Annotated in this window: 416 protein-coding genes, 5 tRNA genes, 2 other RNA genes and 4 pseudogenes (1 of these 427 only partly in view); 232 read left to right on the plus strand and 195 right to left on the minus strand. The window is 61.2% G+C overall.

Annotated features, from left to right (window positions below):
• Positions 1 to 194: 194 nt before the first annotated feature.
• Both metF and ahcY read right to left on the minus strand, forming a co-directional pair.
• Positions 195 to 1034: a methylenetetrahydrofolate reductase [NAD(P)H] gene (gene metF, locus CQ007_RS00005; protein WP_105642872.1), complete on the minus strand. Its 840-nt coding sequence runs from the start codon at positions 1032 to 1034 to the stop codon at positions 195 to 197.
• Positions 1035 to 1264: 230 nt separating this feature from the next.
• Complete coding sequence (gene ahcY / locus CQ007_RS00010) at positions 1265 to 2671, minus strand: adenosylhomocysteinase (RefSeq protein ID WP_105642873.1); 1407 nt, start codon at positions 2669 to 2671, stop codon at positions 1265 to 1267.
• Between the two features lie 76 nt (positions 2672 to 2747).
• Here ahcY and CQ007_RS00015 point away from each other — a divergent pair, with 76 nt between their 5' ends.
• Entirely contained in the window at positions 2748 to 3206 is a 459-nt protein-coding gene (locus CQ007_RS00015; protein ID WP_146114519.1) for a cytochrome c, read from the plus strand.
• Between the two features lie 275 nt (positions 3207 to 3481).
• Here CQ007_RS00015 and metK read toward each other — a convergent pair whose 3' ends face one another.
• A complete protein-coding gene (metK, locus tag CQ007_RS00020) occupies positions 3482 to 4672 on the minus strand; it encodes a methionine adenosyltransferase (protein WP_105642875.1) in 1191 nt (396 codons plus the stop codon).
• A 46-nt stretch (positions 4673 to 4718) separates the two neighbouring features.
• Positions 4719 to 5705, minus strand: coding sequence for a metalloregulator ArsR/SmtB family transcription factor (locus CQ007_RS00025; RefSeq protein WP_105642876.1), 987 nt, complete (start codon positions 5703 to 5705; stop codon positions 4719 to 4721).
• Between the two features lie 234 nt (positions 5706 to 5939).
• Between CQ007_RS00025 and tkt the strand changes: the two genes are divergently transcribed.
• From tkt to CQ007_RS00055, 6 genes are all read left to right on the plus strand, one after another.
• On the plus strand, positions 5940 to 7937 hold the full coding sequence (gene tkt / locus CQ007_RS00030; RefSeq protein ID WP_105642877.1) for a transketolase: 1998 nt from the start codon (positions 5940 to 5942) through the stop codon (positions 7935 to 7937).
• 8 nt (positions 7938 to 7945) lie between these two features.
• Entirely contained in the window at positions 7946 to 8992 is a 1047-nt protein-coding gene (gene epd, locus CQ007_RS00035) for an erythrose-4-phosphate dehydrogenase (protein WP_105642878.1), read from the plus strand.
• A 56-nt stretch (positions 8993 to 9048) separates the two neighbouring features.
• Positions 9049 to 10206, plus strand: coding sequence for a phosphoglycerate kinase (locus tag CQ007_RS00040; protein WP_105642879.1), 1158 nt, complete (start codon positions 9049 to 9051; stop codon positions 10204 to 10206).
• 110 nt (positions 10207 to 10316) lie between these two features.
• Entirely contained in the window at positions 10317 to 11381 is a 1065-nt protein-coding gene (fba, locus tag CQ007_RS00045) for a class II fructose-bisphosphate aldolase (protein WP_105642880.1), read from the plus strand.
• Positions 11382 to 11579: 198 nt separating this feature from the next.
• Positions 11580 to 11846: a hypothetical protein gene (locus tag CQ007_RS00050; RefSeq protein WP_105642881.1), complete on the plus strand. Its 267-nt coding sequence runs from the start codon at positions 11580 to 11582 to the stop codon at positions 11844 to 11846.
• A 14-nt stretch (positions 11847 to 11860) separates the two neighbouring features.
• On the plus strand, positions 11861 to 12325 hold the full coding sequence (locus CQ007_RS00055; protein ID WP_105642882.1) for a hypothetical protein: 465 nt from the start codon (positions 11861 to 11863) through the stop codon (positions 12323 to 12325).
• Between the two features lie 160 nt (positions 12326 to 12485).
• Here the strand turns inward: CQ007_RS00055 and dbpA are convergent, their stop codons facing one another.
• From dbpA to CQ007_RS00070, 3 genes are all read right to left on the minus strand, one after another.
• The gene (gene dbpA, locus CQ007_RS00060) at positions 12486 to 13865 is read right to left on the minus strand and encodes an ATP-dependent RNA helicase DbpA (RefSeq protein ID WP_105642883.1); all 1380 of its coding nucleotides are present in this window, start codon (positions 13863 to 13865) and stop codon (positions 12486 to 12488) included.
• A 75-nt stretch (positions 13866 to 13940) separates the two neighbouring features.
• On the minus strand, positions 13941 to 14105 hold the full coding sequence (locus tag CQ007_RS18985) for a hypothetical protein (RefSeq protein ID WP_177424227.1): 165 nt from the start codon (positions 14103 to 14105) through the stop codon (positions 13941 to 13943).
• Between the two features lie 485 nt (positions 14106 to 14590).
• The gene (locus CQ007_RS00070) at positions 14591 to 15499 is read right to left on the minus strand and encodes an acyltransferase (RefSeq protein WP_105642885.1); all 909 of its coding nucleotides are present in this window, start codon (positions 15497 to 15499) and stop codon (positions 14591 to 14593) included.
• 150 nt (positions 15500 to 15649) lie between these two features.
• On the opposite strand from CQ007_RS00070, the gene lnt reads away from it, so the two are divergent.
• Entirely contained in the window at positions 15650 to 17281 is a 1632-nt protein-coding gene (lnt, locus tag CQ007_RS00075; protein WP_105642886.1) for an apolipoprotein N-acyltransferase, read from the plus strand.
• Here the strand turns inward: lnt and CQ007_RS00080 are convergent.
• From CQ007_RS00080 to CQ007_RS00090, 3 genes are all read right to left on the minus strand, one after another.
• Positions 17257 to 18477: an NAD(P)/FAD-dependent oxidoreductase gene (locus CQ007_RS00080; protein WP_105642887.1), complete on the minus strand. Its 1221-nt coding sequence runs from the start codon at positions 18475 to 18477 to the stop codon at positions 17257 to 17259. The genes lnt and CQ007_RS00080 overlap by 25 nt on opposite strands.
• A gap of 270 nt (positions 18478 to 18747) precedes the next feature.
• Complete coding sequence (locus tag CQ007_RS00085) at positions 18748 to 19704, minus strand: cation transporter (protein ID WP_105642888.1); 957 nt, start codon at positions 19702 to 19704, stop codon at positions 18748 to 18750.
• Positions 19701 to 20231, minus strand: coding sequence for a transporter substrate-binding domain-containing protein (locus CQ007_RS00090; protein WP_105642889.1), 531 nt, complete (start codon positions 20229 to 20231; stop codon positions 19701 to 19703). The genes CQ007_RS00085 and CQ007_RS00090 overlap by 4 nt, the downstream gene beginning before the upstream one ends.
• A 165-nt stretch (positions 20232 to 20396) precedes the next feature.
• Between CQ007_RS00090 and CQ007_RS00095 the strand changes: the two genes are divergently transcribed.
• The gene (locus CQ007_RS00095; protein ID WP_105642890.1) at positions 20397 to 21113 is read left to right on the plus strand and encodes a YebC/PmpR family DNA-binding transcriptional regulator; all 717 of its coding nucleotides are present in this window, start codon (positions 20397 to 20399) and stop codon (positions 21111 to 21113) included.
• A gap of 3 nt (positions 21114 to 21116) precedes the next feature.
• Here CQ007_RS00095 and CQ007_RS00100 read toward each other — a convergent pair whose 3' ends face one another.
• The 16 genes and pseudogenes from CQ007_RS00100 to norR all read right to left on the minus strand — a co-directional run bounded on the left by CQ007_RS00100 (position 21117) and on the right by norR (position 36807).
• Complete coding sequence (locus CQ007_RS00100; RefSeq protein WP_105642891.1) at positions 21117 to 21923, minus strand: metallophosphoesterase; 807 nt, start codon at positions 21921 to 21923, stop codon at positions 21117 to 21119.
• Complete coding sequence (locus tag CQ007_RS00105) at positions 21920 to 22903, minus strand: diacylglycerol kinase family protein (protein WP_218278800.1); 984 nt, start codon at positions 22901 to 22903, stop codon at positions 21920 to 21922. The genes CQ007_RS00100 and CQ007_RS00105 overlap by 4 nt, the downstream gene beginning before the upstream one ends.
• Before the next feature lie 34 nt (positions 22904 to 22937).
• Complete coding sequence (locus tag CQ007_RS00110) at positions 22938 to 23204, minus strand: DksA/TraR family C4-type zinc finger protein (RefSeq protein WP_105642893.1); 267 nt, start codon at positions 23202 to 23204, stop codon at positions 22938 to 22940.
• A gap of 15 nt (positions 23205 to 23219) precedes the next feature.
• Positions 23220 to 24866, minus strand: coding sequence for an alpha-glucan family phosphorylase (glgP, locus tag CQ007_RS00115; protein ID WP_105642894.1), 1647 nt, complete (start codon positions 24864 to 24866; stop codon positions 23220 to 23222).
• 73 nt (positions 24867 to 24939) lie between these two features.
• Positions 24940 to 25386, minus strand: coding sequence for a hypothetical protein (locus CQ007_RS00120; RefSeq protein WP_105642895.1), 447 nt, complete (start codon positions 25384 to 25386; stop codon positions 24940 to 24942).
• Positions 25387 to 25492: 106 nt separating this feature from the next.
• The gene (locus CQ007_RS00125; RefSeq protein WP_105642896.1) at positions 25493 to 25732 is read right to left on the minus strand and encodes a glutaredoxin domain-containing protein; all 240 of its coding nucleotides are present in this window, start codon (positions 25730 to 25732) and stop codon (positions 25493 to 25495) included.
• An 85-nt stretch (positions 25733 to 25817) separates the two neighbouring features.
• Positions 25818 to 26240 carry a CZB domain-containing protein gene (locus tag CQ007_RS19305; protein ID WP_371919779.1) on the minus strand — a complete coding sequence of 141 codons (423 nt, stop codon included), beginning with the start codon at positions 26238 to 26240 and terminating at the stop codon, positions 25818 to 25820.
• Positions 26241 to 26273: 33 nt separating this feature from the next.
• Positions 26274 to 26915 (minus strand): annotated as a pseudogene (locus CQ007_RS19310) (methyl-accepting chemotaxis protein); the annotation flags it as partial.
• Positions 26916 to 27003: 88 nt separating this feature from the next.
• Positions 27004 to 27198 (minus strand): twin-arginine translocase TatA/TatE family subunit, encoded by a 195-nt coding sequence (gene tatA, locus CQ007_RS00135; RefSeq protein ID WP_177424229.1) that lies wholly within the window; start codon positions 27196 to 27198, stop codon positions 27004 to 27006.
• 27 nt (positions 27199 to 27225) lie between these two features.
• Positions 27226 to 27798 (minus strand): nitrous oxide reductase accessory protein NosL, encoded by a 573-nt coding sequence (locus CQ007_RS00140; protein ID WP_105642898.1) that lies wholly within the window; start codon positions 27796 to 27798, stop codon positions 27226 to 27228.
• Positions 27799 to 27824: 26 nt separating this feature from the next.
• Complete coding sequence (locus CQ007_RS00145) at positions 27825 to 28652, minus strand: ABC transporter permease (protein ID WP_105642899.1); 828 nt, start codon at positions 28650 to 28652, stop codon at positions 27825 to 27827.
• Positions 28649 to 29575: an ABC transporter ATP-binding protein gene (locus CQ007_RS00150; protein ID WP_105642900.1), complete on the minus strand. Its 927-nt coding sequence runs from the start codon at positions 29573 to 29575 to the stop codon at positions 28649 to 28651. Before CQ007_RS00150 ends, CQ007_RS00145 begins: the two co-directional genes overlap by 4 nt.
• Positions 29575 to 30876 carry a nitrous oxide reductase family maturation protein NosD gene (locus tag CQ007_RS00155; RefSeq protein WP_371919771.1) on the minus strand — a complete coding sequence of 434 codons (1302 nt, stop codon included), beginning with the start codon at positions 30874 to 30876 and terminating at the stop codon, positions 29575 to 29577. The genes CQ007_RS00150 and CQ007_RS00155 overlap by 1 nt, the downstream gene beginning before the upstream one ends.
• A 104-nt stretch (positions 30877 to 30980) precedes the next feature.
• Positions 30981 to 32894 carry a TAT-dependent nitrous-oxide reductase gene (nosZ, locus tag CQ007_RS00160; RefSeq protein WP_105642901.1) on the minus strand — a complete coding sequence of 638 codons (1914 nt, stop codon included), beginning with the start codon at positions 32892 to 32894 and terminating at the stop codon, positions 30981 to 30983.
• A gap of 41 nt (positions 32895 to 32935) precedes the next feature.
• Positions 32936 to 35038, minus strand: coding sequence for a transcriptional regulator NosR (gene nosR, locus CQ007_RS00165; protein WP_256582174.1), 2103 nt, complete (start codon positions 35036 to 35038; stop codon positions 32936 to 32938).
• Between the two features lie 185 nt (positions 35039 to 35223).
• Positions 35224 to 36807, minus strand: a complete 1584-nt coding sequence (gene norR / locus CQ007_RS00170) for a nitric oxide reductase transcriptional regulator NorR (protein WP_105642903.1) — start codon at positions 36805 to 36807, stop codon at positions 35224 to 35226.
• A 164-nt stretch (positions 36808 to 36971) separates the two neighbouring features.
• On the opposite strand from norR, the gene CQ007_RS00175 reads away from it, so the two are divergent.
• Positions 36972 to 37337 (plus strand): hypothetical protein, encoded by a 366-nt coding sequence (locus CQ007_RS00175; protein WP_105642904.1) that lies wholly within the window; start codon positions 36972 to 36974, stop codon positions 37335 to 37337.
• 32 nt (positions 37338 to 37369) lie between these two features.
• Here CQ007_RS00175 and CQ007_RS00180 read toward each other — a convergent pair whose 3' ends face one another.
• Together CQ007_RS00180 and CQ007_RS00185 are read right to left on the minus strand one after the other, a co-directional pair.
• The gene (locus CQ007_RS00180) at positions 37370 to 40447 is read right to left on the minus strand and encodes an efflux RND transporter permease subunit (RefSeq protein WP_105642905.1); all 3078 of its coding nucleotides are present in this window, start codon (positions 40445 to 40447) and stop codon (positions 37370 to 37372) included.
• 3 nt (positions 40448 to 40450) lie between these two features.
• On the minus strand, positions 40451 to 41551 hold the full coding sequence (locus CQ007_RS00185; RefSeq protein WP_105642906.1) for an efflux RND transporter periplasmic adaptor subunit: 1101 nt from the start codon (positions 41549 to 41551) through the stop codon (positions 40451 to 40453).
• Between the two features lie 90 nt (positions 41552 to 41641).
• Between CQ007_RS00185 and CQ007_RS00190 the strand changes: the two genes are divergently transcribed.
• The 4 genes from CQ007_RS00190 to CQ007_RS00205 all read left to right on the plus strand — a co-directional run bounded on the left by CQ007_RS00190 (position 41642) and on the right by CQ007_RS00205 (position 45053).
• Entirely contained in the window at positions 41642 to 42286 is a 645-nt protein-coding gene (locus CQ007_RS00190) for a TetR/AcrR family transcriptional regulator (protein ID WP_105642907.1), read from the plus strand.
• A gap of 84 nt (positions 42287 to 42370) precedes the next feature.
• Complete coding sequence (locus CQ007_RS00195) at positions 42371 to 42598, plus strand: hypothetical protein (RefSeq protein ID WP_105642908.1); 228 nt, start codon at positions 42371 to 42373, stop codon at positions 42596 to 42598.
• Positions 42595 to 42867 (plus strand): cell division protein ZapA, encoded by a 273-nt coding sequence (locus tag CQ007_RS00200; protein ID WP_105642909.1) that lies wholly within the window; start codon positions 42595 to 42597, stop codon positions 42865 to 42867. Before CQ007_RS00195 ends, CQ007_RS00200 begins: the two co-directional genes overlap by 4 nt.
• A gap of 290 nt (positions 42868 to 43157) precedes the next feature.
• Positions 43158 to 45053 carry an alpha/beta fold hydrolase gene (locus tag CQ007_RS00205; RefSeq protein WP_158256690.1) on the plus strand — a complete coding sequence of 632 codons (1896 nt, stop codon included), beginning with the start codon at positions 43158 to 43160 and terminating at the stop codon, positions 45051 to 45053.
• Positions 45054 to 45116: 63 nt separating this feature from the next.
• Here the strand turns inward: CQ007_RS00205 and CQ007_RS00210 are convergent, their stop codons facing one another.
• Together CQ007_RS00210 and CQ007_RS00215 are read right to left on the minus strand one after the other, a co-directional pair.
• Complete coding sequence (locus tag CQ007_RS00210; protein WP_218278812.1) at positions 45117 to 45368, minus strand: hypothetical protein; 252 nt, start codon at positions 45366 to 45368, stop codon at positions 45117 to 45119.
• A gap of 112 nt (positions 45369 to 45480) precedes the next feature.
• Positions 45481 to 47658 (minus strand): malate synthase G, encoded by a 2178-nt coding sequence (locus CQ007_RS00215; protein WP_105642911.1) that lies wholly within the window; start codon positions 47656 to 47658, stop codon positions 45481 to 45483.
• 178 nt (positions 47659 to 47836) lie between these two features.
• Here CQ007_RS00215 and CQ007_RS00220 point away from each other — a divergent pair, with 178 nt between their 5' ends.
• Positions 47837 to 48769, plus strand: coding sequence for an alpha/beta hydrolase (locus tag CQ007_RS00220; RefSeq protein WP_105642912.1), 933 nt, complete (start codon positions 47837 to 47839; stop codon positions 48767 to 48769).
• 352 nt (positions 48770 to 49121) lie between these two features.
• Here the strand turns inward: CQ007_RS00220 and CQ007_RS00225 are convergent, their stop codons facing one another.
• Positions 49122 to 49862: a DUF2059 domain-containing protein gene (locus CQ007_RS00225; RefSeq protein WP_105642913.1), complete on the minus strand. Its 741-nt coding sequence runs from the start codon at positions 49860 to 49862 to the stop codon at positions 49122 to 49124.
• Positions 49863 to 49999: 137 nt separating this feature from the next.
• Between CQ007_RS00225 and CQ007_RS00230 the strand changes: the two genes are divergently transcribed.
• Together CQ007_RS00230 and CQ007_RS00235 are read left to right on the plus strand one after the other, a co-directional pair.
• Positions 50000 to 50644, plus strand: coding sequence for a 2OG-Fe(II) oxygenase (locus tag CQ007_RS00230; RefSeq protein WP_371919772.1), 645 nt, complete (start codon positions 50000 to 50002; stop codon positions 50642 to 50644).
• Positions 50645 to 50651: 7 nt separating this feature from the next.
• On the plus strand, positions 50652 to 51131 hold the full coding sequence (locus tag CQ007_RS00235) for a DUF523 domain-containing protein (RefSeq protein WP_105642914.1): 480 nt from the start codon (positions 50652 to 50654) through the stop codon (positions 51129 to 51131).
• 23 nt (positions 51132 to 51154) lie between these two features.
• Here CQ007_RS00235 and CQ007_RS00240 read toward each other — a convergent pair whose 3' ends face one another.
• Genes CQ007_RS00240 through CQ007_RS00250 form a run of 3 tightly spaced genes read right to left on the minus strand, consistent with a single transcriptional unit; the run spans position 51155 to position 54169 of the window.
• Positions 51155 to 52054, minus strand: coding sequence for an SdiA-regulated domain-containing protein (locus tag CQ007_RS00240; RefSeq protein WP_105642915.1), 900 nt, complete (start codon positions 52052 to 52054; stop codon positions 51155 to 51157).
• A 42-nt stretch (positions 52055 to 52096) separates the two neighbouring features.
• Positions 52097 to 52765 carry a fumarylacetoacetate hydrolase family protein gene (locus CQ007_RS00245; RefSeq protein ID WP_105642916.1) on the minus strand — a complete coding sequence of 223 codons (669 nt, stop codon included), beginning with the start codon at positions 52763 to 52765 and terminating at the stop codon, positions 52097 to 52099.
• Positions 52766 to 52774: 9 nt separating this feature from the next.
• Positions 52775 to 54169 carry an FAD-binding oxidoreductase gene (locus CQ007_RS00250; RefSeq protein ID WP_105642917.1) on the minus strand — a complete coding sequence of 465 codons (1395 nt, stop codon included), beginning with the start codon at positions 54167 to 54169 and terminating at the stop codon, positions 52775 to 52777.
• 171 nt (positions 54170 to 54340) lie between these two features.
• Here CQ007_RS00250 and serA point away from each other — a divergent pair, with 171 nt between their 5' ends.
• The 4 genes from serA to CQ007_RS00270 all read left to right on the plus strand — a co-directional run bounded on the left by serA (position 54341) and on the right by CQ007_RS00270 (position 58479).
• Positions 54341 to 55570 carry a phosphoglycerate dehydrogenase gene (serA, locus tag CQ007_RS00255; protein ID WP_105642918.1) on the plus strand — a complete coding sequence of 410 codons (1230 nt, stop codon included), beginning with the start codon at positions 54341 to 54343 and terminating at the stop codon, positions 55568 to 55570.
• Between the two features lie 195 nt (positions 55571 to 55765).
• A complete protein-coding gene (locus tag CQ007_RS00260) occupies positions 55766 to 56371 on the plus strand; it encodes an outer membrane beta-barrel protein (protein ID WP_105642919.1) in 606 nt (201 codons plus the stop codon).
• Between the two features lie 66 nt (positions 56372 to 56437).
• Positions 56438 to 57115, plus strand: coding sequence for a winged helix-turn-helix domain-containing protein (locus CQ007_RS00265; protein WP_105642920.1), 678 nt, complete (start codon positions 56438 to 56440; stop codon positions 57113 to 57115).
• Entirely contained in the window at positions 57112 to 58479 is a 1368-nt protein-coding gene (locus CQ007_RS00270; RefSeq protein WP_177424231.1) for an ATP-binding protein, read from the plus strand. The genes CQ007_RS00265 and CQ007_RS00270 overlap by 4 nt, the downstream gene beginning before the upstream one ends.
• Before the next feature lie 26 nt (positions 58480 to 58505).
• Here CQ007_RS00270 and rpiA read toward each other — a convergent pair whose 3' ends face one another.
• Positions 58506 to 59186 (minus strand): ribose-5-phosphate isomerase RpiA, encoded by a 681-nt coding sequence (gene rpiA / locus CQ007_RS00275; protein WP_105642921.1) that lies wholly within the window; start codon positions 59184 to 59186, stop codon positions 58506 to 58508.
• Between the two features lie 126 nt (positions 59187 to 59312).
• Between rpiA and ilvA the strand changes: the two genes are divergently transcribed.
• On the plus strand, positions 59313 to 60833 hold the full coding sequence (gene ilvA, locus CQ007_RS00280) for a threonine ammonia-lyase, biosynthetic (RefSeq protein WP_105642922.1): 1521 nt from the start codon (positions 59313 to 59315) through the stop codon (positions 60831 to 60833).
• A 1-nt stretch (position 60834) separates the two neighbouring features.
• On the opposite strand, the gene CQ007_RS00285 is transcribed toward ilvA, so the two are convergent.
• From CQ007_RS00285 to CQ007_RS00305, 5 genes are all read right to left on the minus strand, one after another.
• A complete protein-coding gene (locus CQ007_RS00285) occupies positions 60835 to 62688 on the minus strand; it encodes a diguanylate cyclase (RefSeq protein WP_105642923.1) in 1854 nt (617 codons plus the stop codon).
• Positions 62689 to 63080: 392 nt separating this feature from the next.
• A complete protein-coding gene (locus CQ007_RS00290; protein ID WP_105642924.1) occupies positions 63081 to 63683 on the minus strand; it encodes a 5-formyltetrahydrofolate cyclo-ligase in 603 nt (200 codons plus the stop codon).
• 4 nt (positions 63684 to 63687) lie between these two features.
• Positions 63688 to 63866: non-coding RNA, 6S RNA (gene ssrS / locus CQ007_RS00295), on the minus strand.
• Between the two features lie 50 nt (positions 63867 to 63916).
• Complete coding sequence (locus CQ007_RS00300; RefSeq protein ID WP_105642925.1) at positions 63917 to 64219, minus strand: cell division protein ZapA; 303 nt, start codon at positions 64217 to 64219, stop codon at positions 63917 to 63919.
• Positions 64216 to 64425, minus strand: coding sequence for a TIGR02449 family protein (locus CQ007_RS00305; RefSeq protein WP_105642926.1), 210 nt, complete (start codon positions 64423 to 64425; stop codon positions 64216 to 64218). The genes CQ007_RS00300 and CQ007_RS00305 overlap by 4 nt, the downstream gene beginning before the upstream one ends.
• A 167-nt stretch (positions 64426 to 64592) precedes the next feature.
• Here CQ007_RS00305 and CQ007_RS00310 point away from each other — a divergent pair, with 167 nt between their 5' ends.
• The 10 genes from CQ007_RS00310 to mgtE all read left to right on the plus strand — a co-directional run bounded on the left by CQ007_RS00310 (position 64593) and on the right by mgtE (position 78887).
• Positions 64593 to 65165 (plus strand): UPF0149 family protein, encoded by a 573-nt coding sequence (locus tag CQ007_RS00310; RefSeq protein ID WP_105642927.1) that lies wholly within the window; start codon positions 64593 to 64595, stop codon positions 65163 to 65165.
• A gap of 10 nt (positions 65166 to 65175) precedes the next feature.
• Positions 65176 to 66510 (plus strand): Xaa-Pro aminopeptidase, encoded by a 1335-nt coding sequence (gene pepP, locus CQ007_RS00315; protein WP_105642928.1) that lies wholly within the window; start codon positions 65176 to 65178, stop codon positions 66508 to 66510.
• Entirely contained in the window at positions 66507 to 67700 is a 1194-nt protein-coding gene (gene ubiH, locus CQ007_RS00320; RefSeq protein ID WP_256582150.1) for a 2-octaprenyl-6-methoxyphenyl hydroxylase, read from the plus strand. Before pepP ends, ubiH begins: the two co-directional genes overlap by 4 nt.
• Before the next feature lie 23 nt (positions 67701 to 67723).
• On the plus strand, positions 67724 to 68983 hold the full coding sequence (locus tag CQ007_RS00325) for an FAD-dependent monooxygenase (protein ID WP_105642929.1): 1260 nt from the start codon (positions 67724 to 67726) through the stop codon (positions 68981 to 68983).
• Positions 68984 to 69484: 501 nt separating this feature from the next.
• Positions 69485 to 70447 (plus strand): extracellular solute-binding protein, encoded by a 963-nt coding sequence (locus CQ007_RS00330; RefSeq protein WP_371919780.1) that lies wholly within the window; start codon positions 69485 to 69487, stop codon positions 70445 to 70447.
• 152 nt (positions 70448 to 70599) lie between these two features.
• Entirely contained in the window at positions 70600 to 72156 is a 1557-nt protein-coding gene (locus CQ007_RS00335) for an iron ABC transporter permease (RefSeq protein ID WP_105643334.1), read from the plus strand.
• Positions 72157 to 72236: 80 nt separating this feature from the next.
• Positions 72237 to 73322 carry a glycine cleavage system aminomethyltransferase GcvT gene (gene gcvT / locus CQ007_RS00340; RefSeq protein WP_105642931.1) on the plus strand — a complete coding sequence of 362 codons (1086 nt, stop codon included), beginning with the start codon at positions 72237 to 72239 and terminating at the stop codon, positions 73320 to 73322.
• Positions 73323 to 73395: 73 nt separating this feature from the next.
• Positions 73396 to 73776, plus strand: coding sequence for a glycine cleavage system protein GcvH (gcvH, locus tag CQ007_RS00345; RefSeq protein ID WP_105642932.1), 381 nt, complete (start codon positions 73396 to 73398; stop codon positions 73774 to 73776).
• A 56-nt stretch (positions 73777 to 73832) separates the two neighbouring features.
• On the plus strand, positions 73833 to 76718 hold the full coding sequence (gene gcvP, locus CQ007_RS00350) for an aminomethyl-transferring glycine dehydrogenase (RefSeq protein ID WP_105642933.1): 2886 nt from the start codon (positions 73833 to 73835) through the stop codon (positions 76716 to 76718).
• 546 nt (positions 76719 to 77264) lie between these two features.
• Positions 77265 to 78887 (plus strand): magnesium transporter, encoded by a 1623-nt coding sequence (gene mgtE, locus CQ007_RS00355; RefSeq protein ID WP_105642934.1) that lies wholly within the window; start codon positions 77265 to 77267, stop codon positions 78885 to 78887.
• Here the strand turns inward: mgtE and CQ007_RS00360 are convergent.
• Positions 78884 to 79417, minus strand: coding sequence for a glycine cleavage system protein R (locus CQ007_RS00360; RefSeq protein ID WP_105642935.1), 534 nt, complete (start codon positions 79415 to 79417; stop codon positions 78884 to 78886). The genes mgtE and CQ007_RS00360 overlap by 4 nt on opposite strands.
• Positions 79418 to 79544: 127 nt before the next feature.
• On the opposite strand from CQ007_RS00360, the gene CQ007_RS00365 reads away from it, so the two are divergent.
• A complete protein-coding gene (locus CQ007_RS00365; RefSeq protein WP_105642936.1) occupies positions 79545 to 80738 on the plus strand; it encodes a class I SAM-dependent rRNA methyltransferase in 1194 nt (397 codons plus the stop codon).
• A gap of 26 nt (positions 80739 to 80764) precedes the next feature.
• On the opposite strand, the gene CQ007_RS00370 is transcribed toward CQ007_RS00365, so the two are convergent.
• Complete coding sequence (locus CQ007_RS00370) at positions 80765 to 81421, minus strand: HAD family phosphatase (RefSeq protein WP_105642937.1); 657 nt, start codon at positions 81419 to 81421, stop codon at positions 80765 to 80767.
• Positions 81422 to 81564: 143 nt separating this feature from the next.
• Here CQ007_RS00370 and rppH point away from each other — a divergent pair, with 143 nt between their 5' ends.
• Positions 81565 to 82056 carry an RNA pyrophosphohydrolase gene (gene rppH / locus CQ007_RS00375; RefSeq protein ID WP_105642938.1) on the plus strand — a complete coding sequence of 164 codons (492 nt, stop codon included), beginning with the start codon at positions 81565 to 81567 and terminating at the stop codon, positions 82054 to 82056.
• 2 nt (positions 82057 to 82058) lie between these two features.
• Positions 82059 to 84326, plus strand: a complete 2268-nt coding sequence (ptsP, locus tag CQ007_RS00380) for a phosphoenolpyruvate--protein phosphotransferase (RefSeq protein ID WP_105643335.1) — start codon at positions 82059 to 82061, stop codon at positions 84324 to 84326.
• 7 nt (positions 84327 to 84333) lie between these two features.
• Here the strand turns inward: ptsP and CQ007_RS00385 are convergent, their stop codons facing one another.
• Complete coding sequence (locus CQ007_RS00385) at positions 84334 to 85080, minus strand: NRDE family protein (protein WP_105642939.1); 747 nt, start codon at positions 85078 to 85080, stop codon at positions 84334 to 84336.
• A gap of 131 nt (positions 85081 to 85211) precedes the next feature.
• Here CQ007_RS00385 and CQ007_RS00390 point away from each other — a divergent pair, with 131 nt between their 5' ends.
• The 6 genes from CQ007_RS00390 to CQ007_RS00415 all read left to right on the plus strand — a co-directional run bounded on the left by CQ007_RS00390 (position 85212) and on the right by CQ007_RS00415 (position 89510).
• The gene (locus CQ007_RS00390; RefSeq protein WP_105642940.1) at positions 85212 to 85994 is read left to right on the plus strand and encodes a sulfite exporter TauE/SafE family protein; all 783 of its coding nucleotides are present in this window, start codon (positions 85212 to 85214) and stop codon (positions 85992 to 85994) included.
• A 9-nt stretch (positions 85995 to 86003) separates the two neighbouring features.
• Positions 86004 to 86810 (plus strand): prolipoprotein diacylglyceryl transferase, encoded by an 807-nt coding sequence (gene lgt, locus CQ007_RS00395; RefSeq protein WP_105642941.1) that lies wholly within the window; start codon positions 86004 to 86006, stop codon positions 86808 to 86810.
• Positions 86794 to 87588: a thymidylate synthase gene (locus CQ007_RS00400; RefSeq protein ID WP_105642942.1), complete on the plus strand. Its 795-nt coding sequence runs from the start codon at positions 86794 to 86796 to the stop codon at positions 87586 to 87588. Before lgt ends, CQ007_RS00400 begins: the two co-directional genes overlap by 17 nt.
• A 97-nt stretch (positions 87589 to 87685) precedes the next feature.
• Positions 87686 to 88459, plus strand: coding sequence for a ParA family protein (locus tag CQ007_RS00405; protein WP_105642943.1), 774 nt, complete (start codon positions 87686 to 87688; stop codon positions 88457 to 88459).
• A 38-nt stretch (positions 88460 to 88497) separates the two neighbouring features.
• Positions 88498 to 89013, plus strand: a complete 516-nt coding sequence (locus tag CQ007_RS00410) for a dihydrofolate reductase (RefSeq protein ID WP_105642944.1) — start codon at positions 88498 to 88500, stop codon at positions 89011 to 89013.
• A 131-nt stretch (positions 89014 to 89144) separates the two neighbouring features.
• The gene (locus CQ007_RS00415; protein WP_105642945.1) at positions 89145 to 89510 is read left to right on the plus strand and encodes a DUF1090 domain-containing protein; all 366 of its coding nucleotides are present in this window, start codon (positions 89145 to 89147) and stop codon (positions 89508 to 89510) included.
• 30 nt (positions 89511 to 89540) lie between these two features.
• Here CQ007_RS00415 and ilvD read toward each other — a convergent pair whose 3' ends face one another.
• Positions 89541 to 91379: a dihydroxy-acid dehydratase gene (gene ilvD / locus CQ007_RS00420; RefSeq protein ID WP_105642946.1), complete on the minus strand. Its 1839-nt coding sequence runs from the start codon at positions 91377 to 91379 to the stop codon at positions 89541 to 89543.
• A gap of 96 nt (positions 91380 to 91475) precedes the next feature.
• The gene (gene argA / locus CQ007_RS00425) at positions 91476 to 92759 is read right to left on the minus strand and encodes an amino-acid N-acetyltransferase (RefSeq protein WP_105642947.1); all 1284 of its coding nucleotides are present in this window, start codon (positions 92757 to 92759) and stop codon (positions 91476 to 91478) included.
• Between the two features lie 166 nt (positions 92760 to 92925).
• On the opposite strand from argA, the gene amn reads away from it, so the two are divergent.
• A complete protein-coding gene (amn, locus tag CQ007_RS00430) occupies positions 92926 to 94371 on the plus strand; it encodes an AMP nucleosidase (protein ID WP_177424239.1) in 1446 nt (481 codons plus the stop codon).
• A 331-nt stretch (positions 94372 to 94702) separates the two neighbouring features.
• On the opposite strand, the gene argE is transcribed toward amn, so the two are convergent.
• The 3 genes from argE to CQ007_RS00445 all read right to left on the minus strand — a co-directional run bounded on the left by argE (position 94703) and on the right by CQ007_RS00445 (position 97915).
• The gene (gene argE, locus CQ007_RS00435) at positions 94703 to 95848 is read right to left on the minus strand and encodes an acetylornithine deacetylase (RefSeq protein ID WP_105642949.1); all 1146 of its coding nucleotides are present in this window, start codon (positions 95846 to 95848) and stop codon (positions 94703 to 94705) included.
• A 94-nt stretch (positions 95849 to 95942) separates the two neighbouring features.
• The gene (locus tag CQ007_RS00440) at positions 95943 to 97193 is read right to left on the minus strand and encodes an inorganic phosphate transporter (RefSeq protein WP_105642950.1); all 1251 of its coding nucleotides are present in this window, start codon (positions 97191 to 97193) and stop codon (positions 95943 to 95945) included.
• A 44-nt stretch (positions 97194 to 97237) separates the two neighbouring features.
• Positions 97238 to 97915, minus strand: a complete 678-nt coding sequence (locus tag CQ007_RS00445) for a TIGR00153 family protein (RefSeq protein WP_105642951.1) — start codon at positions 97913 to 97915, stop codon at positions 97238 to 97240.
• Positions 97916 to 98047: 132 nt separating this feature from the next.
• Here CQ007_RS00445 and CQ007_RS00450 point away from each other — a divergent pair, with 132 nt between their 5' ends.
• The 6 genes from CQ007_RS00450 (at position 98048) to CQ007_RS00475 (ending at position 103346) form a co-directional block, all read left to right on the plus strand.
• Positions 98048 to 99451, plus strand: a complete 1404-nt coding sequence (locus CQ007_RS00450) for an inorganic triphosphatase (protein ID WP_105642952.1) — start codon at positions 98048 to 98050, stop codon at positions 99449 to 99451.
• Between the two features lie 25 nt (positions 99452 to 99476).
• Positions 99477 to 101276, plus strand: a complete 1800-nt coding sequence (locus CQ007_RS00455; protein WP_105642953.1) for a GspE/PulE family protein — start codon at positions 99477 to 99479, stop codon at positions 101274 to 101276.
• A gap of 86 nt (positions 101277 to 101362) precedes the next feature.
• Positions 101363 to 102205 carry a 23S rRNA (adenine(2030)-N(6))-methyltransferase RlmJ gene (locus CQ007_RS00460; protein ID WP_105642954.1) on the plus strand — a complete coding sequence of 281 codons (843 nt, stop codon included), beginning with the start codon at positions 101363 to 101365 and terminating at the stop codon, positions 102203 to 102205.
• A 118-nt stretch (positions 102206 to 102323) separates the two neighbouring features.
• On the plus strand, positions 102324 to 102641 hold the full coding sequence (locus CQ007_RS00465; RefSeq protein WP_146114520.1) for a DUF883 C-terminal domain-containing protein: 318 nt from the start codon (positions 102324 to 102326) through the stop codon (positions 102639 to 102641).
• Positions 102638 to 103108 (plus strand): phage holin family protein, encoded by a 471-nt coding sequence (locus CQ007_RS00470; protein ID WP_105642956.1) that lies wholly within the window; start codon positions 102638 to 102640, stop codon positions 103106 to 103108. Before CQ007_RS00465 ends, CQ007_RS00470 begins: the two co-directional genes overlap by 4 nt.
• Positions 103065 to 103346, plus strand: a complete 282-nt coding sequence (locus CQ007_RS00475) for a hypothetical protein (protein WP_105642957.1) — start codon at positions 103065 to 103067, stop codon at positions 103344 to 103346. Before CQ007_RS00470 ends, CQ007_RS00475 begins: the two co-directional genes overlap by 44 nt.
• A 107-nt stretch (positions 103347 to 103453) precedes the next feature.
• Here CQ007_RS00475 and mnhG read toward each other — a convergent pair whose 3' ends face one another.
• From mnhG to nudE, 9 genes are all read right to left on the minus strand, one after another.
• Positions 103454 to 103837 carry a monovalent cation/H(+) antiporter subunit G gene (gene mnhG, locus CQ007_RS00480; RefSeq protein WP_256582152.1) on the minus strand — a complete coding sequence of 128 codons (384 nt, stop codon included), beginning with the start codon at positions 103835 to 103837 and terminating at the stop codon, positions 103454 to 103456.
• Positions 103834 to 104103 (minus strand): K+/H+ antiporter subunit F, encoded by a 270-nt coding sequence (locus tag CQ007_RS00485; RefSeq protein ID WP_371919781.1) that lies wholly within the window; start codon positions 104101 to 104103, stop codon positions 103834 to 103836. Before CQ007_RS00485 ends, mnhG begins: the two co-directional genes overlap by 4 nt.
• A gap of 8 nt (positions 104104 to 104111) precedes the next feature.
• A complete protein-coding gene (locus CQ007_RS00490) occupies positions 104112 to 104609 on the minus strand; it encodes a Na+/H+ antiporter subunit E (RefSeq protein ID WP_105642959.1) in 498 nt (165 codons plus the stop codon).
• Entirely contained in the window at positions 104606 to 106246 is a 1641-nt protein-coding gene (locus tag CQ007_RS00495; protein WP_105642960.1) for a monovalent cation/H+ antiporter subunit D, read from the minus strand. Before CQ007_RS00495 ends, CQ007_RS00490 begins: the two co-directional genes overlap by 4 nt.
• Positions 106243 to 106584 (minus strand): Na+/H+ antiporter subunit C, encoded by a 342-nt coding sequence (locus CQ007_RS00500; RefSeq protein WP_105642961.1) that lies wholly within the window; start codon positions 106582 to 106584, stop codon positions 106243 to 106245. Before CQ007_RS00500 ends, CQ007_RS00495 begins: the two co-directional genes overlap by 4 nt.
• On the minus strand, positions 106584 to 109490 hold the full coding sequence (locus CQ007_RS00505; RefSeq protein WP_105642962.1) for a monovalent cation/H+ antiporter subunit A: 2907 nt from the start codon (positions 109488 to 109490) through the stop codon (positions 106584 to 106586). The genes CQ007_RS00500 and CQ007_RS00505 overlap by 1 nt, the downstream gene beginning before the upstream one ends.
• 171 nt (positions 109491 to 109661) lie before the next feature.
• Positions 109662 to 110303 carry a peptide-methionine (S)-S-oxide reductase MsrA gene (msrA, locus tag CQ007_RS00510; protein WP_105642963.1) on the minus strand — a complete coding sequence of 214 codons (642 nt, stop codon included), beginning with the start codon at positions 110301 to 110303 and terminating at the stop codon, positions 109662 to 109664.
• Positions 110304 to 110373: 70 nt separating this feature from the next.
• On the minus strand, positions 110374 to 111177 hold the full coding sequence (gene cysQ / locus CQ007_RS00515; protein ID WP_105642964.1) for a 3'(2'),5'-bisphosphate nucleotidase CysQ: 804 nt from the start codon (positions 111175 to 111177) through the stop codon (positions 110374 to 110376).
• Positions 111174 to 111740 carry an ADP compounds hydrolase NudE gene (gene nudE, locus CQ007_RS00520; RefSeq protein ID WP_105642965.1) on the minus strand — a complete coding sequence of 189 codons (567 nt, stop codon included), beginning with the start codon at positions 111738 to 111740 and terminating at the stop codon, positions 111174 to 111176. The genes cysQ and nudE overlap by 4 nt, the downstream gene beginning before the upstream one ends.
• A gap of 66 nt (positions 111741 to 111806) precedes the next feature.
• Between nudE and yrfG the strand changes: the two genes are divergently transcribed.
• Entirely contained in the window at positions 111807 to 112493 is a 687-nt protein-coding gene (yrfG, locus tag CQ007_RS00525) for a GMP/IMP nucleotidase (RefSeq protein WP_105642966.1), read from the plus strand.
• Positions 112494 to 112551: 58 nt separating this feature from the next.
• On the opposite strand, the gene rimK is transcribed toward yrfG, so the two are convergent.
• The gene (gene rimK, locus CQ007_RS00530) at positions 112552 to 113457 is read right to left on the minus strand and encodes a 30S ribosomal protein S6--L-glutamate ligase (RefSeq protein ID WP_105642967.1); all 906 of its coding nucleotides are present in this window, start codon (positions 113455 to 113457) and stop codon (positions 112552 to 112554) included.
• A gap of 10 nt (positions 113458 to 113467) precedes the next feature.
• The gene (locus CQ007_RS00535; protein ID WP_105642968.1) at positions 113468 to 113935 is read right to left on the minus strand and encodes an ATP-dependent zinc protease; all 468 of its coding nucleotides are present in this window, start codon (positions 113933 to 113935) and stop codon (positions 113468 to 113470) included.
• Positions 113936 to 114047: 112 nt separating this feature from the next.
• Here CQ007_RS00535 and CQ007_RS00540 point away from each other — a divergent pair, with 112 nt between their 5' ends.
• From CQ007_RS00540 to CQ007_RS00550, 3 genes are all read left to right on the plus strand, one after another.
• Positions 114048 to 114455, plus strand: a complete 408-nt coding sequence (locus tag CQ007_RS00540) for an RNA-binding S4 domain-containing protein (RefSeq protein ID WP_105642969.1) — start codon at positions 114048 to 114050, stop codon at positions 114453 to 114455.
• Positions 114456 to 114491: 36 nt separating this feature from the next.
• Positions 114492 to 115373, plus strand: coding sequence for an Hsp33 family molecular chaperone HslO (hslO, locus tag CQ007_RS00545; RefSeq protein ID WP_105642970.1), 882 nt, complete (start codon positions 114492 to 114494; stop codon positions 115371 to 115373).
• A gap of 164 nt (positions 115374 to 115537) precedes the next feature.
• Positions 115538 to 117082, plus strand: coding sequence for a phosphoenolpyruvate carboxykinase (locus CQ007_RS00550; protein WP_105642971.1), 1545 nt, complete (start codon positions 115538 to 115540; stop codon positions 117080 to 117082).
• Positions 117083 to 117329: 247 nt separating this feature from the next.
• On the opposite strand, the gene CQ007_RS00555 is transcribed toward CQ007_RS00550, so the two are convergent.
• The 5 genes from CQ007_RS00555 to CQ007_RS00575 all read right to left on the minus strand — a co-directional run bounded on the left by CQ007_RS00555 (position 117330) and on the right by CQ007_RS00575 (position 119334).
• Positions 117330 to 117405 (minus strand) — tRNA-Lys (locus tag CQ007_RS00555).
• A 17-nt stretch (positions 117406 to 117422) separates the two neighbouring features.
• A tRNA-Pro gene (locus CQ007_RS00560) sits at positions 117423 to 117499 on the minus strand.
• A 12-nt stretch (positions 117500 to 117511) separates the two neighbouring features.
• Positions 117512 to 117587, minus strand: a tRNA-Asn gene (locus CQ007_RS00565).
• Between the two features lie 211 nt (positions 117588 to 117798).
• Positions 117799 to 119115 (minus strand): NAD(P)/FAD-dependent oxidoreductase, encoded by a 1317-nt coding sequence (locus CQ007_RS00570; RefSeq protein ID WP_105642972.1) that lies wholly within the window; start codon positions 119113 to 119115, stop codon positions 117799 to 117801.
• 42 nt (positions 119116 to 119157) lie between these two features.
• Complete coding sequence (locus CQ007_RS00575) at positions 119158 to 119334, minus strand: DUF3094 family protein (RefSeq protein WP_105642973.1); 177 nt, start codon at positions 119332 to 119334, stop codon at positions 119158 to 119160.
• 245 nt (positions 119335 to 119579) lie between these two features.
• Between CQ007_RS00575 and CQ007_RS00580 the strand changes: the two genes are divergently transcribed.
• Both CQ007_RS00580 and CQ007_RS00585 read left to right on the plus strand, forming a co-directional pair.
• Positions 119580 to 120254, plus strand: coding sequence for an energy-coupling factor ABC transporter permease (locus CQ007_RS00580; RefSeq protein ID WP_105642974.1), 675 nt, complete (start codon positions 119580 to 119582; stop codon positions 120252 to 120254).
• Positions 120255 to 120323: 69 nt separating this feature from the next.
• Positions 120324 to 120539, plus strand: coding sequence for a hypothetical protein (locus CQ007_RS00585; RefSeq protein WP_105642975.1), 216 nt, complete (start codon positions 120324 to 120326; stop codon positions 120537 to 120539).
• A 1-nt stretch (position 120540) separates the two neighbouring features.
• On the opposite strand, the gene CQ007_RS00590 is transcribed toward CQ007_RS00585, so the two are convergent.
• The gene (locus tag CQ007_RS00590; RefSeq protein ID WP_105642976.1) at positions 120541 to 121242 is read right to left on the minus strand and encodes an SIMPL domain-containing protein; all 702 of its coding nucleotides are present in this window, start codon (positions 121240 to 121242) and stop codon (positions 120541 to 120543) included.
• 172 nt (positions 121243 to 121414) lie between these two features.
• Here CQ007_RS00590 and CQ007_RS00595 point away from each other — a divergent pair, with 172 nt between their 5' ends.
• A complete protein-coding gene (locus CQ007_RS00595) occupies positions 121415 to 122686 on the plus strand; it encodes an ATP-binding protein (RefSeq protein WP_105642977.1) in 1272 nt (423 codons plus the stop codon).
• Positions 122683 to 123237, plus strand: coding sequence for a response regulator transcription factor (locus tag CQ007_RS00600; protein WP_105642978.1), 555 nt, complete (start codon positions 122683 to 122685; stop codon positions 123235 to 123237). Before CQ007_RS00595 ends, CQ007_RS00600 begins: the two co-directional genes overlap by 4 nt.
• Positions 123238 to 123239: 2 nt before the next feature.
• Here the strand turns inward: CQ007_RS00600 and CQ007_RS18885 are convergent, their stop codons facing one another.
• The 6 genes from CQ007_RS18885 to CQ007_RS00625 all read right to left on the minus strand — a co-directional run bounded on the left by CQ007_RS18885 (position 123240) and on the right by CQ007_RS00625 (position 127102).
• On the minus strand, positions 123240 to 123404 hold the full coding sequence (locus tag CQ007_RS18885; protein WP_158256691.1) for a hypothetical protein: 165 nt from the start codon (positions 123402 to 123404) through the stop codon (positions 123240 to 123242).
• Positions 123405 to 123420: 16 nt separating this feature from the next.
• Positions 123421 to 124272, minus strand: coding sequence for a Tim44 domain-containing protein (locus CQ007_RS00605; protein ID WP_105642979.1), 852 nt, complete (start codon positions 124270 to 124272; stop codon positions 123421 to 123423).
• Positions 124273 to 124408: 136 nt separating this feature from the next.
• A complete protein-coding gene (locus tag CQ007_RS00610) occupies positions 124409 to 125239 on the minus strand; it encodes an SDR family oxidoreductase (protein WP_105642980.1) in 831 nt (276 codons plus the stop codon).
• Between the two features lie 35 nt (positions 125240 to 125274).
• Positions 125275 to 125739: a hypothetical protein gene (locus tag CQ007_RS00615; protein ID WP_105642981.1), complete on the minus strand. Its 465-nt coding sequence runs from the start codon at positions 125737 to 125739 to the stop codon at positions 125275 to 125277.
• Positions 125740 to 125795: 56 nt separating this feature from the next.
• Entirely contained in the window at positions 125796 to 126593 is a 798-nt protein-coding gene (locus CQ007_RS00620) for a TatD family hydrolase (protein WP_105642982.1), read from the minus strand.
• Between the two features lie 50 nt (positions 126594 to 126643).
• On the minus strand, positions 126644 to 127102 hold the full coding sequence (locus CQ007_RS00625) for an EVE domain-containing protein (protein WP_105642983.1): 459 nt from the start codon (positions 127100 to 127102) through the stop codon (positions 126644 to 126646).
• A 228-nt stretch (positions 127103 to 127330) separates the two neighbouring features.
• Here CQ007_RS00625 and CQ007_RS00630 point away from each other — a divergent pair, with 228 nt between their 5' ends.
• Positions 127331 to 128668 (plus strand): DUF1329 domain-containing protein, encoded by a 1338-nt coding sequence (locus tag CQ007_RS00630; protein WP_105642984.1) that lies wholly within the window; start codon positions 127331 to 127333, stop codon positions 128666 to 128668.
• Between the two features lie 38 nt (positions 128669 to 128706).
• Here the strand turns inward: CQ007_RS00630 and CQ007_RS00635 are convergent, their stop codons facing one another.
• The 5 genes from CQ007_RS00635 to nrdA form a co-directional block, all read right to left on the minus strand.
• A complete protein-coding gene (locus CQ007_RS00635) occupies positions 128707 to 128889 on the minus strand; it encodes a hypothetical protein (protein ID WP_105642985.1) in 183 nt (60 codons plus the stop codon).
• Positions 128890 to 128974: 85 nt separating this feature from the next.
• Positions 128975 to 129517, minus strand: coding sequence for a DUF3087 domain-containing protein (locus CQ007_RS00640; protein ID WP_105642986.1), 543 nt, complete (start codon positions 129515 to 129517; stop codon positions 128975 to 128977).
• A gap of 9 nt (positions 129518 to 129526) precedes the next feature.
• On the minus strand, positions 129527 to 129787 hold the full coding sequence (yfaE, locus tag CQ007_RS00645) for a class I ribonucleotide reductase maintenance protein YfaE (protein WP_105642987.1): 261 nt from the start codon (positions 129785 to 129787) through the stop codon (positions 129527 to 129529).
• A 2-nt stretch (positions 129788 to 129789) separates the two neighbouring features.
• On the minus strand, positions 129790 to 130929 hold the full coding sequence (gene nrdB, locus CQ007_RS00650; protein ID WP_256582153.1) for a class Ia ribonucleoside-diphosphate reductase subunit beta: 1140 nt from the start codon (positions 130927 to 130929) through the stop codon (positions 129790 to 129792).
• 244 nt (positions 130930 to 131173) lie between these two features.
• On the minus strand, positions 131174 to 133450 hold the full coding sequence (gene nrdA, locus CQ007_RS00655) for a class 1a ribonucleoside-diphosphate reductase subunit alpha (RefSeq protein ID WP_105642988.1): 2277 nt from the start codon (positions 133448 to 133450) through the stop codon (positions 131174 to 131176).
• A gap of 126 nt (positions 133451 to 133576) precedes the next feature.
• Here nrdA and CQ007_RS19315 point away from each other — a divergent pair, with 126 nt between their 5' ends.
• The gene (locus CQ007_RS19315) at positions 133577 to 133834 is read left to right on the plus strand and encodes a DUF1289 domain-containing protein (protein ID WP_105642989.1); all 258 of its coding nucleotides are present in this window, start codon (positions 133577 to 133579) and stop codon (positions 133832 to 133834) included.
• Between the two features lie 99 nt (positions 133835 to 133933).
• On the opposite strand, the gene CQ007_RS00665 is transcribed toward CQ007_RS19315, so the two are convergent.
• The 5 genes from CQ007_RS00665 to glpD all read right to left on the minus strand — a co-directional run bounded on the left by CQ007_RS00665 (position 133934) and on the right by glpD (position 143648).
• Entirely contained in the window at positions 133934 to 135523 is a 1590-nt protein-coding gene (locus CQ007_RS00665; RefSeq protein WP_105642990.1) for a peptide chain release factor 3, read from the minus strand.
• Between the two features lie 213 nt (positions 135524 to 135736).
• Positions 135737 to 136450: a GntR family transcriptional regulator gene (locus tag CQ007_RS00670; protein WP_105642991.1), complete on the minus strand. Its 714-nt coding sequence runs from the start codon at positions 136448 to 136450 to the stop codon at positions 135737 to 135739.
• A 21-nt stretch (positions 136451 to 136471) separates the two neighbouring features.
• Positions 136472 to 140092, minus strand: coding sequence for an urea carboxylase (uca, locus tag CQ007_RS00675; RefSeq protein WP_105642992.1), 3621 nt, complete (start codon positions 140090 to 140092; stop codon positions 136472 to 136474).
• A 13-nt stretch (positions 140093 to 140105) separates the two neighbouring features.
• Complete coding sequence (gene atzF, locus CQ007_RS00680) at positions 140106 to 141887, minus strand: allophanate hydrolase (RefSeq protein ID WP_105642993.1); 1782 nt, start codon at positions 141885 to 141887, stop codon at positions 140106 to 140108.
• A 225-nt stretch (positions 141888 to 142112) separates the two neighbouring features.
• Positions 142113 to 143648 (minus strand): glycerol-3-phosphate dehydrogenase, encoded by a 1536-nt coding sequence (gene glpD / locus CQ007_RS00685; RefSeq protein WP_105642994.1) that lies wholly within the window; start codon positions 143646 to 143648, stop codon positions 142113 to 142115.
• Positions 143649 to 144064: 416 nt separating this feature from the next.
• On the opposite strand from glpD, the gene CQ007_RS00690 reads away from it, so the two are divergent.
• On the plus strand, positions 144065 to 145228 hold the full coding sequence (locus CQ007_RS00690; protein WP_105642995.1) for a type III PLP-dependent enzyme: 1164 nt from the start codon (positions 144065 to 144067) through the stop codon (positions 145226 to 145228).
• A gap of 177 nt (positions 145229 to 145405) precedes the next feature.
• Here the strand turns inward: CQ007_RS00690 and nagB are convergent, their stop codons facing one another.
• The 3 genes from nagB to CQ007_RS00705 all read right to left on the minus strand — a co-directional run bounded on the left by nagB (position 145406) and on the right by CQ007_RS00705 (position 148552).
• A complete protein-coding gene (gene nagB, locus CQ007_RS00695) occupies positions 145406 to 146128 on the minus strand; it encodes a glucosamine-6-phosphate deaminase (protein ID WP_105642996.1) in 723 nt (240 codons plus the stop codon).
• A gap of 178 nt (positions 146129 to 146306) precedes the next feature.
• Positions 146307 to 147212: an SDR family oxidoreductase gene (locus tag CQ007_RS00700; RefSeq protein WP_105642997.1), complete on the minus strand. Its 906-nt coding sequence runs from the start codon at positions 147210 to 147212 to the stop codon at positions 146307 to 146309.
• A 161-nt stretch (positions 147213 to 147373) separates the two neighbouring features.
• Positions 147374 to 148552 carry an acetyl-CoA C-acyltransferase gene (locus CQ007_RS00705; RefSeq protein ID WP_105642998.1) on the minus strand — a complete coding sequence of 393 codons (1179 nt, stop codon included), beginning with the start codon at positions 148550 to 148552 and terminating at the stop codon, positions 147374 to 147376.
• Positions 148553 to 148760: 208 nt separating this feature from the next.
• On the opposite strand from CQ007_RS00705, the gene CQ007_RS00710 reads away from it, so the two are divergent.
• Positions 148761 to 150443, plus strand: a complete 1683-nt coding sequence (locus CQ007_RS00710; protein ID WP_105642999.1) for a fatty acid--CoA ligase — start codon at positions 148761 to 148763, stop codon at positions 150441 to 150443.
• Positions 150444 to 150532: 89 nt separating this feature from the next.
• Positions 150533 to 151780 carry a dicarboxylate/amino acid:cation symporter gene (locus CQ007_RS00715; protein WP_105643000.1) on the plus strand — a complete coding sequence of 416 codons (1248 nt, stop codon included), beginning with the start codon at positions 150533 to 150535 and terminating at the stop codon, positions 151778 to 151780.
• Positions 151781 to 151856: 76 nt separating this feature from the next.
• On the opposite strand, the gene CQ007_RS00720 is transcribed toward CQ007_RS00715, so the two are convergent.
• Both CQ007_RS00720 and CQ007_RS00725 read right to left on the minus strand, forming a co-directional pair.
• Entirely contained in the window at positions 151857 to 153260 is a 1404-nt protein-coding gene (locus CQ007_RS00720) for an amino acid permease (RefSeq protein WP_105643001.1), read from the minus strand.
• A gap of 226 nt (positions 153261 to 153486) precedes the next feature.
• Complete coding sequence (locus tag CQ007_RS00725) at positions 153487 to 154296, minus strand: arylamine N-acetyltransferase (RefSeq protein ID WP_105643002.1); 810 nt, start codon at positions 154294 to 154296, stop codon at positions 153487 to 153489.
• A gap of 79 nt (positions 154297 to 154375) precedes the next feature.
• On the opposite strand from CQ007_RS00725, the gene soxR reads away from it, so the two are divergent.
• The 3 genes from soxR to CQ007_RS00740 all read left to right on the plus strand — a co-directional run bounded on the left by soxR (position 154376) and on the right by CQ007_RS00740 (position 156371).
• A complete protein-coding gene (gene soxR / locus CQ007_RS00730) occupies positions 154376 to 154861 on the plus strand; it encodes a redox-sensitive transcriptional activator SoxR (protein WP_105643003.1) in 486 nt (161 codons plus the stop codon).
• Positions 154862 to 154952: 91 nt separating this feature from the next.
• Positions 154953 to 155597, plus strand: a complete 645-nt coding sequence (locus CQ007_RS00735) for an MBL fold metallo-hydrolase (protein WP_105643004.1) — start codon at positions 154953 to 154955, stop codon at positions 155595 to 155597.
• A gap of 120 nt (positions 155598 to 155717) precedes the next feature.
• Positions 155718 to 156371, plus strand: a complete 654-nt coding sequence (locus tag CQ007_RS00740) for an OmpA family protein (RefSeq protein ID WP_105643005.1) — start codon at positions 155718 to 155720, stop codon at positions 156369 to 156371.
• Positions 156372 to 156534: 163 nt separating this feature from the next.
• Here CQ007_RS00740 and CQ007_RS00745 read toward each other — a convergent pair whose 3' ends face one another.
• The 3 genes from CQ007_RS00745 to CQ007_RS00755 form a co-directional block, all read right to left on the minus strand.
• On the minus strand, positions 156535 to 157440 hold the full coding sequence (locus CQ007_RS00745; protein ID WP_105643006.1) for an acyltransferase: 906 nt from the start codon (positions 157438 to 157440) through the stop codon (positions 156535 to 156537).
• Between the two features lie 74 nt (positions 157441 to 157514).
• Complete coding sequence (gene pta / locus CQ007_RS00750) at positions 157515 to 159650, minus strand: phosphate acetyltransferase (RefSeq protein WP_105643007.1); 2136 nt, start codon at positions 159648 to 159650, stop codon at positions 157515 to 157517.
• Positions 159651 to 159653: 3 nt separating this feature from the next.
• Entirely contained in the window at positions 159654 to 160871 is a 1218-nt protein-coding gene (locus tag CQ007_RS00755; protein WP_105643008.1) for an acetate kinase, read from the minus strand.
• 147 nt (positions 160872 to 161018) lie between these two features.
• On the opposite strand from CQ007_RS00755, the gene CQ007_RS00760 reads away from it, so the two are divergent.
• Both CQ007_RS00760 and CQ007_RS00765 read left to right on the plus strand, forming a co-directional pair.
• Positions 161019 to 161504: a peptidylprolyl isomerase gene (locus CQ007_RS00760; protein WP_105643009.1), complete on the plus strand. Its 486-nt coding sequence runs from the start codon at positions 161019 to 161021 to the stop codon at positions 161502 to 161504.
• 170 nt (positions 161505 to 161674) lie between these two features.
• Entirely contained in the window at positions 161675 to 162787 is a 1113-nt protein-coding gene (locus CQ007_RS00765; protein ID WP_105643010.1) for an NADH:flavin oxidoreductase, read from the plus strand.
• An 18-nt stretch (positions 162788 to 162805) separates the two neighbouring features.
• Here the strand turns inward: CQ007_RS00765 and CQ007_RS00770 are convergent, their stop codons facing one another.
• Positions 162806 to 164005 carry a glycosyltransferase family 1 protein gene (locus tag CQ007_RS00770; protein WP_105643011.1) on the minus strand — a complete coding sequence of 400 codons (1200 nt, stop codon included), beginning with the start codon at positions 164003 to 164005 and terminating at the stop codon, positions 162806 to 162808.
• A gap of 54 nt (positions 164006 to 164059) precedes the next feature.
• The gene (gene cysZ, locus CQ007_RS00775) at positions 164060 to 164809 is read right to left on the minus strand and encodes a sulfate transporter CysZ (RefSeq protein ID WP_105643012.1); all 750 of its coding nucleotides are present in this window, start codon (positions 164807 to 164809) and stop codon (positions 164060 to 164062) included.
• 298 nt (positions 164810 to 165107) lie between these two features.
• On the opposite strand from cysZ, the gene trxB reads away from it, so the two are divergent.
• On the plus strand, positions 165108 to 166055 hold the full coding sequence (trxB, locus tag CQ007_RS00780; protein WP_105643013.1) for a thioredoxin-disulfide reductase: 948 nt from the start codon (positions 165108 to 165110) through the stop codon (positions 166053 to 166055).
• Positions 166056 to 166414: 359 nt separating this feature from the next.
• On the opposite strand, the gene CQ007_RS00785 is transcribed toward trxB, so the two are convergent.
• Positions 166415 to 166501: transfer RNA gene (locus CQ007_RS00785), tRNA-Leu, on the minus strand.
• Positions 166502 to 166621: 120 nt separating this feature from the next.
• On the opposite strand from CQ007_RS00785, the gene queA reads away from it, so the two are divergent.
• From queA to secF, 5 genes are read left to right on the plus strand one after another with little or no spacing between them, the layout of a single operon-like run.
• Positions 166622 to 167671 (plus strand): tRNA preQ1(34) S-adenosylmethionine ribosyltransferase-isomerase QueA, encoded by a 1050-nt coding sequence (gene queA / locus CQ007_RS00790; protein ID WP_105643014.1) that lies wholly within the window; start codon positions 166622 to 166624, stop codon positions 167669 to 167671.
• Between the two features lie 5 nt (positions 167672 to 167676).
• Positions 167677 to 168795 (plus strand): tRNA guanosine(34) transglycosylase Tgt, encoded by a 1119-nt coding sequence (tgt, locus tag CQ007_RS00795; RefSeq protein WP_105643015.1) that lies wholly within the window; start codon positions 167677 to 167679, stop codon positions 168793 to 168795.
• 58 nt (positions 168796 to 168853) lie between these two features.
• Positions 168854 to 169189 (plus strand): preprotein translocase subunit YajC, encoded by a 336-nt coding sequence (yajC, locus tag CQ007_RS00800; protein WP_105643016.1) that lies wholly within the window; start codon positions 168854 to 168856, stop codon positions 169187 to 169189.
• Between the two features lie 58 nt (positions 169190 to 169247).
• Positions 169248 to 171128, plus strand: a complete 1881-nt coding sequence (gene secD / locus CQ007_RS00805; protein ID WP_105643017.1) for a protein translocase subunit SecD — start codon at positions 169248 to 169250, stop codon at positions 171126 to 171128.
• Positions 171129 to 171139: 11 nt separating this feature from the next.
• Positions 171140 to 172051, plus strand: coding sequence for a protein translocase subunit SecF (gene secF / locus CQ007_RS00810; protein WP_105643018.1), 912 nt, complete (start codon positions 171140 to 171142; stop codon positions 172049 to 172051).
• Between the two features lie 62 nt (positions 172052 to 172113).
• Here secF and suhB read toward each other — a convergent pair whose 3' ends face one another.
• On the minus strand, positions 172114 to 172929 hold the full coding sequence (gene suhB, locus CQ007_RS00815; protein WP_105643019.1) for an inositol-phosphate phosphatase: 816 nt from the start codon (positions 172927 to 172929) through the stop codon (positions 172114 to 172116).
• Between the two features lie 286 nt (positions 172930 to 173215).
• Here suhB and trmJ point away from each other — a divergent pair, with 286 nt between their 5' ends.
• From trmJ to der, 12 genes and pseudogenes are all read left to right on the plus strand, one after another.
• Positions 173216 to 173995, plus strand: coding sequence for a tRNA (cytosine(32)/uridine(32)-2'-O)-methyltransferase TrmJ (gene trmJ / locus CQ007_RS00820; RefSeq protein ID WP_105643020.1), 780 nt, complete (start codon positions 173216 to 173218; stop codon positions 173993 to 173995).
• 2 nt (positions 173996 to 173997) lie between these two features.
• Positions 173998 to 174779, plus strand: a pseudogene (gene cysE / locus CQ007_RS00825) (serine O-acetyltransferase); the annotation flags it as partial.
• Between the two features lie 60 nt (positions 174780 to 174839).
• Positions 174840 to 175994 carry an IscS subfamily cysteine desulfurase gene (locus CQ007_RS00830; protein WP_105643022.1) on the plus strand — a complete coding sequence of 385 codons (1155 nt, stop codon included), beginning with the start codon at positions 174840 to 174842 and terminating at the stop codon, positions 175992 to 175994.
• A 123-nt stretch (positions 175995 to 176117) separates the two neighbouring features.
• Positions 176118 to 176549 carry a nucleoside-diphosphate kinase gene (ndk, locus tag CQ007_RS00835; RefSeq protein ID WP_105643023.1) on the plus strand — a complete coding sequence of 144 codons (432 nt, stop codon included), beginning with the start codon at positions 176118 to 176120 and terminating at the stop codon, positions 176547 to 176549.
• Between the two features lie 34 nt (positions 176550 to 176583).
• Entirely contained in the window at positions 176584 to 177732 is a 1149-nt protein-coding gene (gene rlmN / locus CQ007_RS00840) for a 23S rRNA (adenine(2503)-C(2))-methyltransferase RlmN (RefSeq protein ID WP_105643024.1), read from the plus strand.
• A 23-nt stretch (positions 177733 to 177755) separates the two neighbouring features.
• Positions 177756 to 178514 carry a type IV pilus biogenesis/stability protein PilW gene (pilW, locus tag CQ007_RS00845; RefSeq protein ID WP_105643025.1) on the plus strand — a complete coding sequence of 253 codons (759 nt, stop codon included), beginning with the start codon at positions 177756 to 177758 and terminating at the stop codon, positions 178512 to 178514.
• The gene (locus CQ007_RS00850; RefSeq protein ID WP_105643026.1) at positions 178514 to 179473 is read left to right on the plus strand and encodes a RodZ domain-containing protein; all 960 of its coding nucleotides are present in this window, start codon (positions 178514 to 178516) and stop codon (positions 179471 to 179473) included. The genes pilW and CQ007_RS00850 overlap by 1 nt, the downstream gene beginning before the upstream one ends.
• Before the next feature lie 11 nt (positions 179474 to 179484).
• Positions 179485 to 180597, plus strand: a complete 1113-nt coding sequence (ispG, locus tag CQ007_RS00855) for a flavodoxin-dependent (E)-4-hydroxy-3-methylbut-2-enyl-diphosphate synthase (RefSeq protein WP_105643027.1) — start codon at positions 179485 to 179487, stop codon at positions 180595 to 180597.
• A 25-nt stretch (positions 180598 to 180622) separates the two neighbouring features.
• Positions 180623 to 181900, plus strand: a complete 1278-nt coding sequence (gene hisS, locus CQ007_RS00860; RefSeq protein WP_256582154.1) for a histidine--tRNA ligase — start codon at positions 180623 to 180625, stop codon at positions 181898 to 181900.
• Positions 181901 to 181937: 37 nt separating this feature from the next.
• Positions 181938 to 182582: a tetratricopeptide repeat protein gene (locus CQ007_RS00865; RefSeq protein WP_105643028.1), complete on the plus strand. Its 645-nt coding sequence runs from the start codon at positions 181938 to 181940 to the stop codon at positions 182580 to 182582.
• Positions 182583 to 182587: 5 nt separating this feature from the next.
• On the plus strand, positions 182588 to 183724 hold the full coding sequence (bamB, locus tag CQ007_RS00870; protein ID WP_105643339.1) for an outer membrane protein assembly factor BamB: 1137 nt from the start codon (positions 182588 to 182590) through the stop codon (positions 183722 to 183724).
• A gap of 94 nt (positions 183725 to 183818) precedes the next feature.
• The gene (gene der, locus CQ007_RS00875) at positions 183819 to 185261 is read left to right on the plus strand and encodes a ribosome biogenesis GTPase Der (RefSeq protein ID WP_105643029.1); all 1443 of its coding nucleotides are present in this window, start codon (positions 183819 to 183821) and stop codon (positions 185259 to 185261) included.
• 203 nt (positions 185262 to 185464) lie between these two features.
• Here der and CQ007_RS00880 read toward each other — a convergent pair whose 3' ends face one another.
• Together CQ007_RS00880 and CQ007_RS00885 are read right to left on the minus strand one after the other, a co-directional pair.
• Positions 185465 to 187588 carry a hypothetical protein gene (locus CQ007_RS00880; RefSeq protein ID WP_105643030.1) on the minus strand — a complete coding sequence of 708 codons (2124 nt, stop codon included), beginning with the start codon at positions 187586 to 187588 and terminating at the stop codon, positions 185465 to 185467.
• Positions 187589 to 188232: 644 nt separating this feature from the next.
• On the minus strand, positions 188233 to 188616 hold the full coding sequence (locus tag CQ007_RS00885) for a hypothetical protein (protein WP_105643031.1): 384 nt from the start codon (positions 188614 to 188616) through the stop codon (positions 188233 to 188235).
• 252 nt (positions 188617 to 188868) lie between these two features.
• Between CQ007_RS00885 and CQ007_RS00890 the strand changes: the two genes are divergently transcribed.
• The 3 genes from CQ007_RS00890 to CQ007_RS00900 all read left to right on the plus strand — a co-directional run bounded on the left by CQ007_RS00890 (position 188869) and on the right by CQ007_RS00900 (position 193220).
• Positions 188869 to 191598, plus strand: coding sequence for a cation-transporting P-type ATPase (locus CQ007_RS00890; protein WP_105643032.1), 2730 nt, complete (start codon positions 188869 to 188871; stop codon positions 191596 to 191598).
• A 161-nt stretch (positions 191599 to 191759) separates the two neighbouring features.
• Positions 191760 to 192200, plus strand: coding sequence for a nuclear transport factor 2 family protein (locus CQ007_RS00895; RefSeq protein WP_105643033.1), 441 nt, complete (start codon positions 191760 to 191762; stop codon positions 192198 to 192200).
• A 57-nt stretch (positions 192201 to 192257) separates the two neighbouring features.
• Entirely contained in the window at positions 192258 to 193220 is a 963-nt protein-coding gene (locus CQ007_RS00900; protein ID WP_105643034.1) for a nitronate monooxygenase family protein, read from the plus strand.
• Between the two features lie 179 nt (positions 193221 to 193399).
• Here CQ007_RS00900 and CQ007_RS00905 read toward each other — a convergent pair whose 3' ends face one another.
• Both CQ007_RS00905 and CQ007_RS00910 read right to left on the minus strand, forming a co-directional pair.
• Positions 193400 to 193927, minus strand: a complete 528-nt coding sequence (locus tag CQ007_RS00905) for a PadR family transcriptional regulator (protein ID WP_105643035.1) — start codon at positions 193925 to 193927, stop codon at positions 193400 to 193402.
• Positions 193928 to 193936: 9 nt separating this feature from the next.
• Complete coding sequence (locus CQ007_RS00910; protein WP_105643036.1) at positions 193937 to 194377, minus strand: YtoQ family protein; 441 nt, start codon at positions 194375 to 194377, stop codon at positions 193937 to 193939.
• Positions 194378 to 194526: 149 nt separating this feature from the next.
• On the opposite strand from CQ007_RS00910, the gene CQ007_RS00915 reads away from it, so the two are divergent.
• The gene (locus CQ007_RS00915) at positions 194527 to 195156 is read left to right on the plus strand and encodes an SCO family protein (RefSeq protein WP_105643037.1); all 630 of its coding nucleotides are present in this window, start codon (positions 194527 to 194529) and stop codon (positions 195154 to 195156) included.
• 3 nt (positions 195157 to 195159) lie between these two features.
• Positions 195160 to 195825 carry a cytochrome c oxidase assembly protein gene (locus CQ007_RS00920; RefSeq protein WP_105643038.1) on the plus strand — a complete coding sequence of 222 codons (666 nt, stop codon included), beginning with the start codon at positions 195160 to 195162 and terminating at the stop codon, positions 195823 to 195825.
• 216 nt (positions 195826 to 196041) lie between these two features.
• On the opposite strand, the gene leuA is transcribed toward CQ007_RS00920, so the two are convergent.
• The 3 genes from leuA to xseA all read right to left on the minus strand — a co-directional run bounded on the left by leuA (position 196042) and on the right by xseA (position 201070).
• The gene (gene leuA, locus CQ007_RS00925) at positions 196042 to 197712 is read right to left on the minus strand and encodes a 2-isopropylmalate synthase (RefSeq protein ID WP_105643039.1); all 1671 of its coding nucleotides are present in this window, start codon (positions 197710 to 197712) and stop codon (positions 196042 to 196044) included.
• A gap of 311 nt (positions 197713 to 198023) precedes the next feature.
• A complete protein-coding gene (locus CQ007_RS00930; protein ID WP_105643040.1) occupies positions 198024 to 199298 on the minus strand; it encodes a mechanosensitive ion channel family protein in 1275 nt (424 codons plus the stop codon).
• 392 nt (positions 199299 to 199690) lie between these two features.
• On the minus strand, positions 199691 to 201070 hold the full coding sequence (xseA, locus tag CQ007_RS00935; RefSeq protein ID WP_105643041.1) for an exodeoxyribonuclease VII large subunit: 1380 nt from the start codon (positions 201068 to 201070) through the stop codon (positions 199691 to 199693).
• 115 nt (positions 201071 to 201185) lie between these two features.
• Between xseA and guaB the strand changes: the two genes are divergently transcribed.
• Together guaB and guaA are read left to right on the plus strand one after the other, a co-directional pair.
• Positions 201186 to 202658, plus strand: coding sequence for an IMP dehydrogenase (gene guaB / locus CQ007_RS00940; protein ID WP_105643042.1), 1473 nt, complete (start codon positions 201186 to 201188; stop codon positions 202656 to 202658).
• A 110-nt stretch (positions 202659 to 202768) separates the two neighbouring features.
• Complete coding sequence (gene guaA, locus CQ007_RS00945) at positions 202769 to 204349, plus strand: glutamine-hydrolyzing GMP synthase (RefSeq protein WP_105643043.1); 1581 nt, start codon at positions 202769 to 202771, stop codon at positions 204347 to 204349.
• A gap of 269 nt (positions 204350 to 204618) precedes the next feature.
• Here guaA and CQ007_RS00955 read toward each other — a convergent pair whose 3' ends face one another.
• Entirely contained in the window at positions 204619 to 205320 is a 702-nt protein-coding gene (locus CQ007_RS00955; protein ID WP_218278801.1) for an META and DUF4377 domain-containing protein, read from the minus strand.
• Between the two features lie 316 nt (positions 205321 to 205636).
• Between CQ007_RS00955 and CQ007_RS00960 the strand changes: the two genes are divergently transcribed.
• The 9 genes from CQ007_RS00960 to CQ007_RS01000 all read left to right on the plus strand — a co-directional run bounded on the left by CQ007_RS00960 (position 205637) and on the right by CQ007_RS01000 (position 214830).
• Positions 205637 to 206182, plus strand: a complete 546-nt coding sequence (locus tag CQ007_RS00960) for an RNA polymerase sigma factor (RefSeq protein ID WP_105643046.1) — start codon at positions 205637 to 205639, stop codon at positions 206180 to 206182.
• A gap of 117 nt (positions 206183 to 206299) precedes the next feature.
• Positions 206300 to 207310 (plus strand): FecR family protein, encoded by a 1011-nt coding sequence (locus CQ007_RS00965; RefSeq protein ID WP_158256692.1) that lies wholly within the window; start codon positions 206300 to 206302, stop codon positions 207308 to 207310.
• A gap of 220 nt (positions 207311 to 207530) precedes the next feature.
• Positions 207531 to 209918 (plus strand): TonB-dependent receptor, encoded by a 2388-nt coding sequence (locus CQ007_RS00970; protein ID WP_105643048.1) that lies wholly within the window; start codon positions 207531 to 207533, stop codon positions 209916 to 209918.
• Between the two features lie 55 nt (positions 209919 to 209973).
• Entirely contained in the window at positions 209974 to 211590 is a 1617-nt protein-coding gene (locus CQ007_RS00975) for a PepSY domain-containing protein (protein WP_105643049.1), read from the plus strand.
• A complete protein-coding gene (locus CQ007_RS00980; protein WP_105643340.1) occupies positions 211590 to 211889 on the plus strand; it encodes an iron transporter in 300 nt (99 codons plus the stop codon). Before CQ007_RS00975 ends, CQ007_RS00980 begins: the two co-directional genes overlap by 1 nt.
• Positions 211886 to 212719: a DUF3325 domain-containing protein gene (locus CQ007_RS00985; protein ID WP_158256693.1), complete on the plus strand. Its 834-nt coding sequence runs from the start codon at positions 211886 to 211888 to the stop codon at positions 212717 to 212719. Before CQ007_RS00980 ends, CQ007_RS00985 begins: the two co-directional genes overlap by 4 nt.
• Entirely contained in the window at positions 212716 to 213087 is a 372-nt protein-coding gene (locus CQ007_RS00990) for a hypothetical protein (protein ID WP_177424233.1), read from the plus strand. The genes CQ007_RS00985 and CQ007_RS00990 overlap by 4 nt, the downstream gene beginning before the upstream one ends.
• Positions 213088 to 213116: 29 nt before the next feature.
• On the plus strand, positions 213117 to 213830 hold the full coding sequence (locus CQ007_RS00995; protein WP_256582155.1) for a sulfite exporter TauE/SafE family protein: 714 nt from the start codon (positions 213117 to 213119) through the stop codon (positions 213828 to 213830).
• Between the two features lie 94 nt (positions 213831 to 213924).
• Positions 213925 to 214830, plus strand: a complete 906-nt coding sequence (locus CQ007_RS01000; RefSeq protein WP_105643051.1) for an AEC family transporter — start codon at positions 213925 to 213927, stop codon at positions 214828 to 214830.
• A 24-nt stretch (positions 214831 to 214854) separates the two neighbouring features.
• On the opposite strand, the gene CQ007_RS01005 is transcribed toward CQ007_RS01000, so the two are convergent.
• From CQ007_RS01005 to CQ007_RS01025, 5 genes are read right to left on the minus strand one after another with little or no spacing between them, the layout of a single operon-like run.
• A complete protein-coding gene (locus CQ007_RS01005; protein WP_105643052.1) occupies positions 214855 to 215475 on the minus strand; it encodes an ABC-type transport auxiliary lipoprotein family protein in 621 nt (206 codons plus the stop codon).
• Positions 215472 to 216389, minus strand: coding sequence for an MlaD family protein (locus CQ007_RS01010; protein ID WP_105643053.1), 918 nt, complete (start codon positions 216387 to 216389; stop codon positions 215472 to 215474). Before CQ007_RS01010 ends, CQ007_RS01005 begins: the two co-directional genes overlap by 4 nt.
• Positions 216389 to 217183, minus strand: coding sequence for an ABC transporter ATP-binding protein (locus CQ007_RS01015; protein ID WP_256582156.1), 795 nt, complete (start codon positions 217181 to 217183; stop codon positions 216389 to 216391). Before CQ007_RS01015 ends, CQ007_RS01010 begins: the two co-directional genes overlap by 1 nt.
• Positions 217180 to 218316 (minus strand): ABC transporter permease, encoded by a 1137-nt coding sequence (locus tag CQ007_RS01020; protein WP_105643055.1) that lies wholly within the window; start codon positions 218314 to 218316, stop codon positions 217180 to 217182. The genes CQ007_RS01015 and CQ007_RS01020 overlap by 4 nt, the downstream gene beginning before the upstream one ends.
• Before the next feature lie 47 nt (positions 218317 to 218363).
• Positions 218364 to 218816: a YhcB family protein gene (locus CQ007_RS01025; RefSeq protein ID WP_105643056.1), complete on the minus strand. Its 453-nt coding sequence runs from the start codon at positions 218814 to 218816 to the stop codon at positions 218364 to 218366.
• Positions 218817 to 218965: 149 nt separating this feature from the next.
• Between CQ007_RS01025 and CQ007_RS01030 the strand changes: the two genes are divergently transcribed.
• Both CQ007_RS01030 and zapE read left to right on the plus strand, forming a co-directional pair.
• On the plus strand, positions 218966 to 219589 hold the full coding sequence (locus CQ007_RS01030; protein WP_105643057.1) for an alpha/beta hydrolase: 624 nt from the start codon (positions 218966 to 218968) through the stop codon (positions 219587 to 219589).
• A 61-nt stretch (positions 219590 to 219650) separates the two neighbouring features.
• On the plus strand, positions 219651 to 220745 hold the full coding sequence (gene zapE, locus CQ007_RS01035) for a cell division protein ZapE (protein ID WP_105643058.1): 1095 nt from the start codon (positions 219651 to 219653) through the stop codon (positions 220743 to 220745).
• A gap of 139 nt (positions 220746 to 220884) precedes the next feature.
• Here the strand turns inward: zapE and CQ007_RS01040 are convergent, their stop codons facing one another.
• Positions 220885 to 221925, minus strand: a complete 1041-nt coding sequence (locus CQ007_RS01040; RefSeq protein WP_105643059.1) for an NADP(H)-dependent aldo-keto reductase — start codon at positions 221923 to 221925, stop codon at positions 220885 to 220887.
• 262 nt (positions 221926 to 222187) lie between these two features.
• On the opposite strand from CQ007_RS01040, the gene rplM reads away from it, so the two are divergent.
• The 7 genes from rplM (at position 222188) to CQ007_RS01075 (ending at position 227122) form a co-directional block, all read left to right on the plus strand.
• Positions 222188 to 222616 carry a 50S ribosomal protein L13 gene (rplM, locus tag CQ007_RS01045; RefSeq protein ID WP_105643060.1) on the plus strand — a complete coding sequence of 143 codons (429 nt, stop codon included), beginning with the start codon at positions 222188 to 222190 and terminating at the stop codon, positions 222614 to 222616.
• Between the two features lie 12 nt (positions 222617 to 222628).
• The gene (gene rpsI / locus CQ007_RS01050) at positions 222629 to 223021 is read left to right on the plus strand and encodes a 30S ribosomal protein S9 (RefSeq protein WP_105643061.1); all 393 of its coding nucleotides are present in this window, start codon (positions 222629 to 222631) and stop codon (positions 223019 to 223021) included.
• Positions 223022 to 223291: 270 nt separating this feature from the next.
• Positions 223292 to 223885, plus strand: a complete 594-nt coding sequence (gene petA / locus CQ007_RS01055) for a ubiquinol-cytochrome c reductase iron-sulfur subunit (RefSeq protein ID WP_105643342.1) — start codon at positions 223292 to 223294, stop codon at positions 223883 to 223885.
• Entirely contained in the window at positions 223885 to 225108 is a 1224-nt protein-coding gene (locus CQ007_RS01060) for a cytochrome bc complex cytochrome b subunit (protein WP_105643062.1), read from the plus strand. Before petA ends, CQ007_RS01060 begins: the two co-directional genes overlap by 1 nt.
• Positions 225108 to 225890, plus strand: coding sequence for a cytochrome c1 (locus tag CQ007_RS01065; protein ID WP_105643063.1), 783 nt, complete (start codon positions 225108 to 225110; stop codon positions 225888 to 225890). Before CQ007_RS01060 ends, CQ007_RS01065 begins: the two co-directional genes overlap by 1 nt.
• 167 nt (positions 225891 to 226057) lie before the next feature.
• Positions 226058 to 226687 (plus strand): stringent starvation protein SspA, encoded by a 630-nt coding sequence (gene sspA / locus CQ007_RS01070; protein WP_105643064.1) that lies wholly within the window; start codon positions 226058 to 226060, stop codon positions 226685 to 226687.
• Positions 226688 to 226729: 42 nt separating this feature from the next.
• Positions 226730 to 227122 carry a ClpXP protease specificity-enhancing factor gene (locus CQ007_RS01075; protein WP_105643343.1) on the plus strand — a complete coding sequence of 131 codons (393 nt, stop codon included), beginning with the start codon at positions 226730 to 226732 and terminating at the stop codon, positions 227120 to 227122.
• A 166-nt stretch (positions 227123 to 227288) separates the two neighbouring features.
• On the opposite strand, the gene CQ007_RS01080 is transcribed toward CQ007_RS01075, so the two are convergent.
• Genes CQ007_RS01080 through CQ007_RS01095 form a run of 4 tightly spaced genes read right to left on the minus strand, consistent with a single transcriptional unit; the run spans position 227289 to position 230681 of the window.
• A complete protein-coding gene (locus CQ007_RS01080; protein ID WP_371919773.1) occupies positions 227289 to 227855 on the minus strand; it encodes a BON domain-containing protein in 567 nt (188 codons plus the stop codon).
• A complete protein-coding gene (locus CQ007_RS01085) occupies positions 227852 to 228445 on the minus strand; it encodes a phosphoheptose isomerase (protein ID WP_105643065.1) in 594 nt (197 codons plus the stop codon). Before CQ007_RS01085 ends, CQ007_RS01080 begins: the two co-directional genes overlap by 4 nt.
• Before the next feature lie 14 nt (positions 228446 to 228459).
• Positions 228460 to 228825, minus strand: a complete 366-nt coding sequence (locus CQ007_RS01090) for a YraN family protein (RefSeq protein WP_177424244.1) — start codon at positions 228823 to 228825, stop codon at positions 228460 to 228462.
• Positions 228826 to 228833: 8 nt separating this feature from the next.
• On the minus strand, positions 228834 to 230681 hold the full coding sequence (locus tag CQ007_RS01095) for a penicillin-binding protein activator (protein ID WP_158256694.1): 1848 nt from the start codon (positions 230679 to 230681) through the stop codon (positions 228834 to 228836).
• A gap of 162 nt (positions 230682 to 230843) precedes the next feature.
• On the opposite strand from CQ007_RS01095, the gene rsmI reads away from it, so the two are divergent.
• From rsmI to lpxC, 18 genes are all read left to right on the plus strand, one after another.
• A complete protein-coding gene (gene rsmI / locus CQ007_RS01100) occupies positions 230844 to 231689 on the plus strand; it encodes a 16S rRNA (cytidine(1402)-2'-O)-methyltransferase (RefSeq protein WP_105643068.1) in 846 nt (281 codons plus the stop codon).
• Positions 231690 to 231751: 62 nt separating this feature from the next.
• Positions 231752 to 232102: RNase P RNA component class A (rnpB, locus tag CQ007_RS01105), an RNA gene on the plus strand.
• 301 nt (positions 232103 to 232403) lie between these two features.
• Positions 232404 to 232859, plus strand: coding sequence for a division/cell wall cluster transcriptional repressor MraZ (gene mraZ, locus CQ007_RS01110; RefSeq protein WP_105643069.1), 456 nt, complete (start codon positions 232404 to 232406; stop codon positions 232857 to 232859).
• On the plus strand, positions 232856 to 233794 hold the full coding sequence (gene rsmH / locus CQ007_RS01115) for a 16S rRNA (cytosine(1402)-N(4))-methyltransferase RsmH (RefSeq protein WP_105643070.1): 939 nt from the start codon (positions 232856 to 232858) through the stop codon (positions 233792 to 233794). The genes mraZ and rsmH overlap by 4 nt, the downstream gene beginning before the upstream one ends.
• The gene (gene ftsL, locus CQ007_RS01120; RefSeq protein WP_105643071.1) at positions 233794 to 234114 is read left to right on the plus strand and encodes a cell division protein FtsL; all 321 of its coding nucleotides are present in this window, start codon (positions 233794 to 233796) and stop codon (positions 234112 to 234114) included. Before rsmH ends, ftsL begins: the two co-directional genes overlap by 1 nt.
• Positions 234111 to 235856 (plus strand): penicillin-binding protein 2, encoded by a 1746-nt coding sequence (locus CQ007_RS01125; RefSeq protein ID WP_105643072.1) that lies wholly within the window; start codon positions 234111 to 234113, stop codon positions 235854 to 235856. The genes ftsL and CQ007_RS01125 overlap by 4 nt, the downstream gene beginning before the upstream one ends.
• Positions 235856 to 237304 (plus strand): UDP-N-acetylmuramoyl-L-alanyl-D-glutamate--2,6-diaminopimelate ligase, encoded by a 1449-nt coding sequence (locus CQ007_RS01130; RefSeq protein WP_105643073.1) that lies wholly within the window; start codon positions 235856 to 235858, stop codon positions 237302 to 237304. Before CQ007_RS01125 ends, CQ007_RS01130 begins: the two co-directional genes overlap by 1 nt.
• The gene (gene murF, locus CQ007_RS01135) at positions 237297 to 238685 is read left to right on the plus strand and encodes a UDP-N-acetylmuramoyl-tripeptide--D-alanyl-D-alanine ligase (RefSeq protein WP_105643074.1); all 1389 of its coding nucleotides are present in this window, start codon (positions 237297 to 237299) and stop codon (positions 238683 to 238685) included. The genes CQ007_RS01130 and murF overlap by 8 nt, the downstream gene beginning before the upstream one ends.
• Entirely contained in the window at positions 238676 to 239758 is a 1083-nt protein-coding gene (mraY, locus tag CQ007_RS01140; RefSeq protein WP_105643075.1) for a phospho-N-acetylmuramoyl-pentapeptide-transferase, read from the plus strand. Before murF ends, mraY begins: the two co-directional genes overlap by 10 nt.
• Positions 239759 to 239768: 10 nt before the next feature.
• Positions 239769 to 241118, plus strand: coding sequence for a UDP-N-acetylmuramoyl-L-alanine--D-glutamate ligase (gene murD, locus CQ007_RS01145; protein WP_105643076.1), 1350 nt, complete (start codon positions 239769 to 239771; stop codon positions 241116 to 241118).
• A complete protein-coding gene (gene ftsW, locus CQ007_RS01150) occupies positions 241118 to 242293 on the plus strand; it encodes a putative lipid II flippase FtsW (RefSeq protein ID WP_256582176.1) in 1176 nt (391 codons plus the stop codon). The genes murD and ftsW overlap by 1 nt, the downstream gene beginning before the upstream one ends.
• Positions 242283 to 243356, plus strand: a complete 1074-nt coding sequence (gene murG / locus CQ007_RS01155) for an undecaprenyldiphospho-muramoylpentapeptide beta-N-acetylglucosaminyltransferase (protein WP_105643078.1) — start codon at positions 242283 to 242285, stop codon at positions 243354 to 243356. Before ftsW ends, murG begins: the two co-directional genes overlap by 11 nt.
• Before the next feature lie 34 nt (positions 243357 to 243390).
• A complete protein-coding gene (gene murC, locus CQ007_RS01160; protein ID WP_218278815.1) occupies positions 243391 to 244809 on the plus strand; it encodes a UDP-N-acetylmuramate--L-alanine ligase in 1419 nt (472 codons plus the stop codon).
• Entirely contained in the window at positions 244809 to 245726 is a 918-nt protein-coding gene (locus CQ007_RS01165) for a D-alanine--D-alanine ligase (protein WP_105643080.1), read from the plus strand. The genes murC and CQ007_RS01165 overlap by 1 nt, the downstream gene beginning before the upstream one ends.
• Positions 245727 to 245735: 9 nt before the next feature.
• Positions 245736 to 246599 carry a cell division protein FtsQ/DivIB gene (locus CQ007_RS01170; RefSeq protein ID WP_256582157.1) on the plus strand — a complete coding sequence of 288 codons (864 nt, stop codon included), beginning with the start codon at positions 245736 to 245738 and terminating at the stop codon, positions 246597 to 246599.
• A 2-nt stretch (positions 246600 to 246601) separates the two neighbouring features.
• Positions 246602 to 247834, plus strand: coding sequence for a cell division protein FtsA (gene ftsA / locus CQ007_RS01175; RefSeq protein WP_105643081.1), 1233 nt, complete (start codon positions 246602 to 246604; stop codon positions 247832 to 247834).
• A gap of 101 nt (positions 247835 to 247935) precedes the next feature.
• A complete protein-coding gene (ftsZ, locus tag CQ007_RS01180) occupies positions 247936 to 249105 on the plus strand; it encodes a cell division protein FtsZ (RefSeq protein WP_105643082.1) in 1170 nt (389 codons plus the stop codon).
• Between the two features lie 112 nt (positions 249106 to 249217).
• Positions 249218 to 250129 carry a UDP-3-O-acyl-N-acetylglucosamine deacetylase gene (gene lpxC / locus CQ007_RS01185; protein ID WP_105643083.1) on the plus strand — a complete coding sequence of 304 codons (912 nt, stop codon included), beginning with the start codon at positions 249218 to 249220 and terminating at the stop codon, positions 250127 to 250129.
• Positions 250130 to 250205: 76 nt separating this feature from the next.
• Here lpxC and CQ007_RS01190 read toward each other — a convergent pair whose 3' ends face one another.
• Positions 250206 to 250661 (minus strand): DUF721 domain-containing protein, encoded by a 456-nt coding sequence (locus tag CQ007_RS01190; protein ID WP_105643084.1) that lies wholly within the window; start codon positions 250659 to 250661, stop codon positions 250206 to 250208.
• A gap of 81 nt (positions 250662 to 250742) precedes the next feature.
• On the opposite strand from CQ007_RS01190, the gene CQ007_RS01195 reads away from it, so the two are divergent.
• From CQ007_RS01195 to argJ, 3 genes are all read left to right on the plus strand, one after another.
• Complete coding sequence (locus CQ007_RS01195; RefSeq protein WP_146114521.1) at positions 250743 to 251675, plus strand: M23 family metallopeptidase; 933 nt, start codon at positions 250743 to 250745, stop codon at positions 251673 to 251675.
• A gap of 187 nt (positions 251676 to 251862) precedes the next feature.
• The gene (gene secA, locus CQ007_RS01200) at positions 251863 to 254610 is read left to right on the plus strand and encodes a preprotein translocase subunit SecA (protein WP_105643086.1); all 2748 of its coding nucleotides are present in this window, start codon (positions 251863 to 251865) and stop codon (positions 254608 to 254610) included.
• 232 nt (positions 254611 to 254842) lie between these two features.
• The gene (argJ, locus tag CQ007_RS01205) at positions 254843 to 256060 is read left to right on the plus strand and encodes a bifunctional glutamate N-acetyltransferase/amino-acid acetyltransferase ArgJ (RefSeq protein ID WP_105643087.1); all 1218 of its coding nucleotides are present in this window, start codon (positions 254843 to 254845) and stop codon (positions 256058 to 256060) included.
• A gap of 61 nt (positions 256061 to 256121) precedes the next feature.
• On the opposite strand, the gene CQ007_RS01210 is transcribed toward argJ, so the two are convergent.
• Complete coding sequence (locus CQ007_RS01210) at positions 256122 to 258515, minus strand: DUF6351 family protein (RefSeq protein WP_218278802.1); 2394 nt, start codon at positions 258513 to 258515, stop codon at positions 256122 to 256124.
• A 317-nt stretch (positions 258516 to 258832) separates the two neighbouring features.
• Here CQ007_RS01210 and CQ007_RS01215 point away from each other — a divergent pair, with 317 nt between their 5' ends.
• Positions 258833 to 260920: a hypothetical protein gene (locus CQ007_RS01215; protein ID WP_218278803.1), complete on the plus strand. Its 2088-nt coding sequence runs from the start codon at positions 258833 to 258835 to the stop codon at positions 260918 to 260920.
• Here CQ007_RS01215 and CQ007_RS01220 read toward each other — a convergent pair.
• Together CQ007_RS01220 and CQ007_RS01225 are read right to left on the minus strand one after the other, a co-directional pair.
• The gene (locus CQ007_RS01220; protein WP_105643089.1) at positions 260917 to 262344 is read right to left on the minus strand and encodes a PLP-dependent aminotransferase family protein; all 1428 of its coding nucleotides are present in this window, start codon (positions 262342 to 262344) and stop codon (positions 260917 to 260919) included. The two genes, CQ007_RS01215 and CQ007_RS01220, sit on opposite strands and share 4 nt — an antisense overlap.
• Positions 262345 to 262438: 94 nt before the next feature.
• On the minus strand, positions 262439 to 262954 hold the full coding sequence (locus tag CQ007_RS01225; protein WP_158256695.1) for a GspH/FimT family pseudopilin: 516 nt from the start codon (positions 262952 to 262954) through the stop codon (positions 262439 to 262441).
• Between the two features lie 246 nt (positions 262955 to 263200).
• Here CQ007_RS01225 and CQ007_RS01230 point away from each other — a divergent pair, with 246 nt between their 5' ends.
• Positions 263201 to 265219 (plus strand): bifunctional diguanylate cyclase/phosphodiesterase, encoded by a 2019-nt coding sequence (locus CQ007_RS01230; RefSeq protein ID WP_105643091.1) that lies wholly within the window; start codon positions 263201 to 263203, stop codon positions 265217 to 265219.
• A 139-nt stretch (positions 265220 to 265358) separates the two neighbouring features.
• Here CQ007_RS01230 and trmA read toward each other — a convergent pair whose 3' ends face one another.
• Both trmA and CQ007_RS01240 read right to left on the minus strand, forming a co-directional pair.
• Entirely contained in the window at positions 265359 to 266444 is a 1086-nt protein-coding gene (gene trmA / locus CQ007_RS01235) for a tRNA (uridine(54)-C5)-methyltransferase TrmA (protein WP_105643092.1), read from the minus strand.
• Complete coding sequence (locus tag CQ007_RS01240; protein WP_105643093.1) at positions 266444 to 267736, minus strand: NCS2 family permease; 1293 nt, start codon at positions 267734 to 267736, stop codon at positions 266444 to 266446. Before CQ007_RS01240 ends, trmA begins: the two co-directional genes overlap by 1 nt.
• 338 nt (positions 267737 to 268074) lie before the next feature.
• Between CQ007_RS01240 and CQ007_RS01245 the strand changes: the two genes are divergently transcribed.
• Positions 268075 to 268689, plus strand: coding sequence for an FKBP-type peptidyl-prolyl cis-trans isomerase (locus tag CQ007_RS01245; protein ID WP_105643094.1), 615 nt, complete (start codon positions 268075 to 268077; stop codon positions 268687 to 268689).
• Positions 268690 to 268833: 144 nt separating this feature from the next.
• Here the strand turns inward: CQ007_RS01245 and CQ007_RS01250 are convergent, their stop codons facing one another.
• A complete protein-coding gene (locus tag CQ007_RS01250) occupies positions 268834 to 269802 on the minus strand; it encodes a polyprenyl synthetase family protein (RefSeq protein WP_105643095.1) in 969 nt (322 codons plus the stop codon).
• Between the two features lie 285 nt (positions 269803 to 270087).
• On the opposite strand from CQ007_RS01250, the gene rplU reads away from it, so the two are divergent.
• From rplU to proB, 4 genes are all read left to right on the plus strand, one after another.
• Positions 270088 to 270399, plus strand: coding sequence for a 50S ribosomal protein L21 (gene rplU / locus CQ007_RS01255; RefSeq protein WP_105643347.1), 312 nt, complete (start codon positions 270088 to 270090; stop codon positions 270397 to 270399).
• Between the two features lie 20 nt (positions 270400 to 270419).
• Positions 270420 to 270677 (plus strand): 50S ribosomal protein L27, encoded by a 258-nt coding sequence (rpmA, locus tag CQ007_RS01260; protein WP_105643096.1) that lies wholly within the window; start codon positions 270420 to 270422, stop codon positions 270675 to 270677.
• A gap of 93 nt (positions 270678 to 270770) precedes the next feature.
• On the plus strand, positions 270771 to 271973 hold the full coding sequence (gene cgtA, locus CQ007_RS01265) for an Obg family GTPase CgtA (protein WP_105643097.1): 1203 nt from the start codon (positions 270771 to 270773) through the stop codon (positions 271971 to 271973).
• Between the two features lie 16 nt (positions 271974 to 271989).
• A complete protein-coding gene (gene proB, locus CQ007_RS01270; protein ID WP_105643098.1) occupies positions 271990 to 273108 on the plus strand; it encodes a glutamate 5-kinase in 1119 nt (372 codons plus the stop codon).
• 150 nt (positions 273109 to 273258) lie between these two features.
• On the opposite strand, the gene rpsT is transcribed toward proB, so the two are convergent.
• Positions 273259 to 273531 (minus strand): 30S ribosomal protein S20, encoded by a 273-nt coding sequence (gene rpsT / locus CQ007_RS01275; protein WP_105643099.1) that lies wholly within the window; start codon positions 273529 to 273531, stop codon positions 273259 to 273261.
• Positions 273532 to 273706: 175 nt separating this feature from the next.
• On the opposite strand from rpsT, the gene murJ reads away from it, so the two are divergent.
• From murJ to ispH, 6 genes are all read left to right on the plus strand, one after another.
• Positions 273707 to 275275 (plus strand): murein biosynthesis integral membrane protein MurJ, encoded by a 1569-nt coding sequence (gene murJ, locus CQ007_RS01280; RefSeq protein WP_105643100.1) that lies wholly within the window; start codon positions 273707 to 273709, stop codon positions 275273 to 275275.
• 220 nt (positions 275276 to 275495) lie between these two features.
• Entirely contained in the window at positions 275496 to 276434 is a 939-nt protein-coding gene (gene ribF, locus CQ007_RS01285) for a bifunctional riboflavin kinase/FAD synthetase (RefSeq protein WP_105643101.1), read from the plus strand.
• A gap of 10 nt (positions 276435 to 276444) precedes the next feature.
• Positions 276445 to 279276, plus strand: coding sequence for an isoleucine--tRNA ligase (gene ileS / locus CQ007_RS01290; RefSeq protein WP_105643102.1), 2832 nt, complete (start codon positions 276445 to 276447; stop codon positions 279274 to 279276).
• Entirely contained in the window at positions 279269 to 279775 is a 507-nt protein-coding gene (lspA, locus tag CQ007_RS01295; RefSeq protein ID WP_105643103.1) for a signal peptidase II, read from the plus strand. Before ileS ends, lspA begins: the two co-directional genes overlap by 8 nt.
• A gap of 123 nt (positions 279776 to 279898) precedes the next feature.
• Complete coding sequence (gene fkpB, locus CQ007_RS01300; RefSeq protein ID WP_105643104.1) at positions 279899 to 280336, plus strand: FKBP-type peptidyl-prolyl cis-trans isomerase; 438 nt, start codon at positions 279899 to 279901, stop codon at positions 280334 to 280336.
• A gap of 40 nt (positions 280337 to 280376) precedes the next feature.
• Positions 280377 to 281324, plus strand: coding sequence for a 4-hydroxy-3-methylbut-2-enyl diphosphate reductase (gene ispH / locus CQ007_RS01305; RefSeq protein ID WP_105643105.1), 948 nt, complete (start codon positions 280377 to 280379; stop codon positions 281322 to 281324).
• Between the two features lie 165 nt (positions 281325 to 281489).
• On the opposite strand, the gene CQ007_RS01310 is transcribed toward ispH, so the two are convergent.
• From CQ007_RS01310 to pilB, 6 genes are all read right to left on the minus strand, one after another.
• The gene (locus CQ007_RS01310) at positions 281490 to 282500 is read right to left on the minus strand and encodes a Nudix family hydrolase (protein WP_105643106.1); all 1011 of its coding nucleotides are present in this window, start codon (positions 282498 to 282500) and stop codon (positions 281490 to 281492) included.
• Positions 282501 to 282514: 14 nt separating this feature from the next.
• Positions 282515 to 282703 (minus strand): DNA gyrase inhibitor YacG, encoded by a 189-nt coding sequence (gene yacG, locus CQ007_RS01315; RefSeq protein WP_105643107.1) that lies wholly within the window; start codon positions 282701 to 282703, stop codon positions 282515 to 282517.
• Positions 282700 to 283323, minus strand: a complete 624-nt coding sequence (gene coaE / locus CQ007_RS01320; protein WP_105643108.1) for a dephospho-CoA kinase — start codon at positions 283321 to 283323, stop codon at positions 282700 to 282702. Before coaE ends, yacG begins: the two co-directional genes overlap by 4 nt.
• A 188-nt stretch (positions 283324 to 283511) precedes the next feature.
• A complete protein-coding gene (locus CQ007_RS01325; RefSeq protein ID WP_105643109.1) occupies positions 283512 to 284384 on the minus strand; it encodes an A24 family peptidase in 873 nt (290 codons plus the stop codon).
• 2 nt (positions 284385 to 284386) lie between these two features.
• On the minus strand, positions 284387 to 285658 hold the full coding sequence (locus tag CQ007_RS01330; protein WP_105643110.1) for a type II secretion system F family protein: 1272 nt from the start codon (positions 285656 to 285658) through the stop codon (positions 284387 to 284389).
• Positions 285659 to 285661: 3 nt separating this feature from the next.
• A complete protein-coding gene (pilB, locus tag CQ007_RS01335) occupies positions 285662 to 287368 on the minus strand; it encodes a type IV-A pilus assembly ATPase PilB (protein ID WP_105643111.1) in 1707 nt (568 codons plus the stop codon).
• A gap of 339 nt (positions 287369 to 287707) precedes the next feature.
• On the opposite strand from pilB, the pseudogene CQ007_RS19040 reads away from it, so the two are divergent.
• The 4 genes and pseudogenes from CQ007_RS19040 to CQ007_RS19115 form a co-directional block, all read left to right on the plus strand.
• A pseudogene (locus CQ007_RS19040) lies at positions 287708 to 287807 on the plus strand (prepilin-type N-terminal cleavage/methylation domain-containing protein); the annotation flags it as partial.
• A 395-nt stretch (positions 287808 to 288202) separates the two neighbouring features.
• Positions 288203 to 289552, plus strand: a complete 1350-nt coding sequence (locus tag CQ007_RS01345) for a sulfatase-like hydrolase/transferase (protein ID WP_105643113.1) — start codon at positions 288203 to 288205, stop codon at positions 289550 to 289552.
• Between the two features lie 22 nt (positions 289553 to 289574).
• Complete coding sequence (locus tag CQ007_RS01350) at positions 289575 to 290804, plus strand: O-antigen ligase (protein WP_105643114.1); 1230 nt, start codon at positions 289575 to 289577, stop codon at positions 290802 to 290804.
• A gap of 357 nt (positions 290805 to 291161) precedes the next feature.
• Positions 291162 to 291382 (plus strand): annotated as a pseudogene (locus CQ007_RS19115) (helix-turn-helix domain-containing protein).
• A gap of 86 nt (positions 291383 to 291468) precedes the next feature.
• Here the strand turns inward: CQ007_RS19115 and CQ007_RS01360 are convergent.
• Positions 291469 to 291771 (minus strand): hypothetical protein, encoded by a 303-nt coding sequence (locus CQ007_RS01360; RefSeq protein WP_218278804.1) that lies wholly within the window; start codon positions 291769 to 291771, stop codon positions 291469 to 291471.
• A gap of 230 nt (positions 291772 to 292001) precedes the next feature.
• Complete coding sequence (locus CQ007_RS01365; protein ID WP_105643116.1) at positions 292002 to 293339, minus strand: substrate-binding domain-containing protein; 1338 nt, start codon at positions 293337 to 293339, stop codon at positions 292002 to 292004.
• A gap of 259 nt (positions 293340 to 293598) precedes the next feature.
• Between CQ007_RS01365 and CQ007_RS01370 the strand changes: the two genes are divergently transcribed.
• Positions 293599 to 294558: a hypothetical protein gene (locus CQ007_RS01370; protein ID WP_105643117.1), complete on the plus strand. Its 960-nt coding sequence runs from the start codon at positions 293599 to 293601 to the stop codon at positions 294556 to 294558.
• The gene (locus CQ007_RS01375; protein ID WP_105643118.1) at positions 294555 to 295070 is read left to right on the plus strand and encodes an NUDIX hydrolase; all 516 of its coding nucleotides are present in this window, start codon (positions 294555 to 294557) and stop codon (positions 295068 to 295070) included. Before CQ007_RS01370 ends, CQ007_RS01375 begins: the two co-directional genes overlap by 4 nt.
• Here the strand turns inward: CQ007_RS01375 and CQ007_RS01380 are convergent.
• Complete coding sequence (locus CQ007_RS01380; RefSeq protein ID WP_105643119.1) at positions 295033 to 295734, minus strand: succinate dehydrogenase iron-sulfur subunit; 702 nt, start codon at positions 295732 to 295734, stop codon at positions 295033 to 295035. The genes CQ007_RS01375 and CQ007_RS01380 overlap by 38 nt on opposite strands.
• Positions 295735 to 295888: 154 nt before the next feature.
• On the opposite strand from CQ007_RS01380, the gene CQ007_RS01385 reads away from it, so the two are divergent.
• A complete protein-coding gene (locus tag CQ007_RS01385) occupies positions 295889 to 296647 on the plus strand; it encodes a MauE/DoxX family redox-associated membrane protein (RefSeq protein WP_105643120.1) in 759 nt (252 codons plus the stop codon).
• A 42-nt stretch (positions 296648 to 296689) separates the two neighbouring features.
• Here CQ007_RS01385 and CQ007_RS01390 read toward each other — a convergent pair whose 3' ends face one another.
• From CQ007_RS01390 to CQ007_RS01400, 3 genes are all read right to left on the minus strand, one after another.
• Positions 296690 to 299257: a TonB-dependent receptor gene (locus tag CQ007_RS01390; RefSeq protein WP_105643121.1), complete on the minus strand. Its 2568-nt coding sequence runs from the start codon at positions 299255 to 299257 to the stop codon at positions 296690 to 296692.
• Positions 299258 to 299379: 122 nt separating this feature from the next.
• A complete protein-coding gene (locus tag CQ007_RS01395; RefSeq protein WP_105643122.1) occupies positions 299380 to 300351 on the minus strand; it encodes a FecR domain-containing protein in 972 nt (323 codons plus the stop codon).
• Positions 300352 to 300445: 94 nt separating this feature from the next.
• Positions 300446 to 300964 carry an RNA polymerase sigma factor gene (locus tag CQ007_RS01400; protein ID WP_105643123.1) on the minus strand — a complete coding sequence of 173 codons (519 nt, stop codon included), beginning with the start codon at positions 300962 to 300964 and terminating at the stop codon, positions 300446 to 300448.
• A 145-nt stretch (positions 300965 to 301109) separates the two neighbouring features.
• Here CQ007_RS01400 and CQ007_RS01405 point away from each other — a divergent pair, with 145 nt between their 5' ends.
• Complete coding sequence (locus tag CQ007_RS01405) at positions 301110 to 301862, plus strand: DUF2889 domain-containing protein (protein WP_105643124.1); 753 nt, start codon at positions 301110 to 301112, stop codon at positions 301860 to 301862.
• Between the two features lie 95 nt (positions 301863 to 301957).
• Positions 301958 to 302431: a nucleoside deaminase gene (locus CQ007_RS01410; RefSeq protein ID WP_105643125.1), complete on the plus strand. Its 474-nt coding sequence runs from the start codon at positions 301958 to 301960 to the stop codon at positions 302429 to 302431.
• Positions 302432 to 302618: 187 nt separating this feature from the next.
• Here CQ007_RS01410 and CQ007_RS01415 read toward each other — a convergent pair whose 3' ends face one another.
• The 6 genes from CQ007_RS01415 to CQ007_RS01440 are packed head-to-tail and all read right to left on the minus strand — an operon-like array spanning position 302619 to position 309087.
• A complete protein-coding gene (locus tag CQ007_RS01415; protein WP_105643126.1) occupies positions 302619 to 303032 on the minus strand; it encodes a type IV pilin protein in 414 nt (137 codons plus the stop codon).
• Between the two features lie 2 nt (positions 303033 to 303034).
• A complete protein-coding gene (locus CQ007_RS01420; protein ID WP_158256696.1) occupies positions 303035 to 307039 on the minus strand; it encodes a PilC/PilY family type IV pilus protein in 4005 nt (1334 codons plus the stop codon).
• 2 nt (positions 307040 to 307041) lie between these two features.
• Entirely contained in the window at positions 307042 to 307536 is a 495-nt protein-coding gene (locus CQ007_RS01425; RefSeq protein WP_105643128.1) for a PilX N-terminal domain-containing pilus assembly protein, read from the minus strand.
• Positions 307533 to 308171, minus strand: coding sequence for a PilW family protein (locus CQ007_RS01430; RefSeq protein WP_105643129.1), 639 nt, complete (start codon positions 308169 to 308171; stop codon positions 307533 to 307535). Before CQ007_RS01430 ends, CQ007_RS01425 begins: the two co-directional genes overlap by 4 nt.
• Complete coding sequence (gene pilV, locus CQ007_RS01435; protein WP_105643130.1) at positions 308168 to 308620, minus strand: type IV pilus modification protein PilV; 453 nt, start codon at positions 308618 to 308620, stop codon at positions 308168 to 308170. Before pilV ends, CQ007_RS01430 begins: the two co-directional genes overlap by 4 nt.
• Positions 308617 to 309087: a GspH/FimT family pseudopilin gene (locus CQ007_RS01440; protein WP_158256707.1), complete on the minus strand. Its 471-nt coding sequence runs from the start codon at positions 309085 to 309087 to the stop codon at positions 308617 to 308619. Before CQ007_RS01440 ends, pilV begins: the two co-directional genes overlap by 4 nt.
• 381 nt (positions 309088 to 309468) lie before the next feature.
• On the opposite strand from CQ007_RS01440, the gene CQ007_RS01445 reads away from it, so the two are divergent.
• A complete protein-coding gene (locus tag CQ007_RS01445) occupies positions 309469 to 310758 on the plus strand; it encodes a serine hydrolase (protein WP_158256697.1) in 1290 nt (429 codons plus the stop codon).
• A 226-nt stretch (positions 310759 to 310984) separates the two neighbouring features.
• Here the strand turns inward: CQ007_RS01445 and CQ007_RS01450 are convergent, their stop codons facing one another.
• Positions 310985 to 312178, minus strand: a complete 1194-nt coding sequence (locus CQ007_RS01450; RefSeq protein ID WP_105643133.1) for a sugar transporter — start codon at positions 312176 to 312178, stop codon at positions 310985 to 310987.
• A gap of 270 nt (positions 312179 to 312448) precedes the next feature.
• Positions 312449 to 313825, minus strand: coding sequence for a diguanylate cyclase (locus CQ007_RS01455; RefSeq protein ID WP_105643134.1), 1377 nt, complete (start codon positions 313823 to 313825; stop codon positions 312449 to 312451).
• Positions 313826 to 313989: 164 nt separating this feature from the next.
• On the opposite strand from CQ007_RS01455, the gene CQ007_RS01460 reads away from it, so the two are divergent.
• The 8 genes from CQ007_RS01460 to CQ007_RS01495 all read left to right on the plus strand — a co-directional run bounded on the left by CQ007_RS01460 (position 313990) and on the right by CQ007_RS01495 (position 326180).
• Complete coding sequence (locus tag CQ007_RS01460; RefSeq protein WP_105643135.1) at positions 313990 to 314274, plus strand: hypothetical protein; 285 nt, start codon at positions 313990 to 313992, stop codon at positions 314272 to 314274.
• Between the two features lie 189 nt (positions 314275 to 314463).
• On the plus strand, positions 314464 to 317436 hold the full coding sequence (locus CQ007_RS01465; RefSeq protein ID WP_105643136.1) for a transglycosylase domain-containing protein: 2973 nt from the start codon (positions 314464 to 314466) through the stop codon (positions 317434 to 317436).
• Positions 317437 to 317605: 169 nt separating this feature from the next.
• Positions 317606 to 318946, plus strand: coding sequence for an MFS transporter (locus CQ007_RS01470; protein ID WP_105643348.1), 1341 nt, complete (start codon positions 317606 to 317608; stop codon positions 318944 to 318946).
• Positions 318947 to 319191: 245 nt separating this feature from the next.
• Positions 319192 to 320415 carry a benzoate/H(+) symporter BenE family transporter gene (locus CQ007_RS01475; protein WP_105643137.1) on the plus strand — a complete coding sequence of 408 codons (1224 nt, stop codon included), beginning with the start codon at positions 319192 to 319194 and terminating at the stop codon, positions 320413 to 320415.
• An 89-nt stretch (positions 320416 to 320504) separates the two neighbouring features.
• A complete protein-coding gene (locus tag CQ007_RS01480) occupies positions 320505 to 321776 on the plus strand; it encodes an OprD family porin (RefSeq protein WP_105643349.1) in 1272 nt (423 codons plus the stop codon).
• A 233-nt stretch (positions 321777 to 322009) separates the two neighbouring features.
• The gene (locus tag CQ007_RS01485) at positions 322010 to 322852 is read left to right on the plus strand and encodes an IclR family transcriptional regulator C-terminal domain-containing protein (RefSeq protein WP_105643350.1); all 843 of its coding nucleotides are present in this window, start codon (positions 322010 to 322012) and stop codon (positions 322850 to 322852) included.
• Positions 322853 to 323171: 319 nt separating this feature from the next.
• Positions 323172 to 324620, plus strand: coding sequence for a cytochrome-c oxidase, cbb3-type subunit I (gene ccoN, locus CQ007_RS01490; RefSeq protein ID WP_105643138.1), 1449 nt, complete (start codon positions 323172 to 323174; stop codon positions 324618 to 324620).
• 411 nt (positions 324621 to 325031) lie between these two features.
• Positions 325032 to 326180, plus strand: a complete 1149-nt coding sequence (locus CQ007_RS01495) for a CBS domain-containing protein (protein WP_105643139.1) — start codon at positions 325032 to 325034, stop codon at positions 326178 to 326180.
• 5 nt (positions 326181 to 326185) lie between these two features.
• On the opposite strand, the gene CQ007_RS01500 is transcribed toward CQ007_RS01495, so the two are convergent.
• Positions 326186 to 327049, minus strand: coding sequence for a LysR family transcriptional regulator (locus CQ007_RS01500; protein ID WP_105643140.1), 864 nt, complete (start codon positions 327047 to 327049; stop codon positions 326186 to 326188).
• 197 nt (positions 327050 to 327246) lie between these two features.
• Here CQ007_RS01500 and CQ007_RS01505 point away from each other — a divergent pair, with 197 nt between their 5' ends.
• The 7 genes from CQ007_RS01505 to CQ007_RS01535 all read left to right on the plus strand — a co-directional run bounded on the left by CQ007_RS01505 (position 327247) and on the right by CQ007_RS01535 (position 337300).
• Positions 327247 to 328539: an HlyD family secretion protein gene (locus CQ007_RS01505; RefSeq protein ID WP_105643141.1), complete on the plus strand. Its 1293-nt coding sequence runs from the start codon at positions 327247 to 327249 to the stop codon at positions 328537 to 328539.
• Between the two features lie 20 nt (positions 328540 to 328559).
• A complete protein-coding gene (locus tag CQ007_RS01510; RefSeq protein ID WP_158256698.1) occupies positions 328560 to 328745 on the plus strand; it encodes a LuxR C-terminal-related transcriptional regulator in 186 nt (61 codons plus the stop codon).
• Between the two features lie 446 nt (positions 328746 to 329191).
• Positions 329192 to 330346, plus strand: coding sequence for a JmjC domain-containing protein (locus tag CQ007_RS01515; RefSeq protein WP_105643142.1), 1155 nt, complete (start codon positions 329192 to 329194; stop codon positions 330344 to 330346).
• 248 nt (positions 330347 to 330594) lie between these two features.
• The gene (locus CQ007_RS18735) at positions 330595 to 330963 is read left to right on the plus strand and encodes a class IIb bacteriocin, lactobin A/cerein 7B family (protein ID WP_146114522.1); all 369 of its coding nucleotides are present in this window, start codon (positions 330595 to 330597) and stop codon (positions 330961 to 330963) included.
• 130 nt (positions 330964 to 331093) lie between these two features.
• Positions 331094 to 333181 carry a peptidase domain-containing ABC transporter gene (locus CQ007_RS01525; protein ID WP_105643144.1) on the plus strand — a complete coding sequence of 696 codons (2088 nt, stop codon included), beginning with the start codon at positions 331094 to 331096 and terminating at the stop codon, positions 333179 to 333181.
• Positions 333178 to 334548, plus strand: coding sequence for a TolC family outer membrane protein (locus tag CQ007_RS01530; protein WP_218278805.1), 1371 nt, complete (start codon positions 333178 to 333180; stop codon positions 334546 to 334548). The genes CQ007_RS01525 and CQ007_RS01530 overlap by 4 nt, the downstream gene beginning before the upstream one ends.
• A 22-nt stretch (positions 334549 to 334570) precedes the next feature.
• On the plus strand, positions 334571 to 337300 hold the full coding sequence (locus CQ007_RS01535) for a pitrilysin family protein (RefSeq protein ID WP_256582158.1): 2730 nt from the start codon (positions 334571 to 334573) through the stop codon (positions 337298 to 337300).
• 133 nt (positions 337301 to 337433) lie between these two features.
• Here the strand turns inward: CQ007_RS01535 and CQ007_RS01540 are convergent, their stop codons facing one another.
• The 3 genes from CQ007_RS01540 to CQ007_RS18740 are packed head-to-tail and all read right to left on the minus strand — an operon-like array spanning position 337434 to position 339035.
• Positions 337434 to 337952 (minus strand): hypothetical protein, encoded by a 519-nt coding sequence (locus CQ007_RS01540; protein ID WP_105643145.1) that lies wholly within the window; start codon positions 337950 to 337952, stop codon positions 337434 to 337436.
• A gap of 26 nt (positions 337953 to 337978) precedes the next feature.
• A complete protein-coding gene (locus CQ007_RS01545) occupies positions 337979 to 338752 on the minus strand; it encodes a GGDEF domain-containing protein (RefSeq protein WP_158256699.1) in 774 nt (257 codons plus the stop codon).
• Positions 338753 to 338768: 16 nt separating this feature from the next.
• Complete coding sequence (locus tag CQ007_RS18740) at positions 338769 to 339035, minus strand: DUF3391 domain-containing protein (RefSeq protein WP_146114523.1); 267 nt, start codon at positions 339033 to 339035, stop codon at positions 338769 to 338771.
• Positions 339036 to 339269: 234 nt separating this feature from the next.
• Between CQ007_RS18740 and CQ007_RS01550 the strand changes: the two genes are divergently transcribed.
• The 4 genes from CQ007_RS01550 to CQ007_RS01565 all read left to right on the plus strand — a co-directional run bounded on the left by CQ007_RS01550 (position 339270) and on the right by CQ007_RS01565 (position 343195).
• Positions 339270 to 340070, plus strand: a complete 801-nt coding sequence (locus CQ007_RS01550; protein ID WP_105643147.1) for a response regulator — start codon at positions 339270 to 339272, stop codon at positions 340068 to 340070.
• Positions 340067 to 340852, plus strand: a complete 786-nt coding sequence (locus tag CQ007_RS01555) for a sensor histidine kinase KdpD (RefSeq protein WP_105643148.1) — start codon at positions 340067 to 340069, stop codon at positions 340850 to 340852. The genes CQ007_RS01550 and CQ007_RS01555 overlap by 4 nt, the downstream gene beginning before the upstream one ends.
• Entirely contained in the window at positions 340767 to 341327 is a 561-nt protein-coding gene (locus tag CQ007_RS01560) for a sensor histidine kinase (protein WP_105643149.1), read from the plus strand. The genes CQ007_RS01555 and CQ007_RS01560 overlap by 86 nt, the downstream gene beginning before the upstream one ends.
• Before the next feature lie 62 nt (positions 341328 to 341389).
• Positions 341390 to 343195 (plus strand): arylsulfatase, encoded by a 1806-nt coding sequence (locus tag CQ007_RS01565; RefSeq protein ID WP_105643150.1) that lies wholly within the window; start codon positions 341390 to 341392, stop codon positions 343193 to 343195.
• 13 nt (positions 343196 to 343208) lie between these two features.
• Here CQ007_RS01565 and CQ007_RS01570 read toward each other — a convergent pair whose 3' ends face one another.
• The 7 genes from CQ007_RS01570 to CQ007_RS01600 form a co-directional block, all read right to left on the minus strand.
• Positions 343209 to 343874, minus strand: coding sequence for a TetR/AcrR family transcriptional regulator (locus CQ007_RS01570; protein ID WP_105643151.1), 666 nt, complete (start codon positions 343872 to 343874; stop codon positions 343209 to 343211).
• A gap of 74 nt (positions 343875 to 343948) precedes the next feature.
• The gene (locus CQ007_RS01575; RefSeq protein ID WP_105643152.1) at positions 343949 to 345913 is read right to left on the minus strand and encodes an alkyl/aryl-sulfatase; all 1965 of its coding nucleotides are present in this window, start codon (positions 345911 to 345913) and stop codon (positions 343949 to 343951) included.
• A gap of 42 nt (positions 345914 to 345955) precedes the next feature.
• Positions 345956 to 347551, minus strand: coding sequence for a GMC family oxidoreductase (locus CQ007_RS01580; protein WP_105643153.1), 1596 nt, complete (start codon positions 347549 to 347551; stop codon positions 345956 to 345958).
• Between the two features lie 21 nt (positions 347552 to 347572).
• A complete protein-coding gene (locus CQ007_RS01585; protein WP_105643154.1) occupies positions 347573 to 348118 on the minus strand; it encodes a twin-arginine translocation pathway signal protein in 546 nt (181 codons plus the stop codon).
• An 80-nt stretch (positions 348119 to 348198) separates the two neighbouring features.
• Entirely contained in the window at positions 348199 to 349617 is a 1419-nt protein-coding gene (locus tag CQ007_RS01590; RefSeq protein WP_105643155.1) for a coniferyl aldehyde dehydrogenase, read from the minus strand.
• 110 nt (positions 349618 to 349727) lie between these two features.
• Positions 349728 to 351575, minus strand: coding sequence for an ATP-binding protein (locus CQ007_RS01595; RefSeq protein ID WP_256582177.1), 1848 nt, complete (start codon positions 351573 to 351575; stop codon positions 349728 to 349730).
• Positions 351576 to 351592: 17 nt separating this feature from the next.
• Positions 351593 to 352297 carry a response regulator transcription factor gene (locus CQ007_RS01600; RefSeq protein ID WP_105643157.1) on the minus strand — a complete coding sequence of 235 codons (705 nt, stop codon included), beginning with the start codon at positions 352295 to 352297 and terminating at the stop codon, positions 351593 to 351595.
• An 823-nt stretch (positions 352298 to 353120) separates the two neighbouring features.
• Here CQ007_RS01600 and CQ007_RS01605 point away from each other — a divergent pair.
• The gene (locus CQ007_RS01605) at positions 353121 to 355031 is read left to right on the plus strand and encodes a 3'-5' exonuclease (RefSeq protein WP_105643158.1); all 1911 of its coding nucleotides are present in this window, start codon (positions 353121 to 353123) and stop codon (positions 355029 to 355031) included.
• Between the two features lie 257 nt (positions 355032 to 355288).
• Here CQ007_RS01605 and CQ007_RS01610 read toward each other — a convergent pair whose 3' ends face one another.
• A complete protein-coding gene (locus tag CQ007_RS01610; protein WP_105643159.1) occupies positions 355289 to 355624 on the minus strand; it encodes a type II toxin-antitoxin system HicB family antitoxin in 336 nt (111 codons plus the stop codon).
• Positions 355621 to 355875, minus strand: coding sequence for a type II toxin-antitoxin system HicA family toxin (locus tag CQ007_RS01615; protein WP_105643160.1), 255 nt, complete (start codon positions 355873 to 355875; stop codon positions 355621 to 355623). The genes CQ007_RS01610 and CQ007_RS01615 overlap by 4 nt, the downstream gene beginning before the upstream one ends.
• 111 nt (positions 355876 to 355986) lie before the next feature.
• Between CQ007_RS01615 and CQ007_RS01620 the strand changes: the two genes are divergently transcribed.
• Both CQ007_RS01620 and CQ007_RS01625 read left to right on the plus strand, forming a co-directional pair.
• A complete protein-coding gene (locus CQ007_RS01620) occupies positions 355987 to 356157 on the plus strand; it encodes a phage antirepressor N-terminal domain-containing protein (protein ID WP_105643161.1) in 171 nt (56 codons plus the stop codon).
• Positions 356114 to 356632, plus strand: a complete 519-nt coding sequence (locus tag CQ007_RS01625) for a hypothetical protein (protein ID WP_146114524.1) — start codon at positions 356114 to 356116, stop codon at positions 356630 to 356632. The genes CQ007_RS01620 and CQ007_RS01625 overlap by 44 nt, the downstream gene beginning before the upstream one ends.
• Here the strand turns inward: CQ007_RS01625 and CQ007_RS01630 are convergent.
• Both CQ007_RS01630 and CQ007_RS01635 read right to left on the minus strand, forming a co-directional pair.
• Positions 356611 to 356687: transfer RNA gene (locus CQ007_RS01630), tRNA-Met, on the minus strand. The two genes, CQ007_RS01625 and CQ007_RS01630, sit on opposite strands and share 22 nt — an antisense overlap.
• Before the next feature lie 118 nt (positions 356688 to 356805).
• Positions 356806 to 357969, minus strand: a complete 1164-nt coding sequence (locus CQ007_RS01635; protein ID WP_371919782.1) for an IS30 family transposase — start codon at positions 357967 to 357969, stop codon at positions 356806 to 356808.
• A 179-nt stretch (positions 357970 to 358148) separates the two neighbouring features.
• Between CQ007_RS01635 and CQ007_RS01640 the strand changes: the two genes are divergently transcribed.
• Together CQ007_RS01640 and dinB are read left to right on the plus strand one after the other, a co-directional pair.
• Positions 358149 to 359330 (plus strand): GGDEF domain-containing protein, encoded by a 1182-nt coding sequence (locus CQ007_RS01640; protein WP_158256701.1) that lies wholly within the window; start codon positions 358149 to 358151, stop codon positions 359328 to 359330.
• 35 nt (positions 359331 to 359365) lie between these two features.
• Positions 359366 to 360418 (plus strand): DNA polymerase IV, encoded by a 1053-nt coding sequence (dinB, locus tag CQ007_RS01645; RefSeq protein ID WP_105643164.1) that lies wholly within the window; start codon positions 359366 to 359368, stop codon positions 360416 to 360418.
• Here dinB and CQ007_RS01650 read toward each other — a convergent pair.
• On the minus strand, positions 360407 to 360853 hold the full coding sequence (locus CQ007_RS01650) for a hypothetical protein (RefSeq protein ID WP_105643165.1): 447 nt from the start codon (positions 360851 to 360853) through the stop codon (positions 360407 to 360409). The genes dinB and CQ007_RS01650 overlap by 12 nt on opposite strands.
• Before the next feature lie 140 nt (positions 360854 to 360993).
• On the opposite strand from CQ007_RS01650, the gene CQ007_RS01655 reads away from it, so the two are divergent.
• Complete coding sequence (locus CQ007_RS01655; RefSeq protein WP_105643166.1) at positions 360994 to 361776, plus strand: SDR family oxidoreductase; 783 nt, start codon at positions 360994 to 360996, stop codon at positions 361774 to 361776.
• 68 nt (positions 361777 to 361844) lie between these two features.
• On the opposite strand, the gene CQ007_RS01660 is transcribed toward CQ007_RS01655, so the two are convergent.
• Positions 361845 to 362285, minus strand: coding sequence for a DUF2489 domain-containing protein (locus CQ007_RS01660; RefSeq protein WP_105643167.1), 441 nt, complete (start codon positions 362283 to 362285; stop codon positions 361845 to 361847).
• A 2-nt stretch (positions 362286 to 362287) separates the two neighbouring features.
• On the minus strand, positions 362288 to 362764 hold the full coding sequence (locus CQ007_RS01665) for an LEA type 2 family protein (RefSeq protein ID WP_158256702.1): 477 nt from the start codon (positions 362762 to 362764) through the stop codon (positions 362288 to 362290).
• Between the two features lie 107 nt (positions 362765 to 362871).
• Here CQ007_RS01665 and CQ007_RS01670 point away from each other — a divergent pair, with 107 nt between their 5' ends.
• Positions 362872 to 363384: a hypothetical protein gene (locus CQ007_RS01670; RefSeq protein WP_105643169.1), complete on the plus strand. Its 513-nt coding sequence runs from the start codon at positions 362872 to 362874 to the stop codon at positions 363382 to 363384.
• A 1-nt stretch (position 363385) separates the two neighbouring features.
• Here CQ007_RS01670 and CQ007_RS01675 read toward each other — a convergent pair whose 3' ends face one another.
• Complete coding sequence (locus CQ007_RS01675; protein ID WP_105643170.1) at positions 363386 to 363865, minus strand: YchJ family protein; 480 nt, start codon at positions 363863 to 363865, stop codon at positions 363386 to 363388.
• Between the two features lie 106 nt (positions 363866 to 363971).
• Here CQ007_RS01675 and dinG point away from each other — a divergent pair, with 106 nt between their 5' ends.
• From dinG to pdxH, 3 genes are all read left to right on the plus strand, one after another.
• On the plus strand, positions 363972 to 366104 hold the full coding sequence (gene dinG, locus CQ007_RS01680) for an ATP-dependent DNA helicase DinG (protein ID WP_105643355.1): 2133 nt from the start codon (positions 363972 to 363974) through the stop codon (positions 366102 to 366104).
• A 52-nt stretch (positions 366105 to 366156) separates the two neighbouring features.
• A complete protein-coding gene (locus CQ007_RS01685; protein WP_105643171.1) occupies positions 366157 to 367329 on the plus strand; it encodes a serine hydrolase in 1173 nt (390 codons plus the stop codon).
• Between the two features lie 76 nt (positions 367330 to 367405).
• A complete protein-coding gene (gene pdxH / locus CQ007_RS01690) occupies positions 367406 to 368047 on the plus strand; it encodes a pyridoxamine 5'-phosphate oxidase (RefSeq protein WP_105643172.1) in 642 nt (213 codons plus the stop codon).
• Positions 368048 to 368053: 6 nt separating this feature from the next.
• Here pdxH and CQ007_RS01695 read toward each other — a convergent pair whose 3' ends face one another.
• Positions 368054 to 369298, minus strand: coding sequence for a TIGR03862 family flavoprotein (locus CQ007_RS01695; protein WP_105643173.1), 1245 nt, complete (start codon positions 369296 to 369298; stop codon positions 368054 to 368056).
• 184 nt (positions 369299 to 369482) lie between these two features.
• Here CQ007_RS01695 and tesB point away from each other — a divergent pair, with 184 nt between their 5' ends.
• Entirely contained in the window at positions 369483 to 370355 is an 873-nt protein-coding gene (tesB, locus tag CQ007_RS01700) for an acyl-CoA thioesterase II (RefSeq protein WP_105643174.1), read from the plus strand.
• A 1-nt stretch (position 370356) separates the two neighbouring features.
• On the plus strand, positions 370357 to 370941 hold the full coding sequence (locus tag CQ007_RS01705; RefSeq protein ID WP_371919774.1) for an HAD family hydrolase: 585 nt from the start codon (positions 370357 to 370359) through the stop codon (positions 370939 to 370941).
• Between the two features lie 145 nt (positions 370942 to 371086).
• On the opposite strand, the gene nadC is transcribed toward CQ007_RS01705, so the two are convergent.
• Entirely contained in the window at positions 371087 to 371935 is an 849-nt protein-coding gene (gene nadC / locus CQ007_RS01710; RefSeq protein WP_105643176.1) for a carboxylating nicotinate-nucleotide diphosphorylase, read from the minus strand.
• A gap of 237 nt (positions 371936 to 372172) precedes the next feature.
• On the opposite strand from nadC, the gene CQ007_RS01715 reads away from it, so the two are divergent.
• The 4 genes from CQ007_RS01715 to CQ007_RS01730 all read left to right on the plus strand — a co-directional run bounded on the left by CQ007_RS01715 (position 372173) and on the right by CQ007_RS01730 (position 378082).
• Positions 372173 to 374482 (plus strand): DUF1631 domain-containing protein, encoded by a 2310-nt coding sequence (locus tag CQ007_RS01715; RefSeq protein ID WP_105643177.1) that lies wholly within the window; start codon positions 372173 to 372175, stop codon positions 374480 to 374482.
• A gap of 69 nt (positions 374483 to 374551) precedes the next feature.
• Positions 374552 to 375127 (plus strand): 1,6-anhydro-N-acetylmuramyl-L-alanine amidase AmpD, encoded by a 576-nt coding sequence (ampD, locus tag CQ007_RS01720; protein WP_105643178.1) that lies wholly within the window; start codon positions 374552 to 374554, stop codon positions 375125 to 375127.
• Entirely contained in the window at positions 375127 to 375936 is an 810-nt protein-coding gene (gene ampE / locus CQ007_RS01725; protein WP_105643179.1) for a regulatory signaling modulator protein AmpE, read from the plus strand. Before ampD ends, ampE begins: the two co-directional genes overlap by 1 nt.
• Before the next feature lie 130 nt (positions 375937 to 376066).
• The gene (locus CQ007_RS01730) at positions 376067 to 378082 is read left to right on the plus strand and encodes a methyl-accepting chemotaxis protein (protein ID WP_105643180.1); all 2016 of its coding nucleotides are present in this window, start codon (positions 376067 to 376069) and stop codon (positions 378080 to 378082) included.
• A 501-nt stretch (positions 378083 to 378583) separates the two neighbouring features.
• Here the strand turns inward: CQ007_RS01730 and CQ007_RS01735 are convergent.
• The 3 genes from CQ007_RS01735 to CQ007_RS01745 all read right to left on the minus strand — a co-directional run bounded on the left by CQ007_RS01735 (position 378584) and on the right by CQ007_RS01745 (position 381185).
• Positions 378584 to 379150, minus strand: coding sequence for a cob(I)yrinic acid a,c-diamide adenosyltransferase (locus CQ007_RS01735; RefSeq protein WP_105643181.1), 567 nt, complete (start codon positions 379148 to 379150; stop codon positions 378584 to 378586).
• Positions 379151 to 379300: 150 nt separating this feature from the next.
• Complete coding sequence (locus CQ007_RS01740) at positions 379301 to 380227, minus strand: 2-dehydropantoate 2-reductase (RefSeq protein WP_105643182.1); 927 nt, start codon at positions 380225 to 380227, stop codon at positions 379301 to 379303.
• On the minus strand, positions 380220 to 381185 hold the full coding sequence (locus CQ007_RS01745; RefSeq protein WP_105643183.1) for a diguanylate cyclase domain-containing protein: 966 nt from the start codon (positions 381183 to 381185) through the stop codon (positions 380220 to 380222). Before CQ007_RS01745 ends, CQ007_RS01740 begins: the two co-directional genes overlap by 8 nt.
• A 111-nt stretch (positions 381186 to 381296) precedes the next feature.
• Between CQ007_RS01745 and CQ007_RS01750 the strand changes: the two genes are divergently transcribed.
• Positions 381297 to 381782: a YajQ family cyclic di-GMP-binding protein gene (locus CQ007_RS01750; RefSeq protein ID WP_105643184.1), complete on the plus strand. Its 486-nt coding sequence runs from the start codon at positions 381297 to 381299 to the stop codon at positions 381780 to 381782.
• 260 nt (positions 381783 to 382042) lie between these two features.
• Here CQ007_RS01750 and CQ007_RS01755 read toward each other — a convergent pair whose 3' ends face one another.
• Both CQ007_RS01755 and CQ007_RS01760 read right to left on the minus strand, forming a co-directional pair.
• Positions 382043 to 383404, minus strand: coding sequence for an MFS transporter (locus tag CQ007_RS01755; protein WP_105643185.1), 1362 nt, complete (start codon positions 383402 to 383404; stop codon positions 382043 to 382045).
• Complete coding sequence (locus CQ007_RS01760) at positions 383401 to 383769, minus strand: MGMT family protein (RefSeq protein ID WP_105643186.1); 369 nt, start codon at positions 383767 to 383769, stop codon at positions 383401 to 383403. The genes CQ007_RS01755 and CQ007_RS01760 overlap by 4 nt, the downstream gene beginning before the upstream one ends.
• A 42-nt stretch (positions 383770 to 383811) precedes the next feature.
• Here CQ007_RS01760 and CQ007_RS01765 point away from each other — a divergent pair, with 42 nt between their 5' ends.
• Positions 383812 to 384822 carry a DUF481 domain-containing protein gene (locus CQ007_RS01765; RefSeq protein ID WP_105643187.1) on the plus strand — a complete coding sequence of 337 codons (1011 nt, stop codon included), beginning with the start codon at positions 383812 to 383814 and terminating at the stop codon, positions 384820 to 384822.
• Between the two features lie 16 nt (positions 384823 to 384838).
• Here CQ007_RS01765 and CQ007_RS01770 read toward each other — a convergent pair whose 3' ends face one another.
• Positions 384839 to 385597, minus strand: coding sequence for an SDR family oxidoreductase (locus CQ007_RS01770; protein WP_105643188.1), 759 nt, complete (start codon positions 385595 to 385597; stop codon positions 384839 to 384841).
• Positions 385598 to 385801: 204 nt separating this feature from the next.
• On the opposite strand from CQ007_RS01770, the gene CQ007_RS01775 reads away from it, so the two are divergent.
• From CQ007_RS01775 to groL, 3 genes are all read left to right on the plus strand, one after another.
• Entirely contained in the window at positions 385802 to 386254 is a 453-nt protein-coding gene (locus CQ007_RS01775) for an FxsA family protein (protein WP_105643189.1), read from the plus strand.
• Positions 386255 to 386445: 191 nt separating this feature from the next.
• A complete protein-coding gene (locus CQ007_RS01780) occupies positions 386446 to 386739 on the plus strand; it encodes a co-chaperone GroES (protein ID WP_105643190.1) in 294 nt (97 codons plus the stop codon).
• A 47-nt stretch (positions 386740 to 386786) separates the two neighbouring features.
• Positions 386787 to 388430 (plus strand): chaperonin GroEL, encoded by a 1644-nt coding sequence (gene groL, locus CQ007_RS01785; RefSeq protein WP_105643191.1) that lies wholly within the window; start codon positions 386787 to 386789, stop codon positions 388428 to 388430.
• 266 nt (positions 388431 to 388696) lie between these two features.
• On the opposite strand, the gene asd is transcribed toward groL, so the two are convergent.
• Together asd and CQ007_RS01795 are read right to left on the minus strand one after the other, a co-directional pair.
• Positions 388697 to 389551, minus strand: a complete 855-nt coding sequence (asd, locus tag CQ007_RS01790; protein ID WP_105643192.1) for an archaetidylserine decarboxylase — start codon at positions 389549 to 389551, stop codon at positions 388697 to 388699.
• A 12-nt stretch (positions 389552 to 389563) separates the two neighbouring features.
• Complete coding sequence (locus CQ007_RS01795; RefSeq protein WP_105643356.1) at positions 389564 to 390373, minus strand: rhodanese-like domain-containing protein; 810 nt, start codon at positions 390371 to 390373, stop codon at positions 389564 to 389566.
• A 205-nt stretch (positions 390374 to 390578) separates the two neighbouring features.
• Here CQ007_RS01795 and motA point away from each other — a divergent pair, with 205 nt between their 5' ends.
• Both motA and motB read left to right on the plus strand, forming a co-directional pair.
• Positions 390579 to 391433: a flagellar motor stator protein MotA gene (gene motA / locus CQ007_RS01800; RefSeq protein ID WP_105643193.1), complete on the plus strand. Its 855-nt coding sequence runs from the start codon at positions 390579 to 390581 to the stop codon at positions 391431 to 391433.
• Between the two features lie 3 nt (positions 391434 to 391436).
• Positions 391437 to 392453 (plus strand): flagellar motor protein MotB, encoded by a 1017-nt coding sequence (gene motB / locus CQ007_RS01805; protein WP_105643357.1) that lies wholly within the window; start codon positions 391437 to 391439, stop codon positions 392451 to 392453.
• Between the two features lie 207 nt (positions 392454 to 392660).
• Here the strand turns inward: motB and rsgA are convergent, their stop codons facing one another.
• On the minus strand, positions 392661 to 393686 hold the full coding sequence (gene rsgA, locus CQ007_RS01810; RefSeq protein WP_105643194.1) for a small ribosomal subunit biogenesis GTPase RsgA: 1026 nt from the start codon (positions 393684 to 393686) through the stop codon (positions 392661 to 392663).
• A gap of 122 nt (positions 393687 to 393808) precedes the next feature.
• Between rsgA and orn the strand changes: the two genes are divergently transcribed.
• Positions 393809 to 394351 carry an oligoribonuclease gene (gene orn, locus CQ007_RS01815; protein WP_105643195.1) on the plus strand — a complete coding sequence of 181 codons (543 nt, stop codon included), beginning with the start codon at positions 393809 to 393811 and terminating at the stop codon, positions 394349 to 394351.
• A gap of 512 nt (positions 394352 to 394863) precedes the next feature.
• Here the strand turns inward: orn and queG are convergent.
• A complete protein-coding gene (gene queG, locus CQ007_RS01820; RefSeq protein ID WP_105643196.1) occupies positions 394864 to 395949 on the minus strand; it encodes a tRNA epoxyqueuosine(34) reductase QueG in 1086 nt (361 codons plus the stop codon).
• A gap of 66 nt (positions 395950 to 396015) precedes the next feature.
• Here queG and CQ007_RS01825 point away from each other — a divergent pair, with 66 nt between their 5' ends.
• The 12 genes from CQ007_RS01825 (at position 396016) to CQ007_RS01880 (ending at position 409021) form a co-directional block, all read left to right on the plus strand.
• The gene (locus CQ007_RS01825) at positions 396016 to 397506 is read left to right on the plus strand and encodes an NAD(P)H-hydrate dehydratase (protein ID WP_105643358.1); all 1491 of its coding nucleotides are present in this window, start codon (positions 396016 to 396018) and stop codon (positions 397504 to 397506) included.
• Positions 397503 to 397985, plus strand: coding sequence for a tRNA (adenosine(37)-N6)-threonylcarbamoyltransferase complex ATPase subunit type 1 TsaE (gene tsaE, locus CQ007_RS01830; RefSeq protein ID WP_371919775.1), 483 nt, complete (start codon positions 397503 to 397505; stop codon positions 397983 to 397985). The genes CQ007_RS01825 and tsaE overlap by 4 nt, the downstream gene beginning before the upstream one ends.
• A gap of 20 nt (positions 397986 to 398005) precedes the next feature.
• Complete coding sequence (locus CQ007_RS01835) at positions 398006 to 399397, plus strand: N-acetylmuramoyl-L-alanine amidase (RefSeq protein WP_177424252.1); 1392 nt, start codon at positions 398006 to 398008, stop codon at positions 399395 to 399397.
• 18 nt (positions 399398 to 399415) lie between these two features.
• The gene (gene mutL / locus CQ007_RS01840; protein ID WP_105643199.1) at positions 399416 to 401272 is read left to right on the plus strand and encodes a DNA mismatch repair endonuclease MutL; all 1857 of its coding nucleotides are present in this window, start codon (positions 399416 to 399418) and stop codon (positions 401270 to 401272) included.
• Positions 401272 to 402246 (plus strand): tRNA (adenosine(37)-N6)-dimethylallyltransferase MiaA, encoded by a 975-nt coding sequence (gene miaA / locus CQ007_RS01845; RefSeq protein WP_105643200.1) that lies wholly within the window; start codon positions 401272 to 401274, stop codon positions 402244 to 402246. Before mutL ends, miaA begins: the two co-directional genes overlap by 1 nt.
• A gap of 136 nt (positions 402247 to 402382) precedes the next feature.
• A complete protein-coding gene (gene hfq, locus CQ007_RS01850) occupies positions 402383 to 402637 on the plus strand; it encodes an RNA chaperone Hfq (protein WP_105643201.1) in 255 nt (84 codons plus the stop codon).
• Positions 402638 to 402654: 17 nt separating this feature from the next.
• Positions 402655 to 403956 (plus strand): ribosome rescue GTPase HflX, encoded by a 1302-nt coding sequence (hflX, locus tag CQ007_RS01855; RefSeq protein WP_105643202.1) that lies wholly within the window; start codon positions 402655 to 402657, stop codon positions 403954 to 403956.
• 119 nt (positions 403957 to 404075) lie between these two features.
• Positions 404076 to 405287, plus strand: coding sequence for an FtsH protease activity modulator HflK (hflK, locus tag CQ007_RS01860; protein WP_105643203.1), 1212 nt, complete (start codon positions 404076 to 404078; stop codon positions 405285 to 405287).
• Positions 405287 to 406159 (plus strand): protease modulator HflC, encoded by an 873-nt coding sequence (gene hflC, locus CQ007_RS01865; RefSeq protein ID WP_105643204.1) that lies wholly within the window; start codon positions 405287 to 405289, stop codon positions 406157 to 406159. Before hflK ends, hflC begins: the two co-directional genes overlap by 1 nt.
• A gap of 1 nt (position 406160) precedes the next feature.
• Positions 406161 to 406466 carry a DUF2065 domain-containing protein gene (locus tag CQ007_RS19280; RefSeq protein ID WP_305888507.1) on the plus strand — a complete coding sequence of 102 codons (306 nt, stop codon included), beginning with the start codon at positions 406161 to 406163 and terminating at the stop codon, positions 406464 to 406466.
• Positions 406467 to 406491: 25 nt separating this feature from the next.
• Positions 406492 to 407682, plus strand: a complete 1191-nt coding sequence (locus CQ007_RS01875; protein ID WP_105643205.1) for an ATP phosphoribosyltransferase regulatory subunit — start codon at positions 406492 to 406494, stop codon at positions 407680 to 407682.
• A 49-nt stretch (positions 407683 to 407731) separates the two neighbouring features.
• Entirely contained in the window at positions 407732 to 409021 is a 1290-nt protein-coding gene (locus CQ007_RS01880; protein WP_105643206.1) for an adenylosuccinate synthase, read from the plus strand.
• Positions 409022 to 409184: 163 nt separating this feature from the next.
• Here CQ007_RS01880 and CQ007_RS01885 read toward each other — a convergent pair whose 3' ends face one another.
• The 4 genes from CQ007_RS01885 to camD form a co-directional block, all read right to left on the minus strand.
• Entirely contained in the window at positions 409185 to 409508 is a 324-nt protein-coding gene (locus CQ007_RS01885) for a 2Fe-2S iron-sulfur cluster-binding protein (protein WP_105643207.1), read from the minus strand.
• A 67-nt stretch (positions 409509 to 409575) separates the two neighbouring features.
• Positions 409576 to 410844, minus strand: coding sequence for an NAD(P)/FAD-dependent oxidoreductase (locus tag CQ007_RS01890; RefSeq protein ID WP_218278806.1), 1269 nt, complete (start codon positions 410842 to 410844; stop codon positions 409576 to 409578).
• A gap of 17 nt (positions 410845 to 410861) precedes the next feature.
• The gene (locus CQ007_RS19045; protein ID WP_105643209.1) at positions 410862 to 412109 is read right to left on the minus strand and encodes a cytochrome P450; all 1248 of its coding nucleotides are present in this window, start codon (positions 412107 to 412109) and stop codon (positions 410862 to 410864) included.
• A gap of 22 nt (positions 412110 to 412131) precedes the next feature.
• Positions 412132 to 413217: a 5-exo-hydroxycamphor dehydrogenase gene (gene camD / locus CQ007_RS01900; protein ID WP_105643210.1), complete on the minus strand. Its 1086-nt coding sequence runs from the start codon at positions 413215 to 413217 to the stop codon at positions 412132 to 412134.
• Positions 413218 to 413416: 199 nt separating this feature from the next.
• Here camD and CQ007_RS01905 point away from each other — a divergent pair, with 199 nt between their 5' ends.
• Positions 413417 to 414016: a TetR/AcrR family transcriptional regulator gene (locus CQ007_RS01905; RefSeq protein WP_256582179.1), complete on the plus strand. Its 600-nt coding sequence runs from the start codon at positions 413417 to 413419 to the stop codon at positions 414014 to 414016.
• 278 nt (positions 414017 to 414294) lie between these two features.
• Here CQ007_RS01905 and CQ007_RS01910 read toward each other — a convergent pair whose 3' ends face one another.
• From CQ007_RS01910 to CQ007_RS01920, 3 genes are all read right to left on the minus strand, one after another.
• The gene (locus CQ007_RS01910; protein WP_256582160.1) at positions 414295 to 415041 is read right to left on the minus strand and encodes an MBL fold metallo-hydrolase; all 747 of its coding nucleotides are present in this window, start codon (positions 415039 to 415041) and stop codon (positions 414295 to 414297) included.
• 101 nt (positions 415042 to 415142) lie between these two features.
• Positions 415143 to 415889 (minus strand): SDR family NAD(P)-dependent oxidoreductase, encoded by a 747-nt coding sequence (locus tag CQ007_RS01915; protein WP_105643212.1) that lies wholly within the window; start codon positions 415887 to 415889, stop codon positions 415143 to 415145.
• A 34-nt stretch (positions 415890 to 415923) separates the two neighbouring features.
• Complete coding sequence (locus CQ007_RS01920; protein WP_218278807.1) at positions 415924 to 416340, minus strand: nuclear transport factor 2 family protein; 417 nt, start codon at positions 416338 to 416340, stop codon at positions 415924 to 415926.
• A gap of 158 nt (positions 416341 to 416498) precedes the next feature.
• On the opposite strand from CQ007_RS01920, the gene CQ007_RS01925 reads away from it, so the two are divergent.
• On the plus strand, positions 416499 to 417020 hold the full coding sequence (locus tag CQ007_RS01925) for a nuclear transport factor 2 family protein (protein WP_105643214.1): 522 nt from the start codon (positions 416499 to 416501) through the stop codon (positions 417018 to 417020).
• Positions 417021 to 417040: 20 nt separating this feature from the next.
• Here the strand turns inward: CQ007_RS01925 and CQ007_RS01930 are convergent, their stop codons facing one another.
• Entirely contained in the window at positions 417041 to 418036 is a 996-nt protein-coding gene (locus CQ007_RS01930; protein WP_105643215.1) for an NADPH:quinone oxidoreductase family protein, read from the minus strand.
• Positions 418037 to 418267: 231 nt separating this feature from the next.
• On the opposite strand from CQ007_RS01930, the gene CQ007_RS01935 reads away from it, so the two are divergent.
• The 7 genes from CQ007_RS01935 (at position 418268) to CQ007_RS18745 (ending at position 424618) form a co-directional block, all read left to right on the plus strand.
• Positions 418268 to 418780: a nuclear transport factor 2 family protein gene (locus CQ007_RS01935; protein WP_105643216.1), complete on the plus strand. Its 513-nt coding sequence runs from the start codon at positions 418268 to 418270 to the stop codon at positions 418778 to 418780.
• A gap of 31 nt (positions 418781 to 418811) precedes the next feature.
• The gene (ribBA, locus tag CQ007_RS01940) at positions 418812 to 419915 is read left to right on the plus strand and encodes a bifunctional 3,4-dihydroxy-2-butanone-4-phosphate synthase/GTP cyclohydrolase II (RefSeq protein ID WP_105643217.1); all 1104 of its coding nucleotides are present in this window, start codon (positions 418812 to 418814) and stop codon (positions 419913 to 419915) included.
• 203 nt (positions 419916 to 420118) lie between these two features.
• Positions 420119 to 421273 carry an LLM class flavin-dependent oxidoreductase gene (locus CQ007_RS01945; RefSeq protein ID WP_105643218.1) on the plus strand — a complete coding sequence of 385 codons (1155 nt, stop codon included), beginning with the start codon at positions 420119 to 420121 and terminating at the stop codon, positions 421271 to 421273.
• A gap of 108 nt (positions 421274 to 421381) precedes the next feature.
• Positions 421382 to 421909 (plus strand): flavin reductase family protein, encoded by a 528-nt coding sequence (locus CQ007_RS01950; RefSeq protein ID WP_105643219.1) that lies wholly within the window; start codon positions 421382 to 421384, stop codon positions 421907 to 421909.
• A gap of 178 nt (positions 421910 to 422087) precedes the next feature.
• Positions 422088 to 423722 (plus strand): class I adenylate-forming enzyme family protein, encoded by a 1635-nt coding sequence (locus tag CQ007_RS01955; RefSeq protein ID WP_105643220.1) that lies wholly within the window; start codon positions 422088 to 422090, stop codon positions 423720 to 423722.
• 50 nt (positions 423723 to 423772) lie between these two features.
• Positions 423773 to 424429 (plus strand): carboxymuconolactone decarboxylase family protein, encoded by a 657-nt coding sequence (locus tag CQ007_RS01960; protein ID WP_105643221.1) that lies wholly within the window; start codon positions 423773 to 423775, stop codon positions 424427 to 424429.
• Entirely contained in the window at positions 424430 to 424618 is a 189-nt protein-coding gene (locus CQ007_RS18745) for a hypothetical protein (protein WP_146114526.1), read from the plus strand.
• 68 nt (positions 424619 to 424686) lie between these two features.
• On the opposite strand, the gene CQ007_RS01965 is transcribed toward CQ007_RS18745, so the two are convergent.
• The 4 genes from CQ007_RS01965 to CQ007_RS01980 all read right to left on the minus strand — a co-directional run bounded on the left by CQ007_RS01965 (position 424687) and on the right by CQ007_RS01980 (position 430161).
• Entirely contained in the window at positions 424687 to 427974 is a 3288-nt protein-coding gene (locus CQ007_RS01965) for a carboxyl transferase domain-containing protein (RefSeq protein WP_105643222.1), read from the minus strand.
• Between the two features lie 72 nt (positions 427975 to 428046).
• On the minus strand, positions 428047 to 428817 hold the full coding sequence (locus CQ007_RS01970; protein WP_105643223.1) for an enoyl-CoA hydratase-related protein: 771 nt from the start codon (positions 428815 to 428817) through the stop codon (positions 428047 to 428049).
• 14 nt (positions 428818 to 428831) lie between these two features.
• A complete protein-coding gene (locus CQ007_RS01975; protein WP_105643224.1) occupies positions 428832 to 429698 on the minus strand; it encodes an enoyl-CoA hydratase-related protein in 867 nt (288 codons plus the stop codon).
• Between the two features lies 1 nt (position 429699).
• On the minus strand, positions 429700 to 430161 hold the full coding sequence (locus CQ007_RS01980) for a nuclear transport factor 2 family protein (protein ID WP_105643225.1): 462 nt from the start codon (positions 430159 to 430161) through the stop codon (positions 429700 to 429702).
• Positions 430162 to 430346: 185 nt separating this feature from the next.
• Here CQ007_RS01980 and CQ007_RS01985 point away from each other — a divergent pair, with 185 nt between their 5' ends.
• The 8 genes from CQ007_RS01985 to CQ007_RS02020 all read left to right on the plus strand — a co-directional run bounded on the left by CQ007_RS01985 (position 430347) and on the right by CQ007_RS02020 (position 442070).
• Positions 430347 to 432074, plus strand: coding sequence for a DUF1302 domain-containing protein (locus CQ007_RS01985; RefSeq protein ID WP_105643226.1), 1728 nt, complete (start codon positions 430347 to 430349; stop codon positions 432072 to 432074).
• Between the two features lie 82 nt (positions 432075 to 432156).
• Entirely contained in the window at positions 432157 to 433560 is a 1404-nt protein-coding gene (locus CQ007_RS01990; RefSeq protein WP_105643227.1) for a DUF1329 domain-containing protein, read from the plus strand.
• Positions 433561 to 433735: 175 nt separating this feature from the next.
• Positions 433736 to 434812 (plus strand): YCF48-related protein, encoded by a 1077-nt coding sequence (locus CQ007_RS01995; RefSeq protein WP_158256703.1) that lies wholly within the window; start codon positions 433736 to 433738, stop codon positions 434810 to 434812.
• A gap of 4 nt (positions 434813 to 434816) precedes the next feature.
• Positions 434817 to 437267: an RND family transporter gene (locus CQ007_RS02000; protein WP_105643229.1), complete on the plus strand. Its 2451-nt coding sequence runs from the start codon at positions 434817 to 434819 to the stop codon at positions 437265 to 437267.
• A 141-nt stretch (positions 437268 to 437408) separates the two neighbouring features.
• Entirely contained in the window at positions 437409 to 438563 is a 1155-nt protein-coding gene (locus CQ007_RS02005) for an LLM class flavin-dependent oxidoreductase (protein ID WP_105643230.1), read from the plus strand.
• A gap of 60 nt (positions 438564 to 438623) precedes the next feature.
• Positions 438624 to 439715: an LLM class flavin-dependent oxidoreductase gene (locus tag CQ007_RS02010; RefSeq protein ID WP_105643231.1), complete on the plus strand. Its 1092-nt coding sequence runs from the start codon at positions 438624 to 438626 to the stop codon at positions 439713 to 439715.
• 136 nt (positions 439716 to 439851) lie between these two features.
• Positions 439852 to 441171 carry a PAS domain-containing protein gene (locus CQ007_RS19285; protein WP_146114527.1) on the plus strand — a complete coding sequence of 440 codons (1320 nt, stop codon included), beginning with the start codon at positions 439852 to 439854 and terminating at the stop codon, positions 441169 to 441171.
• Between the two features lie 104 nt (positions 441172 to 441275).
• Positions 441276 to 442070 carry an SDR family oxidoreductase gene (locus tag CQ007_RS02020; RefSeq protein WP_105643232.1) on the plus strand — a complete coding sequence of 265 codons (795 nt, stop codon included), beginning with the start codon at positions 441276 to 441278 and terminating at the stop codon, positions 442068 to 442070.
• Here the strand turns inward: CQ007_RS02020 and CQ007_RS02025 are convergent.
• Complete coding sequence (locus CQ007_RS02025; protein ID WP_105643233.1) at positions 442016 to 442690, minus strand: TetR/AcrR family transcriptional regulator; 675 nt, start codon at positions 442688 to 442690, stop codon at positions 442016 to 442018. The two genes, CQ007_RS02020 and CQ007_RS02025, sit on opposite strands and share 55 nt — an antisense overlap.
• Positions 442691 to 442889: 199 nt before the next feature.
• Here CQ007_RS02025 and CQ007_RS02030 point away from each other — a divergent pair, with 199 nt between their 5' ends.
• Positions 442890 to 444020 carry an LLM class flavin-dependent oxidoreductase gene (locus CQ007_RS02030; protein ID WP_105643234.1) on the plus strand — a complete coding sequence of 377 codons (1131 nt, stop codon included), beginning with the start codon at positions 442890 to 442892 and terminating at the stop codon, positions 444018 to 444020.
• Positions 444021 to 444174: 154 nt separating this feature from the next.
• On the opposite strand, the gene CQ007_RS19135 is transcribed toward CQ007_RS02030, so the two are convergent.
• The gene (locus CQ007_RS19135) at positions 444175 to 444951 is read right to left on the minus strand and encodes an NUDIX domain-containing protein (RefSeq protein WP_256582161.1); all 777 of its coding nucleotides are present in this window, start codon (positions 444949 to 444951) and stop codon (positions 444175 to 444177) included.
• Between CQ007_RS19135 and CQ007_RS02040 the strand changes: the two genes are divergently transcribed.
• The gene (locus CQ007_RS02040; protein WP_256582163.1) at positions 444844 to 445596 is read left to right on the plus strand and encodes an alpha/beta fold hydrolase; all 753 of its coding nucleotides are present in this window, start codon (positions 444844 to 444846) and stop codon (positions 445594 to 445596) included. The two genes, CQ007_RS19135 and CQ007_RS02040, sit on opposite strands and share 108 nt — an antisense overlap.
• Before the next feature lie 33 nt (positions 445597 to 445629).
• On the opposite strand, the gene CQ007_RS02045 is transcribed toward CQ007_RS02040, so the two are convergent.
• Positions 445630 to 446412, minus strand: a complete 783-nt coding sequence (locus CQ007_RS02045; protein ID WP_105643237.1) for an SDR family NAD(P)-dependent oxidoreductase — start codon at positions 446410 to 446412, stop codon at positions 445630 to 445632.
• A gap of 149 nt (positions 446413 to 446561) precedes the next feature.
• Between CQ007_RS02045 and CQ007_RS02050 the strand changes: the two genes are divergently transcribed.
• From CQ007_RS02050 to CQ007_RS02065, 4 genes are all read left to right on the plus strand, one after another.
• Entirely contained in the window at positions 446562 to 447446 is an 885-nt protein-coding gene (locus tag CQ007_RS02050) for an SDR family NAD(P)-dependent oxidoreductase (protein ID WP_105643238.1), read from the plus strand.
• Positions 447447 to 447590: 144 nt separating this feature from the next.
• Positions 447591 to 448778: an acetyl-CoA C-acyltransferase family protein gene (locus tag CQ007_RS02055; protein ID WP_105643239.1), complete on the plus strand. Its 1188-nt coding sequence runs from the start codon at positions 447591 to 447593 to the stop codon at positions 448776 to 448778.
• A 27-nt stretch (positions 448779 to 448805) separates the two neighbouring features.
• Positions 448806 to 449660, plus strand: a complete 855-nt coding sequence (locus tag CQ007_RS02060; RefSeq protein WP_105643240.1) for a 3-hydroxybutyryl-CoA dehydrogenase — start codon at positions 448806 to 448808, stop codon at positions 449658 to 449660.
• Between the two features lie 161 nt (positions 449661 to 449821).
• The gene (locus CQ007_RS02065) at positions 449822 to 450481 is read left to right on the plus strand and encodes a TetR/AcrR family transcriptional regulator (protein WP_105643241.1); all 660 of its coding nucleotides are present in this window, start codon (positions 449822 to 449824) and stop codon (positions 450479 to 450481) included.
• Here the strand turns inward: CQ007_RS02065 and CQ007_RS02070 are convergent.
• Positions 450459 to 450839 (minus strand): LysR substrate-binding domain-containing protein, encoded by a 381-nt coding sequence (locus tag CQ007_RS02070; RefSeq protein ID WP_256582164.1) that lies wholly within the window; start codon positions 450837 to 450839, stop codon positions 450459 to 450461. The genes CQ007_RS02065 and CQ007_RS02070 overlap by 23 nt on opposite strands.
• 173 nt (positions 450840 to 451012) lie before the next feature.
• Positions 451013 to 451804 (minus strand): enoyl-CoA hydratase family protein, encoded by a 792-nt coding sequence (locus CQ007_RS02075; protein WP_105643243.1) that lies wholly within the window; start codon positions 451802 to 451804, stop codon positions 451013 to 451015.
• Positions 451805 to 452430: 626 nt separating this feature from the next.
• Here CQ007_RS02075 and CQ007_RS02080 point away from each other — a divergent pair.
• Positions 452431 to 453855: an MFS transporter gene (locus tag CQ007_RS02080; RefSeq protein ID WP_218278808.1), complete on the plus strand. Its 1425-nt coding sequence runs from the start codon at positions 452431 to 452433 to the stop codon at positions 453853 to 453855.
• Positions 453856 to 454149: 294 nt separating this feature from the next.
• Here the strand turns inward: CQ007_RS02080 and CQ007_RS02085 are convergent, their stop codons facing one another.
• From CQ007_RS02085 to urtB, 8 genes are all read right to left on the minus strand, one after another.
• The gene (locus CQ007_RS02085) at positions 454150 to 454518 is read right to left on the minus strand and encodes an FmdB family zinc ribbon protein (protein ID WP_105643245.1); all 369 of its coding nucleotides are present in this window, start codon (positions 454516 to 454518) and stop codon (positions 454150 to 454152) included.
• Positions 454519 to 454524: 6 nt separating this feature from the next.
• Positions 454525 to 455757, minus strand: coding sequence for a formamidase (gene fmdA / locus CQ007_RS02090; protein WP_105643246.1), 1233 nt, complete (start codon positions 455755 to 455757; stop codon positions 454525 to 454527).
• A gap of 105 nt (positions 455758 to 455862) precedes the next feature.
• Positions 455863 to 456915, minus strand: coding sequence for an AAA family ATPase (locus CQ007_RS02095; RefSeq protein ID WP_105643247.1), 1053 nt, complete (start codon positions 456913 to 456915; stop codon positions 455863 to 455865).
• A 132-nt stretch (positions 456916 to 457047) separates the two neighbouring features.
• Positions 457048 to 458094, minus strand: coding sequence for an aliphatic amidase (locus CQ007_RS02100; RefSeq protein WP_105643248.1), 1047 nt, complete (start codon positions 458092 to 458094; stop codon positions 457048 to 457050).
• A gap of 37 nt (positions 458095 to 458131) precedes the next feature.
• Positions 458132 to 458821 (minus strand): urea ABC transporter ATP-binding subunit UrtE, encoded by a 690-nt coding sequence (gene urtE / locus CQ007_RS02105; protein ID WP_105643249.1) that lies wholly within the window; start codon positions 458819 to 458821, stop codon positions 458132 to 458134.
• A gap of 12 nt (positions 458822 to 458833) precedes the next feature.
• The gene (gene urtD, locus CQ007_RS02110; RefSeq protein WP_105643250.1) at positions 458834 to 459583 is read right to left on the minus strand and encodes an urea ABC transporter ATP-binding protein UrtD; all 750 of its coding nucleotides are present in this window, start codon (positions 459581 to 459583) and stop codon (positions 458834 to 458836) included.
• Positions 459580 to 460752 carry an urea ABC transporter permease subunit UrtC gene (gene urtC, locus CQ007_RS02115; RefSeq protein ID WP_105643251.1) on the minus strand — a complete coding sequence of 391 codons (1173 nt, stop codon included), beginning with the start codon at positions 460750 to 460752 and terminating at the stop codon, positions 459580 to 459582. Before urtC ends, urtD begins: the two co-directional genes overlap by 4 nt.
• Before the next feature lie 13 nt (positions 460753 to 460765).
• A protein-coding gene (gene urtB, locus CQ007_RS02120; protein WP_105643252.1) for an urea ABC transporter permease subunit UrtB crosses the window boundary here: on the minus strand, positions 460766 to 461373 show its 3' portion. It continues 319 nt past the right edge of the window; 608 of the gene's 927 nt are visible here — the last part of the coding sequence; its start codon lies beyond the right edge, outside the window — the gene reads right to left on this strand; the stop codon is at positions 460766 to 460768.

Raw genomic sequence — 461373 nt, forward strand, 5'->3', positions numbered from 1 at the left:
GTTGGCTCATGCTTCATACCGGTGAGAGGGAAAACAGCCTCCAGCCTACCGAGCAATGGAAATACTTTCACAGTCTCAGGTGTGCTACACTCCACCGCGGCCGAGTTCATCCTGGGGTTGGCGAGCGCCCGCTCGCCGGCAGCGTGTCTGTTGTCGACCACATCGCAGGCGCGCTACATTCCGTCATCGTCACGTTACAGGTTGCGCAGAATCGCCAGGCTCGGTTCGGCCTGGTTCAGCGTGTAGAAGTGCAGGCTCGGCGCGCCGCCGGCGAGCAGACGCTGGCACATGTCGCTGATGACCTCGGTGCCGAACGCAGCGATGCTGCGGGTGTCATCACCGTAGGACTCCAGCTGCTTGCGGATCCAGCGCGGGATCTCCGCGCCGCAGGCGTCGGAGAAGCGCGACAGGCTGCTGTAATTGGTGATCGGCATGATGCCCGGCACGATCGGCAGCTCCACACCGGCCTTGCGCACCCGGTCGACGAAGTGGAAGTAGCAGTCGGCATTGAAGAAGTACTGGGTGATGGCACTGTCGGCACCGGCGTTGGCCTTGCGCACGAAGTTCTTCAGGTCGTCCTCGAAGTTGCGCGCCTGCGGGTGTGCTTCGGGGTAGGCGGCCACTTCGATGGTGAAGTGGCTTCCGGTTTCCTCGCGGATGAACTCGACCAGCTCATTGGCATAGCGCAGCTCGCCGGAGGCCCGGCCCATACCCGAGGGCAGGTCACCACGCAGGGCGACGATGCGGCGGATGCCGGACTCCTGATACTGGTTGAGCAGTTGGCGCAGGTCATCCTTGCTGTCGCCGACGCAGGACAGGTGCGGGGCGGTGGGAATCTTCACCTGCTGATCCAGCTGCAGCACGGTATTCATGGTGCGGTCGCGGGTGGAACCACCGGCGCCATAGGTCACCGAGAAGAACTCGGGTTGCTGCTCGGCCAGTACATGGGCCGCAGCGATCAGTTTCTCGTGGCCGGCTTCGGTCTTGGTCGGGAAGAACTCGAAGCTGACGGGGACGTTTATCTGTTTTGTCATTTCTTTACCTGCCCGGTCGTTGGGGCAGTCTCCTATTGTCTTGCGAGCTCCGCAGGGGAGCCAATATCAGTGCCTATGGATTGCTTCGCCGCGTAGCGGCTCGCAATGACGTTGGAGTAGCAGGTGGTTGACCCTGGCTCTCCGTCATTGCGAGCCCGTAGGGCCTGGCAATCCATCGTGCAGGCAACTCGGTGCCTGCACGATGGCTGGGTCGCAATGACCTGTTCGCCTCAGTAGCGGTAGGTATCCGGCTTGAACGGGCCGTTGACCGGTACGCCAATGTAATCGGCCTGGTCCTGGGTCAGGCGGGTAATCACGCCACCGAAGCCCTTGACCATTTCCAGCGCCACTTCCTCGTCCAGTTCCTTGGGCAGCACTTCCACGCGCAGCAGTTCGGCCTTGGCGGTGGCATCCAGGTTGGCATAGCCCTGTTTGAACAGGTGGATCTGCGCCAGCACCTGGTTGGCGAAGGAGCCATCCATGATGCGGCTGGGGTGGCCAGTGGCGTTGCCCAGGTTGACCAGGCGGCCCTCGGCCAGCAGGATCAGGTAGTCATCGTTGGCTGGATCGAAGTTGTCCTTGCCGGTGCGGTGGATCTTGTGCACCTGTGGCTTGACCTCTTCCCAGTGCCAGTTCTGGCGGGTGTAGGCGGTGTCGATCTCGTTGTCGAAGTGGCCGATGTTGCACACCACCGCGCGCTTCTTCAGCGCCTTGAGCATGTTGGCATCACACACGTTGACGTTGCCGGTGGTGGTGACGATCAGGTCGGTATTGCCCAGCAGTTCGCGGTTGATGGAGCTTTCAGTGCCGTCGTTGACGCCATCGATATAGGGCGATACCACCTCGAAACCATCCATGCACGCCTGCATGGCACAGATCGGATCGGCTTCGGCGACGCGTACGATCATGCCTTCCTGACGCAGGGACTGGGATGAGCCCTTGCCCACGTCACCGTAACCGATGACCAGTGCCTTCTTGCCGGACAGCAGGTGGTCGGTGGCGCGCTTGATGGCGTCATTGAGGCTGTGGCGGCAGCCGTACTTGTTGTCGTTCTTGCTCTTGGTCACCGAGTCGTTGACGTTGATCGCCGGCACCTTGAGGGTGCCTTTCTTCAACATGTCGAGCAGACGGTGTACACCGGTGGTGGTTTCCTCGGTGACGCCGTGCACGGCGTCCAGCACCTGGGGGAATTTCTCGTGCAGGATCTGGGTCAGGTCGCCGCCGTCATCCAGCACCATGTTGGCATTCCACGGCTGGCCATCCTTGAGGATGGTCTGCTCGATGCACCATTCGTACTCCTCCTCGGTTTCACCCTTCCAGGCGAACACCGGAACACCCGCAGCGGCGATGGCGGCGGCGGCATGATCCTGGGTGGAGAAGATATTGCACGAGGACCAGCGTACTTCTGCGCCCAGCTCGACCAGGGTCTCGATCAGCACCGCGGTCTGGATGGTCATGTGGATACAGCCGAGGATGCGTGCCCCCTTGAGTGGCTGCTCGCTGGCGTACTTGCGACGCATGGCCATCAGTGCCGGCATTTCGGACTCGGCGATGATGATCTCGCGACGACCATAATCGGCCAGGCTGATGTCGGCGACCTTGTAGTCGGTAAAATCTGCTTGCATGACTGCGCTCATAACTCTCTCCAAATGGATGTAAGCTGGCGGGCGGGTAAGATACGCCCTTTTCATTTTCAGCCAGGGAGGAAACCTGTTGTCCGTTCCATACCCCCGAATTCTGTTGCTCGCGACCCTCGCGCTGACCCTGGTCGGCTGCGGCGGCCCTGCCGACCCCGACTCGCCCGAAGGCAAGCGTCAGGCCGTGTTCAAGCAGTTCCTGCACCACAGCGAGCCGATGGGCGGCATGCTGGGCGACCGTCTGCCGTTCGATGGCGAATCCTTCGCCGCCCATGCCGAGGGCCTGGCCGAACTGGTCGAGGCGCCGTGGCAGTACTTTCCTGAGCCGGGCGACTCGAAGCAGCGCAATGCTGCCTTGCCGCAAGTCTGGACCGACCCCGCTGGCTGGCAGCAGGCTATCGATCAGTACCGCAGCAGCGTGGCTGACCTGGTTGCGGTCACCCGCCAGGGCGTCGAGACGCCCGAGCAGGTAGCCGAACCCATGGCGGCGGTACAGCAGGGCTGCCGCAGCTGCCATGAGGGGTTCCGGCGCTAGTTACCCCTGCCCGCACTGCGCCTCTCCTGTCTGTCACTGCGAGCCTACCGCCATACCGTCACTGCGTTCCTCGCAATGACGTTGCGGGGTAGGCAAGCCTGTGTCCCTTGCTCGTCATTGCGAGCCCCCTGGGGCGTGGCAATCCAGAGCTGGCCAACTGCTCCGAGCCTGTGGATTGCCGCGTCGCTGCGCTCCTCGCAATGACGTTGCGAGGTAGGCAAGCCTGCGTCCCTCGCAATGACGAAGGAGGAGTGCAGCCTCCTGTTCCGGGCTGGTTACACTCCCGCGTCTGCGCGCAGCGCCTCGGCCCGGTCGGTCTTCTCCCATGGGAAGGCGGTGAAGGTCTCGCCCTTGACCGTCATTTCATAAGGGTTGCGCCCGAAGTGGCCGTAGGCTGCGGTGGCGCGGTACATCGGGTGCAGCAGGTCGAGCATGCGGGTGATAGCGTAGGGCCGCAGGTCGAAGTGTTCGCGTACCAGCCTGATGATCTGCTCATCACTGATCTTGCCGGTGCCGAAGGTATTGATCGACACCGAGGTCGGTTGCGCCACGCCGATGGCGTAGGACACCTGGATCTCGCAACGCTCGGCCAGGCCGGCGGCGACGATGTTCTTGGCCACGTAGCGGCCGGCATAGGCGGCGCTGCGGTCGACCTTGGACGGGTCCTTGCCGGAGAAGGCGCCGCCGCCATGCCGGGCCATGCCGCCGTAGGTGTCGACGATGATCTTGCGCCCGGTCAGGCCACAGTCACCCACTGGGCCGCCGATGACGAACTTGCCGGTCGGGTTGATGTGGTACTGGGTGTCGGCATGCAGCAGTTCGGCGGGGATCACCTGCTTGATGATGGTTTCCATCACCGCTTCGCGCAGATCGGCCTGCTCGATCTCCGGGTTGTGCTGGGTGGACAGCACGATGGCATCGATACCGACCACGCGGCCGTTGTCATAGCGGCAGGTAACCTGGGACTTGGCGTCCGGGCGCAGCCAGCTGAGTGTGCCGTTCTTGCGCACCTCGGCCTGACGCTCGACCAGCCGGTGGGCGAAGGTGATTGGCGCGGGCATGAGTACGTCGGTCTCGTTGCTGGCGTAGCCGAACATCAGGCCCTGGTCGCCGGCGCCCTGGTCTTCCGGCTTCTGCCGATCGACGCCCTGGGCGATATCGGGCGACTGCTTGCCGATGATGTTGATCACGCCGCAGGTATCGGCGTCGTAGCCGACATTCGACGAGGTGTAGCCGATATCCTTGATCACGCCGCGCACCAGGTCTTCCAGATCGACCCAGGCGCTGGTGGTGATTTCGCCGCCGACGATGGCGACCCCGGTCTTCACCATGGTTTCACAGGCCACGCGGGCAAACTTGTCCTCGGCGAGAATGGCATCCAGTACCGCGTCGGAGATCTGGTCGGCCAGCTTGTCCGGATGGCCTTCCGAGACCGATTCGGAGGTGAAAATCGAGTATTCGCTCATAGTCATAGCCCTTTGATTGATCGGGTTAGGGTGTCGCGGCGAGCTGTCACCGCTGGCCCTTGGCAAATTGTTGAAGCTGAATCTGAAAACCGTTGCGCAGCCCCATGTACAGGCTGCCGCCAGCGTGCAATCCCGCATTGTTGGCCCAGCGCACCAGGTCGTCCTGGTCGAAGCCCAGCCAGAGATCACCGCAGGTATCCCTGACCCAGCTCTGATCGTGACTGCACAGCTCGGTCAACACCAGGCTGCCGCCGGGTTTGAGCCGGTCGGCGAAGCGTTGCAGCGCTTCGGCCGGTGCCGGCATGTGGTGCAGCACCATATTGCACACCAGGCAGTCGGCGGCGGGCAGCTCCAGCGGTTGCAGGGCATCGGCCAGCAGGCAGTCGACATTGTCCAGGCCCGCCTCGGCACATTGCTGTTGCGCCCGTTCCAGCATAGCCGGTGCGTTGTCCAGTGCCAGCACCCGCTGGAAGCGGCGCGCCAGGTCCGGCAGAAAACCGCCCTCGCCAGGGCCTACCTCGATCGCCAGTGCATTGGCCGGCAGGGCCAGGCTGTCGATCAGGTCCAGCAGCGGCTCGCGATACAGGCCAAAGTGCGCAATCAGGTCCTGCTGCGCCGGCGTGCCATCGGCAAAGCGGGCGAAGAACTGCCGGGACACCTCCCCGCGCTGGCTGTGCACAGCGGCGATCGCCCGGTTCAGCGGCGCATCCAGGGGCAGGGCGTCCAGATCGCTCAACAGCTGCTCATGCAGATGGCGCCAGTGGCTGGCCGCATCCGGCAGGCTGCGCCGGTAAAAGATCGAATTGCCCTCGCGCCGGGTGCAGACCAGGCCAGCATTGGCCAGCACCTTGAGGTGGTGGCTCATGCCTGACTGGCGGATAGCGAAAATCTGCGCCAGCTCCAGTACGCCGAAGGAGTCGGTACGCAGCACCCGGAGGATGTCCAGTCGCAGTTGGTCGCCCGCCGCCTTGCAGAAGGTCGCAAGCTGCTCGGTGGAATCATCAGGGGCTGCAATGGTTGCCGGATCGCTCATGGTCGAGAAGTGTAGTGAAGCGTCCGGGTAATCGCAATATCTATATCAAAAACTTTTGATATAGGCGTAGTGGCGAGCCCATTCGTCACGTAACCACCGCCTTTGTGCAACGCCGCCGGGGTTTTCATTGCCCGTTGCCCCAGTTTGGGCGAAAATGCCGACCTTTATTTTCCGGCCGGCCGGTCCTGACCCGGTTCGCCCTCTGTCTTGCTTGTCAAATCACAGGAGTAGTTCATGCCCAGTCGTCGTGACCGAGCCAATGCCATACGTGCCCTGAGCATGGATGCCGTGCAGAAAGCCAACAGTGGTCATCCGGGTGCGCCAATGGGTATGGCGGATATCGCCGAGGTGCTCTGGCGGGATTTCCTCAAGCACAATCCGACCAACCCGCAATGGGCCGACCGTGACCGCTTCGTGCTGTCCAACGGCCATGGCTCGATGCTGATCTACTCGCTGCTGCACCTGAGCGGCTATGACCTGTCGATCGATGACCTGAAGAACTTCCGTCAGTTGCACAGCAAGACCCCGGGCCACCCGGAATACGGCTACACCGCTGGCGTGGAAACCACCACTGGCCCGCTGGGGCAGGGCATCGCCAACGCCGTGGGTTTTGCCCTGGCGGAAAAGATCATGGCGGCCCAGTTCAACCGCCCGGGGCACGACATCGTCGATCACGACACCTATGTGTTCCTCGGTGACGGCTGCATGATGGAAGGTATTTCCCATGAAGTCTGCTCGCTGGCCGGTACCCTGGGTCTGAGCAAGCTGACCGCTTTCTATGATGACAACGGCATCTCCATCGATGGTGAAGTGCACGGCTGGTTCACCGACGACACCCCGCGCCGCTTCGAGTCCTACGGCTGGCAGGTCATCCGCAACGTCGATGGCCATGATGCCGACGAGATCAAGACCGCGATCGAGACCGCACGCAAGAGCGACAAGCCGACGCTGATCTGCTGCAAGACCATCATCGGCTTCGGCTCGCCGAACAAGCAGGGCAAGGAGTCTTCCCACGGTGCGGCCCTGGGTGATGCGGAAATCGCCCTCACCCGCGAAGCGCTGGGCTGGAACCACGGCCCGTTCGAGATTCCCGCTGATATCTACGCCGAATGGGATGCCAAGGACGCGGGCAGCAAGGCCGAGCAGGCCTGGAACGAGCGTTTCGCTGCCTATCAGGCGGCATTCCCCGAGCTGGCTGCCGAGTTCACCCGGCGCATGGCTGGCGAGCTGCCGGCTGACTTCGACGAGAAGGCCTCGGCCTATATCCGTCAGGTGGCCGAGAAGGGCGAGAACATCGCCAGCCGCAAGGCCAGCCAGAACTGCCTGAACGCCTTCGGCCCGATGCTGCCGGAACTGCTGGGCGGCTCGGCTGACCTGGCCGGCTCCAACCTGACCCTGTGGGATGGCTGCAAGCCAGTGGTGCAGGAAGATGCCTCGGGCAACTACATGTACTACGGTGTGCGTGAATTCGGCATGGCCGCGATCATGAACGGCGTGGCCCTGCACGGCGGCCTGATCCCCTACGGCGCGACCTTCCTGATGTTCATGGAGTACGCGCGTAACGCGGTGCGCATGTCGGCGCTGATGCGTCAGCGGGTGATCTATGTGTTCACCCATGACTCCATCGGCCTGGGCGAGGACGGCCCGACCCACCAGCCGGTCGAGCAACTGACCAGCCTGCGCACCACCCCCAACCTGGACACCTGGCGTCCGGCGGACACCGTCGAGTCAGCGGTGGCCTGGAAGCATGCGGTGCAGCGCAAGGATGGCCCCAGCGCGCTGATCTTCTCCCGGCAGAACCTGCCGTGCCATATCCGCGACAACGAGACCGAAGCGGCCATCGCCCGCGGTGGTTATATCCTCAAGGGCTGCGAAGGTGAGCCGGAGCTGATCCTGATCGCCACCGGTTCGGAAGTCGGCCTGGCGGTACAGGCCTGGGACAAGCTCACCGAACAGGGCCGCCAGGTGCGCGTGGTCTCCATGCCCTGCACCAGCGTGTTCGACCAGCAGGATGCCGAATACCGCCAGGCGGTGCTGCCGCTGGAAGTCGGTGCACGGATCGCCATCGAAGCGGCACATGCCGACTACTGGTACAAGTACGTGGGTCTGGATGGTCGTATCATCGGCATGCACAGCTATGGTGAATCGGCCCCGGCACCGGCATTGTTCGAGGAGTTCGGCTTCACCCTCGACAATCTGCTGCAGGTGGCTGACGAACTGCTGGAAGACTGACCATCAGCATGCCCTCGAACCGGCGCCCCTATCGCATCGCCCTGAATGGCTACGGCCGTATCGGGCGCTGCGTGCTGCGCGCCTTGCACGAGCGTGGCGGCGACGCCATGCAGATCATCGCGCTGAACGATCTGGCCGATCAGGCCAGCGTCGAATACCTGACCCGCTTCGACTCGACCCACGGCCGCTTCCCCGGCGAGGTGCGGGTCGACGGGGATTGCCTGCATATCAACGGCCATTGCGTGAAGGTACTGTGCGCGCCGCAGCCCGAGGATATCGACTGGGCGGCGCTGGATATCGATCTGCTATTGGAGTGTTCCGGCCAGTACACCAGCCGTGCCGATGCCGAACGCTTCGTGCAGGCCGGCGCGCCGCGGGTATTGTTCTCCCAGCCGATGGCCAACGCCGAGGCGGTGGATACCACCCTGGTCTACGGCATCAATCAGCACACCCTGGACCCCAGCGCACGACTGGTGTCCAACGCCTCCTGCACCACCAATGCCAGTGTGCCGGTGCTGGACCTGCTCAATCGCCAGCTGGGCCTGGAGCAGGTGTCCATCACCACCATCCACTCGGCGATGAACGACCAGCCGGTGATCGATGCCTATCACCATACCGACCTGCGCCGCACCCGCTCGGCGTTCCAGTCGGTGATCCCGGTCTCCACCGGCCTGGCCCGCGGTATCGAACGCCTGCTGCCGGAACTGGCGGGGCGGGTGCAGGCCAAGGCCATGCGCGTGCCGACGGTCAACGTATCGGCGCTGGACATCACTCTGCTGACATCGCGCGATACCAGTGCCGAGGAAGTGAACCGCCTGCTGAAAAAGGCGTCAGAGACTGAGTATTTCGGCCTGCTGGACTACACCGAGTTGCAGCATGCCAGTTGTGACTTCAACCATGACCCGCATTCGGCGATCGTCGACGGCAGCCTGACCCGAGTGTCCGGCCCGCGACTGGTCAACCTGCTGGTATGGTTCGATAACGAGTGGGGCTTTGCCAACCGCATGCTGGACGTGGCGCAGTACTGGCTGCAGCAGCTGGATGCCGGCAAATAGCACTCCGCTCCGAATCATCGCTCAACCTATTCAACGCATTCGACAAGGAGCCATACATGTCCGTACTGACCATGAGTGAGCTGGATCTCAAGGGCCTGCGGGTCCTGATCCGTGAAGACCTGAACGTGCCGGTCAAGAACGGCCAGGTCAGCAGTGACGCGCGTATCGTCGCCTCCCTGCCAACCATCCGCCTGGCGCTGGAAAAGGGCGCCGCGGTCATGATCTGCTCGCACCTCGGGCGTCCCGAGGAAGGCGTGTTCAGCGAGCAGGACAGCCTGGCCCCGGTGGCCGATTACCTGAGCAAGGCATTGGGGCGTGCGGTGCCGCTGGTGCGCGATTACCTGAACGGCGTCGAAGTGCAGCCGGGCGAGGTGGTATTGCTGGAGAACGTGCGCTTCAATCCGGGCGAGAAGAAGAACACCGATGAGCTGGCCAAACAGTACGCCGCGCTGTGCGATGTGTTCGTGATGGACGCCTTCGGTACCGCCCACCGCGCCCAGGGCTCGACCCATGGCGTCGCCAGGTTCGCCAGGACCGCCTGTGCCGGCCCGCTGCTGGCCGCCGAGCTGGAGGCGCTGAGCAAGGCGCTGGACAAGCCGGCCAAGCCGATGGCAGCCATCGTTGCCGGCTCCAAGGTCTCGACCAAGCTGGATGTGCTCAACGCGCTGGCGGAAAAGTGCGACCAGTTGATTGTCGGCGGCGGTATCGCCAACACCTTCCTCGCCGCGGCCGGTCTGCCGGTGGGCAAGTCGCTGTACGAGGCCGACCTGGTCGAGACCGCCCGGGCGATTGCCGAGCGTGTCAGCGTACCGCTGCCGGTTGACGTGGTAGTGGCCAAGGCGTTTGCCGAGGATGCCGAGGCCACCGTCAAGCTGGTCGCGGATGTGGCCGAGGACGACATGATCCTGGATATCGGCCCGCAGACCGCCGCGCAGTTCGCCGAGTTGCTGAAATCCGCCGGCACCATCCTGTGGAACGGTCCGGTGGGCGTATTCGAGTTCGACCAGTTCGGCGAAGGCACCAAGGCCTTGGCGCTGGCGATTGCCGACAGCCCGGCATTCTCGATTGCCGGCGGTGGCGACACCCTGGCAGCGATCGACAAGTATGGCGTGGCCGAGCGTATTTCCTATATTTCCACCGGCGGCGGCGCCTTCCTCGAGTTCGTCGAGGGCAAGGTACTGCCTGCGGTCGAGATTCTGCAGCAGCGCGGCTGAACCGGGATTTAACCTTTGCACCCCGGCATTGCCGGGAACTTGCAGCCTGCCGCCCGCTGCGGCAGGCTACACCACAGTGTTACGAACTTTGATTATCGGAGAACAGAATCATGGCTTTGATCAGCATGCGTCAGATGCTGGACCACGCCGCCGAGTACGGCTACGGTGTCCCGGCCTTCAACGTCAACAATCTGGAACAGATGCGGGCCATCATGGAAGCGGCTGACAAGACCGACTCGCCGGTGATCGTGCAGGCCTCCGCCGGTGCCCGCAAATACGCCGGCGCACCCTTCCTGCGCCACCTGATCCTGGCTGCGATCGAGGAATTCCCGCACATTCCGGTGTGCATGCACCAGGACCATGGCACCAGCCCGGATGTATGCCAGCGCTCCATCCAGTTGGGCTTTTCCTCGGTGATGATGGATGGCTCGCTGAAGGAAGATGGCAAGACGCCGGCTGACTATGACTACAACGTGCAGGTCACCCGCCAGACCGTATCCTTCGCCCACGCCTGTGGTGTGTCGGTGGAAGGTGAGCTGGGTTGCCTGGGCAGCCTGGAGACCGGCATGGCCGGTGAAGAAGACGGCGTTGGCGCCGAAGGTGTACTGGATCACAGCCAACTGCTGACCGATCCGGAAGAGGCCGCGCAGTTCGTCAAGGAAACCCAGGTCGATGCACTGGCCATCGCTATCGGCACCAGCCACGGCGCCTACAAGTTCACCAAGCCGCCGACCGGTGATGTGCTGTCGATCGAGCGCATCAAGGAAATCCACAAGCGCATTCCCAACACCCACCTGGTGATGCACGGCTCCAGCTCGGTGCCGCAGGAGTGGCTGGCGATCATCAACGAGTACGGTGGTGACATCAAGGAAACCTACGGCGTGCCGGTCGAGGAAATCGTCGAGGGCATCAAGCACGGCGTGCGCAAGGTCAATATCGATACCGACCTGCGACTGGCCTCCACCGGTGCCATTCGGCGGATGATGGCCGAGCAGCCGAGCGAGTTCGACCCGCGCAAATTCTTCGCCAAGACCGTCGAGGCCATGCGCGATATCTGTATCGCCCGTTACGAAGCCTTCGGCACCGCCGGCAATGCCTCGAAGATCAAGCCGATCTCGCTGGAAGGCATGTACCAGCGTTACGCCAGTGGCGAGCTGGCGGCCAAGGTCAACTGATCCACAGGGCCTCGGCCTGATGGAAGGTCGAGTTCCATCTCGACCAGCGCGGCATCTGGTCAGCATGGTGTCGAGCTGGAACTCGACACTCCGGGGAAGCGCAAGCTGAGGAAGGCCGGGTTCCATCCCGGTCAGCGGTTCAGCCCGTGGCTGCAGGGTATGAGCAGTTGCTTGATGAAACACTAACGAGACACAGACATGTCCGAGACCGATAACGACGCCGATGAGCTGTTCACCCACGAAAAGCTGCTGGAAGCGGTGGAGAATCAACTGGCCGACGGCTCCCCGGCGGCGGCCCAGGCTACGCTGAACAAACTCACTCTGGTGGGGTATGAGCGTGCCGACAGCCTGGACCTGATGGCCCAGGTGCTTGCCTACCATATTGGCGTGATGCTGGAGCAGGATACGCCCTTCGATATTGCGGCGTACGAGCAGTCCCTGCGCAATCTGCCGGATCTGCCCTGACAAGGAATAAGGGAATGTCACTGGTTACGATACTGCGAGTAATCGCGTTCTATCTGTTGGCCGTCCTGGTGGCGACCATTCTCGGCAGCCTGGTGCTGGCCCAGATCAACCTGGCTGCGCTGGCGGAGCCGCCGGTGGACATGCCCGGCCGACTGGCTGCCACCTGGCAGGTCCTGCCTGGCCTAGTGGGTACATTTGCCGCCATGGTGGCGGTGTCGCTGCTGATTACCCTGCCGATAGCCGAGGCGCTGTCGCGTATCTTCCGGCCCTGGCGCTGGTTGCTGTTCGCCCTGGCGGGTGCCGGCGGCATCTGGGCAGTATTCAAAGTGGCAGGGGCCTATATGACCTTGCCGGCGATCAGCGCCCCGGACCAAACCTGGCAGTGGGTGGCCATGCTGGTCGCGGTGGCCATCGGCAGCTGGCTGTTTGGCCATCTGAGCCGTCCCAGAGCCAAGCGTGGGCTGCGCGTGCTGGGCTGAGCAAGGGTTTGTCGGGGCATCCGCGATCGCCCCGGGGCGGGGCTCCTACAGGGCAGGGAGCGTGGGCCATGGGGTGTAGCGCGCCGGCGCTACGCCTGCTGCCTCGCCGCAACCCATCCAACCCCGGCGTAGCGCGGGCGCGCTACACCTCGACTGGGAACTACAACAGCCGCACCTTGAACCGGCGCCCCTTGATCTTGCCTTCCTCCAGCCGCTCCAGTGCGGTATTGGCCAACTCCCAACGCACCGCCACCAGCGCCTGGAAGTCACTGATGCTGATCTTGCCAATGGCATCGGCCGGCAAGCCCGCCTCGCCGGTCAGCGCACCGAGCAGATCGCCCGGCCGTACCTTGTCCTTGCGCCCACCGGACACCGCCAGGGTGCGCATGGGCGCCAGCAATGGCGGGTCCAGCCGCTCGGGCAGCTTATCCAGCGAATGCCAGGCCAGTGGCTCGCCGAGCCGCTGTTCGATACTGCGTGCGCGGCCCTGCTCGGCGGGGGCGACCAGACTCAGCGCCAGGCCAGGCTGCCCGGCGCGCCCGCTGCGGCCGATACGGTGGGTATGCACCGCCGGATCGGGTGACAGCTCGGCATTGATCACCGCCGCCACACCTTCGATATCGATACCGCGCGCGGCGACATCGGTGGCCACCAGTACGCTGCAGCTCTGGTTGGCGAACAGTGCCAGCACCTGGTCACGCTCGCGTTGCTCCATATCACCATGCAGTGCCAGGGCGCTGACACGATTGCTGGCCAGCAGCTGCTGCAGCTGCTGGCACTGCTGACGGGTATGACAGAACACCATGCACGGCTGCGGGCGCTCGGCGGCGAGCAGGCGCAGCACCGCCTGCAGGCGGTCATCGGCACTGACTTCATAGAAACGCTGGGCGATCGGATTGAGCACCTCGGCTTCCTCTATCGCCACCTGCTGCGGTTCGCGCATGAAGCGACCGGCCAGGGTCTCGATGCCCGCTGGGTAGGTGGCGGAGAACAGCAGGGTCTGGCGCCGCTCGGGGGTGGCCTCGATGATCTCGCTGATGCTGTCGATGAACCCCATGTCGAGCATGCGGTCGGCCTCATCCAGTACCAGGCAGTTGAGCCTGTCCAGCGCCAGGGTGCCGCGCTGCAGGTGATCCCTGACCCGTCCCGGGGTGCCGACGATGATATGCGCACCCTGTTCCAGCGACGCTGCCTGCGGACCGAAGGGGGTGCCGCCGCACAGGGTGATGATCTTGATATTCGGGGTGTTGCGGGCCAGTGCCCGCAGGGCCGTTGCGGTCTGTCCGGCCAGCTCCCGGGTCGGACTCAGCACCAGCGCCTGGCAGCCGAAGAATGCCGGATTGAGCGGTGCCAGCAGGCCGATGCCGAAGGCGGCGGTCTTGCCGCTGCCGGTACGTGAGCGCGCAATCAGGTCCTGCCCCGCCAGAATCACCGGCAGCGCCGCAGCCTGTACCGGCGTCATGTGCTGATAACCCAGTTGTTCGATGCTGGACAGCAGCGAGGAGGGCAGGGGGAGGGAGGAGAAAGGGTGTGTGCTCACGGCGGCGACCTGCGAATGGAAGGCGCCACAGTGTAACAGATGCCTTGCCGAACCATCAGTACGGCAAGGGCGGCGTCAGCTCCTGATCCGCGATTTGCGGAACCCGCCATGGGAGGTGAACGACCCGGTATCGCCAAACAGCCAGAAGCGCGTTGCCCGGTAACAGGCCTTCAGCGGCGAGACGTGATAACTGCGTACCTTGCGGTAGGCCCAGCCCCAGCTTTGTCTTGAATTGCTCATAATTGCTACTGCCATTCCATGATCGATTGGTTCGGTGCAACCTAGGGTCTGTTGCCGCTTCATTCACCGCCGCGTTGCAGCGTCAAATCTCGCCAGGCTAGGCGTGGGACGCAGGGAATGGTACTCCCTTGCCAAGTCCCACAACGACGCATGGCGAGATTTGACGCGCAACCCGTAGGGCCGGGCCTTTTTTTGCGCGATGCTGCGTTGCTCGATGCTTATTTGGCCCACCAAACTTCGCATCTCGCTCCTTGCCTCGCGCAAAAAAAGACACCGGCGCGGTGGCGAATGAAGCGGCAACAGACCCTAGTGACATGACGTAGGCAGGCTTGCCCCAGTCCCGACAATGGGCTTTGAGGCGGTTTGGCAGTAATGGTTCCCGTTTTTATTCGGTCCGGCACAAGGCCATATGCTGGCTATCTGACAGGCGCCGGGGCGATGTACAGTGCACAGGGCCGGGCTGCAACCACGGTGGTTTCGGCTGGTCAGTTGCCCAATGGCCGGTGATCGAGTTCGGCCCGCAATTGCTCGATCCGCTCATCCTTTTCCGACCATAGCCGGTTCACCCAGCCCTGGAAATGTTCACGAAATACCGGGTCCTCGCTGTAGTTGCCGCTGAACAATTCGACCGGTAGCGTGCATGAGCGGATATCCACCACCACCCGTGACACCCGGCCACTGACCAGCGCCCAGAAGCCCGGCGGCTGGCTTTGCGGATAGACGATGGTGACGTCCAGCAATGAGCGCATCTGCTCACCCAGTGCGGCGGTGACGAAGGCGATACCGCCGGACTTGGGGCGCAGCAGATGGCGGTACGGCGAGGCCTGGGCCTGCTGCTTCTGCGGGGTGAAGCGGGTGCCCTCGAGGAAGTTCACCACGGTTACCGGCAGGTCCCTGAACTTCTCGCAGGCGCGGCGGGTGATCGTCAGATCCTTGCCGCGATCCTCGGGATGGCGGGCCAGGTGCGCCTTGCTGTAGCGCTTCATGAAGGGATAGTCCAGTGCCCAGAAGGCCAGTCCGAGGAAGGGCACCCAGATCAGCTCTTTCTTCAGGAAGAACTTGAAATAGGGCGTCTTGCGGTTGAAGGCCTGGACCAGCGCCGGAATATCCACCCAGGACTGATGGTTGCTGACCACCAGATAGGAATGATCGCCCCGCAAGGTCGTATCACAGCGGATATCCCAGACGGTCGGGATCATCAGCCGGAAGATCGCCTTGTTGATCTCGGCCCAGGTCTCGGCAATCCACATCACCCAGCGGGAGCTCCAGCGCCGGAAGCCGGTATGGGGAATCAGTACCTTGAGAATGCCGAGAATCAGCATGGGGCCGATGCCGACCAGGGTATTGAGCAGGATCAGCAGGCAGGTGAGCGTGCCGGTCAACCAGTGGGGCATGAGCGTTTTCCTTTACAAACCAGGTACAAACCAGGGCCAAGCATAGCGACTTTATCTCTGGATGTGACAGACCTCACACGGAAAGGGTATTGCACCGGGGGCTGAAGCTCCTAGGATAGGAGCACGCCCACTGACCCATACACACATGCCATGTCCCGGACATTTTTTCGCCTGTTTGCCGTGGAGGGGCCCGCTCACCGGCTGGCGGGCAATCGCCTCCAGTTGATGACGCGCCTGCTGCTGGCCGGGCTCAGTGGCTTCCTGCTGTGTGTGCCCTGGCTCAACGGCAGTTTGTACTGGGTCGGCTGGTTCGCCTGGGTGCCGTTGCTCTGCGCATTGCGCGGTACTCGCCCGCTGATGGCCCTGCTGCTCGGCTGGTTCGCCGGGGTTCTATGCTTTGCCGGCGGCAGCTACTGGCTGGCGGATTTCATCGTCAACCTCAAGCAGCTCAGTCCGGCCTTGAGCCTGTTGCTGGCAGTGCTGTTCTGGTGTTACCTGGGCCTGGTCATCGGCCTTGGCTGCATGCTGTACCGCTGGCTGGTATGCCGACTGGGTGGCTGGGAGTTGCTGGTCTTTCCGCTTGCAGTGGTGGCGGTCATGGCGCTGTATCCGATGCTGTTCAAGACCCACTTCGCTGACGGGCAGGTCAATTTCCTGCCGGCCTTGCAGGCTATCGATCTGACCGGTGCTCCAGGGCTGGATGCCATGATGCTGCTGTTCAGCGTGCTGATCTTCCGGCTGCTGACACGCTCCCCGGAGCAGCGGGACCGAGGTTTCCTGATGGCCAACTGGGCGGCCTGGGGCCTGTTGTTCGGCTGGCTGGGGTATGGCCTGATCACCCTGCAGGGCTGGGATCTGCGCATGCAGCAATGGGAGGCGCGGCACATCGGCCTGGTGCAGCCCGACGATGCCATCACCCTGGGGATTCCCGAGCCAGCCGCTGGCTTCAGCCGGGAGTACCCCCAGGAGATGGAGGCCACCCAGCGCCTGATCGCCGCTGGTGCCCAGTGGGTGGCCTGGCCGGAGGCGCGTTACAAGGGCTACTTCGACCATTTCAGCGTGCGCGCCCGCTATGCGCAGGAGCTGGTGCGTTATGGCGTACCGCTGATACTTCATGATGTGGAGCGTCAATGGGTGGATGCCCAGCGGGTCAGCTTCAACACCGTGGCGCTGCTCGATGGGCAGGGCGAGCTGGCCGCCAGATACCGCAAGATGCTGCGCATGCCATTTGGCGAGTATCTGCCGCCGCCCTGGTCCTGGCCGCTGGTCAAGAGCCTGAGCGATCGGGTATTCGGTGAGTTCCTGCGTCCCCTGGGGGCCGGAGAGGAACATGTGGTGTTCGAGCTGGACGGTATGCGGGTGCTACCCAAGGTGTGCTACGAGGCGGCGTTTCCGCAGTTCGTTGCCGCCGCGGTGAATACCGATGGTGCCGGCAAGATGCTGCTGTTCCTATCCCAGGACAACTGGTTCGGCGAGACCTCGCAACCCTTCCAGCACCGCAACATGTCGATCCTGCGCGGAGTGGAGAACCGTCTGCCAATGGCCCATCTGATCAATAACGGCCCCTCGGTAGTGACTGCCCCCAATGGCCGGGTACTGGGTAGCAGCGCCGCGTTCAACCGTGCCGAGCTGCTGGTGCGGGTACCCTTCGACGTGGATGCCGGGGGCAGTTTCTACAGCCGGCATCCGCAGCTGTTTCTGAATCTGCTGTATGGGACTCTTGGCGGACTGATCCTGCTGGCGCTGTGGCGCGGTCGTCAGACCGCCAGACCGGCGCTGTAGCCCGACGACCAGGCCCACTGGAAATTGAAACCGCCCAACTGGCCGCTGACATCCACCACCTCGCCAATGAAGTACAGCCCCGGACAGCTCCTCGCCTCCATGGTCTTGGAGCTGATGGCGTCGGTATCCACGCCACCCAGGGTCACCTCCGCGGTGCGATAACCCTCGGTGGCCGAGGGCTTGAGTTGCCAGTGGTTGAGCTGGCTGGCAATGGTCTGCAGCTGCCGGTCGGTGAACTCGGCCAGCGGTTTGTGTGCGGCTTCCGGCCACCACAGCTGCTGCAGCTCACCGACCAGGGCGCGCCCGAGCTGTTGCGCCAGCAGGGTTTTCAGCAGCTGCTTGCCCTGTTGCTGCTTGGCTTCACGCAGCCACTGCAAGGCATCCAGGCCCGGCAGCAGGTCGATGCCCAGCACGTCGCCGGGCTGCCAGTAGCTGGAGATCTGCAGGATCGCCGGCCCGCTGATGCCGCGGTGGGTAAACAGCATGTTCTCGGTGAAACTCTGCCCATTGCAGCTGGCCTGCACTTCCAGCGCCAGGCCGGATAGCCGTTCGCATACCGCCTTGAGGCTGTCGCTGAACATGAAGGGCACCAGTCCAGCGCGGCGCGGCGTCACTGCCAGGCCGAACTGCTCGGCAATCTCGTAGCCGATACCGCTGCCGCCCAGGGTCGGGATCGACAGCGCGCCGCTGGCGATCACCAGTGACTGGCAATCGAGCCGCAGCGGTTGCTGGCCCTGGCGGCCGAGCACGCGATAGCGCAGGTGCTGCGAGTCCAGGGCCAGGACCTCGGTGACCTCGCAATGGGTGCGGATTTCCACACCGGCCTGGGCGCATTCGTCCAGCAGCATATTGAGAATGTCCCGCGCCGAGTGCTGACAGAACAGCTGGCTGTGTTTGCGCTGCTCGTATTCGATGGCATGGCGCTCGACCAGCTCGATGAAATCCCACTGGGTATAGCGCTTGAGCGCAGCCTTGCAGAAGTGCGGGTTGGCGGAGATGAAGTTGTCCGCCTCCACCAGGTAGTTGGTGAAATTGCAGCGCCCGCCGCCGGACATCAGAATCTTCTTGCCGGGCTTGTTGGCCTTCTCCAGCACCAGTACCCGCCGACCCCGCTGCGCGGCGGTGGCGGCACACATCAGGCCGGAGGCGCCGGCACCGAGAACAATGACATCGAAGCTATGGGTGGAGGAGTGCACGGGGATCAGGGGCCTGCGTCAGCGGTCGGGTAAATAGGGCAGTGACGCAGCGGCATCACCGGCGCGCAATGGTAGCACGCCGGTGATGCCGCCTGGCTCTACTCTACAGCAGCGCCTTCTTTCGCCAGGCTGGCAACGGTTGGCGCCGACTGACCGGCGCCATGGGCGACGGAGGAGCGGCAAAGGGGCGGCACCACCAGAAGGTCGAACTGGTGGAGGGGGATTGCAGGCGGGACGGGGTGGGTTTCCACATACCGGGGGGCTCCTGTGTCAACGTTGGATTTTTTCCACTGGCATGACGATCAGATCGTACAATCGCCAATCCAGCTCGGTAGCCAGGCGGATGATCTCCTGGGTGCGATGTGCCACCTCGGTCTGCCCGGGTGTGAACACCACGAAGATCTCGCCGCCAATGACGTGCCCTTCCTCGCGCAGACGGGTTTCGACATCGATGATGTCCTGCTCGCGCAGCAGGGCGGTGATGATGGTCTGCTCCAGCCCCAGGGGCTGGTTGCTGGTGACCTGTGTAGGCCGTTGATCCATCAGCTCGAGCATCGCCTTGCGGACATGGGTGGCACCGTCCTTCAGCACATCCAGGGCAATGATCGCCGCTGCCGCCGAGTCGGCCCACCACAGGCCCATGCCGATACCGAGCACACCGACAATCGCCGCTGTCGAGGTCATCCAGTCGGCCTTGTTCATGTTGGCATCGGCATACAGGGTGCTTTCATGCAGCGCCTTGGCCAGTGGCATTTTCATATGGCCGAGGATGACCGGCGGGATGATCGCGTACAGCAAGGCGAGGATCATGATCCAGCCGGCCCAGACCGGATATTGCCAGTCGAACAACTGGAAATGGCCGATGCTCGGGTGTTGGCGCCGGAATAGCGCGCTGGTCGAATCGATCAGCATGAACAGACCGAACAGCAGGATGGCGACGGCAGCGGCGAGAAATGCCAGCAATATCACGCGGCTGTAACCGTAGGGGTGTTGCTCGTCCGGGGCTCGCCGGCGCACGCGCATCGCCAGCAAGAACACCGCCGGTGGCACCAGCGCCAGCAGGTCTTCGAGCAAGGCCATCTTCATCACCTGGGACGAGCCCATGGTCAAGTACATGGCCGTTACTATGGTCAGGGTAAAGAACATGGAGATCCATTCCAGGCGAACGGCCTTGCGCAACAGCCGCTCCTTGTCGTCAGGCAACTGATAGCTCTTGCGCACCCTCATGGCTGCCGGGACTCATGCAGATGGGGCAGATACCGCTGCGGGTCCTGCCGGGTGAACAGAAAACGCTCCAGCTCCATCAGCAGCGCATTCTCGCCGGGGGCGCTGAGCATGACGTGATCAGCCCGTGCGCCGGGTTGGCTGGGCTCGCTGAAGTAGACGAAGGTCTGCGCCACCTCAGCCTGCCAGGGGTTGGCTGCGGTAAACCCCCCGATCAGCAGGTCCAGCTCGAAGTTCTTCAGCGCCTCGATCTGCTGTTCCACGCCATCCCGGTACCAGTCGACATCCACTCCCAGTTGCTCGGCGAACTCGGTTACCAGTTGGCCTTCCAGCCCTCCAGGAGCGGCAGGATCGGTGAGGATGACCCAGGGCACATGCTCGACCACGCCGACCCGCAGCGTACCGCGCTCATGGATGCTGGCCAGCGAGTCGCGGGGGTCGGCTGGCCACTGCTCGCAACCCGATAACAGGAGTATCAGCAGCAGGCCGGTGAGGGGCACCGCTGTGAATACACGAAACAAGCACGCCATGGCTGATCGTATCCCGTAACAAGATGTATCAGTTCAGACCGGGTCGCTTATCGGAGAGTTCAGCTTATCGTTTGGCCCAGGGCGGTGGCGCGATGCAAAAAACGGACACCCTGGCGGGCAACTGGCGTAAAATCGGCATTTTCTGAATTTGAACGGGACCGTACGATGGGACGCGCTTATCAAAACCGCAAAGAATCCATGGCCAAAACGGCCGACGCCAAAACCAAGGTCTACAGCAAGTACGCTCGCGAGATCTACGTATGCGCCAAGTCCGGCGGCGTCGACCCCAGCGGCAACCTGGCGCTGCGCGGGCTGATCGAACGGGCGAAGAAGGACCAGGTGCCGGCCCATGTGATCGACAAGGCCATCGACAAGGCCAAGGGCGGTGGCGGTGAGGATTTCGCCGTAGCGCGCTACGAGGGCTTCGGACCGGGCAACTGCATCGTCATCGTCGACTGCCTCACCGACAATCCCAACCGCACCATTGCCGATGTCCGTCATTGCTTCACCAAGACCAAGTGCAAGATGGGCACGCCGGGCAGCGTCAGCCACATGTTCGATCACTGCGCGATCCTGGCGTTCAAGGGCGACGATGAGGAAGCCATTCTGGAAGCCCTGATGGAAGCGGATGTGGAAGTGACCGATATCGAGAACGAGAACGGCCTGATTACCGTATTCACGCCCAACACCGAGTACGCCAAGGCGCGTCAGGCGCTGACCGAAGCACTGGGTGAGATCGAGTTCGAGGTGGATGAAATCCAGTTCCTGCCGCAGACCTCGACACAGATCAGCGAGGAGGATATGCCGATGTTCGAGCGTTTCATCGACATGCTCAACGATCTGGATGATGTGCAGAACATCTATCACAACGCCGAGGTATGAGCGTCAATCGTACTGTGTCAGCTGTACCGCGGTTTTCCTGACCTGCACGAAACTCTGCTGCTCGCGCGCATAGTCCCAGCGCGCGATGTGGCACTGGCGCTGTCCGGCGCTGGCCTGGTATTCGATCAGGTTGACCGAGTTGGGTGTCGCGCCGCGCAGCCGTTGCGAGATGCCGGTACCGGCCTGCACTGACCATGCCCGCGGGTTCCCGCCACGGTCTTCCAGCGGCACCATGTAGGGCAGGTGGATATGTCCGGCCAGCAGCAGGTCCATACCGGCATCGACCCAGGCCGGTAGCGCCTGCTCGCGGCCGACCAGCAGGTTGGCCACATCCGAGCCCTGCACCGCGCGCACCGGATGGTGCAGCAGCACTATCCGCAACTGATCCGCCTGCGCCTGCCCCAGGCGCTGCACTACCCGTTGCACCTGCTCGGCCGACACCACGCCATTCTTGTGCCGGGCGGCGCGGGTGGTGTTGACCCCGATCACCAGCAGGTCATGGTCTTCGAACTCCGGTTCCAGTGTCTGGCCGAATGCCCGGCGATAGTTGCCATAGGGGTTCAGCAGCCGCGCCGGCAGGTTGAACAGCGGCAGGTCATGATTACCGGGCACCGCCAGCACTGGCGCCTGCAACCGGGCGATGAACTCAGCGGCAGCGCTGAACTGGCTGCGCCGGGCGCGCTGGGTGATGTCGCCGCTGAGCAGGCACAGGTCCGGTTGCTGTTGCTCGGCCAGTTGCAGCAGCGCCTGCATTACCCCGGCGTCCTCGGTGCCGAAGTGCAGATCCGACAGGTGCAGGAGGGTACTCATGGATGCTCCGGGGTTGGGGCGCTGTGCGGGATCAGCAGCGGCAGCGCACCCGGTGCGACACTGAATTCCAGCGGCGTGTGCATGCGGAATATCTCGCCATCCATGGCCACCTTGACCAGCCTGGATCGCTGGCCCAGATGCACCGACATGCGCTCGAAGCCGATGCTGATGACCTGGTCTGCTTCGCCCATGCGGCTCAACAGACCCTGCAGCAGCAGGCCATACAGGGCCAGCGTGCCCACCGGCCGCGCAGCGAGTGCCACCAGGTGGTCGGTCTCCTCCGGCAAGTGCGGGTCGATACCGATCTGCTCCAGTTGTAGCGGGTTGTTGCACACGACCAGGGTCGGGGTGCGCAATTGCTGCTGCCGCCCGGCGTAATCCAGTTCGACGTGCAATTGCCGGTGCGCCCGGGTCAGCGTCACCAGCGCCGACCACAGGGCGACCAGACGGCTGCGTCCATAGCGCTGCTTGAAGGCTTCGCGGTCTTCCAGCAGGCGTGGATACAGGCCGAGACTGGCATTGACCAGAAAGTAGCGACCATTGAGCCGGCCCAGGCTGATATGTTCCAGGCGTGCATCCAGCAGGCCGCGGACAGCCTCTTCGGTATCCTGGGAAATACCATGGGCACGTCCGAAGTAATTGAAGGTGCCCTGGGGCAGTACACCGAAGGGCACGCCCTGGCCAACCACCGCCTGGCAAACCGCATGCAGAGTGCCGTCTCCGCCGACGGCGACGACCACGCCGGCATGTTCCCGCGCCAGTTGCACCGCCTGTTCGGCGGCGCCTTGCAACTGGCTACCATGGTCCACGGTGAGCAGTTGGCAGGTACGACCGGCTGCCTCGCAGACGGCCTTGATGGTCGACTGGATCGACATGCTGTCATGCTTGCCCGAACCGGCGTTCATCACCATGTATAGCGGCTCGCTGCCGGTCAGGGCGGGTACCGGGACTGCCGAACGATTATCGGCGCAATGCTTCACAGGCGGCTCCTTATGGCGCTGGTCGGTGCAGGGCTCAGCGCAACTGACTGTCCTTGCTGCCGCGACGGTTGTAGCCACTGTCCTGTTGCTGCTGGCGGTCATGGGCCGCCTGGCAGTCGATGCACAGCCTCACCCCGGGTACCGCCCGGCGTCGCGCCTCGGGAATGACCGCATCGCACTGCTCGCAGTGGCTCAGGCTCTCGCCCACCGGCAGCTGGCTGCGGGCCCGTTCCACCGCATCCTGGATGGTATCGTCGATCTGCTCCTGAACCGCTCCGTCCTGTGCCCAGCCCGTTGCCATAAGTGCCTCCGGATCTCAGCTGTTGTACATCATCTGGTAATACTCGTGCGCCAGCCGATCGGAATCGAACCGGGGCAGCACATCCTTCATGCCATGCTTGACCAGCTGCAGCCAGCGGTCATGCTCCTGGTAGTACATCGGCAGTACCTGCTGCTCGATGATCTGCATCAGGTTGCGATAATCGGCGGCGGTCTGCGCGGCGCTATCCAGGTGCTCATCCGCCGGGGGTATCAACAGGCAATTGTAGCCGTCGCGGCCGAACTCCGGGACCCAGCCGTCGCTGATCGACAGGTTCACCGCGCCATTCATGGCGGCGGTCATGCCGCTGGTGCCGGACGCCTCGTGCAGTCGCTGCGGGGTATTGAGCCAGACATCGGCGCCCTGTTTCAGCAGTCTCGACAGCTGGATCTCGTAACCGGTGAGCACAGCGAAGCGGGCGGCCTTGTAGGACAGTCGCACCAGCTGGTTGAAGGTATCGATGGCGGTCTGATCGAAGGGGAACGGCTTGCCGGCCCAGATGATCTGCACCGGCCGGTCCTGCTGCTCGATCAGCCGGCAGAACCGATAGAGATCATGCAGCATCAGGTCGGCGCGCTTGTAGGCAGCGAAACGCCGGGCCCAGACGATGGTCAGCACCTCGGGATCGAACAGCTTGCCGGTCTGGTCGGCGACCACCTGGAACAGCTGGCGTTTCATCTCGCGCTTGCGGCTGACCAGCCGTGCATCGTCATTGTCCTCCAGGGCCTGGCGCATGGCCGGGTCCTGCCAGAATCGCGCATTCTGCGCATTGGTGATCGAGGTGATCGGGCAGATGCCGGGATACTCGTCCCACATCTGGTTGGCCACCCGCCTATGCAGGCGGGAGACGCCATTGGCCCGCCCGGCGGCCCGCAGCGCGGCCAGGGTATGGCTGAAGGTGCCGCTGCGCATTCCGGTCAGCTCGGCTGCGGTATCCTCCGACAGGTTGCCGAAATAGCCCATCTCACGCAGAAAATCCAGGGCATTTTCCTCATTGCCGGCCTTCTCCGGGGTATGGGTAGTGAGCACGATATGCCGGCGCACCGCCTGGCTGTCCTGCAGCCGATCCATCAGATGGAAGGCCAGCGGCAGGGCATGGGCCTCGTTGAGATGGTAGACATCGGCCCCGCCCAACTGCTCCACCAGCCGCGCGCCGCCCAGCCCCAGCACGATGCTCTGGGCGATACGGGTCGATGGCTCGGTATCGTACAGACGATGGGTAATGGTCTGCGCCAGGTAGTCATTTTCCGGAATATCGGTGGTCAGCAGATAGATCGGTGCACTGCCGAATACCTCGGCTGGCAGCAACAGTGCCTTTATATGCACCGGATGGCCATTGACGGTGACCTGGGTGCGCAGGCCGGTATCGACCAGGAACGGATAGTACTTCTTCTGGAACTGCACGCGCATGCGCTGATCATCATGGCGCACCTGATCGTAGTATCCGTACTTCCACAGGATGCCGATGCCGATCAGGTTCTGGCGCAGGTCGCAGGCGCTGCGCATGTGCGAGCCGGCCAGGAAGCCCAGGCCGCCGGAATAGATCTTCAGCGCATGGTCGATGGCGTATTCCATGGAGAAATAGGCCACGCGCGTGCTGTACTGTGGGTCAGGCTGCCAGGGGAGCGGCCAGGTTCGAGTCATGAGGAAGGTCCCGTAACGACATGCGTGGGTTACCTCATACTGACAACGGCGGCTGTCCTTTGGTTGCGCCGATTCAGAGCATGACCTGTTCCAGCTGTCCGGCCAGCAACCGGGCGTCGGCCAGCGCATGGTGCGGCATGGGTGCCAGTTCGGTCCAGTCATGTGCGCTGTGGGGCAGCGCCCGGGTCCGCACGCCGGTGGGCAGGCCATCGCTGCCGGCCAGCCAATGCAGCAGTGGCCAGTCCCAGTGTGGCGCGTCGGTGATGATCTCGGCCGGCGCTATGTTGGCAAGAAAGGTCTGCAGGCGGTGGCGGGCCAGCGGGGTGGTCAGTCCATGGGACTGCAGGTCGAGCTGCGGCAGCACGGTGGCCTGCACGAAGCCGGAGCAGTCATCCACCTGCCAGTTGTCGATCAGCTCCAGATAGAGCTCCCGGCCGTCACTGGTTACCAGTGCCAGGCTGATGAGCCGGGCATGACTGGCCAGACATGTGAATTCCGTATCCAGATATGCTCTGAGCATATTCCTGTCCTCCCTGTGATGTCGCCATGATGGCTTCCACGGCAACGCTGACCGAGAGAATCGGGCATCTTGCGCCGAAACGCAATATACCGTTTATCAGGTTGCGTCAGACCGGTTCCGGCTGCTCGCCAAAATGCGCCGCCAGTTCGTCGTAGCCGCCGATGCGCTGGCCATCGAGGAAGATCTGTGGCGTGGTGCTGACGCCCTGTTCCTCCTTGAACATCCGCTCCTCGGTCTCGTCAGCGAAGACATGTACCCGGTAGGTAATGCCGTGCCGGTCCAGCAACTGGCTGGCCTTGGCGGCGAAGGGGCAGCCATCTTTCTGATAGAGGTAGTTGTCACTCATCGGTCTCTCCCGGTATTGCAGTGGTCTCTTCGCCTTAGAGGAAGGCAGCGGGGAAAGATTCGGTGTTTTTGCGCGGCGACCCGGTTCAGGCCGCCGACTGGCTGTGTTCGAACGCCTGCATGATCTGGCCGACGATGCGCATGACCTCCAGGTTGGCTTCCTCCATCTCGCCGAGATGCCGCACTGCACCGGCCAGTTCCTGCTGCTGGAAGGCCTGCATGGCCGCCTGGCCTTCGCGGTGCACGGCGGTATGCGGCCGCTCGATCTCGCGGAAATGCGCCAACTGCTGGATGCTCTGGCTGCCATCGCCGTAATACCAGCGGCCGAAGCGGCACTCGCGTTCGGTGGGCAGCGCCGGGATCGGCGTACCGCGGCTGCCGAGCAGATGGTTGTAGACCACGAACTTGAGTGACAGCTCATCCAGGTTGGCCAACTCGACACCGGCACGGAAGGCCGACTTCTCGATACCGCGGCGCATTTCCCCGGCCAGGCTGTGCAATACCTGCATGCCGGCCACCGCATCCTCGGTGGTACGGCTGAAGTCCTCGGCCAGGGTACCCTGGGACTGGATATAGGCCTGCACCGATGCCGTGATCTGTTGCAGCTCCTCGATCTTGCCGACGATTTCACTGGTGGCCTGGCCGGTGCGCTCGGCCAACTGGCGTATTTCGCTGGCGACCACCGCGAAGCCACGACCAGCGTCGCCGGCGCGGGCAGCCTCAATGGCCGCGTTCAGCGCCAGCAGGTTGGTCTGGCTGGCGATACCGCCAATCAGATCGACGATGCCATTGATTTCACCGGAGTGACCGGACAGCGCCTCGACCTGCCGCGAGGCCTCGATCAGCCCGCTCTCCATGGCGGTGGCCTTGCCCTGCAGCGCATCGAACCGCTGCTGGTTGTTCAGCGCGGCACTGGCCACCTGGCCGGCATGCTGCTTGTCCTGGCCCAACTGGCCGGCAAGGTATTCGAAGGAGTCACCAAGGTGGGTGATCGAGGTACTGAAGCGCACCAGCTTGCCCGCCACCTCTCGGTAGTAGTCCAGCTGCTGCTGGCTGCGCTGCTCACGCTCGGCCAGCTCGGCTTCCAGTTGCCGTATCCGCTCGGCCTGGCTGGCCAGCTGCGCTTCGAGCTGCTGGTTCTCCTGTTGCAGTGCCTGGATTGCCTTGCTACCGCTGCGCCACATGGTTACCTCGGAGTTGCAGATATGTAGTTGCTATATCGGCCGAGGCAACCGGGACATGAGCCTTTTCCTGCGGCTGGGGCATGATTTCTCAGGAGTGCTGCTGGCTCTTGAGCTTCTCCGCCTCCAGTGCCTGCGGGTTGCTTTCTCCCTCATTGACCGCCTTGCGGAAACCACTGATGGCATTGCCCACGTCGGAGCCCAGGCCGCGCAGGCGCTTGGTGCCGAACAGCATCACCACGATCAGCAGGATGATCAGAAGTTGCCAGATACTGATGCCCATCATGTTGTGTTACTCCGTTTGCTACCGGTCTCAATGACCGGAATGATTGTCATGTGAATGTGTGGAGTGGTTCGCCGCTGCGCCATGCTGCGCCGCAGCGGCCTGTTGCAGGAACTCCTGGTCGATCTCGTCGAAATGCAGCACCGTTGCGCCATCGTATTCTGCCGCCAGCGCCTCGGCCGCCTGCTTGTCGGCAAACGAGGCCAGCGAGGCGCCCATGGCTCCTTCCAGCGCTGTGCCGGCAACGTACCAGGCCTGGGTGGCATCGACCAGATGACCATCATCCGGGTGATCCCAATGGCTCTGGGCCATGTCATGCACATAGAGCCTGGCCTGCAGGATGCGGTTCTCCGGCTGCAGCCACCAACTGAGCATTTCCGCGGTGGAGCAGAATTTCTTCACCTCGCCCCGCTCTACCACCTGGCCTTTGGGGCCGGTGAAATCCATGATGATCATGCCGCAGACGTGGCATTCATCGGTGTCATGGAAAGCCACCGGGTCGAGGGTCACCTGCGCTTCCTCCGGGTCACCGCAGGCGGCCAGGGTCAGGCCAAGCAACAGTACCAGCAAGGTGCGTACAGCAAGGTTGTAACGGATTTTCATGACAGTTTTCCTATTTCCCATTCTTGTCAGGCGGCACGGCGGCGGAAGGCTGCATAGGCCAGTGCCAATGCCAGCCCAGCCCAGGCCAGCAGGCACAACCATAGCAGCAGGCCTTGCACTGGCAGGTCGTCACCCAGCGACAACACGCCCATGGTACTGGCTCCGTCGAAGCCGGAGAGGTTGATCAGCCGGTAGATGTCGGTCGGGTTCAACAACAGCAGCCAGGGCAGCAGTTCGGGGTTGAACTTGCCTTCGCTGAATACCAGCAGGGCCAGCAGTACCAGGTCGAATACCAGCACGAACAGGAACCAGACGCCCAGCGCCAGGCCGGCAGCACTGGATTTCTCGCTGACCAGGCTGCTGAGCAGATAGGCCAGGGCCAGGAAGGCCCAGCCCAGCAGGGTAGAGGACAGCATGAAGCGGCCGAAGGCCCATACCAGCAGGTTCAGTTCGACACCATCGACCAGCAGACCGATCGCCACGGCAGCGCAGCCGAAGCCGATCAGCACGGCCAGCGCCAGGATCAGGCCGTGGCCGACGAACTTGCCCAGCAGGATCTGGCCGCGGCCGATGGGGTAGGTCATCAGCAGCATCAGGGTGCCGCCCTCATCCTCGCCGACGATGGCGTCATAGGCCAGCAGCAGGGCGATCAGCGGCATCAGGAAGGTCGCCAGGCTGGCCAGGCTGGCGATGGTGGCCGGGATCGAGGTGAAGCCCAGTTGTCCGGAGGCAGCGGCGCCAAGCCAGGCGATGCCTACCGCCAGGGCAGCGAACAACAGGCTGATCGCCAGCAGCCAGCGATTGCGCAGGCCGTCGCTGAGTTCCTTGCGGGCGATGTTCCAGATCTGGTTCATGCCTTGTCCTCCGCAGCATGCGCATTGCTGGCGCGTTCGGTGTAATAGCGGTACAGGTCTTCCAGCGAGGGCTGGAATATCTCGATATCGCTGGGCTGGTCCTGGTTCAGCAACTGACGCAGCAGGTCCATCTTGCCGCGGCTGCTGCCGGTGACCTCGATACCATCGGTGCCCAGCAGACGGATCTGGTTGCCATTGATGTTCATGGTCTGCAGCAGTTGTTCACGCCGTTGCAGGCCGCTGGCGCGGATGCGTGACGGCAGTCCTGCTTCGGTTCGCAGGCTGGCCAGCGTACCGATGGCCTCCAGTCGACCGCCGGCGAGAATTGCCGCTCGGTTGATATGCGCCTCGACCCCCGGCAACACATGGGAACACAGGATCACGCTGGTGCCCTGCTGGCGTAGCCGGTCAATCAGTACGTACAGATCCTGGGTGGCGATCGGGTCGAGCCCCACGGTCGGCTCGTCGAGCAGCAGCAACTGGGGCGAGCCCAGCAGTGCCTGGGCCAGACCGAGGCGCTGGCGCATGCCTTTGGAGTAGGTCTTGACCCGGCGATCGGCGGCGTGCGCCAGGCCCACCTGCTCCAGCAACTCATCGGCCTGCTGCAGCGCAGCACCCTTGATACGGGCGAAGTGGTACAGGGTTTCGCGGCCGCTGAGCTGCGGGTAGAACATCACGTTCTCCGGCAGGTAGCCGAGCTGGCGGCGCACGGTCGGGTCGTTTGGCGCCTGGCCGAGCACCCGCACCTGGCCCTCGCTGGGCGTCAACAGGCCGAGGATCAGCTTCATGGTGGTGGTCTTGCCGGCGCCATTGTGGCCGAACAGGCCGAGCACCTCGCCTGGCTCCAGATGCAGTTCCAGTTGGCGCAGCGCGGTCATGCTGCCGTAACGCTGGCTGACGCCTTGAATATCAACAGCATTCATCAATGGGGTTCCTGTGTACGTTGGATCAGGTGGCCGGTGGGCAGGTGCATCAGTGGATGGCTGTCCTGCACGCCCTGCATCTTGATAACCGGGAAGGCGCGTTGCACCCAGCGCAGCATCTGGATGGCCGGGCTGTTCATCAGCAGCCTTACCTGGGGGTACATCCACAACAGCCGGTCAACGTTGTCGTTGGGTTCGTAGGGGACGTCGCCCAGACCGTCATCGTTGCGGTCCCAACCCAGGTAGTCGCTCCAGTAGTTGCCGCGTCCGTCGACCGACCACTCCTGGGTGCGGGTGGCCACGTATTTGACCTGCTGTTCATTACCGACGAAGGCGTTGTCGCTGATCTTGTTGTTCTCCGAGCCGGCGGTCAGGTGAATGCCCAGGTTGCTGCGCTCGAAGTGGTTGCCCTGGATGGTATTGAACAGTGAGTTGTAGATGAACAGCGCCTTGCCCTCGCCACCCTTGATCATGCTGTCATCGCCGGTCTGGCCGCGCTGCACGTTGGATACGATATTGTTGTTGATGGTCGAGTAGGTGATGAAGTTCATCAGCATGCCGTAGTTGCGGTCGTCCTCGGAGCGGTTGTCCTCGACCGTCAGCATGCGGCTCTGCATCAACGCATAGCCGGTGCGGGTGCGACGGGTGGTATTGCCGATCACCCGGTTGCTCTGGGAGAACATGTAATGGATGCCGAAGCGCAGATCCTCCATCAGGTTGCCCTGGATGAGGTTGTTGTTGGAGTTGCCGAGATAGATACCGTCACGGGTGTGTGTCACCCGGTTGTCGATGACCCGTGCCTCGCTGGTGTTGATCAGGTGAATGCCGTTGCCACGATCCTGGGAACGCAGCTGTGGATCGCCTTCGACATGGTTGTTCTCGACCAGCAGGCCGTGGGTATTGTCCGACCAGATGCCGAAGCCCTGGCCTTGCAGATGATTTTTGCGCAGCGCCACATTGCTGGCGGTGGGCTCGATGAAGATCGCCGCGTCCATATCGGTCAGGTTGCTACCCCAGTTACGCAGACTGCAGTTCTCGATGGTCACGTCACTGGCGCGGATGGTCAGGATGTTGCCCCGGCCGCCGGATTGCAGCACGGCGCCCGTTTCGCAGCGCAGGGTAATGGGGGTGTCGATGGTGAATTGCCCGATATATTCGCCTGCGGGCAATGCCCAACCGTCTGCTTCGGCCTGCAGCGGCAGGCTGTCGATCGGTTGGGGAGAAGCGTGAACAGCGGTACCAAGGCCGCACAGCATTACAAGTGCCGGGAGCGGCCAGCGTAGGGCCTGATGCTTGAACAATGCTGTTTCCTTATGCCGTTTAGAATGCCCGGAGTGGTGTGTGCAACGCTGAAGTCGGTGGCGACTGCCCGGAGCGGTGGAGGCCGCTCCGGGTGCCGCTCCGGTCAGGCCGGCTCGACCAGCATGCGTCCGCACATTTCCATATGCAGGGCATGACAGAACCAGCTGCAGTAGTACCAGTACGCGCCGGCCTTGTCTGCAGTGAAGGTGATTGAGGAGGTCTGTTGCGGGCTGATCTCCATGCTCACCCCGTGGTTGACCATGACGAAACCGTGGGAAACGTCCTCGATCTGGTCGATGTTGGTGATGATCACCGTGACCTCGTCGCCCTGCTTGACGGTGAACTCGTTGATGCCGAAGGACGGCGCCATGGAGATCATGTACACCCGCACCTTGTTGCCATCGCGAATGATCTTGCTATCGCTGGTCAGGTTGATGCCGTCGGCTTCCGCCATCTTCACTGTTTCTGCGAAGAAGGGGTCATTGCGGTCCCAGATCTTCTTGGTACGCAGCTGATCGCGGCGAGCCATGATGCAGTCGTGCGGTTCGGCGAACGCTGGGCCGTCATGCACCAGCACCATTTCCTCGCCGGAAATATCGATCAGTTGGTCGTTTTCCGGGTGCAATGGGCCAACCGGCAGGAACCGGTCCTTGGAGAACTTGGACAGCACCACCAGCCACTGACCATCGGCTTCGCTGGTTTCGCACAGCGAGGCGTGGGTATGCCCAGGCTGGTAATGCACGTCGAGCTTCTGCTTGATGTAGTTGACGTTGTCGCCGTTATAGGCACGGATGGCATCTTCGATGTTCCACTTGACCACCTGGCTGTCGATGAACAGCGTGGTGTAGCCATTGCCACGACCATCGAAGGTGGTATGCAGTGGCCCGAGGCCCAGTTCCGGCTCGGCGACGATGACCTCGCGCGGGTCCTCGAACTTGTCGGCGAACAGGTCGGGCAGCTTGTCGATGGCGATCACCGAGGCGGTCGGCGACAGCTTGCCGTTGGCGATGAAGTACTTGCCATCCGGCGATGTATTCAAGCCGTGGGGGTTCTTGGGTACCGGGATATAGCGGGTGACCTTGCTGTCCTTGCCGTCCTTCTTGCGGCCATCGACCACCGGCACCTTGGAGTCACCCAGGGTGATGAAGTTGCCGGCCTTGACCTCGGCCTCGATGGCGTGCACGTCGAACACCACCACCCAGTCGCGCTCGTTGCGCATGGTGCCGCCCAGGTCCAGCGCCTTCTCCGAGTTGTAGCAGGTGGAGGCGGTGAAGCGGCCGGTGTAGTCCATGTCGGTATTGTCGAGGTTGCCGTCGACGATCACCTGCCAGGCCACTTCCATGGTCTCGGCATCCACCGCGTTGTACATGGTGAAGCTGTTTTCATCCAGCATGTCGAAGTTGGTGCCATCGTTCGGGTGCGGGATGATGAACTCGGCGTTACAGAATACGTACTTGGTATGCGGCACCTTCTGCAGACGCAGACCATGGATGGCCTGGACGTTGGGGATGGTGGTGATCTTGTCCGTCTTCATGATATCCAGACGGATACGCGCCACGCGGCTGTTGGCCTTGTCGTTGATGAACAGATACTTGCCGTCGTACTTGCCGTCGGTCATCGACAGGTGAGGATGGTGGCAGTCGCCGTTGGCGAACCGGGCGCTCTCGCCCATGATCGCCTTGCTCTCGTTGGTCAGACCCCAGCCGGTGGCCGAATCGACGTTGAACACCGGGATGCGCATCAGCTCGCGCATGGACGGAATGCCCAGCACGCGCACTTCGCCCTGGTGACCACCGGACCAGAAGCCGTAGTAGTCGTCCAGTTCACCCGGGCCGACGTGGATTTTCGACTGGGCATCCTTGACCGCCTGGGCCCAGCTTTCACGACTCATCACCGCGCCGCCGAAGGCGGTTGCTGCGACGGCAGCACCGGTCATCGCACTGGCGCCGAGAAAACCGCGCCGGCTCAGACCCTTGGATTCCGGGTTGGCCGGAGGGTTGTTGGGTTTATCGCTCATGTTCAGCTCCTTGTTGGGCAGATCTTGGTTGACCGTTTGGGTCAGGGTTCAACTACTTGCACTACCGGTATCAATTGCTCATCCGGTGTTTTCTTTCCACGTGTCTTGCGCTTGTTCTTGAGAATCAGCGGAGGGCACTTGTTTTCGTTGTGATAGGTCATCTGGCAATCGAGGCAGTAGTGGCACTCGTTGTGGTTGATGTGCCCATCTGGGTGAATGGCCTGGATCTCGCACTCCTTGGCGCACAGCTGGCACGGGTTGCCGCATTCCTTGCGGCGCTTGAGCCAGTCGAACAGGCGCACGCGGCTGGTGACCGAGAGGGCTGCGCCCAGCGGGCAGATGTAGCGGCAGAACACCTTGCGGGTGAAGATGTTGACCACCAGCAGGATCACGGCATAGAGCACGAACCACCACTGGCGGTCGAACTTCAGGGTGATGGCGGTCTTGAATGGCTCGACCTCGGCGGCCTTCTCGGCCAGCGCCATCGACTCCAGGGAGATGCCGAACAGCACCAGCAGGATGATGTACTTGATCGCCCACAGCCGCTCGTGCACTGCGAAGGGCAGCTCGTACTGGGGAATCTTCAGCTTGCGGGCGATTTCGTTGATCAACTCCTGCAGCGCGCCGAACGGGCATAGCCAGCCGCAGAACACGCCGCGGCCCCAGAGCAGGATGCTGGCGGCGGTGAAGGTCCAGATGATGAAGATCACCGGGTCGCTGAGGAACAGTTCCCAGCGGAACTCGGTTACCAGCGCATGCACGAAGGTCAGCACGTTGACGATCGACAGCTGCCCCAGTGCGTACCAGCCGATGAACACCACGGTGAAGGTCAGGTAGCCGTGGCGCAGCCAGCGCAGGAAATTCGGGTGCCGGGCGAAATTGTCCTGGAAGAACAGGATTACCGTCAGCAGTAGCAAGGCCGCCAGGATCACGCCCACCTGGAAACTCTTCTGGTACCAGATATTGACCCACACCGGGCGGTTGGCTTCCTCGATCGCGCGCAGCTCCTCGGGGGTGGGCACCGGACGTTCGATGTACTGTTCGGGCGTCTCGTAGGGCAGCTCGAAACTGGTGAAGATGCTGTCCACCGGCCCGGTCTGGCGGCGTACCAGCAGTTCCAGTGTCCAGGGTGCGCCGGGGTCGAAACGGGCCTCCTCGCGCAGGATGAAGATGGCCATCTCCTGAAAGCGCGGTGCGCCCTCGGCCATGACGTCATACAGGCGGATATGATCCAGGTCGCGGAAGCTGAGGATATTGCCGAACTGGCGAATCTGTACCCGGTCGAAGATGCCGCCGCGCACATAGCCCGAGCCCTTGAATGAATACCGGCCGCTGCCGAGCACGGCAAAGGCGTGCTCGCCGGGCTTGAGCTCCTCCATCAGGAAGCGGTACTGGTTGTCGCCGAGCAGGTTGCGGCCCACGGTCGGGGCGTTGAGCCAGGCAGCGTACAGGTCGATGAAGGTGGCATCCGCCTGGTCCGCTGGCGCCTCGTCGATGCCTTCGGCCTCGGTACCTTTGAATGCCTGGTTGATATCGGCATTGGTCAGCAACAGACGCCGGATCGAGCCATCACCGGTCAGTTCACTCCAGCCGGCTGGCTGGTACACATCCTCGCGCACGGTCGATGGCCGTCCGCGGGTACCGCTGCTGCTCTGTACCAGGCCCAGTGAGGCGCCCACTTCCTGGGCCGCGCGCATGACGATCTCATTGATCACCATCACCGTTACCGTAGCGCCGGATACCGCATCCACGGTAATTGCGTTGGGGTCGCTGGAACGGCCCACCACCACCCGCTGATCGGCCCTGATACCGGCATAACGGGCATTGAAGTCATGCAGCCGCTGTTCGGGGATGCCGATCAGCAGGATGGGTTCATGATGCTCCAGCACATAGGCATCGACGATCACGCCATCGGTATCCAGCAGAATACCCATATTGACCGGCTTGCCCGAATAGGCCGGGATATTGAACACGTCGATGCTTTCGAAGGCATAGCCGAAGACGGTGCCGACGCCATCGGTGAGAGTACGTACACGGTACTCGCCCTCGGGCTCGGAGATGACCGTGACATCGGGAAAGAACTGCTCGATCCGTTGTTCCAGAAGGGCAGGGGTGGTGGCGAACGCCGGGGCCAATGAAAGCATGCCGAACAGCAACGCAATGCTCAGCAGCAACCGGCTGCTGATCACAGCAATCAACGACTTCATAGCGGGGCGTTTCCTATCGAGAGTAGCGTCATTTTAGTTGTTTCCAGCTTCATCAAGACTTGATCAGCATCAAGGGTCTGTCAAATCAACACTTAAGGTATGGGTATAGGCCTGGGCTGCCATCATCCCGGTTCAAGCGGCCTGCCATCGTCCCGGTTGGAACAGCGCAGCCCCAGCCGGCGCGCCAACCGGTGCAAATTGCCGCGGTCGATCTGCAAAGCGCGGGCAGTGGCGGACAGGTTGCCCTGGTGATGTTCCAGCACCGCTTCGATGAGCTGGCGCTGATAGCCATCCACCGCCTCACGTAGTCCGCAGGACCACGGTGTGCGCTCAATGGGGTCGGTGGTCAGTACGGTCGTCGCAGGGTTACCCAGGCCCAGATCGGTCGCCGACAATTGCAGCAGCTGGGAGGCCGGCAGGCCCCTGGCACGCGCCTTGAGCACGGCACGCCCGATCAGGTGTTCGAGCTCACGCACATTGCCCGGCCAGTCATACATCAGCAGGGCCCGGCGGGCATCGCTGCCGAGGGCAGCGTTACGTACCTGCAGCCGGGTGCGGCACTGTTCGAGAAAATAGCCTGCCAGCAACAACACATCGCCCTGGCGCTCGCGCAGCGGGGGCACATGCAGCGGATAGGCTCCGAGGCGGTGGTACAGGTCGGCACGGAAGCGCCCGGCGCGCACGGCGGCAGCCAGGTCGCGGTTGGTGGCGGCAAGGATACGGACATCGACATGGTGATCCCGGTCCGAACCCAGGCGTTGCAACTGGCCACTCTGCAGCACCCGCAGCAACTTGGCCTGCACACTCAGCGGCAACTCGCCGACCTCATCCAGGAACAGGGTGCCACCGTCGGCCAGTTCGAACTTGCCGGCACGCGCGGTGCTGGCGCCGGAGAAGGCTCCGCGCACATGGCCGAACAGCTCGCTTTCCACCAGCGACTCGGGCAGGGCGGCGCAGTTGAGGCTGATCAGCGGCTTGCTCCAGCGCTCGGATTGGCGATGCACTGCCTGGGCCACCAACTCCTTGCCGGTACCGGTTTCGCCGCTGATCAACACCGCCAGCGGGCTTTTGGCCACCAGCGCGATCTCCTCCAGCAACTGCCGGTGAGTGTCGCTCTGGCCGATCAGCTCCCGGACAGGCAACTGATGAGCGGCCTCGCGCCAGGTCTCTGCCAGCCGCCGCTCGTGCTCGGCCTGGCGCGCCAGACTGTGCATGCGCTCGCAGGCCTTGACCGTGGCGGCTGCCAGATGGGTAAAGGCTTCCAGGCTGGGCAGGTCGATGCAGCCGAAGCGCGCGGGGTCCAGCGAGTCCAGCGTCAGTACACCCCAGGGGCGGTCATCGATGTACAGCGGGCAGCCCAGGCAGTCATGCACCTGCAGCTGCCCCGGTGCGCCTTCGACCAGACCGTCGTAAGGATCGGGCAGCTCGCAGTCGGCGGCGAAGCGGGTCGCCCCGCGGCTGGCCAGTATTGCCTGCAACCGCGGGTGCTGATCCACCCTGAAGCGCCGGCCCAGGGTGTCCGGGCTCAGGCCATGTACGGCCAGCGGCACCAGCTTGTCGCCCTCCAGCCGCAGCAGCGCCAGGGCATCGCAGGGCAGACAGGCCTGTACCGCCAGCAACAGGCGCCGGTAACGTTCTGGCTGCGGCAGATCGCGGCTGAGATCGTCGAGCAGGGGCAGCAGGGCAGTAAGCGGTGAATGATCCATAAATCGTCTTTTTGACAACGCCTTGGGTTTTTTAACCAGAAGCTGAGTTGTGAATATGACGACTGCGGCGGGATAAGTCCTTGATTCAGGTCAATTCAAGGGTTGGCACGTTTCGTGATGGGGAAACAGGGAAGCCCACACCTGTACAACTTGAGGAGAACTACATGAAACGTATCGCGACTATCGGACTGGCAATGACCCTGACTGCTCTGAGCATGTCGACGTTGGCCGCTGAGGTCATCGCCGAAACGACCGACAGCACGGCCGGCGGCGCCCTTGGTGCGACCACCGGGGTGATGATCGGCGGTGCTGCCGGTGGCCCGTTGGGGGCGCTGGTCGGTGCTGGTGTGGGTCTGCTGCTCGGCAAGGGGGTGCAACAGGCCGCCGGCCTGGAGGAGCGCGCCTATGCCGTGCGCACGGCCGGTGGTGAGACGCAGGTGGTACGCTCGCCCACCGCCGAGTTCGCCATCGGCCAGCAGGTCGAGCGGCGGGGAAATCGGTTGCAGGCTGGGGCGAGCCTGAGCCGTTGAGGGGACGGCTTACCGGGCGAGTGCCATCAGGCTCAGGCCCGGGACTCGCCTTCGTCGACGCGGAACCAGGCGGCGTACAGTGCTGGTAGAAACAGCAGCGTGAGCGCTGTGGCCACCGTCAGACCGCCCATGATCGCCACCGCCATCGGCCCGAAGAACACGCTGCGCGACAGCGGGATCATCGCCAGGATCGCCGCCAGCGCGGTCAGGACGATGGGCCGGAAGCGGCGCACCGTGGCATCGATGATGGCGTGCCAGCGATCATGTCCGGCGGCGATATCCTGTTCGATCTGATCGACCAGGATCACCGAGTTACGCATGATCATGCCCGACAGCGCGATGCTGCCGAGCATGGCGACGAAGCCGAAGGGCTCGCCGAAGGCCAGCAGGAACAGGGTCACGCCGATCAGCCCCAGCGGTGCGGTGAGAAATACCATGATCGAGCGCGAGATGCTGCGCAGTTGCACCATCAACAGGGTCATCACCACCAGCCCGAGCAAGGGCAGCCCCTGCATGATGGATTTCTGGCCGCGGGTCGAATCCTCCATCGTGCCGCCCGTCTCCAGGCGGTAGCCATCGGGCAGTTCGGCGCGGATCGGCTGCAATGAGGGCATGATCTGCTGGACCAGGCTGGCGGGCTGCTCCGGACCGTGGATATCACCGCGTACGGTCACCGTGGGCAAGCGGTCACGGCGCCAGATGACCCCTTCCTCGAAGCCATACTCCAGGGTGGCGACCTGCTCCAGCGCGACGCTGCGCCCATCGCCGGTGGGGATCGCCAGGCTCGGCAGTTGCTGCAGTGCTTCGCGTTCCTGGGGGGTGCCGCGCAGCAGGATCTCGATCAGCTCATCACCCTCGCGGAACTGGCTGACCGAGCTGCCGGTCAGCTGGCTGGCAAGAAAGCCCGATACGTCGCTGGTGCTCAGGCCCATGGCCCGGGCGCGTTCCTGGTCGATGTCCAGGTACACCACCTTGCTCGGCTCTTCCCAGTTCAGGTGCACATTGCTCACCGCCGGGTTGTCGCGTACCTGGGTGGCGATCTCGCGGGCAATACGCCGCACCTCCTCGATATGCTCACCGGAGACGCGGAACTGGATCGGATAACCTACCGGTGGGCCGTTTTCCAGACGCGAGATGCGCGCGCGCAGTTCGGGGAATTCAGTGTCCAGCATGTCCATCAACCACTTGCGTATCTGCTCGCGATCATCGATGGACTTGGCCTTGACCACGAACTGGGTGAAATTGGTGGCCGGCAGTTGCTGGTCCAGCGGCAGGTAGAAACGCGGTGAACCGGTACCGACATAGGCGACGAAGTTGTCGACCCCGGGATGCTCGCGCAGGCGCTGTTCCAGGCGCAGCGCCTGGGCTTCGGTGGCCTTGAGCGAAGACCCTTCGGCGAGCGTCAGGTCGACCATCAGTTCCAGCCGGCCGGACGGCGGGAAGAACTGCTGTGGCACCAGGCGGAACAGCAGGATCGAGCCGATGAACAGCGCCACGGTCATGCCGATCACCAGCCAGTGATGGGCCACGCACCACTGCACCGTGCTGCGCACCCGCTGGTAGAAGGGCGTGGCATAGGGGTCGTGGCCGCGCGGATCGCCACCGTGCTTCTTGGCATGCAGCTTGGCCATGTCCGGCAACAGGTTGTAGCCCAGGTAAGGCACGAAGATCACCGCCGCGATCCAGGACACCAGCAGGGCGATGGTCACCACCTGGAAGATCGCGCGGGTGTACTCGCCGACCCCGGAGGCGGCGGTGGCGATCGGCAGGAAGCCGGCAGCGGTGATCAGCGTGCCGGTGAGCATCGGGAAGGCGGTGCTGGTCCAGGCGAAACTGGCCGCCTTGACCCGGTCGAAGCCCTGCTCCATCTTGATCACCATCATCTCCACGGCGATGATCGCATCGTCCACCATCAAGCCCAGGGCCAGCACCAGCGCACCCAGGGAGATCTTGTGCAGGCCGATGTCGAGATAGTTCATCACCGTGAAGGTCATCGCCAGTACCAGCGGAATCGACAGGGCGACCACCAGACCGGTGCGCAGGCCGAGGGAGAAGAAGCTGACCAGCAGTACGATGGTCACCGCCTCGGCCAGTACCTTGACGAACTCGCCGACGCTGTCACGCACCGCCTCGGGTTGGTCGGACACCTTGTGCAACTGCATGCCGACCGGCAGCGTCCGGCTCATGCGCTCGAACTCGGCTTCCAGGGTATTGCCCAGCGCCAGGATGTCGCCCCCGGCTTTCATCGACACCGCCAGTCCCAGCGCATCCTGCTCCATGAAGCGCATACGCGGTGCCATCGGATCGTTGAAGCCGCGATAGACCTCGGCTACGTCGCTGATACGGAAGGTGCGGTCACCGACGCGGATCGGGAATGCGCGGATCTGATCGACGCTCTCGAACTGGCCGGAGACGCGCAGGCGTACCCGTTCCTTCGGCGTTTCGAAGAAGCCTGCCTCACGCAGACTGTTCTGCTCCTGCAGCGCCTGCTGCACCGCCGCCAGCGGCAGCCCCAGAGTAGCCAGCTTGAGGTTGGAGATCTCGACCCAGATCTTCTCGTCCTGCACGCCGATCAGTTCCACCTTGCCGACATCCCGGATGCGCTGCAGTTGCAGCTGCAGGCGTTCGGCATAGTCCTTGAGCACGGCGTAGTCGAAGCCATCGCCGGTCAGCGCGTAGATGTTGCCGAAGGTGGTACCGAACTCGTCGTTATAGAACGGCCCGACGATATCCGGCGGCAGGGTGTGGCGGATGTCGCCGACCTTCTTGCGCAACTGGTACCACAGCTCGGGTATCTCCCCGGCCTTCATGCTGTCCAGGGCGACGAAGGTGATGGTTGATTCGCCGGGCCGGGAGTAGGACACCACCTGCTGGTAGGCGCCGGTCTCCATGACCTTCTGTTCTATACGGTCGGATACCTGGCGCGCCACCTCCTCGGCGGTAGCGCCCGGCCAGGCGGTGCGGATGACCATGGCCTTGAAGGTGAACGGCGGGTCCTCGCTCTGGCCCAGTTGGCCGTAGGACAGGAAGCCGGCGACTGACAGCACCAGCATGAAATACAGCACGATCTGGCGGTTGCGCAGCGCCCAGGCGGAGAGGTTGAAGGTCATGCGCTACTCCCCGCCGAGTGCGATGCTGCGATTGTCCCGGTCTACCGGATGCACCTGCTGGCCTTCGAGCAGCATGTGCACGCCAGCGGCAACCACCCAGTCATTGGCGGCCAGGCCATCGAGGATGCTGACCCGCTCATGCTGATAGGTGCCCATATGCACCGGCCGGCGGTGCACCGTGCGGGTCTGCGGATCGATCACCCAGACGAAGCTCTGGCCCGTCTCCGAACTGACCGCCGACAGTGGTACCGCGAGCGCGACCTGGTCGGGGTTCTGGATGAATACCCTGGCGCTCTGGCCGACTTCCACGCCGCTGCCCTCGGCGACGAAGCTGACCCGCGCGGCGAAGGTACGCGACTGCGGGTCGGCGGCCGGCGACAGTTCGCGCAGGCTGCCGGCAAACCGCTGGTCGGGGCGCGACCACAGCTGTACTTCCACTGGCTGGCCGATCACCAGGTGGCCGAGACTGTTTTCCGGCAGGCTGATCAACACCTCGCGCTCGCCATCAGCGGCCAGCACCAGTACCGTCTGGCCGGCGGAGACCACCTGGCCGACTTCCACCGCGCGGTGTGCGATCACCCCGTCCTGGGGGGCGCGCAGCACGCTGTAGGTCGCCTGATTGTCGGCCACGTCGAACTCGGCGCGGGCCTGCTTCAGGCGCGCTGCTGCCGAGCGGTAGGTATTCTCGGCATTGTCGTACTGTGAGGAACTGATCATTTGCCGTTCGAGCAGGGTGCGGTAGCGGTCGCGTTCGGCCTGCGCCAGGGTCAGGTTGGCCTGCGCAGCAGCTACCTGGGCGCGTGCCGCTTCCAGCTGCAGGCGCACATCTTCGGCATCCAGCTCGGCCAGCGGCTGATCCTTGCGTACCCGATCGCCGACATCGACCAGCCGCTTGCTCACCTTGCCACCGATGCGAAATGCCAACTCCGGCTCGAAGCGCGCACGCACTTCGCCGGGGTAACTCTGTACCTGGGCGGTGGCGGGCTCGGGCTGGATCACCAGCGCCGGGCGCGGCTGCTGGGTAACCGGTTCGGGATCGCTGCACGCCGTCAGCAGTGAGCCGAGGGTGAACACAAGGGCGAGGGAAAGAACAGGACGGAGCATGATCGGAAGCCTGTCGCAAGGTATTGGGAATAACTGAACTAATGGGTATAGTAGAAATAGCAAACCCGCCAGTCCAGTATTAAAAGCCTAATGTCAGAGAAAATTGTTCAAAACGCCGGTCCTGGGCGCCCCAAGGACCCAGCCAAGCGCGAGGCCATTCTGTTGGCAGCCCAGCAGCTGTTCCTGGACAGTGGCTACGAAGGCACCAGCATGGATGCCATTGCCGCCGAGGCCGGCGTCTCCAAGCTGACCGTATACAGCCATTTCACCGACAAGGAGACCCTGTACGCAGCGGCGATCAGGGCAGTCTGTGAAGCGCAACTGCCGGACCTGTTCTTCGACTATCCCCAGTCGGGGGATATGCGCTGTGCCCTGCAACGGATCGGCGATGCCTTCTGCCGTCTGATCAACAGTCCCGAGTCCATCGCCTTGCACCGGCTGCTGGTGAGCATGGCGGGGCAGGACATCAAGCTGGCGCAACTGTTCTACGAAGTCGGGCCGCAGCGGGTGTGCGATGGCATGGCGCAGTTCCTGGGGCAGGCCGAGGAGCGGGGTGATCTGTGCATCGATGAGCCGCCGGAGGCCGCCCGGCGGTTTTTCTCCCTGCTCAAGGGAGACCATCACTTCCGTCTGCTGATCGGCTACGCCCAGATCATGTCGGATCAGGAGCGCCACCAGCACGTCGCCGATATCGTAGAGCTGTTCCTGCGTCTGCATGCGCCGATGCCGGCCTGAGCTGGCCGGGGCTGGCAGAGTGCCGCGGCTGGCCGTGGCGCACGCTTTGCTATATGCTCTGCGGCTTTTTCCAGGGGGTAAGGCATGCTTGAAACTACGCTCACTCAGCTTGAACGATTGGTTGGCGAACTGCTGCAGCAGAATCAGTCACAGACCGAGAGCATCAGTCGCCTCGAACAGGAGCTGCGCCAGCTCAAGGAAGAAAATGACAGTCTGCAATTGGCGGCCATGGAGCAGGAAGAACAACTGGGCTCCACGTTGACCCGTCTGCAGGCCATTCTGCAGCGCAGCGGCGTCAGCAGCGACGCATGAGCAATGTTCGGGTAGCCAGCTTTCTCGGGCGGGAATACTCGTTTCGCATCAACGAAGACGAGGATCCGCTGTTTCAGCAGGCGATCCTGCTGCTGCAGGAGAAACTGGCCGAATCCCGGGCGCGCTACCCAGGCAGTGACGCGCAGGAGCTGCTGTTGATGACCGCGCTGGCGTTATGCGTACCGCAGATTCAGCAGACGGAGCAACTGCGCCTCACCCAGCAGCGCCTGGCCGCGCTGGTCGATACATTGCAACGGCCGGCAGACTGACCGGTCTGCCGGCCCAGGCCAACCCTTCTTCCGATTTCCCCACTCCCTTCTGAGCATGAAACCGGCAATAGGCACGGCGGCCATTTATAATGAGTGAACATTCATTCTGTTTATTCAGTTATTTGTGATTCAGTTCGCAGTTATGCTTCATGTCCGGTCAATTGCCCTGGGTGTCTTGGTGTCCGGGCGCTTCAGCTGCCGGAAGACTTGACCCACACCTCGTCAGGCGACCGTTTCATCAATAACAATAAGTCATTGAAAGGTATGCAATGGATAGGAATACAAGAGTTTTGACCGCGGCGCGTGGATTGCGCACGCCGGCGGTGGGCATCGCATTGACTTTGCTGGCCGGGTGCTTTTCCGGCTCGGGCTCCAGCTCCCGCTCCGGCGAACTGAGCCAGGGGATATTCGTCGACAGCGTGGTAGCCGGGCTGAGTTTCTCCACCGCCAGCCAGCAGGGCATGACAGATGCTGCGGGTACCTTCGAGTATCGGCCGGGGGAGAGCGTCAGTTTTGCGGTCGGTGGCATTCGCTTGGGCTCGGCCGCAGGGCAGGAGCTCATCACTCCGGTGGAGTTGGTGCCGGACGCTGATCCGGCGGATGCGGCGGTGGTGAATATCGCCCGCCTGCTGCAGAGCCTGGATGCCGATGGCAACCTGGTCAATGGTATTCAGATCAGCGCCGAGATTGACCAGGCGGTGGCCGAATATGTGCAACAGCATCGCCTGGAGGAGCTGGATTTCGGCGATGACGAGGTATTCGAGCAGGTCATGGCCGGTCTTGTCGCCAGCCTCAATCAGGCAGGTGTGTTCGACGAGAATGCCGCTGCCAGGCAGCGATCGCCACGCGGACGGCTGCAGGCCTGGCAGCATCTGCAGGACTCGTTGGCACAACTGGACGGCGCCGAGCTGAACCATCAGCGTTTGCCGGTGCTGTTCATTCATGGTGGCGCCGGCTCGGCCTCCCAGTTCGAATCCCAGGCCCAGCGTTTCCGCGCCAATGGCTATCCGTTGGAGCATGTTGCGGTCTATGAGTACAACACCGCAACGGGACAGGACCCCTTCGATCCCGAGCAGGCGGCGGCGCGTAACGCGAAGATCAATGCCATCATCGATCAGTTGCTGCTCAGCACCGGGGCGCAGAAGATAAACCTGGTCGGCCATTCCATGGGAACCCGGGTCAGTCTGGTGTATCTCTCCGAGGAGGAAAATGCCGCCAAGGTAGGCCGTTATGTCAGTGTGGACGGCACCGAGGTGGATCATTTGCCGGGTAATGTGCCCACCCTGGCACTGTGGGGGCAGTATGTCGATCGCAGCGTGGTCGGCGCGGAGAACGTCTATCCGCCCGCAGAGGCGCCGGTAGGCCACATCGAGGTTGCCACCTCGGCGGACTCCTTCGAGCGCATGTATCGCTTCTTCAATGGCGAAGCACCCGAGACCAGCATCATTCCGCAGGCCGAAGGGGAGCAGGTGTGGATCGCCGGCAAGGCCCATATCTTTCCGGAAAATATCGGCGCAGAGGGCATGACTCTGGAAATCTACGAGAGCGATCCGAATACCGGCCTGCGGCTCAGTGATGTGCCGCTGTATCGACACCAGATTGATGCTGACGGGGCCTGGGGACCTGTGCGCATCAACAGGGATGCCACCCATGAGTACGCCTTGCTGCACCCCGAGCCGGGTAACGATCAGTACTTCTACCGTGAAGGCTACGGGCAGGACAGCTTTCTGGTGCGTCTGAACACCTCGTTGCCGGGAACCGGTGTCGGCCAATATCTGCATCGCAGTGCTGCGCATACCAACATCATCATCGGCCGGGACAAGGAGTTGTGGGGGGATCAAGGCGACAATAACGACCGCTTGACGGTGAACGACGTCGAGGTGGTGACCGAACTGACCGCTCCGCTGTTGCAACGCCTGAGCAGCCTGTTCCTGCATGACCGCGACAGCGACCAACGCAGCAACCTGGCTGCCCCGGATCCGCTGTTCCACCGTTTGCCCTTCATGTCCGGCCTGGACCTGTTCCTGCCCGCTTCGCCACAGGCCAGCGAGACCATCGAGGTTCGCCTGCAGCCACGTGGTGGCGGTGCTGATCAGGTGATCAATGTGCCGAACTGGCCCTCGGACGGGGTCCGTTCGATCTCGGTGCAATTCAAGGACTACGCGCCGACAGCAGCACAGGACTGAGCCCAGCCGGCTCCTCCGGACGGGGTGTCATTGACGCCCCGTTTCCTGCCCAGCCGGTGATGCTCAACCCTTGGCCGGCAGGGCATTCTTGCGGGTACCGCGCAGGTTCATCAGAAACAGACCCAGCTGCAGCACGATCAGTGCCCAGGCATGGGAATGCCAGCCCCAGATGACCCACAGTACATTGCTCAGGATGAAACAGATGAAGCCGGCGCAGCGTTTGGCGCGGCTGCGCGAGCCGACCAGCCAGGCGGCGATCAGTGTGATCAGCATGGCTGGCCATTGCAGCAGGTCGATCAGGTTGTCGATGTCCATAGCCAGTCTGACCGGGGCGGCTGCCACATGTTCCACCCGCTACAGCTGGTTTTATCGTAGCCGAAAATGCAGAACCCCGGCCTGGGCCGGGGTTCTGGTGGTGCAGCGGGTATCAGCGGCCGTATTTGGCCTTGTACTCGCGGCGGCGGCGGTGCAGAACCGGCTCGGTATAGCCATTGGGCTGTTTGGTGCCTTCGAGGATCAGTTCCAGCGAGGCCTGGAAGGCCACGCTGTCATCGAAGTTCGGCGCCATCGGCCGGTAGGCGGCATCGCCAGCGTTCTGCCGGTCGACCACCTCGGCCATGCGCCGCATGCTTTCGATCACCTGGTCCTGGGTGATGATGCCGTGGCGCAGCCAGTTGGCCAGCAGCTGGCTGGAAATACGCAGGGTTGCGCGGTCTTCCATCAGGCCGACGTCATTGATATCCGGTACCTTGGAGCAGCCGACGCCCTGGTCGATCCAGCGTACCACGTAGCCGAGAATACCCTGGACGTTATTGTCGATCTCGTTCTGCTTCTCTGCCTCGCTCCAGTTGGTGTCCTTGGCCAGCGGGATGGTGAGAATGTCGTCCACCGAGGCGAAGGTGCGCTTGGCCAGTTCCTGCTGACGCTCGAACACATTGACCTTGTGGTAGTGCAGGGCATGCAGGGTCGCAGCGGTAGGCGAGGGAACCCAGGCGGTGTTGGCACCGGCCATCGGGTGGCCGATCTTCTGTTCCAGCATGTCGGCCATCAGGTCGGGCATGGCCCACATGCCCTTGCCGATCTGTGCGCGACCGGACAGGCCGCAGGCCAGACCATGGTCGACGTTCCAGTTTTCATAGGCGCCGATCCACTTCTCGGCCTTCATGGCGGCCTTGCGTACTACCGGGCCGGCTTCCATGGAGGTGTGGATCTCGTCACCGGTACGGTCGAGGAAGCCGGTGTTGATGAACACCACACGCTCGCTGGCCGCCTGGATGCAGGCTTTCAGGTTGACGGTGGTGCGGCGCTCCTCGTCCATGATGCCGATTTTCAGGGTGTTGCGCGCAACGCCGAGCACATCTTCAACGCGGTTGAACAGTTCGTTGGCGAAAGCGACTTCCTCGGGGCCATGCATCTTCGGTTTGACGATGTACATCGAACCTTCGCGGCTGTTGGCGCGGGTGGTGTTGCCCTTGAGGTTGTGCAGCGCGATCAGGCCGGTGAACACGCAGTCCATGATGCCTTCCGGCACTTCGAAACCATTCTTGTCGATGATGGCGTCGTTGGTCATCAGGTGCCCGACGTTGCGGATGAACAGCATGGAACGACCATGCAGGGTCAGCTCGGAACCATCGGCCTTGGTGTAGACACGATCCGGGTTCATGGTCCGGGTGAAGGTCTTGCCGTCCTTGCTGACCTGCTCGGCCAGGTCACCTTTCATCAGGCCCAGCCAGCTGCGGTAGACCACGGTCTTGTCGTCCGCATCAACCGCGGCGGTGGAGTCTTCGCAATCCATGATGGTGGTGATGGCAGCTTCCATCAGCACGTCCTTGATCCCGGCGGCATCGGTCTGGCCGATGGGGCTGGAACGGTCGATCTGGATCTCGAAGTGCAAGCCGTTGTTTTTCAGCAGTACGGCCTTGGGTGCTGCCGCCTCGCCCTGGTAGGCGATGAACCTGGCGGCGTCTTTCAGGCCGGTCTGGCTACCATCCTTGAGCGCAACGACCAGTTGGCCATTGTCGATGGAGTAAGCTGTGGCATCGGTATGGGAACCTTTGGCCAGCGGTGCTGCCTCATCAAGGAATGCGCGGGCGAAGGCAATGACCTTGTCGCCGCGGACCTGGTTGTAGCCCGGGCCTTTTTCGGCACCGCCAGCCTCGCTGATGGCATCGGTGCCATACAGGGCGTCATACAGGGAGCCCCAGCGCGCATTGGCGGCGTTGAGGGCGAAGCGGGCGTTCATGATGGGCACCACCAGCTGCGGACCGGCCATGTGGGCGATCTCTTCATCGACGTTGGCGGTGGTGACCTTGAAGTCGGCTGGTTCGGGCAGCAGATAGCCGATTTCCTGGAGGAAGCTCTTGTAGGCGGCGGCATCATGGGGCTGGCCGGCACGCTGCTGGTGCCAACTGTCGATCTGGGCCTGGAGGTCGTCACGCTTGCTCAGCAGGGCACGGTTCTTCGGAGCCAGATCATGAATCAGCGTATCCACGCCGGACCAGAAGGCGTTGGCTTGCACGCCAGTACCGGGGATAGCCTGCTCATTGATGAAGTCGAAAAGAACCTTGGCAATCTGAAGATCACCGACTTGGATGCGTTCACTCATGAAAACCCCTCACTCTACTGAGATCTGCGCCTGGCGCATAAGGACGTGGCATTTGGAGACGCAGCATGTTACACGATGATCACTTGCAAAGCATGTTCAAAACATGGAATTGTTCCGAATTCAGACCAAAGCGGCAGACTTTTACCCGTCTACCGCCCCAAGGCGCACCGGGATGTTAATGGACCAGAGGTTTCTAGATTCACTCGTAGAACGGTTGCCTGAGCTTCAATTGGGTCAGCCATTCAATCCGGCCGCCAGGCAGTATGCTGCCTACTATGGCATCGACTTCAGCGCCGAAGTCGAACAGCACCTGGGGCACATCGCGGTGGATGGCTTCGATCTGGCGGTGCAGGTCTGGCGTCCCTCGGCTCCGCGCGGCACGCTGGTCATCCTGCATGGCTACTATGATCATATGGGCCTGTATCGCCATCTCATCCGCTGGGCGCTGAGTCACCGCCTGGCGGTCTTGGCATTCGACCTGCCCGGGCATGGCCTGTCCAGTGGCGAACGCGCCAGCATCGACTGCTTCCTGCGTTATCAGCAGGTGCTCGATGGGGTGTTCGAGCAGGCTCGCCTATGGCGGTTGTCGGCGCCCTGGCATTTCCTCGGCCAGAGTACCGGCGGTGCCATTCTGATCGACCGGCTGCTGCATGGCCCCATGCCGGAGCAGGCCGGGCAGACGATCCTCATGGCGCCTCTGGTACGACCGAAGCAGTGGGGCGTTTCCCAGTTCAGTCTCAAATTGCTCGGTGGCTTCATCCAGCAACTGGGGCGGCGCTTTACCGACAACTCCACGGATGGCGACTTTCTCGAATTCATTCGCCAGCATGACCCGCTGCAGCCCCAGGTGCTGCCGGTGGCCTGGGTACAGGCGCTGGACAAGTGGATTCCCCGCATCGAGACCGCCGTGCCGACCGAGCACAAGCCGCTGATCGTGCAGGGCCAGGCCGATGGAACCGTGGACTGGCAGCACAACATCAAGGTGCTGCAGGAGAAGTTCGACGGGCCGGAGCTGTTCTACCTGCCCGAAGCCCGTCATCACCTGGCCAACGAACAGGCCGGATTGCGGCAGCAGTACCTCGACTGGTTGGGTGACCGGTTGGGTTATTAGGCTGGAGTTGGCGGTTACATAGTCTGTTTCATGTTCCTAGTCTCCTTTGCGCCGGGAGCAGCCTACCTGCGACACGCCGTGAATACATCCCTGTAGGCTCGTTGATGCCATCCCTGGCATCAAACGGTCGCAGGTAGGCTGCTCCCGGCGCAAAGGTGCCAGTATTGGTGTGGCTGAGGGTTTGAAACCATCCGCAGCATGGAAGGTTCCGGAGCAGGTTGGCCGGCAGGGTTGTGCCGACCGTCGGTTGCCAGGGATGGCAACCGCGAGCCCCCAGGGATGGGTTCACGGCGTGTCGGCACGGCCCTGCCGGCCAACCTGCTCCTTGCAGGCCCTCGACAAACAATACCAATCAGGGATTCAGTGCATCCCGTACGGCCTGTTCGGTTGCCCGGTAGAACGCCTGGCCAGCCGATGACTCGCTCCATTCGGCGAACCGGGTCAGTTGGTCATCGTCCAGATCACGATAGATATAGGCCAGGGTATTGGGCAGGTTGGGGCGCATCTGCTGACGCAGGCGTTCACGTCCGCCGCTGCCGGCCTGCTGGGGGATGTTCATCAGCCCGCCGAGCAGATCGTTGGCACTCTGCGCCGCCAGCCCGGTCAGTGCGGTGGACACTTCCACACCCAGCTCCAGGGCCGGCAACTGCGTCGCCAGTCGCTCGATCAGCGCGCGGCGTTCGGCACTGAGCTGCTGTACCGGCAGGCCGCGCTGCATGCTAGCAACCGAGGCCGGGGAGCTGGCCTGGGTTTCCACTGCAACTATCTTCGTCCCCAGCGGACTATTGAAGAAGGTCAATGCCTGCTGGATATTCGCCGCATCCAGCGTCAACGCCAGTCGTGCCTGGGCCCGGTCATGCATGCCCTGCTGTTCGAAACGCTGGTTGCTGTTGCGGATCAGGGTTTCCTGCAGCGCCGGTGGCAGTTGCTGGCTGTAGCGCTGCTGCGCGCTGGACAGCGCTGCCTGGAAGTGGTCCTGATGCTTGGCCATGCCACTGGCCTGATACAGCTGGTCAGGGTTGGCGCTGGCCTGCAGGCTGAACAGCAGGCCAGCGAGCAGTAATACGACAAAACGCAGGGGGGTTAGATGCATGGAGCCTCGCAAGGGTGGGAGTCAGAAAAATATCGGCAGCGTTCAGTAATCGTTTTACACTATCGGCACCTGGGATACCGGGTCTTGTCCGCCTTGCCACGTCCGTGGCCAGGCAGAGCTGCCATCCCGATTTGAGTATGATGATGATGCCCGAGTTCCCTGCTGCTGCGGTAGACCGTCTGGTCCATGTGGCTGATTGCCTGGCCCTGCAGGGCTGGTCGATAACCGAGAGTGCCCTGCCTGCCGAACTGCTCGGCGAGCTGGAGCACAACTGCCGTTCGCTATGGGCCAGCGCAGCATTGAAACCGGCCGCGGTTGGTCGTAGCGGTGAGCAGTTGGTGCTGCCGCAGGTGCGTGGCGATCATATCCGCTGGCTGGACGATTGCCCACCCTGTGATGCCACCACGGCCTATCTCGAGGCCATGGACCGGCTGCGCGAGACCCTCAACCGGACCCTGTTCCTCGGCTTGGACAGTTTCGAGACCCATTATGCGCTGTACCCGCCCGGCGCCGGCTATCAGCGGCACGTGGACAGATTCAAGGACAACCCGCTGCGTACTGTCTCGGTGGTGCTCTATCTCAACAGCCAATGGCAGCCGGGGGATGGTGGCGAGTTGCGCCTGCATCTGCCGGAGGGCTGTATCGATGTACCGCCGCGGGCTGGTACGCTGGCGGTATTCATGAGCGACAGCCTGCCCCACGAGGTGCTCCAGGCGCAGCGTGAGCGCGCCAGCCTGGTGGGCTGGTTCCGTCGCCGGCCGGACAACCCCTTGCTGCTCTGAGGCGATCATGCAGAAGATCCTGGTCAGTCGTTGCCTGCTGGGGCACCCGGTCCGTTACGACGGCGGCAGCTACGATCCGAATGACCTGCTGCAGCGCTGGCAAGCCCAGGGCCGCATCGTTACGTTGTGCCCGGAAGTCAGCGGCGGGCTGCCGACACCGCGAGCGCCAGCGGAGATTCCCGGCGGACAGGGCGCTGCGGTGCTGAATGGTCAGGTACCTGTGGTGGATATCGAGGGGCAGGATGTGACGGCCGCCTTCATTGCTGGCGCTACCGCCGCCGTTGAGCTGGCCGGGCAGTATGGGATTCGCTATGCCGTGCTCAAGGCGCGCAGCCCGTCTTGTGGCAATCATGAAACCTACGATGGCAGCTTCAGCGGCACGCGGGTGGTTGGCGAGGGCGTCACCGCGGCGGCGTTGCGCCGCCACGGCGTCCGGGTATTCAACGAGAACGAGCTGGAGCAACTGGCTGCGTTGCTGGATGACTAGGCCCAAGGGGAGGGGGGTGAGTCCTACTCCTGCCGCGGGACGAATCGGTAGAACAGATTCGGCTCGCTGACCACGTATACCCGCCGCTGGCTGTCCACGGCCAGCCCCTCGGCCTGAGGCACGGTGTTGCGCAGCCCGCTCATGCCGCGCCATAGCCCCAGCAGGCTGAGAGGCTGACCGTCGGCGCCGTACTCCACCACCATGTGCGACTCGTCGCTGAGCAGCAGCAGATGCCTGGTTGAGCTATCCAGGGTCAGGGACGACAGGTCGCGCATGAACAGGTCGGCTGGCGCCAGGGTCGGTTCCAGGCTGATGCTGATCTCCGACGAGCCGCCGGTCTGGTCGGCGAAGCCAGTGACCACCAGTACCTGTAGCGGGTCCCGTTCCTTGACTATCAGCAGGCGCTGGCGCTGTTCATCCCAGGACAGGCCTTCCAGACCCTTGTTGTCGCTGTCGCCGAGGGCGATGGTCAGGCTCGGTGCACCACTGACATCCAGCTCCTGGGCATCGGCCGGAATCTCGATCTGCAGCAGCCGGCGCCGGTGTTCCTCGGCAATCACATAGCGATTGCCATCGATATGGGTGAGTCCTTCCATATCGGATACGCCGCTGACCCGGATGCGGCGCAGCAACTGGCCATCCAGGCTCAGCTCGACGATCAGCGGTTCGCCATTGAGCAGGCCGAACAGGGTATCGCTGTCGCTGTTGTAGGTCAGCGCGGACAGGTCATCTTCCAGCTCGGGAATCGACAGGGCTTCGATGTCCACCCGGTAGCGTCCCAGGTTGAAGGCCTGTTCGGGCATCGGTTGGCGGTTCAGCTTCCAGTTCTGCCACAGCAGAACATCCAGGTGCAGATAGCGCAGGGTGCCCCCGGCGACCAGCAGCAACAGCATCAGGGCTGCCGGCAGCAGATAACGCTTCAAATGACGCTCTCCTTGTTTCCGAACACTAGCGCCGGGTGGCGCTCAGGCGAGTACCTGCGTGGTCTGCTGCAATACACCGGGAATGGCCAGCTCCAGCTGGTCGCCGGTATTCAGTACGCCGACGCCGGCCGGGGTTCCGGTGATCACCACGTCGCCCGGCAGCAGGCTGAATACCCCGGCAATATGCTGTAGCAGGGCAATGATCGGAGTGATCATGTCCGCGCTGTTACCGTGCTGGCGCAGTTCGCCGTTGATGGTCAACTGCAGCGGAATGTCATTCAGTGCCGGTGCCTGCTCGGGACGGACAAAGCGCGACAGCGGGCAGGCGGCATCGAAGGCCTTGGCGCGTTCCCAGGGATGGCCCTTGGTCTTGAGTTGATCCTGCAATTCGCGCAGGGTCAGGTCCAGCGCCAGGCCGACCCCGGCGATGGCAGCGGCGGCATCCGCCGGGCTGACGATGCCGGACAGTGGCGCGCCGATCAGCAGGGCGATTTCCGTTTCATAATGCACCGCGCCGCGCCCGCTGGGCAGGCGGAAGCCCTCAGTCAGCGGCACTACCGAGGTGGACGGCTTGATGAACAGCAGGGGTTCGCTGGGTACCGGGTTGTTCAACTCGCGGGCGTGTTCGGCGTAGTTGCGTCCCACGCAGACCACCTTGCCCATGGCCAGGGGGAGGGTAGTGCCGTCGATGTACTGGTGCTGATAGGTCATGGTGGTCTCTCAGTCAGCGAAGATCTTGCCCGGGTTCATGATGCCGTTGGGGTCGAATACCGCCTTGACCGCCTTCATCACGGCGATTTCCTCGGCGCTGCGGCTGTAGCCCAGGTAGTCGCGCTTGGTCATGCCAACGCCGTGTTCGGCGGAGATCGAGCCGTTGTAGCGCTGCACTATATCGAATACCCACTGGTTGACGCTGGCGCACTTGGCGAAGAATTCTTCCTTGGGCATGGCGTCGGGCTTGAGGATGTTCAGGTGCAGGTTGCCATCGCCGATATGGCCGAACCAGACGATCTCGAAATCGGGGTAGTGCTCACCGACGATGGCGTCGATGTCGCGCAGGAAGGCCGGCACCTGGCTGATGGTGACCGAGATGTCGTTCTTGTACGGGGTCCAGTGGGAGATGGTTTCGGAGATGAACTCGCGCAGCTTCCACAGGTTCTGCAGCTGCTGCTCGCTCTGGCTCATCACGCCATCCAGTACCCAGCCCTGTTCCACGCAATGCTCGAAGGTGGCCAGTGCCTGGTTGGCGATGTCCTCGCTGACCGCTTCGAACTCCAGCAGCGCATAGAACGGGCAATCGGTTTCGAATGGCGCCGGCACGTCGCCGCGGGCCAGCACTTTTGCCATGGCCTTGTCGGAGAAGAATTCGAAGGCGGTCAGATCCAGCTTGCTCTGGAAGGCGTGCAATACCGGCATGATGGAGTCGAAGTCCGGGGTGCCGAGCACCATGGCAGTGAGGTTCTTCGGTGCCCGCTCCAGACGCATGGTCGCCTCGACCACGAAGCCCAGGGTACCCTCGGCGCCGATGAACAGCTGGCGCAGATCATAGCCGGTGGCGTTCTTCACCAGACCCTTGTTCAGCTCCAGCAGCTCGCCGCTACCGGTTACCACCTTGAGGCCGGCGACCCAGTTGCGGGTCATGCCGTAGCGGATCACCTTGATACCGCCGGCGTTGGTGCCGATGTTGCCGCCGATCTGGCTGGAGCCGGCGGAGGCGAAGTCCACCGGGTAGTACAGGCCCTGTTCCTCGGCGTACTGCTGCAGCTGGGCGGTGACCACCCCAGGCTGACAGGTCACGGTGCGATCGAAGAGGTTGAAGTCGAGAATCCGGTTCATGTAGTCGAAGGACACCACGATCTCGCCGTTGGCCGCCACCGCCGCAGCGGACAGCCCGGTGCGGCCGCCCGAGGGCGTTAGCGCCAGCTTGTGCTCATTGGCAAAGCGTACCACCGCCTGCACCTGCTCGATGCTCTTGGGAAACACGATGGCCAGCGGTGCCGGTTCGAACTGCTTGGTCCAGTCCCGTCCCCAGGTGGTCAGCGACTCGCTATCGGTGCGTACCTTGTCGGCGTCAACCAGCGTTTTCAGGGTTTCGATTATGGCTTCTGGGGTCATGGCGGCTCTCAAACAGAATTCATGCGGTGCCTGAACAGATTTCACGCTGCACAGGCATCTGAAAAAGGGAGATTATGCTAGCATATGCGGCTTCCGAAACAGGTCTCCGACTGAGAAAACGCCGAAAAACCTGACGGACCATCATACATCAGCATTACGGGTAACTGACACATGGCTAAAACCTCGCTGGACAAAAGCAAAATCAAGTTTCTGCTCCTCGAGGGTGTGCACCAGACTGCCGTTGACACGCTTACGGCAGCCGGTTACACCAATATCGATTATCACACCGGCTCCCTCCCCGAAGAACAGCTCAAGGAAGCCATTGCCGATGCGCATTTCATCGGCGTCCGTTCCCGCACGCAGCTGACCGCTGAGGTGCTGGCGCACGCGCACAAGCTGGTGGCCGTCGGTTGCTTCTGTATCGGTACCAACCAGGTCGACCTGGAAACAGCGCGGGAAATGGGTGTCGCCGTATTCAACGCGCCTTATTCCAACACCCGCTCGGTAGCCGAGCTGGTATTGGCTGAGGCCATCCTGCTGCTGCGCGGCATCCCGGAGAAGAACGCGGTTGCCCACCGCGGTGGCTGGCTGAAGAGCGCCACCAACTCCTTCGAGATCCGCGGCAAGAAGCTGGGTATCATCGGTTACGGCTCCATCGGTACCCAACTGTCGGTGCTGGCGGAAAACCTCGGCATGCAGGTGTACTTCTATGACGTGGTGACCAAGCTGCCGCTGGGCAATGCGCAGCAGGTCGGCTCGCTGACCGAGCTGTTGGGCATGGCCGACATCGTCACCCTGCACGTACCGGAAACCGCCGCCACCAAGTGGATGATCGGCGAGAAGGAAATCCGTGCCATGAAGAAGGGCGGCATCCTGATCAACGCGGCCCGCGGTACCGTGGTGGATATCGACGCGCTGGCGGCGGCACTGGCCGACAAGCACCTCAACGGTGCCGCCATCGATGTGTTCCCGGTTGAGCCGCGTTCCAACAATGACGAGTTCGTCTCGCCGCTGCGTGAGTTCGACAACTGCCTGCTGACGCCGCACATCGGTGGTTCGACCATGGAAGCCCAGGCCAACATCGGTCTGGAAGTGGCGGAGAAGCTGGTGCGCTACAGCGACAACGGTACCTCCATCACCTCGGTCAACTTCCCCGAAGTGGCGCTGCCGTCGCACCCCGGCAAGCACCGTCTGCTGCACATCCACCAGAACATCCCTGGTGTGATGAGCGAGATCAACCAGGTGTTCGCCAGCAATGGCATCAACATCTCCGGTCAGTATCTGCAGACCAACGAAAAGGTCGGTTACGTGGTCATCGATGTCGATGCCGCCTATTCCGACCTGGCACTGAAGAAGCTGAACGAAGTCAACGGCACCATTCGTTGCCGCGTGCTGTTCTGATGTCACGGCGTGGCGGGTATGCTCCCCGCCACGCCGCTTCTGTGTAGAACACCTTTCCTTTCCCTCCTCTCCCTCCTCTATTGCTCTGCCCGGCGCTGATCGAGCTTCGTTCAGCTCAGGTTCAGCGGGGGTTCAGGTCGCGTTCAGCTGTCATTTGGCATGCTGTCTCCCGTTGTCATCAAGGAGACGCAAGCAATGAAAACCACTCTGAAACTACTCGCGGTCGGCACCAGCCTGGCCTTCGCCAGCCTGCCGGCATTGGCCCAGGACAGCTTCGTCGGCCTGACCTGGGGCGAGACCAGCAACAATGTCGATCGCTCCAGCGCCCTGAAAGGCAGCCCGGAAACCCGTCGTCTGGACGACACCATCAACAACTCCGGTACCTGGGGTGTGCGTGGTGGTATGCAGGATGACACCGGGCGTATGTACGTGACCTATGAATATGTGTCCGATACCTATTCCAACCGCTACAAGATGCGCCAGCAGAACCTGCTCGGCAGCTATGATCTGTTCCTGCCGGTGGCGGACAACACCAACCTGTTCGGCGGTGTCACTGCCGGTCTGGTCAAGCTGGAACAGGACTCCCCGGGCTTCCATCGTGACAGCGACCTGGGTGTGGCCGGTGGCCTGCAGGCGGGTGTCCTGCACCGTCTGAGCCCCAATGCCTCGCTGGAAGCCGGCTATCGCTATCTGCGCACCACTGCTGATGCCAACCTCAACGCCCGTGATCGCAGTGTCGGTGGTTCGTTTGACCTGAAAAGCTCGGATCAGGCCTATCTCGGTTTAAACTACCACTTCTGATTCCGGCGTGACCGAACCCGCCCGGCCTGTGCCGGGCGGGTTTGCATGCCTTGGTGTGAGGGCGGTATGAAACTTCTGTTGGTCGAAGACGAGGCGCTATTGCGTCATCACTTGTCCACCCGCTTTGGCGAGATCGGGCATATCGTCGATGCTGTGGACAGCGCCGAGGAGGGGCTGTTCCAGGCCCAGAACTTCAATCACGACATCGCCATCATCGACCTTGGCCTGCCTGGTATGGGCGGGCTGGATCTGATCCGGCAACTGCGCAGCATGGGGCGGACCTTTCCCATCCTGATTCTCACTGCCCGCGGCAATTGGCAGGACAAGGTCGAGGGACTGGCTTCCGGGGCTGACGACTACGTGGTCAAGCCTTTCCAGTTCGAAGAGCTGGAGGCACGTCTCAATGCGCTGGTGCGACGCTCCTCGGGTTTCGTCCAGGCGCAGATCCGTGCCGGTACGCTGGTGCTGGACCTGAACCGCAAGCAGGCCAGCGTGGCCGACCAGCCCGTGCAACTGACCGCCTTCGAATACCGGATACTCGAATACCTGATGCGCCACCATCAACAGGTGGTCGCCAAGGAACGGCTGATCGAGCAGCTGTATCCGGATGATGAGGAGCGCGACCCGAATGTCATCGAGGTGCTGGTCGGGCGGTTGCGCCGCAAGCTGGAAGTGGCGGGTAATCCCAAGCTGATCGAAACGGTGCGGGGTCAGGGCTACCTGTTTACCGGGCAGTGCCAGTGACCCGCTCGCTGCGCTCCCGGCTGGTATTCAGTGCTGCCGGCTTTGTCATGTTGTTCGTGTTGGCACTGCTGCCGGCACTGCAGAGTGTATTTGACCAGACCATGGAGCAGATCATTCAGCAGCGTCTGGCAGCCGATGCCTCGACCCTGGTCAGTGCGGCCAGTGTGGTCAATGGCAAGTTGGTCATGCCCGAACGCATGCCTGATGAAGAGTTCAATCTGCCCGAGGCCAAGCTGTTGGGCTTCGTCCATGATGTGCAGGGCAATGTCATCTGGAATTCGCGTTCCACCGAGGATGAGCAACTGCACTATCTGCCCCATTTCAGCGGTGGGCGTATCGACTTCCTGCGGATTCGCGATGCCAATCAGAAGGAATTCTACGTCTATGATGTGGAGGTCCACCTGGCGGGGGATGATGAACTGCCGCTGAGTTTCGTCACCATGTTGCCGAGCAGTGAGTTCGCCCCCCTGCAGCGTGACTTCCGCCACAAGCTGCGCCTGTGGCTGGGTGGTGGTCTGCTGATTCTGCTGGTGCTGCTGTGGCTGGGACTGACCTGGAGTTTTCAATCACTGAAAGGGGTGCGTCGCGAACTCAACGAGATCGAGGCGGGCGCCAGGGATGCATTGAGCGATCAGCACCCCAGCGAACTGGCACGGCTGACCCGCTCGCTGAACCGCCTGCTCGACAGTGAGCGTCTGCAGCGGGCACGTTATCGCGACTCCCTGGCCGATCTGGCACATAGCCTGAAAACCCCGCTGGCGGTGCTGCAGACGGTGGCGGAAAACATCCGCCTGGAGCCGCAGCACAATGAGCAGTCCAGGGTATTGCAGGATCAGATCGAGCGCATGAGCCAGCAGATCGACTATCAATTGCAACGAGCCAGCCTGCGCCGCAGTGGTCTGGTCAAGCATCAGGCCGAGCTGGCGCCCGTGGTGGCCAGACTCAGTGGCGCGTTGGGCAAGGTCTACCGGGACAAGCCGGTTCGGCTGGAATGCGATATCAGTGACGGTTTACGGGTACCGATGGAGGAGGGCGCGTTGCTCGAGCTGCTGGGCAATCTGCTGGAGAACGCCTATCGCCTGAGCATTTCGCACATCCGTGTGAGTGCCTCGGCCAGTGCCGGCATCTACGATCTGCTGGTCGAGGATGATGGCCCGGGGGTACCGGAAGACCAGCGCCAACGGATCATCGGTCGCGGTGAGCGGCTGGATACCACGCACCCGGGTCAAGGCATCGGCCTGTCGGTGGTCAAGGACATCATCGAGAGTTATGGCGGCGAGCTGAGCCTGGACGACTCGCCGCTGGGTGGGGCAGCTTTTCGTATCCGTCTGAAGAGCGAAAGCCGCTATGCGGAGTACCACTGACCGAAGCGGCCTTGGCCGCCGACAGGTCAGCCGGCAGTGCGTTCCAGGCGTTGCACGCCGGTGGCCGTGCCGAGCAGCAGGATATCCGCTGGTCGCGCAGCGAACAGACCATTGCAGACCACGCCGACGATGGCGTTGAGCTGTTCTTCCAGGCCGCGTGGATCATGGATCTGCATATTGTGGACATCCAGAATCACATTGCCGTTATCGGTGACCACGCCCTCGCGGTATACCGGGTCGCCACCGAGCCGGACGATCTGCCGGGCCACATGGCTGCGGGCCATGGGGATCACCTCCACCGGTAGCGGGAACTCGCCCAGGGTGGTGACCAGCTTGCTTTCGTCGGCGATGCAGATGAAGGTGCGTGCCACCGCGGCGACGATCTTCTCCCGGGTCAGTGCCGCGCCGCCGCCCTTGATCAGCTCCAGATGCCGGTTGGTCTCATCGGCGCCGTCGACATAATAGTCCAGCGTCGCCACGCTGTTCAGATCGTAGACCGGGATGCCGTGCTGCTTCAGGCGCTGGGCAGTGGCCTCGGAGCTGGCTACCGCACCGTCGAACATGCCCTTGTGCCGCGCCAGTGCATCGATGAAACAGTTGGCCGTCGAGCCGGTGCCGACCCCAATGACGCTCTGGTCTTCCAGGTGGGGCAGCAGAATCTCCACCGCTGCCTGCCCAACCGCGCGCTTGAGTTCGTCCTGGGTCATGCCGGTTACCTCTGTGCTTTTGAATAAAGAGCCGATTATACGGCCCTGTCCTTGCCGCGTGTAGTCGCGGAGCGCCCGATTCGTTTAGACTGGCCGCTTTGTTTTCATCACCAAGCCGAAACCCTGATGCCTACTCTGGAAAGCTACGTAAAGAAAATCCTCTGCTCCCCCGTGTACGATGTAGCGGTCGAGACCCCCATTCACCGCGCCGCCTTTCTCTCCGAGCGCCTGGGTAATACCGTGCTGCTCAAGCGCGAAGACCTGCAGCCGGTGTTTTCCTTCAAGATCCGCGGCGCCTACAACAAGCTGGCGAGCCTGACTGATGAGCAGCGTGCCTGTGGTGTGATTGCGGCCTCGGCGGGTAACCATGCCCAGGGGCTGGCATTCGCGGCGCGGCATATGGGCGTCAAGGCGACCATCGTGATGCCCCGGACCACGCCCGAGATCAAGGTCAAGGCGGTGCGGGCCCGCGGCGGCAAGGTGGTGCTGCATGGGGATGCCTTCGATGAGGCGCTGGCCTACGCGCAGAAGCAGGTCAAGGAAAAGGGCCTGGTGTTCATCCATCCCTATGATGATCCCGAGACCATTGCCGGCCAGGGCACCGTCGCCATGGAAATCCTGCGCCAGCATCAGGGCCAGTTGGATGCCATCTTCGTCCCGGTGGGCGGGGGCGGGCTGATCGCCGGTATCGCCGCCTATGTGAAGTACCTGCGCCCGGAGATCAAGGTCATCGGTGTCGAGCCGCAGGACTCCAACTGCCTGCAGACCGCCCTGCAACGCGGCCGGCGCGTCACCCTGGCCCAGGTCGGGCAGTTCGCCGATGGTGTGGCGGTGGCGCAGATCGGCAAGTACACCTTCGACATCTGCAAGAAATATGTCGATGAGGTGATCACCGTATCCTCCGACGAGATGTGCGCGGCGATCAAGGATATCTACGACGATACCCGCTCGATCTGCGAACCGGCCGGCTGCCTGGGCGTGGCCGGGATCAAGAAGTACGTCGAGCGCGAAGGCTGCACCGGCAAGGTGATGGTCGCCATCGACTCGGGCGCCAACATCAACTTCGACCGCCTGCGTCATGTCGCCGAGCGTGCCGAGATCGGCGAACAACGCGAAGCGCTGCTGGCGGTGACCATTCCTGAACGTCCGGGCAGCTTCAAGGCGTTTTGCCAGGCCATCGGCAAGCGTGCCATCACCGAATTCAACTACCGTTACCATGACAGCAAGGAGGCTCACATCTTCGTCGGTGTGCAGACTCACCCGGAAAATGATCCGCGCGAGGCGCTGGTGTCGGGGCTGCTCGAGAAGGATTTTCCGGTACTGGACCTGACCGACAACGAGTTGGCCAAGCTGCATATCCGGCACATGGTGGGTGGCCACTCGGTGCAGGTGGAGGACGAGGTGGTGTATCGCTTCGAATTTCCAGAGCGTCCCGGCGCGTTGTTCAACTTCCTCAACAAGCTGGGTGGGCGCTGGAATATCTCCATGTTCCACTACCGCAACCATGGTGCCGACTACGGTCGGGTGGTGGTCGGGCTGCAGGTACCCGAGGCCGAGCGCGGCAAGGTACCGGCGGCGCTGGAGGAGATCGGCTATCCCTATTGGGACGAGAGCGATAACCCCGCTTATCAACTGTACCTGGGCTGAGTCAGCTGACCAGCTCGGCGTGGGCGCTGCAGTTGCGGCCAGCGGCCTTGGCCTGATACAGCGCCCGGTCAGCCGCGCCGACCAACGCTTCGGGCTGCTGGTCGGTGCCGGGCAGGGTGCAGGCGATGCCGATGCTGACGGTCATGCGGTTACCGGGCGCCACGGCATGATGAATGTTCATTGCCCGTACCGCTTCATGGATCAGCTCCGCCACCTTCCGGCATTGCTGCAGGTCGGCACCGGGCAGCAATAGCGCGAACTCCTCGCCGCCGTAGCGGCATACCCGCTCCCCTTCACGGCCCACATGCAGTTGCAGTGCGCGGCCCAGTTGGCGCAGGGCGTCGTCACCGGCCTGGTGGCCGAGGGTGTCGTTATAGTGCTTGAAGTAGTCCACATCGACCATCAGCAGGCCCAGCGGCAACTGCTGGCGTTGCAGCCGACGCCATTCCGCCATCAGCGCCGAGTCGAAATAGCGCCGATTGAACAGCCCGGTCAGGCCATCGAGCTGGGTCAGTTTCTCCAACTGCGCGGTGGCCTCCAGTTGCTGGCGATTGTTGCGGCCGACGCAGATCAGATAGTCGCGCCCCAGGCGGTTCATGTGGCGCACGCTGATTTCCAGCGGAATGAGCCTGCCGGTGCGGGTGCGGATATGTCGCTGGTAGATCGCGCTGTCACCCTGGATGACCTGCTGCTGCAATGCCTGCAGCCATTCCCTGGCGCCGGGCATCACATCCTCCGGGCTGATGGCGATGATTTCGCGCAATTGCTCACCGCTGTAGCCGATGCTGGTCCAGCAGGTACGGTTCATGTAGACGATTTCCAGCGGGTCGAGGCTGAGAATGAACAGTGCATCATGGCTGTAGTCGGTCATGTCGAGAATCAGCCGCAGGCGTGACTGGCTGGTCTGCAGTACCTCCTCGGCCTGCTGGCGGCGGGCGATTTCACTTTGCAGGGTGCGGTTGCTGGTCTGCAGGGCGCGCAGCCGATGCAGGTCGAGCAGCGCCAGCCACAATGTATAGCACAGCAGCAGGCTGGCCAGCAGCCCGCTGACCAGGGTGATCAACGGCACCGCGGTGCTGTGGCGCTGCTGCAACTCCCTGCTGGGATAGGTATGCAGGACGAAATTGTTGTTGTCACCCAGCTGCACTCGGGCCTGCACCTGGCTGGCGGAGTCGATGGTGTCGGCGCGCTTGCGCTGGAAGATCGGTTGCGCGCCATCGCTGATCGTCAGGCTCATGTGTTCCACCGGCAAGCGGCGCAGCAGGCTGTTGATCAGCTGTTCGACGCGGAAGATGGCGATGAGGTAGCCGTCGAATTGCCGGGTGCCGCTGGCCTGTCGATACAGCGGCACATAGTAGGCCAGCCCGTGTCCGCCCTGCACCAGTTCGAAATGGCTGCTGAGGATCGGTCGGCTCAGTTCCCGGGCGCGGAGCAGAAAGGGCATGTTCGGGTGGTCCGGTGGATAGCGAAAGGCGATGGCCTGTTCGTTGCCCGCCAGCGGGCGGATCCATTGCAGCTGATAATGGGGATCCAGCCACTCAATGGCCTGCAGGTTGTCGAAGTCGTGCAACAGGCGGTCCGCGTCCCGGTACCAGAGGGGCCGCTGGTGGTGATACAGCTCCCAACGCTGGGCGAAGCGCTGCAGGGCATTGCTCTGGTAGGCGAAGTGGGTTTCGATCTGGCGCGCCAGTATATGGGTTTCCTGCTGCAGCAGCTTTGCGCCCTGTTGCTGTTCGGCAATGCTCAGTGTGCGCCAGACCCAGAGTGTTCCGGCGGCCAGGCAGGCGAACAGCGCCACCACCAGCAGGGCGTTGATCGCCTGCTGCGAGGGGTGATTGTAGGGAGACGCATCCATGGGCTGCTTCGAACATCCTGTAAGTGAGGTGACCTGACCACAGTATATGCCCGGATTGCGCGGCCTGCCGTGTTGTGGCGGGGTATTCTGCCTGGTCGGCAGCACGGCAACGGGCACGGTTCCCGAAACGTATCGACTCTGTCTTGACGGCAGGGTGTTAATGCGCTATACGGTGTCGCTCGATACGTTGGAATGGATAGTCTCGACATGATGTAGGTGCCCGTGTCGCGGGTGCTCTGACGGAACAGCCAGGTTGTAGGCCAGTATTGGAGGGCAGGTAATGCGCCGTAAGCCGGATTTGATTTGGATTCTCGTGCTTGTATTCACCTTGGGCGTCGTGACGACGGGGTACACCCAGAGCTATTTCGAGCGTTCCCCAGACCCTTCCGTGGTCATGCCTGTCGCAACAGAATAATCTGCTGATCGCTGACGATACCGTCCAGGGGAATGTCCCAGGCGGCGATGGGCAGTTGCTCAACGCGCTGGCATTCATGGGCCAGCCCCAGTAGGCGCGGCCCGGTCCAGCCCTGACGGCGCCGGCGAAAGGCGAAGGTCCGGTCATAGAAGCCGCCGCCCATGCCGAGGCGGTTGCCGGAGCTGTCGAAGCCGACCAGCGGCATCAGCACCAGTTGCAGCCGCCAGGGCTTGGCCTGCAGGCCGCGGTTGAGCAGCGGTTCGCGAATGCCGAATCGATTGGTCACCCAGCGCTGGTTGGGCAACAGGCGTTGAAAGTGCATGCGGTTGGCCGGCCAGCCGCTGATCACCGGCAGGTAGCAATGCTTGCCCAGGCGCTGGGCATGGCGCAGCAGGGCGCCGGGGTCGATTTCCCCGTCATTGGCCAGATAGAAGGCAATATGCCGGCTACGCCGGAACAGAGGGTGCTGCGCCAGTTGCCGCAACAGGCGTTGACTGGCCTGGTGTTGCTGCTGGGGTGTCAGGGCGCGGCGGGCGGTGCGTAGTTGACGGCGCAGGGTGGTGCGTTCTGCGCCGTTCATCGAAGGGGTCCCCGGAATGCCGCTGTCGGGTTAGCCCTTGAACCCGAAAGTTCAAGGTGGGGGACACGGTACCGTCTCAGGCTTTCCGGCATGCGGACATGCACACTGACGGCAACGCGTGGCCTCCTTCTACAGGAGTATCGGCTCAGGGACGTCTCCGACTGGCAAACACCCCAGGGATGTGACCGAGTATACAGAATACTCACGGCAACTTCACGTCCGGCAATTCGGCTCTACTCCCGGCTGCGCGCCAGCGCCTGGTCCAGGCGGTTCACCAGTTCGCTGATCTGTTGCTGCTGATCAGTCATGGCCTGACTCTTCTGCCGGTTGCCGGTGAGCATCTCATGGCTGATGTTGAGCGCCGCCATGACGGCAATGCGCTCCAGCCCGACGACTTTGCCGCGATTGCGAATGTCGCGCATGGTCGCGTCCAGGTGGCGGGCTGCCTCTTCCAGGTTGTAGCGCTCTTCCGGCGGGCAGGCGACCTGGTATTCCTTGTCGAGGATGCGCAGGGTGACGGTCAGGGGTTGGCTCATGAATCGTGCTCCAGGGATTTCAGACGCAATATCATGGCTTCGACCTTCTGACGGGCCAAATCGTTCTTCTCGATCAGTTGCAATCGTTCTTCACGCCAGGAACGCTCCTGGGCCAGGAGTTGGCGGTTGTGTTGGTGCAGCTGGTCACAGGTATCGATCAGCTGGTCTATCTTTGCAATCAGGTTGTCGATCTCGGGTTGTTCCATGGGCGCCATTCTGTCATCCCCGCTGTGGGCCAACTATAGAGGCGCCCGGCAGGGCGGTCAAACCCCGCTGCAGGTTGTTCACGACGGGCCCGGGTCTGTAGGATATAGGCCTGCCTGGAATAGATTCCATCACCACCCGTCCATTATGCCCGCGAGACCCCAAGATCATGGCCCTGATACCCGCCGCTTTCGATTATGACCGCTTCGATCAGCTGTTCGCCGAACAGGGGGCCGCCGGCTTTCCCGCCGAGCTGCATGGTCATCTGGTGGGCCGGCTCAGCGCTGGCAGCCGTCTCGACCACGGGGCCTGGCTGGAGGTGGCGCGCGAGGTCATCGATGGCCGCGGCAGTCTGCCCGAGGCCGGCAAGATCCAGCTGATCCAGCTGTACGATGTGACCCTGGCGCAATTGACCGGCAGTGGCTTCGACCTGACCCTGCTGCTGCCTGATGACGAGGCGGCCATCGATCGCCGGGCGCTGGCACTGGGGCAATGGTGCGAGGGCTTTCTCGGTGGTTTCGGCCTGGTCGGTCGTGAAGGCGAGCTGAGCGAGGAGGGCGACAGCGTGCTTGCCGATTTCGCCGCGATTGCCCAGGTGCAGACCGATCTGGAAGAATCCGAGGCCAACGAGGTCGATTTCATGGAGATCATGGAGTACGTTCGCATGGCGGTATTGATGCTGTTCAGCGAATGCCAGCCGGCCGACCGGCCGCAGGACCAGCCGCCCGCTTCATTGCATTGAGAGAGAACCCATGTACATCAGCAAGCAGGAATACGCCCGACGTCGCAAGGCCCTGATGAACCAGATGGAGCCGGGCAGCATCGCCATACTGCCGGCCGCGCCGGTGCATATCCGCAATCGCGATGTGGAGCATGTCTACCGTCAGGACAGCGATTTCCAGTATCTGACCGGCTTCCCCGAACCGGAAGCGGTGGCGGTACTGATTCCCGGCCGTGAACACGGCGAGTATGTGCTGTTCTGCCGGGAAAAGGATCCGGAGCGCGAACTGTGGGACGGCTACCGTGCCGGCCAGGAAGGTGCGGTGGCCAGCTATGACGCGGACGATGCCTTTCCCATCAGCGATATCGATGACATCCTGCCGGGACTGATCGAAGGGCGTGAGCGGGTCTACTACGCGATGGGTGCGAACCAGGAGTTCGATATGCGCCTGACCGGCTGGATCCACACCATCCGCAGCAAGGCGCGCATGGGGGCCGAGCCGCCGAAGGAATTCGTCGCCCTGGACCATCTGCTGCACGACATGCGCCTGTACAAGAGCGCTGCGGAAATCCGCGTCATGCAAGCCGCCGGCGACATTTCCGCCGAGGCCCACGTGCGTGCCATGCAGGTGTGTCGACCGGGCATGTACGAATACCAGCTCGAGGCCGAGCTGCAACACACCTTCATGCGCCACGGCAGTCGCTCGCCGGCCTACGCCTCGATCGTCGCCGCCGGTCGCAATGCCTGCATCCTGCACTACACCGAGAACACCAGCCAGATTCGCGACGGCGATCTGGTCCTGATCGATGCCGGTTGCGAGCTGGACTGCTACGCCAGCGACATCACCCGCACCTTTCCCGCCAATGGCCGTTTCACCCCCGAACAGCGCGCCATCTACGACATAGTGCTGCAGTCGCAGGCCGCCGCCTTTGCGGTGATCGGGCCGGGCCGTGACTGGAACGAAGCCCACGATGCCACTGTGCGGGTGATCACCGCCGGTCTGCTGGAACTGGGATTGCTGCAGGGCGAGCTGGAGGAGCTGATCGTCGGCGGCGCCTACCGGCCCTTCTACATGCACCGTGCCGGTCACTGGCTGGGCATGGATGTGCATGATGTCGGCGAGTACCGCGTCGGTGGCGAATGGCGGGTGCTGGAGCCGGGGATGGTGATGACAGTCGAGCCGGGCATCTATATCGCCGCGGACAACCAGGATGTGCCGGCCAGATGGCGCGGTATCGGTATCCGCATCGAGGACGATGTGCTGGTCACCCGCGAGGGACACCAGATCCTCACCGGCAAGGTGCCGCGCGACGCTGATGAGATCGAGGCGCTGATGGCCCGCGCCGCGGCGGACATGCCGGCGTGAGCTACAGCCTGAATATCGTCGGCGGCGGCATGGTCGGCGCCAGCCTGGCGCTGGGGCTGCAGGAATGCGCCCGGCAGGCCGGCTGGAAGATCCGGCTGATCGAAGCGCAGCCGCCGGTCAAGGGTGGCTGGCAGCCCAGCTACGACAACCGCTCCACGGCCCTGTCCCACGGCAGCCGTCGGCTGTTCGAGCGGCTGGGCATCTGGACCGAGCTGGCGCGGCGCGCCGAGCCGATCCGCCAGATTCATGTATCCGATCGCGGCCATCCCGGTGCGGCGCGGATGCAGGCCGCTGCCGAAGGGGTACCGGCGTTGGGCTACATAGTGGAAAACGCCTGGCTCGGCGAGGTACTGCTCGGCTCGCTTGACCATCAGGCCATCGAATGGCTGGCGCCGGCCCGGGTGGCCCATGCCCGCCCGCAGCCGGGTGGTTATGGGCTCGACCTGCAAACCCCTGACGGCCTGCAGCACCTGGACTCGGACCTGTTGGTGATTGCCGATGGGGGGCGCTCCGGGCTGCTCGATCAGTTGGGCATCCACCGCAAGGTCAATCCCTACCAGCAGGTGGCGGTAATCGCCAACATCACCACCGCCAACGGCCATGCCGGGGTCGCCTACGAGCGCTTCACCGAGACTGGGCCGCTGGCGCTGTTGCCCTTGTCCGGGCAGCGCAGCGCGCTGGTCTGGACGCTGTCGGTGGATGTCGCCGATGCCGTGGCGGCGTTGCCGGACGAGGCATTCCTGCGGCGTCTGCAGGCCGCCTTCGGCTTTCGCATGGGCGCGCTGACCAAGGTCGGCGAACGTGCCAGCTATCCGCTGAACCTGATCGAGGCTGAAGAGCAGGTGCGCTCGCATCTGGTGGTGCTGGGCAATGCCGCGCACAGCCTGCATCCGATCGCCGGCCAGGGTTTCAACCTGTCCCTGCGCGACGCCATGGCGCTGGCCGACACCCTGCTGCAGGCCCAGCGCGAGCAGCGGCATCCCGGCTCGCTGGCGGTATTGCAGGATTATGTCGACGGGCAGTATGCGGATCAGGCGGCCACCGTCGCCTTCAGCCACTATCTGACCCAGATGTTCAGTAACCGCAACCCCGCGCTGGTGGCCGGCCGCAATGCCGGACTGCTGGCACTGGACCTGCTGCCACCGCTCAAGAGCCGTCTGGCCCGGCAGGGCATGGGGCTGCGCGGGTGACCAGTCAATCTCCGGGAGGCGCCATGGCGCAGCAATTCGATCTGATCGTTGTCGGGGCCGGCATGGTCGGTGCCACGCTGGCGCGGGCGCTGGCCGATACCTCCCTGCGTATCGCGGTGCTGGATGCCTTGCCGCTGGATCAGCCATTGACCGCCCGGGCCACTGACTCGGGCTATGATCCGCGGGTCAGTGCGCTGAGCGCCGCCTCGGAAAACATCCTGGCCAACCTGGATGCCTGGTCGCGCATTGCTCCGGCCTATCGCAGCCCCTATCGCTACATGTGCGTATGGGATGGCGAGGGCACCGGCGAGATCCGCTTCGATGCCGGCGTGCTGGGCGAGAACCGGCTCGGCCATATCGTCGAGAACTGGCGGGTGCAACAGGCGGTGCTGGACAGCCTGGCGGCTACCGAGGTCAGTCTGCTGGGTGGCCAGCGGGTTACCGAGCTGATCCGCGAGCCAGCGGGCTGGCGTCTGCAACTGGCCAGTGGTGAGGCGGTCCAGGCACCACTGGTGGTTGCCGCCGACGGCGCCCGCTCCCGGCTGCGTGAGCTGGCCGGCTTCGCCATGCGCGAATGGGATTACCTGCACCATGCATTGGTGACCACGGTGCAGGTTGAGAAGCCGCATGCCGAGACGGCCTGGCAGACCTTTCTGCCGAGCGGGCCGCTGGCGTTCCTGCCGCTGAATGACCGGGAGGGTGGGCACTACTGCTCGATCGTCTGGTCGCTGCTGCCGGAACAGGCGCAGCGCATCATGGCGCTGGACGATGCGCAGTTCATGCTGGAGCTGCAGACGGCATTCGAGGGGCGCCTGGGGCGAATCCTGGCGGCCGATCAGCGCCACTGCATTCCGCTGCGCCAGCGCCATGCACAGCGTTACGTGATGCCGGGGCTGGCGCTGATCGGCGATGCCGCGCACAGCATCCATCCGCTGGCCGGGCAGGGCGTCAACCTGGGGCTGCTGGATGTGGCCGAGCTGTCGGCGGTGCTGCAGGCCGCGCTGCAGCGCGGAGAGGATATCGCCAGCCTGCCGGTACTGCAGCGTTACGAGCGCCGGCGCATGGGCGCCAACCTGTCGATGATGGCGGCGATGGAGGGCTTCGAGCGCTTGTTCCACGCCGACGCCTTGCCGCTGCGCTGGCTGCGCAACAGTGGCATGCAATGGCTGAACGGACAGGGGATGGTCAAGGCCGGCATAGTGCGCCGGGCCATGGGACTGGGTAACCGCCTGCCGGCACTGGCTCATGCTCCGGAGCTGGTAGGGGAAAGCCCTGATTACTGAGTGTGATGCTGTTCACTTGCAAGGAACAGGTTGGCCGGTAGGGCCGTGCCGACACGCCGTGAATACATCCCTGTAGGCTCGCGGTTGCCATCCATGGCAACCGACGGTCGGCCCAACCCTGCCGGCCAACCTGTTCCACAAAGCTTTATGTTGCTGATGGTTTTTTAAACCTCAGCCACACCACTGCTTGCACCTTTGCGCCGGGAGCGGCCTGCCTGCGACCGTTTGATGCCAGGGATGGCATCAACGAGCCCCCAGGGATGGGTTCACGGCGTGTCGCAGGCAGGCCGCTCCCGGTGCAAAGGATACGCGGAGCATGAATCGCGTGATGGGGCGTGCTGAAACAAGCGCTGAACATTTACTTACACACTCTGTATGAGCTGAAACGCTGCCCCGAGTTGCTGGTCATAATTAAAATCATTATCATCTGGCCTCTACGCTTTCCGAACCCGAGGCCTTCCGATGTCATTTACTCGCAATATTATCGCCCTGAGCCTGGCCATGACCGCTTTCACCAGCGTTGCCCAGGCCAAGGAGCTGGTGGTCTACTCCTCCCGTCAGGATCACCTGATCAAGCCGGTCTTCGATATGTACACCGAAAAGACCGGCGTGCAGATCAACTTCATCACTGACAACGAAGCGCCGCTGATGGCGCGCCTGCGTGCCGAAGGTGCCAACACCCCGGCCGACATGTTCATGACCGTGGACGCGGGCAACCTGTGGCAGGCCGAGGAACAGGACCTGTTCCGCGAGGTGAAGTCCGAGACCATCGAGCAGAACATTCCGGCACACCTGCGCTCGAGCAATGGCAAGTGGACCGGCCTGTCGCTGCGCGCGCGGACCATCGCCTACTCCACCGAGCGGGTCAACCCCGAAGAGCTGAGCACCTACGAAGCCCTGGCTGACGACAGCTGGAAGGGTCGGGTCTGCCTGCGCACCGCGAAAAAGGTCTACAACCAGTCGCTGGTCGCCACCATGCTCGAATCCGTCGGTGAAGAGAAGACCACCGAGGTGATCAAGGGCTGGCTGGCCAACCTGGCGACCCCGGTATTTTCCGATGACACCGCGCTGCTCAAGGCCATCGATGCTGGCCAGTGCGACGTGGGTATCGTCAACTCCTACTACTTCGGTCGTCTGCACAAGGCTGAGCCGAACATCAAGGTCAAGCTGTTCTGGCCGAACCAGGAAGACCGTGGCGTTCATGTGAACATCTCCGGAGCCGGCGTGACCAAGCATGCCAAACAGCCCGAAGAGGCCACCAAGCTGCTCGAGTGGATGACCACCGAGGAAGCCCAACGGGTGTTTGCCGATGTGAACATGGAATTCCCGGCCAACAGCTCGGTCGCACCGTCCGACGAAGTCGCCACCTGGGGTGATTTCAAGGCTGACAGCGTCAATATCGAGGTGGCCGGCCGGCGTCAGCCCGAGGCCATCATGCTGATGGATCGCCTCGGCTGGAATTGATCCCGCGATAGCGTTTTGTTTGTATACTGCGCGCCCGGCTTCTTGCCGGGCGTGTTCGTTCATCACCACAGGGAGTGTTCGTGGCCCGTCAATCCACTGCCCACAAAGCGCGCTGGCAACTGGTTGCCTATCTGGCTGCCGCGCTGGTACTCATGCCATTGCTGGTGCTGCTGCTGAGCTGGCAGAACGTTGACCAGATGATCTGGGGTCACCTGTTGCAGACGCAGATGATGCGGCTGATCGGCAATACCCTGTGGCTGATCATCGGGGTTGGGGCGGGCGTCATCCTGCTGGGGGTGAGCCTGGCCTGGCTGACCAGCCTGTGCGAATTTCCCGGACGGCGCTGGCTGGACTGGGCGCTGATGCTGCCGTTCGCGGTACCGGCCTATGTGTTGGCCTTCGTCATGGTCGGCCTGCTGGATTTCTCCGGGCCACTGCAATCGCTGCTGCGTGAATGGTTCGGCAGCGACTTCCGGCTGCCGCCGATCCGCTCCACCGGCGGGGTGATACTGACCCTGGTGCTGGTGTTCTACCCCTACGTCTACATGCTCGCGCGCAGCGCCTTCCTGGCGCAGGGCCGCGGCTTGATGGAAGCCTCGCGGATTCTCGGCCAGACGCCCTGGCAGGGTTTCTGGCGCGTGGCGGTGCCCATGGCGCGCCCGGCGATCAGTGCCGGTACCGCCCTGGCGATCATGGAGACCCTGGCCGATTTCGGGGCGGTCTCGGTGTTCAACTACGACACCTTCACCACCGCGATCTACAAGACCTGGTACGGTTTCTTCAGTCTGCAGAGTGCTACCCAACTGGCCAGTCTGCTACTGCTGTTCGTGTTTCTGGCACTGTTCGCCGAGCGTCATGCCCAGGGGCGCAGCAAGCGCTTCCCGGCCAATGACAAACCGCGCAAGGGCGCGCTGTATCGTCTGCGCGGTCCGCTGGCCTGGCTGGCCTGCGGTTACTGTCTGCTGGTGTTGTCGATCGCCTTCATCATCCCGGTCGGCCAGTTGCTGTACTGGTTGCTGAGCAGCGGTATCGCCGATCTGGACAGCCGCTACTGGACGCTGATCCGCAATACCCTGTTGCTCGGCGGCATCGCCGCGCTGATGACCGTGACCGTCGCCACTTTGCTGGTGCTGGCCCAGCGGCTGCAGCCGATCCGTCGGGTGCGTAGCGCCATTGCCCTGGCCAACCTGGGATATGCCTTGCCCGGCTCGGTGCTGGCGGTCGGCATCATGTTCTTCTTCAGCTTCCTGGACAACAACATGGTGGTGCCGCTGCGCAGCTGGCTGGGCGCCGCCAACCCCGCGCCGATCCTGCTGGGCAGCCTGTTCGCGCTGCTGCTGGCCTACCTGGTCCGCTTCATGGCGGTGGCCTACGGGCCGCTGGATACCTCGCTGGCGCGCATCCGGCCATCACTGCCGGAAGCGGCGCAGAGTCTCGGCCAGCCCGGTTGGGTGGTGTTCTGGCGCATCTACGTACCGCTGCTGTTGCCGGGCATTCTCAGCGCCGCGCTGCTGGTGTTCGTCGATGTGCTCAAGGAAATGCCGGCCACGCTGCTGATGCGCCCCTTTGGCTGGGATACCCTGGCGGTACGTATCTATGCGCTGACCACCGAGGGTGACTGGACCCGTGCCTCGCTGCCGGCGCTGACCCTGGTACTGGTCGGCCTGTTGCCGGTGATCGTGTTGATCAGGCGCTCCGGGCGGCACTGATCGGAGCGCCCGCAGGGACTGCACAAGCGCCACTTTGTGGCTACAATCAGGCACTGAGCTGACGATAACAAGGAACCGCCATGGGTTTGCGCACGCCGCTCTATGACAGTCATCTGGCCGCCGGTGCCAAGCTGGTCGACTTCGGCGGCTGGGACATGCCGCTGCACTACGGCTCGCAGATCGAGGAGCATCACCAGGTGCGCCGCGAGGCGGGCATGTTCGATGTCTCGCACATGGGCGTGGTGGATGTGACTGGCGCGGATGCCACGGTCTGGCTGCAATATCTGCTGGCCAATGACGTCGCCCGCCTGCAGCAATCCGGCAAGGCCCTGTATACCGCGATGCTGAACCCGACCGGCGGCATTCTCGATGATCTGATCGTCTACCGTCTCGACGAGGGTTACCGGCTGGTGGTCAATGCCGGGACCCGTAGCCGGGACCTGGCCTGGATGCGACAGCAGGCGGCCAATGCCGCAGTGACCATCAGCGAACGCGACGATCTGGCCATGCTCGCCATCCAGGGACCGCGGGCCCGCGAGCTGTGCGCCAGGGTGCTCAACGACAGCCGCGCAGCCCTGATCAGCCTGCTCGAACCCTTTCACGGCCAGCCCGAGGGGCAATGGTTCCTGGCGCGCACCGGCTATACCGGTGAGGACGGGCTGGAGATCATGCTGCCCGCGGAGCAGGTAGCTGCATTGTGGCAGACCCTGCTGGAAGCCGGCTGCAAGCCCTGCGGACTGGGTGCACGGGATACCCTGCGGCTGGAGGCGGGGTTGAACCTGTACGGCGCCGATATCGACGAACAGACCTCGCCGCTGGCCGCCAACATGGCCTGGACCATTGCCTGGGAGCCGGCACAGCGGGACTTCATCGGCCGGCAGGCGCTGGAGGCCCAGCGCCAGGCTGGTGATCAGCCCAAGCAGGTTGGCCTGCTGCTGAATGAGCGAGCGGTGTTGCGCGGCGGGCAACCGGTGATCATCGATGGTATCGGCGAAGGCCAGATCACCAGCGGCAGCTTTTCCCCGACGCTGGGCTGCTCCATTGCCCTGGCCCGGGTGCCACGCGCTACCGGCGCCAGTGCCCGGGTGGAGATCCGCGGCAAGTCGCTGCCGGTGCGGGTGATCCGTCCCGGCTTTGTGCGCAACGGCAAGCAACTATTCGAATAACCCTGAGCCGGGCCGGCCACCAGCGCAGAGGGTGGCGGGCGATGGCTTTCTTTTCTGCACCGAGGAAACAGTGATGAGCGATACCCCCAGCGAACTGCGTTATGCCAGCAGCCACGAATGGACCCGTCAGGAAGCCGACGGCACGGTCACCGTGGGCATCACCAACCATGCCCAGGATGCGCTGGGCGATGTGGTCTTCGTCGAGCTGCCCGAGGTTGGACGCCAGGTCAGTGCCGGCGACGAGTGCGCGGTGGTCGAGTCGGTCAAGGCGGCATCCGACATCTACGCCCCGGTCAGCGGCGAGATCATCGCCACCAACGATAGCCTGGGTGACGCTCCCGAGCTGCTCAACAGCGATCCCTATGGCGCCGCCTGGCTGTTCAAGATCCAGCCGACCGACAGCGGCGAGCTGGACAAACTGCTGGATGCCGAGGGTTACCTGGCGACCCTCTGATGACGAGATAGCGGATGTCGAGAGTGACGAGCAGACCTGATACGTGAGGTGAACATATGAGCCATACCCCCAGTCTTGCCGAACTGGAGCAACACGATGCCTTCGTGCAGCGGCATATTGGTCCGGACGCCGTCGAGCAGCAGAGCATGCTGGCGGAGCTGGGGGTGGAGTCACTGGATGAGCTGATCGCCCAGGCGGTGCCGCAGAGCATCCGCCTGGCCGGCGCGCTGCCCCTGGCGGAGCCGCGCAGCGAGGTGCAGGTGCTGGACTATCTCAAGTCCGTTGCCGGGCGCAACCAGCTGTTCACCTCATGCATCGGCATGGGCTATCACGACAACATCACGCCGGCGGTGATCCTGCGCAACGTGCTGGAGAACCCCGGCTGGTATACCGCCTATACACCCTATCAGCCGGAAATTTCCCAGGGCCGGCTGGAGGCGTTGCTGAATTTCCAGCAGATGACCCTGGACCTGACCGGCATGCAACTGGCCAACGCCTCGCTGCTGGACGAAGCCACCGCCGCGGCCGAAGCCATGACCCTGGCACGCCGGGTGGCGAAGAGTAGAAGCAACTGCTTCTTCATCGACGAGGACTGTCATCCGCAGACCATCTCGGTGGTGCGGACCCGCGCCGAGGCCTTCGGTTTCGACCTGGTCATCGCCGCTGTCGAGACGCTGGCCCAGCATCAGGTATTCGGTGCGTTGTTCCAGTACACCAGCACCTGGGGCGAGATCCGCGACCTGCAGCCACTGATCGAGCAGGTCCAGGCGCAGCAGGGGTTGGCCTGCGTGGCGGCAGACCCGCTGAGCCTGGTGCTGCTGACGCCGCCGGGCGAGCTGGGTGCCGATGTGGTATTCGGCTCATCCCAGCGCTTTGGCGTACCCATGGGCTACGGCGGCCCGCATGCGGCCTTCTTTGCCACCCGTGATGAGTACAAGCGGGCCATGCCGGGACGCATCATCGGGGTGTCGGTGGACAGCCGCGGCAAGCGGGCGCTGCGCATGGCGCTGCAGACCCGGGAGCAGCATATCCGCCGGGAGAAGGCTAACTCCAATATCTGTACCGCCCAGGTGCTGCTGGCCAACATCGCCAGTTTCTACGCCGTCTACCATGGCCCGCAGGGGCTGCGCAGCATTGCCGAGCGGGTACATCGGCTGACCGCCATCCTGGCGCTGGGGCTGGAGCGTTGCGGCATCGACCGCAGCAACCGGCAGTTTTTCGATACCCTGACCCTGCAGGTACCGGGGCAGGCCGGTCATATCGTGGGCCGGGCCCGTAGTCTGGGCATCAACCTGCGGTTGATCGATGCCGATCATCTGGGTGTCAGTCTGGATGAAACCACCACCGCGCAGACGGTGGAGACGCTGCTGCGCTGTTTTGCCGGCGATACCCACGGCCAGGATGTGGCGGCGCTGGATCTGGCGGTGCGCGGTGTGGAAAGCGGTATTACGCCGACGCAGCGCCGCCAGTCGGCGCTGCTGACGCATCCGGTGTTCAACCAGCACCATTCGGAAAGCGCCATGCTGCGCTATCTCAAGTCCCTGGAGAACAAGGATCTGGCGCTGAACCACGCGATGATCCCGCTGGGCTCCTGCACCATGAAACTGAACGCCACCAGCGAGATGATTCCCATCACCTGGCCGGAATTCGCCCGGCTGCACCCCTTCGCGCCACTGGCGCAGGCTGAAGGCTACCGGGTGATGATCGATGAGCTGGAAGCCATGCTGCGCGCCATTACCGGTTTCGACGCCATCTGCATGCAGCCTAATTCCGGAGCCCAGGGCGAGTACGCCGGCCTGCTGGCGATCCGCAAATACCATGAGGACAATGGCAACGGCCACCGCCAGGTGTGCCTGATTCCCACCTCTGCCCATGGCACCAACCCGGCCTCGGCGCAGATGGCCGGCATGCGCGTGGTACTGGTCGCCTGCGACGAGCAGGGCAACGTCAATATCGAGGATCTGCGCAGCAAGGCCGCTGCGCATGCCAATGACCTGTCCTGCCTGATGATCACCTACCCGTCGACCCATGGCGTATATGAGGAAGGTATCCGCGAGATCTGCCAGATAATCCATGACCATGGCGGTCAGGTATACATGGACGGCGCCAACCTCAATGCGCTGGTCGGTCTGGCGCGGCCGGCGGATTTCGGTGCCGACGTCGCGCACATGAACCTGCACAAGACCTTCTGCATTCCCCATGGCGGCGGTGGACCGGGCATGGGGCCGATCGGCGTCAAGGCGCACCTGGCACCCTATGTCGCCAACCATGTGGTGGTGCCGCTGGACGGCCCGCACCCCGAGAACGATGCGGTCAGCGCCGCGCCCTGGGGTAGCGCCAGCATTCTGCCGATCAGCTGGACCTATATCGCGCTGATGGGAGCCAGCGGGCTGCGTCGGGCCACCGAGGTGGCGATCCTCAGCGCCAACTATATCGCCCAGCGCCTGGGACCGGCCTATCCGGTGCTCTACAGCGGCCGCAACGGCTGGGTGGCGCACGAGTGCATCATCGATATCCGCCCGCTCAAGGCGGCGACCGGTATCAGCGAGGAAGACATCGCCAAGCGGCTGATGGACTTCGGCTTCCACGCCCCGACCATGTCCTTCCCGGTGCCCGGCACGCTGATGATCGAGCCCACTGAAAGCGAGTCCAAGGCCGAACTGGACCGCTTCATCGACGCCATGCTGTGCATCCGCCGGGAGATCGACCTGGTGGAGCAGGGCCAGTGGGGCGCCGAGGACAATCCGCTGCATAATGCACCGCATACCCTGGCCGACATCACCAGCGACTGGCAGCGCAGCTATTCCCGGGAGCAGGCGGTATTCCCGCTGGGCTGGGTGGCAGCCAACAAGTTCTGGCCGGTGGTGAACCGCATCGACAACGTTTATGGCGACCGTAACCTGTTCTGCGCCTGCCCACCGCTGGAGGAGTGGGCGCAGTAGCGGTTGGGTTGGAGCTGGGCGGGTTGCGCCATGGATTGCCACACCCTTCGGGCTCGCAATGACGGATGAGAGGGCGGTACAGGCAAGCCGCTCACTCCCCCCTCGTCATTGCGAACCGCAAAGCGGTGAAGCAATCCACCGGCACGGAGTCGGATGGAGTGCCTCCCCCATGGATTGCCACGCCCTTCGGGCTCGCAATGACGGATGAGAGGGCGGTACAGGCAAGCCACCCACTCCCCCCTCGTCATTGCGAACCGCGGAGCGGTGAAGCAATCCACCGGCACGGAGTTGGATGGAGTGCCTCCCCCATGGATTGCCATGCCCTTCGGGCTCGCAATGACGGGTGGACCTTCACTCCCTCGTCATTGCGAACCGCAGAGCGGTGAAGCAATCCACAAGCGCGGAGTAACCGACGGGCACCTCCTCCGAGCATTCCCCAGGTCGGATAGTCTTTCAATATGGTATTTTAGCGAGCTTGCCGCGGCTCCATGTAACCCATGCACCTGGCAGTGCGTCAACCGAACCACCGCCTGACGGAAACACGCCATGAGTGAAGAAACACCTGCTGCCGCCGAAACCCAGGAATCCATTACCGATGCGCTGGCCAAGGGCAAGCTCAAGCGGGTTCGCCGTATTCTGCGTGACCTGACCGCGGAAGAGATCGCCGAACTGCTGGGCCAGCTCGATGACGAGCAGCAGCAACTGGTGTGGAACCAGATCGGTGACCAGGAGGAAGCCGACATCCTGGTGCTGCTGGCGCCCGACCTGGCCGAGCGTTTGCTGGCCAATGCCGATGACAACCTGCTGGAGACGCAGCTGGAGCCCGATACCGAAGCCGAGATCAGCCCCATCGCCATCGTTCGCGAGGCGTTGGAAGCCGGCAGGTTCAAGCGCGCGCTGAAGGTCTTCGCCAAGCTGCACCCGGCGCAGGCTGCCGGTTTGCTGGAGTCGCTGCCGCCGGGTGAACGCAGCAGCATCTGGTCGCGCCTGGACAGTGTTCGCGCCGGCCAGATTCTGGTGCATCTGCGCGAAGAAGTGGCTGCCAGCCTGGCACTGGAAATGCCCGATGGCGAATTGCTGGAGGCAGCGCGGCAACTGGATCTCGATGACCTGGTGGATCTGATCCAGGCGCTGCCGTTCGGCCCCGGGCGGCAACTGCTGCTGTCGATGGATGTGAAGAAGCGTCAGCAACTGGCGGACATGCTGTCCTACCCGGAGGACTCCGCCGGCGGTCTGATGAACATCGACCACATTTCCGTGCGTGCCGACGTCAAGGTGGGTTCGGTGCTGCGCTATCTGCGCCTGCTGGAAGACCTGCCTGATCATACCGACAAGCTGATGGTGGTCGACCGGGAGAATCGCTACCAGGGTGTGCTGCGGTTGAGCCGGCTGGTTACCAGCCAGGCCGATGAGCTGGTACGCGAGGTAATGGATGCCGACTTCAAGGCCCTTGATGTGCTGATGAGCAGCCAGGATGTGGCCCGTCAGTTCGAGGACCTGGACATGCTCTCGGCGGCGGTGGTCAGTGAGGAGGGCATCCTGCTCGGGCGCATCACCGTGGATGACGTGATGGACAGTATCCGTGAGGATTCCGAGCGGGCGATCATGGGCATGGCCGGTCTGGATGACGAGGCCGACATGTTCGCCCCGGTATTGACCAGCACCCGTCGCCGCTCGGTGTGGCTGGGCTGCAACCTGATTACCGCGTTCCTGGCGGCGTCGGTGATCGGCCAGTTCCAGGGCGCACTGGAGCAGATCGTCGCCCTGGCAGTGCTGATGCCGGTGGTGGCGAGCATGGGCGGGATCGCCGGCAGCCAGACCCTGACCCTGGTGATTCGCGGGCTGGCCCTGGGGCAGGTCGATATCGGCAACCTGAGGGTGCTGCTGGGCAAGGAAGTCGGCATCGGCCTGCTCAACGGTCTGCTGTGGGCGGTGCTGGTGGCCGGGGTGGCGATCGTCTGGTTCGGCAACTGGGGCATCGGTGGAGTGATCGGCATGGCGATTCTGATCAACCTGATCTGCGCTGTGCTGGCAGGCCTGCTGATCCCGCTGATTCTCCGACGTTTCGGCATCGACCCGGCGCTGGCCGGCAGCATGGTGCTGATGGCGGTCACCGATGTGGTCGGTTTCTCTTCCTTCCTCGGCCTGGCCACGGTGTTTCTACTTTAATTCCGCGTCTGCGAGTTGTCCTCTGTGGACAGCTCGACCATCAGGTCGTCGGCCAGGTTTTCCAGATCGGCGCGCAGTATCTCGGCGTCGGTCTGCGGCAGCAGGCTGAGGCGGGCGCTGGCACGAAACAGCTGTTCGGCGGTCATCGGCGCGGGTTCGCAGCGGGTTTCCAGTCGCTCCACATTGACCCCGTGGCGCGCCAGTATCGCCGACACCTCATGCACGATGCCGGGTCGGTCGTTGCCGACCAGGTTCAGATACAGGATCTCCTGTGCCGGTTCCTCGGCCTGCCCGCTGACCGCCAGCTGGATATTGATGCCCATACTGCCCAACTGTTCCAGCTCGGCGCGCAGGTCAGCGAGCCGTTCGGCCGGCACGTCGACCCGCAGGATACCGGCGAACTGTCCGGCCATGCGCGCCATGCGACTGTCCAGCCAGTTGCCGCCATGCCGATTGATGACCTGGGCCAGGCTTTCCACCAGACCGGGCTTGTCGGCGGAAATCACGGTGAGTATCAGCGGGATGGTCATGGGCGGGCTCCTGTGGTCGGATGAGCGGGACCGGATTGTTCAGTGTAGTCGCAGACTGGATGCCATGGCGTCTGTATACTGCCGCCCCGGCGGAATTTTCCAGCCAGCAATCGTTCAGGAGTCGACCATGAATCTGCCCAGCCTGCGCCTCAAGACCAACTGCGACCGCCGCATCAAGGGCGGCCATCTGTGGGTGTTCAGCAACGAGGTCGATACCGCGCAAACGCCCCTGACAGCCTTTGCGCCAGGGCAGGAAGTGCAGCTGGAGACGGCCTCCGGCAAGGTGCTGGGGTTGGCCAGCATGAGCCCGGACAACCTGATCTGCGCCCGGCTGCACAGCCGCGACCCCGCCCATGGGCTGGACAAGTCGCTGCTGGTGCACCGTATCAAGATCGCCCTGAGTCTGCGTGAAAAGCTGTTCGACAAGCCGTTCTATCGCCTGGTCTATGGCGAGTCCGACCTGCTGCCTGGTCTGGTGGTGGACCGCTTTGCCGACTATCTGGTGGTGCAGATCAGCACGCCGGGCATGGAGCGGGTACGGGGCGAGATCGTCGAGGCGCTGGCGCAGGTATTCAAGCCCGCCGGCATCCTGTTCAAGAACGATGGTGCCGCGCGCAAGGCGGAGAAGCTCGAATCGTATGTCGAAGTGGTATTCGGTGAGGTGCCGCAGCGGGTGGCGCTGGAAGAGAACGGTGTGGCTTTCGAGGCGCCGGTGCACACCGGCCAGAAAACCGGCTGGTTCTATGATCACCGCATGAACCGTGCGCGCCTGGCGCCCTACGTGGCCGGCAAGCGGGTGCTGGACCTGTACAGCTATATCGGCGGCTGGGGCGTGCAGGCGGCTGCCTTCGGCGCCAGCGAAGTGATGTGCGTGGACAGCTCGGCGGCGGCATTGGACCTGGTCGAGCATAACGCCGCGCTCAACGGTGTGGCGGACCGGATGGCGGTGGTCGAGGGGGATGTCATGGACGCCCTGCGCGAACTCAAGGGTGCCGGTGAGAAATTCGACGTGGTGATCGCCGATCCGCCAGCCTTCATCAAGAAGCGCAAGGATATCCGCAACGGCGAAAATGCCTATCGTCGCCTCAACGAGCAGGCCATGCGGCTGCTGAACAAGGACGGCATCCTGATCTCGGCCTCGTGCTCCATGCACCTGGCGGAAAACAGCCTGCGCGATATCCTGCTGGCCGCCAGCCGCCACCTGGATCGCCATCTGGTGATCGCCGAGCGCGGCTTCCAGGGTGCCGATCATCCGTTGCACCCGGCGATTCCCGAAACCGGCTATATCAAGAGCTATTTCTGCCGGGTGCTGCCGGTCTGAGCGGAGCGGTAGCCTGCGCCGGGGGCTCAGTCGCGCAGGCTGATCACCGGCCAACCATGTTGTTCGGCATGGGCGCGCAGGACATCGTCGGGGTCCACCGCCACCGGGTGGTCGACCATCGATAGCAGCGGCAGGTCATTGCGTGAATCGCTGTAGAAATACGCGCCAGCGAGAGTGTTGCCGGTTTCCTCGAGCCAGCGCTCCAGCCGGGTGACCTTGCCTTCGCGGAAACAGGGAATGTCGCAGGAGCGGCCAGTGTAGTTTCCGTCGATTTCCTCGCACTCTGAAGCCAGCATGATATCGATGCCATAGCGGCGACCGATCGGGCCCGCCACGAAGCGGTTGGTGGCGGTGATGATCATGGTGGTATCGCCTGCCTGCTCATGGCGGGCAATCAGTTCCAGTGCCCTGGGCAGAATGAAGGGCTCGATCTTTTCCTGCATGAACAGGGCGTGCCACTGATCCAACTGCTCCCGGCTGTGGCGGCCCAGTGGCTCGAGGCAGAAGTTCAGGTAATCGTTGACGTCGAGCTTGCCGTCCAGATAATCATTGAAGAACTGGGTATTGAGTGCGCCATAGGTCTGCGCATCAACGATGTTGTGTGCAACGGCGAATTCCCCCCAGGCATTGTCACTGTCAGTGCCCAGCAGGGTATTGTCGAGGTCAAAAATGGCCAGTGCCACGGATTGCTCCTGTCGTTTGGTTCAGCGGATATGCAAGGATAATCCAGGCGCGCAATAATTGCTTGAGCCGCTGCATTTAGGCAATTGCTGGGGTGCGCGTCTTTGTGGAACAATGCAGAGGAACATAGACAAGGAAACTGGCAGTGATCGACTCCGACGGCTTTCGTCCCAATGTAGGCATCATCCTGACCAATGGGTTGGGGCAGGTGCTGTGGGCCAGGCGCATCGGTCAGGAAGCCTGGCAGTTCCCGCAGGGTGGTATCCAGCGCCACGAGAATCCCGAACAGGCACTCTATCGTGAGTTGCACGAGGAGGTGGGCCTGCTTCCCGGAGATGTCGAAATCCTCGCCTGCACCCGCGGCTGGCTGCGCTACCGTCTGCCGCAGCGCCTGATCCGCAGTCATTCCCAACCGGTATGTGTCGGCCAGAAGCAGAAATGGTTCCTGCTGCGCCTGACCTGCGAAGATGAACGGGTATGCATGACCAGAACCGCCAAGCCCGAGTTCGATGGCTGGCGCTGGGTCAGTTACTGGTACCCGCTGGGCCAGGTGGTGGCATTCAAACGGGACGTCTATCGCCGCGCGATGAAGGAACTGGCTCCGCGTCTGCCGCTCAATGAGTTCAGCGAATGCTGAACATGCTCAGTACGCTTCGGCGTATCGTTCAGGAAGTCAACTCGGCGAAGGACCTGACCTCGGCGCTGAACATCATCGTCCGCCGGGTGCGTGAGGCGATGGAAACTCACGTCTGCTCCGTCTATCTGCTGAATCCGGATACCGAGCGCTACGAACTGATGGCCACCGAGGGCTTGAACAAGAGCGCCATCGGGGTGGTCAGCCTGGCCAGCAACGAAGGTCTGGTCGGCTATGTCGGGGTGCGTGAGGAGCCGGTCAACCTGGAAGACGCCGCCTCGCATCCGCGGTTCCGCTATTTCGCCGAAACCGGCGAAGAGCGTTATGCCTCCTTTCTTGGGGTGCCCATCATTCACCACCGGCGGGTGATGGGCGTGCTGGTGATCCAGCAGAAGGAGCGCCGCCAGTTCGACGAAGTGGAAGAGTCCTTCCTGGTGACCATGAGCGCCCAGTTGTCCGGGGTCATCGCCCATGCCGAGGCCACCGGTGCCATCCGGGGGCTGGGCTGGACTGGTGAGGTGATCCAGGATACCCGCTTCGATGCGGTACCCGGCGCGCCGGGGGTGGCGATAGGGCGGGCGGTGATCATGCTGCCGCCGGCCGATCTCAAGGCCGTGCCGGACAAGGAAGTGAAGGACATCGATGCCGAGATCGCCCTGTATCGGCGGGCGGTCGAGGCGGTGCGTGCCGACATCAAGCGGTTGTCCGACAAGCTGGCGGCGCAGTTGCGCCCCGAAGAGCTGGCGCTGTTCGACGTGTACCTGATGATGCTGGACGACTCGTCGCTGGGTAACGAGATCATCAAGGGCATCCGTGAAGGACAGTGGGCCCAGGGCGCGCTGCGCGATGTGATCAGCGCCCATGTGGCGCGCTTCGAGCTGATGGACGATCCCTATCTGCAGGAGCGTGCCGCCGACATCAAGGACCTCGGACGTCGGTTGCTGGCCTGCCTGCAGGAAGCTGGTCGCCAGCGCGTGGTGTTCCCGAAGAAGACCATTCTGGTGGCTGAGGAGCTGACCCCGTCGATGCTCGGCGAGGTGCCCAAGGACCGCCTGGTCGGTCTGGTCTCGGTGATGGGCTCGGGCAGCTCCCACGTGGCGATTCTGGCGCGGGCCATGGGCATTCCCACGGTGATGGGTGCGCTGGATCTGCCGTATCTGCGCATGGACGGCCTGGACCTGATCGTCGATGGCAACGCCGGGGAAGTCTATTCCAACCCCTCCCAGGAACTGCGTCGGCATTATCGCGAACTGATCCGCGAGGAGCTGGAGCTGTCCCACGGGCTGGAGAAACTGCGCAGCCTGCCGTGTGTGACCCTGGATGGACACCGCATACCGCTGTGGGTGAATACCGGCCTGTTCGCCGATATTGCCCGCTCGCTGGACCGGGGCGCCGAAGGGGTGGGGCTGTACCGTACCGAAGTACCGTTCATGATCCAGGATCGCTTCCCCAGCGAGAAGGAACAGCAGACCATCTATCGCGAGCAGTTGCAGGCCTTCCACCCGCAGCCGGTAACCATGCGCACGCTGGATATCGGCGGTGACAAGGAGCTGAGCTACTTCCCGATCAAGGAGGATAACCCGTTCCTCGGCTGGCGCGGCATCCGGGTCACGCTGGATCATCCGGAGATCTTCCTGGTGCAGATCCGCGCCATGCTCAAGGCCAGCGAGGGGTTGGAAAACCTGCGCATCATGCTGCCGATGATCAGCAGCGTGTATGAGGTCGAGGAAGCCCTGCATCTGATCCATCGCGCCCATGGCGAAGTGCTGGACGAGGGCTTCCAGGTGCCGATGCCACCGGTCGGGGTGATGATCGAGGTACCCGCGGCGGTCTACCAGGCGCGTGAGCTGGCGCAACTGGTGGACTTCCTGTCCGTTGGCACCAACGACCTGACCCAGTATCTGCTGGCGGTGGACCGCAACAACCCGCGGGTGGCGGACCTGTACCACTCCCTGCATCCGGCGGTGCTGCAGGCGCTGCTGCTGGTCGCCCGTGCCTGCCGCGAGGCGGGCAAGCCGCTGAGTGTGTGCGGCGAGATGGCGGGTGATCCGGCTGCTGCGGTGCTGCTGCTGGGGATCGGCTGCGATGTGCTGTCGATGAGCGCTTCCAACCTGCCGCGGGTCAAATGGCTGCTACGCCAGATTCGTCTGAGTGATGCCCAGGACCTGTTGCAGGAGGTATTGAAGCAGGACAATGCCTACATGGTGCAAAGCATCCTGGACCTCACCCTGCGCAACCTGGGGCTGGGTAAGGTACTCAAGCCGCTACGCTGAAAGCGCCTCAGAAATGCCAGTCCGAGTCACCCTGGTCCGACCCCAGCGGGCCGAAGCTCTGTTCCACGAAGGTGATGCTGCCATCGGCGTCGATGCTCAGCAGACTGCAGGCGCGGGTGCCGTAGTCCTCGCCGAGAATGAAGGTCGCTGACAGGCGCCGTTCCCACTCCAGCCCCACGCCGCTGTCAGGCAACTGCTCATCGGGATACTCGCGGCTGTCCTTGAGCAGCTCCAACAGCGTCTCGTTGTCGGCACCCAGTCGTTGCTCCAGACCTTGACACAGCGCCTGCAGTTTCGGCCAGGGACTGTTCAGCGAGGCGTTGGACAGGCCATAGATGCCCGGCTTCAGCGCCTGGGCATGGCCCTCCTGGCTATTCAGGTGCCACAGCTCAGTGACATTGCCGGCCAGCAGATTGAAGCCGGCATAGTCGGTCAGATCGCCGCTCAGGCTGGCCATGTAATCGCCGGGTGACATGTCGCCGGTCAGGTAATCCAGTACCAGCTTGCCACGCGAGCGCGGCCCGCGGCGGGCCTGGGGCGAGCGGATATTGGTCAGCGCGGCGAAGCGACCGCTGCGGGTGACGCCCAACCAGGTGCCGCCGGCCTCCAGATCCTTGCCGGCCAGCAGCTCGGGATGGCCTTCCTCGTTCCATAAAGTCGCTGCCCGCGTCGGACGCGGGTGAAACTCATCACGGTTGCCGAGCAGCACCAGTGGCCGGCCCGACACCTGCCAGGCAAAAGCGATCAGACACATAGCAGTCTCCTGATAATTTGTTCCAGTGTACCGACTTCCGCCGGGGCATGCCCGGCGCGATCCGGGGCAGCGGTGCCGACGAGTTTTCGCTACACTAGCCAGCTTGCGCACTGGCGCAACATGGGGAGCGTATGGAATTCATCATCTATCTGGTATTGGGGGCCTGTGCCGGCGTGCTGGCCGGGTTGTTCGGCGTGGGCGGCGGCATGATCATCGTTCCGGTGCTGGTCTACAGCTTCGCCCTGCAGGGTTTCGCTCCCGAGGTATTGACCCACATGGCGGTGGGCACCTCGCTGGCGACCATTGCCTTCACCTCGGTCAATTCGGTACGCGCGCACCACCGGCTGGGTGCGGTACGCTGGCACCTGTTTGTCTGGCTGGCGCTGGGCATTATCTTCGGCTGCCTGCTTGGTGGCCTGACCGCAGCTACGCTCAGTGGCCCGATACTGCAGAAGATCATTGGCGTATTCGCCATCTGCGTGGCGATCCAGATGATGTTCGAACTCAAGCCCAAGGCCGCCCTCGGCGAGCCGGGCAAGCCGGCGCTGACCGTCGCCGGCGGCGTCATCGGCTGGGCTTCGACCATCTTCGGCATCGGCGGCGGCTCGCTGACGGTGCCGTTCCTGGTCTGGCGCAGCGTACCCATGCAGCAGGCAGTGGCGACCTCGGCCGCCTGTGGCATGCCGATTGCGCTGGCCGGTGCGCTCAGTTTCATGGCTACCGGCTGGGCGGCCGGGGGCCTGCCGGACTGGAGCCTTGGCTACGTCTATCTGCCGGCAATGATCGGCATCGCTGCCACCAGTGTATTCTTTGCCGGGTACGGTGCCCGGCTGGCCCATCGTCTGTCCCAACGCCTGCTCAAGCGACTGTTTGCGCTGTTGCTGGTCTCGGTGGGCATCAACTTTCTCCTGTAGGGAACTGCCATGCTGACTTATCCGCAGATTGACCCTGTTGCCCTGTCCCTGGGGCCGCTGCAGATCCATTGGTACGGCCTGATGTACCTGATCGGCATCGGTGGCGCCTGGTGGCTGGCCAGCCGGCGGCTGCACGCCTTCGAACCGAGCTGGACCCGGGACACCCTGTCCGACCTGGTGTTCTGGGTGGCATTGGGGGTGATTGCCGGTGGGCGCCTGGGCTATGTGCTGTTCTACGACCTGAGCGCCTATCTGAACGACCCGTCGCTGGTGCTGCAGATATGGAAGGGCGGCATGTCCTTCCATGGCGGGCTGGTGGGTGTGCTGCTGGCGGTATGGTGGTTTTCCCGCAAGCACAACACCGGCTTCTTCCGTCTGATGGACTTCATCGCACCGCTGGTGCCCATCGGGCTGGGCGCGGGGCGTATCGGCAACTTCATCAATGCCGAGCTCTGGGGCAAGGCTACCGACGTGCCCTGGGCCATGGTGTTTCCCACCGATCCAGCGCAGCTGGCACGCCACCCGTCGCAGTTGTATCAGTTCGCCCTGGAAGGGGTAGCGCTGTTCTGCATTCTCTGGTTCTATTCGCGCAAGCCGCGTCCGACCATGACCGTGTGCGGATTGTTCGCTGTCTGCTACGGCATTTTCCGTTTCATCGTCGAATTCGTCCGCGAGCCGGACGCGCATATCGGCTATCTGGCGTTCGGCTGGCTGACCATGGGCCAGTTGCTGTGTATACCCATGATCGGACTCGGTGCCGCATTCATGTGGTGGGGCTACCGCAAGGGGGATGTAAGGCATGAAACAGTATCTTGAGCTGATGCGCCGGGTGCGCGAGTCCGGCACCTTCAAGAGCGATCGCACCGGCACCGGCACCTGGAGCGTGTTCGGCCATCAGATGCGTTTCGATCTGGCCGAAGGCTTCCCGCTGGTGACCACCAAGAAGTGTCACTTGAGGTCCATCGTGCACGAGCTGCTGTGGTTCCTGCAGGGTGATACCAACATCCGCTATCTGAAGGAGAACGGTGTATCCATCTGGGATGAGTGGGCTGACGAAAATGGCGATCTGGGGCCGGTGTATGGCTACCAATGGCGCAGCTGGCCGACGCCCGATGGCGAGTCGATCGACCAGATCAGCAAGCTGATCCAGATGATCAAGACCAATCCGGACTCGCGGCGATTGATCGTCTCGGCATGGAATCCGGCCCTGGTCGACGAGATGGCGTTGCCGCCATGCCACGCGCTGTTCCAGTTCTACGTCGCTGATGGCAAGCTGAGCTGTCAGCTGTACCAGCGTTCGGCGGACATCTTCCTCGGCGTGCCATTCAATATCGCCAGCTACGCGCTGCTGACATTGATGGTGGCACAGGTCTGCGATCTGCAGCCCGGCGAGTTCATCTGGACCGGTGGGGACTGTCACCTGTATGCCAACCATATCGAGCAGACGGACCTGCAACTCAGCCGCGAACCCTATCCGCTGCCGCGCATGCGGCTGAATCCCGAGGTGAAGGACCTGTTCGCCTTTTCCTTCGAGGACTTCACCCTGGAAGACTACCAGTCCCATCCGCATATCAAGGCGCCGGTCGCGGTGTGATGGCCTGGGCGGGGCATGCTCCATGCTCCGCCGTCATCATATTGCAATAATATTGCTGTAAGCTCGATTCGCTTATCCGCAGCGATGAGGGCTGGCAATGCGCAGGGTGATATTCAATCAGAAGGGTGGCGTGGGTAAATCCAGCATTGCCTGCAATCTGGCAGCGGTCAGTGCCGCCCAGGGCTACCGCACCCTGCTTATCGACCTCGATGCACAGGCCAACTCCAGTCACTATCTCACCGGACTGAGCGGGGCGGATATCCCCACCGGCATCGCCGAGTTCTTCCATCTGATACTCAGCTCCGGCATCGCCGCGAAAAAGGCGCGGCCGCAGATCATCGAGACCGGCTACGACAACCTGCACCTGATTACCGCATCGCCCGAGCTGGCCGACTTGCAGCCCAAGCTGGAGGCCAAGCACAAGATCAACAAGCTGAACCGGTTGCTGGACAAGCTCGATGGCGCCTATGAACGGATCTACCTGGATACCCCACCGGCGCTGAATTTCTATAGCGTATCGGCACTGATCGCTGCCGACCGCTGCCTGATTCCCTTCGATTGCGACAGCTTCTCCCGCCGGGCCCTGTATGGGCTGCTCGAGGAGATCGAAGAGATCCGCGACGATCATAATGAGCGCTTGCAGGTCGAAGGTATCATCGTCAACCAGTTCCAGCCGCGGGCCGCATTGCCGCAGCAGATGATCAACGAGCTGCTGGCCGAAGGCTTGCCATTGCTGCCGATCTACCTGGCCAGTTCGGTGAAGATGCGCGAGTCGCATCAGGCCTGCCGACCGCTGATCCACCTTGAACCCCGGCACAAGCTGACCCGGCAGTTCGTCGAGCTGCACGACTATCTGGAAGCGACCGGCTGAGTGTTGCCGAGCCCGGCGCAGAGGGTTATTCTGCGCCGATGAAAACCAGACTACCCCTTTCCCTGATCGCCGCCTGTGCCCATGACCGTGTGATCGGGCTGGACAACCGCATGCCCTGGCACCTGCCGGCGGATCTCAAGCACTTCAAGGCCAGAACCCTCGGCAAGCCGATCATCATGGGGCGCAAGACCTGGGATTCCCTCGGCCGCCCATTGCCGGGTCGACTCAACCTGGTGGTCAGCCGCCAGGCCGGTCTGCAACTGGAGGGTGCCGAGGTGTTCACCGACCTGGCCGAGGCCATCGAGCGGGCCGAGCAGTGGGCGCAGGAGCAGGGCGCTGACGAAGTCATGCTGATCGGCGGTGGTCAGCTGTATGCCCAGGCGCTGCCGTTGGCCAGCCGCATCTACCTGACCCGGATCGACCTGGCGGTGCCGGGTGATGCATTCTTTCCCGAGTTCGGCGGCTGGCAGCGCACCGAGGCCGAAGCGCACCCTGCCGGTGAAGATGCCCCCGCCTATACCTTCGAAACCTGGATCAAGCCGGCCGGTCGCTGATCGGCGCCATTGGCACCGGTATTCCTCAGGTCATTGATCAGCCAAAGCCAACTGGTGGTGGTCTTACCCTTGGCTCGTCAGTTGATTGACTATGCTTGTGGCTGGTAATCCCCAATTGACGGAGTAGGCCCATGAGCAAGTCTCTTCTGGTGGCGTTGTTGCTGATTGCGCCCGCGCACGCACAGTCCGATGAGCAGCCAACCTGTGCGGACAAGGAGCAGCGCATTCTCGAACGGTTGCAACGGGCCGAAGCGGCGGGCAATCAGGCCCAGGTACGTGGGCTGAACAAGGCGCTGAAGGAAATGCGCGAGAATTGCAGCGAAGAGGATCTGGCGGCCCAGCGCCGCGAGCGTATCGCCGAACGCGAGGCGGAAGTGGAGGAGCGTCGGGAGGATCTGGCCGAGGCACGGCGCAGTGGTGATCAGGACAAGATCGACAAGCGTGAAGGCAAGCTGGCCGAGGCGCTGAAGGAACTGGGCGAAGCCAGAGCGGAGTAGCCGTAGCCACTCCGCCTGGTCAGGCTGGGATCAGTCTTCCAGCATCGCCTTGTTGCGCACCGCGCCCTTGTCGGCGCTGGTGGCCAGCAGGGCATAGGCCTTGAGCGCGGTGGATACCTTGCGCGCCCGGACTTCCGCCGGTTTCCAGCCTTTCTGGTCCTGCTCGATGCGGCGGTGTGCCAGTTCCTCATCGGACACCAGCAGATTGATGGTGCGGTTGGGAATGTCGATGAGGACCTTGTCGCCTTCGCGCACCAGGCCGATGGCACCGCCTGCCGCGGCTTCCGGCGAGGCATGGCCGATGGACAGGCCGGAGGTGCCACCGGAGAAGCGCCCGTCGGTCAGCAGCGCGCACTCCTTGCCCAGGCCCTTGGACTTCAGATAGCTGGTCGGATAGAGCATTTCCTGCATGCCCGGGCCACCCTTGGGGCCTTCGTAGCGGATGATGACGATATCGCCGGCCTTCACCTCATCGGCGAGGATGCCGCGCACCGCACTGTCCTGGCTCTCGAAGATCCTTGCGCTGCCCTCGAATACCAGGATCGAATCATCAACCCCGGCGGTTTTCACCACGCAGCCATCCAGCGCGATATTGCCGTACAGCACCGCCAGACCGCCTTCCTGGGAGTAGGCATGCTCGACCGAGCGGATGCAGCCATCGGCGCGGTCATCGTCCAGGCTCGGCCAACGCGTGCTCTGGCTGAACGCGGTCTGGGTCGGGATACCGGCCGGGCCGGCCTTGAAGAATTCATGCACCGCCGGGTCGCTGGTCTGGGTGATATCCCACTGGGCGATGGCTTCGGCCATGGTGTTGCTGTGGACCGTCGGCACGTCGGTGTGCAGCAGGCCGCCACGGGCCAGTTCGCCGAGGATCGAGAACACGCCACCGGCGCGGTGCACGTCTTCCATATGATATTTCTGGATGTTCGGCGCTACCTTGCACAGCTGCGGCACCTTGCGTGACAGCGCATCGATGGCGCGTAGGTCGAAATCGACCTCGCCTTCCTGGGCGGCAGCCAGCAGGTGCAGAATGGTGTTGGTCGAGCCGCCCATGGCGATATCCAGGGTCATGGCATTCTCGAACGCCTTGATGTTGGCGACGTTGCGCGGCAGTACCGAGTCATCGTTGTCCTGGTAGTAGCGCTTGCACAGCTCGACCGCCAGGCGGCCGGCACGCAGGAACAGCTGCTCGCGATCGCTGTGGGTGGCCAGCATCGAGCCGTTGCCGGGCAGGGACAGGCCGAGGGCTTCGGTCAGGCAGTTCATCGAGTTGGCGGTGAACATGCCCGAGCAACTGCCACAGGTCGGGCAGGCGCTGCGTTCGTATTCGGCAACGGTTTCATCGGAACAGGAATCATCGGCAGCGGCGACCATGGCATCGACCAGATCCAGGCCGTGCGCAGCCAGTTTGGTCTTGCCGGCTTCCATCGGGCCGCCGGAGACGAATACCACCGGGATATTCAGGCGCAGGGCGGCCATCAGCATGCCGGGGGTGATCTTGTCGCAGTTGGAGATGCACACGATCGCATCAGCGCAATGGGCGTTGACCATGTATTCCACCGAGTCGGCGATGATCTCGCGGCTGGGCAGCGAATACAGCATGCCGTCGTGACCCATGGCGATACCGTCATCCACCGCGATGGTGTTGAATTCCTTGGCCACGCCGCCGGCTTTCTCGATCTCGCGGGCGACCAGCTGGCCCATGTCCTTGAGGTGCACGTGACCGGGCACGAACTGGGTGAACGAGTTGGCAATGGCGATGATCGGCTTCTTGAAGTCTTCATCTTTCATGCCGGTGGCGCGCCACAGGGCGCGGGCGCCAGCCATGTTGCGGCCATGGGTGGATGTCTTGGAACGATAATCAGGCATGGATATCTATCTCGTTATGCGATGCTGAGGCGTGCCCTAGCATATCAATTTGCTGCCACTCCTGCAGCCCGACCCGCCGAGCTGCAGGGAGAGGGCCTACAGGGTTTTCTCGAATACCTTGGAGTTGCGCTGGTAGTTGTACAGCGAGGCGCGCTGCTGTGGCAGGCGCTCCACCGAGCTGGGCTCGAAGCCGCGTTCGCGGAACCAGTGTGCGGTGCGGGTGGTGAGCACGAACAGCGTATTCAGCGACCGGGACCGGGCCTGGGTCTCGATGTGCTCCAGCAACTGGTCGCCGCGCCCGCCGTGGCGGTAATCGGGATGGATCGCCACGCAGGCCAGTTCGGCGCTGTGCTGGTCCAGCGGGTACAGGGCGGCGCAGCCGATGATCATGCCGTCGCGTTCGACCAGGGTGAACTGGTCGATCTCGGTCTCCAGCACCTCACGGGAGCGGCGCACCAGGATCCCGGCTTCCTCCAGCGGCTGCAGCAGTTCCAGCAGGCCGGCGACATCCTCGATGGTCGCGGTGCGGACCTTCTCGAAGGGTTCCTGGGTGACCAGGGTGCCGCCACCGTCGCGGGTGAACAGCTCGGTGAGCATGGCACCATCTTCGGCATAGCTGATGATATGGCTGCGCCGCAGGCCCTGGTTGCAGGCCTTGCACGCCGCGGCCAACAGGGAGCCGGGCAGGCTGTTACCGAGGGCGGCCAGCAGCGGCAATGCGCGGCTCGGCTTGAGTTCGCGCAGCAGCTGTCCATCGGCATCGAAGATGCCGGTGTCGGGCCCGAACAGAATCAGTTTGTCCGCCTCCAGCGCGCTGGCGGCGCTGATGGCGACATCCTCGCAGGCCAGGTTGAACACCTCGCCGGTCGGTGAGTAGCCGATCGACGACAGCAGCACGATGGACGCATCGTCCAGGTGCCGGCCGATTGCCTTGCGATCGATGCGCCGCACCTCGCCGGTATGGTGCAGATCCACGCCGTCGATCACGCCGATCGGCTTGGCGGTGACGAAGTTGCCGCTGACCACGCGCAGGCGACTGCCCTGGCCGGCAAGGGTACACAGGCGTGCCTCGATGGCGATGCGCAAACTGCCGACCGCGTCCATCACGCAGCCCAGGGTATCGCTGTCGGTGATGCGCAGGTCGCGGTGATAGCGTGATTCCAGACCACGGGCAGCCAGCCGCTCCTCGATCTGCGGTCGCGAGCCATGCACCAGCACCAGTCGCACGCCGAGGCTGTTGAGCAGCATGATGTCATTGATGATGTTGTTGAGGTTCGGGTGCGCGAGGGCCTCGCCCGGCAGCAACACCACGAAGGTACGTTCGCGATGGGTGTTGATGTAGGGTGTGGAGTGGCGGAACCATTTGACGTAGTCGGACATGCGGCTGTTCCGTGAAAATGAAGGCGCCAGTGTAGAGACATTCGGCTCCGGGCTTCAAGGGCGCTATCGCCCGCAGGCCGTGCCATGTGCCTGAAACACAGGCAAGATAGAAAAGACCAACCGCAAGACAAGAGAGAATGCCGTGAGCACTGGTTCTGAGAATTTCATGGTTGTGCCGACCCCTGAAGCGGCCGTGGACCGTCTGGCTGCGCTGTACCAGCAGGCCGTGGACGCGCTGGGCCGCTCGCTGAAAGCCTATCTCAAGGACCGCAGCCGTCCGGATAGCAGCCAGCTGTGCCTGTTCCGCTACCCCGAACTGCGGCTGAGCTGGTCAGGGGCCGAGGCGGTGCCGTCCAGTGTCCGCGCCTGGGCCAAGGTCCAGGTGCCCGGCACCTACAGCATCACCGTCACCCAGCCAGAGGCGTTTCGCGGCTATCTGCTGGAACAGCTACACCCGCTGATGAGCGAATTCAGTGTGCGGGTCGAGGTTGGCGTCAGTCAGCAGCCGATTCCCTATCCCTATGTGGTCGAGCAGGGCGACGAGCTGGCCGGGTCGGGCGTCACCGCCGCCGAGCTGGCGCGGGTGTTTCCCAGCACCGACCTGGCATCGGCCAGCGACGACACCGCCGATGGGCTGCAGGACTGGCAGAATGTCGACCCCTTGCCGCTGGCACTGTTCGATGCGGCGCGGGTAGATTTTTCCCTGCGCCGGCTGGTGCATTACACCGGCAGCGACTGGCGCCATGTACAGCCGTGGATTCTGCTGACTAACTACCACCGCTATGTGGACCAGTTCGTCCGTCACGGCCTGGACATGCTGACCACCGATTCGCGCTTCTGCCGCATGGTGCTGCCGGGCAACGTGGTGATCCAGCGCGGCATGGCCGAAGGGGAGATGCAGGCGGTGCTGGAAACCGTGGTCTGGCATCGCTTCCAGATGCCGGCCTATCACCTGCAGGCGGAGGACGGTGACGGCATCACCCTGGTCAACATCGGCGTCGGCCCGTCCAATGCCAAGAACATCACCGACCACCTGGCGGTACTGCGCCCGCACTGCTGGCTGATGATCGGTCACTGCGGCGGCCTGCGCCAGTCGCAGACCATCGGCGACTACGTACTGGCACATGCCTACATGCGCCGCGACGGCATTCTCGACCGGGTACTGCCGCCGAATATCCCGCTGCCGGCACTGGCCGAGGTGCAGCAGGCCCTGCAGGATGCGGCGGCGCTGGTCACCGGGGACAAGGGGGACGCACTCAAGCGGCGTCTGCGCACCGGCACCATCCTCACCTACGATGACCGCAACTGGGAGTTGCGCTGGGCCCAGGAGCGCCCGCTGATCAACCTGGCCCGGGCGGTGGCGGTGGATATGGAGAGCGGCACCATCGCCGCCCAGGGCTACCGCCTGCGGGTGCCCTACGGCACGCTGCTGTGCGTCTCGGACAAGCCACTGCACAGCGAGATCAAGCTGCCCGGCGCGGCGGGGGCATTCTACGAGCGCGCCGTGACCCAGCATCTGCATATCGGTATTGCCGCGCTGGAGCTGTTGCGAGGGCAGAGCAGCCTGCATTCACGCAAGTTGCGCAGCTTTGATGAGCCGCCGTTTCGGTGAGTCCGCCCCCCCTCTCCCCCAGCCCCTCTCCCGCGAGGGGAGAGGGGAGTCAGGCCGTGCCTGCTTTCTGATGGTGCTGCAACGCTGGACTCATGTACCCATATTGCCGGTTTGATCTGTTACCTATGTTGCCGGTTTGCACTATCTAGCCCCCCCCTCTCCCGTGAGGGGAGAGGGGAGTCAGGCTGTGACTGCTTTCTGATGGTGTTGCAACGCTGGACTCATGTACCCATATTGCCGGTCTGATCTGTTACCCATGTTGCCGGTTTGCACTATCTAGCCCCCCTCTCCCCTCGCGGGAGAGGGGCTGGGGGAGAGGGGGAAGACCTGTCTACAAACAAAACCGCCCAATCAATTCCCGCAGTATCCTCACCGTCGGCTCGATCCTGTCCAGCGCCAGGTATTCGTCCGGTTGGTGCGCCTGGGCGATATCACCGGGGCCGAGAATGACGGTCTGCAGGCCCAGCTGGTTCAGATACGGCCCTTCGGTGGCGAAGGCCACGCTGCCGGCGCTATGGCCGGTGAGCTGCTCGCAGGCCTGGACGATGGCGGCGGTTGCCGGTGTGTCCATTGGTGGGACGCCGGGAAACAGCGGCTGGTAGTCGATCTGCACCTGGTGCTGCGCCGCCACCTCGGCCAGGCGTTGCGCAATGGTGCTGCGCAGCGCCTCCGGGTCCATGCCCGGCAGCGGGCGCAGATCGAACTCCAGGGCGCAGCGGCCACAGATGCGGTTGGGATTGTCGCCACCATGAATGCAGCCCAGGTTCAGGGTCGGCGTCGGTACGCTGAATAGCGGGTCACGCCACTGCTGCTGCCAGGCGCTGCGCAGATTCAGCAGCTCGCCGATCACCTGGTGCATGGCCTCGATGGCATTGCGTCCCAGGCTCGGATCGGAGGAATGACCGGCCTGACCGAGGATGTCCACGCGCTCCATCAGAATGCCCTTGTGCACCCGGATCGGTTGCAGACCGGTTGGCTCGCCGATCACCGCATGACGGGCACCGAGCAGATCGTCGGCTACCAGCGCCTGCGCGCCGCCCATGGCGCTTTCCTCATCGGCGGTGGCCAGGATGATCAGTGGCTGACGCAAGGGCTGGCCGAGCAAGGGCTGCAGCGCCTCGATGATCAGCGGAAAGAAGCCTTTCATGTCGCAACTGCCCAGGCCGTACCAGCGATCGTCGGCCTCGGTCAAAGCGAAGGGATCATGCTGCCAGCGCTCCGGGTTGCAGGGTACCGTGTCGGTATGCCCGGCCAGCACCAGTCCGCCCGGGCCGCTGCCCAGACTGGCGATCAGGTTGGCCTTGGCCGGCGTCTCGGCAACAGTCTGGATGCGGCAGTCGAAACCCAGCGTGCCCAGCCAGTCGGCCAGCAGATGGATTACCGGCAGGTTGGATTGATCGTGCTCGGGCTGGGTGCAACTGATGGAAGGGGTTTGCAACAGTGCGGCGAATTGCGCCTTGAGCGAGGGGAGGGGCATGACGGACTCCTGGCTGACTCCTGGCCCCGGGCACGATGGCTCGATACACGGGGCCGTAGCTGAAAGGACAGCTTACGTCAGGCAGGAGCGGGCGTCAGCCGAAAATGCCCTGGAAGATGAAGAAGTAGATGATGGAAAGAATCGCGCCAGCTGGCAGCGTCACTACCCAGGAAGTGAAGATGGTGCCGATCACCTTGAGGTTGAGCGCGGCGATACCGCGGGCCATGCCAACCCCGAGAATCGCTCCGACCAGGGTATGGGTGGTGGACACCGGCAGGCCGATACCGGAGGCCGCCACTACTGTCGAGGCCGCTGCCAGTTCGGCGGCGAAACCGCGGCTGGGGGTCAGCTCGGTGATATGTCGGCCAATGGTGGCGATGACCCGGTAACCATAGGTGGCCAGACCGACCACGATACCGACGGCACCCACCAGCAGTACCCAGCCGGGTACGGTGGACTGGGCATGTATGGTGCCTGACTGCAGGACGCCGACGATCGCCGCCAACGGGCCGACCGCATTGGCAACGTCGTTGGAGCCGTGGGCGAAGGCCATGGCGCAGGCGGTGAAGATCATCAGGATGGCGAATACCCGTTCCACCCCATGGAGATGTGATTTTCCCGAGGGCTCATCCTTGATGCGGCTCATCAGGAGGACACCCAGCACGGTCACCAGCAGGCCGGACAATACCGACAGACCGAAGCTCTGCAAGTCGGTGAAATGCAGTCCGACATGCTTGAGGCCCTTGGTCAGGGTCATCAGTGCGATGATGAAGCCCACGGCGAACATGTACATGGGAATATAGCGCTTGGCATTGGCGAAGGGGTCATCGGTATCCAGGATCAGCTTGTGCACGCTGAGGAAGATCATGAAGGCGATGCTGCCGGCCAGGAAGGGCGAGATCACCCAACTGGACACGATCGGCACTACTCCCAGCCATTTGACCGAATCCACCGAGACGCCGACCGCGGCGAAGCCGATGACCGCACCGATGATGGTATGGGTAGTGGATACCGGCCAGCCTCGTATGGAGGCGAGCAACAGCCAGGTGCCGGCCGCCAGCAGGGACGCGAGCATGCCGAATATCATCTGTTCGGGAGAGATCATCGAGGGGTCGACGATGCCGCTGCGGATGGTCTGGGTGACCGACCCGCCTGCCAGATAGGCGCCGAGGAACTCGAAGACCATGGCGATGAGAATAGCCTGCTTGATGGTCAGGGCACGGGAGCCGACCGAGGTGCCCATGGCATTGGCTACGTCGTTGGCGCCAACGCCCCAAGCCATGAAAAAGCCGAACAGGCAGGCCAGCACCAGCAAGATGGTGCCATATTCTGCGATCAGGGTCATAAATGAAAAGCTCTATGGTGAGTTAGGTGTGATGAGCCGGCAGGTTACCGGGCCATGAGGATTCCCAGGCGATTCCCTACGCGTTCCGCTCGGTCAGCGACATCGCCAATCCATTCGATGATCTGGTAGGTGAACATGACGTCCACCGGCGGTAGTACGGCTTCGCGCTTGTACAGCTCGGCACGCAGCTTGATCTGCATTTCATCCGTATCGTGCTCGATGTGTTCCAGTTCATCGATCAGCTTCTCGACGAGTTTTACCTCACGACCGGCAAAGCTGGTTTCCATCAGCTCGCTCAACTCGTCCATGGCCCGCAGGGCCTGGGTCGCAGCTTCCACCGAACGCTCGACGAAGCGTCTGAAGGCCGGCTGTACGTCCGGGTGGATCTTCATCTTGCGACCCAGCATCAGGCCGGCGATATCCTTGGCGCGGTTGGCAACTTTGTCCTGTACACTGAGCAGTTCGAGCAGGTCCGAGCGCGGTACGGAGAGAAACAGACTGTTAGGCAGATTGACGCGTATGTCTTTCTTCATCTGGTCAGCTTCGCGTTCCAGACTGGATATCCGCTGCTGAATGCGTTCGGCTTCAACCCAGTCCTCGGCCATCAGGGCGTCGATGAAGGGCACCAGTTGAGTGGTGCATTCATGGGCCTTGGTCATATGTCGTTGTATCGGGCCGACAGGGGAGCGGCCGAAGAGATTCACGAAAGGATTGTTGGGCATACAAGGCTCCAAGACTGGATTGGCTGCTGATTATAAGCTTGGTCCGGCGGGCGGTCATCCAAAAGACACAAAAACGTCACAAACCGATTCGATTACGGCCGATTGCGCAAAACCATTAGTGTAGAGAAGAGCATGGTCAAAGAGACAGAAATCAAACTGCGGGTCAGCCCCGAGGTCCTTGGCAACCTGCGCAACCACCCGGTGCTGCGTCAGCATCTGCAGGGCGAGTGGACGGGCGGCCCCTTGTACAACCAGTATTATGACACTGCCACGCGCGAGCTGGCCGCTGCGCGGGTCGCACTGCGGGTACGCCGCGATGGTGAACAGTTCATCCAGACCCTCAAGAGTCGTGGCCAGAGCGTTGCGGGGCTATCCGAGCGCAATGAATGGGACTGGACAGTGGATGCCGCTGCGCTGGACCTGACACTGCTCGACGACAGCTGCTGGCCGGCCAGCCTGAGCGCGCTGGACAAGCTCACCCTGCTACCGGTATTCACCACCGACTTCCAGCGTACCAAGGCACTGCTGCGCTGGGAGCGTGATGGTGAGACGGTGGAAGTCGAAGCGGCCCTGGACCAGGGCCAGGTACTGGCCGATGGTCGGCAGGAGCCGATCTGCGAACTGGAGCTGGAATTGCGCAGCGGGCCGATCGCCGCGCTGCTGGAACTGGCCGCCGCGCTGGCCGCGGATGTGCCGCTGATGCCCTGTGATATCAGCAAGGCCGAGCGTGGTTACCGGTTGTTCGATCCGACCAGTTACGACCTGCGCCTGGATGCCACCAATTGGTCGCAAGAGAGTACCGTCGATGATGTGATTGCCGGGGCCGGCTGGCAACTGCTCGGGCATACCCAGCGATTGGCCGAACAATACCGTTTCAGTGGCCAATGGCGGCTGTTTCGCGAACTGGTGGTGAACCTGGGCAGCTTGCGGGCATTCTTCGGTGTATTCGACCTGGCCCTGCCGCGCAGTTCCGCGCAACCTTTCCTGCCGGTGCTGGATCAGTTGCTGCAGCGGTATCGCCCGCTGGTACTCGCCGGCTGGGCCGATGATGAGGAAGGCCGCCGTGCCCGGGAGCAGGCACCGCAGGTATTCGAGCAGAGCATCGCCGATCCGGCCTGGGGGCAACTGTTCATCGGCCTGGCGCTGTGGTTGCACCAGAGCAGTTGGAAGGCCAATCGACCGCCGCGCGGGGATCGGATCGGCGCATTGAGCCTGTCGCGCTGGCTGCTGGCGGCGGTGGGCCGGGAAATCCAGGAGTTGCGCGTGCCGCACCACAATGATGCCGACGTCGATGTCGATCAATGGCTGGATCAGCAGCCGCGCCTGAATCGCCTGTATTTTCTGCTATCCGGGTTTCGCCAGCACCTGCAGGCCTCGGAGCCGGATCGTCTGTTCGGTGAGCTGAACAAGCTGCAGGCCCTGCTGGAGCAATATCCGCTGGTCGAGGAAGAGGTGCGCCCGGCGCTGCTCACGGCGCTGCGCAAACAGGGACAGCGCTTGCGCAAGCTCAATGCCTGGCGCGAACTGAACGGCTGACACAACCGCAGGGAGGCATACAGGGATGAAGCATCTGAGCGAACTGGCGCTGGCTGGCAATGATCGGCGGCTAGAACTGGCCGATCTGCTCAAGGCGCTGGTGGAGCAGGGACGTCTGAGCCAGGAGGGCGCCGAGCAACTGAGCATGTTGCGGCGTTCGGCCAGCGGTGCGACCGCCAAGCTGCACCCGCTGGAATTCATTGCCGGGCAGGCGCCGCAGGATCTGGCCCGTCCCGGCAAGACACTGGACCTGGAGCTGCTGACCCGCTGGCTGGCCAGCGAGTCGGGGCAACCCTTCTATCGTATCGATCCGCTGAAGATCAACGTCTCTGCCATCACGCCGCTGATGTCCTTCGCCTTCGCCCAGCGCCATGGCATTCTCGCCGTGGACATCAACGAACGCGAAGTGACCATCGCCAGTGCCCAGCCATTCATGCGTGGCTGGGAAGCCGACCTGGTGCATGTGCTCAAGCGCGACATCCGCCGGGTGGTGACCAGCCCGGCGGACATCCAGCGCTACTCGGTGGAGTTCTATCGGCTGGCGCGCTCGGTCCACGGCGCCAATGCCACGGATCAGAAACTCAGCGGCATCGGCAACTTCGAGCAACTGCTCAACCTGGGCAGCATGGGCCAGGAGCCCGACGCCAACGATGCCCACGTGGTCAATATCGTCGACTGGCTGTTCCAGTACGCCTTCGAGCAGCGCGCCAGTGATATCCATATCGAACCGCGCCGTGACACCGGCAGTGTGCGGCTGCGCATCGATGGTGTGCTGCACACGGTCTATCAGTTCCCCTTGCAGGTCGCGGTGGCGGTGGTCAGCCGACTGAAGACCCTGGGCCGGATGAACGTCGCGGAAAAACGCAAACCCCAGGATGGCCGGGTCAAGACCAAGTCGCCCCAGGGCAGCGAGATCGAGTTGCGCCTGTCCACCCTGCCCACCGCCTTTGGCGAGAAGATGGTCATGCGCATCTTCGACCCCGACGTGCTGTTGCGCAGTTTCGACCAGTTGGGCTTTTCCAGCGAGGATCAGCGCCGCTGGCAGGGCATGGTGCAGCAACCCAATGGCATCGTCCTGGTCACCGGCCCGACCGGCTCGGGCAAGACCACCACCCTGTACACCACGCTCAAGCAGCTGGCCACGCCGGAGGTCAACGTCTGTACCATTGAAGACCCGATCGAGATGGTCGAGGACAGCTTCAACCAGATGCAGGTGCAGCACAATATCGACCTGACCTTCGCCAGCGGCGTGCGCGCGCTGATGCGCCAGGACCCGGATATCATCATGGTTGGCGAGATCCGTGACCTGGAAACCGCGGAAATGGCGATCCAGGCAGCGCTGACCGGGCACCTGGTGCTGTCTACCCTGCATACCAACGATGCGCCCAGCTCGGTGAGCCGGTTGATCGAACTGGGCGTGCCGGCCTATCTGATCAAGGCCACGGTACTCGGGGTCATGGCCCAGCGGCTGGTGCGCACCCTGTGCCCGCACTGCAAGGAGCCGGCCACGGTGGACGCGAGCGACTGGCAGGAGCTGACCAAACCGTGGAACTCGCCGTTGCCCAGCCGTGCCCAGCGTCCGGTAGGCTGCCCGGAATGCCGCGAAACTGGTTATCGCGGCAGGGCAGGGGTGTATGAGCTGATGCCGCTGAGCGACAGTCTCAAGCCGCTGATCCAGGCCGATATCGATCTCAACGCCCTGCGCCGCCAGGCCTACCGCGAAGGCATGCACAGCCTGCGGCTGTCCGGTGCGCAGAAGGTCGCGGCGGGGCTGACCACCATCGAGGAAGTGCTGCGGGTGACGCCTACCAGTCAACAGGCTTGATACTGCACCGGTAGCCAGCATCCCGCGCAAACCAACCAGCAGGCCAATGGGCTAGAATGCGCCCATTGATCGCTTCAGGAATCCCCATGAACTACCGTCACAGTTTCCACGCCGGCAATCACGCCGACGTCCTCAAACATGCCATCCTGCTGCGCATGGTCAGGTTGATGCAGCGCAAGGACGCCCCGTTGTGCTATCTGGACAGCCACGCCGGCACCGCGTTGTATGACCTGCAGGGCGAGGATGCCAGTCGCACCGGGGAGTACCTGGATGGCATCGGTCGGCTCTGGACACGGGATGATCTGCCCGAACTGCTGGTAGATTACCGGGACGCCGTGGCGCGGCACAATCCTGGTGGGGAGCTGCGGCTGTACCCCGGCTCCCCGCAACTGGTAGCCGACGTGCTGCGCGAACAGGACCGGATGATCCTCAGTGAACTGCACCCCGACGACGCCCTGACACTGAAAAACCACTTTGCCGATGAACCTGGTATCGCCGTGCATCAGCGTGACGGCTACCAGTTGCCCAAGGCCTTCCTGCCGGTGGCGGAAAAGCGCGCGTTATGGCTGCTCGACCCACCCTTCGAAAAGCCCGATGACCTGCAGCGCTGCCTTGCCGCCGTGCAGGTCGGCATCCAGCGCATGCGCCAGACGGTGATCGCCCTGTGGTATCCGATCAAGGACCAGCGCCTGCTGCGCGAGTTCTACCAGCGTATCGGTGCGGCGGGGCTACCCAAGGTGTTGCGGGTCGAGCTCAACGTGCGGCCGGCCGACACCAGCCTCGGGCTCAACGGTTCGGGCCTGATGCTGATCAACCCGCCATGGCCGTTATGGGAAGAACTGGAACAGAGCCTGCCGTGGTTGGCTGCACAGTTGGCTCAGTCCGGCTCTGGCGGCTGGCGCATGGACTGGTTGGCAGGAGAGCCCTGAGCCGGCTGCGGTGGGCTTATTTTGCAAAAAAGCGGGAACATGCCACAGTGCCCAGGGTCAAGTATTGTGTCGATGTGGTGAATGCGACTAATCCGATACTATCAAGGAGCGTATGAATATGACTGCTGTTGACAAGAACGGAACCGTAGCAAAGCAAAACGACGCCAATAAGAAAGAAGAGGTCGACTCTGGTAAGGAAGCGGTGGCGGCTGCCTACGACAAGCTGGTAGAAGCCAAGGAACACTTCAAGCATGCGGCCGAGTCAGCCGGTATGGACTGGAAACACGATGCCGAAGAGCAGTTGAAGAAGGGCAAGGCCAAGGCTGAAGAGCTTTGTGACCAGGCCAACAGCTACCTGCACGACAAGCCGCTGGCGACACTCGGCCTGGCCTTTGCCGCTGGTTTCCTGGTCTCGCAGCTCATGTCCAAGAAATGACCGGTATTCCGGGAGAGAATACCCCCGAAAGCGGTGATGTCGGTGGCCAGGAGCAGCACCGACAGCCGCTGATAGCTGAGCTGAAGTCCTCGCTGGAGTGGCTGGAACATGCCGCACTGGCCGGGGGTGACCTGGTTCGGCTGGCGGGGCTGGAGCTGAAACTGGCGGCAGGCGACTCCGGTCGGTTGCTGGTGCTGGGGTTGGCCATGCTGCCCATTGCGCTGCTGGCCTGGGTTGGTCTTTCGGTCCTGTTGGCTTGGCTGGTATTCGCCTGGATCGGTTCCCAGGCGTTGGCCATCGTGACGTTCATCCTGGTGCAGGTAGTGGCGCTGGGGGTGATGGTGGCCTATTGCAGGAAGTTTGCGAAGAGCCTGTCGTTCCCTGCGACCAACCGGCAACTGAAGACGCTGAAGGAGCAAGTCAATGGCGCGCAAGACGCTGGAAAATCAGATTCGGCAACTGGATGAGCAACTGGCCATCGAAATAGCCTTGCTCAAGCTCGACGGCCGGGAGCGCCGTACCGCGCTGCAACGGGTGCCGCCGCTGTACTGGCTGGCGGGAAGCCTGGCGGCGGGGCTGCTCGCTGGCAAGCTGATCGGGCAGAATGGGCCGACATTGCTGATCAGTCAGGGTGGCAATCTGTTCCGTCTGGCCAGCCTGCTGATGCCCAGCCTGGCCATGACAAGCAACAACTCCTTCGAGTGACCGGTGGTCACCGCTGGGCAGCGCGCTAGCGTCGCTCAGTATTCTTCTCCTGGCTGGCGTCTCTTCAGCGATATCCCGTCAGCGATATCCCGCCTCGCCTGGCGCGCTTATTGATCATCCGGAAACTGATAGGCATCGGCTTGGCCGCTTTCGGGCTTGCGCGCGCGCAGGTCACGGTAGACACCCGCACGCATCACCATCATCGACACCACAGGCGCGGTCAGCAACACGAATGCGGTGATCAGCAATTCATGCATCACCGGTCGCTCCTCGGTGCCACTGAAATACAGCATCGAGGCAATCAGGAAACAGCCGGTACCCACGGTGATGAACACCGCCGGACCGTGGATGCGCTGGTAGAAGTTCGGCAGGCGCAGCAGGCCCAGCGCGCCGATAAAGGTGATCACGCCGCCAAGGATCAGCAGCAGGGCGATGGGGATTGCCAACCAGGCGGACAGTGCGCTCATCGGCTCGGTGAGGAAGCTGCTCATTCGATGATCTCCCCGCGCATGAGGAATTTGGCCAGGGCGATGGATGAGACGAAGCCGGTCAGCGCGATCACCAGCGCCGCCTCGAAATACACCATGCTCGAGAAACGCACACCCAGCAGCAGGATGAACAGCATCGCCGCCATCCACAAGGAATCCAGTGCCAGTACCCGGTCCTGGGCGGTGGGGCCGCGCAGCAGGCGGATGGCGCAGAAGATCAGCGCCAGCAGCACGCACAGCTGGGCGAAACCGAGCGCCACTGTCAGCATCAGGCCAGTCATGCTTTCTCCTGTTCGAAAATCTCGATCAAGGGGCTTTCCAGCTTGGTCTTGATCGTGTTCACCCACCAGGCCGCATCATGCAGATCGAACACATGCAGCGCCAGATCATGACTGCCCGGAATGATCTCCACCCAGACGGTACCGGGGGTGGAGTTGATGATGCAGGCCAGCACCGCCAGGCCATGGGGGTCACGCAGATCGAGTGGGATGCGGATGAACTGCGAATTGAGCCGGCCCCCGCCAAACAGGATCAGGGTGCAGACGTTGAAGCACGAACGCAGGATCTCGATCAGCGCATAGCCTGTCAGGCGGATGATGGTGAGCGGACGCGACACGCGCACCGGTGTCGGACGCAGCGGTGCAACCAGCAGCGGCACGGCGATGGCGATGATCGCCCCGAGCAGCAGGTGCGCTGGCTCGATGCTCTGGTTGAGCATCAGCCACAGCAGCAACAATGCCAGGGACATCAGTGGGGTAGGCAGCCAGCGACTCATTGCTCGACTCCTGCGGTGCTCACCACACCGGGTATGGCGGGGCTCGACAGCACGCGCTCGATATACAGCTGTGGCTGATGCAGGGTGGCGGAAGCGCGCTCCATATAGCGACTGGTCGGCCCGGCCGCCACACTCATGATCACGCACAGCAGCAGCAGCGCCGACACCGGTGCTGCTTCGCTCAATTGCAGGCGCGGGGCCTTGGCGTCAGGGGTGGCCCAGAAGGTACGTACGCCAAAGCGCATCAGCGAAATGATCGCCGCCAGCCCGGAGATGATGATCAGCGCCAGCATGGTCCAGGCCAGTGGCCCGGCGATATACAGGTTGTCGACGAATAGCCCGGCCGGATTGAGCAGCGCATGGAACAGCGCGAACTTGGCGATGAACCCGGACAGTGGCGGCAACCCGGCGATGATCAGCGCGCAGGCAAAGAAGGACAATCCGAGGAAGGCCATGGCCGCGGGGATGACCACCCCGGCGGATTCCTCGGGATCATCGTCGATGGCGAAGGCCTCCATGGTCAGGGCGAGCATGGCCGCGCTGGGCTTGCGAATCCGTTCGACCAGCTCGATCATCAGCATGAACGCCGCCACTGCCAGGGTCGAGCTGACCAGATAGAACAGCGCGGCGCTGATCACCTTCTGCTCGCCATAGCCGACCGCAGCCAGCAGCGTACCGGAGGAAATGATCGCGCTGAAGCCAGCCATGCGGCCCAGCTCCTGGCTGCCCAGCAGGCCTATGGTGCCAAATGCCAGGGTGAGCAGGCCGCCGACCAGCAACGCGGTACCGGAGATCGCACCCAGCGAGGCTTCCTGCTCGGCAAATACCAGTAGCCACAGGCGTAGCAGCACATAGACCCCGACCTTGGTCATCAGCACCAGCATCGCGGCCACCGGCGGCGCGGCGGCGGCATAGGTGGTCGGTAGCCAGAAGCCCAGCGGCCACATCGCACTCTTGGTCAGGAAGGCGATGGCCAGTATGGCGGCCCCGACTTCGAGCAGCAGCCGTTCGCTGTCGCCCATGCTGGCGGCGCGGACCGCCAGATCGGCCATGTTCAGCGTGCCCGCCGCAGCGTAGATGAGCGCCACACCAATCAGGAAGAAGGACGAAGCGACCAGGTTGACCACCACGTACTGCATGCTGGCGCGTATCCGGTTGGCCTGCAGGCCGAGCAGCAGCAGACCGTAGGAGGCCGCCAGCATGATCTCGAAGAACACGAACAGGTTGAACAGGTCACCGGTGATGAAGGAGCCGTTGATTCCCGCCAGCAGGAACTGGAACAGCGAGTGGAAATGCACACCGGCCCGGCTCCAGCGGCGATAGGAGAATATCAGCGCTGCTACCGCGATGACCGCCGCCAGGGTCAGCATCAGCGCCGACAAGCGGTCCACCACCAGGGCGATACCGAATGGGGCTACCCAGTTGGCGGCCAGGTAGACACCCACGCCGTCCGGCCAGATTTCACTGTCCGTGACCCAGAACAGGGTGATGGCGGTGGCCAGCAGCGCCAGGGTGCCTATCAGGTTGACGGCATACTTGAGATGTTGCTGGCGGCCGCTGAGCAGTACCAGCACCGCAGCAAACAGCAGCGGCAACAGTATGGGCAGCAGAATCAGTTGGTCAGCCCAGAAACTCATTGGCGCGGTTCCTTACCATCCACGTGGTCGGTTCCGGTCAGGCCGCGGGAGGTCAGCAACAGCACCAGATACAGCGCCGTGGTGGCGAAGCCGATGACGATGGCGGTGAGCACCAGTGCCTGGGTGACCGGGTCGGCGAACAGGCCGGCATCGATCGGGTCCTTGAGCGTCAATGGCGGCTTGTTCACCGACAGTCGCCCCATGATGAAGATGAACATGTTGACCGCGTAGGAAATCAGCAGCAGGCCAATGATGACCTGGAAGGTACGCGGACGCAGGATCAGCCAGACCCCGGAGGCGAACAGGACGCCAATGGCAATGGCGATGACGGCTTCCATCAGTTTTTCTCCTTTCCAGCGGTGTCGGCGGTTTCCATCGCAGCCAACGGCAGGCGGTGGCTGCGGATCGACTGGTGAGCCAGGGCCGTCAGAATCAGCATGGTGGCGCCGACCACCACGCAGAACACGCCGAGATCAAAAAAGAATGCACTGGGCATATGCAGCTCGCCCAGTAACGGCAAGCTGAAGTGGGCAGTGTGGCTGGTCAGGAAGGGATAACCGACCAGCACGGCGCCCAGGCCGGTGGTGACGGCGATGATCAGCCCCAACGCCAGCCAGCGGTGCGGTTGCAGGTGCAGGCGCGACTCCACCCACAGGGTACCGGCCAGCATGTACTGGATAATGATGCCCACCGAGAACACCAGGCCGGCGACGAAGCCGCCACCGGGCAGGTTGTGCCCGCGCATGAAGAAGTACAGCGAGCACACCAGGATCATCGGCAACAGCAGGCGCAGATATATGCCCGGCACCATCAGGTAGCCACTCTCGGCCTGTTCCGCGGGCGTCTGCTGGGCCGCCGGGTCGATCAGATTGGTCTGCTGCGGCGGCAGCGACATGCTCTCGGATGCTGGGCGGAAGCGGCGCAGCAGGCCATACACGGTCAGTGCGACGATGCCCAGTACGGCGATCTCGCCCATGGTGTCGAAGCCCCGGAAGTCCACCAGCAGGACATTGACCACGTTGCTGCCGCCGCCCTCGGACAGCGCCCGCTCGAGGAAGAAACCACCGATACCGCTGCCGGCGGGCAGTGTCAGCACCAGATAACTGATCGCCGCCATGCCCAGGCCGGCGAGTACCGCGAGAACGAAATCCCGGCTCCGCCGGACTCGGGCCCGGCGATTCTCTGCCCGATCCTGCTCGATGGACAGAATACGTGGCGGCAGCCAGCGCAGGCCGAGCAGGATCAGCACCGTGGTCACGGTTTCCACCATCAGCTGGGTCAGGGCCAGATCCGGTGCGGAGAGCCAGAGGAAGGTCAGACACACCACCAGGCCGGCGCCGCCGACCAGGCTCAGCGAAGCCAGGCGGTGATACTTGGCCTGCCAGGCGGCTGCTACCGCGCAGCCGCAGCCGACCAGCCACAGCACGGTGAAGGGCAGATGAGGTGTGCTCGGCTCGATAGCCGCCCAGACCTGGGGCGCACTCCAGGCGGCGGCCACGCCCGCAGCCAGACAGACGGAGACCATCAGCACCAGTTGCGGTTGCAGGCGGCGGGTGCCAAGCAGCCTCTCCAGCCGCGAGGCGCCGCTGCGCAGCTGCAGCATGGTGCTTTCATAGGCCTGCTTGCCATTGAAACGGTACAGCACCGGCACGCGGTCGCGGTGCGTGAGGTTGAACTGGGTACGCAGCACCACATACAACAGGACGCCGCCGCCCAGGGCGATGAAGCTCATCAGCAGCGGCACATTGAAGCCATGCCACAGCGCCAGGCTGTAGTACGGTGTTTGGTCGCCAAGTACCGATTGCACACCGTTGTGCAGCAGCGGCCCGACACTGAGGCCCGGCACGATACCGACGATCAGGCAGAAGACCACCAGCACCTCCACCGGGAAGCGCATCCAGCGTGGCGGCTCATGCGGTGTCTTCGGCAGGTCGGTAGCCGGCTTGCCGAAGAACACATAGATGAAACGCAGTGAGTAGGCCACGCTGAACACGCCCATGGTCACCGCTGCCAGCGGCATCCACCAGTTGCTGTTGCTGCCGACCAACAGGGCCTCGGCAAAGAACATTTCCTTGGACAGGAAGCCATTGAGGAAGGGCACCCCGGCCATGGCAGCCGAGGCGACGATCGCCAGGGTCGCGGTATGCGGCATCAGCCGGGACAGCCCGCGCAGCTTGCGCATGTCACGGGTGCCGCTTTCATGGTCGATGATGCCCACCGCCATGAACAGCGAAGCCTTGAAGGTGGCGTGGTTCAGGGTATGGAAGATCGCGGCCACCATCGCCAGTGGCGTACCTATGCCCAGCAGGGCGGTGATCAGACCCAGGTGGCTGATGGTGGAATAGGCCAGCAGCCCCTTGAGGTCGTGCTGGAAAATGGCGATGAAGGAGCCGATCAACAGGGTGCAGACCCCGGCGCCGCCGATGATCCAGGTCCACTCCGGCGTGCCTGAGAGCACCGGCCACAGGCGCATCAGCAGGAAGATGCCGGCCTTGACCATGGTCGCCGAGTGCAGGTAGGCCGACACCGGGGTGGGGGCGGCCATGGCATGCGGTAGCCAGAAATGGAACGGAAACTGGGCGCTCTTGGTCAATGCGCCGAGTGCGATCAGAATCAGCGTGGGCAGGTACCAGGCGTGTTCGCGCAGTGCTTCACCGGACTCCAGAACCACATCCAGGTCGTAGCTGCCGATGATATGGCCGAGCATCAGTACCCCGGCCAGCAGGCACAGGCCACCGGTAGCGGTCACGGTGAAGGCCATGCGCGCGCCGCGCCGCGCATCGGCGCGGTGATGCCAGTAGCCGATCAACAGGAAGGACGACAGGCTGGTCAGTTCCCAGAACAACACCAGCTGTATCAGATTGCCCGATAACACCACGCCCAGCATGGAGCCCATGAACGCCAGCAGGAACGAGAAGAAGCGGGGTACCGGGTCTTCCGGTGACATGTAGTAGCGTGCATAGAGCACCACCAGCAGGAAGATGCCGATGATCAGCATGCTGAACAGCCAGGCCAGGCCATCCATGCGCAGGACCAGGTTCAGCCCGTATTCGGGCATCCAGTCGAGCTGGTAGCGCAACACCTCCCCGTTGTTTATCTGCGGAAACTGGATACCGATGATGACCAGGCCGATCAGAGCGATGGCGGCCGCAAGCCAGGCCTCCCTGTTGCGCGCATTCACTGGCAACAGCGCCGCAATGAAGCACCCGATGAAGGGGATCAAGATCAGTGTCAGTAACAGCATGGGCTCCCGGGGAAATGGTCAGAGGTTATTGGATTATGCGTTCGAGCCTCGAATCAGTGGTACCGGCAAAGCGGTCACTGCCGGTACTCTGGGTCCGGCATGATGCCGTTGGGTTATTCCGCAGAGCGGATGTTTTATTAGTAATTGCCTGAATCTGCAAGCAAAAAAATATTACCGCATGCAAACTCCGGTCCCGGCAAGGCCGCAATAGCCGCCCGGATTCTTGTGCAAATATTGCTGATGATAATCTTCTGCGTAATAGAATTCCGGCGCCTGGTCGATCTCGGTGGTGATCGGGCCCTTGCCAGCTGTGTGCAGGGCCTCGGCGAAGCGCGTCCGGCTGGCCTCGGCCTGGGCTTGCTGGGTTTGGTCGCTGACGTAGATGCCGGAGCGGTACTGGGTACCCAGGTCGTTGCCCTGGCGCATGCCCTGGGTCGGGTCATGGCTTTCCCAGAACACCCGCAGCAGCTCGTCCAGCGTCAGCATCGCAGGGTCGAACACCACCAGCACCACTTCATTATGGCCGGTCAGCCCGGAGCAGACCTCTTCATAGGTCGGGTTCGGTGTCACGCCGGCGCAATAACCAACCGCGGTGGTATACACGCCCTCGAGCTGCCAGAACAACCGCTCGGCACCCCAGAAGCAGCCCATGCCGACGATGATCTGCTGCAGATGTGCCGGGAATGGCGGCTTGATCTGCGTGCCCAGTACCGCATGGGTGCTGCTGGTGGGGATCGGCTCGGCGCGGCCGGGTAGAGCCTCGGCCGCGCCTGGCAGACGCATCTTGTGCTCGGGCGGTGATCGAAGAAACATGTCGGACTCCTGCAGAGATGGATCGGTATGAGCTGGCGACGGCATTGCCGTCGAGCTCCAGTTTAGTCAACTAGCCGAGCAACAGCTGCCGCAGGGCCTGATCCGGACAGCCGGTGGCGATGAAATACGGATTCAACCAGTCTTCCCGGTGTGGATAGTCGAAACGCTGGCCATCCAGCCCGAGTACCTGGCCGCCGGCGCCTTCCAGCACCGCCTGGGCGGCAGCGGTATCCCACTGGCTGGTGGGAGCGAAGCGCGGATACAGGTCGGCGCCGCCTTCAGCCAGCACGCAGAATTTCAGCGAACTGCCGACCCCGGTCAGCTCCACCGCATGGGCCTGCTGCAGGCGCTGCAACAGTGCTTCCTGCTCGGCGCTGGTATGCCGGCGACTGGCGACCACCCGCAGGGGCGCGGCCGGGGGGCGGCAATGGATCGGTTGTGGTGCCTGGTTTCCCTGCTGGCACCAGCTGCCGAGCCCGACACCACCCCAGTACAGGGTCTCCCGCGCCGGTACGCCGACCACGCCGAAACGTACCTGGCCATGCTCGATCAGGGCGATATTGACGGTGAACTCATCGGTGCCGGCGATGAACTCCTTGGTCCCGTCCAGCGGATCGATCAGCCAGAAACGCGACCAGTGCCGGCGCTGGTCCAGCGGCACATCGGCGGCCTCCTCTGACAGGGTCGGAATGTCCGGCGTCAAGGCCTGCAGCCCATCCAGGATGCACTGGTTGGCAGCCAGATCAGCGGCGGTTACCGGCGAGTCATCGGTCTTGATGATCACCTCCGGCTCCTGGCGCCACCAGGGCATCGCCGCCTGCCCGGCATCACGGGCCAGTTGGCAGAGCCGCTCGACGGCGAATGGCAGGCTCATGGCTGCAACTCGCCGCGCTGTTCGAGCAGGTCGCGGACCAGATACAGTGCCGCCAGCGCCCGGCCTTCGGAAAAGCCCGGGCGCGACAGCAGCTCGCTCAGGGCGTAGAGATCGACGCTGTCGACCCGGATAGGTTCGGGTTCGTCACCCGGCAGGCGCTTTTCATAGAGATCGCGGGCCAGCACGACCGAAATGCTCTGGCTCATATAGCCGGGCGACAGTGACAGCTTGCCCAGCAGCTCCATGCGCTGGGCGCCGAAGCCCGCCTCTTCCATCAGTTCGCGGTTGGCTGCATCCAGCACGTCCTCGCCGGGTTCCACCAGCCCCTTGGGCAGTGACAACTGGTAATCATGGGTGCCGCCGCAATATTCCTCGATCAACAGTGCGGTGCGTGCATCCTGAAGCGCCACCACCATCACCGCGCCGTAGCCCGCCCCGGAGCCGACCAGGCGTTCATAGGTGCGTTCGGTGCCGTTGCTGAAGCGCAGCTGCATCTGCTCGACGGTGAACAACCGGCTCTTGGCGACAACGCGGGCATCGAGAATCTCTGGCTTCTGCGGCATGCTGGCTCCGTGATCAATGGATGGTCTGCTATCATAGCCGCCCACTTCAGCAAAACCCAACCACTCATGCTCAACTGGAACACCATCGACACCGTCCTGCTGGATATGGACGGCACGCTGCTGGATCTGCATTTCGACAATCATTTCTGGGTCGAGTATCTGCCGCAGTGCTATGCCCGCCAGCACGGCCAGACGCTGGCCTGGGCCAGGGAGCGGATCGACCCGCTGATGAGCCGTATCCACGGCAAGCTGGACTGGTACTGCCTGGATTTCTGGACCCGCGAACTGGGTCTGCCGATCGTCGAACTCAAACGTGAAGTGGCGCACCTGATTCGCCTGCGCCCGGATGCCGATGCCTTTCTACGGGCGCTGCAACACAGCGGTCGCCAGGTGGTGCTGATCACCAATGCGCACCGCGATTCGTTGTCACTGAAGATGGAGCGGGTCGAGCTGCGTACCTATTTCCAGCGCCTGATCAGCTCCCATGACTTCGGCTATCCCAAGGAAGAGCAGGCGTTCTGGCACGCGCTGCGTGGCGAGGTGGAGTTCGACCCCGAGCGTACCTTGTTCATTGATGATGGTTTGTCGATCCTGCGGGCAGCCCGGGAATTCGGTATTGCCCATCTGCTGGCGGTGCGCCAGCCGGACAGCCAGGGCGAACCACGGGATACCGCGGAGTTCGACGCGGTGGAGGATTACGCCGGCATGGCCCGCGCCATCGCGGGAGCCATGCCGGCAAGGCAGCAGGCGTAGCAACCGAGCACGGAGCGGGGTGATATGGGTTGTCGAGCGCCCGCTCGACGACCGAGGCTCAGCCCTTGCCTTTGGTACGTGTCTGATTCGGTCGGGCATTCTTCTCGATGTACTCGATGATCAGCCCGGCAACGTCCTTGCCAGTGGTCGACTCGATGCCTTCCAGGCCCGGCGAGGAATTCACCTCCATGACCACCGGCCCGTGGTTGGAGCGCAGGATGTCCACCCCGGCGACATTCAGCCCCATCACCCTGGCCGCACGTACCGCGGTCATGCGTTCTTCCGGGGTGATCTTGATCAGGCTGGCGCTGCCGCCGCGATGCAGGTTGGAACGGAATTCGCCAGGCTTGGCCTGGCGCTTCATCGCCGCGATCACCTTGTCACCGACCACCAGGCAGCGGATATCCGCACCGCCTGCCTCGCGGATGTATTCCTGCACCATGATATTGGCCTTGAGCCCCATGAAGGCTTCCAGCACCGATTCGGCAGCCTGTTCGGTCTCGCACATCACCACGCCGATGCCCTGGGTGCCCTCCAGCAGCTTGATCACCAGTGGTGCGCCGCCGACCATGTTGATCAGGTCGGGAATATCATCCGGGGAATGGGCGAAACCGGTGACCGGCAGGCCGACGCCCTTGCGCGACAATAGCTGCAGCGAGCGTAGTTTGTCCCGCGAACGGCTGATGGCTACCGATTCGTTCAGAGGAAACACGCCCATCATCTCGAACTGGCGCAGCACGGCGGCGCCGTAGAAGGTGATCGAAGCGCCGATGCGCGGGATTACTGCGTCGAAGGGTTCCAGTTCGGCGCCCTTGTAATGGATGCTCGGTTTGTGACTGGCGATGTTCATGTAGGCGCGCAGGGTGTCAATCACCCGCACCTCATGGCCGCGCGCCCGCCCGGCTTCAACCAGGCGGCGGGTAGAGTAGAGATTGGGGTTGCGCGACAATACCGCAATTTTCATGATGTTCTGTTCAACCTTCTGTATATAGGTCTGTCTGGGGTTGGTTCTGGACGAAGCGTAGTCCAGGGTTGATGACAAGCTGGCCATCGAGCATGGCGGTGCAGCCGAGCAGTACCCGGTAGCGCATCGACTTGCGGCAGGTGAGGGTGAAGTCCACCCACCAGCGTTTGTCACCCAGCACCATGGGGGTGCGGATGACATGGCGTTCCTGCAGATGACCGTTGGAACTCTTGACCCGTTTGAAACTGACCAGCCGGGCCTCGCACTCGGTATCGCGGGGCTTGTGCGGTGTACCGGTGTGGGCCTTGAAGCGCACCCAGGTCTCCCCGTTACGCTCGAATATCTCGATATCGCTGGCATGCAGGGCGGAGGTCTTGGCGCCGCTGTCGACCTTGGCCATGATCCTGCTGATGCCCAACTCCGGTAGCCCGATCCATTCGCGCAGCCCGATCACGTTCAGATGATCGAAGGTCTTCATTCCGCCTCCTGCAATCCGCTATCTGCAATGGCGCGCATGATGGGCCATGATCGACGTTTCAACAAGCTTGATACAATGACGTACACGCAAGTTCCACAGGAGTACAGACCCGATGAGCGATGATGGCAAGCCACGGCTGGATAAATGGCTGTGGGCGGCGCGCTTTTTCAAGACCCGCGCGCTGGCCAAGGCAGCGATTGAAGGGGGTAAGGTGCACAGCCGGGGCGAGCGCTGCAAGCCAAGCAAGGAGCCGAAAGTCGGCGACGAGCTGCAGATCCGCCAGGGCCACGACACCCGCACGGTAGTGATCACAGCGGTTTCCATGGTCCGCCGCGGCGCGCCCGAAGCGCAGTTGCTGTATGAGGAAACGCCGCAGAGCATCGAGCTGCGTGAGGCTGCCGCGGCGCAGCGCAAGGCCGCCGGCCCGGGGTTGCTGATCAGCGAGCACCGTCCGACCAAGAAGCAGCGCCGACAGATTCACCGTTTTCGCGACGAGCGCAACACACTTTCCAAGGACTGATTGGGTATAATCGGGGTTTTTTCGAAGGTCACTGCCATGTCGTCCCAGGATGTCACCCAGCGTTTTCTGTTCGAGCACGCCGATGTGCGTGGCGAACTGGTATCGCTGAATCAGAGCTATCAGGAAGTTCTTGCCAAGCATGCCTATCCGGAGTCGGTCAAGGCGCTGCTCGGGGAAATGCTGGCGGCGGCGGTACTGCTGTCCACAGCGATCAAGTTCGATGGCCTGCTGATCATGCAGGCGCGTTCATCGGGCCCGCTGTCGACGCTGATGGTCGAGTGCTCCAGTCAGCAGGAAGTACGTGCCATCGCCCGTTACAGTGACGAGCTGAGCGGCGAAGGACTGGCCGAGCTGATGCCCGACGGGGTGCTGGCGATCACCATCGATCCAGACAAGGGCCAGCGCTATCAAGGGGTGGTGGCACTGGAAGGAGGATGCCTGGCCGACTCGCTGGCCGGCTATTTTGACAGTTCCGAACAGTTGCCCAGCCGCTTCCGGTTGCTGGCCGATGGCCGCTCGGCCCGAGGCTTCATGCTGCAGGCGTTGCCGGCCAACCGCCAGACCGATCCGGCGCAGCGGCAGGAGACCTGGAATCGCCTGAGCATCCTGGCCGATACCCTCAGTGTAGAGGAGCTGATGGCGCTGGATAATCAGACCATTCTGCATCGTCTGTATCACGAAGAGGATGTCAGGCTGTTTGATGAGCATTCCGTTAGCTTTCGGTGCAGTTGCTCGGCGGAACGATCCGGTAACGCGCTGGTCAGTCTGGGGCAGGATGATGCATTTGTGCTGCTGGAGGAGCGTGGTGGCGAGATAGAGATTGACTGCCAGTTCTGCAATACCCGGTATCTGTTCGACCATGCGGCGCTGGTCGAGCTGTTCGACAAGGCTCGGGACCACGCCCAAAGCCTGCATTGACCGCCGGTGACGTCTGCGGCTTAGCGCCATAGCCAAAACTTTGGCATAATGTCGCGCTTGCGCGGCGAGCCGGCGCTGATTTTGATTGAGCGGTAACCTAGGTGCTGAGGCCGAATCCATCGGTCTTGTGGAGATTTCGGTCAAGCCGAAGAGGACGAAGTTTGATGACGCAAGCTACCAACACTGTATTTAATGACCTGAGTATTGCCGAGCTGATCGAGTTGGCGATCCAGCGCAACGAAGGTCAACTGGCCGACAACGGCGCCCTGGTGGTCCAGACCGGCGAACGTACCGGCCGCTCGCCGATGGACCGTTTCATCGTTGACGAGCCGTCCACCAGCGCCGCCATCGCCTGGGGTCCGATCAACCGGCCGTTCCCGGCAGACAGGTTCGACGCTCTGTGGACCCGCGTCGAGGACTACCTGGCCGAAGGCCCCAGCTACGTCTCCCACGTTCATGTCGGCGCCAGCCCCGAGCACTATCTGCCGGTGGTCATGGAAACCGAAACCGCCTGGCACAACCTGTTCGGCCGGACCCTGTTCATCAACCCGCAACAGTACAATCCGGCGGGCAAGGACCAGTGGCAGATCCTCAACGCTCCGCACTTCGTCTGCGAACCCGAGCGTGACGGTACCAACAGCGACGGCTGCGTAATCCTCAACTTCGCCCAGCGCAAGGTGCTGCTTGCCGGCATGCGCTACGCGGGTGAAATGAAGAAGGCGATGTTCTCGGTGCAGAACTTCCTGCTGCCGGCCAAGGATGTGCTGCCAATGCATTGTGCTGCCAACGTCGGTGACGACGGCAACACCACGCTGTTCTTCGGTCTGTCCGGTACCGGCAAGACCACCCTGTCGGCTGATCCGGCGCGTAACCTGATCGGTGACGACGAACACGGTTGGGGCGAGGGCATCGTGTTCAACATCGAAGGTGGCTGCTACGCCAAGTGCATCGACCTGTCGCAGAAGAACGAGCCAATCATCTGGGATGCGATCAAGTTCGGTTCCGTGCTGGAAAACGTCATCATCGACCAGGATACCCGCAAGGCCGATTACACTGACGTTTCCCTGACCCAGAATACCCGTGCCGCCTACCCGCTGGAGCACGTCGAGAAGCGCGTCGAAGCCAACTACGCTGGCGAGCCGAATGCGATCATCTTCCTGACCTGCGACCTGACCGGTGTGCTGCCGCCGGTGTCCATTCTCAACAACGAGCAGGCTGCGTACCACTTCCTGTCCGGTTACACCGCACTGGTCGGTTCCACCGAAATGGGATCGGGTGGTGGCATCAAGTCGACCTTCTCCACCTGCTTCGGCGCACCTTTCTTCCCGCGTCCGGCCGGTGAGTACGCCGAACTGCTGATCAAGCGTATCAATGCCTTCGGCAGCAAGGTGTACCTGGTCAACACCGGCTGGACCGGTGGTGGCTACGGTGTCGGCAGCCGCTTCAGCATTCCGACTACCCGCTCGATCATCGCGGCTATCCAGTCCGGTGCACTGGTCGGTGCCGAAACCGAGCACGTGCCGGTGATCAACCTGGATGTGCCCAAGGCGGTGCCGGGCGTCGAAACCAAGCTGCTGAACCCGCGCAATACCTGGTCCGACACGGCTGCCTATGACGCTGCTGCCCGTGACCTGGCAGGTCTGTTCATCGAGAACTTCAAGAAGTTCGAGGTGGCCGAGGCTATCGTCGAGGCTGGCCCGCAGTTGTAAGTGCTGCTGTAGAGTCATACACAAACCCGCCGCAAGGCGGGTTTGTTGTTTCTGCGTTCCGTCGGGGGAGTGCTGTCAGGCGTAGCGCAGGCGCACTACACCCCGGTGATATGGGTTGCTTTGCGGGCGTGATTTTCCGGTTCGAGCAGATTTCCTGCGCAAATCGAAAATACAGGTACACGGAAAAAAATAGGAAATTGGTATTTGGTATTTGGTATTTTCGGGGGGGGCTGCGAAGGTGTTTGAGTGGTGGGTCGTGTAGGATTCGAACCTACGACCAATTGGTTAAAAGCCAACTGCTCTACCAACTGAGCTAACGACCCTATGCTCAAACAAAAAATGGTCGGGGTAGGGGGATTCGAACTCCCGACATCCTGCTCCCAAAGCAGGCGCGCTACCAGACTGCGCTATACCCCGATCTTCACAAGATGGCTCCGCGACCAGGACTCGAACCTGGGACCCAATGATTAACAGTCATTTGCTCTACCAACTGAGCTATCGCGGAATTACCTTGAAAACGCCCGGCAGGTTGGTGTGGTTGGTGTCACATATCCCCTGCTGAGGCGCGCCATTTTACCGGCCAGGACGGGGCTGTCAACCCCGAATTTGAGCTTCTTGCACAAACAGCTGCATCAGGTGCAAATGACGCTCCGGTTTCGTTGCGCAAGCCGCCCGACATTCCGCCGCCCAGGGCAGAATATCGGGCGGCTGTCGCCTCAGTGCAGCTTCAGACGCGGTTCGGTGCTGCGGCCTATGCGGTCGCTGAGCATCAGCATGATCGTCCGTGGCAGGCCATACAGCGCCATCTGGTGCATGCGGTACAGGGAGATGTAGAACATGCGGGCCAGCCAGCCTTCGAGCATGACGCTACCGGTGAGATTGCCCATCAGATTGCCGACGGCGCTGAACGATGACAGCGAGATCAGCGAACCGTAGTCGCGATAGCGGTACGCCTTCAGCGGTTTGCCATCGAGCAGCTGGATCAGGTTCTGGCTCAGCAGACTGGCCTGCTGATGCGCGGCCTGGGCGCGGGGTGGTACGAACTTGCCGGGTTCGTCCATCGGGCAGGCGGCACAGTCACCGAAGGCGAAGATGCGCTCATCCTCGGTACGCAGGGTCTTGTCCACCAGCAACTGGTTGATGCGGTTGGTCGGCAGGCCGATCCCGGCGAGAAAGGCCGGAGCGCGGATACCGGCGGCCCAGACCTTCAGCGAGGCGGGAATGAACTCGCCATTGGCCAGTTGCAGGCCATCGGCCTGGACTTCGCTGACTGGCGATCCGGTATGGGTATGCACGCCCAGGTCGTCCAGGGTCGTTGCTGCGGTGCCGGCAATGCGTTCGGGCAGGGCAGGGAGTATGCGCGGGCCCGCTTCGACCAGATTGACGTTCAGGTCTTCGGGGCGAATCCGGTCCAGCCCATAGGAGCGCAGCATCAAGGCAGCATGATGCAGTTCGGCGGCCAGTTCCACGCCGGTGGCGCCGGCGCCGATGATGGCGACGTTGATGGATTCATTGTGGGCTATCTCGCCATGCACCTGGGCCTTGAGGTATTGATTGATCAGGCGTGTGTGGAAGCGCTCGGCCTGGGCGCGGGTATCCAGGAACAGGCAGTGCTGTGCGGCGCCAGGGGTGTTGAAGTCGTTGGTATTGCTGCCGACGGCAATGACCAGGTAATCATAGGTCAGTTGCCGCGCCGGGATCAGCGCCTCGCCATTCTCATCCTGGATGGGGGCCAGTTGAATCCGGCGCTGTTGCCGGTCCAGTCCGGTCATGCAGCCGAGCTGGAAGTTGAAGTGATTCCACTTGGCCTGGGCGACGTAGTTCAGTTCCTCTTCGGTGGCATTCAGCGAGCCGGCGGCGACCTCATGCAGCAGCGGCTTCCAGATATGCGTCATGTTGGCATCGATCAGGGTGATGCGGGCTCGCTTGCGCTTGCCCAGCTTGCGCCCGAGGCGCGTGACCAGCTCGAGGCCGCCTGCCCCGCCGCCGACGACGACAATGTGGGGGAGGGGTGAATCTGCGGATTGTGACATTGCATGGACTCTCAGATGACAGGAAGTCGTCGTCCGCCAGAGTCAGGCAATCACCAGGGTCGCGAGAAAGCGTGCGAGCAGACCGAGGCCCAATACGGCGACGAGGATGGCGGCAAGCAGCCACCAGACCTTGAAGGGTTTGCGTTCGACCTGATGCAGGGGAGATTTGAGGTATTCATCGACCCGTTTCTGGTCTTCAGGATAGAGGCGGCTGGCCATATGTCACCTTTGCTGCTTTCTTGTATGGACGCAATTCTGTGTTGCGCATGAGTCTGACGGACTATCTGGCCATTCTATGCTGCATGAGCGCAGATTGCACCATGTCGGGGCAGGGAGGGCGCTGCAGGCAGGAACTCGGGCTGCTATGATTCGCCCGCGCCTGCCGGAGCATGAATCAATGCCTGTCACGCGTCTTGCCGGCCGTCGCTGTCGACGCCACAGACTCAGCCACCCAGGAGATGTCCATGCTGTCAGCCAGCCTGCTTACCACCACCCAGATCGTGCTCAGTCTGCTGTTGTACGGTGGTGCGTTGCTGTGGGCGTTGCTGCGGATATCCTGGGTCGAACTGGTCACCGACAGCCGCCGCCAGCACCTGTTCTTCGGCAGCGTATTCGCCCTGTTCGTGCTGTGGCTGCTGCGCAAGGAATTCGATAATGGTCTGACCTTCCACTTCCTCGGCCTGACGGTGGTGACGCTGATGCTTGACTGGCCGCTGGCGCTGGCGGCCAGCGCGCTGGCCCAGTTGGCACTGGTGCTGCTTGGCCTGGATGATGCCAGCGCGTTGGGTGCCAACGGCCTGCTGCGGATCCTGATTCCGGTGCTGGTGACGGTGCTGATGAGCCAGATGCTGGAGCGCTTCAAGCCGACCAACCTGTTTCTGTACATCTTCATCAGCGGGTTCTTCGCCGCCGCCCTGGGGGCGGTTGCGACCATGCTGGCGGGCATGGGGCTGCTGGCCTGGTCGGGACAACTGGCGCCACCCAATTCGCTGGCCGAACTGGTCGGCTACATGATCATGGTGATGTTTCCCGAGGGGTTCATCAATGGCATGGGTGTGGCGGCGCTGGTGGTGTTCTATCCCGACTGGGTGGAAACTTTCGATACCGACCGCTATCTGCAGGAACCCTTCGATGAGTAGGGTTGTGCCAGATCAATGCGGTTGTCGTAACGGTATGCTGCAATACATGGCTTTTCAGAGGAGCAGGTGATGTCGATATACAAGCTGGCAGGTACGGTCATGCAGCAGGCGTTGGCGCAGGCGGCCGAAGCAGGCTATGGCGAGCAGGAGATGGCCCGGGCGTTGATGGCCGAGGTGATCGCGGTGTACAAGCGTGGCCGCAGTCCGGCTGATATCGCCCATGAGCTGGGTTTCCTCGCCGAGAACCTCGACGAGGATGAGGATTATCCGTTCATGCGACCCTGACTCAGGGTACCTGCACCTCGATCACGCCATCGGCGCTGACGGTGACATCGGCCTCACCGCCTTCCACGGCGGGAGTAGCCATCTCCATATCCGCGGCCATGGCCATCACCTTGTTGCTGCGCAGGTAGGGGCGCGGTTGCATGAATTGGGTATTGAGATTCAGCTGCACGATCCTGTAGCCGTTGCCGCCCAGGCCCTGGGTAGCAATGTCAGCGCGGCTTCTGAAGGCTTCGATGGCCTGCTTGATCAGGCCGTCCTCGGTCTGGCTGCGGCTGCTTGGCGACAGGCTGAATTGCATGCTCTCCAGGCTCAGGGCACCGAGCAGTTCACCAGTGACGCTGGACACCTGGGCGAAGTCGGTGCCTTCCAGGCGGATCTCCCCACGCTCGCGCCAGGCGACGATGTTCTGCCGCTTCTCGTCATACACCGGCTGGCTGTAGCGGTTGCCGCTGCTGACCTTGACGCTGCTGTTCTGTCGTGCGGTTTCCAGCCCCTTGTTCAGGGTAGCGGTGATGCGGTTGGCCAGCTTGGCCGGGTCGGTGTCCTGCTCCTCGGTGAACAGGGTGACGGTCAGGGTGTCGTTGTTGACCGCCTGCTGCACCTCGGCACGCAGTGATACCTGGTTGTAGTTCAACGGCTCGGCCAGCGCCTGCCCGGCGAAGGCCAGGCTCGCCACCAGCGGCAATATCAGAAATGAACGCATGCAATTCTCCTTGTGGCATAACCGGGGGTCATACCCCCAAGACCCTGAGACCCCTGCGGGGCATGGCGGTTCCCCTCTGCCATCATTCCCGCATTTATGCGACGCTATGCCACATGAAGGCTGATAGCGGTCGATTCTATACTGGAGCGAACTTTTGTCGCAGCGACTATTGATGAACCTCAATGCCCTGGCGCTTTCGCCGACCCGGCAGAATCTCTGGCGGCTGATCTTCATTCGCCTGCTGGTGTTGATGGCCCAGGCCATATCGGTACTGGGTGCCTGGTACAGCGGCTGGTTCGCCCTGGAATGGACGCCGTTGCTGCTGACCCTGGGCATCTCCGCCGGCGTCAGCCTGCTGTCGCTGCTGCGCCTGTCGCGTGGCTGGCCAGTGACCGAGATCGAATACGGCATGCAACTGCTGTTCGACATCCTGGTGCACAGCGTGCTGCTGTACTACGCTGGCGGTCCGACCAACCCCTTCGCCTCCTACTTCCTGGTGCCACTGACGATTGCCGCGGCGACCCTGTCATGGGTCTTTACCGCCATACTCGCCAGCGTGGCGATGGTTGCCTACAGCCTGCTGCTGTTCTGGTATCACCCCTTGCCGCTGTTCGAGATGCCGATGCGCGACAGCCAGATCAATATCCGTGTCATCGGCATGTGGTTGAACTTCGCCATGAGTGCCGGTCTGATCAGCCTGTTCGTGGTGCATATGGCCGAGGCCCTGCGCAAGCATGCCGAGCGACTGGCCGAGCGCCGTGAACAGAGCCTGCGTGATTCCCAGTTGCTGGGCATCGCCAGCGTTGCCGCCGGTGCCGCCCATGAGTTATCCACGCCGCTGTCGACCATGAGCGTGCTGCTCAAGGATTTGCGCTCGGATTACACTGATCCGCAGATCCAGGAGGACCTCGAGCTGCTGCAGGAGCAGGTGCGTCAATGCAAGGCCAGCCTGCAGCAGATGGTGCGCAGTGCCGAATTCAACCGTAACCAGCCGCACAGCAACCAGGCCGCCGACCTCTGGCTCAAGGGCCTGCTGGAGCGCTGGCAACTGATGCGTCCCGAGGCCTCCTGGCAGCTCAAGCCGCTGCCGGTCGGCCCTGTACCGCAGCTCAAGGACAGTCCCGAGTTGGGGCAATCGATCCTCAACCTGCTGAACAACGCTGCTGATGCTTGCCCCGACAACATCGGTATCACGCTGGAATGGAATGCCCAGCGGCTGCGCCTGTGCATCCGTGACTACGGCCCTGGTGTACCGTTGCACATCGCTGAGCAGTTGGGCACCGCCTTCGTCACCACCAAGGGCAAGAAGGGTTTCGGGTTGGGGCTGTTTCTCAGCCAGGCGGCGGTCGAGCGTATCGGCGGCAGCGTGAAACTGTTCAACCAGGATGGCGGGGGAACACTGACAGAGGTAATCTTGCCGATAGCAACCGAGGATCAGGCATGACTGAAGAAATCAATCCGGAAGAACAGCCGCTGCTGTTGCTGGTGGACGACGACCCGACTTTCACCCGGGTCATGGCCCGCGCGCTGACCCGCCGTGGCCTGCAGGTGGATACCGCCGGTGGGGCGGAAGAGGCGATGGCCGTGGCGCGCCAGAGACGGCCCGACTACGCCGTGCTGGACCTGAAAATGGAAGGTGATTCGGGCCTGGTACTGCTGCCACGTCTGCTGGAGCTGTATCCGGATCTGCGTGTGGTCATTCTGACCGGCTACTCCAGCATCACCACCGCGGTGGAGGCGATCAAGCGCGGCGCCTGCAACTATCTGTGCAAACCGGCGGACGCCGACGATGTGCTGACCGCACTGCTGTCGGACCAGGCCGACCCGGAAAGCCTGGTGCCCGAGCATCCGATGTCGGTGGACCGCTTGCAGTGGGAGCACATCCAGCGGGTGCTGGCCGAGCATGATGGGAATATTTCAGCGACGGCCCGGGCGCTGGGCATGCATCGCCGAACGCTGCAGCGCAAGCTGCAGAAGCGCCCGGTACGGCGCTAGGTTCACCGCAGCAGGCAGAAAGCCCTGCCTTTCAGCGAGCTGGTGTTGGTTCCCGGGTGCCAGCTGGCACTGGCCCAGGGAAGGTCGATGGCGACCCCGTCGAGTTCCATCTCGACCAGCGCAGTGGCGGGAATCACCGGTGGCCGGGATGGAACCCGGCCTGCCATTGTTTGAGGTTCTCGCTCAGTTCTGACGGATGCCGCAGATCACCCACGGCTGGTTCTCGCCGTCGGCACGCTCCAGGCGCCAGCTTTCATCGAAACGTTCGCCTTCGTCCTGTGGGAATTCGCGGTCCAGACCGGTGAAACCAACGGTGGCGATGGTCCGGCCATCACGCTGCTCGATGCCTTCCAGGCGCGCTTCCAGTTCTTCGACAAAACCATTGCTGCTCGGCGGCGCTTCGGCGCGGGCTGCCAGCATCTGTTGCAGTAACGCCGGATCGAGGTATTCGGCCATGCCGGCGCTGTCACCGTCACGCCAGTGGCGCTGCAGGGTGAAGAAATGCTCTTCGGCACCCTTGAGGAAGCTGTCGGCATCGAACCATGCCGGCGCGTCCATGGTCATTGGTTGCGCTACCGGTTGCGCCGCTGCACCACCCTGCTGCGGCCAGCTTTGCGGGCCCTGCTGGTAGTCGTTTGGCCCGCCGGCGGGGTGCGGCTGGCGCTGCATGGCCGGTGCGTTGCGGCGGGAGAACAGCTTGAACAGCACGAAGGCGATCAGGCCGAAGATCAGGATGTCGAACAGCTGCAGCCCCTGGAAACCATCACCGAACAGCATGGAGGCCAGCAGGCCACCGGCGGCGATGCCGGCCAGCGGGCCGAGCCAGCGGCTGGCGCCGGAGGTGGCGGCCGGGTTCTGCTGCTGGTTGCGCGGCGTGGCCTGTTGTTGCGGAGTTTGCTGGCGCTGGGCTGGCTGACTCTTGTGCATCGGGGCAGCGCCGAAGCTCTTGCCGCCGCCCATGCGTCGTGCTTCGGCATCGGGAACGGTCAGGCCGACCATCAGAAATACGGTAAAAAGGGGTAACAGCCAGCGCATGGGCAGGTCTCTCCAGAATTGAAAGTCGGGCGATAGTGCCAAACCTCGGCGCCGGTCGCCAGTCTTAAAATGTTTCGGTGTTTGAGGCCCGGCGTCGTGGTTGGCGCCGGTGGGTCCTTCGCCTCGACCATGCAGGTCAGGTGAGCCTGCGATCCAGCCCGAAGCGCTTGCGCAGGCGGCTATCCAGTACCGAGGCCGGTAGCCAGCGCTTCAGCCGCACCATGCTGCGGGCGCCTGCGCCGATCAGTGCGGTTTCCGGGCGCAGCGGGTTCTTGATATAGCCCATCAGCTCCACGGCGAAATCCCGCGCCGAGGTGGAACTGGCCTTTTGCGAAGCACGGGCGCGGGCCTGCACGGCTTTTTCCCAGGGCTTGAACCAGGAAGCCTCGCCCATGGTGATGGCGGCGCTGGCATTGTTGCCGAAGTCCGAGGCGATGGCACCCGGCTGTACGGTCAGTACGCCGATTTCGAAGGGTGCCAGTTCCAGGCGCAGGGCATCGGACAGCGCATGCAGCGCCGCCTTGGAAGCACAGTACACCCCGGAAAAGGGCGTGGTGGTGACCCCGGAAACGCTACCGATATTGACGATCAGGCCCCGACTTTCCCGCAGCAGCTCGGCATTGGCGCGAACCAGCTCCAGGGGAGCGAAGACGTTGGTGTTGAACTGCCGGAGCAGGGTGTCACGGTCGGCATCCAGTACCGGGCCCATGGCGCCGTAGCCGGCATTGTTCACCAGCAGGTCAAGGCGCCCGGCTTCCTGGCGCAGGCGCTCACTGCAGGCGGCTACCTGCCCGGCATCGTTGACATCCAGCGTCACGGCGATGGCCCCTCGGGCCGTCAGCGGGGCCAGGGTGTCGGGGTTGCGGGCAGTGGCATAGACGGTGTAGCCCTCATCCAGGCAGACCTGGGCCAGAGCCTGGCCGATGCCGCTGGAGCAGCCGGTGATCAGTGCGACGGGGTTGCTCATGAAGTGATCCTTTTATCCTTGTTGTAATGGTCGATTCAATCGTGGAACTCGGCACGTACCCGGTCGGCATGGTACTGCAGGTCCCCGGCGCGATAGCCGCTGCGCAGGCGCGGCACGCTGTAGCACTGCTGCCACTGTCCGGCGGCAGGCAGCGGCTGGCCGAGCTGGTAGCTGCTGTCGGCGACGTTGGTATCCAGCAGGTTGGTATTGTAGCCGGGCTGCACCGCCCGCAATTGCCAACTGATATTGCTGGCGGTGCGCTGGCTGGCATTGTGGATAGTGACTTGCAGTGGCTTGCCGAAATCGCACTGTTCGGGCGCATAGCGCACACTGATCTCCAGTTGCCGTACCTGCTTGTCATGTTGCCACTGCCAGATGCCGACACCCGCTGCCAGCAGCAGGGTGATGGCGACAATGACGCCACTGGCCGGCAGCATGATGCGGGGAAAGCGCACCAGCAATATCAGCCAGATCAGCAACAGGATGATGCCCAGCGGCATGGAGTCTCCTTGCGAAGGCGCTTATTCGATATCTTGACTGTACCAGACCCTGGTCTTCAGGACACCGCCGTCACGGACCAGTCGAACAATTCACAGGTGTTATGCAGGCACTGGCGGGCCAGTTGCTCGGCCGTCTCGCCGCGCAGTTCGGCGAGCTGGGCGCAGATCTGCGGCAGGTTCTGCGGACTGTTGCGCTGGTAGGGACGGAATGCTGGTGCCATGTCCGGGCTGTCGGTCTCCAGTACCAGCGCGCTGGCTGGCAGTTGGGCAATGACCCGGTGCATGCGCTTGGCCTGGGGCCAGGTGGCGGCCCCGCCCAGGCCCAGCTTGAAGCCCAGCCGGATGTACTCGTGGGCTTCCTCGGCGCTGCCGGAAAAGGCGTGGATGATGCCGCCGCGACGCAACTTGTAGCGTTTCAGTGCGGCCACCACCGGCGCATGGGCGCGGCGTACATGCAGCAGCACCGGCAGCTCGACATCGGCGGCGATCTGCAACTGCGCCTCGAACAGTTGCTGCTGGCGCTCGCGGTCCGGCTCGTCGATGAAATAGTCGAGGCCGAACTCGCCCACGGCGCAGCAGCGCGGGTCCCCGGCGTGTCGTTGCAGGCGTTCGCGCAGAAGCGCCAGATCCTCTGTGCGATGCTGGTCGAGAAATACCGGATGCAGGCCGAAGGCGGCATACAGCCGCGGATCGTTCTCCACCAGGCCCCACAGGCGATCCCAGTTATCCTGGCTCACGCCCATCAGCAGCAGGCGCCGCACACCGAGGCGGTAGCTGTCATCCAGCACCGCTTCGCGGTCGATGTCGAAGTCGGAGAAATCCAGGTGAGTATGGGTATCGATATAGATATTCATGACCCTAGCATCGTCAGCGACAGGCTTGACTGCAAGCGTGGCGGTAGCGTTCAGCCGGCTTGTTCAAGCAGGATGCGCCACTGCTCGGCGCTCACCGGCATCACCGACAGTCGGCTGCCGCGCTGCACCAGCGCCAGGCCCTCCAGGCCCGCCAGCGCCTTGATCTCATCCAGCGGCAGCAACCGCGGGAACTGGCGTTCGAAGATCAGGTCGACCGCCTGCCAGCGCGGCTTCTCGTGGTTGCTGCGGGCGTCGAAATAAGGCGAGTTGGGATCGAACTGGCTCGGATCGGCATAAGCGCTGGCGCTGACCCGCGCGATCCCGGCGATGCCGATATGGTGGCAGCTGGAATGGTAGATCAGCACCAGATCGTCGACTGCCATCTGCATGAGAAAGTTGCGCGCCTGGAAGTTGCGCACGCCATCCCAGCGAATCGGGGTATCCGGGGCCCGGGCAAAATCCTCGATGCCGCATTCGGAAGGTTCGGTCTTCACCAGCCAGTAGGCCATGCTGTTGTTTTCCCATTGAGCTGAAAGGTGTCATGTCATGCGCAATGATGCCTCAGGCACGAAGGCATGTGCCATCGAAGTCCCACTGGACTGTGTCATTTTGTAGCGGGATGGGGAGCGGCCGGATTTTCGCGCTACAATTCCGGGATTTTGACACTTTTACCGCTAATCTGATTACCGGTCGGCCTTGCCGGTGGGTAGTAGGTAATCGCTCACAAGGAGTTGTGCATGTACAGGAAGTTTGGGGTTGTATTGATGGTCGCTATGGCGTGCCAGGTCCAGGCCAAGGTCGATCCTGCGCAGGCGGCCCGTCTGGGAGCCGACCTGACTCCGCTGGGGGCCGAGCGTGCCGGTAACGCCGCAGGCACCATCCCGGAATGGACCGGTGGCGTGAAACCACCAGCCCACTATCAGCCGGGGATGCATCATCCCGATCCCTTTGCCGACGATGCGATGCTCTATCGCGTCGATAGCGCCGACCTGGACCCGCACCGTCAACTGCTGCCAGCCGGCCTGGCCGACCTGCTGGAACGCAATCCCGAGTATTACCTGCAGATCTATCCGACCCACCGCAGTGCCGCAGCACCGCAGCGCATCTATGACGCCACCCGTGCCAATGCCGAACATGCCGAGCTGATCGCCAATGGCAACGGCGTCGCCGGCGCGGTGGCCGGGATCCCTTTCCCGATCCCGCAGAACGGTATGGAGATCATCTGGAACCATATCCTGCATTACAAGGGTGAGCAGAACCACTTCATCAACAACCAGGCGGTGGTGATCAATGGCAGGAGCAACCTGATCAAGCGTGATCGCTATATCTACTACATCTACAATCGCGAGGGCATGACCCCTGAGCAGATGGACAACACCCTGCTGTACTACCGCTATCAGGTAACTGCGCCGGCCAAGCTGTCCGGTACCTCGCTGGTGGTGCAGGATCCGCTGGATCAGGTGCTGACCACCCGTCGCGCGTGGCGCTACAGCCCGAGCGATCGGCGGGTCCGCCGGCTGCCTTCGCTGGCCTATGATTCGATCCAGCCCGACACCAGCGGCCTGGCGACTGCCGACGTGGTGGATTCCTACAACGGCGCACCGGACCGGTATGAGTGGACGTTGATCGGCAAGCAGGAAATGCTGGTGCCCTACAACAGCTATGCGGTGCATCAGCAGGGCATCGATTACGACCGGATCGTGCTGGCGAAGACGCTCAACCCCGAGTTGCTGCGCTATGAGTTGCACCGGGTATGGATCGTGGAGGCCAAGCTGCGTACCGGCTACTCTCATCCCTATCACACCCGGCGTTTCTATATCGACGAGGACAGCTGGCAGATCCTGGCGGTGGACCTGCGCAATGCCAGGGATGAGCTGGTCGGCCTGCAGGAAAGTCATCCGATCAGCTACTACGAGCTACCGATGTTCAACAGTACCCTGGAAACCCTGTATCACCTGAAAACCGGCAACTATTTCGTCGACGGCCTGGACAACAACGAGCCGATGTATGACTTCAGCTACGAAATGTCGCCACGGGACTTCTCACCCCAGGCACTGCGTCGCGCCGGTAACTGAGCGCGCCACCCACCGATGAGCCGCCGGGCAGCGGCTCGTTATTCCTGCGCGGGATAGGGGTGCTGCTGCAGCAACCTGGCCAGATGCACGCAATTGAGCGCCAGCACCTGGGTGGTCTGGACCACCTTGTCCGGGGTGGATGCCATGCGCAGCAGCTCGCAGGAGGAGTCGGCGGGGGAGGGTTTCAGCGTGCAGTTCAGGGCCAGGGCGGTGAGTGGCATGGGGCATCTCCGGGCAAGAGGCTTCAGAGATTTGGTCCGGTAGCCGCGCTATTGGTTCAAACTGCTTGCCGGCGGGCCGCGGCGGTCACCGACCTTTGCTGTCGCGCCAGCGTTCGCTGATGCTTGCGAGCCAGGCCGGGTCCAGCTGGTGCTGTTCCGGGTCCAGCCCCTCGGCCAGCATCTGCTCGCGGTGCTGGTCCATCTGCTTGACCAGGTCGTTGATGGCGCTGGTGTTGCCGTCGAGCTGATGCATCTGCAGCAGACCCAGATGGTAGAAGCGCAGCACCTGCATGGCGGTTGCATCCCTGGCGGCTACGCCGGCATCGACCTGATGCAGGATATTGGTCACCTTCATCAGATTGCGCTTGAGTAGAAAGCCGTAGACCGCCGGTGCCATCCACGGCTGCTGCCACAGATACAGGCGTACCAGGGCGATGGTCAGCAGCAGTCCGGCGATCACGCCGCCGACGTTCCAGCGGAAGTTGTTACCGCCGGGTTCGCCGAACATCGCCACGGACAGGGTAGCCAGCGAGATGCACAACGCTGCCAGGACGAGGCACAGGATCAGCGTGCTGCGCCGGGTCTGCTGGCGGTACTGCTCTGCGTCCATGGGCTGTATTGCGAACATCGGCTGGCCTCACATTTTGCTTTTCAGCGGTACGTTGATGACGATCGGCTCCGCCGGCCGGCAGCAACAGGGCAGGATCTCATCCCGCTTGAGGAAGGCCAGTGGCGGTTTCGGGTAGACCACGCTGCCGACCTTGAGTTTGACCCGGCAGGCGCCGCAATAGCCACTGCGGCACTGGTACTCGACATGATGACCGGTACGCTCCAGGCCCTCCAGCAGGCTCTCGTCCTCGCCCAGTTCGAAGAAGGTATCGCGGGTGAATACCTGCACGCCTACAGCTCGAACTCGCCCAGATCCTCTACCGACACCTCGGAGTCGATCTGGCCAACCAGATAGGAGCTGACCTCCACTTCCTGGGGCGCCACCTGCACGTTATCCGAGACCAGCCAGGCATTGATCCATGGGATCGGGTTCTGCGTGGACTTGGGGAAGATCGGTTCCAGACCGACCGCACTCATCCGCAGGTTGGTGATGTATTCCACGTACTGGCTGAGGATGCTGTAGTTCAGTCCGATCATGGAGCCGTCCTTGAACAGGTACTCGGCCCACTGCTTCTCCTGCTCGGCGGCATGGCGGAACAGTTCGATACACTGCTCATGGCAGGCCTGGGCGACCTCGGCCATTTCCGGGTCATCCACGCCTTCCTGCATGATGTTGAGGATATGCTGGGTACCGGTCAGATGCAGCGCTTCATCGCGGGCGATCAGGCGGATGATCTTGGCATTGCCCTCCATCAGTCGGCGCTCGGCGAAGGCGAAGGAACAGGCGAAGCTGACATAGAAGCGGATCGCCTCCAGCACGTTGACCGACATCATGCACATGTACAGCTTCTTCTTCAGCTCGAAGCGCTCGATGGTCACGCTGCGGCCATTGAGCTGATGAGTGCCCTCGCCGAACTGGTTGTACAGGTTGCTGTACTGGATCAGCTCATCGTAGTAGTTGGAGATGTCGCCGGCCCGCTCGATGATGTGGCGGTTGCGCACGATATCGTCGAACACCACCGCGGGATCATTGACGATATTGCGGATGATGTGGGTGTACGAGCGGCTGTGGATGGTCTCGGAAAACGACCAGGTCTCGATCCAGGTTTCCAGCTCGGGGATGGATACCAGCGGCAGGAAGGCCACGTTCGGGCTACGACCCTGGATCGAATCCAGCAGCGTCTGGTATTTCAGGTTGCCGAGAAAGATATGTTTTTCATGGTCGGGCAGGTTGCGGAAGTCGATGCGGTCCTGGGACACGTCGACTTCTTCCGGACGCCAGAAGAACGACAACTGCTTCTCGATCAGTTTCTCGAAGATCGGATACTTCTGCTGATCGTAACGGGCGACGTTGACCGGCTGGCCGAGGAACATCGGTTCGCGCATCTGGTTGTTGTCGGTCTGGGAAAAAGTGCTGTATTTCATTTTCATCATTGGCTCCTCAGGGAACCTGAAAGCTGGAGGTTACTGTTCTGGGAGGGAGGTGCTGGCGGCCTTCCCCCTCTCCCCAACCCCTCTCCCGCGAGGGGAGAGGGGCTTATGTTCTGGATCTGGGCCATGCGTGTGCGCTCCCCAGATCTTTGATCACCCTTGCGGCCGTCTCTCGCAAAGGGGCAGGCCGGCATCCGGTTTTCTCCCTCCCCCCCTCGCGGGAGAGGGCCGGGGAGCGGGGGCTTCAGATCTTGCACGCCCCGCCGGCGCAATCGTCAGCCATGTCACTCTGCGCATCGTCGGCGCCGTCGCGGGTGTTCTGGTAGTACAGGGTCTTGAGACCGAATTTGTAGGCGGTCAGCAGATCCTTGAGCAACTGCTTCATCGGTACACGACCGCCTTCGAAGCGCTGCGGATCATAGTTGGTATTGGCCGAGATCGCCTGATCGACGAACTTCTGCATGATCCCTACCAGTTGCAGGTAGCCATCGTTGCCGGGCATCTGCCACAGCAGTTCGTAGGCGCCCTTGAGTTCCGCGTAGTCCGGCACTACCTGCTTGAGGATGCCGTCCTTGGACTGCTTGACGGTGACCAGGCCGCGCGGCGGCTCGATGCCGTTGGTGGCGTTGGAGATCTGGCTGGAGGTCTCGGACGGCATCAGCGAAGACAGCGTCGAGTTGCGCAGGCCGTCCTTGACGATATCGGCGCGCAGCCCTTCCCAGTCCAGATGCAGTGGCTCGGAGCAGACCGCATCCAGGTCCTTCTTGTAAGTATCGATCGGCAGCACACCCTTGGCATAGGTGGTCTCATCGAACCCGGAGCAGGCGCCGCGCTCGCGGGCCAGCTGGTTGGAGGCCTTGAGCAGGTAGTACTGGATGGCCTCGAAGGTACGGTGGGTCAGGTTGTTGGCCGAACCGTCGGAGTACTTCACGCCATTCTTCGCCAGGTAGTTGGCGAAGTTGATCACGCCGATCCCCAGGGTACGGCGCTTCATCGAGGCCTTGCGGGCCGCTTCGATCGGGTAATCCTGATAGTCCAGCAGCGAGTCCAGCGCGCGTACCGCCAGGTCAGCCAGCTCTTCCAGCTCCTCGAGGCTGTTGATCGCGCCCAGGTTCAGCGCCGACAGGGTGCACAGGGCGATTTCGCCGCTGCCATCGTCGACACCCTGCAGCGGGCTGGTCGGCAGGGCGATTTCCAGGCACAGGTTGGACTGGCGCACCGGAGCGACCTTCGGGTCGAACGGACTGTGGGTGTTGCAGTGGTCGACGTTCTGGATATAGATGCGGCCGGTGCTGGAGCGCTCCTGCATCATCAGCGAGAACAGTTCGACCGCTGGCATGCTGCGCTTGCGGATCGACGGATCCTGCTCGTATTTCTCGTAGAGCCGCTCGAACTCGTCCTGATCGGCGAAGAACGCATCGTACAGACCAGGAACATCATGCGGCGAAAACAGGGTGATATTGCCATTCTTGATCAGGCGCTGGTACAGGGTGCGGTTGATCTGCACGCCATAGTCCATGTGCCGCACACGGTTCTCTTCCACGCCGCGGTTGTTCTTCAGCACCAGCAGCGATTCCACTTCCAGGTGCCACAGGGGGTAGAACAGGGTGGCCGCGCCACCACGTACGCCGCCCTGGGAGCAGGACTTGACCGCCGCCTGGAACAGCTTGAAGAAGGGAATGCAGCCAGTGTGCTGGGCTTCACCACCGCGGATCGGGCTGCCGACGGCGCGGATGCGACCGGCGTTGATGCCGATACCGGCGCGCAGGGAAACGTACTTGACGATCGCCGAGGTGGTGGCGTTGATCGAATCCAGGCTGTCACCGCACTCGATCAGCACGCAGGAGCTGAACTGCCGCGAGGGCGAACGCACGCCGGACATGATCGGCGTCGGCAGGGAGATCTTGAACAGCGAAATGGCGTCGTAGAAGCGCTTGATATAGCTCAGCCGGCTATCCTGTGGGTAGTCGGTGAACAGGCACATGCCGATCAGCATGTAGAGCATCTGCGGGCTTTCATAGACCCGGCGGCTGACCCGGTCCTGGATCAGGTACTTGCCTTCCAGCTGTTTGACCGCCGCGTAGGAGAAGTTCAGGTCGCGGCTGTGGTCGATATAGTCGTTGAGGGCGTCGAACTCGTCGCGGCTGTAGTCACGCAGAATGTGCTGGTCATAGCGGTTCATTTCCGTCAGCGTGGTGACGTGATCGAACAGGTGTGGCGGCTCGAACTGACCATAGGCTATCTTGCGCAGATGGAAGATCGCCAGGCGCGCGGCCATGTACTGATAGTCGGGAGTGTCCTGGGAGATCAGGTCGGCGGCGGCCTTGATGATGGTCTCGTGGATATCCTGGCTGCGGATGCCATCGTACAGCTGAATCTGCGATTTCAGTTCGACCTGGGAAACCGATACATTGTCCAGGCCCTCAGCGGCCCAGTCCAGGACGCGGTGGATCTTGTCCAGATCAATGGGTTCCTGGCGGCCATCGCGCTTGGTTACTTTGAGGGACTGGAAATCGGTCATAGTGATCATCCTGGGGTCAAAAAGGGCTTGATTCAGACGCAAAATCAATGTATGCGAAATACACAATATATAGTGATGAAAAGCTGAATGAACGCAATATAGAGTGCAATTGCGCTGGGGTCAAATATGAATCAGCTTGAATTTTTCGAAATACCCAGTCCATGCGTCGGCGTGTGCGAAGTCAATAGCAAAGGCTTCTGCAAGGGCTGTTTGCGCTCGCGGGAAGAGCGGCTTTACTGGCTGCAGTTATCCGCCGAGCAGAAGCGCCAGGTGATCCGCCTGTGCCAGTCACGCAAGGCCAGGGTCTTGCGGGCGAAACAGGAAGCGGCATTGCGGCAGGAGAATGGCAGCAGCACACAATCGGACCAGTCCGACCTGTTCTAGTTCCTCCCCCATGGACCGACACCTGCTCCGCAGGTCGGCCCTTCTCTACAGGCCGACCCCTCTCTGGTCATCCTTCACGGATAACGGTGCGGGCAGGCATCAATGATGTTCGCGGGTCGCGTTGAAGCGGATTTCCGGCCAGCGTTCTTCGGTCAGGCTGAGATTGACCCGGGTCGGCGCCAGGTAGGTCAGATGCCCGCCGCCATCGACGGCCAGGTTCTCCATGGCCTTGCTGCGGAATTCTGCCAGTTTCTTCTTGTCCGTTGATTCGATCCAGCGCGCCGACCAGACGTTGATCGGCTCATAAATGCATTCGACCTTGTATTCCTCTTTCAGACGGCTGGCGACCACATCGAACTGCAGAACACCGACGGCACCGAGAATGATGTCGTTGTTGCGCTCGGGGAAGAACACCTGGGTGGCGCCTTCCTCGGCCAGTTCCTGCAGGCCCTGGCGTAGCTGTTTGGACTTGAGCGGGTCCTTCAGGCGTACCCGGCGAAACAGTTCCGGGGCGAAGTGCGGAATGCCGGTGAAGGCGATGTTCTCACCCTCGGTGAAGGTGTCGCCGATCTGGATGGTGCCATGGTTGTGCAGGCCGATGATGTCGCCGCCCCAGGCCTCTTCCAGACGTTCGCGGTCGCTGGAGAAGAAGGTCAGGGCATCGGCGATCTTGATATCCTTGCCGATGCGTACATGGCGCATCTTCATGCCCTGTTGGTATTTGCCGGAGCACACGCGCATGAAGGCGATGCGGTCGCGGTGACGCGGGTCCATGTTGGCCTGGATCTTGAACACGAAGCCACTGAAGGCCTCTTCCGCAGGGGCGACTTCACGCTCCTGGGTCATGCGCGGCAGAGGGGCGGGGGCCCAGTCAACGAAAGCGTCCAGCACATGGTTCACGCCGAAGTTGCCCAGCGCGGTACCGAAGAACACCGGAGTCAGTTTGCCCTGCAGATACGCCTCGAGGTCGAACGGATGGCAGGCGCCCTGCACCAGTTCCAGCTCTTCCAGGAAGCCGTCGTACATATCGCCAAGCAGTGTACGGGCCTCGTCACTGTCCAGCCCGTGGATCACGGTTTCCTCGGTACGTTCGTGACCGTGGCCAGCGCTGTAGACGTAGATACAGTCGTTCGTCAGATGATAGACGCCCTTGAACTCGCGATAGCAGCCAATCGGCCAGGTAATGGGCGCGGCCTTGATGTCCAGCACCTCTTCAATCTCGTCCAGCAGTTCGATGGGGTCGCGGATATCGCGGTCAAGCTTGTTGACGAAACTGATGATCGGGGTATCGCGCAGGCGGCAGACGTTCATCAGGGCGATGGTGCGTGGCTCCACCCCTTTACCGCCGTCAATCATCATCAGCGCGCTGTCCACCGCGGTCAGGGTGCGGTAGGTGTCTTCCGAGAAGTCTTCGTGGCCGGGGGTATCCAGCAGGTTGATCATGCGTTCCCGGTAGGGAAACTGCATTACCGAGGTAGTGATCGAAATGCCGCGCTGCTTCTCCATGGCCATCCAGTCGGAGGTCGCATGACGGTCGGACTTGCGCGACTTGACCGTACCGGCCACCTCGATCGCCTTGCCCATCAGCAGCAGGCGCTCGGTGATGGTGGTCTTACCCGCATCAGGGTGGGAGATGATGGCGAAGGTGCGGCGTTTGGCGACTTCTTGCTGGATCTGCTTGCTGGACATAAATGTGCTGTTCGGTTCTTGCTGGGGCAGGGAGCCAAGGCACAGACACGCGCCAGCCGGCTCCAGGCGGAGATAAAAGGGAATTGGCGCGTATTGTGGCTGATTCGCCGGGGCAAGACAAAGAAAAATGCGGGGCGGGGCCACCTGTTCAGGCTGGAAGGCGGCCTCAGGTCTGAAATGGCGCCGCCGGGCCTCCTGTCGTCAGCCGCCAGCTCAGGCGAGCTGCCGGCTGCTGTCCTGGTGTTGCCGTGCTTCGTACAGCATGTGCAAGGTGATCTTGCGTACCTCGGCCTTGCTTGCCTCGATATGGGTTTTCAGCAGCAACTGCGCCTGATCAGCGCGGCGCTGGATGATGTTGCGCAGGATTTCCCCATGCTCGACATAGGTGGCCTCGATGCGCGGACCCTGGGTGAAGTCGATGCGCCGGACGATGCGCAGGCGCTCGGTGATGTCATGGTGGATGCGAGCCATCTCCGCATTGCCGGACGCCTCCACCAACTGCCCATGGAAACGCTCATCCAGGCTGCATACCGTGGGTCCATGCGTCAGCCGGTCTTGCGGCGGCACCAGCCAGACCTGTTGCAGCTCCTCCAGTGCGGCGGCTGGCTGCATCTCGCACAGGCGCCGGACCGCTGCCAGCTCAAGCACGATGCGCACGTCATACAGCTGTTCGAATTGCTGGAAGTCGAAGGGCCGCACCTGCCAGCCGCTGCGGTAGAACACCTCGACGAAGCCCTCGCGCTGCAACCGCAGCAGCGCCTCGCGCACTGGTGTGCGGCTGGCCGCCATCTGCTCGGCGATGGCGCTTTCGGTGAAGCGGTCCCCGGGCAGCAGGCGGAAGTCGAAGATGTCCTGCTTGAGCTGCTGGTAGATGCGCTCGGTCAGGTTCTGCCTGGGCTCGGCGGGGAGCGTCGGATAGCTGTGCATGATGGTCGGGCTCCTCGCCATTCAGGCCTCGAGTACCAGCAGCAGGTCGCCGGCGTTGACCGGCTTGCCTGCCTCGCAATGGATGCTGCTGACCCGCGCGCAGCGGTCGGCGTGCACGGCAAACTCCATCTTCATTGCCTCGACGATCAGCAGCGGATGGCCGGCCTGCACCTGCTGTCCCGGTTGTACCAGCAGCTTCCAGATGTTGCCGCTGATATCCGCGGTGACCGCATGCCCATCGACCTCGATCGGTTCGCGCTGGGTTGTCCGCTGCAGGGCCTCGTCCACCTGAGAGGCTTCCTCGGCCTGCCACAGTGCCACCTCCCGGCTGAAGGCCGACTGCTGCCTGGCCTTGAAGCTGGCGATGCTGTCGGCGTTGTCGCGTAGGAACTGTTCGTGCTCGGCCAGATCGAACCAGCCCTGTTCCACCTGCAGCGTCAGCCGTCCCTCGCGGAAGGCCTCGCGCTGCTCGTCCAGTTCCTGCTCGCTGACCGGGTAGTAGCGCACCTGGTCGAAGAACTTCAGCAACCAGGGTTCACCGTTGATGAAGGCCGGGTTTTTCACGAGGCGGTTCCAGATCGGCAGGGTGCGGCCGACCAGTTGGTAGCCGCCGGGGGAGTCCATGCCGTAGATGCACATGTACACCCCACCAATGCCCACTGTACCTTCGGCGGTATAGGTGCGTGCCGGGTTGTACTTGGAGGTCAGCAGGCGGTGGCGCGGGTCGATCGGCACTGCACAGGGCGCCCCGAGGTAGACGTCACCCAGCCCCAGCACCAGGTAGCTGGCGCTGAACAGGCTGTCGCGCACCTGCTCGATGCTGTCCAGGCCGTTGATGCGGCGCATGAACTCGGTATTGCTCGGCAACCAGGGCGCGGTATCGCGTACCGACTGCCGGTAGCGCGCAACCGCATCCAGCGTGGCCGAGTCCTCGAAGGCCATCGGCAGATGGATGATGCGGCTGGGGACGCGCATGCTGGCGGCATCCGGCAACTGGGTCTCGAGGGCCAGCAGCCGATCGAGCAGCGTTTGCTGATGGATCACGCGGCTGTCGTAATTGATCTGCAGTGAGCGCACGCCCGGCGACAGTTCGATGATGCCGTCGATGGGCTGCGCCTTGAGCGCTTCCATCAGCGCGTGTACCCGCAGGCGCAGCCGCAGATCCAGTACATTGGCGCCATACTCCAGCAGGATGTACCGGTCGCCGGCCTGGCGGTAGATCACCTGCGGGCGCGGCGCGGACTCATGCAGTTCGGCGAGGATGCATTCGGACAGACCCTGCCCGGCGCGCACTGCCGGCACCGGGGTGACTGGTGGCTGTTCGGCCAGGGCGAGAATGGCGGCATCCATGGCCTGTTCCATGGCCAGCGCGGCATCGAAACCCAGGCGCCGGAAGCGGATGCGGTCCCCCGGTTTGACCTGGCCGACCTTCCACAGCTCGGCCTTGGCGATGGTCACCGGGCAGACGAAACCGCCGAGGCTGGGGCCGTCCCTGGTCAGGATCACCGGCATGTCACCGGTAAAGTTGATCGAACCAATGGCGTATTCGGTGTCATGGATGTTCGATGGGTGCAATCCGGCTTCACCGCCGTCGCTGCGGGTCCAGGTCGGTTTGGGGCCGTTCAGCCGGATGCCCAGCCGGTTGGAGTTGTAGTGCACCTCCCAGGCGGTGTCGAAGAACATCTCGATGGCGTCTTCGGTGAAGAAGTCCGGCGCGCCATGCGGGCCATAGAGCACGCCGATGTCCCATTCCTGCGGGTAATCGGGGATCAGGCTGGCGGGTGCGGCGGCCGCTGGGAACGGCGGCGCCGGCGTGCTGGAGGCACTGAGCGCCGGGTTGCTGATCGGCAGCATGTCGGCGGCACGCAGGGTACGCCCGGCATGACCGCCGAACTGGCCGAGGGCGAAGGTCGAGCGACTGCCCAGATACACGGGCACGTCGATGCCGTTGCGCACCGCCAGGTAACTGCGACAGCCGGTCTCGGCCTTGCCCATTTCCAGCAATTGTCCGGCCCTGACTGCCACCGGCGCCCAGAACGGCACCGGTTCCCCATCCAGAAGCGCGGCAGAGGTGGCGCCGGTCAGGGCGATCAGGGCATCGGCATGGAAGCGCAGGGTGGGGCCGAGCAGGGTGAATTCCAGTCCGGCGGCGCTGTCATGGTTGCCGACGATACGATTGGCCAGGCGGAAGGCGTAGTCATCCATCGGCCCGGACGGCGGCACGCCAATGCTCCAGTAGCCGGTGCGGCCGGGATAGTCCTGCACACTGCTGTAGGTGCCTGGTTGCAGTACTTCGATCACCGGTGGCTGCCAGCTGAAGCTGGCCAGCCGGTTGGTGGAAACCTCGCCGGCGGTGAAGAACGCCGAGTCCATGATCTGGCGCAGGTAGTCGAGGTTGGTGGCGATACCGGCAATGCAGGTGGCACTCAGCGCCTCACGCATTTTGCCGATGGCGTCGGCACGGTCATGGCCGTGGACGATGATCTTGGCCAGCATCGGGTCATAGTAGGGCGACACCTCGGTGCCGGTGGCCACCCAGCTGTCGACCCGCGCGTTATCGGGAAACCGCACCTCGGTGAGTATCCCCGGCGCGGGCTGGAAGTCGCGTACCGGATCTTCGGCATAGAGCCGTACTTCGATGGCAGCGCCGCGGGGTTGCAGCTGCACTTCGGCCAGCGCCGGTGGGTCGCCAGCGGCGGTGCGGATCATCCACTCCACCAGATCCACCCCGGTACAGGCCTCGGTGATCGGGTGCTCGACCTGCAACCGGGCATTCACTTCCAGGAAGTAGAAGGCATCGCGGGCGGCGTCATAGATGTACTCGACGGTGCCGGCGCTGCGGTAGTTGACCGCTCGACCGAGGTTGGCCGAGGCTTGCAGCAGCCGTTCCCGGGTGGCGGTGGGCAACTGCGGGGCCGGGGTTTCCTCGACCACTTTCTGATTGCGCCGCTGCAACGAGCAGTCGCGTTCGCCCAGGGCAATCACCTCACCCTGGCCGTCACCGAATATCTGCACCTCGACATGCCGGGCGTTGTCGATGAAGCATTCGAGAAATACACCGCTGTCGCTGAAGAAGTTCTCGCCCAGCCGTTTGACGCTTTCATAGGCCTCGATCAACGCGGCTTCATCATTGCAGCGGGTCAGGCCAATGCCGCCACCGCCGGCGGTGCTCTTCAGCATCAGCGGATAGCCCAGTTGCCCGGCCGCAAGGATGGCCTCATCCAGGCTGTTGAGCAGCCCGCTTCCCGGCGTCAGTGGCACGCCCGCGTCCCGGGCGATCTCCCGGGACCGGTGCTTGAGGCCGAACTGGCGGATCTGCTCCGGTGTCGGGCCGCAGAAGGCAATGCCGGCCGCTTCGCACTGCTCGGCAAAGTCGGCGTTCTCGGATAGGAAGCCGTAACCGGGAATGATCGCCTGGGCGCCGCTGTCACGGGCAGCGGCGAGGATCAGGTCTCCGCGCAGGTAACTCTCCGCCGCGCTGTTGCCCCCCAGGCAGATGGCCTGGTCGCAGGCACTGACATGGGCGCTGTTGCGGTCCGCTGCCGAATACACGGCGACGGAGCGGATGCCCATGCTGTTCAGGGTGCGGGCAATGCGCACGGCAATCTCGCCGCGGTTGGCTATGAGTACGGTATGCAGCATGGTGGGTTCCTTGTCAGCTACGCGAGGCGATGTAGGCGCGCCAGCCGCCCAGGTGGGTGATATCGGTGGCACCTTCGATCGCCGCGCCTTCACAGATGAAGCCCTTCACCTCACGGCCGTCGGCCAGGGTGAGGGTGCCGATGCCGAGGGGCGCGGGAATCAGCGCGACAAAGCTGCCGAACAGTTGGGTCGGTACGTCCCACAGCTCCAGGGCGATCGGCGCACCGTCCGCGCTGCGGATCAGGCCGGGTTTCGGCGGGGTGGTATCGGGCAGGGCATACAGGCGGTAATGGCTGGCGCTGTGGGTGGCTTCGACAAAGCGAGCGTGACGCTCGGTGAGCTGGCTGTTCAGCGGCATGCCCCGCAGGTGGGCACCGACTACCGCCAGCCGGGTATGGCCCGCGGGTACCTCGCTGTTCGGTTGCGGTTGCGGCAGTGGTTGATCGGTCGCGCCGCGCTTCCATGGCGCATGGGCCTGCCAGCGGCGACCGATATCGGCGAGGGCGGCATCCTGCCAGGCAGCACCGATCAGGGTGATGCCGAAGGGCAGGCCGTCGGCGCGGATGCCGGCGGGCAGCGCCAGCGCCGAACAGTCGGCCAGATTGACGAAGTTGGTCCACAGGCCCAACTGGCTGTTGCGGGTAACGGGATCGCTGGCGACCGCCTCCAGCGTCGGCAGTGTCGGCGCGGTGGGCACCAGCAGGGCATCGACGCTTGCCATCAGCTCCTGGATCTGCCGCGCCAGTTCGGCACGGCGATATTCGGCGCAAAAGGTATCGACCGCGCTGAAGCGGCTGGCCTGGGCGAGGATGTCGCGCACCACCGGGTCCATCTGGTCGGCCCGGGTGCTGATGAATGGCTGGATGGCGGCATAGCGCTCGGCGACCCAGGGACCACCGTAGAGCAACTGGGCCAACTCCAGCATGGGACTGAAATCCAGCTCGACCAGTTCGACCGACATACCGCCGAACTCGGCCAGCGCCGCCTGCCAGGCGGCCTCGGCCTGGGCATCACCAAACCACTGGGGTTGTGCCGGGATGCCGAAGCGGGGTCGCTCGCCCAGCAGCCTGGCGGCTTGCGGCGCGCTGCGGGAATAGCTGTCAGCGGGGTCGAAGCCTTCGAGCTGCCGGGCTACCGTCTCGGCATCGTTCACGTTCAGGGCGAATACCGAGACGCAGTCCAGGCTGCGGCAGGCCGGTACCACCCCCCGTGTGCTGAAGCGCCCCCGGGTGGGCTTGAGCCCGACGATATTGTTGAAACCGGCGGGTACCCGGCCTGAGCCGGCGGTATCGGTGCCCAGACTGAACGGAACCAGGCCACGGGCGACCGCTACCGCTGAGCCGGAACTGGAACCGCCCGAGACATGGGCCGGATTGAAGCTGTTGGGAACCGCACCGTAGGGCGAGCGGGTGCCGACCAGTCCGGTGGCGAACTGATCCAGATTGGTCTTGGCCAGCGGTATCGCACCGGCGGCACGCAGCTTCGCCACACTGGTGGCATCCGCGCTGGCGGTATAGGCAAAGGCCGGGCAGGCTGCAGTGGTGGGTAGGCCGGCGACATCGATATTGTCCTTGACCACGAAAGGGATGCCATATAGCGGCAGCGCCTCGGCATCCGCTCGGGCCTCCAACTGGTCCAGCTGGGCATCCAGCTCGGCTGGGGAAAGGATGTGGATCCATGCCGGGTCATCGGCCTGTAACTGGGCGCGCAACGCCTGCAGGGCGCTGCGGGGGGTAAGGGAGCCATCGCGATAGGCCTGGCGCCACTCATCTAAAGTCCATCCGGCATGCAGCATTCAGCCTCCTGTTCTCGGAATACCATCTTGTATGCAACGTGGTATTGAGCAGGGACCGTGCCAGGACCGGATAACGGCCTGTTGTTTTATCTGTTTATCTTATAAATCAATTGCTTATTGACTGGTTGGTAGCAGGTTTGAGTGGTGTTTGGTACCCGTTACGGCGCCCCGGCATGCCCGGATTCAGTGCCGGGCAGGGGCGCGGTGGCTGCTTCTGGTGCGTGCCTAGGGGGTATGCCACTTGCTGCGTATATCCATGAAATCCTGCAGCGCTGCAACAGCGCCGCCCTTGATATGCAGGCCCAGTTTGGTGCGCCGCCACAGCACATCCTCGGCATTGATCGCCCATTCCTGGCGGATCAGATAGCGGACTTCCAGGGCATACAGGTCGGCGCCGAAATGCCGACCCATATCATCCAGGCTGCGGCAGCCCTGCAGCAGGTCATGGGTCAGGGTGCCATAGCTGCGGGCGAACCGCCGGGCCATGTTCGAAGGCAGCCAGGGATAGAGTTTCTGCAGGTCGGCCAGCAGGGTGGGCTGGTCCTGGAAGTCGCCGCCGGGCAGCACACTGTCGGCGGTCCAGGCGCGGGCCGGACTGTGCAGCAGTTCGCACAACTGGTCGGTGGCCTGTTCGGCCAGCCGCCGGTAGGTGGTGATCTTGCCGCCGAGTACCGACAGCAGCGGTGCCTGGCCGGGCCTGGTGTCGATATCCAGGGCATAGTCGCGGGAAGCGGCCTGGGCCTTGCCGTTGGCATCATCGAACAGTGCGCGTACCCCGGCATAACTCCAGACGACATCGCTGCGGCTGAGCTGGTGACGGAAATGCGCATTGACCACGCGCAGCAGATAGTCGGTCTCCTGCGCCGAAATACTGGCCGCGGCGGGGTTGCCCTGGTAGTCCACATCGGTGGTGCCGATCAGGCTGAAGTCGTCCTCATAGGGAATGACGAAGACAATGCGGTTGTCGGTGTTCTGCAGGATGTAGGATTCCTCGCCGGGATGCAGGCGTGGCACCACGATATGGCTACCCTTGACCAGCCGTAGCGGCCGGCGCACCGTGGTGTCGATGACCGACGCCAGCACGCTGTCGACCCAGGGGCCGGCGGCATTCACCAGCGCCCGGCTGCGGTATTGGCTGCGCTGACCAGTCTGGCGATTTTCCACGGTGACCTGCCACAGGCCATCGGCGCGCTGCGCGGCGACGCAGGCGGTGCGGGTGAGAATCTGCGCGCCATGCCGGGCGGCGGCCTGGGCGGTCAGTACCACCAGGCGGGCATCATCGACCCAGGCATCGGAGTATTCGAAGCCGCGGACAATCTGCGGCCGCAACGGGCTGCTGGCATCGAAGCGCAGGCCGGTGGAGCCGGGCAGGGTTTCCCGGCGGGCCAGGTGGTCATACAGGAACAGGCCGATGCGGATCATCCAGGCCGGACGCAGGTGCGGCTGGTGCGGCAGTCGAAAGCGCATCGGGCGGATGATGTGCGGTGCATTGCGCAGCAGGGTTTCACGCTCGGCCAGCGCCTTGCCGACCAGCCGGAACTGATAGAACTCCAGGTAGCGCAGGCCGCCATGGATCAGCTTGCTGCTGCGCGAGGAGGTCGCCGAGGCCAGGTCATCCTGTTCGCACAGCAATACCTTGAGGCCGCGCCCGGCGGCATCCATGGCGATGCCGCAGCCATTGACCCCGCCACCGATGACCAGCACATCAAAAATGTCATCCTCGGCTGCCAGAATGGGGCGGTGAACGGGTGCGTCCGGCATGTCGGAATTCCTCTGTCAGATGGGGTCGCGAAGGTGACCGCGATGGATTATTGCATACTAGCGGTCGTAGCCTATTGACCGCGAAGTCACTTGGTTTTATGGTGCGCACCGAACGTTGAGGCTGGCACGATCCATACGGCTCAAGTACTGACGACGAGACAGCAAGACCGGTTCCCCTGGGGAGCGGACTTATTGCTTTCGGCGCACGCCTTGGGAAGTAGGCGAACCAAAGTGGGGATACTGATCAGACGTTCGCACCCCCGGGTTGTGTGTTGGCTGAACGTTCAGAGTCGCTTACGGAAGGCGTTACCTGTCCTGGTCCTTGACCGGGGGTTGGGGTACGCCTATCTGCCCTGCATCTGATCCCATGTCCCCACGCGGCCCGACACCAGAACTTATGCTTTGGAGCCGACGCCATGAACATCAAGCTTGACGAGTATTTTGACCGCGACACCTTCAGCCGTATCCGTGCCTGCGCCGATCAGCGCGAAACCCCCTTCCTCGTTGTCGATCTGAAGACCATCGACCGTGCCTATGATGATCTGGTCGAGGGCTTTCCCTATGGCAAGATCTACTATGCGGTAAAGGCCAACCCGGCCAATGAGGTGTTGAGCCTGCTCAAGAACAAGGGCTCGAATTTCGATATCGCCTCCATCTACGAGCTGGAGAAGGTACTGGCGCTGGGTGTGCAGCCGGAGCAGATCAGCTACGGCAACACCATCAAGAAATCCCGGGATATCCGCGCCTTCTACGAGAAGGGCGTACGCATGTATGCCACCGACTCCGAGGCCGACCTGCGTAATATCGCCAAGGCCGCGCCGGGCTCGAAGGTCTATGTGCGTATCCTGACCGAAGGCTCGACCACTGCCGACTGGCCGCTGTCACGCAAGTTCGGCTGCCAGAGCGACATGGCCATGGACCTGCTGGTGCTCGCCCGTGAACTGGGCCTGGAACCCTATGGTGTGTCCTTCCACGTCGGCTCGCAGCAGCGTGATATCGGTGCATGGGATGCGGCCATCGCCAAGGTCAAGGTGATCTTCGAGCGTCTGAAGGAAGAGGACGGCATCGTGTTGAAGATGATCAACATGGGCGGCGGCTTCCCGGCCAACTACCTGACCAAGACCAACACCCTGCAGACCTATGCCGAGGAAATCACCCGCTTCCTGCAGGAGGATTTCGGCGAGGAGCTGCCGGAGATCATCCTCGAGCCGGGCCGGTCGCTGATCGCCAACGCCGGTGTGCTGGTCAGCGAGGTGGTGCTGGTATCGCGCAAGTCCCATACCGCCCTGGAGCGCTGGGTGTTCACCGACGTGGGCAAGTTCTCCGGCCTGGTGGAAACCATGGACGAAGCGATCAAGTTCCCGATCTGGACCGACAAGCGCGGCGAGCTGGAAGAGGCGGTGATTGCCGGCCCGACCTGCGACAGCGCCGACATCATGTACGAAGACTACAAGTACGGCCTGCCGCTGAACCTGGCCATCGGTGATCGTCTGTACTGGCTGTCCACAGGTGCCTATACCACCAGTTACAGCTCGGTCGAATTCAACGGCTTCCCGCCGTTGGAAGCGTTCTATATCTGAGGGTTCAGGCTACAGGGTGCATGGCAGGCCGGTGGCGGCCCCGCCGGCTTCCATCCCGGCCTGCGGCGTATCGTGTAGTACCCTGGGTCGAGATGGAACTCGACCGTCCATGACTGCAACGGGTTGTCGAGCGCCCGCTCGACGACATGCGGACCTGCTGCTCCGCTCGGTGCCTGGCTACAACAGTGCCGCCGCCGCCTCATCCACGATAACGGTCACATCCGCATGCAGCTGCAGCGCGGAGGCGGGCACCTGTTCGGTGATCGGTCCCTTGACCATCTGCGCCACGCACTCGGCCTTGGCCTCGCCGCTGGCGATCAGCAGGATGGCGCGGGCCTGCAGGATGTTGCTGATGCCCATGGTGATGGCGGTGGTCGGTACTTCATCCAGGGAGTCGAAGAAGCGCTGGTTGTCCTGACGGGTCTTGTCGGTCAACCGGGTGTGGAAGGTTTCCCGGTCGAAGGGCGTGCCCGGCTCGCAGAAGCCGATATGGCCATTGCTACCGATACCCAGCAGTTGCAGGTCCAGTGGGGTGGCGTGCAGCAGCGCATTGTAGCTGTCGCACTGGGCTTGCAGGTCAGCGCTGTCGGTGCAGGGAAGGTGGATGTTTTCCGGAACAATATCCACATGCCGGAACAGGTTGTCGTACATGAACTGGTAGTAGCTTTGCGGGTGGCTGCGTGGCAGTTCGCAATACTCATCCAGATTGAAGGTCTGCACCTGCTGCAGAGATATCTCGCCCGCCCGATAGCGTTCGACCAGGTACTGGTAGGTGCCCAGCGGCGTGCCGCCGGTGGCCAGCCCCAAGGCGCAGGCGGGTTTGCTGCGCAGCAGATCGGCAATCATCTGGCCGGCGGTGGCACTCAGCTCGGTGTAATCTCTGACGGTAATGACCTTCATGCGCTCTAGCCCTGATTGGCGTGCGTTGCCGGCATTGTCTTGCCAGAAGTGAGGGAGGGCAGGGCAAGCCGCAGATAAAGCGCGGGATTCTACTCTGGCTACCCGGGAGGGGGAAGCCGGAAATGCGACAGCCCGCCCTGTTGCCGGGGCGGGCTGTCGGTTTGCGGTCGGGGCAGGCTCAGCTGAACTTCTGGATATTCTGCATCAGTTCCTTCAGCGCCTCGATGTTGTCCTTCGGATGCACGGCATTCTCGAAGCTGCACAGCTGCTCGAAATTGGCCTGCACGTCTTCCGGGCTGAAACCTTCATCCGGGTTGAAGCCGATGCCCAGCGAGCGCTCCCAGCGCACCTTGCCCATCCAGCCGCCGCCGACTTCGAACAGACCGGAGGTTTCCTGGCACTGCTCGGAGCACAGGTAGACCACCAACGGGCTGACCAGCTCGGGCTTGAGTTTTTCAAAGGCGCCGGGCGGGAACAGCCCTTCGGTCATGCGGGTGCCGCCGGTCGGTGCGATGGCATTGACCAGGATATTGTTCTTGCGGCCTTCGATGGCCAGGGTGCGGGTCAGACCGTACAGGCCCAGCTTGGCCATGCCGTAGTTGGCCTGGCCGAAGTTGCCGTAGATGCCGGAGGTGGAAGCGGTGAAGATGATGCGGCCGAAGTTCTGTTCCTTCATGTGGTTCCAGGCAGCATGGGTCACCTTGTAGGCACCTTCGACATGCACCTTGTACACCAGATCCCAATCGGCATCGGACATCTTGGCGAAGCTCTTGTCGCGCAGGATGCCGGCATTGTTGACCACCACGTCGACGCGACCGAAGTTGTCCAGGGCGCACTGCACGATCTTGTCACCATCGACCACGCTGTCCGGGTTGGCTACCGCGGTGCCGCCAGCGGCCTTGATTTCCTCGACGACTTTCAGCGCTGCTTCACTGTTGGCGCCTTCCCCCTGGGTACTGCCACCCAGATCGTTGACGATAACCTTGGCACCGTGCTTGGCGAACAGCAGCGCGTGGGCGCGGCCGATACCACCGCCGGCACCGGTGACGATGACGACCTTGTCTTCAAAACGGATATCGCTCATGGGGAGTCTCCTGAAAAAGGGGAATGACAAAACTGGCTGCTAGTTTCAGACAGTTGTTTGAGGTCGGCAAGAAGCCCGCGGCTGGTGAATGGCTTGTCATAAACCATCACCTGCCATCGGCCTTCCCAGGGGCGTGCAGCAGGTAGGCCTGGTAGCGAGCCTCAGACCAGCTCGATCGCCACCGCAGTCGCTTCCCCACCACCGATGCACAGCGAAGCCACACCGCGCTTGCCACCGGTTTTCTGCAGGGCGTTGATCAGGGTAACGATCAGTCGCGAGCCGGTGGAACCGACCGGGTGGCCCTGGGCGCAGGCGCCGCCGAAGATGTTGACCTTGCTGTGATCCAGGCCGTGTTCGCGCATGGCCAGCATGGTGACCATGGCGAAGGCTTCGTTGATCTCGAACAGATCGACGTCAGCCTTGCTCCAGCCGGTCTTGTTGAACAGGTTGGTCAGCGCGCCGACCGGGGCGATGGTGAACTCGCTCGGGTCCTGGCTCTGGGTGGCGTGGCCGACGATGCGGGCCAGCGGCTTCACGCCGCGCCTGTTCGCCTCGGATTCGGTCATCAGCACCAGCGCGCTGGCACCGTCGGATATCGAACTGGCGTTGGCGGCGGTGATGGTGCCGTCCTTGGCGAAGGCCGGACGCAGGCCGGGAATCTTGTCGATGTTGGCGTTATGTGGCTGTTCATCATCCTTGACCAGGGTCTCGCCCTTGCGCGAGGTCACGGTCACCGGCACGATCTCGCTGGCCAGCGAACCGTTGTCGATGGCGTGCTTGGCGCGGTTCAGCGATTCGATGGCGTAGGCATCCATCTGCTCGCGGGTCAGGCCGTACTGGTCGGCGGTTTCCTGGGCGAAGGAGCCCATCAGGCGGCCGGTGCGGGCATCTTCCAGGCCGTCGAAGAACATGTGATCCTTGAGCTCGCCATGGCCCATACGCAGGCCACCACGGGCTTTTTCGATGAGATAGGGCGCGTTGGACATGCTTTCCATGCCGCCGGCCAGCATCACCTGGTTGGAACCGGCCTTGAGCGCGTCATGGGCCTGCATCACCGCTTTCATGCCGGAACCGCACAGCTTGTTGATGGTGGTGCAGCCAGTGGCGGAGCTCAGGCCGGCATTCAGCGCCGCCTGGCGTGCCGGGCCCTGTTTCAGGCCGGCGGGCAGAACACAGCCCATGATCACTTCCTGCACATCGGCCGCAGCGATACCGGCACGGGCCACCGCCTCGCGGATCACCAGGGCGCCGAGGTCGATGGCCGACAGGCTTGACAGGCTACCCTGGAAGCCGCCCATGGGCGTGCGCACGCCGCTGACGATAACGATGTTTTCCGACATGTTGACTCCTGAAATATGACTGATTGTTTATTTGTGGTCATCAATCGACTTTATACGCGCCTTTTCCCCTTATTGTCGACAGCAAAGCTTTGTATGATCGAGTCACATAACTGCCATGGTCGCCGCGCTGCTGCCTCGCTATAGTTCATCGGACAGGCCAGGCAGCGTTGCTACCTGACCCGCATAAGCCCAACAAGAAGGTCGCACAATGTTGAATACACGGATTCTACCGCCCACCGAGCAGGCGCATTCCACGCCGCTACTGATCAAGAACCTGCTGCTGTCGGGGGTTCGCTATGAAGCCTCGCAGGAAATCGTCTACCGCGACATCAGCCGTTACGACTATGCCACCTTCAACCAGCGCATCTGCCGGCTGGCCAACGCCCTGACTAATGCAGGGGTCAAGGCCGGCGATACCGTGGCGGTGCTGGACTGGGACAGTCATCGCTATCTGGAATGCATGTTCGCCGTTCCGATGATTGGCGCGGTGCTGCACACGGTCAACGTGCGGCTATCGCCCGAGCAGATCGTCTATACCATGAACCATGCCGACGACATCATGGTGCTGGTCAACAGCGAATTCCTGCCGCTGTACCAGGCTATCGAGCCGCAACTGACCACGGTAACCACGACCATCCTGCTGACCGATGGTGAGGACAAGTCCGCCGAGCTGCGCGGTTTCGCCGGTGAATACGAGCAACTGCTGGCCGCCGCCGACAGTACCTATGAGTTCGCCGACTTCGACGAGAACTCGGTAGCCACGACTTTCTATACCACCGGTACCACCGGCAACCCCAAGGGCGTGTACTTCACCCATCGCCAACTGGTGCTGCATACCCTGACCCAGGCCGGCATGCTTAATGGCCTGGGACATGAGCAGATGATGAGTAACCGCGACGTGTATATGCCGATCACGCCGATGTTCCATGTGCATGCCTGGGGCATGCCCTACACTGCGACCATGCTGGGCGTGAAACAGATCTATCCGGGGCGTTACGAGCCGGAGCTGCTGGTGAAGCTGATCCAGCAGGAGAAAGTGACCTACTCCCATTGCGTGCCGACCATTCTGCAGATGCTGCTCAATGCCAAGGCCGCTGAAGGCCATGACTTCGGCGGCATGAAGATCATCATCGGCGGCAGTGCGCTGACCCGTGGCCTGTACGAGACGGCCGGGGCTCGCGGCATCCGTCTGTCCGGGGCCTACGGTATGTCGGAAACCTGCCCGCTGATCTCTGCCGGCTACAACAACCTGCAGATCGAGGCCGGCAGCGAGCAGCAGCAGGTTGCCTACAAGATCAAGGCCGGGATTCCGGTGCCCCTGGTCGAGGCGCGGCTGATGGATGAGCAGGGTAACTTCATGCCCCACGATGGTCAGACCCAGGGCGAGCTGGTGCTGCGTGCACCCTGGCTGACCCAGGGCTATTTCAAGGAACCGGAAAAGAGCCGCGAGCTGTGGGCGCATGGCTGGATGCACACCGGCGATGTGGCCACCATCGACCACACCGGCAGCATCGACATCCGTGACCGGATCAAGGATGTGATCAAGACCGGTGGCGAGTGGCTGTCTTCGCTGGAGCTGGAAAGCCTGATCAGCCTGCATCCGGCGGTGCGTGATGTAGCGGTGGTCGGCGTGCCGGACACGCGCTGGGATGAGCGCCCGTTCGCGCTGGTAGTGATTGCGCCGGACCAGCAGATGAGTGCCAGTGTGCTCGCTGCCCACCTGCAGCCTTTTGTCGATGAGGGGCGCATCAACAAATGGGCGGTACCGACGCAGATCGCGGTGATCGACGAGATACCCAAGACCAGTGTCGGCAAGCTGGACAAGAAGCGTATCCGCGTGGAAATCGCCCAGTGGATCGAGCAGCAGGCGTCCTGTATCTCCTCCATCTGAGCCGTAACAGTGCCCCGGCCCTGCGTCGGGGCGTTACCCGCACTGCTGCATGAGGTATTCTTCCCCGCTCAGTGCAGAGGAGAATCGCAGTGCCCAGTCTCAACCGTCTGATTTTCATCGCTGCCGGTATCGGTGTCCTCATCGGTTGGCTGCTCGGCTTCCTGCCGCAGGAGGCGGGGCTGCGTGAGGGTGTGCTGTATGGCAGCACCCTGGTGGGCGCCGTATTCATCGGCCTGCTGAAGATGATCCTGATCCCGCTGGTGTTCACCTCCATCGTGGTCGGCGTAGCCAGCCTGCAGGCGCACCACCAGGTGCACCGGGTGTGGATCACCACGCTGCTGTATTTCACCCTGACCTCGGCACTGGCCATGCTGCTGGCGCTGGTGGTGGCCAACGTATTCAAGCCCGGTGCGGGAATGTCGTTGATGATGTTCGCTGATGCCATGGCCTCGTTCGAGGCCCGGCAGATGACCATGCCGGAATTCTTCCAGCATTTTCTCAGTGGGCTGTTCAAGAACCCCTTCGAGGCTTTCGCCAACGGCGACATCCTCTCGGTGCTGATGTTCGCGATCTTCATCGGTATTGCCCTGGTTGCCGGCGGCCAACGCTACCAGACGGTACTGCAACTGATGCAGGAGCTGCTCGACATGCTGCTGCGTATCATCGGCTGGATCATGTGGCTGGCGCCGCTGGGGATCATGGCGCTGCTGATTCGCCTGGTCGCCGAGCAGGATGTGGCGCTGCTGGTCAGTATGCTCGGCTTTATCGTGCTGATCTTCGGCACCACGGTGTTCCACGGCGCGGTGGTGCTGCCGGGTATTCTCTACGCGGTTACCCGAAAATCCCCGTTGTGGTTCCTGCGTGGCTCGCGGGAGGCATTGATCACCGCGTTTGCCACCAGCTCCAGCTCGGCTGCATTGCCCATCACCCTGCGCTGTGCCCAGGAGAATCTGGGCGTCAAGCGTCGTATAGCGGGTTTCGTGTTGCCACTGGGAGCAACGGTGAACATGGACGGTACTGCGCTCTACGAAGCGGCCGCCGCGCTGTTCGTTGCCAACCTGATCGGTGTCGAGCTAACACTGGTACAGCAATTGGTGGTGTTCATGACCGCGATGATCGCCTCAAGCGGTGCCCCGGGCATTCCCAGTGCCGGCATGGTGACCATGGTCATGGTACTGCAGGCGGTGGGTCTGCCGGCGGAAGCCATTGCCATCCTGCTGCCGATCGACCGTCTGCTGGACACCGTCCGCACCGCGGTCAACGTGGAAGGGGATCTGGTCGGCAGTCTGGTCGTGCAGCAATTGGCCGACGACGGTGCCGAATACCAGGGTGCCTGACGGATAATGCGTGTAGCGCCTGGTCCGTCGCCTGTCGGCGAGCAGGCGCTCGCCAACCCCAGGTGAGCCGCCGGGGCTATGTAGAAGAGCCGCCCGCCTGTAAGGTTCTGCGGTTCTTGAGTCGGAAACACAGCCAGATCAACCCTATCCACACCGGCAGGGCGAACGCCGATAGCCGGGTGCCGCCATCCAGGGTCAGCACCACCAGAATGAAAGCCACGAATGCCAGGCACAGATAGTTGCCGAACGGTGACCACAACGCCCTGAAGCTGGGGATGACGCCGCGCTCATGCATGGCCCGGCGGAACATCAGGTGCGACAGGCTGATCATCGCCCAGTTCAGCACCAGTGCCGCCACCACCAGCGACATCAGAATGATCAGCGCGCCTTCGGGCAGCACATAATTGAGTGCCACACACAGCAGGGTTATGGCACCGGACACCAGAATGCCCAGCATGGGCACACCACTGCGGCTGAGCCGGGTGAACACGCGCGGCGCATCGCCTTGCTCGGCCAGGCCGTAGAGCATACGGCTGTTGCAGTACACGCCACTGTTGTAGACCGACAGGGCGGCGGTCAGCACCACGAAATTCAGCACATGCGCTGCGGTGTCGCTGCCAATCAAGGAGAAAATCTGCACGAAAGGACTGCGGGCATAAGGATCGTCACCGCTGGTCAGCGTCTGCACCAGGCTGTCCCAGGGGTACAGCGACAGCAGTACGCCCAGCGCCAGGATGTAGAACAGCAGAATCCGGTACACCACCTGGTTGATCGCCCGGGGGATGACCTTGCGCGGGTTTTCCGCCTCTGCTGCAGTGATGCCGACCAGCTCCAGACCGCCAAAGGAGAACATGATCACCGCCATCACCACTACCAGGCCGCCGACGCCATTGGGGAAGAAGCCGCCGTGGCTCCATAGATTGGTGACGCTGGCCTGCGGACCACCGGCGCCGGACACCAGCAGATACAGCCCCAGCGCAATCATGCCGAGAATGGCCCCGACCTTGATGATGGCGAACCAGAACTCCGCCTCACCAAAGGCCTTCACATTGGTCAGGTTGATCAGATTGATCAGCACAAAGAACGCCAGTGCCGTAGCCCAGGTGGGGACATCCGGGTACCAGTACTGCACATACTTGCCCACTGCCGTGAGCTCGGCCATGCCCACCAGGATATACAGCACCCAGTAGTTCCAGCCCGACAGGAATCCGGCAAAGGGTGACCAGTACTGGTGGGCGAAGTGACTGAAAGAGCCGGCTACCGGCTCCTCGACGATCATCTCGCCCAGTTGGCGCATGATCAGAAACGCCACAAAGCCGCCAATCGCATAGCCCAGCAGCATCGACGGTCCGGCACTGCTCATCACGCCCGCCGAGCCCAGGAACAGACCGGTGCCAATGGCGCCGCCCAGGGCGATCAACTGAATATGGCGGTTGGTCAGGCCGCGCTTGAGCTGGCCTTGCTGTGCTGGTTCAGTCATGAAGAGGTCCGTGTGGCCGGATTGGCCGAAAAAGTGGGCAATTGTACACGGACTGAGGCCTTTTCGCAGGTTATCGGCTGCCGCTGAGTGTGGCGGTTGGTCGCGCGGGACTGGGAATAGCAGCGGCTTTGGGGCTTGAAACGGTCACTTCTGCGCACGGCTGTCTGAGCAAGTCAGGTTAGGGGATTGAACGGAGTACACAGGTGCCCTCGAGCCCCCAGTTCAGCTATGTGGCCAATATCGCCGATATCCTGGAATCCAGCGCGGGCACTCCCGAGGTCGTTATACGAAACTCCTTCTCCAGCACCTGCTTGATTTCACTGACCGAGCTGAGTTGTGTTCTTTCTGTCGTCCCGTCCAGGTGGTAGAACGAATACTGACTGTTATGCAGCGTATGGCGGCCCGTGGGAGTCGGTCGGGCCGCGATCAGGTTATTGACGAAGATCGATGTCGGGTGGGTTGAGGTATACCAGTTGAAGACCTCGTAATCCTGTCGGTGCTGCTGCGTCAGATCAAAGATATACAGATCCTGCCATTCGTTCCTTGTCCTGGTTTGCAGGCAGAAAGCCTCGCTCCTGCGTAGCAGGCGATATGGCCCATGCGGGGTATCCTGGATGGTATCCGCTACCAGGCGAATCGGCGCTGTCAGCGTCAGGCCGCCAAAGCCCGTATCGGCAATGAAGCGTTCGCCCTCCGCCTCAACCAGCAGAAGCATGTGGCTGCGCGGGGTAGCCACGTCATCAGGGACATTCATGCGCACACGTGCAGCCAGCCCGGTCACAGTGAAGCCCATATCTTGCAGTACGCGCTGGAACAGCAGGTTGTGTTCGTAGCAATAGCCGCCCCGCCTGTGATTGATGAACTTGTCCAGTAGTGAATCGATATCCAGCTTTACCCCCATGCCGGTAAAAGGGGAGAGACTCTCGAAGGGAATTGAACGGGTGTGCTTGATGTGCAATTCATGAAGCGCTTTCCGAGTGGGGCGGCGTGGCCCCTCATACTGGATAAAGTCCAGATAGGAATATATGTCGGTCATGCTCTGCCCTCGTGCAGGTTGCCAGAATGTGACAGCGAGTGTAGAACCTCAAGCTTACTTGAGGTCAAGAGGAGGCTGCATGGGAGCAAAATCACAGTTTCAGCGGCAAGGCGACCTGTCTGTGGGAGAAGTCGCGGCAAGAAGCGGCGTAGCGGTGTCGACCCTGCACTTCTACGAAACGAAGGGCCTGCTGACAAGCCGGCGTAATAACGGCAATCAGCGCCGCTACCGGCGTGATGTCTTGCGGCGTGTGGCGGTGATCAAGGTGGCGCAGAGCCTGGGCATCTCCTTGAGCGCCATAAAAGAGGTCTTTGGCACCTTGCCGGAGAGTAGAACACCCAATGCGAAAGACTGGGCCCTGCTATCTGCCTCATGGAAAGCAGATCTGGATGAGCGTATCAACAGCCTGATCCAGTTGCGCGACAATTTGAATGGCTGCATCGGGTGCGGTTGTCTCTCGCTGGAGAACTGCAAGCTCATCAACCCGGAGGACAGACTTTCTCAACAGGGCGTGGGGCCGGTACGGATTGAGTCAGCCTCTGCATCTGATTGCTCAAGTGTATGAGGCGACATTGCTGCGCTGCTGACAGTTGAAGCGCAGGGCGGTTGCGGCCATGCTGTGCAGCTGAGAGTCGATAACCTGGTCAGAGAATTCCATGCAAGCAGCCACTCCCACACTCATCCGTGAAACCTTCCCCGTCGGTCCGTTGCAGTGCAACTGCACGATCATCGGCGACCCGATCACCAAAAAGGCCATCGTGGTCGATCCCGGTGGGGATCATCAGTTGATTCTGGATCGTCTGGACCAGCTTGGCCTGAAGGTGGTCAGTATCATTCACACCCATGCGCACCTGGATCATTTCCTCGCCTCCGGCGAGATGAAGAAGGCGACCGGCGCGACCCTGCATCTGCACAAGGAGGACCAGTTCCTGTGGGACAACCTGGAGATGCAGTGCAAGCTGTTCGGGGTGCCCTACACGCCGGTGCCGGCACCGGATCAGTGGTTGCAGGACGACGAGGAGCTGGCCTGTGGCTGTGGCGTCGCCCTGCATACCCCGGGGCATACGCCGGGGTCGATGAGTTTCTGGTTTCCCCAGGCCAAGTTGCTGATTGCCGGGGACACGCTGTTCCGCCGGGGTATCGGCCGTACCGATCTGTGGGGCGGTGATTATGCGAAGATCGAGTCCTCGATCCGTCAGCGGCTGTATACGCTGGACGAGGAGGCGGTGGTGGTGGCCGGGCACGGACCTGATACGCAGATTGGTGACGAGATCCGCGAGAATCCTTTCATTCGTGGCTGAATCGACCATAATTATCGGACTGCGGGATAAAAATCCCTGGGCCGGTGGTCATACCTCCGGAACTGGGCATCCGGATCTGGATGCCACGCTGCGATGACGACGTCAATTAAGGAAAAATGCATGAAAATCAAAGCACTGATTGCCGCTTCTGCCTGTGTTGCGCTGCTGGCTGGCTGCACCAACAATCCCTATACCGGTGAACGTGAAGCTGGCAAGGCTGGCGTCTATGGCGGTGGTGGCGCCGCAGCTGGCGCGCTGATCGGCGCGGCCACCTCGAGCAGCAAGGATCGCGGCAAGGGCGCCTTGATCGGTGCCGTGGTCGGTGGCGCTGCGGGCGCGGGCTACGGTTACTACGCGGATCGCCAGGAGCAGCGCCTGCGCCAGGAATTGACCGGTACCGGTGTTCAGGTGGTCCGTAATGGTGACAACCTGCAACTGATCATGCCGGGCAACATCACCTTCGCCAGCAGTTCCTCGGATATTTCCAGCAGCTTCTATCCGACGCTGAACTCGCTGGTCAAGGTGTTCAAGGAGTTCGACCAGAACGGCATCGACATCGTCGGCCATACCGACAGCAGCGGTTCGCTGGAACTGAACATGCGCCTGTCCCAGGAGCGTGCCACCAGCGTGGCATCCTACCTGACCGGTCAGGGCGTTTCCGGTGCGCGCATCAGCAGCCGTGGCGTTGGCCCGAGCCAGCCGATCGCCAGCAACGATACTGCTGCCGGCAAGGCGCAGAACCGCCGCGTGGAGATCAACCTGCGCCCGCTGTAAGCCGCCGCCTGGGTTGATATGAAAACGGGACGCCTTGGCGTCCCGTTTTGTATGGAGGGCCGAGTTCCAGGGTGCAGTGTCTGCTGGGAACGCCAGGTTCCTCCGGGAGCGGCGTGCACCAGCGCGATGATGGGCACTCCCGGCACGGCTTCACCCTGATCGGTCAATCGGCCGGCGGATACTCCCGGTGCAACTGCTCCAGCAAAGCATCCTTCTCTTCCCACAGGCCATTGACCCAGGCCTGGAAGTCCGCGCGAAAGGCCGCGTCGTTCTGATAATCCTTGCCCAGGAATTCAGCCGGGATCGGCCGTGTCTGGCAGCGCATCACCACCTTGCGAATCCGGCCGCTGAGCAGGTCCCAGAAGCTCGGGCTGCCGTCGGGGTAGTGGATGGTGATATCCACCAGCGAGCGCAGCTGCTCGCCCATGGCATCCAGCACGAAGGCGATGCCGCCGGACTTGGGTCTGAGCAGATGGCGATAGGGCGAGCTCTGCTCGGCATGTTTCTCCGCTGTCAGCCGGGTGCCTTCGAGAAAGTTGAACACCGCCACCGGGGTGGTCTTGAACTTCTCACAGGCCCGTTGGGTGGCCAGCAGGTCCTGGCCGGCCTTTTCCGGGTGCCTGGCCAGATAAGCCTTGCTGTAGCGCTTCATGAACGGGAAATCCAACGCCCACCAGCAGATGCCGATGATCGGCACCCAGATCAGCTCCTGCTTGAGGAAGAACTTCAGCATCGGCATCCGGCGGTTGAGATTGTGCTGCAGCACCAGGATATCGACCCAGCTCTGATGATTGCTGGCCACCAGGTACCAGCCGTCATGGTCCAGCCGCTCATGGCCCTGGACATCCCATTGCGTGCGTCCGGCCAGTCGCATCCAGGCGCTGTTGCCGAGCATCCAGGTTTCGGCGATGCGGATCATGACCCGGGTGAGAAAGGCCTGCAGTGCCGGTATCGGCAGCAGTTTGATCAATGCGCAGGGGAACAGCAGGCTGAACCAGAACAGGGTGTTGAGGATCAGCAGCAGGAGCGAGATCGCTCCGCGTATCGAGGCAGGCAAAAAATACAGCATTGTCTGGTGGCTCGTCCGTGTTGGCGCGGGGGCCTGTAAGGTTGTAACCAGACAGGCCACCCATCAGACCTCAGTCAGTTGTCGTCGGCATCGGCCTGTATGGCGGTCAGGGCGATAGTAAACACGATATCGTCGACCAGCGCACCCCGGGACAGATCATTCACCGGCTTGCGCAGGCCCTGCAGCATGGGGCCGACGCTGATGACGTTGGCACTGCGCTGCACCGCCTTGTAGGTGGTGTTGCCGGTGTTCAGATCCGGGAAAATGAACACCGTGGCCTTGCCGGCGACCGGGCTGTCCGGCGCCTTCTGCTGGCCGACGCTGGCAATCGCGGCGGCATCATACTGGAGCGGACCGTCGATCAACAGCCCCGGCTGTCGCTCGCGGGCCAGCCGGGTCGCTTCGCGGACCTTCTCCACGTCCACACCGGTGCCGGAGCTACCGGTCGAGTAGCTGATCATCGCCACCCGCGGCGGAATGCCGAAGGCTTCGGCGGAGCGCGCGCTCTGGATGGCGATTTCCGCCAGCTCCTCGGCGTTGGGGTCGGGGTTGACGGCGCAGTCGCCATACACCAGTACCTGGTCGGGCAGCAGCATGAAGAATACCGAGGACACCAGACTGTAATTGGGCGCAGTCTTGATCAGCTGGAACGCCGGGCGGATGGTGTTGGCGGTGGTATGGATGGCGCCGGAGACCAGGCCATCGACCTCATCCAGGGCCAGCATCATGGTGCCCATCACCACATTGTCCTCCAGTTGCTGCAGGGCCACCGGCGCGGTCAAACCGCGATCCTTGCGCAGCTCGACCATCGGCGCCACGTAGCTTTCACGGACCTGATCCGGGTCGATGATCTGCAGACCGTCGGGCAGGGTAATGTGGTGGGCGCGGGCGACGGCTTCCACCGCTTCGGGCTTGGCCAGCAGGATGCACTGGGCGATGCCCCGGCGCTGGCAGATGGCCGCTGCCTGGACGGTACGTGGCTCGTCGCCTTCCGGCAGCACGATGCGCTTGCCGGCCTGCTGCGCGCGGTTGACCAGATCGTAGCGGAACGCCGGAGGCGACATGCGCCGCTCGCTGGGCTGACCACAGCGATGCTGTAGCCAGCCGTGGTCGATATGCGAGGCGACGAAGTCGGTGACCAGGGTGGCCCGCTCGCTGTCGTCGACCGGAATCTCGCGGTTCATGCGGTCCAGCTGCGAGGCGGTGGCGAAACTGCCGGTACCGACCAGGAAGATCGGCAGACCATTGTCCAGTGCCGGCTGGCAGAGCTGCATGACGCGCTCATCGGGCATGATGTCGCCGGTCAGCAGCAGCCCGGCCAGCGGGGTGCCGGACAGCGAGGCCAGGCTGCTGGAGATGATGATGTCGTCGCGATCACCCGGCACCACCAGCAGGGTGCCGGGGCGATACAGGTGCAGGGTATTGGGCACGGTGCGGGCGCACAGGATGATGTCCAGCACGCGACGCTGTTGCATTTCGCCGGGATGCAGGACTCTGGCATTGAGCAGCGCGGCGACGTCGGAGCTGCGCGGTGCGCTGAGCTCGTTCTGCCAGGGCACGCAGCCGATCAGGCGGAAGCCCTCGGTATCCAGCACCTTGGATTCCTGCTTGAGTGCGATGGCGTAGTCCTTGAGTGTGCGCTTGAGCTCGCTGCGATCGGTCGGCACATCACCACCCAGATCCAGGTCGCGCACCTTGTTGATGATCACCCCCAGCACCTTGGGGTCCTGCGGGCCGCCGAAGCCCTGGGCATGCAGTTCGACACGGTGGGCCAGGGTAGCCAGGTTGGCATCGTCCGGTGCGCTGACCAGGATCACGTCGGCATCCAGACTCTTGGCGATGTGCTGGTTGATGCGTGCGGCATAGGCAGCCTGGCGCGTTGGCACCATGCCTTCGACCACCACCACGTCGGCATCCCGGGCCGCTTCGCGGTAACGACTGACGATGTCTTCCAGTACCTCGTCCAGCTCGCCATTGGCCAGCCGCCGTTCCACCTCGGGCAGCGCCAGCGGGGTGGGTGGCTCCAGGCCCATGGTCCGGCTGATCAGGGCGGTGGAGCGCTCCGGACCATCATCGCCGGGATGCGGCTGGGCGATCGGCTTGAGAAAGTGGACGCGCAGGCCGTTGCGTTCGAGGGCGCGGATCAGGCCCAGGCTGACCGAGGTCAGGCCGACGCCGAATCCGGACGGTGCGAGAAAAAACGTATGCATGAATCAGGCTTCCTGTTCCACGGGCTGGGTTGTGGCAAGGTCGAGCAGTGCCAGGCATTCCTCGGTGATCTGGCGTTCTTCGTCGGTCGGAATGACCAGAATGGCGGGGGAGCCGGCCATCTGGACCTGCCGGGCCGGGTTGCCCGGCGGGGTGGCGTTGGCGGCCGGGTCGATGGCCAGCCCGAACAGGGCCAGATGGCGCACCGTCAGTTCGCGCACCAGCGGCGAATTCTCGCCGATGCCGCCAGTGAAGATCACCCCATCGATGCGCGGCAGTGCCACCGCCAGGCCGGCCAGTGACCGCGCCAGACGGTAGCAGAACACCTCGACCGCCAGGGTGGCGCCGGCATGCCCCTCGGCGCGGGCGGTGACCAGGGTGCGCATGTCGTTGGACAGGCCGGACAGCCCCAGCAGACCGCTTTCGCGGTTGAGCATGTTGTCGATGCGTTCCAGATCCCAGCCCAGGGTGCGAGCCAGATGCGAATGCAGGTTGGGATCCACGTCACCGCTGCGGGTCCCCATGACCAGGCCTTCCAGCGGCGTCAGGCCCATGCTGGTATCCAGGCTTCTGCCATCCAGGATGGCACAGGTCGAGCAGCCATTGCCCAGGTGCGCCGTCAGCCAGGCACCGTGGCCCGGCTCCAGGCCCATCAGCAGGCTGGCCTGGCTCGATACGAAACGGTGGCTGGTGCCATGGAAACCGTAGCGGCGTACGCCGTGTTCGGTATACAGCTCCTCGGGCAGGGCATAGCGGTAGGCGTGGGGCGGCATGCTCTGGTGAAAGGCGGTGTCGAAGATGGCGACGTGCGGGATAGTGGTGAAGACCTTCATCGCGGCGTTGATACCGACCAGTTGCGCGGGGTTGTGCAGCGGTGCCAGTGGCGAGCTGTCCTCGATGGCGGTAATCACCTCATCGTCGATGATGCGGGCACCGGTAAAGTGCTCGCCGCCATGCACCACGCGGTGCCCTACTGCCGTCAATGGCTGCTCGGCGAACCGTTCGATCAGTGGCAGCAGGCTGGCCATGGCGGTGCTGTGCTTGCCATCCCGGATCTGGATGCGCTCCCCGTTATCACCGGCTTTCCAGTTCATCACGCCTTCGGGTGTGCCCAGGCGCTCAGCCAGCCCGCTGAGCAGCGGTTTTGTCGCGGACTCGCTGCGCAGGGCGAACTTGAGTGATGAACTTCCACAATTTATGACAAGTACCAGGCGATCGGTCATGGTGCTCCACTATTCGTTCATTGAGGGGGAGAAAATCCTTGCCCAACTTATACCCCAGCCTCCAGCGTAGTGGAACCGCCCGTGCGTTTCCGCGTATTTGTGCGTAAACTGACAGCTCCCGAGCCCGAAAAAACACAGGATTTTTTTATGCAGATTGCTGCCAACAAAGCCGTATCGATTGAATACACCCTGACCAACGATGCAGGCGAAGTACTGGATACTTCCACTGGCGGCGAGCCGCTGGTCTACCTGCATGGTGCGGGTAACATCATCCCCGGCCTGGAGCGGGAACTGGCCGGCAAACAGGTGGGTGACGCGCTGAAAGTGACCATCGAGCCGGAAGACGCCTATGGCGAATTCAGTGCTGAACTGGTTGCCGTGCTGGGTCGCAACATGTTCGAAGGTGTCGACGAGCTGGAAGTGGGCATGCAGTTCCATGCCTCCGCACCGGATGGCGGCATGCAGATCGTCACCATCACCGCGCTGGAAGGTGATGAAGTCACCGTCGATGGCAACCATCCGCTGGCCGGTCAGCGCCTGACCTTCGAGGTCAAGGTCGCCGACATCCGTGAGGCCACCGAAGACGAGCTGGCCCATGGTCATATCCATGGCGAAGGTGGTGTGCACCACTGAGGCGATAGCCTGCAGGTTGGAAGGCCGGTTCCCGCAAGGGGCCGGCCTTCTTCATTTGGGCGTTCTGATGGCAACGGTTTCTATCATGCCATCAATCGCATCAATTCAGGTTCTGAACAGATATTCTGCCCGTATAGTGACCGTCCGAGATATTTTGCAGGAGTGAATCGATGTCTGCGCATGCTAGCCCTCTGTTCGAGCCCGTGGTACTGGGTTCGCTGAGTCTTCCCAGCCGTCTGGTCATGGCCCCCATGACCCGCAATTTTTCGCCCAACGGCGTACCTACCGAGCAGGTGGTCGAATATTATCGTCGCCGCGCCGCGGCTGGCGTCGGACTGATCATCAGCGAGGGCACCACGGTTGGCCACTGCGCTGCCAACGGCTACCCGAACGTGCCGCGTTTCCATGGCGAGGATGCGCTGGCCGGATGGAAAAAGGTGGTTGACGCGGTGCATGCCGCCGGCGGCAAGTTCGCTCCGCAGCTGTGGCACGTGGGCAATGTGCGCCGCCTGGGCACCGAGCCTGACGGTACGGTGCCGGGCTATGGTCCGATGGACAAGCGCAAGGAAGACAAGCTGCTGGTGCACGGCATGACCCGTGACGATATCCAGGATGTGGTCAACGCCTTTGCCCAGGCGGCCCGGGACGCCAAGGCGATCGGCTGTGATGCCGTCGAGCTGCATGGCGCCCATGGTTACCTGATCGACCAGTTCTTCTGGGAGGGCAGCAACCAGCGTGACGACGAATACGGCGGCAGCCTGGATAACCGCGGCCGCTTCGCCGTGGAGATCATCCGTGCTGTGCGCGCCGCGGTTGGTCCGGATTTTCCGATCATCTTCCGCTTCTCCCAGTGGAAGCAGCAGGACTACAGCGCCCGTCTGGTCGAGACGCCCGAACTGCTGGAGCAATTTCTCACGCCGCTGGCCGAGGCGGGCGTGGATATCTTCCACTGTTCGCAGCGCCGCTACTGGGAACCGGAGTTCGAAGGGTCGCAACTGAACCTGGCCGGATGGACCCGCAAGATCACCGGCAAGCCCTGCATCACCGTGGGCAGCGTCGGTCTGGACAGCGAGTTCCTCGAATACATGGTCAAGACCGACAAGGTGGCCAAGACCGAAGCCAATATCGATGACCTGCTGCAGCGGCTCGAGGGTGGGGAATTCGATCTGGTGGCCGTCGGTCGTGCGCTGATCGTCGATCCGGACTGGCCAGCCAAGCTGCGTGCAGGGCGTTTCGATGAAGTGCTGCCCTACAGCCGCGAAGCCTTGAAGGAACTGGCGTAACGCCGGATGTTGCCCCGGCTATTTGCCGGGGACGACCTCGGACAATGGCCGCGGTGGGCTGCAGGAGCGCTGCAGATAGCCTTCGAAGCGCTGCAATACTGATGGCCAGCCCAGTTGGCAGGCGCGGTGCCGGGCATGCATGCGGATACCGCGGCGGCCTTCGGTGTCGCTGACCAGCCAGCGCAGGTTGTCCAGAAACAGCTCTTCATGTGCCGGCGGGGCAAGGCAGCCGCTGTAGCGGTCGCGGATATGCTGGTGGGCGGCGGCGGTGTCGAAGGCATTCACCGCCAGCCCCGAGGCCATGGCCTCGGTCACCACGTTGCCGAAGGTTTCCGTCAGGCTCGGGAAGATGAACACATCGGCGCTGGCATAGGCCGCAGCCAGTTCGGCACCGCCCAGGGCGCCGGTGAAACGGGCCTCGGGCATGTCCCTTTCCAGCGACGGGCGCAGCGGGCCATCGCCTACCACCACCATGTGCAGGCGCACGCCGGTCGGCTGGTTCTCCCGCAGGGTCTGCCAACTGCGCTGCAACAGTTGCAGGTTCTTTTCCGCCGCCAGGCGTCCTACATGCAGCAACACGATATCGGTATTGCCCGCGCCCCAGCGGCGGCGCAGTTCGGCATCGCGGTGCGCGGGATGATACCGCTCGCAATCCACGCCACGCCCCAGCAGCATCAGATTGTTGATGCCCAGGCGCGACAGTTCCCGTTGTTGGGTGTTGCTGGCGGTCAGGGTCAACAGGGTCTGGTTGTGAAACCAGCGCAGATAGGCCACTACAGGACGATAGAGCAGGCTGACCCGGTAATGCTCGCTGTACTGCTGGAAGTTGGTATGAAAGCCGCTGATGACCGGAATGCTCAGCTGGCGTGCAGCGCGCAGCGCCGACCAGCCCAACGGCCCTTCGGTGGCCAGGTAGATGGTATCGGGGCGGCTCTTGCGCCAGTGGGCCAGCAACCGCCGGTAGGCCGGCAGGCCGAACTGCAGCTGGCGGTATCCGGGGATGGGCAGGCCGCGCACCAGCAGTTCCTCCAGCGGGCCGTTATCGGCCAGGCCGACCGTTTCGCCGGGTTGGGCAGGGCGTACCAGCTGGATCCGATTGTTGTTCTGCAGCAGCCCATCACACAGGCGGCCGAGGGTATTGGCCACGCCATTGACCTGGGGCCGCCAGGTTTCGGTGACCAGGGCATAGTGGCGGTTATGGAAGCTGAGTGTCGTCATGACACCCAGTATGGTTGCCCTTGGTGATCGCGTTGTTACCGGGATATGACCGATTTATGGCAGTGGCGGCCGGCCGGGACCTTCCCGCACCCACAGCAGCGTGGAGCCGGCTACCGCCGAGGGCATCACCAGCAGGTTGACCAGCGGAATCAGCATACCGATGTACACCGGCAGGCCGAACCCCAGCGACAGTCCCCGGCGGCCGCGCATCCAGCGCAGCATATCGATGAAGCCGACCTGATCGTTGTCGGCCTGATAGTCGATGTACTGCACCGCCATCATCCACACCCCGAATACCAGTAGCAGGGGCGAAGCTACCAGGTTCACCACCGGCACCAGCGTCAGCAGCAACAGCCCCAGCAGGCGCGGCAGGTAGTAGCCGATCTTGCGGCATTCACGGCCCAGGCTGCGCGGCACCACCATCACGATGTCCTGCCAACTGGTCGGCGGGCTGACCAGGCCACGTTCCTGCTCGGCGATCTTCTCCGCCAGGAAACCATAAAAGGGTGACGCAATCAGGTTGGCGAGCATGCTGAAACCGAAGAACAGCACCAGCAATACCACCAGCGCGAACAGTGGCCACAGCAGCCACTCGACGAAGCCGGCCCATTCCGGCAGATGCGGCATCAGCCGGTCCATCCAGTAATTGAACTGGCGGGCACCCCAGCCGATCAGCGCCATGAACAGCGTCAGATTGAGCACCAATGGGATGACCAGAAAACGCCGCAACCCCGGTTGGCGAATGCGTTGCCAGCCTTCGCGCAAATATCCGGAGCCACGCAGGGGAGCCAGTGGATGTGTCATGAGGTGTCCTTAATGAGAACGGCACTATAGGGATAAACTATGCGCCTGATATAGTGACAGCCGTATTCATCGTCTCTACCATGCATTCCGGTGAAATTCCCGGAAGAATCCGAGGACGCAGTGGTCTGTTGGCCGTCACGGCCCGTTGTCCACCGCCGGTAGGCGGCATCATTATAGAGGACTTCGACTCCAATCCCTGTGCCGGGTTCTTGCCAACTTTTTTCAGCAACAGGAGCTACCCCTGTTGTGACGCGTTTTTTGACTATCACGCCGCTGCGGCGGTGATCTGGAGGATTCAATGTCTGAAGCACGCCATTCCCGTCTGATCATTCTGGGCTCTGGCCCTGCCGGCTACAGCGCGGCTGTCTACGCTGCACGCGCCAACCTCAAGCCGCTGCTGATCACCGGCATGCAGATGGGCGGTCAGCTCACCACCACCACCGAAGTCGACAACTGGCCCGGTGATGTGGAGGGCCTGCAGGGGCCGGACCTGATGGAGCGGATGCGCAAGCATGCCGAGCGCTTCGAGACCGAGATCGTCTTCGACCACATCAACAAGGTGGAACTCGGCAAGCGTCCGTTCACGCTGACTGGCGACCAGGGCGAGTACACCTGTGATGCGCTGATCATCGCCACCGGCGCCTCCGCGCGCTATCTGGGCCTGCCGTCCGAGGAAGCCTTCATGGGCAAGGGTGTCTCCGCCTGTGCTACCTGTGACGGTTTCTTCTATCGCAACCAGGACGTGGCCGTCGTGGGTGGCGGCAACACCGCTGTGGAAGAGGCGCTGTACCTGGCCAATATCGCGAAAAAGGTCACCCTGGTGCACCGCCGCGAGAGTTTTCGCGCGGAAAAGATTCTGGTCGACAAGCTGATGGCCAAGGTCGCTGAAGGCAAGATCGAGCTCAAGCTCAACGCCGTGCTGGACGAGGTGCTGGGTGACGACAGCGGTGTGACCGGCATGCGCCTGGCCTTCAATGACGATCGCAAGGAAGACATCGCCCTGGCCGGCGTGTTCATCGCCATCGGCCATACGCCGAACACCGGCCTGTTCGAGGGCCAGCTGGAGATGAAGGACGGCTACCTGAACATCAACAGCGGCACTGAAGGCAACGCAACCGCCACCAATATCCCCGGCGTATTTGCTGCCGGCGATGTGGCCGATCATGTTTACCGGCAGGCGATTACCTCGGCCGGTGCCGGCTGCATGGCGGCGCTGGATGCGGAGCGCTTCCTCGACGAGCAGTGATACGTCGGGATCATCGTCATCAGTGTCCGGGATGCCGTCATCCCCAAAACTCCGTCATCCTTCGCGAAGGAAGGATCCACCGGTCGCTCCGAGTTAGCCGGAACGCTGGAACTTCGGCTTCGGCTTCGGCTTCCTGCGTCGCTCTAACTCTGCATCCATGCAGTCGTGCGCCGAGGATGACAGTGTGGAGAGGGCTCCATCAGTGCCAGGCCAGGCGTTTCGGACTACGATGAGGATGGCAGGACACCCAGGCTCGTTTGTTCTGAAAAGGGGAAAAAGTCGGGATTCTGGACACAAAAAACCGGCTCGAGGCCGGTTTTGTCATGCTTGCCACTCTGTATGCGCCATTCATTGCTGAATGGTGCCTCGGGGGAGAATCGAACTCCCACTCTGTCACCAGAAGCGGATTTTGAATCCGCCGCGTCTACCAATTCCGCCACCGAGGCTTTCTGCAAGCCGCGCGGAGTATACGGAGCGTTGGCCGTTCAGGTCAATGGTTTGCATGGCCGAAAAGGCTGATTTCCGCTACCATATGCGCCCTTTTCGTCATGCCGGAAATCTTTTCTATGCGCGTCAGCGATTTTCAGTTCGAGCTGCCTGACCGGCTGATCGCCCGGCATCCGCTGGCCGAGCGGCGTGCCAGCCGGCTGCTGTGTCTGGATGGCCCCAGCAGTGAGCTGGCGCACCGGCAGTTCGCTGATCTGCTGGAGTATCTGCAGCCCGGTGATCTGATGGTGTTCAACAACACCCGGGTGATTCCGGCGCGTCTGTTCGGGCGCAAGGAAACCGGTGGGCAGTTGGAAATCCTGGTCGAGCGGGTGCTGGACAGTCGCCGGGTGTTGGCCCATGTGCGCTCCAGCAAGTCGCCCAAGCCGGGCAGTCGCATTGTGCTGGAAGGGGAGGCCGGGGCGACCATGCTGGCGCGGCACGATGCGCTGTTTGAACTGGCGTTCGACGAGCCGGTGCTGCCGTTGCTGGACCGGCTCGGACATATGCCGCTGCCGCCCTATATCGATCGGCCGGATGACAGTGCCGATCGCGAGCGCTACCAGACCGTGTATGCGCAGAAGGCCGGTGCGGTGGCAGCACCGACCGCCGGGCTGCATTTCGACCGTGAGCTGCTGCAGGCGATCGAGGCCAAGGGCGTGGCCACGGCCGAGGTGACCCTGCATGTGGGGGCAGGCACCTTCCAGCCGGTGCGGGTCGAGCGCATCGAGGATCACCACATGCACAGCGAGTGGCTGGAAGTCAGCCAGCAGGTGGTCGATGCGGTCAATGCCTGCAAGGCGCGTGGCGGCCGGGTGATTGCAGTGGGTACCACCAGCGTGCGTTCGCTGGAGACGGCGGCGCAGAGTGGGCAGATTCAGCCGTTCAGTGGTGATACCGACATCTTCATCTATCCGGGGCGGCCATTTCATGTGGTGGACGCGCTGGTGACCAATTTTCATCTGCCCGAGTCGACCTTGCTGATGCTGGTCTCGGCTTTCGCCGGTTATCGCCAGACCATGGCGGCCTATCGGGCAGCGGTGGACAATGAATACCGCTTCTTCAGTTACGGTGATGCCATGTTCATCACCCGCAATCCGGCAGCCTGCGGGCCCGAGGACGTGCAATGAGTCATATGCAGTTTGAACTACTGGCTACCGACGGCAAGGCCCGTCGCGGCCGCCTGACTTTCCCCCGTGGTGTGGTCGAAACCCCCGCTTTCATGCCGGTGGGTACCTACGGCACGGTCAAGGGTATGCTGCCCCGGGATGTCGAGGACATTGGTGCGCAGATCATTCTGGGCAACACTTTCCACCTGTGGCTGCGCCCGGGCACCGAGGTGATCCGCAAGCACGGCGACCTGCATGATTTCATGCAGTGGCAGGGTCCGATCCTGACCGACTCCGGCGGCTTCCAGGTGTTCAGCCTGGGGGCGATGCGCAAGATCAAGGAGGAGGGCGTGTACTTTTCCTCCCCGGTGGACGGTGCCAAGGTGTTCATGGGACCGGAAGAGTCTATGCAGGTGCAGCGTGACCTGGGCTCGGACATCGTGATGATCTTCGATGAATGCACACCCTATCCGGCGGACCTGGATACCGCCCGCCGCTCGATGGAGCTGTCGCTGCGCTGGGCCAGGCGCTCCAAGGCTGCCCATGAGGGCAATCCCTCGGCGCTGTTCGGTATCGTCCAGGGCGGCATGCATGAGGAGCTGCGCGCGCGTTCGCTGGAAGGGTTGTGCGACATCGGCTTCGACGGCCTGGCCATCGGCGGCTTGTCGGTGGGTGAGCCGAAGGAGGACATGATCCGCATCCTCGATTATCTGCCGCCGCTGATGCCTCCGGAAAAACCCCGTTACCTGATGGGCGTGGGCAAGCCGGAGGACCTGGTGGAGGGTGTGCGCCGCGGGGTGGACATGTTTGATTGCGTGATGCCGACGCGCAATGCGCGCAACGGGCATTTATTCACCGACAGCGGCGTGGTAAAAATCCGCAACGCAGTGCATCGTCATGATGATTCGCCGCTGGATCCGGGTTGCGATTGCTATACCTGCCGCCACTTCACCCGTGCCTATCTGCACCATCTGGACAAGTGCGGCGAGATGCTCGGCAGCATGCTCAATACCATCCATAACCTGCGCCATTATCAGCGTGTGATGCATGGTTTGCGCGGTGCGATTCAACAAGGTACATTGACCGCCTTTGTGGATAACTTCTATGCACGTCTCGGCCAGCCGGTCCCTCCTCTGGAGGCTTGAATAGCGGTCAGGAAGCCCCATTATTTTTTCTTGCGAGTATATAAAACAGGAGTTTTACATGAGTTTCTTCATCCCCACCGCTATGGCCCAAACCGCAGGCGCCGCTCCGGCTGCTGGTTTCGATCCGATGAGCCTGATCTTCCTGGTCGGCTTCGTGGTCATCTTCTATCTGATGATCTGGCGTCCCCAGGCCAAGCGCGCCAAGGATCACAAGAACCTGATCGGCAGCCTGAGCACTGGAGACGAGGTGGTCACCAACGGCGGCATCCTCGGCAAGATCAAGAAGGTCACCGATGAATTCGTGGTACTGGAAGTCAGCGAGGGCCAGGAGCTCAAGTTCCAGAAGGCCGCCATTGTCGCTGCGCTGCCCAAGGGCACGCTGAAAGCCATCTAAACCTTCCAAGACTTGTATCCGGGCGCGTTCAGCGCCCGGATCACTATCGGGCCCTGACATGCTCAATCGTTACCCTTTGTGGAAATATCTGCTTATCGTGGCCGTGCTCGCGCTTGGCCTGATATACGCAACACCCAACCTGTATCCCGATGATCCGGCGATCCAGATCTCCGGCATCAGCTCCACGCAAACCGTCGAGCAGAGCGATCTGGCGCGTATCGAGCGGGCGCTGAACGAAGCCGGTATCGCCACCAAGGGTGTCGAGCTCAGCGATAATGCCAGCTCCGGCCTGGTGCGCCTGACCGATCTGGAAGACCAGTTGCCAGCGCAGGACATCGTGCGCCGCGCACTGGGCAACGAATTCGTGGTGGCGCAGAACCTGGCGGCGACCACGCCCAACTGGCTGCTGAATATCGGCGCTGGCCCGATGAAGCTCGGCCTGGACCTGGCTGGTGGTGTGCACTTCCTGCTGGAAGTGGACATGGAGAAGGCCATCGAGGCCCGCATCAATGTCTACGACAGCGAGCTGCGTACCCTGTTTCGCAGCGAACGCATTCGCTACCGCAGCCTGCCCAAGCAGGGTAACGTCCTGCAGTTCGGCTTCACCGACGGCGCTGATCTGAGTGCCGCGCAGCGGCAGATCGCCAGCAAGTACAACGAATTCCAGGTGACCACCACGCGCCGCGACAATATGGACGTGATGCGCCTGGCCCTGACCGATGCGAAGATGACCGAGATCCGCGAGTACTCGGTGCGCCAGAACCTGACCACGGTACGCAACCGGGTCAACGAACTGGGCGTGGCCGAGCCGCTGGTCCAGCGCCAGGGTGCCAACCGTATCGTCGTCGAGCTGCCCGGGGTGCAGGACACTGCCGAGGCCAAGCGAATTCTCGGCAAGACCGCCAACCTCGAGTTCCGTCTGGCGGCCGAGCCCAATGCGCCACGCGCCACCGTCGAAACCTTCGAGTTCCGTGACGGCATTGGCCGCCCGGCGGCGGATGTCGAGCGCAGCATCATCCTCACCGGGGACCAGGTCACCGATGCCCAGTCCAACTTCGACGAGAATGGCAGCCCGCAGGTGAACATCCGCCTGGATGGGCATGGCGGCGAGCTGATGACCCGTGCCACGCGCAACAATGTTGGTCGCGGCATGGCGGTGCTGTTCATCGAGCAGCGCGAAGTGCCGCAGACGGTGATGCAGGAAGTCGACGGCATGATGCAGGAAGTGACGGTGCCGACCTTCGTCGAAGAGAAGACGATCATCAGTCTGGCGACCATCCAGAGCACCCTGGGCAACCAGTTCCGCATCACCGGTCTGGGTTCGCCGGCTGAAGCCTCCGAACTGGCCCTGCTGCTGCGTGCCGGTGGCCTGGCTGCACCGATGTACTTTGCCGAGGAACGCACCATCGGGCCAAGCCTGGGCGCCGAGAACATTGCCAATGGTATCGCTGCCACTCAGTTGGGCTTCATCCTGGCCATGCTGTTCATGGTAGTGGTCTACCGCGGCTTTGGTTTCCTGGCCAGTGTCGCGCTGAGTTTCAACCTGGTGTTGCTGCTGGCGCTGATGTCGCTGCTGGGGGCGACCCTGACGCTGCCGGGTATTGCCGGTATCGTGTTGACCCTGGGTATGGCGATCGACGCCAACGTGCTGATCTTTGCCCGGGTGCGTGAAGAGCTGGCGGCCGGCTCCTCGGCGCAGCGCGCCATCCATGAGGGCTTCGACAAGGCCTTCACTGCCATTCTCGACAGTAACCTGACCACCCTGCTGGTAGGGATCATCCTGTTCGCCATGGGCTCGGGCCCGATCAAGGGTTTCGCCGTTACCCTGTCGCTGGGCATCGTGACTTCGCTGTTCAGTGCCATCCTGGTAACCCGCGCGTTGATCAACCTGTTCCTTGGTGGGCGTACCAGTAAAACGCTCAGCAAGCTGTGGCTGTGAGGAGTCATCTGATGTTCAATAAAACCATCAACTTCATGCGCTGGCGTAAACCTTTCTACGCCATTGCACTCCTGTTCAGCCTGTTCTCCATCGGCAGCCTGGCGGTCAAGCAGCTCAACTTCGGCCTGGAGTTCACCGGTGGTGCGCTGGTAGAGCTGAACTACAGCGAGCCGGTCGAGCTGGAGTCCATTCGCCAGACACTGCATGGCGCCGGCTGGGGCGATGCCATCGTGCAGAACTTCGGCTCCGCTTCGGATGTGATCATCCGCCTGTCCAGCGAGGACCCGGAGCTGGGCAACCAGATTGCCCGATTGATCCAACGCGAGGACGCAGAGCATGAGGTGACCGTCAAGCGCGTTGAGTTCGTTGGCCCTCAGGTGGGCGAGGAACTGCGCGACCAGGGTGGTCTGGGCATGCTGCTGGCCCTGGCCGGGATCATGCTCTACGTGGCCCTGCGCTTCCAGGTCAAGTTCGCTGTAGCGGGCCTGGCGGCGCTGCTGCATGACGCGATCTTCACCCTGGGGCTGCTGTCATTCTTCGGTATACCCTTTGACCTGACGGTGCTGGCAGCGCTGCTGGCGGCGGTCGGTTACTCGTTGAACGACACCATCGTGGTATTCGACCGGATCCGGGAAAACCTGCGTCTGATGCGCACGTCCGACCTGACCCATGTGATCAACGTCTCCACCACCCAGACTCTGGCCCGGACCCTGGCGACCTCGGTGTCGACCATTCTGGTACTGATGTCATTGCTGGTCTTTGGCGGCGAATCACTGCAGAGCTTCGCCATTACCCTGATCATCGGGGTGGTGATCGGCACCTACTCGTCGATCTACGTGGCCAACGGTCTGCTGATCAACCTCAAGCTGACCCGTGAGGACCTGATTCCCAAGCAGTTGGAAGAAGTCGACGACCGGCCCTGAGTTCAGGTCGTGCATAAAAAAACCCGGCTACCGAAAGGCGCCGGGTTTTTTTAGATCATCGATCAGCGCTTCATCGCTGGTGTCAGGTGCGGCTGGATGGCGGTCAATACGGCCTTGAAGCACTTCGGGTTGCCGGCCACCACATGCCCCTTGTCGAGGAAGTGGTTGCCGCCGGTGAAGTCGCTCAGCAGGCCGCCGGCTTCCTGGATCAGCAGGCTGCCTGCGGCCATGTCCCACTCGGCCAGGCCGAATTCCCAGAAGGCGTCATAGCGGCCGGCGGCCACATAGGCCAGGTCCAGGCTGGCGGCGCCGCAGCGGCGGATGCCGGCGGTCTGGCCGACCAGGCTGCGGAACATGCCCAGGTAGTTGTCCAGCGACTCGATCTGGTCTTCCTTGAACGGGAAGCCGGTACCGAGCAGGGCGCCCTCCAGGCTCTTGCGCTGGCTGACGCGCAGGCGCTTGCCGTTCAGTGCAGCGCCACGGCCACGGCTGGCGGTGAATTCTTCCTGGCGCACCGGGTCCAGCACCACGGCATGCTCGATACGGCCCTTGATGCGGCAGGCGATGCTCACTGCGAAATGCGGTACGCCACGCAGGAAATTGGTGGTGCCGTCCAGCGGATCGATGATCCAGACGATATCGGCACCCTCGCCACGCCCTGGCTGGAAGCCCGATTCCTCGGCATGGATGCCGTGGTCCGGATAGGTGCGGCGCAGTTGCTGGATGATTGCCTGTTCCGCAGCCCGGTCGACCTCGCTGACGTAGTCGTTCGCTTCCTTCTCGTCGACGGTCAGGACATCCAGCCTTTCCATGGAGCGGTAGATCAATTCTCCGGCGCTGCGCGCGGCGCGCAGGGCGATGTTCAACATGGGCTGCATACGGGGTATCTCTGGTAGGGGTACGAAAAGCCGGAAATTATAGCAGAGTTGCCGGGCGACTTGCACAAACGATCATGCCACCATCGGTACCCCGAATCATGCAAGTCCGCAGTGGCGTGATCGTTCCCTCTTCCGGCACTGCGTGCCACCTTCTCCCAGGGCGGGAGAAGGTCATCAGATGGCGTCGCTGCGCGACTTTCACGTTTATGCATCGTAGGCAGGGGCAGGTGAATTTTAGTAAGATGCAGGTCTTTCCTTTCTGCATCGCTGCAACTCTGGAGTATCCGTGTTCGACAAAGTACGCGTGGTTCTGGTGAATACCAGCCATCCCGGCAATATCGGTGGCGCAGCGCGGGCCATGAAAAACATGGGGTTGAGTCAGCTGGTGCTGGTCGATCCCGAACGTTTTCCAGACCCGGAAGCGGTATCCCGCGCCTCCGGCGCGGACGACCTGCTGGCCAACGCCCGGATAGTCGCCACCCTGGAGGAGGCGCTGGCCGATTGCGTACTGGTGCTCGGCACCAGCGCCCGCGATCGGCGCATTCCCTGGCCGGTGGTCGATCCGCGGGAAGCGGCGGACAAGGTGCTCGATCAGCTCGAAGGGCCGGCCAGTGGTCCGGTGGCCCTGGTCTTCGGGCGCGAAGACTCCGGCCTGACCAGCGATGAGCTGCAGCGTTGCCGTTTCCATGTGCATATTCCCTCCAACCCGGAGTTCAGCTCGCTGAACCTGGCTACCGCGGTCCAGGTGCTGGCCTACGAGTTGCGTATGCAGAGCCTGCAGCGCCAGGGTCAGCCGACCAAGATGCACAAGATCGAAACCACCGCGCCGGACAACGAAGTGCCGGCCACGGCCGAGCAGATGGAGCTGTTCTACCAGCATCTGCAGCAGGTGCTGGTTGAAATCGGCTTCCTTGACCCTCAGCATCCAAGGAAGCTGATGTCCCGTCTGCGTCGTCTGTACGGGCGCAGCCAGCCCAATCTCGTGGAAATGAACATCCTGCGCGGGATCCTGACTGAAACCCAGAAAGCCATCGGCGTGCAGGCGTCCGGTGCGCGGAGACATTGAGTATGTTCGACAGCATGAAGGAAGATATCGCCAGCGTATTTCACCGTGACCCCGCTGCGCGTACCCGGATCGAAGTGCTGTTCTGTTACCCCGGTCTGCACGCGATCTGGATGCATCGCCTGGCCCACTGGCTGTGGCGCCGCGACGCGCGGCTGCTGGCGCGCATGGTGTCGAACCTGGCGCGCTGGCTGACCGGTATCGAGATTCACCCCGGGGCCAAGCTGGGCCGGCGCTTCTTCATCGATCATGGCATGGGTGTGGTGATTGGCGAGACCGCCGAGATCGGTGATGACGTGACCCTGTATCAGGGCGTGACCCTGGGCGGCACCAGCTGGAACAAGGGCAAGCGTCATCCGACCCTGGAAGACGGCGTGGTGGTCGGGGCTGGCGCCAAGGTGCTCGGGCCCTTCACCGTGGGCAAGGGCGCCAAGATCGGCTCCAATGCGGTGGTCACCAAGGCGGTGCCGGCCGGCGCCACCGCGGTCGGTATTCCCGGTCGCATCATCATCAAGGAAGAAGGCAAGGACGACGAACAACATGTCAAGCGCCAGGCCATGGCCGAGAAGATCGGCTTCGATGCCTACGGCGAGACCCGTGACATGCCCGACCCGGTGGCCAAGGCCATAGGGTTGATGCTGGACCACATGCATGCCGTCGATGGTCGCATCGAGGGCATGTGCAAGGCATTGAACGAGCTGGGTAGCGATTACTGCGCCCGCGATCTGCCGAAACTGGATACCGAGGATTTTGAAGCGCTCATGGAGGATGCGGACATCCAGCCGCCCGAACAGGACGCCAAGGCGTCCGCGCCGCGCTGACACTTGAAACGGAACAGACCCTGGCCATGAAATTACCGATCTATCTCGATTACGCCGCCACCACGCCGGTCGACCCGCAGGTGGCGGAAAAGATGTGTGCCTGCCTGACCATGGACGGCACCTTCGCCAACCCCGCGTCGCGCTCGCACCTGTATGGTTGGCAGGCTGAGGAAGCGGTGGAGCTGGCGCGGCGCCAGGTAGCCGATCTGGTCGGCGCCGACCCGCGGGAGATCATCTGGACCTCGGGCGCCACCGAATCCGACAACCTGGCGATCAAGGGCGCTGCGCATGCCTTTGCCGAGCGCGGCCGGCATATCGTCACCTCGCAGATCGAGCACAAGGCGGTGATCGACAGCTGTCGTCAGCTGGAGCGGGAAGGTTTCGAAGTCACCTACCTCAAGCCGGGCACCGATGGTCTGATCACGCCCGAGCAGTTGCGCGCGGCGCTGCGTGAGGACACCATCCTGGTGTCGCTGATGCAGGTCAACAACGAGATCGGCGTGATCAATGATATCGCTGCGCTGGGCGCGGTAGCGCGCGAGCGGGGTGTGCTGTTCCATGTCGATGCGGCACAGTCCACCGGCAAGCTGGCAATCAATGTCAAACAGCTGCCGGTCGACCTGATGTCCTTCAGTGCGCACAAGAGCTATGGACCCAAAGGCGTCGGCGCGCTCTATGTGCGGCGCTCGCCGGATGTCCGCATCGAGGCGCTGATCCATGGCGGCGGGCATGAGCGGGGTATGCGTTCGGGCACCCTGGCACCGCATCAGCTGGTCGGCATGGGCGAGGCATTCGCCCTGGCCGGGGCGCAGATGGCCGAGGAAACCCGGCGTATCGCCGCCTTGCATGCCCAGTTGCTGGAAGGGCTGGCCCCGCTGGACGGGGTATCGCTCAATGGCTCGGCGCAGCACCGCGTGCCGCACAACCTGAATCTGGCATTCAGCGGGGTGGATGGGGAACTGTTGCTGCTGGCCTTGCGCGACCTGGCGCTATCCACTGGTTCGGCCTGCACCTCGGCCTCGGTCGAGCCGTCCTATGTGCTGCGTGCCATCGGTCTGCCCGACAATCTGGCGCACAGCTCCATTCGTCTGTCACTGGGCCGCTACACCACCGAAGAGAATGTGCAGCACGCCGCCGAGATACTGTGCAAGGCGGTGACCCGTCTACGCCAGAACGGGTAATACGGCGTTTCAACTCGATTGCCGGGGGCTGTTACGCATTTGCGGTCAACCTGCGTATAATCTGCGGGTTAACAATTCCTGTTATCTGTCAATCCATCCTTTGAATACTGTCTGGAGAGTTTCATGGCCGTAGAACGCACCCTGTCCATCATCAAGCCCGATGCCGTCGCCAAGAACGTGATCGGCCAGATCCTGAGCCGCTTCGAGCAAGCCGGTCTGAGCGTCGTTGCGGCCAAGATGGTGCAACTGTCCCAGGCTGACGCCGAAGGTTTCTACGCCGAGCACAAGGAACGCCCCTTCTTCAAGGACCTGGTCAGCTTCATGACCTCAGGCCCGGTCGTGGTACAGGTGCTGGAAGGTGAAGGCGCGGTACTGAAGAACCGCGACCTGATGGGCGCTACCAACCCCAAGGAAGCCGCTGCCGGCACCATCCGCGCTGATTTCGCCGAGTCCATCGACGCCAACGCCGTGCACGGTTCCGACTCCGCCACTTCCGCTGCCCGTGAAATCGGCTATTTCTTCGCCGAAACCGAGCTGTGCCAGCGTACCCGCTGAGCCAGCCGCAGACACCAACGAGTGATGTATCGCCATGACTGACATGACCGGCAAGACCAACCTGCTGGGCCTGACCCAGGCCAAGCTGGAAGCCTTCTTCGAGGAACTCGGGGAAAAGCGCTTTCGTGCCGGGCAGGTCATGAAATGGATACATCACTTTGGTGTCGACAATTTCGATGACATGACCAATGTCGGCAAGGCCCTGCGCGAAAAGCTCAAGGCCCGCGCCGAGATCCGCGGCCCGGAAGTGGTCAGCGAAGATATTTCCAAGGATGGCACGCGCAAGTGGGTGGTGCGCGTGGCATCCGGTAGTTGCGTCGAGACGGTGTACATCCCGCAGAATGGCCGCGGCACGCTGTGCGTGTCTTCGCAGGCTGGCTGCGCGCTGGACTGCAGTTTCTGCTCGACCGGCAAGCAGGGCTTCAACAGCGACCTGACCGCCGCCGAGATCATCGGCCAGGTATGGATAGCCAACAAGTCCTTCGGCACCGTGCCGGCCAAGGTCGATCGTGCCATCACCAACGTGGTGATGATGGGCATGGGCGAGCCGCTGCTCAATTTCGACAACGTGGTCGACGCCATGACCCTGATGATGGATGACCTCGGCTACGGTATTTCCAAGCGCAAGGTAACCCTGTCCACTTCAGGCGTGGTGCCGATGATCGAGAAGCTGGGACAGGTCACCGATGTGGCGCTGGCATTGTCGCTGCACGCACCGAACGACGAATTGCGCAATCAACTGGTGCCGCTGAACAAGAAATACCCGTTGTCGGTCTTGCTGCCGGCCTGCAACGCCTACATTGCCGGGCTGGGCGAGAAGCGCTTCCTGACCATCGAGTACACGCTGCTCAAGGACGTCAACGACCAGCCGGAACATGCCCGGCAGATGATCGAGCTGCTGCGCGAGACGCCGTGCAAGATCAACCTGATTCCCTTCAACCCCTTCCCGTATTCCGGATACGAGCGGCCGAGCAACAATGCCATCCGTCGTTTCCAGGACCTGCTGCACAACGCTGGCTACAACGTCACCGTGCGCACTACCCGGGGAGAGGATATCGATGCAGCATGCGGACAGCTGGTCGGCCAGGTCATGGACAGGACCCGGCGCAGTGAACGCTATATCGCGGTACGCCAGTTGGCCGACGAGCAGGCCGGCGTCACCGCACCGACAGATCGCCGATGACATCCAATCGAGGAACGAGGGTGATGAGCAAGCATATTGTGGTGATCGGATTAATGGCCCTGTTGCTGGGCGGCTGCGTGACCACGTCCGACCAGCCCCAGCGCAAGACCAATCCGAACGAAGCGCGGGACGCCTATGTCCAGCTCGGTCTGGGTTATCTGCAGAAGGGCGAGACCGAGCGTGCCAAGGCGCCGCTGAGCGAAGCGCTGAAGATCGATCCGCGCTCGGAGTCGGCGAACGTCGCGCTGGCCCTGGTGTTTCAGCAGGAGGGCGAGAACAAGCTGGCGGAGAAGCATTTTCGCGCGGCGCTGGCCAGCTCACCGAACAATGCACGGATCCTGAATAACTACGGCGCCTTCCTGATGGACCAGGAGCGCTACGACGATGCACTGGGATATTTCCAGAAGGCCTCGGAAGACACTTTTTATGTCGAGCGGTCGCGGGTTTTCGAGAACCTCGGGCTGGCCTATCGCCGGCTCGGCAATACCGAAGATGCCAAGGCCAGCTTCGAGCGTGCGCTGCGTCTGAACAGTCGCCAGCCGCTGGCGCTGCTGGAACTGGCGCAGATGGAGTTCGAGGCGGAGAATTTCGTACCGGCCTGGAACCACTATCTGGGCTTCACGCAGATGTCCGCGCAGAACGCCTCCAGCCTGTGGCTGGGGGTGCAACTGGCGCGGCGCTTCAATGATCACAACCGGGCGGCCAGCTATGCCCTGCAATTGCGGCGACTGTATCCGGCCACGCCGGAAGCCCGTGCCCTGCTTGAGTCGGAGTCGTCCTGATGGTGGAAGAACTGGGAGCGGGGGCCGGCACCGAGACCGCCCCGATCAATCCGGGCGAACTGCTGCGCAGCGAGCGGCTGCGGGTGGGTTTCAGCGCTGAGGAAGTGGCTACCCATCTGCACCTGTCGAAAACCACGCTGGGGTATCTGGAGGAGGGGCGTTTCGACCGTCTGCCAGGTGATACCTTTGCCCGCGGTTATGTACGGGCCTATGCGCGGCTGCTCAAACTCGACCCCAACACCCTGGTCAAGCATTACGACCGCTATGTCGGCGCCGACCGCCGTGAACAACGGGTCAGCAGTATCGACAAGGTGGTGGTGCCGCCACGGCGCGGTGCGCGGCTGGTCATGGCACTGACTACCCTGGTGGTGGTCGCGGTGATGCTGTCACTGGGTCTGTGGTGGTGGAGCGTAAGCCGTGATGGCGCTGGCCAGACCGAGGAAGCGGGAGTCCGGGCGCTGATCGATGATGTGCAGGTGGACGCCATGGCATTGCCGGAGAGCTTCGCCAGCCCCGCCGCGATCGATCCGCTGGTACCCTTGCCGGCAGCTTCGGTGCAGACTGACGAGCCTGTAGCTGCCGAGGAGCCGGAGGCCGATGCGGCAGGTGATGCTGCCGAGCAGGGCGCAGTCCCGGCCGAGACCGCCACCGCGCCGCCGCAGCCGGCTGCGGCTGCAGCCGAGGCTCCCGCGCCGACGCCCAGTGCCACCGACGCAGGTAATGGCCTGGTCATGACCTTTTCCGCCAACTGCTGGGTGCAGGTCAGCGTGCCCGGCGGTCGGGTACTGCACAGCGCGCAGATGCAGCAGGGCCAGACCTTGAACATCACCCAGCAGGGACCCCTGGATCTGGTGATCGGGGCCGCCAGTGCGGTGTCGACAATTGAATACAACGGCCAGCCAGTGGAGCTCAATGCCAACAGCCAGTCCGGCGTGGCGCGGCTCCGTGTGGGCCAGTAAGAGGTAAGCCAATGCATCAGGAATCTCCTGTCAAACGAAGAAAGTCCCGCCAGATACGGGTCGGCTCGGTACTGGTCGGTGGCGATGCGCCGATTTCGGTACAGAGCATGACCAACACCGAAACCTGCGACGTTGCCGCAACGGTGGGACAGATTCGCCAGCTGGAGGCCGTGGGTGCCGATATCGTCCGGGTATCCGTACCGAGCATGGAAGCCGCCGAGGCCTTCGGTCAGATCCGCAAACAGGTGAATATGCCGCTGGTGGCCGATATTCACTTCGACTACAAGATCGCCCTGCGCGTGGCCGAGCTGGGCGTCGACTGCCTGCGCATCAACCCCGGCAATATCGGTCGTGAAGACCGGGTCAAGGCAGTGGTGGATGCGGCGCGTCACCATGGCATTCCGATCCGCATCGGCGTCAACGCCGGCTCGCTGGAAAAGGACCTGCAGAAGAAGTACGGCGAGCCGACCCCCGAGGCGCTGGTCGAATCGGCCATGCGCCACGTCGACTATCTCGACAAGCTGGATTTCCAGGACTTCAAGGTCAGCGTCAAGGCCTCCGACGTGTTCATGGCCGTCGGCGCCTATCGCCTGCTGGCCCAGCAGATCGAGCAGCCGCTGCACCTGGGTATCACCGAAGCAGGCGGCTTGCGCTCCGGCACCGTCAAGTCCTCCGTGGGGCTGGGCATGCTGCTGGCCGAGGGGATCGGCGACACCATCCGCATTTCCCTGGCGGCTGACCCGGTACAGGAAATCAAGGTCGGCTTCGACATCCTCAAGTCCCTGCGTCTGCGCTCGCGTGGCATCAACTTCATCGCCTGCCCCAGCTGCTCGCGGCAGAACTTCGATGTGGTGAAAACCATGAACGAGCTGGAAGAGCGTCTGGACGATGTGCTGGTGCCCATGGATGTAGCGGTGATCGGCTGTGTGGTCAATGGCCCCGGCGAAGCCAAGGAGGCGGATATCGGCCTGGCTGGCGGCTCGCCCAACAACCTGGTGTACGTGGATGGTGCGCCGAGCGAGAAAGTGACCAATGACAACCTGGTGGACCGACTGGAACGGCTGATTCGCGACAAGGTCGCCGCCAAACAGGCCCTGGACGACAACACCATCGCCCGCGGCTGAGTGCCCGATTCAAAGGAAACGAAACTTGAAGAACCTGCAAGCCGTGCGCGGCATGAACGACATCCTGCCCGCCGACAGCGCGTTGTGGCAATACCTGGAAAGCACCGTGGCCAAGGTCCTGGCCGGCTACGGCTATCAGCAGATTCGTCTGCCGATCGTCGAACCCACTGAGCTGTTCAAGCGCTCCATCGGTGAGGTCACCGATATCGTCGAGAAGGAAATGTACACCTTCGCCGACCGTAACGGCGACTCCCTGACCCTGCGCCCGGAGGGCACCGCCGGCTGTGTGCGCGCCATGCTCGAGCACGGTCTGCTGGGTGGTGGTGTCAGCCACAAGGTCTGGTACACCGGGCCGATGTTCCGTCACGAGCGTCCGCAGAAGGGCCGGTATCGCCAGTTCCATCAGGTCGGGGTGGAAACCTTCAACCTGACGGGCCCGGATATCGACGCTGAACTGATCATTCTCAGCTGGCGTCTGTGGCAGCAGCTGGGCCTGGATGAAGCCGTCACCCTGGAACTCAACAGCCTCGGTTCCAGCGCTGACCGTGCCCGCTACCGCGACGATCTGGTGACCTACCTGCGTGCGCGCTTCGAGCAACTGGATGAAGACAGCCAGCGCCGCCTCGACAGCAACCCGCTGCGCGTGCTGGACAGCAAGAACCCGGACACCCAGGCGTTGCTGGCCGATGCCCCAAAACTGGCCGATTACCTGAACGATGAGGCCCGCGCGCATTTCGACGGCCTGCGCGCGCTGCTGGATGCCGCCGGCATTCCCTACGTGATCAATCCGCGCCTGGTACGCGGGCTGGACTACTACGGGCTGACAGTGTTCGAATGGGTCACCGACAAGCTCGGCGCCCAGGGCACCGTGTGCGCCGGCGGCCGCTATGATGGCCTGGTGGAACAGTTGGGTGGCAAACCGGCACCGGCGGTCGGGTTCGCCATGGGCATGGAGCGGCTGTTGCTGCTGATCGAGACCCTCGGCAAGGTGCCGGCCGAACTGTCCCGGCAAGTCGATGTCTATCTGGTCACGCTCGGTGGCGGCACCCAGCAAGCAGCTATCCGCCTGGCCGAACAGCTGCGCGATGCCTTGCCCGGAATACGTCTGGTAGTGCATTGTGGCGGCGGCAGTTTCAAGAGTCAGTTCAAGAAGGCTGACAAGTCCGGTGCGCTGTATGCACTGATCCTCGGTGAAGAGGAAGCCGCCGCCGGGCAGGTGGGGCTCAAGCCCCTGCGCGGTGATGGCGAACAGCTGAACCTGGCATGGGACGCCGTGCCGCAGCAGCTGCGCGACCTATTGTAAGAACACGAACCAAACTGACGCGGTAAAGGAGAGCAGGGTGAGTTACCAGACGGAAGAAGAACAGGTAGAACGCATCAAGGAAGTCTGGCATCGCCACGGTGTGCCCGTGCTGACCGGTATTGTCTTGGCGCTGGCTGGCGTATTCGGCTGGAATGGCTGGAGCAACTACCAGGAAACCAAGGCCGCCAATGCGTCCGCCGTGTACCAGAGCATGCTCGAAAGCGTGCTGCAGGATGACAGCGAAGCCGGCCGCACCCGCGGCGCCGAGCTGGCCGAACAGTTGCGCAGTGACTACCCCGGTACCCGCTACGCCCTGTTCGCCGCGCTGATGCAGGCACGGTTGGCGGTGGAGGCGGGTGATTTCGATGCGGCCGAAACACTGCTGCGCGATGTTGCCAGGAATGGCAAGGATGCGGCGTTGCAGGAAGTTGCCCGTCAGCGTCTGGCCCGTGTCCTGGCGCAACTGGAGCGTGCCGAGGAAGGCCTGGAGCTGTTCTCTACGCCGGTGACCGGCGAGCTGCTGGCCAGCCGTGAGGAAGTACGCGGCGACCTGCTGCTGAGCCTGGGCCGGTTGTCTGATGCCCGCCAGGCCTACCAGGCGGCGCTGGAGGCCACTGTCGATCAGCGTGCGCGCCCGCAACTGCAGTTGAAACTGGATGACCTGGCGGAGGAAGCCTCTTGAAGTTGATGACCCGAACTCTGGCCGCCGGGCTCGCTGCCCTGTTGCTGGTCGGTTGCAGTGGTTCCTCGAAGAAGGAACTGCCGCCGGCGGAACTGGAAAAATTCACTGCCGAAGTGCAGCTCGACCGTAGCTGGAAACGCAATATCGGCGTTGGCCAGGGCGAGCTGTTCAACAACCTGCAGCCCGCCCTCGATGGCCTTACCCTGTATGCCGCCGATGCCAAAGGCCGGGTGGTCGCCATGGATCGGGATACCGGCAAGGTCAACTGGCAGGTCAAGCTCAAGGAGCCGCTGTCCGGCGCGGTTGGCGTTGGTGGTGGCCGGGTGCTGCTCGGTACCCTGGATGGTCGCGTGATCACCCTGGACGAGAACGATGGCAGCGAACTCTGGCGCGCCCAGGTATCCAGCGAAGTGCTCGCTCCGCCGCAGACCAATGGCGACATCGTGGTGGTGCAGAGCCAGGACGACAAGCTGGTGGCACTGGATATCGGTACCGGCGAGCAGCGCTGGATCTACGAATCCAGCCTGCCGGTGCTGACCGTGCGCGGTCACAGCACGCCGGTGGTATCCCTGCATCGGGTCTACGCCGGTCTGGCCAGTGGCCGGCTGGTGGCACTGGATGCCGAGAACGGCATCCCGCTGTGGGAGCAGCGTATTGCCCAGCCCCAGGGCCGCTCGGAACTGGAACGCATGGTCGATATCGATGGTCGGCTGCTGCTGGATGACCAGACCCTGTATGCCGCTACCTACCAGGGCAACCTGGTGGCGGTCGATGCCGAGTCAGGCAACATCCGCTGGCAGCGTCCGACTTCCAGCCATGCCGGCCCCGGCGCAGGTTTTGGCAGCGTCTACCTGAGCAAGGCCGACGGCACCGTCGAAGCCTACGATCAGAACCGCGCTACCCCATTGTGGACCAATGACAACCTGCTGCGTCGCCAGCTCACCGGCCCGGTTGCGTTCAGCAGCTATGTGGCGGTAGCCGACTTCCAGGGCTATCTGCATCTGCTGGCGCAGACCGATGGTCGTCTGGTCGGTCGCGTGCGGGTCGACAGCAAGGGCGTGCGGGTACCGCCGATCGTGCAGGGTGGCACCTTGTATGTGTACGGCAACAGCGGTGATCTGGCAGCCTACCAGCTGCGCTGAAGCCGAAACAGGTTATACTTTCCCGGCCGCTGCCCGCTGAAGGCGCAGCGGCCTTTTTGTTTTTGTTTGGCACCACAAGGTGCGCGGAGTAAGCATGGTTCCTGTTATCGCCCTGGTGGGCCGGCCGAATGTCGGTAAATCCACGCTGTTCAACCGTCTGACCAAAAGTCGTGACGCCATAGTCGCCGACGTGGCCGGGTTGACCCGCGACCGCCAGTACGGCGAAGCGGTCTGGCAGGGCAAGCCCTATATCGTCGTCGATACCGGTGGCCTGACCGGAGACGAACACGGCATCGAGACCATCATGGCCGGGCAGTCGCTGCAGGCCATCGAAGAGGCCGATGCGGTCCTGTTCCTGGTGGACGCCCGGGCGGGGCGCACCGCCGGCGACGAAATGATCGCCGAGCATCTGCGCAAGCGCGACAAGCAGACCTTCCTGATCGCCAACAAGGTGGACGGTGCCGACCAGGACTCGATCATCGGTGAATTCGCCGCTCTGGGTCTGGGCACGCCGATCGGCATCGCCGCCGCGCATGGGCGCAACATCAATCCCATGCTCGAAGCGGTACTGGTCGAAGGCGATATCCAGACCACCGAACTGGACGAGGATGGCAACCCCATCGAGCGTCTGCCGGTCACCCCCATCGGCACCAAGATCGCGGTCATCGGCCGGCCCAACGTCGGCAAGTCGACCCTGGTCAACCGCCTGCTGGGCGAGGAGCGGGTGGTGGTGTTCGATCAGGCCGGTACCACGCGGGACAGTATCTATATCCCCTACGAGCGCCACGACAAGCCCTATACGCTGATCGATACCGCCGGCGTGCGGCGGCGCGGCAAGGTGTTCGAGGCGATCGAGAAATTCTCGGTGATCAAGACCCTGCAGGCGATCCAGGATGCCAACGTGGTGGTGTTCGTGGTCGATGCCCGCGAGGGTATCGTCGAACAGGATCTGCACCTGCTGGGCTTCGTCCTGGAAGCCGGTCGTGCCCTGGTGATCGCCATCAACAAGTGGGATGGCATGGAGCAGAGCGAGAAGGAATACGTCAAGACCGAGCTGCAGCGCCGGCTGATCTTCACCCAGTTCGCCGATCAGCATTTCATCTCGGCCCTGCATGGCAGCGGCGTCGGTCTGCTCTACAAGTCGGTGGATCAGGCCTTTGAAAGCGCCATGACCAAGATTCCGACCAAGCGCATGACCGAGATTCTCGAAGCAGCGGTGGCCGAACACCAGCCGCCGCTGGTCAATGGGCGTCGTATCAAGCTGCGCTATGCCCACCTGGGCGGCTCCAATCCGCCGATCATCGTGATCCACGGCAACCAGGTTGATGCGGTGCCGCGCTCCTACACGCGCTACCTGGAGAACGTCTTCCGCAAGGTGCTGAAACTGTCCGGCACGCCGATCCGCGTCGAATACAAGGGCGGCGACAACCCCTATGCGGAGAAGAAGAACAAGCTGTCGGAGCGCCAGGTGAACAAGAAGCGGCGCCTGATGAGTCACCACAAGAAGGCCGAGAAGAAGCGCCGGGACAAGCGCTGATCTCTCGCGGGGTGTAGCGCCCCTGCGCTACGCCTGCGACCTGCAGCAACCCCAACCCATGCAGGTCGCCATGGGTTGGGGTGTAGCACCCCTGCGGCCTTGCAGCAACCCCAGCCCCGTCGTCGCGCAGGCGCGCGACAACCCGTGCAGAGGCGCCGCCACGGGTTGGGGTGTAGCGCCCCTGCGCTACGCCTGCGCTGCTATCACGGCTGCAATACCCCCACCAGCAGACCGATGGCATCCCCCGCCTCGGTATCCAGGCGATAGTTGAGGATCAGCAGGCGATTGCCCTGTTGGACATAACCGTTGGCGCTGAAGGTCGCTTCGCGCCCATCGGCCAGGGTGGTCTGTCCGCTGAGGCTGACCTGCCCGTCGCTGCCGACAGAGACCTGGCCCTGCTCGGAGAGGCTGATGTTCAGCGGATCACTGTTGGAGCCTTCGCCCAGACCATTGTTCACCGCCACCTGGGTCTGCAGTGATGTGGCCAGATTGGCGCTGGTATTGCTGTCGAAGTCGAGGAATCCGGCATTGAAGCGATGCGCTGCCAGGCTACCCGTCTGGGCATCGGTGCCCAGGCCGAACAGGCGATAGCGCTGCCCGGCCATATTCGCATCCTGCGCCGCCTTGACGCCGACCACGAACTGACGCTCACCTTCGGATACCCACAGGCGGTCACCATCATCGCTGTCCAGCACATCCTGCAGGCTGGGGCTCTCCCGTGACAGCACCAGTGTCAGGCCATCGGCCGAGGCCCAGCCGCTCAATGGGCTATCTGCCAGTTCCTCCGGGGTTTCTGCCAGCTTCAATTCCCCGTCACTGGCCAGGCTGAACACGGCGTTGCCGCAGTTGTCACCCAGCTCAGCAGTCGAACCGTAATAGGTCGGCTGGATATTGCCCAGCTCGATATACAGGCCCCGCTCGACGGTTTCGCAGAACTGCAGCGTGCCATTGCTGGCGAAGTCGAAGCTGCCGACGAAGCTGGACAGATCCAGGGTGCCGGGGTTCTCGCCGCTCAGTTCGATCATGCCGTAGCTGCCGGACAGAGCCGGACGGCTGGTGGCTTTCTTGACGATGATGCCCAGGCTGCCGTTCATCACCTGTTCCACCAGCGCATTGTCACTGTTGCGGTCACGGACTTCGCGTAGCTGGAAGGTACTGTCGACCAGCACGTTGAATGGCGCGTCGGCAGGCCCGGCGGCTAGCAGCCGGCTGGCGGATTCAAATTCCCGGTCACTGCAGTCGGCGGCCGGGGTCGCGCACTGCGGGTATTCGCCAGAGTCGCGGTCATAGTCGGTGACCTCTTCCCGGCTCGGCATGCTGAAGCCACGTGAGTCGATGGTGAATCCGGCCTCGTCCGCCTCATCATCGATCCAGGCCCGCGCCTCGGTGTTGCTGTTGCTGCCCAGCAGGTTGACGAACTCGTAGTCGAAGTTGTCGCCGGCAGCGAGACGGAAGGTGGCCTGGTCGCCGGCAACGCTGATATCCGCATTCAATGTCCTGTGTCCGCCCAGCAGGTAGCCGCTGCGGAACACCCCCAGGCTGGTGCTACTGCTGTAGTAACTGCCGGTGGCCTGGCTCGCCAGGGTTGCGGTTACCGGTGGCGTGGCCTTTTCGTCGAGCTGATCGTCGATCACCGCCGCCAGGCGGGCACCCACCTCCTCAAGCAGGTCTTCGGTACTGGTCGAGGTATAGATGGCGTTATACAGGGCCTGCTGGATGTCCTCGTTCTGGCTCACCAGATCCTCGATCTCGCTGATCAGGTCGTTGATCTCGGCAGGTTCCAGTTCGTCCAGCTGGCTGATCCGGTTGGCCAGCAGTTTGGTCACCAGAGTGGTGATCGGTGTGGCGGTCAGCGAGCCGGAGCTGGCGGGTACCCGGAAACTGATACCGGGGTTGATCCCGGAGGCATTGCTCAAGGCAATCTCGAAGTAATGCTCGAGGCCGGCTTCATCAGCCGTGGTAACGCTATAGGTGCCGTCACCATTGTCCACCACCTCGCTGATTTCCCGTTCCGCATCATCGCTGAGGTTCCTCAGCGTGAAATCGCCAGGCTGCAGCCCATCGAGCAGTTCGGCCAGCGCCGGGGGCACCAGCAGGTTGATCAGCGCGCTGGCCAGTTGTTCAGCCGGGCTCAGCCGGGCAGGCCCCAGGGTCAGGCCGAGGCTTTCGGGAACATCCACGCTCAGGGTATAGGTGAAGCCGCCACCGGGTGCCGGTTCGGGAGCGGAAGAACTGCTTCCGCCACCACCACCGCCGCCAAAGCAGCCAGACAGCATGGCGGCGGAAGAAACCGCAAGAGCCAGAGGCAACAGAGTAAATCGACGCATGGCGAAATCCTTTTTTTAGATAGTTAAGTCCTCCGAAATGTAGTGAGTGTGATGGCGTTATGTCATACCCATATTTGGGTAAGAATCAGGGGGCGTGAAAGCCATTTGTGAGGTTTGGCGCGGCTGCGCTACGGCTATTAACCGAAGCTGCTGAAAAACTGTCGTCGAGCAGGCGCTCGACAACCCGGTAGGAGGTGGCGCTTGGTCCGGGGTGTAGCGCCTCGATCCGCGTTCGGGCGCTACGCTTGCAGCGCGACGCGATCCCTAAACCGTCGTCGAGCAGGCGCTCGACAACCCGGTAGGAGATGGCGCTTGGTCCGGGATGTAGCGCCCCGGTCGGCGTTCGGGCACTACGCCTGCAGCGCGACGCGATCCCTAAACCGTCGTCGAGCGGGCGCTCGACAACCCATGGAGGTGCGGCGCCCGGGGTTGGGGTGTAGCGCCCCGATTCGCGTTCGGGCGCTACACCTATTGCCCGAAGCTGACCCAAACCGTCGTCGAGCGGGGGCTCGACAACCCATGGAGATGCGGCGCCCGAGTTTGGGGTGTAGCGCCCCTGCGCTACGCCAACTACGCAGCAGCAGTTGCAATCGTCGCCGAGCCCGAACGCGGATCGGGGATCGGGGCTCGACGAGCCAGCGCGCTTACTGCAACAGAAACCCCGCGGCACGCTCGCCATCCAGCACCAGGCGGGCCAGGCTGTCGTCGCCGCCATCGGTAAAGCTGATCTTCCACAGATCCACCCGATAGCCTTGCTGCTGCAGCGAGGTCAGGTACTGGGCCTGATAGCCCTGCTCGACGCGCATGCCCACTACCTGCGCGACTTCATCGAACTGCGGCTGGCTGATGCCGGCCTGGAATTCATCGTTGCCCAATTGCATGAACTGCTGGTAGTCCTGGCTGGCGATCGCACCCATCAGCTGGGAAAGCATCTGCCGGGCTGGGGCCGGTTCGCTGTCGGCGACGCTGCCGAATGACAGCAGCAGCCCTGCGGTGAGCAGGACATAACGTGCCGTGGGAAGGTACATGGGGCTGGCCTCCTGTGAATTGAAGGAGTTGAGTATAGTCAGTGCTATGCTGATAAGCCCAACGGTGGTGGCAGCCTTCCCGGAAGCGCGATGTGGCTTGACCTGTATCAACGTGCGGCGGTTTTTCCGGCCAGGTTGGTGGACCTGGCGGTGGGTGGCTTGTACTCTTTTCCCATTACCCATCGCTCAGCCTGCGGGGGCGTGTTGCGTATCGGGTTCCATGCTCTTTTCCAGCGATGAAAGGCCGACGACATGACTGAAGTGGATGGGCGAACCACCGCAGAGGCTACTGCCTGGCACACCTTGGAGCGGGAGGTGGTCGAGCGGCAACTGGGCACTGGCCCCGCCGGACTAGCGGAGGCGGAGGTCGCGCGACGGCTGGCCGAACATGGCCCGAACCGCCTGGCGCCACCCAAGCGTCGCGGTCCCTTGCTGCGCTTTGTACTGCAGTTCCACAACATCCTGCTGTATGTGATGCTCGGCGCTGCGTTGATCACCGCGTTGCTCGGTCACTGGGTCGATACCGGGGTATTGCTCGGTGCGGTGGTGATCAATGCCATTATCGGTTTCATTCAGGAGGGCAAGGCCGAGGCCGCCCTCGACTCCATCCGCACGCTGTTGTCCACTCATGCCACCGTGCTGCGCGATGGCTCCCGCCGTGAGATCGATGCTGCCGAACTGGTACCCGGCGATGTAGTGCTGCTGGCTTCCGGCGACCGCGTTCCCGCTGACCTGCGGCTGGTCGAGGTCAAGGACCTCAAGGTGGAGGAGGCGGCCCTGACCGGGGAGTCCCTGGCGGTGGACAAGAGCATTGCCCCGGTAGCTACCGATGCTTCCTTGGGTGACCGCTACGGCATGGCCTATTCCGGCACCCTGGTGGTCTACGGCCAGGCCCGTGGCATCGTCGTGGCCACCGCGGGAGCCACCGAGCTGGGTCGCATCAACCAGATGCTGGCCAGCATCCGTAATCTGTCCACGCCGCTGTTGCGTCAGGTTGATCGTTTCGGTCGCATACTGGCGCTGGTCATCCTGGCCTTCTGTGCCCTGACCTTCGTACTCGGGACCGTGCTGCGCGGCCATCCGGCGTCGGACATGTTCATGATGGTGGTGGCGCTGGCGGCATCCGCCATTCCCGAAGGGTTGCCGGCGATCATGACCGTGACCCTGGCCCTCGGTGTGCAGCGCATGGCGCGGCGCAACGCGATCATCCGCCGGCTGCCGGCGGTCGAGACCCTCGGCTCGGTGACGGTGATCTGCTCCGACAAGACCGGCACCCTGACACGCAACGAGATGACCGTGCAACGGGTGGTCTGCGCCGATCAGGTATTCGATGTGGACGGTGTCGGTTATGCCCCGGTCGGTGATTGTAGTATCGCCGGGCAGCTGGTGGACCCGGCGCAGTACCGGGCGCTGACCCTGGCGGTACGCGCCGGGGTATTGTGCAATGACGGTCGCCTGCGACAGACCGATGGTCAGTGGCACATCGAGGGCGATCCCACCGAAGGGGCGTTGCTGGCGCTGGGCGGCAAGCTGGGGCTCGACCAGGATGAGAGTGCCGGCAACTGGCCACGGCTGGACTCGATTCCCTTCGAGTCGGAACACCGTTTCATGGCGACCCTGCATAACGATGCCGAGGGTCAGCCATGGATTTTCGTCAAGGGCGCCCCGGAGCGGATCATGGAGATGTGCTCCCACCAGTTGGGGAACGACGGCGACCAGCCACTGGATGCCGACTACTGGCGACGCATGGCCACGGATATCGCTGCCCGCGGTCTGCGGCTGCTGGCGTTTGCCTGCAAGCGGCAGGGGCCGGGCGGTGAACGTCTGGGGTTTGCCGATGTGGAAGACGGCTACAGCATGCTGGCATTGGTCGGCATCATCGATCCGCCACGGGAAGAGGCGATCCATGCGGTTGCCGAATGCCACCGGGCCGGCATCCAGGTGAAGATGATCACCGGCGACCATGCCGAAACGGCCAAGGCCATTGGTGCCCAGTTGAATATTGGCATCGGTAAACCGGCTATTACCGGGGCCGAGTTGGCGTTGATGGATGATGCGGCGCTGCGCCGGGTGGTGATGGAGGTGGATATCTTCGCCCGCGCCAGCCCCGAGCAGAAACTGCGCCTGGTGCAGGCGCTGCAGGATGACGGGCAGGTGGTGGCGATGACCGGCGATGGGGTCAACGACGCCCCTGCACTGAAACGGGCGGATGTCGGTGTGGCCATGGGCCTGAAGGGCACCGAGGTGGCCAAGGAAGCCTCGGACATGGTACTGGCCGACGACAACTTCGCCACCATCGCCCGCGCCGTGCGTGAGGGTCGTGCGGTCTACGACAACCTGAAGAAATTCATCCTGTTCATGCTGCCGACCAACGGCGGTGAATCGCTGGTGGTGCTGGCGGCGATCCTGTTCGGCCTGACGCTGCCCCTGACCCCGGCCCAGGTACTCTGGATCAACATGGTTACCGCCGGTGCCCTGGGCCTGGCGCTGGCCTTCGAGCCAGCCGAGCGCGGCATCATGAACCGTCGGCCACGACCGCCGGGTGAGGCGCTGTTGTCCGGTTTCTTCGTCTGGCGGGTATGCCTGGTGTCGGTACTGATGGCGACCGGCGCGCTGGGGCTGTTCCTGTGGGAGCTGGACAACGGTGCCAGTCTGGAGACCGCCCGGACCATGGCGGTCAACGCCGTGGTGGCGGCGGAAATGTTCTATCTGATCAACAGCCGCTATATCCTGGCTCCGGTACTCAACCGTGAAGGGTTGCTTGGCAACCGCTACGTGTTGCTGGCCATTGCCGTGTGTATTCCCTTGCAACTGCTGTTCACCTATCTGCCGCTGATGCAGGGCATCTTCGGCTCGGTGGGGCTGACGCCGGAGCAGTGGCTGAAGGTGGTCGGGGCAGGGTTGCTGGTGTTCGTCGGTGCCGAGCTGGAGAAGCGGTTGATCCGCAATACCCGCTTTGCACCCGCGTCGGCGAAGAGCTGAGTGCCTGGAAAGCGACAGCTGATATGCAACTGGTTGCACAGTGGGCGAAGGGTTGCTAATTTATGCAACTGATTTCATATCGTGTCCGGTCGCCTCATCGAACACTCTCGGGCTGATCGGGAGTCAACTGTTGCATTGCACCGCCAACCAAGGAACCCATCATGCAGATAGAACAATTATCCCCTGCAGCACAGGAAACCCTCGCCGCCTGGCACCATATCCTCGAACGCAATGCCATGGAGGAGCTGGACCCGCTACTGGCCGATGCCATCGTATTCCGTTCCCCGGTGGCGCATCGTCCCTATCCGGGGCGGGAGGCGATCAAGCTGGTGCTGAAGAACGTCAACATGGTGTTCCAGGACTTCACCTACCACCGCAGCTTTGTCAGTGAAGATGGTCACAGCGTGGTGCTGGAGTTCGCTGCCAACGTCAACGGCAAGCAGCTCAAGGGCATCGACATGCTGCGTTTCGATGCGCAGGGCAAGATCGTCGAGTTCGAGGTCATGGTGCGCCCGCTCAGCGGACTGCAGGCGCTGGGTGAAGAAATGGCCAAGCGCATGGCCCCCCATGCGGCGGTGCTGTACGGCGAATCGGCCAGCTGAAAAGGCGCAGACGCTGTTGACTGTCTCTAATCCCTACCATCCTGTTTCGGAGTGATCATGTCTCTGCCTGATATCCTCAAGGGTCGTCTGTCCATCCCGGTGGTCGGCTCGCCGTTATTCATCATTTCCAATCCCGACCTGGTGATTGCCCAGTGCAAGGCCGGTGTGGTGGGTTCCTTCCCATCGTTGAACGCGCGTCCGGTGGAGGTGTTCGAGCAATGGCTGCAGCGCATTACCAGTGAGTTGGCCGAATACGATGCGCAGCATCCCGAGCGGCCATCGGCGCCCTTTGCGGTCAACCAGATCGTGCACAAGTCCAATGACCGCCTCGAGCAGGACCTGGCGCTGTGCGTCAAATACAAGGTGCCGATTGTCATCACTTCGCTGGGTGCGCGTGAGGATGTGAACAACGCGGTGCATTCCTATGGCGGTATCGTGTTGCATGATGTGATCAACAACTTCTACGCGAAAAAGGCCATCGAGAAAGGCGCTGACGGGCTGATCGCCGTGGCCGCCGGTGCGGGCGGGCATGCCGGCACGCTGTCGCCGTTTGCCCTGATCCACGAAATCCGCGAATGGTTCGATGGGCCGCTGCTGCTGTCCGGTGCCATTTCCAACGGCAATGCCATTCTCGCGGCGCAGGCGGCGGGTGCGGACCTGGCTTATATCGGTTCGGCATTCATTGCCACCACCGAGGCCAACGCCGATCAGGCCTACAAGGACATGATCGTCGACAGCACAGCCTCGGAGATCGTGTACTCCAACCTGTTCACCGGCGTGCACGGTAACTACCTGAAAAAGAGCATCATCAACAGTGGCCTGGACCCCGAAGCGCTGCCTGAATCCGACCCGTCGAAAATGAACTTCGGTTCCGGCGGCAGCAGCAAGGCCAAGGCCTGGCGGGATATATGGGGAGCAGGGCAGGGCGTGGGTGCGGTGAAGCAGGTGGTGCCGGCGGCAGAGCTGATCAGCCGGTTGCAAGCCGAATACCAGGTAGCCAGGGAGCGTCTGGCGCTGTAGTCAGTCGCCTGTTGGCGACGCAGTTGCTTGCGGGACCGTGACGCACAGCACAGGTTTCTGGGAGGGCCGAGTTGCATCTCGACCCAGCGCGGCATGCGGCGCCGCTGGCCGGGATGGAACCCGGCCTTCCATGGTTCGGTGGTTGGGGGGCAGGTCTGTAGAGCCTTGCCCAGGCGGCTTCACTCCACCAGGGGCCGGGTTTGCTCAGCCCAGTTCAACCAGTTCTCTTCGGCCATGATGCCCATGCGCAGTACCGCGTGTTGCAGCTTCTGCGCATGGGGCATGTCGGTGGCGGCGAAGTCGCGCTGCTCGATCTCGCGATAGACCTGCAGGCGCGCTTGGTGCTCTTCGACCAGCCGGCGCAATTCCCGTCCCGCACCTAGCGGCCCCATGACCGCTTCGGCGCGCAGCTTGATCAGCAGCGCCTGGTCACTGCTGCCCGCGCTACCTGGCTCCGCCACCCAGCGCGCCAGTTCCTGACGTCCGGCGTCGAGTACGTGATAGGTCTTCTTGCGCCGGCTGGCGCCGGACGGATCCTCCTTCACCAGCACCCAGCCGGCATCGGCCATGCGCCCCAGCTCGCGGTAGATCTGCTGGTGGCTGGCCTGCCAGAAATAGCCCATGGAATGATCGAAGCGGTTGGCCAGTTCATAGCCGGAGGAGGGCTTTTCCAGCAGCGAGGTCAGCAGCGCGTGTTGGATCGACATGGGGGCAGGTTAATCCCGCAGTACGTAGGACAGGATGTCCACCACCTGTTCGGTGGTCGTGGCCCAGGCCATGGCGGCGGCATCCACTTCCTTGAGCGGGTGGATGATGTCCTCGGCATGCAGGGTCACATAGGGTTTGCCCAGGGCGGCGCAGTAACCCGCATCGAAGGCGGCATTCCACTGCTTGTACTTGTCGCCGAAACGGACCACCACCAGGTCGCTCTGCTCGATCAGGGTCTTGGTGCGGATGGCATTGACCTTGGCTGACTTGTGGTCGCGCCAGAAGGCATTGCTCTCGGCGCCCAGATGATCGCCGGCGGCATCGCTGGCGTCATGGTCGGTGACCGCCGAGGTGAATTCGATCTTCAGGCCCCGGGCCTCTGCGCCGCGCTTGATTTCCTCACGCCAGTCGGTGTGGATCTCGCCGGACAGATAGACTGTGAAATACATAGTGCCTCCCATTGAATGAACCGCCCGACCTTACCAAAGTCGGCAGTAAAGACAAAATCGGATAAATGCACCTGATATGGGCGGGCAGGGGAACCTTGGCGTCCCCTGGTCCCTCAATAACTGATATGAACCGCCATCCGTGAGAGAACATGACACTGCGCGCCAGACTGGTAGCTTTCGGGCTCGGGATGCTGTTGTTGCTCGCCGGCCTGCCGGTGGCCTACCTGACCTGGCCCGCCCGCGTGCCGGTGGCGGCGCCGATCGACAGCGAGGCAATGACCACCCTCCATGGTTTGCAGGACCAGAATGGGCAGGTGATCACCGAACACAGCTATCGCGACCGTTGGCTGCTGTTGTTCTTCGGTTTCACCCATTGTCCGGATGTGTGCCCGACCACACTGAGCACCGTGGCCCAGGTCCTCGAGCGCCTGGGCGACGACGCCGAGCGCTTGCAGCCCCTGTTCATCACCCTGGACCCGGAGCGCGATACACCTGCGCTGCTGGCAGAGTATGTCGGCTTTTTCGATGAGCGCATCCAGGGCCTGACCGGCACGCCCGAGCAGATTCAGACGGTGGCCGACGCCTACGGCATATACTTCAAGAAAGTGCCGACCCAGGACAGCTATATGCTGGATCACAGTTCCACCCTGTTGCTGCTCGGGCCTGACGGGCAGTTGCTGGCGCGCTTTCCCCAGCAGACGGAGGCCGATGACATGGTTGATGACATTGCCCGGGCCCTGGGAAAGGCACCTGGAGCTTTGCAGCATGCGGCGTACTGACGAATGAGGACTGGTCCGGGTGCAGGCGCATGGCCGTTGGCGCTGGGGTTCGTGGTCCTCGCGGGACTCTGGCTCGGCCCGTTGCCGGCGATGAGCAGAACCGCGTTCTCGGCGCATATGCTGCTGCATCTGGGCGTGGTGGTGCTGGCGGCTCCCTTGCTGGCAATCGGTCTGGTGCGCGCCGGCGTATGCCTGGACCGGGTCGGTGGTCTACGAACCTGGATGGTCGTGGTGTTCGCGATGGAGATGGTGGTGGTCTGGGGCTGGCACGCGCCGGCGCTGCACGAGGCTGCCGCCCGCCACGTCGGGGTGTTCGTCCTCCAGCAGTTCAGTTTCCTGGTGGTGGGGCTGGGCGTCTGGCTGCTCGGCTTTGCCACGCTGCAGCGTGGTGCCATGGCCACGGCCATCCTCGGTTTCGCCCTGACCTCGACGCATATGACCATGCTGGGGCTGCTGCTCACGCTGGCGCCAAGGCTCATCTATCCCGCGGAGCTGTGTCTGGGCGCGTTCGGTTTCGAGCAATTGGAGGATCAGCGCTTCGGCGGGGTACTGATGGCTGCCTGGGGCGGGCTGGCCTATATGGCCGGCGGCGTGGTGCTGGGCTGTCGCTTGCTATGGGGAGCTGATGTGGAGGAGGTGGTGCCGGGGGAGCAGCGCGACTGGCGATGAAGCGGGAACCGGTCCGAATGGCTCCAACCCCCGTCATCCTTCGCCCCCCCCATCCTTCGCGCCACCCCGTCATCCTTCGCGAAGGCGAAGGATCCACCGGCCACGCCGCGTCAGCCGGCCCCCTGGATCCTCGACCTCGGCTTTGGCTTCCTGCGTCGCCCTAACTCCTGCATCCATGCAGTCGTGCGCCGAGGATGACAATGTCATGGGGGCGGATCAGGCTGCCTTCGCCTCGGCCTGGCGCTTGGCCCGATTCAGCGCGCTGAACAGGGCGCGGAAGCTGGCGGTGGTCAGGTTCTCGTCGATACCGATGCCATGCAGCGGGCGGCCGTTATCCAGACGGATCTCGATATAGGCGGCGGCCTTGGCGTTGCTGCCCGAGCCGATGGCATGTTCGCTGTAGTCCATGATTTCCACGCTCACCGGCAGACCGGCGACCAGGGCTTCCAACGGACCCTTGCCGATGCCGCGCCAGTGCAGGGTATTGCCGTCGCTGAGCACTTCCACATCCACTGCGCTGGTGCCGTTCTCCTCCTGCAGGCGATGACGGATCAGGGCATAGGGGCTGCTGGCCTGAAGATACTCGCGATCGAGCAGTTCATGGATCTGCTGCGCTGTCATTTCCAGGCCCAGGCGGTCGGTTTCCCCTTGTACCACCTGACTGAACTCGATCTGCAGGCGCCGCGGCATGCTGATGCCGTACTCCTGCTCCAGCAGGTAGGTGATGCCGCCCTTGCCGGACTGGCTGTTGACCCGGATCACCGCCTCGTAGCTGCGGCCGATATCCGCCGGGTCGATCGGCAGGTAGGGCACTTCCCAGACGCCGTTCGGGTCCTGTTGGACGAAGCCCTTGCGGATCGCATCCTGGTGCGAGCCGGAGAACGCGGTATGTACCAGGTCGCCGGCATAGGGGTGGCGCGGGTGGACCGGCAGCTGGTTGCAGTCCTCGACGACCTTGCGCACGGCGTCGATGTCGGAGAAGTCCAACTGCGGATCGACACCCTGGGTATAGAGGTTCAGCGCCAGGGTGACCAGGCAGACGTTGCCGGTGCGCTCGCCATTGCCGAACAGGCAGCCTTCGACGCGGTTGGCACCGGCCATCACCGCCAGCTCCGAGGCAGCCACGCCGGTGCCACGGTCATTGTGCGTGTGCACACTGATCAGCACGCTGTCACGGCGGTCGATATGGCGACCGAACCACTCGATCTGGTCGGCATAGTTGTTCGGCGTGGCGCACTCGATGGTTGCCGGCAGGTTGAGGATCAGCTTGTTCTGCGGGGTCGGCTCGAACACGCCGATCACCGCATTGCACACCTCGACGGCGAACTCGATCTCGGTGCTGCTGAACACTTCCGGCGAGTACTCGAAGCCCCACCGGGTTTCCGGTGCGGCTTCGGCCAGGCGCCGGATGGTCTTGCCGGCGGCCACGGCAATGGCCTTCACCCCGGCCTGGTCCTGGTTGAAGACGATGCGGCGGAACGCTGGTGCGCAAGCGTTGTAGTAATGCACGATGGCCTGCTTGGCACCCTTGAGCGATTCGAAGGTGCGCTCGATCAGGTCATCACGGGCCTGGGTCAGCACCTGGATGGTGACGTCGTCGGGAATGTGCCCTCCCTCGATCAATTCGCGCACGAAGTCGAAATCGGTCTGCGAAGCGGACGGAAAGCCCACTTCGATCTCCTTCAGGCCCACCGCCACCAGGCATTTGAAGAAGCGCATCTTCTTCTCGGCATCCATCGGCTCGATCAGCGACTGGTTGCCATCGCGCAGGTCGGTGGACAGCCAGATCGGTGCCTGGTCGATGGTCTGGTCCGGCCAGGTGCGGTCGGGCAGGGCGATGGGAGTGAACGGACGGTACTTGCTGGACGGGTCACGGAGCATGCTCATGGCGAAAATCCTGTTCTGTATTCTATGAAGCCGCGGAGGGCAAAGGTCGGGCAGATGAGAAAAGGGCGTCAGTGACGCAGTCGCCGGCTGACCAGACAGAGGCAGGCATGCTGCCGAAGGGTGATGAGGGTGTGTGATGTTTTCATGCTGAAAACTTTACTGGTATGCGGGTTTTATGGCAATAAGCGCCGTTAAAAAGCAATATTTAATCGCTTTATGGCTGGGGTTGGGTGTTCTGTTGCGCAAGAGTCGTGCTTTTGTCGATTCCGCAGCAGAAAACGGCGCACCTGGCAGGGTGCGCCGCAGAGGGATCAGCCTAGCGAGGACACGCCAGCCTGTTGCTGGGACTGGTTGGCGCTGCCGAACTCGCGCATATCCTGTCCGCTGGGTTGCTGGTATACCCGCAAGCCGAACTCCGGCAGGATCGCCAGCAGATGATCGAAGATATCACCCTGGATGCCTTCGTAGCCGACCCAGGCCACGGTATTGGTGAAGCAATACAGCTCCAGTGGCAGCCCTTCCGGGGTCGGGGCGAGTTGACGCACCATCAGGGTCATTTCCTGGTGAATGCCCGGATGACTGCGCAGGTAGCGTTCCACATAGGCGCGGAAGGTACCCAGGTTGGTGATGCGCCGGGTATTGACCGGCTCCTTGCCGCTCTCTGCCAGCTCACGGTTCCAGTCATCGATCTCGCTCTGCTTTTCCTTGAGGTACTCATCCAGCAGGCGGAAACGATGCAGGTGCTGGCATTGCTCGTCGCTCAGGAAGTGCACGCTCTGTTGATCCAGCATGAGGCTGCGCTTGATGCGCCGGCCGCCGGACTCCTGCATGCCGCGCCAGTTCTTGACCGGATCGCTGATCAGGCGCTTGGTGGGAATGGTGGTGATGGTCTTGTCCCAGTTCTGCACCTTGACGGTATGCAGGGCGATATCGATCACATCGCCGTCGGCGTTCAGCGCCGGCATCTCGATCCAGTCACCGACACGGACAATGTCGTTGGAGCTGATCTGTACGCTGGCGACCAGTGACAGCAAGGTGTCCTGGAAGATCAACATCAGCACCGCCGCCATGGCACCCAGACCGGACAGCAGAATCAGCGGCGAGCGGTCGATCAGGGTGGCAATGATCAGGATCGTGGCAATCGCATAGATGATGATGTTGATGATCTGGATGTAGCCCTTGATGGGCTTCAGGTGCGCCTTGGGGCGGCGTTCATACAGGGTATTGACCAGGGTCAGCGTATGGGTGATGGCCAGTGCCACGGTGAGAATGATGAACGCCCCGCAGACGTTGCGCACGATGGTGACCAGCGTTTCCGGCAGACCGGGTACTACGCCGATACCGAGGGACAGGACCAGGGCCGGGACAATGTTGGCCAGCCGCGAGATGACCTTGGAGTCATGCAGAGCGCGATCATGCCCTGCTGAGGTGTTGCGCAACAGGTGAACCAGGCCACGAATCAGGATGCGCTTGACGACCCAGTTGGCGATCCAGGCGCCCAGGATCAGTACGCAGAGGGCGATGAGCGTATACAGCTGGGGATAGTGTTCCAGCCAGTTGATGACGTCGTTGTATTGCGATTCCATAACTTTCCATAGGGTTGCTGAATGGACGCGCCCCAAGCGAAGCGCTGCACCATCCTAGCAAAGTCTGGTGACAAACCCGTAATCGACTGCGGCATGGCGCGTGTCGAGTGCTACTGCTGGGGAGCGTGCACTCGCTCGATGACGATTTTGGCTGGCAGGTCGCCAGGCGTAGCGCAGGGGCGCTACACCCCAACCCATGGCGGCGCATCTGCACGGGTTGTCGCGCGCCTGCGAGACGACGGGGTTGGGTTGCCGACAGGCCGCAGGTGTAGCGCAGGGCGCGCTACACCCCGATATTGCCCTCGGGTTGTCGAGCGCCTGCTCGACGACGCTGGTTCGCCGGTGCAGGCGTAATGCCCGAATGCAGGCGGGTGCTACGCTCGGGGTATCAGTCAGTCGAGCAGGGGCAGGGTATGCGGCTGCTCCGCTTCTACCCGCAGCTTCAGCCGGCCTTCAGCGAGTCGGGCTTCCAGCTGTTGGCCGGGGCGGGTTTCCCGCTGGCTGCGGACCGCCTTGCCCTGCTGATCCAGCAGGATGCTATAGCCGCGCCCGAGGGTTGCCAGGGGGCTGATCAGGTGCAGGTTCTGGATCGTGCTTTCCAGGCGCTGTCGGCGCTGTTGCAGTTGCACCTCGATGGCGCGGGGCAGGCGCTGGTGCAGTTGCCCGAGGCGCTCATGCAGCATGCCCAGCAGTCGCTCCGGGTGCTGATGCTGCAGACGGCCGCGCAGATGGGCCAGCCGCTGCTGGCGCTGTTCCAGGCGATGCCGCCAGGCGCGTTGCATGCGCATCTCCAGCTCATCCAGCCGCTGGGCCTGCTGCGCCAGTCGCTCGCCCGGGTGGCGCAACCGGCGGCGCAGGTTGTCCAGGCGCAGGTTATCGCGCGCCAGGCGCACCTTCATGCATTGCTGCAGTTGTCGATGGCTGCGCTGCAGCTGGGCCAGCATGGCCTGGGTATCCGGGCTGAGCAGTTCGGCGGCGGCCGAGGGCGTCGGGGCGCGTATGTCGGCGACGAAATCGCTGATCGACACATCGGTCTCATGGCCGACCGCACTGATGATCGGCGTGCGGCAGGCAGCCACGGCGCGGGCTACCGGCTCCTCGTTGAACGGCCAGAGGTCTTCCAGTGAGCCACCGCCACGGGCCAGGATCAGTGCATCGAAACCGGCCCGGTCCGCCCGCTCCAGGGCGCGCACGATCTGCGGTGCGGCATCACGGCCCTGCACCGCTGTGGGGCTGATGACCAGTTCGATGAACGGCGCCCGGCGACCGAACACGCTGATGATGTCGCGCACCGCGGCACCACTGGGCGAGGTGATCACGCCGATACGGGTCGGGTGCGAAGGCATTGGACGCTTGCGTTCGGCGGCGAACAGCCCTTCGGCCTGCAGCTTGGCCTTGAGTGCCTCGAAGGCCTGGCGCAGGGCGCCGTCACCGGCGGGCTCCAGCGCATCCAGAATCATCTGGTAGTCGCCACGCCCTTCATACAGGCTGACCCGCCCACGGGCCCGGACCAGCAAACCGTCGCGCAGCTGCATGCGGATGCGGGCGGCATGTTGCCGGAACAGCGCGCAGCGCACCTGGGCACCGCTGTCCTTGAGGGTGAAGTACAGATGCCCGGAGGAGGGGCGTGCCAGATTGGACAGCTCGCCCTCCACCCAGACCCGGGGGAAGACTTCCTCCAGCAGATTACGCGCCCGCGCATTGAGCTGGCTGACGGTGAGCACCTCGCGTTCGGCGCCCAGACGTTGAAAGATAGCGTCATCATTATTCATGGGCGCATGGTAGCACGGCGGAATAATTCGATTGGCGACGTGATTCCAATTGAGTACCGCCCGCTGTATGGGTATAATGGCGCGCTTCCATTTTTCCCGCTCGGGAGCTCCCGCTATGCTGCGTATTCGCCAAGAAGCCCTAACTTTTGATGACATCCTCCTGGTGCCCGGTTATTCCGAGGTACTGCCCAAGGACGTCTGCCTTAACACGCGTCTTACCCGCGGGATTGAGCTGAGCATGCCGTTGGTGTCTGCCGCCATGGATACTGTGACTGAAGCCCGTCTGGCCATTTCCATGGCCCAGGAAGGCGGTATCGGCATCATCCACAAGAACATGACCATCGAGCAGCAGGCCAACGAAGTACGCAAGGTCAAGAAGTTCGAGGCCGGCGTAGTCAAGGACCCGATCACCATTGATGCCGACGCCTCCGTTGCCGAGCTGTTCGAGCTGACCCACCAGAACAACATCTCCGGTGTGCCGGTGCTGTACAACGGCGATCTGGTCGGTATCGTCACCTCCCGTGATATCCGTTTCGAGACCCGCATGGACGCCCGCGTGCGTGATGTGATGACGCCCAAGGAACGGCTGGTCACGGTCAAGGAAGGCTCTTCCACCAGCGAAGTGCGCAAGTTGCTGCACAAGCACCGCATCGAGCGGGTACTGGTGGTGGATGACTCCTTCCGCCTCAAGGGCATGATGACCGTCAACGACATCGAGAAGGCCAAGGCCTACCCGCTGGCGAGCAAGGATGAGCAGGGCCGTCTGCGCGTAGGCGCCGCTGTCGGTACCGGTGCGGAAACCGAAGAACGGGTCACCGCGCTGGTCAAGGCCGGCGTCGATGTGGTCATCGTGGATACCGCCCACGGCCACTCCAAGGGCGTGATCGATCGCGTGCGCTGGGTCAAGCAGACCTATCCGCAGATCCAGGTGGTCGGCGGCAACATCGCCACCGGCGCCGCTGCGCTGGCGCTGGTCGCTGCTGGTGCCGATGCGGTCAAGGTGGGCATTGGTCCGGGCTCGATCTGTACCACGCGTATCGTTGCCGGTGTCGGTGTACCGCAGATTTCGGCGATTGCCGATGTCGCTGCGGCACTCAAGGATACCGGTGTACCGCTGATCGCCGATGGCGGCATCCGTTTCTCCGGTGACCTGGCCAAGGCCATTGCCGCTGGCGCCTCGGTGGTGATGATGGGCTCCATGTTCGCCGGCACCGAAGAATCCCCCGGTGAAATCGAGCTGTTCCAGGGGCGTTCCTACAAGGCCTACCGCGGCATGGGCTCGCTGGGCGCGATGGCCAATGCCGGTGGTGGTTCGGCTGACCGTTACTTCCAGGACACCTCCAGCGGTGCCGAGAAGCTGGTGCCTGAAGGTATCGAAGGCCGTGTACCCTACAAGGGTGCGCTGGCGGCGATCATTCACCAGTTGATGGGCGGCCTGCGCGCGGCGATGGGGTATACCGGTTGCGCCAGCATCGATGAAATGCGCACCAAGCCCGAGTTCGTACGCATCACTGGCGCGGGCATGAGCGAATCGCACGTGCATGATGTACAGATCACCAAAGAGGCTCCGAACTATCGGGTCAGCTGATCGGCTCCATTGATTCACCGGCGCCGGAAGCGAGAGATGGCAACCAGACATGCAGCGGTTGTCCTTTCTGCTTCCGGCTTTCAGTTTTCAGCTCTTTTCGAAGGCTAACCATGGCTCAACACGACATTCACGCTCACCGCATCCTGATTCTGGATTTCGGTTCCCAATACACTCAGCTGATCGCCCGGCGGGTCCGTGAGATCGGCGTCTATTGCGAAATCCACGCCTGGGACATGGACCCGGAAGCGATCCGTGCGTTTGCACCCAGGGGCATCATCCTCGCCGGTGGTCCGGAATCGGTTACCGAACACGACAGCCCGCGGGCGCCGCAGCTGGTGTTCGAGCTGGACGTGCCGGTCCTGGGCATCTGCTACGGCATGCAGACCATGGCTACCCAATTGGGCGGCAAGGTGCAGGGCAGTGACGAGCGCGAATTCGGCTATGCCTGCGTCGATCTGGTCGGCAAGAGCAGCTTCCTCGATGGCATCGAGGATGCGGTCGCCGACGACGGCGTGCTGACGCTGGATGTATGGATGAGCCACGGTGACAAGGTCATCGAACTGCCGGAAGGTTTCAAGGTGCTGGCCAGCACCCCGAGCTGCGCGATCGCCGCCATGGGCGACGATGCCCGCCGCTTCTATGGCGTGCAGTTCCATCCCGAGGTGACCCATACCAAGCAGGGTCTGCGCATCCTGTCGCGCTTCATTCTCGAGCTGTGCGGCTGCGAAGCGCTGTGGACCCCGGCCAATATCGTCGAGGATGCCATCGCCAACGTACGTGCCCAGGTGGGTGATGCCAAGGTACTCCTGGGGCTGTCCGGCGGCGTGGACTCCTCGGTGGTCGCCGCGCTGCTGCACCGCGCCATTGGTGATCAACTGACCTGCGTGTTCGTCGACAATGGCCTGCTGCGCCTGCACGAAGGCGAGCAGGTGATGGCCATGTTCGCCGAGAACATGGGCGTCAAGGTGATCCGTGCCAACGCCGAAGAGAAGTTCCTGTCGCGCCTGCTCGGTGTCACCGACCCGGAAGCCAAGCGCAAGATCATCGGTCGGACCTTCATCGAGGTATTCGATGAGGAAGCCACCAAGCTGCAGGATGTCAGGTTCCTCGCCCAGGGCACCATCTACCCCGATGTGATCGAGTCCGCTGGCGCCAAGACCGGCAAGGCCCACGTCATCAAGTCGCACCACAACGTCGGCGGCCTGCCGGAAGACATGGCCTTCGAGCTGGTCGAGCCGCTGCGTGAACTGTTCAAGGATGAAGTACGCAAGATCGGTCTGGAGCTGGGCCTGCCCTACGACATGGTCTACCGCCACCCGTTCCCCGGCCCGGGCCTGGGCGTGCGTATCCTCGCCGAAGTGCGCAAGGAATACGCCGACATCCTGCGCCGCGCCGACCATATCTTCATCGAAGAGCTGCGCAAGGCCGATCTGTATCACAAGACCAGCCAGGCCTTCGCGGTATTCCTGCCGGTCAAGTCGGTCGGTGTGGTCGGTGATGCCCGCCGCTACGAATGGGTCATCGCCCTGCGCGCAGTGGAAACCATCGACTTCATGACCGCGCGCTGGGCGCACCTGCCCTACGAGTTCCTGGAAACCGTGTCCAACAGAATCATCAATGAAATAAGTGGGGTGTCACGGGTGACCTACGATATCTCCAGCAAGCCGCCGGCGACGATTGAGTGGGAGTGATCCCGCGTCTGGCACGGCCAGGCAACTGATGGCATAAAATGCCGCTAAGCCCGCGTAATTGCGGGCTTTTTTGTATTTTCGTCTGGCATGGTCTGGTAATGGGGGGGTACCACTATAGTTACTTGAAGTTGACCTTCTCGCTCGCTCAGGTCGCGATCTGGAAAGAGCCCCGGAGCAATAGTCGAGACAGGTCCTCTGTGTCGGCCACGCCTGGATAGACAACGTGGACATGGCCGATTCCTACGGACTCTGGCTCTTGCACCAACCTGCTACTGCGCTGCAGTGGTTTCGGATTCAACAACCATGTCCAGAATGTCGACTGTGCTGGAGGCATCTGCCGGTGGGTTTTCCCGGGTATAGCGATTGATGCGCAGGATGTTGCGTACTCCGGCCTGGTGCTCATAGCCCTGAATGCCATCGTAGTAATAGCGCCAGTCGCCGGCACCGGTCTTGATGCCCCGCTCGTCATAGGTGATTTCACGCACGTGCAGGCACTGGTAATCCGGGATCAGGGGGTGGGAGCAGGCTACCCGTTGCGGTGCGACTTCCAGGAAAATGCGTTCGGGTTCGCCTCCATAGAGCGTGGCGGCGGTGGCTTCGCCCTGCAGGGTCCACTGAGTGCCGTCCTCGAAGGTCAGCACCAGGGTAGGCGAGGCTGTGCTGGTATCCACGTTCCAGTTGCTCACTGTGGGCAGGCGCTGGCCGATGTCCTGCTCGTAGCGCATCAGTTGGCTGTCCGGGCAGGCTTTGAGCGTACTGACAATCTGGCTGACATCCATACGGTCACCAGCAAGGGCGTAGCTACCGCTGAGCAGGTTGCACAGGCCGTTGACGGATAGCCGCTGACTGGAGAAGTCGAGCCCCAGGGGCTTGCCGTCCCCAGCGGTCGGGGCTGCCGCAGCAGGCTGATCTTTGCTGGTGACCGTGGACAGTGTCCAGTGGTAGGCCTGCAGTGCGCTTGTGTCGTTCATCGAGCCCTGCTGTGCGGAAGTAGGAGAAGTAGGCTGAGGTGTACTGCACGCGGCCAGTCCAATGACCGCCACCATACCGATTGTCAGCGCCAGAATCTTTTTCATGAATATTCCTTTTGCGGGCAAGAAGAAGCGGGAAAGCTGCGTTGCATTGTCGATTCTGCTGCGCAACATGACAAGCGTGACCTTCCCCGGCTTGCCCAGACGCTGCGCATCAATATAAAGTATATGCATTCTCATTTGCGGATGCTCTCGTGTACGGGCCTTTTGTGTGGGCGCGTCCGGCGGGTAGGGCCCGCTATTCGAAGCTGGAACAATGACAAGACCCAGGTTCACATCACTATCCCAGGCTGTGGAGGCTTACTACGAGGAGCTTCGGCAGTTCATTCGCCAGCGGACCGGTTCGTCCTCGATGGCGGAGGATGTGGTACAGGAGACCTGGATTCGCGCCAATACCAGCAAGGTTACGTTGCCGGACAATCCCCGTGCTTACCTCTACCGCATGGCGGGTAACCTGGCGGTGGATCATGTCCGTCGGCGCCAGGCCTGGGAGCGGGTGCTGCGTCCCGCCGACGGTGAACCCGGAGACGGCTCTGCGCCTCAGGAAGAGGAGTTCGTCAGCCACTTGCCCGACCCGCTGGAGGCCGCTATTTCCCAGCAGGAGCTGCTCGCGCTTAACGCCGCTGTGCGCGAGTTGCCGGACAAGTGCCGGGCGGTATTTGTGCTTTATCGTGGGCACGGCCTCACCATGCGGGAGATCGCTGTTCGCCTGTCCATCTCCGACAAGACCGTCGAGAAGCACATTGCCCGGGCCATGCTGCATTGCCGGGCGCGCCTGAGGGAAGCGGAGCGCGGGACCTGATGCGACGGTTTTCCAAGGGACTGGGGGAAAATGCTTGCCCCATACGTCTTATTCCACAACGGCCAGTACTTTTCAGCCTATGCCACAGCCGCCCTGTCTGTGGCAGGCGAAATACCTATGACCAGCGACACGCGCAATCCAATGGATGAACTGCCCGAAGCTCTACTCGAAGATGCCGCCATCTGGCAGGCCCGGCTGCGGGAGGCGAGCCCGGACTCGGCCGATAGGCACCGACTGCGGGCGCAGTTCAACCAGTGGTTATTGGCAGATACTCGCCATCGGCAGGCATTTGCCGAGATGGAGGCCCTCTGGAGTGCGTTGGAGATGCCGATGGAACAGCTGATCGACGAGGAACCCAGTGTCTTGCCACACGCTGTGGCATGTCGGTCCCGTGGCCACGTCGGCATACCTGCAAAAAGCCTGGCCATGGCCGCCTGTCTGGTGCTGGCGGTCTTCGTTGTCTTGGGCTGGCAGCAGGACTGGATCACCCGGTGGCAAAGCGACTACATCACCGCCGTGGGCGAGGATGCGTCCATCGAGACGGAGGATGGCAGCGCCATCTCCCTTAACACCGACAGCGCACTGGCCATGGAGTACAACGCCCGGGAGCGTCGGGTGCGCCTGTTAAAGGGGGAGGCCTGGTTCAACGTGGCAGCCAGTGACAAGCGGCCGTTCATCGTCAGCACCCGCGCCGGTGTGGTGAAGGTGACCGGCACCCAGTTCAACCTGCGTCTGGACGGGGACAGCGCCATCGTCAGCCTGGATGAGGGCAGGGTGGAGCTGCAGGTTCCAGACAAGGCGCACGCCACACACGTGATACTCACGCCCGGCCAGCAGGCCGTGCTGGGCGCTGACCGTATCAGCGCCCCGGCGCCATTCGACCGCACCGCCGTTACCGCCTGGCTGCGGGGGCAGTTCGTGTTCTACAACACGCCGCTGGCGGAAGTGGTGGATACCCTGAACCGCCATCGGCCGGGCCGGATTCTGATCACCAGCCGGGAACTGAATAGCCTCAAGGTCAGCGGTATCTTCTCGACCGATGACCCTGACGCCGCTCTGGAGCTGATTGCCAGCACCCTGCCCATCCAGCAGACCCGACTGCCGGGGGACCTTGTGCTGATCCGCTGATGGACAGAGCAGGTATCAGCAAAAAAAGTGTGCCCCTGACTGGGGGATTGTTCTTCGCTGTTACGTCTCACCCTTAGATGCGAACCAGAAGCGTTATCAGTCTGGTTCAGGGACCATGATAAGACGAGGCATAATCAGCGTGAAGAGAGCAGAAAATCGGTCAGTCAGAGGATCCAGCCAACCCAGTATCCTGGCGACGGCCATTGCGCTGGCGCTCCCAATGCTGATGACCCCGGTGGCACCCGCGCTGGCACAGGGGGCAGGCGCCGGCTCTGCTGCGGCGCAGGTGCAACAGACCTATCAATTCGATATTCCCGCCAAGCCTCTGCCTCAGGCGATAGCCGATCTTTCCGCGGTGACTGGTCTGCAGGTGCTCTATACCGAGCAGTCCACCTTTGATCATACGGCCCCGGCCCTGCGGGGTAGCTACACCATTGATGGCGCCCTGCAGCATTTGCTGGCGGGTAGCGGTCTGGCGATGCGCTTTACCGGGGAAAACTCGGTGACGATCGAGTTGGCCAGCGAGGAAGCCGTGAAGACACTACCGTCGGTGACGGTAGTGGCAAGTTCATCCGGGTCGACCACAGAAGGCGTGGACTCGTACACGGCGACTGGACCGGGTCGGAGTGCCACCGGCTTGAGCCTGAGTTTGCGTGAAACGCCACAGTCGGTGAGTGTAATAACCCGTCAGCAGATAGAGGACGGGAACCTGAATGACATCACTGAAGTAATGGAGCGCACACCAGGTGTCGTCGTCAATACCGTGGGACCTGCCGGCAGCGACAGTAACAGTATCTATGTCCGTGGTTTCGCTGTCAGAAGTATTCAGGTTGATGGCGTCAATCGCTCCAACAACTACGGCTTCAGAGAGGATCTGGCCGATACGGTGACCTATGACCGGGTTGAAGTCATCCGTGGTGCGACAGGCCTGATGTCAGGCGTGGGCGATCCGGGCGCAACAATCAATCTGATACGGAAAAAGCCAACCCGTAAAACACAGCGATCGATCACCTTGAAAGCGGGATCCTGGGACAACTACCGTTCCGAACTGGATGTCTCCTCCAGCCTGTCGGACAGTGGCAATGTGCGTGGCCGGTTTGTTGCAGCCTACCAGGACGGCCAGAGTCATATCGACCGCCAATCCCTGGAACGGCAGGTGGCTTACGGTATTCTGGAATGGGACATTACCGACCAGACCATGTTGACGCTGGGAGCCGAGTACCAGGATATGGACAGCGATGAGGCGGGCAATCATGGCTTTCCATTGTTCAACTCCGATGGCAGTCACTTCAAGCCTTCGCGTTCATTCAATTCCGCATCAGACTGGAGCTATCACAAACGCGACGGTAAAACCCTGTTTGGCGGTCTGGAGCATGCGTTCGATAACGGCTGGTTGGTGAAACTCACTGGCGAGCACAGCCGCCGCTCATATGACGATGCATTTGCCACGGCTGCCAGTGGCACTGTCAATCCGGATGGCAGCGGTATTTCCACCTGGAGTGGCCGCTGGGCGGGTGAGCCCAGACAGACGTCCTTCGACTTATCCGCATCGGGTGGCTTCACCCTGTTTGATCGCGAGCACGACCTGTATCTGGGTGCCAGTCATTACAAGGCTTACCACCGGAGTTATGGGTATCCACTGTGGACCATACAATCGATCGACAATATCCATACATGGGATGGTTCGCTTCCCATTCCAGATGCGATCCATACCCGGTCCAGTGTGAGCGCCCTTGACGAAAAGCAGACCGCATTGCTCACCTCTGCCAGATGGAACCTGGCGGACGGGGTTTCATTGATTACCGGGATGCGTGTCATCGACTGGCAGAGTGATGAAATGTCGCGCAGCCTTTCAACAGGCGATGTCAGCCGCACGGAGCGCGAAAAGAACGGTGTGGTGACGCCCTACATTGGCCTGGTATATGACCTTTCGGATGCGTGGTCAGCGTATGCGAGTTACACCACGATATTCAATCCATCCGACCGGATAGACGTCAACGGTAGTTATCTCGATCCGGAAGAGGGTAAGAACTACGAGTTGGGGATCAAGGGTGAATTGTGGGACCAGCGTCTGACTACCGCATTCAGTATCTTTGAGGTGCGCCAGGATAATCTGGCTGTACCCGATGGCGATAATCCCGCCCCGGACGGCAATCAGGCTTATCGGGCCGAGTCCGGAACCAAGACACGTGGGTTCGAAGTTGAAGTGGCTGGAGAAGTCCTGCCAGGCTGGCAAGTTGCAGCAAGTTACACCTATGCGGAAATCAAGGACTCGGATGATGATCGCATGTTGACCGAGGTGCCCCGCGATACATTCAAACTGTTTATCAGTTACCGCCTACCCACGCTGGATAACTTGAAAGTGGGTGGCAGCGTTCGCTGGCAGGGTTCGGAATATTACCAGGGCGCAGGCCCCCACGGTGAGACGTTCAAGCAGGGCGACTACACCCTGGTGGATCTGATGGCGCAGTACGCAGTGACCGAGAATGTAACGGCTGCGCTGAATCTCAATAACATCTTCGATGAGCATTACTACACCGCGATTGCAATGCGCGGGTGGTATGGCACGCCACGCAATGCCACCGCCTCATTGCGATTCGATTTTTAGTTGGCGACCCGATCCCGAGTACAACTGATAATCCAGAGGTTGCAAACCGCAGATCATGAAAGAAGGATTCCGTCAGAGCATGGCCTGGCTGCATACCTGGTGCGGCCTGGTAGTGGGCTGGGTACTGTTCTTTGTATTCGTTACCGGCACCGCCGGGTATTTCACCTATGAAATCACCCGCTGGATGGAGCCGGAACGCCCGCTGCAGGGTGCTGCTCCCCGCTATGACAATGGTGCCCTGGCGCTGGTGGCCATGGACCGGTTGCAGCAGGTGGCTCCCTCGGCCGAGTTCTGGAGCATTACCCTGCCGCACCAGTCCCTGGCCAACCGGCAATGGGTGGATTTCAGCATCAGCTGGGAGACCATGCCCCTGGAAGGGCACGAGCACGGCGTGTGGGGCAGTGAAAGACTCGACCCCGTCAGCGGAAACCTGCGTACCGGGATAGAGCCCCGCGAGACGGGCGGGGGCAGTCTGCTGTACCGCATGCACTACGCGCTGCATTACATCGACTACCAGATTGCCTACCGCATTGTCGGGGCATGCACCATGCTGATGTTGCTGGCGATGGTGACCGGAGTGATCACCCACAAGAAGATCTTCAAGGACTTCTTCACCTTCCGCCCCGGCAAGGGCCAGCGTTCCTGGCTGGATGCCCACAACGTGATCAGCGTGATGGCGCTGCCGTTCTTTCTGATGATCACCTATAGCGGGCTGGTATTCTTCTACTCCACCTACATGCCTGCCGGGATTGCTGCCATCTATGGCACCGATGATCAGGCGCGGGGCCGTTACTTCGATGACCTGTTCGGTCACCACAGCCACGAGGCCGTGACCCGGCCCAGCGCCTCGGTGCCCGCCATGATCGCCCAGGCCGAAAACGCCTGGGGTGAGGGCCAGGTGCGCTCGGTCATGGTGATGCACGACAGCGGCGAGGAGCCTTTTGTCGAGATCGCCCGGGTACAGGGTAGCAAGCTACGGTTCTTCGATGGTGAGGCGCTGCGCTTTCATGTGCACAGTGGGGAACTGCTGCCGCCGGAGCCTGGAGACGCCGCCGTCCGCAAGACCCAGGAGGTGATTCTGGCGCTGCATGAGGGCCGGTTTGCCGAGCCCTGGCTGCGCTGGCTGTATTTCCTGGCCGGGGTGCTGGGAGCCGGGATGATCGGCACCGGGCTGGTGCTGTGGACGGTCAAGCGCCGCAGGAGCCACGAGGCGACAGGCGGCCACTTCGGTCTGCGACTGGTGGAAGCGCTCAATGTCGCCACTATCGCCGGGCTGCCTGCCGGGGTCGCCGCCTACTTCTGGGCCAACCGCCTGTTGCCGGTGGAGATGGCGGAGCGCGCCAACTGGGAGGCGAACGTCCTCTTTCTGATCTGGGGCGAGGCGTTGCTTTATGCCTTTTTCCGCGACACGCGCAAAGCCTGGGTGGAGCTGCTGTGGTTGGCTGCGGCGGCCTATGCACTGTTGCCGGTGGTCAATGTCCTTACCACCGACAAGCACCTGGGCGTGACTGTGCCGGCCGGTGACTGGGTATTGGCCGGGTTCGACCTGACCATGCTGGGCCTGGGACTGGCCTTTGCCTACATGGCGCTCAAGGTCAGGCGCGTCTGGTTGAAGAAAACGATTCAGGTATCCGGAGCAACCCGCAACAGACCACTGGCGGAGGCGACATGATGGCGTCTCTCACTGATACCGCCCGCTATCGCTGGCGGGTCGCCAGCCGGGTGCTGGCCGCGGTGGTGGGTGGCTATGCCCTGACATCCGCTGTCACCGTCTTGCTGGCGCTGCTCTGGCCGCTGCCCAAGGCTGAGGCGGTACTGGCTTCGAGCATGTTGAGCTTTGCCCTCTATGCCGGGGTGCTGGTATGGATATTCGCCGCCAGGCGCCTGCGGGTTGTCTGGCTGGGGCTGATCCTGGCTACCGCTGTTTGCGCTGGCTTGTCCTGGTTGCTGCTACCGGGAGGTGGGGCATGACCCTGGTGCATGCCGCGCTACTGCTGACCAGCCTGGTAGGTTTCATGGCGCTGGCGCTGGCTATGCCCAAGCACAGTCAGCATGTGTTGCGCAGACCCCTGCCGTCTGCCCGGCGCCACCTGCTGCGCCTGCTGGGTTGGCTACTGCTGGCAGCAGCTCTGGCTCTGGGCATGGCGCAATGGCGTTTCGGTGTGGGTCTGGTGACCTGGTTGGGCTGGTTGACCATTGCCGGTGTGGCGCTGGTGTTCCATTTATCCTGGTGGGCTGGGCAGTCTGAAATCCCGTCCGCCAGGGCACGCAAGAGACAGCGCGATAATGCCGAAACCGGGGCGGCAGTAACCGCTGTACCGGGCCATGCGCCCATGGCCCGGACCATGCTCGCCAGTCTTGTTCTGTTACTGCCACTGGGTGGCTTTGCCTGGCAGTTGCTGCATGTAGCGGAAAAGCCCCTGCTGCGCGAGGATGCCATTCACGGCCAGATCGGCCCCTGGGCCTTCAGCCTGGCGGAGAAGGACCGCAAGCCGCCACAGGTTGTCGCACTGGATGTACCGCTCAAGGAGTTTGTCATCCGTTTTTGCGAGGGTTGCGAGCGGGATATCCGCATGGCCTATCTCAAGGTGCGCGAGCCACGCTCCCTGCGGGCGGCGGGCAACGCTTTCGAGGGCCAGGGGACGGAGAAAACCGCGGAAATCCCGGTGCCGCGCTCGGCCACCCGCGATGACGGCCTGTGGCTGACGGTGGAGGCCAACAACGGCGAGGTGTACCACCAGCGGTTCGACATCCAGCGCCTGTCGCCGGCGCTGGCGGGCTTTATCCGGGAGGGCACATGAGGACTTTTCTATCGGCCGCAGCCCTGCTGTGCAGTGTGGCGGTGTACGCGCACACGCCGGTCTGCCGCTGTGAATTGAACGGCAACCAGATCACCTGCCAGGGTGGTTATCACGATGGCTCCAAGGCTGTCGGTGTGACCATGCGCGTTATTGCCTACAGTGGCGAAGCCCTGGCTGCCGGTGAGTTGGATGGCGCCTCCCGCTTCAATACCGCCTTGCCCGGGCAACCGTTCTACATTCTGATGGATGCGGGGCCGGGGGAAGTCTTCGAGGTGGACTGGCAGGACATCGTCGGCATGGCTGGGGATCAGTTCGCCGCCACGGGAGCGGGTGGTGCCAGTAAGGACGGCATGCCGGGCAACTATTGACAGCCAGGTTGGGGAGACGCAAAAGCGCTGTGCTAAATCCGGCTCCGGTGGGCCTGGTCAAGGGTGTCAGCGGCATGGGGTTGCCCACCGTGGCCATGGGTCTGCTGGGGAGCTTCATGGCACCGGCAACGGCTGCGGCGGTGCTGGTCATTCCTTCACTGGTGACCAACCTGTGGCAGATGCTTTACGGCTCGTTCATGCCGGCTCTGCTCCGCCGACTATGGCCAATGATGCTGGGCATCGTGCTGGGAACGGTGAGCGGTACGGCACTGCTGGCGCGTGTCGACCCGCTCTGGTCCGGGTTTGCTCTGGGTCTCGCCCTGGTACTTTACGCCGGGTATGCGCTGGTCGCGCCGACATTCTGGATATCACCGCGTATCGAACCCTGGTTGTCACCCATGGTGGGGCTGCTCACTGGCGCCATTACCGGGGCTACCGGCGTCTTCGTCATGCCGGCGGTTCCCTATCTGCAGGCTCTGCGGATGAACAAGGATGAGCTGGTACAGGCGCTCGGGCTGTCCTTCACCGTCTCCACCCTTGCGCTGGCGATCGGTCTGGCCGTGCATGGGGCATTTCAGCTGGACCAGGTGGGTTTGTCGGTGTTGGCCGTCATTCCCTCGGTAGCCGGAATGTGGCTTGGCCAGAAAATCCGTGCGCGGATCAGCCCTCAGCGTTTCCGCCAGTGTTTCCTGCTATTGCTCATACTGCTCGGTACGGAATTGGGCTTGCGGCCATTTCTTTGATCCACTGGCCTGCGGAAGCTGGCGGACACGCACGGGCTGGCGGCGGGGGCGCCCGTCGGGTAACCTTCGGCTGCCTTCCTGAAATGGATACCCCATGAGTCAACTGCTTGCTTCCCTCTGGCCGCTGTTCGCCCTGATACTGGGCGGCTATGTACTACGTCGGACGGGCTTTCCCAGCGCCGAGTTCTGGCCCGGTGCCGAGCGGCTGAACTACTTCATCCTGTTTCCGGCACTGCTGTTCTACAGTCTGGCCAGCGCGCCGCTGGACAATCCGGGGCTGTCGCGGGTGGCGCTATGCGTTGGCTTGATGATCGGTGGGGCCTGGGTCGCATTGCTGGTGGCGCGCCGCCTGTACCGTTGGCCGGCGCAGCGTTTCGGCATCTTTGTCCAGGGCACCCTGAGATTCAATACCTATATCGGACTGGCAGCGGTCGGTGCTCTGTTCGGCGAGGCGGGTCTGACGCTGATGGCATTGCTGCTGGCGATCAGCGTGCCGGTGGTCAATATCCTGTCGGTGCATGCGCTGACCGCGCAGGGCTCAGTGAGTCCGCGTGCCTGGCTACTGACACTGTTGAAGAATCCGCTGATTCTCGCGTGCCTGCTTGGCGTGCTGGCGAATCTGTCGGGCCTGCGGCTGGTGGGTGGGGTGGATAACCTGCTGGGGTTACTCGCTGCCACCAGCCTGCCGTTGGGCCTGTTGTGTGTCGGCGCCGCGTTGCAGCCGCAGGACCTGCGCGGCGAGACCCGCGCGCTGCTGATCAACAGCGCGGTGCGGCTGGTGCTGATGCCGCTGGCGGCCTGGCTGTTGGTCAGCCTGCTGGGCATGCCGAAGATGGAAAGCGCCATTCTGGTGCTGTTCTTCGCGCTACCCTGCGCGCCCACGGCCTATGTACTGGCGCGGCAATATGGGGGCGATGCGCACCTCATGGCCGGTGTCATCACCCTGCAGACGCTGCTGGCGATGCTGGCGCTGCCGGTATTGCTGCTCCTGGTGCTGTGACGCCGGGCCGGTGATTACCGGATTTCAGTCGTTGGGAATCGCCGCCAGTTGCTGCGTCGCCCAGGCCAGCAGTTGTCCGGTCAGTTCCTCGGTCGCCTGGCCATATCCTTCGACGACATCGGTGATCTGGGTGCTGGCCACCGGTTGACGGACAGTGAAGCTGTGACTGACATAGATGCGCCGGCTGTCGGGGTTGACCAGGCGGGCATCCAGTTCGATCAGCACCTGCGGAGTGCCACTGTCGACCAGTTGGAAGCGCCGCAGGTTGGTGCCCAGATGTACATCGGCGTACAGGGCATGCTCATCGGTGGTAACGCTGCCCAGATTGCCCCGACGCTGGAAGGATATCGCCAGGTACTCGCGCAGCAGCACCGGCACCGGGTCGCTCCAGCGTACCGCCTTGTAGCTGAGCAACTGGTTGTCGGCGGTTTGCACCATGATGCGTGGCCCACTGTAGGCGTAACCGGTTTGCGGGGTATCGATGCGCAGGGAAAGTGGCAGGCGTTGGCTGCTGCCGTTGGTAGTGGCTGCCGGGGGCTGCGGGAACTGGTAGACGCCGAGCGCCTGCGATTCGGGAAATACGGTGCAGGCACCCAGGCTGAGCAGGCCGGCAAGCAGGCCGGTTGCGAGTGTCAGGCGGATCATGGCTCATACTCCTCGAAGGTGTCTCGGCCCAGCAGGAAGCGTGCAGGATTGTCTTCCAGACGGCGGGTGATCGAACGCAGCGCACCCAGGCTGCCGCGCAGTTCGCTGATGGCCGGTTCCAGCTGGCCGAGCCCCTGCATGCCATTGGCGAAGGCTTCGCTGTTGTCACTGAGCATGTGTTCCAGCGTTTCGCTGGTACGGGCGATGGACTGCAGCGCCTGCTCGGCGTTCTGCATGGTGCGCGGACCCTCTTCCTTGACCAGGGAATTGATGCTGGTCATCAGCTCACCGGCCTGCTGGCTGGCGCGGCTGAGTTCGCCGACCAGGATCTTGATATCGTCGCCCTGACTGGCCAGGCTGCTGGCGGCCTGCTCGACGGACTCCAGGGTGCCGGCGATGCGTTCGGCATTTTCATCCGAGAGCATGTTGCGGGCGCTGCTGACCAACTGGTTGATATTGGTCATCAGGTCCTCGCCGTTGGCCAGCAGGCTGGAAATCGGCGAGGGGATGGCGTAGATACGTGGATCTTCGTTGCCTTCCCCCTCCAGCAGCGGGCTGCGTGGGTCGCCGGGAACCAGTTCGATCACCGAGTTGCCGGTGATACCGGTAAAGGCCAGGCGGGCCTTGGTATCCCGGGTTACCGGAGCGGTGTCGCTGAGGCGGATGCGGGCCAGTACCTGGGCGGGATCGGTGGGGTCGAGGGTCAGCTCGGTGATATCGCCAACCGGAATGCCGCGAAACTGCACGGCACTGCCCCGCGACAACCCGGTGACCGCCTCGCGGAACACTACCGTGTAATTGCGGTAATCCTTGCTGGTGCTGGCATTGCTGATCCAGATGGCAAAGAACACCGCACCGGCGCCGGCCAGCAAGGTGAACAGTCCGATAATCACATGATGCGCACGCGTTTCCATCAGGGTCTGCTCCCGTTGTGGCTGGTGGCGGCAGCGGCGGCGCGCCCCCGGGGGCCATGAAAGTATTGCTGGATCCAGTCGTCATCGGTGGCGGCGACGCGCTCCAGGGTATCTGCGACCAGTACGCGCTTCTGCGCCAGCACGGCAATCCGGTCGCAGATGGCATACAGGGTATCGAGGTCATGGGTGACCAGAAACACGCTCAGCCCGAGGGCGTCGCGCAGGGTCAGGATCAATTGATCGAAGGCCGCGGCGCCAATCGGATCGAGGCCGGCGGTGGGTTCATCGAGAAACAGGATGTCCGGATCCAGCGCCAGGGCGCGGGCCAGCGCTGCGCGCTTGACCATGCCGCCGGACAGTTCGGAGGGGAACTTGTCACCGGCATTGCGCGGCAGCCCGGCCAGCGCCAGTTTCATGCAGGCCAGGTGCTCGGCATCAGCGCGGCTGAGGCCGGCATGTTCGATCAGCGGCAGGGCGACGTTCTCGGTGACGGTCAGCGAGGAGAACAGCGCACCACGCTGGAACAGCACGCCAAAACGCCGCTCGACCTCGGAGCGACGTTGTTCGTCCAGGCTCTGCAGATCCTCGCCGAACACCTTGACGCTGCCGGCGTTGGGCCGGCGCAGGCCGACGATCGAACGCAGCAGCACCGATTTACCGGTGCCCGAACCGCCGACCACGCCGAGAATCTCACCGGGATGGATATCCAGGTCCAGGTTCTCGTGTACCGTCTGGCTGCCGAAGCGATTGACCAGCCCGCGTATTTCCACCAGTGGCGCTTGCTTCTCGGTCACCAGTCCATCTCCATGAAGAACAGCGCCGCCAGGGCATCCATCAGGATCACCACGAAGATCGACTGTACCACCGCCGAGGTGGTGTGCTCACCGACCGACTCGGCGCTGCCGCTGACCTTGAAGCCTTCCATGCAGCCGATGATGGCGATCAGGAAGGCGAACAGCGGGGCCTTGGCCATGCCCAGGTAGAAATGCTGGACCGCGACGTTCTGCTGCAGGATGTTGAGAAACATGGTCGGGGAGATATCCAGTGCCAGCGAGCAGACCACGGCACCGCCGAGCATGCCCGACAGCATGCCGATGAAAGTCAGTACCGGCAGCGAGATCATCATCGCGATCACCCGGGGGATTACCAGGATGTGCAATGGATTCAGCCCCAGGGTGCGGATCGCATCGATCTCCTCGTTGGCCTTCATCGAGCCGATCTGGGCGGTGAAGGCACTGGCGGTGCGTCCGGCCATCAGGATCGCGGTCAACAGCACGGCGAACTCGCGCAGGAAGGAGAACGCGATCAGGTCCACGGTATAGATGGTCGCGCCGAAGTCGGCCAGCACCGTGGCACCGAGAAAGGCGATCACCGCGCCAACCATGAAGGTCAGCAGGGCGACGATGGCCACTGCGTTCAGCGCGATCTGCTCGATCTGCGCGACGATCGAGGTCAGCCGCCAGGTGCCAGGGCGCAGCAGACCACCGGCCATGCCGACCAGGGTCAGGCCGATGAACGCCAGCAGGGTGCGGACATGTTCATACTGTATCAGCGTGTGCTTGCCGACGTTGCCCAGCAGTTCGAACACGGCGTTGTGGCGCGGCTGGGGCTCGGGGTCCTGCTGCAGGCTGCTGGCAATCCGCGCCAGCAGTACCCGCCTTTCCTCGGGCAGGGACTCGGCATCGGTCGCCAGTTGCTGGATCAGCTCGCTGCCCAGCAACTCAGTGAGCAACTGCCCGCCAGCGGTATCCAGTCTGCCGATCTGCTGCAGGTTTGCCTGGACGTAGCGGGTGCCAGTATTGCGCAGCCGTTGTACCAGGCGCCGTAGCTCGGCGTAGTGCTCCAATATCCAATCACCCTGAATGACCAGGTGCGCCGGATCATCCGGCGCGGGATTGGCGAAGCGGTTATCGGTGGCATCCGGCATGGATTGCGTCCGTCATGCTCCGCCGGGGAAGGGCGGCGCGGGGGAGGTCATTTACGTTTTACGCCAAACTCCTCCGACAGCATACCGGGCCCGTCTTCGGATTTGGTGGCGTAGTCACGGGGTGGCTCGAGGGTATCGAAGACCGGCTCGATGCGCTCGCGGGACGACAGTGGCTCGCTTTCCTGTTCCAGGGCGGCCAGCAGGCGCTGCCGGGTCATGTCATCGGGGGCGAGATCCACCGCGGCCTGGCCCAGGTGCTCCTGGATGTCCTGATAGCTGCGGTTCAGGCGGGTGACCAGGTTGGCGGTGGTGTTGAAGTGGCTGGCCACTTCCTGCTGGTATTCCTCGAAACGCAATTGCAGACTTTCCAGTTGTGCCTGGGTGCTGGACGGCTGTCCGCCACTGATGCGCGGCGCCAGACGCGCTACAATGATACCCACGACGAAGCCCACAGCCAGGGCGATGACAACTGCAATCCACAGGTTTTCGCTTGTTTCCACCTTGGGTCCCTCATTGATCTGAAACGTGCGGCACTGTTGCGCCGCTTTGGTCTGCTGTTACGGTAACGGCATTTCACAAACAAGGCTAGTGCAAGACTAGCGTATGGCATGCGACGCAGGTGGGAATATGGCGGTCACGGAGAAATTGAATGAATCGCAATACTGAAGAGAAATTGCTTGTTGATGGCCCTGCCGGTGCGCTCGAAGTGCTGGTCACCCGGGCCGAGGGCGCCCGCGCGGTGGCGGTCATCTGTCATCCGCACCCCCTGCATGGCGGCACCATGCAGAACAAGGTGGTTTCCACGCTGATGCGGGCGGCGCGGGATCTGGGGGCCAGCACCGTGCGCTTCAATTTTCGCGGGGTCGGGCAGAGCGCTGGTGTGCACGCTGGCGGGGTCGGCGAGGTGGACGACTGCACGGCGATCATCGACTGGGCGTCCCGGGAGTTCGCTGGCCTGCCGCTGTGGCTGATGGGCTTTTCCTTCGGCGGCTATGTCGCTGCGGCTGCAGCACGAGCGCAGCACAGCTGGCCGCAGGCGCTGGTGCTGGTGGCGCCGTCGGTAGAACGCATGCCGTTTGCCGATCTGTTGCCATTGCCGGGGCCGGCCACGGTAATGATGGGCGAGGCCGACGAGGTGGTGGCGCCCGAAGCGGTATTCGAACTGCTGGAAGGGCAACCGGGCGTGACCATGGTGCGCTTTGCCGAGACCAGTCATTTCTTCCATGGCAAGCTGGTGGAGCTCAAGGCGGCGACCGAGGAGGCGCTGGTCTAGATTGCCAAGTGGGGGCCTGGCGGGTAGAGTATCGGCCCCTGTTTTCCACTGGACCCTCAGCATGACGCCCCTTGAACGCTATCAGGCGGACCTCAAGCGTCCGGACTTTTTCCATGATCCCGCGCAGGAAAATGCGGTAAAGCATCTGCAGCGGCTATACGACGATATTCTCGAAGCAGGGCCGCCGCGCAGCGTTGGCCTGTTCGGCAAGTTTCGTCCGAAACGGAGCAAGCCGGTCAAGGGGTTGTATTTCTGGGGTGGGGTAGGTCGCGGCAAGACCTACCTGGTCGATACCTTCTTCGATGCGCTGCCGATCAAGCGCAAGATGCGCACCCACTTTCACCGTTTCATGCAGCGTGTGCATCAGGAATTGCGCGAGCTCAAGGGTGAGAAGAACCCGCTGAAGATCATCGCCCGCAAGTTTGCCGACGAGTCACGGGTAATCTGTTTCGATGAATTCTTCGTTTCCGATATAACCGACGCGATGATTCTCGGCACGCTGATGGAAGAGCTGTTCGAGAATGGCGTGATCCTGGTGGCGACCTCGAACATCGTGCCCGACGGGCTGTACAAGGACGGCTTGCAGCGTGCGCGCTTTCTGCCGGCCATTGCCCTGTTGAATCAGCACACCGAAGTGGTCAACGTCGATAATGGCGTGGACTACCGCCTGCGGGCGCTGGAGCAGGCCGATCTGTATCACTGGCCGCTGGGGGAAGACGCCGATGCCAGCCTGCAGCGCAGTTTCAAGAGCCTGGTGCTGGAGCCGGAGCATGTGCAGGTCGGGGCAGAGCTGAATATCGAGAACCGTACGGTCAAGGCGGTTCGCCTGTACGAGAACGTCGCCTGGTTCGAGTTCCGCGAACTGTGCGATGGCCCGCGCAGCCAGAACGATTATATCGCCCTGGCGAAGATCTTCCAGGCTGTGCTGCTATCCAACGTCGAGCAGATGAATCTGGCCAAGGATGACATGGCGCGGCGCTTCATCAACCTGGTGGACGAGTTCTACGACCGCAACGTCAAGTTGATCGTATCGGCGGAAGTGCCGCTCAAGGATCTGTATGTCGGCGGTCGCCTGGAATTCGAGTTCCAGCGTACCCTGAGTCGTCTGCTGGAAATGCAGTCGCACGAATTCCTGGCGCGGCCGCACAAGCCGTAGGTTCGTCAGCTCCTGTATCCATAGTGATCGCCTGCCAGGCGTAGCGCCGGCGCGCTACACCCCATACCCTTGGTCCCCGGGTTGTCGCGCGCCGGCGCGACGACAGCGGCTTTCCTTTCTCAAGCCGGTCCTGGGCACTTCAGGGCGCCGGGTTGGGCTGGCTGCGGTGGATCTCGGCAATCGCCTCGAGGATCTTGTCGGTCAGCCCCATGTTGATGCTGGTGAGGTTGCGGTTGAGCTGATCCATGTTGGTCGCGCCGATGATGTTGCTGGTGACGAAGGGCTGACGGGTGACGAAGGCCAGAGCCATCTGTGCCGGGTCCATGCCGTGGTCGCGGGCCAGCTGCACGTAACGCGCGCAGGCCTTCTGTGCCTGCGGGTTGGTATAGCGACTGAAGCGGCTGAACAGGGTCAGGCGGGCCTTGTCCGGGCGCAGCCCGTTCAGGTACTTGCCGGTCAGGGTGCCAAAGGCCAGCGGTGAATAGGCCAGCAGGCCGACCTGCTCGCGTATCGATATCTCCGCCATACCCACTTCGTAGCTGCGGTTGAGCAGGTTGTAGGGGTTCTGGATGCTGACGATGCGCGGCCAGCCCCGGGCCTCGGCCAGTTGCAGGAAGCGGCTGGTGCCCCAGGGGGTCTCGTTGGACAGGCCGATATAGCGGATCTTGCCGGAGCGTACCAGGTCGTCCAGTACCTCCAGGGTATCTTCGATCGGCGTGATCTGTTCCTCGATGTCATGCTGATAGCCGAGATGGCCGAAGAAGTTGGTACTGCGATCGGGCCAGTGCAGCTGGTAGAGATCGATATGATCGGTGTGCAGGCGTTCCAGGCTGGCATCCAGCGCGGCGGTGATGTGCTCGCGGTTGAAGCGTGTGGCGCCGCCGCGAATATGGTGCATGTCGCGGCTCGGGCCGGCGATCTTGCTCGCCAGGATCCAGTTGTCGCGGCCGCCGTGCTGCTGGAAGTACTGGCCGATGATGCGTTCGGTCGCGCCATAGGTCTCGCCGCGCGGCGGCACCGGGTACATTTCGGCGCAGTCGATGAAGTTGACGCCGGCATCGCGTGCCCGATCGATCTGGGCGAAGGCTTCACGCTGGGTGTTCTGTTCACCCCAGGTCATGGTGCCGAGGCACAGGGCGCTGACTTTCAGTGGGCTGTGGCCGAGGGGGCGGTATAGCATGTCGGGCTCCCAATGAGGAATTGAACAGCCATTATTGACCATGGACTAAATAAAGGTTGTAATTTTTCGCCTCATTGGCATAATGCCCGCCACTTTCGACAGGATGCCTAGCCTGTCGTTGTTGTTACAGCGCAGATGCCACCCAGACCCACAGAGCCCCCACTGAGTGTCTGTCTAGGCTTTGTTGGCTTGTAAAAACACATATCATTCTGTAAGATTCGCCCTCTTTGAAATCAAGAGTGGCCTCTGAGGCTAGGATTTAATGAAAACCTTCAGCGCCAAACCGGAAACAGTAAAACGCGACTGGTACGTAGTAGATGCCACTGGTCTGACCCTTGGCCGTCTGGCTACCGAAGTTGCTTCCCGCCTGCGCGGCAAGCACAAGCCCGAGTACACCCCGCACGTGGACACTGGTGATTACATCGTGATCGTCAATGCCGAAAAGATTCACGTGACCGGCAACAAGGCTCAGGACAAGATGTACTACAGCCACTCCGGTTTTCCGGGCGGCATCAAGTCGATCAACTTCGAGAAGCTCAATGCCCGTGCTCCTGAGCGTATCATCGAGATCGCCGTCAAGGGCATGCTGCCCAAGAATCCCCTGGGTCGTGCGATGTATCGCAAGATGAAGGTGTACTCCGGTGCAGCTCATCCGCATACCGCTCAGCAACCCCAAGAACTCAAGGTCTAACAGGAGCTCACTATGTCGGTGACACAAAACTACGGTACTGGCCGTCGTAAAACCGCCACCGCTCGGGTGTTCCTGCGTCCGGGTACTGGCAATATTTCCATCAACAACCGCAGCATCGAGACCTTCTTCGGTCGCGAAACTGCGCGCATGGTCGTGCGTCAGCCGCTTGAGCTGACCGGCAGCACCGAGAAGTTCGACGTCTACGTCACCGTTCAGGGTGGCGGTATCTCCGGCCAGGCCGGTGCCATCCGTCACGGTATCACCCGTGCGCTGATGGAATACGACGAGACTCTGCGTGGTGAGCTGCGTCGCGCTGGCTTCGTGACCCGTGATGCTCGTGAAGTCGAGCGTAAGAAAGTGGGTCTGCGTAAAGCGCGTAAGCGTCCGCAATACTCCAAGCGTTAAGCCGACAGGCTCAGCGTCAAAAAACGCCCGGTTTCCTTCGCAGGATTCCGGGCGTTCTTGTATCTGCGACAAGGTGTCGCGCGATTGGAGGGTCTTCTGAAGCGCCCGAAATACGCAGCTTCAGGTACACTCTGCAGGTTCCCGGATAATGGAGATCGCCTTGTCATCATAGGGCTTTTTCATTACCATCTGTTTCATTTTGTGCAGGCAGTTCAAAACTTGAAAAAGGCCTTGTTACAGAGGTCTGATTAGCTGATGGGAGACGACTGGATGAGTAATGACGGCGTAAATAACGGCCGGCGTCGCTTCCTGGTGGCAGCCACGAGTGTGGTGGGTGCCGCTGGTGTAGTGGGGGTTGCTGTGCCCTTCGTGGGGTCATGGTTCCCAAGCGCAAGAGCCAAGGCGGCAGGTGCGCCGGTTAAGGTGAATATCAGCAAGATCGAGCCGGGGCAGCAAATCGTTGCCGAGTGGCGTGGTCAGCCGGTATTCATCTCGCGCCGGACACCGGAAGCGCTGGCCCTTCTTGATCAAATGGATAGTGTCGTTGCCGATCCCCAATCCAAGGCCTCCGACCAGCCCGATTATGTCGATGGCAAGACCCGAGCCATCAAGCCCGAGATCCTGGTGGTGCTGGGCATCTGCACCCATCTGGGTTGCTCGCCGCTGTTCAAGCCGCAAGTGGCCGCAGCGGATATGGGCGCCGACTGGAAGGGCGGTTACTTCTGCCCCTGTCACGGTTCCTTCTACGACATGTCCGGTCGTGTGTTCAAGAGTATGCCGGCTCCGCTGAACCTCCCCGTACCCCCGCATACCTATGAGTCCGACGACGTCATCGTCATCGGCCTGGATCAGGAGACAGCCTGATGAGCAAACTGCTTAACTGGGTCAACGAACGTATGGCCGTCACTCAGGTATGGGAAGATCACCTGAGCAAGTATTACGCCCCGAAGAACTTCAACTTCTTCTACTTTTTCGGCTCGCTGGCGCTGTTGGTCCTGGTCAACCAGATCATCACCGGTATCTGGCTGACCATGAGCTACGAACCGTCCGGAGCGGGTGCCTTCGCCTCGGTCGAATACATCATGCGTGATGTGGAATATGGCTGGCTGCTGCGCTACCTGCACTCCACCGGTGCCTCCGCCTTCTTCGTGGTGGTCTATCTGCACATGCTGCGTGGCATCATGTACGGCTCCTACCGCAAGCCTCGCGAACTGGTCTGGACCTTCGGCATGCTGATCTACCTGGCGCTGATGGCCGAAGCCTTCATGGGCTACCTGCTGCCCTGGGGGCAGATGTCCTACTGGGGAGCCCAGGTGATCATCTCGCTGTTCGGTGCGATTCCCGTTATCGGTCCGGACCTGGCTCAGTGGGTGCGCGGTGACTACCTGATCTCCGGTATCACCCTGAACCGCTTCTTCGCCCTGCACGTCATTGCCGTACCGATTGTTCTGCTGGGTCTGGTAGTGCTGCACATCATCGCGCTGCACGAAGTCGGCTCCAACAACCCGGACGGCATCGAGATCAAGAAGCTGAAGGACGAGAACGGTATTCCGCTGGATGGCATCCCGTTCCACCCGTACTACACCGTCAAGGATATCGTCGGTGTTGCAGTATTCCTGTTCGTGTTCTGCACCGTGGTGTTCTTCTTCCCGGAAATGGGTGGTTACTTCCTCGAGAAGCCGAACTTTGAAATCTCCAACCCGCTGAAGACGCCTGATCACATTGCGCCGGTCTGGTACTTCACGCCCTTCTACGCCATTCTGCGTGCCGTGCCTGCCATTGCCGGTTCCGCGTTCCCGGGCGTAGTGGCGATGGGTGGTGCGATCGCCGTGCTGTTCGTATTGCCCTGGCTCGACCGTAGCCCGGTCAAGTCCATCCGTTACAAGGGCTGGATGAGCAAGCTGTGGCTGGTGATCTTCTGTGTCAGCTTCGTGATCCTGGGTGTGCTGGGTGCCATTCCCGCGACACCGGGTCGTACATTGCTGTCGCAGGTGTGCACCGTTCTGTATTTTGCCTTCTTCATCCTGATGCCGTTCTACACCCGTATGGAGAAGACCAAACCGGTTCCGGAGAGGGTTACTGGCTGATGAAAAAACAACTTATTGCATTGATGTTCGCACTGCTGCCTGGTTTCGCTCTGGCTGCCGGCCCGAGCGTGCCGCTGGACAAGGCCAATATCGACCTGTCCGACAAGGCCGGCTTGCAGGATGGTGCCCGCACTTTCGTCAACTACTGCATGGGCTGCCACTCGGCCCAGTACCAGCGTTACGAGCGTGTTGCCACTGATCTGGGGATTCCTGAAGAGTTGATGGTCGAGAACCTGATATTCACCAAGGACACCCTGTATGGCGCGCACATGGAAATCGGCATGCGTCCGGAAGATTCCAAGGTATGGTTCGGTGCTGCACCGCCGGACCTGACCCTGGTTGCCCGCGTGCGTGGCGAGGACTGGCTGTACAGCTATCTGCGTACCTTCTATGAAGATCCTTCCCGCCCGCTGGGCTGGAACAACACGGTGTTCGAGAACGTCGGTATGCCGAACGTGCTGGCCGAACTGCAGGGTCGTCAGGTCAAGGGCTGCAAGCCGATGCCGGTCAGGGAGAACGGCAAGATCGTGCGTGACACCCTGACAGGTGAGGCCATGCTGGAAGAGCAGTGCGATGTGCTGACCGTGGTCGAAGGTACTGGTACCCAGACCGAGGAAGAGTTCGATACCACGGTGCGCAACCTGGTGGCCTTCCTCAGCTACTCGGCCGATCCGATCAAGGAGACGCGTCACCGTATCGGTGTCTACGTGCTGCTGTACCTGGCCTTCTTCTTCGTATTCGCCTATTTGCTGAAGCGTGAATACTGGAGAGATATTCACTGATCGCCAGGCGGTCTGTGACCAAATGCGCGCGCCCTTTGGGGCGCGCGCTTGTTTCTGGGGTATAATACTCGTTTTCGATCAGGCCGTAGGACACGGCCGACCAGCATGCTGCGCCATCTTTACGGCGTCGTGGCTGGACCGCAGTCCGCTAGGATGAGGGTTGATATATGAGTGTTACCGCCAACAAGCGTTCTTCGATGGCTTTCTTTTCCGACCCGACTGACCACTATTGTCATCGTGTGCGCATTGTCCTGGCTGAAAAGGGCGTTACCGTCGACATCGTCAATGTCGAACCGAACAATCATCCGCAGGAGCTGGCTGAGGCCAACCCCTACAATACCGTTCCCACCTTGCTCGACCGTGATCTGGTGCTGTACGAACCGAACATCATGATGGAGTATCTGGACGAACGTTTTCCGCATCCGCCGTTACTGCCGGTCTATCCTGTCGCGCGGGCCAACAGCCGGCTGTTGATGTACCGCATTCAGCGTGACTGGTGCGTGCTGGTGGATATCCTCACCAACCCCAAGAGCCCCGCTGCGGCGGTGACCAAGGCGCGCAAGGAGCTGCGTGAGAGTCTGGTGGGTGTGGCGCCGGTATTTGCCGAGATGCCGTTCTTCATGAGTGAGGAGTTCAGCCTGGTGGACTGCTGTCTGGCACCGCTGCTGTGGCGTCTGCCGCACCTGGGGATCGAGCTGCCCCGTCAGGCCAAGCCGCTGCAGGACTACATGGAGCGCATCTTCGAGCGCGAGGGATTCATCGGCAGCCTGTCGGCGGCCGAGCGGAATATGCAATAGATTGCCATTCATTTGCCGGTAAAGGAGATGAGCACAATGCAGATGAGCTCAAGCCGCCCCTACCTGATTCGGGCGCTGTATGAGTGGATCCTGGATAATGACTGCACGCCATATGTTCTGGTCAATGCGGCTTATCCGGGTACCACGGTGCCGGACGGCTTCGTCGAGGGTGGGCAGATCGTGCTGAATCTGTCGCCGAGTGCCATCCGCGGCTTGGAGATGGATAACGAGCGGGTCTGCTTCGATGGCCGCTTTGGCGGTGTGGCGCAGCAGGTATGGATTCCCGCCGGGGCGATCATGGCGATCTATGCCCGGGAAAACGGCCAGGGCATGGTGTTCGAGATCGAAACCGAGACGCCGCCGCCGGATGACAATACCCCCGCCGAGGAGGCGCCCAAGCCGAGCGGCAGGCCGGCGCTGAAGGTGGTGAAGTGATGGGCCGGCAATAAGCCAGTTGGATCGCTATCGGGTTGTCGAGCGCCTGCTCGACGACGGGGTCGGTGATCCGCACACAGGCCCAGCGATCGCAGAGATGCTACAGCCCAATAAAAAACGGCGACACCTTCCGGGGTCGCCGTTTTTTATTGCTGGCAGCGTCGCTTCAGTCGATATATTCGAACAGCTTGACGATGCGCTGTACGCCGCCGACCTGCTGCACCGCGGCAACCGCGGCATTGGCTTCGGCATGGCTCACAAGCCCCAGCAGATACACTGCGCCGGCTTCGGTCACCACCTTGATCCGGCGTCCCGGGACGTTGCCGTCGGTAAGCATCCGGGTCTTGGCGCTGGAGGTGATCAGGGCGTCATTGTTGCGCGCCAGCAGTGATAGCCTGGGGCCGACCGTCAGCTCGTTGTGCACTACCTTGACCCGCTGTACGCGCTTGGCGGTATCACCGGCGAGCTCGATCAGTTCGGCGCGCGGCACCTGGCCGGTCAGCAGCACCACGCCGTTGTAGCTGGTGACGCTGTAGCGTGCTTCGCGTTCCAGGTCGGGGTGGGCCTTGGCTATGTTGACGTCGGCCCGGGTTTCGATCAGTTGGTCGTCAATGCTGCTACCCAGGGTGCGGGTGCCGTAGTTGGACTCCATCGGCGTGTCCCTGGTGGCAGTCAGGACACCGCTGCAACCGGTCAGCATAACGGCCAGCAGCACGGCAGTCAGACGCATCATTCCTCGCTCCCGAACAGTTGGCGATCGATCAGATCGCACAGGCAGTGAATGGCCAGCAGGTGCACTTCCTGGATGCGGGCGGTGGAGCGGGCCGGCACCCGAATTTCCACGTCGTCCGGCAACAGCAGGGGAGTCATGCTGCCGCCATCGCGGCCGGTCAGGGCGACCACGCGCATGTCGCGATCATGCGCGGCCTGGATCGCCTGCAGCACGTTGCCGGAATTGCCACTGGTGGAAATGGCCAGCAGCACGTCACCGGCCTGGCCCAGCGCACGGATCTGCTTGGAAAAAACCTCGTCGTAGCTGTAGTCGTTGGCGATCGAGGTGATGGTCGAGCTGTCGGTGGTCAGGGCAATTGCCGGTAGGCTCGGGCGTTCGCGCTCGAAGCGGTTGAGCAGTTCGGAGGAGAAATGCTGGGCATCGCCGGCGGAGCCACCATTGCCGCAGCTGAGGATCTTGCGCTCGCTCAGCAGGGCGTTGACCATCAGTTGGCTGGCCTGCTCGATGCTCGGTCCGAGCACGTCCATGGCGCGGGTCTTGGTTTCGATGCTGTCGGTGAACAGCTGTCTGATACGGTGTTGCATGTCCATAGAAGAGGAACTCGCTAGCAAGTGAAAGCTTCCCGGATCCAGCGATATGAGGCCGGATCCGCAGGATCGCCGGTGGCGGCGATGACATCGAAGCGACAGGGCTGGTTGGCCAGATGGGGGTGGGTCAGCAGATAATGATGGGCGGCGGCGATCAGACGTTTCTGTTTGCGCCAGTCCACGGTCTCCGCCGCATCGCCCCACAGGTTTCGTCGCCTGTAGCGCACTTCGACAAATACTACTGTATCCGCATCACGCATGACCAGATCCAGCTCACCCTGTTTGCAGCGGTGATTGCGGGCGAGCAGGCGCAGGCCGGCGTTCAGCAGGAGCTGTTCGGCAGCGCGCTCGGCCTGATTGCCGGTACGCTGCCTGTCGGTCAACTGACTCATCAGCGCAGCATCGGTTCCATTACTTCGATTGATGGCAGCGAGGGCAGCGGTTGCAGTTGACCGTCGACGATCTGCCCCCAGGACAGCTCGCGATGAATACGTCCATTACTGTCCAGCGACAGACGGCCGGTGGCACCCTCGATACGCGTGTCGGGCTGCTCCTGCATCTGCAGCAGGCGGCCGAAGATGCGCTGGGCATCGACGCCCATGGCGTACAGTCGGCCCATGGGGCCGGCGGCGGCAGGCCAGCTGTCGACCACGCTGTCATACAGGCTGTCGGAGCGATCGAGCAGCCAGGGGATCTCGGCGATCAGGATATCGTCGATGTCCGCGTTCGGCTCGCCGCTGAGTGACAGGCGGTAGGCGTGGGAGGTGGCATATACCGGCAGGTCGCCCGCGTACTGGAATACCAGGGTCGGCTTGATCTGGCGGGCCTGGAATGGATTGGCTGCCAGAAACAGCGCTTCCAGTCCCGTACGCGGGGTCGGTTGCGCCATGTCATCGCCGTCCTGCGCGTTCTGCACCTCCTGGTTGCGCTGTTCGCTTTCGCGTGCCCGCAGCAGATTGGCGACCTGGCCGGAGATGCCAGCCGGCTGGTCGATGATCTCGTAGCCGGTCAGTGTGCCGCCCAGCTCTTGCCACTGTGCGGCGAAGGCCTGTGCGGCCCGGGTGCCCCAGTCGTCACGGTTGGCCAGGACGGCCATCTGCCGGTGACCATCCTGCCAGGCGCGCAGGGCGGCGGAACGGGCCTCATCCTCTGGCGCCAGGCCGAACTGGAACAGGCCGGCGGGCGGTGTGGCTGAGCTGTCCGCGTAATTCAGGGCCAGGGTCGGCAGGGGCAATTGCGACTGGTCGGCCAGGCGTGCCACCTGCTGGCGGTCCAGCGGGCCGATGACCCACTGCACGCCATCGGCCTGGGCCTGGCGGTAGAACTGCATCAGGTCGGTATAGCTGCCGCTGTCGTACAGGCTGATCTGCGGCTGCTCCAGGCCCCGGCTGTAGGAATGGTACTGGGCTGCCAGGAAGCCGTCGCGCAGGGCGTCGGCCGCACCCGACAGGTTGCCGTCGAAGGGCAGCAGCAGGGCGATATGCTGGGGACGCTGGGCATGCAGTTCAAGCAGCCGGCTGACGCCTTCCGGCGGGGTGTCGGCGGCCGGATGGGTGGGGTGCTGTTCCTTCCACTGCTGCATGGCATGCACCTGCAGGTCCAGGTTGCCATGGTCGCGCTGGATCAGGGCCAGGCTCAGCCAGCCGGCCATGTCGCCGCTGGCCGTGGCGCTGGCTTCGCGCAACTGCTCGGTCGGGGCCTGGTTCAGCTCGCTCCAGATGGCAGTGAGGTTGTCCTGCTGCGCTGGGGTTGGCAGCAGGTTGTGAATGAATACCCGCTCCTGCGCCGCATTCAGGTGTTCTCCGGCGGCTGCCATGGTGTCGGCCCGTAGCAGTTGGATGTCGAGCTGGGCTTGCGGAGTCAGGGTGTCGAACTGTTCCAGCGAGGGATGGCGCAACGCCCGCAGGGCGGCAGCCGGTTGGCCGAGTGCCAGTTCGCTACGCGCCTGCAGCTCGCTGAAACGCTGCTGTTGGTCCAGCGGCAGCTCGCTTTGCGGGATCAGCGCCAGGATGCTGCGTACCTGTTCCGGCTGGTTACGGCTCCAGGCGGTCTGGGCTGCATGCAGGCGCAGCAGATTGGCCTCGGCACCGGAGCGGCGTTCGGCCTGGCGCAGTATCTGCTCGACCGGGGTATCCGTGGTGGCGGGTAGTTCCGACAGCTGGCGAGGCGTCGAGGAGCAACCGGCGATCAATGAAGCCAGCAGCAGACCGGTGAGCGACAGGCGAATCATACGGGACATCAGGGAGGGCACCTTGGACTGGGACGCGCGGAACGCGTGGGCGATTGTCAGAGTATCCTTACGCCCTGCATTGTAACCAAGGGTCGCTCCCATCGCCATGTACTTGGCTGGAACCGGATCACGTCCTGTACAATGGGCCGCCCACTGTTCACAGGATTCGCCATGGCCACCGCCGGTACCCTCTATGTCGTTGCCACGCCGATCGGCAATCTGCAGGATCTGACGCCCCGTGCGCTGGAAGTGCTCAATGCGGTCAGCCTGATCGCCGCCGAGGATACCCGGCACAGCGCGCGTCTGCTGCAGCATTTTGGCGTGGCGACACCCACCACTGCCTGCCACGACCACAACGAGCGGGACAAGAGTGCGCGGCTGGTGGAGCGGCTGCTGGCCGGGGAGGATATGGCGCTGATCTCCGATGCTGGCACGCCGCTGATTTCCGATCCCGGCTTCCATCTGGTGCGCCAGGCCCGTGAGGCCGGCGTGCGGGTCCGTCCGATTCCGGGCGCCTGTGCGCTGATCGCCGGCCTGAGCGCCGCCGGCCTGCCGTCGGACCGATTCGCCTTCGAGGGCTTCCTGCCGGCCAAGGCCCATGGTCGCCGCCAGCGCATTCAGGCGCTGGCCGCCGAGCAGCGCACCTGGATGATCTACGAGGCGCCACATCGCCTGCTCGAATGCCTGGAGGACCTGTGTGAGCTGCTCGGTGTCGAGCGGCAGGTGGTACTGGCGCGGGAGCTGACCAAGACTTTCGAGACCATCAAGGGGGCGCCGCTGGGCGAACTGGTCGACTGGGTACGGGCCGATGCCGATCAGCAGCGGGGGGAGTGTGTGTTGATCGTCGAAGGCGCGCCTCAGGCGGCTGATGAGGATGCCCTGGACCCGCAGGCGGAGCGGGTACTCGACGTGCTGCTGGAAGAGCTGCCGGTCAAACAGGCGGCGGCCCTGGCGGCGCGGATTACTGGGCTGAAGAAGAACCGGCTGTACCAACTGGCCCTGACGAAAACCAGCTGATGCCCGCCCTTGACGGATCAGCGCTTGCTTGTTGGCCCGCAACCGGGCTAACCTTGCGCCCAAGAGTTGGCTGGACAGTCGCTGTATCGCCTATGCGGTATGGAGGAAAGTCCGGGCTCCATAGGGCAGAGTGCCAGGTAACGCCTGGGGGGCGCGAGCCTACGGAAAGTGCAGCAGAGAGTAGACCGCCTAAGCGCGCAAGCGCCGGTAAGGGTGAAAGGGTGCGGTAAGAGCGCACCGCGCGACTGGTAACAGTTCGTGGCATGGTAAACCCCACTCGGAGCAAGACCAAATAGGAACCCTTCGGTGCGGCCCGCACTGGGTTCGGGTAGGTTGCTACAGGCAGTCAGTGATGGCTGTCGCAGAGGAATGGCTGTCCTCGACAGAACCCGGCTTACAGGCCAACTCTTGTTTTTTCCCTTCCGTCGATTTCTTCACAAAAAAATATTTAAACCTCATGTTTAACATTAAGTTGCATGGGCATCCCCTTGTTATTGCTTCCGATTCCCATGTCCGGGCGGCTCCTGCTCGGCTGATTTCCTTCCCTGACTGCCGCTAAACCCTCGCCATATAAGGCTTTTCCGTGAATTGCTCACTTGACGCTGTATGGGCGCCTTTCTATAGTGTGCAAAAGTGGGTCGAAGTGGGTAGAAGTGGATTTTTTTGGGTTATTCGTTGTCACACCAGTGGGTCTCATCAGGGGAATAACAAAACGTGTTTCGTGGAGCGAACGCCATCAATCTGGATGTCAAGGGGCGACTCGCGATGCCTGCCCGGTATCGCGACCGTCTGCTTGAGTCCTGTGGCGGTCAGCTGGTCGCGACCATTGCCCTGGAAGAACGCTGTCTGTGGATCTACCCCCTGCATGAGTGGGAGGCGGTCGAGCAGCAACTGCGCAAGGCCCCGAACATGCATCCGGCGGTCAAGCGGCTCAACCGCCTGCTGATCGGTAATGCCAACGAAATAGAACTCGACAGCCATGGCCGTTTCGTCGTGCCTCCGCTGTTACGCGATCATGCCGGCCTGGAGAAGAAAGTCATGCTGGTGGGTCAATTGAGCAAATTCGAGCTGTGGAGTGAAGAGGCCTGGCAGGCCACCACCACCGCCTACCTGGAAGAAGAGCAGGACGTTGGCGAGCTGCCGGCGGAACTGCACTTGTTGAGCCTATGAATCAGCAGACCGAATTGAAACATGTCAGTGTACTGCTGAACGAAGCGCTGGAGGGCCTGGCGGTTCGCCCGCAGGGCCTTTATATAGATGGCACCTTCGGGCGCGGAGGGCACAGTCGAGCCATCCTCCAGCAGCTGTCGGAGGGGGGACGACTGCTCGGCTTCGACAAGGACCCGGAGGCAATCCGGGTCGGAAATCAGCTGGCGGCCGAAGACGGCCGCTTTGTCGTTGTGCAGCGCTCGTTTGCCGAGCTGGCCGAAGAGGCGCGTGTCCGCGGTCTGCATGGCAAGGTGGACGGGGTGCTACTCGACCTGGGCGTGTCCTCGCCGCAGCTGGATGATCCGCTGCGCGGCTTCAGCTTCCTGAATGACGGCCCGCTGGATATGCGCATGAATCCGGACGTCGGGCAGAGCGCCGCCGAGTGGATCAACAGCGCCGCCGAGGCCGATATCGCCACCGTGCTGTGGGAATACGGCGAGGAACGCTTCTCCCGCCGCATGGCGCGTGCCATCGTCGTGCGTCGGGCCGAGCAACCCTTCACCCGCACCGCCGATCTGGCCGAGGTGATCAAGCAGGCCAATCCGGCCTGGGAAAAGCACAAGCATCCGGCGACCCGTGCGTTCCAGGGTATCCGTATCTTCATCAACCGGGAGCTGGAAGATCTGGCCGCGGGACTGCGTGCCGCGCTGGAAGTCCTGGCGCCGGGCGGGCGGCTGGCAGTGATCAGCTTCCATTCCCTGGAAGATCGTCAGGTCAAGCAGTTCATGCGCCGTGAGGCCAAGGGCGCACCCTTGCCCCGTGACCTGCCGGTGCGTGACGCCGATATCCAGGTCAGTCTCAATCTGATCGGCAAGGCGATCAAACCGTCCGCCGCCGAGATCGCCGCCAACCCCCGTGCCCGCAGTGCGGTGCTGCGCGTGGCAGAGAAACGCTGATGGACGCGCCAGATAAGGTTCTCGCCACTCCCGCCATCCGTTCCGGCTTGCCTGCCGGCAGCGGTTGGCTGCTGCTGGTCTGGGGACTGACGCTGGCCAGCGCGCTGGCGGTACCCTACAGCGCGCACTGGAGCCGTCAGTTGCTCAATGAGCTGGCTACCGAGATGACCCAGCGGGAGAAGGCCCAGGCTGAGTGGGGCCGTCTGGTACTTGAGCAGAGCACCTGGACCGCGCATAGCCGTGTCGAGAGCATCGCTACCCGCCAGTTGGGCATGCGTGTGCCTGAGGCCGGCGAAGTGATTCTGGTGCAGCAGCCATGAAGAAATTCGCCTTGAAGTCCAATGGCAGCCTCTATCCCTGGCGTTTCCGGCTGGTCATCGGCCTGCTCGGGCTATGCTGTATCGCCGTATCCTGGCGCATCGTCGAACTGCATGTGCTGGATGAAGGCTTTCTGAGAAACCAGGGCGACAAGCGCAGTGTGCGGCATGTGCCGATTCCCGCCCATCGTGGGCAGATCACCGATCGCAATGGCGAGCCGCTGGCCGTCAGCACGCCAGTGTTGACCATCTGGGCCAACCCGTCTCAACTGATCAGTCAGCAGGCGCACTGGCCGAAACTGGCCGCTGCGCTGGGCACTGACCTGAGCACCTTCAGTCAGCGACTCAAGGCCAATGCCGACAAGGAATTCATCTATCTGCGCCGACGCATGGTTCCGGCTGACGGCGAGGCAGTGATGGCGCTCAAGGTGCCGGGCGTCTACGGCATCGAGGAGTACCGGCGCTTCTACCCGGCCGGCGACGTGGCTGCGCATCTGGTCGGCTTCACCAATGTCGATGAGAAAGGCCAGGAAGGCATCGAGCTGGCCTATGATCACTGGCTGGAAGGCGTGCCCGGCAAACGTCAGGTGCTGCAGGACCGCCGTGGCCGGCTGATCAAGGATGTGCAGGTGGTCAGCAACGCACGGCCGGGCAATGACCTGGCCCTGTCCATCGACCTGCGCCTGCAGTACCTGGCCCACCGGCAGTTGCGTGAAGCGCTGCAGGAATTCGAGGCCCGGGCCGGGTCCATCGTCATGCTGGATGTACGCACCGGCGAAGTGCTGGCCATGGTCAACCATCCCAGCTACAACCCGAATAACCGCACCAACCTGCAACCGGACATGATGCGCAACCGCGCGCTGATCGACGTCTTCGAGCCAGGCTCGACGGTCAAGCCGATTTCCATGAGCGCGGCGCTGGCCACGGGTCGCTGGTCGCCCACCGACAAGGTCAATGTCTATCCGGGCACCCTGCAGATCGGTCGCTACACCATCCGCGACGTATCCCGTGCGCCGGGTGGGGTACTGGACCTGACCGGCATCCTGCTCAAGTCCAGCAACGTCGGCATGAGCAAGGTGGCCTTCGATATCGGCGGTCCGGCGCTGCATGAAACCATGCATAACATCGGCTTCGGTCAATACACCGGCCTGGGTTTCCCCGGTGAGCGGGTCGGCAATCTGCCGAGCTTCCGCGAATGGCGCCAGGCTGAAACCGCGGCCTTGTCCTATGGCTATGGTCTGTCGGTGACCACCGTACAACTGGCCCAGGCCTATGCCATTCTGGCCAATGACGGACGCAAGGCACCGATGTCGCTGCTGCGCCTGGCCGAGCAGCCAAGCGTGCAGCAGGTGATTCCGGAAGGCGTCGCGCAGACCATACAGGGCATGCTGCAACAGGTCGTCGAAGCGCCCGGCGGCACCTTCCGCGCCCAGGTGCCCGGCTACCATGTCGCCGGCAAGAGCGGTACTGCGCGCAAGACCAATGCCGGCAGCAAGGGCTACAAACAGGACTCCTATCGTTCGCTGTTCGCTGGATTCGCCCCGAGCGCCAATCCGCGGCTGGCGATCGCCGTGGTGATCGACGAGCCGACCAAGGGCGGCTACTACGGCGGCCTGGTGGCGGCGCCGGTGTTCGGCGGGCTGATGTCCAATGCCCTGCGTCTGTTGAATATCACCCCGGACAACCTGAGCGACATGCAGCAGGTCGAACTGCCGGTGGTGAGCAAGCAGGAGGGGCGTGGCTGATGCGGCTCCGACAACTGTTTCCCCAATGGCAGGGCGGACCGGTGGAGATCACCGGCCTGGCCCTGGACAGCCGCAAGGTGCAGCCCGGCGACCTGTTCCTCGCCGTGCCCGGCCTGCGTCACGATGGCCGCCAGCATATCGAGCAGGCGGTAGCCGTCGGCGCCGTGGCGGTGGCCTGTGAAACCAATGATGGCTTCACCTGCACGGCATCGGTACCCCTGCTGCCGATCGGCCATCTGGTTGACCAGCTATCGGCGATCGCCGGACGCTTCCATGGCGAGCCGGCTGGCAGCCTGGGGCTGATCGGCATTACCGGTACCAATGGCAAGACCAGCGTCAGCCAGATGCTGGCCCAGGCACTGAATAGCCTGGGGCAGCCCTGTGGTGTCATCGGCACCCTGGGCAGCGGCATGCCTGGTGCATTGTTCGACCACGGCATGACCACCCCGGATGCGCTGGCGGTGCAGCAGCAACTGGCCCAACTGCGTGATCAGGGCGCCCGGCGGGTGAGTATGGAAGTGTCTTCCCATGCGCTGGATCAGGGCCGGGTAGCGGCGCTGCATTTCGAGGTGGCGGTATTCACCAACCTCAGTCGCGATCATCTGGATTACCACGGCGACATGCCCAGCTATGGTGCGGCCAAGGCGCGTATCCTCGATCAGTCGCACCGCGCCGTGATCAATATCGACGACGCCTTCGGTCGTGAACTGGCCGAGCGCTGCACGTTGCCATTGCTGCGCTACAGCCTGAGCGACAGCAGTGCCGACCTGTATTGCAGCGATATCCGCTTCGATGCCGAAGGCATCAGCGCCCGGCTGCACACCGCGACCGCCACGGCCGAGCTGCGCAGCCCGCTGCTCGGCACCTTCAACCTGTCCAATCTGCTGGCGGTAGCCGGGGTGCTGCTGAGCCTGGAGCTGCCGCTGGCCCAGGTGGCCGCGCAGCTGGGCCAGTTGCTGCCGCCGGACGGTCGCATGCAGCGCCTCGGTGGCCATGGTCAGCCGCTGGTGGTGATCGATTACGCCCACACTCCCGACGCTCTGGAAAAAGCCCTTGCCGCGTTGCGCGCGCATGTCGCCGGGCGGTTGATCTGCGTGTTTGGCTGTGGCGGTGACCGTGACCGCGGCAAGCGTCCCTTGATGGGCAAGGTGGCCGAGCAGGGCGCTGACCTGCTGGTGGTGACCGATGACAATCCGCGTACCGAACCGTCGGTCGCGATCATCGAGGAAATCTGCGCCGGTATTGAACGCACCGAACAGCTGACAGTCATAGCCAACCGTGCCGAAGCCATCAGTCAGACCATCGCCCGCGCTGCGGCCGACGATGTGATCCTGCTGGCCGGCAAGGGCCATGAAACCTATCAGGAGATCAACGGGGTGCGTCACCCTTTCAGCGATATCGAACAGGCCGCGCGCGCCTTGCAACACCGGGAGGATCATCATGCTTGAGGCGATGAACCTGTCGGACCTGCTCAAACCACTCGATGCCACGCTCAATGGCAGCGATGCCCGTTTCGACAGTGTCAGTATCGATGCCCGTCAGGTACAACCCGGTGGCCTATTCGTGGCGCTGCCCGGCAGCCGGGTGGACGGGCACGACTTTGTCGCCCAGGCCCGTGCCGCAGGAGCGGCCGCTGCGCTGGTGGAACGTCCGCTGGCCGATCCGTTGCCACAGTTGGTGGTGCGTGACTGCGAGCTGGCGCTGGGGCAACTGGGCGCGCTCAATCGCGCTGCCTTCAAGGGTCCGCTGGTGGCCATCACCGGCTCCAGTGGCAAGACCACGGTCAAGGAAATGCTCGCCGCCATCCTGCGCGAGTGCGGTGCGGTACTGGCGACCCGCGGCAATCTGAACAACGAACTGGGCGTACCACTGACGCTGCTGGAACTGGCGCCGCAGCACCGCTATGCAGTCGTGGAGATGGGCGCAGCGGCCGTCGGTGACATTGCCTACAGCATGCGCCTGGCCAGACCCAGCGTCAGTGTGCTGACCAATGCCGGCGTGGCGCATATCGGCCGTTTCGGCAGTGAGCAGGCCATCGCCGAGGCCAAGGGCGAGATCCTGGCGGGGCTGGACGGCGATGGCCAAGGGGTGATCAACCTCGACAGCCCCTGGTTCGAGAGCTGGTACCAGACCCTGGGTGAACGCAAGGCCTGGGTATTCAGCATCGCCAACCCGACCGCCGAAGTGCGCGCAGAAGATATCTGCGCCGATCAGCGTGGCTGTCCCGGCTTTGCACTGGTGACGCCGGTCGGAACGATTGCCGTCCAGCTCAATCTGCTGGGCCGCCACAACGTCGCCAACGCCCTGGCTGCCGCCGGTGCGGCATTGGCCCTGCAGGTGCCGCTGCAGGCGATCGCCTGCGGCCTGGGCGCGTTGCAACCGGTCGCCGGCCGTGGCCGCAGTCTGCCCGGTCGCCATGGTGCACTGATCATCGATGACAGCTACAACGCCAACCCGGCCTCGGTACGCGCGGCCATCGATGTACTGGCCAGTCTCGATGGCCGCCGCGTGCTGGTACTGGGCGATATGGGAGAGCTGGGGGCGCTGGAGCAGCAGGCGCACCGGGACATCGGCACCTACGCCAGGGACCAGGGCCTGGACGCACTGTATTGCACCGGGCCGCTGTCGGCCCTGGCGGCAGCGGAATTTGGCGAGGGCGGCAAGGCCTTCGCCGACCGCGGCGCACTGGCCGCCGCACTTGGAACAGAGCTGGACCCGGCAACCCGGGTACTGGTCAAGGGCTCGCGTAGTGCGGGTATGGAAGAGGTCGTCGCCGCTCTGGTGGAAGGCTCGCAAATTCAGGAAGAGGGCAAGCCTACATGCTGCTGATACTCGCGCAATACCTGCAACAATTTCACACCGGCTTCGGTGTATTCCAGTACCTGACCCTGCGTGGCATCTTCGGCGTGCTCACCGCGCTGGGCCTGGCGCTGTTTCTCGGGCCCTGGATGATCCGCACCCTGCAACTGCGCCAGATCGGCCAGGCAGTGCGCAACGACGGTCCTCAGTCGCACCTGTCGAAGAAGGGCACCCCGACCATGGGCGGCGCCCTGATCCTGATGGCCATCACCATCAGTACCCTGCTGTGGGCCGACCTGAGCAACCTGTATGTCTGGGTGGTGCTGGGTGTGACCGTCAGCTTCGGTGCCATCGGCTGGGTGGATGACTATCGCAAGGTGGTGGAAAAGAATTCCCGTGGTCTGCCCTCGCGCTGGAAATACTTCTGGCAGTCGGTGTTTGGTCTGATCGCCGCCGTGGTGCTGTACATGGCCGCTGACACCCCGGTGGAAACCACGCTGATCGTGCCCTTCTTCAAGAGTGTCGAGTTCCAGCTCGGCGCCTTCTTCATGGTGCTGACCTATTTCGTCATCGTCGGTTCGAGCAATGCGGTCAACCTGACCGACGGCCTGGATGGCCTGGCGATCATGCCGACGGTGATGGTCGGTGGTGCGCTGGGCATCTTCGCCTACCTGTCCGGTAACGCGCAGTTCTCCCAGTACCTGCTGATCCCCTATGTACAGGGCTCGGGCGAACTGCTGATCTTCTGCGGTGCGCTGATCGGCGCCGGGCTCGGCTTCCTGTGGTTCAACACCTATCCGGCCCAGGTATTCATGGGCGACGTCGGCGCGCTGGCGCTGGGGGCGGCGTTGGGGGTGATCGCGGTGATCATACGCCAGGAGATAGTGCTGTTCATCATGGGTGGCATCTTCGTGGTCGAGACCCTGTCGGTGATCGTGCAGGTGGCCTCGTTCAAGATGACCGGCCGCCGGGTATTTCGCATGGCGCCGATCCACCACCATTTCGAATTGAAGGGCTGGCCCGAGCCTCGGGTCATCGTGCGGTTCTGGATCATCACCACGGTTCTGGTGCTGATCGGCCTATCCACCCTGAAGCTGCGTTGAGGAATACAAGGTGTCACTGATTTCCACGGACAAGCAACGGATCATCGTCGGACTCGGGGTAACCGGTTTATCGGTCGCCCGGTATCTGGCCGGCCGTGGTTTGCCGTTCGCCGTCTGTGATACCCGCGCCAATCCGCCGGGCGTCGACCAGTTGAAGCGCTTCGCGCCGATGGCCGACCTGTACCTGGGCGAGCTGGATAGCGATCTGCTGTGCAGTGCCGGTGAGCTGATCGTCAATCCCGGTATTCCCCTGTCGACGCCAGCGATCCAGGCCGCGTTGCAGGCCGGGGTCAGCGTGGTGGGTGATATCGAACTGTTCGCCCGCGAGGCCCGGGCGCCGATCATCGCCATCACCGGCTCCAACGCCAAGAGCACCGTGACCACCCTGGTCGGGGCCATGGCAGAGCAGGCCGGCAAGCGGGTGGCGGTTGGCGGCAATATTGGCACGCCGGCGCTGGATCTGCTGGATGAACAGCCGGATCTGTACGTACTGGAGCTGTCCAGCTTCCAGTTGGAAACCACCCAGGCGCTGAACGCCGAAGTGGCCACCGTGCTCAACATCAGCGAAGACCATATGGATCGCTATGCCGATCTGGCCGCCTACCATCTGGCCAAGCACCGCATCTTCCGCGGCGTACGGCAGGTGGTGATCAATCGGGATGATGCGCTGTCCCGCCCGCTGGTGGCCGATCAACTACCGTGCTGGAGCTTCGGCCTGTCGCGTCCCGACTTCAAGGGCTTCGGCCTGATCGAGCAGGACGGGGAGAAATGGCTGGCCTTCGAGTTCAAGGCGCTGCTGCCGGTGGCCGAGCTGAAGATTCGTGGTGCCCATAATCAGGCCAACGCGCTGGCCGCGCTGGCCCTGGGGCATGCCGTCGGCCTGCCGATGCCGGCCATGCTGCAGGCGCTGCGCGAGTTCGCCGGCCTGCCGCACCGCTGCCAGTGGCTCGGCCAGCATGCCGGTGTGGATTACTACGATGACTCCAAGGCGACCAATGTCGGTGCGGCATTGGCCGCGATCGAGGGCTTCGGCAGTGATCTGCAGGGCAAACAGATACTGATCGCCGGCGGCGATGGCAAGGGCGCTGATTTCTCGGCACTGGTCGAGCCGGTCAGTCGCCTGTGCCGCGCGGTGATCCTGCTGGGTCGTGATGCGCCGGTGCTGGAGCAGGCGCTGGCTGAGCATGTGCCGGTGCAGCGTGTGACCAACCTGGATGAGGCGGTGGCCGCCGCCGCTGCGGTGGCCGAGCCGGGCGATGCCGTGCTGCTGTCGCCGGCCTGTGCCAGCCTGGACATGTTCCGCAATTTCGAAGAGCGTGGCCGGTTGTTCGCCGCCGCGGTCGGGAGGCTGCCGGCATGATCCTCACCGACGTCATGCAACGCTCACTGGCACCGCTGCTCGGCGAGCGCCGCTTCGATATGGACCTGCCGCTGCTGGTCGGTGGGCTGGCGTTGCTCGGTCTGGGACTGGTGATGGTTACCTCCGCCTCCATGGAAGTGGCCGCCGGACAACTGGGCAATCCCCTCTACTATATGAACCGCCAACTGGTGTACATGATCATCGGCGTGCTGGCGATGCTGGCGACGCTGGCGGTGCCGGTCGGGCTGTGGGAGCAGTTCCGCTTCCCGCTGCTGTTCCTCGGCTTCGCGCTGCTGATCGCGGTACTGATCCCAGGCGTCGGTCGCGAGGTCAATGGCAGCTGGCGCTGGATCGCGGTCGGGCCGATCAACGTGCAACCGTCGGAGCTGGCCAAGCTGTTTGCCGTGGTGTTCCTGGCCGGCTACCTGGTGCATCGCCGGGACGAGGTCAAGGAGGAGTGGTTCGGCTTCATCAAGCCCTTCATGGTGCTCGGGCCGATGGCCTGGCTGCTGATCATCGAGCCGGATTTCGGCGCCACGGTGGTACTCATGGGCGCGGCCACCGGCATGCTGTTCCTCGGCGGTGTCGGGCTGTTCCGTTTCACCCTGCTGTTCGGCTCGCTGGGTGGCCTGGCGGCGCTGCTGGTGCTGTTCGAACCCTATCGTCTGCAGCGGCTGACCGGTTTCCTCAACCCCTGGAACGACCCCTACGGTACCGGCTACCAGCTGACCCAGGCGCTGATCGCCTTCGGCCGCGGCGAATGGCTGGGTACCGGCCTGGGCAACAGCATCCAGAAACAGTTCTACCTGCCCGAAGCGCATACCGATTTCGTGTTCGCGGTACTGGCCGAGGAGCTGGGCCTGATCGGTGCCCTGGCCGCCTTCGCGCTGCTGATCTTCGTCGCGGTGCGGGCTCTGTACATCGGCCTGTGGGCGGAAAAGGCCGGGCGTTATTTCTCCGCCTATCTGGCCTACGGCCTGGCGATCATGTGGTGCGGCCAGGTGCTGATTAACGTCGGGGTGAACGTCGGTCTGCTGCCGACCAAGGGGTTGACCTTGCCGTTCCTCAGTTATGGCGGCAGTTCGCTGGTGGTCTGCTGCATCAGTCTGGGACTGCTGTTGCGCATCGACTGGGAGCGCCGGCAGGCGCTACGGGAGGCTGCCGATGGCCAGTAAGGTGCTGATCATGGCTGGCGGTACCGGCGGACACGTGTTCCCGGCGCTGGCCTGCGCCCGCCTGCTGCAGCAGCAGGGCTACGAGGTGCACTGGCTGGGCACCCGCCGCGGCATCGAGGCCGAGCTGATTCCGGCAGCGCATATACCGGTGCACTACATCGATATCCAGGGCCTGCGTGGCAAGGGCAAGGCCGATCTGCTCAAGGCGCCGGTACGGGTGCTGCGCGCGCTGTGGCAGTCGCTCAAGGTGGTACGCCAGCTGCAGCCGGTGTGTGTGCTGGGTGCCGGCGGTTATGTCACCGGCCCGGGCGGCGTGGCGGCCTGGTTGCGGCGCATCCCGCTGGTGATCCATGAACAGAATGCCGTGGTCGGTACCACCAACCGGCTGCTGGCGAAACTGGCGGCGCGCCGCTGCGAAGGCTTCGAGGGCAGCTTTGCCGACGACGCCCGGCGTCGCAGCACCGGCAATCCGGTGCGCGCGGAGATCTTCCAGGTGCCGCCGATGAGCTGGGATGGCAGCCGCCCGCCACGTCTGCTGGTGCTGGGCGGCAGCCTGGGGGCCTTGCCGCTGAACGAGCTGCTGCCCGAAGCGCTGGCCCTGTTGCCCGCCGCGCAGCGCCCGGAAGTGCGCCACCAGTGCGGCAAGCAGCATGTGCAGGCAGCCCGCGAGCGCTATGCCGGTGCCGGCGTCAGCGCCGAGGTGGAAGCCTTCATTGCCGATATGGCCGAGGCCTATGCCTGGGCCGATGTGGTGGTCTGCCGCGCCGGCGCATTGACCGTGGCCGAACTGGCCGCCGCTGGCCGGCCGTCGCTGTTGATCCCGCTGCCGCATGCCATCGATGACCACCAGAGCGCCAATGCGCGCTACCTGGCCGATCGCGGAGCAGCCGAGCTGCTGCCGCAGAAGACCCTTACCGCCGCGCTGCTGGCGCAGCGGCTCGAGAACCTGTTTACCCAACCGGAGACTGTACGACTGATGGCAGACCATGCCCGCAACCAGGCCAGACCCGACGCAACAGCGGACGTGGTTCGCGCCTGCCTGGAGGTTGCCCGTGACCACTGATAAACGTCCCAAGGCCACCTTCAGCCTGCCGGCAATGCGCCGTATACGCCGCATCCACTTCGTCGGCATCGGCGGTGTGGGCATGTGCGGCATCGCCGAGGTGCTGCTCAACCTGGGCTATGAAGTGTCCGGTTCGGACCTGAAACGCTCGACGATCACCGCCCGCCTGGAGAGCTTCGGCGCCCGGGTGGATATCGGTCATCTGGCCGAGAATGTGCAGAATGCCGACGTGCTGGTGGTCTCCAGTGCCATCAACCCGAGCAACCCGGAAGTGGCGGCGGCGATGGAAATGCGCATTCCGGTGGTGCCGCGCGCGGAAATGCTCGCCGAACTGATGCGCTATCGCCACGGTATCGCGGTGGCCGGCACCCATGGCAAGACCACCACCACCAGCCTGGTGGCCTCGGTGCTGGCGGCCGAGGGCCTGAGTCCGACCTTCGTCATCGGTGGCCGGCTGACCAGCGCCGGTACCAATGCGCAACTGGGCGAGAGCCGCTACCTGGTGGCCGAGGCCGATGAAAGCGATGCCTCCTTCCTGCATCTGCAGCCGATGGCGGCGATCGTCACCAACATCGACTTCGACCACATGGCAACCTACGAGGGCGACTTCAACCGCCTCAAGCGCACCTTCGTCGATTTCCTGCACAACCTGCCGTTCTACGGCCTGGCAGTGCTGTGCATCGACGATCCGGTAGTGCGCGAGATCCTGCCGCAGATAAACCGCCAGGTAATCACCTACGGCCAGTCGGAAGAAGCCGACATCCGCGCTGTGGATATCGAGCAGCGCGGCATGCAGACCCACTTCACCGTGCTGCGCGAAGGACACGATCCGCTGCGCGTGTACGTCAACATGCCCGGCGTGCACAACGTGCTCAACGCCCTGGCGACCATTGCCGTGACCGCCGACGAAGGCGTCAGCGACGAGGCCATCGTCAAGGGCCTGACCAGCTTCGAGGGTGTTGGCCGGCGCTTCCAGGTGCACGGTCACTTCCCGCTGGGCGAGGAAGGGGATGTGATGCTGGTCGACGATTACGGCCATCATCCGCGTGAAGTCGCCGCGGTGATCAAGGCCGTGCGCGGCGGCTGGCCCGAGCGGCGATTGGTGATGGTCTACCAGCCGCATCGCTATTCGCGCACCCGCGATCTGTACGAGGACTTCGTGCAGGTGCTGGGCGAAACCAACGTATTGCTGCTGATGGAAGTCTATCCCGCTGGCGAAGAGCCGGTGCCGGGTGCCGACAGCAAGCATCTGTGCCGCAGCATCCGTCTGCGCGGCCAGATCGATCCGCTGTACGTGGCGCGTGATGCCGACATCCTGCCGCTGCTGCGCGCCGTATTGCAGCCGGGTGACATTCTGCTGACCCAGGGCGCCGGCGATATCGGCGGTCTGGCGCCACAGCTGGCCGAGGCGCTGACCCGCCTGGGCAATGAACAGAAAGGAGATCAGGCCTGATGATCGACGTGAAAGCCTTTGGACGAGTCGCGGTGCTCTACGGCGGTACTTCCGCCGAACGCGAGGTCTCGCTGAAATCCGGCGCCGCGGTGCTGAGCGCGCTGCAGGGCGCGGGCGTGAATGCCTTCGGTATCGATGCCGGCGCCGATCTGGCCGAGCGCCTGATTACCGAGCGCCCCGATCGGGTGTTCATCGCGCTGCACGGTCGTGGCGGTGAGGATGGCAGCCTGCAGGGACTGCTGGAATGCCTGCGTTTGCCCTACACCGGTAGCGGTGTGATGGCCTCGGCGCTGGCCATGGACAAGCTGCGTACCAAGCAGGTCTGGCAGAGCCTGGGTCTGCCCACCCCGGCGTATGCGGTGCTGCGTGATGAGTCGGAGTGCCCCTCGGTGGTCGAGCAACTGGGCACCCCGCTGATCATCAAGCCGATCCATGAAGGCTCCAGCATCGGCATGGCCAAGGTGGAATCCCTGGCCGGGCTCCAGGCCGCCTGGACGCAAGCGCAGAAATACGACGACGTGGCGCTGGTCGAGCAGTGGATTACCGGCGCGGAATTCACCGTCGGCATTCTCGATGGCAAGGTGCTGCCGGTGATCCGGCTGAGCACGCCCAATACCTTCTACGACTACCAGGCCAAGTACCTGGCTTCCGACACCCAGTACCAGTGCCCCTGTGGCCTGTCAGCGGAGCGCGAAGCCGAGCTGGCCGAGCTTTCCCTGCGCGCCTTCGATGCCGTCGGCTGCCGGGGTTGGGGTCGGGTCGACGTGATGCAGGACAGCGATGGCAGCTTCTACCTGCTGGAAGTCAACACCGCGCCGGGCATGACCGACCACAGTCTGGTGCCGATGGCGGCTGCGGCCGCCGGCATGAGTTTCACCGACCTGGTGCTGGCGATCCTCGCCAGTGCCCGTTACTGAGGAACAGCGATGTTGGGGCTGATGATACGGGACCAGCGCGCAGGCAGAACTGCGGGACGGCGCCATTCGCCGAACCGTGGCGCTGTGCGCGTCACCCCGCCGGCCCCGCGCAGCTGGCCGCGCCTGGCGTTGCCGTCATGGCAGGGAGCGGGCAAGCGGGTGCAGCAGCTGCTCTGGCCTTTGCTGCTGGTGATCCTGGGCATGGGCCTGTACGAACTGGCGAACCGCCTGCAGCCGCTGGCACAGCGGCCGATCAGCCTGATCAGCGTCGAGGGTGATCTGCAGTACATCGATCGGGATTCGGTACATCAGGCCATCGCCCCGTATCTGGACGAAAGCCTGTTGACTATCGATCTGGACGCGCTGCGCACCGACCTGCTGGGCATGCCCTGGGTTGCCGGCGCGGCAGTGACCCGGGTCTGGCCGGACCAGTTGGTGATCACCCTGGACGAACATCTGCCAGTGGCGCGCTGGGGCGATACGGCGCTGCTGAACAACGCCGGTCGTGCCTTCGCGCCGGAGCGGATCGACAGCTTCCGCGGGCTGCCGCAGTTGAACGGCCCGGAGCGCGCCAAGGAGAGGGTGATGCAGACCTACCAGCAGTTCAATCGGCTGCTGCGGCCCTATGGCCATGGTGTGGCGCGACTGGAAATGCGTGACCGCGGCAGCTGGTTCCTGACCACCCGCGAGGGTATCGAGATCCTGTTGGGGCGTGATGATGTGGTGGAAAAAATGCAGCGGTTCCTGGCCATCGACAAGTTGATGTTGTCCGAACGCCGCGAACTCATAGCGCGGGTCGACCTGCGCTACAGCAATGGCATGGCAGTGGCGTGGCGCGAGCCAGCGACGGTTGAAACGGGGAGTAACGAGTAATCATGGCAAGCAAGCAGGGTAGCAGGATGATCGTCGGGCTGGATATCGGCACCTCCAAGGTGGTCGCTCTGGTCGGCGAGATAGGTGCCGACGGCGAGTTGGAAATCGTCGGTATCGGTTCGCATCCGTCCCGGGGGATGAAGAAGGGCGTGGTGGTGAATATCGAGTCCACCGTGCAGTCCATCCAGCGCGCCATCGAAGAGGCGGAGCTGATGGCTGGCTGCCAGATTCACTCGGTGTTCGCCGGCATCGCCGGCAATCACATCCGCAGCATGAACTCCCATGGCATCGTTGCCATCCGCGAAGGCGAGGTGGTGCAGGCGGATATCGAGCGGGTACTGGATGCGGCCCAGGCGGTGGCCATTCCCGCCGACCAGAAGGTGCTGCACATCCTGCCGCAGGAATATGTGATCGATAACCAGGAAGGCGTGCGCGAGCCGCGTGGCATGTCCGGGGTGCGGCTGGAGGCCAAGGTGCACCTGGTGACCTGCGCGATGAACGCGGTGCAGAACATCGAGAAGTGCATCCGTCGCTGCGGCCTGGAGGTCGAGGACGTGATCCTCGAACAACTGGCTTCCAGCTACTCGGTGCTCACCGAGGACGAGAAGGAGCTGGGCGTGTGCATGGTCGACGTCGGCGGTGGTACCACCGATATCGCCATCTTCACCGAAGGCGCCATCCGCCATACCGCGGTGATTCCGATCGCTGGCGACCAGGTCACCAATGACATCGCCATGGCGCTGCGCACCCCGACCCAGCATGCCGAAGAGATCAAGATCCGCTACGCCTGTGCGCTGGCCAAACTGGCCGGCCCCGAGGAAACCATCAAGGTCCCGAGTGTTGGCGAGCGGCCACCGCGTGACCTGTCGCGCCAGGCACTGGCCGAGGTGGTCGAGCCGCGTTACGACGAGCTGTTCACCCTGATCCAGGCCGAGCTGCGCCGTTCAGGGTACGAAGACATGATACCGGCCGGCATCGTATTGACCGGCGGCACCGCCAAGATGGAAGGCGCCGTCGAACTGGCCGAAGAGATATTCCACATGCCGGTACGCCTGGGCGTGCCGCAGGAATTCAAGGGACTGGCTGATGTGGTGCGCAATCCCATCTACTCCACCGGAGTAGGGTTGCTGCACTACGGCATGAAGCACCATGCCGACGGAGGTCACAGTAGTTCGGAGCAGAGCAGGGAGTCACCGCTGATCAAGGTGAAGCGGTGGTTCAAGGGGAATTTTTAACAGACCCGCAGAAGCGGGCACCCGGGTAATCCGGGATGGCAGTAACCACGAAACGAAACAAAACGAAACAAGACGAGTATCGAACTCGAGGAGATGGGACCATGTTTGAATTGATCGATAACCTCCCGCAAAACGCGGTAATCAAAGTCGTCGGCGTTGGTGGTGGTGGCGGTAACGCGCTCCAGCACATGGTGATCAACAACGTTGAAGGCGTCGACTTCATCTGCGCCAACACCGATGCGCAGGCACTCAAGAACATGACCGCACGTACCGTGCTGCAGCTGGGCTCGGCGGTGACCAAGGGCCTGGGCGCCGGCGCCAACCCGCTGATCGGCCGTGAAGCGGCGATCGAGGACCGCGAGCGCATCGCCGAAGTGCTGCAGGGTTCGGATATGGTGTTCATCACCGCCGGCATGGGCGGCGGTACCGGTACCGGTGCCGCACCGATCGTGGCCGAAGTGGCTCGCGAAATGGGCATTCTGACCGTGGCGGTAGTGACCAAGCCGTTCCCCTTCGAAGGGCGCAAGCGCATGCAGATCGCCGAAGAGGGCATCCGTGAGCTGGGTCAGCACGTCGACTCGCTGATCACCATCCCCAACGAGAAGCTGCTCACCGTGCTGGGCAAGGACGCCAGCCTGCTGTCTGCCTTCAGCAAGGCCAACGACGTGCTGCTGGGTGCGGTCCAGGGCATCGCCGACCTGATCATCCGTCCCGGCATGATCAACGTCGACTTCGCCGACGTGAAGACCGTCATGAGCGAAATGGGTATGGCCATGATGGGTACCGGCCACGCCAGCGGCCCGAACCGTGCCCGTGAAGCGGCCGAAGCGGCGATCCGCAGCCCGCTGCTGGAAGACGTCAACCTGATGGGCGCCCGTGGCATCCTGGTCAATATCACTGCTGGTCCCGACCTGTCACTGGGTGAGTTCTCCGAAGTGGGTAACACCGTCGAGGAGTTCGCTTCGGAAACCGCCACCGTGGTGGTCGGCACCGTGATCGACCCCGAGCTGCGTGATGAACTGCGGGTTACCGTGGTCGCCACCGGTCTGGGTGCGCGTATCGAGAAGCCGATCAAGGTGGTGGACAATACCGCTGCGCCGCAGCCCGTTCGTCAGTCTGAAACCACTGCGCCGAACTATCGCGACCTGGACCGTCCGACCGTCATGCGCAACTCCGGTGGTGGCCACGCGACAGCGGCACGCCTGAGTCAGCCGGCGGAAGATCTGGATTATCTGGACATTCCAGCGTTCCTGCGTCGGCAAGCCGATTGATGGATTCAATCGGTTGGATAGGGCTGATTAGTGTTCAACAAAGGCGAAATTTGCTATGCTACGCGCCACTTGTTGAAAATTATTCGCAACTAGAGCGGAAGCCAGTTCAAGCATGATCAGACAACGCACACTGAAGAACATCATCCGGGCCACCGGTGTTGGCCTGCATTCGGGTGAGAAGGTCTATCTCACCCTGAAACCGGCGCCTGTGGACAGCGGAATCGTGTTCCGTCGGACCGATCTCGACCCCGTGGTCGAGATCCCGGCGCGTGCGGAGTTCGTCGGCGAAACCACCATGTCCACCACCCTGGTCAAGGATGGAGTCAAGGTGGATACAGTCGAGCACTTGCTGTCTGCCATGGCCGGTCTGGGTATCGACAACGCCGTGGTGGAGCTCAGTGCACCCGAGGTGCCGATCATGGATGGCAGTGCCGGACCCTTCGTGTTCCTGATTCAGTCAGCGGGCATCGAAGAGCAGGAGGCACCGAAACAGTTCATACGCATCAAGCGTGAAATCACTGTCGAGGAAGATGGCAAGACGGCTACCTTCGTTCCCTTCGAGGGCTTCAAGGTATCGTTCGGCATCGACTTCGATCATCCGGTCTTCCGTGGCCGGAGTCAGTTCGCCAGCGTGGATTTCTCCAGCACTTCCTTCGTCAAGGAAGTCAGTCGTGCGCGCACCTTCGGGTTCATGCGCGACATCGAACACCTGCGTTCGCAGAATCTGGCGCTGGGTGGCAGCGTGGATAACGCCATCGTGGTGGATGAGTATCGTGTACTCAACGAAGACGGCCTGCGGTACGAGGACGAGTTCGTCAAGCACAAGATTCTCGATGCCATCGGTGATCTTTATCTGCTGGGCAAGAGCCTGGTGGGTGAGTTCCGCGGCTTCAAGTCGGGACATGCACTCAACAACAAGCTGTTGCGCGCGCTGCTGGCCAATGCAGATGCCTGGGAAATAGTCACCTTCGAAGATGCCGGGACCGCACCCATCTCCTTCATGCGCCCGGCCGCTGCGGTCTGACATTTCCTCGTTTCGTTTGACGGCCACCTCGGTGGCCGTTTTTTATTTGTTCGCAGATGGCTGCAACCCCAGGAGTTCAGAATTCTCCGCGGTGATGTTTGGCCAGACGTTCCAGCGCTGAACGCAAGTTGGGGTCGCGTATTTGCTCCGCGGTTTCGGTCAAACTCTCAGCTGCGACATTTGACCGCTTCATTTTGCGAACTGGTGGCGCTTTTTTGACCAATGGCGGTTGTACCTTGCAGTGTATTTTCGTTAAGGTTGCGAATTCCGTGTAGGCCTGCAATTGTCGGATGAGGCGTTTTTGCTGGTAGCGGATCCGGGTCGCCCATTGACTGTCGGATACCAGCAGCCGTAACAGACCATCGCGATAGGAGGCTGCGCGGCAGTGCTCACGGGCTGCAGGTTCCAGAACGGAGTCAAGCAGGATCTGCAATCGCTCGACAGCCCGAGCCTGGTTGAAAAGGCCCTTCAGGGTGGAATGGGTTCTTAGCAGGTCGCCCGGGCGACGCGCATCCAGGGGATGAAAGGACATGGAATCTCTGAGCTGCCATCCGGAGTGACTTAACAGCGGTCATCGTAACAGAACCGCAGGAACGTTTTGGGGATCTTTCAAGTGAACATCATCATTCTTACCGGGCGCCAGGGCGCCACCAAGGCGTTGACCCTTGGTTCACCCTGGGTCCTCGGCGGCGTGCTGGGCATACTCGCCATGCCGGTCGCTGCAGCGCTGCTGACCTGGCAACTGCTCGGAGCGGACAAGGCGCCCGAGGATGTCACCGCCGCGCTGGACTATGAGCACATCTGGCAGCAGTCGATGCAAGGCTATGAGCCGGGCTCCGACTATATAAAGGAAGAATCCCAGGTGCAGCTGGAGCACATGACCCAGCAGCTGGGTCGGTTGCAGACCCGCCTTTCCCGCCTTGATGCCCTGGGTGAGCGCCTGACCGAGCTGGCTGAGCTGTCCGACGGCGAGTTCGATTTCAATACCGATCCCGGCATGGGCGGCCCGGAGTTGCGGAGCGAAAGCACCTCGTACGAGGGGGCGGATATCCAGGTGGTACTCGATCGCCTGACCGCGCGCATCGAGGACCGCACCCAGCAGCTGCGCCTGCTCGAGGAGCTGATGCTCAATCGCAAGACCGATGCCAACGCGGCGCTGGACTTCACCCCGGTACAGACCGGCTACATCTCCTCCGGCTTTGGCCGGCGCACTGACCCGATCACCAAACGCGTCGCGATCCACTCGGGGCTGGATTTCGCCGCGCCGCGTGGCACGCCGATCCATGCGGTCGGGGCTGGTGTGGTGACCTTCTCCGGGCGCCGTGGCGCCTACGGCAACATGGTGGAGATCACCCACGCCGGTGGTTACAAGACCCGCTACGCGCACGCCCACGAGTTGCAGGTGAAGAAGGGCGACCTGGTGAAGAAGGGCGAGCAGATCGCCACGGTCGGCTCCACCGGCCGCTCGACCGGGCCGCACCTGCATCTGGAGGTCTACCGTAACGGTATGGCCATCAATCCGGCCCGTTTCCTCGCTCTGAACTGATCCCTCTGCAGCTGTTCCATGCTCCGCTACGGCGGAGCGTGGATGATCCCCATCCCGCCTTGCCTTTCCCCCTGTGGGTCGCCGCAGTTTATTGTCTCGAGACTTTCAGAGTAGAATGGTTTTTTTCCGGTGAATGGCCTGTGCACGGGTCAGTATCACCTTCACCAAACGGATATCGAAGTCGACTATGTTTGCGCCTTTATTGAAGAAAATGTTTGGAAGCAAGAACGAGCGTGAGTTGAAGCGCATGAGCAAGATCGTGCATGCCGTCAACGCCCTCGAAGAAGGCTTGAATGGTCTGAGTGATGATCAGCTCAAGGCCAAGACCATCGAATACAAGGAGCGCGTAAGCAAGGGCGAAAGTCTCGATTCCATCCTGCCGGAAGCCTTCGCGCTGGTGCGTGAGGCGAGCAAGCGGGTGATGGGCATGCGCCACTTCGATGTGCAGCTCATCGGTGGCCTGGTGCTGCATGAAGGCAAGATCGCGGAGATGAAGACCGGTGAAGGCAAGACCCTGGTCTCGACGCTGCCGGCCTACCTCAACGCCCTGTCCGGCAAGGGCGTACACGTGGTCACGGTCAACGACTATCTGGCCCGCCGTGACGCCAACCTGATGCGCCCATTGCATGAGTTCCTCGGCTTGTCCGTCGGCGTGGTGGTGCCATTCCAGGACCCGGAGGAAAAGCGCGCCGCCTATCGCTGCGACATTACCTACGGTACCAACAACGAACTCGGCTTCGACTACCTGCGCGACAACATGGCCTTCCGCCTGGAAGACAAATTCCAGCGTGAGCTGAACTTTGCCATCGTCGACGAGGTGGACTCCATTCTGATCGACGAGGCGCGGACCCCGTTGATCATTTCCGGCCCGGCGCAGGACAGCTCCAAGCTGTACACCAGCATCAACAAGCTGATGCCGCAGCTCAAGCGCGGCATCAAGGCCGAGGAAGGCGAAGAGGGTGTGGACGGCCATTACTATATCGACGAGAAGACCCGCCAGGTCGAACTCAACGAGGAAGGCCACCAGTACGTCGAGGAGCTACTCACCCGCGAGGGCCTGCTGGCCGAGGGTGACAGCCTGTACCAGGCGCAGAACCTGAACCTGCTGCATCATGTGCATTCCGCGCTGCGTGCCCACACCCTGTTCCACCGGGATGTCGAGTACATAGTGCAGGATGGCCAGGTGCTGCTGGTGGACGAGCATACCGGCCGGACCATGCCGGGTCGTCGCCTGTCCGAGGGGCTGCATCAGGCCATCGAGGCGAAGGAGGGCCTGAACATCCAGGCCGAGAGCCAGACCCTGGCATCGACCACCTTCCAGAACTACTTCCGCCTGTACAACAAACTGGCCGGCATGACCGGTACCGCCGACACCGAAGCCTTCGAGTTCCGCCAGATCTACGGCCTGGACGTGGTGGTGATCCCGACCAACAAGCCGATGATCCGCAAGGACTACAACGACCTGGTGTACCTGACCATCGGTGAGAAGTTCGCCGCCATTGCAGCGGATATCAAGGACTGTCGGGAAAACGGTCGTCCGGTGCTGGTTGGTACCGCCTCGATCGAGTCCTCCGAGGTGGTTTCCCAGCTGCTGAACAAGGAAGGCATCGCGCACCAGGTACTGAACGCCAAGTACCACGAGAAGGAAGCCGAGATCATCGCCCAGGCGGGCCGTCCCGGCGCCGTGACCATCGCCACCAACATGGCGGGTCGTGGTACTGACATCATCCTCGGCGGTAGCTGGGAGGCGGAGATCGCCAGCCTGGAGAATCCCACCCCCGAGCAGATTGACCAGATCAAGGCCGAATGGCAGGAACGTCACCAGCAGGTGCTGGATGCCGGCGGTCTGCACATCATTGCCTGTGAGCGCCATGAATCGCGGCGGATCGACAACCAGTTGCGTGGTCGTTCCGGTCGTCAGGGTGACCCTGGCTCCAGCCGCTTCTACCTGTCGCTGGAAGACAACCTCATGCGCATCTTCGCCTCCGACCGGGTGAAGAACTTCATGAAGGCACTGGGCATGGAGAAGGGCGAGGCCATCGAGCACCGCATGGTCACCAACGCCATCGAGAAGGCCCAGCGCAAGGTCGAAGGGCGCAACTTCGACATCCGCAAGCAACTGCTGGAATACGATGACGTGGCCAACGAACAGCGCAAGGTGATCTACACCCAGCGCAACGAGATTCTCGCTGCCGACACCGTCGAAGACACCATCAAGGCCATCCGCGATGACGTGGTGGAAAGCTGCATCAGCCAGTACATGCCGCCACAGAGCGTACCCGAACAATGGGATATCCCGGCGCTGGAGCAGCATCTGCGTACCGAGCTGGCACTGGATCTGCCGATCCAGCAGTGGCTGGATGAAGATGATGCCCTGCATGAGGAAGGCGTGCGCGAGCGGGTACGCGAGGCGCTGATCGCTGCGTATACCGAGAAGGAACAGCTGACCGGTCCGGAAGCGCTGCGCAGCTTCGAGAAGCAGATGCTGTTGCGGGTGCTGGATGACCTGTGGAAAGAGCATCTGGCGACCATGGATCATCTGCGTCAGGGTATTCATCTGCGCGGCTACGCACAGAAGAACCCGAAACAGGAATACAAGCGCGAAGCCTTCAGCCTGTTCGAGGAGATGCTCGACTCGATCAAGCACGATACCATTCGTGTCCTCAGCCATGTGCAGGTACGCCGCGAAGATCCGGCCGAAGAGGAAGCGCGGCTGCGCCAGCAGGCCGAGGAACTGGCCAAGCGCATGCAGTTCAAGCATGACGCCGTGCCTGGTGTGGGCGAAGATCCCGAAGAGCAGCAGCCCACGGCGGAGCAGGGTGCACCCGCACCAGCCAGCCCGATCACCCGCGACGGTCCCAAGATCGGCCGCAATGATCCCTGTCCCTGTGGCTCGGGCAAGAAGTACAAGCAGTGCCACGGCAAGATAGGCTGAGCGCGAGGTCTCGTTATTAGCCGCGAGGGCAATGCTGTTCACATAGCCCCGCCATCCTTGCATCTCCATGTCATCCTTCGCGAAGGCGAAGGATCCACCGGCCACTCGGAGTCAACCGGAACCATGGATCCTCGGCCTGCGCCGAGGGTGATGGGATGGAGAGCGCGGGGATGACGCTGTAGAGTGTCAAAACCATTCAATTTCCATCCATTCTATTTCTGGAGTTCTTTTCATGCCCGTCGGTCTTGGCCCCCTCCCGACTCTTCACCCGGTTCCCGGATTTCGCCTCGGTATCGCCTCCGCCGGGATCAAGCGTGCGGGGCGCAAGGATGTGGTGGTCATGCAGGCTGCCGTCGGCGCCAGTATCGCCGGCGTATTCACCACCAACGCCTTCTGCGCCGCCCCGGTGACCCTGTGCAAGCAGCACCTGGCCAACGCGCCACGTTACCTGCTGGTGAATACCGGTAACGCCAATGCCGGTACCGGCCAGCCCGGCATGCAGGCGGCGCTGCGCACCTGTGACGAACTGGCGAACCTGACCCAGGTCGAGCCCGGCCAGGTACTGCCGTTCAGTACCGGGGTGATTGGCGAGCTGCTGCCGGCGGACAAGATCATTGCGGTACTGCCGCAGGCGCTGGATGACCTGACCGAAGACAACTGGGCCGCCGCCGCCGAAGGCATCATGACCACCGATACCCTGCCCAAGGGTGCCAGCCGGCAGCTCAGCCTGGCCGGGCAGACCATCACCATCACCGGTATCTCCAAGGGTGCCGGCATGATCCGCCCGAACATGGCGACCATGCTCGGTTATGTGGCTACCGACGCCAAGGTCGCGCAGCCGGTGCTGCAACACATGCTGCGCCAGGCCGCCGACCTGTCCTTCAACCGCATCACCATCGATGGCGACACCAGCACCAACGATTCCTGCATGCTGATTGCCACCGGTCAGGCGGCGATGACGGAAATCACCGATCTGACCAGCGCCGAATACGCGCAACTGGCCGAGGCGGTGAATGCGGTCATGCTGGAGCTGGCCCAGGCGATCGTCCGTGATGGCGAAGGGGCCACCAAGTTCGTCACTGTGCAGGTCAATGGCGGTGCCAATCGTGACGAATGTCTGGATGTGGCTTATGCGGTTGCCCACTCGCCGCTGATCAAGACTGCCTTGTTCGCCTCCGACCCGAACTGGGGCCGGATTCTGGCAGCGGTCGGCTACGCCGGGGTGCCGGAGCTGGATGTGGAGCGGATCGATGTCTACCTCGACGAGGTGTGCATCACTCGCAACGGCGGGCGTGCGGCCGAGTACACCGAGGAGCAGGGTGCGCGGGTCATGGCCCAGGCCGAGATCACCATTCGTATCGAGTTGGGTCGGGGCGAGATCAGCGAGACCATCTGGACCACTGACCTGTCCCACGAGTACGTACGGATCAACGCCGAATACCGTACCTGAAATAAGGGGTTTGGGATGAAAGAACCGGTACGTCCTCCGTGGCGTACCGGTTTTCTTTTTCTCAGCCCTGCGGTCTGCCCTGGTCCGGCTGGCTGTAGTCGCAGACTCCGTCGGGGTGGATGGCTTCCAGGCGGGCAATCTGAGCGGGGCTGGGGCTCCAGCTGCCGTAGGTTCCATCATTCAGCGCGGTGGACAGGGGTTTGAGAGAGCACTTGAATATGCTGCCTTCAATCGGGCCACCTGCCTCCATACGCGATGTGCTGTAGGTGGGGAACAGATCGGCGCAGGCCCCCAGCGGCTGGTCGTCGATAATGCCGTTCCAGACCTCTTCGCCACTGTGCAGCAACTTGCCCTCACGGTCGAAGCAGCTATCCACCGCCTCCTGCGGCTTGTTTTCGGCGATACTGGCCTCCGGGTTGGCCTTGATGTTCATCAGCCACTCGTGCAGTACGTCCAGGGCCATCCAGGTCTGGTCGAAATCATCCTGTGGCCGTGGTCGATCCCCCGGCTTACCCGCCGGAAGAGTTGGCCGGGCATCGGTGAACCAGATGATCTGGTTGTCCGAATGGCCCATCTTGTTGCGAATGCGCTGCCGCCCCGAGAAGGATTGATGGGTATTGTGCATATCCAGCACCTCTTCCAGGTAATGGCGCCAGTCGATCACCGGAATATCCAGTTGACCGTCATAGACCATCCCCGATGAGTAGGCCGCATTGAAGGCGACCATATCACCTGTGGTGCGTGGCGCCGGGCCCTCGCCTGTGCTCAGGTTCATATTGGCGCGGCTCCAGGGGTCGAAGGCGATCCTGCCTTCCTGCACATCCTCCACGCTGCCGAGATAGGGGAAGCCCTCCTGATGCATTTCACTGGGGTCTTTCCAGCCGCCAACCTGTTCATTCAGATCCAGGAATTCCTCGGCGGTGATTTCCCCGTCGACAAACGCCCGCAGCCCATACTGCACACCTAGGTTGTCGAACATGGGGCGCAGCTTGCCATCTTCGGTGGTGCCATAGATATTGCGCAGATCGTCGAAATGGGACCATTCGACGCTATCCATGATGCCGGGAGGCTGCATGTGCTGCTGGTTGCGCGCTTCGCCATAGTGCGGGTTCATCACCAGCGGGGTCAGTCCGCGCCAGGCGGGAAGACACTCGCTGCTGCCGGGGGCGGTGCTGTATCCGAGCATCTGCTTGGCATCAGCCAGTGGGTCGGGGTAGTCCTCCTCGGCATTGAGTCCGACCAGCAGGCTGCGGTTCTCAGTGAGGCGCCACTTTGGGTTGTGCCTGTCGGTGACATCCATGTAGTGCTCCAGCAACTCACAGTCACCGACGTGGATGATCTGGGTGACCATATCCGGGTAGGAGTACTGCGGAACACCAGCGTCCAGCAGGCCGGGGTGGTTCTGGGCGAATACGTACTGCTGGATACCGCCGCCGGAACCGCCGATGGCCACGGTGTAGTCGGGCACGCCGAAGCGCTTGGTGAAGTGCTCCTTGACCATCAGCGCGGTCTCGCCGGCCAACTGCAGATTGTAGTGGGTGCTGGTGCGGTTGGCGGTGGAGAAGATGACGGCATAGCCCTTGCCCAGTACTTCCGGCGCCAGTGCCCGCCTGTCCACGCGGCCCTGGCTATGGCCGATCCCCACGCCACCCAGGAAGTGGTAGAGCAGGCGACCGTTCCAGTTATTGGTGGAGGTCGTGTCGGTCTGGTCATTGATATTGGCCAGGGTGGCAAAGCTGTAGATGAACCGATTGATGGTGCCTTGCTCATGACGGACGATGAAGTCCACTTCGCGGCCATCGGTCAGTTTGGTGGTGGCCATGTCCGCTGGCCGGCTACCGTCACTCGGCAACGGCAGGTAATCGTTCACCGCGGTGGAGTAGTACTTGAACTCGACAAAGGTCTCTATGGCGCAGTCCTTGCTGAGACCGATCTGGTTGCCGCCTTCATCCAGAACCGGAAAGCCCATATCTCCATCGGTATCGATGAGAGGCTGTTTTCCCAGCTCTACCGTGACGGAACAGACAAAGGGGTATTGGTGTGGGCCGGAGAAGATGGGGCCTTCAAGCGGATGGTTGACCAGCTCCAGCTGGTCCAGGCGGCCGTGTGTCTTGTGTTGCAGCTCCAGCTGGTTCTCACCGAGTTCCAGTCCATCGATCAGTATCTCGAGCTGATCGTTGCGTTCATTCATCCTGGTTGGAGTGACGGTTTGGTTGTTGACCCAGAATTCCAGCTCATCCATCTCCTGTTCCAGCAGCTCGGGATCACCCTTGATGGTCACCAGTACATCGCCACCGCTGACCTGGTCCATGGCGCTGGAGAGAACCGCCAGGCTCAGATCAGGTTTGGGGGTCTTGTTGCTGGAGCTGCCGCCTGACCCGCTCAGGCACCCGGTCAATCCCAGGGCAAGCAGGCCGGCTGCGCAGGGTAGCCAATAGTGTTTTGCAGACTTCATGAGTCACTCCATTGTTTTTGTTATGGAGTGATCGATGCTATGCGCCAGCCGCGGAGGGAAACAGATACAGATTGCGGTATCTGACTGACACAGGGAGCGGCGGCAATCTGTTTGACTGCTATTGGCGCAACTGTACCTGTTTGGCGGTGGGTGCTTGGTCTAGTCTGAGACTCCAACAAAAATCATAAAAGGGAAGCATCATGCGCAATCAACGTACCCTCCTGGCAGTGGCTTGCAGCGTTCTTCTGCTGCAAGGTTGTCTTGGCTCCAGTTCGGGTTCCAGCTCCAGGCCCGGTGAGCCGCAGCCAGAACTCGATTTGACTGACTTTGACCCGGCCACCGCCACGTACTGCGATCACACCGTACTGGCCCACTGCATGTACCCCTTCCCCAACAACTTCTTCACCAGTGACGATGCCGGCACGCCCACCGGCCTGCGGGTCAGTTTCGATGTAAGAGGCATGCCGGTTGCCCGGCCGGTGGATATGCCGGCCGATCCGAGTCGTACCCGCTACGTGGATATCCAGACCACGGAATCGGCGCCGATCCAGCCGGAGCAGTGGAACCGCAACGATGGTTTCTCTCCGGGTTCCATGCTGCTGGTCCACCTGCCGGGTATCGATCTGCAGCAGACCGGGGCGGTGCGCTTGACCGACTTGGAGCCTTCCCTGGACCCGGATGCGCCAATCATGGTGATCAATGCTGCAAGCCTGGAGCCGCAGCTGATATGGGCTGAACTGGACGCCAACAATACCGACCCGGACCAGCAGGCGCTGATCATCCGGCCGGCCCGCAACTTCGAGGAGGGCCAGCGCTATATTGCGGTGATCCGCAATGCCAGGGATGCCGATGGTGAACTGCTGGCGACGAACGAGCTGTTTCGTGCCTACCGCGACGGCATCGATACCGGTGAGGCGGCGTTCGAGGAGCGGCGTGACGCCATGGAGGATATCTTTGCGATATTGACCAATGCCGGTGTGGCGCGGGACGAGATCACCCTGGCCTGGGACTTCACCATTGCCAGCCAGCAGTCGATCACCGAGCGGTTGCTGGCCATTCGGGACGATGCCTTCGGGCGTCTGGGTAATGCCGCGCCGGTCTTCAGTATCACGGAAATCCAGGACGACCCGAATGCCGAGCTCAGTCGAAATATCCTCGGCACCTTCGAGGTGCCCAACTACCTGAATCAGCCGGGTGGGGGAGTGGGCGCCTCGTTCAACTACGCCAGCGACGACCCCGATGCCCTGCCCGTGGTGCTCGATGGCGCCGAGTTCCTGCAGGCGCGCTTCCGTTGCCAGATACCGCGGACAGCCGTGGCTGACTTCGCCGATGGCAATGCAACGGTGCAGCCGGCGCGTGCTGCCATCTACGGGCATGGCCTGTTCGGCCAGAGCACCTATGCCATTGCGGGGGGCGAATTTGGCAGCGGACAGGTACGCCGGATGCAGGACGAGCACAACATCATGTTCTGCGCTACCGACTGGATAGGCATGGCCCAGGAGGATCTGGTGGCGGGGAATATCCACCAGATCCTGGCGGATCTGACCGGCTTGCCCAGGCAACTGGACCGCAGCCAGCAGGGGTTGCTGAACTTCATGTTCCTGGCCGAGCTGATGAACCACCCCGATGGCTTCGCCAGTGATCCCCGTTTCCGCCACGGAGCGGGCGATACGCTGGTCTACGATCCTGCTGAGGTGTTCTACGACGGCAACAGCCAGGGCGGTATCCTGGGTGGGGCCCTGGTTGCCGCTGCCCCCAACATCCATCGCGGCGTGCTCGGTGTACCCGGTAGCAACTACAGCCTGCTGCTGCGCCGTTACGGGCCCTTCAACCAGCGCTTTGGGCCGGTCCTGTATGAGGCCTATCCCGACGGGCTGGACCAGTCGCTGAACTTTGCGCTGATGCAGATGCTCTGGGACCGGGCAGAGAACAATGGTTACCTGAGCCATCTGGCCGGTAACTTCATGCCTGGAACGCCGACCGACAAGAAGGTGCTGCTGCACGTGGCCCTGGGGGACTACCAGGTGACCCAATGGAGCGCGGAAATCATGGCCCGTACCATTGGTGCTGCAGTCCATGAGCCCACCGCGCGGCTGGGTGAAAGCGTCGACAGCAATCCGCTGTTCGGCATCGAGCGGATTGAGCAGTATCCCTACGCCGGCCATGGCTTGATGATCTGGGATTCGGGTGATGTTGCCGGAGACGAGGGCAACCCCTTCCCGCCGACCAACAATACCGGGCCCGATACCTCCTACGGTAACGACCCGCACGAATCGCCGCGCAACACGGTTGCTGCCAGACAGCAGAAGTCGGATTTCATGCGCAGCAACGGAGCGGTCACCGATGTCTGTGGCGATAGCCCCTGCTACAGCGATGACTACACCGGCGTGTCACGCCTCGACTAGGCTGCCGGGAGATTCCCGGCAATGGCTCCCAGGCGCTCGATGGCCTGTCGTATCTGCTGGGTCATCGGGTTGCCGGCATTGAGCCTGAAGTAGTTGCTGTAGCGCGGGCCGGCGGAGAACACCGAGCCGGGAAAGATGTGGATACCTTCGGCCATGGCCTGCTCGAACAGTTGGCGGGAGTCCATCCGGCCGGGCAGTTCGATCCAGAGTACGCAGCCGCCGGTAGGGGTATTGACCCGGGTGCCGGTGGGGAAGCAGCTGCGCACCTGCGCCGCTGTTGCCTGGGCCTGGTTGGCCAGGTGCTGGCGTAGTTGCTGGATGTGTTGGGTATAGAAGCCGCTTTCCATCAGGCGCGCCATCAGCAGTTGCGGTGCCGAGGCGTTGGTGATACTGCTGATCTGCTTGAGCTCGCGCAGGCGGTGATGGAAGCGCCCAGGTGCGACCCAGCCGAGCCGGATGCCCGGTATCAGCGACTTGGAGAAGGAGGTGCAGTAGAGCACCATGCCGGCCTCATCATAGGCCTTGGCCGGCATGGAATTGCCGGCATACACCGTCTCGCCCCAGATATCATTCTCGATCACCGGTACCGAATAGCGGGTCGCCAGCGCCACCAGTCTGCGCTTGCGCTCCTCGGACATGGTGAAGCCCAGCGGATTCTGCGCATTGCAGGAGATCAGGCAGGCGCTGACCTGCCCCAGCTTGAATGCCTGCTCCAGGGAGTACAGGCAGATGCCATCGCGGTAGTGGGTGGGAATCTCCAGCGCCCGGCGCTGCATCACTTCCAGGGCCACCAGGGTGCCATAGTAGGTGGGCGTTTCGACTGCCACCGTATCGCCGGGCCGGGTCACGGTACGCAGTGCCAGTTCCAGGGCCTCCATGCACCCGTTGGTGACGATCACGTCATTCGGGGTGAGGGGAATCGGATAGCTGAGGCTGCGCCGGACCAGTTGGTGGGTGAAGCGCTGGTGCCCATGGGGATGCATGTAGTCCCAGACTTCCAGTGGCTGTTTGCGGGTAACATCGCGCAGGGTCAGCAGGATGCGCTCGATGGGCATGATCTGCGGGCTGGGCAGGGCGATGCCGAGGCGCAGCAACTGCTGCTCCAGATGCGGTTCCATGTAGTTGAAGATATCTTCGCTCAGCGAGACTTCCACCGGCAGCAGCGGAAAATGCGCGATATCGTTGCCGGGGGCGGGCGCGTGGGCGCTGCTGGCAACGAATACCCCGGAGCGGGGACGCACGTCGACCAGACCGTCCATCTCCAGCTTGCGGAAGCACTGAATGACGGTATTGATGCTGACGTTGAACAGTCTGCTCAGCGCTCTGACCGACGGCAGACGCTCGCCTGTCTGGTAGTTGCCGCTCAGAATATGGTTACGCAGATGCTCGCTGATGTTCTCGTACAGAAAGAGGTCACGGGCCATGAGCGTGGTTTCACCTTGTTATTGTCGTAGTTGCGCTCAGTGGTATCAGTATAGGAGGTGAGTCTGGTCATGGCGAGCCCGCAGTAAGCCGGCGCTATCCAGGGCAGCCGGAAGTGATGAACGCGCGCTTGATCCGTGCGCGGCCGACACGGTTGATGATGACCTTGCGCCCCTGCGCCGCCGTCTGCTGTGGGCACAAGGAAAAGGTACCGGACTGGAAGCCTCCATTGAGCAGTTCCGACTCGCCCTGGGCGTTATACCGCAGGTAGTCGGCAATGTTGGCGTTGGCGTGAATGTGGCTGACCAGGGCGGGCTGCTCATAGCGCAGGACCCTTTCATCGCTGTCATGTGCGCCGTTATGGTTGGCATCCAGGAAGATGATCCAGCCGTTGTTCCAGTCCTGCCCGAGCGGCGTCATGGTCACGGGACGGTTGAGCCGTATGGCCTCGGTGCGGGTGAACTGGATGCTACGCATCAGGCCGTTGACGCTGCTGTCCATCCGCTGGCTGTCGATCAGCCCGCCGAAGGCCGGCAGGCCAATGGTCAGCAGAATGGCCAGCACCGCCACCGCAACCATCATCTCAACCAGTGTGAAGCCGCGACTGAGCATGCTGTAGTCCTCCTGAAAGGGGGCTACAGCCAACATCCGCCCGTAAGTGATGCGGGGATTATAGCGGGCGCAGCCATGGCTCCAAGCCGCAACGGCCGAGTTTGCGAGAGCCGTCACGTTGTTTCTGGTAGCAGCGGGCGGTGACGCTATCGGTGCGTTTTCGGATCAACGGCATGTCATCTCTGCGTAATGCCAATTTGGCATCATTCTGGTATGTGCCTTTCTCCCCTTGTCGGTAGCCCCATCGTGAATCATCGCAACCTGCCCGTTTCCCTCGGACTCATTCAGCGTGCCATCGTGGTGCTGGGTGCGGTGATCCTGGTCTTCGTCTGGTTCATGTATCACTACCACAATCGCCAGGTACACGACGAGCGTCTGGCAGCCGAGGGCGCCGGGCATCTGAACCTGGCGGTGATCGTGGCGGAGAACCTGCGGCAGATGGAGGACCGGGCCGGTAACAGTGGCCAGCATGACCAGCTCATGCTGAACGACACGGGTATCGGCTATCTGGTCAGCCTGTCTCGTCACGTCGACCTGGGCAAGAGCGGCTTCATTCAGGTGCTGGATGCCGGCGGCCGCGAGCGCATGCGTGCCGACTCCAGTGGCGTTATCGTCGCCGGGCAGAGGCTGGCGCCCTTGCCCCCGCAGGGTCACCAGGCCGGGCTGTATGCCTCGGTGATGGGCGGCGCACACTACCAGAGCGCCTTCCATGCCGTGCCGCAACACGGTTTCACCGTGGTGATCAGCAAGCAGTACGAAGAAATCCTCGGCCCCTTCGAGGCCGGCAAGTCGCGGCAGTTTCTGCTCAATATCATCGTCACTCTGGCGGTGATGGCCTGCGTGTTCTGGATGGTCAGGATGCTGCACGGCCTGCAGGCGGCGCTGGTCACACTGCAGAATTCGCAGCGGGAAAACCAGCAGCTGATCGCACGGCTGGAACGCGAGCATGAACGCAGCAGTCGCGCCGCCTCCACCGATCACCTGAGCGGTCTGTTCAATCGCCGGCAGTTCATCGAGGTGGCCAACCAGGTATTGGCTGAACAGCGTAATCGCCGATGCTTGCTGGCATTGCTGTTCATCGATCTGGATCGCTTCAAGTCGATCAACGATACCCTCGGTCACCGCATCGGCGATCTGTTGCTGCAGGCGGTGGCCGGGCGCATCAAGCGTCTGCTCGAGCCCGGTGACGAGGCGGCGCGGTTCGGCGGTGACGAGTTCGTCGTGCTGCTGGGCGGGGATCGCACCGAGCAGGATATCGTCGCCTGGGTCGATACCCTGACCCAGCGCCTTTCCGCGGCCTACCAGCTCGAAGGCAGTGAGGTGAACACCAGCCCCAGTACCGGCATCAGCATCTGCCCGCGGGATACCCAGGATGTGGACAGCCTGATTCGCTACGCCGACGCGGCCATGTATTCGGCCAAGCGCGCCGGCCGTGGCCAGTACCGCTTCTTCGACCAGTCGCTGAACGTCTCGGACGTGGAGGAGTTTCGCCTGGAGCAGGCCTTCGGTGAGGCGCTGAAGCAGCATCAGTTCGTTCTGCACTACCAGCCGCAGATCGCCCTGGACTCGATGTCGATCACCGGTTACGAGGCGCTGGTGCGCTGGCAGCATCCCGAGTTCGGGCTGATCTACCCGGATCGCTTCATTCCGATCGCCGAGCGCAGCGGCTTCATCATTCCGTTGGGGCTGGAGGTGATCTCGCTGGCCTGCCAGCAACTGGCCGAGTGGGTCGCCGAGGGTGTTGCCGAACGGGTAGCGGTGAATGTATCGGCGCTGCAGTTGAGCCAGCCGCAGTTCAGCGACATGGTGCTGGGCGAACTGCAACGGCATGGCGTCGAGCCCTGGCGACTGGAACTGGAAATCACCGAAACCGCCATCCTTGAACACGAACAGATCGCCATCGCCAGTCTGAAGCTGCTCAGGAGCGCCGGTTTGAGTATCAGTCTGGATGACTTCGGCAAGGGCTATGCCGGCTTCGCCCACCTCAACGCCTTGCCGGTGAACAAGCTGAAGATCGACCGCAGCCTGATCGCCCAGCTCTCCAACAGCCACGATGACAGCCTGATCGTGTCCTCCACCATCACCCTGGCCAAGCGTCTGTCGCTGCGGGTGGTCGCCGAAGGAGTGGAGACACCCGAGCAACTGGTCTATCTGCGCCTGGCCGGCTGCGATATCGTTCAGGGCTACCATTTCAGCCGCCCGATTCTCGCCGATCGGATTGTCGACTTCCAGAACGAATTCCGTGCCGCCAAGCTCTCCGCATGATGCAACTGCTACTTCCGCACCCTGATGCGGACCCCGTCACCGCAGATCACGGCATTCCTGCGTCCGCAGCATGCCGTGCGGATCATCCCGGTCAGTCACGAGACCTGCCAGCCGCTGCTGGAGTTACTGGAGCGCTGACTCAGCGGCGTTCCAGCAGTACCCCCGACTCCATGTGGTGGGTATAGGGGAACTGGTCGAACAGGGCGCAGCGGGTGATGCGATGGGTGTGTTGCAGCTCGGCGATATTGGCCGCCAGGGTCTCGGGATTGCAGGAGATATAGAGGATCCGCTGGTAGCCCTTGACCAGCTCGAGGGTCGCCGGGTCGAGGCCGGCGCGCGGCGGGTCGACGAACACGGTGCCGAACTCGTAGCCGCTCAGGTCGATGCCCTGCAGGCGGCGGAACTCGCGCACGCCGGTCAGGGCCTGGGTGACTTCCTCGCTGGCCAGGCGCACCAGGGTGACGTTCTCGACCTGGTTGTCGGCGATATTCTCCAGCGCCGAACGCACCGAACTCTTCGACAGCTCGGTAGCCAGCACCCGGCGAAAGCGGGTGGATAGCGGGAGGGTGAAGTTGCCATTGCCGCAGTACAGCTCCAGCAGATCATCGTCGTTATGACCGGCCGCTTCCAGTGCCCAGCCAAGCATGTGCTGGTTGACCTGGCCGTTGGGCTGAGTGAAGCCACCTTCGATCTGCTGATAACGCCAGCTGCGCCCATCCACCTGCAACTGCTCCACCACATGGTCGCGTTGCAGCACCCGCCGGCGTCCGCGACTGCGACCGATCAGCAGGATGTCCAGTTGCTCTGCCAGGCGCTGGGCGGCGCTATCCCACTGCTCGTCGATCGGCCGGTGGTAACACAGGGTGACCAGCGCCTCACCGGACAGGGTGGTGAGAAACTCTACCTGGAACAGCTTGTGGCCCAGCTCCCGCTCGGCCTTGCAGGCGTCGAGCAGCGGCATCATCAACTCATTGATGCGGCGGCTGGCGATCGGCAGTTGCTCGATCAGGATCGGGTGGCGGTTGTCGCCCGGTTCGAACATCGCATAATGCGGCTGGCCGTTCTCGTACCACAGGCGGAACTCGGCGCGCAGGCGAAAATGCTCCAGCGGCGAGGTGAAGACCGCAGGCTCGGGTGCACTGAACGGTTGCAGCAGGTCAACCAGGCGCTGGCGCTTGGCTTCCAGTTGTTCGTCATAGTGTGCAGGATCGAATGCCAGTGCCATCAGCTGAAGAACCCGAGTTTGATAATGAACAGGGCCGACAGCACGTACAGGCTGGGATTCAGGTCCCGCCAGCGCCCGGACAGCAGCTTGATCGCGGTCCAGGAGATGAAGCCCAGGGCAATGCCATTGGCGATGGAGAAGGTCAGCGGCATCACCAGCGCGGTGACCACCACCGGCGCCGCCTCGGTCAGGTCCTCCCAGTCGACCTGCACCAGGCCGCTGGTCATCAGTACCGCGACGAAGAACAGCGCCGGTGCGGTGGCATAGGGCGGTACCGCGCCGGCCAGGGGTGACAGGAACAGGCTGAGCAGGAACAGCGCCGCGACCACGCAGGCGGTCAGGCCGGTACGGCCGCCAACGGCGGTACCCGCGGCCGACTCCACATAGCTGGTGGTGGTCGAGGTGCCCAGCAGCGCGCCGGCCATGGTGGCGCTGCTGTCGGCCATCAGCGCGCGGCCCAGGCGTGGCAGCTTGCCCTGTTTGTCGACCAGCCCGGCTTTCTGCGCCACCCCGATCAGCGTACCGGAGGTATCGAACAGGTCGACGAACAGGAAGGCGAAGATCACGCTGACCAGACCCACATCCAGTGCACCGCGAATATCCAGTTGCAGCAGCGTCGGCGCCAGGCTCGGCGGTGCCGAGACCAGACCGTCGGTACGGGTGAAGCCAGCGAGCAGGCTGATGCCGGTGACCAGCAGAATGCCGATCATCACCGCACCGGTCACCCGGCGGTAGGCCAGGGCGACGATCACGATAAAGCCGAGTGCGGCCAGTATCGGGCCGGGCTGGGTCATGTCCCCGGCACCGACCAGCGTCGCGGGATGGTCCACCACGATGCCGGCGCTTTTCAGCGCGATCAGCGCGAGAAACAGGCCGATACCGGCGGCAATTGCCGAGCGCAGCGGCAGGGGGATGCTGTTGATCACCCACTCACGGATCTTGAAGATGCTCAGCAGGAAGAACAGCAGGCCGGAAATGAACACCGCCCCCAGCGCCACCTGCCAGCTGTAGCCCATGGAGCCGACCACGGTATAGCTGAAGAAGGCATTGAGGCCCATGCCCGGCGCCAGCGCGATCGGGTAGTTGGCCCAGAGGCCCATTACCAGCGAACCGAGCGCCGCCGCCAGACAGGTGGCGACGAACGCCGCGCCCGGATCGATGCCGGCATCAGCCATCATCATCGGGTTGACGAAGATGATATAGGCCATCGTCAGGAAGATGGTCACGCCGGCCAGTACCTCGGTACGGACGGTGGTGCCGTGGGCTTTGAGTTGGAACAGCTTTTCCAGCATGGCGGGATCTCGGGGTGGGGAGGCCGAAAAGGGCGGCATTCTAGCCTATTTGCCGTCCGAACGCAGCATATGCCGGCAGTCCAGCGGGGCTGGTTGTCCGGGGCATGGATTGCCGCGTCGGCGGATGGCCGCCCCCTTGCTCCTCGCAATGACGGGTCCCCTTATGCTCGTCATTGCGAGCCCGCAGGGCGCGGCAATCCACGGGGCGGGGCATCCAGTGCATAGCGGGCAGGTGGACCATGGGTTGCTGCGTCGGCCTCCGGGTAGTGCTGGAGGGAATGGGTGAATTTTTATCGTTGTTGTGTCAGGCTTTACGGCCATTTTTGCGGAGAGCCGCCATGAGCAATACATTCGAAACCGACGAGCAGCGCGTCAGCTACGGCATTGGCCGTCAAATGGGCGACCAACTGCTGTCGAGCAACATCCCCGACCTGGCCGTCGACCTGGTTATGGCCGGCCTGCGTGATGCCTACACCCAGCAGCCCAGCCCGGTCGACGAGGCCGCTATGCAGGCCGCTTTCCAGACGCTGCAGTCGAAAATGCAGGCGCTGGCCGAGGAATCCGCCCGTGCCGCCGGCAAGGCCGGTATCGAGTTTCTCGAGCGCAACGCTGCGCGCGAAGGCGTGGTGACACTGCCGTCGGGCCTGCAGTATGAGGTTGTCAGCGAGGGCAGCGGCGCTACGCCGACCGCCAGCTCCACCGTGCGTACCCACTACGAAGGCACGCTGATCAGCGGTGAAGTATTCGACAGCTCCTACAAGCGTGGTCAGCCTGCCGAGTTCCCGGTAGGCGGCGTCATCGCCGGCTGGACCGAAGCACTGCAGCTGATGCAGGAAGGTGCCAAGTGGCGCCTGTACATCCCGTCCAACCTGGCCTACGGTGAACGCGCCGCCGGCAGCATTCCGCCGCACAGCACGCTGATCTTCGATATCGAGCTGATCAAGGTTCTGTAACCAAGAGCATACCGCCTCCGGTGGTTGGCGTAGCGCAGGCGCGCTGCACCCCGGGGGCTTGCTGGGGTTGGTGAGCCCCTGCTCGCCGACGGTGTTGCACAGGCTGGCCGATCGGTTGGCGTAGCGCCGGTGCGCTACACCCCGTCAGAACTGGCGGTCTACCGCAAAGCGGGCCAACTGCTCCAGGGCGTCACGATAGACTGACGGCGGCAGAGTCTGCAGCAGGCTGATGGCATTGTCGGCGTGCTGGCGGGCCAGTTGCGCGGTGTAATCCAGCGCACCACTGCTTGCCACGGCCTCGCGGATGGGGTTGATATCCTCGATACCGCCTTTCTGGATCGCCTTGCGCACCAGGGCGGCCTGTTCGGCAGTACCTTCGCGCATGGTGTAGATCAATGGCAGCGTGGGTTTGCCCTCGGCCAGATCATCTCCGACATTCTTGCCCATGGCCTCGGCGTCGCCGTTGTAGTCCAGCAGGTCATCCACCAACTGGAAGGCAATACCCAGGGCGTCGCCGTAGCGGCGCAGCGCCTCGACCTGTTGCGCAGGCGCATCGGCGAGCAGGGCGGCGGTGTGGGTGGAGGCTTCGAACAGCATGGCGGTCTTGCTGCGGATGACTTCCATATAGGTGGCTTCATCGGTGCTGGCGTCACGCACCTTGGATAACTGCAGCACCTCGCCCTCGGCGATCACGTTGGTGGCGCCGGCCAGTACCCGCATGATGCGCATGTCGTCGAGTTCGACCATCAGCTCGAACGAGCGCGAATAGAGGAAGTCACCAACCAGTACACTGGCTGCATTGCCCCACAGCGCGTTGGCGGTGGAGCGGCCGCGGCGCAGATCGGAGGTGTCGACCACGTCGTCGTGCAGCAGGGTGGAGGTATGCATGAACTCGATGATCGCCGCCAGGGTGTGCGGACGCTCATCGGTCAGGCCGCAGGCGCGGGCACCGAGCAGCACCACCAGGGGGCGCAGGCGCTTGCCGCCGGCGCTGATGATATAGCTGCCGATCTTCTCGACCAGAGGCACGCGCGAGTGCAGTTGACGCATGATCAACTGGTTTACAGCTTCGAAGTCATCAGTGACCGCAGTGTAAAAAGGCAGGGTGGTCATCTACAGCACGCTTTCAGAAGGGTTGCGCGGCATGCTAGGCGGCAGCCAGCGTACTGTCAAGAAAGCAGCGGCATTCGGCTATTACCGTCTTCTTTGTGCGGCACTGTTCGGCATTGCGTTGGCATCGATTTGTCGGTAGAATCCCCGCCCCTGAAAACCCGATTTACAGCATCCCTGTTTTGACAATGGCAAGCTCGGGCCCGATAGGCGGGTTCACTTGCAGCCATGCCGGCCATTAACGACTATACCCAAGCGCCGGGTGAGCAGGATTACGGAGAAAGCAACATGTACGCAGTAATTGTTACTGGTGGCAAGCAGTACAAGGTCGCCGAAGGCGAATACCTGAGAGTAGAGAAGCTGGAAGCCGAAACCGGCGCCAGCATTGAGTTCGATCGCGTACTGCTGGTCGGTAACGGTGATGACGTCACCATCGGTGCTCCGGTTGTCGAAGGCGCCAAGGTGACTGCTGAAATCAGCGCCCATGGTCGTGGTGAGAAGGTTCGTATCATCAAGTTCCGTCGCCGCAAGCACCACATGAAGCGTCAGGGCCACCGTCAGTGGTACACCGAAATCAAGATTACCGGCATCTCTGCCTAAGTATTGAGGAGTAAAGACTCATGGCACACAAAAAAGCAGGCGGTTCCACACGTAACGGTCGCGATTCAGAAGCCAAACGACTTGGTGTGAAGCTGTACGGTGGCCAGGCTGCCACTGCCGGCAACATCATCGTTCGCCAGCGCGGCACCCAGTTCCACGCCGGCAAGAACGTTGGTATGGGCAAGGATCACACTCTGTTCGCCAAGGCTGACGGCGTGATCAAGTTTGAAGTCAAGGGTGAGTTCAACCGTCGCTACGTCAGTGTCGTAGCCGGCTGATAGTTTCCCGGTTTCAAAAAGCCCTGTCTTGCGACGGGGCTTTTTTGTTTGTAGCGTAGGTCTCTCTATTAACCCCTCATCAGGGGGAGCGCAATGAAATTTGTAGATGAAGTGGCCATTACCGTAAAGGCGGGTGATGGTGGCAATGGTTGCATGAGTTTCCGTCGGGAAAAGTTCATTCCCAAGGGCGGCCCCGACGGTGGCGACGGTGGCGATGGTGGTTCCATCTTCCTGGAAGCCGATCCCAACCTGAATACCCTGGTCGATTATCGCTATACCCGTCGTTTCAATGCCAAGCGCGGCGAGAACGGGCGTGGTTCCGACTGCACCGGGGCCAAGGGTGAGGACATGGTGCTGCGAGTACCGGTAGGCACCACCGTGGTCGATGCCGGCACCCAGGAAATCATCGGCGACCTGACCGAGCCGGGCCAGCGTCTGCTGGTGGCCCAGGGTGGCTTCCATGGTCTGGGCAACACTCGTTACAAGTCCAGTGTCAATCGCGCTCCCCGGCAGACGTCGAACGGCAGTCTGGGTGAGCTGCGTGACCTCAAGCTGGAGTTGAAGGTGCTGGCGGACGTCGGTCTGCTGGGCCTGCCCAATGCCGGCAAGAGCACCTTGATCCGCTCCGTATCGGCTGCCAAGCCCAAGGTGGCGGACTATCCCTTTACCACCATGGTGCCCAATCTGGGCGTAGTGGACGTCGGACAGTTGCGCAGTTTCGTGATTGCCGATATCCCGGGTGTGATCGCTGGTGCCGCTGAAGGCGCCGGGCTGGGAACGCGCTTCCTCAAGCACCTGTCACGCACGCGGCTGTTGCTGCATCTGGTGGATATGGCGCCGCTGGACCAGAGCGACCCGGTCGAGGCGGTCGAGACCATCATCCACGAGCTGGGCAAGTTCAGTCCGGCACTGACCCTGCGCGAGCGCTGGCTGGTGCTGAACAAGTGCGACCAGTTGCTGGAAGACGAGCAGCAGGCGATTCTGGATGACGTGGTCGAGCGGCTGGAGTGGGAAGGGCCGGTATTCGTGATTTCCGCTGCCGAGCGCCAGGGCACCCAGGAATTGGCCAAGGCGGTCATGAACTGGCTGGATGAGCGCGTCCTGCGTCTGCAGGAGGACGAGGAATACGCCGCCGAAGTGGCCGAGCTGGATCAGCGTATCGAAGAGGAAGCGCGTGCCCATATCCAGGAGCTGGATGATCGGCGTGCACGGCGCAAGGCGGGTCTCGAAGACGAAGATGATGACTTCGATGACGAGGACGACGAGGATGGGCCGGAAATTTTCTATGTTCAGTGAGCGGAGCTGACATTGCATGCGTGACAAGGTGACTGCCGCCCGGCGGTGGGTGATAAAGATTGGTAGCGCGCTGCTGACCAGTGACGGACGCGGCCTGGATCGCCAGGCCATGGCGGTCTGGGTGCGGCAGATGGTTGATCTGCGCAACAGCGGGGTGGATGTGGTACTGGTGTCCTCCGGCGCTGTGGCGGCGGGCATGACCCGTCTGGGCTGGAGCGAGCGACCGAAGAGCATTCACCAGCTGCAGGCCGCCGCTGCGGTAGGGCAGATGGATCTGGTACAGGCCTGGGAGAGCAGCTTCGAAGAGTTCGGGCTGACTACCGCACAGGTGCTGGTCACCCATGACGACCTGTCCGACCGCAAGCGTTACCTGAATGCGCGCAGCACCTTGCGGGGGCTGCTCGATCTCGGGGTGATTCCGGTCATCAACGAGAATGATACGGTGGTTACCGATGAGATCCGCTTCGGTGACAACGACACGCTCGGTGCGTTGGTAACCAATCTGGTCGAGGCTGAGCTGCTGGTGATTCTCACTGACCGCGACGGCCTGTTTACTGCTGACCCGCGCAACAATCCGGATGCCGAGCTGATTTCCAATGCCATGGCCGATGATCCTCGGTTGGATGCCATGGCTGGTGGTGGTGCTGGTGCGCTGGGGCGCGGTGGCATGCAGACCAAGCTGCGGGCTGCACGGCTGGCGGCGCGTTCCGGCGCCAGTACCATCATTATCGGTGGGCGTATCGAGCAGGTGATTGCGCGCCTCAAGACGGGTGAGAATCTGGGCACCTTGCTGCTGCCGGAAAAAGGCATGCTGGCGGCGCGCAAGCAATGGCTGGCCGGTCATCTGCAGACCCGTGGTCGGCTATTGCTCGATGATGGTGCAGTCAGGGCCTTGCAGAGTGGGCGTTCCAGTCTGCTGCCGGTTGGTGTCAAGGCGGTGGAGGGTAACTTCCGGCGTGGCGAAATGGTGGTCTGTGCCACGCTGGCCGGTCGCGAAATCGCACGGGGACTGGTCAACTATGGAGCCCATGAAGCGTCGCGGATCGTTGGTCAGCCCAGTGAGGCGATTGCCGGCATTCTCGGCTATGTCGACGAACCGGAGCTGGTGCATCGGGATAACCTGGTACTGGTGTAGCGTGAGTGGCGGGGTGTAGCGCGCCTGCGCTACGCCTTGGTGGAGGCGGGCGGCTCCCTGTCGTCGAGCAGGGGCTCGACAACCCCTGGATGGCAGGGCACAAAAAAACCGGCTCATTGAGCCGGTTTTTTTATCAACGCGGAACGCGAATCAGGCGGCGGTAGCCATGGCCTTGATGTGTGCGTTCAGGCGGCTCTTGTGACGAGCAGCCTTGTTCTTGTTGATGATGCCCTTGTCAGCCATGCGGTCGATGACCGGAACGGCAGCAGTGTAGGCAGTTTGTGCTTTCTCGAGGTCTTTGGCGTCGATCGCCTTGACTACGTTCTTGATATAGGTACGAACCATGGAGCGCAGGCTTGCATTGTGATTGCGGCGCTTCTCGGCCTGCTTGGCGCGTTTCTTGGCTTGAGGTGAGTTGGCCACCGTCTTGCTCCTCAGAAAATCTAGTGAATTAGGGTATAAATAAGGTCGCGTACTGTGCCGCAGAGCAAGGCCGATGTCAAGGGCAAAGGTAGGCCAAAACATCTGCGGGCTAGTCGAAGTGTCCAAGTATATCCGGTTAGCGCTATCATCGCGCTTTTACTTTGCGGTGCGATAGATGACCGATACAACTCCTCCGGGCGCGCCTGTCGAGAAAGCTCCCAGTCTGCTGCGTTCCGGCATGGTGGTCAGCATCATGACCATGCTGTCGCGGATACTGGGCATGGTGCGTGATGTGGTGGTGGCGGCGTACTTCGGTTCCAAGTCCGAAGCCGACGCCTTCTTTATCGCCTTCAAGATTCCCAACTTCCTGCGCCGGCTGTTCGCCGAGGGGGCCTTTGCCCAGGCCTTCGTGCCGGTGCTGTCGGAATACCGTGCCAAGTACACCCTTGCCGAGGTGCAGAATCTGGTCAACCGGGTCAGCGGTACGCTCGGCCTGACCCTGGCCGGCATCACCATGCTGGGCGTTGCCGGTGCGCCAGTGCTGATCACCCTGTTCGCGCCGGGCTTCCATGGCCAGACCGAAAAGCTGGCGCTGGCCACGGATATGCTGCGCATCACCTTTCCCTATCTGTTCCTGATCTCGTTGACCGCCCTGTGCGGCGCGATCCTGAACAGCTATGGACGCTTTGCGGTGCCGGCCTTCACCCCGGTGCTGCTCAACCTGAGCATGATCGGCGCGACACTGTTCATGGCGCCGTACTTCGACCAGCCGATCATGGCACTGGCCTGGGGGGTGTTCATCGCCGGGGTGGTGCAGTTGCTGTTCCAGCTGCCATTCCTGGCACAGATCAGGCTGCTGCCGGTGCCGCGGCCGGATCGTCACCATGAAGGCGTCAAGCGCATCATGACGCTGATGATACCCGCGCTGTTCGGTGTATCGGTCAGTCAGATCAACCTGCTGCTGGATACCGTGTTGGCGTCCTTCCTGCAGACCGGCAGCATTTCCTGGCTGTATTACGCCGACCGTCTGTCGGAATTGCCCCTCGGTGCCTTCGGCATTGCCATCGGCACCGTGATCCTGCCGGCGCTGTCGCGCCAGCACGCCGGGGAAGACCCCAAGGCTTTTGCCGCCACCCTGGACTGGGCGGTGCGCATGGTGCTGCTGGTTGGCGTGCCGGCGGCGCTGGCACTGCTGCTGTTGGCCGAGCCGTTGATTGCCACGCTGTTCCATTACGGCGCGATGACCGAGCGCGATGTGGTGCAATCGGCCAATGCCCTGCGTGCCTATGCGGTGGGGGTGATGACCTTCATGCTGATCAAGGTGCTGGCGCCCGGTTACTTCGCCCGCCAGGATATGAAAACGCCAGTGCGGATTGCAGTCATCTGCATGGGCGCCAATATGGTGTTCAACCTGATCCTGGTCTGGCCGTTGGCCCACGTCGGCCTGGCACTGGCGACCTCCATGTCGGCCTTGCTGAATGCCGGCATGCTCTGGTGGGGGCTGCGCAAGATCGGCATCTACCAGGCCCAGCCCGGCTGGCCCCTGTTCATGCTGCGGTTGGTGCTGGCCTGTGCCGCGCTGTCCGCGGTGGTGCTGTGGCTGGTGGCGGATGTGGAGCAGTGGTTTGCCTGGGGTTGGCAGCAGAAGGTCTTGCAGATGACGGTGCTGGTGGTGGTGGGGATTGGGGTGTTCGTCGCCGCGCTGCTGGCCAGCGGCCTGCGGATGCGGCATTTGCGCAAGTAAAAGGAATGCTGTGGGCGGCGTTCCGAATGGAGCTGGATATGGGAGTGCCGGGTTCCATCCCGGCACAGGGGCTTGCTTTGCAAGCCCTATGTCGAGCGGGAGCTCGACACTCCATTGATGGACTGCCTTCATGGCAGGGGCACCGACCAACCCCGATGACGCCGCCCTTCGTAACCCTGTATACTTGCCGGCTTTGATCTCTTTACCAATAACGAGCGCTATGGAACTGGTCCGCGGCCTGCACAATCTGCGCCCCCATCACCGTGGGTGCGTGGCGACAATCGGTAATTTCGACGGCGTCCATGCCGGCCACCAGGCAATTCTCAAGCGCCTGAAGGCGCATGCCGAGCGTATCGGCCTGCCCGGTTGCGTGGTGATCTTCGAACCACAGCCGCGTGAGTACTTCGCGCCGAACAGCGCACCACCGCGCCTGACGCGCCTGCGTGACAAGCTGGCATTGCTGGAGCAGCAGGGCGTCGACCGGGTGTTGTGCCTGGCGTTCAACCGTCGTCTGCGTGAACTCAGTGCCGATGAGTTCATCCAGCAGGTGTTGATCGATGGGCTGGGCGTGCAGCATCTGGAAGTGGGCGATGATTTCCGCTTTGGTTGCGACCGCGCTGGTGACTTCGAGCTGTTGCGTGCCAGCGGCCAGCGCCACGGGTTTACCGTGGAGTCGGCCAATACCGTGGCGGAGAACGGCGAACGGGTCAGCAGTACCCGGGTGCGCCAGGTGCTGGCCGAGGGCGACTTCGCCCAGGCCGAGCGGCTGCTGGGCCGTCCGTTCAGCATCACCGGCCGCGTGCTGCACGGCCAGAAGCTGGGCCGGCAACTCGGTGCGCCGACGGCCAACGTCCAGCTCAAGCGTATCAGCGCGCCGCTGAACGGGGTGTACCGGGTCAGCGTCGAGCTGGACGGTGTGCGGCAGTTGGGTGTGGCCAATATCGGTACCCGCCCGACCGTGGACGGTGACGGCCGCGCGCACCTGGAAGTCCATCTGCTGGACTTCAGCGGTGACCTCTATGGCCGCCGTATTACCGTGGTATTTCATGAAAAATTGCGTGATGAACAGCGGTTTGACTCGCTGCAGGCCTTGCAGGATGCGATCAAGGCTGATTTCGCTACCGCACGAGCCCAATGGGCCGCCGAATTGAACAAGTGAGCCAGGAAAGATGACTGATTACAAAGCGACGCTGAACCTGCCCGCAACGGACTTCCCGATGAAGGCCGGCCTGCCGGCCCGCGAGCCGGAAACCCTGAAACATCTGGACAGTATCGGTCTCTACCAGAAGATTCGTGAAATCAGCAAGGGCCGCCCGCAGTTCGTGCTGCACGACGGCCCGCCCTATGCCAATGGCAGCATTCACATCGGCCACGCGGTGAACAAGATCATCAAGGACATGATCGTGCGCTCCAAGACCCTGTCCGGTTTTGACGCGCCCTATGTTCCTGGCTGGGACTGCCACGGCCTGCCGATCGAGCACAAGGTCGAGACCACCTTCGGCAAGAACCAGCCAGCGGACCAGACCCGCGAGCGCTGCCGCGACTATGCCGCCGAGCAGATCGAAGGGCAGAAGGCCGACTTCATCCGCCTGGGCGTGCTCGGTGACTGGGACAACCCGTACAAGACCATGGAATTCCCCAACGAGGCGGGCGAGATCCGTGCGCTGGCGAAGATGGTCGAAGGCGGCTTCGTGTTCAAGGGCCTGAAGCCGGTCAACTGGTGTTTCGATTGCGGTTCGGCCCTGGCCGAGGCGGAAGTCGAGTACCAGGACAAGAAGTCCGACGCCATCGATGTGGCCTTCGCCGTCGAGGACGCCGACAAGCTGGCCGCGGCCTTCGGCCTGGGCAGCCTGAGCAAGCCCGCCAGCATCGTCATCTGGACCACCACCCCCTGGACCATCCCAGCCAACCAGGCGCTGAACGTCCATCCCGAATATATCTACGCGCTGGTCGATACCGGCGACAAACTGCTGGTGCTGGCCGAAGAGCTGGTCGAGTCCTGCCTGCAGCGCTACGGCGTGCAAGGCGAGATCATCGCCCGTTGCGAAGGTGTCGCGCTGGACAATATCCGCTTCCGCCATCCGTTCTACGAGCGCTTCTCGCCGGTCTATCTGGCTGACTATGTCGAGACTGGCGCCGGCACCGGTATCGTCCACTCGGCCCCGGCCTATGGCGAGGACGACTTCCGTACCTGCAAGCACTACGGTATGGACAACGACGACATCCTCACCCCGGTGCAGAGCAATGGCGTGTATGTCAGCGACCTGCCGTTCTTCGGCGGCCAGTTCATCTGGAAGGCCAACGCCAATATCGTCGCCAAGCTCGACGAGGTCGGCGCGCTGCTCAAGCACGAGCCGATCCAGCACAGCTACATGCACTGCTGGCGCCACAAGACCCCGCTGATCTACCGCGCCACCGCGCAGTGGTTCGTCGGCATGGACAAGGTTGCCCATGATGGCAGCTCCCTGCGCCGCCGTGCGCTGGACGCCATCGAGCAGACCGATTTCGTCCCGGCCTGGGGCCAGGCCCGTCTGCACGGCATGATCGCCGGTCGCCCGGACTGGTGTATCTCCCGCCAGCGCAACTGGGGCGTGCCTATCCCGTTCTTCCTGCACAAGGAAAGCGGCGAACTGCACCCGCGTACCGTCGAGCTGATGGAAGAGGTGGCCAAGCGCGTCGAGCAGGAAGGCATCGAAGCCTGGTTCAAGCTCGATCCCGCGGAACTGCTCGGTGAGGAAGCCGCGCAGTACGACAAGATCAGCGACACTCTGGACGTATGGTTCGACTCCGGCACCACCCACTGGCACGTGATGCGCGGCTCGCACCCCATGGGCCACGACCAGGGGCCACGCGCCGACCTGTACCTGGAAGGTTCCGACCAGCACCGTGGCTGGTTCCACTCGTCGCTACTGACCGGCTGCGCCATCGATGGTCATGCGCCGTATCGTGGCCTGCTGACCCACGGCTTCGTGGTCGACGAGAATGGCCGCAAGATGTCCAAGTCGCTGGGCAACGTGGTCGCGCCGCAGGAAGTCAATGACAGCCTGGGCGCCGATATCCTGCGTCTGTGGGTATCCTCGACGGACTATTCCGGCGAGATGGCAGTGTCCAAGCAGATCCTGCAGCGCAGTGCCGATGCCTACCGCCGCATCCGCAATACCGCGCGCTTCCTGCTGTCCAACCTCAACGGCTTCGACCCGAAACAGCATGCCCTGGCCCCCGAGCAGATGCTCGACCTGGACCGCTGGGCAGTGGATCGCGCCCTGCTGCTGCAGCAGGAAATCAGCGAGGCCTACGACAGCTACAAGTTCTGGAACGTCTACCAGAAGGTGCACAACTTCTGCGTGCAGGAGCTGGGTGCCTTCTACCTGGACATCATCAAGGACCGCCAGTACACCACGGCTGCCGACAGCACCGCACGGCGTTCCTGCCAGACCGCCATGTACCATATCGCCGAAGCGCTGGTGCGCTGGATCGCGCCGGTGCTGGCCTTCACCGCCGAGGAAATCTGGCAATACCTGCCCGGCGAGCGCAACGAGTCGGTCATGCTCAACACCTGGTATGAGGGCCTGACAGCGCTGCCGGAAGACAGCGAGCTGGACCGCGCCTTCTGGGATCAGGTGCTGGCAGTCAAGATGGCGGTGAACAAGGAACTGGAAAACCTGCGCAACGCCAAGGTCCTTGGTGGCAACCTGCAAGCCGAGGTGGTGCTGTTTGCCGATGACCAGCTAGGCACGACCCTGGGCAAACTGGGCGATGAGCTGCGCTTCGTGCTGATCACCTCCGCTGCCCGCGTCGCACCGCTGGCCGAGGCGGATGACAGCGCCGTCGCCACCGAGGTGCCCGGCCTCAAGCTGAGCATCGTCAAGTCGGCGCACGGCAAATGCAGCCGTTGCTGGCATTTCCTCGAGGACGTGGGTACCCATCCCGCGCATCCCGAGATCTGCGGCCGCTGCATAGACAACATCGAAGGGGCGGGCGAGGTTCGCCGACATGCCTGAGCGACGCTGGAACGGCCTGGCATGGCTATGGCTCAGCGCGGTGGTTATCGCGCTGGACCTGCTGAGCAAGTGGGTTGCCGAGTCGAGCCTCGGCCTGTATCAGCAAGTGCCGGTGATCGATGGGCTGTTCAGCTTCACGCTGGCCTATAATACCGGGGCCGCCTTCAGCTTCCTGTCGGATGCCGGCGGCTGGCAGCGCTGGTTCTTCATTGCCATCGCGGTGGGCGTCAGCGTCATGCTGCTGGTCTGGCTGTCGCGCCTTGGCCGCGACAAATGGCTGGAAGCCGTCGCGCTGGCGCTGATCCTGGGTGGCGCGCTGGGCAACCTGTACGATCGTATAGTGCATGGCCATGTGGTGGACTTCATCCTGGTGCACTGGCAACAGAGCTGGTTCTTTCCGGCTTTCAACATCGCCGACAGCGCTATTACCGTGGGTGCTGCGCTGCTGATACTGGATATGTTCCGGCCGAAGAAGACCGCCACCAAGACAGCCGCATAGCTGCCGGGCCGGCACTGGAAGGTCGGGTTCCATCCCGACCAGCGGTATACCGGGTAACACCCACGGGCAAGATGGAACTCAACCGGGCCGCCGACCTGCTACTGATATATTCGAGAACCAGACATGACTGACATCCGCATCAACCACGACACCGAAGTGACCCTGCACTTCACCCTCAAGCTGCCCAATGGTGATGTGGTAGATTCCACCGAGGGCAAGGCCCCGGCGACTTTCAAGGTTGGTGACGGCAGCCTGCTGCCCGGCTTCGAGAACAGCCTGTTCGGCCTCAAGGCCGGCGACCGTCGCAGCCTCGAGATCGAACCAGAGCGTGGTTTCGGTCCTGGCAGCCCACAGAATATCCAGACCATGCCCCGCGACCAGTTCAGCGACATGGAACTGGAGCCCGGCCTGCTGGTCATCTTCAAGGACGCCGCCGGTGGCGAAATGCCCGGCGTGGTCAAGACCATTCACGACAGCGTGGTGGATATCGACTTCAATCACCCGCTGGCGGGCAAGGTCATCACCTTTGAAGTGGAAATCATTGCAGTGAAGGCTGCTTGAGTCTATTACCCTGTTCATGACCCAGCATTCGAGGCTTCCCATGCAGATCAAACTGGCCAACCCGCGCGGCTTCTGTGCCGGCGTCGATCGGGCCATCGAAATCGTCAACCGCGCACTGGAAGTGTTCGGCCCGCCGATCTATGTGCGTCATGAAGTGGTGCACAACAAGTTCGTGGTCGAGGACCTGCGCAACCGCGGCGCGGTTTTCGTCGATGAACTGGATGAGATCCCCGATGACGTGATCGTCATCTTCAGTGCCCACGGTGTCTCCAAGGCCGTGCGTGATGATGCCGATGCCCGTGGCCTCAAGGTATTCGACGCCACCTGCCCGCTGGTCACCAAGGTGCATATGGAAGTGTTGCGCTACAGCCGCGACGGCCGCGAATGCATCCTGATCGGTCATGCCGGTCACCCTGAAGTGGAAGGCACCATGGGCCAGTACGACGCCAGCAACGGCGGCGCCATCTATCTGGTGGAAAACGAGGATGATGTCGCCCGCCTGCAGGTCAAGGACCCGTCGCGCCTGGCCTTCGTCACCCAGACCACCCTGTCCATGGATGATACTGCCCGGGTTATCGACGCTCTGCGCCAACACTTCCCGGCCATCGAAGGCCCGCGCAAGGACGACATCTGCTACGCCACCCAGAACCGCCAGGATGCGGTCAAGCAACTGGCCAGCGAGTGCGATCTGGTGCTGGTGGTCGGCAGCCCCAACAGCTCCAATTCCAATCGCCTGCGCGAGCTGTCCGACCGCATGGGCACGCCGGCCTACCTGATCGACGGTGCCGACGAAATCCGCCCCGAATGGCTGCAGGGCGCCACCAACATCGGCGTCACCGCCGGCGCCTCGGCCCCGAACGTACTGGTACAGCAAGTCATCCAGCACCTGCGTGACAGCGGCGCAGAGGGTGTCACCGAGCTGGCCGGGCGTGAAGAGAACATCGTGTTCAGCATGCCGAAGGAACTGCGGGTGGTGGAGATCACCTGATAATATGGGTTGTCGCGCGCCTGCGCGATGACAGGGCGTTACTGCGAGCGCTCTCCCAGCAGCGCTAAGGAAGGCCGATCGCGGCCCGACCGGGTTCCATCCCGGCCAGCGGTGCTGCAGAACTGCCTGCGGGCCGAGCTGGAATTCAGCCCTCCATGACCCCCGTCAGTCCCACAACCGACGAATACCCGCCACTCCCTGCGCACCGATCTTGAACGCCTGTGGCAGGTCATCAGGCGACAGCCCACCCAGCAGGTACACCGGAATATTCACCGACTCGATCAGCTCGCCAGCACCCTCCCAGCCCAGGCAGGGAGCACCGGGATGGCTGGCGGTAGGCGTCACTGGTGACAGGGTGATGAAATCCACTCCGAGTTCCGCCGCCATCGCCAGTTCCTCGGCGTTGTGGCAGGAGGCGGAAATCAGTCCCTGGGCACGCTGCATGGAAGGCCGATCCCGGCCAGCGGTGTTACTGGCGACACTGCTGGTCGAGATGGAACTCGACGGGGTCGCCATCGACCCTCCATGGTGCTCCCACATCCTTCTGAGCTGCCGACTGGTCAGGTGCCAGCCAACACCGGGCCAGGCAGGCGGTTCATCACCTTTGAGCAGCCACTGAAAATCATTGCCGAACTCAGCCAGTACCCGCTGCGCCAGCGCCTGGTAGGCATCCTCCGCCAACCCCGTCTGGCGTAGCTGCACTAGCTTGATGCCTGACGCGCGAGCCCGCTCCAGCCCGGCAAACAGCTCGGCCTCATCATCCATGTCAGGGGTGATCAGATACAGTTCGGGCAACTGCGCCGCCTGCACGATAGGCCCGTTGGCTGCAGGAAAGTCATACTCATCCAGTTCCGCAGCGGACACCCAACGCACCGGCTGTCCCTCGGCACCATGCGCCTGACCCTCGAACCCGGTCACCAGCCATACATCCAGACGTACCGACTTGTCCGGGTAATCATGGCGAATATCCAGCAGCGGGCGCGCTTCGGTCGCAGTGATGCCCAGTTCTTCACGCAACTCACGCACCAGGCCAGCAAAGCGCGACTCGCTATCCTCCAGCTTGCCCCCGGGAAACTCCCACAGGCCGCCCTGGTGAGCGTGATCGGGACGTTTGGCGATCAGAATACGACCTTGCGCGTCACGGATGACGGCAGCGATGACATGGATACGACGCATGAATCTACCTGGCTCTACTGGGTGGGAATATCTTCGGAAAACACATCCTGCTCATCCTCATCACCGGGAATCACATGTTCCTCGGCGGCCCAGGCACCCAGGTCGATCAGGCGGCAGCGGGGAGAGCAGAAGGGGCGGTCGGGGAAGCTTTCATCCCAGGTTACCGGGGCCTTGCAGGTGGGGCATGCTACGGTGGTGGTCATGGCTTGGCTCCTGTGCTGAGTGCCAGATAGTACTGGTGCAATTGATCTACCTGTTGGTGCAGAGCCGCCAGGTCCTTGTCATTGGTGATGACGTCATGGGCATGGCGCAAGCGATCCTCACGCTGTGCCTGGGCCTGCAGAATGGCCCTGACCTGCTGCTCGGGAACATTGTCGCGGGCGGTGGTGCGAGCGATTTGCAGCGCTTCGGGTACATCCACCACCAGCACGCGCTGGGTCATCTGATATTGCCCTGACTCCACCAGCAGGGGCGATACCAGTAGCGCATAGGGCGATTCGGCGGCGGCCAGGTCGGTGATGATCTCGTCGCGGATCAGCGGGTGCAGCAACTGTTCAAGCCAGCGACGCTGCTCCGGGTCCTGAAACACCCGCTCACGCAGTACCGCACGATTCAGCGTGCCATCGTCCTGCAGCACGAGGTCACCGAAGCGGTCGACGATACGATGCAGCGCCGGCCGCCCCGGCTCGACCACCACCCGCGACTTGATATCGGCATCCACTACATGAATACCATGCGCCTCGGCAAACCGCGCCGCCGCCGCGCTCTTGCCACTGCCGATGCCGCCGGTCAGGCCGATGATGAGCTTGTTCGAGGGAGTCATTGCAGTATCAATGCCTTGCGTTTGTATTGAAGGCAACAAGTATACGGAGAATGGGCTTGAAGGCGTAGGGTAGCGGCATTCCCAAGAGCCCGCGCTCGGGGTGTAGCGCACCTGCGCTACGCCTGGCGAATCAGCAGATAATGCACGTCATCAGGCATGATCGCAGTTCGAGGCGTCCGATCCGAACGCTAGAACCCCGCAAACCGCAGGTAGGTCCCGGTAATCTCATCCCCCCAGATAATCGCGATCCACCCGGCAATCGCCAGATAGGGTCCGAAGGGCAGGGGAGTGGAGTTGGAGTCACCGCGTGCCTTGAGGATGATGATGCCGAGGATGGCCCCCACCAGCGACGACAGCAGAATGGTCAGTGGCAGCACCTGCCAGCCGCCCCAGGCGCCGAGCATGGCCAGCAGCTTGAAGTCGCCATAACCCATGCCTTCCTTGCCAGTGACCAGCTTGAACAGCCAGTACACCGACCACAAACTCAGATAACCGAACACCGCGCCCCACAGTGCCGAGTGCATATCGGTAAACAGGCCGAAGCTGTTGGCGATCAACCCCAGCCACAGCATCGGCAGCACGATGGCATCGGGCAGCAACTGGGTATCGGCATCGATCAGGCTCAGGGCAATCAGGGCCCAGGTCAGCAGCAGAACCCCGGCGGCAGCCCAGCCGAAGCCGTACTGCCAGGCCACCAGCATGCTCAGCACCGCGGTCAGCAGCTCCACCAGAGGGTAGCGCGGGCTGATCCTCTCCCGGCAGTTGCCGCAACGGCCGCGCAGCAGCGCATAACTGATCAGCGGCAGATTCTGCCACGGCTTGATCTCCGCCTGGCAGTGTGGGCAGTGGGAGTGCGGCAATATCAGGTTGTATACCGGCTGCTCGGGCAGTGGCTGCTCAGGCTCCAGCATCTCCCGGGCCTGGCGCAGCCAGTCCCGCTCCAGCATCTTCGGCAGACGATGAATCACCACATTGAGAAAGCTGCCGACAATCAAGCCCAGCAGGCCAGCGACTAAAACAAAGGCCAGCACATGGCTGGCCATATAATCGAGTAAATTCACGGTTAACCTACAACATTACCCAGTTGGAAGATTGGCAGGTACATGGCGATGATCAGGCCGCCAATCAGCACGCCCAAGACGGACATGATCATCGGCTCGAGCAGGGTAGTCAGGTTGTCCACCTTGTTATCTACCTCGGCCTCATAGAAGGTGGCGACCTTCTCCAGCATACCGTCGAGGTTACCCGACTCCTCACCAATGCCGGCCATCTGGACCGCCAGGGTGGGGAATACATTGGTGGTACGCATGGCAAAGTTCAGTTGGGTACCAGCGGAAACATCCTGTTTGATATTATTCACTGCGTTGTAGAACACCACATTACCCACTGCGCCGGCCACCGAGTCCAGTGCCTGCACCAACGGTACACCGGCGGCAAAAGTGGTAGACAAAGTGCGGGCGTAACGAGCAACCGCTGCCTCGTAGATAATCTGCCCGACAATCGGTGCCTTGAGCAGGGCGCGATCCTGAGCATCACGGAAGGGTTTGGAGCGCCTATTGATATGTGTGTAAGCCCAGCAGAGAGCGATTATGCCGATCAGAATAATAAACCACCATGACTGCAGCCATTTGGATAGTCCAATTACCATCAGCGTAAAGGCAGGCAGGTCGGCTCCAAAGCTACCAAACACCTCTTCAAACTGTGGTACTACCTTCAGCAACAGAATAGCAGTAACAATCACCGCCACGATTACCACCGCAATCGGATAGGTCATGGCCTTCTTGATCTTGGCCTTCAGTGCTTCGGTCTTTTCCTTGTAGGTGGCAATACGGTCGAGCAGGGATTCCAGCCGACCGGACTGTTCACCGGATTCCACCAGATTGCAGAACAGCTCATCGAAATACTGCGGGTGCTTGGCCAGTGAGGCGGCCAGGGTATTACCCGAGGCCACATCGGTCTTGATCTCGTTGATCAGCTTGGCGAAGTTGGGGTTGGCGGTACCTTCGGCAATGATCTCGAAGGCCTGCACGATAGGCACCCCTGAAGCCATCATGGTGGCCAGCTGACGAGTGAAGAACGCGATATCCAGCGGCTTGATCTTCTTGGCGCGGGGGCCGAACAGCGAGGACTTCTTGTGAATCTTGGTGACCAGAATGCCCTGCTTGCGCAGCTGCGCCTTGATCAGCGCCTGGTTGCTTCCCTGCATCTCGCCGGACAGCTTGACGCCCTTGCGGTCCTTGCCTTCCCACTTGAAAGGATAGATCTTTTCTACCTTGGCTTTCTTCACGGGTTTGGCGGCGGGCTTGGTCCGTTTCACTGCTGCTTGCTGGGCCATGACTTAATCCTTGGTCACTCGGTTCACTTCCGCCAGGCTGGTGACACCCTGTTCCGCCTTCATCAGCGCGGATTGGCGCAAGCTTCTGAATCCTTCACTCTGGGCTACGTCGGAGATCTGAATGGAGTTGCCGTCTTCCATGATGATACGTTGCATGGCCGGCGTGATCTTGACCACCTCGTAAATCCCGACTCGCCCTTTATAACCGTCCTGACAATTTTCGCAACCCACCGGTCTGTAAATCGTTAACCCGCTAGCAATTTTCTCCTCGGTGAAGCCTTCTTCCAGCAATGTCTCGCGGGGCAGGTCGAGTGGTTTCTTGCAATGGGAGCACAAACGGCGGGCCAGGCGCTGGGCGATGATCAGGTTGACCGAGGTGGCGATGTTGAACGAGGGCACGCCCATATTGCGCAGGCGGGTGAGTGTTTCCGCCGCGCTGTTGGTGTGCAGGGTCGACATGACCATGTGACCGGTCTGTGCCGCCTTGATGGCGATCTCCGCCGTCTCCAGGTCACGGATCTCACCAACCATGATGATATCTGGATCCTGACGCAGGAACGCCCGCAGCGCCTGGGCAAAGTCCAACCCCTGCTTGGGGTTGACGTTGACCTGGTTGATGCCCTCCAGGTTGATCTCCACCGGGTCTTCGGCGGTGGAGATATTGCGTTCCATGGTATTGAGGATGTTAAGACCGGTATACAGCGACACCGTCTTACCCGAGCCGGTCGGCCCGGTAACCAGAATCATGCCCTGGGGTTTATCCAGCGCATCCATGTACATCTTCTTCTGGTCATCCTCGTAGCCCAGGGCATCGATACCCATCTTCGCGCTCTCGGAGTCCAGAATACGCAGCACCACCTTCTCGCCCCACAGGGTAGGCAGGGTGTTGACCCGGAAGTCGATGGCCTTGTTCTTGGAAATCTTCAGCTTGATGCGGCCATCCTGCGGCTTGCGCCGCTCGGCCAGGTCCATCGAGGACATTACCTTCAGGCGGGCAGCGATCTTCACACCCAGTTGCACCGGTGGCTTGGCCACCTCATGCAGGATACCGTCGGTACGAAAGCGCACCCGATAGGTCTTCTCGTAAGGCTCGAAGTGCAAGTCAGAGGAGCCTTTCTTCACCGCATCCAGCAGCATCTTGTTGACGAAGCGGACAATGGGCGCGTCTTCAGCATCGTTGCCGGCATCCTTGCGCTTGTCGTCCTCGGTGATGGTCTCGACCTCCAGACCATCCAGGTCGGCATCGGCCATTTCGCCCAGACCGCTGCCGGCGCTGTCCAGGTACTTGTCGATGGCGGTGCGCAGCTTGTCATCCTCGACAATCACCGCGTCGGTCATCAAACCGGTATTGAACTGGATATCGCTCAGCGCCTGCTGATTGGTGGGGTCGGACAGGGCCAGGAACAATCGATTGCCGCGCTTGTATAGCGGCAGCACACAGTGCTGGCGAATCAGCTTCTCGCTGACCAGATTCGGCTCAGGCTGGCTGTCACGGTCCAGCGCCGTCAGATCCAGATAGGGATAGCCGAATTCCTCAGCGCAGACCATCGCCAGATCACGGGCCTTGGCCAGCTTGTGCTGCACCAGGTAGGTAATGAAGGGAATCTTGTCCTGACTGGCCTGCCTGCTGGCTTTGCCGGCCGCCTGGGCATCCAATAGTTCTTCCTGAACGATCCGCCGGGCCAAGCCGGAGAGGACGGGGGTATCCATAGGTCAATCTCGGTACGGTGTAAGGACTGTGGCGACTATAGTACAGCAAGGCCTTGCTACACAAAGTGGATAGTCACAAAAGGCATGTAGTGAAAGGACTCAGCTGACAAAAATCGTCACATGCTGACGCCCCAGGGTTGTAGCGCCCCTGCGCTACGACAGCCCGGTCCACGCTACTCCCATCCCCATCAACTCCCCCACACCCCTGTAGGAGCGCCACCCCGGCGCGATTACCCACTCCAAAACACCCACCCCGGCGCTCCAAAAACCAACCTGGCACACAAGCTGCACTAGCTCCATCAGCCCAACGGCTATCTCACATACAAATGGAGTTGAGAAATGAAAGCTCAAATGCAGAAAGGTTTTACCCTTATTGAATTGATGATCGTGGTAGCGATCATTGGGATTCTGGCCGCCATTGCACTTCCGGCTTACCGCGATTATATGGATAAAGGCCACATCAGCTCCTGTAATGGTGAAGCAGCAGCTCATGTCAAAGCTCGTGCCGCCGGTGTTATGGCGCAATTTGATGAAGCTGATTTGCCTTCTTATGTGGCAAAAGCTTGTGCGTCTGGCAGTAATACTGACCCGAGTGAGCTGTCTGAGTTGACTGGGAGTGCGACTTTCGTAACCAAAGACACTGATGCTGTAGGTATTACCTGTTCTTGGGAAACTGCCAGCTGCTCGGTAGGTAGCTAAAGTTCTAATAACTTAGCTTATCTGCATCTAAAATATAAGAGGTAGAGCCTATAACAAGCCCCATCTTCGGGGCTTGTTTTTTACCTCACTATTGGATTTTTCTAATTCGTAGTATTCCTGCATGGATAGCACCCTATGGTCCTGATCTGCCTGGCTCTGATCAATGCAGGTTTCTTGGTTTTCAGTTGGTGGTTTGATCTCGCCCGACCAATATTAAATATTGATTATGCTCTGGCCTTGCTGCTGATTGCGCTAGGGTGGCGTTGGGCTGGTGGGTTACTTACGGTCATGTTTCAGTTGGTGGATATGCTAGTGCTTGTGGCCCAGGTACTTCCCTTCCCTCGAGTCGCTGACTTGTTGTACTTACTGTCCTTTGCACCGATGGCCTCAGCATCCTTGTTGGGGCTGCTTGCCATTGCACTGAGCCTCGTGGCTTCGAAATTTGTTACTTTTGTATGGCTGGGACAGAAGGTCACCTTCAAGTCGGGCTTGCTGGTATTCAACCTGTTGCTGCTGATGCTGTATTTGGGGTCTATCGATGGCAGACAGACCGGTACTACCTATAGGCATGCCGAGGGTGGTATTGTTGCCAGTCAGACCGCTACTTTCCTGTCCATGCGCTCCGATTTGTTTATCGAATACTATTCTGGTGAAAGTCCCCAGTTGCAACAGCGCTCTCCAGGTGCCAGTGGGCCTTGGTTTGATGAGCTAGCGCATGGACAGCTTGCACCACGATTGCTGTTGGTTGTGGTGGAGTCCTGGGGGGCGCCGCATGACCCTGCAATACAAAAAGCCCTGCTGGCTCCATTACAGAAGCTGCCGTTGGAGTTCTGGGAACAGGGTACCTTGAATATTGTGGGTAATACCCTGGATGGGGAGCTGCGTGAACTCTGCAAGCTTCATAGCAGCCGTTACAATCTCACCGATATAAAAGAGGGCTTTGAGGGCTGTCTGCCTAATAAATTACAGAAGTCGGGATATGCTACGGCGGCTGTACATGGAGCAACCGGCATAATGTACGATCGTCACCAATGGTATCCTCGGGTTGGTTTTCAGCAAAAGACCTTCTTTGAAAGCCGTGCCTGGCCTCGCCGCTGTTTTTCTTTTCCCGGCGCATGTGATCAAGATATCGCCGAAGAGGTGGAAACTTATTTTTCAGCCGACGGTACGCGATTTATGTATTGGCTGACGCTAAACAGTCATACTCCTTATGATCGGAGAGATATCCACTCGGCTGAGGGCTTAGATTGCCAAGATTTTGGTGTTGATACGCATTTAGAAGTATGTCGTAACCTGCTATTGCAAGCCCAGTTCTTTGCTGATTTTGCGAAGCTATTAGGTACAAATGCCATGGCTGGAGTAGAGGTGGTTGTAGTGAGTGACCATATTCCAGTAATAATGAATGCGCAGGAGCGCCAAGAGCACTTTACTGATGGTGTTATACCTTGGGTTCGCCTAGCAACACGCCCCGCTAATGCTCGTTGAGAGATGATCTGGAGAAGCTGCGATGCAGTTACTGTTGGGAATGGAGGCTCGCTTTGTGCGCTTGAACATGGCAACAGGGATGCTGCTGCTTCTGGTTTTTATTACACCCTTTCTAAATTGGAACTCAACGGCAGTCTGGGTAAACTCTCAGATAGCGCTAATGCAATTGCTGTTTACTTTCTTACTATTGCCAGAGATGAAGCGCTGTGCAGTGTGCATGTTCAAACAGTCTTCAAGTTTTAGGCTGACGCTCGGTTTTGCTATTGTTGCCTGTGTCGGCTGTATGCTTGTTAATCCGGATACGCTGTATAAAAGTAGGCTGTGGCTTTACTGGATTCAGTTATTTTTCTTTGTAGCAGCGGTCGCTTGGTTTTCCGGTCAAGGCGATAAGAGGCTGGTCTTGCTGCTTGCTAGTAAGCTATGCTCCGTAGTCTTGGTATGTGTTTTTTTATTGCATGCCATGGAGGGGGATGTGGTCAGCAGGCGGGATGTTGACTTCCCTTTTTATCGAAATGTTCGGCACTTGAATTATGATTTGGCCGTGGGAGTAGTATATGCTATAGCACTCTGGGTCATGGTGCGAGGTGGGGTGCTGAGTGGATCTTTGTTTTTTTTACTGTTCGTAGTATTTGGTTTTTTTACCTTGTTCACCGAAGGGCGCGGGCAGTTGCTGAGTTCATTGTTTTTCTTGTTTATTGGTTTTTTCGCAATGTCCAGTAGCATGGAAAGGGCTGTGCTGGCAAAAGCTGGTGTTGGTTTTCTGCTGGGCGCTGGGTTATTGATATTAATGTATCCTGAGACGCTGGACTGGCTGCTGGCTCGGAGCTTTTCTGATAGTCCTGACCGTGTTTCATCTGGTCGATTCTTTATGTGGGGCCAGTCCATGGAAGTATGGCTTAATAATAGTCCTGGCTTGATATTTATCTTGTTTGGGTTGGGGCCTGATAGTTTTAGGTTGTTGAATGTGTCGCCGGGCTATGTACATCCTCATAATAGTCTTATACAGGTTGCGCTGGAGTTTGGCGTAATTGGGGTTTGTCTTCTTTTCTATATTAAATTACAGGTGCTCAGGCTGGTTGGTCGTATTGTGGGAGCTGAGCGGCAGGTGCTACCATGTTTAATTGGTGTTGGGGTGTTATGCATGCTGATTTATAGTTTGATTGATGGAGTTCTCTATCACGGCAGCCCCTTGCTTATGTGTGTTCTGATGGGAGCATATATTTTTTCATCGGTTGAGAATTATCGTATCTGATGAGAGCTAAATGTCGTGCTGGTTAGGGTGAAAATCAATAATCGGAGTTAATGGTCGAATAAAATTGGAATGTTGAGTCAATGACTCTGATAGTCCATGCGTACTTCTGTATTGACAGGCTTGCTTTTCTCTAATGATGATGTTGTTGGTCCGGCGCCAAGCAGGAAAAGTTCTATAATATGGGAACGCAAAACATGAAATTTGCATAGTCTTTTACGGTTATGAGCAGCGTGGTGGATCAAGAGCCGCGCTATTATCATTTCTCGTCTGTTGTACGTATGGTAGTTGTTGCTGAAGTGGAGATGATCGCCATGGGTAACTCTTCAACACTGTGCTGGAAAAGCGTGTAGCAGATGGATGATTCAGCGGGGCGAACGACAGCCCTCTTGAGATTTCTCCGTGGATACGATGAAGGTGAAGGAGATTCGTAAGGGCGGGTTTAAGTCAGGCTAAATTTGCTGCCGTAATTGATGTTCAACTGGGTACTTTGCGCAATTGAGAGCAAAGTTGGCGCTTTGCTCCGAGCCATTTACAATGACTCGGAGCATGTGCTGCAAGCGCTGGCCCATTTAGAGTGAAGGACAGAGGAAAATCTATCTTCATCTGGCCCGATCTACATTAGCCTAGCTTCAACATGTCCGGTAGGCTTGCCCCGGACGCTTTATCAATCCAGATCGTCCAACGTGACAGTCAGGTCCCGTGAGGCGACATCCACGTTCCAGAAGGTGTATGAGTCGCCATCCTCATCGATCAGCCGAATATCGAAAATCGAGCTGGGATACCCTTTGAGTGTCACGCGCTTCACGGAGCCGTTAGGCAGAACGTCGCTGCCTAGCACATCCTCTTCCCAGTCCGTCGCTTTCCCGGGGCTGACGTACAGGTGCCAGATGATGTAGCCGGTTTTGTTGGTGATGTCGATGTAGTAGTCCGCTGCGGACGAGGATATCGCCCAGAACAGAGATACCATCAGAGTCGCTAAGCGAGCTGGGCGCATGGTGAGTCCTCGTTAAACAAAGGGCTGAGGTTTGCTACTTCGGGAACAGCGATAATGGTTACATATTGATAGCACAAGGACATGAAAATGCGCCAGTGTTGCTTAGGGGGCAGCCGGTGGATCCTTCGCCTTCGCGAAGGATGACAGAGGGGGGGCGAAGGATGGCGGGATAGTGAGTGCCGCCATTCCTCCTCTTTACTTCCTCAATACACCCAAAGCTCAACCCGCCGATTCTTGAAACGCCCATCGTCATCGGTATTGGCAGCCACCGGCAGGTCGTCGCCTATGCCGATGGTGTCCTTGACGAAGATGCCGTGGCCGACCAGGGCGGCGCGGACGGTCATGGCGCGCAGGCGTGACAGTAGCTCCGCGCCTCTTTGCCTGGGGTCGCCAAAGCCTACCAGCACCACCTTGTTCTGGGTCTTGCCTTGCGCGTGCAGGTAATCGAGCAGGCGGTCGATATCCTGGTGGGCCTTGTTGTCCAGCCGGGCGCTGCCCTCGGTGAAGCGGATGTTGAACGACAGGCGTTGAGCTTCTTCGGCCAGTGTGCGGTACTCATCCGGCATGTAGGGCTGCGGGGTGACCTGCATGGCGGTGATGTTCTGGCCGACAAAGCCGACCTGATCGACGATTTCCTGGCCTGCCTGGCTCTGGGTGAAGGTGACCAGCGCCTGGGCCAACGGGTTGCTCTCTTCGGGGCTGCTATACATGTACAGCCGGCGTGACAGGGGATAGTCCTCCGTGGCGACCAGCTCCTTGCTGGGTAGCATGGCGCGGGAGTCGCCGGCCGAAACGGCAAGCGCCTTGGCCTGTTCGACAGAAGCCAGGCCGACGAAGCCAATGGCATTCGGGTCGCTGCTGACCGCAGCGGACAGCGCGGCATTGGACTCGTAGCGTTGGGCATCCGCCTGCAGGTCGAGTTGCCGGGGCGTCAGGACCAGGTCCCTGAAGGTCTCCCAGGTGCCGGAGTTGCCGTCCCGTGCATGCAGACGGATCTCGCCTTGCTGGCCGCCGAGTTGCGCCCAGTCCGTGACCTGGCCGGAGAATATCCGGGCGATCTGTTCGACATCCAGGGTACTGATCGGGTTCTCGGGATGGACGATGACGGCCAAACCGTCCAGACCGATGATCTGCTCTGCCACCTTGCTGCGCATATCTCCAGCGTCCTTCAGCGCCTCGACCTCGCTGTCCTTGATGGGACGGGACGCCGCCGCAATCTGTCCCGTCTGGTCGATCAGGGCGGTAAAGCCTGTGCTGGAGCCGTGGGCATTCAGGCTGATCTCGATCGGCTCGGCCTGGGCACTGATTGCCGAGATACGGTGTTCCTGCGTGTCGGGGTTGAGTTGCAGCTGTATGTCCGTAGCACCCGACTCTTGCAGCATGCCTTCGACCAGCAGGGGAGCCAACCGGGCGCCTATGGTGTTGGAGCCATTGATCTGCAACTGCAATGGGGCGGTATGCGCCTGGAGAGACAGGCAAGCGAGCCCGGCAAAAACAACCATCCGAATGCGGGCCTGCAATCCTGATGCGATTTTCGACATTTCTACACCTTGTAATGACAGAACAGTTCCCAGCGTTCGCTGGGACTCAGCAGTAACGGGCCACCATGGCCGATTTGTCGGGAAGCCGTCTTCCACGCCCCCTTTAGCGCGGGGGCGTCATTGTAGCTTCCGATGTGCGACAGTTTTGCGAATGGCTTCTTGGGTAATGATCAGCGGGAGGGTAGAACAGGCGTAGCGCAGGCGTGGAGCGGGGCGCTACACTCCGTTTCCAGCGCTAGGGATCGAGGAGGCGGGACCGATGCTGTTCAAGGAAAAACTGCTGCTGTCCAATTGTGATTCGGTGCGGGCTCTGGGCGCTGATGAGTTGCGCAAGCGTGTTCTCACCGGTCTGGTTTTTGCCGATGGGGTGGTGCTGTCGCCCAATGCGCTGATCGACAATCTGCAGGTGGCTGAGGTTCTCGGTCAGTCCAATGTAATCCAGTACCTGAACGAGGAGGGCAGCGGTAAGCTGGTGATCCGCGGCTTTGGGTTGGCACAGTATGCGAATCTCGCGGAGTACTACGACGCGTTACCGGGCAATTTCATCCTGTCCAGCATTCCCGGTGCGCCATGCAAGGAAAGGCTCGACCGGTTCCAGCGTCGTCACATGCAGGACAGGGTCGCCAGGTTGCAACAGGCTTTGCAGCATATCGGGCCGGTCATGGAAGACCTGTCCTTGCCGCAGGAAAGTCTGCGGGATGAGGTGTTTTCCCGACTGCGCGAGCGTACTGCCATCAGCCATTTTTTTGAAAGCGACGGCGATTACAATCTGTTCCTGTTGGGGGCCGATAAGGTCATTTCACGTTCGGAGTGGTATGCCTACGCGAGTCATTTCTTTACCAGCCGGGGACTGGATGTATTTGCGCGTTTCCGTGCCGAGGTAGTCGACCCAGCCTATAATTCGCTGTTTGCGGTAACCAATGAAGGATTCCTGCAGGATGATATTCGCTACCTCACCGGTATCCCCGAAATCATTCTGGATACCAGTATCGGCTTCAAGACGCTGCGCAAGGAAATCGCCTTGATCCAGTACCCGCTCAAGGTGTTCGAATTCATTTCCAGCTTTGGCTCGGGCGAGATCTTACGTTACCTGACCGATGAGGCGATCAGCTATATGGAAGACAAGATGGTCGACTCTGGCAAAAGCTATATGACGCGCAAGAACTGGTTCGGTATGTATCCGCGCATGCGTCGCTTCATGGGACTGGAGATCAAATGAGCATTCAATACGAGAACCCCTGGTTCAAGGTGGTGCGCGATGGCCGCTTCCACTACGTGGTGGAGAACAAGGCGGACAATGGCGCCGCTGTGCTGGCGCTGCTCGACGATAAGGAGTTTCTGTTGCTGCGCGTCAAGCGCATGGCCCATGCCGGTATCCAGCGGGAAATTCCCCGTGGCTATGGTGAGCCCGGTGAAACCAGTCTGGCCTGCGCCCGCCGGGAGTTGGCCGAAGAGACCGGCTATCTGATCGACGAGAGCCGACTGAGGCTACTGGGCCGCTTCAAACCCAACTCGGCGATTTTGGCGTCGACCATCGACCTGTATCTGGCCCAGGTAAACAGCAGCGATCTGACCGAACAACGGGATGACGAGGCGGAGGCCGTTGAACGCATCAGTGTGGCTGATATGCGGCAACTGCTGCGAGATGGGGCGATACAGGACGGCTTCACCCTGGCGGCGCTGGCCCACTACTTCAATTCTTTTTCAGCATCTCCCGCCGAATATCGCTGATCGCCTGCATCGGATTCAGGTGTTTGGGGCAGACCCAGCTGCAGTTGCCGATATTGCGGCAGCGATACAGGCTGAAGCGATCGGACAGGCGTTGCAGCCTGGCTTGGGTGGCGGTATCGCGGCTGTCGGCGATAAAGCGATAGGCCTGCAGCAACACCGCCGGGCCGAGGTACTTGTCCGGGTTCCACCACCAGGACGGGCAACCCGAGGTGCAGCAACCGCACAGAATGCATTCATACAGGCCGTCGAGCTTGGCACGCTCCTCCGGCGATTGGCGGTATTCGGTGGCGGGCGGTTCGCTGTCGTTGATCAGCCAGGGCTTTATGCTAGCGTACTGGGAAAAGAAGTGCGCCTGATCGACGACCAGATCGCGAATGACCTCCATCCCCGATAACGGCCGGATGATCAAGCGGTCACCATCCAGTTTATCGGTGACTGGGGTGATGCAGGCCAGGCCGTTCTTGCCATTGATATTCATGCCGTCCGAACCGCAGACGCCTTCGCGGCAGGAGCGGCGGAAGCTGAGTGAGCTGTCGATGGTTTTCAGGTATTCGAGAACATCCAGCACCATGCCCTTGCGATAGTCGTCCGGCACATCGAACTGCTGCATCCAGGGTTGGCTATCGCGTTCGGGGTTATAGCGGTAGATCTCGGTGCGGAACATGCTGTTTCCTTCCCGGCACTCCGGGGCTTGGACTGCTCTGCAAGCATAGGCCAGCACCTGGACTTGTACCACCGAAACGCAGAAGCTGCACTGTGCTGAATTTACTCGGGGCCCTGGAGTCAACAGAACAACGGGGTGAAACGAGAGCCACAGCATGCATACCGATAAACTGCCGCAGAAAGCCGCCATCTACCGCATGGTCATGCCCGAGCATATCTGCCCGTTCGGTTTGAAGGCTCGCCACCTGCTGCGCAGCAAGGGCTATGAGGTGGACGATCATTGGCTGACCACCCGTGCGCAGACCGATGCATTCAAGGCCGAGCATGATGTGGAGACTACGCCGCAGGTCTTTATCGAAGGTGTACGTATTGGTGGCTATGATGATCTGCGGCGCTATTTCGGCAAGGCAGTGCCGGGGCCGGAGGCGACCAGCTACCGCCCGGTGGTCGTGGTGTTCACCATGGCGGCGCTGCTGGCGCTGGCCATCAGTTGGGTGGTCCTCGGCAGTCTGTTCACGGTTCGCGCGCTGGAGTGGTTCATTGCCCTTGCCATGAGCATCCTGGCCCTGCTCAAGCTGCGTGACCTGGAGAGTTTTTCCAGCATGTTCCTGGGCTATGATCTGCTGGCCCAGCGCTGGGTGCCCTATGCCTGGCTCTATCCCTTCGGCGAGGCGCTGGCGGGGATTCTGATGGTTGCCGGCGCGCTGCTGTGGCTATCCATTCCGGTGGCGCTGGTGATCGGCTGTGTCGGCGCGGTGTCGGTGTTCAAGGCCGTATATATCGATAAGCGCGAGCTGAAATGTGCCTGTGTCGGCGGCGACAGCCAGGTTCCGCTTGGTTTTGTGTCGCTGACGGAAAACCTGATGATGGTGGGGATGGCGCTGTGGATGTTGATCAAGCTGTGGTGGCATTGAAGGCACCGCACCTGGTAGCAGGTGCGGCGCGGGCGTGAGCGATCAGATATCCCACACCAGATTGATGGCGAAGTTGCGTCCGGGCTGGGTCAGGCGGTCGAGGTTGGCCGGGCTGAGCACGGCGGCTTCGCCGACGCCGTCATAACCGCGCACGTCATCCCACAGCCAGTATTTCTTGTCGGTCAGGTTGTACAGGCCGGCGCTGACGGTCACATCATCGCTGACCTTGTAGAAGCCGGTCAGATCCAGTATGCCGTAACCGGGCGTTCTGAACTGGCTGCTGACGCCATCCGGGGTATTGAAGCTGCTGTCATCGACGCGGTTCTTCTTGCGCGCCAGGGTCCAGCTCAGCAGCGCACCGTAGTCCTCCTGCTCATAGCCCAGGCCGAGCACACCGGTCAGCGGATTGATGGCATTCAGCGGCTCGCCGGTGTCCTTGTTGCGGCCATGGGCATAGGCGATCGAGCCCTGGGTGTAGAAGCCCTGCGGAGCGCCCAGTGCGTCGAGGTTCAGGCGGCCCTTGAATTCCACACCCTTGATGGTGGCGTGGCGGATGTTGTTGCTCTGGAAGGTCGGCTCTTCGTAGCCGGGGGTGATGGCATCTTCATCGATAAAGTTGCGGTACTTGTTATAGAACACCGCCACATCGAAGTTGCCATGCTCGAAGTTGCCGCGCAGGCCGGTTTCGTAGCTGCGGCTCTTTTCCGGTTCCAGGTTCGAGTTCGGCTCCACGTTGTAGCCGCCGGCGGGGTTCTCGAAGCGACCATACAATGCCTTGGCGGTTGGCGTGCGGAAGCCTTCGGCATACTGGCCGTACCAGGTGAACTGTTCAGTCAGTGCGTAGGTCAGGCCGAGCTTGGGTGACAGCCGCTCCCAGCGCTTGGTCTGGTCGCTCACGGTATCCAGGTCATCAGGGTTGACGGTATTGAGGAACTCGTCGGTGATGTGCGGCTTGAGCTCGGTATGGTCGTAGCGCAGGCCGGGCAGGAAGGTCCAGTTGTTCCAGCTGATCTGATCCTGGACGAACAGGCTGTAGGTGTCGATGGTCGGATCAGGGAAGTCGCTGGACTTGACCAGCACATCAGCCGGGCTGACGGCCCCGACGGCACTGCAGCCGGCACCCACGGCCAGGCAGACGCCATTGCCTCTGCGTGACCCGGTGACCTTCTCCCGCTTGAGGGTGGTGCCGTAGGTCAGCAGGTGTGCGGTTTCACCGAGGACGAAGGCTTTGTCCAACTGGATATCCGCTACCCACTGGCGCTCCTGGAACAGGGTCTCGCGGCTGCGCATCACGTTACGCGAGAACGGGAAATAGTTCTCCAGGGTACGCTGGTCGGTCTTGGCGGTCTGGTAGTTGAAGCTCCATTTGGCATTGTCCGCCAGTACGGAATCCAGGGCGAAGCGGTGTTCCAGGCCGAAGCGCTCACGGGTGACGGTATCATTGCCGGTGCGGGAGCGGTACATGCCCATCGGCTGGCCGTTGTTGAAGGGGCCGCCTACGGCGCTTCTCTGGTCGGTATCGCGGTCGTCCTTGTACTTCTCATAGGTCAGGCCCAGGCGTGCGTCATCGGCGTAGTTCCAGCCGACCTTGGCCAATACGTTGCTGGTGCGTGCATCTTCCGGGTTGGCTGCGGTCCGGGTCAGCCCGGTGCTGTTGTCATTGCCGTAGGACTCGGTTTCATGGCCATCGCGGCGGCTGTAGTGCAGCAGGCCATCGACCTGGCCGCTACGCCCGGCGACGGTGGCGGATTTCAGCCAGCTCTCGTCTGCCGAGCTGTAGCCGGCCTTGAGGCGCGCCCCGGCATCTTCATCGGGTTTGATGATGTCTTCCGGGTCCAGAGTGTAATAGCTGACCACACCACCGATGGCGTTGCTGCCATACAGCGCCGATGCCGGGCCACGCAGTATTTCCACGCGCTTGACGATTTCCGGGTCCACATAATTGCGCTGGGTCTTGGCGTAGGGCCCATTGAAGAATCCGCCGGGAATTTCCACCCCATCGACCTGGGTCAACACCCGATCACCGTCGATGCCGCGGATGTTGTAACCGCTGATGCCGCCGCGCTGGCCGGCGCCACCCACCGATACACCCGGCTGGTCACGCACCAGCTGCCGGATGGTGTTGACATTGTTGCGGTCCAACTGCTGGCGGTCATGGCTGGTCACGGTGTTGGCGACGCTGTTGACGCCCTGCTCCTGGCGTGTGGCACTGACGGTGATCGGCTGCAGGATCAGGCTGGTGGTGCTGCTGTGCTTTTCCACAACGATGCTGTTGCTACCCAGCTTGCGATAGCCCAGGTCGGTACCGGCCAGTAGCTGATCCAGTGCCCGTTCTGGCGCCAGGGAACCGTTCACTCCGGGCGATGCGACACCCTCGGCCAGCTCGGCGGACAACCCGATCTGCCAGCCGGTAACGGCGGTAAAGGCATTCAGCGCAGGTACCAGGGGCTGGGGAGCGATAGCGAACTCATACTGCCCCATGCTACGGCTTGGTTGGGCGTCCGTGGGAGCAGCCAGCACCGGTGCTGCCTGGGTGCCGGCCAGCAGGATGGCGGCAGTCAGAAGGGATAGCGTGCACTGGCGTGCGTGCCGGGAAGGGGAAGAGGACATCGTTGGTGCTCCGTCTCGCAAGGATCTGATGATTTCCTATTCGCATACATAAATGCGAATCAGTTGCATTGGAAATAACGAGACGAATGAGAGCGACTGATCGCGTAAAAATAATCGCCGAATCAGTTGAGCACGATCAGTGCGGGGAACTCCTGCAATCGCGCGGAGGTGATATGAGCCAGCGAGCGCACCACCTCCAGCGGTTGATCCAGACGATAGTTGCCGGTTACGGCCACATCGGCCAGGCGCGCATTGGTGTTGATGATCCAGCCGGGGTAGTAACGGCGCAGCTCGGCCAGCACCTCGCTCATCGGGCTGTTCTCGAATACCAGCCGGCCCTGGGTCCAGGCCAGGTCCTTGTGATCAAGCAGGGTTGGTTGCTTGAAACCGTTGGGCCCGACATGAATGCTCTGGCCAGCTGAGATGCGCACCCACGCGCCACTGTGCGCTGCCTGCAGGTCGACATCGCCGCGCTGCACTCCGACATGCGCCACCCCATCCTGATAGCGTACGGCAAAGGCGGTATCCCGTACGCTGGCGCGCACCGGGCCGACATCCAGTTCCAGCGGTCGATCCCGGCTGTCCGATATCTCGAAGAAGGCCTCGCCCTGGTGCAGGCGGGCGATACGCTGTTGTGCATCGATGGTGCTGGAAAAGGCCGAATTGGTATTGAGCAGCACGCTGGAGCCATCCTCCAGATGCAGACGTTGCTGCTGGCCGACGGCGGTCAGATGATCGGCCTGCAGACGCAGTGGCAGGTCGCTGAAGCTGAACACGCCCAATACCAATACAGCTGCAGTAGCGAGCATTCGCCAGCGCCGCGCCCGGCGGCGGGGCAGGGTACTGGGCGCTGCTGGTGCGTTCAACTGCCGGGCGCACTGCGCCACCTGCGGGCTACCCCAGATGGCCTGCGCCCTGTGGAACGCCTCTGCATGCAATGGCGAGACGTTCAGCCAGTCATTGAACTGCCGGGTTTGTTCCGGGGTTGGGCTTTCCAACAGGACCAGCCACTCCAACGCCTGATCCATGATCTCGGCGTTTGCTGACTCCCCGCCCTGGGTAATGGCGGTCGGGGTGTTGTGGGTATCCGTCACGACTATTCCTCGGCTGTCTCGTTGCACGGGTGTTTTTAGATGGAACAGGGGGCGGGGTCAAGAAAATCAACCGCATCCGACGGTGATGCCTGCCTCAGGAGTGATTCAGCCGGTCGGCCACACTGATGCAGATAGCCATGATCAGCTTCAGCTCCTTCTGTACGGTGCTCAGGGATACGCCCAACTGCCCGGCGATCTCCTGATAGCTGTGGCCGTGAACCCGGCTGAGAATGAAGATCTGCTGCTGACGTGCGCTGAGCTGGCTGATGCTCAGATTCAGCTGCTCAAGCAGTTGCTGGGCATGGGCCGCGTCCTCCGCGCTGCTGGCGGGAGCGGCGATACCTTCGACCACCTCCATGGGCACATCTTCCACCACCGTGCGTGCCTGGATACGCCGCGCGCGTAGATGATCGAGCGCCAGATTACGCGCCGTCTGGAACACGAAAGGCTCCAGATGATCGATGGCCCGCTCACCCAGGGCACGGCTCACCCGCAGGTAGGTTTCCTGCAGCAGGTCCTCGGCGGTGCTGTGGTTCTGGACCATGCGTTCGAGCGTGCGCAGCAGAGACACTCGCTGGGCGAGAAAGACATGATTGAAATGCGATTGGCTCACAACAGGACCTGGTTCGTATTTGCATTAATGATAATGCTTATCATATGCGCAGGCAATCGGGTTCATCTCCCTCCTGAACCTTTCTGCTGTGTCCAGAACCGCGTAATCTGTCAGGTAAAGAGATAAAAAGATCCGAGGCAGGCCCATGCAAGTGCTGCAGTCCCCCCATGTTTTCTACCGCCGTGTGCTCTTCGAGGTGAGCGCGACCGAATGCCAGGTGGCCATGGAAGATGAACACCACTACTTTGTCCTCAACCTGCGCCATGACGGAGCGCGCATCACCGCGGTCGACAGCACCTCCCGACGTACCCCCTGGACCCTCTGTCCCCAAGCCGCGAGCCGCCTGCAGGAGTTCGTCGGCCAGCCCCTGCGCCAGCGCATCGCCGTCAACCTGCCGGATATCGACGGCAAGCAGCAATGCACCCACCAGTACGATCTGCTGATGGTCGCCCTGTCCCAGGCCCTGCGACCGGGGCGGCGTGAATACGTCGCCAAGGTGATCGGCGCCATGCATGAACATCGTCATGCCGAACTCTGGCTGAACGATGAGAAACTGCTCGACTGGCGTCTGCGCGGCACCGTCATCGACAGCCAGGACCAGTTCGACCAACGCGACCTGCGCAACATCCTGCCCTGGGCTGATGAACACCTGGATGACCAGAGCCTGGAAGCCCTGTACGTGCAGCGGCGGGCGGTGATGGTGGCGGCAAGCAAGGGCATCGACCTGGACCGTATCCCCAATGCGGGCGTAGCCATGCGCGCGCGGGCTGGCGCCTGTTTTGTGTTTCAGCCGGAGCGGGCGGAAAGTGCCGTGCGGGTGTTGGGTAATACGCGGGAGGATGTACGTGGGCCGGAGGATCTGTTGGTGGGGTGGGGCGAGCATCTGGCGGAGGTGTGAGCCAGGACATAGTATCCGAGAGGAGACCATGGTCTGTTCGGATCGGAACCAGCCAAAGCCATATTGCCCGATTCGATTATGAGGAGACTGAGATCATGCAGGACTCGGAACTGCAACACTTGCGCCGCTGCATAGAACTGGCTGAGCAAGCACTGGATGCCGGAGACGCACCCTTCGGCTCGGTACTGGTCGATGCCCAGGGCACAGCCCTGGCCGAAGCCCGCAACCGGATCGGCGGTGGTGACCATACCCAGCACCCGGAATTCGAATTGGCCCGCTGGGCCGCGCAGCACATGACCCCCGAACAGCGGGCGACCGCTACCGTATATACCTCTGGCGAGCACTGCCCCATGTGCTCAGCCGCCCATGGCTGGGTAGGGCTGGGCCGCATCGTCTATATCAGCTCCGCCCGGCAGCTACTTGACTGGCACCAGGACATGGGCCTCGCGCCGCCACCCGTGAACATGCTGCCCATCCAGGATATCGCTCCGAATGTGCGGGTGGAGGGACCAGTGGATGGACTGGTAGGGGAGGTGGAAGCACTGCATCGGCGGCGGCACGGTGCGTAGGGCGGGACGGGTTGTCGAGCGCCTGCTCGACAACATGGGCAGGCTGGTGAATGCTCAGCCTGCTAGTCGTATCGCACCGGCATTGTCGTAAACGTACCTGAAATGTGCGTGCTCCTTTGCTCAAATGAATTCATCTAGGTCTGGCTTTACAGCGTTGGATCCGTAGGCGCAGGGTACCTTGCCGATCTCAGATGCCACTACAACTTCCCCAAGCGGCGGCAAGAGCTCCACTCCCTCCCCTTGTTCCGGTTGAATCCAGCGTCAATGTGCCTTTTCCATCCAGTACACCTGTTCCGGTAGCAGTCAATGTATAACTGCTGGCAGTAGAAGCGGTTATACCTATAGTTGCGTGCTTTCTTGTACCGTCTACAGGAGCACCGGCATATTCGCCAAGTGATGCATCTGTATAGGTATTACTCTGCGCCTTGAACCTTTCGAGGGTAGAGGCAGCTCCAGTGATAACTGCCTTCGTATCCTCACAGGCGCTCTTGCGAATATAAGCCTGATAGCTTGGCAAGGCGATGGCTGCAAGGATGCCTAATATAACTATGGCAATCATCAGTTCGATCAAGGTAAAGCCTTCCTCCTGATGCTTATACATGATCAATTCGACTCCGTGATATCAATCCAGTAATTGCTTGGTTCAGGCTCATCCTCGAGGGGCTCAATGGATGGGAACCGAACCAATACGTTTTTGCCACCTATAGAAACCACAACTGGGTCGGGAAGCAGCCCACTGGTGCTAACCTCGGTAAAGCGGTCTGATGCGCTAGGTACTCCTGTGGTGTTCCGAGCAGGCGCTGCATTGCGCAGTTTGACACTATAAGCCCTGTTAACCCCCACGTTTGCCTGACAGGAGTCGGCTATAGCGGTTGGTTCGTAGGTATTGAAGTAGACGATATTATTAACAGTGAGGGCTGCGGAGAGCACTTTCTCACCAGTGGTACCCAGTTTGATCAGCCAGCCTGACTTATTTTCCAGGGCGGTGTTGGCTGCCTCATCAGCAACGATAGACGTCAGATCCGCCAAACTGCTTTCGGTAATCAAACCCTCGTTGGTGGTTTGGGTCAGTGCTGCTGTTTGCAATGAATAGAAGCGGTCTTGAATAACCGTGTGCAGGGGATGCCCGCGGTATCCACTGCCGATATTGACCGTAAGCTTGATGGTGCCAGCATCATTGACCAGAGCCACGTCTGGGGCATGGTAGAAACGACGGGCGTTAACACCATTACCCCCTAGCTCCGCCATGACACCGTCACCATTGGCCGGGGTGATCAAGTTGGCTGTGCTCTGACCGTTATTTATATAGAAACGCCAGATCTGACCGCCCATGTCGCCTACGAAAATCTGGTCAGCGGTGCCGGTGCTGTCATACACCAACTGGCCAGCAGCGTTCTGCTGCAGATCAATTACCCTGACGGGGCTGGGCATGCTGTATTTCATTTTGCTATGAGTGGTTCCGGTGGCTGACCAAATTAGCTCACCTGTTTTGGCGTTGACGATATAGAGCGCGTTGCCCATGGCATCTTCACGGCGTACATATGTTGTGTCGCCTTCTGCTTGATTATCCTGTTCCGGGTCATAACCACCCGCAAAAATCAGTACATCTGTTGGTGGGTTGCTGGTTGAAGGGGTGCCAATCTGGATTTTGGTGCGCACTGGTGTTGACCAGGTTTGCCCGAGTGTTTCAAAGCCACTGGTTGTACCGCCAATAATTTCCCAGAGGAGTCTGGGCGAACCGCGGTTGGTTAGATCAAGGGCATAAAGGTTGCGCCCCCCACGCCCCATCGTGGCGTAGGCGTAGACAAATTCACCCGTTTCAGCCGTGCCATTGGCATTCAGAATACTACCGTTGCCATTAACATCATTGGCCCAGACGGTGACAGTATTATCCATACCGTATGGGCGGCGGTTGTCGACTGAGCTGGGGCCATTCTCCATAAGCTCCTTGACGTTGGGCAGTAAGGCTTTGGGTATGAATGCAAGCTCCTCAATACCTGTTTTTGTGTTGACTACGTGGATCATGCCTTCGTTGGTGCCGATAACAACGACGCTGTCATCCTCTTTGTATGTTATTAGACGGGGGCTGGAATGGAGCGGATCGCCCATAGCTTTGCGCTGGGTACTGTTAGCGACACCGCCCTCCCAGCCGAGAAGATAATTGATCAGCATCTGTCGTTCGGTATCATTGGTCGCGCCCAGTTCGGTATTGAGGTTAGTGCTGGCGGCTACTTTAGTCAGGTTGGTATTGTTGGGGTTATTGCCAGTATAGGTATATAAATTTCTCGGTGTTGGCAGCTTGGAGGCAGCACCGCCTAGACTGGTCTGATTGCCATCAGTTTCGGTGCTCCAGAAGCTCCGCGAGGTGGAGCTGAAGAAGCCTGTATTTGGATCTACAGCTACGTTTCCAGCAGCATCGAGAATACGAACACCATCAACATCTACCTTGTACCGTTTCAGGTTGCCCGGCCAGCGATCCGTTTCTTGGGGGCGGAACACGGCAAAGTACAGCTCGTCCCGGTTGTCAAGCCGGTTGAAGCTATTAACTGGGGCGCTGGCGCTGACAAAGGAGGCGTCGGTGGATATGACGCTGCGGATAATCTCATCAAACGCCTCGGTCAACTCGCTTGCATTGTCCGCGCCGTAGTAGCCGCCGCCGCCTTGTTTGGCTATATCACAGAGGAATCTTGCTGCTGCGTTGCCGCCTGTGCAGGTTTGTTTATTGAAGTTGCTAGCATTAAGGGCAAAGCCGATGGTGTGAGTGGTCACATAATTGTTGGCCCCCTCAATCCAGCTTGCCTGGTCATTTTCTGCCAAATGCTTGGCTATTTCGCGACCGCATCTTTCTCCATTGTCAACTCCGCTAGTTGCGCAGGAGGGGCCTCCGATACCGCTAAGGCTGTTTGAAGAAGTGTAATTGTTGTCATTTGCGACCCCGTCGCTGAGCAATACTATATGAGTTGGCTGGCATGCACTGGTAATAGGAGAGTCGTTTCCGCGCAAATATGTTGCAGCTCCATACAGTGTTGGCACGATTGGTGTCATATGGAAAGGGTTTCCACCCGGCGGACGTAGCTTGTCCACTTCGGATATTAGTGTTTCACGGTAGGTTCTCGGAGCCTCGCCTTGGTACTTTATGCGTAGCCTCATCGCCTGATCTGTATTCTGGTCGTGGGCGATTAGTGATGGGCCTGCAGAAGATGGCCTTATCAGCGTAACGATAGAGCTGCCCGATGATGACCAGTTGCTTTTGTTAACCAAGGTTTGAACTTGGGAGGTAAGAGTGCATGAGTTAACTTGTGATGTGGATGCGCGTACGAAGTCGCAGTTGGTGTCGCTTATTCTGGAGCGACTACTGAAGTTGTTGTTGCCAGTGCCCAAAGCTGCAGGTGAGACGCTATTTTCTATTGATACAGCTGCTGTAGTTGTAGTGGTGGCTCCAGAGGCTGCAGCAGACGTGCTGATTAACTGGGCAGAAAGAATAGTTGCGCCTTGCGGTATACTTATTCCGGCAAAGCGGGCTGCTATATGGCGGCCATTGCCGAACTCCAAAGTTGGGCCGGTTAAGTTTGGGCTTCGACTATTGCCTGAGGTACCAGTTTGGATGCCGTCAGAGTTGTTGGCGGAGACCTTTGATTCTAAAATTGGGTTGATACAACCCGTCACACCGCTTGCTTGCCACCTTACCCATAGGGCCGGAGCATGTTCACTGGCTGAGTCAAAACTACGGATCTGCCGTGTGCCCGTTCCTGACTCTGTTCTTATTTGCAGTGCAGCCGCATTGTTGCCGCACCAGTTAGTGCTATTGACAATAGCCTGCAGCTGGGCGGTGACATCAGGGCCTTCTTCGTAGGGTACCGGGACATCTTGTGCCCAGGAGCCGGGAGTCCAGGTGGGGAAGGCGAGACCAGTTATGCTCTGGGTATGAATAGGCCGACTGGATAGCCTTCCAGCTGTGTTTGCGGCATATGTTGATGCATTTGTCGCTATTTCCGGAAAGACTTGTAGGGTTACAGTGTCCGAACCGTTTGCCGAGGGAGTGAAGCCCAAGCGTGCTTCAAGAATGGTTGCATTCTTGGGTATTGGAAGATCCTGAAAGCGCAAGCCAATAATCTGACTGGCAGAACCTCCAATGATCAGTGACTGCTCGTTTAGGCTGTTATTGCTCCCTGTCTCGGTTTGGCTGGCATCGTCTGTCGCTGCGGTAATGCGTGTGACTCTTTCATGATCCATAATAGTTGTGTCGCCGATTATGCGATCAATGTAGTCGACCTCCGCGACTAATCGTGGGTTGGAGTTGAATATCATTACCCCAATGTTGATACCGGTTGAGTTGTTTACAATCTGGCGGAAGGAATCCTTCATGACCTCCAGGCGGCTTCCGGCTTGCGGGGAGGCATAGGAGCAATTGCTGTTTGATGGTGAACAGTTCATCGAGCTGGAGTCATCCAGCAGGAACAATACGTTAGGCCTGATCCCTTCCTCGGCCAGCGCGCCACCAAAGAATATTTCAGTGTCATCTGCGTAGCTTAACGCGGCTTGGCTCAGCATTCCGGCCAGCAGGGCTCCGGTCAGCGTCAGACGCAGAAAATGTGCGTAGTGTTTCATAATCAGCTTCCTTGTTTGCAGAGCGGAGCGGCGACTGCCTGGATTTTGCATCCCAGCAAATGTTGGGCACGGGGGCGGTTATCGGTGGTGGTTGGATCGCAGCTGGTATCCGACTCGTCGCATGCCTTACCATGTGAACTGATACGAACCTGATAACGCACCAGCGACGTACCGCCGCCTTCACCTGCTGCGTCCAGTGAGCTGCCGGGCTCAATCATTATGACTGTGGTAGCGGCGTATTTTGGGGCTATGCCTGCTGAAGTGTCAGCGGCATAGTCCAGTGTGCCACTCTTTCCGCTGCCGTTGATGTCTTCCTGTCCATGCCGTATACCACTTTCTGCTGCTTGGAACGCTATATTTTGAAGTTGGCTGTTACTGGCCATGCGAACTTGCAATGTGGATACGTTGGAGGCGGTGACAGCTATTACTGTGAGCAGTAATAGCATAATCAGGCTGACCATGAGTACAGCGCCTTGCTGGCGCACAGGACTGTTCATTGTGTGCGATTCCTGAATTCATAGGTGCCAATCAAGTCACGGGTTATATTCTGATTACTGACCTGTAGATTGATTTGCACCGCTTTTGCGATTGCAATATCTGTATCTGTTGGGGTCTGTGTCCATGTGGTGTTTGTATCGCTGGGGATGGCATAGCTGATATTGTTCAACTGCGCACCTGCAAGAATAGGTGTGCCATTCAGGCAAAGACTGCCATCGCAATTGGTGTAGGCTGCTGTTCTGAGATAGTACGTTTCTGGGCTGCCGGAGCAACTGCGGTTGATCGCATTCTCATCGTCAGGGAACTGGGTGCCTGCGCTGCTATCGAGTACGGCATAACGGAAGGTAATGCTGTTGGTCCCTCTGACCACCGCATGATCGGGCAGAGTGATGTCATCAGTCACTTCGGTGGCTACTCGTGATGAGATGCAGCCTTGAAATCCGGCTCGTCTGGCGTCTGCACCAATAAGCTCGAGGGCGACTCGGCCGTTTTCCTGAACACGGGCCAGTGCTGTGTTGGCCCTGTCTGAGCTGCTTGTGTTGAGGAATAGTTGGAGTACACCGAGTATCAGCAAAGTGCTTATCACCAGCGATACCATCAACTCAATAAGGGAAATACCTCTTTCCTGCTTCATATATCGACCCTCAGGCTGAAAGAGGAGTTGCTGATGTCACTTGCGCCGGAGTCAGTCCAGTTGATCGTTATCTGATACTCCATGAGATCGCCGTTTGGTGTCCGAGTGATGGTTGCAGTAGCGCCGGGCATACTCGACTGTAGTGCCGCGCGCCATTGGTGTACATCCAGCTGGGCCTGCTGTGCGGGTGTGCAGCCACCTGTACAGGTGGGGTTAGTGGCGGAGGTGGCGGTGTAGGTCGAGGTTGTGGTGGCTCCTTCATGATTGGAGCGCATACGTTCCGCGATATCGTAGGCCAGTACACTTGCCTGACTACGCATATAAGCTCCCTGGTTCGACTGCATGCTATGCACGGTCAAAGACGCCATGCCGAGCAGGCCGACGGCCAGAACGATGAGTGCAATGAGCACTTCGATCAAGGTAAAACCTGATTGAGTTTTTTCATTCATGGGCAGGGGTTTCCGATGCAGCTGGGGCCGATAACGTTGACTGTAATAGTGCGAGCTGAGCTGGCTCCCCGCGAGTCGCTTACTGTCAGGGTGGCAGCTGTGGTAGTGCCATTACCGTTGTAAGTGAGATTGTTGGCACTACTACTGACGGTAACGCCTGCCAGGTCCAGTGGGATACTACGGATCAGTGTGCTGCCCTGTAGTATCAAGGCGCCGTTGCTCCAGTCGCTGCTGTTCGCGCAGGCGCTATGGGTTGTATTGGCACCGCAGACAGTAATGGCTGTGCGGTTGGTGACTGCTTCGCTACGGGCCAACTGCAATCCCGTCAGCAAAGCGTTGGTCGTGTTGGACAGGCGATTATTAAGAATCAAGGTTTGGAAGCTGGGGACCGCAATACTGGCCATGATCGCGAGTAATGCGACTACGACCATCAACTCCACCAACGTAAATCCTTTAAAACGAGTCATCCCATACCCTCCTTGCAGTGCTGGGACTATAGGCGGGTGATTCGTCAAGGTACCGTTTGGTACGACAACTGGTCGTTTTTGCGGGATGAAGGGACTTTTGCTGGATCGAAGCATGCCAGATGGTGGGTGCCAGTCGCGAGTCCGCTGGCGTAGCGCGGGGGCGCTACACCCCGTTTCACTCCGATATGTATTGCATTCTACTTGTTTGTACCCGTCGTCAGCAGTGTCGCTGGTTACCTGGTCCACCGATCCGCATTACCCCCTATTCAGCGGAGCAATCTGGCAACCTTCTATTGGCTTAGGGGTGTCAGGTTGGATAGTCTCGAATGAAAAGAACAAGAGATATCCGGTGCTGCTATGAAAAGATCAGGAATATGGGGGGTGACATTGGCTACCATTCTATTATCCGCGCAAGGTGTTGCCGCTGAGTTGCCCGACCCCGAGTCGGTGCGTACCGACCGTTTGCAACTGATGGAGGGCTTCCCGCCGCGGGCGGACAAGCAGGTGACGCTGGCGGGGTTCATGCGGCCCTATCCGAATCCGCGTTGGAGTTTTCATCATGCGCGGGAGCTGTTCCCGTCCCGGCGGGTGGGGCGTGGCAATGAGGGTGTTTATGCCTTGCCGCGTGCCGAGGGGTTGGAGCAGAAGATCGCGGATCTGACCTTTGCGGGCCCTGATGGCCAGCCGATGAGCTTTGCCCAGTATCTGGATTCGACCTATGTCGATGGCGTGCTGATCATGCAGCACGGCAAGGTGATCTTTGAGCATTACCAGGCCGGTGTGCCGGAGGATGAGCCGCATATTCTCTGGTCGGTGACCAAGTCCTTCGTGGGGTTGCTGGCGACGCAACTGATCGAGGAGGGCAAGCTGGACCCGCAGGCGCTGGTGACTGATTACCTGCCCGAGTTGAAGGACAGTGGCTGGAGCGGGGCGACCGTGCAGCAGGTGCTGGATATGACGGCGGATATCGATTACAGCGAGGTCTATGCTGATCGCAACTCCGATGTGGTCAAGTATTCGCTGGCCGCGGGTATGGGACCGGTGCCCCATGATTATCCGGGTGCGCGGGACCTGTATGCCTATCTGCCGACCATCGGCGCGGGTGTGGATGCGCATGGAGAGGCGTTCCGTTATCGCACCACGCATACCGAGGTGCTGGGCTGGATGCTGCGCCGCGTTACCGGGTTGTCCACGGCGGCGCTGGTCGAACAGCGTATCTGGAGCAAGCTGGGGGCTGAGCAGGATGGGTATATGCTGCTCGATTCCAAGGGCGCTGAATGGGCCGGTGCGGGCTTCAACGTTACCCTGCGCGATCTGGCGCGCTTTGCCGAGATGGTGCGTCTGGACGGGCGCTTCAATGGTCAGCAGATCATCAGTCCCGAGGCAATCCAGCAGATTCGCCAGGGTGCTGACCAGGAGGCGTTCAAGGCCTCCGGGCGGGATTTCCAGCCGGGCTATTCCTACCGTAACCAGTGGTGGATCAGCCATAACGATGATGGTGCCTTCGAGGCACTGGGGGTGCATGGGCAGATGATCCACATCAACCCCGCCGTGGGCATGGTCATGGTGCGTCTGTCTTCGCATCCGATTGCCAGCAGCGCGCAGACCATGCCGTTGAGTATTCCGGCGCTGGCGGCGTTGGCGGATCTGCTGCGCGAGAATGGGGAATAAGAAGAGGAGTGTGGGTCCATCAGCGAACTGCTGATGGGCCGCTATGTCGAGGTGGAACTCGACATTCCCTGGCTGGCGTGCTGGAGGCTGCACCCGTGCGTGTCTGAGCGTCGTCGTGAGCTACGAAAACCATGGCCTGCAGGAAAAGGATCCCTCCCTGAAAGACCTGCCATCCCAACCTTGGACGACCAGCGGCACGCCCGGCGAAGCGCCGCCGGGTAATTGGTTATGCCGACTGCCCCAGCGGTATCTGCCGAGGCAGGCGCCACATGGCAGCCAGGCATAGCAGCAGGCCGGCCAGGGCCAGCGCGCCGCCGACCAGGCCGATGTTGGCCAGGCCCAGGCTGCTGGTGACCTGGCTACCCAACAGGGCGCCGGCGCCGATGCCGAGGTTGTACAGACCGGAGAACAGGGCCATGCCGACATCGGTGGCATCGTGGGCCAGCTTGAGTACCCGCGATTGCAGCGCCAGAGTGAAGCCGAGGATGGCGATGCCCCAGACAAAGCAAACCAGAGCCAGACCCCACATGCTGCTAGCCGAGAGCGTCAGCAGGAGCATGCACAGCGCCAATGCGAGCATCGAGCCGACCAGTACGCTGCGGGGATAGCGCGGGCTGTAGCGGCTGAATAGCAGGGCGCCGAACAGGCCGGCACCGCCGAACAACAGCAACAGTACGGTGATCTGGTTGCCGACCAGACCGGCGATGTCGCGGGCGAAGGGTTCGATATAGCTGTAGGCGGTGAACTGCGCGGTTACGCCGATCACTACCAGGGCGAACACCACCATCAGTACCGGGCGTTTTATCAGCAGCGGCAGGCTCTTGAGCGAGCCGGTATTCTGGCTGGGCAGCAGCGGCAGCATGCGCGCCAGGCAGATCAGGATCAGCAGTGCCAGTATGGCCACGCCGAGGAAGGTGATGCGCCAACCGGCCAGCTCACCAACCAGCCGGCCCAGCGGAATGCCCAGCACCATGGCCAGCGTCGTGCCGGTGGCCAGCAGCCCGAGGGCCTGGGCCTCGCGGCCCGGTGGCGCCACACGTACCGCCAGCGAGGCGGTGATCGACCAGAACACCGCGTGGGCCAGGGCGATGCCGACGCGGCTGATGACCAATATCTCGTAGCTCCAGGCCAGGAACGACAGCAGGTGGCTGACGATGAACAGCACGAAGACACCCATCAGCAGCTTGCGCCGCTCGATATTGCGGGTCAGCAGCATCAGCGGCAGGGAGGTCAGGGCCACCAGCCAGGCATACACGGTGAGGATCAGCCCGACCTGCTCGGGCAGCATGTCGAAGCTGGCGCCGATGTCGCTGAGCAGCGCCACCGGGGCGAATTCGGTGGTATTGAAAATGAATGCAGCCAGGGCCAGCGCGACTACATTGAGCCAGCTGCCCTGGGGGGCGGTATTCGACGTTGTCATCAAGAATGGAACCAGATGGGAAAAGAAGCCGGCTGGCCACGAGGATACGGGCCTGCTGCGGATGGCGCGTATTCTAGAAACCTTTGCACACAAATGCCAGTGGGTGTGATGTCGCATTCCTTACCGGTTGAGGGGCAGGGCGTGCTGCGCACGCCATCGTGGCGAGGCGCCACTTCCACCACACACCACACCACCAAGCCGCCATGCTGGCACTACCTCCCGTAGGAGCCCGGCCTCGGGGCGATGCTGGCTAGCAGATAAATGCTGAACTCAATCCGGCGCCACCACCACCTGGTCGCGCCCGCTGTGCTTGGCCTCGTATAGCGCGCTGTCAGCGCGGCGCAGCAACTGCTGGTAGTCCGGGTGCCCGGTGAAGAGGGCCAGGCCCAGGCTGGCGGTGATATGGATGGTCACGTCCTGGGGCAGGCGGAACACCTCGGCGGCGGTGAGCATGCGGATCTTCTCGGCGGCACGTCGGGCGTTGTTGGCGTTGACGTCGACCATGATCATCAGGAACTCCTCGCCACCCATGCGGAACAGATAGTCCCCGGCGCGGCTCTTGTTCAGCAGCATGCTGGCGAACTGTTGCAGTACCAGATCCCCCGCTTCGTGGCCGTAGGTATCGTTGATGTGCTTGAAATGGTCCAGGTCGATGGCCAGCACGGCGAAGCTGCTGCTGGTATCGCGTGCATAACTGATCTGCTTGTTCAGCACCACGGACAGGAACTTGCGATTCAACAGGCGGGTCAGCACATCGCGTCCGGATTCCAGCTCATTGTTCTGTTCGAATAGCAGGTCCAGATGGTAGGCAATGCTCTTGGTCTGCTCACGCACATCGCGCAGCAGTTGCAGGTTCTTCTGTGGATCGGCATTGGCTCGCAAGGCGAACAGCGGCAGCAGCGTATCATCGATCTGCGCCATGGCATCGAGAATCAAGCCGGTCTCGACCGCACCCTCGAAGCCATGGGTGCCCTTGTGGCGGAACCACAGGCCGAACTCGGAGGAGCGCAGGCGCGGCAGCTGGTCTGCGGTCATGCTCATGGCATAGTCGAACATCAGCTGGTTTTCCCAGTCGAGCAGGGCGGCGCGCTGCTTTTCCTTTTCGCTGGCGATATTCTGCGTAATGGCGAACAGGCGATAGCTTTCCTCGGCGCGGGAGCGGCGATCATGCGAGGCGGAATAGGCGTGGCTCATGATCTCCATGGCCAGATCGATCAGCGGCAGGGCGAAGTTGGTGGCCATGGCCGCCTGCTGCGGCGTCAGGGTGGCGCCCAGCAGCTCCGCCAGGCGGTGCTTGAGCAGTCGCGCCCCACGCAATACCAGGTGCACGGGGATGGAGACCCGGGCATGCACCTCACCGATCTTGTTCTGGTGGGCGATGACCGATTGGATATCCGTGGTGTCCTGGCTGGAGTACAGGTTGCACACCCAGTTCTCCATGGAACTGCTCAGACGGCTCTTCACTTCTTCATGGGACAGGAACATGGCCGCTTCGGGATGCTGCAGCATTGCCGTATAGAAGTGCGTGGCCAGTTCAGTCTTGTGTTGCACCGCCAGTTGCGCCGTCAGTTGTTTGATCTGTTCGGGAACGCTGTTCAGGTGGTGCTGCCACTCAGCCGTAAGCTCGTCCAATGACAATCGGGGCATGATGGTGTTGGGCTCGGATAGAGAGACAAGGGCAGCTATTTTTCCACAGGCAGCCATGCAAAAGCCACCCGTTGCGTGGGCCCTCGCGGTATTTCTGTTTGAACCATTGGCGCCGATGCATTTCTATTTTTTTGTGGTCCCCCTGAATACACCTGGAGGAAGACATGAAACAGCAACTGATCTATACCGCTTTGTTCAGCTTTGCCCTGGCCGCTGCCGTGCCAGTGGCTGTCGCCCATGATCATGATGACGACAGGGAAAAACGTACCATGGATGAGCGCCAGCAGGACTCCGGAGCCTATGATCCTACCAGCTCCAACCCCGACGCACCGCCTACTCATCCGGACAACCCCTCGAACCAGGATGGTAGTGGGACTGGTACAGGCACCGGAACTGGTAACGGAACCGGTAATGGAGCCAGTGGCGCGGGCAGCGGTGCTGGTGGCTAAATGCAGCACTGTTTCACAGGCCGGGCTAGTCCCGGCCTTTTTATGCGCATCGCGCAGCGCTGCGCACCTTTGTATCGCCCGTTCTCATGCCATTGCGAGCCGGCCGGGCGATGTAATCCAGCGGCGAATCTCGCTGCTGGAATCCCAGCCCTGAACTAGACTGAAAGCGAACCAGTGAACGAGGGGACTATGAGGCTGCGGATCTGGCTTGTGGTGGGCGTCGTATCGTTGATGCTGTTTTGCGTAGCAGGCTTCGAGTTTCGGTATGCCTGGTTCCAATCGCAGTGGATCAGCGATTATGCCAGTCGACTCCATTACCAGCTTGGTGATGGCGAGAGCGAGGCTATCCGCTTTCCGGAGGCCGGTCCTTTCAATCAGCGACTGGGTTACAGCCTGATTCCGGATCTGCAGCCCAGATTGCAGCAGCAGGGCTACGGCATCAGCCATCAGGCGCGCTTTTCCAGCGAGTTGCTGGACTATGCCGACCATGGGCTGTTCCTGCCCTACCAGGAAAAAACCCACACCGGCCTGGAGGTGCTCGATTACCGCGGTGAGCCGATCTACCGGTTCACCTACCCGCGTTCCAGCTTCAGTGAGTTCGAGAGTATCCCGGCGTTGCTGGTGGAGGCGCTGCTGTTCATCGAGAACCGCCGGTTGCTGGACCCGGCGCTGCCGCGGGCCAACCCGGCGGTGGACTGGCCGCGGCTGGCGGGTGCCTCCGTGGCCATGGTAACCAGCTCTCTGGGTGGCAATGGCCCCAGCCACGGCGCCAGCACCCTGGCCACGCAGATGGAAAAATACCGCCACTCCTTCGAGGGACGTACCCAGTCGCCGATGGACAAACTGCGGCAGATGGCCTCGGCCAGCGTGCGTGCCTATATGAATGGGCCGGAGACGCTGGAGGCACGTCAGCAACTGGTACGGGACTACCTGAACAGCGTGCCGCTGACGGCCGCGCCCGGCCACGGCGAAGTGCATGGTATTGGCGATGCACTGTGGGTCTGGTTCGCCGAGGATATTGACAACTTCAGCGCCAGCCTCGATGGCCGGCAGGGGCAGGCCGCACAGGCGCTGGCGCTGCGCCAGGCACTGGCATTGATCATCGCCCAGCGGCGGCCCAGCTGGTATCTGCTCGGTGGGCGGGACGAGCTGCAGGAGCTGATCGACAGTCATATCCGTCTGCTGGCCAACCATCAGCGTATCGATGAAGACCTGGCCCAGACCGCATTACGCACGCCGATGGCGTTTCGCGACTGGCAAACCCAGCCACTGCTGGAGCATACCAGCGCCGACAAGGCCGCGCGGGTAACCCGCAACCAGCTGGCCTCGCTGCTGGGGCGGCCATTCTATGATCTGGACCGCCTCGATCTGCAGGCCAGCAGCAGTCTGGATGTGGGGCTGCAACGGGCGGTGACGGCGTTTCTGGAAAACCTCGCCGATGAGGAAGCCGCCGCCGAGGCGGGATTGCTGGGGGAAACCCTGCTGTCGCGCCAGCAGGCGGCGCAGGTGCGCTACAGCTTCACCTTGATGGAGCGTACCGCCTCCGGCAACCAGGTACGGGTGCAGACCGACACCACCGGTATGCCGTTCGACCTGAATGCCGGCAGCAAGCTGGAGCTGGGGTCGACCGCCAAGCTGCGGGTGCTGACCAGCTATCTGGAAATCATTGCCGAACTGCACGGCGAACTGGCTGGCGCCGAGGCCCAGATGCTGCGCCAGATCACTGCCAACCGAGGTGATCCGCTGACCAACTGGGCGGTGGATTATCTGCAGGCCAAGCCGCAGGCGAGCCTGGCCGAGATGCTCGAGGCGGCGCTGCAGCGCCGCTATTCCGCCTCACCCTGGGAACAGTTCTTCACCGGTGGCGGGGTGCAGCGCTTCAACAACTTCCGCAAGGAGGACAACCGTCGCATCGTCACGGTGCAGCAGGCGCTGCAGGAGTCGCTGAACCTGCCGTACGTGCGTCTGCTGCGCGATGTGGTGCGCTACAGCCTGCACCAGAGTGTGGAAGAGGCCGACAGCCTGCTGACCAATGACCGCGATCCGCGCCGCAAGGCCTACCTGCAGACCTTTGCCGACCGGGAAGGGCGGGTCTATCTGCAGCGCTTCTGGCGGCGCTACGCCGGCATGGATGAGCAACAGCGCTTCGAGCGCCTGATGCAGCATGTGCAACCGATTGCCGCGCGCCTGTCGGTGGTGCATCGGACGCTGTATCCCCAGGCGGACTTCGAGACCTTTCGGGAATTTCTCGAAGAGCGGGTGCGGGTGCCGCAGAAGCCGGATCGGATCGAGCGCCTGTACCGTACGTATGCTCCAGGCAGCTACAACCTGACCGATCAGGGCTATATCGCGCAGATCCATCCGCTGGAACTGTGGCTGCTCGGCTACCTCAAGCAGAATCCCCAGGCCACGCTCAATGAGGTGTTGTCGGCCAGCGCGGTGGAGCGCCAGGAAGTCTACGGTTGGCTGTTCCGTACCCGACATGCCAGCGCGCGCAACGTGCGCATCCGTACCATGCTCGAGCGCGAAGCCTTCGATGCGTTGCACCGTCGCTGGCAGCGGGTGGGCTATCCGTTCCCGCATCTGGTGCCTTCGCTGGGTACCGCGCTGGGCAGCTCCGGTGATCGCCCCAGCGCCCTGGCCGAGCTGATGGGGATCATCCTCAACGACGGCAAGCGCCTGGATCTGCAGCGCATCACCAGTCTGCATTTCGCCGCTGACACGCCATGGGAAACCCGCTTCGAGCCGGCATCGGGCCGGGAACGGCAGGTACTGCACAGCGAGGTGGCGGCAGCGCTGCGCCAGGCATTGTCGGCGGTGGTACTCGACGGCACCGGGCGCCGCCTGCAGGGCGTATTCATGACCGCCAACGGCGAACCGCTGGAGGTCGGTGGCAAGACCGGTACCGGCGACAACCGCATCCACACCGTGACGGCCAGCGGCGCGGTGATTTCCAGCGAGGTGATGAACCGTACCGCCACCTTCGTATTCTTCCTCGGCCCCAACCACTTCGGCACGTTGACCGCCTTCGTTCCCGGCGAAGGGGCCGGTGCCTTCCATTTCACCTCGGCGCTGCCGGCGCAGGTGCTGAAAAGCATGGCCCCGGTACTGGCGCCCTACCTCACGACACCGGCTGAAGGCATGCTGGCCCGTCAGGACTGACTTTCTTCTCCCGTTCTGCAGAAAACGGATAAAGATGCTGCAGAAAACGGATATTGATCACTGGCCTGGCGTCGTAGGCTTCATCAAACGGACACAATTGGCCATGTTGCCAGCGCTGTCCATCCAAGCTCGATACCGACTCGACAACAACAACAAGAGAACCGACGCCATGCGCAAGATAGATGTTCACGGGATCATCGATGATGCTCGCTTCAACGGCTTCCACTGGCTGATCATGGGGCTGTGCGCCCTGTTGCTGATATTCGACGGCTACGACCTGTTCATCTACGGCGTGGTCCTGCCGGTGATCATGGAGGAATGGGGCCTCACCCCGCTGGAGGCGGGTGCGCTGGGCAGCTATGCGCTGTTCGGCATGATGTTCGGTGCCCTGGTGTTCGGCACCCTGGCCGACCGTATCGGTCGCAAGAAGGGCATCACTATCTGCTTTCTGCTATTCAGCTGTGCCACGGTGCTGAACGGCTTCGCCAGCACGCCGACCGAGTTCGCCATCTTTCGCTTTCTTGCCGGCCTGGGCTGCGGTGGGCTGATGCCCAACGTGGTGGCGCTGATGAACGAGTACGCGCCGAAGAAGCTGCGCAGCACCCTGGTGGCGGTCATGTTCAGCGGCTACTCGTTGGGCGGTATGTTTTCTGCCGGGCTGGGTATCTTCCTGCTGCCGCGCTTCGGCTGGGAAGTGATGTTCTTCGCTGCGGTGGTGCCGCTGCTGTTGCTGCCGGTGATCCTGTTGTATCTGCCCGAATCGGTGGGCTTCCTGGTGCGCCAGGGACGTTCGGAAGAGGCCCGCGTCCTGCTCAAGCGCGTGCAGCCGGAGGCGGAGCTGCCAGCCGATGCCGAGTTGCAGATGCTGGATACCTCGGGCCAGAAGAACTCGGTGCTGGATCTGTTCCGGGGCGGGCGCCTGCTGGGCACGCTGTCGATCTGGGTGGCATTCTTCTGCTGCCTGCTGATGGTCTACGCGCTGGGGTCCTGGCTGCCGAAGCTGATGGCCAACGCCGGTTACAGCCTGGGCTCGAGCCTGTCGTTCCTGCTGGCGCTGAACTTCGGCGGCATGTTCGGGGCGATTCTCGGGGGCTGGCTGGGTGACCGTTTCCATCTGGGCAAGGTGGTGGTGGCCTTCTTCGTAGTCTCGGTGATTTCCATCAGTCTGCTGGGCATCAAGACGCCGATGCCGGTGCTCTATACCCTGATTACCATTGCTGGAGCCACGGTGATCGGTACGCAGATCCTGCTGTATGCCGCTGCTGCGCAGTTCTATGGGCTGTCGATCCGTTCCACCGGTCTGGGCTGGGCCTCGGGTATCGGTCGTAACGGCGCTATCGTCGGGCCGCTGCTGGGTGGTGCACTGCTGGGTATCAACCTGCCGCTGCAACTGAACTTCATCGCCTTCGCCATCCCTGGCGTGATCGCGGCGCTGGCCATGACCCTGTTCGTACTGTCGGGCAAGCAGCAGGGCGCAGCTGCGGCTCCGCTGATGGCGGCCAAGGTCTGAGCGAAAGTCACCTGGTTAAGCCTGCTTTGCGTTGCACCACCGGTATAACCGTGTCATTGCGAGGCCGTAGGGCGAAGCAATCCACCGAGTCTTCCGCCAACATGGATTGCCGCGCCGCTACGCGGCTCGCAATGACGCCGGTGGGGATATGGCCATGAGATGACGTTCGACGCCTTGACTCAGTACCATTGGCTTCAGCCCTAAAATAAGTACCACTCAGGCTTGATCCTGATACGCGAGACGACATGAAGGCATTACTCAAGGACATTTCAGTTTCGGCGTTGGTCGCCGGTTTCATTGCGACGGTCATTTCCTATGCCGGTCCTCTGGTGATCATCTTCCAGGTGGCCCAGGCGGCGGATATGCCCCACGACGTGCTGTCCTCCTGGGTGTGGGCCATTTCCATCGGCAGCGGGGTGCTCGGTATCGTGCTCAGCCTGCGCTACAAGGTGCCGGTGATCATCGCCTGGAACGCTCCCGGCTCGGCGCTGCTGATCACCCTGCTGCCGGGTATGAGCATGAACGAGGCGGTCGGTGCCTATCTGGTCAGCAGTGCCATCATCCTGCTGGTGGGGCTGTCCGGCAGCTTCGATCGCATCATCAGCAAGCTGCCGGCGGCGATTTCCGCCGGCATGCTGGCCGGTATCCTGTTCAGCTTCGGCACGGGCCTGTTCGTCTCGCTGCAGGACCAGCCGGCCCTGGTGCTGGCGATGTTCTTCACCTACCTGTTGGCCAAACGCCTGATGCCGCGCTACGCGGTACTGGCGGTGCTGATGGTCGGCGTGGGCATTGCCCTGGGCCTGGGCGAACTGCGCAGTGAAGCGCTGGTGGTCGGCCTGGCCATGCCGGTGTGGATCAGCCCCGAATTCACCTGGCAGGCAACCCTCAACGTGGCGCTGCCACTGGTCATGCTGGCGCTGACCGGGCAGTTCGTACCCGGCATGGCCGTGCTGCGTGGTGATGGTTACTACGACACGCCGGCCAGTCCGTTGCTGACCAGTAATGGAGCGGCTTCGCTGCTGCTGGCACCGTTCGGCTGCCATGGGCTGACCCTGGCGGCGATCACCGCCGCCATCTGCACCGGCAAGGAGGCCCACGAGGATCCGACCAGACGCTACGTGGCCGGGGTCTCGGGTGGGGTGTTCTACCTGGTGCTGGGGCTGTTCGGTGCCACGCTGGTATCGCTGTTTACGGCCTTTCCCGCTGCGCTGATCGCCGCCCTGGCTGGCCTGGCGCTGCTGGCAGCCATCGCCAACTCGCTGAACGGGGCCATGGCCATACCGAAGGATCGTGAGGCGGCGCTGATCACCTTCCTGGTTACCGCTTCGGGCATGTCCTTCCTGGGTCTGTCCGCGGCCTTCTGGGGATTGATCTTCGGTATGGCCGCGCATCTGTTGCTCGGCCTGAGGAAACCGGCCGCCACCCCGTCGTCACCCTGTCTGGAGCGGGAGCAACAACCCGTCCGCTGAATAACCGAACCATAACGTTGCGCTGCCGGGGCCTGGCCCCGGGGGTTGGCAACGTGCAGCCAGAAAACAACAAAAACGAGTCGAATTCCATGAAAAAACAGTCATTCTCCATGCTTGCCCTGGCCATAGGCACCACCTGGTACCTGCCTTCGCTGTCCGCCGCCGAGGTGGAAGGCTTCGTCGAGGGAGCCAGCGCTACCCTGCAGGCGCGCAATTACTACTTCAGCCGGGACTATTCGGGTATCGTCGGCGCCAATCAGCAATCCAGGGCCGAGGAGTGGGCCCAGGGCTTCATCCTCAATGTGAAATCCGGTTATACGCCGGGCACCGTCGGCTTCGGTGTCGACGTGCTCGGGCAACTCGGTATCAAGCTCGACAGTGGCGGCGGCCGGATCAATACCGGGTTGTTGCCAGCCGGCAGCGATGGCAAGGCGCCGGACAACTACGGGCGCTTTGGTGCGGCGCTGAAAGCGCGGTTGTCGCAGACCGAACTCAAGGTTGGTGAACTGACGCCGAACCTGCCGGTGCTGGTCTTCAGCGACATCCGCCTGCTGCCGCCGACCTATCAGGGTGCCAGTATCGTCTCGCGGGAGATCGATGGCCTGACCCTGCAGGGCGGCCAGCTGCGTTCCGGCAGCCTGCTCAATGAGGCCGGTGACGGCAAGATGCGCGCCAAGCTCGGCCATGTGCCGCAACTGGGCGGTGATGCCGCGACCGACCGCTTCAACTATGTCGGTGCCGATTACGCGTTCAATGACCAGCGCACGTCGGTGGGGGCCTGGTACGCGCAGTTGAAGGATATCTACAACCAGCGCTTCTTCAGCCTCAAGCACAGCGAGCCGCTGGGCGATTGGGTACTGGGCGCCAACCTGGGCTTCTACGACTCGCAGGAAGATGGCGACCGCCTGCTCGGCGATATCGACAACCGTGCGGCCTACAGTCTGCTGTCGGCACGCCATGGCGGTCACACCTTCTACCTGGGCTACCAGGCCATGTTCGGTGATGATGCCTTCCCGCGGGTGTTCAACAACATCACGCCGCTGGGCAACGAGGTGCCCACCTATGAGTTCGCCGGTGCCGACGAGCGCTCCTGGCAGGTGCGGCACGACTACGACTTCGCTGCCGTCGGCGTCCCCGGGCTGGTCACCACGCTGCGCTATATCCGCGGTAACAACGTCGATACCGGGATGGGTTTCGAGGGCCGGGAATGGGAGCGCGACCTGGATATCGGCTATACCGTGCAGAGCGGGGCGCTGAAGAACCTGGGCGTACGGGTGCGCAACGTCACGGCACGCTCCAACTACCGCACCGACATAGACGAGAACCGGCTGATCCTGAGCTACACTTGGACGCTGTTTTGAAACAGCTGGCACATCACTATGGAAGGTCGATCGCGACCCGGTCGACTTCGATCTCGAGGGCGCCGGCCGCACCAACTGATGGAAGGCCGGGTTCCATCCCGGCCAGCGGCGTCTCCCGCCAGGCTGCTGGTCGAGATGGAACTCGACCCTCCGCAGACCTTCAGCCGGCCTGGTTGTATGGTGGCGCACTGATGGGCGATGATCAGGCGTTGTCTGCTCACAAGGTGCTTCGCATGTCTGATGACTCCCGCCCCGGCTCCGTGCCGGTGGCACCGGCGATCATCGCCTCACCGGCCAAGCGCATCGATGCCTTGACCGGCGACCCCGACTTCATGACCTCGCTGGCGCGCGGACTGGCGGTGATCCATGCCTTTCAGGAGCGCAAACGGCATCTGACCATCGCCCAGATCAGCCATCGTACCGAGATCCCCCGCGCCTCGGTGCGTCGCTGCCTGCACACGCTGATCAAGCTCGGCTACGCCACCACCGACGGCCGCACCTTTTCGCTGCTGCCCAAGGTACTGACGCTGGGGCATGCCTATCTGTCCTCCACGCCGCTGGCGGTCACGGCACAACCGATTCTCGACCGGCTCAGCGACCAACTCAATGAAGCCTGTTCCATGGCCACCCTGGAAGGTGACGAGATCCTCTATGTCGCGCGTTCGTCGATACCGCTGCGGCTGATCTCGATCGACCTCAGCGTCGGCAGCCGCCTGCCGGCGTACTGCACGTCCATGGGCCAGATTCTGCTGGCCGCGCTGGATGATGCGGCGCTGGAGGACTATCTGGAACACACCACCCTGCAGATCAAGACCAGCCGTACCCTGCATACACCCCAGGCGATCCGCGAGGTGGTGGCGCAGATTCGCCAGCGTGGCTGGGTGATCAGTGATCAGGAACTGGAAATGGGCCTGCGTTCGCTGGCAGTACCGCTGCGCGACTCCGCCGGCCAGGTGCTGGCTGCGCTCAACGTCGGGACCCCGGTCAGCCGGGTGACCCGTCAGGAGTTGGAGACCCGCTTCCTCCCGGTGCTGCTGGAGGCCAGCAAGGAGCTGAGCCGGCGGTTGTTTTTCTAGGGCTCCGACCGCACCACGCATGATGGACGGCCGGGTTCCATCCCGGCCAGCGGTGTCTGCCGCCAGGCTGCTGGTCGAGATGGAACTCGACCCTCCAAAAGCCGACTCCACGGCATGGAGCGTCCTGGTCCGCGTGCGGGCGATACGCCTAATTTGTGCTCCGGGTCATGAGGCAGCGCTTCGTTGCGCTTGCCTTGATTTTCGTCAAATATAAAAAATATCTAATTAAAGGTAAGTTATTACTGTTTTGATTTTACTTAATGTGAGGCGCAAACTGTCCCGCGTTATTGCTCGTCCTGCCTGGCTTCACGGAGTTTTCATGAATATCCCCTCTGCTTCAGCGGGCTCATCGGAGCCCGGCTATAACTACGATGTGGTCCGCAAGTTCACCATCATGACCCTGGTCTGGGGTGTGCTCGGCATGGCCATGGGCGTGGTCCTCGCCGCCCAACTGGTATGGCCGGCACTGAACTTCGATCTGCCCTGGTTCAGTTTCGGTCGCCTCCGGCCGATCCATACCAACCTGGTGATCTTCGCCTTCGGTGGCGGCGCGCTGTTTGCCACCTCGTTGTATGTGGTGCAGCGCACCAGCCGGGTGCGGCTGGTGTCCGACCGGATGGCGAATTTCGTGTTCTGGGCCTGGCAGGCCATCGTCGTGGCGATCATCCTCAGCTACGCCAGCGGGCATACCACCAGCAAGGAATACGCCGAGATGATCTGGCCGATCGCCACGCTGGTCACCGTCGTCTGGGCGGCCTATGCCTACCTGTTCTTCGGCACCATTGCCCGGCGCAAGGTCAAGCATATCTATGTCGGCAACTGGTTCTATGGGGCCTTCATCATCGTCACTGGCCTGGTGCATGTGGTGAACCATATCGATGTGCCGGTCTCGCTGTTCAAATCCTATCCGGTGTATGCCGGTGCTACGGACGCGATGATCCAGTGGTGGTATGGGCACAGTGTGGTTGGCTTCATCCTGTCGGTCGGCTTTCTCGGGCTGATGTACTACTACGTGCCCAAGCAGGCGGATCGGCCGATCTATTCCTACCGGCTGTCGATCGTGCATTTCTGGGCAGTGATCGCGCTGTATATCTGGGCCGGCCCGCACCATCTGCATTACACAGCACTGCCGGATTGGGCGCAGACGCTGGGCATGGTGATGTCGATCATCCTGCTGGCGCCCAGCTGGGGCGGCATGATCAACGGCATGATGACTCTCTCCGGTGCCTGGCATAAGTTGCGCAGCGATCCGGTGTTGCGCTTCCTGGTGGTGGCCCTGGCGTTCTACGGTATGTCTACCTTCGAAGGCCCGATGATGGCGATCAAGACCGTCAATGCCTTGTCCCATTACACCGACTGGACCATCGGCCATGTGCATGCCGGTGCCCTGGGCTGGGTGGCGATGATCAGTATCGGTGCGCTCTACCACATGGTGCCGAGGCTCTGGGGCCGGGACGGCATGTACAGCATCCGGCTGATCAACCTGCACTTCTGGATGGCTACCATGGGTACCGTGCTGTACATCGTCGCGATGTGGGTCAATGGCATCACCCAGGGCCTGATGTGGCGTGCGGTCAACGTCGACGGCACCCTGACCTATGCCTTCGTCGAAGCGCTGGAAGCCAGCCACCCTGGCTATATCGTGCGGATGATCGGCGGAGGCATCTTTGCTGCCGGCATGCTGCTGATGGCCTTCAACTGCGCGATGACCATTCGTGGCGCGAGAGTGCAGGAGCAGTCCGCTGACCTGGTTCAAGCTGGGCGTTGAGCTGATGTCATGGCCGGGGGGGCGCACCTGCAGTCCCCCCATTAGCTCGGCCCCGCTGTCGTCGAGCGGGTGCTCGACAACCCTGGCACGGCTCCTGGGTGTAGCGCCCCGTCCACGTTCGGGTGCGACGCCTGCGGTCTAGCAGATTACTCCAACCCCTTGTCGTCGAGCGGGTGCTCGACAACCCTGGCACTGCCCCTGGGGTGTAGCGCCCCCGCGCTACGCCTGCGGCCTCGCCAGCGCGTCGGTTTGGTGTTCCTTATATAAAAATTGTTGTTCTATTCATCAATTATTATTGAATTGTCTGTATTCATGCCGGCGGGCAGAATAGCGACTCTTTTATTTCCCCCTGGCAAAGTTCCGGTTTCTGATGTGCTCCACTGCCGTCACTAATCACCGGCAGGAGTACGCATGATATCCGGTCAGTTGCTGACCCTTTCCCGTCGTTTATTCGGTTGGTTGCCGCGCACCGTGCAGACTCGCCCCGGCGAGTGGTTGCGTGCCGCTACTGGCGTGGCGGTGGCAGTGGCCTGCACTTTCTGGATTTCCAGCCTGCTGTACGGGCCGACCACGGCGATGGTCCTGCTGGGGCCGGCAGGTGCCTCGGCGGTGCTGCTGTTCGTGGTCTCGTCCGGAGCACTGGCCCAGCCATGGCCGGTGCTGGGCAGCTATCTGCTGGCGGGTGTGGTCGGGGTGGCGGCGCTGCATCTGCCGTTACCGGAGATGACCACCAGCTGGCTGCTGATCATCGCTGTGGTTGTCGTGGTGTTGGGTATGTCGCTGCTGCGCTGCCTGCATCCGCCGGGCAGCGCCATGGTGCTGGTGATCGTGCTCGCCGGTGATCTGCTGGCGCCGCTGGGTGGCTGGCTGCTGTTGCCGATCATGCTTAACGCCTGCTGCCTGTTGTTCTGCGCCACGCTGTACAACAACCTCACCGGCATCCGCTATCCCAAGCAGGCACCGCGGGCCGATCTGCACCACACCCGCGATATCCTGCCGGAGCAACGCGTCGGCTTCACCGAAGAGGATCTGGACCGCGCACTGGACAAGTTCGGCGCCTTTATCGATATCACCCGGGACGATCTGGAGCAGATCATCCGTGATACCGAAAGCTCGGCGCTGCGGCGCAAGATGGGCAATATCCGCGCCGAGCAGATCATGTCGCGGGATATCCGCACGGTCGGCCCGGACACCACGGTGATGCAGGCCATCCGTCTGTTCCGTCATCACCACGTCAAGACCCTGCCGGTAGTGGACAGTGAAGGCGTGGTGCAGGGCATTATCAGTCTGAGCGATCTACTGGCGCAGCTGGATCTGCCGATGGGCCGGATCCTGCCGACGCGCATCAACCTGTGGCGTGACCAGCCGCTGCACAAGGTGATGACCGCGCCAGTGGTCACCGTGGACGGTCAGACCCATGTGGTCGACATGATTCCGCTGATGTCGAGTCAGGGACTGCACTGCCTGCCGGTGCTGGACCATGGCCGACTGGTCGGCCTGGTGACCCAGACCGATGTGATCGCTGCGCTGCATCGTGACCTGGTCAACCATATGGCCTGAGCGACTCAGATCATCGGGTCCCAGCGTTGGGACCAGTCCTGGCTGGTATGGGTCAGTTCGCGCAACAGCTTCAGCGCCTGGTCCAATACCACCGACTCGCGCTGCCGGGAATACACCAGGTAGGTCGGAAAGCTGAACTCCGGCGCCATGCTTACCGGTTCCAGTAGGCCATTGTCCAGATAGCTCTGCACTACCCGACTGCGGAAGTACCCCGAACCGCCCGACTCCAGTATGTATTGCAACGCCAGCGGCCCCAGGTTGAAGGTCACCGGCGCACGGGCCTTGTCGGGCAGGGCGGCATCATGCTGCCGCCGGAAATGCTCGCCCCAGTCGATATACACATAGGGTTCCGGCTGGCCAGGCAGGCTCACCTGGATCAGCTTCTCCTCCAGCAATTCCTCCACCTGCAGACCGGGCAGATATTCGGGCTGATAGACCAGCGCCGCATCCAGCGAACCCTGCTCCACGCGCTGCATCAGCACCCCACTATCACCGATCTCGGCACGCACCGAACGCTCGGGGATCTCCCGGCGCAGGGCCCGTACCCAGTGCAGCAGCAACGGCGTACTCAAACTGGCCTCGCCACCGATATGCAGCACATCACTGAAACCCTTGAGCAACGGCAGGTCGCGCTGGGCCATATCCCAGGCCTGGGTCATCTGCGTGGCATGGGTGATGAACGCCTCGCCATCCGCGGTCAGGCGGGCACCGGAGCGGTTGCGGATGAACAGCGTGCAATTGAGCTGGCTTTCCAGGCTCTGGATGCGCGAGGTGATGGCGGCCTGGGTGACATGCAGCCGATCGGCCGCAGCGACAAAACTGCCGCAGCGCACGATCTCCAGAAAGGTGCGGGCCAGGCTGATATCCATGTGACCGATTCCCGAGGTGAAAGGGGCATTCTAGCAAGCGTGGCTGGTGTCTGGTTGCAATGGCGGCGCTTTATATTCTCTCTGATCAGCGGTGAGGAATGAGACTTTAGTCATGGAGCTGGGAGTTGCGTCTCGCATTTAATATTTTTCCTGATAGATTTAACGAGAATCGAAATCAATATTAATAAGAGCAAGGGATGTCTGATTTTTCAAGGAGCAAAACTGCGCTATTCCGCGCTGAAGCGCTCGCCACAAAGGGGGAGCAACGGTTCGGTAGTGTGCTCATTCACCAGCCTTGGGGTTATCGGGTCGCGGCTATTCTTGCTGGTGTGCTTATCCTGCTGGTCGGGGTCTTCGCTTACTTTGGTACCTATACCCGCAAAGCGTCTGTCACGGGCTTGCTGATGCCTGAGCAGGGCATGTTGCGCCTGACGTCCGTTGCCGCGGGATTGCTTGCCGATGTCAGGGTAACCGAGGGGCAATACGTCGAAGCCGGGCAGGTACTATTCGTTGTATCGGGTGAGCGTTTCAGCATTACCGGGGGCACTCAGCAACTGATCGCCGAGCAGCTGGCACAGCGTTCATTGCTGTTGCAACGCAATCGGGCACTGGCAAGTGAGCGTACCGCCGGCCAGCTGCGCATGCTCGATAGCCGCCTGACTACGATTGACGGAGAGTTGCAACAGTTTCGGGAGGAGGTGCGGTTGTTGGGGCGGCGGGTGGAGTTGGCGGACATACACTTGCAACGCCAACAAGAACTGGTCGAGGCGGGTTTCCTTTCCATAGCCCAGTTGCAACAGGCCGAGGCGGAGCTGCTGACGCTGCAGGGGCAACAGCAAAGTATCCAGCGGGCCCGTGCGAACCTGGATCGTGAGCGCACAGAGTTGCTCGCGCAGCGCCAGGAGCTGGAGTTGCGGCACGATACGGAGTTGACCGACATTGACAACGCGATCGCCCAGGTCAGGCAGGAACAGGCGGAGAATGACGTTCGTACCGAACAGGTCAGCGTTGCGCCCTTCGCAGGCCATGTGACGGGGGTGAATGTGCAGATCGGCCAGCAGGTTGCGGCGGGTACCCTGTTGGCCAGCCTTATCCCGTACGACAGCACCCTGTCGGCACATCTGTATGTGGCACCACGTCAGGCTGGATTCGTCGAGCCAGGCCAGGCGGTCCTGATGCGCTACGCTGCTTACCCCTACCAGAAGTTCGGCATGGCTCGTGGGAGAGTAACAGACGTAGCCAGGAGCCCTTATGCAGCTCAGGAATTGCCGCCCCATATTGCCAGTGCATTGCAAGACGTAAGTATGCCAGCGGAGCTGTTCTACCGGGTAACAGTGGCCCTCGACTCCCAGACTGTCCAGGCATATGGAAATTCACAGCCCTTGCAGGCTGGCATGCTGCTGGAAGGCGACATCATTCAGGACAAGCGCCGCTTGTACGAATGGGCATTGGAGCCGCTCTATTCAGTGACTGGAAAAATGTCCAGATAATTAGAAGATATGGAAAGGTTATGACTCCGAGAGAAAAAGAAGTTTTCCAACTTTTGCTACAGGGGAAGTCAAACAAGCAGATTGCGCTGGCGCTTGATATCAGTGAGTTTACGGCAAGAGATCATGTCTGCTCCATTTTGAGGAAGAAAGGAGTAAAGAGTCGAGGGGAGCTGCTGGCAGCGGTGATGAGTCGATATGTTCTTTGATGGCACTACATCTGTAGGGTTATGTGTGGATGAGGTTATGGGTATATTTTATAGTGATGTTCCAAAGGTGTTGAAGAAGGGTTGTGCGAGAGCTAAATGTTAGTGGTATAGATAAGCTCAGGGGTGGGGCTGTCCCTGTCATGGTTGGAGGGATAGTAGTTGGAGTGGTTGGTTATACTGGTGCTGTGATTGGAGTGTGTTTTTTTAATTAACCCATAACCTGATGTTTGGTGCGGTTTTGGATTGTAGGAAATATATTTGCAAGAGTTTGTCTGTAAGGGCTTCTCATTTCAGGTTTCTACAATACAGGGTTGCGTTCTGCGATTTGGCGATCAGTGTGTTAGGAGGTTAGAGGTATATGCTTTAGTAGGTCACCATTCTAGTCTCTTGGCGCATAGGGTGGTTTTCAGGCTGGGAAGGTGGTTCGCATATATAGAGAATATTTTATGGGAATAGATTTTAATATTTCGCCGTGTAATTTTCTTGAGCAGTACCAGGAAAAGAAACCATTGCTTATAAAGAACGCGGCTTCCATAAGAAGGTTTTCCTGGAAGGATGTAAATGAGTTGTTCGAAAGAGGCGATGTGGCTTCCGAAGACTTCAAATTGTCTTTTGATGGGGTTAGGCCAAAGCATGAGTATGTGGAGAGGTATTACGATATTGGCACTCTGCGCCATCGACTGATCAAACCTGTGGTTTATGACTATTTGCGAAAGGGTGCCACGCTGATCGCTAACAAGATCAAGAACGAACCCAAGGTCAGCCAATTCTCGCGACAGGTTGCTGAGTTCACCGGTCGGCAGGTGGTCAGTAGCGCCTATGTCGCTTTTGGTCAGAAAGACTCCTTTCGTTGCCATTGGGACACTCGGGATGTATTTGCTATCCAGTTGATCGGGCGTAAACGGTGGATTGTCTATGAGCCGTCACTAGAATCTCCACTCTATACCCAGCAAAGCAAGGATTACGAGCAGCAATACCCTTGTCCACCAGAGCCCTATATGGATTTCATCCTGGAGCCCGGAGATGTTTTCTATCTTCCCCGGGGCTGGTGGCATAACCCGCTGCCTTTGGGTGAGCCGACATTCCATCTGGCGTTGGGTACCTTCCCCGCCTATACCATGGATTACCTGAGCTGGGTAATGAAGCAGATGCAGGGCTTCCTTGATGCGCGACAGTCTTTGAGTCACTGGGAAGAAGATCAGGATACGCTGATTTCTGTAAGTGAGCATCTGAATGCCTTTATCAATGATCCACTGAACTACCAACGCTTCATGGATGAGTTTACCGGGGCAATACGTGTCGAGTCGACACTGGCATTGGAAAAATTTGGTGATCCGAATGCCGCGCCAATCTCCGGACACACCGGGATTCGATTAAGCGCCAACCAGCCGTATGGCCTTGCCGATCATTATGTCATTGCCAATGGTGCCAAGCTGAACCTGGATGAGCAGGGCATACGGTTGATCCGCTGCATTTCGGACTGTCCCGGTATCAGCTTGTCTGATCTATCGTCTCGCTTTCCCGCTGTAGCGACTGAAAAATTACATAAATTAGTTACTGAGTTATGCCGCCAGGATATTTTGGAATTGCATCGTCTGTAATGCTTTTAGAATTATGTTGAGGAGTAGAGTATGAACTTTTTTGGCGTGCATATCACGACAGGTTCTTTTTCTGAAATGCTGATGACGATTTTGCTAGTTTTGGGTTTCTACGTCATCTTGTATGCAGCGTATAGATTGTTTCTATTTAAGACTGGGCGCCCATACAGTCAGAGCAGGAAAAGTGCTCAGTTGATTGTTCTTGTTGTGATTTCCTGTGTGTTGTCTGGTATTGCAAAGTCATTTTTTTAATGGCTGTGATTATTAATAAAAGGAGAAGAAAAGTGCGTGAGTTGTCAATGCAGGATATGGAAATGGTTTCTGGGGCGTTTGGGCCGGTCGGTGCGGCTATTGGCGCAGTGTCGGGTGCGGCAACCTATGTTGGCTATGCCGCTGGTTCGGGAGAAGGGAGCTTTGCTGGGCTTGTTGGCAATACTCTGGCTGGTGCGGCTATAGGTTTTGCCACTGGGCCTGCGGGACTTAGTGCCATGCAGACAGGAGCGTATGTTGTTATTGGTAGTCAGGTTGGCTTTTATGGAGGGATGGCTGGGGGGCTGACTGAAAGAGCTATTGATGCGGCTGGCACTGATTATAACGTTGCTGGAACGAATTATAACTAGGGTACGTTGGATACCCTGGTGGGGTTCGGCTCACTAGGGTACCACCCTGTTGCTCATAGATATGAAGATAATACGTAAGATTGTTTCGTCTCGCTGATTATAATCAACCCCCTCCTGATAAGTACAATACATGAAAGTGATATTGCAAACAGAAAGCCAGGAGTGCGGCCTGGCATGTCTGGTCATGGTTGCCGGATTCCATGGACTGCATCTGGATCTGATTAGTTTGCGCCGACGTTTTTCGATTTCGCTGAAGGGAACCAACCTAGCCCAACTGATTCGCTATGCACAGGCGCTGGAGTTTTCCTGCCGACCACTACGCTTGGAGCTGGAGGAAATCAGCAGGTTGCGTATGCCCTGCCTTCTGCACTGGAACATGAACCACTTCGTGGTGCTGGAGAAGGTGCGTGGCAAACGCATTCATATTCTGGACCCGGCGGTTGGTCGCCGGGTGTTGACCCTGGCTGAGGCTTCACCACATTTCACTGGAGTAGCGCTTGAGCTGACACCCAATGCCAGCTTCCGTCCGGCTCAGCAGAAGGCTCGAATCCGGTTGCGAGACCTGACCGGGAAGGTTTTCGGGCTGAAACGAGCGCTGGGCAATATTTTTGCGCTCGCCCTCGCGTTGGAAGTGGTTGCGCTGCTGTCTCCCCAGGTGACGCAGTGGGTGGTCGATGGTGCGCTGGTGTCGGCGGACCAGGATTTGCTGTTGCTGGCAGTGCTGGGCGGTTGCCTGCTGATGCTGATCGATTTTGTGCTGCGCATGGCCCAGGGCTGGATGGGGCTGCGTCTGAATCAGCAACTGGCCATACAGTGGTCCGGCAATTTGTTCAGCCATCTGCTGCGTCTGCCCTGGCCGTTCTTCGAAAAACGTCAGCTTGGGGATATCACTGCCCGTTTTCATTCGCTGAATGCCATCCGCAATGTGTTTACCAACGGTGCGATTACGGTGGTACTCGACGGGCTGGTAACCCTGATCACTCTGGGCATGATGTTGCTCTACAGCACCGCCCTGACCGCCATCGTGGCAGTCGCCTTGCTGTTGTATGTGATATTGCGGGTGGTGTTTTACCAGCCGCTGCGCAATGCGTCGGAGGAGCGCATCGTGCTGGCCGCTAAAGAGAACTCCTATTTTCTGGAAACGATACGGGCGGCGCTGCCACTGAAACTGTTCAATGTTACCCCGTTGCGGCTGGCAACCTGGCAGAACCTGATCGCCGATGTGCAGAACCGCGATGTGACTACCCAGAAGTTGCTGTTGGTGTTCGCCAGTTTCAATACTCTGATTTTTGGTCTGGAAGGCATGTTCCTGTTGTATGTCGGCGGGTTGGCGGTGTTGGAGGGGAAGCTGTCGCTGGGCATGCTCCTGGCATTCATTGCCTACAAGAGCCAGTTCACCGGCCGAGCAAGCAAGCTGATCGACCTGGGGGTGGAAGTCCGCATGCTGTCCTTGCATGCCGAGCGGCTGGCTGATATCGCCCTTGAAACACCAGAGCCGGAAAGCAGTATGGAAACTGATCTGGACAGGATAGAGCCGCGCATTGAGCTCAGGGATGTATCGTACCGCTATGCGGAAGGTGAGCCCTGGGTGCTGCGCAACCTGTCTCTGGTTATCGAGGCCGGTGATTCGGTTGCCATTGTCGGTCGTTCGGGATGCGGCAAGACGACCCTGTTCAAGCTGATGCTCGGGCTGCTCACTCCAGCCGAAGGTGAGATCCTGTTCGGCGGTATACCGGTGCGGCAGTTGGGGCCGCAGGCGCTGCGTAGCCTGGTCGGTGCGGTGATGCAGGAAGATCAATTGCTGGCTGGCTCTCTGGCCGAGAATATTGCCTGTTTCGACCCTCAGGCAAGCCAGGAACGTGTGGAGGAGGCGGCGAAATTGGCCCACATCCACAAAGCCATCATCAATATGCCCATGGGCTACCAGACATTGGTGGCGGAGATGGGCAGCGGCTTGTCTGGTGGGCAGAAGCAGCGGGTACTGCTGGCGCGTGCCTTATACAAGCAGCCGAGAATCCTTGCTCTGGATGAGGCAACCAGCCACCTTGATCTGCACAGCGAGCAACATGTAGTGCAGTCCCTGCACCGGATGCCGGTGACGCGCATTACCATCGCCCATCGGCGTGAAACCATCGCTTTTGCTAAACGGCTGATCGCCTTGGACAAGGGAGCTGTGGTGGAAGACGTGCGGCTCGATGAGGCTTCGGTCAGCGCATGATTTCATTCAGAAAGGGCTGGCTGATGTGGGCATGGCTGCTGGGGTGTGCGGCTGTGCAGGGTGACGACCTGCTGGGAGTATATCAACGGGCACTGTTGCATGATCCTCAATATGCCGCTGCGCAGGCGCAGCGGCGTGCCGATGACGAGCGTCGGATACAGGGGCGTGCGGGCTTGTTACCGCAGGTGTCGGTTGATGCCCAGAACAGCTGGAGCGAGACCGAATACGATCTGGCGGGCGGTCGTATCGAACAGCGGCGTCAGAATCGCAGTTACGGCATCCAACTGGTACAGCCGCTGTTCCGTTGGCAGAACTGGATTCAGTATGAACAGGGTAATCTGCAGCAGACCCTCGCGATAGCTCGTTTGAGCAGTGCCGAGCAGACCCTGATTCTGCGTGTTGCCGAAGCCTACTTCGAGGCTCTGAATGCTGACGAAGTACTGAATGCGGTTCAGGGGCTGAGTTTGGCCAGTGGGGAGCAGTTGGCCAGTGCGAAGAAGAACTTTGAACTGGGAAATGTGAGTGTGGCTGATGTGCATGAAGCTCAGGCAAGTTTCGACAGGGCTGGTGCACAACTGATCAAGGCCAGAAGCGAACGTGAACTGGCTCGCCATGCGCTGGCTAGAATCATGGGGCGCCAGCCGGGAGCTCTGAAAAGCCTGCGCAGTGACATGGCTCTGACACTGCCCTATCCGCAGGATCTTGATCAATGGGTCGCCGCCGCAGAAAGAAGCAACCTTAAAGTACAGGTGCAGGAGCTGTTGTTGGCTGTGGCGGCCAATGATGTCCGCAGTCGCAAGGCCGAGTACCTTCCCACGGTTGATCTGCTGATAAGCCAGACCATGCAGCAGAGTCCCAATGCCAGCACCGAACGCACCGAGTCAGGCAGTATCGGACTGCGTTTGAGCGCTCCGCTCTACAGTGGTGGCCGACTCAGTTCCGCTACGCGAGAAGCTCAGGCGTTACGCATGCAGGCCGAGTACGAGCTGGAGGACGCCCGTCGTTCAGCTGCCTTCGCGACCCGACAGGCATGGTCGGGTGTAATGGATGGCATGGCACAGGTAAAAGCGTTGGAGGCGGCACGCCTGTCCACCCAATCCGCGGTGGAATCCAATCGACTGGGTTATCGGATAGGAATGAGAACCGGCATCGAGGTACTGGAAGCCCAGAGTCAGTTCAGCGATACCCTGCAGCAGCTTACCCGTGCCCGCTATGACACTCTGCTGGCCCAGCTGCAGCTCAAGGCTGCGGTGGGCGTGCTGGAGCCGAACAGTCTGGTGGAGGTTAACGCCCTTCTGGTCAACAACGACGAACCTGCAGCGATCACCATGAATGACTTGGGCGGATCCACCGAACTCACTCTTTAACTCTTGAAAACAAGGAAAACGCATGTCAAAGACATTCATGCCAGTGTTGATCTGGCTGTTGCTATTGATCCAGGCAGCGGTAGCGCAGGCTGATGGTCTGCAGCCAGTGGCAGAGCAGGATGGTGTGCTCGAGTACCGACTGGACAATGGCTTGCGGGTGATCCTGGCCGAGGATCAGGCGGCCAATACGCTGTTTTTCGATATGGTCTATCTGACCGGCTCACTGGCTGACCCGTCGGGCAAGGGGGGAACGGCGCATCTGCTGGAGCACCTGATGTACAAGGGTACTGCGCAGCGTTCGGGGGAGCAGTTGATCAGCGGCCTGCACCAGCGTGGTATCCGCTTCAATGCCACTACCAGCCACGATCGTACCCGCTACAGTGCGGTGCTGGATGCTGAACCGGCGCATCTGGATTATCTGCTGGAGCTGGAGGCTGAGCGCATGGCCGGCCTGGCGTTCGATCAGGTGGCTCTGCAGGCCGAACTGGAAGTGGTGCTGCGGGAGATGGAGCTGGCGCAGGATAACCCCTTCGCAGCGTTGGGGCAGCACATGCTGGCGGCAGCCACGGTGGGGCAGGGTTATGGGCGTCCGGTGCTGGGCTCCCGGGCGGAGCTGGGCAATATCACGCTGGCTGACCTGCAAGCCTTCCATGCCACGTATTACCAGCCGGACAATGCCGTCATTGTACTGGCGGGCAAGTTTGATACGAGTCGTGCTCTGGAGGTGGTCCAGCGGCATTTTGCGGGTATGGCCCCCCCTTCCTCAAAGCCGCGTAGCGCCGCCATGTCGGTGGTCATGCCCGACAAGCCGGTCAGCGTTGACCTCACCCAGGGCGATATGGATATGGTCACGCTGGCTTATCCACTGCCGCCAGCCCTTGATCAGAGCAATGTGGCGCTGATGGTGCTCGCCGACATCTTTGCCGGTGAGCCGCACGGTCGCCTGTATCAGGCACTGGTAGTGCCTGGTGAGGCGGCTGGAGTGGTGGCGTTGCAGCAGAACTTCCGGCATGGCGGCTACTTCATGTTCAGCGCGCCGCTGGCCGAGGGGCAGTCCCGGCAGCAGGTACAGCAACTGCTGATCGAGCAGATCGAGTCGCTCGCCGGGCGACCTGTCAGTAAGGAAGAGCTGCAGCGGGTACAGACCGCCAATCGCCAGGCGAAGCAGCGGCTGTTGCGCGAGCCCGGTACGCTGATCCACCTGCTGGCCGAGTCGGTTGCACTGGGTGACTGGGGGCTGTTGTTGCGGCGTCAGGATCAGCTGCTGGCGCTGGATGTCGACACCGTTCAACGTGAGGCCCAGGCCTGGTTGCTGGCCCAGCGCCGCCTGGTCGGTCACTTGCATGCCGGCGGCGAGCCTGCTGGCGCGGCTGCGTTCCTGCCAACGGCGGTATCCAGCAACACTGGTGGCCAATCGGGCGTGGCGACACCGGTTGTCGATGCGGTAGACATTGCAGCCTTCAACCAGCATATCCTGTCGGTGGAACAGGGCATCCAGCGTAGCCGTCTGGACAATGGGCTGAAACTGGCATTGCGCCCGTTGCCGGGGAGCGCTGGGCCGGTAGAGGGCATCATGACCTTGCGTTTTGGTGATGCGCGTAGCCTGTTCGGCAAGGCGGCACTGGCTGACCTGACCGGTACCCTTCTGGTACGTGGCACACAGAACCTCGGTCATCAGCAGGTGGTCGATCGTGCCAATCAGCTGGGCGCGGGTTTTTCCATTGTGCCGGGTGGCAGTGCGTTGACGGTGCGTTTTGCAAGCCCGGCAGAGAACCTGTCTGCCCTGCTGGAGCTGATGGCCGAAGTGCTGCGACGCCCAGCCCTTGCTCGTCAGGACTTCGACTTGATGAAGCGCCAGCAGTTGCTCACGTATGGCCGTGCCGACAACCGACCAGGCAGCGTGGCCAGCCTGCAGCTCCGGCGTTATGAAGAGGATTACCCCGTCGGTGATATCCGTCGCCATATCGAGCGTGAGGAACGGCAGGCAGCGTTGAAGGCGATCGGTCACCAGGATGTGATTGATTTCCATGCAGCCTTTTATGGTGCCAGCCAGGGTGAGTTTGCCCTGGCCGGGGATTTTGATCCGCAACAGGTGCACAGCCAGCTGGAGGTGTTGTTCGGCGACTGGCAGACGCCGCATCCCAGCACCCGGAGCAGCAAACCCTTTGCGGATATCGCGCCATCGCGCATGCACGTCAAGGCCGGCGCGGGGCGGACCGGGCACTATATCGGACGGCTGAATTTCGCTGCCAACAGTCAATCGGAAGACACCGCAGCGCTGTTCATTGCCGAGCATGTGCTGGGGCGTCATCCGACGGCGTCACGCCTCGGCAAGCGCCTGCGTGAGGAGGAGGGGTTGAGCTACGAGATCCGCTCGTCGTTGAAGGTGGCTACCTTCGACGATGCCAGCTGGCTGACTATTCAGGGTAGCTATCCCCGGGGGCAGGGCATGCGGCTGGCGAATATCGTGCGCGAAGAGGTGGCCCGGCTGGTAGCGGACGGCATTACCCAGCAGGAACTGGAGCAGGCCAGAAATACCATTCTCAATGAACGTCGCCAGTCGTTCGGTCAGGATCGCAATATCCTGTCCTGGCTACCGCGGCAGTTATATGAAGACAGCACCATGCAATCCTGGGTGGAGCGTAACAATGCCTTTGCGGCGGTGACGCTGGAGCAGGTCAATCGTGTGGTAGGGAAATACTTCGACGCCGCGAAAATGGTTGAGATTCTGGCCGATGGGGATGGGCAATAAGCCATGGCAGGATGCCGTAGTTACGACTAAGGAACCTCTGGAAATAAGTCAGAACATTGTCATTGCGAGCGCAGCGAAGCAATCCAGCCGCTTGATGCTGGTGCGGTTTCTGGATTGCGCTCTTTGCCATCCGTCAGGACATCAGAACCTGAAGAACGCCACTCGCTGTTTCAGTTGCTCCGCCAGTTGGGTCAGTTCCCGGCTCGAGGCTGCCACCTGGTTCGAGCGTGGCATCACGGATGCGCAGGATGTTCTGGTGCAGGTTGCCTTCGGCCAGCGCATGGATGGCCTGGACCGCCTCCCGGGGCTCGGCCCCGAGCAGGCCCTGGGCGACGAGCCTGTTCAGCGGTGTCGCGGAATCCTGGTAGAAGCCATCCAGCCGGGTGATTTCCGCCGGGTGTTCGTTCAGTTCGCGCGGATTCTCGGCCAGCACCGCATCGCGTGCGGAAATGGCCCGGTCATGTACGCTGCCACGGAAGTTGATGGCGTAGCGTTGCTTGATGGCTGACTGATTGCTCTGGGTCAGCAGGTTGTCCATGAAACCGACACGCAGGATGCCGAGGGTGGTGACCAGCATCATCATGGCCAGGACCAGACCGAAACCGAGGCCGAGGCGCTGGGCAATGCTGAGCCTGAAAATGGGAGTACGCATGATGATACCTGTCTGGCTGAGTGGATCTAACGGTTGGTTGTCGTTGTTGCTGAAGCCTGTTCACAGCCCGGTTGGCTCGGGGACGAGTCCTCCAGTCCCGGGTAGTCGTCGCTGACGATGTAGCGGTTCTTGCCGGCTCGCTTTGCCTCGTACATGGCCGCGTCGGCCTTGCTGATCAGCAATTCCGTCTGGTCGCCATGCTGCGGGGCGAGGGCCACGCCTATGCTGGCCGACAGCTGGATCAAGCTGCCGTCCTTCACTCTGACTGGCTCGGCGATGGCCCGCAGGAGGCGTTCGAGGACCGGGTGGTAGGCCTGCTGATGCTGCAGGTCGTCGATGATGGCGATGAACTCATCCCCGCCGAGCCGTACCAGGGTATCGCTGTCCCTGAGCGTTGCCTGCATACACTGGGCGACTGTCTGTAGCAGTTCGTCGCCCTGCATGTGGCCATACTGGTCGTTGACTGCCTTGAAGCCGTCCAGATCGATGAAGGCCACCGCCAGTGAAGTACCGCGCCGTTGCAGATGGCGTAGGGACTGCTGCATGCGTTCGGCCAGCAGCCACCGGTTCGGCAGCCGGGTCAGCGGGTCATAATGCGCAGTGTATTCGAGCAGTTTCTGGCGTTCGTTGAGCAGGACCAGGCGTTTCACCAGAACCGTCTGCTGGCGCAGCCTGAGCAGTGCCCAGACGAGACAGGCGGCCAGCAGACCGGTGAAAGCAAGTAGCAGATTGACCAGGTTCATGCCCGGGCGCCCCAGCGGTGGGCGGAGCGGGAGGGGGGCGGTCGACAGTCTGAGCATTGCCTGTCTCCGCTGCTCATGAGCGGTTACCGAGGGGCAACTCGACGGTGAAGACATCGATGTTGCGGGAGGGCCATTTGCCCGTGGGCTCGCGGGCAAGGATTCGGTCGTTGCTGCCGGGCCGGGCCAGGTCGACGATCTCCACGGGGATCGGCTGCCTCAGCAGGTGGTAAAAGAACACCTTCACCCTGTTTTTCCAGCAGAGATGCTGCAACCAGGAGCCAGACGGGCTGTGGATATACGCGCCGCGGATGAGATCGGAAACAGCGATACGTTTAAGCACTGGACAGGGGTTCCGAAATACTGGAGCTGATGAAGGCTTCGAGGAAGATGCCGATAATGACTGCAGAGTGTTCTATCAGGACTTGTGTCTCCAATAGTTTTTAGCGATTGCAAATTGCAATGATAGCAATGACGAACCACGCCAGACTTTGCCAGGTGGTCCTATGCCTTTGGACGAAGGGAATAAATGCTGTGGGTGCTCTACGACAGGCTTGTAACGTGATACACCGCATCCATGACGACAGGAATCACGTTCAAACTGGATACATTGCGGGGTAGTCGCATTCTGATCGTGGACGATAGCGAAGATGAACGCATGTTATTGGCCACTTATCTGCAGGGCCAAGGGTGTCGTATCTATCTGGCCAAGGATGGCTTTGATGGCATGCATAAGTCTTTGATGATTCAGCCTGATGTGGTGCTGATGGATGTTCGCATGCCGGTATGCGATGGGGTGACCGCCTGCCGCGCCATGCACAATGATCCGCGTACGCAGGATATTCCCGTGATCTTTCTCTCGGCCGCGATCATGCCTGGCGAGCGGGTCCAGGGGTTGCTGGCCGGGGCAGTGGATTATGTAAGCAAGCCGTTCGATTTCGAGGAAGTGCGGCTGCGCCTGGCGGTGCATCTGCGCGAACGTTCGGTCGTCGAGCTGGGGCTGGCCAGTTCCCGCGGAGCTGCGGCTGAGGTCTCGAATCTTGACAGCATCCTGTTCCAATCGGCACGCCTGCATCTGCTCGGGTCGCTGGCAGATACACCAGACCTGCAACGACTGGCCTGGGCTGTGGGTACCAACAGACGCCGACTCAATGCAGCTTTCAGAAATTGTGTCGGTATCACGGTATTCGAGTATCTGCGTGAAGAGCGCATGAAGGAAGCTCGACGTCTACTGGCCAATACCCAATTGGAGATTCAGGTTATTGCGATGGAGGTCGGCTATACCAGTGGAGCTAATTTCGCCACGGCTTTCAAGGACAGGTTCGGTATTTCACCCAGTCACTTTCGCCAGGTTCGTGTTGTTCGAGGGGAAGCATGAGGTGGTTCGACTGGGCAGCTCCTGAACGTACGTTCACCATGTGCGCAGCCGTGCTGGGTAGCGGCGTCATGCTTGCCATCGTCGGCATTCTTACCGCGCATCTGACGGGTGGACGTCGACAGCGCCTGCGTCTGGAAGAAGAAGTAACACAGCGCACCGAAGAGTTGCGCCAGGCCCTGCTGTCGGCGGATGAAGCCAGTCGAGCGAAGACCGACTTCATCGCCCGGATTGGTCATGACTTGCGCTCACCACTGACTTCCATCATCGGCTACAGTCAACTCCTGTCTGACGCAGGGGGCCCGCAGGCTCGCCAGGCACGAACCATCCGGCGCAGTGCCAGGCATATGCTCAATCTGATCAATGATCTGATCGAGTATACCCATGGGGGAGGCGACAAGCTGAACGAGGTCCCAGTACGCATCCATATATTGCTTGAAACCATCGTCGAAGAAGCCTGGATCCTGGCCAGAAAGAATACCAATCAGTTCATGTCCTCAATCCAGAGCAATCTGCCCAGCATGCTCGTGGTGGATGGCACGCGTCTGCGGCAGATACTGACCAACCTATTGGACAATGCTGCCAAATTCACCCATAACGGCGTGATCGAACTGGTGGCTGGCATGGAGCCAGCCGGACGCGTTGACCAGGCATGGCTGTGGTTCTCGATCAGGGACACGGGTTGCGGCATAGAGCCGGATGACCAGGCGAAAAATTTTCGAGCCGTTCTATCGATCCGCTGGCCTGTCCGAAGGTATCGGGCTGGGTCTGCCAATCGTTGCTGAGTGGACCAGGCGTATGAATGGAATGCTGACGCTGCGTAGCACACCGGGTGAAGGAACCGAGATCGATGTGCGCTTGTTGGTTCGGCTCGATATTGAAGTGCATATTCCCCCTGCGCAATCATCGAGTGCTGACGATCACTTGTCCTGGGCAGATGTCGCTGATGGTGAGTTGACCATCCGGGAGCTGCCAGCTGCCGTTGCGAAGGTCCGCGTTGGCTGCTCGAATGACGCTGGCTGTGATGATATCGCTCCACCTTCCGAGATGTTGGAGCAGGCGGAGCGATTGCTGGCCATGGGGGCACTGACGGATCTACATGATTGGGTGAAGACGCTATACCAGGCACATCCACAATGCCGGACCTTTGCATTGCTTTCGCAGACGCTGGTCGAGGCGGGTGATCTGGATACCCTGCGCTGGCTTGTCGGGCGCAATCGCGATATGCCAATAGCAGCTGGATTTGACGAAGTAGAGTAATTGCTCTATAAAATCAGGGAGACATCAATCGACAATAACAACGACAAACCGGATTGCTTACCATGTTCAGATTCGCTTCCCTGACCCCGCTGCTGGGCGCTCTCGTATTACTTGCACCCTTGTCTGGCCAGGCTGACACCCGCCCCAATATCCTGCTGATCGTCGCTGATGACATGGGCTTTTCCGACGCTGGTGTCTATGGCGGAGAGATCAGTACGCCGAATATCGACGCGCTGGCTGCCGAAGGCCTGCAATTCAGCAACTTCAATGTGGCCGCCACCTGTTCTCCGACTCGGGCGATGCTGATGACCGGCGTTACCAGCCACAAGGTCGGCATGGGCAATATGAAAGAGATCATGGCCAACAACCAGAAGGGCCAGCCCGGCTACGAGACCTGGCTCAACGACCAGGCCGTTACCCTGCCGACCCTGCTGCGCGATGCCGGCTACCGTACCTACATGGCCGGCAAGTGGCATCTGGGCGCTCGCCCCGAGAGCCTGCCCAATGCCCGGGGTTTCGAGCGCTCGGTGGCCCTGCTGGAAAGTGGCGCCGACAACTGGGAAGCCAAGCACTACCTGCCTGCCGGGACCGCTACCTGGGTCGAGGATGGTCAGCCGATCAGCCTGCCGGATGACTTCTACTCGTCGTTCTACTATGCCGACAAGCTGATCGAATACCTGGACAGCGGGCAGGGCAGTGACCAGCCGTTTTTCGCCTACCTGGCATTCCAGGCGGTGCATGCGCCGCACCATGCGCCTGAGGCCTATGTGGAAAAGTACGCCGAGACCTACCAGGAAGGCTGGGACGCGATTCGCCAGCAGCGCTACGAGCGGCTGACCGCCATGGGGCTGCTGCCGCGCACCGCAGAGTCGGTGATCAGCAGCGACTGGGGCACTTTCTATGACACTTCGCCCATCGACTGGGACAGCCTCAGCGATCAGGAGCGCGACTACCGGGCCCGCCAGATGGCGGTCTATGCGGGCATGGCCGAGGCCATGGATGAAAGCATCGGGCGGGTCATCAGCCACCTCAAGGCCAGTGGCGAGTATGACAATACCCTGGTCATCTTCATGAGTGACAACGGTGCTGAGTCCACGGTCCTGACCGAGATCGCGCCGCTGTTCTATCGTCTGCGCTACGATCGGGACTATGCGGAGCTGGGCCGCCGCGGTAGCTGGAGTGAGTACGGCCCAGGCTGGGCCTATGCGTCCAACTCGCCGTTCTACTCGTACAAGGGGTCACCATTCAACGGTGGCATGAGGGTGCCGATGATCATGCGTTACCCCGCTGTGATCGAGCCCGGCTCGCGCACCTCGGCGTTTGGCTATGTGACCGATATTGCTCCCACCCTGCTGGAGCTGAGCAACACCCCGGCACCGGACGGTGAATATCAGGGGCGCAAGGTACATCGCATCATGGGCACCAGCATGACGCCGCTGCTACGGGGCGAGAGCGAACGTATCCATGCTGCCGAGGAGGTGATTGTCTATGAGCTGGCCGGTGGCATCGCCATCTGGCAGGGCGATTACAAACTGGTGGCATCACGCTCCGGCGCGATTGCGGCGCGTCCCGACGCGCTGCTGTTCAATCTGCGCGATGACCCTCTGGAGCGCCATGATCTGTCGGTACAGCAGCCGGAGAAAGTGGCCGAGCTGATGCAGGCCTATCACCGTTTCGTGAACGAGCATGGACTGGTCGAAGTGCCGGATGACTACAACGCCTGGCAACAACTGAATCGCAACGCCCGGGAGCAGTTGCTTGACCGCCACGGCGGCAAGTTGCTGCTGGGCGCTGGCATCCTGTCGCTGCTTATCGGCTGGTGGCTGTATGCCCGCTTCAGTCGCCGACGGCGCCGAGCGGAATCTTGAGTCGCAGGGGGTATCAACAGGCGCTGATACCCTCCAAGGGCACATATAACTGGTCACACAGGGCCTTTACCGCCTCTTGATAGGCCGGTGCGACATAACCTTCTTCCAGAATGAGTATCTGATAGATGCCGCGTCGCAATAACTGCTCGCTCAGGTTCAGCTGGACCCCCTGGGTAGTGGCCAGAAAGCGCATCCAGGAACTCAGAACGATCCATACGTTGATGCTCAGGGTTTCCGCCTGCTGGGGGCTGAGCTGCAGGATGCCGGCGTCGGCAAACGCCTGATATATCCTTTGCGTGCTGCATAGGCTGTGCTGGGAAAACTGCCGATAGCGTGCGGCCAGTTCGGGATCAGACTCCAGCAGGTATTCCAGGCCCTGATGCAGAAAGCGAAACTGCCAGATGATTTCCAACAGGCTTTCCAGGTAACGGGTCTTGTCCTGCAGGGTGACGGTGGTGCCTTCGGGCAGGATGAAAAAGATCTCCATCCTCTGCTCGAACTCGCTGAAGAGTTCGGCAACGATCATGGATTTGTTGCGGAAGTGGTAATAGAGGTTGCCTGGGGAGATACCCAGGTGGCTGGCGATGTGGTTGGTGGTCACGTTACGTTCGCCCTGGGTGTTGAACAGCTCCAGGCTGGCCTGGAGGATGCGTTCACGGGTGTTGGATTTGCTGGCCATGCGGGCTCTCATGTGGTGACTCAGGTCGGACGCGGCCCGCAACCGGCATACCGCCGGCTGCGGGTGGTGATGCATTATTCCCCGAGAGGCTCGATCAGTGCAAAGTCCGGAGAGAATTCGTCCATCAGCCCCAGCAGCCCGAAGAAGGCCTGCGGGTTACCCTCGATGCGGATGTCGCCGGCCTTCACGGCAGCGGGGAAGCTGCTCTGCTGGGTCAGGATGCGATCCAGTGTCGCCCGGGTCAGGCTGATACTGGCATCGGCCTGTTGCGCCTGGCGGTCCGGTAGCCAGGTCAGGGTGGCGTTCTGCAGGGTGACCCGATAGCGCTCATCGAGATCGGTGAAGTGCCAGTTCAGCACCAGGTCCATGCCCTCGGCTTTGGGGCCGTTCAGGCGCACGCTGAGCAGATCGAAGAACATGCCGGTATCCAGCGCCTGCAGCATATCGGTGGCAATGGCGGCGGCATCGCGCTGCGCCGCACCGCTACGCAGCTCCATGGCTCCGGACAGATAGGCGTTGCGCCAGGGACCGGACTCGGCCTGGTAGCCCATTTGCTCCAGTGCGGCGGCGTTCAGCTCGCGGGCGGCCTGGTTGTCCGGTTCGGTGAAGACCGCCTGACTCATGATCGAAGCCACCCAGCGGTACTCACCCCGCTCGAAGTCCTTCCGGGCGCGATCGATCACCTGGTCGATCCCGCCCATGTATTCCAGGGTTCTGCGTGCCGCTTCCCGGCCCGGCAACGGGTTGAGGTTGGCCGGGTTGGCATCATACCAGCCGAGGTACTTCTGATAGATGGCGCGGGCATTATGGCGCAGGGTGCCGTAATAGTCGCGGGCGCTCCATTCTCTGGCCAGGCTGGCCGGCAGGCGGATCCGTTCGGCAATCTCATCCGGTCGATGGCCCTGGTTCATCAGCCGCACGCTCTGGTCGTGGATGTACTTGTACAGATCCCGTTGCACGCTGAGAAAATGCTTCACCCCGTCTTGATCCCATACCGGCCAGTGGTGCTGGGCAATCAGGATATCGGTGCGCGGGCCGTACTCCTCCAGCACCTCGTCGATATAGCGCGACCAGCGGCTGGCGTCGCGCACTTCGGCGCCGCGCAGAGTGTAGATATTGTGCAACTGGTGGGAGGTGACCTCGGCGGTATTCAGTACCCGCGTTGCCGGAAAGTACAGCATGAGCTCGGCCTGGGCCTCGCTGTCATGGGCCAGGTGGAAGTCGATCTCCACACCGTCGATCACCTGGCGGCCATTGGACGTGATGATGTCGGTAGGCGGGATCAGTGTCAGTGCGCCGACGCTCAGCGCCTTGCCCAGGCCATTGTCGATATGCCCGCCGGGGCTGACCGGCAGGTTGGTGCCATACATGTACATGGCGCGACGGGTCATGGCGTTGCCGGCGATCACGTTCTCGCTCACCGCATGTTCCATGAAGCCCTCCGGGGCGTAGGTCCGCACCCGGCCCTGCTTGACGTCCTCGTCACTGACGACGCCGCGCACCCCACCGAAGTGGTCCACATGGTTGTGGGTGTAGATGACGGCGACTACCGGCCTGGCCGGACGATGCTCGAGGTAGAGGTCCAGTGCCGCCCGGGCGGTGGTGGTCGTGAGCAGCGGGTCGATGATGATCAGGCCGCTGTTGCCTTCGACCACTGTCATGTTGGCCAGATCCATGCCGCGCACCTGGTATATCCCTTCGGCCACTTCGAACAGGCCGTGGATGCTGTTCAGTTGGGCCTGGCGCCACAGGCTGGGATTGGCGGTGTCAGGAGCTGCCTGCTCGTCGAGGAAGGCATAGGCGGCCATGTTCCAGGCGGTGCTGCCGTCAGGATTGAGCAGGGGGCCGTCTTCCACGGCGGCGATGAGACCGCGGCGGGCATCCTCGAAGGCCTGGCGGTCACTGAAGTCCAGTTGCTGCAGGACGGCGGCATTGGCCTCGATGGTGGACGGCTCGGCGGGCTGGTTGCTGGCTGCGGCCATGAGGGGCAGGCACAGGGTGGCGGTCAGTGCCGCCGTCAGATAGAGAGTTCTGGTCATCTCGTCACTCCGGTCCAGGTGGTTGTTCTCGATTGTGTACTGTCATCCCGCCAGCCGTTCAGCCAGCAGGCTGGACAGCTTCGCGGTCAGGGCATAGATGGACAATTGCGGGTTGGCACCGACACTGGTGGGGAACAGCGAGCCATCATGGATGGACAGGTTCTCCAGCTGATGGTGGCGGCCCAGGCTATCGGTCACGGCCTGGCGGGGATCTTCGCCCATGGCGCAGCCGCCCATCACGTGGGCGCTGCCCAGGCGGGTCTTGTAGCGACGCTGGTCCAGCCCATCGATCATGCGTCGGGCGGCCTCCAGGCTGGTGACCAGCTGGGCATCGTTGTGAACCGGTGCTGCTGCCCTGGCGCCGGCAGCGAACTGCAGCTCGACCATGTTCAGGTGGGTTCGGCGTACCGCTTCCCAGGTATAGTCGGTCAACTGGTAGTCCAGCACGGGCGAGCCATCGCCCCGCAGTTGCACGGTGCCTTCGGCGCTGTCCGGATGGAAGCCGTCGCGTAGCAGGGCGATCATCATGTTGCTGTGGGGCAACTGCTCCATCAGCGCGGCATGGGCCTTGCCGAAGTCGCCGAGCAGCGAGGCGGTGAAGCCCGGTTGCAGAGGAGGGACTTCCAGTTTGTAGCCCATGCTGCCGGTGGCGCTGTCGTCGGGCCATAGAAAGTGATCCGAGTAGATCGACTGGGGCGCGCCATAGAACGGATTGACCGTTTGCTCGAACTGGGCCCAGGCCGAGGTCGTCGGGTGCAGGTAGGTGCGCTTGCCGGCTCGCTGGTGCGGGTCGGGGGCGTTGGAACGCAGCAGGATAGCGGGGGTGTTGATGCCACCGCCGGCCAGGATGTAGTGCCGGGCGCGTACAGTGACCCGGCGCCCGGTGGGTGCCACGCAACGCTCATCCATGGCCAGGCACTCGATACCGGCTACCCGGTCGCCTTCCAGCAGCAGGCGCTGGGCGCGGGCCAGGTACAACAGCTCGCCACCCTGTTCCAGCAGGGCGGGGATGCAGGTGACCAGCATCGATTGCTTGGCATTGGTAGGGCAGCCCAGGCCGCAGTAACCCAGGTTCCAGCAGCCACGTACGTTGCGGGGAATGACCGCCCAGTGCAGACCGAGCTGTTCGCATCCCTTGCGCAGAATGTCATTGTTGCCATTGGGCGGCAGCCCCCAGCGTGCAATGCCCAGGCGCTGCTCCATGCGCGCGAACCAGGGAGCCAGTTCTTCCTGGCTATGGCCGGTCACGGCGTGTTCACTGGCCCAGTGCTGGAGGGTGGGGTCGGGAGTACGGAAACTGGATGTCCAGTTGACCAGGGTGGTGCCGCCCACGGCGCGCCCCTGCAGGATCATCACGGCGCCGTCCTTGGTGGCGCGTGCGGCGGACTCCTGGTACAGGGTGGGGTAGGCGTCGCTCTCCTGCATCTTGAAGTCGGTGCTGGTGAACAGACCGCCTTCCTCTATCAACAGCACCTTGTAGCCTGCTGCGCTCAAGATCTCCGCGCTGGTGGCACCACCTGCGCCGCTGCCGACGATGGCGATATCGGCTTCCAGGGTCAGGTCCTCGGTCAGCAGCGAGGCATTGTGGGCTTTCCAGCCCCGGGCCAGGCCTTCGGCAAAGGGATCGTGTATCGACATGCTTTGACTCCTCGTCATGCCTCAGATGGCGGGCGGGCCGGGGTAGCCGCAGCTGCCCCAGGACTGGGGAGCGGTATACCAGGCGATCTGTATGGGTTTGATCAGGGCGTTGTAGCCCTGCTGGAACAGATCGAAGGAACTGTTTTCCCAGCGCCGCAGGAAGGCCTGTACGCTCTGGTCATCGGCCTTGTCCCACCCGCGCCAGACACCAGTGGTCGGGCCGCGGGTGACGCTGCTGGTCAGCAGGTCGAACAGTTGCATGAACTGCTCGAGCATGTGCGGCGGCATATGGTTCAGAGCGGCATCCATGGACTGCAGGGCGGTGTCGACAGCCTGCTGCCGGTCGGTTTCCGCTAGCGTGCCAGCGAGCACCACCGGGATCAGTCGGCGCAGTAGAGGCAAGTCGCTGTCACGCAACTGCGCGAAGGTATCGGAAGGTTTATTCGCCGAACAGCCGGACAGGGTGGCGATGCCGCCAGCGGTGGCCAGCAGCGCGGTACCGGCCAGGCCGATCTTGAGTAGTTGGCGACGACCGATATGGCTGTCACCCTGGATGGAGGTTGTCATTGTTGTTGCTCTCACCTCGGGTTATGGAATGACTGGCAACGCTGATGCGGGCGCACCTATGGCGATGCGCCGGCGACCTGTCAGCGAATCAGCAGCTTGCGCAGCCACTTCTGCAGCGCTGTGCCATAGGGTGGATAGAGCACCCGGGTAGCGTTGTAGCGCGGTTTGCGTAGTACCGCCTTGGCCTTGCTGAAGGTCAGAAAACCCTCATGGCCGTGATAATGGCCCATGCCGGAAGGGCCGATGCCCCCGAACGGCAGATCGCAGACGGCAACATGCAGCAAGGTCTCGTTGATGCCGACACCGCCGGAATGGGTCTGCTCCACCACCCGTTGCTGTTCGGCCTGCTCGTAACCGAAGTAGTAGAGCGCCAGGGGCCGGGGGCGGGCATTGATGTAGCGGATGGCGTCCTCGATCTGCCGGTAGGGAATGATCGGCAGCAAGGGGCCAAAGATTTCCTCCTGCATCACCTGCATGTCATCGCTGACATCCAGCAGCAGGGTATGCGGCAGGCGCCGGTCCTGGGCGCCATCGAACAGTGGCAGCAGCTGAGCGCCCTTGGCCTGGGCATCCTCCAGATAGCTGTTCAGGCGAGCCAACTGGCGTGGGTTGATGATGCTGGTGTAATCCGGGTTGTCCTTCAACTGCGGATAGAAGCGGCCAACGGCCGCGCGATAGGCGCTGACGAACTCCTGCAGCCGCGCCTCCGGCACCAGCACGTAATCCGGGGCAACGCAGGTCTGCCCGGCATTCATGGTCTTGCCGAAGGCGATGCGTTCGGCGGCATCGGCCAATGGCACTGTGCTGGAAACGATCGCCGGCGACTTGCCGCCCAGCTCCAGGGTCACCGGAGTCAGGTTGTCCGCTGCGGCATGCAGGATGTGCCGGGCAATGCTAGTGGCCCCGGTGAACAGCAGATGATCGAAGGGCAGTGCGGAAAAGGCCGCGCCGACCTCTGCCTCGCCCAGCACCACGGCCACCTGCTCCTCGGGGAAAGTCCTGGCCAGCAGCGCCTTGAGCAACTGCGAGGTGGCCGGAGTGGCCTCGCTCATCTTGAGCATCACCCGGTTGCCTGCAGCCAGCGCACCGAGCAACGGGCCGATGGACAGGAAGATCGGATAGTTCCACGGCACTAGGGCTCCGACCACGCCCAGCGGCTGGTAGAACACCTGCGCCGAACCCGGCTGGAAGGCCAGGCCCAGTCTGCGTCGGGACGGCTTCATCCAGCGCCGCAGGTGTTTGCACACATGATCGAGGGATTGCAGGCTGGGCAGGATCTCGGCGAACAGGGTCTCGTCCCGTGAGCGGTTGCCGAAGTCCTGGCTCACCGCCTCGGCCAAGGCATCCTGTTCATTCGCCAATAGGGTGCGCAGCTTTTTCAATTGACTCAGTCGGGTGTCCAGGGACGGCATGGGCGCCGCCTGGAAGGCCTCGCGTTGACGCTGTAACAGGGCGCTCAACTGATCATCTGGGGCATCGGAAGAGAAAATGGCCGACATGGATATGCTCCGCAATTTTAGAGTAATTATTCTAATCGATTTTTAAAGCAATGAGGCACTGCCGTCAAGTGATCGACAGAGATGGGCGCTGCAGGTGCCGGGCGGTTTATTCAGCCGATCTGGTTGGCGGCGAGATGCGTCTCGGGCTGAATTTGAGCGGGTTGTTGCAGGATGGCGGTCAGGGTGGTTTCGCCTGGCCTGGAATGAATACGCAACTGTCCGCCGATGCGGGCTATACGCGCGTGCATGCTGCGCATGCCTACGCCATGACCCGCTTGCAGGGTGGCATCGACATCGAAGCCCATGCCGTCATCGGTCACTACCAGTTGCATGCCGCCGCCGCGCAGTCCACTCATGCTGATGGTCAGAGAGTGAGCGTGGCTGTGCTTGATGATGTTGGTCAGGGCTTCCTCGAGAAAACGGGTCAGCGCCAGTTGCTCGGGAGACGAGAGATCGCATGGCCACTGGCTTGGTAGTTGCCACTGCGAATTCAACTGCAGTTCATCGAACAGATGGACGAATCGGTGACGCAGGGGAGCCAGCCAATCGGTCGGTGTGGCACTGACGGTGGTATTGGCCGAACTGTTGTCGATGATCTGCCGCAGGTCGTCACGGAGCATTTTCAGCATGGATAGAAACTGCATCCGGTCCAGGCGTGCCCCGGCTTGTTCGACAGTGGCAATGGAGCGCATCAGTGAGCTGCCCAGGCTGTCATGCAGGTCATGGGCGATCACCAGGCGCTCATTGAGCCGGGTATTCTCCATCTCCAGCTGGTGTTCGCGACTGAGTGTCTGGGTCAGCTCATTACGGGTTCGCTCGACGCTTTCCTTCAAGTCCACGTTGAAGTGCTCGATGCGTCGCAGGTTCTCGCTGAAACGCCAGGCGACGATCAGGAACATCAGTATCGGTGTGATCAGGGAGGTCACGGGAATACGGGATTGATGGCTGTTTATCAAGCCCAGCAAGGCCAGGACGTCATGCAGCATGATACCCAGGAAGATGAGCAGGCAGCCTGCCAGCAGCACATTGTGGCGCTGCGGATGGCGGTAGGCATGCCACTGGAACTGTATGCAGTTTGTCATGTAGAGCAGAACAAAGATGAGTGCCGGCCAGCTCAGTACCGGGAGCAGATAGGTTTCGGGTGTCACCCAGATCAATAGCAGGACCAGCAGGGTCGCCAGGCGTGAACACCTGACCAGTCGCGGAAGATGCTGCTTGCCGAAGCGCCAGATGAACATGCTGGATGTGAAGCAATAGAGCACCAGGGCGCTGGTATTGAATCTTTGCCAGTCTGCGGTAGTGGTGAAAGGCCAGGGTGAATAGACCAGGGTATTGCTGATGAACGCCGCCCAGCACCAGGAGCTCAGGGCGAACCAGCCGAACGCGGAGTCCGAGCGGTGCAGCAACCAGAAAATCGAAAATAGCGTCGCCATGACCAGCGACACGACCAGGTTGACCAACAGCAGGGTACGCTGCTGCCACCATTGCTGCTGATGAAGCTGCCAGATATGTTCCGGCTGGCCAACATCGAGCTGACGCACGCCGGGGTGCGAGTAGGACTTGCCGGTGACGCGCAGCCAGATACTGTTGCCTTCGGATTGCAGGCTGGAAGTCGGCAACAGCCAGTAGCGGGGGCTGTTCCAGCTGCGTGACAGTGGCTCGCTCAGATTGCTGTCGCGCCAGAGCAACTCATCATTGACGTAGAGCATGCCGGCCAGCGTCAGTCCGGCGATGGACAGGGCGACGGACTGGTCCTGTAGACAGGCGTCGTTGAGATCCAGTCGATACCATACCGAACCGCTGTGGTCGGGCCAGCGTTTGGTCCAGATATCCGGCAGGGAGACCGGTTCCCAGCCGTCGACAGGGCGTTGCGCATCGCCCTGTAGCTCCCGGGCGGCCTCCATGGCGGTGATCCACTGGGGGCAAGCCTGGGCCAGCAGCGGCATGGCCCAGAGCATCAGCAACAGCAGTCCCCTCAAGGCAGCAGGCCCAGCAGCCGGGCTTCGTTCACCGCGCGGGTGCGGGAGGAAACGGCCAGTTTCTTGTAGGTGTTCTTGATGTGGGTTTCGACGGTATAGCGGGAAATGAACAGGGACTCGGCTATTTCGCGGTTGGTGAAGCCTTGCCCGACCAGTTGCAGTATCTCCGTCTCCCGGCGGCTCAGACTGACGGCAGCGTCATCACTGCCATCTGCGTGAGTAGAGTCCTGCAGCGGTGGGCTGCCTGGCAGCAGGGCCAGAATGCGACGGGCAATGAAGGGGTCTATGGATACCCCGCCGCGTAGCACATTGCGTATGGAAAAGGAGATTTCCAGGTCATCCCGCTCCTTCAGGATGTAGCCAGTGGCACCGGCGCGCAGGGCGGCAAGAATCAGGTCTTCCGTGCTCCAGGCCGAGATCACCACGATGTACAGGCCGGGATCGGCGCTGCGCAGTTCGCTGATCAGCTCTATACCACTGCCATCGGGCAGCCCGAGATCGACCAGTGCCAAGGCGATGGGCTGCTCCTGCATATGGACCCGGGCCTGTGCCAGATTGCTGGAGAACGCCAGCGCATCGTCGCAGTAACCCAACTGCTGCAACAACATGCGCAGCCGCTGCTGCATCAGCGGCTCGTCTTCCACAACCAGAACCGGAGTGGGTAGCAGGGCATCCTGCTGGGGCTGGCTGGTCGTTGACATTGTTCGGGTTGCTCTCATGTTATCTGGGACAGTCTACCAAAAGACCGCCATGACCGGCTGTCAGACGCCGGTGCAAGGTAGAGGCTGTGAGTGTGCATCTTATGGCAGAGCCTGGCCCCGTTGGGAATCACTGAATCTGGGTATTTGCCCTGCCGGTCTGATTGGCGGCCATGCCCGGCTGCCTCGAAAATACCTAGTTGCAGTGATTCCGGGATATCGGTTGTACGGGTCTAATTTGATATTGGTCAAAGCTGATGGTCAGCTCATGTCAGAGCAATCCCGTTGGATGTCAGAAAAGCAGAATGCAGCCAGACCCGATAACCCGACCGGTGTGCCTGACGCACAGACAATAGGTAGTGAGTGATGCGTGCAAGGAGAAGGACATGAAGTGGTTCGTCTGGCGGCTGGGGCGGCTGGCATGGTCGCCACGCAAAGGGGCGACCTGCAGCGAAATCACTGACAGGCGAGGTCGCTGGCGGAGAGTGGGAAGCAATCTTTTCCTGTTGGTCGAACGGCGCTCGGTGATCTTGCAGAAGGGCAGGAAATAGCAGAGCGCGACATCTTCACGCCCGTGATGACAGTTGCTGGGTTGCTGTGGTCGTTTATTTGCGGTCAAGGATTGTGTACATTCGGAGCTGTGTCACCACTGATACGTTACAGCTCGCCAGGCTGGCGAGGTAGGACATCGAAGTCGGGGTAAGGGATGCCGAGGGATTTTCCTTCATCAAACCCATTAGCTGGGCGGCAAATCTGCCCTTTTTTCAGGGCTGTAAGCCTGTGGGCTATCTGCGGCACCCTGCAGGCCGGGCGGAGGGTGTGATTCATGGCCGCGATCATTCCCAGCCTCAGCACCATCCGCAGCATGACCCCGGGAGAGCGTCGTCTGGGGCAAAGGTTGGAAAGTCTGCTGGAAGACGACTATACCGTCTGGTATGACACCCCGGTGGGGCGGCAGCGACGCTATCCGGACTTCATCATCCTTCATCCTGGCCGAGGCCTGCTATTTCTGGAGGTGAAAGACTGGAAGCTGGACAGTCTCAAGCGTATCACGCCCCGAGATGTGGATATTCACACCCCAGACGGCCTGAAAACCGTTAGTAATCCGTTACAGCAAGCCCGCCAGTGTGCGCTTACCGCGATCAAACGCCTGCAGCGTGACGCGCATCTGCAGCAAACCTCGGAACAGTTCAAAGGTAAACTGTGCTTCCCCTGGGGCTATGGTGTGGTCTTTCCCAATATCACCCGCAAGCAGTGGAATGAGGTGATCAGCGAAGACCATCAGGAATTGGTGCTGCAGCCTCATCGTTTGATCTGCAAGGATGAGATGACGGCTACCGCCGACCCGGAAGCCTTTCAGGAGCAGCTGTGGGGAATGTTCGATTACGCCTTCGGCGACAAGCTCAGCCTCCCGCAGATTGATCGCATCCGCTGGAACCTGTTTCCGGAAATCCGCATCAGTGCACCGCAGCAAAGTCTGTTTGGCGAAGCGGAGGCAGATGGAGACGAGGAAGAGGGTGAAACGCTGGGGCAAGACGGTACCACCAGCGGCAAGGGCTCGGTCGAATCGCAATGCTACTACCACACCATCCCCGATATCGTTCGTGTGATGGACCTGCAGCAGGAACAACTGGCCCGGAGCATGGGCGAAGGCCACCGGGTCATTCATGGCGTGGCGGGGTCTGGCAAAACCCTCATTCTCGGCTACCGCTGCCTACGTTTGGCCCAGGCTGTCACCAAGCCGATCCTGGTACTGTGCTTCAACATTACCCTGGCTGCCCGGTTGCGTAGTTTTATTGCCGAAAAGGGCATCAAGGACAAGGTGCAGGTGCACCACTTCCACGAATGGTGCGGCCGGCAACGCAAAACCTATAACGTTGACCTGCTCACCGGCACGGCCCCTTACTGGGAACGGGAAGTGGACACTGTCATCCAGGCGGTGGACCAAGGCCATATTCCCCGTGCCCAGTACAGCGCGGTGATGATCGACGAAGGGCACGACTTCGAGCAGGACTGGCTCACCCTCATCGTGCAGATGATCGATCCCGACACCAACTCCCTGCTGCTGCTTTACGACGATGCCCAGTCCATCTACAAGAAGCGTAGCCTCAAGTTTCCCCTGTCCAGCGCTGGTATTCAGGCCCGGGGACGCACCACGATACTGAAACTGAACTACCGTAACACCCGTGAAATTCTCAGCTACGCCTACGATTTCGCCAGGGATTTCCTGCAAGCCCAGGACGCCGACGAAGATCACATTCCTCTCATTGCCCCAGAAGTGGCGGGCGCCAGCGGCCCGGCACCGCACTTCCGCCAGTTCGAAAACTTTAACGACGAAGCTCACTACATTGCCCGCTGCATCCGCAAATGGCATCAGAACGGCCAACCCCTCAACAACATCGCCGTGATCTACGGTCACCACTGGCAAGCTGAAACTCTGTTAAGAGCCCTGGATTCGGTGAATGTCCCCCATGCCTGGCTGAAAGACAACGCCAGCAAGAAAGCCTACGATGCTAATGCAGAACGCGTGGTCTTGCTAACCAGGCAAAGCAGCAAGGGGTTGGAGTTTGATACTGTGGTGTTGGCGGGCCTGGGTGGATTGAAGGATGACGAGGAGAGCTTGGAGAGCGAAGTACGGCTGCTGTATGTGGGGATGACGCGGGCGCGGCAGCAATTGTTGCTGACGGGAAGCGGGGAGAATTGGTTCGTGGAACAGTTTGGTGGATCGAGAAGCTGATCGGCTCGGCCAATACGAGTGAAGGGACCTGTGGATAGGGGATCGCGGTATTGGCTGGCTGCGACATCACAGATCTAGCAGGGCGATGCCGAAGGCGTTGGCGATCTTGAGCCGGGTTTCCTTGCGCGGTCGGGCTGCCTGTTCCTGCTGAGCTCGGGCTGACGTGACGTGACGTGGCGGGGCTCTGAGGGGCGTGAGCGGCAGGCATGACAAAGCCGCCTCGGAGGGCGGCTTGAGAGGCAGACTCACGGTGGCAGTCAGGCGTGATGCGTCTCGCGGCTGAGCACGTCGACAACCCATTGGTTGATGCTCTTTTGGGCCAGATCGGCCTGCAAGGCAACGGAGGCATGCAGCTCCGGTTCCAGCCGCAGGCTGAGCTTGCCGGAGTAGGGCTTCTGCGGCGCTCGGTTGAGCCTTTCGCAGGTGTCGAGATAGTCATCCACGGCTTCTTCGAAGGCGCTGCGCAGTTCCTGGACTGAATCGCCGTGGAAGCCGATCACGTCACGGATGCCGGCGATGTGGCCAACGAACAGGCCGTCCTCGTCGCTGTATTCAATACGGGCGGCATAGCTCTTGTAGTGCATCGCTTTCATGGGGTAACTCCTGCTTGCTCAAGGAAGGCCCGCGCATCACGCACCTGGTAGGGCTTCGCTTCTTTATCCGGGTGTGGCCGGTGAAAGGTGCCGACCACATCATTCAGCTCAAAGCGCACACGCGAGCCGTTGCCTTCAATGGTTTTGGCCCCGGCAGCCACAAACAGGGATTCGATCCGCGCCCATTCCAGGGTATTGGGCACAGGCTTGCTGAATATGGCTTTCAGGGTGTTGCGCTGCTTGCTGTTCATGGTATCAAATTATGATACTGTTATGCGGCGAAAGCAAGAGTGTTGACATGTGTTGACGCCCTGCGGATGAGCCGTATGTAGTGATGAAAACAGTAGTCACCAATCCTGCCCATGCGTGAACTGACTGCTTGGTTGATGACCATCAGCCCCAACAAAGTTAAACCTGAACTGAGCGACAAAATCATCCGCTACCAAGAAGAATGCGACAATGCGTTGTGGGACTACTGGACCAAGGGTGGTGCTGTTCGCCCTGGTGCGCCGAATATCGGTGATCCGCGATGATCTGCTCAGTGACGAGGCGGCCGAGGTGTTCGCCATCATGGTGCGTTCGCGCATGGAGCAACTGGGGGCGAAAACGGGCGCCAGTGTCATGGCTGGGCGGCAAGAGCGACTGAAAGAGGAGCTGCAGCGTCTGGTTGATGCGGTAGCGACCCTTGGCGTCAGTGAGGCACTGGCTCAGCGAATACGCAGCACAGAGCGCGAGTTGCGCACGATCGAAGAGGAGATCCGTGTTGCAGCGGACGCAGCGCCAGAGCGCATTGATGCGGGCAAGGAACTGCGGAAACTGTTGATGAACCTGGAAGGTGCACTCAAGGCCAGCCCGACTGAAGCACGGCATGCCGTCAGCGAGATACTTGGCCCGGTGAAGATACAGCTGAAGGAAGCCCAGGTGTGGGCTGAAATAGCAACCGGCCCCGCTCTGCGTATAGCAGTCGGAGCCGGGTACCCTATAACTGGTTGCGGGGGCAGGATTTGAACCTACGACCTTCGGGTTATGAGCCCGACGAGCTACCAGACTGCTCCACCCCGCGTCTGAGGTGGCTCATTCTACGGATTTGAGAGGTGCTGTCAAGCATTTGATGCAAAAAGAATTTTTGGGGGCTGCTCGACCAGCGGAAGGGACACTTCTGAAAAATGTATGAGGTGAGTTCAACCGGTCAGTGCAACTATTTCGTTTAGTTTCTCAGCTGGTGATAAGTATCTCAACGTTTTCCGTGGGCGTTGATTCAATCGCAAGGCTATTTCATCCAGCTGCGCTTGTGTCCATCCTGATAAGTCTGTGCCCTTGGGGAAATACTGGCGCAGCAAACGGTTGGTATTCTCGTTGCTGCCTCTCTGCCAAGGGCTCTGGGGGGCACAGAAGTAGACCTGAACGTCAGTGGCTACAGTAAATTTTTTGTGGCCACCTAATTCGCCGCCTCGATCCCAGGTTAACGTCTTTTTCAGAGCTGCAGGCAGTTTGTTAACCTCTCTGCAGAGAGCGGACACAACGCTCTCTGTATCTTTTCCGTTGACCTGTACGAGCATTGTGAATCGCGACTGGCGCTCCACCAGCGTGGCAATATGCGAGTTCTTAGAGCCCGAGATCAAGTCACCTTCCCAGTGGCCGGGTACTGCACGATCTTCTACTTCAGGCGGGCGCTCCCGAATAGAGATGGCATCAACGATACTTGTCTTTCGCTCCGTCGCCTCTGTGGTCGAATGCTTTGACCTTCGCATCCCTCGTCGAGAACGCAGGTGCTTTACCAGCTCTTTTTTCAGCACACCTCTGGCCTGGACAAATAAGCTGCGGTAAATGGTTTCGTGGGATATCTGCATCGCTGAATCGTCCGGGAATTGGCGCTGAAGCCAACCTGATATTTGTTCAGGCGACCAGTCTAGCTGAAGCTTCTTCGCTACAACTTGCTGAAGCACTTGGTTTTCAGCCAGCAAACACTGTTTGGGCCGCTTCGCTTGATCCCATGCTCTTTTATCAGCGGTGTTTGCACGATATTTTGTGCGACCACCGTTACGACCAACCTCCCGGCTTACTGTCGAAACGGATCGGTCAATCAATTTGGCTATGTGCCGCAGCGAAAGCCCGGCAGACAATCCCCGCGAAATCTCTTCTCGCTCCGACAGAGAAAGAACGAGATCGGACCGCGTCCGATTTGGAGGCGAGATACCACCATGAATGGCTAACACGCCGCTGATGGAGCCTGCGTGTTTACCCAGCGCTCGGCCTATTTCACTCAGAGACTGTCCTTTTCGCCATCTAAGCCAGAGCTCTCGCTTTTGTGAAGCTGAGAACCCGCGCGCCTTCATCGTTGCCATGAGTGAATGCCCAGTTTTGTGATAAATGCAGTATGTTGCATTCACCGGTTGAACTCACCTGATACCTTTTTGATATCATTTTTCCGCCTGTTTAGCAGGCCGGTGGCGGCTGCTGTGCGTCGCTGGAGATGCCCCGGCATCCGTGCTATACGAGGCGGGAACATAATAAAAGGATGACTATGAGTCCTTCGGCAAACCCCTACCAGATTTCCGGGCTATTGGCTGAGTTCGCTGATCCGGCGGTTGAGCAGGCCTACCGGGAGCATATGCTGCCGTTGGTGGTACGCCATCTGCGGGTGGCGCTATGGGTCTGGGGTGGGTTGATTCTGCTGTTCGGTGTGCCTGACCTGCAGGCGCTGGGGTGGGGAAGGGATTTCATCATTCTTTTGAGTTGCCGGTTATTGCAGGCCGGCCTGCTGTTCGGTCTGGCATTCCTGCTGGGTAGCAAACCGCAGTGGGCCTCCAATGGCTGTGCCGTCACCGGGCTGGAGATCTTCGGGTTCTTTCTGTTCCTGCCAATCTACTTCCTGCGCCCGGATATCGCCTCCTTCACTGTAACGGTCATTGGATTGATGCTGTTGGCGATGTTTCTGTTCGTGCCCAACCGCCTGATCCTGACGCTGCTGGCAGCGCTGGTCGGCTACGTATTGACGCTGGCCTGCATTGCCCTGAAGGGGCATGGTGCGGAGATATTCGTCGGCGCTGCCTTTCTGTTGATGCTGCCGGTGATAACCGGTTTCTTCGCTGCCCAGCAGTTGCATATAGTGCAGCGCAAACAATACGCCATGTTCAATCAGGCGAGGCAGGCCAACCGGGAACTGGAGCAGGAGGTGGAGCGGCGCAAGCTGCTGGAACTGGAACTCAGCCGTCAGGCTACCACCGACCCGCTGACCGGATTGCCCAACCGGCGCCAGTACGAGATGCTGTTCCGCCGCGAGCGCGAACGCTGCCGACGGCAGAATACGGCGATTTCCGTGGCCATGGCCGACCTGGACTCGTTCAAGGCCCTGAACGACGAGCTGGGACATGATGCCGGTGATCTTGCCCTCAAGCATGTGGCCAGGCTGTTTCAACAGCATCTGCGCGAAGGCGATGTGGTTGGGCGCTTTGGTGGTGAGGAATTCGTTATTGTGCTGCCGGACACCGGTGCCGCCGAGGCGCAGCTGGTTGTCGAGCGGCTCAGGAGCATGCTGGAAGGCACCCCGGTCGTGCTCAAGGGGCAACCGCGGTGCATCACCGCGACTTTTTCCGTTTCCGTGGTGCAGGAAGACGAGAGCGAGGTCGCCCAGGCGCTGCGCCGGGTAGATGAGGGGCTGTACCAGGGCAAGCGTGCCGGTCGCAATCGGGTAATGGTCGTCTGATACACTATCCGCTATCTTCAGTCGGACTTTCGGCCTTGCGCAAGATCATTCATATAGACTGCGATTGCTTCTATGCCGCCATCGAGATGCGCGACGACCCGCGCCTGCGTCATCGTCCGCTGGCAGTGGGAGGCGACCCGGGCAAGCGTGGCGTGATCGCTACCTGCAATTATGAGGCGCGTACCTATGGCGTGCGTTCGGCCATGGCGTCGGCCTACGCTAAAAAGCTCTGCCCCGACCTGCTGATCGTCCCCGGCCGGATGTCGGTGTACCGCGAGGTATCCGCCGCCATCCAGGCCATCTTTCATGAATACACCTCGCTGGTACAGCCGCTGTCGCTGGATGAGGCTTTTCTCGATGTCACTGACAGTCAGGCATGCCGCGGCAGTGCCACCCTGATAGCCGAAGAAATCCGCCAGCGGGTGAGCGATACCCAGGGCATCACCGTCTCGGCAGGGGTGGCACCGAACAAGTTCCTGGCGAAGATCGCCAGTGACTGGAACAAGCCCGATGGTCTCAAGGTGATTCTCCCCGGGGAGGTCGACGAGTTCGTGCTGGCGTTGCCGGTGAACCGCCTGCACGGCGTGGGCAAGGTCACGGCGGCGCGGTTGCACAAGCATGGCGTGGACACCTGCGCCGAGTTGCGGCAATGGCGCAAGCAGGATCTGGCCCGGGAGTTCGGCAGTTTCGGCGAGCGGTTGTGGGAGTTGGCCAGGGGTATCGATGATCGGCCGGTGGTGGTGGACCAGGTGCGGCAGTCGGTGAGTGTGGAGAACACCTATGAGCACGACCTGCCGGATCTGCCGGCCTGTCTCGGGGCGTTGCCGCCGCTGCTCGACAAGCTGGCCCAGCGCCTCGGGCGGCTGGACGGGCAGTACCGGGTCAGCAAGCCGTTCGTCAAACTCAAGTTCCACGACTTCACCCAGACCACCCTGGAGCAGGCGGGGGCGCCGATCACTCCCCAGGGCTTCGAGGAGCTATGCGCCCAGGCGTTTGCGCGGGGTGGCCGGCCGGTGCGCCTGATCGGCGTCGGTGTGCGCCTGGACAATGCCCACAGTCCACTGGGCGAGCAACTGCTACTGTTCTGAGGTGGCGGCCTTGCTGCAGGCGGGGCACAGGTGTTCCTCACCACGCGGGGTCCAGCCCAGCTGGCCGATCCGTTGTACCGCCTTGGCGGTGCGCTGCTGCAGGTTGTCCTTTTCTTCCGCAAGAAACTCGAAGGCCTGTTCCCGCTTGCATTCATCACAATGGATCGACCAGCCGAGCACCATCTGGCCGTTCAGGTTCGGCCCCTGGGCGGTGGCGGTCCATTGCCCGGCCGGGTTGATCAGATAACGGACCTTGCCCACCACCAGCGGTAGCGGCAGATCCCGGCTGCCCTTGACGGTGCAGATCAGGGTGTCGCCCGGTTGGATACCGCCACCCTGGCCAGTGACCTGGTACAGGCCGGGGGCGACGGTACGGCATTCGATCAGGGTATGTGAGGGGTTGAGCGCCGTGCGCCGGAAATCATGTTCAGCCATTGGAAAGCCCGTCAGTTTGAGAGCCACATGATAACACCGGTGCAGGGTGACATATCACTGTGCTCACTGATGGTCTGTGTCGGCGCCGGCTATCTATATGATCGGTTATCTATCTGGCAATCAAAACAAGAGGACTCACCATGAGCGTAATGCAATTGTTCGATCTGACCGGCAAGGTGGCACTGATCACCGGTGGCACCAAGGGCTTGGGCCTGCAGATGGCCGAAGCGCTGGGCGAACAGGGTGCGAAGATCTTCCTCAATGCGCGCAATGCCGCCGAGGTGGAGGAAGTGGTTGCCCAACTGAATGCCCGTGGTATCGAAGCCGACGGTATCGCCTGCGACCTGGGCAAGCTCGACACCAACCCGATCACTACCCTGGTGGATGCTGCCGAAGCACGTTTCGGTACCGTGGACGTCCTGGTCAACAACGCCGGTACCACCTGGGGCCAGCCCGCCGTCGAGCACAGCTATACCGGCTGGAAGAAGGTGATGGAGCTGAACGTGGATGTATGCTTCCTGCTGGCCCAGGAAGTGGCGCGGCGGTTCATGATTCCCCGACGCTCGGGCAAGATCATCAATATCGCCTCGATTGCCGGTCTCAAGGGTAACCGTCCGTCGAGTGGCGTGTTCACCGTGGCCTACAACACCAGCAAGGCCGCAGCGATCAACCTGACTCGCGCCCTGGCTGGCGAGTGGGGCCCCTACAACATCAATGTCAATGCGATCTGCCCCGGCTATTTCCCGACCAAACTGGCCAAGGGCCTGGACCGGGTGAGCGAGATGATCAAGGAAACCACCCCGCTGGGTCGTGTCGGTGGTGAGGAAGACATCAAGGGGCTGGCGCTGTTCTTCGCCACAGAAGCCTCGCGCCACGTGACCGGCCAGGCGGTAGCGGTAGATGGTGGTAACTCGGTAGTCTGAGCACGATCATCCGGTTGGCGGGCACCTGTCCGCCGACTCGGCTTGGCCCTGGGCAGTTCCGGCTGGCGTTATTGCAGGCCGCTGCCCAGGCGTTGCGCCAACTGCTGTAGCTCGGCGCCGTGTTGCTGTTCCAGGGTATCCAGTAGTCGCTGATGCAGACGGCGCTGGGCCTGGGGCAGATCCTTCCAGCCCTGGTGGGTAGGGATATGGGCGGTGGCATCATAGATGGTGTCCAGCACCTGGATATCCAGCTCGGCGCGCCGCGGCCCGCTGTAATTGTCCAGCAGTACCTTGATGCGGATCGCCCCCTCGATCATCGGCAACTGCCCGCTGAGCAGGCTCTGGGCAAGAATGCGGATATCGCCTTCCAGACGCGTGTTGCGCTCCTGCTGCTGCCGGGCCTGACGTTGCTGATTACGCCAGACACGGTGCCACAGTAACGCGGCGTACACGGCAAGGCCGAAGATGATGATCAGGCCGGCGACCACCAGCCAGTCGGTTTTATTCATGTTCAGAAACTCAGGTCGGCGGGATCGAGGGTGCCTTCTTCATGCAGGCTGAGTCTGGGTGCCCAGAACAGTCCTGTGCTGATGTGCCCGTCGATCCGGTAATCGACCGGCTGCTGGTGCTCCACCAGCTTCACCAGGTCGCCCAGGTGGCGCCAGATATTCGAGCGTACCGTGACATCGAAGTACTCCGAGCCGTAGGCAGGGACGTTGAAGGCCCGGTCGGTGACCCCGGTGGCCAGGCGCATATCATTCAGATAAACCCGGTAATGCATGCCGCGGATCGGCAGGTTGCGGTCGTTGGGGTTGTCGACGCGCAGGCGCAGGCGGAAGGACTGTTCCCAGAGATTGGACTTGAGCATTTCCACATTGGCCAGGGTGACTTCCGGCTCGGTATAGGATCGGTTGAATACCGCGCAACCGTTCAGGCTGAACAGGCCGGCCAGCAGTATTGCCAGCATCATGCCAGGTGAACGAATCATCAAGTGAAGCCCCTCCATTTTAACCGCGCGCCTCGTTATATGAGAAGTTGTCGGCGACCGGCAGCCTGTCCATACTAACCCCTAAATCTATACAAGGGAGTGACAAGATGGCAGCTTTCGAGGTGGTTTTCCACGGTCAGGTGCGGCCCGAGGTGGCGCCGGAGCAGGCCCGGGTACGTATCGGCCAGTTGTTCCAGGTGGGTGACCGGCAGCTCGATGTGCTGTTTTCCGGGCGACGGGTCGTGATCAAGCAGGGGCTGGATCAGGCCGCCGCGGAAAAGTACCGCCAGGCCATCGAGCGGGCGGGGGCAATGTGCGAGATACAACCGATGGCGGACGGCGCAGCCACTGCCGGCACATCGGCCGAGCAGCGTACTGCCAACGCCTTGCCGCCGCGGGACGAGTTCATGGCGGCGTTCAGCGATGTCGAAGCGCCGGACCTGCCATTGGCGCCGCTGGGCGCGGACATGCAGGACAGCTACACCAACCACGCGCCGCTGCATATCGACCTCTCGGCCTTCAGCCTGGCACCGCCGGGCAGTGACCTGGAACAACTGCCGGAGCCCGCAGCGCCGCCCGCACCGGATGTCAGCCATCTGCGGGTAGCCGACGGGGAATGAGCTAATAGCGGCAGCACTGCTTGAACTTGCGTCCTGATCCGCAGGGGCAGGGATCGTTGCGTCCGACATTCAGCGGATGGTTGGGATCGATGAAGTACCAGCGCTCGCCCAGCTTGCAGAAGTCCGAGCACTCCAGGTGACTGTGCTGGCTGCCGTCCGGATCGGCCCAGCGGGCGGTGAAGGTGACCTGGGCGCGGCTGGCGTTACCGCTGGCTGGATCTTCCCGCTCCACGCTCAGGCCCAGCCAGCGGCTGTCATGGCTCCATTGCGTCATGGCCCGGCGGTTCAGCAGGGCCTGTTGCGCGGGCAGGGTGGTCGCCACCAGATAGTCGATCAGCCCCAGCGCATAGGCGCTGTAGCGTGAGCGCATCAGCCGGCCGGCATGGGCGGCGGGGCGGCCTTCATGCAGAGGCTGGCAACACTCGGCATAGGGTTGGCCGTCGCCGCAGGGGCAGGGCGCTGTGGCAGGAAGGGTGGACATGCTGGTCACCTGTAGGGTCTGCTGGTTGCATGATGGCCCGCTGGGCGTACCCGCGCCCGCTGCCGTTCGCCAGATGTTATCATCCGCGCTCTGCTTCGGAGTCCGCATGCTCAACGATGACCTCAAAGGCCAGATCCAGACGGCCTACCGCACCTTCCTCGAAAACAAGTCGCTGAAGCCGCGCTACGGCCAGCGGGTGATGATTGCCGAGGTGGCAAAACTGTTCGGCGGCGTCGATCTGGACGAGGAAGGGCATCGTGATGGCGAGCCGGCGGTGGCGGTGGTGGAAGCGGGCACGGGTACCGGCAAGACCGTGGCCTACTGCCTGGCGGGCATTCCCATCGCCAAGCACCTGGGCAAGCCGCTGGTGATCTCCACCGCCACGGTGGCGCTGCAGGAGCAGATCGTGCTCAAGGACCTGCCGGACATCCAGCGCAACGCCGGGCTGAACTTCCACTTCGCCCTGGCCAAGGGGCGCGGTCGCTACGTGTGCCTGTCCAAGCTCGACCAACTGCTGCAGGACAACCAGTCGCTGGCCAGCCGGCAGCAGGGGTTCGCCGATGAAGGCTTCCATATCGATGTGGACGAGGCCGGACTCAAGCTGTACACGCGCATGGTCGAAGCGCTGGGCAGCAACAAGTGGGATGGCGAACGCGACTCCTGGCCCGAGGCGTTGGATGACCAGGACTGGTCGCGGCTGACCACTGACCATATCCAGTGCACCAATCGTCGCTGTGGGCATTTCAACCAGTGCGTGTTCTACAAAGCCCGCGAAGGCATCCAGAAGATCGATGTGATCGTCACCAACCATGACCTGGTGCTGGCCGACCTGGCGCTGGGCGGCGGTGCGATCCTGCCCGACCCGCGCGATTGCCTCTATGTATTCGATGAAGGCCATCATCTGCCGGACAAGGCGATCTCCCACTTCGCCCACCACACGCGGATGGCGGCCACCGCCGACTGGCTGGACCAGTTGGACAAGAACCTGAGCAAGCTGTTGGCGCAGCATCCGCTGCCGGGGGATTTCGGTCGCCTGCTCGAGCAGGTGCCGCAGCTGGCGCGTGAGCTCAAGCCGCACCAGCAATTCATGACCCAGGCCCTGGGCGAGGTGGCGGATTTCGCCAGCGCCGAGGACATGGCCGGGCAGACCCGCCCGCAATATCGCTTCGAGCACGGCGTGGTGCCGGAGCACCTGCGCGAGATGTCGGTGGAGCTCAAGGCCGGTTTCGGACGTATCAGCGACCTGCTGCAGCGCATGGTCGACATGCTCAAGGACGCCATGGATGGTGAGGTGGTCGGTGTGCACCAGACCCAGGCCGAGGAATGGTACCCGCTGTTCGGCGCGCTGCAGGCCCGGGCCGAGAGCAACTGGACGTTGTGGACCCAGTTCAGCCTGGTCGATGCCGAGGACAAGCCGCCGACGGCGCGCTGGCTCACGCTCACCGAGCAGAGCGATCTGGATGTGCATGTCAGCCCGATACTGGCTGCCGATACGCTGCGCCAGTATCTCTGGCACACGGCCTTCGCCGCTCTGGTGACCTCGGCTACCATCACCGCGCTGGGCCGCTTCGACCGGTTCAGTCATCGCGCCGGGTTGCCGAAGAGTGCGGTCTGCACGCTGGCGCCCAGCCCGTTCCGCTATGCCGAGAGCGGCGTGCTGCGGGTGCCGAACCATGGCGCTGACCCGCGCGACAATGCCGGGCACAGCGCGGCGATCATCGAACATCTGCCCGATATGTTGCAGAACGAGCCTGGCAGCCTGGTGCTGTTCTCCTCGCGCCGGCAGATGCTCGAGGTGTATGCCGGCCTGCCGGCGGCGTTCCGCGAACGGGTGCTGGTGCAGGGTGACCTGTCCAAGCAGGAACTGATCCGCCAGCACCGGGCCCGGGTCGATGATGGTCAGCCCAGCGTGATCTTCGGTCTGGCCAGTTTTGCCGAGGGCGTCGACCTGCCGGGCAAGTACTGCGAGCATGTGGTGATCGCCAAGATCCCCTTCGCGGTACCGGATGATCCGGTGGAGGCGGCGCTGTCGGAATGGATCGAGCGCAACGGCGGTAACCCGTTCATGGAGATCGCGGTACCGGATGCCTGCCTGCGGCTGGTGCAGGCCTGTGGCCGGCTGCTGCGTACCGAACAGGACACCGGCACCGTTACCCTGCTGGATCGGCGGCTGGTCACCCAGCGTTACGGCAAGGCGATTCTGAATGCCTTGCCGCCGTTTCGCCGAGAGATCGACTGACGCCTTCATCGCGGTTACGCTTGGACGGCCCCAATCGGATGACGGAATTTACATGACCCAGGTACAAGGCTATTTCGACCCCCGCTTCGAGTCCGTGCGCGAACTGTTCGCCCAGCAGAAGAGCGATCCCCAGGCCCGTGGTGCGGCGCTGTGCGTCACGGTCGGTGACGACACCGTGCTGGACCTGTGGCAGGGGGTGACCGACAAGGACAACAGCAAGGTCTGGGAGCAGGACACCCTGGTCAATGTGTTTTCCTGTACCAAGCCGCTGGGCGCGGTGGCGCTGCTGCAGCAGGTACAGGCGGGGCGCATCGGCCTCGACGCTCCGCTGGCTGAGGTCTGGCCCGAGTTTGCCCAGGCCGGCAAGCAGCATGTCACCCTGCGCCAGATTCTCAGCCACCGCTCCGGGCTGTCGGCCATCAGCGCGCCGCTGGCCCCTGAAGCCCTGTTCGACTGGCAGGCGATGACGGCGGCGCTCGCCGCCCAGCAGCCCTGGTGGACGCCTGATGCAAGCCACGGTTACGCGCCGCTGACCTATGCCTGGCTGCTCGGCGAGCCGCTGCGCCGGTTGAGTGGACAGATGCCTGGCGACTACCTGCGCGAGCATGTCTGCCAGCCACTGGGCATGGACTTCCATGTTGGCGTGGTGGACGCCGATCTGTCGCGTATCGCGCATGTCTCGCGGCTACGCAACCAGTACGGTGATCAATATGCGCGGGATCTGTTCGCGGCCATGGGCGATGCCGATGGCTTGAGCTGGAAGGCCTTCGCCAACCCCAGCAGCCTGCAGACCAGTACCAACAAGAGAGAGTGGCAGCAGGCGCAGATCCTGGCGGCCAATGGCACCGGTAATGCCCGCTCGCTGGCGCGCTTCTGGCAAGTCATGGCCCATGATGGCCGGTTGGGTGACACGCAGTTGCTGGATGCCGAACTGGTTGCCCTGATGCGCCGGGAACACAGTGCCGGGTTGGATCGCACCCTGCACTGCCCGACCCGTTTCGGCCTGGGCGTGATGCTGGAGCAGGAATGGCAGGGCGGCAGTTTCGGCATGGGGCCGAATGCCTTCGGCCATCCGGGGGCGGGCGGAGCGCTGGGCTTTGCCGATCCCGATGCGCAGGTCGGTTTCGGCTATGTGACCAATGCTATGGGGCCCTATGTGTTGACCGACCCGCGCGCTGGCGAACTGAGCCGGGCGGTGTACCGCTGCCTGCGCGAGCATCGATAGCCATCCTTGTCCAAGGTCAACAGAGCCCGGCTGATGCGGTGCTAGAATTATCGTTACCCTTTTCAGGAGCATGTGAATGAAGCTCAGCATTGCCGATATGCGCCGCAACTACACCCGTGACGGGCTGCTGGAGAGCCAGGCCCCGGACGATCCCTTCGCCCTGTTCGGTACCTGGTTCAGCCAGGCGGTGGAGGTCGAATCGACTGAACCCAATGCGATGATGCTGGCCAGTGTCGATGCCGAGGGCCAGCCGCATCTGCGTACACTGCTGCTCAAGGGCTTCGACCCGCGGGGCTTCGTGTTCTTTACCAACTACCAGAGCGCCAAGGGCGAGCAGTTGCTGGCCCATCCGCTGGCGGCCATGACCTTCTGGTGGCCGGACCTGGAGCGCCAGGTACGCATCGAGGGGCGGGTCGAGCAGGTCAGTGACGAAGAGTCGGATGTGTACTACCACAGCCGCCCGCTGGGCAGCCGCCTCGGTGCCTGGACCTCGCCGCAGAGCCAGGTGATCAGCGGCAGGGAAGCGCTGGAGCAGCGTCTGGCCGCGGTCGAGGCCCAGTACGCCGATAGCGCGCCGCCAAGACCACCTTACTGGGGTGGTTTCCGCGTGGTGCCGCAGGTGATCGAGTTCTGGCAGGGTCGCCCCAGCCGCCTGCATGACCGCCTGCGCTACCGGTTGGACAACGGCCAGTGGCTGCGTGAAAGACTCGCGCCCTGAGCGCTGTTATTCCCCCAGCCAGTCGATCACGCCCCGCGCCGCCACCAGTCCGCTGGCAAAGCAGGCGGTGAGTAGATAGCCGCCGGTCGGCGCTTCCCAGTCGAGCATCTCCCCGGCGCAGAACACGCCGGGGATCGCCTTGAGCATCAGCCGCTCATCCAGCGCCTGGGCCATGACACCCCCGGCGCTGCTGATCGCCTCATCCAGCGGACGGGTAGCCAGCAGGCGAATCGTTAGTCCCTTGATACCCCCGGTCAGTTGCTCGGGGTCAGCCAGTTGCGACTTGTCCAGGCACTCATGCAGCAGGGTGCTTTTCACCGCGTCGAGTCCGGCGCGTTTGCGCAGAATGCTGGACAGGGACTGCCCCTTGCGTGGTTGGGCCAGCAGGCTGGCCAACTGGCTATGGCTGCGGTCGGGTGCCAGGTCCAGTTGCAGCTCGGCATATCCCTGTTGCTGGATCAGTTCGCGCAGCGGTGCGGACAGGGCATAGATCAGACTGCCTTCCAGCCCGTCTGCAGTGACGATGCACTCGCCGCGGCGTTGATGCTGCTGGCCATCGCAGCCGGTCACGCTGGCGATCACCTGCTTCAGCGGCTGGCCGGCGAAGCGCTGGCGCAGATGCTCGCTCCAGTTGGCGGTGAAGCCGCAGTTGGCTGGCAGCAATTCGCGCACCGCCACCCCGCGCTCGCGCAGCAATGGTACCCAACTGCCATCCGAACCGAGTCGCGCCCAACTGCCGCCGCCCAGTGCCAGCACCACGGCGGCCGCCTCAACCTGCTGCTGCCCCTCCGGGGTGGTGAACAGCAGATGCTGTTGTGCATCCCAGCCCTGCCAGCGGTGACGTGTATGCAACTGCACGCCGCTGTCGCGCAGGCGTTTGAGCCAGGCCCGCAACAGCGGCGCGGCTTTCATATCGGCGGGAAACACCCGGCCGGAGGAGCCGACGAAGGTATCGATACCCAACCCGTGAATCCACTCGCGCAGCGCCGGGCCGTCCAGTTGCTGCAACCATTGGCCGACCCAGGGAGCGGCTTCGCGGTAGCGGCCGGCAAACGCCTCGGCCGGTTCGGAATGGGTAATGTTCATGCCGCCGACGCCAGCCAGCAGGAACTTGCGCCCGACCGAGGGCATGGCGTCATACAAGGCTACGCGCAGGCCGGTCCGGGCCAGTTGCTCGGCGGCCATCAGGCCGGCGGGGCCACCGCCGATGACGGCGACCAGGGGACGCTGGGAAGGGGAGGTTACGGGCATGCTCGGTTCCATTGTGAATTGCCGCGCAGTGTAGCGCAGACCCTGCCAGGGCGGCATTAACAAGGGAACACTGTAAGAATTGGGCGCCGGGGTTTAAAATCCCCCTCCTTTGGGGTGCGACACTCTGTCGCGAACCTGCGTCGTTCGCTCCGGCCCTTGGCCGGAAGATAGTCGAGGAATCGTTATGAGCCAATTGCTGGATAATCTGGTCAGTCTGCTGGCCCTGGAAAAGATCGAGGAAAACCTGTTCCGCGGCAGAAGCGAGGATCTGGGTTTTCGCCAGCTGTTCGGCGGGCAGGTGCTGGGCCAGGCGTTGTCGGCGGCCAGCCAGACCGTCGCGCCCGAGCGCAAGGTCCATTCGGTGCATGGCTACTTCCTGCGTCCGGGCGATGCCAGCCTGCCGATCGTCTATCAGGTGGAGTCCCCCCGTGACGGTGGCAGTTTCACTACCCGCACGGTCAGTGCCATCCAGAAGGGCCGGGCGATCTTCACCCTGATGGCATCCTTCCACGGTGAGGAGCGGGGCGTGTCTCACCAGTCGCCGATGCCACAGGTGGCGGGGCCGGAAGGGCTGAAGAACGAACTGGAAGTCTGCCTGGAGAACCAGCATCTGCTGCCCGAAGCCGTGCGCGAAAGCGTGCTGTGCGCCAAGCCGATCGAGATCCGCCGGGTCAATGGCTACAACCCGTTCAAGCCGACGCGCTCCGAGCCGGTGCAGTACATCTGGTTCCGGGCCGACGGCCAGCTCCCCGACGACGATCAGCTGCACCGCTACCTGTTCGCCTACGCCTCGGATTTCAATCTGCTCAGCACGGCTGCGTTGCCGCATGGTATTTCCAGCTGGTCGCCGCACATGCAGGTGGCCAGCCTCGATCATGCGGTCTGGTTCCACCGCCCGTTGCGCATGGATGACTGGCTGCTGTACGCCATGGACAGCCCGTCTGCCAGTGGCGCGCGTGGCCTGTCCCGTGGCCTGGTATACAACCGCGCTGGTGAACTGGTGGCGTCGGTGGCCCAGGAGTCGCTGATGCGCGACCGCAGCCAGCAGGATAAATGACATGCAGGCGCGTGGCTGGATCTTCGATCTGGATGGCACCCTGACGGTAGCCCAGCACGACTTTCCGGCGATCCGATGGGAGCTGGGCATTCCTGCCGATGAGGACATCCTGGTGCACCTGGGTCGTCTGCCAATTGCCGAGCGTGAGCAGCTCAATGCCCGGCTCGATGCCATCGAGCTGCGCCTGGCCGCCGAAGTGGCGCCGGCGCCGGGTGCCGCCGAGTTGGTGCGTGAGCTGCATGGCAACGGCATGCACCTGGGTATTCTGACGCGCAACCTGCGCCAGGTGGCGATGGCCTCCCTCGAACGTATCGGCATACTTGATTGCTTTGCGCCGGAACATATCATCGGCCGCAACGATGCACCGCCCAAGCCGGCCCCGGATGGCATTCACCATCTGCTCGCTGACTGGCAACTGCAGCGCAGCGAGGCGGTGATGGTCGGCGACTTCCATTTCGATCTGCAGGCGGGCCGGGCGGCTGGCTGCAACACCTGCCTGGTCTTCCCGGACAATGCCTGGCCGGAACTCACCGACCTGCATGTCCCGGACTGCCACGCGCTGCTGGCGCACCTGCAGGCGAGGTAAGCCGCTGACAGTCTCTGTTGGTCCGTGCCTATGGATCGCTTCACCGCTTTGCGGTTCGCAATGACGAGGGGGCGTATCTGTCATTGCGAGTCCGAAGGGCGCGGCAATCCAGGTGCACGCCCAACACAAGGGTTGTCCGGTAACCCTACATGCTCAGGCGCATGGACAGGTCCACGGCCTTGATGTCCTTGGTCAGGCTGCCGATGGAGATGTAGTCGACCCCGGTTTCGGCCACGGCGCGCAGGGTGCTTTCATTGATGCCGCCCGAAGCCTCGAGTTTGGCCTTGCCGGCGGTGATCTGCACTGCGGTACGCATGTCCTCGTTGCTCAGCTCGTCCAGCATGATGATGTCGGCACCGGCAGTCAGCGCCTGGCGCAGCTCATCCAGGCTCTCCACTTCGACCTCCACCGGCTTGCCCGGACTCAGGGCCCTGGCCTGGGTCACCGCAGCCTGGATGCCGCCGCAGGCGGCGATGTGGTTTTCCTTGATCAGGAAGGCGTCGAACAGGCCGATGCGATGGTTGTGGCAGCCGCCGCAGGTGACCGCATATTTCTGTGCCAGGCGCAGGCCGGGCAGGGTCTTGCGGGTATCCAGCAGCTTGACCGCGGTACCCTCGACCAGATCGGCGAAGTAGCGGCTGCGGGTGGCGGTAGCGGACAGGGTCTGGATGAAGTTAAGCGCGCAGCGTTCACCGCTGAGCAGGCCGCGGGCCGGGCCGCTGAGCTGGCAGAACGGCTGATTCGGCTCCAGCCGCTCACCATCGGCAGCCAGCCACTGCACCTGGATCTGTGGGTCGACCTGGCGAAACACCTCATCGGCCCAGGCCGTGCCGCAGAGAATGGCTGGCTCGCGGGAGATGATGGTCGCCTGCGCCTGGCGCTCGGCCGGAATCAGCGCCGCAGTGATGTCGCCATCGCCGATGTCCTCGGCCAGCGCACGACGTACTTCTTCCTGGATGGAAGACTGCAGACTGTCGAGGGTGATATTCGGCATGGGATGCTCCGTTACGGTCGCTGAAAGGCAGGCAGTATACCCGATGAACGGAATCTTCGAATAATGAGACATAGTGCTATTTTGTATTGCGGAACTGTGAGATTCAGCAAGGAATTGCAAGGAGGTATACAGATGAATTTGCCAAAGGGATGTATACTTGCGGCAATTTGACGCCAGAAATTCGTCACACAGGCGTGGCAGTATTTTAGCGACAGACCGATTGCCCGGAGAGAAGGCATGTCCAAGGATTACAAGGTAGTTTCGCTCGCCTCCGTCGCACCCGTCGGGCAGCAGATTCGTCATGGCGCCCTGTCCGCCCCGCTGGCGGCGGTACGGGACCGGGCGCTGACCTACCTGCGGGTCGGGCTCAGCGAGCTGTTCGACAATGCCGATGATACCCTCTTCGAAAAGGCCGATCGGGCCGGCAACAACGCCGATCAGAGTCTGTTCTTCGATGCCATGCGCCTGTTGCGCCTGCAGCGCCATGCCATCGAGAAGTCCTGCTGCGACGGTCTGGACCGCGAGTTCGGCAGCCTGCAATATGGCCGCCCAGCCGTCACCGACAATGCCGTCGCCTTCGACCTCGATACCCTGAGCCTAGTGCAGCCTGACGAACTGGAGCAGACCGTCGCGCTCGATGGCATGGTCGGGCGGGTCAATGCGCGCAATCAGGCCAGCCTCACGCATCTGTCCATGCGCCTCAACAGCCTGGTCAAGACGCCGGTGGATGACAGCAGCAACCCCCTGGCCCCGGCGTACCTGGTACAACTGTTCGCGGACAGCTGCGCGCCCCTGAACCTGGATATCAAGGTGCGGTTGATCATCCTCAAGATGTTCGAGCGCTATGTCTTCAACTCCATCGACTCGCTGTACATCGATGTCAACGAACTGCTGATCAATGCCGGCATCCTCCCCGACCTGAAGCAGGGCGCGGTGGCGCAACGTCCACGTACCGCCACTGCCACGGGGCCGCGTAGCCAGCAGGGCGGGGCCCTGGGCGAGGGCTCCGAACAGCAGGTGCTGTCACTGTTCAGCGAGCTGATCAGCAGCTGGCGCCATACCAGCGGTGACGTTGCGCTCAGTGCCCTGGGCGCGCCTTCGGCGGCGCCGGTGCGTAGCGATGAGCTGCTCGGGATGCTCAGTGGCTTCGCCGCCCTGCAGAGCGCCAGCCCGGGTGTCACGCTCCGGGAGTTGCGCGGGCACATCAATCAGCAATTGCACGAACAGCAGCGTCAGACCGGCGAAGTGCGCAAGCTCGATCGGGTGGATGATGACGTCATCAGCCTGGTGTCGATGCTGTTCGATGCGGTGCTGGACGACAGTCAACTGCCGGCCGCGCTCAAGGCGCTGATTGGCCGCATGCAACTGCCCATATTGCGCGTGGCGATTGCCGACAAGAGTTTCTTCAACCGCTCCTCCCATCCGGCCAGGCGCCTGCTCAACGAGCTGGCGCGGGCAACCATGGGCTGGAGCGATCACGACGACCTGCGCCGTGACCAGTTGCATGCGCTGCTCGAGCGCATGGTCGAGCGTCTGCTGGGCGAACAATTGGCCGACGCGGCATTCTTCGAGCAGATGCATGAGGAACTGGCCGGGTTCATGCGCATCGAGCAGCGCCGCGCGGAGCGGCTGGAGCAGCGCACCCGCGATGCCGAAGAAGGGCGCGCCCGGGTGGAAGCTGCCCGCAGCAAAGCCGCCAGGGTGCTGAATGAACTGCTGCTGGGGCGCACCCTGCCGGTGTTCGCCGTCGATCTGCTGCGCGACACCTGGAGTCAGGTACTGCAGTTGGCCTTTCTGCGTGAAGGGGAGCACTCCAGTGCCTGGCGCTGTGCGGAGCTCACCGCCAGGCAATTGGTGCAAAGCATCGAGGTACCGGGCGAGGGCACGAGCGCCCAGCGTCTGGCACTGAATGCCGAGGTCTGTCGCGCGCTGTGCGAGGGGCTGAGCCTGATCGGTGAGGAAGACCCGCAGGGCTCGCCTCAGCTGGCGCAGCTGCAGGCACTGCAGCGGGCGGTCTTGGCGGAGCCGTTGCAAGCGGTAGCGGGCTTGGAAACCGAGACGCTCTCCGCCGTTACGCTGGCCGAACAAGGAGCCAGTCTGGAGTTGGCCGAGCCGACACCAAGTTATCAGGCCCAGCACGACAGGTCGCTCGATGGCGACATCCCGGTGCTCACCGATATGGTGCACATCGATGAGCCGGTACTGGCGGTGCAGGACGAGGAGGAGCAGTGCCTGCTGGTCGAGGACCTGCCAGACGCCGCGGCGGTGGCCTGGGTCGACAATCTGCATGCCGGCAGCTGGTTCGAGCTGTCCGGGCTGGCCGACAAGCCGGCGCAGCGTTGCAAACTGGCGGCCATCATCAGCTTCAGTGGCAAGTACATCTTCGTCAACCGGGCGGGTATGAAGGTCGCGGAGTTCAGCCGCCTGGCCCTGGTCCATCACCATGAACAGGGCCTGATCCGCCTGCTGGCGAACGATCAGCTGTTCGACCGGGCGCTGGAGTCGGTCATCGGCAATTTGCGTCAGCTGCGCGACAGCAAGGCCTGAGATTCGCTGCTTGCGGCAACGCGGCTGCCGCCCTAGCATAGCGTTTTTGCTATCGGGGTACGGATGTCCATGCAGATCGACGCCGCCAGCGGCTGGCTGAGCGAAATAGCCCATTGCCCATCGGCGCATTTCAATGCGCGCCCCCAGGGCGTGGACATTTCCCTGTTGGTGATCCATAACATCAGCCTGCCGCCAGGCCAGTTTGGCACCGGCTGTGTGCAGGCGTTCTTCTGTGGCAGTCTGGACGAGACGGCCCATCCCTATTTTGCCGATATCGCCCAGTTGCGGGTCTCGGCGCACTTTCTCGTCGAGCGCGACGGTCGCATCACCCAGTTCGTCTCCTGTCTGCAGCGGGCTTGGCATGCCGGCCAGTCCTGCTTTGCCGGGCGTGACAACTGCAACGACTTTTCCCTGGGCATCGAACTGGAGGGCACCGATGATCAGCCTTTCACCGATGCGCAATATGCCAGCCTGATCGCGCTGACCCGCACCCTGCAACAAGCCTTTCCACTGATCACCCGCGAGCGGATCACTGGCCATGAGCATATCGCTCCGGGCCGCAAGACCGATCCCGGACCCTGTTTCGACTGGTCGCGGTATCTGGACCGTCTGACCGATGACGCACTGAAGGATGGGAGCTGCTGATGAATTTCCTGGTACTGCTGCTGGTGGCCTTGATTCTGCTGTGGACGCCCTGGCGTACTGGCTATCCACGGGATGTCCTGCAGCCCTGGGTGGCACGGGCTGCCGGTGTCGGCCGGCAATGGGGCGCCGTCGCTGCTGTCCTGCTGTTGCTGGTACCCGTGGGGCTGCTGCTCTGGCTGGTGGAGGGCCTGGCTTACGGCCTGTTCACCCTGGTGCTGCATGTGGGGCTGTTATTGCTGAGCGTGGGCCGGCATGACCCGCTGGCCGGGATGAATGCGGATTTCCTTGCGGCCTGGCGGCGTCAGGATCAGGCGGCCGCTGCGCTGGTGGCTGAGCAGCAGCTGGGAGTCACGGCCGAGCAGGCCGATGAGCTGCTGGTAGCGGTGCGTGGGCGCATGGTGACGGCCAGTCTGCAGGACTATTTCGTTCCGGCCTTCTGGTACCTGCTGCTCGGGCCGTTGGGTGCGCTGGGCTATCGTCTGCTGGAACTGGCCAGTCGGCGCGAGGGACAGTCGGTGACGCGGCCCGCCGCGCTGCTGGTGCACGCCCTGGAATGGATACCGGCGCGCCTGCTGGCGCTGAGCTTTGCCTTGGTAGGGCAGTTCGATATCACCCTGCGAACCCTGCGTGGCCTGGCTGGCGAATGGGAGCTGCCGGGTGGTGAGCTGGCTACCCGCTGCGCTCAGGCGGCGCTGGCGCCCGAGCTCGAACATGAGCAGCAGGAGGTGCTGGCCGATACCCGGCAACTGCTGGTCCGCTCCATTCTGACCTGGGCGGTGGTGATCGCCTTTCTGTCCATGTTGAGCTAAAGATAGCTTGTCTCAGGCCGATAGATAGAAGGACATACGCCGGCTGCGCCCAGCGCTATACAACAGCACAATTATTCTAAGAAACCAGCCTGTGTGACGACACGGAGCCCGGTTCGACAAGGAGACGCACTTGAACAGTCTATTGGCTCCCGCCATGGCATTGATGAACCGACTCGGTTATGCCATGAAATTCTGTCTGATCAGCGCCCTGTGCTTCGTTCCACTCATAGTGGTCAGCGGCATGCTGGTGAACCAGGCCTGGGAGCGGGTGCAGGTCTCGCGGCATGCGCTTGATTCCATGCAGTTGCTGGGGCAGGTCACCCAATTGATCACCGATGCCGAAAGGTTGCGCGGGCTGGATATCGCTGCCTTCCACCTGGGGGTGGGCGAGCAGGGCGCGGCGCTGGAGCAGCGCAGCGGCGACGTGCTCAAACGGCTGATCGGCGGGCTGCAGGGCTTGCCCCTGAACCGTGCGGATGCGGATGCGGCGGAGCTGATCGAAAAGCGCGATGAGCTGGTGGCTGAATACCAGAGCATCGGTACCGCCTCGCTGCGCAATCGCGGCCAGATGTCCACCCAGGCGCATGTTGAGCTACTCTCGTTGCTGACCTTCAGTGCCGCCTACAGCGGTCTGCCCCATGACTACGATCGCAACGTGCGCCAGTTGACTGACCTGCTGGTCAACCATTCCCCACAGATCACCTCCACCATCGGCATGGGTCGGGCCATAGGGTCCTATTCCATCGGCCTTGGGTACCTGAACTCCGACGCCAGCCGGGATATGGACCGCCTGTTGGAAGAGATTCAGCACCTGGCGGTCAACTACACCCAGGCGCTGTCGTTCCTGCAACAGCCGGAACTGCAATCGCTGCGCGCCCCGGCGACTGCCAGCAGCGAGTCTCTGGAACGGGTGCTGGAGATTTTCGAGGATGAAATCATCATGGCTTCCAGCTATGACGACAGTTGGGACAGCTACTTCGAGCGGCTCAGTGCGGAGATGGCCAAGACCCACGGCTTCAGCGAGGCGATCCTCGGCTACCTGGAAGACGCCCTGACCCAGCGGCTGGGTGAGGGTAAGCGCGCCATGCTGGTTCTGGTGAGCGCCCTGGCGGTCATCCTGCTGCTTATCGTCTGGCTGTACCTGGGCTTCTACATGGCTACCCGGCGCACCATTTCCGAGCTGTCCGCGACCATGCGCCAGGTAGCGGCGGGGGACATGACCGGTCGGGTCAAGGTCGTCAGTCATGATGAACTGGGCAATCTGGCGGGGGAGTTCAACGGCTGCATCGAGCGTATCCAGGGGTTGATCCGGCATGTCAGCCAGACCTCTGGGCAGGTCAGCGACCAGTCGCAACAGGTGGTGGGCATTTCCACCGAAAGCAGCCAGGCGGTAGAGGCTCAGCGAACCCAGATCGAGCAGGTGGCCACGGCGATGAACGAGATGGCCGCCACCTCCCAGGAAGTGGCGCGCAGCGCGGCGCTGGCGGTGACCAACGCCGAACAGGTCAACAACGAAACGGTCAATGGCCGGCGCATGGTGGAGTCCTCGGTGGATGGCATCGAGAAGCTGGCCATGGAAATCGAGAACTCGGTGAAGGTGATCAACAACCTGGCCGAGGACAGCGCTTCGATCAGCCGGGTGCTGGATGTCATCAAGGGTGTGGCCGAGCAGACCAACCTGCTGGCGCTCAACGCAGCGATCGAGGCGGCCCGGGCTGGCGAGCAGGGGCGCGGTTTTGCGGTGGTGGCCGATGAGGTACGCACCCTGGCCCAGCGTACCCAGCAGTCCACCCAGGAAATCGAACAGATGATCGCCCGGCTGCAGGATGGGGTTGGTGCGGCGGTCAAGGCGATGGGCAGCAGCCACAGCATGACCGGCGAGGCGGTGGATTCTTCATTGAAGGTACAGTCGGCGCTGGACAACATCCTGCGCGCGGTCACCCAGATCGTCGACCAGAGCCAGCAGATTGCCGCCGCTGCCGAGCAGCAGACGGCGGTCAGTCATGATATCGACCAGAATATCGTGCAGATCAACCAGTCCGGTGAGCGCACCGCCGATGGCGCACGGCGCACGGAGCAGGCCAGTAGCCGCATGGGCGAGCTGGTCGGTGAGCTGCAGAAGATCATCAGCGCATTCCGAGTGTGAACGGGGTGGGGGTGAGCCGCTAGTCATCGGCAACCCCCTATCGCCGCCTGCGGTGCGGTGATTCGATGTGGCTTCCACGCCAGGGCTGCCGAGGTTGGGTGGCCCGATCAGATGTTCCGGTATTCCGTCATTGCGAGGAGGCGCTTTTTGCCGACGTGGCAATCCATGGGCTCGGTGTTATCGGCCAGCAATGGATTGCCACACCCTTCGGGTTCGCAATGACGGTATTCGAGACGGGTTTCTCGCCGGGCTGAGCTGCCGCTGGTGATGTGGGAGTCTTCGCCCCGCCTGCGGCGGTGCGCTGGCGCGCAGCAAACCAGGGATATGTGAACGGGGTGTGGCGCGCCGGCGCTACGCCGACGGACTTGTAGCCGCCGAGAACCGTCGGCGAGCAGGCGCTCCCGCCCCGTGGTGCTTTGCCGGTTGATACAGGAATGTTTGATGAGAGCGGCGTCGGATCACCGCGCCGCTCGCCGCGATGCATGCTATCAGGCCAATCTACTACTCGACCGGCTTCGGCTTGGGTCGCCACAGCACCTCGGCGGTACCTTCCAGGCGGGCGATGCTGCGCGCGGTCACGAACAGCAGGTCGGACAGGCGGTTGAGGTAGGCCAGGGCCTGGGGGTTGATGGTTTCCTTGCCGGCCAGCGTCTGATAGCGGCGTTCAGCCCGCCGGCAGACACTGCGGGCCAGGTGCGCCTGGGCGATGGGCAGCGAGCCGCCGGGCAGGATGAATTCCTTCAGTGGAGGCAGCTCGGCGTTGAAGCCGTCGATCAGCGTTTCCAGTTCGGTCACATCCGCCGCCTCGATGATATCGACGCCGGGGATGGCCAGCTCGCCGCCGATGTCGAACAGGCGATGCTGCACCGGCGCCAGTGCGGCATGTACCGGCTGCAAGGCCGAGCTGGTCAACCCGGCCAGCAGCACGCCAATGCAGCTGTTCAGCTCATCCACCGCGCCCATGGCCTCGATACGGGGGCTGTCCTTGCCGACGCGGCTGCCATCGGCCAGGCCGGTGGTGCCAGCATCGCCGGTGCGGGTGTAGAGTTTGCTCAAGCGGTAGCCCATGGCCGATCTCCTGTGGAAAAGAGGCCAGACTAGCGCAGCTACAAGCTACAAGCTACAAGCTACAAGCCTCGTCATCCTCGGCCTGCGCGAAGGATGACGGAGTCTGGGGCTGGGGGGCTGACGCGGTTTGCAATGAAACCTCAGCAGCCCCTAGTCCTGTGGCAGACCCAGTTCGGCCAGGTGGTTCTGCAGTTGCCGGTACAGGGCGTCGAGTACCGGCGTGGCCAGGCCGACGCGGCGGGCGGTGCGGCAGGCGTGGCCGAGGATGAAGTCGATCTCGGTACGCCGGTGGGCTGTCAGGTCCTGGCGCATGGAGGAGCTGTTGGCGGCGGTGGCCTGGATCACCCCAAGGATGCGTTCGCGCAGTTGGTGCAGCGACAGCGCCACGTCCTGGCTGGCGAGCAGGGCGTGCAGTTCGGCCAGCAGGGGTGCAAATGAGGCGCCGGCCCGCTCGGGCACCTCGCCATTGGCACAGTCGTGCAGGGCACTGATGGGGTTGATGGCGCAGTTGACCGCCAGCTTCAGCCACAGTACCGGCATGATCTGCGGCTCCCAGCGCCAGTCGATGCCTGCGTGGCCGAGCAGTGCCAGCCAGTCGGGGGCCGGTTGCTGCTGCGGATCGCCGACCAGGGTCTGACCGATGCCGGCCCAGACCACGTGGTTGGCCTCCCGTTTCCAGGCACCATCGGTGACACTGGCATACAGCACCCGCTGCGACGGCAGGCGTGCGCGAACGGCCTGCTGGCTACCCAGGCCGTTCTGCAGCAACAGCAATTGGCTGTCGGCCTGCAGGCGTGGCGCTACGCTGTCCAGCGCGTCGGCCACGGCCCAGGCCTTGGTGGCGATCACCAGCCGGTGGATCGGCTGCTGGCTGTCCCCGGCCAGCTCCGCCGCAACGCGCAGGGTCTGGCTGCACCCCTGCTGTTCCAGCAGCAGCTGATCGTGGCGGCTGTGCCAGTCGCGCAGTGCCTGCGGTGTGCGCAGGATCAGTCGACAGTCGATCCCGGCATCCGCACAGCGAGCCGCCCAGAGCAGACCCAGGCTGCCGGCGCCGAGTATGTGCAGGGTCTCAGACAAGTTGCGGCATCCGCACTTCGGTGATCAGGTTGGTGGCATAGGCCTGACCCAGATGCTGTTCCACCTGCTGCAGCAGATGATCGGCGCTGATACGCGGGTCATGCTTGGCCACGGTGCTCAGCGACATACCGGCCCGTACCGAGAGGTAGCCCTCGCTGGTCTTGAATGCCTTGAGATTCAGGCCATCATGCAGGCGGCGGAAGCTGTTGGGCTTGCAGTCGTCGGCATTGTCGCCAACGGTGCAGATGGCGAAGGTGTCGGGACCTATGCGCGCGGTCACGTCCATCGGCCGGACCAGCTGTTGCAGGCGACGGGCGATGCCCTTGAGCAGCTCCTGCTGCACGGCTTCGCCGTAGCGGCTGCCCAGATCCTCGAAATTCTGTATGCCGAGCACCAGCAGCGAGCAGAAGCCGCCGCGCGACTCGACACCCTGCAGGGCATCCTCCAGGCGTTGCTGCAGGTAACGGCGGTTACCCAGCGCAGTCAGGCTGTCGACCAGGTTGTGCTCTTCCAGCTGTGCATTGTTGCTGGCCAGCAGGCGGTTTTCCTCCAGCAGGCGATTGATCAGATGGGTGATGCGGTCGGCGGCATAGATGCGTGGCAGCAACTGTTCGCTCATGGCCGACTTGCTGATGAAGTCATCCACCCCGCGGTCGAACGCCTCGCCAAGTACATTGTCGCCTTCCCGGGCGGTCAACAGCATGACGTAGGTGTAGTGACTGGTCTGTTCGTCGCGCTGGCGAATGCGTGTGGTCAGTTGCAACCCATCCATCTCCGGCATCAGCCAGTCGGCGACCATGACGCTGGCGGCGCGCTCCTCATGCATGGCCAGTGCGGCCATGGCGGAAGTGGCGAAGCGTATATCCGTATACCCCGCCTGGGACAAGGCATGGCCTATGACGGCACTGCTGAACTTGGTATCGTCCACCACCATTATGCTGAGTTGGGGGTTGGGCATGTCTGAGCTCCCTGCTGCATGTTTTTTAACTGACGCCGGTATAATGCCATGACGTCAGGTCGATGTTCTGCCATACCTGTCATAAATATCATGTTTATTTGAGGCCAAGCCATGCCGTCTTTTGATGTGGTGTCCGAACTGGACAAACATGAAGTAACCAACGCTGTCGATAATGCCATGAAGGAACTTGATCGCCGCTACGACCTGAAGGGCAAGGGTAGCTTCGAGTTCAACGAAAAGGCCCTGACGGTGACCATCACCGCCGAGGCCGACTTCCAGCTGGAGCAGTTGCTGGACATCCTGCGGCTGAGCCTGACCAAGCGCAAGATCGACATCCAGTGCATGGAGGTGAAGGACGCCTATGCTTCCGGCAAGCAGGTGAAGCAGGAGGCGGTGTTGCGCGCAGGGATCGACCAGGCGCTGGCGAAGAAGATCGTCAGCAAGATCAAGGAATCCAAGATCAAGGTGCAGGCCGCGATCCAGGGCGACCAGGTCCGGGTCACCGGCAAGAAGCGCGACGACCTGCAGGAAGCCATGGCCCTGCTGCGTGCGGCCAATCTGGACATGCCGCTGCAGTTCAACAACTTCCGCGATTGAGTTTGAACCCTGTCGTCGAGCGGGTGCTCGACAACCCGGTTTTCGGAGCGTAGCGCCCCTGCGGGATCCCGAACCACCGCGTCGTCGAGCAGGCGCTCGACAACCCTGGACGGATACGGCGCATGGTCTCGGGGTGTAGCGCCCCTGCGGGATCCCGAACCACCGCGTCGTCGAGCAGGCGCTCGACAACCCTGGGCGGATATGGCGCATGGTTTCGGGGTGTAGCGCGCCTGCGCTACGCCAGCGGCCTTTCCATCACCTCAGTCGATCCCAGGCCGGCTCACCCGGTCGGGATGGGCATATCTGAGCAGCAGCGCCGCCAGCACGATGGCCGGCAATCCGGTCAGTGCGGTCACCATGAAGAAGTGTACCCAGCCCAGATGGACAGCCAGCACCCCGGTAAAGCCGGCGGCGAACTGCCCGGGCAGGGTCATCAGGGAACTGAACAGGGCGTACTGGGTGGCGGTGTAGGCGGTATTGGTCAGGCTCGACAGATAGGCGATGAATACCGAGATGGCCAGCCCGCCAGTGATGTTGTCGGCAATGATCGCCATCACCAGCCCGTAGGGCTCGGCACCGATGAATGCCAGCCAGGCGAACATCAGGTTGGTGGCCGGGGCCATGAAGGCGGTCAGCAGCAGAATCGGAGCGATGCCGAAGCGCGCCACCAGCAGCCCGCCCAGGGCCGCGCCGAGCAGGGTCATGCCCAGGCCGAAGGCGGCGGCGATGTTGGCGATCTGCGCCTTGCTGAAACCCAGGTCGAGATAGAAGGGATTGGCCATCACACCCATGAAGATATCGCTGATGCGGAAGGTGGCGACGAACGCCAGGATCAGCAGGGCGGCCTTGCCATAGCGCTGGAAGAACTCGGCGAAGGGGCAGACGATGGCGCCGATGAACCAGGCGGTGAGATGGCGCCGCCAGCCGGCGTGATGGGTGCGGTCCAGATAGTCGGCCACCCGTTGTTCGAAGTGCAGTGTCGAGGCGCTGACCGACACCGTCGGTTCGGCAATCACCAGCGTGGTTACCACACCTACGCCCATCAGCAAGGCCATGCCGGCATAGGCCAGAGTCCAGCTATCGATCGAAGCCAGGTGCAGTGCACCGGCCCCCGCGGCCAGGATCGCCACCCGATAACCGGTGACATAGGTAGCGGCCATGGCTCCCTGGCGATGGCGGGCTTCGGCCTCCACCCGGTAGGCGTCAATGGCGACATCCTGGGTGGCCGAGCCGAACGCCGCCAACACTGCCCAGAGCGCCACCAGAGTGAGATTCTCCCGCGGGTCGGTCAGCGCCATGCCAAGCAGGGCACCGGCGATCACCAGCTGTGCCAGTAGCATCCAGGCCCGGCGGCGGCCCAATAGCCGGCTGAGCAGTGGTAGCGGCGCGCGGTCGATCAAGGGTGCCCACAGCACCTTGATCGAGTGGGCCATGCCGACCCAGCTGAGAAAGCCGATGGCCGCCAGTTCGATGCCCAGATCGCGCAGCCAGGCGCTGAAGGTGCCGCCAACCAGCAGCAGCGGCAGGCCGGCGGAGAAGCCCAGGAACAGCATGCCGAGCACGCGGGGTTTGAGGTAGACCTTCCAGCCCTCGCGCGCTGGTGTTGCTGTAGTGTCGTTCATCGATGGGCTGTCTCTATTGGATCGGGCCAGCCGAAGCGGGCCATGTTTACGCGGCGGTTGCGAATGATGACACCTTCGGCAAGCAGGCGCTGGTATTGTTCCTGCCCGGAGGGGCTGTCCGCCGGCAGCGATAGCTGCCCCTGGCTGTTCAGCACGCGATGCCAGGGCAGGTTGGTGTCGTCAGGCAGCTGGCCCAGCCAGCGACCGACCAGGCGTGCGCCCCGGCCGAGCCCCGCCATCTGTGCCAACCGCCCGTAACTGCTGACCCGCCCAGGGGGAATGGCGGCGAGCACCTGCCACAGGGCCTCCTTGCGCGTATCAGGGCAGAAAGGCAGCGGATCATGTGGAATGGAACGCTCAGTCATGGATAATGTCTCTGGTTTTTCCACTTTCCGGGTTGTTTTCCCATGCTGATGTCCCGTTTTTTCCTGTTGTTGCCGCTGTTATTCGTACTGCCGGCTGTTGCCGACACCCTCTGGCTGGACAATGGTGACCGCTTGACCGGTCGCATCGAGCTGATGGAGGGTAACAAGTTGATCATCCGTACCGAGGTGGCCGGTCAGGTGGCAGTCAATGTCGATCGCATCCGTACCCTGGAAAGTGACGGTCCGCTGTTGATCAAGACCAGCGACGATACTAAGCACGCGCGGCGCATTCAAGCGTCCGACGTAGCCGGAGAGATTATGCTGGTCAACGGTGAGCCGGAACCGCAGGCGCTCAGGATCAGCAGCCTCAGACAACTGATGGAGCCCCAGCCGATCATCGAGGACTGGGCCTGGAATGGTCGGGCGAATCTGTCGCTGGAGCTGGAGGATACCGAGTCGAAGAAACGTGACTTCGACGTCAAAGCCACCACCGAGGCTCGCCATGGTGATTGGCGCCATGTGCTCGCTGGCGAGTTCGAGCGCGACTACCGCAACGACATCAAGAGCCGGCATCGCTGGGAAGCCGACTATGCCTTGAGCTGGTTCTTTGCCGAGAAGTGGTTCTGGCAGAACAGCGTCAGCTATCAGCGCGACCATATTGACGAGGTAGCCAGGCAGATACAGATCGGTTCCGGTCCCGGTTACGAGTGGTGGAACAATGCGCTGGGGCGCTTCGAGACCTCGGCGAGTTTCCAGCATCTGCGCATGGATGCACGGGATGGTTCCGACAGCCGGACCAATGGTCTGGGGTTGGAATGGGACTATCGACGCTTCCTGTTCGGCAAGCGCTTCCAACTGGTGCATAACGCCGAGACCATCATCCCCAACGATGATCAGGTGGATTACATACTCGATGCTGAACTCGGCTTGCGCTATCTGCTCAACAGCTGGGCATCACTGAGCCTGGCGACCGAGTGGGACTATATCCGCAGCTCGGATGAGAAGAGCCGTAATGAAACCCGCTACAAGATAGGCCTTGGCGTCAACTGGTGACGCCAGGCCGGGGGACTCAGAGGCGCAGGCCGCCGTCCAGCTCCAGAATTCGACCGCTGTAGTAGTCGTTCTCGAACAGGTAGGCCGCCGAGTGGGCGATCTCTTCGGGCTTGCCCATGCGTCGCAGCGGGATGCCGGCGGTCATCTTGTCCAGCGCTTCTGGTTTCATGCTGCTGGTCATTTCAGTCTCGATGAAACCCGGCGCGATGCCTGCCACGCGAATGCCATAGCGGGCCAGCTCCTTGGCCCAGACCACGGTCAGTGCAGCGACCCCGGCCTTGGCCGCGGAATAGTTGGACTGGCCCATGTTGCCGGCCCGGGAGATCGAGGAGATATTCAGGATCAGGCCCTTGCTGCCCAGTTCCACCATCTTCGCCGCCACTTCGCGGGTGCCGAGGAACACGCCGGTCAGGTTGACGTCGATCACCGACTGCCACTGGTTCAGGCTCATCTTCTGGATCTCGCCGTCCCGCACCTTCAGCAGCAGGCCGTCACGCAGGATACCGGCGTTGTTGATCAGGCCGTTGATGGTGCCGAAGTCGTTCGCCACGCGGTTGACCATGTCGCTCACCTGCTCTTCGTTGGCGATGTTGCAGACATAGGCACGTGCCTCGCCGCCAGCCGCCTGGCAGGCGGCAACCGCTTCGTCCAGGCGCTCCTGGCCCAGGTCTACCAGCGCCAGGCGGGCACCGCGTCCGGCCAGGTACTCGGCCATCGCCCGCCCCAGGCCCTGGCCGCCGCCGGTCACGATGATCACGCTGTCTTTCAATTGCATTCGGGCATTCCTCATGGTTGTCGATTGTTCTGGGAAAGTTCAGGGAGGCAAGAATGCAACAACTGGCGAATATTATGAATACCTGATGCAGTGAATCGGTCACCAGGCGACCTGTTTCCGGGTTGGCGTTCCATCCCGGTTTGGGCTTGAAAGCGTCCGATAGTGATCCCATATAGGAACTTTGCACCAATTCATGAGGTTTGCATGCCGCTGTTGCGCATATTGCTGTTGGCATTTCCCCTGATCGAGCTGGCCAGTCTGATTCTGCTGGGCCAGGCGGTTGGGGTGGGCTGGACCCTGCTGTGGGTTCTCTTCACGGGTGTGCTGGGACTGGTGCTGATCCAGCGCAATGGCTGGGGCATGCTGCAGCGGTTGCAGCAGCAGATGGTCACCAATCGCAGTCCGTTCCGGGTACTCAAGTCGGGCATGTGGGGTGTACTGGCCGGGGTACTGATCGCCTTCCCGGGATTGGTCAGTGATGTGCTGGCGATTCCCTGCCTGATCATGGCGCTATTGCATCGTGGCGGTGGCTCCGGCCCGGATGATCAGGACGGTCCACGTACCTACCGGCGGGGCGAGTACACCATTATCGAAGGAGAGTGGCAGCCGGGCGAGCCGCCGCGCAATGATGACGACGCGCGGCTGAGCGACCGCTAGAAAAAATTCCCCCCGGGGCCCTTGAAAAGATTTTGCCGGGCCCCATAAACAATGCACCAGTTTTACCGGTGCCCGTAAGGGAGCCGGTGTTGGACAGGGACGCAAACGCGCGTCCTTCGGGCTGCAAAGCCTGATTTAACTTGGAATGCCGGAATACCGGCCATTTGCATACTATTGGGAGACTCAAAACGATGAAAATCCGTCCGTTACACGATCGCGTAGTCGTTCGTCGCAGCGAAGAAGAAACAAAAACCGCTGGCGGTATCGTTCTGCCTGGCTCTGCAGCAGAAAAACCGAATACCGGCGTCGTGATTGCTGTGGGTACCGGGCGCCTGCTGGACAATGGTGAGGTGCGTCCCCTGGCCGTGAAGGAAGGTGACAAAGTGGTTTTCGGACCCTATTCCGGCAGCAGCACCATCAAGATCGACGGTGAAGAGCTGCTGATGATGAGCGAATCCGAAATCTACGGTGTCCTGGAAGGCTGATCCCTGCCGGCTGATCCCTGAACGAATTCATTTGAAGGAAAGTGAAAATGGCTGCTAAAGAAGTATTGTTCGATGTTTCCGCACGCAACAAGATGCTGGCTGGCGTCAATGTTCTGGCCGATGCCGTCAAGTCCACGCTGGGGCCGAAGGGCCGCAACGTTCTGATCGAGCGCAGCTTCGGCGCGCCGATGATCACCAAGGACGGCGTTTCCGTAGCCAAGGAAATCGAGCTGAAGGACCGCTTCGAGAACATGGGCGCGCAACTGGTCAAAGACGTTGCCTCCCGCGCCAACGATGACGCCGGTGACGGCACCACCACCGCCACCGTGCTGGCCCAGGCCATCGTTACCGAAGGTCTGAAGGCAGTTGCCGCCGGCATGAACCCGATGGATCTCAAGCGCGGTATCGACAAGGCCACTGCGGCCGTGGTTGCCGAGCTGAAGAACCTGGCCAAGCCCTGTGCCGACTCCAAGGCGATTGCCCAGGTGGGTACCATCTCCGCCAACTCCGACGACTCCATCGGCAACATCATTGCCGAAGCCATGGATCGCGTTGGCAAGGAAGGCGTGATCACTGTCGAGGAAGGTTCCGGTCTGGACAACGAGCTGTCCGTGGTCGAGGGCATGCAGTTCGATCGTGGCTACCTGTCCCCGTACTTCGTCAACAAGCCGGAAACCATGTCCGCCGAGCTGGACAACCCGTACATCCTGCTGGTTGACAAGAAGATCTCCAACATCCGCGAAATGCTGCCGGTGCTGGAAGCGGTGGCCAAGGCTGGTCGTCCGCTGATGATCGTTGCCGAAGACGTCGAAGGCGAAGCGCTGGCCACCCTGGTGGTCAACAACATGCGCGGCATCGTCAAGGTCGCTGCGGTCAAGGCGCCGGGCTTCGGTGATCGTCGCAAGGCCATGCTGCAGGACATCGCCATCCTCACCGGTGGTACCGTGATCAGCGAAGAAGTCGGCATGAGCCTGGAAACCGCCACCTTGGAGCACCTGGGTCAGGCCAAGCGCGTGCAGATCAACAAGGACAACTCCACCGTGATCGACGGTGCCGGTGCTCAGGTTGATATCGAAGCCCGCGTTGCACAGATCCGCAAGCAGGTTGACGAGACCACTTCCGATTACGACCGTGAGAAGCTGCAGGAGCGTCTGGCCAAGCTGGCTGGCGGTGTTGCGGTAATCAAGGTCGGTGCTGCCACCGAAGTGGAAATGAAAGAGAAGAAACACCGCGTGGAAGACGCGCTGCACGCTACCCGTGCTGCTGTGGAAGAAGGCGTGGTACCTGGCGGCGGTGTCGCCCTGGTGCGCACCCTGGTGGCTTTCGAAAACCTGACTGGTGACAACGAAGACCAGAACGTCGGTATCAAGCTGCTGCGCCGTGCCATCGAAGCGCCGCTGCGCCAGATCGTCAGCAACGCTGGTGAGGAAGCTGCCGTGGTACTGCAGACCGTACGTGCCGGCGAAGGCAACTACGGCTACAACGCCGCTACCGGCGAATACGGCGACATGATCGAAATGGGTATTCTGGATCCGGCCAAGGTGACCCGCAGCGCGCTGCAGGCTGCCTCCTCCGTAGCCAGCCTGATGATCACTACCCAGGCCATGATTGCCGAGCTACCGGAAGAAAAGCCGGCCATGCCTGACATGAGCGGCATGGGTGGTATGGGTGGCATGGGCGGCATGATGTAATCAGCCGACCCGGCTAACCACGCCAATCAAAACCCCGGTATGGGTAGCCCTGTACCGGGGTTTTTTGTTGCTTGTCAGTCAGGAAAGTGGGCAGGCTTCCCCAGGGTTGGCGAGCGCCTGCTCGCCGACAGCTCCCAGCCGCTACCATACTGGCGTAGCGCGGGCGCGCTACACCCCGAGCTTCCCAGGGTTGGCGAGCGCCTGCTCGCCGACAGGTCCCAGCCGCTACCATGCTGGCGTAGCGCGGGCGCGCTACACCCTGCGGGCTAGCCAGCCAGCTTCTCACCCATCTTCTGGCCCATGCGTACCAGGCTGCCCGCGCTCAGATGTTCGTCCCAGCGGGCGCGCCCTGGGCCGAACAGCACGATGGCGGTGGAGCCCAGCTTGAAGCGACCCATTTCCGCGCCGCGCTCCAGCTGCGGCGCGCTACCGCCATATTGCTCACTGCGCAGTTGCCGGCGGGGTGGGGCGACCAGGCCGGCCCAGACGGTTTCCACCGACGCCACGATCATCGCCCCGACCAGCACCACCGCCATGGGACCGGCCTCGGTGTCGAACAGGCAGACCACGCGCTCGTTGCGGGCGAACAGTTCGGGCACATTCTCCGCAGTTGTCTGGTTGACCGAAAACAGCTTGCCAGGGACATAGATCATGTCGCGCAGGGTGCCGCCCAGCGGCATGTGCACCCGGTGATAGTCACTGGGCGACAGGTAGACGGTGGCGAACTGGCCGCCCTGGAACAGTTCGGCATGCTGCGGATTGCCACCGAGCAGTTCGAGCACGCTGAAGCTCTGCCCCTTGGCCTGGAAAACCCGACCGTGCTCGATGCTGCCCAACTGGCTGATGGCGCCGTCGGCCGGGCACAGGATGCTGTGCTCGCCCTCATCCAGCGGCCGGGCATCGGGCAGCAGGGCGCGGGTGAAGAAGTCATTGAAGCAGCTATAGGCGGTCGGGTCCGACTCGAGCGCCTGGCTCATGTCGACCTGATAGCGCCGGACGAACCAGTTGATGAAGGGATTCTTCACCCAGCTCCAGGTGCAATTGGCCAGGCCGCCGGCCAGACGTGACAACAGTTGCTGGGGCAGCAGGTACTGCGAAGTGATGAACAGACGATCGCGCATGCGGTAACAGCCTCAGAGTTCTACGGGAGTATCAGGGTGGTTGCCCCACTCGGACCAGGAGCCGGCATAGGCCTTGACCCGTGGGTAGCCGAGGATCTTGGCGGCAAGGTAGGTGAAGCCGGAGCGGTGGTGGGTCTGGCAGTGGGTGACCACCTCATGCTCGGGGGTGATGCCCAGCGCGCGCAGCTGGGCGGCCAGGTCATCGCGCAGGCGCAGGCCGCGCTCTGGGTCCATGCCGGCGGTCCATTCGAAGTTGATGGCGCCGGGGATATGACCGCCCTTGGCTGCCAGGACCTTCTCGCCGCGATGCTCGGCCGGCGAGCGGGCATCCCAGATCACCCGGTCGGCGTTATCCAGGTCGGCCATCAGGGTCTCGACATCGATGGTATGGCTGGTGTCGATGGTCAGCGTTGGCTGGGTCGGCTCGGCCTGGTTGACCTCTTGCTCCAGGGGCCGGCCCTCGGCGTGCCAGGCCCTGAGGCCGCCATTGAGGTAGCTGTAATGGGGGTGGCCGACGCTGTCCAGCAGCCAGATGAAGCGTCCGGCCCAGCCGCCGCCCTCATCGTCATAGACGATGTAATGCAGGTCGGCGTGGTGGCCCAGGCCGCCGAGGATCTGCTGCAGGCTCTGCAGGTCCGGCAGCAAGCCCGGGGTTGGCGCCGGGGCGGTGATACTGCCGGGTGCCAGATGCACGGCGCCGGGAATATGTCCGGCCAGATATTGTTCGGACTTGCTCAGGTCGACCAGGCGCACCTGGGCGGGATCGAGTTGTGCCGGCAACTGGCTGGGCTCCAGCAGCAGCGGCAGTGGATTGTCGGTCATGGCCTGTTCCATTTTTTGTATCCGGGTACGTCAGCTGCCGGCGGAGCGGCAACTGGCGCTATAATTTCGCTCAGGATCTGCGGGCGACGGCCGATAGCAGGGGCAGTGGGGGTGCTGCGCTGTCGATAGCGTCCGTCCGAATGCAGACTATAACGCGAAAGCGACCGAGTTGCTGTGCCAGGTTAGTTGGGGATCACTTGTCCATATGTTGAAAATTGCGGGTTATATCGTCGTTCTGGCCAGTGTGCTGGGTGGGTTCATGCTGTCCGGGGGTATGCTCGCAGCGCTGTGGCATCCGTTCGAGATCGTCATCATCGGTGGCGCGGCACTGGGGGCCTTTCTGGTGGCCAACAACCTGGGCACGGTGAAGAAGGTGTTCGGCAAGGTTCCGGTGATCTTCTTCGGTCACCGTTTCAACAAGCCGTTCTACCTGGATGTGCTCGGGCTGCTGTACGAGATTCTCAACAAGAGCCGCCGCGAAGGCATGATGGCGATCGAGGCGGATATCGAGGAGCCGCAGGAGAGCCCGATCTTCAGCAAGTACCCGGCGATTCTCAAGGATGACGGCATGACCGCCTTCATCTGCGACTACCTGCGCATCATGACTACCGGCACCATGGCCCCGCATGAGCTGGAAGCCCTGTTCGATGTGGAGATCTCCACCCTGACCGAGGAGCTGAGCGAGCCATCCCATGCCATGAACCGGGTCGCCGATGCGCTACCGGGCTTCGGTATCGTCGCCGCGGTACTGGGGATCGTGGTGACCATGAGCATCCTCGGCGAGGCGGACAACGCCCTGATCGGCGAGAAGGTCGGTACTGCCCTGGTCGGTACCTTCCTCGGTATTCTGGCGGCCTATGGCTTCGTCGGTCCGTTCAGTGCGGCGATGCAGCACGAGGCCACGGAGGAGGCCAATACCTACGAGGCCATCAAGATGTGCCTGGTGGCCAGCGCCCAGGGGCTACCGCCGGCACTGGCGGTGGAGTTCGGCCGCAAGGCGCTGCTGTCCGAACAGCGCCCGAGCTTTGCGGAAATGGAAGCGGCAGTGAAGGGGCGTTGATTGGTGGCCAATAGCGAACAGCCGATCATCGTCAAGCGGGTCAGCCGCAAGGCTGGCGGTCACCACGGCGGCTCCTGGAAAATCGCCTTTGCCGACTTCGCCATCGCCATGATGGCGTTCTTCCTGGTGATGTGGCTGGTGACAGTGGCCACGCCGGAACAGTTGAAGATGGTTTCCGAATACTTCAAGGACCCGATCAACTTCGATGGTGGCAGCCGCCATCCGATCGACCTGGGCGGCTCGCCGACCGTCGCTCCCCAGCGCACGCTCAACGAACCGGCGGCAGACATCGAGCAGCCGCCGCTGCCGATGGAGCCGGAGGTCGACGAGCGGCCCGACATGATCGAGCTGCGCGAGCTGGACCTGCTGCTGCAGGAACTGCAGAACAAGATCGAGACCGAGCCGGTGCTGCAGCGGTTCCGTGAGCAGATCCTCATGGAGTTCACCATGGAGGGGCTACGCATCCAGATCGTCGATGCGGAAAATCGCCCGATGTTCGCCAGCGGCAGCCCGGACCTGCAGCCCTATTTCGAGGATATCCTGCTGGCCCTCAGCGACACCATCGCCAAGGTGCCGAAGAAGATCAGCATCAGCGGCCATACCGACGCCATGCCTTATGTCGGCCGCCGGGACTATGGCAACTGGGAACTGTCGGCGCAGCGGGCCAATGCCGCGCGGCGCACCCTGCAGGCGGCCGGCTATCCCGAGGATCAGGTGGCACGGGTGGTCGGCTATGCCGATTCGGCCCTGTTCGATGGCAACAATCCGCTGAACCCGATCAACCGCCGGATCGATATCGTGGTGATGAACCGGCGCGCCGAGCAGGCCATTATGCGTGATGTCGGCGGTGCGGCCGCTGCTATGGAAACCGCTGAGTCGGCGGGGAGCGAGATGGAGTCGGCATCCCCGTCATTGCCGGTGGACTCGGCACCGCAGGGCGACAGCGAGCCGGCCACCCAGCCGGAACGCCCGCGCAATCTGTTCGATGATGCCAGCCAGCCGCTGCAACTGGCCCCGTGATCGTTTGAGTGGGACGTGAACGCGGGGTGTAGCGCGCCTGCGCTACGCCGGGGCGCTTGCTGGGGCGCCTTCGTAGTTCCATCTCGGACTGCGGAGTGGTCGGCCAGAGGTGTCGAGATGGAACTCGACACTCCAATACTCTGTCCTCAGTATGCCTGCGGCCTGGCAGGCCTTGTCAGCGAGCAGGCGCTCGCCAACCCGTGGGAGTCAGGTGTCGTTGAGGCTGGCGAGGATATGCCGGTAGCTGTTCATCCGGGTGGCGGAGATGGCCTGGTTGGCCACGGCGGTGAGCAGGGCGCAGCCGGGCTCGTGCAGGTGCTGGCAGTCGCGGAAGCGGCAATGGCCGAGGAAGGGGCGGAACTCGATGAAGCCCTCGAGCAGCTCGTCATGGCTGATGTGTGTCAGACCGAACTCGCGGATGCCGGGCGAGTCGATCAGGTCGCCGCCATCCGGGAAATGGAACAGCCGGGCGGTGGTGGTGGTGTGGGTGCCCTTGCCGGTGAACTCGGACAGCGCGCCGACGCGCAGGTCCGCCTCCGGCAGCAGCGCATTGATCAGCGATGACTTGCCGACCCCGGACTGACCGACGAATACGTTCACATGGTCGCGCAGCTCCTGACGCAGGCCGTCCAGCCCCTCGCCGGAGCCGGCCGACAGGCATAGGGTGCGATAGCCGAGACGGGCATAGTCATCCAGCCAGGCACGCAGCTCGGCATACTCGCCCTGTTCCAGCAGGTCGGCCTTGTTCAGCACCAGCAGCGGCTCCAGCTGCGCCTGCTCGGCGGCCACCAGATAGCGGTCGATCAGATTGCTGTGCGGGGTGGGCAGGGGGGCGAAGACGATGATCAACCGGTCGACGTTGGCCGCCACCGGCTTGAGCTGGCCGCGGTGATCCGGCCGGTACAGCTCGGTGCGTCGCGGTTGCAGCGCGACGATCACGCCGCCCTGCTGATTGTCGGCACGCCAGACGATACGGTCACCGGTTACCAGTGCCGGCAGATTGGCGCGCCGGTGGCAGCGACGGACCTGGCTGCGCTGGGGGCCATCCAGTGCTTCGACATCGACCTGCACGCCAAAGTGGGCGATGACCAGCCCTTCCTGTTCCGGGCCCAGGTCGCCGCCCAGCAGGCTTTCTTCGGCCAGATCGGCGCGTCGGCTGGCGCGAGCGCTGCGCTCGTCCTGAATCTTCTGAATCCGCCAGCTCTGGCGTCGTGTTAGATGTCGCTTGGCCATGTGTCATGCATCTTGGGAATCCGCCGCAGTGTAGCATGGGCGGCGTATACTGATCGCGAAAACACGGATAGGCAGCCGTCCCCTGTCTGACGTGACGTCAACAGTCCCTGATAGGAGCAGCTATGAAGCACCCAGATAACCTGATCTGGATCGACCTGGAAATGACCGGGCTGAATCCGGACCAGGATGTGATCATCGAGATCGCCACCATCATCACCGACTCGCAGCTGAACGTGCTGGCCGAAGGCCCGGCGATTGCGGTGAAGCAGCCCGATGCGCTGCTCGATGGTATGGATGAGTGGAATACCCGCCAGCACAATCAATCCGGTCTGGTGCAGCGGGTCAAGGACAGTGCCATCAGTGTCGAAGAGGCCGAGCAGATGACGCTGGAATTCCTCAGCCAGTGGGTGCCGGCTGGCCGCTCGCCGATGTGTGGCAACAGCATCTGCCAGGATCGGCGCTTCCTCTATCGCGGGATGCCGAATCTGGAGCGGTTCTTCCATTACCGCAACCTGGATGTCTCGACTCTCAAGGAACTGGCCGCGCGCTGGGCTCCGGCGGTGCGCGATGGCTTCCAGAAGGAAAGCAGTCACCTGGCGATGGATGATATCCGCGACTCGATCGCCGAACTGCAGCATTACCGCGAGCATTTCATCAAGGTGTGAGTTGATGACGGAATGGTGTCTGGAGTGCGGCCTACATCGTCATTGCGAACCCGCAGGGTGAAGCAATCCATGGCTCCGGGCTGGCCGGCCAGCGCTGGATTGCCACGTCGCTGGCGCGACTCGCAATGACGGGGCGGTGTCTGGAGTGCGGCCTACATCGTCATTGCGAACCCGCAGGGTGAAGCAATCCATGGCTCCGGGCTGGCCGGCCAGCACTGGATTGCCACGTCGCTGGCGCGACTCGCAATGACGGGGCGGTGTCTGGAGTGCGGCCTACATCGTCATTGCGAACCCGCAGGGTGAAGCAATCCATGACTCCGGGCTGGCCGGCCACACGTGGATTGCCACGTCGCTGTCGCGACTCGCAATGACGGGGCGGTGTCTGGGGTGCGGCTTACATCGTCATTGCGAACCCGCAGGGTGAAGCAATCCATGGCCCCGGGCTGGCCGGCCAGCTCTGGATTGCCACGTCGGCGGCTCGCAATGACGGGGGCTGTGATGGTGGTCCTGCTTTAGCGGGAAACGACCTCGGCCGCGTCGACACCATGCCGGCCCAGCGCCCAGCGCACGTGTTCACGCACCAGCTCCGAGGGGTGATCCAGGCGGCTGTTGAGTGCCTCGATCACCGGGATGCTGGTGTGTGCATTGCCCAGCCCGACCGCCAGGTTGCGCAGCCAGCGTTCGTGGCCGATGCGGCGCAGCGGTGAGCCTTCGGTATTGCGCAGGAACTGCTCTTCATCCCAGCGAAACAGAGTGATCAGGTCTGCCTGATCCAGTTTATGGCGCGGACTGAAATCGCTTTCCCCGGTGGGTTTGGCGAACTTGTTCCACGGGCACACCAACTGGCAGTCGTCGCAGCCGAATACCCTATTGCCCATCATCGGCCGCAACTCCTCGGGGATCGCCCCCTTGAGTTCGATGGTCAGATAGGAAATGCAGCGCCGGGCGTCCAGCACATGGGCGCCGACGAAGGCCTGGGTCGGGCACTGCTGCAGGCAGGCGCTGCAACTGCCGCAATGCTGCTGGGCAAAGGCGTCATCGGTGGGTAATGGCAGGTCGGCATAGAGTTCGCCGAGGAAGAAGAAACTGCCGGCCTTGGGGTTGATCAGCATGCAGTTCTTGCCGATCCAGCCGAGCCCCGAGCGGGTAGCCAGCGCCCGCTCCATGACCGGGGCGCTGTCGACGAAGGCGCGGAAGCCGAACGGGCCGATCAGCGCCTGGATGCGCTCGGCCAATTGCTGCAGGCGGCGGCGCATCAGCTTGTGGTAATCGCGGCCCAGGGCGTAGCGGGAAATATAGGCGGCATCGCGATCGGCCAGGCGTTTGGCCATTCGCGTATCGGCGGGCAGGTAGTCCATGCGCACCGAAATCACCCGCCGGGTGCCCGGCACCAGCTCGGTCGGCCGCGTGCGCTTGCTGCCATGGCTGGCCATCCACTCCATCTCGCCGTGATAACCGGCATCCAGCCACTGCTGCAACCGCTGCTCATGCTCGCCGATATCCGGGTTGCTGATGCCGACCTGCTGGAAACCCAGTTCGGCGGCAATGACGCGGATCTGCCCGGCGAGGGCGGCGTAATCGGGGGTGGGATTGGACATTAGGCTGGGGTTCTAGGTATGGCTGGACGTATAATTCTGCCAGACATCAGCCAGGTTGACATGCCCATGCGTCCTGAACTGCCCCATCATCTGTATTCCGCCGCGGCGACCAGGGAACTGGATGCGCGGATCATCGCCGCCGGGACGCCCGGTTTCGAACTGATGCAGCGTGCCGCTGCCGCGGTGTGGCGCGAGTTGCGCCGCCGTTGGCCGGAGGCGCGGCGGCTGACGGTGCTGTGCGGCAGCGGCAATAATGCCGGTGATGGTTACCTGGTCGCGCAACTGGCGCAGCGTGCCGGCTGGCAGGTGGCGGTGCTGGCATTGACGCCGCCCGAACGGCTGCAGGGCGATGCGGCGCGGGCCTGGGGCGCGGCGCGGGACGCGGCGGTCAGCATCCAGCCATGGCCGGCCAGTCTGCCGCAGGAGGGCGTGCTGCTCGATGCCATGCTCGGCACTGGTCTGCGCAGCGCCGTGCGCGAGCCGTTCAGTAGTGCGATCGCCGCGGTCAATGACAGTGGCCTGCCGGTGGTGGCGGTGGACCTGCCCAGCGGTCTGAATGCTGACCTGGGTGTGGTCGAAGGGGCGGCCGTCCGCGCCGACCTGACGGTGACCTTCATCACCCTCAAGCCCGGCCTGTTGACCGCGCAGGGGCCGGACCAGGTCGGTGAGCTGTGCTTCGCCGCGCTGGCCGACTTGCCGGTGCCGGGTATGGCGCCGCAGCTTGAGCGGCTGGATCTTTGTAAGCAACTGTTGCCGCCGCGCCCACGGGCAGCGCACAAGGGTATGTTTGGCCATGTGTTGCTGATCGGCGGCAACCGTGGCGTGGGCGGGGCGATCATGCTGGCGGCGCAGACCGCGCTGCGCTGTGGCGCCGGCAAGGTCAGTGTGGCGACCCGCAGCGAGCATGTGGCACCGCTGCTGGCGCGCTGCCCGGAAGTGATGGCGCACGGGGTGGATGATCCGGCACAATTGGCACCCTTGCTGGAGCAGGCCAGTGTGCTGGTACTGGGGCCGGGTCTCGGGCGCGACGCCTGGGCCTCGCAGATGCTGCAACAGGCGCTGCAGGCGGATCTGCCGCAGGTACTGGATGCCGATGCCCTGAACCTCATTGCCGCGCAGGCGCCCACGCCGCGACTCGGCGAACGCTCGGTGATCACGCCCCATCCGGCCGAGGCGGCCCGGTTGCTGGGCTGTACTACCGCCCTGATCCAGGCCGACCGGATCACTGCGGTGCAGCGACTGGCGGAACGCTTCGGCTGTGCGGCTGTCCTCAAGGGTGTGGGCTCGCTGGTCGCTGGCCCCGAGCCGGAGCGGCTGCCTGGCCTGTGCATCGATGGCAATCCGGGTATGGCCAGCGCCGGGATGGGCGATGTGCTGTCCGGCCTGGTCGGCGCCTTGCTGGCGCAGCAACTGGAAGCCGGCGATGCGGCGCGCCACGCGGTGCTGCTGCATGCCCTGGCCGGTGACCGGGCGGCGCAGCAGAGTGGTCAGTTGGGCATGCTGGCCAGTGATTTGATTGCATGCATACGTTATTACCTGAACCTGCGGGATATTTGATGACCCTTGAATTCTATGTACAAGGTGATCAGGCCATGGAAAGCCTGGGTGCTGCCATCGGTCAGTCACTGAACTGGCGCGGCAGCGTCTGGCTGGCAGGTGACCTGGGCGCCGGCAAGACCACCCTCAGCCGTGGTCTGATTCGTGCCGCCGGTCATGTCGGCGCGGTGAAAAGTCCGACCTTCACGCTGGTCGAGCCCTATGAATTGGGTGAGCGCACCATCTATCACTTCGATCTGTATCGCCTGGCCGACCCCGAAGAACTGGAGTTTCTCGGCATCCGCGACTACTTTTCCGACAATAGCCTGTGTCTTGTAGAATGGCCCGACAAGGGTAGCGGCATACTGCCACAACCGGACCTGAGCATTCGCATCACGGTTGACGGGGAGGGCAGGACGTTGCAGATTGATGGGCATGGGGACCGCGGCCTGGCTGCAAGCCAATGGCTGCACAGCACAAGAGGCAAAGCGACGCCGTGACGAAGATCAGAACAATAATGATGCAGGCTGCCGCGCTGCTGCTGGCGGTCACCAGTATGCTGTTCTGCACTGTGCTGCAGGCGGCGGAGATCAACAACGTGCGTCTGTGGCGTGCCCCGGACAATACCCGACTGGTATTCGACCTGACCGGCCCGGCCGACCACAAGCTGTTCACCCTGTCCAATCCCGAGCGTCTGGTGATCGATATTTCCGGTGCCAGCTTCTCGGCTTCCACCAGCGGTCTGGCATTGCAGGACACGCCGTTGACCGGAGTGCGCTCCGCGGCCCGGGATGGTTCCGACCTGCGCGTGGTGCTGGATCTGTCGCGCGAGGTCAAGCCCAAGAGCTTCTCGCTGCCGCCAAACCAGCAGTACGGCCATCGTCTGGTAGTCGATCTGTACGATCATGAGCCGCAGTCATCCTTGCCGGCCACCGCCGAACCCAGCGCCTCGCCATTGCCGCAGACCCCGACCCGTTCGGTTGCCGAGGCGGGGCAGCGCGACATCATCGTGGCCCTGGATGCCGGGCATGGTGGAGAGGACCCGGGGGCCATCGGTCCCAACAAGACCCTGGAAAAGCACGTGGTGCTGGCCATCGCCCGTGAGTTGAAGGGCATGATCGACGCCGAGCCGGGGTTCAAGGCGGAGCTGGTACGCACCGGTGATTACTTCATCCCCCTGCGCAAGCGTACCGAAATCGCCCGCAAGCATAACGCTGACCTGTTCGTCTCCATTCACGCCGATGCCTTCACGCGCCCCAGTGCCTTCGGCGCCTCGGTGTTCGCCCTCTCGGACCGGGGAGCCACCTCGGAAACCGCGCGCCTGCTGGCGGATCGGGAAAACCGCTCCGACCTGATCGGTGGCGTCGGTGGGGTCAGCCTGGACAACAAGGACCAGGTGCTGGCCAGCGTGCTGCTGGACCTGTCGATGACCGCTACGCTGTCGGCCAGCCTGGACGTGGGCCAGCAGGTGCTGAGTTCGATCGGCAGGATCACCCCGCTGCACAAGCGCAGGGTGGAGCAGGCCGGCTTCATGGTGCTCAAGTCGCCGGATATTCCATCGATTCTGGTCGAGACCGGGTTCATCTCCAATCCGGGCGAGGCGCAGAAGCTGGTCACGCGCAGTCACCAGCAGGCACTGGCGCGGGCCATGCACAGTGGCATCAAAGCCTACTTCCACCGCAATCCGCCGCCTGGCACCCGCATCGCCGCGCTCAGGAGCAACGGCCAGTTGGCGCAGGGGCCGCGCGAGCATACCGTGAGCCGGGGTGATACCCTGTCGATGATCGCTACCCGCTACGACGTCAGTCTGGCCAGCCTGCGCCAGGCCAACAGCCTGCGCAGCGATCAGATCCGCGTCGGTCAGGTACTCAAGGTGCCGGCCGGCAGTATGTTGGTCAAGAACGACCCATAAGCAGTCATAGAAGCCGTCATGTCCCGAATACGATTGTTGAATCCGCGACTGGCTAACCAGATCGCGGCCGGCGAGGTTGTCGAGCGTCCCGCCTCGGTAATCAAGGAGTTGCTGGAAAACAGCCTGGATGCCGGTGCCACGCGCATCGACATCGACGTCGAGCAGGGCGGGGTGAAGTTGCTGCGGGTGCGCGATGACGGCCGCGGTATCATCGAAGGCGACCTGCCGCTGGCGCTGTCGCGCCACGCCACCAGCAAGATCGCCGATCTGGATGACCTGGAGCGGGTCGCCACCCTGGGCTTTCGTGGCGAGGCGCTGGCCTCGGTCAGCTCGGTATCGCGCCTGTTGCTGACCTCCTGCGCCGAGGGTGCGGATCAGGCCTGGCAGGTGGAAACCGAAGGTCGCGACATGAACCCGCGGGTACAGCCAGCGGCGCATCCACAGGGCACCACGGTGGAAGTGCGCGACCTGTTCTTCAATACCCCGGCGCGGCGCAAGTTCCTGCGCACCGAAAAGACCGAGTTCAGCCATCTGGAAGAGGTGGTCAAGCGCCTGGCGCTGTCGCGCTTCGACGTGGCCTTCAATCTGCGCCATAACGGCCGCTCGGTACTCAGCCTGCGCCCGGCGCATACCGAGCAGGAGGCCCAGCGGCGGGTGGCGAGCATCTGTGGCCCGGCGTTTGTCGAGCAATCGGTGACCATCGACCAGGAGCGTGGCGGGCTGCGCCTGTGGGGCTGGGTCGGTCTGCCGACCTTCTCGCGCAGCCAGGCGGACCTGCAGTACTTCTGCGTCAACGGGCGGATGATCCGCGACAAGCTGGTGGCCCATGCGGTGCGCCAGGCCTACCGCGATGTGCTGTTCAATGGCCGTCATCCGACCTTCGTGCTGTTCCTTGAAGTGGACCCGGCGGTGGTGGACGTCAACGTGCACCCGACCAAGCATGAAGTGCGCTTTCGCGATGGCCGCATGGTGCACGATTTTCTGTTCAGCACCCTGTATCGCGCCCTGGCCGAGCAACGTCCGGACGGGGCGGCCCCGACCACGGAGCAGCCGGACGGCGGCGAGGTACTGCAACCGGCCGCCATGCCAACGGCGAGCGGCCTCAGTGCCGGGGTATTCTCCGGGCAGACGCATATGCCGCTGCAGGAACCGGCGGCGAGCTGGTCGACACCCACTGCCAACCCGCGTCCTTCGCCACAGCAACTGGCGGGAGCCAGTCAGGCCTACGCCGGACTGTACGGCGAGCCAGTCAGCCAGCCGTCGTTGCCGGCGCAGGCCGAGGCCGGCGAGATTCCGCCGCTGGGCTATGCCTTGGCGCAATTGCACGGGGTATTCATCCTGGCGGAAAACGCCGAAGGCCTGGTGGTGGTCGATATGCATGCGGCGCATGAACGCATCACCTACGAACGGCTGAAACAGGCGATGGCGCTGGAAGGGTTGCGCAGCCAGCCGCTGCTGGTACCCGAGTCGATGGCGGTCAGTCAGCGCCAGGCAGACTGTGCCGAGGAGCACGCCGAGTGGTTTGCCCGGCTGGGCTTCGCCCTGCAGCGCATGGGCCCGGAAACCCTGGCCATCCGCGAAATCCCCGCGCTGTTGCGCCAGGCGGATGCGGCGCAACTGGTGCAGGACGTGCTGGCTGACCTGATGGAGTACGGCACCAGCGACCGTATCGACGCGCACCGCAACGAACTGCTGGCGACCATGGCCTGCCATGGCTCGGTACGTGCCAACCGGCGCCTGACCCTGGCGGAAATGAACGCGCTGCTGCGCGACATGGAGCAGACCGAGCGCAGCGGCCAGTGCAACCATGGCCGTCCGACCTGGACGCGCATGAGCATGGGCGAGCTGGACAAGCTGTTCCTGCGGGGGCGCTGATGGCGGCTTCCAGCACACCGACGGTGATCTGCCTGATGGGGCCGACCGCCGCGGGCAAGACCGACATGGCGCTGCATCTGGCCGAGCGACTGCCCTGCGAGTTGATCAGCGTGGATTCGGCATTGGTATACCGGGGCATGGATATCGGTACCGCCAAGCCCGACGCCGATACCCTGGCCCGCTATCCGCACCATCTGGTGGATATCCTCGATCCGGCCGAGGCCTATTCGGCGGCGCGTTTTCGCAGCGATGCCCAGCGCCTGATCGCCGATATCATCGCTCGGGGTCGCATCCCGCTGCTGGTCGGCGGCACCATGCTGTACTACAAGGCGCTGGCCGGCGGACTGGCACAGATGCCGGCGGCCGATCCGGTGGTGCGTCAGCGGATTGAAGCCATGGCCGCCGCCCAGGGCTGGGAGGCGGTGCACGCCGAGCTGGCCAGGGTCGATCCGCCGTCGGCGGCCCGTATTCACCCCAACGACCCGCAGCGCATTCAGCGCGCCTACGAGGTGTTTCTGCTCAGTGGCGTGACGTTGACCGACTGGCATGCCCGTCAGGCGCTGGAAATTGCTCAAAGCAGCGCGACTGGCGGGGCAAATATGTCCTATACTACGCGCTATGTGGCTGTGGCTCCCCGTGAGCGACATATCCTCCATGAACGTATTACCCTGCGTTTTTCACAGATGATCGAGCAGGGTTTCATTGCCGAAGTGGAAGCCCTGCATGCGCGGGGCGATCTGGATGTGTCCATGCCGTCGGTACGTGCAGTGGGATACCGGCAGGCCTGGGATTATCTCGAGGGGAAACTCTCTCTGGATGAGATGGTCGAACGAGGTGTGATTGCCACCCGGCAGTTGGCGAAGCGGCAGTTTACCTGGCTGCGCGGTTGGCATGAGGAAATCGAATGGTTCGACAGCCTGGATCCGAAAAGATCCGACAAGCTCTTGAAACACCTCGGATCAGTCGCAATATAGTCTTCTCGTCGTACTTCCGTCGACAAGTGCCAAGCAGTCATCCGGATTCTGGCTGTCCGTCCCGATGGACTGGCCGGATAATGTATTTCAATCTTATTTAGCGGTTCCCATAATGGTTTCCATAAGGAGTGAGGCAATGTCAAAAGGGCATTCACTACAAGACCCTTACCTGAACGTTCTGCGCAAGGAACGTGTTCCGGTATCCATCTACCTGGTCAACGGCATCAAGCTGCAGGGCCAGATCGAATCTTTCGATCAGTTCGTCATTCTGCTGAAGAACACCGTCAGCCAGATGGTATACAAGCACGCCATCTCCACCGTGGTTCCCGGTCGTCCGGTACGCCTGCCGGTGCAGGGTGCGGGCGATGAAGCCGAGGCCGGCAATCCTTGATCGCGCGGGAGGCCTGATTGTTTTTTGAACGCCATGAGGGGGGTGAACGTGCAGTACTCGTTCACCTGGAAGGCCAGGATGAGCAGAACCGTGAAGACCCTCATGAGTTTCTGGAACTGGTGCGTTCGGCCGGGGCGGAGATTGTCGATTTCCTGACGATCAGTCGTTACCAGCCCAGTCCGCGTTTTCTCATCGGCAGCGGCAAGGTGGAAGAGCTGCGCAGCCTGGTCAAGGCCGGTGAAGGCGACCTGGTGATCTTCAACCACGTATTGACGCCCAGCCAGGAACGCAACCTCGAGCGTGAGCTCGAGTGCCGGGTGATCGACCGTACCGGTCTGATCCTGGACATCTTCGCCCAGCGTGCCCGTACCCACGAGGGCAAGCTGCAGGTCGAGCTGGCTCAGCTCGATCACCTGAGTACCCGGCTGGTCCGCGGCTGGACCCACCTTGAGCGGCAGAAGGGTGGTATCGGCCTGCGCGGTCCGGGTGAAACCCAGCTGGAAACCGACCGTCGCCTGCTGCGGGTACGCATCAAGCAGATCAGCAAGCGCCTGGAAAAGGTGCGCAGCCAGCGTGACCAGGCGCGACGTGCACGGCGCCGGGCCGAGATTCCGGTGGTGTCCCTGGTCGGTTATACCAACGCCGGCAAATCCACCCTGTTCAATCAGCTCACCGAGTCCTCGGTGTATGCCGCCGACCAGTTGTTCGCTACCCTTGACCCGACCTTGCGCCGGGTCGAGCTGGCAGACATCGGAGCGGTGGTGCTGGCCGATACCGTGGGTTTCATCCGTCATCTGCCGCACAAGCTGGTGGAGGCGTTTCGCGCCACCCTGGAGGAATCCAGCCAGGCCGACCTGCTGCTGCATGTGATCGACTCGGCGGATGAGGAGCGGCCGTCCAATATCGAGCAGGTCAATCTGGTACTCGATGAGATCGGCGCCAGCGAGCTGCCGATGCTGGAGGTCTACAACAAGATCGACCTGCTGGACAACTTCGAGCCGCAGATACAACGTGACGGCAATGGGGTCGCGGTGCGTGTCTGGCTGTCGGCACGGGATGGACGCGGGCTGGATTTGCTGGCGCAGGCGATTGTCGAGCGCCTGAGCGAGGATATCGTGCAGGAAAGCATCGTTCTGGAGCACGCCGAGGCGCGCCTGCGAGCGCAATTCTATGCCGCCGGCGCAGTGACCGGTGAGCGTATTGCCGGCGACGGCAGGCAGGAACTGGACCTGCGGCTGCCCCGCAGCGACTTCAATCGCCTGCTCAAGCGCGAAGGCTGGCAGCCGGATGCATTTCTCGAACAACACACTTTGCAATAATGCATGCCGACTGCGGTTCGCGAACCAGCCGGCATTTGCTGTAGGATTGCGCAAATGACTGTGCCGGCCAACCGGTGTCGGCAAAAGCAGTTTCATAGGTTTGGACAACGGAGAACGCTATGGCGTGGAATGAGCCTGGTGGTGGTAACAACTCGAACAACCAGGACCCCTGGGGGAGTGGCGGCAACCGTGGCGGTGGCAATCGCGGCGGCAAGCAAGGTCCGCCCGATCTGGACGAAGCGCTACGCAAACTGCAGGACAGCCTGAACGGCATCTTCGGCAACAAGAAGCGTGGCGGTGGTGATGGTGGCGGTACAGGCCGTCGCCTCGGCGGTGGCCAGGGTATTCCCAAGGGCGTATGGGCCATCGGCGCCTTGCTGGTCTTCGTATTCTGGCTGTTCAACGCCGTGTACATGGTCGACGAGCAGGAGCAGGCAGTCGTGCTGCGCTTCGGTGAATACAACCGTACCGTCGAGTCCGGCCTGCATGTGTACTTCCCGCCGGTCGAGAAGAAGTTCCAGCGCAACGTGACCCAGGTGCGTTCCTATCGCCAACAGGGCCAGATGCTCACCGAGGACGAGAACATCGTCGAGGTGCCGCTGGCGGTGCAATACCGGATTTCCAACCTGGAATCCTTCGTACTGAAGGTCGAGGACCCGGAAACCAGTCTGCGTCATGCCACCGAGAGTGCACTGCGTCACGTGGTTGGTTCCACACCGATGCACCAGGTGCTGACCGAAGGGCGTGAGCAGATGGGTGTCGAGACCACCGAGCGCCTGCAGCGCTATCTGGATGCCTATCAGACCGGCATCACCGTGGTACAGGTGAACATCGAGAGTGCCCAGGCCCCGGCCGAGGTGCAGGATGCGTTCGATGACGTGATCCGTGCCCGTGAAGACGAGGTGCGTGAGCGCAACCAGGCCGAATCCTATGCCAATGGCGTGATCCCGGAAGCCCGTGGTCAGGCCCAGCGTCTGCTGGAAGAAGCCAACGGTTACCGCCAGGCCATGGTCGCCCGCGCCGAGGGTGAGGCCGAACGCTTCAACCTGCTGGTCGCCCAGTATCAACAGGCGCCGGAAGTAATGCGTGAGCGGATGTTCATCGAGACCATGCAGGAAGTGTTGAGCAACACCAGCAAGATCATGGTGTCCGGCGGCGAAGGCAACAGCAATCTGCTGTACCTGCCGATCGACAAGCTGATGCAGCAGGGTGGCGGCGGTTCGTCTTCCTCGTCGTCCGTTGTCGTGCCTTCCTCTACCGGTGCTGACGCCAATACGCGTCTGCCCGCCCAACTGCAGCAGCGCGATCTGCGTTCAAGGGAGAACCGCTGATGACTAACAAGTCGATTTTTGGACTCATCATCGCCCTGGTGGTGATTGTGGTCGGCTGGAGCAGTTTCTTTATCGTCGAGCAGACCCAGCGCGGTCTGGTGCTGCAGTTCGGTAAGGTGGTGCGTGACGATGTGCCTCCGGGCCTGCACTTCAAGCTGCCCTTCGTGCAGGAGGCCAAGCTGTTCGACGGCCGTCTGCTGACCCTGGATACCGCGACCCAGCGCTACCTGACCCTGGAGAAGAAGGCGCTGATGGTGGATTCCTTCGCCAAGTGGCGCATCGCCAACGTGCAGCGCTACTACACCGCGACGTCCGGTCTGCGCTCGATCGCCGAGGAGCGTCTGTCACGGCAGCTCGAGTCCGGTCTGCGTAACGAAGTGGCACGCCGTACCCTGCACGAGGTTGTGGCCGGTGAGCGCGACCAACTGATGGCCGACATCACCGCTGAGCTGAATGCCAGCGCGCGGCGTGAACTGGGTATCGAAGTGCTCGATGTACGGGTCAAGGGCATGGATCTGCCACGCGAGGTCAACCGCAGCGTATTCGAGCGGATGAGCACCGAGCGTGAGCGGGAAGCGCGCGAGCACCGCGCCAAGGGTCGCGAGTTGGGCGAAGGTATTCGCGCCGATGCCGACCGCCAGCAGCGGGTGATCCTGGCTGAAGCCTTCCGCGAGGCCGAGGAAGTCCGCGGTCAGGGTGATGCCGAGGCAGCGGCGATCTATGCTGCAGCCTACAACAAGGATCCGGAGTTCTATTCCTTCTACCGCAGCCTGCAGGCCTACCGTGAGAGCTTCTCCAGCAAGTCCGACGTGCTGGTGCTCGATCCAGACAGCGAGTTCTTCAAGTTTTTGAGGGGCGCGCAGCAGCCCTGATGTGGAACTGACCACACTCGTCCCTTTGGCGGGTGTGGTCGGTGGAAAACATGCTACAATCGCGCAGCCGGGTCATCCCGGCTTTTTTGTGACCGGCGGTATCGGGAAGAGGTATGGGCCGATGTGGCACAGTCTGGCTACGGCGCTTTGTCTGGTGCTCGTTCTGGAGGGCCTGATGCCGTTTCTGGCTCCCGCTGCGTGGAAGCGCATGCTGGCCGCGGCGAGCCGCATCAGCGATCGCCAACTGCGCATTGCCGGCTTGCTTTGCATGCTGACGGGTACCGCCTGCCTGTACCTGATCCGCTAGCCCTTACGTAATAAAGGTTTTGAAAATGCCTACTGTTGATCGTTGGCTGTTGCCTGACGGGATCGAAGAAGTGCTGCCTGAGGAGGCGGCGCGTACCGAAGCAGCCCGCCGGCAACTGCTGGATCTGTTCTCCCGCTGGGGTTATGACCTGGTCATTACGCCGCATATCGAGTACCTCGAATCCCTGCTGACCGGCTCCGGTCACGATATGGATCTGCAGACCTTCAAGATGACCGACCAGATGTCCGGTCGCATGCTCGGCCTGCGTGCCGACATCACCCCGCAGGTGGCGCGGATCGATGCCCATACGCTGGGTGCCGACGGCCCCAGTCGTCTATGCTATTGCGGTAGCGTGCTACACACCCTGCCGCGGCCGTTGTCCACCTCGCGCAGCCTGATCCAGTTGGGCGCCGAGTTGTACGGCGATGCCTCCAGCGCCAGTGACATCGAAGTCATCTCGCTGATGCTGGAAACGCTGGCCGCCAGCCGGGTGGAAAACGTGCATCTGGACCTGGGCCATGTGGGCATCTACCGCGGCCTGGTGCAGGCCGCCGAGCTGGATGGTGCCACCGAGCGGGCACTGTTCGATGCCCTGCAGCGCAAGGCGGCGGATGAAGTACGGGAACTGACCTCCCGCATCGAGCAGCCGTCGCTGGCGGCGATGCTGTGCGGACTGGTGGACCTGTCCGGTGACATCGATGTACTGGAGCGCGCCCATGCGCTGCTCGAAGGTGCCCCGGAGCAGATTACGGTAGCGCTGGATGAACTGGCGGAAATCGCCCAGACCATCACGCAGCGTTACCCGTCGGTGCCGCTGTATTTCGATCTGGCCGAGCTGCGTGGCTATCACTACCACACCGGGGTGACCTTCGCTGCCTTCATTCCCGGGACCGGTCAGAGCATTGCCCAGGGTGGCCGCTACGACGAGATCGGTCGGGACTTCGGCCGGGCGCGCCCGGCTACCGGTTTCTCCACCGATCTGCGGCTGCTGGTTTCCTGCGGACAGATCGAGGCCGACAGCCGCAGCCATGGCATCTGGGCACCACATGCCAGCCAGCCGGGCCTGCAGGACAAGGTCATGCAACTGCGCAGCGCTGGCGAGCGGGTGATAGTGGCATTACCCGGCCAGTTGGATACCGATGCGGCGAGCCTGGGGTGTGATCGCATCCTGCGCTTTGAAAACGATTGCTGGCAGGTTACAGAACTGCAAGTTTGATTCCGTGGCCTGCTGGGCCAGTCCATAACGAGTGAGGCAAGAGCTGAACATGGGTAAGAATGTTGTCATCCTGGGCACCCAATGGGGTGATGAGGGCAAGGGCAAGATCGTCGATCTGCTGACCGATCAGGTATCGGCCGTGGTGCGCTATCAGGGCGGGCACAACGCTGGTCACACCCTGGTCATCGACGGCGAGAAAACCGTCCTGCACCTGATTCCCTCCGGAATCCTGCGCGACAATGTGGTGTGCTACATCGGCAACGGTGTGGTGCTGTCCCCCGAGGCGCTGGTCAAGGAAGTGACCGGCCTGGAAGCCAAGGGCGTGCCGGTGCGTGAGCGCCTGCGCATCAGCCCGGCTTGCCCGCTGATCCTGCCTTACCACGTAGCCCTGGACCAGGCACGGGAGAAGGCCCGCGGCGAAGCCAAGATCGGCACCACCGGTCGTGGTATCGGCCCGGCCTATGAAGACAAGGTATCGCGCCGTGGCCTGCGCGTCGCCGACCTGTTCCACCGCGAGCGCTTTGCCGCCAAGCTGGGCGAGGTGCTGGATTACCACAACTTCGTACTGCAGAACTACTACAAGGTCGACCCGATCGACTTCCAGAAGACCCTGGAAGAGGCGATGGAATTCGCCGAGTGGCTGGCCCCGCTGGTTACCGATGTCACCGCGCGTCTGCACGAGCTGCGCCGCGAAGGCGCCAACATCATGTTCGAGGGCGCCCAGGGTTCGCTGCTGGACATCGACCATGGCACCTACCCCTACGTCACCAGCTCCAACACCACCGCCGGCGGCACCGCCACCGGTTCCGGTTTCGGTCCGCTGTACCTGGATTACGTGCTGGGCATCACCAAGGCCTACACCACCCGTGTCGGCTCCGGTCCATTCCCCACCGAACTGTTCGACGATATCGGCGAGCGTCTGGCCGAACGGGGTCACGAGTTCGGCTCCACCACCGGGCGTGCCCGTCGCTGCGGCTGGTTCGATGCGGTCATCCTGCGTCGTGCCATCGAGATCAACAGCATCAGCGGCATCTGCCTGACCAAGCTGGATGTACTCGACGGGCTGGATGCGATTCAGATCTGCGTTGGCTATCGTGACGCAGACGGCGCAGTACTCGAAGCACCCACGGATGCCGACAGCTATCTCGGTCTGGAGCCGGTGTACGAGGAGGTTCCCGGCTGGAGCGAATCCACTCTGGGTGTGCAGTTGCTGGCTGACCTGCCAGCTAATGCGCAAGCCTACATCGCGCGTATCGAGGAATTGGTCGGAGCGCCGATCGACATGATCTCGACTGGCCCGGACCGTAACGAGACCATCATCAAGCGTCAGATTTTCTGAGTTGAATTGATTGTGGCGAGGGAAAAAGCGCTCTGCTTGAACTGACGTCTATCATCTTGGATGGTCAGTTCAGGTTGGGCTCGAGGCTTGGGTTCTGTATTGCACAGAACCCAGGCCTTTTGGTTTTACCTGATCCGGTTGTAGGACGTGTGATTGCTGAGAATCACCACTGCCGATCAGGTATTTCTACCACGAGGCCATCGAGTACTGGGGACATGACAATCTGGCAGCATAGTCTGCTGTTGGGTTTTACTTCAGCTGCCGCGCATTCCAGCATACCGGCTTCGCGCTCTGTGGGTGCAGGAAGCTTGTCACAAAACGCTTCGTCCACATAAACGTGGCAGGTTGCGCAACTGGCGCTACCCCCACAGTCACCCACGATGTCATAGATGCCGTTGGACACTGCGGCCTGCATCAGACTGACTCCATCCGACACATCCAGTTCATGCCGGGTTCCATCATGTGATATGTATACGACTTTAGACATTGTTCTTATCCTTGTACCCATTGGGGTAAAAACACCAGTCTTCTGACTGTAGAATTGCGGGTTATATTCAGGCGTAATTCGGCTCAGCTCTTGCTGCGGCTATGATCTCTTTCAACGGTACGCTCTCATCGGCCAATAGAGCTGGATCAATCAGGAGTTGATCGGTGACAATCTGTTTCGATAGATTGAACTCCACTGGACGGTTCACTGTATCTACAGCTAATGCCCGATTGCTTCTGAGATAGAAGACGCTGAAATCCGGTTGCTCCATACTGCCGCGAATTACGATCCGCTCGTAACCATCGGAGAGGCCAACCATCTTCAATCCTATGTCATATTGATCAGACCAGAACCAGGGGGCAGCTTCGCTGCGACAGGCTTTTCCACACAGGATCGCGGCAATTTTTCTTGCCTGCTCCAAGGCATTGGGCACGGACTCGATACGAACCCAGCGGTTATAGATGCTGCTGCGAAAGCGGGCGCAGTCGCCGAGTGCCATGATCGCTGGATCTGATGTTTGCATCAGTTCGTTGACGATGATTCCATCATCGACCTGCAGCCCGGCTGCGCTGGCCAGCTCGCAATTTGGAACCAACCCGATGCCGGCGACCACCAGATCGGTATCGAATCGTCTACCGTCGGTGCAGACTACGGCTCGCACGTGCTGCTTATCCGCAGACATCTCAAAGCCGGCAATCTGGGTGTTGACCTGGATATCCACTCCTGCTGCGCGGTGCAGGCGTTCATAGAAAGACGACACCAGTGGCGCGGTTACGCGATCCAGTACCCTGTCTGCGATCGTCAGAAGAGTGACCTGCATACCTTTTTTAATTGCGGAGGCGGCAACTTCCAGGCCGATGTAGCCGCTTCCTATCACCACCATCCGGTTGCCAGGCACCAACTGGAGACGAATACGTTCCGCGTCCGATAGCGTGCGCAGATAGCAAAAATTGTCCGCCTCCGCCAAGGGGGCGCAGTCAGCCGGCATCGTGCGTGGACGGCCGCCGGTTGCCAGCACCAATCGGTCATAGTTCAGTGTTTGTCCGTCGGCGAGCTGTACCTGAGCAGCTTCGCGGTTAATGGCATCGACTCTGATGCCGCTCAGCAAGTGGATATTCTGTGCCTGGTAAGCTTCTGGTGTTCTTAGGTACAGGCTTTCGGCAGTTGCTGCACCAGCCAGATAAGCTTTGGATAGGGGGGGCAGGTGGTGTGGAATATCAGCGCTTTCACCTATCAGAGTGATCTCGCCTTGCCAGCCATTGGCCCGTAGGCCGAAGGCAACTTCGACTCCTGCTTGCCCGGTTCCTATGATGACTACCTTTTCGTGTGCTTTCACAATGCGGCCTCCCGCGGCTAAAGCGCTTTGGTCGAGGCAGTGTCCCAAACCAGAGGCAGGGATTTTACGCCGCTGACTATGCCACCCTGATGCTGAACTTCGGCGCCGGGCTTGATAGAAAAGTCGGGGATGCGTGCAAGCCATTCCTGCAGGGTGATGATAATCTCACGCCGCGCCAGATGTTGGCCCACGCACAGGTGGCTGCCATGGCCAAAGGTGGTGTGGGAAACCTTCTCACGGTTGAAGTCCACGTGCATCGGGCAGGCGTTTTCTCGCTCATCCAGACCGGACAACAGTTGTGGCAGGAGAATTAGATCGCCCTTCTTCATCTGGACGCCATGGAACTCATGGTCCGAAGTCAGAATTCGGCCATCGGCGACGACAGAAAATCGACGAAGGAGTTCTTCTATGGCGAACGGAATGCGATCAGGGTTTTCTGTCAGATCAAGGCGATGTTCAGGGCTTCTCGCCAGAAACTCCATGATGAAACTGAGAAAATTGACCACGGTATCCAGCCCGGCAAGCAGCAGCAGGCCACAAATTTTCTTGGCTTCATCACTGGTAATGGGACGACCATCGACCTCGCCGTTGGCGACGATGCTGATGGCGTCCGTACCTGGCTTGCCTGTGCGGGCTGCGATGATCGGTATCAAGTACTCATACAGCGCGTCTCGTGCCTCGGCGAACGTCATGCTGCCATCAGGACGAGTCATCTGGTCACATATATATTTCAGGTGCGGAACATCTTCATCGGGTAGTCCTGCCAACAGCATGAAAATGCGAATCGGGAAGGGCTCAGCATAAGCATCGGTAAAGTTGCATTCGCCTTTCAATTGCAGATCATCAATGAGGGAGCAGGCTAGCTCCCGAATCTGTTCTTCCATGCTGTCGACTACTGGCAAGCCCACCACTTTGTTATGAATGGCGCGGTACTTGCGCTGTTCCGGTGGGTCCATCGACGTTGGGATAAAATCATAGGCCTCGCCAGCTTCGCGCGGAATAAAAGGGCACTCACTGGAGAAAAATTGTGGGTTCTCATAAGCCTCGCGGATGAGTTTCGCGCGTGTGGCTATCCAATGGCCGCCGTTGCGCTGAGTCCAGACAATATCCGGAATATTTGGCCCTTGCAGGGTAGCCCATGCCCTCTGTGCTCCTTGTGACAGATTCGGTGGGTTGTACATGTCAAAGTCAAACACGAGGTGCTGAGGAACGTGAGCCGGTAGGGGGGCTAGGCCATTCTCGTTGTGCATGGTTTGAGTGCTCATTATTATTCTCCTAACTCAATATTCATAAAGTGGGGTCGATCACGGGTTTGATCAGGTTGCCAGTCTTGACCTGCTCAAGCGCTGCGTTCGCATCCTTGATGGCAAAGCGTTGAGTGATCAGGCCTGCAAGGGGGTATTGCTCCTGCATCTGGGCGGCAAAGTGCATTGCCTGGAAAAAATGCTTTGGTTTGGCAAAGGTCGCGCCGGATACATGAATATTCTTGACGGTGAGATCACGTGGCGAAATCGGTTGAGTTCCAATAGCTCCCCATAGTCCGAGTACTATGTAGCGACCATGGTTGCCGGTCAGGTCTACTCCTTCGGGGAAGGCGGGTAGCGCGCCGGCTGCTTCGACAACAACACTGGCTCCACGTTTGCCGAAGCGGTCGCTGACGATTCGCTGGCGCTCCTCTGTAGTAGTGTCCTGGAGCGAGATGGTCTCGGTTGCCCCCAGACTGCGGGCCATTTCCAGGCGGGTCTGGGAGTAATCAATGGCAATAACGTCCTTTGCTCCCGAGGCAGCAGCGACCAGCACAGCTGCCAAACCTACTGGACCAGCGCCTTGCACCACGACAGTGTCGCCCAGCCCAACAGGACCGCAACGGTCGTAGCCACGTAATACAGTAGGGAGGGCACAACCCAGGGCGGCCAGCGCCTCAGGTTGGGCATGATCTGGCAGACGATAGAACGCCATGCCGTTTGGCAGGCAGGCAAAATCGGCGTAACTACCCCAGTTGGGCTTCTCGGCATGTTCAAAAAAAGTTGAATTGTCGCAGGGTGTCTCGTCCAACACGGTGCAACTGTGGCAGCGGTGACATAGCGCGATGGGCGCCCAATACACCAAGTCGCCCGGTTTTACCGGAACGCCGGCATAGTCGGTGTTGACACCCTCGCCCAGCTTTTCGATCCGACCAACACCCTCATGACCAAGGATGATGGGAAAGGGCATTGCGCCTGCTTCACCGGAAACAATGTGCACATCGCTACCGCAGACACCGCCAAGCACGACACGGACCAATGCGCCGCCGGGTTGTGGGTCGAAAATAGGCACTTCCCAGGTTTCAACCCGATTTTGTTCCACCATTACTGCCGCTCTAGCGTATTGCATGCTTGCACCTCTTTTTTATTATGTTTACTGGTTCCGTCAGGGAGCCTGACCTGCGTTGCCCAGGATGCTGGGTTGGGTCCTATATCGGTGATATAGTGAGCATATCCATGGCTCGGAATTTAGTCAACACGCGTGATGAAAAATACAGTGTTGGCTATGAACATTGGCAAACAGCAGGGGAGGGCTCCCATTGGCCGCAGTGAACTCACCAAAGAAAAAGATGCGGATGGAAATCAGTCAGGTAGATGTCAAGCGCGATCTGTTGCGTGCGGCAAGGCAGTTACTCAGCAGCGAAGGGCGAGAAGGTGCAACCATGCGGGCAATTTGTGCGGCCGCGGGTGTGACGCCACCTACTTTGTATCATTACTATGGCGATTTGGAAGGTTTGCATAAGTCGGCAATTGATGAAACCTATCTGGAGGTTGCGAAGGCTTATCATGGTGGTGCGGAGGAAAAAGGTCCGTTGAAGGGCATTCGTGATGGATGGGCGACATTTCTTGAATTTGCCCACTCTGAACCGAACATGTGTCGCATTGTTATCCAGCAGATAATGGCAGGGAATCCGCCGAGTATGGTAAGTGAGACATTGCGGGGGCTAGCGGAGGATCTGAATGAATTTCACCGCCGGGGCCTGTTGAAGTTCAACCCCGAGGACACCGCACAACTGTTATGGATGTCGGCTTTAGGTGCATTGACCTACGCAGTCAGCAAAGATGGCCTGGTATTGGAGGGCTCTGAGGAGCCTGTGTTGCAAAAGGCGTTGCTTGAAATAACCCTGGGTGCGTTGTTTGAGTCTTGACGAAAAGGCGGGCACGGGTGGGCCCGCCTGTGGTTGCTACTCGGCTGACTCCAGACTGTCCACTATTGGAGAAAACTCGGCCGGAACCCACGCATAGGCGTCACTCTTGACCCGAACATGGCCCAGGCCGGGGAATGGGAGGTGCGCACCGGCAATCCAGAATTTCTGCGCAGAGCTCTTGGAAAGCAATTGCAGTCTCGAAGCTCTGGCTTGATCGGTATCGACGTCAGCTTCTATTACAACGTCAGGGTGAGCAAACTGCACTGCATGGTTATGCACTATATCCCCCATACCATCAGGCGCTCGGTGCCTGAGCTGAACAGGTAGGCGGTATGACCGGGCGTATGCCCGTAGGCAGGAACACTTTTCACCCCGGGGAGCAGCGTATCATCCGGTTGATAACGTTGAAGCTTTTCTTCGGTATAGGGCGCCATGGCTGTGCGGGTCATATCGAAGAAAGCCTGGTCGGTTTCTGCGATATCCCCCATGGCTGTATCCAGCCAGAATTCTGCCTCTGCCTGGGGAACGTAAATGATCGCATTGGGAAAGGCTGGGGTGCCATCAGCATTGGCCACACCGCAGGAATGGTCGGGATGCAGGTGAGTCAGCAGGACAGTATCGATCTGCTCCGGCTTGTAACCTGACGCTCGGAGGTTGTTTGCCAGGGAGCCCATAGTAGGTCCGAAGCATTCTGCAGCGCCTGCATCTACCAATATCAAATGGCTGCCGGTGTTGATGAGATAGCCATTTACCGCTGTTTGTATTCCCTCTTCAGTATTGATGAACATTTCATTCAGCAGGTTTTGCAAATTGTCTTTACTGATTCCCTTCAGCCACGCCGGGTCAAAATGAACGTAGCCATCATACAGGGCGGTAACTTCCAGTTCGCCGATGTTCATTCGATAATAGCCGGGTACCTGATGTGGTTGCTTTGCTATGGGCTCGGCCAGAGATGTCGATGCTGCAACAACTGCCGCTAAGCCTGCTGCCAGCAAGGATCTACGGAAAAAAAATCTTGAAGACATGATGGTTATTCTCCGTGCCTGACAATGGATGGCAGGACGTGAAAAATCAGTACATTGATGATATAGAGCACTCCAATGCACGCCGGGTTGAGCCTGGTTCGCTATTGGGCCAGCATGCCGGCGTCTACCAGATACTCGCTGCCGGTGATGTACGATGCCTCGTCAGATGCCAGGAACAACACCAGATTGGAAACCTCTTTTGGGTCAGCAATACGGCCCAAGGGAATCAAGCTGAGGGCATCACCTCCACTTTCATTGGTTGCTTCAACCATCATCGGAGTCTGAATAAAGCCTGGGTGAATCGAGTTGACGCGGATATTCCTGTTGCCGTATTCGACCGCCGTGGCCTTGGTCATGCCGCGCACGGCAAATTTGCTGGCCACATAGGCCAGGTTCGGGAAACCATAGTTGGCGGCCATGCCGGCAATCGAGGAGATGTTCACGATGGAACCGATGCCGGCTTTGAGCATGGATGGCAGAACAGCCTGCATACCGAGAAAAACGGAATGCTGGTTGACGTTGCAAACCTTCAGGTAATCCGCCTCGCTGAGCGCCAGGGTGTTGGCGACCGGACCGAGTATGCCGGCATTGTTGACCAGCACATTGATGTGCCCATGCACGGACTCGGCCTTGGCGACCACCTCGGCCCAGGATCTGGCGCAGGTAACGTCGTGCTTCAGGAACAGCGCGTTGCCGCCCAGTTCATCGGCCAGCGCCTGCCCGGCCTGTTCCGATACATCGGTCAATACCACCTTGGCGCCTTCGGCAATGAAACACCTGGCATGGGATTCGCCCATGCCCCTGGCGGCCCCGGTAATCAGCGCCACTTTGCCTGTCAGTCTACCCATGATGTCATCCTCTTGTTGTATTGGTCGTTGTGAACTACTCGGCGATAAAGGTTTCGTACAGATGCAATGTGTCACTGTATTCCTTGATGCCGGTGATGCGCTTGCCGTCCACTTCGAACAGGAAGTGGTAGGTGTTTCTGAACACTCTTCCATTGTTCAATTCCGAGCACGACTCGGCTTCCACCGCGACCCGCTTGCCTTCGGCGGTCATCCCGCCGGGGGTGATCGGCAGAGCGCCCTGCTTGTACGCATTGACGACGCCGCTTAGCAGTTCGCCCATCTGTTGCTTGTCATAGCTGCCCGAGATACCGGGCACATTACCGGATACCCACCAGATACAGTCATCGTCCAGGCATTCGAGAATACCGGCCACATTGCCGGTCGAGAAAACACACAGAAAGTGGCGCACCACCTCTTTGTTGCGTTCAAGCAAATCGTTGGTTGTGTTCACTGCACTACTCCTGCGCCTGGGATTGCCTGAACAGAGCAGGCTGATCCTGATTTTTGTTGTGTGGTCGACTATCAATAGCATTCCTGCTTTATCGTGGTCAACATTTGTGTTGATATAGGTTGTTGTGGACGTTACACAAGAACAGGAGAGAAATAAAAATGAACAAGGCACTGCAGGTATTGCTGGATAAGCAGGCGATCCATGAAGTACTGGTTCGTTACTGCCGTGGTGCGGATCGCTGCGATGAGGAGTTGATTCGTTCCGTCTACCATGATGACGCCTATGATGATCACGGTTACTGGCGGGGAAGCGGAAGCGACTTTGCCCGCTTCGTGTCTGCCCGCCTGACCGCCGCCAATCTGACGACCACGCACTCGATCAGCAACGTCCTGATCGAGGTTGACGGGGATCGCGCCCTGTCCGAGTCGCAGGTCGTGGCGACACTGTTGCGCAAGGGTAGCCCACGGCTGGCGGACGTGATGGGTGCACGTTATCTGGACCGCTTTTCCCGGCGCAATGGCGAGTGGAAAATCGATGAGCGCACGGTGGTGCTGGATTGGCACAAGGTTGAAACCTGGGCCGAAGCGGACGCGCCGATCCCCCTGGATGGCTTCACGCGGGGCGCCCGCTTTCCGGCTGATCCGGTGCATCGATTCATGGCGACAGGGAAGCCTCGCTGAGCGAGGCTGATGATGTTCCGTCAGTGGAGGTCGCCGGTTGGCGTGATCACCAGTTTGCCGATCAGGCTGCGCGATAGTATGGCCTTGAGCGCTTCCGGCGTCTGCTCCAGCGGATAGGTCTTCGAGATCAGCGGTTCCAGCTTGCCCGCCCTGTACATGTCCGACAGTTGGGTGAAGCTGGCCTGATGCTGAGCCGGGTCGCGTTGCACGGCGGGCCACCAGAAGATGCCAACCACCTGGAAATTCTTCAACAACAGCAGGTTGGCCGGAATCTGCGGAATCTGGCCGCTGGCAAAGCCGACGATCAGCAACCGGCCGTCATGGTTCATGCAGCGCGACATGCTGTTGAAGGCTTCGCCGCCAACGGTGTCCATGCACAGATCGGCGCCCCGGCCATCGGTCAGTTCCAGCACCCGTTGCTTCATATCTTCACGGCTGTAATCGATCAAGTGATGCGCGCCATGTGCCTTGGCAGCCACCAGCTTATCGGCGGAACTGGCGACGGCGATTATCCTGGCGCCGAGAGCCCTAGCAATTTCGATGCTGGCCAAGCCCACTCCGCCTGCGGCGCCCAGCACCACCAGCGTTTCACCCTGTTGTATTCGGCCGCGCCGGACCAGCGCGTAGTAGCTGGTGCCGTACGACGAATAGAACCCGGATGCGGTGACATAGTCCATGCCCTCGGGCACCGGAACCGCCAGTTCGGCACGGGCCACGGCTTCTTCGGCAAAGCCGCCATGGCCATCCCTTGTCAGTGCCATAATCCGGTCGCCTACACGGTGGCGGGTGACATTGGTGCCGGCTTCAATGACTTCACCAGCGACTTCAAACCCTGGAGTGAAAGGTAGTGGTGGTTTGACTTGATACTGACCCTGGATGAGTAGGTTGTCAGGAAAGTTGACCGCGGCAGCATGGACTCTGACTCGGATATCGTCAGGCCCTAAGGGCGGACTGTCCACATAGCCTGATATCAGTGTCTCGGCCGGGCCGTATTCTTCGCAAATGATGGCTCGCATGGTAGCCCTCTCGCTAGTGTTATTCGATGAGAAATAGAGCATGAGCAGCTGGGATACTGGCGTTGGAGCTAGCTCAAGTCAACTTGTATGTTGATTTATTGATTCAAAGGTACGCACTCAGCAAAATGCAATCATTCATCAAGCGAATAGCAATGAGAATCAACCTTTGTGTTGACTAGGGTTGATAAAGATTGCAGGATTGCTCCAAGCAAAAAAGAAAGGATATGCGCCATGTCAGATGTGGAACGCAGACTCAAGTTACTTGAAGACCGGGCTGAGTTACAGGACCTAGCCGTCCGCTATTTTGTCGCGACAGACGATGACGACTACGCGACGATGGAAATGCTATTTGCACCTGATGCCGTCTTCCGTGCGGGCGGATTCACAGGGGGAACTGATCGTGCAGCGATCATGGCGTTTCTTCGCAACGCTAGGGCCAATATGGGCGTCACTATCCACACCCCTCATTACAGCCTGATCACATTTACCGGTGAGAGTAGTGCGACTGGCGTGGTTGGCGCCCACCTTGAAATTGCCATGGGTGGTGAGAGTCTGTTTGGAGCTGTGCGTTATCAGGATGAATACGTACGCCTGGATGGAAAATGGTATTTCGCACAAAGGGAAATGCTGACAATACATATGGGTCCATGGGAGCAGGTAGTGACATCGCTGACCACCGAGTTGCGTGTGCGCTGGCCCGGTAGCGATCCGCAACCGGCCGACCTGCCGGCTCGCCAGGGCTGACCCGTTCAATCGACCATTCAGGGTTGCAGTTATGCAGTTAGACACGATAGAAGACATCATCGAGGACATCCGCCTCGGGAAAATGGTCATATTGATTGATGACGAGGATCGCGAAAATGAGGGCGACCTGGTCATGGCTGCCCAGCATGTCAAGGCTGAGCATGTAAACTTCATGGCCCGCTTTGCTCGAGGGCTGATTTGCATGCCGATGAGCAAGCATCAGGCGGAACGCCTCGGCTTGCGCTTGATGGTGGAACGTAATGACTCGGGATTCGGTACCAAGTTTACTACCTCCATTGAAGCATCCACCGGGGTGACTACTGGTATCTCCGCCGCGGACCGAGCGCGTACTGTGCAAGTAGCGGCGAAGCCAGATGCCCGCGCGGAGGATATTGTTCAACCGGGGCACATCTTTCCATTGATCGCTGAGCCTGGCGGGGTATTGGTACGTGCTGGTCATACTGAAGCATCATGTGATCTTGCCCGGTTGGCTGGGCTGAATGAGGCCGGTGTCATTTGTGAAGTCATGAATGACGATGGGAGTATGGCTCGTCTACCTGAATTGCTTGAATTTGCCCGTGAGCACGGACTTCGTATTGGGACGATTGCTGATTTGATCCACTACCGTGCCGTATATGAGACTACGGTTGAGCGGGTAAGTCAGAGTCAGGTCATGACAGGGCATGGGGAGTTTCTCCTGCACACCTATCGAGATCGGATCAATGGAGATCTTCATCTGGCGCTCACGCAAGGTACGCTGGATCGTTCGCCAACCCTGGTTCGTGTGCAGCAAGCAGTTGCTCTGCGTGATCTGCTGGGTATCCAGATCCCCGGCAGTAGTGGTTGGAATATTCAACGTTGTCTCGCCCGCATCGCAGCGGAAGGGAAGGGGGCACTGGTGCTCCTTGCAGGTCATGAAACATCCAACGACGTGAAACTCAGAGTTGATGTGCTGACAGGCAAGTCTAAGTTGTCCAGAGCTCCTGCAGATGGGGATCCGCTCATGATAGGGGTAGGCTCTCAGATACTCAGGGATCTTGGTTTGGGGGATATGCGGCTGATGGCCGGGCCGGCAAAATATCACGGTATTTCCGGGTTCAACCTGCAGGTTTTTGAGTACGTTGACTGCAACTGACTACGCATCCAGTTTATGCGGTCAAAAGAGGTACTGGTAATTGCAGTAGCATCTATTTTTAAAAATATTATTATTTTTCAGTAAGTTATATGCAGTTTACATGGGTGCTGCTTTTTTTTTTCCATTAAATCAACATTTGTGTTGACTTAATGGTGGGCCCTGATTAATTTGTAAGAACCAAAGAACGGGATGGGGAAGACAATATGAAATTCAATTTGATGCAAACGGGAGTGATTGGCCGCCGGCATGAACTGGAAGCCGGTATGGCCGGCCAGCGGCCCGAGCTGTACCAGCGTTTCCTGGAAGAGGTACGCGGCTATGTACGCCTGGCTGACGATCTGGGGTACGGGGCTTACTGTCAGCCCGAACACCACTTGCAGATCGAAGGGTTCGAGATCAACAACCACCCGGGCATGTTCAGTTTGTATGTAGGCTTACACTCCAAGCGCATGAAGGCCGGCATTATGGGCTATACCCTGCCCACACATAATCCGGTACGGGTCGCCGAGGAAATTGCCACGCTGGATCACATGCTCCAGGGTCGACTGATGGTGGGCTTTACCCGTGGTTACCATGCACGCTGGGTTGACTCCATGGCGGCTCGCCCGGGTGTGAGCGCCACTACACCGGTGAATGCCAAGGCGCGTGACGAGCAGGATGCGCTGAACCGTGAAGTGTTTGAAGAGTCCTTGCAGATCATCAAGAAAGCCTGGGCCAGTGATGTGTTCAGCCACAAGGGCAAGCACTGGGAGTTTCCGCCCAATGGCGGTTCATCGGGTCATCCGGCCTATGCCAGCATGGGTAAAGGCATGGATGCTGATGGGATCGTACGTAAGATCGGCATTGCTCCCAAGTGCTATCAGACCCCCCATCCGAAGATCTATGGTGGCTTTGCCGGCAGCATGCGGACAGTGGATATGTGGGCCCGCGAAGGAGGCAAGCCGATCGTACTGGCGGCGGACCTGGACTTCTGTGACACCTTGTGGAACCGCTATGCCGAAACGGCGCGGGCCCATGAGCGTGATGTTGCCCGTGAAGACGTTGCCGCCTGGGGTGGTTTTTTGATGCTGACTGACGACAAGGACCATGCGCAGAAGCTGATGGCCGAGCATCAATGGTTCTGGGACAAGTGGTTTATTCCCTTCGGTCAGAAGATGCCGAACGTTCTGATCGGCAGTGCCGATGAGATTGCCGACCAGATTGGCCGTGCCCATGACCGTCTGGGCTTTAATGAACTGTTTCTCATGTTTGGCCAGGGCCACCTGGATCCGGAACAGAACAATGAAGAGCTGGAGAAGTTTGCCTCATTGGTTGCGCCACGCTTCTCCACCAAGGATGCCGAAGGCACCATGGTGTGAGCTTGGCAATCACTTGAATATTGGTCGATGGATTTGACCAGTCCCGGCTGCCATTCAGGCCCTATTAGGCTCGAGTGGCAACCGAATCAATTTATCTGGAGGTGCGCCATGACTGATATTCTTGGCGAAGAGAGAAGCGAAATGATCGACCCAAGCCGATTCAGAAAGGTTCTGGGGCATTACCCCACCGGGGTATGCGCTATTACCGCAGTGGATCCAGAAGGGAACATAGCCGGTATGGCGGTGGGCTCTTTTACATCTGTTTCGTTGAACCCACCATTGGTTGCGTTTCTACCTGATCGCAGTTCGACCAGTTGGCCAAAAATAGAGCGTGCCGGGAAATTCTGCGTCAATGTACTGAGCGCTAAACAACTGGATGTCTGTAGGCGGCTTGCCTCCAAGGCCGAAAATAAATTTGAAGGTTTGGATTATTATCTTTCCAAAAATGGGTCGCCCATCATAAAAGATGTTGTTGCGTGGATAGACTGTGACCTGGAACGGGTTGATGAGGCGGGAGATCATTATATCGTTCTTGGCGCTGTCCGTGATCTTCAGATTGAATCTGGGAATGGATCGTTACTATTTTCCCACGGCGAGTATGGTGGTTTTTCGCCACTCTCAACGTGTTCGATATAATCTTGAAAAATGACCATTCATGATGATTGCCTATGATGGTCTGGGGATGGAGATTTAGATAGTAACTGTTCTGAATTTTTCGGTAATACTACAAATAAATACAGATTAAGGTGGCAGGTCCATCTAGAAGCCATGCTGATTGCTCAGAATAATAACCATATTAGTGGGAGAGCCTTCAATGACAAAAAGAAAGGAATGGTTTGAGGTTTCAACTATTGGAGACTTATTGGTGCGTGCGGCCAGTCAGTTTCCGGACCGGGAAGCGGTTATATTTCCAGATGAACGGCGAACCTATCAACAACTTTATGACAATGCTTTGCAGGTGGCCCGTGGGCTGTTTGCACTGGGTGTTCGTTCAGGAGAGCACGTCGGGCTGATGTCTGCCAACTGTCCAGAATTTATAGAAGGACTGTTGGGAGCATCCATGCTTGGATGTGTGGTAGTGCCTATCAACGCGCGGCATAAGGCCAGCGAGATCGGCTATATCATTGAAAATGCCAATCTGGTGGCACTGCTTACAACTGCAGGCGAGAACGAATATACCAATTTCACCCAGTTATTCTGTGATGCGCTTCCCTCTCTGGCCGATGCGGAGTCACCCGCCGCTCTGGCCCTTACACAAGTACCACGATTACGCAGCACCGTTTTACTGCGTGGGGAGGGACGCCGAGGTTTTGTCGGACAACCGGAATTTCTACGGTTGGCGGAGACCATCAATGATGGCGAAGTTCATGCGGCCAGGCTGCGTATAAGCGTAAGTGATTTGGCCTTACTGGTTTATACGTCAGGTACCACGGCGAACCCCAAGGGCTGCATGCTTAGCCATGAAACCATTGTACGTGGATCGGTGCACCGCACACGTACTCGCTACGCTACGAGTGAACACCATATTGCCTGGAATCCAGGCCCTCTTTTCCATATAGCGGCTCTCGCTCCATTTATCGGCGTAATGGGAGTCTACGGCACCTATTTGACGGATACCTTTTTTGAACCGGGTCGGGCAATTGCTCTGATGGAGCAAGAAAATGTCGAAATGGCCTGGCCATGGTTCCCGGCGATTGTGCAGGGTGTGCTGGACCATCCCACATTTGATCCGAGCAAGCTTGCTTCGCTACGAAAAATTATGCTGATTGGCCCGCCGGCGTTGGCGAAGAGGGTTCTGGATACTTTTCCTGGGACGGAGCTGCTCCAGGCATGCGGTATGACTGAGACCGCCGGAATCTTTGCACTGAGCGACCCTGAGGATACTCAGGAGCAGCGAATTCACACCCAGGGTCGTGCTGCTGTAGGTATGGAAGTGCGTATCGCCAGCCTAAGTGGCGAGGGGGATGCCGCGCCCAATGAGGTGGGGGAGATTTTGGTGCGTGGATACTGTGTGATGGATGGTTACTACCGTGACCCGGAGAAAACCGCATCAAGCCTGGATAAGGACGGTTGGCTACATACTGGCGATCTCTACCTGCGTACAGAAGAAGGTAGCCTGATTTTCAATGGTCGCCTTAAAGACATGCTCAAGGTTGGAGGTGAGAATGTCGCTGCAATTGAAATAGAAGCCTATCTCTGTGAGCATCCTTGTGTTGCTATCGCGGAAGTGGTCGGTAAGCCTGATCCGCGTTTGGATGAGGTGCCAGTTGCGTTTGTCGAGCTGAAACCGGGTAAAGCTGCTCAGGCTGAAGAGCTGATTGAGTTTTGTAAGGGTAACATCGCCAGTTTCAAAGTGCCCCGCGCCATCTATTTCATGAACCCGGGAAGTTGGCCAATGTCAGCGACGAAGGTCGACAAACGTGCGCTGAGAAATATGTTGTGCGAATAAGCCAGGTAGTGTCTATGAGGTTTTATGAAAGCTAAGACAGAGGTCTATTCATGGCGTTGACACTTGACTCTATCCATAGAGTGGTACAGGAAGTAGTGAAAGATGTGAAGGAGGGAGAGCCTCTGTCAGAGCTCGATGCTGTTCTTGTAGGTCTGGCTGTGCGCGCGTCACCTTCAGCTCTGGATGTTGTGGGTGTTGATAAGTATGTGCGCCTTGCGCTTGATGCCGGAGCTACCTCTGCACAGGTGCATGAAACGTTGGTCCTGGTTTCAGGGCTTGGTGTACATACACTCATGGCAGGTTCACCGATTGTAGCTTCCGTATTGCTTGAGCGGAATGACCCCTTGATGCTTGAACCGTTCGATTCCCAGCGGCAGAAGCTGTGGTCTACCTACATAGGCAACGATCCGTTCTGGAACAGTATGGAACGAGAGGTTCCCGGTTTTCTTGAGTCTTTGCTGAGACAGTCACCGGACGCATTTGAGGCATTCTTCCAATACTGCGCTGTTCCATGGAAAACGGCAGCGTTGCGAGCCTATATCAAGGAATTGATTTCACTGGCGGTGGACGCCTCACCAACTCATCGCTTTTTACCTGGCTTGCGTTTGCATTTAGCGAATACACTTCAGCTTGGGGTTGGCCGCAAGGCGATTTTACAGACACTGGCCATTGCCGCTGCGGCTCCTGCCCACGAAGGGGTTATATAGATGATTGGACATATTCCACTGAGTGCAGACGATCAAGCTGAAGGTCTTTATTTTGGCAATATGCTGTTGAGAAAGTACTCCAGAAACGTGAGTTTACGGGAAGAGGCAGGTGAAGAACGTTCAATGAGCGTAGCAGAGAAAATAATTCATATGTTTTTCACGCCAACAGAGACTGGTCGGGTGGCGTGAGTTAGCCTGATCATCCAGGCAGTGATCCCACGGCATCAGCAGTGGGATCACTGCAGGTTTTATTCAGTCTACCAAGTATCAATGAATGGCCGCTTTTTCCCTCGTTTCTGGTTCGGGGTTCTTGCTGCCTGTATGCATTGCATCAGCCATTGACGCGAGTCTGCCGGGTCAATGACAGCATCGAACTCCAGCGATGCTGCTACGTTGATGGCTTTCCCCTGCTGATAGAACTTGTCGACGAGACGATCGAATAAAAGCTTTTGTTCGTCAGGGTCAGCGATGGCATCCAGCTCAGCCCTGTAGGCGAGTGTCACTGCTCCTTCAAATCCCATTCCTCCAAACTCGCCAGTCGGCCATGCTACGGTTGATAGGGGAGCGTGGAAGGACCCGCCGGTCATGGCCATGGCACCGAGACCGTAACCTTTGCGGACGATCAAACTGAAAAACGGCACATTCAAATTGGCAGCGACCGCAAACATGCGACTGGAATGACGAACGTGCGCAGCTTTCTCGCTGTCAGGGCCGACCATGAAGCCGGGCGTGTCGCAAATACTGAGCACCGGCAGATCAAAAGCATCGCAAAGCTGAAGAAAGCGTGCCGCTTTATCTGCGCCATCGGCGTCTATTGCACCACCGAGTACCTTTGGATTATTCGCTATGATACCCAGAGGATGACCTTCCATACGTACTAACGCGGTAATCATATTGCTGGCGAATTGCTCACGTAGCTGAATAGCGCTGCCGCAGTCAGCGAGTGTCTCTATTGCTGACCACATATCGTAGGAGCGCAAGCGGTTCTCGGGTATGGCATATCGCAGTTGACGCTGGTCGTCACACTTCCAGTGGGTAAGCGCCCCCTGGAAATAGCCAAGCATCTGTTTGGCAATCAGGGTGGCATGGGTTTCGTCTTCTGCAAGATAATCCACCACGCCGTTGTGGGTTTGCAAATTGACCGGGCCTATATCTTCAGCGGCGAATGTGCCGAGTCCTGCACCTTCTACCATTGCGGGACCCGCCATACCGATATTGGCGTCTTGGGTTGCAATTATGATATCACTGGAGCCAGCCAGGACAGCATTGCCGGCGAAGCATCGACCACTGACGATACTGATGCGGGGGGCCAGTCCACTCAGCTTGGCGAATTGCCAGAAGCTGGGCATATTCAGTCCGGTCGCACGTGTAGCATCATCATCATCCCCTGGCCGGCCTCCACCACCTTCGGCATAGAGAACAACAGGTATTTCCAGCTCAGCGGCAATTGTCAGCATACGGGAAAGCTTTTTGTGGCTCATGAGTCCTTGTGTACCGGCCAGGACCGTATAGTCGTATGCAAGTACTAAAGTCCTGGCTTGCTGAGGACCGAACTGGCTGCCATTGATTTGACCAATTCCGGCGATCAAGCCATCCGCTGGGGTCGAGTGGGACAACTCTTCTACTGACTGCCGACCACGTCTTGCCGCGAATGTCAGAGCGCCGTATTCCATAAAACTGTCGGGGTCACATAGATCATGGAGATTTTCTCGGGCCGTGCGTTTCTGCATGGCATGACGACGTTCCACGGCTTGAGAGCGAGCAGAGTCCACAACCCGTGCATGCCGGGCCAGAGCCTCGGCCAGATCCGCTCTGATCGCTTCAAGGTCTGGTGCTTCGCTGCTTGCGTCCACTGCAAGAGTGTCCACGGCGGCCGGCTCGATAAGGAAAAGCGTTTGATGTTCGCTGATTGCGGTGCCCGCCGTCGCGGCAAGGCGGCGTATGATACCGGCTTCAGATGCATTGATTGTATGCTGCATCTTCATTGACTCAATTACTGCCATCAGCTGTCCGGGCCGGACCGGCTGATCCTGTGCTACACAGAGCTCCACCAGCAGCCCGCCCATGGGTGCCTTGACGGGAAGCAGGCCTTCCTCCTCACTGAGGTTGGGCTCAATGCCAACTGCTGCGATAGCATCGGCATATTGAACTGGGTGACAATGCGCTGATGTGGCGACCAGTTGCTCCAAGTGTTCGTCAATGAAACGTGTGTAGACCTGTTGGCTGGCCACATCAGGATGACAAAGCAGATTCTTGAGAAACTCGATGTTGGTCTGCACACCCTGGACCCGGGTTTGACACAGGGCCCGATAGGCTCGACTGACCAGTCCATCGAAGCTGGTCGCTGGCGTATGCAGAATCAGTTTCATCAGCAGCGAGTCATATCGTGGATTGCTTGTGTAGCCTGCATAACCGAAGCTATCAATTCTGATGCCGGGGCCTCCAGGTGGCTCGAATATATCGAGCGTACCGCCTGCTGGACGGATATTGCCATCCTTTTGCAGCATCTCCATGTTCACTCGTAGTTGCATGGCGTAGCCCAGGGGTTGTGGAATATTGGGTTGCTGCAGATTCATGCTACGTAGTGTTTCGCCGCTGGCCAAGCGCAACTGAGTCTGAACAAGATCAATACCAGTCACTGCTTCGGTAATGGTATGTTCCACCTGGAGGCGAGGGTTTGCCTCGATAAAGAAAAAGCGATCAGTGCGCGAATCCAACAGGAATTCAAATGTGCTCAGGCTATTCAGTTGTACAGCATTGGCCAGAGTAAGCGCTGCTTCGATCATGGCGTTCCGCAGACAGGGGCGCAGAGTCGGGCTGGGTGCGACTTCCACCACTTTCTGGTGCTTGCGTTGTAGGCTGCACTCTCTCTCCCATAAGTGGACTACCTCTGAGCCGTCGCCAACAATCTGTATCTCGAGGTGCCGGGCTTGAGGAATCATTTCCTCTATATACAGATCGCCATTACCGAAGGCAGAAAGAGCCTCGGTCCTGCATTGCTGAAAAGCATCTTCCAGGTCGTCGATGTGCTGGACGATACGCATACCGCGCCCGCCCCCACCTGCAACTGCTTTGAGTAGAGCAGGGCTTGAATGGGGAAGATGTGAAAGAAACTCTCTGGCTTGTCGCAAGTCGGTACTGGCATCAAGTCCTGGAATAACCGGAACGCCACACTGCTTGGCCAGCACCCTGGCGCTGGCTTTGTTACCCAGACGTTGAAGTATGTCTGGGTTGGGCCCTACAAAGGTTATGCCTGCTGTTGCACATAGTCTGGCGAACTCTGCTTGCTCACTAAGAAAGCCGTAACCTGGGTGGATGGCATCGCAGCCGTGCTGCTGTGCGAGTTCTACTATTTGTGTGGCATCAAGATAGGCCGCGACGCCAGTGCCCTCAAGCATGACACTCTGATCAGCGATTCGAATATGCAGCGATTGTGCATCGTCCGCCGGAAAGACTGCCAGACTGGCTATGCCAAGGTCTGCGGCGGCGCGTGCGATACGGATGGCTATCTCGCCTCGATTGGCAATAAGAAGCTTGTTAATCATGTATTGGCCCCTGTCTGGATATAAAAAAGGCCGGGCGCTTCTGCACCCGGCCTCAGATACTGCAAATCCTGATCAGCGACCTTTCCATTCCGCCTTGCGCTTTTCAACAAAGGCGTTACGGCCCTCCAATACATCTTCGCTGGATGCGTATTCCTCGATCGGTTCGAAACGAGTGGCGAGAGCCACCTCCAGAGGGTAGTCCAACCGGCTCATGGCTGCATCCTTGGCTGCCTGGTTTGCCAAGGGAGAGGCTGCTGCTATTTTTTCAGCCCAACTGAGTGCGGCTTCTGCAAGCTTGGGATACTCGACGACCTCGTTCACCAGTCCATAAGAGAAGGCGTCCTGGGCGCTCATCCGATCACCGGTCAGAATCATCCCCATTGCAATACGTTGTGGCAACTGGCGTACGGCGCGATGAACCACACCACACTCACCAATAATTCCAGCTTTGGTTTCGGGCAAGCCAAACTGAGCATTGTCTGCGGCAACAATAATGTCTGCACACAGGGCCAGCTCGAACCCACCACCCAGCGCATAGCCTTGAACTGCAGCTACCAGTGGCTTTTTCAGTTTTACCAAGGGGCCGCCAATACCGGTAAGTCCACCGCCAACGCCCATGCGTGATGTGCGCTCAGTACCGCCGCTGATATCACCACCGACGCAGAATGCGCGTTCTCCTTCAGCTGAGAGGACGGCTACCCAGATTTCCGGGTTGCGGTTGATTTCCTGCCATGCCTCATAAAGCGCTTGGTCCATCTCACCATTAATGGCATTCAGAGACTTGGGTCGGTTCAGACGTACATGGGCAATATGGCCCTCAACATAAAAGTCTATGTTCGACATGGCTTGTGTTCCTGTTATTCCGGTGTTTTTGTCATGGGTGTCAAGGGAGTAGTGGGAGCTGAACGATACAGTTTGATGGTTTCTTTTAGCCCCAAATCGGCTAGTTTCTGCTTCATATCCAGCACCGACGGTGCCAGATGGAGCAAGGCATCCATTTCTGCAACCGCAGCGCCAGCCGAACGGAAGCCCATGGCTTCGGCTGCACGGTTGATCGAGAGCTTTTTGATGCGCAATACATCGGGAGGAGTCAGAGCGATGCGCTCAGCCAATCCTTCAACGCAGTCAATGAGTTGATTTGGAGTCACGCTGTGATTTGCCCAGCCCCACTCGACGGCAGTCTTGCCATCGATGCTGTTGCCAGCAACGAAAGCCATTTCCTTGGCGCGTTTCGGGCCCACCAACGGTACCCAAAGAGGCGCAATATATCCGCCTCCCATAGGAATAGTGGGCTCGCCAATCCTGGCATCATCCGTTACCACGGTAATGTCTGCATGTACGCACATTTGCGTGGCACCAGCCAGACAGTACCCATGAACGGCAGCAATGATGGGTTTTGGGTGATCCCACATTGCAAGGTAGCGATCCACATTACGGCGCAGGCGAGCGTGGTCGGCAATTGGATCAGCAGCCAGGCTGCCGTAGGTGCCCGCTTTGCCCACTTGGCCGATGTCGTAGCCAGCAGAGAAGCCGCGACCTTCGCCACGTATGCCGATGACCGGGCCGCCTTCATGTATCAGGCATTGCAGGGCGTCAGAAAACTCATCAAGCAGTTCATTGGATAGGGCATTAGCACTTTCAGGCCGGTTGAGAACCAGCCAAGAAATCGGCCCACGATGCTCAATGCGAATATGTTCGTACGTATGCGGGGACGCGGTGCTCATCTCAAACCCGCCCTATCGGCAAGGTTTTCTTGACATGGAAATCCTGATCGCCGGTAACGCGTAACTCGCGACGTTTGAATTGCCATTGGCCATTTATCTGCACGATCACATCGTGATACTGGCCCCACACATGGCTATCGGGCATGTCACGGTTATAGCGATGCCAGGCGTACAGAATTGAACGTACGCTGGCCTCATTCGGCCCCGTGAAGTCGACGACAATATTCGATACATGGTGACTGGTGGCTTTGAAAAAGCTGCCTACTCCTTCCAGAGTCTTGGCATAGGCTTCTCGGCCCTGTGCCCCAAAACCGCCTGGCCCGTAGATTACTTCGCAGTCTTCAGTAAACAAAGCGGCAAGCTCGGATGTCTGGTTCATGTCCAGGTGAAACGCGTAGGTAAACAGCAGGCGCTCAATGGCTTGGGTATCAAGGATTTGTTGCAGTTGGTTTTGTTGTGTCATGGCTTTCTCCTTTGTCAACGTAATAGTTGACTAGGTGTGCATGTTTGTCAACGCCAGTGTGAATTTTTATTAGATAGGCGCTGGCTTAGAAGGGTACGCCAATTTTTGCTCAAATCAACGCAGTGGTTGACAGATGGCGATGTCGAGTGCTTATATCAACGCTGAGGTTGAAAAAAGGTGTTCAGATGAAACAGGTGCATGGATGTGAATACGCATTCAAACACCGTTTGGCTTGCTGTCTAACAGCAAACATTAATGGGCTGGAGAACCTAATGAAAATAAGAAAAGAACAATGGAATAGGCTTGGCACCCCGCGGTTTGGTCGCACGACACTGGCAGCATCAGTTGCGCTGGCAACAGTTTTCAGTTCCTGCGCTGCACAGGCGCTGACGCTGAGGTCAGATAATGATTGGCATATCAACTTCGACACATCTCTGCAGTGGCTTGTGGGGGTACGGGCAGAATCACGTGATTCGCGTATCGCCAATGACCCTCTGCACCACTCAGCCAACTATAAATTCGATCGTGGAGACTTGGTCACTAACCGTGTTCAGGGTATGTTTGAGCTTACGGGCGTGTATCAGGATCGGATGGGCTTCCGAGCGTCGGTCAACGCCTGGAATGATTTTGCTTACGATGATGATGTAGAGGTCAGACCCGGCTACGTATCCAATTATCGCGGTGGAAAGTACAGTAGCCATACGAAGAAATATCATATCCGCGGGGCTGAGCTAGGCGATGCGTTTGTGTTCAGTAACTTCGATGTGGGTGATCGTGCCGCGTCAGTGCGTCTTGGGCGTTTCAGCCAGCAATGGGGTAACGGAATATTTTTCGGTTACTCCTCGATTTCCTTTGGCCAGCATCCCATGGACTTCATCAAAGGCTTTTCTCAGCCGGGATCATCCATCAAAGAGCTGGTTTTGCCGCGCACCCAGGTATATGGAAGCCTGGAGCTGAACGATGAGTGGGCTATTGCTGCGCAGTATTTTCTGGAGTGGCGCCCCAATCGCTTTCCAGAAGGTGGAACTTATCTGGCTCCGGGCGATATTCTTTTTGAGGGTCCCCAAGATGGTGGGTTAGTTGTACCTGGCGGTAGGCTTGGAAAGAGCGACGATCCAGATCATATCAATGATAACTTCGGTATTCGGCTGGATTGGTCTCCGCAATGGGCCGGGGGGGACCGCTTTGGTTTCTACTATCGTCAGTTTGATGAACCAGAACCCGTTGCGACATTGAACTATCCGCAAGTTGAGCTCAAGTACGCCGATAAAACCAAGATGTACGCGATGTCGTACGAAACGGCTATCGGTGGAGCCAGTCTGGGTTTTGAGGTCAACTACCGGAAGGATACGGCTTTGGCCTCGGCTTTTCCGACCAGAGTCGCCAAAGGCGATTTGATCAACGTCATTGCTAATACAATGATCAACTTCTCAGGGAATACCTTGTGGGACGCTGCCATGTTCCTGGGTGAGGTTACCTATACGCACCTTGAAAAGGTTCACGACAAAGATCTTTACAATGGTGAAGGCTATGCCTGCGCAGCCACCAATAGAGTAGGCTGTGGTACCGACGATGCTGTCGCCATAGCCTTTCTGTTTGAGCCGTCTTGGCTGCAGGTCTTCCCCTCCGTGGATATCAGTCTACCGATTTCGTTCCAGTACGGAATCAATGGCACGCCTGCCTACGCTGCTGGCGGGTTTTATGCGGAGGATTCAATTATTGCCTCCATAGGCGTAAAAGCCGCGTATGCACAGAAGCACTATTTCGCTCTGCAATACCAGGATTACCACTGGAATCCAGATGGCCGAGTAGTAGGTGGTGGTCCCGCGGGTGATACCTATGCAGGCGGCAATGGCCCTTATGCGCTGAATGACAAGGGGTGGGTCTCGCTGTCTTATAACACCTCTTTCTGATGAGGGAAGGCAAAGGCTAAGTATTGCTAAGATAACGTATAAATAGAAAATATTTCCTATAATTACAAGAAGGAAAGCAGTCATGTTTAAAAAGACAATCGTCGCTGGGTTGATATCTGCTATCACTCTATGCTTTTCCGGGACGGTTTTGGCAGCCGTATCAGCCGAGGAAGCAAAGCGTCTGGGAGCGGATCTGACCGCACATGGTGCTGAGCGTGCTGGTAATGCTGACGGTAGTATTCCCGAGTACACCGGTGGCCTTCAACCGCTGCCCGAATATGACCGGGATTCAATGCAGACTTATATACATCCCTATGCGGATGAGAAACCTCTGTTCACTATCAGTGCAGAGAATATGGCTCAGTATGAAGATGCCTTGACCGTTGGTACACAGGCATTACTGCGGAAGTATCCTACCTATAAGCTGAATGTATATCCGACTCATCGTTCTGCCCGCTATGAGGACTGGGTGCTCGAGAATACCTTGGTCAATGCCACCACAGCAGAACTGACAGGCAGCGTGATGGGTGATGCGGTCAAAGGGGCGGACCCAGAAGGTTTACCGTTGCCTGGGGTTCTATTCCCGATACCGAAAGATGGTTATGAGGTAATGTGGAACCATAAGCTGGCATTTGCTCCAGCGATCATGCACCAGCATAACCAGGCGTTTGTGGTTGACTCCAATGGGGGGGTAAATGTCCTTGCTACACCTAACCAGCATCATATGCGTCCCTGGTATGACCGCAGCGGCAAATTACGTGCGGACTCGCATGGAGCGATTCTCTCGTTCTCAGCAGTACAGACGAGCCCTCCTCAGCAGGCCGGCGTAACCTTCCTGAACTTCTATCTGCCCACGGCAGATAATGGTGGCCAACTGGTCTGGTTCTATACCCCAGGACAGCGGCGTGCTCGTCGGGCACCTGATTTCGCCTACGACCTGCCAATCAGCGCCTATGGTGGCGTTCTAATGTGGGATGAAATCTTTGGATTCGTAGGTCGTATGGATCGTTTCGACTTCAAACTGGTAGGTAAGACCGAAAAAATTGTGCCTTATAACGCTTACACTCTAACGCAAGAGGCTAACCCGCGTGAGGTGTTGGGTAAGGAACATCTTGATCCCGAGGCGCTACGTTTCGAGCGGCACCGTGTATGGGTAGTTGAAGCAGAGCGCAAGCCTGGTGCACGCCATGTATATAGTAAGCGTCGCTTCTATATAGATGAGGACAGTTGGCAAGTCGTTGCCCTTGAAACTTATGATGATGCCGGGAAATTGTGGAAAAACGGCTTTATTCAGAGCTTTCCAACTTATGATGTTGGAGGCGTGAATAACAATACTTGGGCATTTGATGATCTGATTTCGGGGAGCTATATGCTAATAAATGCCGGCGCCTCTCAGCCTGGCCATTGGAACCGATCTTATACGAGTACTGAGGGTATGAGGATTGCATTGACCCCTCGTGCAGTAGAGGCACAGGGAGTGCGCTGATAGCTGGGAATGACTTGGTGGGACAGGGCTGCCTGCCAAGTCATTTCAGAATGGAGGAATTGCTAGACAAACAATGTGTCCTCTCATTTGGGTAGTTGGAAGTACGTTATCTTAAACTCGATCGGGTAAAACAAATATGTGTGTTACTACATCGCGGAAAGCGTTAAATACCTTCATGGCTATTCCGTTTCTGTTTTTGAGTGTGCTTGCATTGCCCTCGAAGGCTGAGTTCAAGGACCCATTGGATATCCCTGCCGTAGAGCAAAAGAATTCGTTGAATAAACCCTTTATAGGAAGCTCGCAAAAAGGACGCCTTTCAGTGATAGTGGGGCCGGCAGGCCTGATTCTGGCCTCTTCTGATGCAGGGCAGAGTTGGAAGCAAGCCCAGGTGCCGGTGCAAAGTGATCTGGTTGCCGTTACTTTGGTGAGCGAGAGTAAAGGGTGGGCAGTGGGGCATGACGGTGTGATTCTTGTCACTGCCGATGGTGGCGCTAGTTGGCAAAAGCAACTGGATGGTGTCATGGCTGCTGAGCAGTTCAAAAAATATTATGAAAACATGCTGAAGAAAGGTGAGCCCGAGGCGGAGCTTGCTCTGGAGGCGACAGAGTTGAACTATCGAGATGGTCCCGCACTACCTTATCTCGATGTCTGGTTCAAGAATGAGTCGGTCGGCTTTGCTGTTGGGGCATTCGGCAATATTGCTCGTACGGATGATGGTGGAGATACCTGGGCTCCATGGACGCACAGAATAGATAACGAAAGTGGGCTGCATCTTAATAGTGTGACTGCGGTTGGAGGGGGGATTTTCATCGGCAGTGAACGTGGCACGATCTTCAGATTGAATGAAGAAACAAATATCTTCGAGATCATTGATACTGGATATTCGGGTAGCTTTACCGGTATCACCGGAGATGATAGTCAGGTTATTGCCTATGGGCTGCAAGGCACAGCTTACCGCAGCACTGATAGCGGGGCTAATTGGCAGGTTGTTGCAGGGCTACCTCGTTCCACGATAAATAATGCATTCCTGCGAGCAGATGGGAAAGGATTTGTACTTGTAAGTCAGGCGGGAGAGCTGGTTCTGACTGATCATTATTTTTCCAGTTTTGATGTGCTGAATTCCGAAAAAACCACTATCTATACCTCGGTTGTGGAGGCGGCTGATAATGAGTTTCTAGTGACCACCCTGGAGGGCGTCGAGCGGATTTCACTCTCGGAGCGTAAAACAGAAAAGCCAAGAACCCAGGAGTAAGGCTATGTCCGCTAATGAAAAAAATATAGCTCAAGGCGAAGATGTCGGCGGGGCATTTGACGAGTCTTCAGGCACTATTTTTGAACGAGTTTTGTTTTGCAATCGCAAGATCCTTTTTGCTATTGGAGTTTTGGTAACTCTGTTCTTGGCCCATCAGTCGGCCAAACTGGATGTTAATGCCAGCTTTGAGAAGATGATGCCGTCAGAGCATGAGTATATTAAGAACTACAAAGAATTTGCTGGTAACTTGAGAAGTTTGGGTAATGCTGTGACTGTGGTGGTCGAGAACAAGAACGGCAGCATTTACGATGCGGAATATCAGAAAACATTAAGTGAAATCAACGACAGAGTATTTCTGATCAAGGGGGTTGATCGCGCATTTGTGCAATCCTTGTGGATGGCATCAGTGCGCTGGACGGCTGTAACAGAGGAAGGGTTTGATGGTGGCCCGGTCATGCCGCCGGACTATGACGGATCCTCAGAAAGCCTGAACAAGCTACGGGACAACGTCGCCAAGGCGGGGCTCAAGGGCTCTCTTGTTGGATTGAATGAACGTTCCAGTGCGTTGTTTATCCCCTTAATGGAGCGTGACTCGGAGACCGGCGAGCCTCTCGACTATAAAGCCTTCACCGATAGTCTGAGGGCTATCAATGATGAGTTTGAGAGCCGCGGCGTGGAGTTGCATGTCATTGGCTTCGCCAAGTTGGTGGGCGACCTCATTGCGGGGCTGATGCAAGTACTCAGTTATTTTATAATTGCGGCTGTGGTTGTATCAGTACTCGTCTATTGGTATTCACGTTGCTTGATCAGTACCAGCGTTGTCATTATTTGCTCGCTGATGGGCGTGGTCTGGCAGTTGGGTATGATGCGGTTGATGGGCTTTGTCCTTGATCCCTTCTCCGTGCTGGTGCCATTTCTGGTGTTTGCCATTGGGGTCTCCCATGGCTCGCAGATGATAAACGGGATTATCCAGGATATCGGTAGCGGGCTTGGCCGTTATATGGCATCCCGGCTTACCTTCCGTCGGCTTTGCCTAGCGGGTACCGTAGCCTTGGTATCCGATGCACTGGGTTTTGCGGTAATCGCTGTTATCGCCATACCTGCGATTCGGGACCTGGCGTTTCTCGCAACGATGGGAGTGGTTGCGCTGATCGTTACCAACTTGTTTTTTATCCCCGTAATACTGTCTTTCACTGGCATCACCAAGCGGGCTGCCAAGCATGCGGAGCGGGTACAGAAGAGTAACCACTCCGTCAGTCAATGGCTTGGGTTGATTACCGGCAAGAAGGTAGCTGTTGGAGTTTTGGTGTCGGTTGCGGTGATTACCGTAGCAGGATTCATCTATGGACAGAAAATGCAGATCGGTGATGTCGAGGCGGGCGCTCCGGAACTGCGTGCGGACTCCGAGTACAATCTGGATGTGGAGTACGTACAGAAAAATTATGGACTATCTAACGACCTTTTCGCCGTTATTGTGACAACGCCGGAAGGCGGCTTGGGAAATTTTGAAACACTGCTTGAGATTGATCGACTTGAGCGCTTGCTGCGGGATTTACCCGGAGTACAGGTCACAGAATCTGCAGCCAGTATGGCGAAGAAGTTTACCCCGGCCGGGTTCGAAGGCTCACCCAAGTGGTACACAATCAGCCGTAGCCCCTATATTACTAATGATGCGGTTGATAGTATATTCACCGCGCGTCCAGGTCTTATTAATGACTCCCGTACCGTAGCTCCGATCATCGCTTATCTGACGGATCATAAAGCCGAGACACTGCAGCGTGTCGCCGAGGTGGTAGAAGATTTTGCTGCTGAACACAATAATGACCAACGTCAGTTCCTGCTGGCGGCGGGTAATGCCGGTGTCGAGGCTGCAACAAATCAGACAGTAGAAAAAGCTAATTATCAGATGCTAGTACTGGTTTATGCTGCGGTGATTCTACTGTGTTTGGTTACTTTCCGTAGTTGGAGGGCTGTAGTGATTGCTATTTTGCCTCTGGTGGTTATCTCCACCCTGGGGCAGGCATTGATGGTGTTCATGGGCATTGGTCTCAAGGTCGCGACGCTCCCTGTTACGGCGCTTGGTGTTGGCATCGGTGTGGACTATGCGTTGTACCTGCTTACCGCGTACATGGTTTTCCTGAGACAGGGTATGTCCGTCAGACAGGCCTATGTCAATGCCTTGGTGTCTACAGGGAAGGTGGTCATGTTGGTTGGCGTTACATTAACCGCAGCGGTTGCTACCTGGGCATGGTCACCCATCAAGTTCCAGGCGGATATGGGGTTAATGCTGGCCTTCATGTTCCTGGGGAATATGCTGGGCGCCTTGATTATCATTCCCGCCTTGGCCACTTTTCTTTTGAAACCGAAGAATATGAATAAGGAAATAAAGGAAAACAAGGTGGAAATGAAAAAGAATATTTTAGAGAAAATACACGCAGAAAGAGCGCTTGTTTGATAAGCCCTACTTTTGAGAGCTGAGCCGAATAACGGATAGGTTATCTGTATATTTTTTCACTGCAATATCAACAATGATGTTTGCTTAATGGTGGGCCCTGATTAATTTGTAAGAACCAAAGAACGGGATGGGGAAGACAATATGAAATTCAATTTGATGCAAACGGGAGTGATTGGCCGCCGGCATGAACTGGAAGCCGGTATGGCCGGCCAGCGGCCCGAGCTGTACCAGCGTTTCCTGGAAGAGGTACGCGGCTATGTACGCCTGGCTGACGATCTGGGGTACGGGGCTTACTGTCAGCCCGAACACCACTTGCAGATCGAAGGGTTCGAGATCAACAACCACCCGGGCATGTTCAGTTTGTATGTAGGCTTACACTCCAAGCGCATGAAGGCCGGCATTATGGGCTATACCCTGCCCACACATAACCCGGTACGGGTCGCCGAGGAAATTGCCACGCTGGATCACATGCTCCAGGGTCGACTGATGGTGGGCTTAACCCGTGGTTACCATGCACGCTGGGTTGACTCCATGGCGGCTCGCCCGGGTGTGAGCGCCACTACACCGGTGAATGCCAAGGCGCGTGACGAGCAGGATGCGCTGAACCGTGAAGTGTTTGAAGAGTCCTTGCAGATCATCAAGAAAGCCTGGGCCAGTGATGTGTTCAGCCACAAGGGCAAGCACTGGGAGTTTCCGCCCAATGGCGGTTCATCGGGTCATCCGGCCTATGCCAGCATGGGTAAAGGCATGGATGCTGATGGGATCGTACGTAAGATCGGCATTGCTCCCAAGTGCTATCAGACCCCCCATCCGAAGATCTATGGTGGCTTTGCCGGCAGCATGCGGACAGTGGATATGTGGGCCCGCGAAGGAGGCAAGCCGATCGTACTGGCGGCGGACCTGGACTTCTGTGACACCTTGTGGAACCGCTATGCCGAAACGGCGCGGGCCCATGAGCGTGATGTTGCCCGTGAAGACGTTGCCGCCTGGGGTGGTTTTTTGATGCTGACTGACGACAAGGACCATGCGCAGAAGCTGATGGCCGAGCATCAATGGTTCTGGGACAAGTGGTTTATTCCCTTCGGTCAGAAGATGCCGAACGTTCTGATCGGCAGTGCCGATGAGATTGCCGACCAGATTGGCCGTGCCCATGACCGTCTGGGCTTTAATGAACTGTTTCTCATGTTTGGCCAGGGCCACCTGGATCCGGAACAGAACAATGAAGAGCTGGAGAAGTTTGCCTCATTGGTTGCGCCACGCTTCTCCACCAAGGATGCCGAAGGCACCATGGTGTGAGCCTGTGGTTAAAAGAGTCAATTAGGCAGCTTAAAAAGATAAGAATGAGAGGATAAGACCATGCAATGCGGATTTTTTCATACTCCATATAATCTTCCCCACCGTACTGCGAGAGAAATGTTCGACTGGTCTCTCAAGCTGGCACAGGTATGTGATGAAGCTGGCTTCGCCGATTTCATGATTGGCGAGCACTCCACACTGGCTTGGGAGAATATTCCCTGTCCTGAAATCATTATTGGTGCCGCGGCGCCTCTCACCAAGAATATTCGCTTTGCGCCGATGGCGCATCTGTTGCCTTACCATAATCCGGCAAGTCTGGCGATTCAGGTTGGCTGGTTGTCGCAAATTCTCGAGGGTCGGTACTTTCTTGGTGTGGCGCCTGGTGGACATCATACAGATGCCATTCTGCATGGGTTCGAAGGGATTGGTCCGTTGCAGGAACAAATGTTCGAAGCGCTTGAACTGATGGAGAAGGTATGGGCTAGAGAGCCCTTCATGGAAAAGGGAAAGTTCTTTCAGGCGGGCTTTCCCGGGCCGGATACCATGCCAGAATACGACGTGGAAATTGCAGACAATAGTCCTTGGGGTGGTCGTGAAGCCTTGGAGATCGCTGTTACGGGGCTGACCAAGAACTCGTCATCCCTGAAGTGGGCTGGAGAGCGCAATTATAGCCCGATCTCGTTCTTTGGAGGTCACGAGGTAATGCGCTCGCACTACGACACTTGGGCTGCAGCCATGGAGTCGAAAGGTTTGACTCCTGAAAGATCACGCTTTCGGGTTACCCGTGAAATCTTTATTGCCGACACAGATGCTGAGGCAAGGAAGCGGGCCAAGGCAAGTGGTATGGCCCAGACATGGCAGCATTATCTATTCCCCATCTACAAAAAATTCAATCTTTTTCCTGGGATTATTAAGGACGCGGGTGCGGACATTGACCCGAGCCAGATTGATATGGACTTTTTGGCTGATCATGTATGGCTTTGTGGATCACCGGAAACTGTGACTCGCAAGATAGAAGCCATGATGGAAAGGTCGGGTGGTTGCGGCCAGGTTATTGTCAATTCGCATGACAATATCGATAATCCGGAGCCCTATTTCGAGTCTCTGCAGCGATTAGCGCAAGAAGTCATTCCCAATATCAAGATGAGCTGAAGCATGAATGAAGCGGCTGCTGGCCAGTAGTCGCTTTCCTGCTCTGAACCTGAATTAATTTTATCGCAGATCAGCGTAAAAGGCAGAGGACGGAGTAGGCCCAGTTACTTTTGAATTTGCGAAAGAAGGGGGGCATGTGTTTTTCTCAAAAGCTGATAAAACCGCAACCGAATGTCTGAGACACCTTCTCGATGCGCTTGAAGGTGGACATCTGGATCTACCTCCCGGAGGTACTGCGAATCCTCTGCTCAACCAAGTTAGAGAGGCCTGGCAGAACCATCATGCCGAACGCCAGCAGGAGAAGAACCAGCTCATTCAACTGGCTGATCAACTGCACCGGTTGACCGCAAAGCTGGCGAGTTGTGAGGAGGAACGAGAGTACATAAATGCCCGTTTGGGCTTTATCAGCCAGAGTAGTACCGACGGTTTTTGGGACATGAAAGTGGTCGGTGGTGACCTCATGAATCCAGCGAATGGGCTGTGGTGGTCCGATCGCTTCCGCTCGTTGCTCGGTTTTCAGGACGAGCAGGACTTTCCTGGCAGGTTGAACAGTTGGATAGCGCGACTTCACCCTGAAGACAAGCAATCAACCCTGGAAGCACTGTCCCAGCATATGCACGGCGGAGAAGGACAGGTGTCTTATCGTCTGGAGCACCGACTGGCGATAAAAACCGGCGAGTACCGCTGGTTTGTAACCAGTGGCCGGGCTCAGTGCGATAGCCGTGGGACATGTCTGCGAATTGCTGGTTCTATGCGGGATATCCATGATCAGCGCCAGCGCGACCGGGAGCTGGACAAGACGTTAACGCGTTTCGAGCTGGCCCGGGAAATGCTGAGCGATGGTTTGTGGGATATGGAAGTAGTTGATGGTGATCCGATGAATCCGCATAACCCTTTCTGGTGGTCCGAGCAGTTTCGTCACATGCTGGGCTTTGAGACTGCCGAGGAGTTTCCCAATGTATTGGAAAGTTGGACATCGCGTATTCATCCGGAGGACAAGGAAGAAGTGTTCCGAACATTCGCTATTCACCTCGGCGATCGCAGTGGCAGGACACCTTTTGATGCTTGTTATCGGATCAAGCTCAAGAGTGGTGAGTACCGTTGGTTCCGTAACCGTGGTCAAACTCGCCGCGCTTCGGATGGCAGTCCAGTACGAATGGTAGGTGCGTTGATTGATATCCATGTCATGCGCTTGGAGGAACAGCTGCGGGAAGAGCAGATCACGCAGCGCAGAGACCTTGAACTGAATCTGCACAAGTTGACGGAAATAGTTACCACTATCCAGGGGATTGCCAGCCAGACCAACTTGCTGGCACTCAATGCTGCCATTGAAGCTGCTCGCGCTGGAGATGCTGGTCGTGGTTTTGCCGTAGTGGCTGATGAAGTGCGCAAACTAGCGACCAGGACCAGTGAGGCGACCCAGCAGGCGGCCGATATGATCGGCTCCCGTGCCTGAGCTTCTGCCTTCCATCCTCGGGTGAGAAACCAGAGTGCGTGCCAAGGCAAGTAGTGCGCAAGAAGTCGTTTCCCATCATATTTTTTGACAAACAAGGGGCATATATGTCTAGCATTGATCTCATCGGATTGTTTTCCGTTGCGGGCAAAACCGTACTGGTGACTGGTGGGGCCAAGGGTATAGGTGCGATGATTACCCGCTGTCTGGTGGCTGCAGGCTGCAGGGTGTTGGTTGTCGGACGTGATCATGTCGCAGCGAACAGCCTGAACCATGAACTGGCGGAGTACGGCGGGTTTGAATTCATCTCCTGTGACCTCTCCTGTAATGATCAACTGGCGGATTTGCTTCACGTCGTGCAAAACAGCTGTTCCCAGCTGGATGCGCTGATCAACAACTCTGGTATATTTCATGCGCCGCCGCTGGGCTCTGTCACCGAGCAGGATTGGTCCGCGGTAATGAACCTCAACCTGCAATCACCATTTCTTCTTATCCAGGGACTATGTCCTCTGCTGGAGAAGGCCGGCACAGCTGACGATCCGGCACGCATAATCAATATCGGCTCGGTGGGGGGTATTCTCGGGAAAAGTTTCGGCGGTGCCTATGCCTATGGCTGCAGCAAGGCTGCCATTCATCAACTCACTCGCACGCTGGCGTCGGATCTATGTGCGCGCAATATCAATGTCAACGCGATCGCACCGGGTTTTTTCCCCAGTGATCTGACGGCAGGGGTTGTCGCTGATGCCGAAGTCGAACGGGCGGTGCTGGATAGTATTCCTGCCCATCGTTTTGGCAGGACGACGGATGTCGGCGGTACCGCGATCTATTTGATATCACGTGCTAGTGCCTATCTTACCGGCTCGGTAGTCGCCCTTGATGGTGGTCTGATGATCGCCCCCTGAGTCTGAAGATCATCCGCTGAATTTCTGTTTGAAAACAACGCGTCGAACACTATGTCCACCATCTTTTTTTGAAGCGCTGGATAGTCTTCTTGGTCTGTCTTTTCACTCGATGTGAAACAGGCTGTCCCCAAGGTGCCTATCCATAGCAACTGGACCGCTTCATGGGCGGGATAATTCAGGGCGCCTGCGTCATATAGCAGCGACAGGTCCTTCTCGACTGTACGCAGTGTTTCCGCGACGCTGACGGGTGGGGCGCCGGCAAGGATTTGCTGGATGACTATCCGACACATGAGTGGCTCCTGACGGGCAAAGTGATCGAAGGCGCCCCAGCCGTTTCTCAGACCTTGTTGCGGACCTCCCTCTTTTGTACCTTGGAGGTAAGCCTCTGCGACTTGTTCATAGGTTTCATCGATGGCGGCGCGGTGCAAACCCGCCAGGTCACCAAAGTAATGATAAATCGTTGGTGCGCCGACACCGGCCATGGCGCATATGGCCCTTGAATTCGCGCCCTCGCGCCCGGTAGTGCTGAGCAGGTGCCGAGCCACTTCCAGTAATCGCTTCTTTACTTGGGTTGCCTCGCCGCTGCGACCTTTCATACTGCGAGAAATCACTGGTTTCATATGAACAACCTATGTATGGAATCAAACGGCTTTCATGCGCGGGTTCAGCTTAACGAAGTTTGCATTAAAAATCATGGTAAATAAATCAACATCTAGGTTGATTTGACAGTATAACGTCGTTATATTGGCTCTGTGGCCTAGTCTGCAATCAGCAGGCAGTGCCTCCTTGCCTACTACCCATTTAGAGGAGATAACAATCATGGCAATGGAAACCGGTTTGATTTTTCATCCCTACATGCGCCCGGGGCGTACAGCCAAACAGACGTTTGACTGGGGTATCCAGAGTGCCGTTCAAGCGGACAGTGTGGGAATTGATTCAATGATGATCTCTGAGCATGCCTCGCAGGTATGGGAAAATATTCCCAACCCGGAGTTGATCATCGCAGCGGCAGCCTTGCAGACTAAAAATATTAAATTCGCCCCAATGGCGCATATCCTGCCTCACCAGCATCCGGCCAAGTTGGCCACGATGATTGGCTGGCTTTCTCAGATACTGGAAGGGCGTTACTTTCTCGGTATCGGTGCTGGGGCCTATCCCCAGGCGTCTTACATTCACGGTATCCGCAACGCGGGTCAGTCAAATACGGCAACGGGTGGCAACGAGACCAAGAGCCTGAATGATATGGTCCGCGAGTCGCTCTCCATCATGGAAAAAATCTGGAAGCGAGAGCCTTTCTTCTATGAGGGTAAATACTGGGACGCTGGGTATCCAGAAGAGCTTGAAGGTGACGATGGTGACGAGCAGCACAAGCTGGCTGATTTCAGCCCGTGGGGAGGGAAAGCTCCTGAAATTGCGGTGACGGGATTCAGCTACAATTCGCCATCCATCCGTTTGGCAGGAGAGAGAAATTTCAAGCCCGTTTCAATTTTCTCTGGTCTGGATGCGCTGAAGAAACACTGGGAAGTCTACTCAGAAGCAGCGATAGCTGCTGGCCATACCCCAGACCGTGCACGCCATGCCGTTTCCCAAACAGTGTTCTGCGCTGAGACTGATAAGGAAGCCAAGCGACTTGTCATGGAAGGTCCTATCGGTTACTGCTTCCAGCGCTACCTCATTCCGATCTGGCATCGTTTTGGCATGATGGATGGTTTTGCAAAAGATGCAGGTATCGATCCGGCAGATGCTGATCTGGAGTTTCTCGTTGATAACGTGTTTGTTGTCGGCTCACCTGAAACGGTTACTGAAAAGATCAACGCCTTGTTTGCTGCTACAGGTGGCTGGGGAACGCTGCAGGTGGAGGTTCATGATTATTACGACGACCCTGCGCCCTGGTTTCAGTCGCTGGAGATGATCTCCAAGGAAGTCGCTCCCAAGATCGCGCTGCCGTAAATCGGTTGGATCAGACAAGGGGCGCGATGCTTCGCGACCCTTGTCTGAGCTGCCATCGTTGGGTTCTGTGCAGGCTAGAAAGCATTCTCATGGGCTGCTTGTCGCGTGCATGGGCTAGAGGCCGAGCGGGCCCTGTCATGGCCTCACCGCTAGCCTATTGGAAACAGGTTGCCATGGAGTGATGCAAGCCACATGCCTCAAGAATGTCTGCAAACCAGGGGACGATGGCAATCTCATCCAGTTTTTCAGGATTAAGCCAAGCGCAATCATCATTCTCCCAGTTAAGGGTCAGTGCCCGAGTTTGACTGGCAAAGTGAAATGTATGTACGCGCCATATGCGGCCATCCAGACCTTCCAGATGCAGTACTTTGCTGCTGAGGAGCCGGAGATCAGATCTGGAGATGCCGGCTTCTTCCTGGACTTCTTCCAGTGCCTGTGCCAAGGGATCGTTGCACGCATCGAGAAATCCGGTCACACAGTTCCAGCGCCCCACATCGCCCGTCACCAATGGACTGCGCCGCAACAATGCAAGCTCCCCCTGGTGGGAAAGTACGGCAGCTACGATGTCGTGACAGACCACTGGTGTAACTTGCTCCGCTGTCATTTGGCTTCTCATGGTGGCCTCCGTGAACGGATTCAAGCATTTTCGTGTGACTTTGAACCTATAGTGGTTCAAGATATACTCCAAGTCAACCTTGGCGTTGATTTTGTGGGATTCTCGATTGGGAGATGAAGCAGTATGGGAGCACTCCGAACGCAATTTTTCTTCAATGGCGGACAGAAACTGGTGGCCAGCGTTGGTGGGCCGAAGGATGGCCCTGGCGTGCTCTTTCTGCATGGCGGCGGGCAGACTCGATACTCGTGGAACAGCTGTGCTGTAGATCTGGCTGATGAAGGTTTCCGCATTATCAGTCTTGATTTGCGAGGTCATGGGGATAGCGCGTGGGCTGCAGATGGATACGCTATCGAGTTGCAAATGCAAGATGTCTTGAAGATCATTCCGCAGTTTTCCCGGCCCCCGGTATTGGTGGGTGCTTCGCTGGGCGGGTTGATCGCGCTTAATACCCTGGGTGCACATGCCTCCAGCGGCAGAGCTCTGGTGTTGGTGGATATCACGCCGCGTATCAACATGCAGGGCGCGGCACAGGTGCGTGATTTCATGACCGCGAACCCGGAAGGCTTTGAAAGTCTTGAACAGGCTGCCGAGAGCATTTCGCGCTATCTTCCCCATCGTCGGCGCCCTGAAAACCTGTCTGGTCTGCAGAAGAATCTCAGGATGCGCAATGGGCGTTGGCATTGGCATTGGGATCCCAGCCTGTTTGCCTCACTGGATGCCTCCAAAGAGGCAGCAGAGGCGCGTCATGAGCAAGCCGGCAGGAATGTCAGAGTGCCTACGTTATTGATCCGAGGTAGCCGGAGCGAGCTGGTGGGTGATGATCAGGTTAAGCGGTTCCGGGAATTGATTCCGCACGCTGACTTTATTGATATCCCAGGCGCTGGGCATATGGTTGCGGGGGATAGCAACGATGTGTTCACTCAAGCCTTACGGGAATTTGTCACCAGTTTGCCTGACTAGATACGCCCCCCTTTGAAAGGGGGCGTCAGCGTGTCAGCGTACCGATATCAGGCCACCATCCACAGGCAACATCTGCCCGGTAATGAAACGTGAGCCGTCGCTGGCAAGAAATACCATGACCGGCGCCAGGTCTCTATCGGCATCACCAAACTTGCCCCCCAACGGAATATCCACTTGAGTTGCCGCATCATGTGCTGCCAGCTCAGCGGGGGATAGCGCCTCACGGAAGGCGGCGTACATGGGGGTGACCATATAGGGTAATACTGCGTTGACACGCACACCATCCGGCCCCCATTGACGCGCTACGTTGCGTGTCCATGTATGAACTGCAGCTTTGCTCGCTGCGTAGAGCCCATTATTCAGCTCGCCGACCAGCCCTGACTCGGAGCCGAAGTTGATGATGTTGCCAGCTCCCTTGGGTTTCATCAGTCGATAAGCTTCGGCGTTGGTGTTCATCGTACCCAGCACGTTGATACTGAACAGGTGATTGAATAGATCTTCCGGGATAGCGTCGGGAGGCGAGTGGCGCTGTACGCCAGCGATATTGGCGAGAACATCCAGCCCGCCCATATTATCTGTCGCCCTTCTGAAGGATTTCTCTACGTCGTTGCGATCACTGATGTTGCAATGGTAGTAGCGTGCATCGCTGCCTGGGAATGCCTCCAGGAGTTCAGTGACGACCTGATGGCCCAATGCATCATTGACGTCCATGGAGGCAACAGCCGCTCCCGCTGCGACGTATGCTCGGACTACGGCTGCTCCAATGCCTTGGGCTCCCCCGGTAACGATGATTCTTTTTCCTGTCAGTTGCTGCATTCTGCACCTCTTTATATTTTCCCGGTCACGAAATTCAGTAGATGCATTGTTAGATCAGGTTGTTGTGTTTGGTCAACTTTTGTGTTGATTTTGTGTGTTGCCTATGCAAAAGTTAGCGGCACTTAAGAATAAGAAGGGAGCTTTCCGCAATGTCAAGGTTGCTCAATAAGGTTGCTGTCATTACTGGCGGGGGGCGGGGAATAGGCAAGGCCATAGTCGAAGCTTTCGTAGCGGAAGGTGCGCGTGTTGTGATAGGGGATATTGATCCACAGGCCGCAGGACTTGAGTCACGGTTTGGTGCCGAGCGGGTAGTATTCAAGCGTGCCGACGTGACTGTTGAAAGTGATATTGAGGCGCTGGTCACCTGTGCGGTAGAGCGTTTTGGCCGATTGGACATCATGGTTAACAATGCAGGTGCGCTGGGGGATCAGGCTGCTGTGGTCGATCTGGATTCGCACAGCTTTGCTAGAACCATCGCTCTCTTGCTGGGATCTGTAGCCTTGGGACATAAATATGCTGCCCAGCAGATGATTGCGCAGGGGGGCGGCGGCAGTATCGTGTCGCTTTCGAGTATCGCTGGTATCCAGGCCGGTTGGTCGTCCGCATCCTATGATGCGGCAAAGGCCGGGGTGTTGCACTTCGCTCGTTCGGCTTCCTATGAGCTCGCAACTGAACAGATTCGCTCCAATGTGGTTGCCCCCGGTTTGATTCTGACTCCCATCATAGGTACTGCGTGTAATGTCGCTCCAGAACACTATGAAGCATTCACTGAAAGCTTGCGGGAGCCATATGGTGACTTGATCCCCTTGGGGCGCGCAGGGAAACCGGAAGATATTGCTCAGGCGGTGCTGTTCTTTGCTTCGGAGGAGTCCTCCCATATCACAGGTCAGGCGCTTGCCGTGGATGGTGGGCTGACATCGATGACAGGTTTTGATATCGGCGGTGTCGTTGCGAAGGCAGTAGAGAGCTTCAACGCGCAACTAGATAGACCCGATGAGGGGAAGATCGGCTGGCTGCCAAACAGGAACAGTTAGGCTTTGTATCTTGGCTGCTTGGCAGGCTGAGACAAAACGTATGCTCCGTTTAGGCTGCAGATAGACACTGCCTGCAGCCTTTTTTTATAGGGGGTGTCGATAGCTTCGCCTACGACGCCATTGGAAATATGAGAAGGGGGAAACATGGCGCAGCGACAGGTATTTGTAGTCAGTGCAGTGCGAACTGCTATTGGTAGTTTTGGCGGTGCCTTGAAAGATCAGCCGCTTTCCAGGTTGGCTACGGTCGCTGTCTCTGGAGTACTTGAACGTGCTGGAGTCCCGGCGGATCGAGTTGGCCATGTGGTGATGGGCAACGTTATTCCCACAGAGCCGAGGGATGCTTATCTGAGTCGGGTGGCAGCGATGGATTCCGGTATTCCGCAAGAGGTACCGGCGTTTAACGTCAATCGACTCTGCGGTTCTGGATTACAGGCGATTATTTCTGCTACGCAATCGATCCTGCTGGGTGATACCGATATTGCCATCGGCGCTGGGGCCGAAAGCATGAGCCGAGGACCATTCCTCCTGCCCCATCTTCGCTGGGGTGCGCGCCTGGGCAATACTGAAGCGGTGGACTATATGAATGGAATTCTCCACGACCCATGGAAGCTCAAACACATGGGAGTCACTGCTGAAAATGTGGCAGCCCGTTATGGAATTGAGCGTGTTGCCCAGGATGAACTGGCGGTTGAAAGTCAGCATCGCGCCGCACGGGCCATTTCCAAAGGCTATTTTGACGAGCAGATTGTTCCTGTGGAAATCAAGGGGCGTAAGGGTGTCAGCCTGTTCAATCGTGATGAGAACGTGCGCCCGGATGTCACGGTAGAGCAGTTGTCGGTGATGAAGCCGATTTTCGTTCGTGAGAATGGCACTGTCACCGCCGGTAATGCCTCCAGCTTGAATGACGGAGCGGCGGCGTTGCTGTTGATGGAAGGTCAAACGGCAGAGAAGCTGGGCATTGATCCGCTGGCGCGCCTGGTTGGTTATGCTCATGCAGGAGTTGACCCGGACTATATGGGTATTGGCCCGATCCCAGCGGTAAGGCAAGTGCTGCAGAAAACCGGCATCAAGCTGGAACAGATCAATGTGATTGAGGCCAACGAGGCATTCGCTGCGCAGGCATGTGCTGTCATTAGAGAGCTGGGTCTGAATCCGGAGATCGTCAATCCCAATGGATCAGGGATTTCTCTTGGCCATCCCGTCGGCGCTACGGGAGCCATCATCTCCACCAAAGCCATTCATGAATTGCATCGCACTGGCGGGCGCTACGCTCTGGTCACCATGTGCATCGGTGGTGGCCAGGGTATTGCTGCTATCTATGAGCGACCGTAACGCTAGTTTTGCCACTGGAGAATAACGATGTCAGGAAGTATCAATAAAGTGGGTGTGGTTGGCGCAGGCACTATGGGCAATGGTATCGCCCAGGTATGTGCAGCAGCAGGGTTGACAGTGGTGATGCTGGATATTGATCAGGTATCGCTGGAGCGAGGCATGACTGTCGTGGCGAGTAGTCTGGATCGGCTGGTGCTGAAAGGAAAGCTCACCCCCGCTGACCGTGAGTCGGCGTTGGAACGTATCTGCACTACCATGGATTATGCTGACTTGGCTGAGGTGGATCTGGTTATTGAGGCGGCCTCTGAGGCAGAGGGTGTGAAGCTGGCAATCATTCACAGGCTGGATCAGGTCGTTGGCAAGGGTGCCATCATTGCCAGTAACACTTCGTCAATCTCGATTACCAAGCTCGCCGCTGCGAGTAAGACGCCAAATCGTGTCATCGGCATGCACTTCTTCAATCCTGTGCCGGTCATGCTGCTGGTTGAAGTGATTCGGGGTTTGCAGACCGACGATACTACCTATGAAGCGGTGAGCCACTTTGTTGAAGTAATCAAAAAAACCGCTATTTCAGTAAAAAACAGTGCCGGTTTTGCTGTCAACCGGATTCTGGTGCCGATGATCAACGAAGCAGTATTCGTTCTCCAGGAAGGTATTGCGTCTGCGCAGGATATAGATGATGGCATGCGGCTGGGGTGTAACCATGTGATCGGGCCATTGGCGCTTGCAGATCTTATCGGCCTGGATACTCTGCTGGCTGTCATGGAAGTATTCTACGCCAGTTTCAATGACTCCAAATACCGTCCAGCTCCTCTGCTAAGGGAGATGGTGGAGGCGGGATATCTGGGACGTAAAAATGGCCAAGGCTTCTATCATTACTAGGATCGCTGCTGGCCGCGAGGATCTCAGCTGATGTAAGCTGGCGCGTTGAGATATGGTCATTCGCTCCTTCTCTTGATGGGAGCGCCGGTACTAGCTAGCATGGCGCGTTAAAGCGAACATGCTGGTATGGTTTTTGCTCTTTTAATAGGAAAGTGTGGTAAATGGCAAAGTCACCCAAAAATAGCAATATTTCCCAGCGGCGCAAAACAGCCCTGAATGATGGTGGGGCGAAATACAAAGCAAAGAGGGACGAATTGATTCGTGTCGCGGCGGACCTTTTCAAGGAAAAAGGCTATCAGACGACAACACTCAATGATATTGCCAGCCATGCCGGGATGGATCGTGCCAGTGTCTACTATTATGTAGGAAACAAGGAAGAGTTCTTCCGCGATGCGGTAAAAGGCGGCGTAGAGCAGAACGCAGAGAAAGTAGAACAGGTACTGGCCCGCAAGGATATCAGCACACAGGATAAGCTGGAGCAGTTGGTCAAGCTGCTAATGAAGTCCTACAGCGACAGTTATCCTTATATGTACCTGTATATACAGGAAGAAATGCACAAGATCGCGGATGCCAAAACCCCTTGGGCACAAGAGATGCTGGACAAAACCAAGGGCTTTGAACGAGCAGTATTGGCGCTGATCAAGGAAGGCATCGAGGAGGGTAGTTTTCGCAACGATATCGCCGCGACGCTAGCAGCCAACACTATCTTCGGTATGCTCAACTGGACGTACCGTTGGTATACACCCAACAGTAAATACAGCGCTGAAGAAGTGGCAGAGGCCTTCTGCAAGATTTTCTTTACCGGTCTCCAAAAAGGGTAGTGGCTTCCTGTTGGGAGGTTTGAGTATCGAGTTGTCCCAGAGTATCGGTAAGCGCCTGAGCGGCGAAGAATAACTCATGATCAGCTTTGGTCAGGATGCCGATAGGTCGTTCTAGCACCGGGCTTGTCAATGGAATGCAGCGGGCACCTAGTTTAGGCATCTGCTGAATGCATAGGGCGGGCACCACGCTCACGCCCAGGCCGCTAGCTACCATGCGGCCTGCGGTCGCCAACTGGTGGGTCTCCATTGGTACGTCCAGTTTCTTCCCTCCGATGCTCAAGCTGTCCTCCAGCACGACGCGAACGCTGGACGGCTTTGCAAAGTGATAAAAGGGTAGGGTAGTAAATTTTCCCAGCAAACCTTCGCATTCCGCCAGAGGGGATGTTTCCGGTCGGAACACTGATCGACATGATCTCGACTGGCCCGGACCGTAACGAAACGTCAGATTTTCTGATCTTCATCTGAACCACCGGGACAGGCATTGAAATCTGTCCCGGCGGCTCAAGACTGCAGTGTGCTATCCGCGAGCAATCAAAACCGCGCCGCGCGCTTTTCCTTGAAGGCTGCGATTCCTTCAGCAGCTTCCGCGCCACCCAGCGCAATCGCCATCAATTGCTTCTCACGTTCCAGCTGCCGCTCGAACGCCTCACGATCCGGCCCATCCAGCAACTCCAGAATTGCTGCCTGCGACTCCCTCGGTCCCTCGGCCAACTGCTGCCCCATCTCCAGTGCCATCTGCAACGCCGTGCCCGGCGCCACCACCCGATTGACCACCCCGGCCGCGGCAAAGCGCTCCACCGGCAACCGCCCACCGAACAGCGCCACTTCCGCTGCCAACTGGTGCGGCAACGACTGCGCCAGGAACGCCGAACCACCACCATCCGGCACCAGCCCGGCTTTGACATAGGCCATCGACACATAGCTACCCTGCGCCGCCACAATCAGATCAGCGGCAAAAGCCAACGAAGCCCCCGCCCCAGCGGCACCGCCCTCAATGGCGGCAATCACTGGCTTGGGGCAGAACTTCAGCTTGCGCACCAGGCTGTGCAGACGCTCGATCAGGTTCGCCCGCTCCTCGACCGGCAACGCCGCACGGGTCGCCAGTGACTCCAGGTCACCGCCAGAACAGAAGAAATTGCCCGCGCCGGTCAGCACGATATTGGCGATCGCCGGATCGGCCAGCGCTTCGTCCAAATACCGTTCCATCAGCACATACATTGCGGTTTCCAACGCATTGCGCTTGTCCGGGCGGTTGAGGACCAGCACACGGGTGGCGCCATGGGTTTCGGCCAGAACGATGTCGGCGCTGGTTTTCAGGGTCATGGGACTTCCTTGATGCTTGAACCTTTTGGGGGAGGGCACTGGCCCGCAGGTTTGTGACTGAATGCAGATAGTGTGTTGCGGGAAGCTGGCTCTGTCCATTGGGTAGAGCCTGTCAGAAGGGACGTGAATGATGGGTCAATTCCAGTTCGAGGAGGCTGGTCATGACTGGCAGAAATCGGCCAAAAGCAGTCGTCTGAATTGTCAGCGTATCTTCCTCGACTGAGTTTCAGCTACGTGCTGCTCAAGTTATGCCATTTGCTTATGGACGGGTATTCAAAAGGGCCGTTTGGCTCGACCATGCCTGGCCGTTCCGCTGCTACGCCGTAATATCAAGCGTCGCGGTGACTCTTATAAGCCTGAGTCCTGGCATTCGCTCGCGGCTGCATATTACTCGCGACAAAACTTAACAATTCTGCGCGCCACCGTACCCCCACTATGCCGATATAGTGGCAAGGTTCGTCTAGTCGGATAGGGGCTTTCAACTGTTCTTAAGGCCAGGCAGACACCGTCAGGAGTGGGTAATAGCAGCGTGCGATTACAGCCCGCATCGACTTATAACAACAAACCTAGAAGGCGTATTGTCCATGAGACCCATCACTGCCAGAGAGGGGGGAGCCCAAGGCCACTTGGCCGGCTACGGCTCCAAGGCGTACCGCAATTATGTGCTCTTCGCGCTGACATTTATTTACATCTTGAATTTCGTCGATCGCGCCCTGCTAGCGGTCGTCGGCCCCGACCTGGTACCGGACCTCGGGATTACAGACACCCAGTTCGGGCTTCTCACCGGCTTCGGTTTCGCCTTGCTCTACACCGCCGTGGGCATCCCGCTAGCGCGCTTTGCCGATGTCGCCAATCGCGTGTGGATCATGACCGTCTGCGTGGCCTTGTGGTCGCTGATGACAGCGCTTTGCGGCCTGGCGACCGAAGTCACCATCGGCTCGGTCACCATAGGCGCGTTCTGGATTCTGCTGATGTGTCGCGTCGGTGTGGGTATTGGTGAAGCCGGCTGTACGCCGCCGGCCAACTCCCTGATCGCGGACTATTTCATCCCGCGTGAACGGTCCCAGGCACTGGGCTTCTACGCCATGGGCGTAACGCTCGGCACCATGTTCGCCAACCTCGTCGGCGGCTGGGTCACCGACGTGTTCGACTGGCGCACCGCCTTCTTCGTCGTCGGTTTGCCGGGCTTGCTGGTCGCCCTTGTTTTCAAACTCACGGTCAAAGAGCCGCCGCGAGGCTACACCGATCCGCCGGAAACCGCGAAAAAGGAGCGAGCCAGCCTGGGCGAGGCTATCCACGAGCTGATGGGTAAGCCTGCTTTCTGGATGATGACCGCCGGCGCCACCATTGCCGCGTTCTGCGGTTACGGTATCTCCTCGTTCCAGTCGCTCTTTCTGGTCCGCACCTACGAAATTACCGCCGGTCAGGCTGCGATCTGGATCAACACACCGGTCGCCCTGTCCGCCGCCGTTGGCACCTTCGCCACCGGTTGGCTAGCGACCAGGATTTACAAGAAGCACCCGGGCGCCATCGCCTGGGTACCGGCGGTAGGCCTGACACTGTCGATTCCCTTTTATATCTTCGCCTTCACCACCGACAATCTGCTCTACGCTGCAATCGGCCTGATCATCGGCGGCTTTGTGAAGTACGGCTACCTAGCCGCTCAGTACACGATCGGCCAGGGCGTGGTAAGCATGCGTGTGCGCGCAATGGCCACGGCGGTGATGCTGCTTCTCGTCAACCTGATTGGCTACGGCTTCGGCCCGCTGTTCATTGGCGCAATCTCCGACATCTTCTTCAAGTCCGGTATCGCCGATCTCGGCGTAGCGGCTGGTGAACTGGCACGAAACCAGTGCCACCCCGCCGTGATCGGTCAACTGAACCAGAGTCTGCAGGACGTCTGTGGACAGGTCTACGCGCAAAGCCTGCAATCCTCCATGGTCATAATGGCCTGCCTGTACGCTGCCAGCGCTCTGTGCTTCCTGCTGACCTGGACCCGATTGGGCAAGGATATGGTGGACAGAGAGGTGCAAAAAACGGTCACGCCATAAATGACTAGAGGGCGCATTGCGCCCTCTCTTTTGCGCCTAAAGGAGCGTCATGGAGTGATTGGGGTCCGATGGACCTTAACGTTTCTGGTCCTCTCTTCGTTCAACCCATTTCCCTGGCTTGATCGATCGCCGGTTCGGTAGAAACTATCGTCTGACGTCGATGTCGTGCGATGTCATTCAGGTAGTTGGGGCCTGCGGATCAGTCCGATTGCGGCCGTCTAACCTCGCGCATACCCTCCAAAAACACCAAGGCCCTGCATCGCAGGGCCTTGGTTCACAAGCGAAACCTCAAACTCAATGACTAATCATCCACGGCCTAGCCGAAGGAAACATCTTCTCCCCGTTGGCCGTCCAGAACAACTTGGACTTACCCAGTTTCTGATGCGCGCAACCGCAGCCCTTGCCGTGTTTGTGCTCATGCCGGGCCTGTTCTTCGGCGCGGTAGTCGGGCGTGGACAGGATCGGGCTGTGCATGGCCTGTTCGTTGCGGTCGCGGGCCTTGCGTTCGCTGTCGTCTACCTTGAACAGGTGGCTTGGCAGCAGGATCACCTTGGCTGACATCACGCCGCACTGCGGGCAGGGCTGCGGTTTGTCGAACTCGTCCATGGTCGCCAGGGCGTGGAACAGGCCATGATCCTGGCATTTGTAGTCGTACAAGGGCATGTGCGGTTACTCCTTGTCTTTCGACAGCGGTACGTCCATTCCCCCGGTCACCTTCTTCTCGGGTCCGTTGGCGTTGGGGTTGATGTCGAAGTCGAAGATGCCGGTTGGCAGCCACAGGGTGGCGCAGGCGTTGGGCACGTCGACCACGCCGCTGATATGGCCTTCCACCGGCGCGCAGCCGAGCAGGGCGTAGCCCTGGGCCGGGGTGTAGCCGAACTTGGTCAGGTATTCAATGGCGTTGAGGCAGGCCTGGCGGTAGGCGATGTGTACGTCCAGGTAGTGCTGCTTGCCTTGCTCGTCGACCGAGATGCCTTCGAAGATCACGTAGTCGTCGTAGCGCGGTTTGATCGGGCTGGGCTTGAAGATCGGGTTCTTGATGCCGTACTTGGCCATGCCGTCCTTGATCAGGTTGACCCGCAGGTGAATCCAGCCGGCCATTTCGATGGCGCCGCAGAAGGTGATTTCACCGTCGCCCTGGCTGAAGTGCAGGTCGCCGACCGACAGGCCGCCGCCTTTGACGTAAACCGGGAAGTAGACCTTGGAACCGCGCGACAGGTCCTTGATGTCGCAGTTGCCGCCATGCTCGCGCGGTGGCACGGTGCGGGCGCCTTCGGCGGCGGCCTTGGCCTTTTCTTCGCCGGTCAGGCGGCCCATGTGCGCGGTTTCGGCGTAGGGCAGGTTGGCCAGGCCGGGTATACGCTCGGGATCGGTTTCGAATAGTTCCTTTTCCCGTTTGTTCCACTCTTCGAGCATTTCCCGGGAGGGCAGGCAGCCGATCAGGCCGGGGTGGATCAGGCCGGGGAATTCGACGTTGGGCACATGGCGTGATTTGGTGAACATGCCGTTGAAGTCCCAGATGGATTTTTGCGCATCCGGGAAGTGCTCGGTCAGGAAGCCGCCGCCATTGGTCTTGGCGAAGAAGCCATTGAAGCCCCACTGGCTTTCGGCGAAGGTGCCGATGTCGAGGATGTCCACTTCCAGCAGGTCGCCGGGCTCACAGCCTTCGACGCCGATCGGGCCGGAGAGGAAATGCACCTGGGTCAGGTCGACGTCGCGCACGTCGTCGGCGCTGTCGTTGTTGGCGATCTGGCCGCCGGTCCAGTCATAGCATTCGAGAATGAAGTCGTCGCCGGGCTTGACCGTGGCCACCAGCGGGATGTCCGGGTGCCAGCGGTTGTGGACCATGTCGTTTTCGTAGGGGGGCTTGCTCAGGTCGATCTTGATAATGGTGTCAGCCATTGTCACAGCTCCTTGGGGCAGATGGGGTCAGGGTTGAAAACCTCGTTGTCACTATCGGGCAAGGGCAGGGAGGCGACCATTCGTGAAATGACACCCCCGCCTACGTCATTTGACGTAGGCATCATCAAGCGCCTGGACCTGGATGCCGCCGGCCATCTGCTCGGCGCTGAAACGCCGGGCTTCGGGTTCGTCCAGCAGGGCGCAGGCCAGGGCCGGGGCCAGTTCGTGGCGTACCCGGCGCGCCAGGTCGCGGGCGCCGAAACGCGGGTCGTAGTCGCGGCACAGCCAGCGGCGCGCTTCGGCGGTGACTTCGAGACTGGCCTGGTGCGGCTCCAGGCGCTTGTGCAGTTTCACCAGTTCCAGTTCCAGCAGCACATCGGCCTGGTCCGCCGGCAGCCGCTGGTAGTGCAGGATATGGTCGATGCGATTGATGAATTCCGGGTCGAAACGCTGGTGCAGGGCCTGCTCCAGTATCTGCTGCTCGCGGCCGCTGTGCGGTTGCAGCAGGCGCCGCCAGCCGTGGCGGAAACGCCCGTGGTAACGGGCCAGCTCGGCGGCGCCGAGGTTGCTGGTGAGGAAGATCAGGCTGTTGCGGAAGTCGATCTGGCGGTTGCCCGCCGGCAGGGTCAGCAGGCCGGCGTCCAGTACGTTGAGCAGGCTGCGGATGACCTCCGGGCTGGCCTTTTCCAGTTCGTCGAACAGCACGATGCCGGGCTTGCTGTAGCTGCCGCGGATCTTGTCGGCATCGAACAGGGTGTGGCCTTCCTTGCTGCCGACGTAGCCCGGCGGCGCGCCGGTCAGGGCCGAGGCGTAGTGTTCCTGGCTGAGGGTGTTCATGTCGATCCGGCACAGGGCGTCCATGCTGCCGTGGATGGCCTCGGCCAGCGCCCTGACGGTTTCGGTCTTGCCGGTGCCGGTGGGGCCCATCAGCAGGCAGACCCCCAGCGGGCGCTGTGGCGGGCAGATGTCCGCGCGCACCACCCGCAGCAGGCCGCCAAGGGCGGCCAGGGCGTCATCCTGGCCGATGATGCGCCCGGCCAGCCGCGCCATGATCTGGTCGGGGTCAAACAGGAAGCGGGTCTGGCGCAGGCCGGTTTTTAGCGAGCGCTGGGCCAGCAGGTCATGGTTGGCGGCGATGCGTTCATTGGCGAAGGGCATGGGCTTGTCCTTGTCTGTGGTAGCGAATGGATTGCCACGGCCTTCGGCCTCGCAATGACGGAGAACGGGAGTCTGGCACCGGCGTAATGCCCCGTCATCGCGAGGCCGAAGGCCGTGGCGATCCAGCGCAGCTCAGGCGCCCGCGCCTTTCTCCCTGCCTTCCACCGGCAGTTCGCCGACCGGGCACTCGGCCACGCCCACGGTGCTGCGGGTGATGGCTTCGACCTGCTCGCGGGCTTTCTCGGCATCCATCACCCAGGTGCGGTAGAAGTCGAACGGGCAGTCGGCCACGCCCCTGTCGCCATCGCCGGAGTTGTACATGCCGGTGTAGCCACGGTGCAGCAGCTTGAACAGGTGGTTCTGCGACTGGTCGTTGGCGCGCGCGTCGCGGATCTGCGAGATCGACAGCTGGGCGTACTGGATGCCCATGTCCTCTTCGCCGCACTCGCCCAGGGTGCGGCCATCGAAGCCGATGATCGCCGAGTGGCCAAAGTAGGAGTAGACCCCGTCGAAGCCGCTGGCGTTGGCCACCGCCACATAGCAGTTGTTGGCCCAGGCCATGCTCTTGGCCATCATCACCTGCTGGTCCTTGGCCGGGTACATGTAGCCCTGGCAACGGACGATCAGCTCGGCGCCCTTCATCGCGCAGTCGCGCCAGATTTCCGGGTAGTTGCCGTCGTCGCAGATGATCAGGCTGATCTTCATGCCCTTGGGCCCTTCGCTGACGTAGGTGGTGTCGCCGGGATACCAGCCTTCGATCGGGCACCAGGGAATGCATTTGCGGTATTTCTGGACGATCTCGCCCTCGCTGTTGATCAGCACCAGGGTGTTGTAGGGCGCCTTGTGCGGGTGTTCCTCGTGGCGCTCGCCGGTCAGCGAGAACACGCCCCAGGTGTTGGCGTCGCGGCAGGCCTGGGCGAAGATCGCGGTTTCGTCGCCGGGGATGCTGGCGGCGGTGGCCATCATTTCGTCGTTGTCGTACATGATGCCCATGGTGCTGTATTCCGGGAACACCACCAGGTCCATGCCCGGCAGGCCGAGCTTCATGCCGCGGATCATGTCGGCGATCTGGTGCGCGTTCTCCAGCACCTGCTCGCGGGTATGCAGGCGCGGCATCTTGTAATTGACGACGGCAACACCGACGGTATCGTTACTGCTTGATATGTCACCATGACGCATGGCGTTCTCCTGTTTGCTGAGATTGTTGGATGGCTGTCTACACGGCCAGGTAGGAGGCGACCTTGGCCTCGTCGACCGTGGCGCGCAGCTCCTCGTGGACGATCTCGCCCTTCTCTATCACCAGGATGCGGTCGGCGATGTCGAGGGCGAACTTGAGTACCTGCTCGGAGACGATGATCGACAGGCCGCGCTGGTCGCGGATGGTCTTGAGGGTGCGGGCCATGTCACTGATGATCGACGGCTGGATGCCCTCGGTCGGCTCGTCGAGCAGCAGCAGTTTGGGATCGCTGGCCAATGCCCTGGCAATGGCCAGTTGTTGCTGCTGCCCGCCGGACAGGTTGCCGCCGCGCCGCGAGCGCATTTCCAGCAGCACCGGAAACAGGTCGTAGAGGTCGCTCGGCACGCTGCGCCGTCCGGTCACGGTGAGGCCGGTCTCGATGTTTTCCCGTACGGTCATGGTCGAGAAGATCATCCGCCCCTGGGGCACGAAGCCGAACCCGGCCTTGACCCGCTCGTGGCTCTTGAGCCCGGTGATTTCCTTGCCGTCCAGGTTGACGCTGCCGCCCTGGCTGGGGATCACCCCCATCAGCGATTTCATCAGCGTGGTCTTGCCCATACCGTTACGGCCCATGATGGCGACGATTTCGTTCTTGCCGACGCTGAAATTCATCTTGCGCAGGATCTCGCTCTGCCCATAGGCCACTGAATAATCGGATACGTTCAACATGTGCTGCTCCTCTCAATGTCCCAGGTAGACTTCGATGACCTTGGGGTCGGCCTTGACCTTCTCCGGCGAGCCCTCGGCGAGGATCTTGCCCTGATGCAGCACGGTGACCTTGTCGGCGATCTCGGCGACGAACTGCATGTCGTGCTCGATCACGATCATGGTGTGCTCCTTGGCGATTTCCCTGAGCAGGATGGCGGTCTGCTGGCGTTCGGTGACCGACATGCCGGCCACCGGCTCGTCGAGCATCAGCAGCTCCGGTTTCTGGATCAGCAGCATGCCGATCTCCAGCCATTGCTTCTGGCCATGGCTTAGCAGGTCGGCCTGGGTGTTCAGGTGTTCGGAGAGGAAGATGCGCCCGGCGACTTCCTCGATCCGCGCGATCACTTCCGCGTCGCGCTTGAACGCCAGGCTGCCGAACACCCCGCGCCCGCTGGGATAGGAAATCTCCAGGTTCTCGAACACCGTCAGGTCGGTATAGATCGAGGGGTTCTGGAACTTGCGCCCGACCCCGGCCTTGACAATCTGGTGTTCCTTGAGCCGGGTCAGCTCGCGGTTGCGGAAGCGGATCGAGCCATCGGTAGCCCTGGTGCGGCCGCAGATCAGGTCGAGCACCGTGGTCTTGCCGGCGCCGTTGGGGCCGATGATCACGCGGATTTCGTTCTGGTCGACGTAGAAGCTCAGGTCGTTGACCGCCTTGAAGCCATCGAAGGACACCGTCAGGCCTTCCACGGCGAGGATGAAATCGGTATTGGATCCGCTCATGGGGTGGCTCCCTGGCTGTTGGGTTCAAGGGGCGGCTGAATGGGCTGCGCCTGGTCCGACGGGGTCTGCTTGCCGAAGATCCGGTCCAGCAACCGATCGACGTGCGGGCCTACGTAAATGGCATACAGGCCGGCGATACCGTTGGGCAGGCCGAGTACCACACCGATGAAGATCAGGCCCATGGCGAACAGCCACAGCTCGGGGAAGTTCTCACCGAACACGGTCTTCGCCACGCTGACCAGCAGTACGCCGTAGACCGCGCCGATGATCGACAGCCGGCCGCCGACGGCGCAGAAGATGACCATTTCGATCGACGGCACCACACCGACGAAGCTCGGCGACATGAAGCCTTCCTGCAGGGTGAACATGGCCCCGCCGATGCCGGCGAAGGCGGCGCCGATGCAGAACACGAAGATCTTGAAGTTGGCGATGTCGTAGCCGGAAAACCGCACCCGGTCCTCCTGCCCGCGCATGGCCACCAGAATGCGCCCGGTCTTGCAGCGGCGAATGTACTGGGCGATCAGCAGGCAGGCGAACAGCAGCGCCACGCAGACGAAGTACAGCACGTAGCTGGCCGAGTCGGTGTGGATGTTCCAGCCATTGAGGGTGCGCAGGTCGGTGATGCCGTTGACCCCACCGGTCAGGCCCTGCTGGCCGATGATCAGGATGGTCAGGATGGCGGCGATCGACTGGGTGATGATCGCAAAGTACACCCCGCCGACCCGGCGCTTGAACATCGCCAGACCGATCAGGTAGGCGACGATCATCGGCACCACGACCACCGCCAGAATACTGAAAGTCAGGCTGTAGAAGGGTTCCCAGAACCACGGCAGCTCGGTGATGCGGTTCCAGTCCATGAAGTCGGGAATACCCGGTGTGGTCTGGATGCGGGTGTTCTCCGGGGTCGAGGCCTCCAGCTTGAGGTACATGGCCAGGGCGTAGCCGCCCAGACCGTAGAACACCCCCTGGCCGAGACTGAGAATCCCGCCGTAACCCCAGCACAGCACCAGGCCGACGGCGACGAAGGCGAAGCTGAGGAACTTGCCGGTCTGGTTCAGACGCATCACATCGAGCGTCAGCGGCAGTATCACCAGCAGCAGCAGCGCCAGTACCACGAAGGCGAGCAGGTCCTGGCGCGGCATGTAGTCCTTGAATGATGAGAATGGCATGTGGGTACTCCTCCTAGCGCCGTACTTTCAGACTGAACAGACCCTGCGGCCTGAACATCAGGATGATCACCACCACCAGCAGGGTGAGAACCTTGGCCATCGAGCCGCCCATGAAGAACTCGAGGATCGATTGCGACTGGGAAATGCTGAAGGCCGAGGCCACGGTGCCGAGCAGGCTGCCGGCGCCGCCGAATACCACCACCAGGAAAGTATCGACGATGTACAGCTGGCCGGAACTCGGGCCGGTGGAACCGATCATGGTGAAGGCGCTGCCGGCGACCCCGGCGATGCCGCAACCGAGGGCGAAGGTCAGGCGGTCGACCCGCGCGGTATTGATGCCCACCGCGCCGGCCATGGGGCGGTTCTGCACCACGGCACGCACCTGTTTGCCCCAGCGCGAGCGGTACATCAGGGCGGCGACGAACAGCGTGGCGAGGACCGCCAGGGCCATGACGAACAGGCCGTTGATCGGCACCTCGATCATGTCGGTGAGTTGATAGGAGCCCATCAGCCAGTCGGGGATCACCACGCCGACCTCACGGGCGCCGAAGATCGAGCGATAGGTCTGCTGCATGATCAGGCTCAGGCCCCAGGTCGCCAGCAGGGTGTCCAGCGGGCGGT

This window comes from Pseudomonas sp. MYb185 (genome assembly GCF_002979975.1).
Lineage (GTDB): Bacteria > Pseudomonadota > Gammaproteobacteria > Pseudomonadales > Pseudomonadaceae > Halopseudomonas.

Bases quoted from the DNA above. Each gene is read 5' to 3' on its own strand.
- argJ (WP_105643087.1), top strand. From the start codon at position 254,843: ATGCCCGTCGGTCTTGGCCCCCTCCCGACTCTTCACCCGGTTCCCGGA.
- CQ007_RS01685 (WP_105643171.1), top strand. From the start codon at position 366,157: ATGACCCAGGTACAAGGCTATTTCGACCCCCGCTTCGAGTCCGTGCGC.
- CQ007_RS01010 (WP_105643053.1), bottom strand. From the start codon at position 216,389: ATGGAAACGCGTGCGCATCATGTGATTATCGGACTGTTCACCTTGCTG.
- murJ (WP_105643100.1), top strand. From the start codon at position 273,707: ATGACCGATACAACTCCTCCGGGCGCGCCTGTCGAGAAAGCTCCCAGT.
- CQ007_RS01925 (WP_105643214.1), top strand. From the start codon at position 416,499: ATGAACAAGGCACTGCAGGTATTGCTGGATAAGCAGGCGATCCATGAA.
- CQ007_RS00490 (WP_105642959.1), bottom strand. From the start codon at position 104,609: ATGAGTCGCTGGCTGCCTACCCCACTGATGTCCCTGGCATTGTTGCTG.
- CQ007_RS01165 (WP_105643080.1), top strand. From the start codon at position 244,809: ATGATCGACGTGAAAGCCTTTGGACGAGTCGCGGTGCTCTACGGCGGT.
- der (WP_105643029.1), top strand. From the start codon at position 183,819: ATGGTTCCTGTTATCGCCCTGGTGGGCCGGCCGAATGTCGGTAAATCC.
- pepP (WP_105642928.1), top strand. From the start codon at position 65,176: ATGTACATCAGCAAGCAGGAATACGCCCGACGTCGCAAGGCCCTGATG.
- CQ007_RS02055 (WP_105643239.1), top strand. From the start codon at position 447,591: ATGGCGCAGCGACAGGTATTTGTAGTCAGTGCAGTGCGAACTGCTATT.
- CQ007_RS00305 (WP_105642926.1), bottom strand. From the start codon at position 64,425: ATGGAACAACCCGAGATCGACAACCTGATTGCAAAGATAGACCAGCTG.
- CQ007_RS00725 (WP_105643002.1), bottom strand. From the start codon at position 154,296: ATGACCGACATATATTCCTATCTGGACTTTATCCAGTATGAGGGGCCA.
- CQ007_RS00600 (WP_105642978.1), top strand. From the start codon at position 122,683: ATGACTGAAGAAATCAATCCGGAAGAACAGCCGCTGCTGTTGCTGGTG.
- groL (WP_105643191.1), top strand. From the start codon at position 386,787: ATGGCTGCTAAAGAAGTATTGTTCGATGTTTCCGCACGCAACAAGATG.
- CQ007_RS00830 (WP_105643022.1), top strand. From the start codon at position 174,840: ATGAAATTACCGATCTATCTCGATTACGCCGCCACCACGCCGGTCGAC.
- ftsZ (WP_105643082.1), top strand. From the start codon at position 247,936: ATGTTTGAATTGATCGATAACCTCCCGCAAAACGCGGTAATCAAAGTC.
- CQ007_RS00245 (WP_105642916.1), bottom strand. From the start codon at position 52,765: ATGACCTATCAGCACCAGTACATCGACGGCACTACCCTCCCCCTGGCC.
- ribF (WP_105643101.1), top strand. From the start codon at position 275,496: ATGGAACTGGTCCGCGGCCTGCACAATCTGCGCCCCCATCACCGTGGG.
- rpmA (WP_105643096.1), top strand. From the start codon at position 270,420: ATGGCACACAAAAAAGCAGGCGGTTCCACACGTAACGGTCGCGATTCA.
- CQ007_RS00390 (WP_105642940.1), top strand. From the start codon at position 85,212: ATGGAATTCATCATCTATCTGGTATTGGGGGCCTGTGCCGGCGTGCTG.
- CQ007_RS00300 (WP_105642925.1), bottom strand. From the start codon at position 64,219: ATGAGCCAACCCCTGACCGTCACCCTGCGCATCCTCGACAAGGAATAC.
- asd (WP_105643192.1), bottom strand. From the start codon at position 389,551: ATGCGCGATCGTCTGTTCATCACTTCGCAGTACCTGCTGCCCCAGCAA.
- CQ007_RS02085 (WP_105643245.1), bottom strand. From the start codon at position 454,518: ATGCCCTTGTACGACTACAAATGCCAGGATCATGGCCTGTTCCACGCC.
- ftsL (WP_105643071.1), top strand. From the start codon at position 233,794: ATGGACGCGCCAGATAAGGTTCTCGCCACTCCCGCCATCCGTTCCGGC.
- CQ007_RS01660 (WP_105643167.1), bottom strand. From the start codon at position 362,285: ATGAATAAAACCGACTGGCTGGTGGTCGCCGGCCTGATCATCATCTTC.
- CQ007_RS00905 (WP_105643035.1), bottom strand. From the start codon at position 193,927: ATGTCGATCCAACACGCGCTGCTGACCTCGCTGCTGGAAAAGCCCTCC.
- CQ007_RS01750 (WP_105643184.1), top strand. From the start codon at position 381,297: ATGCCGTCTTTTGATGTGGTGTCCGAACTGGACAAACATGAAGTAACC.
- murF (WP_105643074.1), top strand. From the start codon at position 237,297: ATGCTTGAGGCGATGAACCTGTCGGACCTGCTCAAACCACTCGATGCC.
- CQ007_RS00120 (WP_105642895.1), bottom strand. From the start codon at position 25,386: ATGCTCAGAGCATATCTGGATACGGAATTCACATGTCTGGCCAGTCAT.
- CQ007_RS02005 (WP_105643230.1), top strand. From the start codon at position 437,409: ATGAAATTCAATTTGATGCAAACGGGAGTGATTGGCCGCCGGCATGAA.
- CQ007_RS00620 (WP_105642982.1), bottom strand. From the start codon at position 126,593: ATGAATATCTATATCGATACCCATACTCACCTGGATTTCTCCGACTTC.
- CQ007_RS01500 (WP_105643140.1), bottom strand. From the start codon at position 327,049: ATGGATATCAGCCTGGCCCGCACCTTTCTGGAGATCGTGCGCTGCGGC.
- CQ007_RS01955 (WP_105643220.1), top strand. From the start codon at position 422,088: ATGACAAAAAGAAAGGAATGGTTTGAGGTTTCAACTATTGGAGACTTA.
- ahcY (WP_105642873.1), bottom strand. From the start codon at position 2,671: ATGAGCGCAGTCATGCAAGCAGATTTTACCGACTACAAGGTCGCCGAC.
- CQ007_RS01440 (WP_158256707.1), bottom strand. From the start codon at position 309,087: ATGACTCGTTTTAAAGGATTTACGTTGGTGGAGTTGATGGTCGTAGTC.
- CQ007_RS02100 (WP_105643248.1), bottom strand. From the start codon at position 458,094: ATGCGTCATGGTGACATATCAAGCAGTAACGATACCGTCGGTGTTGCC.
- CQ007_RS01980 (WP_105643225.1), bottom strand. From the start codon at position 430,161: ATGACACAACAAAACCAACTGCAACAAATCCTTGATACCCAAGCCATT.
- CQ007_RS00850 (WP_105643026.1), top strand. From the start codon at position 178,514: ATGGTGGAAGAACTGGGAGCGGGGGCCGGCACCGAGACCGCCCCGATC.
- secF (WP_105643018.1), top strand. From the start codon at position 171,140: ATGTTCAATAAAACCATCAACTTCATGCGCTGGCGTAAACCTTTCTAC.
- CQ007_RS01935 (WP_105643216.1), top strand. From the start codon at position 418,268: ATGTCAGATGTGGAACGCAGACTCAAGTTACTTGAAGACCGGGCTGAG.
- CQ007_RS18885 (WP_158256691.1), bottom strand. From the start codon at position 123,404: ATGGCAGGCCGGGTTCCATCCCGGCCACCGGTGATTCCCGCCACTGCG.
- nrdB (WP_256582153.1), bottom strand. From the start codon at position 130,929: ATGAAAATGAAATACAGCACTTTTTCCCAGACCGACAACAACCAGATG.
- hfq (WP_105643201.1), top strand. From the start codon at position 402,383: ATGTCAAAAGGGCATTCACTACAAGACCCTTACCTGAACGTTCTGCGC.
- CQ007_RS00310 (WP_105642927.1), top strand. From the start codon at position 64,593: ATGGCCCTGATACCCGCCGCTTTCGATTATGACCGCTTCGATCAGCTG.
- suhB (WP_105643019.1), bottom strand. From the start codon at position 172,929: ATGCAGCCCATGTTGAACATCGCCCTGCGCGCCGCGCGCAGCGCCGGA.
- CQ007_RS00755 (WP_105643008.1), bottom strand. From the start codon at position 160,871: ATGACCGATCGCCTGGTACTTGTCATAAATTGTGGAAGTTCATCACTC.
- bamB (WP_105643339.1), top strand. From the start codon at position 182,588: ATGACCCGAACTCTGGCCGCCGGGCTCGCTGCCCTGTTGCTGGTCGGT.
- CQ007_RS00265 (WP_105642920.1), top strand. From the start codon at position 56,438: ATGAAACTTCTGTTGGTCGAAGACGAGGCGCTATTGCGTCATCACTTG.
- CQ007_RS00880 (WP_105643030.1), bottom strand. From the start codon at position 187,588: ATGCGTCGATTTACTCTGTTGCCTCTGGCTCTTGCGGTTTCTTCCGCC.
- CQ007_RS01915 (WP_105643212.1), bottom strand. From the start codon at position 415,889: ATGGGTAGACTGACAGGCAAAGTGGCGCTGATTACCGGGGCCGCCAGG.
- CQ007_RS00465 (WP_146114520.1), top strand. From the start codon at position 102,324: ATGACTGCTGTTGACAAGAACGGAACCGTAGCAAAGCAAAACGACGCC.
- CQ007_RS00110 (WP_105642893.1), bottom strand. From the start codon at position 23,204: ATGGCAACGGGCTGGGCACAGGACGGAGCGGTTCAGGAGCAGATCGAC.
- CQ007_RS02000 (WP_105643229.1), top strand. From the start codon at position 434,817: ATGTCCGCTAATGAAAAAAATATAGCTCAAGGCGAAGATGTCGGCGGG.
- CQ007_RS01695 (WP_105643173.1), bottom strand. From the start codon at position 369,298: ATGCCCGTAACCTCCCCTTCCCAGCGTCCCCTGGTCGCCGTCATCGGC.
- CQ007_RS00225 (WP_105642913.1), bottom strand. From the start codon at position 49,862: ATGCATCTAACCCCCCTGCGTTTTGTCGTATTACTGCTCGCTGGCCTG.
- glgP (WP_105642894.1), bottom strand. From the start codon at position 24,866: ATGACTCGAACCTGGCCGCTCCCCTGGCAGCCTGACCCACAGTACAGC.
- CQ007_RS01240 (WP_105643093.1), bottom strand. From the start codon at position 267,736: ATGCTGGAAAAGCTGTTCCAACTCAAAGCCCACGGCACCACCGTCCGT.
- CQ007_RS00215 (WP_105642911.1), bottom strand. From the start codon at position 47,658: ATGAGTGAACGCATCCAAGTCGGTGATCTTCAGATTGCCAAGGTTCTT.
- CQ007_RS01375 (WP_105643118.1), top strand. From the start codon at position 294,555: ATGAGCATTCAATACGAGAACCCCTGGTTCAAGGTGGTGCGCGATGGC.
- secD (WP_105643017.1), top strand. From the start codon at position 169,248: ATGCTCAATCGTTACCCTTTGTGGAAATATCTGCTTATCGTGGCCGTG.
- CQ007_RS00050 (WP_105642881.1), top strand. From the start codon at position 11,580: ATGTCCGAGACCGATAACGACGCCGATGAGCTGTTCACCCACGAAAAG.
- CQ007_RS01635 (WP_371919782.1), bottom strand. From the start codon at position 357,969: ATGGCAACGATGAAGGCGCGCGGGTTCTCAGCTTCACAAAAGCGAGAG.
- hflK (WP_105643203.1), top strand. From the start codon at position 404,076: ATGGCGTGGAATGAGCCTGGTGGTGGTAACAACTCGAACAACCAGGAC.
- CQ007_RS01590 (WP_105643155.1), bottom strand. From the start codon at position 349,617: ATGTCGGCCATTTTCTCTTCCGATGCCCCAGATGATCAGTTGAGCGCC.
- CQ007_RS00230 (WP_371919772.1), top strand. From the start codon at position 50,000: ATGATGATGATGCCCGAGTTCCCTGCTGCTGCGGTAGACCGTCTGGTC.
- CQ007_RS01390 (WP_105643121.1), bottom strand. From the start codon at position 299,257: ATGTCCTCTTCCCCTTCCCGGCACGCACGCCAGTGCACGCTATCCCTT.
- CQ007_RS00980 (WP_105643340.1), top strand. From the start codon at position 211,590: ATGGCGTCTCTCACTGATACCGCCCGCTATCGCTGGCGGGTCGCCAGC.
- mnhG (WP_256582152.1), bottom strand. From the start codon at position 103,837: ATGAGCAGCTTCCTCACCGAGCCGATGAGCGCACTGTCCGCCTGGTTG.
- pilW (WP_105643025.1), top strand. From the start codon at position 177,756: ATGAGCAAGCATATTGTGGTGATCGGATTAATGGCCCTGTTGCTGGGC.
- pilV (WP_105643130.1), bottom strand. From the start codon at position 308,620: ATGAATGAAAAAACTCAATCAGGTTTTACCTTGATCGAAGTGCTCATT.
- rplU (WP_105643347.1), top strand. From the start codon at position 270,088: ATGTACGCAGTAATTGTTACTGGTGGCAAGCAGTACAAGGTCGCCGAA.
- CQ007_RS01565 (WP_105643150.1), top strand. From the start codon at position 341,390: ATGTTCAGATTCGCTTCCCTGACCCCGCTGCTGGGCGCTCTCGTATTA.
- CQ007_RS00235 (WP_105642914.1), top strand. From the start codon at position 50,652: ATGCAGAAGATCCTGGTCAGTCGTTGCCTGCTGGGGCACCCGGTCCGT.
- CQ007_RS01225 (WP_158256695.1), bottom strand. From the start codon at position 262,954: ATGCTCAGTCGCGGCTTCACACTGGTTGAGATGATGGTTGCGGTGGCG.
- CQ007_RS02045 (WP_105643237.1), bottom strand. From the start codon at position 446,412: ATGCAGCAACTGACAGGAAAAAGAATCATCGTTACCGGGGGAGCCCAA.
- yrfG (WP_105642966.1), top strand. From the start codon at position 111,807: ATGCTCAACTGGAACACCATCGACACCGTCCTGCTGGATATGGACGGC.
- CQ007_RS01210 (WP_218278802.1), bottom strand. From the start codon at position 258,515: ATGAAGTCTGCAAAACACTATTGGCTACCCTGCGCAGCCGGCCTGCTT.
- CQ007_RS02020 (WP_105643232.1), top strand. From the start codon at position 441,276: ATGTCTAGCATTGATCTCATCGGATTGTTTTCCGTTGCGGGCAAAACC.
- CQ007_RS00415 (WP_105642945.1), top strand. From the start codon at position 89,145: ATGAGCAAGTCTCTTCTGGTGGCGTTGTTGCTGATTGCGCCCGCGCAC.
- CQ007_RS00770 (WP_105643011.1), bottom strand. From the start codon at position 164,005: ATGACGACACTCAGCTTCCATAACCGCCACTATGCCCTGGTCACCGAA.
- nrdA (WP_105642988.1), bottom strand. From the start codon at position 133,450: ATGACCGATTTCCAGTCCCTCAAAGTAACCAAGCGCGATGGCCGCCAG.
- CQ007_RS01130 (WP_105643073.1), top strand. From the start codon at position 235,856: ATGCGGCTCCGACAACTGTTTCCCCAATGGCAGGGCGGACCGGTGGAG.
- CQ007_RS01470 (WP_105643348.1), top strand. From the start codon at position 317,606: ATGCGCAAGATAGATGTTCACGGGATCATCGATGATGCTCGCTTCAAC.
- CQ007_RS00200 (WP_105642909.1), top strand. From the start codon at position 42,595: ATGAGCAATGTTCGGGTAGCCAGCTTTCTCGGGCGGGAATACTCGTTT.
- glpD (WP_105642994.1), bottom strand. From the start codon at position 143,648: ATGCCGGACGCACCCGTTCACCGCCCCATTCTGGCAGCCGAGGATGAC.
- CQ007_RS01495 (WP_105643139.1), top strand. From the start codon at position 325,032: ATGATATCCGGTCAGTTGCTGACCCTTTCCCGTCGTTTATTCGGTTGG.
- CQ007_RS00570 (WP_105642972.1), bottom strand. From the start codon at position 119,115: ATGTCACAATCCGCAGATTCACCCCTCCCCCACATTGTCGTCGTCGGC.
- CQ007_RS01425 (WP_105643128.1), bottom strand. From the start codon at position 307,536: ATGAACAGTCCTGTGCGCCAGCAAGGCGCTGTACTCATGGTCAGCCTG.
- CQ007_RS00500 (WP_105642961.1), bottom strand. From the start codon at position 106,584: ATGGAAGCCGTCATCGCCATTGCCATTGGCGTCCTGTTCGCCTCCGGG.
- ispG (WP_105643027.1), top strand. From the start codon at position 179,485: ATGCATCAGGAATCTCCTGTCAAACGAAGAAAGTCCCGCCAGATACGG.
- CQ007_RS01885 (WP_105643207.1), bottom strand. From the start codon at position 409,508: ATGTCTAAAGTCGTATACATATCACATGATGGAACCCGGCATGAACTG.
- CQ007_RS01075 (WP_105643343.1), top strand. From the start codon at position 226,730: ATGAGCTCAAGCCGCCCCTACCTGATTCGGGCGCTGTATGAGTGGATC.
- CQ007_RS01095 (WP_158256694.1), bottom strand. From the start codon at position 230,681: ATGTCCCGTATGATTCGCCTGTCGCTCACCGGTCTGCTGCTGGCTTCA.
- CQ007_RS00455 (WP_105642953.1), top strand. From the start codon at position 99,477: ATGAAGCATCTGAGCGAACTGGCGCTGGCTGGCAATGATCGGCGGCTA.
- orn (WP_105643195.1), top strand. From the start codon at position 393,809: ATGAAGCACCCAGATAACCTGATCTGGATCGACCTGGAAATGACCGGG.
- CQ007_RS00890 (WP_105643032.1), top strand. From the start codon at position 188,869: ATGACTGAAGTGGATGGGCGAACCACCGCAGAGGCTACTGCCTGGCAC.
- CQ007_RS01370 (WP_105643117.1), top strand. From the start codon at position 293,599: ATGCTGTTCAAGGAAAAACTGCTGCTGTCCAATTGTGATTCGGTGCGG.
- CQ007_RS00125 (WP_105642896.1), bottom strand. From the start codon at position 25,732: ATGAGTGACAACTACCTCTATCAGAAAGATGGCTGCCCCTTCGCCGCC.
- CQ007_RS01995 (WP_158256703.1), top strand. From the start codon at position 433,736: ATGGCTATTCCGTTTCTGTTTTTGAGTGTGCTTGCATTGCCCTCGAAG.
- CQ007_RS00635 (WP_105642985.1), bottom strand. From the start codon at position 128,889: ATGCCACTCACCGCCCTGGCCCTGAACTGCACGCTGAAACCCTCCCCC.
- nosR (WP_256582174.1), bottom strand. From the start codon at position 35,038: ATGCTTTCATTGGCCCCGGCGTTCGCCACCACCCCTGCCCTTCTGGAA.
- CQ007_RS01530 (WP_218278805.1), top strand. From the start codon at position 333,178: ATGATTTCATTCAGAAAGGGCTGGCTGATGTGGGCATGGCTGCTGGGG.
- CQ007_RS00260 (WP_105642919.1), top strand. From the start codon at position 55,766: ATGAAAACCACTCTGAAACTACTCGCGGTCGGCACCAGCCTGGCCTTC.
- petA (WP_105643342.1), top strand. From the start codon at position 223,292: ATGAGTAATGACGGCGTAAATAACGGCCGGCGTCGCTTCCTGGTGGCA.
- ilvD (WP_105642946.1), bottom strand. From the start codon at position 91,379: ATGCCTGATTATCGTTCCAAGACATCCACCCATGGCCGCAACATGGCT.
- argE (WP_105642949.1), bottom strand. From the start codon at position 95,848: ATGCCCCTCCCCTCGCTCAAGGCGCAATTCGCCGCACTGTTGCAAACC.
- CQ007_RS01040 (WP_105643059.1), bottom strand. From the start codon at position 221,925: ATGCTATACCGCCCCCTCGGCCACAGCCCACTGAAAGTCAGCGCCCTG.
- metF (WP_105642872.1), bottom strand. From the start codon at position 1,034: ATGACAAAACAGATAAACGTCCCCGTCAGCTTCGAGTTCTTCCCGACC.
- fba (WP_105642880.1), top strand. From the start codon at position 10,317: ATGGCTTTGATCAGCATGCGTCAGATGCTGGACCACGCCGCCGAGTAC.
- ftsA (WP_105643081.1), top strand. From the start codon at position 246,602: ATGGCAAGCAAGCAGGGTAGCAGGATGATCGTCGGGCTGGATATCGGC.
- CQ007_RS02025 (WP_105643233.1), bottom strand. From the start codon at position 442,690: ATGAAACCAGTGATTTCTCGCAGTATGAAAGGTCGCAGCGGCGAGGCA.
- CQ007_RS00470 (WP_105642956.1), top strand. From the start codon at position 102,638: ATGACCGGTATTCCGGGAGAGAATACCCCCGAAAGCGGTGATGTCGGT.
- mutL (WP_105643199.1), top strand. From the start codon at position 399,416: ATGTCCCGAATACGATTGTTGAATCCGCGACTGGCTAACCAGATCGCG.
- CQ007_RS00410 (WP_105642944.1), top strand. From the start codon at position 88,498: ATGAAAACCAGACTACCCCTTTCCCTGATCGCCGCCTGTGCCCATGAC.
- atzF (WP_105642993.1), bottom strand. From the start codon at position 141,887: ATGCTGCATGCCGGATGGACTTTAGATGAGTGGCGCCAGGCCTATCGC.
- CQ007_RS00705 (WP_105642998.1), bottom strand. From the start codon at position 148,552: ATGTCGGAAAACATCGTTATCGTCAGCGGCGTGCGCACGCCCATGGGC.
- CQ007_RS00385 (WP_105642939.1), bottom strand. From the start codon at position 85,080: ATGTGTCTGATCGCTTTTGCCTGGCAGGTGTCGGGCCGGCCACTGGTG.
- yajC (WP_105643016.1), top strand. From the start codon at position 168,854: ATGAGTTTCTTCATCCCCACCGCTATGGCCCAAACCGCAGGCGCCGCT.
- CQ007_RS01990 (WP_105643227.1), top strand. From the start codon at position 432,157: ATGTTTAAAAAGACAATCGTCGCTGGGTTGATATCTGCTATCACTCTA.
- CQ007_RS00365 (WP_105642936.1), top strand. From the start codon at position 79,545: ATGAATCTGCCCAGCCTGCGCCTCAAGACCAACTGCGACCGCCGCATC.
- queA (WP_105643014.1), top strand. From the start codon at position 166,622: ATGCGCGTCAGCGATTTTCAGTTCGAGCTGCCTGACCGGCTGATCGCC.
- CQ007_RS00590 (WP_105642976.1), bottom strand. From the start codon at position 121,242: ATGCGTTCATTTCTGATATTGCCGCTGGTGGCGAGCCTGGCCTTCGCC.
- tgt (WP_105643015.1), top strand. From the start codon at position 167,677: ATGCAGTTTGAACTACTGGCTACCGACGGCAAGGCCCGTCGCGGCCGC.
- gcvT (WP_105642931.1), top strand. From the start codon at position 72,237: ATGGGTTTGCGCACGCCGCTCTATGACAGTCATCTGGCCGCCGGTGCC.
- CQ007_RS00485 (WP_371919781.1), bottom strand. From the start codon at position 104,103: ATGCTGACAGTGGCGCTCGGTTTCGCCCAGCTGTGCGTGCTGCTGGCG.
- CQ007_RS02030 (WP_105643234.1), top strand. From the start codon at position 442,890: ATGGCAATGGAAACCGGTTTGATTTTTCATCCCTACATGCGCCCGGGG.
- CQ007_RS00055 (WP_105642882.1), top strand. From the start codon at position 11,861: ATGTCACTGGTTACGATACTGCGAGTAATCGCGTTCTATCTGTTGGCC.
- ampD (WP_105643178.1), top strand. From the start codon at position 374,552: ATGCAGATCGACGCCGCCAGCGGCTGGCTGAGCGAAATAGCCCATTGC.
- CQ007_RS01675 (WP_105643170.1), bottom strand. From the start codon at position 363,865: ATGTCCACCCTTCCTGCCACAGCGCCCTGCCCCTGCGGCGACGGCCAA.
- CQ007_RS00960 (WP_105643046.1), top strand. From the start codon at position 205,637: ATGACAAGACCCAGGTTCACATCACTATCCCAGGCTGTGGAGGCTTAC.
- proB (WP_105643098.1), top strand. From the start codon at position 271,990: ATGCGTGACAAGGTGACTGCCGCCCGGCGGTGGGTGATAAAGATTGGT.
- CQ007_RS00085 (WP_105642888.1), bottom strand. From the start codon at position 19,704: ATGAGGGTGCGCAAGAGCTATCAGTTGCCTGACGACAAGGAGCGGCTG.
- CQ007_RS01795 (WP_105643356.1), bottom strand. From the start codon at position 390,373: ATGACCGACAATCCACTGCCGCTGCTGCTGGAGCCCAGCCAGTTGCCG.
- argA (WP_105642947.1), bottom strand. From the start codon at position 92,759: ATGTCCGACTACGTCAAATGGTTCCGCCACTCCACACCCTACATCAAC.
- lspA (WP_105643103.1), top strand. From the start codon at position 279,269: ATGCCTGAGCGACGCTGGAACGGCCTGGCATGGCTATGGCTCAGCGCG.
- msrA (WP_105642963.1), bottom strand. From the start codon at position 110,303: ATGTTTCTTCGATCACCGCCCGAGCACAAGATGCGTCTGCCAGGCGCG.
- cgtA (WP_105643097.1), top strand. From the start codon at position 270,771: ATGAAATTTGTAGATGAAGTGGCCATTACCGTAAAGGCGGGTGATGGT.
- CQ007_RS18745 (WP_146114526.1), top strand. From the start codon at position 424,430: ATGATTGGACATATTCCACTGAGTGCAGACGATCAAGCTGAAGGTCTT.
- CQ007_RS02060 (WP_105643240.1), top strand. From the start codon at position 448,806: ATGTCAGGAAGTATCAATAAAGTGGGTGTGGTTGGCGCAGGCACTATG.
- secA (WP_105643086.1), top strand. From the start codon at position 251,863: ATGTTTGCGCCTTTATTGAAGAAAATGTTTGGAAGCAAGAACGAGCGT.
- CQ007_RS00610 (WP_105642980.1), bottom strand. From the start codon at position 125,239: ATGAGCAACCCCGTCGCACTGATCACCGGCTGCTCCAGCGGCATCGGC.
- lgt (WP_105642941.1), top strand. From the start codon at position 86,004: ATGCTGACTTATCCGCAGATTGACCCTGTTGCCCTGTCCCTGGGGCCG.
- CQ007_RS01780 (WP_105643190.1), top strand. From the start codon at position 386,446: ATGAAAATCCGTCCGTTACACGATCGCGTAGTCGTTCGTCGCAGCGAA.
- trmA (WP_105643092.1), bottom strand. From the start codon at position 266,444: ATGGCACTGGCATTCGATCCTGCACACTATGACGAACAACTGGAAGCC.
- CQ007_RS00325 (WP_105642929.1), top strand. From the start codon at position 67,724: ATGGCGCAGCAATTCGATCTGATCGTTGTCGGGGCCGGCATGGTCGGT.
- CQ007_RS00550 (WP_105642971.1), top strand. From the start codon at position 115,538: ATGACGCAAGCTACCAACACTGTATTTAATGACCTGAGTATTGCCGAG.
- CQ007_RS00540 (WP_105642969.1), top strand. From the start codon at position 114,048: ATGAGCGATGATGGCAAGCCACGGCTGGATAAATGGCTGTGGGCGGCG.
- CQ007_RS00665 (WP_105642990.1), bottom strand. From the start codon at position 135,523: ATGTCCAGCAAGCAGATCCAGCAAGAAGTCGCCAAACGCCGCACCTTC.
- CQ007_RS00975 (WP_105643049.1), top strand. From the start codon at position 209,974: ATGAAAGAAGGATTCCGTCAGAGCATGGCCTGGCTGCATACCTGGTGC.
- CQ007_RS01125 (WP_105643072.1), top strand. From the start codon at position 234,111: ATGAAGAAATTCGCCTTGAAGTCCAATGGCAGCCTCTATCCCTGGCGT.
- CQ007_RS18735 (WP_146114522.1), top strand. From the start codon at position 330,595: ATGGCTGTGATTATTAATAAAAGGAGAAGAAAAGTGCGTGAGTTGTCA.
- CQ007_RS00920 (WP_105643038.1), top strand. From the start codon at position 195,160: ATGAGGACTGGTCCGGGTGCAGGCGCATGGCCGTTGGCGCTGGGGTTC.
- CQ007_RS01430 (WP_105643129.1), bottom strand. From the start codon at position 308,171: ATGAAGCAGGAAAGAGGTATTTCCCTTATTGAGTTGATGGTATCGCTG.
- CQ007_RS01910 (WP_256582160.1), bottom strand. From the start codon at position 415,041: ATGTCTTCAAGATTTTTTTTCCGTAGATCCTTGCTGGCAGCAGGCTTA.
- ispH (WP_105643105.1), top strand. From the start codon at position 280,377: ATGCAGATCAAACTGGCCAACCCGCGCGGCTTCTGTGCCGGCGTCGAT.
- trxB (WP_105643013.1), top strand. From the start codon at position 165,108: ATGTCTGAAGCACGCCATTCCCGTCTGATCATTCTGGGCTCTGGCCCT.
- CQ007_RS01950 (WP_105643219.1), top strand. From the start codon at position 421,382: ATGACTGATATTCTTGGCGAAGAGAGAAGCGAAATGATCGACCCAAGC.
- uca (WP_105642992.1), bottom strand. From the start codon at position 140,092: ATGCTGCATACCGTACTCATAGCCAACCGCGGCGAGATTGCCGTGCGC.
- CQ007_RS00710 (WP_105642999.1), top strand. From the start codon at position 148,761: ATGTTGAATACACGGATTCTACCGCCCACCGAGCAGGCGCATTCCACG.
- CQ007_RS00535 (WP_105642968.1), bottom strand. From the start codon at position 113,935: ATGAAGACCTTCGATCATCTGAACGTGATCGGGCTGCGCGAATGGATC.
- CQ007_RS00175 (WP_105642904.1), top strand. From the start codon at position 36,972: ATGAAACGTATCGCGACTATCGGACTGGCAATGACCCTGACTGCTCTG.
- CQ007_RS01560 (WP_105643149.1), top strand. From the start codon at position 340,767: ATGACCAGGCGAAAAATTTTCGAGCCGTTCTATCGATCCGCTGGCCTG.
- urtC (WP_105643251.1), bottom strand. From the start codon at position 460,752: ATGCCATTCTCATCATTCAAGGACTACATGCCGCGCCAGGACCTGCTC.
- CQ007_RS00140 (WP_105642898.1), bottom strand. From the start codon at position 27,798: ATGAAAATCCGTTACAACCTTGCTGTACGCACCTTGCTGGTACTGTTG.
- CQ007_RS00440 (WP_105642950.1), bottom strand. From the start codon at position 97,193: ATGACCCTGATCGCAGAATATGGCACCATCTTGCTGGTGCTGGCCTGC.
- ampE (WP_105643179.1), top strand. From the start codon at position 375,127: ATGAATTTCCTGGTACTGCTGCTGGTGGCCTTGATTCTGCTGTGGACG.
- CQ007_RS01670 (WP_105643169.1), top strand. From the start codon at position 362,872: ATGGCAGCTTTCGAGGTGGTTTTCCACGGTCAGGTGCGGCCCGAGGTG.
- CQ007_RS00290 (WP_105642924.1), bottom strand. From the start codon at position 63,683: ATGAACGGCGCAGAACGCACCACCCTGCGCCGTCAACTACGCACCGCC.
- ilvA (WP_105642922.1), top strand. From the start codon at position 59,313: ATGCCTACTCTGGAAAGCTACGTAAAGAAAATCCTCTGCTCCCCCGTG.
- CQ007_RS01765 (WP_105643187.1), top strand. From the start codon at position 383,812: ATGCTGATGTCCCGTTTTTTCCTGTTGTTGCCGCTGTTATTCGTACTG.
- CQ007_RS01945 (WP_105643218.1), top strand. From the start codon at position 420,119: ATGAAATTCAATTTGATGCAAACGGGAGTGATTGGCCGCCGGCATGAA.
- xseA (WP_105643041.1), bottom strand. From the start codon at position 201,070: ATGAATAATGATGACGCTATCTTTCAACGTCTGGGCGCCGAACGCGAG.
- nosZ (WP_105642901.1), bottom strand. From the start codon at position 32,894: ATGAGCGATAAACCCAACAACCCTCCGGCCAACCCGGAATCCAAGGGT.
- CQ007_RS00250 (WP_105642917.1), bottom strand. From the start codon at position 54,169: ATGACCCCAGAAGCCATAATCGAAACCCTGAAAACGCTGGTTGACGCC.
- CQ007_RS00070 (WP_105642885.1), bottom strand. From the start codon at position 15,499: ATGCCCCACTGGTTGACCGGCACGCTCACCTGCCTGCTGATCCTGCTC.
- coaE (WP_105643108.1), bottom strand. From the start codon at position 283,323: ATGACTCCCTCGAACAAGCTCATCATCGGCCTGACCGGCGGCATCGGC.
- CQ007_RS18985 (WP_177424227.1), bottom strand. From the start codon at position 14,105: ATGAGCAATTCAAGACAAAGCTGGGGCTGGGCCTACCGCAAGGTACGC.
- mgtE (WP_105642934.1), top strand. From the start codon at position 77,265: ATGAGTGAAGAAACACCTGCTGCCGCCGAAACCCAGGAATCCATTACC.
- CQ007_RS01380 (WP_105643119.1), bottom strand. From the start codon at position 295,734: ATGTTCCGCACCGAGATCTACCGCTATAACCCCGAACGCGATAGCCAA.
- CQ007_RS02065 (WP_105643241.1), top strand. From the start codon at position 449,822: ATGGCAAAGTCACCCAAAAATAGCAATATTTCCCAGCGGCGCAAAACA.
- CQ007_RS00915 (WP_105643037.1), top strand. From the start codon at position 194,527: ATGACACTGCGCGCCAGACTGGTAGCTTTCGGGCTCGGGATGCTGTTG.
- CQ007_RS02075 (WP_105643243.1), bottom strand. From the start codon at position 451,804: ATGACCCTGAAAACCAGCGCCGACATCGTTCTGGCCGAAACCCATGGC.
- miaA (WP_105643200.1), top strand. From the start codon at position 401,272: ATGGCGGCTTCCAGCACACCGACGGTGATCTGCCTGATGGGGCCGACC.
- CQ007_RS01360 (WP_218278804.1), bottom strand. From the start codon at position 291,771: ATGGTATCTCTGTTCTGGGCGATATCCTCGTCCGCAGCGGACTACTAC.
- motA (WP_105643193.1), top strand. From the start codon at position 390,579: ATGTTGAAAATTGCGGGTTATATCGTCGTTCTGGCCAGTGTGCTGGGT.
- gcvH (WP_105642932.1), top strand. From the start codon at position 73,396: ATGAGCGATACCCCCAGCGAACTGCGTTATGCCAGCAGCCACGAATGG.
- CQ007_RS01835 (WP_177424252.1), top strand. From the start codon at position 398,006: ATGCAGGCTGCCGCGCTGCTGCTGGCGGTCACCAGTATGCTGTTCTGC.
- sspA (WP_105643064.1), top strand. From the start codon at position 226,058: ATGAGTGTTACCGCCAACAAGCGTTCTTCGATGGCTTTCTTTTCCGAC.
- CQ007_RS00090 (WP_105642889.1), bottom strand. From the start codon at position 20,231: ATGGCGTGCTTGTTTCGTGTATTCACAGCGGTGCCCCTCACCGGCCTG.
- CQ007_RS01080 (WP_371919773.1), bottom strand. From the start codon at position 227,855: ATGATGCGTCTGACTGCCGTGCTGCTGGCCGTTATGCTGACCGGTTGC.
- CQ007_RS01365 (WP_105643116.1), bottom strand. From the start codon at position 293,339: ATGTCGAAAATCGCATCAGGATTGCAGGCCCGCATTCGGATGGTTGTT.
- CQ007_RS01345 (WP_105643113.1), top strand. From the start codon at position 288,203: ATGGTCCTGATCTGCCTGGCTCTGATCAATGCAGGTTTCTTGGTTTTC.
- CQ007_RS00605 (WP_105642979.1), bottom strand. From the start codon at position 124,272: ATGCGCTGGCTGTTACCCCTTTTTACCGTATTTCTGATGGTCGGCCTG.
- CQ007_RS01065 (WP_105643063.1), top strand. From the start codon at position 225,108: ATGAAAAAACAACTTATTGCATTGATGTTCGCACTGCTGCCTGGTTTC.
- CQ007_RS01350 (WP_105643114.1), top strand. From the start codon at position 289,575: ATGCAGTTACTGTTGGGAATGGAGGCTCGCTTTGTGCGCTTGAACATG.
- CQ007_RS00285 (WP_105642923.1), bottom strand. From the start codon at position 62,688: ATGGATGCGTCTCCCTACAATCACCCCTCGCAGCAGGCGATCAACGCC.
- CQ007_RS19305 (WP_371919779.1), bottom strand. From the start codon at position 26,240: ATGCAGGTATTGCACAGCCTGGCCGGGGAAATGCGCCGCGGTATCGAG.
- CQ007_RS01985 (WP_105643226.1), top strand. From the start codon at position 430,347: ATGAAACAGGTGCATGGATGTGAATACGCATTCAAACACCGTTTGGCT.
- CQ007_RS00180 (WP_105642905.1), bottom strand. From the start codon at position 40,447: ATGACCTTCAACCTCTCCGCCTGGGCGCTGCGCAACCGCCAGATCGTG.
- CQ007_RS01970 (WP_105643223.1), bottom strand. From the start codon at position 428,817: ATGTCGAACATAGACTTTTATGTTGAGGGCCATATTGCCCATGTACGT.
- CQ007_RS00625 (WP_105642983.1), bottom strand. From the start codon at position 127,102: ATGGCCTACTGGCTGGTGAAGACCGAACCTTCCGAATGCGGCATCGAG.
- CQ007_RS00100 (WP_105642891.1), bottom strand. From the start codon at position 21,923: ATGAGTACCCTCCTGCACCTGTCGGATCTGCACTTCGGCACCGAGGAC.
- CQ007_RS01410 (WP_105643125.1), top strand. From the start codon at position 301,958: ATGCAGGACTCGGAACTGCAACACTTGCGCCGCTGCATAGAACTGGCT.
- CQ007_RS01580 (WP_105643153.1), bottom strand. From the start codon at position 347,551: ATGTCGATACACGATCCCTTTGCCGAAGGCCTGGCCCGGGGCTGGAAA.
- CQ007_RS01220 (WP_105643089.1), bottom strand. From the start codon at position 262,344: ATGGCCCGTGACCTCTTTCTGTACGAGAACATCAGCGAGCATCTGCGT.
- CQ007_RS01760 (WP_105643186.1), bottom strand. From the start codon at position 383,769: ATGACTGAGCGTTCCATTCCACATGATCCGCTGCCTTTCTGCCCTGAT.
- CQ007_RS01745 (WP_105643183.1), bottom strand. From the start codon at position 381,185: ATGCCCAACCCCCAACTCAGCATAATGGTGGTGGACGATACCAAGTTC.
- CQ007_RS00985 (WP_158256693.1), top strand. From the start codon at position 211,886: ATGACCCTGGTGCATGCCGCGCTACTGCTGACCAGCCTGGTAGGTTTC.
- CQ007_RS01600 (WP_105643157.1), bottom strand. From the start codon at position 352,297: ATGTCAACGACCAGCCAGCCCCAGCAGGATGCCCTGCTACCCACTCCG.
- CQ007_RS01460 (WP_105643135.1), top strand. From the start codon at position 313,990: ATGAAACAGCAACTGATCTATACCGCTTTGTTCAGCTTTGCCCTGGCC.
- gcvP (WP_105642933.1), top strand. From the start codon at position 73,833: ATGAGCCATACCCCCAGTCTTGCCGAACTGGAGCAACACGATGCCTTC.
- CQ007_RS00335 (WP_105643334.1), top strand. From the start codon at position 70,600: ATGCCATTGCTGGTGCTGCTGCTGAGCTGGCAGAACGTTGACCAGATG.
- CQ007_RS00760 (WP_105643009.1), top strand. From the start codon at position 161,019: ATGCAGATTGCTGCCAACAAAGCCGTATCGATTGAATACACCCTGACC.
- CQ007_RS01975 (WP_105643224.1), bottom strand. From the start codon at position 429,698: ATGAGCACCGCGTCCCCGCATACGTACGAACATATTCGCATTGAGCAT.
- fkpB (WP_105643104.1), top strand. From the start codon at position 279,899: ATGACTGACATCCGCATCAACCACGACACCGAAGTGACCCTGCACTTC.
- CQ007_RS01965 (WP_105643222.1), bottom strand. From the start codon at position 427,974: ATGATTAACAAGCTTCTTATTGCCAATCGAGGCGAGATAGCCATCCGT.
- pdxH (WP_105643172.1), top strand. From the start codon at position 367,406: ATGAAGCTCAGCATTGCCGATATGCGCCGCAACTACACCCGTGACGGG.
- cysZ (WP_105643012.1), bottom strand. From the start codon at position 164,809: ATGACACATCCACTGGCTCCCCTGCGTGGCTCCGGATATTTGCGCGAA.
- CQ007_RS00630 (WP_105642984.1), top strand. From the start codon at position 127,331: ATGTACAGGAAGTTTGGGGTTGTATTGATGGTCGCTATGGCGTGCCAG.
- CQ007_RS01610 (WP_105643159.1), bottom strand. From the start codon at position 355,624: ATGAAAGCGATGCACTACAAGAGCTATGCCGCCCGTATTGAATACAGC.
- CQ007_RS01385 (WP_105643120.1), top strand. From the start codon at position 295,889: ATGCATACCGATAAACTGCCGCAGAAAGCCGCCATCTACCGCATGGTC.
- CQ007_RS00330 (WP_371919780.1), top strand. From the start codon at position 69,485: ATGACCGCTTTCACCAGCGTTGCCCAGGCCAAGGAGCTGGTGGTCTAC.
- soxR (WP_105643003.1), top strand. From the start codon at position 154,376: ATGGGAGCAAAATCACAGTTTCAGCGGCAAGGCGACCTGTCTGTGGGA.
- lnt (WP_105642886.1), top strand. From the start codon at position 15,650: ATGTCCCGGACATTTTTTCGCCTGTTTGCCGTGGAGGGGCCCGCTCAC.
- CQ007_RS00190 (WP_105642907.1), top strand. From the start codon at position 41,642: ATGTCAGAGAAAATTGTTCAAAACGCCGGTCCTGGGCGCCCCAAGGAC.
- nadC (WP_105643176.1), bottom strand. From the start codon at position 371,935: ATGCCGAATATCACCCTCGACAGTCTGCAGTCTTCCATCCAGGAAGAA.
- CQ007_RS01705 (WP_371919774.1), top strand. From the start codon at position 370,357: ATGCAGGCGCGTGGCTGGATCTTCGATCTGGATGGCACCCTGACGGTA.
- metK (WP_105642875.1), bottom strand. From the start codon at position 4,672: ATGAGCGAATACTCGATTTTCACCTCCGAATCGGTCTCGGAAGGCCAT.
- CQ007_RS00460 (WP_105642954.1), top strand. From the start codon at position 101,363: ATGAACTACCGTCACAGTTTCCACGCCGGCAATCACGCCGACGTCCTC.
- CQ007_RS00615 (WP_105642981.1), bottom strand. From the start codon at position 125,739: ATGCCGCTGGGCATCATCCTGTTGCTGATCTGGCTGATATTGCTGGTG.
- CQ007_RS01775 (WP_105643189.1), top strand. From the start codon at position 385,802: ATGCCGCTGTTGCGCATATTGCTGTTGGCATTTCCCCTGATCGAGCTG.
- CQ007_RS00220 (WP_105642912.1), top strand. From the start codon at position 47,837: ATGGACCAGAGGTTTCTAGATTCACTCGTAGAACGGTTGCCTGAGCTT.
- CQ007_RS01575 (WP_105643152.1), bottom strand. From the start codon at position 345,913: ATGACCAGAACTCTCTATCTGACGGCGGCACTGACCGCCACCCTGTGC.
- CQ007_RS01000 (WP_105643051.1), top strand. From the start codon at position 213,925: ATGAGTCAACTGCTTGCTTCCCTCTGGCCGCTGTTCGCCCTGATACTG.
- rimK (WP_105642967.1), bottom strand. From the start codon at position 113,457: ATGAAAATTGCGGTATTGTCGCGCAACCCCAATCTCTACTCTACCCGC.
- CQ007_RS01595 (WP_256582177.1), bottom strand. From the start codon at position 351,575: ATGCTCTGGGCCATGCCGCTGCTGGCCCAGGCTTGCCCCCAGTGGATC.
- CQ007_RS01550 (WP_105643147.1), top strand. From the start codon at position 339,270: ATGACGACAGGAATCACGTTCAAACTGGATACATTGCGGGGTAGTCGC.
- CQ007_RS01505 (WP_105643141.1), top strand. From the start codon at position 327,247: ATGTCTGATTTTTCAAGGAGCAAAACTGCGCTATTCCGCGCTGAAGCG.
- CQ007_RS01540 (WP_105643145.1), bottom strand. From the start codon at position 337,952: ATGCGTACTCCCATTTTCAGGCTCAGCATTGCCCAGCGCCTCGGCCTC.
- CQ007_RS01555 (WP_105643148.1), top strand. From the start codon at position 340,067: ATGAGGTGGTTCGACTGGGCAGCTCCTGAACGTACGTTCACCATGTGC.
- murC (WP_218278815.1), top strand. From the start codon at position 243,391: ATGCGCCGTATACGCCGCATCCACTTCGTCGGCATCGGCGGTGTGGGC.
- ndk (WP_105643023.1), top strand. From the start codon at position 176,118: ATGGCCGTAGAACGCACCCTGTCCATCATCAAGCCCGATGCCGTCGCC.
- CQ007_RS01655 (WP_105643166.1), top strand. From the start codon at position 360,994: ATGAGCGTAATGCAATTGTTCGATCTGACCGGCAAGGTGGCACTGATC.
- urtD (WP_105643250.1), bottom strand. From the start codon at position 459,583: ATGAGCGGATCCAATACCGATTTCATCCTCGCCGTGGAAGGCCTGACG.
- CQ007_RS00575 (WP_105642973.1), bottom strand. From the start codon at position 119,334: ATGGCCAGCCGCCTCTATCCTGAAGACCAGAAACGGGTCGATGAATAC.
- CQ007_RS02010 (WP_105643231.1), top strand. From the start codon at position 438,624: ATGCAATGCGGATTTTTTCATACTCCATATAATCTTCCCCACCGTACT.
- CQ007_RS00970 (WP_105643048.1), top strand. From the start codon at position 207,531: ATGCTGATGACCCCGGTGGCACCCGCGCTGGCACAGGGGGCAGGCGCC.
- CQ007_RS00595 (WP_105642977.1), top strand. From the start codon at position 121,415: ATGAACCTCAATGCCCTGGCGCTTTCGCCGACCCGGCAGAATCTCTGG.
- CQ007_RS00895 (WP_105643033.1), top strand. From the start codon at position 191,760: ATGCAGATAGAACAATTATCCCCTGCAGCACAGGAAACCCTCGCCGCC.
- mraY (WP_105643075.1), top strand. From the start codon at position 238,676: ATGCTGCTGATACTCGCGCAATACCTGCAACAATTTCACACCGGCTTC.
- hflC (WP_105643204.1), top strand. From the start codon at position 405,287: ATGACTAACAAGTCGATTTTTGGACTCATCATCGCCCTGGTGGTGATT.
- queG (WP_105643196.1), bottom strand. From the start codon at position 395,949: ATGTCCAATCCCACCCCCGATTACGCCGCCCTCGCCGGGCAGATCCGC.
- CQ007_RS01535 (WP_256582158.1), top strand. From the start codon at position 334,571: ATGTCAAAGACATTCATGCCAGTGTTGATCTGGCTGTTGCTATTGATC.
- CQ007_RS01880 (WP_105643206.1), top strand. From the start codon at position 407,732: ATGGGTAAGAATGTTGTCATCCTGGGCACCCAATGGGGTGATGAGGGC.
- CQ007_RS00095 (WP_105642890.1), top strand. From the start codon at position 20,397: ATGGGACGCGCTTATCAAAACCGCAAAGAATCCATGGCCAAAACGGCC.
- CQ007_RS01020 (WP_105643055.1), bottom strand. From the start codon at position 218,316: ATGCCGGATGCCACCGATAACCGCTTCGCCAATCCCGCGCCGGATGAT.
- CQ007_RS01485 (WP_105643350.1), top strand. From the start codon at position 322,010: ATGTCTGATGACTCCCGCCCCGGCTCCGTGCCGGTGGCACCGGCGATC.
- zapE (WP_105643058.1), top strand. From the start codon at position 219,651: ATGACGCCCCTTGAACGCTATCAGGCGGACCTCAAGCGTCCGGACTTT.
- CQ007_RS00400 (WP_105642942.1), top strand. From the start codon at position 86,794: ATGAAACAGTATCTTGAGCTGATGCGCCGGGTGCGCGAGTCCGGCACC.
- CQ007_RS01030 (WP_105643057.1), top strand. From the start codon at position 218,966: ATGAATCGCAATACTGAAGAGAAATTGCTTGTTGATGGCCCTGCCGGT.
- urtE (WP_105643249.1), bottom strand. From the start codon at position 458,821: ATGTTGAACGTATCCGATTATTCAGTGGCCTATGGGCAGAGCGAGATC.
- serA (WP_105642918.1), top strand. From the start codon at position 54,341: ATGGCTAAAACCTCGCTGGACAAAAGCAAAATCAAGTTTCTGCTCCTC.
- CQ007_RS00670 (WP_105642991.1), bottom strand. From the start codon at position 136,450: ATGCACAGCTATCCGACGCTCCCCGCCGAGCCCAGGCAGAACCTGACC.
- amn (WP_177424239.1), top strand. From the start codon at position 92,926: ATGGTTGTGCCGACCCCTGAAGCGGCCGTGGACCGTCTGGCTGCGCTG.
- murG (WP_105643078.1), top strand. From the start codon at position 242,283: ATGGCCAGTAAGGTGCTGATCATGGCTGGCGGTACCGGCGGACACGTG.
- CQ007_RS00040 (WP_105642879.1), top strand. From the start codon at position 9,049: ATGTCCGTACTGACCATGAGTGAGCTGGATCTCAAGGGCCTGCGGGTC.
- CQ007_RS01605 (WP_105643158.1), top strand. From the start codon at position 353,121: ATGGCCGCGATCATTCCCAGCCTCAGCACCATCCGCAGCATGACCCCG.
- CQ007_RS01330 (WP_105643110.1), bottom strand. From the start codon at position 285,658: ATGGCCCAGCAAGCAGCAGTGAAACGGACCAAGCCCGCCGCCAAACCC.
- CQ007_RS19045 (WP_105643209.1), bottom strand. From the start codon at position 412,109: ATGAGCACTCAAACCATGCACAACGAGAATGGCCTAGCCCCCCTACCG.
- CQ007_RS01585 (WP_105643154.1), bottom strand. From the start codon at position 348,118: ATGACAACCTCCATCCAGGGTGACAGCCATATCGGTCGTCGCCAACTA.
- CQ007_RS01875 (WP_105643205.1), top strand. From the start codon at position 406,492: ATGCCTACTGTTGATCGTTGGCTGTTGCCTGACGGGATCGAAGAAGTG.
- CQ007_RS01545 (WP_158256699.1), bottom strand. From the start codon at position 338,752: ATGCTCAGACTGTCGACCGCCCCCCTCCCGCTCCGCCCACCGCTGGGG.
- nagB (WP_105642996.1), bottom strand. From the start codon at position 146,128: ATGAAGGTCATTACCGTCAGAGATTACACCGAGCTGAGTGCCACCGCC.
- epd (WP_105642878.1), top strand. From the start codon at position 7,946: ATGCCCTCGAACCGGCGCCCCTATCGCATCGCCCTGAATGGCTACGGC.
- yacG (WP_105643107.1), bottom strand. From the start codon at position 282,703: ATGACCACCACCGTAGCATGCCCCACCTGCAAGGCCCCGGTAACCTGG.
- CQ007_RS00930 (WP_105643040.1), bottom strand. From the start codon at position 199,298: ATGGAATCGCAATACAACGACGTCATCAACTGGCTGGAACACTATCCC.
- CQ007_RS01405 (WP_105643124.1), top strand. From the start codon at position 301,110: ATGCAAGTGCTGCAGTCCCCCCATGTTTTCTACCGCCGTGTGCTCTTC.
- CQ007_RS01735 (WP_105643181.1), bottom strand. From the start codon at position 379,150: ATGGGCTACCGCTTGAGCAAACTCTACACCCGCACCGGCGATGCTGGC.
- CQ007_RS00195 (WP_105642908.1), top strand. From the start codon at position 42,371: ATGCTTGAAACTACGCTCACTCAGCTTGAACGATTGGTTGGCGAACTG.
- tesB (WP_105643174.1), top strand. From the start codon at position 369,483: ATGAGCCAATTGCTGGATAATCTGGTCAGTCTGCTGGCCCTGGAAAAG.
- CQ007_RS01715 (WP_105643177.1), top strand. From the start codon at position 372,173: ATGTCCAAGGATTACAAGGTAGTTTCGCTCGCCTCCGTCGCACCCGTC.
- CQ007_RS00495 (WP_105642960.1), bottom strand. From the start codon at position 106,246: ATGAGTTTCTGGGCTGACCAACTGATTCTGCTGCCCATACTGTTGCCG.
- norR (WP_105642903.1), bottom strand. From the start codon at position 36,807: ATGGATCATTCACCGCTTACTGCCCTGCTGCCCCTGCTCGACGATCTC.
- tatA (WP_177424229.1), bottom strand. From the start codon at position 27,198: ATGATGGGCATCAGTATCTGGCAACTTCTGATCATCCTGCTGATCGTG.
- CQ007_RS01455 (WP_105643134.1), bottom strand. From the start codon at position 313,825: ATGCCCCGATTGTCATTGGACGAGCTTACGGCTGAGTGGCAGCACCAC.
- CQ007_RS19135 (WP_256582161.1), bottom strand. From the start codon at position 444,951: ATGACCTCGCAAATCAAGACTGATAATGCGGAAACCTTCATCAGCCAG.
- CQ007_RS00955 (WP_218278801.1), bottom strand. From the start codon at position 205,320: ATGAACGACACAAGCGCACTGCAGGCCTACCACTGGACACTGTCCACG.
- ileS (WP_105643102.1), top strand. From the start codon at position 276,445: ATGACTGATTACAAAGCGACGCTGAACCTGCCCGCAACGGACTTCCCG.
- CQ007_RS02095 (WP_105643247.1), bottom strand. From the start codon at position 456,915: ATGCCCTTCGCCAATGAACGCATCGCCGCCAACCATGACCTGCTGGCC.
- CQ007_RS01510 (WP_158256698.1), top strand. From the start codon at position 328,560: ATGACTCCGAGAGAAAAAGAAGTTTTCCAACTTTTGCTACAGGGGAAG.
- CQ007_RS00965 (WP_158256692.1), top strand. From the start codon at position 206,300: ATGACCAGCGACACGCGCAATCCAATGGATGAACTGCCCGAAGCTCTA.
- ribBA (WP_105643217.1), top strand. From the start codon at position 418,812: ATGCAGTTAGACACGATAGAAGACATCATCGAGGACATCCGCCTCGGG.
- CQ007_RS01930 (WP_105643215.1), bottom strand. From the start codon at position 418,036: ATGCGAGCCATCATTTGCGAAGAATACGGCCCGGCCGAGACACTGATA.
- CQ007_RS02050 (WP_105643238.1), top strand. From the start codon at position 446,562: ATGTCAAGGTTGCTCAATAAGGTTGCTGTCATTACTGGCGGGGGGCGG.
- CQ007_RS01640 (WP_158256701.1), top strand. From the start codon at position 358,149: ATGAGTCCTTCGGCAAACCCCTACCAGATTTCCGGGCTATTGGCTGAG.
- CQ007_RS00700 (WP_105642997.1), bottom strand. From the start codon at position 147,212: ATGAGCGATATCCGTTTTGAAGACAAGGTCGTCATCGTCACCGGTGCC.
- CQ007_RS00505 (WP_105642962.1), bottom strand. From the start codon at position 109,490: ATGCTGTTACTGACACTGATCTTGATCCCCTTCATCGGGTGCTTCATT.
- rlmN (WP_105643024.1), top strand. From the start codon at position 176,584: ATGACTGACATGACCGGCAAGACCAACCTGCTGGGCCTGACCCAGGCC.
- CQ007_RS01245 (WP_105643094.1), top strand. From the start codon at position 268,075: ATGAGCAATACATTCGAAACCGACGAGCAGCGCGTCAGCTACGGCATT.
- CQ007_RS01825 (WP_105643358.1), top strand. From the start codon at position 396,016: ATGCGTCCTGAACTGCCCCATCATCTGTATTCCGCCGCGGCGACCAGG.
- fmdA (WP_105643246.1), bottom strand. From the start codon at position 455,757: ATGGCTGACACCATTATCAAGATCGACCTGAGCAAGCCCCCCTACGAA.
- ccoN (WP_105643138.1), top strand. From the start codon at position 323,172: ATGAATATCCCCTCTGCTTCAGCGGGCTCATCGGAGCCCGGCTATAAC.
- CQ007_RS01465 (WP_105643136.1), top strand. From the start codon at position 314,464: ATGAGGCTGCGGATCTGGCTTGTGGTGGGCGTCGTATCGTTGATGCTG.
- CQ007_RS00450 (WP_105642952.1), top strand. From the start codon at position 98,048: ATGGTCAAAGAGACAGAAATCAAACTGCGGGTCAGCCCCGAGGTCCTT.
- leuA (WP_105643039.1), bottom strand. From the start codon at position 197,712: ATGAGCATGCTCCGTGACCCGTCCAGCAAGTACCGTCCGTTCACTCCC.
- CQ007_RS00185 (WP_105642906.1), bottom strand. From the start codon at position 41,551: ATGCTCCGTCCTGTTCTTTCCCTCGCCCTTGTGTTCACCCTCGGCTCA.
- CQ007_RS01060 (WP_105643062.1), top strand. From the start codon at position 223,885: ATGAGCAAACTGCTTAACTGGGTCAACGAACGTATGGCCGTCACTCAG.
- nudE (WP_105642965.1), bottom strand. From the start codon at position 111,740: ATGCCGCAGAAGCCAGAGATTCTCGATGCCCGCGTTGTCGCCAAGAGC.
- rsgA (WP_105643194.1), bottom strand. From the start codon at position 393,686: ATGGCCAAGCGACATCTAACACGACGCCAGAGCTGGCGGATTCAGAAG.
- CQ007_RS01005 (WP_105643052.1), bottom strand. From the start codon at position 215,475: ATGATCCGCCTGACACTCGCAACCGGCCTGCTTGCCGGCCTGCTCAGC.
- CQ007_RS00145 (WP_105642899.1), bottom strand. From the start codon at position 28,652: ATGAACCAGATCTGGAACATCGCCCGCAAGGAACTCAGCGACGGCCTG.
- CQ007_RS00765 (WP_105643010.1), top strand. From the start codon at position 161,675: ATGTCTGCGCATGCTAGCCCTCTGTTCGAGCCCGTGGTACTGGGTTCG.
- CQ007_RS00990 (WP_177424233.1), top strand. From the start codon at position 212,716: ATGAGGACTTTTCTATCGGCCGCAGCCCTGCTGTGCAGTGTGGCGGTG.
- CQ007_RS00720 (WP_105643001.1), bottom strand. From the start codon at position 153,260: ATGACTGAACCAGCACAGCAAGGCCAGCTCAAGCGCGGCCTGACCAAC.
- CQ007_RS00690 (WP_105642995.1), top strand. From the start codon at position 144,065: ATGAACATCAAGCTTGACGAGTATTTTGACCGCGACACCTTCAGCCGT.
- CQ007_RS00735 (WP_105643004.1), top strand. From the start codon at position 154,953: ATGCAAGCAGCCACTCCCACACTCATCCGTGAAACCTTCCCCGTCGGT.
- camD (WP_105643210.1), bottom strand. From the start codon at position 413,217: ATGCAATACGCTAGAGCGGCAGTAATGGTGGAACAAAATCGGGTTGAA.
- dinG (WP_105643355.1), top strand. From the start codon at position 363,972: ATGCTCAACGATGACCTCAAAGGCCAGATCCAGACGGCCTACCGCACC.
- hslO (WP_105642970.1), top strand. From the start codon at position 114,492: ATGTCGTCCCAGGATGTCACCCAGCGTTTTCTGTTCGAGCACGCCGAT.
- CQ007_RS00740 (WP_105643005.1), top strand. From the start codon at position 155,718: ATGAAAATCAAAGCACTGATTGCCGCTTCTGCCTGTGTTGCGCTGCTG.
- CQ007_RS00405 (WP_105642943.1), top strand. From the start codon at position 87,686: ATGCGCAGGGTGATATTCAATCAGAAGGGTGGCGTGGGTAAATCCAGC.
- lpxC (WP_105643083.1), top strand. From the start codon at position 249,218: ATGATCAGACAACGCACACTGAAGAACATCATCCGGGCCACCGGTGTT.
- cysQ (WP_105642964.1), bottom strand. From the start codon at position 111,177: ATGAGCCTGCCATTCGCCGTCGAGCGGCTCTGCCAACTGGCCCGTGAT.
- rplM (WP_105643060.1), top strand. From the start codon at position 222,188: ATGAAAACCTTCAGCGCCAAACCGGAAACAGTAAAACGCGACTGGTAC.
- CQ007_RS01250 (WP_105643095.1), bottom strand. From the start codon at position 269,802: ATGACCACCCTGCCTTTTTACACTGCGGTCACTGATGACTTCGAAGCT.
- CQ007_RS00640 (WP_105642986.1), bottom strand. From the start codon at position 129,517: ATGTTCGCAATACAGCCCATGGACGCAGAGCAGTACCGCCAGCAGACC.
- CQ007_RS00745 (WP_105643006.1), bottom strand. From the start codon at position 157,440: ATGCTGTATTTTTTGCCTGCCTCGATACGCGGAGCGATCTCGCTCCTG.
- rpiA (WP_105642921.1), bottom strand. From the start codon at position 59,186: ATGACCCAGGACGAACTCAAGCGCGCGGTTGGGCAGGCAGCGGTGGAG.
- CQ007_RS01475 (WP_105643137.1), top strand. From the start codon at position 319,192: ATGAAGGCATTACTCAAGGACATTTCAGTTTCGGCGTTGGTCGCCGGT.
- CQ007_RS00900 (WP_105643034.1), top strand. From the start codon at position 192,258: ATGTCTCTGCCTGATATCCTCAAGGGTCGTCTGTCCATCCCGGTGGTC.
- pilB (WP_105643111.1), bottom strand. From the start codon at position 287,368: ATGGATACCCCCGTCCTCTCCGGCTTGGCCCGGCGGATCGTTCAGGAA.
- CQ007_RS01420 (WP_158256696.1), bottom strand. From the start codon at position 307,039: ATGAAACACTACGCACATTTTCTGCGTCTGACGCTGACCGGAGCCCTG.
- pta (WP_105643007.1), bottom strand. From the start codon at position 159,650: ATGCATACGTTTTTTCTCGCACCGTCCGGATTCGGCGTCGGCCTGACC.
- CQ007_RS00585 (WP_105642975.1), top strand. From the start codon at position 120,324: ATGTCGATATACAAGCTGGCAGGTACGGTCATGCAGCAGGCGTTGGCG.
- CQ007_RS01450 (WP_105643133.1), bottom strand. From the start codon at position 312,178: ATGACAACGTCGAATACCGCCCCCCAGGGCAGCTGGCTCAATGTAGTC.
- CQ007_RS01525 (WP_105643144.1), top strand. From the start codon at position 331,094: ATGAAAGTGATATTGCAAACAGAAAGCCAGGAGTGCGGCCTGGCATGT.
- CQ007_RS01620 (WP_105643161.1), top strand. From the start codon at position 355,987: ATGCGTGAACTGACTGCTTGGTTGATGACCATCAGCCCCAACAAAGTT.
- CQ007_RS01170 (WP_256582157.1), top strand. From the start codon at position 245,736: ATGTTGGGGCTGATGATACGGGACCAGCGCGCAGGCAGAACTGCGGGA.
- CQ007_RS00150 (WP_105642900.1), bottom strand. From the start codon at position 29,575: ATGAATGCTGTTGATATTCAAGGCGTCAGCCAGCGTTACGGCAGCATG.
- CQ007_RS00025 (WP_105642876.1), bottom strand. From the start codon at position 5,705: ATGAGCGATCCGGCAACCATTGCAGCCCCTGATGATTCCACCGAGCAG.
- CQ007_RS01310 (WP_105643106.1), bottom strand. From the start codon at position 282,500: ATGCGTCGTATCCATGTCATCGCTGCCGTCATCCGTGACGCGCAAGGT.
- rsmH (WP_105643070.1), top strand. From the start codon at position 232,856: ATGAATCAGCAGACCGAATTGAAACATGTCAGTGTACTGCTGAACGAA.
- CQ007_RS01515 (WP_105643142.1), top strand. From the start codon at position 329,192: ATGGGAATAGATTTTAATATTTCGCCGTGTAATTTTCTTGAGCAGTAC.
- CQ007_RS00910 (WP_105643036.1), bottom strand. From the start codon at position 194,377: ATGTATTTCACAGTCTATCTGTCCGGCGAGATCCACACCGACTGGCGT.
- CQ007_RS00885 (WP_105643031.1), bottom strand. From the start codon at position 188,616: ATGTACCTTCCCACGGCACGTTATGTCCTGCTCACCGCAGGGCTGCTG.
- CQ007_RS01755 (WP_105643185.1), bottom strand. From the start codon at position 383,404: ATGAACGACACTACAGCAACACCAGCGCGCGAGGGCTGGAAGGTCTAC.
- CQ007_RS00360 (WP_105642935.1), bottom strand. From the start codon at position 79,417: ATGACCATCCCGCTGATACTCACCGTGATTTCCGCCGACAAGCCCGGT.
- CQ007_RS01770 (WP_105643188.1), bottom strand. From the start codon at position 385,597: ATGCAATTGAAAGACAGCGTGATCATCGTGACCGGCGGCGGCCAGGGC.
- CQ007_RS01190 (WP_105643084.1), bottom strand. From the start codon at position 250,661: ATGTCCTTTCATCCCCTGGATGCGCGTCGCCCGGGCGACCTGCTAAGA.
- CQ007_RS01415 (WP_105643126.1), bottom strand. From the start codon at position 303,032: ATGTATAAGCATCAGGAGGAAGGCTTTACCTTGATCGAACTGATGATT.
- CQ007_RS00445 (WP_105642951.1), bottom strand. From the start codon at position 97,915: ATGCCCAACAATCCTTTCGTGAATCTCTTCGGCCGCTCCCCTGTCGGC.
- CQ007_RS01480 (WP_105643349.1), top strand. From the start codon at position 320,505: ATGAAAAAACAGTCATTCTCCATGCTTGCCCTGGCCATAGGCACCACC.
- rsmI (WP_105643068.1), top strand. From the start codon at position 230,844: ATGGCCACCGCCGGTACCCTCTATGTCGTTGCCACGCCGATCGGCAAT.
- guaA (WP_105643043.1), top strand. From the start codon at position 202,769: ATGGCTCAACACGACATTCACGCTCACCGCATCCTGATTCTGGATTTC.
- CQ007_RS01960 (WP_105643221.1), top strand. From the start codon at position 423,773: ATGGCGTTGACACTTGACTCTATCCATAGAGTGGTACAGGAAGTAGTG.
- tkt (WP_105642877.1), top strand. From the start codon at position 5,940: ATGCCCAGTCGTCGTGACCGAGCCAATGCCATACGTGCCCTGAGCATG.
- CQ007_RS01665 (WP_158256702.1), bottom strand. From the start codon at position 362,764: ATGATTCGTTCACCTGGCATGATGCTGGCAATACTGCTGGCCGGCCTG.
- CQ007_RS01650 (WP_105643165.1), bottom strand. From the start codon at position 360,853: ATGGCTGAACATGATTTCCGGCGCACGGCGCTCAACCCCTCACATACC.
- CQ007_RS00580 (WP_105642974.1), top strand. From the start codon at position 119,580: ATGCTGTCAGCCAGCCTGCTTACCACCACCCAGATCGTGCTCAGTCTG.
- CQ007_RS01085 (WP_105643065.1), bottom strand. From the start codon at position 228,445: ATGGACATGCAACACCGTATCAGACAGCTGTTCACCGACAGCATCGAA.
- guaB (WP_105643042.1), top strand. From the start codon at position 201,186: ATGCTGCGTATTCGCCAAGAAGCCCTAACTTTTGATGACATCCTCCTG.
- ptsP (WP_105643335.1), top strand. From the start codon at position 82,059: ATGCTCAGTACGCTTCGGCGTATCGTTCAGGAAGTCAACTCGGCGAAG.
- CQ007_RS00210 (WP_218278812.1), bottom strand. From the start codon at position 45,368: ATGGACATCGACAACCTGATCGACCTGCTGCAATGGCCAGCCATGCTG.
- rpsI (WP_105643061.1), top strand. From the start codon at position 222,629: ATGTCGGTGACACAAAACTACGGTACTGGCCGTCGTAAAACCGCCACC.
- CQ007_RS01570 (WP_105643151.1), bottom strand. From the start codon at position 343,874: ATGGCCAGCAAATCCAACACCCGTGAACGCATCCTCCAGGCCAGCCTG.
- CQ007_RS19315 (WP_105642989.1), top strand. From the start codon at position 133,577: ATGAATCAGCTTGAATTTTTCGAAATACCCAGTCCATGCGTCGGCGTG.
- CQ007_RS00475 (WP_105642957.1), top strand. From the start codon at position 103,065: ATGGCGCGCAAGACGCTGGAAAATCAGATTCGGCAACTGGATGAGCAA.
- CQ007_RS01615 (WP_105643160.1), bottom strand. From the start codon at position 355,875: ATGAACAGCAAGCAGCGCAACACCCTGAAAGCCATATTCAGCAAGCCT.